Below are 461373 nucleotides of genomic sequence, written 5' to 3'. Positions count from 1 at the left end.
TAAAGCGGTTAAAGACGGTTCAAGATTTGATTTTTGGTCAAGTACGTTAATTATTATCGGTTATGCAATACCGGCCTTTTTATTAGCCGTGTTATTAATTGTTCTGTTTGCTGGCGGTAGTTATTGGGATATTTTCCCACTTCGAGGGTTGATTTCCAATAATTTTGAACAGTTAGATTTTTGGGGAAAAGTGAAAGATTATGCTTGGCATATTTGCTTACCAACGATTGCCATGGTGGTGAGTGGTTTTGCCACATTAACTATGTTAACCAAAAACTCATTTTTAGATGAAATTCGTAAACAATATGTAGTTACAGCTAGAGCGAAAGGCTTAAGTGAAAGGCAAATTCTCTATAAACATGTTTTCCGTAATGCCACCTTGCTTATTGTATCGGGTTTTCCTGCTGCATTTGTTGGAATTTTATTTACTGGCTCGGTCCTGATTGAGGCCATTTTTTCACTTAAGGGATTAGGGCTTTTAGGTTATGAAGCGATTATTCAGCGTGATTATCCTATAATTTTTGGCACATTATATATATTTACCTTGATAGGACTTATCACCAAACTCTTATCAGATTTATCTTATATGATAATCGATCCACGCATTGACTTTGAGGCTCGCAATTGATGACTACGCACTACTCAATTAATCAGCTACGTTGGCAACGATTTAAACGCAATCGACGTGGATATTTTTCGTTATGGCTATTTTTAATATTATTTATAATCAGCCTGTTCTCTGATTTTATCTTTAATGATCGGCCAATATTGATTAAATATCAAAATAACTATTATTTACCAATCTTTAATTTCTATCCTGAAACCGAATTTGGCGGCGAGTTTCAAACGCAAACTAATTATTTAGATCCTGCCGTGCAGAACACGATTAAAGATGATGGTTGGATAGTTTGGCCACCATTCCATTATACCTATAATACTTTGATACATGATACATCTAGCACTTTTCCTACTCCGCCATCTAAAACCCATCTGTTAGGTACCACCGATGCTGGTTTTGATGTATTAGCCAATATTGCATACGGTTTTAGAATATCGATGTTTTTTGCTCTTTTTCTGACCTTCTTCACTTCAATTATTGGGGTGTTAATCGGTGCAATTCAAGGTTATTATGGTGGTAAAGTTGACTTGTTGGGGCAACGATTTATTGAGATTTGGAGTGGATTACCCGAGCTGTTTGTGATTATTCTCCTTGCCAGTATTTTACCACTTAATTTTTGGTGGTTATTGGCAATTACGGTGTTATTTGGTTGGATGGCGTTAGTTGGTGTTGTCCGAGCAGAGTTTTTACGCACCCGTAACTTTGATTATATTCGAGCGGCCAAAGCGATGGGGGTAAGCGATAGTAAAATTATACTTCGCCACATGCTACCCAATGCGATGATTGCGACATTAACATTTTTACCATTTATTCTTTGTGGTTCTATTTCAACGCTAACAGCGCTAGATTTTCTAGGATTCGGTTTACCAATTGATTCGCCATCCTTGGGTCGATTGTTACTACAAGGAAAAAATAATTTACAAGCACCTTGGTTAGGTATTAGTTCCTTCTTAGTTATTTCTATATTATTGTCACTGTTAATTTTTATTGGTGAAGCAATTAGAGATGCATTTGATCCAAACAAAGGAGTATATAAATGAGTTCTCCTTTACTATCTATTGTTGATTTAAATATAGCCTTTAAAACCGGTCAACACTTACACAGTCAAGTTGTGGAAAATATTAGTTTCGATATCAACGAACAAGAAACGGTTGCATTAGTTGGTGAATCTGGATCCGGTAAAAGTGTTACCGCGCTATCGATATTAAGGCTATTACCAAGAGAGCAGGTAATCTATCCATCTGGCGATATTATTTTTGAGGATAAATCGCTACTACATGCCTCGGAAAAAGAGTTACGTAAAATACGCGGTAACCAGATTAGTATGATATTCCAAGAGCCAATGGTATCACTTAATCCATTGCATACAGTTGAAAAACAACTGTATGAAGTATTATCACTACATCGAGGTATGCGACCCAATGTTGCTCGTAGCGAAATTTTACAATATCTTGATCGTGTTGGCATCAAAGATCCTAAAAGCAAACTCTCCGCTTACCCTCATCAGTTATCTGGTGGTGAAAGACAACGGGTAATGATTGCTATGGCCATTTTAACCCACCCTAAATTATTAATTGCAGATGAACCAACCACCGCTTTAGATGTTTCTGTCCAAGCTCAAATTATTGATCTACTCAAAGAACTCAAAAAAGAGCTGAATATGAGTATGTTATTTATCTCACATAATTTGGGGATTGTTAAAAAACTGGCGGATAAAGTGGCGGTTATGCAAAATGGCCAAATTGTTGAATTCAATAATAAACAGCGTATATTTTTGCGCCCGCAACAAGAATATACCCAAACATTGTTGAGTTCTCAACCTAGCGGTGAGCCGGTTCCTTTACCGGATATGCCAGGTATATTGCTTAGTGTTAATCATCTCAATGTCGAAGTTGTCGCACAAAAAAGATTGTTTAGAAGTAAAAAGAAAAAAATTATTGATAACATTAGCTTTACCGTTCATCAAGGTGAAACAGTTGGTATTGTTGGTGAATCCGGCTCAGGTAAAAGTACCACAGCACTTGCAATTTTACGTTTAATTAAATCACAAGGTGATATTTGCTTCGATAGTCATTCTATACAGAATTTATCCGCCAAAAAATTATTACCATTTCGTAGCCGAATTCAAGTTGTGTTTCAAGATCCATATTCATCACTTAACCCACGCTTTAATGTGGAACAAATTATCAGTGAAGGCCTAGAGACTCATAAAAAACTGACTAAAACCGAGCGAGAACAAGCGGTGATTGATATTATGCAAGAGGTCGGTTTAGATCCGCAAATGCGTTTTCGTTACCCGAATGAGTTTTCTGGCGGACAACGACAAAGAATCGCCATCGCAAGAGCCCTAATTCTACAACCAGAATTATTAATTTTAGATGAACCAACTTCGTCATTAGATCATACTATTCAAAAACAGATAATTAATCTGCTTAAATCATTACAAGAGAAACATCACCTTAGTTATCTGTTTATTAGTCATGATCTGGCGTTGGTTTACTCTTTCTGTCATAAAATTATTGTTATGAAAGAAGGTAAAGTTGTTGAGCAAGGTTTACGTGAAAAAATCTACTATACGCCTGAAACCGAATATACCAAAGATTTACTGTCGTTTTTAGATAAACCACCAAGAAAGTCAACTAAAACATTGATTCATGCTAATATTCTTGAAAAAACGCAAAAAACAGAATCTAAACAAAAAGAAGATCAAAAGATCAATTGGGAAGACGCATTATTAATGCGTAAAAAATAAAGGTATAAGGTTATGGCAGAAATATAAGCCATAATTAAAAAATTAATTTAGTAAACGATTTAACAGGTTAATTATGCAAAAGACAATATTCCGACTTTTAACCGCCTCATGTTTATCATTTATTTCAATAAATGTTATGGCGTTGACATGTTCTGACGATCCTGAGCAAAACAAGGTTGCCGCCAATAATTATATTTTCAAAATATTAGATTTTATTGATTCTCAAGCTAAAGGTATAAAACAAGAAGTTAGAACCTCGACAATTACATCGGATACCGGTGCTATTCGTTCAATTGCCAAACATAGTTTAAATTACGATCCCAATGGCTTAATTATTGAAAGCCATTACGACCTTTATTCTGATAAAAATGAAAAACTTTATTTTGAGCATCTGCAAAAAAATGAGTCTGGTTGGCAAAATGTGATTGAAGATATTGAAGATAAAACCAATGGTAAGATTCAATTCAAAATAGATGAACAAGGTCGAATTGTTGCCTCAGAACAGATAAAAAAGGCACCCGATTTTACCTTTATTGAGAACGACAGTTATCAGTTTGATAACAACAATTGTTTGGTTATTAAAGATGTTCAATGGCGGTTAAATGAGTTGAATGCTAATGGAGATGTGATCGGAACAGAGCAAAAAGGAGCTTCGATTTACGCATTTAGTTATCAGAACCATCAATTAGCGAAAGTATCAACCCAATACAGTAATAACACCAGAAATGAAAGTGATTTTTCTTACCAATTTGATACAAACAATCGCTTAAATGTAATTCAATCTACCTATTCAATGGTAGGTAAAGATACATCGAATTATATAACGCAATTTTTAACCTTTAATGAAAAAAATGATTGGCTTAGTGCAACACAAGCAAAACAAAATAGAAAAAACAAACAAACCAATATTATTCGACAAATTACCTATTATTAATCAATCTTAAAATGGCGTTATCACAAGTGAACTCGATAACGCCAATGAATTATCATCATTCTCGTTTTATCTTACAAATAAAATATAAATTGCATGGGCAGTCCATGCTAATGCTAAACCGTAAGTAAGTAGTTTTTCTCGCTTGGGGTGTATGTTGAATTGATGAAGCAAAGTTAGAATCTGTTGCAATCCATACCAAATCGGTAGTGAAATCATTAAACATAAAAATAGCTTACCTAATTGAGTATTAGCGAGTTTAAGAATGGAAGAACGGGTTATTGCGTCACCAAAAGGAATAATAAACGCAATAATGATTAACACTACTGGCGCAAAAATAGCTGCCCAAAGTCCACCTAAAGCAAATAATCCTTTTGCCACTTTTGAATTAGAGGGTATTGGTTGAGTTTTTTGGTTTTTCATTAATCAAACACCACTTATTTAATAATCGATAATAGTAAGCAATAGGAAAGTAAAAGCGTTACAACACAGAGGCCAATAATTAATAAGTATACCTGCCCCTTTTTATGCGTAGTTTGCTTAAAAACAACTTTAGCTATTAGCCTAAACCAATTAATCGAGTGAAACAAAGCCAGTAATAATGCAATAACATTGATGATAACAGCTAAAGGGCTTTGTAAAAAAAAGATAAAACGATAAAACTCATCTTGCCCCATGGCATTCGTGTACATGCAAATAACCCCATACATCAAAACCATACTGACCCAAATCATGGAAAAAGCGGTTAATTTATCAATGATTGATAAAAATAACCGCTGTTTTGCCGGTAAAGGTGTGAGTTCGGATTGATTTCCGTTTTTAATACTTAGATTATTATTTGCTGGATAATTATCATTATTTTTCTTAATCATAACTTTCTCAATGTGAGTAACACTACTTTGTAATTAACGTATTAGCGATTAATGTTTAATTTTGTATTATAAACCTTAAGTGATTTAAACCGTCAAATTAAAGTTCTGCATAATATCGGTTTTTAAGGTAATAACACTAGGCAGAAAGTGCGTTGGCTTAATAGCAATAACATTGCAATAGTGATGACTCAAATAAATAGAAAGACTAGATAAAAAACAAAAAAATTCAAAAAAGCAACTCAGTTCACATTTTTGAAGAGAGAACTTTGTTAAACTAATTGTAATTTTCTACCCATCCGACTTTGGAATAAAAATCCCCACGAGAAAGGGGAACTAAGTTTAATTATCACTTGCTATTGGTTTATCCCTATTAATATAAGGAATTGAAATGACAAATAGTACCATGATTACAAAATATAAAGATTATTATCAATATGTAATGCTCTACAAAATAAGTGCAATTACCATAAAATCGATAGACTATTGAATTAAGAAATGCAATAGATGATCAAGAAATTTGATCGTTTGTTTTTAACTTTGAAATCAATAAGTCAGTTTCATATAGACTTAAGTAATTTAAACTCAAACTGATAAGCGAAATAATCTCTATTTTACTTATTGCAAACTAAAAAAGGAGTATAAATTGTCTTCTTTATCACTGTTAGACCACGAATGGATTCCTGTGAAGCATTTTAATGGTCATATTAGTAAAATTAAACCCAGTCAGTTAGTTGACGAAACCATTGCTGACTTAGCCTATTTTAGACCCGATTTTCAAGGTGCGGCTTATCAATTCCTTATTGGTTTACTGCAAACCACCTTTTCCCCTGAAGATAAATATGAATGGTTAGACTATTGGGATGAGGGGATAAGCCAATCGCAGCTTGATAAGGCATTTGAACAAGTTAAACCGGCAATGCAATTTGGTGCAGCTAAACCGGCGTTTATGCAAGACTTTACGCCATTAAATGGTAATAAATTGTCGATTTCAGGTTTATTGGTTGAAGCTCCGGGTGAAAATGCATTAAAGAAAAATACCGACCATTTTATTAAGCGAGATTTTGTTAACGCTATCTGCCCACATTGTGCAGTTATGGCATTATTTACTTTACAAACTAATGCTCCATCAGGCGGAAAAGGGCATCGAGTTAGTTTACGAGGTGGCGGACCAATTACCACTTTAATAATGCCTGAGCTGAATAATCCAACACCATTATGGAAAAAGTTATGGTTAAATGTAGTGCCACTGGATGATGACGAAAAACCACAATGCTATGATGAAACCGTCTTCCCATGGTTAAACAAAACCATAACCAGTGAACCACCTAAAAATTTAAGTGTATTTCCTGAACAAGCCAATTTTTGCCAATCTTTTTGGGGTATGCCTCGTCGCATTGAGCTCGATTTTGAAAATACAACACAAGGCCATTGTGATCTTTGTGGCGAGGATTCGTCTGTGCTTATAAGCCATTACCAAACTAAAATACATGGCGTTCAATATAAAAATTGGCGCCATCCTTTATCTCCTTATCGAACGGACAGTAAAACGGGGACACCGATTGCTATCACAGGTCAACCCGGTGGGTTAATTTATCGCGATTGGTTAGGTCTGGTTACTACTAATGATAAGAACCAGCCAGCTCAGGTTGCCATCGTTCATAATTATCGTGGATTGAGAGCGTCCGAAAAATATCACCTTTGGTGTTTTGGTTATGATTTTGACAAAATGAAGGTTCGCTGCTGGTATGAACACAACTTTCCTGTCTATCCAATATTTGCTGACCCAGATAGCGATATTAAAGAGTTAATAGCACAAGCACTTGCGTTTAGTAAAGAAACTTTATCAATACTACGTAATGCTTTGGTTAATATTAATAAACAATCAAGCTCCGTAGATATTGCTTACTGGAAAGAAACAGAAATACCTTTTTATCAATTTGTTAAACAACTTATTAAACAAAAAGATAATCCAAATGGTCGTTCTCATTTGTTGTTAGATTGGAAAAATACCTTATTAAAATATATTACTCAAATCTACGATAAGGCTGCTTTTTCTGATTCCGGTCAATCATTTAAATTTATTAAAGATAAAGAAAATAATCAATGGATTTGTTGTCAAATTAAAGAGAGAGAAAATTTAATTAAAAGTTTTTATAAATTTAAGTTTTCTAAAAAATAAAGAACTGAAATATAAGGAGAACAATATGTTAGGTAATTGGGAGGAAAAACCGCTCATACTAAATGAGAAACATAAAATAATAATTGATGAATGGTTTTCAATGTTACAAAAAAATGAATATAACTTTAATGGTTTTACTTATAATGGATTAAAGCTTCGAGCAGATCTACGTCGTGAGTCTTTGCCTTATGGCGTTATGCTCCAGGAAGGTTATTGGATTTTGGCAGATAGATTATTTAATGAAAATAAATTTTTAATTGAAAACAAGAATTATCATCAGGCGCTTGCTCTTTTTGTTGCGGTGGCTGTATTTGCGAAAAACAATAATGACAATGCTTCTTTCGCTTCGCAATTAAGTGAAAAAAATCCTGTTGGAGAACGATCTATTATGTCTCCATTACGTTTTAATCAATTAATTGCATGTGACAATGATGAAGTATTTTGTCGTCGCTTAATTCGTGCGGTTAAATTACGCAATGACAATGGAGTCAATATTTTTTCACTTGCTGATGGAATCTTCCTATGGATTCAGGAAAGGCATGATTGTCAACTAGGTTTACCATCAAGTGATTTAGATCCATTTAAGCGTAATTCTATTCGATGGGCAATGGATTACTATTCAAATAAAAAAAATTTTAAGGAACAATGATTATGACTACATTTATTCAATTACATCTTTTAACTGCTTATGCGCCATCGAATTTAAATCGTGATGATTTGGGTAGACCTAAAACTGCAAAAATGGGTAATAGTGATCGTTTGCGGATATCCTCACAAAGTTTGAAACGAGCTTGGAGAACGTCAGATTTCTTTAACGGATCATTGAAAGGAAATATCGGTTTTCGGTCTCGTAAGTTTATAAATGAATGGGTTTATAATCCAATGCTTGAAAAAGGCATTTCAGAAGAAATGGCTAGATCTTGTGCAACAAAAATTGCCGATCTATATAGAAAAACTAAAAATGAAAAAGAAGAAAAAGATAAAAAAGATAAAAAAGGAAAAGATAAATCAAATAAATTAGAGAGTGAACAACTTATTCATATTAGTAATAATGAAAGAAAAGAAATAAATAAGTTAGTTGAACGTTTGATTTGTGAGAAAAGAGAACCTAACAAAGAAGAACTTAGTAAATTACTTAAAACTCGTAAAGAAAATGATAGTATTGATATAGCTCTATTTGGCAGGATGTTGGCAGCAAAAACAGAATTTAATATCGAAGCTGCCTGTCAAGTTTCTCATGCATTAGGCGTAAGTACGGTGACCATTGAGGATGATTTTTTTACTGCTGTTGATGATTTAAATGAAGATAATTTTGATGCTAGCTCAGCACATTTGGGTGAACGAGGATTTGCTTCGGCGCTGTTTTATACTTATGTATGTATCAGCCGAGATTTACTTCTCGAAAATTTAAATGGTGATGAAGCATTGGTTGAAAAAACCTTAAAAGCTTTAACTGAATCAGCTGCCAAAGTTGCACCAACAGGGATGCAAAATAGTTTCGCTTCACGAGCATATACTTCCTATATTTTAATAGAAAAAGGAAGTCAACAACCGCGCTCTTTAGCGGTAGCTTATTTTAATCCAATTCGTAGTCAAGATATGGTAAATGATGCTATTAGTCGTTTGGAAGATCAACGAGATAAATTTGATAAAGTTTATGGTCAATGTGCTGATAGTCGCTATGTTCTCAATAGTGAAACTGGAGAAGGAACCCTTAGTGCTGCATTAGATTTTGTTGCGCAAAAATAGGGGGGGCGGACAAGATGATCAACCATCTTATTTTTCAAATTTATGCCCCATTTACCTCTTGGGGCGAACCTGCTGTTGGCGAAGTTCGCCACAGCAATATTATTCCCTCTCGCTCTGCTTTATTGGGATTAGTTTCGGCTGCACTCGGCATTCGCCGTGATGATAATCAAATTGATCATTTTAATCAGCATTATTATTTTGCGATTCGTCCTTTTATGGCGAGCAGTAGTTGGTTTTGTGATTTTCACACAGTCGAATTTGTAAGTAATAAAAAGAATAATATTGAAGTTGATAAAAATATTTTGACTACTAAGCGTGAATATTATAATGACGTTTATTATCAAATAGTCATGACTGAGACTGAGAATGCACCTTATAGTTTAGAGCAAATTCAGCAAGCATTATTTAAACCTGTTTTTCCCTTATACGCAGGAAGAAAAAACTCACCTTTATCGTTACCGTTATCGCCTATCTTGTATCAAGGAACATTGCGTGAGGCTTTTAGTTTTGCCGATAAACACTATCAAGAGTGTCATCGTCAAGATCCGGTTATTGATAAACTATTAAAAGGTATTGCTGATGAATATTATTGGGAACAGGCCAATCAAGAAGATCACTTTGAGGTAATTAAAATTCAGCGTCGTCAAGATCAACCAATAAGCCGTCACCGTTGGCAATTTAATGATCGTCAGCAGTTTTCCGGCCATTTGAAAGGGAGTGAATAGATGTATTTTTCTCGAGTTACTTTAAAATTAAATCGACTTCCTTATGTTATGCAACAGAAAATGCAAAATTCAGGACCTTATGCTATTCATCAATTGTTATGGCAACTCTTTCCTAATCAAGAAAAACGTTGCTTTTTATTTCGTGAAGAGAGAATTGGCAAAGGCTATCAATACTATCTGTTATCGGAAATAGCACCGCTAACCAATCATGAGCTATTTTTAGTAGAAACTAAACCATACCAGCCAAAATTAACCGTTGGTATGAAATTGATTTTTTCCCTGCGAGCAAATCCAGTGGTGTTTAAAAATGGTAAGCGTAGTGATGTGATGATGAATGCTAAATATCTGGCTAAACAACAAGGTTTAGATAATGAGATAAAAATTCGTCAGAATGAAGCTGCTATAAATTGGTTAATTAAACAGAGTGAATCCAGAGGATTTTCATTATCAACAACTGATGGACAACAACTGGATTGCACAGTAATTAATTATACCCAAGAGCAATTTATTAAAAAAAGCAATCTTAAACCCATTACTTATAGCAGTGTTGATTATCAAGGGGTGTTAACCGTAACGGATGTTGACTTATTTTTAAATACCATCTATCAAGGAGTTGGTAAAAGTAAAGGATTTGGTTGTGGTTTATTTTTGCTAAAACATTATCAATAGGATAAGCGATAATGGTTTATGTTCCCCTTAATCCGATTCCTTTAAAAAATAGAACGTCAATGATTTTTTTGCAATATGGACAAATTGACGTTCTAGATGGAGCCTTTGTATTAATTGATAAAACCGGCATCAGAACGCATATTCCAGTGGGCTCGATAGCTTGCATAATGTTAGAACCCGGAACTAGAGTTTCTCATGCCGCTATCAAACTAGCGGCAACGGTTGGCACTTTGCTCGTTTGGGTCGGTGAAGCTGGCGTCAGAATGTATTCATCGGGTCAACCAGGTGGGGCAAGATCAGATAAACTACTCTATCAAGCTAAATTGGCTTTAGATGATGATTTACGTTTAAAAGTGGTCAAAAAAATGTTTGAGTTACGATTTGGTGAGCCGGCACCGAGTCGTCGCTCTATTGAACAGTTACGGGGCATTGAAGGATCGCGAGTACGTGAAACTTATTCATTACTGGCTAAACGTTATCATGTTAAATGGCATGGAAGAAAATACGATCCCAAAGATTGGCAAAAAGGAGATACGGTTAATCAATGTATAAGTGCTGCCACGTCTTGCTTATATGGCATCACCGAAGCAGCTGTTTTGGCGGCCGGTTACGCACCGGCTATCGGGTTTGTACATAGTGGAAAACCACTCTCATTTGTTTATGATATTGCTGATATTATTAAATTTGATACCGTTGTACCTAAAGCTTTTGAAATAGCGGCAAAAAACAATGCTGATCCCGATCGAGAAGTTCGTGTGGCCTGCCGTGAAATTTTTAGAAGCCAAAAAACATTAGCAATATTAATTCCGCTTATCGAAGAAGTTTTATCTGCTGGTGGAATTGAACCGCCACCAGCTCCAGATGATGCCCAACCACCAGCTATCCCAGAACCTCAATCTCTTGCTGACAGTGGCTTTAGGAGTCGCTAAAAATGAGTATGTGTGTTGTAGTAACTGAAAATGTCCCGCCTAGGTTACGAGGTCGTTTAGCAATTTGGTTACTTGAAATTAGAGCCGGGGTTTATATCGGTGATATATCAAGACCAATAAGAGAAATGCTATGGCAACAAATCACTAAACTTGCTGAGGAAGGCAATGTTGTCCTTGCTTGGGCGACTAATACTGAGTCAGGATTTGACTTCCAAACTTATGGCGCAAATAGAAGGGTTCCGGTAGATTTAGATGGATTAAGGCTAGTATCCTTTTTACCTATTGAAAATCAATAGGTTAATGTTCTTTAAAAATTAGGAATAATTGGTAGATTTTAACTAACTAAAAAATATTATATAAAACAATTATCTATATTTAGAGCGTTCCCTGTAGGTACAGGGATATACCGATGCGGTGCTTTATCGCGATCAATTGGGTGCTGCGTTCCCTGTAGGTACAGGGATATACCGCTAAAATTAGGTATTAATTAATGGGTAATAACGCGTTCCCTGTAGGTACAGGGATATACCGAAATTACTGACTATATAGCTACTGAGGGATACGCGTTCCCTGTAGGTACAGGGATATACCGTACCGATTCTGCAAGTTTTGCTTGCAGAGATAGCGTTCCCTGTAGGTACAGGGATATACCGGACGTATAAATGAACGCTGAGCATATCGACTGGCGTTCCCTGTAGGTACAGGGATATACCGTAAATTTGATTTGATTTTTAGTCTTAATTTAACGCGTTCCCTGTAGGTACAGGGATATACCGCGACTTGCTTTCGCTCAATCTTATCGCTCGCCGCGTTCCCTGTAGGTACAGGGATATACCGTATAAAAAATCGAATTAATGCGTTAGGGTCATGCGTTCCCTGTAGGTACAGGGATATACCGCCTCATATTCGATATACAGACAATTATTTAGGGCGTTCCCTGTAGGTACAGGGATATACCGCTTACTGCACAAGAAAAATATATTCTAGGTCAGCGTTCCCTGTAGGTACAGGGATATACCTTATCCACTAATGAATAAAATAAGTCAACATCTGCGTTCCCTGTAGGTACAGGGATATACCGATATTATTCGTGACCATTTTAACCACAAACAAGCGTTCCCTGTAGGTACAGGGATATACCGCAGCGTTCAAAATTATCAGATGATTATGCGTCGCGTTCCCTGTAGGTACAGGGATATACCGTAACGGTATACAACTATCTATTGTTCAACATTGCGTTCCCTGTAGGTACAGGGATATACCGTAATTCTGTTTATGCTAGTGATGACTTACTTGGCGTTCCCTGTAGGTACAGGGATATACCGCAAGACGGAAAAAGCTTAAGGGTCTTCGCTAAGCGTTCCCTGTAGGTACAGGGATATACCGCATTTAGTTCTAAAAGGAGCGAAAAATAATGAGCGTTCCCTGTAGGTACAGGGATATACCGCAATTAGAAATTTTAATTTTAAAGGCTTTAGAGCGTTCCCTGTAGGTACAGGGATATACCGGGATAAGTTTAATCGATGAGGGTTCAAAACTGGCGTTCCCTGTAGGTACAGGGATATACCGTTATCTTTACCTTTTGCATAGGTGGTTGCTTCGCGTTCCCTGTAGGTACAGGGATATACCGCTAATCGCCAATTCGAACAAAACCGCATCAACGCGTTCCCTGTAGGTACAGGGATATACCGGATAGATTAATTGAATTACACGAGGTGAAAGGGCGTTCCCTGTAGGTACAGGGATATACCGTGATTTCGTCAAACAATTCGAAAATTGCATTAGAGTTCCCTGTAGGTACAGGGATATACCGCCTCGCATCCGTATCATTAGCTCGCAACGTCGGCGTTCCCTGTAGGTACAGGGATATACCGAAATTAACGGTCAATTTTATCACAAAAACATCGCGTTCCCTGTAGGTACAGGGATATACCGTTACCGCGCATTAGTTGCATTTGCATTTTAGCGCGTTCCCTGTGGGTACAGGGATATACCGAGGCGATAAAATTATATAAATGTTCGCTATAAAGCGTTCCCTGTGGGTACAGGGATATACCGCTATGATAGCACTACATTGCGTGCAATCGTTGGCGTTCCCTGTGGGTACAGGGATATACCGAGTATGAAACGCAAAATCACAAGAAAACGACGGCGTTCCCTGTGGGTACAGGGATATACCGGCGTTCAGAATTGTATTAATCAATTAAATAGCGCGTTCCCTGTGGGTACAGGGATATACCGCAAATATTGATGTTATGAAAGCTGATGAAATTGCGTTCCCTGTGGGTACAGGGATATACCGCGTAAAACTGCAACGCTAATTACTGAAGAACTGCGTTCCCTGTGGGTACAGGGATATACCGGATTTGTATAATGAACAAAAATGAAAAAGGTAGCGTTCCCTGTGGGTACAGGGATATACCGAAAGATTTCTTTCTTACTTCTTCAGATTGTTTGCGTTCCCTGTGGGTACAGGGATATACCGCCAACAATCAGCTAGCTCTAGCTCAAACCCGAGCGTTCCCTGTGGGTACAGGGATATACCGCGAACAGTCTAAGCAGGCTATTTATGCTGATAGCGTTCCCTGTGGGTACAGGGATATACCGTTGTTGCTCTGCTGGAGTGCGCAACGAATCCAGCGTTCCCTGTAGGTACAGGGATATACCGTAGGTTGCCCATTAACAAACTGTTTTAATGCTGCGTTCCCTGTAGGTACAGGGATATACCGGAGATAAAAATGCCAAAAGTTCTCACTCCCGAGCGTTCCCTGTAGGTACAGGGATATACCGATACAGCGGATAGAGAAGCTCGTAAGATGATGGCGTTCCCTGTAGGTACAGGGATATACCGTCAAAACTTTATCCGGTTGAATTAAATGATGAGCGTTCCCTGTAGGTACAGGGATATACCGAAAAATGAGAGGTAGGCTAGTCGCCGAAATAGGCGTTCCCTGTAGGTACAGGGATATACCGCACGAATTTGAGTTAATAGATGATCTGTACCAGCGTTCCCTGTAGGTACAGGGATATACCGCGCTATTTATTTCTATCATCCTTTGCCCTCTTGCGTTCCCTGTAGGTACAGGGATATACCGAAAGCGGTTTGTGGATGCCTCACTCCATTGAAGAGTTCCCTGTAGGTACAGGGATATACCGCATCTGGAGCATTTAAAATTAATGCAAATGCCGAGTTCCCTGTGGGTACAGGGATATACCGTGCATCCGCTATTTGCTCTTTACTATAATTCTGCGTTCCCTGTAGGTACAGGGATATACCGCGAGCAATAACATCAATCAATTAGCACGAACAGCGTTCCCTGTAGGTACAGGGATATACCAGTGGCTCGCGCTCTCCGAAAGTAAAAACTTCTGCGTTCCCTGTAGGCACAGGGATATACCGTGCGTGGTGGAGAGGCTTTAGATCTATTTGTTGGAGTTCCCTATAGCTATAGAACTATAGCGGTCTGTACGCCTTAATGTGTTTTACATAATTTTGATTAATTGATTTATAAATTTAGCTGTATATCTAAATATTTTTTTCAATAATTATCCAACGGTAATAGCATGTTCTTTAAAAAGAGGGGGGATTGGTAAACTTTATTTACTATAAGAAATATATGGATAATTTTTAGTTGAGCTAAAATAATTATTAAAAATGTTTTAGTGTGTATGATGTGTTTTACACACTAAAACGCTTAATATTTAACACTGCCTACTTTTACCATTGATTTTATAAACCCACTATAATCGCGGTGTGTTTATTGGTTTTTATAATAGTTGAGTGGCGTTATGCTAACACTCGTCTAATACGAGAGGTTACACCTTTTAAGTTATAAGATTCAGCATAATCACGTATTGGTCTTTTTATGTAATCAATCACATATCGTTGACCATCAATATGATTATTTTTCAAATTAGCATACATCTTTTCAATTTCTGCTTTGACTTCATTATCATTGAAAGTATAGTGACCTGCGATATCAAGTATTTCATCAGCTAAAATAGGATCACTGGTTATTTGGGCAATGGTTAAATTCTTTTGTTCGCCAACCATCCATTTTCTCCAACGTTCACATTTGATTGCATGCTCTAATAATACTTCTCTAACGGCTGAAGCTTTTTCTATTAAACCTTGGTCTTTTAATCGTTGTTCAACCTTAGCTAAATTTAAGTAAGCTCGTGTCTCTTGTGTACCATATTGTGGTGCTACATTTGATGCTGCTATATTTGAAGGAATGTGTTCTAATAATGTTACGTCATCGAAGTAATCGCCATTATGTTCCTTTAATCCTACTCCATATTGTTTAGCCATAACTGCTAAGCTGAGTGCATTTTTAAAGTTGAATGTACCAATTTGTTCGGTTTTTCTGGTTAAGGTTCCGGTTTGGCCGACAATAAAGGTTGGCATTGGCAAATTACGTTTGTTTAGTTCTTCTTTGAGTTTTAGGATAAATTTTTCATAAGTTTCCGTTGAAGTTAAGCCACCATTTGTCTCTTCTGTTCCAACTTCATAGCCAATTTCTGGTAAGTTTCTAGCGATTCTTTGTTGTTCACAAAACTCAATCAAATCGACAGTTCGTTCTAAAACGGTTTCTAGTGGGATGACTTTACCAACTTCAATTGGATCTTTAGTTGGGTCAATCATTAATAAATCAAAACCTGCTTCGATATCTGCAATATATGATTTTTTACCTAATTCCATCGCTTCATCAACAGCAAGATGATCATTTCGTTCTTTATCTCTTTGCCATGGACCGCCATGATCTCGGCAAATATAATATAAGTTATCATAATTGATTGAAGCGGCGACATCCTTTACTGCTTCTACAAATGTGAATTGATTCCAATTATTAACATATCCACCACCAAGTTCGTCGGCATCGACTTGATTACGACTGGCAATAAACATTATCGGATAGTCGTCTTCTTTCGATAATTCTAATGCTGCTTGTACGCAGTTTTTTGACATTGGGCCTATACCTAAAATTACAGCACTTTCTCCTGTGTCTTGTAATTTTAATAGACCATCAACTAATTTTTTGATCGGTAATTTGTTCATTTTATTTCTCCATTTAACTTAAACGTTGCTATCTGTTTGCTCTATATTTGGTTTGGTAAAGTGTAAAATTAAGACAGAGATTGCTACTCCAATAAACATAGAAAGGAAGAACCAAAGTTTGCCATTTACTGCCGGTAAGACGATTAAACCACCATGAGGAACAAGTGTTTCAACACCATTCATCATGCCTAAAGCGCCACCTACTGCACTACCAATGATAATTGCCGGTAATACTCGTTTCATGTCTCTTGCGGCAAAAGGAATTGCTCCTTCGGTAATACCGATGAGTCCCATAAAGAAAGCTGGGAATCCAAGATCACGCTCCTCAGCACTATATTTTTTGCGATCAATAAATACTGATATCGCCATAGCTAATGGCGGGATTGCCACGGCAATTCGGTGTGCACCATTAGGTCCATAAATACCTTCTGCCATTAAAAATAGTGTGAATGCAGTTGCTGTTTTATTTATTGGGCCACCCATGTCTACCGCAGTCATTGCCCCGATAATTAATCCTAATAAGATGGCACTACTACCTTGTAAGCTACTTAAAAAACTAACCAACCAATTCATCGCAAAACCAATTGGTTGGGCAACTACATAGATGTAAAACATACCTAATACGAAGGTAACAAAAATCGGTATAATTAAAATTGGCATGATTGTTCTGATGGTTACTGGAACTTTCCAAGTTTTACACCAACAAACAAGGTAGCCAGAAGCGACCCCCAATATCATGGCACCTAAAAATCCGGTTTTTATCGCTTCATCTCCGACCGGGGTATTTGCTAAATAACCTAATATCATGCCAGGTACAATTCCTGGTTTACCCGCTAATGAGTACGCAATATAACCAGATAATAGGGGAATCATCATAGTGAAACCAATTACCCCAAGATCATTCAGATTCTTCATGAATTTGTTGGTTATCTGCATACCATTTTGACCAGCTTCGCCACTCGATAGGGCTATGGCTAAAAATATCCCGCCAACTACAACTGCCGGCAACATAAACGAAACACCGGTGTTAAATGCTTTTTGAATATCTTTTAATATAAGATTAACTTTTGACATAGATTGCCTCCTATGCTTTATAATTGTTCCGCTTGATCTACAAATTTACCCGGATCTTTAATTACCAAACTGGGGTTTGCTTCAATAACTTTGCCGTTGTCACGTTTTTCATCAAAACGTTCCTCACCATCAATACCAATGCCGATAGCTAAAATGACGACATCCGCAGCATCAATTTCTTCTTGACTTAATTTATTCTCAGTTCCCATACTACCTTGTGTCTCAACCTTTATTTGATGGCCGCGTTTTTTACATTCGCGTTCAATTGCTTCTTGCGACATATAGGTATGTGCGATCCCAGTTGGACAAGCTGTCACTGCAACAATTTTCATGATGACTCCTTTTATAAATTTTTATTAATTGAACTCAATAGTGAATATATTTGAGTATTGTTTTGAAGATTTTCTAATTGCTCTCGAAATGAATCGTTCAACAAATTTTTGCTTAATTGGGATATCACTTTTAAATGAATGTTATCTTCGTTTTCTTCGGGCACTCCGATAAGAAAAATCATGTTAACCATTTCATTGTCTTGCTCAGACCAATTAAATAACTCGGTAGTTCGTAAAAAACCGACAAAAGGTTGTTGCACCACAGTGCTTTTACCATGTGGCATGGCTATTTGATAACCAACGGCAGTAGATACGATTGCTTCGCGATCTAAAACTTTATTTAAAAATTCATTCTGCGTATTAATAACGCCTACTTGCTGTGCTTTTTCAGTCAAAAATAGTAATGCCTCTTGTTTTGAATTTATTTTTTTATTCAAAAAAATCATATCATTACGGATCACATTATTTGCTGAGATATTCATCTTGTGCCCCTTTTATAAATTGAATAAACTTACGATGATTCGGTGTTTCACATAATTGATTAATAAGAGATTTGCTCTTTACTAACAGATAGATGTCAGAGAGGATTTTTTTCAGATTTTTAATATCTTTTTCCGAAATGCAGATAATAATTATCATCTTGACCAAATTGTCTTTCCATTTGATAGCTTTAGAATTGGTAACCATGACTATTCTTGTCTGTTTGACAAATTTAGGATTACCATGAGGTATCGCTACACCTGTAGGTAACTCTGTGGCACCTAATCCTTCTCTTACGATCATGCCTTGAATAAAATCCGGCATAACGATCTGTTGTGTTACAAGTTTTTGACCAATCTTATTTATCAGCTCTTCCTTGGAGTTAAAATTTTGGTTTAAGAAGAGGGTATCTTTTTCCAAATAGTGGATAAGGTACAAAAAGGAGTGTTTATGTTCTTGAACATGATCATTTAGTACAAAATGTTCACCATAAATATTAAAAATGTTTTGGATATCTTGCTCACTTAATAATGGTGAAACGACAACAACTTTGACACCGTCAATCGCTAAATTTATTGTTGAGATAATCAAATCAATATTGGCTAATACATCAGCATTTAATTCATGAACAGATGCTACTTCTATTGTGGTTAAAGAGGGTAATACACTGGTAATTCTATTGACTAATAGTTCAGTGGTGGCGATGCCGTTTTGGCAAACGACTAATATTTTTTTGCTATGTTTTGCTCTTTCAATTGCTGATTGAAAATGAATTGTGAGAAAACCAATTTCATCATCATTAAAAAATACACCTAATTCATCTTCACATTTACTGGCAATAATCCAAATTATATTAAATAACACCGGAAAATCTTGCTTAACTTGTGTTACAAATGGATTATTAATTTTAATACCTTCCCTTAATCGATATAACATTGGCGGCATGTGTTGTATTAGGTAATCCCGTAATTTGTTATCTGTTCGAAAATCAATAAATAATGAGGAACCAACATTCGAGATTATTCTGTCTACCAATAAGGTATTATTTTTATCTGATGAAAATACATCGATTCGATTAGAAAGTAGGTATTTTGCTAAGTAATTGATATCGCCATTACTGAAGGTGAAGTTAAGTCTTAGTGAGATTTTACTTAAAATGCTTTTAGCATTATTTTGGAATATTTGCGAGTTATCATTTATCGCAATAGCATCGTCAATATGTTGGTTTTTTTGAGCTCGGTAAACCATAATAACCAGCATATTTAATACATTGAAGATGTAGTGTTCAGCAATAAAGTTATTATCAAAGCGGACATGTGAATAGAGAACTCGAAAACAAGTTTTTACATTTTGTTCACCATAGTAGTGACTTAAAATAGCAAGTCTTTCATCGCCATCATCTAAAATACCAAGGTTAGCTTCAAAAACGAAAAAATTAAAATTTAAGTAAGCTTTCTGAATTTCTTTTTCTAAACCAGATAAGCGGGTTCCGCCGGCATCACTAATCACTTGTAGATTATTATTTGACGTTAATAATTGTTTTACAAACTTAAGATCTTGCTCAATAGAGGATTTGCTAACAGAAAATAATGTGGAAAGGTATTCAAAAGTAACTATTTTTTCTTCGAATAGCATCAACTCAATAATTTCTTTTCGACGGCTAAATTTAGCTAATGTAATCGTTCTTATTTTTCGATCAGTAGTTGTTTTATCTGTTCTTTTTAATGCGATGCCTTTACCTGATTTTTTATCTAACTGAAACCCTTTATTTAATAAACTATTGCTGATTTGTTCTAAGTCAGAATGAACGGTTCTTTCTGAAACATTAAGTAATTGAGCAAAATATTTTACCGTTTTGTATCCATTTTGTTTTATCAAAAGGTTAGTTAAAAAAACTTGTCTTTCCGTTAGCATTGGATGCCTCCTTGTTCAATAACAAAAGAACGATTTGATTATAATTAGTTGAAATTGTTTTTATATCACAAAGATCTTCAACAACTTGTTGCAAAAAAGATATTGAACAATATTACGAGGGGGTTAAGTAGATAGGAGAATTGACTAATATTTGGGTATTAATTGCCAGTATTAAAATAGCCAATTATCAGTAAATATTAAGTAATGATAGTACCTAAAAAGTACTTTTATAGGTAATTTTGCATGACGCTAAAATAATTATCAAAAATAGCGTACAATAGGCAACATTAATCGTAATTTCATTAGCAATCATATAGGAATTTAGTATGACAGGTAAATTTATTGTCATTGAAGGTTTAGAAGGCGCAGGTAAGACGACGGCAATTAATACCGTTGCGCGTGTTTTGAATCAACATCAGATTTGTGATTTACAGTTTACCCGCGAACCTGGCGGTACGCCTATTGCTGAAGCATTGCGCAATATTATTAAAAATGGTTTAGATAATGAACCGTTAACTAATAAAGCTGAATTACTTATGTTGTATGCTGCCCGTATTCAATTGGTTGAGAATGTGATTAAGCCTGCACTGAAAATAGGAAAATGGGTGATTGGCGATCGGCATGATTTATCTACTCAAGCTTACCAAGGTGGTGGCAGAGAGTTAGATCGCATTTTTATTGAGACCTTACAAACTCAGGTTTTAGGCAATTTTAAACCAGATTTAACGCTCTATTTAGATATTTCTCCAGAACTTGGATTAAAACGAGCAAGATCACGAGGGCAATTGGATCGCATTGAACAACAATCTCTCGCTTTCTTTGAGCGAATTCGTCAACGTTATTTAGAATTAGCCGAGCGAGATAACACCATTGTTACGATTGATGCAGCTAAATCAATTGCAGAAGTGACCGCTCAAATTGAAACAACATTGAATGCATGGTTAACTAATTAGGTTTCAATTTTATGATTTTTAATAAATATCCATGGCTTAAATTACCTTTTGAACAATTAGCAGATATGATTGTCAATCATCGCGCTCATCATGCTCTGTTAATCAACTATATTCAAGGAAGTGGTGAAGATGAGTTAATTAACTTATTAGTTAATCGATTAATTTGTCAATCTTCACAACAATTGCAACCATGTGGTCAATGCCATAGTTGCCAATTGTTGTTATCTCAACATCATCCTGATTATTACCTAATAACTAATGAGCAGGGCAAACAATCAATTAGTATTGATCAGATACGTAGTATTTCAACAAAAGTCTACGAAAAATCACAACAGGGTGGTAATAAGGTAATTTGGATTAAGCATGCGGCTTTGATGACAGAAGCGGCAGCAAACGCGTTGCTTAAAACGTTAGAAGAACCACCAGAAAACACCTATTTTATTTTAAGTGATGAGCATAATAGTCAATTATTACCTACAATTCATAGCCGATGTTTTAGCTATTTTTTGGCAGTACCAGAATTAGAAGAATCTATTAATTGGTTAAAAAAGCAACACAGTCATTCATACAGTGATAATGAGCTTGCCACTGCTTTATTATTGAGTGAAAATGCACCACTAAATGCGGCTATTTTGTTGCAACCAGAAAAATGGCAACAACGGAAATTATTTTGTGAAAAATTGTTAGAACTTTTGCCCGAAAATAATTTCTGGCAATTAGCAAAAACATTTAATAATGAAGATTTTCTTGAACGGATCACTTGGTTTTGTGCCTTGTTAGGTGATGCATTAAAAGCTAAACAGAAAGTTGGCCGATATATTGTTAACCGCGATCAAGTTCCATTAGTAAGACTCATAGCCACCAAAAGCCATGATGAGATTACCTCACTTTATCAATTGTGGTCGCAAGCTAGAAAAGTATTGCTATCCGTGGCAGGGTTAAATAAAGAGTTGATGGTTTACAATGTACTTGCACAATCTCAACTAATTGGCTATCAGAAGTAGACTTTATTGAGTAATGAAGTTTTAGAACAACGATATATTTACGTAAAAAAGGAATGCAGTGAGTTATTTATCGATTGAATTTGGTCTTGTTTTTATCGTTTTCTTTGCGATATATTGGGCTTTTAGATTATTACCAAAACTCCAAAATACATTACTTTTGCTTTCAAGTTATCTTATTGTTGCTAGCTATAGTTTACAGTTCGCCGTTATCCTTTTTATCTATACCTGCGCGATATATTTCTTTTCAGTAATGATTGCAACTTCGAAACGCTATGCTAAATGTTGGTTGATTTTAGGATTGAGTGCAGCAATTATCAATTTAGCGTTATTTAAATATTTTGATTTCTTTCGATATGAGTTACAGTCATTACTTAACTATTTAAATTTATCGATTTTATTACCAGTAATTACCGTTCTTATCCCAATCGGCATTTCTTTTTATACGTTTCATTCGGTAAGCTATTTGGTTTCAATCAAAAAGAAAGAATTATCGGTGGCTAAATTTTGGGATTTTGCCTTATTTTTATCCTTTTTTCCAAGTATTATTGCTGGTCCTATTAATCGTGCAAAAACGTTCCTTCCGCAAATTGCGGTTAGTCAACCAAGAGAGGTTTTAGAACCGTATCGGGCATTTACATTAATTATGTTGGCGGTTTTAAAAGTTTATTGTTTGGGCGGATTAATTAATGAAAACTGGGTAACCCCTGTTTTTTCAAACCCATTAGAATATAGTACTCTTGATTTATTAGTAGGCTTATATGCATATGCCATGCAAATTTACCTAAATTTTTCTGGGTATACTGACCTTGTGACGGGAATTGCTTTATTATTAGGTTTTCGGCTTCCAATTAATTTCAACTTTCCTTATTTAGCTTTTAATCTGCGGGAATTTTGGGATCGGTGGCATATTAGTTTATCTCATTGGATTCGCGATTATATTTATATCCCTCTTGGTGGTAGCCGGCGTGGTTTTATTCGCACGCAAATCAATGTTATGTGCGCTATGTTATTGTCAGGTTTATGGCATGGAGCAGGCATTAATTTTATTATTTGGGGTGCGTGTCATGGAGTTGGAATTGTTGTTCTTAATGTATTAGATCGTTATACCGGACGTGGTTGGATTACTCAACGCTCTCCAATTATTGCACGATTCATTACTTGGCATTATATCTGTTTTACTTGGCTATTTTTTTATTGTGAAAGTTTGCCTGATGCATTAGATTATTTAACGGCGTTAAGTCAGAATTTTTTAATTGATTCACATTATACTGAGGCATTTTTAAGTATATGTGTCATATTTTTAGTATATCCACTATGTAAAAATATTCCTAATTGGTGCACTTTACAACTTAGTAGAACAAATAGAGGTTTTTTGCCTATCATATTTATATTTATTTTATGGCTAACTATCTATTTCGCCCCTTCTGGCGTACCAAATTTTATTTACGCTAATTTCTAATTATTAAACAAAATAAACATGAAATCTAAAAAAATATTATTGAAAAATAGACGAAGAAATAAGCCTAAAAAAAATGGGCAACAAGTTAATTTATCAAAAAATAGTACACAAAAACAATCAACAGAGCATAAGCCTAAGATTAAAGCTAAAGTATCAAAAGCTAAAGTATCAAAAGCGTTGATAAGTGATGACGCATTACTTTCATCCAAATATATTTTTGTTTTGCTATCGGTTACTGCAATTGCTTTAGTCGCAATTTATTACAATTCGATATTAATTTATTGCCAACAAACCTATCATTCAGATATATTTAATACCGGAAGTATTACTCAAGAGACGGAGCAAAAAGATTCTCAGGAGTTGATTGAAATCACTTCGTTAACGTCAAAGGATGCGACTAATGGTCAGCGTGATGTTAACCATACTATTGATAACCAATCATTAACAAATCAATCGGCAAAAAACAGCGTAATAAGTTCATCAGATGGGAGCGATAACCCCCCAAAAATTATCAAACACAACAAAATTAATGAACAGTTGAACGTTATTAAGCAAAAAAGATCGGAATTAAATAGAAAAGCGGCTGAAATACCACCACTACCAGAGAAGAAAAGTAGCGTCGTTAAAAGTGAATCGCCTAAAATCGATCATCAAGATATACCCTTGATTCATGAGCCATTACCGATTGTGGTAACTAAAAATGATAAAGTTTTTTTCGTTGGTGACTCATTAATGCAAGGTGTTGCACCTTATGTTAAAAAAATGTTATTCAAACAATATAAAGTAGAAAGCTTAGATCTAAGTAAACAAAGTACTGGTCTTGCTTATCCAAACGCTTTTAATTGGCCAAAAACTATTAATGATAATCTGATGGCCGATCCTGCTATAAAGTTACTTGTTGTTTTTTGGGGACCAAATGATCCTTGGGATTTCCCGGTCAAAGGTTATGCTAAATACGCAAAATTTAAATCTGAGCTTTGGGAAGAACAATACCGATTACGTATTGCAATGGTTTTAAATAGCGCTTACGAACATGATGTTCAGGTACTTTGGCTGGCTGTCCCTTGTATGCGCAAACGACAACTTAATGAAGGAATGATTTATTTAAATACGCTATATCAATCTGAATTAGAGAAGACACAACAACATTTTTTATCAACGAATCAACTATTAGGTTGTACTTATGAAAAATATAGTAATTTTATTGAATCAGGTAAAGATAAAATAAAAGTTAGGGTAGATGATGGGGTCCATTTCACTACCGCAGGGCAAAAAATTTTGGCTAAAGCGATTATGGAAAAAATCATTTTTAAACAATTAGAGGGTGACGATAGTGATTAAACATTTAAAGTATATTCTTACTATAATGACTATCACATTATCGGTAGGATGCAGTGTAGCAGAAAGTAAAACTAGTACACTATCTACAGTTGTTGACTATGGTGATCCAAATGCAAAACAATTTGCACAACGATTAAAATCATTAGCTTTAAATCAAGACAGTAAGCAAGTTATAAATATTACTCAGTTTGGGGATTCGCATTCAGCGGCTGATTTTTTTACAGGTGAGTTTCGAAAATTAATGCAACAAAAATATGGTGATGCAGGCATAGGTTGGATTACACCTATGGCAATAAAAGGCCAAAGTCACGCATTAGTTAATTGGAAATCTAAAAACTGGGATGTATTAAGTAGTCGAACATTAAAGAATTTAGATTTTCCCATGGGTGGATTTATCGCTAAACCAGCTAGGGATTCAGCTACTTTACAAATAATTCCCAAAGGTTTAAACGGTATAAATTGGCAAGTAAAGTTGACCTTTAAAACCTTAAAGTATATCCCTAATTTGTTAAAGATATATGATGCTAATAATAAAAAAATAGATATTGATTATTTCCCGGTAAGTGATGTTTGGCAAACTGTTTCATTTGTTACCAAAACGCCTTTTACCATTAAAGGCAGTCGTGATATTGAAATTGGTGGCATATGGTTAACTCGCGAGCAACAACCTGGTGTTATTGTCTCTTCGATTGCGACTAATGGGGCAAGGCAAAGTATATGGCAAAGGTGGGGTGATGATTGGTTAGATGAATTATCTTCGTCAAACAGTGATTTAGTTATTCTTGAATACGGTACTAATGAAAGTTTTGATGAAACCTTAGATGTTAATGTTTATCGCAAAAACTTAGTGAATAATATTCATCTCATTCGTAAATCATTACCCAACGCAGTCATTTTATTGATGACGCCGCCAGATACTATGATTAATGATAAGAGTTTTCCTAAATCTTTTGCAAAAATTATGAATACTCAAAAACAAGTTGCTAAATCAGAAAGAACATTATTTTGGGATTGGCAAGCGGCTATGGGCGGACCTCATTCAATTAAAGAATGGCGAAGTAACCGATTAGCCCGTCCAGATTTAGTGCATCAAACTCTACAAGGGTATAGACAAAGTGCTAGAATTTTTTATACTGATTTAGAAGAGTTTATTCAAAAGAAAAAATAGAATATATCATTAAAAAGGAACAAATAAGTTATGTCATCTCCAATTATTGTTGCAGTTGATTTTTCTGATACTCAGTCAGCATGGAATTTTATCGATCGGGTTGATCCCAAAGATTGCCGTCTTAAAATTGGCAAAGAATTATTTACTCATGCCGGTCCAGAATTTATAAAAAAAACCAAACAAAAAGGATTTGATATTTTTTTAGATCTTAAATTCCATGATATCCCTAATACGGTCGCGAAGGCAGTTGCTGCCGCCGCCGATTTAGGTGTTTGGATGACCAATATTCATGCAAGTGGTGGCGTTCGTATGATGGAAGCTGCAAAAGATGCGCTTTATCAATATGGAAAAGATGCACCACTATTAATTGCTGTCACGGTATTAACTAGCATGGAATCTGCAGATCTTAAAGAAATAGGGATTAATTCATCTCCATTAGAACAAGCAACAAGGTTAGCATTGCTTGCTAGGAATTGTGGACTTGATGGTGTTGTTTGTTCAGCCAAAGAAGTACAAAGCTTTAGGACACGACTTGGCAGTGAATTTAAATTAGTAACACCTGGTATTCGCCCAGCAGGAGCAACCGCAGATGATCAACGCCGTATTATGACGCCTCAACGTGCACAAGCAGCCGGTTCTGATTATTTGGTGATTGGTCGTCCGATTACCCAAGCCGAAGAGCCAGCTAAAGCATTGCAAGCTATTTTATCAACCCTTGATGTAACCAAGAGCTAATAATTATGTCTGATAACGCTATTGTTTATTCAACTGAACAAGGTCGAATTATTCCTAAACAGGCTGTTAAGCCTCGCATTAAAGGTGATGGCATAATCCGTATTTCACGTCAAACAGCGGGTCGTAAAGGTAAAGGGGTATGCGTTATTGAAGGATTTGATTTAGACGATTCTTCGTTGATGCAATTAGCCGCTGATCTTAAAAAACGTTGTGGTTGTGGTGGTTCAGTCAAAGATGGCAAAATTGAAATTCAAGGTGATAAACGCGAACTACTTAAATCATTATTAGAAGATAAAGGATTTAAAGTTAAACTTGCTGGTGGTTAATTTATTGCCTATAAAATAATAACGCCCTTTCTAACAAGGGCGCTATCGAATAAATTAATTAGAGCGGTAGCCACGCATTTTTTTGCTGATTTCGCGTCTTTCCTTAGAGATTTCAGCATTCTTGATTATATAATCATCAACACGATCATCATAATCACTCTTCATGTTAGCAATAATAGCTTGTAGTTCTTCGTAAGTCATATCAGGTTTAATGTAATCACTTAAATTTTCAAGTAACAACACACGCTTTTGGTTGTCACGAATTTTTTTTTCGTTATCTGAAATTTCGCGTTTTAACTTATTTAAACGGCGTGACAAACGAATGTATTCTAGTACATCTTGAAATGATGGTGCGGCTGATTTTTCCTTGTCCATCGATAACCCCTTATATCTAAAAAATGGAAAACGATTCTCAGTTAATTATATACCAATAATTTTTTAAGGTCATATTAAATATATTATTATTGAAAAATGTTAAATCAAAATAATCAACCATGTCTATGGTGTTTTGTTTTAAATCAAATTTTTATAAGTAATAAACAATAATATTTTAAAAAAATTGCTAATATATTTAACGTTTCTTTGCAAATTGCGATAAAAATAAAAACAACTATTAAGAATTATTGCAAAGTATTATACAATGTGTCGTTAATTGAAAAGAGTACCGAATGAGAGAATTATAATGAGCTGGATTGAAAAAATTCTGAGTAAAAATAATATATCGTCAGATCATAAAAAAGCGAATATTCCAGGAGGTGTTTGGACCAAATGTAGTAATTGTGAGCAAGTTATTTATCAAGCCGAACTTGACCGTAATTTAGAAGTTTGCCCAAAATGTGATCATCACATGCATATTCCTGCCCGTGTTCGCTTATATCGTTTTTTAGATGAAGGATCGGATGTAGAGATTGGTTCAGAACTTGCTCCCAAAGATATTTTAAAGTTTAAAGATACTAAAAAATATAAAGATCGTTTAACCGCGGCTCAAAAAGAGACCCATGAAAAAGAGGCGATGGTAGTAATGAAGGGCACATTACTGGGTATTCCGGTTGTGGTTGCCTGTTTTGAGTTTGCTTTCATTGGCGGTTCCATGTCGTCTGTGGTTGGGGCTTTATTTACACGAGCAGCTGAACAGGCCATTGCAGATAAATGCCCGTTAATCTGTTTTTCAACTAGTGGCGGCGCTCGAATGCAAGAAGCATTATTTTCCTTAATGCAAATGGCAAAAACCAGTGCTATCTTAGCCAAAATGCAAGACGAAGGGTTGCCATATATTTCAGTTATGACCGATCCGACAATGGGGGGAGTATCGGCTAGCTTAGCGATGCTTGGTGATATCAATATAGCTGAGCCTAAAGCGTTAATTGGTTTTGCTGGTCCTAGAGTAATTCAACAAACAGTAAGGGAAACATTACCTGAAGGGTTCCAACGTAGCGAATTCTTACTCGAAAAAGGGGCAATTGATATGATTATTCATCGTCGAGATATGCGCCCAAAAATTGCAGGTTTATTAGCTAAATTAATGAAACTCCCTGTACCTTTTGATAATATCGTAAATGATGAGACTATTTAATTAATCATGCAAATTAAAACCCCTGATGCCATGTCTGATCTTGAGACATGGCTTTGTTATTTGGAGCAGTTACATCCTAGTACTATCGATTTAGGACTTGACCGAGTTAAACAAGTTGCAGATAGACTTGATCTTTTGCAACCGGCACCTTATGTTTTCACAGTGGCGGGGACTAATGGTAAAGGAACGACTTGTCGCACGCTTGAGATGATATTACTTGCTGCTAATAAACGAGTCGGGGTTTATAGTTCTCCTCATCTATTGCGTTTTACTGAACGGGTTAGAATAAACAATCAAGAGTCAAAAGAACAAGATACCGTTGATGCATTTGTTGAAATTGAAAAGGCGAGACAAGATATCTCTCTAACCTATTTTGAATATGCGACATTAGCGGCATTATATCAATTTAAACATGCTCAATTAGATGTGGTGATTTTAGAAGTTGGTTTAGGCGGAAGACTTGATGCCACCAATATTATTGATGCTGATATCGCGATTATTACCACAATTGGTATTGATCATGTTGAATATTTGGGAAATACAAGAGAAAGTATTGGTCGAGAAAAAGCCGGTATTTTTAAACCGAAAAGTATTGCTGTTGTTGGTGAGCCAGAAATACCACCCTCTATTTTAGATGTTGCTAACAGCGTGAATTGTCCTATATATACTGTAAATAAAGATTGGTCTTATCAACAAATTGATAATTCATCATGGCAATTTATATCTCCGCTTAAAAAGTACAATAAGTTACCTATTCCTAATATACCTTTAGCCAATGCATGTACTGCTATTGCCGCATTAGGCTACTCTTCATTGCCAATTACTGAGAATCAAATCAAAGAAGGTCTTGAAAAAGCAAGTTTAATCGGCAGATTTCAAACTATACAAACATCACCAATGGTAATCGTAGATGTTGCCCATAATCCTCATGCAGCTAGCTATTTAGCTAAGCAAATTGAATTTTTAAAGAAGAAACAATCTCATATTGGCAAGGTAAGATTTGTTATAGGTATGCTTAAAGACAAAGATATTAAAAGTACCTTATCGTTATTAAATGCTGACCAATGGTATTGTGCTTCACTTTATGGTGAGCGTGGATGTAATGCAGAGGTGTTAGCGCAATATTTACAAAATGATAGACAAAAAAATATAACAACCTTTGAAACGGTTTATGATGCATATCAAAAGGCCATGCAAGATGCAAAAGAAGATGATATTATTGTCGTTTGTGGTTCATTTTATACCGTATCTGCCGTTTTAAATGAATTAGGCAACTAGGCAAATGTAAGCATGGAAACTAATCGAAAGAAGACTAAAATTACTGTGAATAAAGTTAGAAACCAACTCATTGGTTTTGCTACTTTTTTGTTAGTCGTTGCGATAGTTGCACCAATTATTATTACTGACAAATCCAATTTATATCCATCTTCCTCATCGATTTTACAATCAGAAGTAGTTAATCAACAAAATCAAGAGATTATTACCCAAAATGAGTCAGTGATTAATGGCAGTTTCAATAATGGATCGGAGCAAATATATACTCCTGATTCATCACAATATACCAGTCCTTTAGCTTCACCCGAAAGTATTGATGATATTGATGATATTGATGATAGCCCATCAACCTCAAATGCTATAACAAATCCTGAACAACCAGATAAAACATATATGATTCAACTTGGTGCTTTGAAAAATAAGAGAAAAATTGAAGAATTAGTTGCCTTGTTAAGATTAAATAATTATAACGTTAGTGTTATTCCAAGCAATCCAGGACCAGATCAATTAATCAAATTACAAGTTGGTCCTTATGCTAAAAAAGAGCAAGCTGAACAGTTAATCAATGACTTAAATAATTTAACCAAATTGAAAGGTGTGATTGTTACCAATTAAAAATTATTTTACTTTTTATGAGTATAGGATTTAAATAAAAATATTAATATAAAACTAGGAGTTATTATGATGAATTGGATTGATTATACGATTATTGGTGTGATCGTTTTATCTGCACTGATTAGTATCGTTAGAGGTTTTATTAAAGAATCGTTATCTTTAATAAGCTGGGTACTAGCTTTCTTTATCGCCAGTCGTTTTTACATGTACATTACTCGTTATTTAACTTATTTTGAAAGTGATGTTGTTCGTATTGCGGTCGCTATCGCTATTTTATTTGTTGCCACACTAATTGTTTGTTCTATTATTACTTATATTATTAGTCAATTTGTGCAAAAGACAGGTTTATCCGGTACAGATCGGGTATTAGGTGTTTATTTAGGTATAATAAGAGGTATTTTAGTTGTGGCGGCTGTGCTCTTTTTTGTTGATACCTTTACACCGTTATCGCAAACTTTAGAGTGGGAGCAATCACTATTAATTCCACATTTTCAAATTATTATTCGTTGGTTTTTTGACCTTATACAACATTCGTCTTCATTTTTAGTTAAATAATTTTGAGGTAACTTTGGTATGTGTGGTGTTGTTGGTATTGTAGGATGCAGTACAGTTAATCAATCTATTTATGATGCTTTAACTGTTTTGCAGCATCGAGGGCAAGATGCCGCAGGAATTGTAACCATCGATGAACAAAATCGCTTTCGCTTACGTAAAGCAAATGGTTTAGTTAAAGATGTATTTCAAGAACAGCATATGTTGCGTTTGCAAGGTAATTTAGGAATAGGGCATATTCGTTACCCTACAGCGGGTAGCTCAAGTCCTTCTGAAGCGCAGCCTTTTTATGTAAATTCACCGTATGGTATTGCACTGGCTCACAATGGTAATTTAACCAATACAGAACAGTTACGTGATAAGGTATTCGAATTAGCAAGGCGCCACATTAACACTAGCTCTGATTCTGAAGTATTACTTAATATTTTTGCAAGTGAACTTGATAAATTCCCCACTTATCCATTAACTGCAGATAATATTTTTACCGCTATCAATCAAGTGCATCAAATTATTAAAGGTGCTTATGCTTGTGTGGCAATGATTATTGGACATGGTCTAGTTGCATTTCGTGACCCATTTGGTATTCGTCCTTTAGTGATAGGTAAAAAAGTAATTGATAATCAGAAAACAGAATATATGGTTGCATCAGAAAGTGTTGCTTTAGATATTCTCGATTTTGAATTTATGCGTGATGTAGAGCCAGGTGAAGCTATCTATATTACTCAAGATGGACAACTTTACTCCAAACAGTGTGCCAATAATCCTCAATATTATCCTTGTATCTTTGAATATGTCTATTTTGCACGGCCAGATTCATTAATGAATGGTGTGTCGGTATATCAATCTCGCATACTGATGGGGCAAAAACTGGGTCAAAAAATTGCTAGAGAATGGAAAGATATTGATATTGATGTAGTTATTCCTATTCCTGAAACATCGTGTGATGCCGCGCTTGAAATTGCCAGAATATTAAATAAACCTTATCGTCAAGGATTTGTTAAAAACCGATATGTTGGTCGGACTTTTATTATGCCAGGCCAAGCGGAACGAAAACTTTCTGTAAGAAGAAAACTAAATGCCAATCGTATTGAATTTGAAGGTAAAAATGTCCTTTTAGTTGATGATTCTATAGTTCGCGGCACAACATCAGAAAAAATACTTGAAATGGTGCGCTCGGTTGGTGCCAAAAAAGTCTATTTAGCCTCTGCCGCTCCTGAAATTAGGTACCCTAATGTATATGGTATTGACATGCCTGTGGCTAGTGAACTCATTGCTTACAATCGTTCTGTTGAACAAATTGCAACGGCAATTGGCGCAGATAAACTAATATTTCAAGACCTCTCAGATTTAATTGATTGCATTAGGGAACAAAACGCTAAAATTCATCATTTAGAATGCTCTGTTTTTGATGGAAAATATATTACTGAAGGAATTGATGCTAATTATTTTGATGCTTTAGAGCATCATAGAGCAGAAAATAAGACTATCCCACCAAATAGAGAATCGGAAAATCTAGAAATTTACAATGAAGGTCAATATTAATTTTGATTTTCAACTTTACAATATAATAATCATGAATGAACTTGAAGTAACAAGTTCATTCATGAACATTCTAGTTTACGATCATCTTATTATCTAATTTTTTCATTACGAAATAGTCATATTTGTATAATTAATTAATAATAATTCTATTTTTCATAAAAAAAACATAAGCATAAACAATTGATAAATATCAAAAAAAAGTCGTCTTTACAAAAAAAATTAAAAAAAAACAACAAAACATTTTGATAAATTACATTTATGTAATAGAATTCGAGGGAATTTAACTATTTTGTAAAGAAATTTTAATGGATATGCACAATATTTAATATTCCAAAACGCATATCTGAAACACTAGAGTTAATAATAACAACTTTATCAACATTTCGGTAATATATATAAATATAGTGCCTTGGTGTTTTTTGTTGGTGAAATATAAGGAACGACTAGGGTGAGAAAGAATTATAATTTAGGCTTGATCCCAGCATTTGTAATAGCTACATTAAGTTGGAATTCTGCTTATGCAACTGATACCCAACAACAATTAGCAAATGCTATTGATAGCAATAAAATCATTGAGCTGAAAAATGGCACAAAAGTTCGTGAAATGGTGAATAACCAGCAACGAAGTTTGTACCAAATTGCATTATTGAGCAATATTTCGATTTCTGAATTACGTGCCATGAATGCTGGTCGTTTTGATAAAAGAGATATAGTCAAAGTCGATGAACGTTTAGTTTTACCGGAAAACTCTCCTTTACTACCGGCGATTGTTGCAAATAAAGGTAAAAAAGATAAATATGCAAATTTACCAACACTAGGTTCTGATGATAGTTATGATGTAAAGAAGGATAAAGATGCATTAGCTAGTCAAGTGGCTACCGTTTTGCAAACCCTTGCATCCCAAGATTGGAAAAACATTACTTCAGCAGAAAACGGTGGTATTGCCGGTCATTTGAAGAATAAAGGTAAAGATTATGCCGAAAATTATGTTAGGAACAGTATCAATTCACAAGTTATTGTTCCCGTACGTGATGCCACGCAAAATTTTTTAGGGCACTTTGGTACAGCACAATTACAATTTGATTTAAGTGACAAGGCTGAATTGAGCAATATCAACGTTAAATTATTTAGTCCTTGGATCGATACAGAAAAAACATTGATATTTACCCAATTATCATTCCAAGAACATGAGAAAAATCGACATATCGGTAACTTTGGTATTGGTCAACGTTGGGATGTTGCCAATAATAAATGGTTATTGGGTTATAACGTCTTCCTTGATCATGACTTCCAGCGATCACATAACCGTTTAGGTGTTGGTCTTGAGGCTTGGACTGATTACATGAAGTTATCTGCTAACTACTATAATCCATTATCTGATTGGAAAGATTCGAAAGATTTTGATGATTTTTACGAACGCGCAGCTAGAGGATTTGATATTCGTTTCCAAGGATATTTGCCTCAATATCCTCATTTCGGTGGATCACTTATGTATGAACAATACTATGGTGATAAGGTTGCTTTATTTGGTAAAGATAATTTGCAAAAAAATCCTAAAGCGTTGACGGTTGGCGTCGATTATACACCGGTGCCTTTATTTACATTTAAAACCCAACATAAACGAGGGCAAGGTGGTCAAAAAACGACATCAGCTGAGTTGACCATGAACTATCATATTGGAACACCATTAAAAGATCAGTTAGATCCAAATATGGTTCAAGCTGCGCGTTCTTTAAAAGGCAGCCGCTATGATTTGGTTGATCGTAATAACTATATTGTTCTTGAATATAAAGAAAAACAAATGGTTGTTGATTTAGGTCTGGAATCACTTCATTTAGTTGAGGGGTCCACTAATGCTCTAGCTATCGGTGTTCGTCATGGTAAAGGAATATCAAGTGTAGCTTGGTCAGGTAGTATGCAAGATATCGATCTTAATGGCGGATTTTTATGTTCTGCGATAGGGACATGTACCAGTTCTAACTGGTTAACTCCGCCAGCTGATGTCAAAAATTGGAAAATCGTTGCACCTAAATATTTGGATGAAAATGGTAATAAACTGCAAGCTAGCACTAACGGTGTTTATTCTTTAGCGGTGACAGTCAAGGATACTAGAGGTAAAACAGCAACATCTAATTCAGTTTCTTTTGATGTGTTACCTAATTTGGATATTCGTAAAGTAGGTGTCTGGGTAATTGATGAAGTACATAATCCATCAACTTATACCGATAATACCGCTGATGGTTTGACTTATGTAACACTATTAGCCAGTTTGGTTACTCCTTCAACGCCAACCCAAAGTGGTAATTTTGGCGATGGATATGTTGGTTTTAGTGACCAATCACTAATGGCAAGCATAGATAATACATTTAAATCCTCGGTAGTTGATTTATGGACAGCAACGAGTAATGGTAAAAAAGTAGCTTTAATTGATGGTACGTCTGGAAATGTAAGAAGATGTCCTAGCTCGACTCGTTGTGTCATAGTTAAGTCTTTTGAAAAAGTCAAAAAGGGCGAAAATGTTTCCGCAAATGCAGCAACTGGATATGGATTTACTGCGCTTGGTGACACTTATACCATGGATGTCGCTTCAAACTTTAGTGGTTTAGTTGATTTTTCGATTAATTTAAATGGTTACGGAACGTCTTTTAATAAAGCATCGGTTAATTTTGGCGGTGGTGAACCAGGTTACATTAAAGTTTATCGTGCCGATGGCACCTTAGTTGCCAAACAAAATGGATCTTATCTTAATTTAGAACCAGGTATTGATGGTTGGAATGTTGGCACTGAATATTTTGTTAAAGCTTTCATCGATGATACCGAAACGGTAGAAATTACAGATCTATTTGTTCTTTGGTCACTTGTCGGTACTAATAGTTTGGCTTGTCCAAGTAATGTTGCAACGACCTTGCCAAGCTTTATTGAACAACCTGAGGGGCCGTGGTTTAATGTAAGCATGGGGGTGGATGCGCATTATACCATTCCGGATAATATAAATAGTTATGCGACGAGAGGCACAAGTATCGCTGCTGTCGCAGGAGCTCAAGATGGTGCTTTTACAAATTATGATTTGAGCCAACAAACAATATCACCAGCATGTGCCGGTGACCAAGGATTTAAGTTACAAATTGCGACTAAAAAATTAAATTAATCTTTGAATTATCGAAGATGATTGATACTGAAACACCATAAAAATGTTGTTGTTATAAAAAAATACAACATGTTAATTTATTAATGAAAATAGGAAGTTAAACATGAAAAATCTTTCAATTAAAAAAGTAGCGCTAGGCATATTTTTAGCTGGCTATGCTGCAACTAGTGCCTATGCTGATTTTAGCCCGAAAATGACACAAGCACAGATAGAGGGTAATGCACCCGTGATTTATCATCCAAACGGTACTGATCAACGAAAAATGTTTGTTCGTATCACTAATGATGAAGCTGGAACCACAGCTATAGGTAACACAGTGCACGCAAAAGTCGGAAATTATATTCATATTTTTTATAAATTAAAAGATGCCGATGGCGACATGGATAACGATACTGATCACAGCGTAGCAAACACATTAACTGTTTATAAAAAAACGACCAGAGACACATCTTGGGTTCCTGTCGCTGTTAACGCACAATCTAGGAACACTGGTGAAGATGGACATATCTATTTTGAAATCACATCGGCAATGGCTGGTGCAAACGTCGTTGGTTTTACACTTCAAGAAGTTACTCCATATGGTAATCCAAAAGCAAATCAATGGTTGCAGGTTAGTAATATTTGGAAAACAAGTGGCCCCAATGTTATTGGCAGTAATCAAGCCCCTACAGTAGATGACTATGGACCAGGTGAAATAGATCCAGACAACCCAATCGGTCCTATCGAATCAGATGCAACTAAAATGGGTATCTTTAAAGTAAATGCTAGTGGTACGCCAATTTGGGATTATAACCTAGCTGCTGGTGGTGTAGATATAACCGATCCTAACTTCATTCCAAAATATGGCGATAAATTAGCTGCTGTTGTTTGGACGGCTTCTGAAGCAAATGGTGGTAATGACACTCCAGACTTAGGGAGTCGTACCCCGACAGATACCGATCAATCACAAGCATATACCTTTACTTGGTCATTAAGAGGAACAGCTGACGGAATCGCCGCTAATACTACAGAAACCGTGACTCAGGGCGTAAGTGTAGATGATGTTCACAAATGGGGAATAATCAAATTAGGAACTAGTAACTCAGATTATAACTCTCTCAATGGTGGAGCGTATAAAGCAGGTATCCAAGGATTCCAGCTTCAAGTTGAAGCACGTTAATGATTTTAACGAAACTAATCAAAACCACTCAATTGAGTGGTTTTTTTTAGTTAATCATTAATGTACACTACTAATCATCATCTTGCTTCCTCAAACTATTATAAGTTAACTGGTTTAACCTAACTATGATTATTCCTTGGCAAACCCTAGATCCTGATACATTAACTAATCTTATAGAATACTTTGTTTTACGCGAAGGTACAGATTACGGAGAACAAGAAAAATCTCTTGCCGACAAAGTTAATGATGTAAAACGTCATTTAATGGATGGTTCAGCTGCGATTTTTTGGTCTGAATTATACGAGACAATAGATATTAAATATATAAAATAATGATTAAAATCGTTTTATCGAGTATATGATTTATTGAGTAACTTTGTTATAGTGTTAGCGTAGTAATTTGAATGGAGAGGAAGGAATAATGATTGGTAAACAGCAATCAGATACAACATTGGAGTGGTTTTTATCTCATTGCCATATTCATAAATATCCAGCAAAAAGCACCCTTATACATCAAGGTGAAAAAGCCGAAACTCTCTATTATATTTTAAAAGGAGCGGTAGCGGTATTAATCAAAGATGATGAAGGTAATGAAATGATTTTGTCTTATTTGAACCAAAATCAATTTTTAGGTGAGTTAGGCCTTTTCGAAGAAGGAACAGAGCGTAGTGCTTGGGTTAAAGCCAAAACCAGTTGTGAAGTAGCCGAAATTTCATACAAAAAATTTAAGCAACTGGTTCAGGTTAATCCAGATATTTTGATGCGCCTTGCTAGTCAAATGGCAAGTCGATTGCAAGTTACTTCTGAAAAAGTGAGTAATTTAGCTTTTTTAGATGTAGCCGGCCGTATTGCCCAAACATTATTGAACTTAACCAAACAGCCTGATGCCATGACACATCCTGATGGCATGCAAATAAAAATTACCCGCCAAGAGATTGGCCAAATCGTTGGTTGCTCGCGTGAAACCGTTGGAAGAATTTTAAAAATGCTTGAAGATCAACATTTAATTTCAGCGCATGGTAAGACGATTGTTGTTTATGGTACCCGTTGATTTAGGGAATTATCGAAATTATCATTAATATGATTGAGATATGACGAGATTTTACATGACACAACAAAAATATATTCCTAACCATGTGGCGATTATTATGGATGGTAATGGTCGATGGGCTAAGCAACGAAATCAATTGCGAGCTTCTGGCCATCGAGCCGGTTTAAAAACAGTACGTAAAATTGTAGCTCATGCTGCCCAAATAGGTATCAAGGTGCTTACCTTATATGCGTTTAGTAGTGAAAATTGGAAGCGGCCAGCTAATGAAGTTTCGGCATTAATTTCGCTGTTTATTTATGCATTAAATCGTGAAATAAAAAATTTAAATAAAAATAATGTTCGGCTAAATATTATTGGTGATATATCTAAATTTAATCAAAATCTACAGAATCTTATTATTAATGCACAGCGGTTAACTCAAAATAATACTGGACTTGTCTTGAATATTGCCGCTAATTATGGCGGTCGTTGGGATATTGTGCAATCCGCTCAAAAAATAGCTTCTCAAGTTTTAGATGGTAAAATAACACCTCAAGATATTAATGAGGATTATTTTTCCTCAATGACTTGTATGTATACTTTGCCAGAAGTTGAATTAATTATTCGTACTGGTGGTGAATACCGAATAAGTAATTTTTTATTATGGCAAAGTGCTTACGCAGAATTGTATTTTACCGATATACTATGGCCTGACTTTAATCAAGCTTCATTTGACGAAGCGATAAATATTTTTAATACTAGAGAACGACGTTTTGGTGGCGTTCTAAATGAGGATCTTCCATGCTAATCCAGCGTATTTTAACTGCCATCGTACTTATTCCTTTGGTTATTATTGCACTGTTTTTTGCACCATTATCAATATTTTCATATTTGATCATTGCTGTTTGTGCATTAGCTACTTGGGAATGGAGCCATTTTTTAGGAATGGTAGAAAAAACTCAGAAAGCTATCTTTATGGTTTTAATCATTAGTTTATTAGCTTTACTTTATCTGATACCAATTGACCTTTCACTTAAAGGTAAATTATATACTTATATAATTTACCTATCGATCGTTTGGTGGTTAATTGCTTTGCTATTAGTAATTAGTTACCCTCAATCAGCAAAATATTGGTCTAAATCAATATTAATTAAGCTGTTGTTTGCGCTTTTTACCTTAATACCTTTTTATATTAGTATGCTTGAATTACGATCGATCAATTATGATATTGATCGTTATACTGGTGCGGTTTGGTTGCTCTATGTATTTGTGTTAGTATGGGCAACCGATACTGGGGCTTATTTTGCTGGGCGGGCGATAGGCAAGCATAAATTAGCTGTAAAAGTTTCACCAGGAAAAACGATAGAAGGTTTTATTGGTGGAGTTAGTTTAGCTATTTTGGTTTGTTTGCTAGTTTATTTAACCGGTTATTTTGCTATTAGCTTTATCAATTTTTTAATTAGTTCACTATTGGCTATTTTAGTTTCGGTATTAGGTGACCTAACCGAAAGTATGTTTAAGCGTGAAGCTGGCATTAAAGATAGTGGAAATCTGATTCCCGGACATGGTGGTATTTTAGATCGTATTGATAGTTTAACCGCGGCAGTTCCTGTATTTACTGCATTATCTTTGCATTTATTCTAAAAGGTTGCTGATTTTGCTTTGGTCACTGTTGTTATTTCTTATCACTATCAGTATATTAGTTACAGTACATGAATTTGGACATTATTTTGTCGCACGGCTATGTAAAGTACAAGTAGAATGTTTCTCAATTGGGTTTGGAAAAAAAATATGGTCGCATAGGTTTTCAAATGGAACCGAGTTAGTTATTGCTATGATTCCGCTAGGCGGATATGTTAGAATGCTTGATAGCAGAACAACTGAATTATCACCCAATTTAGAAAAATTAGCTTTTGATAAAAAAAAGATTTGGCAACGCGCCGCGATTATTTTTGCTGGGCCATTTGCTAATTTTGTTTTAGCGTTAATTATCTATTGGATTGTTTTTTTGATGGGAGTAGTCGATTACCCCGTTAAAATAAAAAATACTATACCGGCAACTCCAGCTGCATCTATACATATTCCCGCTGAGGCGGAGTTAAAAATGATAGATAAAGTAAAGATAAATAGTTGGAATGATGTAAAAGTTGCTTTGATTTCGGCTTTAGGTAAAAACAATATTAATGTTACCTATATAGATAGTTCGGTTATCAATAATCGTCAACAAGCAGTGAGCCGAAATGTTAATATTAGCGATTGGAGTTTTGATTTAGAGAAAGAATCAGCAATTGCTGCATTTGGATTTATACCTAAACAAGTGGAAATTTATCCAATTATAAGTAAAATTGTCGCTAATTCGGCAGCAGCTCAGGCTGGTTTACAAGTTGGTGATAAAATTATCAGTTATAATGATCATCTTTATCAAAATTGGCAAGATTTTACTAATACGATAAAAAAAGCTGAAACCATAAAAATTAAGGTAAATAGGAATAATAAAGATGTAGAGCTAACACTTCAACCCACAATAAATAAAAATGGTGAAGGTGTGGCTGGTTTTTATCCGACTTCAGATGTAGTAATTAAGCAGTATAATGTTTTAAATGGATTTGGTAAGGCGATGGAAAGAACCTTGTTAGAAACAGAATTTACTTTCCGTTCTTTTTACCAATTAGTAACAGGCGTTGTTGGTTTAAAATATTTATCAGGATCAATAACAATAGCAAAAAGCGCAGGGCAAACAGCAAGTTATGGATTTACCCCTTACTTATGTTTTCTAGCTTTTATTAGTATAAATTTAGGGGTTATCAATCTTGTTCCATTACCGATGTTAGATGGCGGGCAGTTGCTTTTTTTATTTTTTGAAATGATAAAAGGAAAAGCCTTATCAAATAAAACACAAGAGCGTTTTTTTCTAATCGGATTTGTTTTATTAATGGTAATAATGGGAATTGCATTATTTAATGATATTTTACGACTGTAATGGGATGAGGTTATAAATATATACAATGAAAATAAATAAATTACTTATAGCATCTATGTTGTTTGGTACCACAGTAACATATAGTTCTAATGCATTTTGCGTTGATGATTTTGTGGTAAAAGATATCAAATTTGAAGGCTTACAGCGAGTAACCGTTGGCGCTGCAATGCTTGAAATGCCTGTTCAAGTTGGCGACTATGTAAATGAATCTGATTTAGGTCGTATTATCAAATCATTATACGCTAGCGGCAATTTTGATGATATTACGCTATCTCGCGATGGTGATAAATTAATTATTCATGTACAAGAACGCCCAACGATTGCCAGTATAACTTTTTCAGGTAATAAATCTGTTAAAGATGATATGTTAAAGAAAAATTTAGATAGCACCGGCATTCGAGAGGGTGATGCATTAGATCGAACAATGCTTTCAGGGATTGAAAAAGGGCTAGAAGATTTTTACTATAGCGTGGGTAAATATAATGCGCAAATCAAAGCTGTAGTGACACCATTATCTCGTAACCGAGTTGATCTCAAATTAGTTATTGCCGAGGGTAAATCTGCTCTAATTGATCAAATCAATATTGTGGGCGCAAAAGCGTTTTCATCTGAAGAGCTTATTTCACGCTTTTCTCTACGCGACAATGTACCTTGGTGGAATATGATGGGTGATCGTAAATATCAAAAACAGAAATTAGCATCAGATTTAGACGAGTTGCAGAGCTTCTATTTAAATCGTGGTTATGCCAGATTTGATATTGAGTCAACACAAGTCAGTTTAACTCCAGATAAAAAAGGTATTTATGTCACGATTAATATTCATGAAGGTGAACAATACAAGTTATCTGGTTTTGATTTTAAAGGCAACTTTGCTGGTCATGAAAAAGAAATTCAAAAAATAGCTAAAGAAAAGCTCACTGAAGGTGAACTTTATAATGGTAAAAAAATTACCGATATTGAAGATAATATCAAACGATTACTTGCTAATTTTGGCTATGCCTACCCTCACGTTGCTATTCAACCGGAAATGGATGATTCATCACATACCGTTAAATTAGTAGTGTTAGTAGATGTGGGGCAACGTTTTTATGTGCGAAATATTAAAATCGTTGGTAATACGGTAACTAGCGAAAGCGTAGTTCGTCGTGAACTTCGCCAAATGGAAGGTTCATGGTTAAGTAACGGCTTAGTTGAACTTGGTAAAGAACGTCTAAACCGACTTGGCTTCTTTGAGAGTGTTGAAGCCAATACTGAACGAGTTCCGGGTATTGATGATCAAGTTGATATCATTTATAAAGTAGCTGAACGTAACACCGGTAGTATTAAATTTGGTGTTGGTATCGGCTCAGACAGTGGTGTAAGTTTTAATGCCGGTATCTCTCAAGATAACTGGTTAGGAACGGGTAATAGTGTTTCATTTGATATTAATACCACCAGTAGTGATAAAACGGCTTCTATTTCGATTGTTGACCCTTATTTTACCGTTGATGGTGTCAGTTTAGGTGGTAGTGTCTACTACAATACATATAAAACTGATAGTGATGATGATGAATCTGAGTATTCAAGTAAAACTTGGGGGGCGACTGCTAACCTTGGTTTCCCTATTAGCGAAAATAACTTTGTCCGCTTTGGTGCTGAATATGCTAATCATAAATTAACCGATATGCAACCACAATATAATATGTGGCGCTATTTTGATTCTATGGGTGAGAATATGAAAAATAAAAGTAAATCATATTCATATGACACCAATGATTTGCTATTGAACGCCTATTGGACATATAACTCCTTAGATCGTGGTTACTTCCCAACAGATGGTCTAAGACTCAGTGCTAATTTAAAAGCAACAACGCCAATATTTGAAAATAGATTCTATAAAATGGTTAGTGATGCTTCTTACTATTATCCTATTGATACTGATCATAATTGGGTATTTTTAGCTCGGGGTCGATTAGGTTATGGCGGTGGATTTGGTGGCAAAGAACTACCATTCTATGAAAACTTCTATGCCGGTGGTTCAACAGTATTACGGGGCTTTAAAGCCAATACTGTCGGTCCTAAAGCGGTCTATTTTAATAAAACTGGATGTAAAACGTTAGAAGATTCAGCTCAATGCACTAGATCTAGCGATGCAATAGGTGGTAATGCATTAGTCTTTGCAAGTACAGAACTAATAGTGCCTACGCCATTTGCGGGTGAAAAATATGCTGATAGTATTAGAACATCAGTATTTTTTGATGCAGGTACGGTTTGGGATACAGAGTGGGATTTAAAAGGCAAAAATATTCCTGATTATAGTTCGCCATCTGATATTCGATTATCAACTGGTCTTGCTGTTCAATGGATGTCTCCATTAGGTCCATTGGTATTTTCTTATGCACAGCCATTGAAGAAATATAGTGGTGATTCAGCTCAGCAATTCCAATTTAATATAGGTTCAACATGGTAATACCATATTGTTTATAACTAAAATACACATAGGTGAATAAAGTGAAAAAAATTATGTCTGTTATTGGTATCAGTATTGCGCTATTTTTTACGAGTTTTGTATATGCTGAAACTAAAATTGGTATTATCGATATTAAATCTGTAATGGATCGTATGCCAGAAAGAGAAGCGGTTGGTAAAGCATTAACTCAAAAATTTGAAGCTCGAGCAAAATCATTAGAAGCCGAAGAAAAACTTGCTAATGATGCCGCTGCACGCTTAAAGAAAGAAGGGGTAACTTTATCATCTTCTGAAAAGGCCAAACTAAGTAAAACTATTGCAGATTTTCAGAATAAAGCTGCCGCTTTTTCAAATGAATATCGTGAAAGTGAAGCAAAAGAAGCTAGTCAATTATTAGCGAAAATTCAACAAGCAGTTAAAAAAATTGTTGCAGAAGAAAAATTTGATCTTGTTTTAAGAGCAGATACAGTTTTATACGCCTCTGATACTGTTGACATTACAGATAAAGTGTTGGAGAAGGTTAAGAAATAATGTTTGCTTGTCTTTTAGAACAACTAGCTAAGCATATTGATGCTAAATTACACGGTGATGGGACTTTACCCATCACAGGTATTGCATCAATGAAAGGAGCGGTATCAGGACAAATTACATTTTTGGCAGATAAAAAATTTCAGAGCAATCTCTCAGAGTGTAAAGCTTCAGCTGTAGTAATGACTGAAGATAGCCTAAAATACTGGCACGGTGCCGCCTTAATTGTTAACAATCCTTATCTTGCTTATGCAAAATTAGCACAATACCTAGATACCACACCAAACCCAGCTAAAGATATCGCGCCTTCTGCGGTGATTGATTCGTCTGCTAAATTAGGTAACAATGTATCAATCGGCGCTAATGCGGTTATTGAAAGCAATGTGATATTGGCTGATAACTGTATTATTGGTCCAGGTTGTTTCATCGGTAAAAATACTAAGATTGGTGCTGGCACTAAATTATGGGCTAATGTTTCTGTTTATCATAACTGTATTATTGGTGAAAATTGCTTAATTCAGTCAGGGACAGTTATTGGAGCAGATGGATTTGGTTATGCCAATGATAAAGGTAAATGGATAAAAATCCCCCAATTAGGTCGAGTAGTTATTGGTAATAATGTTGAAATCGGGGCATCAACAACGATAGATCGTGGTGCGTTAGATGATACTATTATTGGTAATGGTGTAATAATTGATAATCAGTGTCAAATTGCTCACAACGATATTATTGGTGATCATACAGCGGTCGCTGGTGGTGTTATTATGGCGGGTAGTTTAAAGATTGGACGTCATTGCCTAATTGGTGGTGCGAGCGTTATTAACGGACATATGGAAATTTGTGATCAAGTAACGGTTACCGGCATGGGTATGGTTATGCGACCAATTACCGAACCTGGTGTATATTCATCCGGTATTCCATTGCAACAAAATAAAGTATGGCGTAAAACAGCTTCATTAGTTTTGCATATTGATGAAATGAATAAACGTTTGAAAGCACTTGAGAAGAAGCTATTAAATGTCTCGACGTAGACGATTACGGTCGGTATAATGCTTTCCTATTTTGTAAATTTAATTAGCTCAATTAATTAATTTTTAATGATGAGCAAATATATTTAATAATTCCGAGGTATAAAGATGCAAGTTTCGGTAGAAACAACAGAAGGTTTGGGCCGTCGTTTATCAATTACAATAAAATCAGAAGATATTACCAAAGCGGTTAATAAAGAACTTATTAACACAGCAAAAAAAGTACGTATTGATGGTTTCCGTAAAGGCAAAGTACCTTTAAAAATTGTTGAACAACGTTATGGTGCTTCTATTTTACAAGATGCTTTAAGTGATTTAATGCAACGTAATTTTATCGATGCTATTATTCAAGAAAAATTGAATCCAGCCGGTGCGCCAATTTATACGCCTAAAGAATATAAAGATGGCGAAGATTATACTTTCACTGTTGAATTTGAAATTTATCCTGAGATTAAAATTAAAGATTTAGATAAAATTGAAGTCGAAAAACCGGTTGCTGAAATTGCAGATGCTGATGTTGAAACTATGATTGAAACCTTACGTAAGCAACAAGGTACATGGAAAATTGTTAAAAAGAAATCAAAAGAACAAAATCGCGTCACGCTAGACTTTTTAGGTAAAGTTGATGGTGCTGAATTCGAAGGTGGTAAAGCTGATGATTTTGTTCTTGTGCTAGGACAAGGTCGAATGATTCCAGGTTTTGAAGATGCCATTATTGGTCACAAAGCAGGGGATGAATTTGACATTAATGTTACTTTCCCAGAAGATTACCATGCCGAGAATTTAAAAGGTAAGCCAGCGGTATTTTCAGCTAAACTTAACAAAGTTGAAGAACTTGAATTACCAGAACTTACCGAAGATGTAGTTAAAAGATTTGGTATTGCTGATGGAACAGTTGAAAGTTTACGGGCAGAAGTACGCAAAAATATGCAACGTGAGCTTAATGCAACAATTCGCAATAAAATCAAAACACAAGCTATTGATGGTTTAGTAAAAAATAATGATATTCAAGTTCCTTCAGCGTTAATTGACCGCGAAGTTGAAGTATTACGTCAACAAGCCGTAACTCGCTTTGGTGGAAATATTAAACAACCAATGGATCTACCTAAAGAGTTGTTTGAAGCAGAAGCTAAACGTCGGGTCATCGTTGGATTACTATTCAGCGAAATTATTGAAAGTAACAAATTAAAAGCTGAAGAAGCGAAAGTTCAATCTTTAATTGATGAAATAGCAACTGCTTATGAAGATCCTAAAGAAGTGGTTGATTATTACCGTAAAGATAAAAAAGCAATGGATAATATCCGTTCTGTTGCATTAGAAGATCAAGTTGTTGATTTATTATTAGCTAGTGCAAAAGTGACAGAGAAGACTTATTCATTTTCAGAATTAATGAATCAACAAGTTGCTTAAGCAGCTTGTCACTTATTTAATTAAAATTCATTATAAGCCCAAATAAGGATCAATTGTTTGGGCTATTTTGTTTAATTAGGAGATGAAGATGCCTTTAGAACCATACATGAGTGTGATTCCAATGGTTGTTGAGCAAAGTTCTCGTGGCGAAAGAGCTTATGATATTTACTCACGATTATTAAAAGAAAGAATTATATTTTTGACTGGACAAGTTGAAGATAATATGGCCAATTTGATTATTGCACAGATGCTTTTTCTTGAAGCAGAAAACTCCGAGAAAGATATTTACTTATATATCAATTCTCCTGGTGGTGTTGTCACAGCTGGGATGGCTATTTATGATACGATGCAGTTTATTAAACCTGATGTAAGCACAATTTGTCTTGGACAAGCCTGTTCAATGGGATCGCTACTTTTAGCGGCAGGAACTCACGGTAAACGTTACTGCTTACCTAACGCTCGGGTTATGATTCACCAACCACTAGGTGGATTCCAAGGGCAAGCATCAGATATTCAAATTCATGCTCAAGAAATATTACAGGTAAAAAGTCGATTAAATAATATTTTGGCAAAACATACCGGACAAGATATTAGTGTAATTGAGAAGGATACAGATCGTGATAATTTCATGTCAGCTGAGAAAGCAGTTGAATATGGATTGGTTGACGCCATATACAGTAAACGATCTTAAAACTAAATAGGTGGAAAAAGTGGATAAAGAAAATTCAGAAAAATTACTCTATTGTACTTTTTGTGGGAAAAGTCAACATGAAGTCCGTAAATTAATTGCTGGACCATCATCTATTTATATCTGTAATGAATGTATTGGTTTATGTAATGATATTTTAAAAGAAGAGACAAAAGGCTTTCTCTCTCATGAAGAATTTATTAGTAAACCATTACCGACACCGCATGAAATTCGAGACCATCTTGATGAATATGTCATCGGTCAGGAGCGTGCTAAGAAAGTATTATCCGTCGCTGTTTATAATCATTATAAACGTTTACGTAGCTACTCTAATCGTAGTGATGTAGAGTTAGGTAAAAGTAATATTTTATTAATTGGCCCTACAGGTAGTGGAAAAACCTTACTTGCTGAGACATTAGCCCGTTTTTTAGATGTTCCATTTGCCATGGCTGATGCAACGACATTGACCGAAGCAGGCTATGTTGGTGAAGATGTCGAAAATATTATTCAGAAATTATTACAAAGTTGTGACTATAATGTAGAAAAAGCTCAACGTGGTATCATTTACGTTGATGAAATTGATAAGATTTCTAGAAAATCGGATAATCCATCTATCACTCGAGATGTCTCAGGTGAAGGTGTTCAGCAGGCTTTACTAAAAATTATTGAAGGTACGATTGCCTCAGTTCCACCTAAAGGTGGACGAAAGCATCCTCAACAGGAATTTTTGCAAGTTGATACATCAAAAATCCTCTTTATTTGTGGTGGGGCATTTAGTGGCTTGGATAAAGTTATTGAAAATCGAATATCTACTAATACCGGAATTGGTTTTGCCGCTGATGTAAAAAGCTCAAAAAATAAAGCGACAGAATCTGAGTTATTAGCCCAGATAGAAGCGGAAGATTTAGTTAAATTTGGTCTTATTCCTGAATTTATTGGTAGATTACCGGTTATCGGAACATTAGCAGAGTTAGATAAAGATGCGTTAGTTAACATTTTGACAGAACCTAAAAATGCCTTAACTAAACAATTTAAAGCCTTATTAGAATTGGATGGTGTAGAACTGGAATTTACTCAAGAAGCTTTAGACGCAATTGCAATCAATGCAATGAAGCGTAAAACAGGAGCTCGAGGTTTGCGTTCAATTGTTGAAAATATATTATTAGATACAATGTATGACTTACCATCATTGCATAATGTTAAAAAAGTGCTTGTTGAGAAAGATACGGTAGATCATTTGCAATCACCTAAATTAATTTTTAGTGAAGATACAGAACTTTCTGCATAATAGGTAAGTGAAGAGTGCTATTTACAGTAAGTAGCATTTAATTGCAAAAGAGTGGAATATGCATGTACATCTTTGTACTGCTTATTTAAAACATAACAGGATGAGCTTGAATATCTTAAAATTGCCCCAATATAAGAATGATAAGTTTGTACTACCGAGAGAACAAAATGAAGACAAAACAAACTAAACAAATGATAATGCCTATTTTACCATTGCGTGATGTTGTTGTATTTCCGCACATGGTAATTCCTCTCTTTGTTGGTCGTAATAAATCAATCCGTTGTCTGGAAAGTGCAATGGAGATGGATAAACAAGTTTTTCTTGTAACACAAAAATACCCTTCGCAAGATGACCCTGATGTTGAAGATTTGTATGAAGTAGGAACTGTAGCCAATGTTTTACAATTACTTCAATTACCTGATGGTACAGTAAAGGTTCTCGTTGAAGGTGTTGCCCGTGCTAAAATAGTTGATATTCTTGAACGAAAAGAAGATGATTTTTTAATCGCAAACATCAAACCTCTAAAAGAATTGAAAAAGGATGATAAAGTTAACCAAGCAATGATAAGGGTACTATTATCTAACTTTGACGATTATGCCAAACTTAATAAAAAAGTGACCCAAGAGGTTGTTGATTCAATTCATTTAATTAAAGAACCATCACAATTAGCCGATTCTGTTGCCGCAACATTATTTGTAAAAGTTGAACAAAAACAAGAAATTTTAGTCAGTTCTGATTTAGAAAAACGTTTTGAGTTGCTTATTTCATTAATGGAAGCAGAAATTGATTTGTTGCAAGTAGAAAAAAATATTCGTCAACGCGTGAAACAACAAATGGAAAAAGCGCAAAAAGAATATTATCTCAATGAACAAATCAAAGCGATACATAAAGAGTTAGGAGATATCGATAATAAGCTTGACGAATATGAAGAGTTAAACTTAAAAATTACTAAGGCGAAAATGCCAAAAGAGGCCAAGGAAAAAACATTATCTGAACTTAATAAACTTAAGATGATGCCGACTATGTCTGCCGAGGCAACGGTCGTTCGTGGATACATTGATTGGATGTTACAGGTTCCATGGCATAAACGCAGTAAAGTAAAAAAGGATATTCATGACGCGCAAAAAGTTTTAGATAAAGACCATTATGGCCTTGATCGAGTTAAAGATCGAATTCTAGAATATTTGGCGGTACAAGGGCGAGTTAATAAAGTTAAGGGGCCAATTTTATGTTTAGTGGGGCCTCCGGGAGTGGGTAAAACGTCATTAGGACAATCAATTGCTAAAGCGACAGGAAGAGAATATGTTCGTATGGCATTAGGTGGCGTCCGTGATGAAGCTGAAATTCGCGGACATCGTAGAACTTATATTGGTTCAATGCCAGGTAAATTAATCCAGCGTTTAGTTAAAGTTGGGGTTAAAAATCCGCTATTTTTGTTAGATGAAATCGATAAAATGGCTTCCGATATGCGTGGTGATCCAGCTTCTGCGTTATTAGAAGTTCTTGACCCTGAGCAAAATAGTGCATTTAGTGACCATTATTTAGAAGTCGATTATGATTTATCGGATGTCATGTTTGTAGCAACAGCTAATTCAATGAATATTCCTGCCCCATTACTTGATAGAATGGAAGTAATTCGGCTATCCGGTTACACCGAAGATGAAAAGTTGAATATTGCTAAACAGCATTTAATTTCTAAACAGATTGCTAATAATGGTTTAAAAGCGAGTGAAATTAATATTGATGACTCAGCTATAATTAGCATTATTCGCTATTACACGCGTGAAGCAGGTGTACGAAGCTTAGAAAGAGAAATAGCCAAAATTTGTCGTAAAGTTGTTAAGCAACTTGCTTTAAATAACCGTTTACGAAAAATAAGCGTAACGCAAGATAATCTAAAAGATTATTTGGGTGTGCCACGTTTTGATTATGGAAAATCTGAAAGTGAAAATCGGATTGGTCAAGTTAATGGTTTGGCGTGGACAGAAGTTGGTGGTGATCTGCTAACGATTGAATCAATGAGTGTTGTTGGTAAAGGTAAGTTGACTTATACCGGCTCATTGGGTGACGTGATGCAAGAATCTATTCAAACCGCACTTACAGTTGTTCGCTCACGAGCTGAAAAGTTGGGAATCAATAACGACTTTTATGAAAAACGTGATATACATGTGCATGTTCCTGATGGCGCCACACCTAAGGATGGTCCGAGTGCAGGTATCGCTATGTGTACCTCTTTGGTTTCGACTTTAACTGGTAACCCTGTGCGTTCAGATGTTGCTATGACGGGCGAAATTACTTTACGAGGCGAAGTATTACCAATCGGTGGGTTAAAAGAGAAATTATTAGCTGCTCACCGCGGTGGCATCAAAACAGCTATAATTCCGATTGATAATGTTAAAGATCTCGAAGAGATTCCAGAAAATGTTAAATCTGAAATTGATATCAGACCGGTTAAGTGGATAGATGATGTTTTGGTGATTGCTTTGCAAAATAACCCATTTGGTATTGAAGCAGTTAACCAAAACGTAAAAATAGCGTCACCAACAAAAAAAACGGTTAAAAAGATCAAAAATACAGCTAATGTTTCAACTCGGTTAAATTAGATCAAACAATAAAAAAGCCAACTTTGTTGAAGTGACTGAAGTGACCCCATAAAGTTGGACACTTTTATTAAGCGGCTTGTAAGGCCTGATTTCGATATTCAACCGGAGTCAGGCCTTTTAATTTGGCTTTACTCCGTTTGGTGTTGTAGTATTCTATATATTCTTCTATTTTTTCAATCAATTCATCTGCATCTTGAAAGCATTGTCCATGGTACATTTCTGATTTTAATAGACCAAAAAAGTTTTCAGCTACCGCATTATCTAAACAATTTCCTTTTCTGGACATACTTTGTTTGATGCCATTATTAGCTAGTAGCTTCTGATAATGGCAATTTCTATATTGCCAGCCTTGGTCACTATGTAGTAACGGTTTTTCACACTGTTTTAAGCGTGATATCCCTTTTTGAAGCATATCTGTCACCAAGGTCAAACGTGCATTTTTAGCCACTTTATAAGCGATTACTTCTTGATTATATAAATCGATAATGGGCGATAGGTAAATTTTCTGTTCATTTACCTTAAATTCTGTGACATCCGTTACCCATTTTTCATTTGGTCTCGATGATTCAAAATCTCTTTTAAGATAATTAGCGGCTGTTTTACCAGTCTCTCCACGATAAGAACGATATTTTTTAGGTCTTACTGTCGATTTGAGATTAAGCTGACCCATTAAGCGTTGTACCGTTTTATGATTGAGCTTAATGCCTTCATTTATCAACGCTAAATGAATTCGGCGATAACCATAACGCCCTTTATGTTCATGGTAAATCGATTCTATACGTTTTAACTCATTTTCATAAGCAGACGGGGTTTTCAACCTATTAACATGATAATAAAAAACACTTTTTGCCAGTTTTGTTGCTGATAGCAAATGTTTTAAAGAATACTGATATTTAAGAGCTAAAACAACTAACGTTTTTTCTTTGTTTGTTGACGTTTTGCTTGCTTCAGCTCTTCGAACTTTTTTAGAACAGCAATTTCTGCTCGTAGATAAGCAATTTCCTCTTTTAATGCTTCAATTGTTTTTTCATCATCACTGTGAGTTGGTTCAATACGGGGGTGCTTCATACATGGTCTTCCTCTGGAACGATATTCAAGCCCTCGGAAACCTTTTTTATGATATCTATCAAGCCAAACAAATAGAAGCCCGGGGGAACTTAAATTAAGCATAGCACTAGTGTGCCCGAGAGACCAATTATTTGTCCACATTAATTTTAATGCTTGTAATCTTGCTTCGGCATGACGTAAATGAGGTGTTGGTTGAAAGGCGTTATCACCATGAATCGCAACCACTTGGGCCCAATACCGAATCTGACGAGCAGATATCGCATATTTTTTTGAAAGAATTTCGGATGATTCTCCTGATAAGAATTCATTAGCTATGATAATTTTTAAATCTCGACTATATTTTGACATAAAAAGACCCCTCAGTAATTGGTTGTTCAACTATTGGGGGGCACTTCATTTGTGTTGGCTTTTTTTTATCGGCTTTTAATTAGATAATAGCCAATTTAGGCAAATATGCTATACTTGCGAAATTCAATTTTAGGTGTATGGAGAATGGCGAGCTATGATGGAAACAATTAGAACTGCGGCGGACAGTCTTGTTGTTAAAATAATCTTTGCAATTATTATTTTATGTTTTATTTTTACTGGCGTTGGCTTTCTGGGTTTTGGTGGCGGTAATGCTACAAATGATGAGCAATTATATATTGCAAAAGTAGACGGCAACGGTATCAGTCGAACTGGTTTTGAAGCTCAGGTACAACAAATTTTGCGTAACACTAGTGGTGGTGATGCCTCACTTAATAAAGAAATACGGCAAAATGTGTTAGCTCAGCAAATAGATAACTATTTAGCTTATCAATTTTCTCAAAAAATTCATGCGGCAATCAGTAACGAACGAGTAAGAGATTATATTAGACAACAAAAAGTGTTTTTTATAAATGGTAAATTTGATAATCAAAATTATTTAAATTTACTTCAAGTAAACGGTTTTACCCCTGATAGTTACGCAGAAATATTAAGGACATCGCTACAACAAGAGCAGGTTATGGATGCCTTGGTAAAATCTAGTTTTGTGTTACCATCAGATTCTGAAATTGCGATGTTAAAAAATCAAACAAGAGATGTTTATGCTACTATGGTTGATTCTTCTCTAGATGATCTGAAAGATATCAATATTACAGAAGAAGATGAGAAAAAATATTATGATGAACATCAAAAAGAATTTTTCAGAAAAGATAGAGTCAAATTAAAATATATCTATACTTCTAAGGATATCGTTGCAAAAGACATAAAAGTTACTGATGATGAAATCAGAAAAAATTATGAAAAAAATATTAAAAATTATAGTTATCCAGCAAAAAAAGCTTTTAGTGCCATTTTTGTAACAAATAAAGAACAAGCTGATAAAGTTGTTAAAGAGTTAGCTTCGGGAGTTGATTTTGAAAAACTAGCAGTAGATCTTAATCAAAATAATGATATTTCTGCCTACGGAAAGAATGGATCATTAGGTTGGTTTGCTGATGATGACACTTTGCCTGAATTCTTCAAAAAAGCCAACTTGCAAACCGTTAATCAAATTTCAAAACCAATCGCGACTGATGGTGGATTTGTTATCATTAAACTTGATGGTAAGCAAGCATCTCAATCTATGGGCTTTGATCACGCAAAAAATAAAATTGAAGAAAATTTGTTTGAGCAAAAATTGCAAAAAGCATTTACTGCAATTGAAAACAAAATCAAAAAAACGCTAACTCAGTCACCTAAATCGATGGAAGAATTGGCTGAAAAAACTGGTCTTAGTGTTGAAATGACAGATTGGACAAGCTATAAAGACTTAAATTCGATCATGTTTCATCCTGAAATTAGTGATTTAGTCTTTAGTGAAGAGATGCTCAATGATGGGCAATTGACCCATAAAATATCGGATCTAATTCCAATTGAAAGAAATTATGGTAGTTATAGTTTTGTTATTCAAGTAACAGATTATCGTCCTGAAGGGATAGCGCCATTTGAAGAAGTTAAAGAAACCATCAATAAAAAACTCACTAAAGATAAAGTTGAAAATCGTTTCAAAGAAACGGTTGATAACTTATTGGCTGAATTAAATACTAATAGAAACTCAGATAAAATAAACTTCAGTAAGAAATATGTTTTACACAGAGATTCGACAGATTTAGATAAAAAAGTAGTAGATATGATTTTTAATATGCAACTACCAATTCCAGGTGTTAAATCTGATTTATTTAAAGTCCAATTTTTAGAAAATAATACTGCCTATATTGTAAGGCTAGTTAATGTTAATACGCCAAAAGAATATCAAGATATTTCAGCAGAACTATTACCAGCATCTATGGCAGATACTTATTATTATCTTAGCAACGATATTCGTTCTAAAGCGAAAATTGAAATTATGCCAGATACAAATATGTGATCAAGATCAAAGAAATTTGGTAAATATCTAAATAGAAGAGAAGCCACTTTGGTGGCTTTTCGCATTTTTGTAATTATTAAAATTTATCTTATTAACTCCATGAGATAGTGATTATGCAAATTTAGTTGCTTAATTATTTTGGAGTTAATTTAAATGAAAATTTTTACATTATTTTGCCTTTTATTCACATCGTTATTTTTTTCAACTGGAAGTTTTGCTGATTCAAAATCCGATATCACAACCAAAGGAGAGCAAAAACAAGTTGTACAAGTTAATATTAATACGGCAACCGCTGAAGAGTTAAGTAAAGTATTAACTGGTATTGGGATGAGTAAAGCTCAGAAAATCATCGAGTATCGGGAAAAATTTGGGCCTTTTGTTTCGCTAGAACAATTAAAGGAGGTTTCAGGAATTGGCCAAGCAACACTTGATAAAAATATAGGAAAAATTACCTTATAAATATTCTATCTTCCAACAGCGAAGCTGTTGGAAGATATTGCTAATTATCAATTGGATCAACATCAATACTCCATCTTACTTTTGAAACATCATCCCACTGCTCAACAACTGTTAGTAGCTTATCTAATATTTGCTGCAATAATTGCCTATTAGTATGTTGCAATAATAATTGCCAACGGTTATAGCCAGCTTTTTTAGGTTGACTTGCAGGCATAGGGCCAAGTTGCCATAAATTATGGTCATAATTCGCCTTTAACCAATCATGAATGCGCTGCAAAAATTTGGGGGCATGTAAGTTATTACGGTCGGCAGCACGGATTAGTACCTGATAGCTAAATGGAGGCAATAAAGTTTGTTGACGTTCAAGTAAAGTCTGCTTTGCAAATGCCGGATAGCCTTGAGTCAGTAGAATGTTTAATAAAGGATGTTGTGGATGATAGGTTTGCAGAATAACTTCGCCCGCTTTGGTTTCACGACCGGCTCTACCTGAAACTTGAGTATAGATTTGTGCGAATCTTTCTGTTGCCCGGAAATCGCTTGAAAACAAGGCGCCATCAACATCAACGATGCCGACTAATGTCACATCAGGAAAGTGATGGCCTTTAGCCAGAATTTGCGTACCGACTAAGATATGGGCGCCACCTTTATGAATATCATGCAAATAGCTATTCAATGCCTCTTTTTTAGTTATGGTATCACGATCAATACGGGTAACTTTTATATTGGGGAACAACAGATTAAGTTGTTTTTCAAGTTGCTCAGTTCCAAATCCAATCGGTAATAATTGGGTGGAACCACATTTAGGGCACTGCTTGGGTACTTCTCTTGGTGTATCACAATAATGACAAATTAATTTATTTTGCTTTTTATGAAAAGTATAAGGGCGATCACAACGTGGACATTCGGCAATCCAACCACAATCATGACAAATAATTAATGGTGCGAATCCTCGACGGTTAAGAAATAACATAACTTGATTATTGTTATGTAAGTGTGCTCTTATCTGTTCTATTAGTGGTTGAGATAATCCCGAAGCTAGAGCCATGCCACGAATATCCAAAATAGATTGTTTGGCTAGTTTGGCATTACCAGCTCTTTGTGTCAGCTTGAGTTGTTGGTATTTGTGCGTTTGTGCATTGTTGATGGTTTCAAGAGAAGGCGTTGCCGATCCTAATACAATAGGTATATTTTCAATTTTTGCTCGAATAATTGCCAAATCTCTAGCGTTATAACGCCATCCTTCTTGTTGTTTGTACGAACTATCATGTTCTTCATCGATAATAATGATGCCCAAATCTTTGAATGGCGTAAAAAGCGAAGAGCGGGTGCCAACAACAATGGCATTTTCACCATCTTTACTTCTTATCCAAACCTCTAAACGTTCTTTATCGGTTAGGCCTGAGTGTAAAATATCAATAGGGGCATTAAAGCGTTGCTTGAAGCGTTTAATTGTTTGCGGGGTTAAACCTATTTCCGGAACTAAAACTAAAGCCTGTTTCCCTTGTGATAAAACATCTGCAATTATATTTAGATAAACTTCAGTCTTGCCAGAACCCGTTATGCCATCAAGTAAAAATACAGCGAATTGTTTATTTTGTTGATTAATTTTCGCTATAGCGTTAGATTGTTCATCGTTTAATTGGATTGATGCTGGATTGGTTGAATAATTTGTCTGCCAGCAAATTTTTTCAGGTTGACGATAGACTAATTCTATAAGTTGTTTTTTTTGTAATTCTTGATAAATATTGGGGTTAAAATTACTTTGATTTAAATCATTGTTTCTAAGTGAAGCTAATAATTGCTTTTGTTTTGGGGTTTTTGTTAACAGCTCTAAATCAATTTGTTGCCCTTGCTGTGTTAATTGCCACTGTTTTACGCCTTCATTAATCGCTTGGCGACCTTGCCTTAAGAGAACAGGCATGGCATGAAACATGACTTCACCAATTGGGAAATGATAATAACCTGTCGCCCAATTTAATAATTGCCAAATTGGTTGCGAAAAGAGTTTTTTGCCATCGATAACTGAGGTAATTGCTTTTAAATTTTCAATATCGAAAGTTGTTTGCTGATCAATTTTAACGATGATTCCAATCATCTCCCGTTTACCAAAAGGCACTTTAACCCGCATACCAATTTCAGCAGGTAAGGTTAGTTTGTAATCAAACAGTTGATAAAGGGGTACCGGTAAGGCTACATGAGCAATCAGCATTAACAATCACTATTATTAAAAACTGCTATTGTACGCAGATTTTATTTAACTCGCAAAACTTACGCAGATAAATTGATTATATCTAAGTGAACTATATAAAAACTTTATTTATATGATAATTTATAGGATAGTAGTATCCATATACAAAATTTGCTATCTTTAGTAATAAAGTACAACATAATATTTAAAGGTAAATAAAAATGTCAGCCTCATTTTCACATATTAATCAACGCGGTGATGCTCATATGGTTGATGTTTCTGAAAAACAGTCAACTTTACGAGAAGCTCGGGCAGAATCCATCGTTTTAATGAATGCGGAAACATTTAATCTGATTATTGAAGGAAAACATCATAAAGGCGATGTTTTCGCCACAGCAAGGATTGCCGGTATTCAAGCAGCTAAACGAACATGGGATTTGATTCCACTTTGTCATCCACTACTTCTGAGTAAAATAGAAGTCAATATTGAACCCCTATTTGAAAATCATAGTATTAGGATTGAATCTATTTGTCGGTTAACAGGTCAAACTGGGGTTGAAATGGAGGCATTAGTTGCCGCTTCGGTAGCCGCATTAACAATATATGATATGTGCAAAGCTAATCAAAAAGATATGATCATTAATCAGGTTCGATTACTCAATAAAATTGGCGGTAAATCGGGCGAATATAATGCAATAACACAGTGATAGTATGAATAAAATTATTTTTTTTGCACAAACTAGAGAGCTGGTTGGGGTTGATAAACTTGAGTTAGCGGTAGAGCAAATGGCAATATCTCAACTTCTAGAACAGTTGAGTTTGCGTGGTAATAAATGGTCATTAGCATTAAAAGAAAAAACAGTATTATGTGCAGTCAATCAGACTTTAGTTAACTATGACTATATTATTCAAGAGGATGATGAAATTGCCTTTTTCCCTCCAGTAACAGGCGGTTAACAATATGAATATTATCCAAGTTAACCAATCTCCCATCGATGTGAATTCATTGATCACTTGGCTTTATGAATCACCAGCAGATGGTGCAGTAGTGACGTTTATGGGCAAGGTGCGTAGTTTTGAAAATCAAGTTATTAGTCTAACGTTAGAACACTACCCTGAAATGACTGAAAAAGTGTTAGGTAATATTATTAATCAAGCCCGAGGTAGATGGGCGATCAATCGAGTTGCGATAGTCCACCGTGTTGGTAAAATTTATGCCAATGAAAGTATTGTGTTTGTTGGTGTGAGTGCAGCTCATCGTAGTGATGCTTTTGCTACTACAGAGTTTATAATGGATATATTAAAAAATGAGGCTCCATTTTGGAAGAAGGAACAGACTGTTAGCGGGCAAAATTGGGTAAAAGCAAAGGAATCCGATTTAAATGCCTTGAAGAAATGGTATTAATCCTTATTTAATATATAATACGGTTGTTATGTTATTTTTATAAGAGGAAGGATATGTCTAGTTATAACCCGAATGATTCAATTATAGAACAGACTGGTAGTCGCATCCAAACATATATGAGTCATGTGTATGGATGGATGGCTGTTGGTTTACTTTTAACTGCATTCGTTGCTTGGTTTGCATCAAATAATGATCAACTTATTATGTTTTTAGCACGTATAATGTGGGTGCTTTTGATTGCCGAAATTGGCTTAGTTTTTGCTATTTCAGGAATGATTAACCGTTTATCTGGTTCTACAGCAACCACTTTATTTATGCTTTATTCCGTGATAAATGGTTTAACTTTTTCTATATATTTTAAATATTATACGTCGTCTTCCATTGCCAGTGTCTTTTTTATAACTGCTGGAATGTTTAGTGCATTAGCGGTTTATGGCTATACCACTAAACGTAATTTATCTGGTTTAGGTAGCTTTTTATTCATGGGATTAATTGGTATTGTTATCGCCTCCCTAGTTAATATATTTTTGCAAAGTGCACCTCTAATGTGGGCTATAACCTATATTGGTGTTTTTGTTTTTGCCGGATTAACCGCTTATGATACGCAAAAACTTAAAGAATTTGGTGTCAACTTATCACAAGATGATCAAAATATGTTTAGACGTTATGTGATATTAGGTGCATTAACACTCTATCTCGACTTTATCAATTTATTTATTATGTTACTACGAATATTCGCAGATCGTAGATAACCAACCGATCATTATATTTACAAAGGGCTCTGCAAAGAGCCCTTTTTGTTAAATTTATATTAAGCTCTACATATTTATCTTTTTTTGTTAAAAATTTTAAGGAAAGTAGCAATTTTAAATAGAAAAATTGCTATTATTAAAAGCTTTTAAATCTCTTTTATCGATGGATCTCTATGAAAAAACTCTATTCGTTCGTGTTAGTAAATATTTTTATTTCATCTATTATTGCTATCCGATATTTTTGGGTACCTGGTGCATCGTTTAGTTGGGATGGTGGGCTTTTTTCGCTATTTGCCGTATTAGGGCATTTTTTCTCGATTTATTTATTACTTTTCATTTTATGTATTCCTCTCATTTGCATGAAAAGAGTTTTAAGTAATAGCTGTCTAGCAATTATATTTAGTTTATTACAAATTGTATTGTACATTGACACTATTGTCTTCCAACAATATCGATTTCATATTAATGAGTCGGTACTCTCAATGGTTTTTTCCGGGCAAGTTGTCGATTTTTCAACTATCACTTATGTTTTAATGTTTTTATTAATACTGGTATCTTTTGGGATAGAATATTTGATTATTTATCTGTTAGATAAAAAGTTTAACCAACGCAATGTTCGTTCTAAAACATTAGTCATTTCGACTCTATTTCTTCTAAGTAGTTTTTTTATTAGTCATCTGGTCCATATGGTGGCATTTTATTATGGTTATTCTTCCATTATGATTGTTAAAGAATATATTCCATTATATCGTCCATTTACCTCAAAAAAGATAATGGGATTTTTTGATAAATCCGGTCAACATAAAACATTCCTTGAAAAGGATAACCTACACGCCACTATCCATTATCCTAAAAATGAACTTTTAGTTAATCCTAGTAATAAAACAACACCAAATATCATGTTTATTGTTTTAGATTCTTGGCGGTATGATACTTTTAGTCAACAAATTTCTCCTAATACCTACAATTTTGTACAACAGAATAATGGAATAATTTTCAATAATCATTATTCAACAGGCAATGCAACTAGAACTGGTATTTTTGGACTTTTTTATGGTATTCCCGGCACGTATTGGGATGCTTTTTTAAGAAATCGGATCCCATCGTTATTTATAACCACTTTGCAAAAAGAAAATTATAATATTGGTATCTTTACTTCAGCCAAAGTTACTGCCCCTGAATTTGATCGTACTGCATTTTTGACTATCAAAAATTTAAGAATTAGTAGTAGAGACGGTAAAGCATCGAGTCGGGATAAACAGCTAACGGAGGATTGGCTAAATTGGTATAAAACTAGAGATCAATCTAAACCGAGTTTTTCATTCTTATTTTATGATGCTCCACATGCTTATGATTTTCCTAATAACTTTGACATAAAATTCCAACCTGTTGGTGAACTTAATTACATGACATTAAGTAATGATACCGATCCTGAACTAATTTTTAATCGCTATAAACAAAGTGTCTATTATGATGATTTTTTACTGCAAAAAGTCTATGATGAACTCAAACAGTCTGGTTCATTAGATAATACCTTGATTATTATTACCGGTGACCATTCACAAGAAATGAATGATAATAAATTAGGTTTTTGGGGGCATAATGGTAACTACACTGATGCACAAACTAAAGTTCCTTTTATTATTGTTGGGGCGAAAGATCTTCAACACATGAGCGATAATATAAATAAATTTACTAGCCATGAAGATGTAGTACCAACAATAATGCGGCATTATTTACATGTCGAAAATGATATTAGTGATTACTCGACAGGCTATGATTTGTTTAGCCCGATATTAGATCGAGATTGGTTATTAATGTCGAATTATAGTTCTTATGCTGTTCGAACCAAAGATAACATCTATGTTGTTAATCGTCTTGGTATTAGCCATTATTATGATAGTCATAATAATCAAGTAGATGAGACGCCTAATTATAAAACGATTCAAATGGCTATGGATAATATGCGTTATTTTTTCCAGACAAAAAAATAAAAAAAATCCACCTTTGAGGTGGATTTTTTATTATCTAATATCGGCACAATTTAAACAGTATATATAACGGTTTTGTGCATCTTTGAATTTATCCCATACTGATATTTGTTGTTTGATGTGTTTAACTTCTGGGATCTGTTCAAAAAATACCTCAGCTGTTGATTTTGGCATCATTGCAATCATATCTGAATAAAGCGCATTGAACCAACTTCCTTCCGGTTTTTGCCAATCTATTTGGTAATCAGAAATATTGGCTAATTCTGCAGCCATATCAATAGCATCATCAAAATCACCTAACTTATCCACTAAGCCATTTTTACTTGCTTCGGAGCCTAACCAAACTTGGCCTTGAGCTATTTGATCGACTTGTTCCATCGTCATCTTACGGTTTTTTGCAACTAAAGAGATAAAAGTACTGTAACCACTATCAATATTCATTTGGATAAATTGTTCCATTTCAGCAGATAAACTTTGTGTTAAGCTACTATTTGCCAATGGAGATGTTGAAACACCATCATTATAAACCCCGATATGTGAAAGTGAATTTTCAAAAGTTGGTATAATGCCAAAAATTCCAATTGAACCCGTAATCGTATTTGGGCTAGCAACGATATAATCAGAAGCGGTTGATATCCAGTATCCACCTGAAGCAGCCATTCCACCCATCGAAACAACGATAGGGATCTGGTATCGATGTAAAGTCTCTAATTCACTACGAATTGCTTCGGAAGCATCAACGCTTCCTCCCGGGCTATTTACTCTAAGTACCACAGCTTGTATGTTGTTTTTATTTAAGTTCTTGCGAATATCTCTTAGTTGTTTAACAATATCTTGGCTACCGGCTATATTACTATTATTAGCACCATCGGTAATGGTGCCATTTACGAATACAACAGCAATTTTGGGCTCTTTATTTGATTCTTCGACTTCGTTCTTAAGCTGATAATTGTATATGCTGACTTTGTGTTTTATTTTAACGTCGAGTTCAAAATCAAATTCAGAAGTTATCGCATCAATTAACCCATTCGCTAAAGCATATTGAGCCATATTGCCGTTAACCGATTTTAGTTCTGATAACATTTTATCGGCTGGAGGGACTAATTGTGTTGCTGCTTTCTTTCGCTCTGCGGAAATGTCATTCAGGTAGTTATTCCACATTAAATTCAACCATCGAGAAGCATTACTTCTCGCCTCATCTGACATATTATCTCGGATGAATGGTTCAATAGCTGATTTGTAAGTTCCAACACGGAAAACATGGGTGTTAATCTTTAAATTATCTAATAATGTTTTGTAGTATAAATTATTTGCTGATAATCCAAATACATTAACAGCCCCTAATGGGGTGAGATAAATTTTATTGGCATAGCTAGCCAAATAATATTGGCTTTGGTTGAAGTTGGAACCAATAGCGTAAATAGGTTTATTTGCTGCTTTAAATTTATCTAAATATTTACCAATATATTGCAAAGTGCTCATATCTGCACCAACAAAATTGTCTAATTTTAGCACCATATTGTTAATATTTGGATCAGATGTCGCTTGTGATATCTTCTGCACTAAATCGAATAAACTATTTTCACGTGATAGATTTACTCTTTTACCATATATTTTATTTTGTAATTGGTACATCTCATCACTATAAAGCGAATTATCAACAACCACCCCTTCAAGATCCATAACTAATGTACCATACTGAGGTATTATGTCTTGTTTTTGTGATTCTTTAATTAAGGCAATACCACTAAAAATCAGAAGGATAATAACTAAAAAAACAAGGTTAAGAAAAATTTCTCTGATTAAGTTGATAACTTTCCAAATTGATTTAATAACAGATAGTACAGACATAATATAATAACCCTTAAATTGTTTTTTTATTTTTAATTTTTAGTATTCATATTTTTCTTTTTGAAGTATTTTTTATCTTCAAAACGCAAACAGGTCAATTTTCCACCCCAGCAACATCCTGTATCGAGTGCATAAATATTTTCAGGAGTACCTTTGCCATTTAGTGCAGCCCAGTGGCCGAAAGCAATACTATATTTTGCAGGAATTTTACTGGGTAATGTAAACCAAGGTTTTAATTTTGAAGGTGCTTCATCTGGTTGATTTTTACAGTAAAAATCAAGCCTTCCATCTTCGTAACAATAACGCATTCGAGTTAATGCATTGGCAATATAACGTAATCGGTCTAATCCTTGTAACTCTGCTGACCACTCATCAGGAAAATTGCCATACATTTTGTCGAGAAAAAGGGGATATGAGTCACTGCTTAACACCACATGGAGATCAAGAGCACATTTTTTTAATGTTTCAAGATCCCATTGGGGCGAAATTCCGGCATGCGTCATAATTAGCTTTAATTTTTCATCTATTTGAATTAATGGTTGTTTGCGTAACCAATTCATTAATTCATCGAAATCCTCGGCACGGATAAGTTCGTCAAGATTATCTTTCTTTTTCGATAGTGAAACATTGGCATAAATCGATAATAGATGTAAGTCATGATTACCTAAAACCAACCTAATTTGTGCACTGTTATGTTTTACAAATCTAATAACTTCAAGTGATTTTGGTCCTCTAGCAACTAAATCGCCAGTTAACCATAAGGTATCTGATGACGAAAAACTTGCTTTTTCAAGTAGTCGCATTAATTCATCATAACAACCATGAATATCACCAATTATAAGGTTTGCCATAAGGTTATTTCCAAGCGTTTGTTAATAGGCAATACTGTTCTACCGTCAAATTTTCGGCGCGTAAATTTGGATCAATACCAAGTTCACTAATTTGCTCAACCGTAAATAAATTACCTAAGCTATTGCGAATGGTTTTACGTCTTTGATTAAATGCTTCAGTAGTAATACGTGACAGCACTTTAATATCATTAACTAAATATGGTTTTTGTTTGTAAGGTATTAGTTTAACTACAGCTGAATCAACCTTAGGTGCTGGTTTAAAAGAAGTAGGTGGTACTTCTAAAACAGGAATAATTTGACAGTAGTATTGTGCCATGACACTTAAGCGACCATAATCTTTACTATTAGGCGCAGCAACTAAACGTTTAACTACCTCTTTTTGTAACATAAAATGCATATCAGTGATGATCGGAGCATATTCAAATAAATGAAACATCAATGGTGTTGAAATATTATAAGGTAAATTACCAAACACCCTTAATGGCTGACCTAATGTATCGGATAACTGATTAAAATCAAAGTTTAATGCATCTTGCTCAATTACACTGATTTTATTTTGTAAAAAAGGATTTTCAACTAATCGACTAGCTAAATCTCTATCAATTTCAATCACCGTAAGATGATCGACTAATTTACTAACAGGTACTGTCAATGCGGCAAGCCCAGGACCTATTTCGACTAAGGCCTCACCTTGTTTGGGTTGTATGGCGGCTACAATACTTTCAATAATATAATTATCGTGTAGAAAGTTTTGACCAAATCGTTTACGAGCAAAATGCCCTTGATGAACACGATTATTCATTCTTGCCTTCACCTGTAATTTTGATATATGCATCACCTTTTAACTCTTGAACCCAAACTTGTGCTTCTTCAGCGAATTTACGATTGAAAATAAGTCGATAAGCTTGATCTTTTTTCGCTAAATTAGTACCGTCAGTCTGCCTTGTATCAATTAGTTGGATTAAATGCCAGCCATAAGATGATTTTATAGGTTGACTGATTTCACCTTTTTTCAATTTTAATAATCCAATTCTAAATCCATTATCATAAATTTCAGGTCTATTCCAACCTAAATTACCGCCACTATCTTTTGAGCCGGTATCTTCAGAATTGGCTTTTGCCGCCGCCGCAAACGTTGTTGTCCCGCTGATGATAGCTTTACGAAGATCGTTGAGTTTTTGTTTAGCTATTTGATCGGTTACTAATACATTGGTTTTAATTAAAATATGGCGCGCATTAACTTCTTGAAGTGTGATTTTTTGTGGTGCTTCAGCACGAGTATCGTCCACTTTTAATATATGCAGTCCAACACCTGAACGGATTGGTCCTATAACGCTTCCTTTTGGTGCGCGAATAAGTCGTTCTTCAAAAATTGTCGGTAACTCATTTATCTTTTTCCATCCCATAGCACCGCCTTTTAAGGCGAGGTCATCATTAGAAAAAGAGGCTGCTAATTTAGCAAAATTTTCACCCTTTTTAGCTCGGTTGATGATATCTATAGCTTTGTTGGTAGCATTGTCAATTTGTTGTTTCGAAGCCGTTTCCGGAATAGCAATTAAGATATGACTTACTTTGACATCAATATTTCTGGTTGGTTGACTAGTTATTGTTTTAGATAAATTTTCTACTTCTCTATCCGAGATTTGGATTCGGTTTCTAACTTCATGTAAACGCGCTTGTTCAATTAGCATATCATTATGAATTCGATCCCGATATGTACTATAACTCATTCCCATTGTTGATAATCGGCTTCTTAGTTCATCTATTGTCATACCATTTTCATCAGCAATATTCTCGATTGCTGCGGTAACTTGATCTTCACTAATGGTAATTTTAGCTTTAGCTGCTCTTTGTAAAATAAGTTTTTCAATAATTAGACGATCAATAATTTGCTGTCTAAGTATTTTATCATTGGGTAAAGAACTAGGATCGCTACTGGCTTTAATGGTTTTTAGCATGTCACTGACATCACTTTCTAAAATGACGTTATTATTAACAACAGCAGCAACTTGTTCTACCACTTTCGGTGCTGCATTTGCTGAAAGAGGTGTAAAAAGCATTAAATTAACACCCAAGTTTAATGCAATAAAAAGTTTTAATAATTTCATATTTAATCAACTCATTATGTTGTGGCGATTTTGAATTTATCTTAATAAATTTATTAGTACGTTTATTCAAATGTTGTTGTATAAGGTAATTTGCCAAAGTTTAACATCTTGGCCTTTGTATCTCGATTATTTCCTAATCCTTTAAGTTCAAAGATAATTGAAAGTTTATTTTTATATTTACTTATTTGTGCCATATTGTCCCAATCAATTAATTTACGACCATATTGTACGGTCACCCCCCAACAACAATCATTGTAATTTATGCCAATGAAACTATCTGAAATTTGCTTTCGTTTCATATCATAATAGTAAGAACCCACAGCACTAAATTTTTCAGATAGTGGCCAACTAGCCATAATTCCAGCTTGAGACAGATCTTGTTTATAACCTTTATATGCGGAGTATTTATATCTATCGTCTACCGTATCAATATAATCTCGATTAGCATAACGATAAGATAATTGGATTAATTTATCACTCGACGGTCGAAATTCAAACGTTGTATTGGCCAGTGAGATAGTATCGATACGCGTATCGTATTGAAGGCCACTGCGGAAAATAATATCATCACTAATTCGCCAGAAATTGTCGGTTGCCCAAGTAACACTACCGGTATCAGAATTTTTATCTAAATCATTATTATGATCACCCGTTTTCGATTTAGTGAAGTAAGTTATTTGTCCTATAGACATATTAAATTTTTCAATTTTATTACTGTCATAAAAACGTGTCGTGATACCACTGGCAAGTTTATTGGTCGATGCAATACGGTCTAAGCCACTATAAGTCTGATCTCTAAATAAACCAATATAATCAGCCTGTAAAAGTGTTGAATCATAACTTCTAATATTTGATTGATTGCGATAAGGAATATAAGTATATTTCACCCTTGGTTCAAGTGTTTGGCTATAACCATCAATTAAGTCGACATCTCTTTCAAAAATAACTTTACCATCAATATTAAATTTAGGTATAAAACGATTTACATTACGGTCTAATTTTATTCCTTGGCTTTCATGTTCCGTATTATATTTAAATATATTTTTCTGGTTGTAATGGGTTGCCATAAATCCTGTTTCAGCAGATAAATTTGCCCAAGAATTATTCGCAGTATAACTAACCGTTGGTTCAATATGGGCTCGCCAAGCTTCAGGTTCATTGTCTGTGGAATTAATAAAATGTGACAATTGAGAGAATGTCTTAAATTTTAATGGCCCTAGATCATAATTGTAGTAGTTGATATCTAATTGTGGCTGAGTCTGGTAAAGAATATCATAATGAAATGGTTGAAAGTGTTTGTAACCTAAAGCGATATCCCAATTTTCATCGTTATAAGCAACTTTATAATGCTGAGTTAAATATCCAGCTGTTTGAGAAGCATATTTAGAATTGAGATCGGTTAAATATTGGTTGTCACTCACTCGAGTCACATCAGCTATAAAACGCCAATTATAGTTAATTAACTCATCGTTTTTCCAATAGAATAACCATCGATTATGATTATTATCATATTTATTACCGTTGGTGGTTTTTTTCTTATCTTCACTGTATTGACTATCATGTTGTAACCAGTCAAAAGAGAAAGTCCCTAGCCCTAGTTGATTTAGGTAGCGAAATTCGGTTTGTAGTTGTACGCCACGATGTTGTAAGATTCTTGGTGTTATTGTTGCATCATAATTCGGGGCGATGTTCCAATAATAAGGTAATGAAAAATCTATACCATCGACGCTATCATAACCAAAATTAGGTATTAATAACCCTGAACGTCTTTTATTACCAGTTGGCATTTGTAAATAAGGCGAATAGAGAACAGGAACTTTTTCTATTCTAAATACCGCGTTCCAAATTTCTAATAATTGTTCTTCATTGTCATGGATAATGGTTGACCCTTTGATACTCCACGCATTATCACCTATTGGACAGGAAGTATAACTACCATTTTTAAGAATTATATAGCGATTCTTTTCAAGTTTAACTTCATCAGCGCTACCACGTCCAAGCTTATTAACTAAATGGTATTCACTTGGATTCATACTGGAATCATAATTATTAAGATTTATTAAGGCATGGTCACCTTTTGCTTGTATCAAATTATCTTGATAAGTGATATTGCCATCTAATATCGCCATTCGATTATTTGCATCATTAGAATCAATAGTTACTTTATCCGATAGAACAGAGCGATTACCTTGAGTAACATTGACATGACCCGTATAAGTCGCCAGATTGGTGCGAACTGTCTCAAATTCATCTGCTTCAGTATTAATTGGTAATTGATTGATATCTTCACGAACAATTGGTCGATCAAATCTTGGTGCATCAATAAGACACTGCGGATTGGTAGCGTCATTTGATGGTAAGCCTATTGCGTAACTTTGGTTGCTATAATTGTATAAGGAAAGTGTAACAGCTATAGCAATACGAGAAAGCGGTAATTTTTTCATTAATGATCTGAGTTTAATTATGATTATTTTATTTCAACATTATAGCGGTTATTTATAAAAGTGCGAATGAAAAAATTAGCGTTTAGTAAATCGCTTATTGGATTTACCAAGTTGTTTTACCATGGCAATTTTCCTTTCAGATGATACATGTTGAAATTCATCCCACCATTTAGCTAAATCTAAAAGTTCACCTTTTTCAACTGAAGCACGCATTTCTAATAAATCATAAGCTGCACGGAATTTTTGGTGTTCTAAAATGACAAAAGCACGTTTTCCTTCACGTTTTTTCATTCGCAATTGTAAGCGCCAAATATCACTCATTACTGCGGTTAAACGCTTTGGTATAGCAATGATGCGGCATTGCTCACTTAATATATCATTAATTGCCATTGAAAAAGAGTCATAATATTGCAAACCGCTTTCTATGCAGTTTAATTGCGTCTGTTCTATAATTGGGTACCAAAAAAATACAGCATATAAATAAGCAGGATTGACACGTTGCTCATTGGCTATTCGATAATCTGTATTTTTTAATACTTGAGCAATTATTTTTTCCACGTTTCCATTATGATTTTGTATAAATAAACGTTCAACCACAGGAAACAATTGCTCAAATAAGTTAAACTGTTTTAATAATATATAGGTATCGTAACCGTACCCTGATTGCAATAATTTTAACGATTCATCAAACAGACGTGCAGAAGGAATATTCTTTAACAATGGCGCAAGTTTTTTTATTGGTTCAGCAGTAGCAGGCTCAATGTTCATATTAAGTTTTGCCGCAAAACGGATTGTTCTTAACATCCGGACTGGATCTTCGCGATACCTTGTCTGTGGATCGCCTATTAATCGAATAATACCATTTTGCAAATCACTTAAGCCACCACAATAGTCACGAATAGTATAATCTTTAACATTATAATAAAGTGCATTCATCGTGAAATCACGACGAACAGCATCTTGTTCAATTGTCCCATAGACATTGTCACGCAATAACATCCCCGATTGTGAACGTTTTGAGATATTTTTTTGTTCACTTTGATCATCATGCTCTCCTCTAAAGGTAGCAACCTCGATTATCTCCTTACCAAACATAATATGCGCTAAACGAAAACGTCGACCAATTAAGCGACAATTACGGAAAATCTTTTGAACCTGTTCAGGCGTCGCATTGGTCGCAATATCGAAATCCTTAGGTGTTTTGCCTAAAAGAAGATCACGAATACAACCACCAACTAAGTAGGCTTCATAACCTTGTTTATTTAATCGATATAGTACTTTTAACGCATTTTCGCTTATATTTTTATGAGAAATATTATGCTCTTTACGTGAGATGGAAATATAGTGCGACTCTTGTCGTTCTTGGTGATGGAACATTTTACGATAAAAGCGAGAAACTTGTTTAAAAATAGCGCACCTCTATTGAATATGGTTATATAGGAATATGGTTATATAGTAATCTAGCGCGCGATTATATCCTAGTTTACTTTAATTTTCCATTTTTCTTAGAAAGGCTATAACATGTAGAATAGTGCGTTTTACATCGCAATCATTAAATATTCTGTTTGATTTTTTGAACATAACTATCAACAATAGTACTTTATATAGTACAATTAGCTAGATTAATTTAGAAAAATAAAACAATAAGATTTTAATCAATATGTTTTTAAATTTTGTTTTAAATGATTCATTAGTTTGATTGCACTTATTTATAAATTAATTTTAATAAAATAGTTAATATCTCTATTTTTTTTATTTCGCAAACATAACCTTTAACTGATAACTTATTGGGGACTCTATGAATATTCGTGATTTGGAATATTTTGTATCGTTAGCTGAATTTCGGCACTTTCGTAAAGCAGCTGATGCTTGTAATGTTAGTCAACCAACATTAAGTGGTCAAATTAGAAAGCTTGAAGATGAATTAGGTGTAATGTTACTTGAACGCACTAGTCGTAAAGTATTATTTACTCAAACAGGTATGATGCTTGTTGAGCAAGCTAAAGAGATTTTACGTAATATTCAGATATTAAAGGAGATGGCTAGCCGTCAAGGTGAAGAGATGTCCGGTCCTATGCATATTGGCTTAATCCCAACTATTGCACCTTACTTGCTACCACATGTCATTACCGTATTACATGAATCTTTTCCACAACTGGAACTTTATCTACATGAAGCACAAACCGCTAATATTGTTGCTCAACTTGAAAGTGGTAAATTGGATTGTGCCATTATCGCTCAAGTAAAAGAAACCGCACAATTTATTGAACTGCCATTATTTAATGAACCAATGTTTTTAGCGGTACCGGCAAATGATGAACTAGCCAGTAAACCAACGGTTAAACTTTCCAGTTTAAAAGGTCAAAAATTTTTAATGTTGGAAGATGGTCATTGTTTGCGTGAACATGCGATGGGGTATTGTTTTCAGGTAGGAATTGACGAAGATAAACAATTTAAAGCAACAAGTTTAGAAACATTGCGAAGTATGATATCAGCAGGACGTGGAATTACCTTATTTCCTGAATTAGCCGCTCCAAATGAACGTATTCGAGATAATATCTGTTATATTCCGTGTACTGATCCGGTTCCAACACGAAGTATAGCCCTAATTTATCGACCAGGTTCGCCTTTACGTGCGCGTTATGAAACAATTGCGAAAACCATTCGAGATCATATGCCAAAAGTATTTGCTGAAAAAGAACGATTATTAGGACAAACGAATAAATAATTTATATTTTTTATAGTGCTGAATTAAAAAATGAAAAATGTTAAAACCTGTGGAGTTAGAGCGCAGCAAAAAGAGAGAACGCGTCGAAGTTTAATTGATGCTGCGTTTAATCAACTTAACGCGGAACAAGGTTTTGCAAGTCTTAGTCTGCGTGAGGTTGCTCGTGAAGCGGGCATCGCGGCCACTTCCTTTTATCGACATTTTCGAGATATGGATGAGTTAGGTTTAGCGATGGTTGATGAAAGTGGCTTAACACTCCGGCAATTACTGCGCCAAGCCAGAAAGCGTATTGAAAAAGGTGGCAGTGTTCTTCGAACATCAGTAACGACATTCATTGAATTTATTGATAAAAATCCTAAAGTGTTCTTGCTATTGCTTAGAGAAAAAGCAGGAACATCTTCAGCATTCCGATCGGCAATTGCACGAGAAATTCAGCACTTTATTGTGGAGTTGGTCGATTATTTAGATAATGCTAATCAAATGCCACATCATTATAATGAAGCACAAGCGGAAGCCATGGTTACTATAGCTTTTAATGCCGGGGCAGAAGCTATTGATTTTGATATTATTCAACGGCAAAAATTAATTGAAGATCTTATTTTTCAACTTAGAATGGTTTCCCGAGGGGCTTATTACCTTTATCATAAAGAACAAGTAAAACTTGAAAAAAAATGATTTTTTCAAGTTGTTAATTTATTGCCGAATTTTAATTTAGAATTTAACTATAATAATTATTATAAATAAAGTTTATCACTTCACTTTATCATGGCTTTAAGCTATTTCTTATTATAATATTTCAAATTACTATAAAAAGAACCTTATTAAGTTGGATGTCATGGCTAAATTCCTTTTAGGATTAACGAACTTATTTATTATTCTATTTTTTCCTTTTATTTGTTCTGCATCAGAATATATTGGTTTTAAGCGAATTCACTATGATATCCAAGATGGCAGACCGCTTGATATTGTTGTTTGGTATCCTACTAACAATAACCATGGCGCTGTTACTATAGCTGAAAATGCTATTTTTTATGGTCATGATGTTACTCCTGATGCTGAACCGAAAATCAGTACGACTAAATATCCATTAGCTTTGCTTTCACATGGTTATGGTGGAAGTTGGCAAAATCTAAGTTGGCTTGCTAATGAACTAGCTTTAAAAGGTTATATTGTTGCGGCTCCCAACCCATCCAGGAACAACAATATTTGATCGTAATATTGAACAATCATCTAAACTATGGTTACGTCCACAAGATTTAAGTAAAACAATTGATGCTTTGATTGGCAATCAAACATTTTCCAATATTGTTAATTTTAATCAGATTGCCGCTATAGGGCATTCTATTGGAGGTAGGTCTGTAATAGCGCTTTCTGGCGCTAAATTTTCGACTAATTCCTTTAATCAGGATTGTAAGATACATTCATATTTGAAAGGGTGTCATTTGCTATCTGAACTTGGTTTAGCAAATTCAGAGCTGAATAAAAGTATGTTAGGCCCAAGAATAAAAGCTTTCATATCTTTAGATGCCGGTTTGACAAGAGGATTTACCATTGAAAGCTTGCAAGAAATTAAAATACCTTCTCTTATTATTGGTGCCGGCGTTGATCTAGATGATACAAATGCTCAACTTGAATCAGGCTACCTTCAACAATTTTTAGCAAAGTCATCTACCACTTATATTACTATTCCGGATGCAATGCATTTTAGTTTTATCCAAATGTGTAAAACTAATGCAATAGAGATATTAAACCAAGAAAAACAAGGTGAAGGAATTATTTGTAAAGATGGAGGAATTCGTCAGAGAAGTGAAATACATAGTGAAATTACTCATCTTGTAGTTAACTTTTTGTCAGATACATTTTCAAATAATAAAAATTAATGCTCAAAAAAAACTGCGACAAAAGTCGCAGTTCATTTAGCTATTTATAATAGTAAAATTATTATAAATTTTGTAACACTTTTTCAACACTATCTTTGGCATCGCCAAATAACATATAGCTATTTTCTTTAAAGAATAGTGGGTTTTGCACGCCAGCATAGCCGGTATTCATTGAACGTTTAGAAATAATGACTGTTTTGGCTTTCCATACTTCTAAAACAGGCATACCTGCGATAGGGCTATTTGGATCTTCTTCAGCTGCTGGGTTAACTGTATCGTTAGCACCAATTACCCAAACAACATCGGTATCCGGGAAGTCATCATTAATTTCATCCATCTCTAATACAATATCATAAGGGACTTTAGCTTCAGCTAATAATACGTTCATATGGCCAGGTAAACGTCCTGCGACTGGGTGAATACCAAAGCGAACTTCTATACCCATACCACGGAGTTTTTCTGTAATGTTACTTACAGCACCTTGAGCTTGAGCAACCGCCATACCATAACCAGGTACAATAATTACTGAGCGGGCTTCTTTTAAAGTTTGAGCAACTTCGGCTGGCTGCATTTCACGGTATTCACCTTGTTCTTCTTCTGAAGAGCTTGATGAACTACCGTCGCTACCAAAACCACCAGCAATTACGCTGATAAATGAACGATTCATTGCTTTACACATAATGTAAGAAAGAATTGCACCAGAAGAACCCACTAACGCACCAGTTACAATTAGAAGATCATTTTGTAACATAAAGCCTGCCGCTGCTGCCGCCCAACCAGAATAGGAATTAAGCATTGAGATAACAACAGGCATATCCGCACCACCAATTGATGCAACAAGGTGAAAACCAAACACTAGAGCAATAATTGTCATGATAAGTAAACTAATTAAGGCACCGGCGCCAGTTTCAACCTTGATAAATGTAAACATCAAGATAACTGATACAACTATTGCTGCTAAATTTAGATAGTGTTTATTTGGGAGAGATAATGGTTTTGAGCTAATTTTTCCATTTAACTTTCCAAAGGCTACAATTGATCCTGAGAAAGTAACTGCACCGATAAATACACCTACAAAAATTTCAACTAAATGAATTGTTACTTCATTCGCTGGAACCCCGTGTGGATCTAAAAAGCTGTTTATCCCAACAAGAACAGCAGCCATACCAACAAAACTGTGGAGTAGGGCAACGAGTTCTGGCATTTGAGTCATTTCTACTTTTTTAGCAAGGTAGAGACCAATAACTGCACCAATGATCATTGCAATGATGATCCAGTGAAGTCCGCCTTTTATACTTGCTACAGCAGCAATAAGTGCAATTGCCATACCAATCATGCCATAAATGTTCCCAGATTTGGCTGATTCTTGATTTGATAGTCCTCGCAAACTAAAGATAAAAAGAAGTGCAGCAATTACGTAAGCTGCTTGAATGATTCCTTGACTAAGCATTATCAATAATCTCCTTTACTTGCCACGTTGGAACATTTTTAGCATTCTTTGAGTAACAAAGAATCCACCAAAAATATTGATACTAGCAATTAAAATAGCAACAAAGGCAATTGCCGTAGTTAAGCCATTATCATCACCAACTTGTAGTATTGCACCAACTAATATAATACCAGATATCGCATTGGTAACTGACATTAGTGGTGTATGTAAAGAATGGGTAACATTCCATACCACGTAATAACCAACTACACATGATAATGCAAATACGGTGAAGTGTCCTAAGAAGCTTTCAGGTACTGAATTTGCTAGCCAGAAGTAAGCAATAATCAATAAAGCTAAAATGCCATATTTTTTGGCTGGTTGCATTGGCTTAGGTTCAGGTTTAGCAATAGGCTCAGCTGCTTTTTTCTGAGGTTGTGCAGAAACTTGAATTGGAGGCGCAGGCCATGTTATTTCTTTATCTTTAACTACGGTTACACCACGAATCACGACATCTTCAAAATTGATGTCGATGTTGCCATCTTTTTCTTTGGCCAATAGTTTTAATAAGTTAACAATGTTAGTTCCGTATAATTGCGATGCTTGAGCAGGCATACGGTTGGCTAAATCTGTGTAACCAACAATTTTAACATTATTATCTGTTTCAAATACTTCACCTGGTTTGGTTAATTCGCAGTTACCACCTGTTAAGGCTGCTAAATCAACAATAACACTACCTGGTTTCATTGATTCAACCATCTCTTTAGAGATAAGTTTTGGTGCAGGTTTACCTGGGATTAATGCCGTAGTGATAATGATATCAACATCTTTGGCTTGTTCTGCAAATAATGCCATTTCAGCTTCAATAAACGCAGCAGACATCTGTTTAGCATAACCATCACCAGAACCAGCTTCTTCTTCAAAATCTAATTCTAAGAAGTCAGCACCCATACTATTAATTTGTTCGGCAACTTCTGGGCGAGTATCAAAAGCACGAACAATCGCACCTAAGCTAACTGCCGCACCAATCGCCGCCAGACCAGCAACGCCAGCACCAATTACCAATACTTTTGCTGGTGGTACTTTACCAGCTGCGGTTACTTGTCCAGTAAAGAATCGACCAAATTGGTTAGCCGCTTCAATAACAGAGCGATAACCAGCAATGTTAGACATTGAGCTTAAAGCATCGAGTGATTGAGCTCGTGAAATACGAGGCACACAATCCATAGCCATTACAGTGATATTTTTAGTGGCAAGCTTTTCCAAAAGCTCTTTATGTTGAGCTGGATAAATATAACTAATGATTGATGAGCCCTCTTTCATTAAAGCGATTTCATCATCAGAAGGTGCATGAAATTTTAATATAAGATCATTTTGCCAAATATCTTTGGTGTTTTGAATTGTGGCTCCAGCATCAATAAAAGCTTGGTCTTCAAAATGAGCAGCATGTCCAGCACCTTGTTCTACTGAAACTGTAAATCCAAGTTTTAACAGTTGACCAACTGTTTGAGGCGTTGCTGCAACCCTAGCTTCATTGGCTAACCGTTCTTTTGGTATACCGATATGCATTGCGTTACATCCTTATGTTAAGAAAGATTATTCATAGCGTCGATTTTAGCACAAATTACCGTCAGTGCGAGTAGGTAATTTATTTTTTATTATCGAAATCTTAATATTAAATTTAATAATAAGTGGATTTTAAATCTGAAAATTGAAATTAGAATATTTCTTTTGTAATCAGTGTGAATAGTTTGTGTTAAAAGTGAACTATCTTAATAATCGTTAAGAACTCATCTGTTTGCCAAAAATGGGTTTTCTTCTATTTATAGCTAAATATTAATTTTATAGCTAAATATTAATTAGATTTGAACCCATTCAACTCGCGTGTAATTTATTGAACTAAATTTTCTTTTGTTAACCAATATGTTAACAATCTTAACTTCAGTTTTAATTAATACCGCATAGTCATAATTAAAAAGTTAACATCACTAATCTAGTAAAGCATATCAATATATCAATAAGCTGAGGTTGGTTTGCGTATAACAATATTGAAAATATTGATGTTTTAAATATATCAATTGGATATAAATAGCAAAGCATCTTATTTGTATATAGTCATTACTAGAGTTCAAATGTAGATCAATAAAAATATTTAATGAGGTAAAATATGGCAGATTTAAGCCAGAAAAAAAATAAAATCTTGGCTTTAATGGTCGCTTTACTAGCAGCATGTGTTGCTTTCCAACTCAATGCCAGTATGTTAAGCCCTGTATTAGTAACTATAGCAAAAGAGTTAGGAACTAATGATGCGGCTGTTGGGTTATCACAAACCGCTTTTTTTACAGCAGCTGCACTATTTTCACTATTTTTACCTCGATTGAGTGATATAAAAGGACGAAAAAAAGTATTAACCGGCATGTTACTTATAATGACATTAGGTACTGTGTTAGCTGCTATTGCGCCTAATATAGAAGTTTTATATGTCGCACGCATTATTCAAGGGGTATCGGGACCAGTAGTACCATTATGTTTATTAATGTTAAGTTTTGAAGTAAAAGATGTTAAACATTATGGCATGTTAATGGGAATAATAACCGCCGTAAATGGTGGCATTGCTGGGGTTGATGCTATCGCAGGTGGTTTACTTGCTACGTATTTCGGTTTTCGGTCTGTATTTTGGGTTATTGCTATTGTAGCCGCAATTTCCACTTTTTTGGTTCATCGTTTTGCCTCCGAATCTAAACCATCGGCAGGCACTAAAATGGATTGGTTAGGTGTCTTACTCATTGTTCTAACTATAGCTGCGTTATTACTTGCTCTTAACGAAGCGGGTAAACTAAGTAATGCAAATTGGTTGATTGTTATAGGGTTAACACTGTTTGCTATTATATGTTTTATACTATTTTGGCAGGTTGAAAAAACAAATAAACAACCTTTAGTTACCACCCACCATTTGAAAAAACGCGCTACTTGGGCTTTGTTATTAACTACCACATTAACCATGACCGGCATTTTTGCTATTGTTAATGGTTTAGTAATGTCAATTGCACAAAATCATGAGATTGGCTTTGGACTTGAAGCTGATTGGGCCTCATTAATTTTTCTCACACCTTATGCTTTAATCGGTTGGTTTGTAGGACCATTTTCAGGAAGATTGGCACCAACCATGGGGTATAACCAAGTGCTCAAATTTGGTTTAGTCGGTTGTATTATTGGTATTTTGATTATTATGTTTTATGGCATTCACTCTTTACCTATTTTATCGCTAGGCGTTATTCTACTTGGTATTTTTTATGCAGGCATGGCCAATATCATTTTAAATGGATTAGGCGTAGTTTTATCACCTAAAGAGAATCCTGGATTCTTACCCGGTATGAATGCGGGGGCGTTTAATTTAGGTGCCGGATTGAGTTTTGCCTTATTGCCAGCAATTCAAATGCTAAATGGTAACTCAGTTGATGGTTACTTCAATGGCATATTCTTGGGATTAGTCATTACGGTGTTAGCTTTGCTTACTAGCTTCCTAATACCGCGTCCGCTCAATGCTGAAGTTCAGTAAGAAAATTTATAAAAAACGGGACTATTATCCCGTTTTTTATAGCTAACTTAATCTTCTTCAGGAATTAGGGTAAAAACTAGAGTGGTAAAGAATTTATCTTGTGTCGCTAGTTGGTTATCTTTAAGCGGAAAACCAATTTCAACACCAATAACATTTAGACCTTGATTTGGCACTATAATAGTAGCTTGGCCTTTATCATCAGTTTTCACTGTTTTATCTAAGTTATTAACCACATCAACAATAACCGCAGTGTTGGTCAACGGTTTTCCATCTTTATAAACAGTAATTGGTAAACTATCACCACGCTTCAATTTTGTTGGATCAACAGAAGGCACAATTTGCAGCGGAATATCTTGTATCATTTTAGGTTGCTTAACGGATGATAAATAGTTAACACTATATTTTATGGCGTGCGTGCCATTATTAGCTCCTTTAACTTCATTCATCGGTAAATTGACATATTTACCTTCCGAATTCTTAGTCCAATAACCATAATCGAAATCAACTGTTACAACCGCAGTTTCATTGGCTGCTTCAATAGTTACAAAGTTATTATGTACTTTTTTAGAAACAGGCAGTACTGACCAATCACCATTATAAGCTTTAACTTGTTTAACGCTTTCAGGATGATAACCATTGTCTAATGGCCCTTCACCTAAAACAATCTGTTTTTGATCGACTCGATTAGCTATCCATATACCATGTGCTGTTACGGATTGTGAAACTAAACCAATTAAAGTCCCCGATAAAACGGATAACAATACTTTACGCATAGATACCTCTATTTTTTAAATGAAAATGATAATCATTATTGTTTTTATATTTATAGAAGTCAATGCAAATATAGAGGTAATTGGATAATAATTAGGCCGTTTTTATCATAGTAACAGCCGTATTTGTGGAAATTAAGTTTTGATTATCACATCTAATAATAAATCCTAAAGTTGGCTATTTTTAACTAATGGGATTTGTTATATAATCGAAATAATTTTGTCCACAACACAATATATTGTGTTTCTCATATTATTTGAGATGTCGTTATGCTAGACATCTTTATTAAGGAATCACTATGATCGATTTTTCCCAATCAGTGCCAGAACTGGTCTCTTGGGCAAAAAAGAATGATTTTTCGATTGCTTTACCAGTTGAGCGATTGGCCTTTTTATTAGCGATTGCTGTATTAAATAGTGAACGCTTTGATGGCGAAATGACTGAATCTGAATTGATTGATGGTTTTAGATTTGTTTCACAAATCTTTGAGCAAAGCGAAGATACTATTGCTGTTCGTGCTAACAATGCTATTAATGATTTAGTGCGTCAACGCTTGATAACTCGCTTTGCTAGCGAAATGACGGATGGTTATTCTATTTATCGGCTGACACCTCTGGGAATCGGTATTTCTGATTACTATATTCGTCAACGAGAATTTTCAACCTTACGCTTATCTATCCAGCTCTCTATTGTTGCTCAAGAATTAAAACGAGCAGCAGATGCAGCGCTTGAAGGTGGTGATGATTTACATTGGCATCGTAATGTTTTTGCCCCCTTAAAATACTCAGTTGCTGAAATCTTTGACAGTATCGATATCACACAACGAGTGATGGATGAGCAACAAACTGAAGTAAAACAGAATATCTCCGCGTTATTAAGCCAAGATTGGCAAGCAGCCATTAGTAGTTGTGAAGGTTTACTTACTGAAACATCGCAAACATTGCGTGAATTGCAAGACACATTGGCAGCTGCGGGTGATAAATTACAAGCAAGTTTGCTTTTGATACAAGATGCCACATTAGATAATCCTGATCTGGATAAAATTAACAATATAGTGCTTGATCTGCAAGGAAAGCTCGATCGAATTATTGGCTGGGGACAAAAAGCAATCGATCTATGGATAGGTTATGATAGACATATTCATAAGTTTATCCGTACCGCAATTGACTTAGATAAGAATCGCGTGTTCTCACAACGCTTACGCAAATCGATTCAAGGTTATTTTGACTCACCATGGGCACTGACTTTTGCAAACGCTGAACGTTTGCTTGATATGCGTGATGAGGAATTAGCACTGCATGAAGCAGAAGTGACGGGTGAGTTACCATCGGAGCTTGAATTTGAAATGATGCAAGAAATTCAAGAACATATTATTGCACACATTGAACAAAATTTATCAGTCTTCAAACAGGAAAACAAACCACTTGATATGAGTATTGCTATTCATAGTTATTTAGCTCAATTCCCACAAGAACAACATTTTGATATTGCTAGATTGTTTATTGATCAGGCTATTCGATTAGGTGTTGCCGAAAGTGATTTACTTGGTATTCCTGCCGAATGGAAACCTATTAACGATTATGGAGCTAAGGTACAAGCACATGTCATCAACAGATACTAAAGATTTAGAAATAGAACAAACCGCTCATCATCTTGATAAAGTTATGGGACGTATTGCAAGCAGTTCTCAAGCGTCAATTGATAAATATATGCCTGTTAAATTGGCTCAAGCTATCGCTAACCGGCTCTTTCCTGAGCTTGATAGTCAACTAAGATCCGGTCGTCATATTGGCATCGATGAGCTTGATAATCATGCTTTTTTAATGGATTTTCAACTAGAGCTTGAGCAATTTTATCAACGTTACAATGTTGAACTTATTCGTGCGCCAGAAGGATTTTTCTATCTTCGTCCGCGTTCAACCACGCTAATTCCACGTTCGGTATTATCTGAACTGGATATGTTAGTCGGTAAAGTATTATGTTATCTCTACCTAAGTCCAGAACGATTAGTTCATGAGGGTATATTTACCTTACAAGAACTCTTTGAAGAACTTGTGTCATTAGCTGATGAAAGTAAATTATTGAAAATAGTCAATCAGCGCTCTACAGGTTCTGACTTAGATCGCCAAAAATTATTTGATAAAGTCAAAACCTCACTCAATCGACTACGTCGCCTCGGTATGATCTTTTTTATTGTCGGTAATGATAGTAGTCGTTTTCGGATTAATGAATCAATTTTCCGCTTTGGCGCTGATGTGCGGAGCAGTGATGATGCTCAAGAGGCGCAATTACGCCTGATTCGCGATGGTGAAGCGATTAAAATTGAATCATCACTGATGTTAAATGATGATAATGGTGAAGAACAAGATGAAGATGTTAATGAGGAGATTGAATAATGATGAGACACGGTAAATTTCACTCATTAACCTTAATTAACTGGAATGGTTTTTTTGCTCGAACGTTTGAGCTCGATCAGCTGGTAACAACCCTATCGGGTGGTAATGGTGCCGGTAAATCAACCACTATGGCCGCATTTGTCACAGCATTAATTCCAGATTTAACTTTATTACATTTTAGAAATACTACTGAAGCAGGAGCAACCTCGGGTTCACGCGATAAAGGTTTACACGGTAAGTTAAAACCGGGCGTGTGTTACTCCATGTTAGATGTCATCAACTCTCGAAATCAACGGATTATTTGTGGTGTGCGTTTACAGCAAGTTGCCGGTCGTGATAAAAAGGTTGATATTAAACCTTTCTTAATTCAAGGCTTACCTGTCAGTATTCGCCCGACTGAATTAGTGACTGAACGCTTAAATGACAAACAAGCTCGAATTTTATCTTTACCAGAGTTAAAAGATAAAATTGAAACAACGGAAGGCGCTATTTTTAAACAATTTAACTCTATCACTGATTACCATTCAGTGATGTTTGATTTTGGCGTATTACCTAAACGTTTGCGTTCTTCATCAGATCGCAGTAAATATTATCGTCTGATTGAGGCTTCACTTTACGGTGGGATTTCCAGCGCCATTACGCGTTCATTACGTGATTATCTATTACCAGAAAATAGTGGCGTTAGAAAAGCATTCCAAGATATGGAAGCCGCCCTACGTGAAAATCGCATGACACTGGAAGCTATTCGTGTCACACAATCCGATCGTGATTTATTCAAACACCTAATTACTGAATCGACCAACTATGTTGCGGCTGATTATATGCGTCATGCTAATGAGCGTCGGGTTCATATCGAATCGGTCTTAGGACTACGTCGCGATATGTTTAAAACCCAAGAACAGCTTATCAGTAATCAGTACCGCCAAGTTGAAATGGCCAAAGAGCTGAAAGAATATCAAGATGTGCAAGGGGATTTAGAGACCGATCTTCAAGCGGCGAATGATCATCTTAATTTGGTGCAAACTGCTCTACGTCAACAAGAAAAAATTGACCGCTATCAAGCAGATTTAGATGAGCTCAACGTTAAACTTGAAGAGCAAAATGAAGTCGTAATTGAAGCAAATGAACAGCATCAAACCTATCGCGATCGGGTTGAGCAAACCGAACAAGAAGTTGATGAGATAAAAACGCAATTAGCTGATTATCAACAAGCTTTGGATGTACAACAAACACGCGCTATTCAATATCAGCAAGCAATTCAAGCGTTAAAAAATGCCCAACAATTATGTCAATTACCTAACTTAACTATCAATAATGTTGAAGATCACTATGAAGTTTTTGAAGAAAAACAAAAAGAGATTACTGAACAATTATTAGAGTTGGAACAAAGAGTTAGTGTTTCTGATGCGGCAATTAGTCAATTCGATAGAGCCTATAAACTGGTGGTTAAATTGGTTGGTGATGTGCTGCGAAGCGATGCATGGCATGCCGCAAGAGAAGCCTTAAAGCAGTGGCCTTCTCAATGTTATCAAGCTGAGCAAGCTGAACATCTACAACAACAATTAGAAGAATTAGAGCAACGCTTTTTTGAACAAAAAGAAGCTGAATCATTACTAACTCAATTCTGTAAGCGCCTTGGTCGTCAACTCAATTATGATGAACTAGATGAATTTAAACAAGAACTTGAAGTTCAATTGGATCAAAATGCTGAACTTGCTAATGAATCAAGTGAAAAACGGATTGAATTTAGACAAGAACTTGAGCAAATCCAAACTAAAATTAGTGAATATCGGCAAAAAGCACCATTATGGTTAAAAGCTCAAGATGCCCTTATTGCATTACAAGAGCAGACAGAACAGACCTTTACTAATAGTCAATCTGTTACTCAGCATTTACAACAACTGCTTGAACAAGAGCGCACGCTTGTTACTCAACGTGACCAAATAAATTTCAAACGCAATCAACTTGATACACAAATAGAGCAACTTAATCAACCAAGTGGAGTTGATGATAGTCGTTTATCGGCTTTAGCCGAACGATTCAATGGTGTATTACTTTCTGAAATTTATGAAGATGTCACCATTGATGATGCGCCTTACTTTTCCGCATTATATGGCCCATCAAGACAAGCCATTGTGGTACCGGATTTATCGTTAGTTAAAGCACAACTTGAAAGTCTGACCAGTAGTGAAGAAGACTATCCGGAAGATATCTATTTTATCGAAGGTGATCCATCCTCATTTGATGATAGCGTATTTGATTGTGAAGAGATGGATAAATCTGTTCTGGTTAAAACCGGTGATCGCCAATGGCGCTTCTCAAGTTTCCCTAAAGTGCCATTATTTGGACGCGCTGCCCGTGAAATTCATCTGGAAAAATTATCGGCAGAACGTGATGAACTACATGAAAATTATGCAACGATTTCGTTTGATCTGCAAAAATTGCAACGTATTGAGCAAAATGTTGGCCAGTTTATTGGTGAATACCTATCAGTAGCGTTTGATATTGATCCCGAAGCTGAAGCGCAAAAACTAACAACCAGACGTAATGAAATCGAACGGCAATTATTGTCGCAAGAAAGTATTGATAAACAAAACCAACAACAGGTGGCAAATTGTAAAGAGCAGTTAGCTACGGTCAATCGATTGGTTGCTCAGATGCATCTATTAGCTGATGATGACTTAGCTGATCGGGTTGATGATTTACGCGAACAAGTCATTGAAGCGCAAGAAGCTGCGCAATATGTTAACCGTAATCGTGATACTATTTCAGAATTAGAACCGCTTATTGCTGTGTTGCAAAGTGACCCAGAGCAAAATGAGTCACTGCGTGAGCAATATAGCATTATCAAGAATCAACAGCAGACTATTCGTCAACAAGTTTTTGCCCTAACTGAAGTCATGCAGCGCCGTGCACATTTTAGTTATGAAGATTCGGCAGGTATGCTAAATGAAAATAGTGATCTAAATGAAAAACTACGTTCTCGGCTCGAAGTGGTGGAAGCACAACGCAATGAAGCACGTAGTCAGATGCAGCAGTACCAAGATAAATATAATCAATATAACCAAACGCTAGCATCGCTTAAAAGTGCATATGAAACTAAACGCGATATGCTTAATGAGCTACACAAAGAGATTGAACAAATTGGTGTTAAAGCCGATGCCGTGACCGAAGAGCGCGCACGCATTCGCCGAGATGAAATTCATCAAAAACTTAATACTAATCGTCAGCAATGTACATCATTTGAAAAACAATTGATTATGTGTGAAAGCGAAATGACCCAAATGCAAAAACGTTTAACACAAACACTACGTGATTATAAACAGTTACGTGAACAAGTTGTGGACGCGAAAGCTGCGTGGTGCTTAGTTTTACGATTAGTCAAAGAAAATAGTGTTGAACGAAGATTACATCGTCGCGAATTAGCTTATTTAAGCGCTGATGAATTGCGCTCAATGTCAGATAAGGCGCTCGGTTCATTACGTTTAGCGGTAAATGATAATGAACATTTACGTGATGCGTTACGCTTATCAGAAGATCCGAAACGACCAGAAAGTAAAGTTCAATTTTATATTGCGGTTTATAAACATCTTCGTGAACGAATCCGTCAGGATATTGTTAAAACTGATGATCCAATTGAGGCTATTGAGCAAATGGAAATTGAGTTATCTCGATTAACTGAGGAACTCACTGCACGCGAACAGCAATTGGCAATTAGCTCAAAAAGTGTGGCTAACATTATTCGTAAAACCATTCAACGTGAGCAAAACCGTATCCGTATGCTCAACCAAGGCCTACAGCAGGTGGCATTTGGTCAGGTTAATGGGGTGCGTCTAAATGTCAGTATCCGAGAAGCTCACTCTTCATTACTAGCAGCCTTAGCTGAGGAACAAAATGAGCATCAAGATCTGTTTAGTAATAATCGTATTACCTTCTCAGAAGCATTAGCTAAACTCTATCAACGCTTAAATCCACATATCGATATGGGACAACGCACAGCGCAAAATATTGGTGAAGAGTTGCTCGATTATCGAAACTATTTAGAGATGGATGTTGAGGTTAATCGTGGCGCTGATGGTTGGTTACGCGCTGAAAGTGGTGCATTATCAACCGGTGAAGCGATTGGTACGGGGATGTCCATTCTATTAATGGTTATTCAAAGTTGGGAAGAAGAGTCTAAACGTCTGCGCAATAAGGATATTTCACCATGTCGCTTATTATTCTTAGATGAAGCAGCACGTCTGGATGCTAAATCGATTGCGACGCTCTTTGAGCTTTGTGAACGATTAGAAATGCAACTTATTATCGCCGCTCCAGAAAATATCAGCCCGGAAAAAGGCACCACCTATAAATTAGTGCGTAAAGTGATTAACAACCAAGAACACGTACATGTTGTTGGCTTGAAAGGCTTTGCTTAGTCACTACTAACTAAATAAAGACAGTTTCGCCGGCAATTGCCGGCGAAATTGTTATTTAATGTTGATTAATTATGTAAGCAATGGTTAATTTCAACTAGCCTACATCATTAATGAATATCCAACACGGCATGAAAGGCCTCTTGAGGAATATCAACACCGCCAAATTTACGTTGTCTAATTTTATTTTCCTTAATATTTTTAGCTATCTTTTTCTTTTTCGATGCTGAGCCGGAATAGCCGCGTCCGGTAACACTTTTGCGCAATGGTGGAATATCTTCGCGTGCAATAACTTTATTCTCAACTACCGATTGCACCGGCATTGGGTAGAGTTTACGTGGAATGACATGTTTCATCTTCTGCACAATTTGCTTGCCTCGTTCGAAGCTTTTATCGCGTGGTAAAATAAAAGAAAACGCATCGACAATCTCATCATTCAACCAGATATCCATTTTTACCAAATCAGAGACAATATAGCTTCGATCACGATAATCTATTGATGCATAACCATGGGTAATGGATTTGAGAGAATCATAAAAGTTGTAGGCAATTTCCGAAATAGGCAATTTAAAGGTTAATTCTGCCATTTTATTATTCAGATAAACCATATCGACATAAATTCCCCGTTTTTCCTGACAAAGTTCCATTATTTCACCAATATTTTCCATTGGAATGATAATGGCAGCATCAATAAAAGGCTCTTCAATGTAGGCAATCTTTTCAAAACTTGGCAGTAACATAGGATTATTAACGCTAAGCATCTCACCATTTTTTAACGTTACCCGATACTCAACACTCGGAAAGGTAGAGAGAATTTCGATACCATATTCTCGTTCAAGCCTTTCTTGAATAATTTCCATATGTAAAATACCGAGAAAACCACACCTAAAACCAGCCCCCAATGCCATGGAATTTTCTTGTTTATAAATGAAAGCCGAATCATTAAGCGATAATTTTTCCACCGCATCTTTCAATTTTTCTTGGTCTTCATTTTTTATAGGAAACAACCCAGCATAAACCATTGGTTTGACTTCTTTATAGCCGGGTACGGCTTCGGTATCTGGTTGATTAGGATCGATTAAAGTGTCACCAACTTTTACGTTGGATACAATTTTAATATTCGTTGAAATAAATCCGACTTCACCGGCCATAAGTGCATCAACTGATTTCATCGCGGGTAAAAATACCCCAACTTGCAATGCTTCGAACTCAAGATCACTTTTGAGCATTTTAATTTTCATGCCGGTATGGATTGAACCGTTAAAAATGCGCACATGTAATACAACACCGCGATAGACATCATAGTGAGAATCGAATATTAATGCCTGCAACGGTTTTTCTTGATCACCTTTGGGTGCCGGAATATTTTCAATGATTGATGCCAAAATATTATCAACCCCAACCCCACTTTTAGCAGAGGCTAAAATCACCTTATCTAAATTTATGCCGTCAAGTTCTTCAAGTTCTTGCATTACACTTTGAGTATCGGCATTAGGCATATCGATTTTATTGATTACCGGAATAATTGTTAAATTTTGCTCCTGAGCCAATTTTAAATTAGCAATGGTTTGTGCTTGCACGCCTTGTGTTGCATCGACAAGCAATAACGCACCTTCACAAGCAGCTAAACTGCGTGAAACTTCATAATTAAAATCAGTATGACCTGGGGTATCGATTAGGTTTAATTCATATTCAAGACCATCGGATGCTTTATAATACATACGTACAGTTTGCAACTTAATAGTAATTCCACGTTCTCTTTCAAGATCCATGTTATCTAATAATTGCTCTTTCATATCACGTTCAGAGACAGTATTGGTCATCTCAATTAATCTATCTGCCAGTGTTGATTTACCGTGATCGATATGGGCAATAATACAAAAATTTCTTATACTGTTTGGGTTCACGTTCATTTCTCCCATACTTTTCTTAACAATTGGCGTGAACTATAATGGTTAGAGTAACTCTAAGTCAAGTTTAGAGGCATATCATAATTAACACTCTATTTAATTGATTTATAACTATATAAGGATAAATATGGTAAATATTAACGATTGTATTTTATCAATAGCCCAAAATGGTGAACTAAACCAAACACCTAAATACTCGGTGACTAAAGCAGCAAAACTATTAGGCTTGTCAGCTCACACGCTTAGGTATTATGACTCACTTAATCTATTTCCATTTTTACAACGCGATCAAAATGAAAAACGGTTATTTTCTGATGCCGATTTACAATGGGCAAAATTGATTGAATGCTTACGTAACGCCAATATGTCAATTAAAGATGTGCAACACTATGTTAAGCTCTGCTTACAAGGTGACGAAACGTTAGATGAACGTTTAGCTATCATCAATCAACAAGAAAAGACGTTAATGGATACTATCACGTTATTAAACGAACAATTAGCGTTATTGCGGTTTAAAAAACAGTATTATAAGACAGCCCATCAACTAAAAAAACCGTAAACAGTTTTCATTAACCAAAAGTTGAGCAATGGGGTTTTTGATTAACCTTATTCGCCTTATTGCTAATAAAAAATTTCTTTAAAGTCAATCTGTTAGATAATTCCATCAACGGCTTTTCTTCAAACATCCAACATTCATCTCATTATTTTCCTTTCAATAATTAGCACAATTTCTTTCCAACTTGAGGAAATAAAGTTGGCTTTACCCATTTTTTCATCTATGGGATAGTTTTTAACAACGGAACTAGAGCACTTTTTAAATCATTACCGATTTAAATTTTAATTAGGAATTGGAGGCAAAGTATGGCGAAAGAATTAAATATTTTGGTTGCTTGTGGTAGTGGCGTTGCAACTTCAACCATTGCTGTTAACGCAATTAAGGAGATTTTAAAAGAAACCAATATAGCAGCAAAACTTTTCAAATGCAGTTTAGGTGAATTAGAAACAAAACAGAATGATGTCGATTTGATTTTAACTACTGCAAATTATAAGAAACCGCTGAAAACTCATCACTTAAATGTTTTTAATCTAGTTTCTGGGGTTAATGTCGAAACAACCAAAGAAAAATTGATTCAAATTTGTACCGAGTTATTAAATAACGAGTAAGGAGATAAAATCATGGTTGATTTCTTTGTCAGTTTTTTTCATACCATTTCAGAATTGGGGGCAGTAGTACTACTCCCTATTGTGATAGCGTTATTAGGGCTTTTTTTTCGAATGAAAATAGGGCCAGCAATTAAATCTGGATTGATGGTTGGTATTGGTTTTCAAGGTTTAGTGTTAGCACTTAATTTGTTGATGTCCACCATTAGTCCAATTATTGCTCACTATGAAGCAATGGGATCTGGATTTACCACAATTGATGTCGGCTTTGCCGCTATAGGTGGTGCGGCTTGGTCAATCCCAGTGGTAGTATTTTGTATACCTGTTATTATTCTAATAAATATCTTATTGATTAAATTGAAAATAGTTAAAGTAATCAATATTGATGTTTGGAATTTTATTCACTTTATGATTCCTGGGGCATTAGCTATAGCCTTATTCGATAGTATTCTAATTGGTGTAATTGTCACGATATCACTCTCTATTATCACCTTATTTTGTGCCCAATGGGTTGCGCCTAAATGGGAAGAATATTTTGGACTGGAAGGGACTACCTGTACCACACTAGCATTTGTTTCATTTATTTATCCTCTTGGTCTATTTATTAATAAAGTTATTGATTGCATTCCTGGTCTTAACAAACTTGAAATCAATATGAGTAAAATTGAAAGCAAATTAGGTATCTTCGGCGATCCGACTTTTATTGGTATTTTCGTCGGTGCATTTTTAGGTATCTTGACGGGTCAAAATATTCCGACAATTTTAATTATTTGTATGGGATTTGCCGCCGTAATGATCTTAATTCCTCGTATGGTAGGAATTATGATGGAGGGCGTGACGCCAATTGGTAATGCAGCCACAGCTTTCATAAAAAAACATATTGATAAAGATAGTAAGTTTTATATTGGAATGGATATCGCATTAGGTTTAGGTGATCCTGCTTGCATTACAGTTACCGCAATGACAATTCCTTTTGTTATCGCTTTTGCTTTTATTATTCCCAATATGACGTTTTTCCCTCTAGGTTTATTAGCTCAGGTTTGTTACCTAACGCCAATGATCGTACTTGCCAGTAAAGGCAATGTTTTTAGAAGTACGGTCTGTTCAATTATTTGCATGTTCTTTGTTTGCTATTTCGCCAATTTATTTGCGCCGGAAGCAACCCAAATGATGAAGTATGCCGGTTTAGATCTGTTTACTCATAATCCCAATGCTATGGTTACTGATGGCGGTCATTTTGGATGGAATCCGGGTAGTATTTTAGTTTCATTAATTCACAGACTTATGGAACTTTTTGCCTAAACCGCAAATATATTGGATAAACAATTAAAGAGTATTTAAACGATGCCAAAATTAAAAAAATATATTGCTATTGAAGGGAACACAACATCACGAGACGAAGCGATTAAACTCTGTGGAGACGCGCTTTATCAAGCAGGTTTTGTTGAAAAGGATTTTTATATCGATTGCATCAATCGTGAGAATGAATATCCAACAGGTCTTGATACCAAGATCCCTGTCGCGATACCGCATTGTCAATCTGATCTAATTAATACCAGTGGTGTCTGTTATTTAAGGTTGGATCAACCGGTGAAATTCCATCGATTAGATGATGATACCCAGTCAATAGTAACACGCCATATTTTTAATTTAGCTATTAAAAATGGTGATGACCATTTAGCGATGCTTAGTGCAATGATGGAATGTTTCTCCAAAGCCGAATTTATATTACGGCTTGAAAAAGAGGGGATTAAAAATGTGCCAACATTACTTGAATTATATTTTGATGCAGGAGGGAATGATAAATGAGGAGAGAATACAAAATCTCGCCATCGGTTTTTGCAGCAGATCTTGGATCTCTGAAAATACAACTAGCTGAACTGGAAAATAGCCATATTGAATTGTTACATGTTGATGTAATGGATGGGCATTTTGTTGAACGAATAGCTTTTGGCGCTGATCATATTCGCGCCTTAAAAAAAATGACTAAACTGCCTTTGGATGTTCATTTGATGGTACAAAATCCTGAAGTTCATCTTGATGCCATAATCGCGGCAGGTGCCGATATTATAACCTTTCATCAAGAAGCCACAACAAGACACTTAAGTTGTTTACAGAAAATTAGAAAAGCCGGAATTAAGGCAGGTATAGTTTTAAATCCCGGTACTTGCGAAGATTCGATTAAATATCTTTTAGATGATATCGATATGATTTTACTAATGACAGTTAACCCAGGAGAAGGTGGACAACATTTCTTGACCTCGGTGTTAGAAAAAATCAAACGAGTTCACAATCTAATAGGTAATAGAGCTATAGATCTGGAAGTTGACGGTAGCATTGATAATAAAACCATCAAACTTTGTCATGAGGCCGGTGCCAATGTATTTGTTTCTGGTGGTTATCTATTTAACGGAAATATTAGTGAAAATATTGCCAGTTTACGCCAAGCGTTGGCGAAATAAATTTTGAGGGCATTACAAATGGAAAACTTTAAAAATAAAGTGGTGTTAGTCACAGGTGCAGCTAATGGAATAGGCAAAGGTATTGCGGAAAAATTTGCCTCAGCAGGCGCACATACTGTCATTGTTGATTTTGATTCTACCCAAGGGAAAGCAACAGCTGAACAGCTATCGCAAAAATATGTTAAATCTATTTTTGTCCAAGCGGATGTATCAAATAGTGACGCAATGCTAAAAGTAAGGGAAGAAACTTTTAAAGCTTTTGGCCGAATTGATATTTTAGTCTTAAATGCCGGCGTTGCTTATGCAAATAAAGTCGACAATATTTCTGTTGAGGAGTGGTTAAAAACCATAAATATTAATTTAAGTGGCTTGTTTTATACTGTCAAAGCTTTCTATGAGGACTTTCTAACCAATAAAGGGTCAATAGTTTATATAAGTTCAGGTTCTGCACTTAGTGGCACTGGAGGAGGGGTATCTTATCCAGCCTCTAAAGCCGGCGGGGAAGGTTTAATGCGTGGGCTGGCAAAAGAGCTTGGTCCCAAAGGGGTAAATGTAAATATTATTGCTCCGCGACTTATCGATTCTGGAAAAATGATGCGTGTTAATTATCCCACTCAAGCAAGCTTAGATGCAGTATTAGAGAAAATTCCTGTACGTCGCTTAGGTACCATCGAGGATGTGGCTAATTTAACGTTATTTCTTGCGAATAAAGATAACTCCTATATCCAAGGGCAAACCATATTATTAGATGGCGGCAGAACAATTGCTTAGTTAAAGGTAGGATGAAGATATGCAAGCACAAATCATTGTTAATGAACTTAATCGTTCTATTAATTGTTTAAATCAACAAGACATCGACAATTTTGTTAAAAAAGTTGAAAGTCATAAACGTATTTTTGTTTATGGTATGGGAAGATCCGGATTGATGCTGAAAGCTTTTGCTATGAGATTAATGCAACTGGGTTTTATTGCTTACGTGGTTGGCGAAACAACAACACCTGCCGTTCAAAAAGGCGATTTATTGATCGTTGCTTCCGCTTCAGGTGAAACTGGCACAGTCAATCTGACGGTTGAATCGGCATTAAAGCAAGGGGTCGCTGTTGCTTCTATTACATCCACACCTAGTTCAACACTCGGCAAATTACAATCTCCTGATCTGGTGGTAGAGTCAGGAACAAAATTCACGACTTCTCAAGTAAGTGTGCAACCATTGGGTAGTTTATTTGAACAAATGCTATTAATTATGTTTGATACGATTATTTTAATCATCAGCGACAAGCAATCAAATGCCAATGAGCATATGGCTAATAAACATGCAAGCCTTGAGTAATCATAAATAATTAGGCCAATGAAATATTGGCCATAAACGTTTTAAATCAAGGATCGTTTTTTTCTTAGGCTGGTGATGATATGAAAAAACGCAGTATGGAAATACTACAGAAACTTATTGAGCATCCTCATCAAGAATTAACTATTCACAAATTGATGGAAGGTTGGCATAAATCGGAAAAAACGTTAAGGAATGATATTCAAGAAATATTAGATTACATCAAAATTATTAAATTAAAATCTACTATAGAGTTTGATGGTCAGACATTGAAATTTATTGGTCATTCAAGCATCCATTCTATGCAAGATATTTTTAAGCAACTCAATACCTACTATTACCGTATGTCCTTAGATGAACGGAAAATTTATATCATCGTTAAATTACTTTACCAACAAGATTATTTTGCTATGCAGCAGTTAGCTGATGATATGTGTGTGACACGCAACACTATTGTAGATGATTGTAAAAATGTAGATGAATATTTAAAAAGACATCACATTATATTTGAATCAAAAAGTAAAAAAGGAATAAAAATTGTTGTTGATAACCAAGAAAACATCACACTTCTTTTAATCGATATTTTTAATAATTTAATTCCATCCCTTACTTTTGAAAAAACGTTTTTTCCACAACTGATTATTAACTTAACCGGATTTAAGTATTCGCTTGCTGATGTCGCATTTTATATGGAGTCCTATGCAAAAGATAATAATATGATTTTTGCCAAAGAAAGCTTTCATTATGTTGCAATTTGTATATTTGTTTTAATAAATAGGATGATTCAGGTGCCTTATGCCGTTAAAACCAACAAACAGCAAAAAGAGTTGCAACTAGATACGGTAGGATTAATTGTTCAATATGTAATGAATAAACTTGATTATAAAGATATTACCGATGACAAGATTATTAATATTGAACGAATTATTCTTACCAGCCAACTGTCCCCACAGATCCAAAGTATTAATGATTTTGAACTCTATGGCGTTATTTGCCATTTTTTATTAGCAATCAGCAGCGAAATTGATATCGATTTAAAATCGGATGATTTATTAATTAAGTCATTAATATCGCATATAAAAAGTATGCATAATTGGAATGATACCGATATTGATTTTGACATCAATGAAGATTATGGCGTAGCAGAAATATTTAGATTAAAAAATATCGCTGAGAATAAATATCAGATATTAGAAAAATATTTACAATATTCACTCAATACCAATATGAAAAATAGCATTATTATTCATATTTGTGCGGCTATTTTGCGAAACCGACAAAATATGGACCCTTTCAATGTAATTATTTCATGTCCAGGTAGTATGGCGACCAGTAAATATCTTGAAGTCCAAATTAAGAACTATTTCAATTTTAATGTGGTTGATACAATGACGACTAAACAAATTGAAAGAGTTAAAGGACAATTTAATAATGTGGATTTTATTATTTCAACTGTCAAAATTCCTCAGTGTAATTTACCCGTAGTTGTGGTTAGTCCTTGGATAACCATTGACGATATCAATAAAATCCAACGATTAAATATTAAAAAGAAACAGAATGAAATAGAGCCTTGGAATGCATATCCAATATTGGCAAAACTTTATTCCGTCTATAAATCGGCAAACAGTCATAAAATTGCCTATCTTAATGAAAATATAGAATTATTACTTGAAAAATCAAATATTAATTCTAATAGTTCGCCTTCTCCAGTATTGCTTGATATGTTAAAACTAAAATATATCTATACTTCTGATCAAAAACTCCATTGGAAACTAGCGATGAAAAAAGCCGCCGAAGAATTAATTAAAGATGGATATTTTGATCAGAATTATCTTACTGAAGCCATTGATAATGTAAAAGAATATGGCGCTTATATCATAATCAGTCACGGTGTAGCTTTAGCCCACGCCGGCAAAACATCTGAAGTGTATCGAGATGGTATTAGCTTATTAGTAGCTAAAGATGGCATTTTTTTTGATGAAGGTGAGCAAGTGAATTTATTGTTCTTTTTTTCGCAAAAATCTGATATTGAGTATCTGGAACTTTTTAAAGAGCTCATTAAATTAGGCGAAGCTTTCAGTAACATTGATAAGATAAAAACCGCCAAAACAAGTAAAGAGGTTTATCAGCGGATAAAAGAGATACTACATAAATAACAAAACTAATCAGCAAGATAACCAACTAAAAATGTCTCCTCTATCAGAGGATCTCTAGAAAATAAAATGATTAAACCAATTCTAGCTATCAATTTCTGGATGAGATGGTTGATCCTCGCCAAAATATTAGACAGAGCCTACCTCTATCATTTTTTCGTTTTGGTAATATTGTTGTTGATATTGCTGCGGTGATACCCAGCCATTGGCTGAATGACGGCGTATCCGATTATAATAGATTTCAATATATTCAAATAGTGCTTAATTAGCCTGCTTCCTCGTTTTGTAGTAACAGTCATGAATAATATGTGTTTTGAGTGTATGAAAAAAACTCTCAACAACCGCATTATCAAAGCAGTTGCCTCTTCGACTCATGCTTTGCCTTAGCCCATATTGTAACAATAATTGCTTGAAATCAGCACTGCAATATTGGCTTCCTTGGTCACTATGAATGAGTACATTTTTAGGAAAGTGACACCGAAATAAAGCTTGTTTTAATGTATTACACACTAAATGGCGGTCTATGTAGCGACTGGTTTGCCTAGCAATCACTTTTCGTCCATATAAATCGATAATCACCGACAAATATAACCAACCTTCACCCGTTTTAATATAAGTAATATCGGTTACCCATGTTTTATTAGGCTTATCAGGATTAAATTGCCTATCTAACGTGTTGGGCGCAATATTGTGATGAGTCTTGTCTGTTTTATGCTTGAATTTACGTGCTGCTTTACTCCGTAATCCCAATTGTTGCAAAACACGGCTAATTGTCCTTTCTGAAACTTGATAGCCTGCTTCTCTTGCATCATGAAGCAGGCTTGGCGCACCCAAACGGGCTTTATGTTGCCAATACTGCTTTTGGATATACTCGCTGAGTTTAGCTGATTTGTTTGCTCTTTTTAACCAAGCATAATAACCCGATGAACTGACACCAAGTAATGAGCATATCCTAGTAACGGGATAGCAGGTTAAATGATTTTTCATATAAGTGTACTTCATCGACTTGGATTGTTGATGAAGTACACATGCGCCTTTTTTAGTATATCATTAGCCATTTTCAGTTCTTTAATCTCTTTTTCTAACGCCATAATCCGCTGTTGCTCAGCGGTTAACTCTCGACGGCTGGTTTTATTCGGGGAAAGTTGCCTAATCCATTTATCTAGGGTTGATTTACCTACACCTAGATGATTGGCAAGTTCGCTGATAGAAAGGTGTGCATTAGATAACGCATAATCCACTGATTGTTGTTTGAATTCGATATTAAATTTTTTGACCATGATATTTGTCTCCTATGATTTTTGTTTATATCATAGAGGCGACTTTTGTCCACTTTTTTGGCGAGGATCAGGTATAAACTTCTCAATTATTTTTACAAAAATAATAAATCAAGATAATTGTCATTTAAAATTAATTAGAAGATTAACTAATAGATAAAATATTTATGAATAAATTAGATGGAACTTGGAGGAAAGGGTGGGGAGGGTGAATAAAATTTCTGTCAATTAACCATCAAAAAAAGAGCCTCTTTTTTTATAAGAAAGATGCCCATCGTTGTTAAATTAATTACTGCTGATTATCTGGTGAATCTTTTTCTGTATTATCATTGATTTTGTTTTTTTATTCTTTTTACATTTTCGCTAGCCGCTGATGCCATTCTACCCATAGTATCTCTTAAAATTTTTCCATCATCAGTTTTAAAAGATACTAATTGATCCATACCATTTTCATCCATCTCAAAATAGGTGGCTTCAACAAAACCTAATTTAGAGGCGTAAAATAGATGAGGAATACTACCACGAGTAGAATTATAGAGTTGTACAGCAGCATTATATGCTTCACGTCTTTCAAGAATTGTCGTTTCAATCTCATCTAATTGAACCATTAATTGTTGATATGTTGTGTTAGCTTTTAAATCAGGAAATCTATTAGCAAGCATCTGCACATTGCCTATTAAATGTGATGCCTCTGAGACAGCGATATTGGCTTTATCGATACTATCGCTTTCAGTAATAGTTAAATGAGTCAACTTTTCATGATCACCATAGCTAGAAGCTATATCTGAAAGTCGTTGAGCGATATCATGTCTTTTTTTGACGGTAGCATATATATTCGATTGTTTTTATTTAACATTTTCAGCTAAACGTCTAAGTTTATTATATGAAAAAAATAACCACACTAAAATTGCTATAAAAATTAAAAATAAAGTAGTTAACATAAATATATAGTCCTATTCATAATTAAATAATCTAATAATCAAATAGGTAGCATTTTTTATAATTGCAATGTAGCGTTTAAGTGAGGTTAAATTATTGTTACTTTTTTACTAATTTATATCACTGATTCAATCAAAACAATTTCTATATACAATTAAAATGGCTACGTATTGAACGCATAAAAATAATAATTATACTTCTTTTGCAACAATTAATTACATACGGTACCATATATTTAAACATGTTACAACTTATTGTTAATTATGGATTTTTTTGATATATATCTGATTAGATAATTATTTTTTACTTGTTAAAATTATTAAATTCTTAGTTATTAATCTATAATATAAAACAGCTTAAATACTGGGTTATCAAATCCATTTAGTTTAGGAATAAATTTGACTTTCCCATACATTGAAACAAGAGTATCTAAAATTCATAAAGTATATCGCTCAATAAACCATTAAATCTGATTTTCTATCTTTTAGGAGGCGGGATCAGGCAAACAAGAAAGAAAATAATTAAAATAGAATTAACCACAAATACCCAATTAATGAACGTAGATAAGATTTTATTTTGATGTGGATCAAAATGTATCGCACGCAGCCGCGCCATATAAAACTGATAACCAAATGTAAAAAAGTAATAAAGGGCAGCACCTATACGTACAAGAGTTAACGATATCTTATTGTGATAATTTATAGGAGCAAAAAAGTAAAAATAAATCCACACAAAAAAGTTAAATATAATTAAAAAAATAAAAAGAATCCATTGAATAATCATTGTTTTTAATTTTCCTCTATAACAAGACATTATTATGATAAAGTTTATTTTCTCTTCTTTTTTCTGCTACTTAAAGGATCTTCTATAAATATATACAAAGCTCCTATGAAAATTGTAGACCATGCAATAAACGCACTCTCTATAACTCCGTCATCCACTAACATGTATATAAATAGATTGACAGCTAAAACAAAATAATTATATGCAATACAATATACTCTTTTACGATTTAAAGATTTATTATAAATAAAATCTTCACGGGTAAATTTAGAAAAATAATAACGGAAAAAGCATCCAATTATAGCTAAACAGTAATAGCAAACACAGATAAAAATTATCATTACTTTTTTCAACCTCAATTAAGTTACTATCAATATTTCTATCTTTTGGGCAGAGGGATCAGGGAAACAAGAAAGTAACAAATTAAAGGTATATTGACTGATAACACGAAACAGATGAAAATAACTAAAATTTTATCTTGATGAGGCTTTAAATGTACCGCGTTGAGCCAAAGCATATAAAAATTATAACCAAGCGCCAGAAGGTAATAAATGGCAGCACCTATACGTACAAGAGTTAATGATATCTTATTGTGATAATTTGTTGGTGCAAAAAAGTAAAAATAAATCCACACAAAAAAATTAAATATAAATAAAAAAATAAAACCAATCCATTGAATAATCATTGTTTATAATTTTCCTCTATAATAAGACATTATTATGACAAATTTTATTTTCTTTTCTTTTTTCTGCTATTTAAATCATCTAAAACATCTTCTAAAAATGTAACAAAAATTACATACAAAACTAGAATTAAAGTTGTAGAAATTAGAATAACAATACTTTTTATCATTCCCTCCTTTATTAAAATATATATAAAAGCAGTGTAAGCTAATACAAAGTAATAATATATAATGCAACATATTCTTTTACCCTTTAAAGATTTATTATAAATAAAATCTTCACGGGTAAATTTAGAAAAATAATAACGGAAAAAGCATCCAATTGTAGCTAAACAGTAATAGCAAACACAGATAAAAATTATCATAACTTTTTTTCAACCTCAATTAAGTTACTATCAGTATTTTTTCTATATTCTTTACCATCTTTTCTTTTACAAAAATAATAATACACTGGTTTTTTTTCTGCAGTTTTCGCTGTTGTTATGATAAGATGACAATCATCTTATATCCTGATAGTGTCGTTTCTATATCAATTGTGAATATGGAACAGATTCTATACAATATACACTAAACAATATATCCAAATTTATATACTATATCCATAGCAATCTGATTTTTTATGTAAACCAATGTAAAGTATTTTTTCAAAGTTAGCTTTAGCTGTTTTTAACCAATAAAATCAAATGATTGTAAATTAAGTAGCCTTTACTATTGATTCAAGAAACCTTAAATTTATCAAATTAATCATGATGTTAAATACAATTCTATGAAAGCGATTTTTAATGCTTTTTTGTAATCTTTTATAGTAACAATATAACTTTAAATGCTGGAAGTTACCGTCCAATGGTGTCAAATCTTAGGTATTTGTTTTATTAAAAGATACATACTGCCACCTAAAATTAGAGGGCAAAAGAATATTTTAAGGGTAGGTGAATGAGAGATTTAATAAAAGATAATAATAAATATTTGAGCCGTCGCGCTACATCAAAATTTCAGGCTCGTACGGTAGCATGATAGTTGTAAGCCCTTTGACGGGCTTTTTAAATTCAACCCCATGAAAGGAATTTGTAAGTTGTCTTTATTATGAAGATAACTGTTTTAATTTAACGAAACCACATAATTTTTGCGGTTCCCGATTAAATATTTTTAAATAGTTCTGTTTTCGACCTTTAAATGTATAGAACGTTATACTATTTTTTCTTTTTATCAAAAGGATGTATGATATCTTCTACCCAACATACCGCAAATATATATGCAATTAGAAAAAATTCAGCTGAAAATATTATAAAATCATTTTCTACGTCACGGAATAAACCTGTTCCCATAAGAATACTTGCGTGCGTTCCCGCTAACAAATACGACCAGATTATCAGAAGTCTTCGCTTCCACCTTAACGGTTTGTTATATTTATAATCCTTTTCAGTGAAACGAGAACGGCGGAAATAATAGCAAGCGCACAAAGTGGCTATAGATAAAAAATAATAAATAAAAATAAGCAACATTATTAATCCGTTATATCATTTTCAATTATCTTCTCACCTCAATTTACTATACTTTTTAAATTATGATATTAATGATTTACGGCAAGGTAACATTCTTTAACGTATACATTAAATCTTATTTTCTATCTTTTGGGAGGGAGTTTTAAACTAAACATAAAATAAAAAACTAAACAAATATTTACAATTACAGACATTCGGATAAATATAAGCAAAAGATCATTAGATTTTAAATCAAGGTATTTAAGGTTTAGCAACATATAAATGTTATAAACTTGTACCAAACAATAATATAAAATAGCAAATTTTCGTTTAAGATTTAATGCTCTGTCATTGTGATAATTTGTTGCACGAAAATAAAAATAAAACCAAGTAAAAAAATCAAATATCAACAAACAATAAAATATAATACATTCAATAATCATCTAGATTTACTTCCGTTTCTTTTTATTGCTTTTTGGGGAAGAGTCTAAATCAATCGTCGCACTCATAAAGTATAGACCAATTATCACTACAGAAAATAAGACAAATACGCTAGGTATAATTTTTTCTTTAACAAGCAAAAAAATATATAAAGAATAAACCGCTATAAAGTTACAATAAATATTAAAATAAATTCGCTTACGATTTAATGATTTATTATTATAATAATCAGATGTAATAAATTTTGAAAAACGATATCGCCAAAAAAAACCAATTATAACTAAACAACAATAACAGACACAGATAAAAATTAACATTACTCTTTACCATCCTCAATTATGTCCCCATTAGTATCTTTTTTATATTCCGTGCCATCTTTTCTTTTACAAAGATAATATAATGGTGTTTTTTCATCAGTGTTCGCTGTTGTTATCATTAGATCACAATCTTCTACAATCTGCTTAACATTAATAATTGTTTTGGGCTTCCTAACTGCCATGACTACTTGTTGAGTATCTTTATTAAAGATGAAAGCGTTATCAAACTCCTGATATAAATTATATAACGATATAATATCACTGAAAAACTCAGTATTAAGCATTAATTTACTCATTTGTTTGTAAGCCATTTCAAGGTCTTGCCGCCCGTAAGAAAATAGCTTAAATACAGGATCACCAAATTGATTTAGTTTTGGAATCAGTTTTACTTTACCATAAAATGAACCACCAAGATCAATCAAATCATAAATTATACTACCGATTGAACCGTCAAATCCCAGTGCTTCTACGCTTAATTTATATAACTGTCTGACTGGTCCCTCAACTTCAATATCACGATCACCACCATCTATTTCATTCATGACGCCATTAAAAATGCCAGCGCTACCCTCATAAATGCCGTTTAATCCATGAGCTATCATTGGTGCGCCGATAACACATCCTAGCACAGTATCACAGAGGGCTAATCCTGCGGTAGTTACACCTACACCGCCAAAAACAGACAGTCCATTACCGAGCCAAATTAATGATTGATCCAAAAGGCTTTTTTCTTCTTTCTTAATTTTTTCAGCGCCCTGCTCATACGTCATAGCGCCACTGTCTACTTGTTCAACTATATCATTAGCAAACGCTTCAACGTCTTGCTTGAATGCCTGTTTAATATCATCATAATATAAGTGCTTTTCGCATAACTCATCAGCACATTTTAATAGACGACGTGCGTCAATTCTAATCAAATTTTTATCATCGTTATCAGTAGAATTAAGTTGTTGTTCATTACCAACACTAGCAAACGAATTAAATCTGAAAGGGAGATTATTAATATAATTAACTTGTTTATTTGAAAATGAATTAGATTTGATTGAGTCATTATTAACGTTGACAAATACCGAACTTTTCATCGCTAAAATTCTATGATTGCCGATTGGGGAACATTTACAATCAATAATGCAGCCATCATACGCAACAGGTATACCGGCAATAGAAAAATTTTCAGTTCCTTCAATTATTTTTCCATTACTCTTACATTTTGGACAGTACACTAAGTCACCTAATAAGGCAATACCATCATCACCATAAAATCCTTGTCCTGAAGCTGTGATAATCTGACCGTCATGATTGGTTTTATCACCCAAAATAGCTACTCGTTTATTCATACTATATCCTGATAGTGTCGTTTCTATATCTATTGTGAATATGGAACAGATTCTATACGCTATACAATATATCTAAATTTATATACTATATCCATAGCAATCTGATTTTTTATGTAAACCAATGTAAAGTATTATTTTAAAGTTGGCTTTTGCTGTTTTTAACCAATAAAATCAAATGGTTGTAAATTAAGTGGCCTTTACTATAGATTCAAGAAACTTTAAATTTATCAAATTAATCATTATGTTAAATGCAATTCTATGAAGACGATTTTCAATGCTTTTTTGTAATCTTTTATAGTAACAATATAACTTTAAATGCTGGAAGTTACCGTCCAATGGTGTCAAATCTTAGGTATTTGTTTTATTGAAAGATACATAGTGCCACCACTAAATACCACTCAATAAAGAATAATCCTTATCTCTTGAATTGGCTGCTTTTATAGGTCTGTCAGTTAATGATAAAGTTTTTTTAGCATGATAATTTTAGATATAAGGTTTTTAGGTATATTGTATTAGTACACCTAAGAATAAATCTAAAAATGCTCTTTGCAAATGTAGCCAACTGATGCTTAATGAATAACAAAATAGGCTATAAGCTTTGTGTTTTTTGGTTTTGATATTTTTAAACGATTTAGAAGAATGTTTACTGATGATTAGATTGGTGCGTGGGCGAGATCTGATTTATTTAGTCAGGAGCATTACTATTACTGTATTTTTTTGAAAGTTAAAAATATACCCTAAAAAGTACTCTCATTATGAAAAGTAACTCCATAAACTGGATATTTTTATCAGCCAATTATTTTAAATTAAATTTGATTTTTCACGGGTATAAAATTTTGATTAGATGGACTGTCCTAAAATAAAAATTGATAGTGATTTACTTCCCCCCTTACCTGTTACTATTTTACAATAAAAAATTACCGTTAGCAGATGGATTTAATTATGGAATAAATTTTTTTAACTAACCAAATTAAAAAGGTGATTATCAAAACAAAAAGTAACAAAAAAACATTAGCTGCTATAAAAGATATAAATATTAAAAAAAGATAATCTTCCAAACCATATGGGGTTTTTATTGTTTTAAATAAATAAAAAAAGACAAAACTAAGAAAAGGGATTATCAAAATATATACTAGCTTACGCACTTTAGAAAATACAATCTCCATAAGATCAAAACAGCCAGTAATAGCATCAACTATATCAAGTGACATTATGTTACCTCTCCATTCTTTTTATATATATGCTACATAATCAACATTAATCATTTTTCATTTAAATAATATAAATAAAAATCACTATAATCAATCATCGCCAGTTTATCTTTGATTGAAACTATCTTATTACTTTTCACTTAAATTGATTCTCAGAGCGTTATAAGCACCGCATATATCGCAACTTAAATGCCTTTCAATTATCAAATTTATTGCTACATCTTGTACTTTTAAAAAAATTTGATGACAGTCAGGACAAATAACATTTTCAATTGAATTCATAGCTAATATTTTTGCAGCTTCAATCCGCTTATTTACTATTCCATTATTCATATATTTATTCCTTGGGAGATCCCATATAGAAGCGATTAAATTAGCTAACAATTTGATAGATATTTATAAGAAGTCTCTTCATGAAGGTGCCTACATGAAACATAGTCAATTCTAATCAATATTAAAAGATTCTTTAATAGTAAATGCTAATAGTATTTGTGAACACCGTGTGATAAAACTTTATAATTATGGCAGTATGGATATAAAAATTCAATCAAATTAGGTGGTTAAGTGGTTGTGTTTAAAATTGAGTGCACTAACTACTATTAACTATCTTCACATTACGATTGTTTGTCAAGGAAACATTCCCTCTACTGGCTTGCTCGACCAAATCGCCCCAGCAATCTAACATGATTTGTTTTTGTTGTTCATACTCTGTCTTGTTGTAAGCTCTTCTTACTGCATTTTTATCAACTTGTGATGATAATGCGTTTACGATAATATCATAATTAAAGCCTTATTCATTTAAAGCGGCGCTTGCCAAAGCTCTTAGTCCATACGCTTTATTGCCATATTAGCGGTTTGGCTAGTTATTGGTTGGTTATAGGGAGATCTAGCAGTAGGGAACACAAACTCACTTTTATGGTTAATAGTTTCATTATCTTAAAGGTAGTTAATCCTTGTTCAGTTTTCAATCTAAACCATTTTTGAGCAAGAGTGTAAAAAGTATTTTGTTAGCTTCTTATTTTAGTTGTTCTTGTTTATATTCTTGAGGATCTATACCTTGTTTAATAAGTTCTATCGCTTCATCTCTAAACCTTCTTACTTGCTGTAGTGAAGCCTCGGGATAACTGCCAAAACTTATTAATCTCCCTTTTGGGGTTTAAGGGCACGTATATTTAAAACAACAAATCTTAGCGTTATTCACTTTGATTAATAGATATATACCGCCACCATCAAATAAAGAATAATCTTTATCTCTTGGCTTAGCTGCTTTTATTTGTGTATCAGTTAATGGTAAAGTTTTTCTTGCCATAATGATTTTAGGTATACGGGTTTTAGGTATATTGTGTTCGTATACCTAAGCATATACCTAAAAATTCTGGCTGTAAATGTATCTTACTGGTGCTTAATGAATAACAAAATAGGCTTTAAGCCTTATATTTGTTGGTTTTGATGTGTTTTAAAGGAGTTAAAAGAATGTTAATGAATATTGAATTGGTGCCGTGGGCGGGACTTGAACCCGCATGCCCTTAGAGCACTACCCCCTCAAGATAGCGTGTCTACCAATTTCACCACCACGGCGCCGTTTTATTCTGGAATATCAGATGTCGGATTGATATTCTGAGGTTGTATAACTGGATCAGTAGTTGGAATAACTTGTTTATTACCTTCCGAACTTTCTGTGCTTTGTTGTGTGGTTGTACCATCGCCAATATCTTTAAACTCATCACTTGAACTAATAGTTTTTGAGCTTCCAATATTGGATAAAAGAATACTTAACACAAAAAATAATACACCTAATATTGTGGTTGTGCGTGTAAGGAAGTTGCCACTACCGGATGAGCCAAATAGTGTTGCAGATGCACCTGCCCCAAAAGATGAGCCCATGTCAGCACCTTTTCCGCGCTGTATTAGCACTAAAACGACTATCGCAAGTGCAATAATTAAGTAACCTATAATTAAAAGTTCGTACATTTCAACCTGTCAATTTTTATGTTATACAACAGAATTTATTGATGCGAAATATTAGCGAAAGAGAGAGCAACAAGCAAGTAGATTTTGTTATTTTCTGTATTTATCATAATCAATTGTACGTTTTTAAGGAAAAATCAGTATAATGTCGCCATTTTTAGTTAAGCAAATGCTGTTGTATGAAATTTATTGTTAAACTTTTTCCTGAAATTACCATTAAAAGTGAGTCTGTTCGTTTACGTTTTATTAAAATATTAACCAGTAATATTCGTAATATTTTAAAGCATTCAATTGATGATGTTGCGGTCATCCGTCATTGGGATTTTATTGAAGTTCGTCCTAAAGTTGCAGATAGTGAAAATCAAATTTTAGAGTTATTAACCCATATTCCTGGTATTCATCATATATTAGTGGTGGAAGAGTTTTCTTTTGTTGACCTGCATGATATCTATGAAAAAGCTTTCAATCACTATGCGCCTTTAATTGAGAATAAAACATTTTGTGTCAGAGTTAAGCGACGTGGTAAACATGACTTTACTTCAATTGAAGTGGAACGTTATGTTGGCGGAGGACTTAATCAACATGTTGCCACAGCTAAAGTAAAATTAACACGACCTGATGTAACGGTTAATCTTGAAATAGATAAAGATAAACTTTTATTAGTTAAACAACGTCATGCTGGTATTGGTGGTTTTCCAACAGGTACTCAAGAAGATGTCATTTCACTTATTTCTGGGGGATTTGATTCTGGGGTGTCGAGTTATATGTTTATCCGTCGGGGTTGCCGAGTCCATTACTGCTTTTTCAATTTAGGTGGAAAAACGCATGAAATTGGCGTAAAACAGATGGCACATTATTTGTGGCAAAGATTTGGAAGCTCCCATAAGGTTCGTTTTATCGCCATTGATTTTTCAGATGTAGTCGGAGAGATACTTGAAAAAGTTGATGATGGGCAAATGGGGGTTATTCTAAAACGGATGATGATACGCGCCGCGTCTAAAGTTGCACAGCGTTATAATGTTGAAGCGCTGGTCACAGGAGAAGCACTAGGGCAAGTATCAAGCCAAACTTTAACTAATTTACGTTTAATTGATAACGTAAGCGATACTTTAGTGTTACGTCCACTTATCACCCATGATAAAGAAACGATAATTAATCTTGCGCGTCAGATAGGTACGGAAGATATCGCTAAGACTATGCCTGAATTTTGCGGGGTAATATCGAAAAGTCCTACCGTAAAAGCGGTTAAAGAAAAAATAGAAGCCGAAGAACAGAATTTTGACTTTTCTATTTTAGATAAAGCTGTTGAAGAAGCTGAAAATATTGATATTCGTGAAATTGCTAAACAAACGGATAATACAATTATACAAGTTGATACAGTTACAACATTAACAGATAATCAAGTCATAATCGATATTCGTTCGCCAGAAGAGCAAGAAGATAATCCACTGGTCGTTGCTGATGTGGAAGTTAAACTCATACCATTTTATAAATTAGCAACACAATTTGGTGATCTGGATCAGTCAAAGCACTATTTATTGTATTGTGCCAAAGGTGTTATGAGTAAATTACAGGCACTTTATTTGATTGAACAAGGATTCAGTAATGTAAAAGTGTTTAAACTGTAAATCTTAACAATTATTTACTGTATCGTTCCAATTTAGCTATATAATATTTTTGAAATTACTACAACATAATTAACCGATAGCTGTAATAAATGATAAATTTCTTTGTTAATGAGGCTCGTAATGAACAAATTGCTGGTAGTTGATGATGATCAAGAAATTGCTTCAATGTTATGCGAATTACTAGAGTTAGAAGGATTTGAAGTTATAATAGCGAATAATGGCGTTCAGGCTTTAGCTAAATTTGATGAGAGCATTGAGCTTATTTTACTCGATATTATGATGCCAGGAATGAATGGATTAAGTGTATTAACTGAACTGCGAAATAAATATACTGTTCCTGTAATATTCCTAACCGCTAAAGATAGTGAATTTGACAAAGTTATTGGTCTTGAGCATGGTGCTGATGACTATATTTTAAAGCCGTTTAATGATAAGGAACTTATTGCGCGAATCAATGCGATTTTGCGTAGAAAACGTTGGGATGATCAAGCTAACAAATCAGGTGAAAAATCAGCGCAATATTCTTTTGATAAACTTGTTGTGAATAGTAAACAACAATCTGTTTTATTTGATGATAAGTATATTGAATTAACCGGCACTGAGTTTCAAATATTATTACAACTTCTCGAAAATGCTGGCAAAATAATTTCTAGAGATGATTTAAGTGAAAACGTGTTGGGTAAAGAATTTCTACCATTAGCTCGTTCAATTGATGTTCATGTTTCTAATTTGCGTAAAAAACTTCCACCACGAAGTGATGGATTACCGTGGATTAAAACATTACGCTCAAAAGGATATCTATTTGTTGTTGATCAGGATATTGATTTATCGCAGAATTAGATTTTTCTCTGTTATGGTAAGAATATATGTGGATTTTTGATCGCTTAACCGTTAGAATTTTCGCCATATTCTTACTTACCATTGCTTTCTTTCTTAGCCTTGTTATGGCATTGCCTGAACTTGATTCTCGTAATTTAACTTACTTAGCCAATAAAGATAGAGAAAGTGGCAATCTATTAGCAAATGCAATTGAAAAAGATTTAACTAAGATTCCTAAAGATAGTTTTCGTTGGTGGATGAGATTCATTGTTGTTATGGATAATCATCAAAAAACGGGGCAACAGCTATTTATTGTTACGCCAAATCAACAAATTATTACCGCGGATACTCAAAATATCGATTTAGTGAAAAGTTTTAGTGAAAAATCGCATGATGTTGATGATCCTGCTAAGCAAATTTATGATAACCAAGAAATTATTGGTCCTTTCTTGCTACATTATGCTAATGAAGAATATCAATTATATCTACTGCAACCTGCATCAGATATTCAGTCACAATTTGTTAACTTAATTTTTGACCATCCCTTCTTACTTTTAACCTTAACCATATTGGCAAGCTCGCCTTTTTTGCTGTGGTTGTCTTGGAGTATCGCTAGGCCAGCACGAGGCTTGAGATTGGTGGCTGAGCAAGTGGCTAAAGGGAATCTACAACAGTGGCCTGAATTAGAAAAAGTTGGATCATATGAATATAAAGCAACCGGTGCAAGTTTTAACCATATGCTTAGAGAGTTAAAACGGATGCAAGAGTTACAGCAACGGTTGTTTTCGGATATTTCACATGAATTGCGGACTCCATTAACCCGATTACAATTAGCAGCTTCACTGTTGCGCCGTAAACAGGGTGAAAGTAACGAGGTTTTACGAATAAGTAATGAAGCGATAAAACTTGATTCAATGATTGGCGATTTGCTGATGTTAGCCAGAAATCAACATGATAATAATGAAGTTCGTGAATTTAAAAAGTTAGATGAATTATTTAAAGATGTTTTGAATAATGCGGCTTTTGAAGCAAATCAAATAGCGAAACAGTTTTCTATTCATAATCCTTCAACAAATCATACCATTTTATGTTATCCGATGGCGTTATGTAGTGCACTTGAGAATGTAATAAGGAATGCATTTCGTTACTCAAATCAACGAATCGATGTAGATTTTATTATTCAACAAAAAACAGTAACTATCACTATTGATGATGATGGCCCCGGTGTTGCCGAGAGTGAGCTAGAACAAATTTTTAGACCGTTTTATCGTACTAATGAGGCACGTGATCGTGAATCTGGTGGTACAGGTTTAGGTCTAGCCATTGTGGCTAATGCGATTACTCGAGATAATGGCACAGTTAGAGCTGAGAAAAGCCACTTAGGTGGACTTAGAATTGTGATAGAATTACCACTTCAAAAATATTAACAGTTAAGAGAAATAATTGTGTCGACTGCACCTTTAAATGTTGTTTTATTTGAACCCGAAATTCCTGCTAACACCGGCAATATCATTCGGTTATGTGCTAATACTGGTTTTAATTTACATATTATTGAGCCAATGGGATTTTATTGGGATGATAAAAAATTGCGACGAGCTGGACTCGATTATCAGGAATTTGTTGATGTAAAACGTTATAAAAATCTTGAACATTTTTTGGCTGATAACCACCTTGATTTAGCTTCTCAAGTTTATGCCTTAACGACAAAAGGTCAAAAACCACATAGTGAAGTAAATTATCATCAAAATGATTTTTTGATGTTTGGTCCAGAAACGCGAGGCCTACCAGCCAAAGTCCTTGATGCATTACCGCAAGATAGGAAAATTCGTATTCCAATGACTGCCAATAGTCGAAGTATGAATCTGTCTAATTCTGTCGCTGTCGTCGTTTATGAATCTTGGCGACAACTTAACTATATTGGAGCAAAATAAATTTAAATTTGCAGTGATTTTTAATGGTTAATTACACAAGAATAGAAAGATGATTGTTGATTGTTGGGGGGGTGACAAAAAAACTCCTCAACTTAAAAATCTAATGTGACTATTTCATTTATAAAAAAGAGGTCATATCGACCTCTTTTATTTAAATAATTATTATGCAAAATAATTAATATTATTTTACGCGTGAAACGTATTCACCAGAGCGCGTATCAACTTTAAGTACTTCACCAATTTGTACAAATAAAGGAACACGTACTACCGCACCGGTTGATAATGTTGCTGGTTTACCGCCGGTTCCTGCTGTATCACCTTTTAAACCTGGATCAGTTTCAATTACTTCAAGTTCAACAAAGTTTGGTGGTGTCACAGCAATCGGTTGACCATTCCATAATGTTAAGATACATTCAGCTTGATCCACTAACCATTTAGCATTGTCACCTACCGCTTTTGCATCCGCGGAAAGTTGCTCAAAAGTATCATTATTCATAAAATGCCAAAACTCACCGTCGGTGTAAAGATAAGTTAGGTTCATATCTACGACATCAGCTGCTTCAACAGATTCACCTGATTTGAATGTTTTATCAACTGTTTTACCAGAAAGTAATTTTTTAATTTTAACGCGGTTGATTGCTTGTCCTTTACCTGGTTTATAAAATTCATTTTCAACGATCACACACGGCTCGCCATCTTGCATTATTTTAAGACCAGCTTTAAACTCATTAGTACTATAAGATGCCATAAAAGCTCCAACTATCATTCTGAATTACAAAAATGAGCCATATTATACAGCAAAATGTTGAACAACCAAATAAAGATGAGTGGATTTTTGAGCTCGCTAATGTAGTGACAGACATCAAAAAGCTCTATCGTTGTTTGGATTTAGATCCCAACGTTATTTCTCTACCGATGTTGCAGGCGCGAAAGCAATTTCCGCTACGAGTGCCTATGGCCTTTATCAATCGGATGAAAAAAGGCGACAGTCAAGATCCGTTGCTATTGCAAGTACTTTGTGATGAGCAAGAATTAATAAATGTACCCGGTTTTAGTAAAGATCCCCTTGACGAGCAACATAATGATGTTCCGGGGTTGCTACATAAATATCATAATCGCGCATTATTAATGACCAAAACCGCCTGTGCAATTAATTGTCGTTACTGTTTTAGGCGACATTTTCCTTATCATGACAATCAAGGTAATAAAAAAAATATTAGTGCAGCATTAGCGTATATTGCAGATCATAGCGAACTGGATGAAATTATTCTTTCCGGAGGTGATCCGTTAATGGCAAAAGATCACGAAATGGCTTTGTTAATAGCTGAACTAGAGAAAATTCCACATATCAAACGGTTACGTATTCATAGCCGTTTGGCGGTGGTGATACCTAATCGTATTACTTCTGAGTTATGTCGTTTATTTGCCAAAACGTGTTTACAAATTGTATTAGTTACTCATATTAATCATCCCAATGAAATCGATGATGATGTTACCAGTGCCGTTAAATCTTTAAAGAATAGTAATGTAACTGTATTGAATCAAAGTGTTCTATTGAAAAATATTAATGATAATGCTGATGTACTAGCGGAGTTAAGCAATAAATTATTTTCAATTGGTATTTTGCCTTACTACATTCATTTGCTTGATAAAGTACAAGGTGCGGCTCATTTTTTAATCGATGATGATACGGCAAGGCAAATTATGCAGCAACTGGTAAAAAAGGTATCGGGTTATTTGGTGCCTAAATTAGCTCGAGAAGTTGGTGGTGAAGAAAGTAAACGCGTTTTAGCTATTAATGATTAATAAAAGTACTAATTAATTTGATGATGTCCTTACAATTTATGTATCAAAATCTCGTTGACGAAAAATAAAATAGACTCTATAATTCCGACCTCTTTAATTAATGCTGTGGAGTTTTTACTCTACTACTTGTTGATAAATTAGATTTGGATATAAATCGTCATGAAACGCACATTTCAACCATCAGTATTAAAACGCAATAGAACTCACGGTTTCCGTGCTCGTATGGCTACTAAAAACGGTCGTCAAGTTCTTGCTCGTCGTCGCGCTAAAGGCCGTGTTCGTTTAACTGTTGCTAGTTAAAAAGTTGGGTGACTAAACTCACTTTTCCTCGGGAGTTACGCTTGTTAACTCCCTTAGATTTTAATCTTGTCTTTCAAGAATCTATTCGCGCAGGTTCTCCTTTTCTGACTTTGGTTACACGTAAGAACTCACTAAATCATCCTAGATTAGGTTTTGCTATAGCCAAAAAACAGGTTAAACGAGCGCATGAGCGTAATCGTATTAAACGATTAGCTAAAGAATATTTTCGTCATCACCAACATCAGTTTCCTAATATCGATTTTATTTTGATGGCTAAACAGCCTGTTATACAATTGAATAATCAACAATTAGTTGAGACATTAGATAAACTATGTCAGCAAATCATCAAAAAACAAAAAAATTAAACAAGCTATTATTAATCATTAAACAGCATGTTTATGCAGTTAAATATATGATTGTTAATGTTTTTGTTTTTATTATTAAGCTATATCAACATGTCATTAGCCCACTATTGGGTCCAAAATGTCGCTTTACTCCTAGCTGTTCACAATATGCAATAATTGCATTTAGACGCTTCGGATTGATAAAAGGTGGTTGGCTAACGCTCAAACGTGTATTAAAATGTCACCCTTTACATGAAGGAGGAGAAGATTTTGTTCCTCCTAAGAAAATTAAAACCAATAGAGAAAAACACTAATGGGATCTCAACGTAATATTTTAGTCATTGCTTTACTTTTTGTCTCTTTCCTAGTTTGGAGAGCTTGGGAAGAGGATCATGCACCAAAACCGCCAGTCGCTAACCAATTGACACAACAAATAGGTGAAGATAATTCATCGGCGGATTCTGCGCAAGGTAAAACAATCACAATAAAATCTGATGTATTGTCATTAACGGTTAATACCTATGGTGGCGATGTACAAGCTGCCCAATTGTTGAAATATGAGCAGACTCTTCATTCAGGTACACCTTTTCAACTATTAACCTCAACCCCGGATTTTATTTACATTGCTGAAAGTGGATTAACCGGCAAAGATGGTCCAGATAATGCTAGCCAAGGTTCAAAAAGACCTGTGTATCAAACAGCTCAATCTGAGTATGTTTTAGCTGATGGTCAAGATGAGTTAAAAGTTCCATTTACCTATCAAGTTAATGGCGCAACCTTTACTAAATATTACATCTTACATCGTGGTAATTATGCTGTTGATGTACAATATGAGGTAAATAACCAGAGCAAAAATCCTTTAGAAGTGGCAATGTATGGTCAGTTGAAACAAACAATTGAACTACCAAAAGATGCCGTTACTGAAGGCGGAGGCGGATTAGGGTTAAGTGCGTTCCGTGGTACAGCTTACTCTAGTGCGGACACCAATTATAGTAAATATAGTTTCGGTGATATTAAAGATAAAGCGTTGAGAGTTGAAACGAATACTGGTTGGATTGCCATGCTGCAACACTATTTTGCTTCTGCTTGGATTCCTGCGCAGGATCAGAATAATCTATTTTATTCACGTTCAACCGCGAAAAATTCCCAAGCGACAATTGGCTTTAAAGGTGAAACAACCGTTATTCAACCGGGTAAAACACAATCAATTAATGCTAAATTATGGTTGGGGCCTGAAATTCAAAGTGAATTGAAACAAACGGCTAATCATCTTGATTTAATCGTGGATTATGGTTGGTTATGGTTCTTATCTCAGCCACTGTTTTATTTATTAAAATTTATCCATAGTTTTATTGGAAACTGGGGCTTCTCAATAATAGTTATCACCTTTATTGTGCGGGGTATTTTATTCCCACTCACGCGAGCACAGTACCGTTCAATGGCCAAAATGAAGTTATTACAACCTCGTTTACAGGCATTAAAAGAGCGTTATGGTGATGATAGACAAAAAATGAGCATGGAAACCATGGCACTTTATAGACAAGAGAAAGTTAATCCTCTTGGCGGTTGTTTACCATTGTTGATCCAAATGCCGATCTTCTTGTCTCTATTTTATATGTTAGGTAACACGGTTGAGCTACGTCATGCGCCATTTGCACTTTGGATCCATGACTTATCGGCACAAGACCCATATTATATTTTCCCATTATTAATGGGAGCGACCATGTTCTTAATTCAGAAGATGTCACCAACTCCGGTTACCGATCCGTTACAACAAAAATTAATGACTTATATGCCATTAATCTTTACAGTATTCTTTTTATGGTTCCCATCAGGTCTAGTTTTATACTATATCGTAAGTAACTTATTTACTATTGCACAGCAACGTGTAATTTACTGGGAGCTTGAGAAAAAAGGTCTCCATGAGAAGAAAAAGAAATAGTATTGATAAAAAGGAGGAGTAAAATCCTCCTTTTTAGTAGTTAATTTTCGAGTATTGATGCGATGAATATACAAAAACAATTTAATTTAGTAGGTAATGAAAAAGGTTACTGGTTTGTTAGCAAAAATGGCCGATTATGGTTGCCTAATGGTGAGGTTCCTAATGGTGTTGCGAGTGAATTTGGTTTTACCAATAAATTAGCTCAATCAATCGGTGAATGGAATGGGCAAACTGCATGGTTGATTTGCCAAGAAATGCAAGATTCAATGGGTTCGATTAGACCTTTACTCAATATTGGCGATCAATCATTATTTAATATGGCAGGCAGGGCAGTACAGTTGTCAGAGTTTTATCGTTCTCATAAATATTGCGGCTATTGTGGTCATGAGATGTATATCAGTCAAACCGAATGGTGTTGTCTATGTGATCATTGCCAACAACGTTATTACCCACAAATTTCACCATCCATTATTGTCGCTATTCGCAATAAAAATAAAATTTTATTGGCTAAACATGTAAGGCATAATCAAGATAATTTATATACTGTATTAGCGGGTTTTACAGAGATTGGTGAAACCATGGAAATGACAGTCGCTCGTGAAGTGTATGAAGAGTCAAAGATAAAAATTAAAGATATTCGTTATGTTGGTTCTCAACCTTGGCCATTCCCTAACTCCATGATGATGGCTTACTTAGCTGATTACGAAAGTGGCGAAATTACCATCGATAAAAATGAGTTGGTGGAAGCAAATTGGTATCACTATTCTCAATTACCTAAAATACCAGAGTATGGCACGATCGCAAGGCGTTTGATTGAAGATACCCTAATACTTTGCCGTGAATATGATGAATATGGTGAGTAAAACTCATCATATTCACACTATCTAATAATTTATAGATATTCGATGGTTCTGATTAAGTTAATCTTACTAGAAGCATCTCTTATTGCTGTATAACTAACTGAAGCTTAGTCGTAAGTTGCCCATTGAAGCTAGTTGAGTTAAAACTTTTATCGCTCTTGGTTATTGAGCCAATGCGCCACTTGTTTGGCAAAATAAGTTAAAACACCATCTGCCCCAGCTCGTTTAAAGCAGAGTAACGATTCCATGATGACCGATTTTTCATCCAACCAACCGTTTTCGATTGCGGCCATCAACATTGCATATTCGCCAGATACTTGATAGGCAAAGGTTGGTACCGCAAAAGTATCTTTTACTTTACGCACAATATCTAGATAAGGTAAACCGGGTTTAACCATTACCATGTCAGCACCTTCACTTAAATCTTGGTAAATTTCTTGTAATGCTTCATTAGCGTTGGCCGGATCGAGTTGATACGTTTTTTTATTGCCACCTTTAATATTTTTCGCGGAACCAACGGCATCACGGAAAGGGCCATAGAAGCTTGAGGCATATTTGGCAGAATAAGCCATTATCTGAGTATTAACAAAATGATGTGACTCTAAAGCATTGCGAATGGCACCAATTCGACCATCCATCATATCGCTTGGTGCGATGATATTCGCCCCTGCATCGGCTTGAACTAATGCTTGTTTTGTTAAAGCTTCAACAGATATATCATTGAGAACATAACCGCTATCATCAATAATGCCATCTTGACCGTGTGTTGTATATGGATCAAGCGCGACATCCGTTAAAACCCCAAGTTCTGGTACCGCTTTTTTTAATGCTCGAATTGCTTTGGGAATCAACCCGTTTTCGTTATATGCTTCTTCTGCTAATAATGATTTTGCCGAAGGTTCAATAGCAGGAAACAAAGACAGTACCGGAATACCTAATTTAGCAACTTGTTCGGCTTCTTGCAGTAATACATCTATGCTCATTCGTTTAACATTGGGCATTGAAGCTACCGATTGAATAATATTTTTTCCTTCAACGATAAATACTGGATAAATTAAATCATCTACAGTTAAATGATTTTCTGCAACCAAACGGCGGCTAAAATCATGAGCACGATTACGGCGTAAGCGTCGTTGAGGGTATTGGCCGGTAATGATTGTCGACATAAAAACACCTATATTTTTGATTGAACGGTTTTATTATCTGACTCAAGAACGAGATTAGCAAATAATTTATAGAGGCATAATTATACGATATTTTACTTTACAAGTTATATGTAATAGAGGTAAAATTGCGCACTGATTTTTAGTCCCTAGTGATATTAACCAAATTTGAGGTGAGAGGCACATGCCAGTAATTAAAGTACGTGAAAATGAACCTTTCGATGTAGCATTACGTCGTTTTAAACGTTCTTGCGAAAAAGCAGGAGTTTTAGCTGAAGTTCGTAACCGTGAATTTTACGAAAAGCCAACAACTATTCGTAAACGCGCAAAAGCAGCTGCTGTTAAACGCCACGCTAAGAAATTAGAAAGAGAAAACGCTCGTCGCACTCGTCTATATTAATATTTATACGGAAAATATAAATTCATTTATATTTTTAATATAAAATTTTAACAAGCCGTACTATGACTACGGCTTGTTGTCTTTGCGTAATGCCATAAATGGTTGAATTTTATCATGAAAGGTCTTATTCCCCGCGATTTTATTTTAGATTTGCTTGCTCGCACCAATATTCTTGATGTGATAGGTAAGCGCGTTAAAATGAAAAAAAAGGGGAATAATTATTTTGGTTGTTGTCCTTTTCATGATGAAAAAACCGCCTCTTTCTCTTTAAGCGAAAAGAAACAGATTTACTACTGTTTTGGCTGTGGCGCTTCAGGTTCGGTAGTAAACTTCTTGATGCAATATGAGCGACTGTCTTTTCCTGAGGCTATTGAGGAAATCGCTAGTATGCAAGGCATTCGTGTTCCTTACACGGAAAGCGAAAATAATCAAGGCGATCAAGCAAAGCAAATTGAATCTCGTAATGAGCGTCGCGATCTTTATTCTTTGATGGCAAAGATAACGGATTTTTACCAACAACAGTTAGCATTATCGACATCTGAGGATGCGCATCGTTATCTAGAACAGCGTGGTTTAAATCGAGAAATCATCAACAGATACAAAATAGGTTACGCACCTAATGAATGGCGTTTAACCTCACAAAATGTGGTTAAAAGCAAAGATGAATTAGCCTTATATGATCGTGCGGGTATGTTGGTAACTAATGATAGTGGTAATCAATACGATCGATTCCGCGGACGTATAATGTTCCCAATTAGGGATAGACAAGGCAATGTTATCGCTTTCGGTGGTCGAACCATTATCAATGATTCCGCTAAATATATTAATTCACCAGAAACGCCGATCTTTCATAAAGGTTTTCAACTATATGGCCTTTATGAAGCACAAGAAGTTAATCGTAATCCCGATAAATTAATTGTGGTTGAAGGCTATATGGATGTGGTTTCGCTTGCCCAATATGGCATTGACTATGCCGTTGCCGCACTAGGTACCTCAACATCTGAAGAACATATTAAATTGCTATTTAGGGCCACCGATTCAGTAATATTTAGTTATGATGGTGATAATGCAGGGCGAAATGCCGCATGGCGAGCGCTTAATGTATTACTGCCATGTTTGATTGATGGTAAAGAGATCACTTTTGCTTTTTTGCCTCAAGACGAAGATCCTGATAGCTTTGTGCGTAAAGTGGGTAAAGATGGCTTTGAAGATTATATAAAAAAAGCCCCTAACTTATCTGAGTTTTTATTTGATGAGTTATTAAAACAAGTTGATTTGAAAACAGCTGAAGGTAGAGCTAAATTGAGTTCGCTGGCTATACCTTTGCTTGAACAAGTAAAGGCAAAAGTTTTCAGACTTAATTTACTTCAAGAATTAGGTCGTTATTTAGGATTACTTGATGTATCTCAAATAGAAAAACTTATCGCAGCTAATCAAAATAAAGGCGAAAATACAACTATCGATTCTTCACCTTTGCCAAAGATGAAATTGACCACCATGCGGATTTTAATTGGTCTGTTACTCCAATATCCAAATTTAGCTAAAATGGTGTCAGATATTAATGTGATGCGACAAGTTAACTTAGCTGGAATAGAGATATTTATTGAGCTACTTGAATTATGCCAACAATATCCAAATATTACTACAGCACAACTATTAACTGAATGTATTAACCGACCATATTATAAACAACTTAATCGCTTAGCAACATGGGAGTACCATTACCAAGATGATGAGATAGAATCAATTTTTTCACATACGTTAAAAGAGTTATATGATAATATACTCGCCCAAAGGCAAGATGAACTGATCGCAAAAGAGAGAGTCTCCGGATTAAGTACCGCAGAGAAAAAAGAATTAGCGACACTAATACTTGTTTTATCAAAAAAAGACTAAATATACAGGGTATGTGTAGAAAAATAATTTTTGTTCTGCACATATAATATACATGACCGAATAACTAAATGGTGATACTTTATGGAGCAAAATTCTCAATCACAGTTAAAACTCCTGATTATACGGGGTAAGGAGCTGGGATACCTGACCTATGCTGACGTCAATGATCACTTGCCTGAAGAAATTATTGATTCAGATCAGATTGAAGATATTATTCAAATGATCAATGATATGGGAATTCAAGTACTTGAAGAAGCCCCAGACTCAGATGAATTATTACTTTCTGATAATGTTCCAGATGAAGAGGCAGTTGAAGCAGCGACAGCATTAGTTTTATCTAATGTAGAATCAGAGATAGGTCGAACTACTGACCCTGTGCGTATGTATATGCGTGAAATGGGTGCGGTTGAACTATTAACCCGTGAAGGCGAAATTGATATCGCAAAACGTATTGAAGATGGAATTAATCAAGTTCAAACCTCAGTATCTGAATACCCAGAAGCCATTACTTATCTTTTAGAACAATATAATTTAGTTGAAAGCGGTGAAGTTCGCTTATCCGATCTCATCACTGGCTTTGTCGATCCTAATGCTGAACAATCCGAAGAAGAACTTCCTGAAGAGTTGGAAGATGTTGAAGAGGATATTGACATTGACGATAGTGATGATGAAAGCGAAGACGATAGCGACTCTTCAGCTGATGATGATGTTTCTATTGATCCTGAAGTAGCGAGAGCAAAATTTGCTGAACTACAAGAGCAACATGATAAAACTTCTGCGGCAATCAAAAAATATGGCCGTGCTCATCAAAAAGCACAGCAAGAAATTGAAAATTTATCTGAAGTATTTAAACAATTCAGATTAGTAGCTAAACAGTTTGACATTCTCGTTAATAACATGAGAAGCATGATGGATCGAGTTAGATCACATGAACGAGTTATTATGCGAATCTGTGTTGAACAGTGTAAAATGCCAAAGAAACAGTTTATGACTCAATTTACTGGTAATGAAAATAGCATGGACTGGTATATAAAAGCGTCTACTAGTAAAAACCCGTATGCCGCTAAATTAAAAGAGTTTGAATCGTCAATTGAAGAGCAAATTATTGCTTTACAAAAAATTGAAACAGAAACGAATCTCTCTATTGAGCAAATCAAAGATATTAATAGAAGAATGTCTATTGGTGAAGCTAAAGCACGACGTGCGAAGAAAGAGATGGTTGAAGCAAACTTACGTCTAGTAATTTCAATTGCTAAAAAATATACCAACCGTGGTTTACAGTTCCTAGATCTTATCCAAGAAGGTAATATTGGATTGATGAAAGCGGTTGATAAGTTTGAATATCGCCGAGGATATAAATTCTCGACTTATGCAACTTGGTGGATTAGACAAGCTATCACTCGTTCTATTGCTGACCAAGCAAGAACAATTCGTATCCCAGTGCATATGATTGAAACAATCAATAAACTAAATCGTATATCTCGTCAGATGTTACAAGAAATTGGTCGTGAACCAACACCGGAAGAGTTATCTGAACGCATGCAAATGCCGGAAGAGAAAATTCGAAAAGTATTGAAAATTGCCAAAGAACCAATTTCAATGGAAACACCGGTTGGTGATGATGAAGATTCACATTTAGGTGACTTTATTGAGGATACTGCACTAGAGCAACCATTAGATGCCGCGACATCTGAAAGTTTGCGTAGCGCAACGCGTGATATTTTATCTGGTTTAACACCACGTGAAGCAAAAGTCTTACGTATGCGATTTGGTATAGATATGAATACCGACCATACGCTTGAAGAAGTCGGTAAACAATTTGATGTAACACGTGAACGTATTCGTCAAATTGAGGCGAAAGCATTACGTAAATTACGTCATCCTAGCCGATCTGATGTCCTTCGAAGTTTCTTAGAATAATTTATATTTACAGCTACATCGCCACTTATGTGGCGATTTTTTTAACTAATCAAACAACTATCATGAATATACTTCAACGTTTTAAAATTGATTCATTCTTGCTGATTTTGATTTGTGTTGTAACTACAGCAACTGTTTTTCCATGTGAAGGAGAAGCAAAAGTTATTTTTGAAAATCTTACCACTTTTGCTATAGGTCTATTGTTTTTTATGCATGGAGCAAAACTATCGTTTGAGGCGATCATTGTCGGCATAAAAAATTGGCGGTTGCATCTATTAATTTTCATTATTACTTTCGTCGTATTCCCGATTTTAGGGGGGATGATGCAAGTACTCGTCCCCACTTTTTTATCACAAGACCTTTATTTAGGCTTTGTTTATCTTTGTGTCCTACCGGCTACAGTTCAGTCGGCAATTGCCTTTACCTCAATTGCAAAAGGCAATGTCGCTGCTGCAATTTGTAGTGCATCGGCTTCTACATTGTTAGGTGTATTTATTACACCGGTATTAGTGGGCGTATTAATGCACACGCAAGCTGCTGCTTCGATGAATATACTCGATGCCATTGAATCTATTATGCTTAAACTGATGTTGCCATTTATTATCGGTCATTTATCGAGACGTTTTATTGGCAAATGGGTTGATAAATATAAAAGTGTGATTTCTAAAACCGACCGTATATCAATATTATTAGTTGTCTATGTCGCTTTTAGTGACGCAGTAGTGAATGGTATTTGGTCTAAAGTCAGCTGGTTATCTCTTGTAGAGATCATTGTTTATTCAATAATTTTATTAACAATTGTGTTATTGATTACAACCTATAGCTCACGATTATTGGGTTTTAGTAAAGAAGATGAAATTACCATCGTGTTTTGTGGTTCTAAAAAAAGTTTAGCCAGTGGTATTCCAATGGCTAGTGTAATTTTTCCTATGTCTATAACAGGAATAATAATCTTGCCGTTAATGATTTTTCACCAAGTACAATTAATGATCTGTGCTGTTTTAGCTTCTCATTACGCGAAGCGAAAAATGTAAAAATTGTTTTGCTCATTAGGTTATTCTCAAGGATAATAGAGCCGCTATTAACAACAGAAAGATATATTATGTTTCATCTATTTGCTGATTTAGACTTTTCTACCATTATATTATTAGTTTTGGCGCTGTTTTTTGTTCTTTTTTATGAGGCAATTAATGGATTTCATGACACCGCCAATGCTGTTGCGACAGTAATATATACTCGAGCATTAAAGGAACAGCTCGCTGTTTTTATGGCCGGTATGTTTAACTTTTTTGGGGTATTACTTGGTGGGCTGAGTGTTGCTTACGCAATTGTTCATCTTTTACCTACAGATTTATTACTTAATGTCAGTTCTGCTCATGGACTGGCAATGGTATTCTCAATTTTATTTGCCGCGATTATCTGGAATTTAGGTACTTGGTATGTAGGTATCCCTGCTTCTAGTTCCCACACGTTGATTGGTGCCATTATTGGTGTCGCATTGGCCAATGCCTTTATTATGGATACATCTATCATTGAGGCACTTAATATTCCTAAAATGATACAAATCTTTTTATCATTAATTATTTCACCTATCGTTGGTCTGGTTATCGCTGGCTTAATGATTTTTTTATTACGCAAATATTGGACCCGTAAAGGACAAAGTAAAAAACGTAGTAAAAAAAGAGAACGAATTTTTATGACGCCAGAACAGCGTGAAAAACTATATGGTAAAAAGAAACCGCCATTTTGGATTCGTATAATGCTTATTATTTCAGCAGCAGGCGTAAGTTTCTCGCATGGCGCTAATGATGGGCAAAAAGGGATTGGTTTATTGATGCTAGTCTTAATGGGGATTGCACCAGCAGGTTTTATTGTGAACATGGGGGCATCAACCTATGAGATTACTAATACCAGAAATGCGATTCATAATATTGAAGAGTACTTTATCTCTCATAATGAAGATCTTAATTCAGTAATTGGTAAACAATCAGCGGTAGACACAGCAATCCCAGAAAATGATTTAAATAAATATCATTGTGATTATTCAAAATCGTTTATCACCTTGGGTATTGCTAACAATCTATTTAACAAAATCAACGAGTATGACTCGCTTAATGTTGACCAACGTTCACAAACTAGACGTATTTTATTATGTTTATCTGATACCGTATCGCATGTAGCTAAACAACCCAATCTATCTAATAAAGATAAGCAGTATTTAAAATCATTAAATAATGATTTATTAAAAACCGTCGAATATGCACCAATTTGGATAATTATCGGCGTGGCCTCGGCGCTTGCGGTAGGAACAATGATTGGTTGGCGACGTGTAGCCATCACTATCGGTGAAAAGATAGGTAAAAAAGGGATGACTTATGCACAAGGGGTTTCGGCGCAAATAACTACGGCGTTATCTATTGGTATAGCAAGTTATACCGGAATGCCGGTATCGACAACGCAAGTTCTTTCTTCATCGGTTGCCGGAACCATGATTGTCGATGGTGGAGGAGTACAAAGTAAAACGATTAAAAATATCGCGCTAACTTGGGTTCTTACTTTGCCGATTTCAATATTGTTATCTGGGTCACTTTTTTGGCTTGCTCAAAAATTAATTTAGTAGTAAAAAGGAAGTATAAAATTTTAGTTTAATTAGAGCATCAAAATAGGAAGGAGTAGATATTATGGCTTATAAACATATTTTAGTCGCAGTGGATTTATCACCTGAAAGTGAAGTTCTTGTTGAAAAAGCAGTCTCTATGGCTAGACCATATAATGCTCAAATATCACTCATTCATGTGGGTATCAACTATTCTGATCTTTATACTGGTTTAGTTGATATTAATATGAATGATATGAAAGATCGCATTAATGAAGATGCTCATATCGCACTAAATAAATTAGCTGCTGATGCAGGTTATCCAATTGCACATACTCTTTCTGGTAATGGTGAATTTGGACAAGTATTAATTGAAGCTATTCATGAATATGGTGCGGATCTGGTTGTTTGTGGTCATCACCAAGATTTTTGGAGTAAATTAATGTCTTCAGCTCGTCAATTAATCAACAATACCCATATTGATACGTTGATTGTTCCTTTGAAAGATGATGAGCCATCCGAAGAACCATCTAAATGAAATATACGATATGAACCCGCTTCTTAGCGGGTTTTTTTTAGGTTATGCAAAAATTTACCAATATTTAGGCTATCAAGCTAATTGAAAATATTTTGCCACTTCACTTATGGTTGTTTTCTTTCCATATCACAAAGGTATACTCATATAACTACCAAGAGTATAAAAGGAGATTGAATATGAATATTGTTTTGGTTACCGGCGCTTCATCTGGATTTGGACAAGCTATTTGTCGAAAACTTATTGCAGATGGTTATAAAGTAATTGGTGCAGCAAGACGACTTGATAAATTACAAAAACTGGCACAAGAGTTAGGCGCTAACTTTTTACCCTTAACTTTAGATGTTAGTAAAAAAGACTCTGTTGAAACAATTTTATTACAACTACCTAAAGAATTTCAGCCTATTGATATATTAATTAATAATGCCGGATTAGCTTTAGGTTTAGAACCCGCATATGAAGCTGACTATAATGATTGGCAAACAATGATTGAAACTAATGTCATTGGGTTAGTTCATTTAACCCATCAAATTTTACCGGGAATGGTTGAACGTAATAGTGGCTACATCATTAATCTTGGATCTGTCGCGGGTACTTATCCTTACAAAGGTGGTAATGTTTATGGTGCTTCTAAAGCATTTGTTAAACAATTTAGTGCTAATTTAAGAACAGATTTATTAGGTAAAAAAATTAGAGTAACAAACATTGAACCAGGACTGTGTGGAGGAACCGAATTTTCTAATGTGCGATTCCATGGTAATGCCGAACAAGCAGCTGCGGTGTATAAAGATGTGGACTTTATCACTCCAGAAGATATTGCTAATACTGTCTCATGGTTAGTGAATACACCAAGTCATTTTAATGTCAATTCAATTGAAATTATGCCAGTGGCACAAGCCTCGGCAGGCTTAGCTGTTAGTAAAGGAGTTTAAACAAAAGTTCAAAAGGCATTGAATGATATCAATGCCTTAAACAAAAAATAATAAAAAAATAGAGTTGTTAAACAAAATAGACTTGCACTTATGTTAATGGATTGCTATTCTTTTCGCTTGTGATTTTGATTGAGGTTTTAGCAATGACATTTTCTGAAGTAACAAAAACATTTGCGACAAGCTTGCCTGGTACCGATTCGTACGTAAAACTACGTAAGGCTATGAGGACATTAATCCAAGAAGATCCAAGTAACGCAGCCGTTTACTTTCTGATTTTTGGGTTTGCACGCACTTATGTCATGTTATATGAAGATCAGGAAGTTTCACCACAATTTGCTGAAGACAATCAAAAATTAATGTTATCGTATCTCAATATACTTGATGAAGCATTACAAAAGCGAAGTGCTGAAAGTATCTATCAAGCATTAAACAAAGTAGTCAATGAATACGAAAACAGCAAAAAGGTATTTTAGTTATTTACAGCCTGACATGAAAATGTCGGGCTGTTTTGTTTAGAGTTTATTTTAGGAAAAATAATAAAATGATGATGATGATTTCAGGCATTATTGGTACCACCGGCACTATTATTAATTATAGGGCGGGTTGATTTTTCCTTAAAAAAATATCGAAAAACCCGCCCAAAAAGGCGGGTTTTTTACTTTGTGAAACAAAATATTCTAAAACATAAATTAAAGTAAAAACAATTCAAAATATTGATTTTATGCATATCTTTTAAAAATGGTATTTTGAATTATTATTGGCATAAATTAGAAAAATAAGTAAGGTGTGATATGAAAGTTTTAAAATTTGGAGGAACATCTGTTGCCAACGCAGAACGTTTTTTGCGTGTAGCAGAGATTATTGAAAATAATGCTAAACAAGAACAGACGGCAACGGTTTTATCTGCACCCGCTAAAATTACCAATCATCTAGTTGCAATGGTCGAAAAAACTGTTGCCAAGCAAGATATTCAAACCAATATCTACGATGCTGAAAAAATCTTTGCTGACTTATTGGCTGGTATTGCTAAAGCGCTGCCTAATTTTGCCTATGAAAAAATGAAAAAGTTTGCTCTTAATGAGTTAAATAATGTCAAACAACTGTTAGAAGGTATTCGACTATTAGGCCAATGTCCGGATAGCATCAATGCCACTATCATTTGTCGAGGTGAAAAACTTTCCATTGCTATAATGGAAGAATTGCTAAAAGCAAAAGGGCATGAAGTCACTGTTATCAATCCTGTGGCAATGTTAATTGCGCAAGGCGATTATTTAGAGTCGACCGTTGATATTGTCGAGTCATCCCATCGAATCAGTGAAATGCGTATTCCTTCAGATAATATAATTTTAATGCCAGGTTTTACCGCAGGTAATGAAAAGGGTGAATTAGTTGTTTTAGGACGTAACGGTTCAGATTATTCGGCTTCAGTATTAGCCGCCTGTTTACGCGCCAATAGCTGTGAAATTTGGACCGATGTCGATGGAGTTTATACTTGTGATCCGCGAATTGTGCCAGATGCCAAACTACTACAAACAATGTCTTATCAAGAAGCTATGGAATTATCTTATTTTGGTGCTAAAGTGCTTCACCCTAGAACAATCTTACCGATTGCGCAATTCCAAATTCCATGTTTAATCAAAAATACCAATAATCCAGATGCTCCAGGTACTTTAATCGGCGCTAATGTAATTGATAGTTCAACGCCAGTCAAAGGTATTACTAATTTAAATAATATGGCCATGATAAATGTATCAGGTCCAGGATTGAAAGGTATGGTTGGTATGTCGGCGCGGGTTTTTTCCGCCATGTCCTATGCCGGTATTTCTGTCGTACTTATTACCCAATCATCGTCTGAATATAGTATTAGTTTTTGTGTGCCGCAAACCGAACTATACCGTGCGGAAGAGGCATTGAGTGAAGAGTTTTATTTAGAATTAAAAGATGGCCTACTCGAACCAATTGAAGTAATTGAAAAATTAGCGATTATCTCCGTGGTTGGTGATGGCATGCGTACCTTACGTGGCTTATCGGCTAACTTCTTTACCGCATTAGCGCGCGCCAATATTAACATTGTGGCAATTGCCCAAGGTTCATCAGAACGCTCAATCTCAGTTGTGGTTGATAATGATGTTGCGGTAATGGGGGTTCGAGTGACTCACCAAATGTTATTCGGTACCGACAAAATGTTAGATGTATTTGTTATTGGTGTTGGTGGTGTTGGTGGTGCCTTGGTGGATCAAATCGGCCGTCAACAAAAATGGCTTAAAAATAAACAAATTGACCTACGGGTTTGTGGTTTATTTAATTCCAAACACTCAGTACTTAATCGTGATGGAATTAACTTAGATAATTGGCGTGATCAAATAAAACAAAGTGAAACCAGTTATAATCTAAACGGTATTATTGAATTTGCTAAAAATAACCGGCTGCTTAATCCAATATTAGTCGATTGTACTTCAAGTAGTGATGTATCAGATAAATATGTTGATTTTCTGGCTAATGGTTTCCATGTGGTAACCCCGAATAAAAAAGCCAACACCAGTTCAATGGCTTATTACCTTCGTTTACGCCAAGAAGCAGCAAATAGTAAGCGTAAATTCCAATATGATACCAACGTTGGTGCCGGGCTACCGGTAATCGAGAACTTACAGAATCTGCTTAATGCCGGTGACGAATTAATTAAGTTTTCTGGAATTTTATCGGGTTCATTATCTTTTATTTTCGGTAAGTTAGATGAAGGTATGTCATTATCAGAAGCAACTAAGTTGGCGAAAGAGAAAGGCTTTACCGAACCTGACCCGCGTGATGACTTATCCGGAACCGACGTAGCAAGAAAACTATTAATCTTAGCAAGGGAAGCAGGATTACAACTTGAACTCGATCAAATTAATGTTGAATCTGTGCTACCAGCAGAATATTCTCAAGGCAATATTGATGAGTTTATGGCAAAACTTCCGCAACTCGATGCACAATTTAAAGAAAAATCAGAAAAAGCGGCTAAAGAAGGAAAAGTTCTACGTTATGTTGCTAACATCGATGGCGATCAATGTAGTGTCAAAATAGAAGCCGTAGATGCTGAAGATCCTCTTTATAAAGTTAAAAATGGTGAAAATGCATTAGCATTCTATACCAGATATTATCAACCAATTCCATTAGTATTACGTGGTTACGGTGCCGGTAATGATGTTACAGCAGCGGGTGTGTTTGCTGATATTTTACGAACCACATCTGGAAAAATTGGAGGCTAAATGAGTCATAAATCATTAACTGTTTATGCACCAGCATCAATGGCAAATATTAGTGTAGGCTTTGATATTTTAGGTGCAGCAATCAATCCAATTAGTGGGGCGATGTTAGGTGACTGTATTACCATTGAGTCAGCAACTGAGTTTAGCCTTACAAGTAAAGGGCAATTTGTTAAAAAATTGCCCAAGGATCCCAAATACAATATTGTTTATCAATGTTGGCAACGTTTTTGTAAGGCTATGGGTAAAACATTACCGGTTAACATAACGCTTGAAAAAAACATGCCAATTGGTTCTGGATTAGGTTCAAGTGCTTGTTCTGTCGTTGGTGCTTTTGTGGCATTAAATAAATTTTTTGATGAACCATTTAATCAATATGAAATGCTTTCCATGATGGGGGAACTAGAAGGCCGAATTTCTGGTAGCGTGCATTATGATAATGTCGCTCCTTGTTACTTAGGTGGAATGCAACTTATCCTTGATGAAATGGGGGTAATAAGTGAGTCGATACCGCATTTTGACAATTGGTATTGGGTAATGGCTTATCCAGGTATTAAAGTTTCTACAGCTGAAGCTCGAGCAATATTACCTGCTCAATATCAAAAAGCAGATTGTGTTGCGCATGGTCGTTATGTAGGTGGTTTTTTACATGCTTGTTATAGCAAACAACCCAAACTTGCTGCGGCAATGTTGATTGATAATATCGCCGAGCCTTATCGTAAACAGTTGCTACCTAATTTCGATGCAACACAAAAAAAGGTAAAACAACTTGGCGCATTAGCCTCTGGTATATCTGGCTCAGGACCGACAATGTTTGTGGTAGCAGATAATCTTGAAACTGCAAAACAGATAGAGTCTTTGTTGAAAAGTTCTTATTTACAAAATGAAGATGGTTTTACGCACATTTGTAAAATAGATCCACAAGGTGCAAGAGAGATTTAAGTTAATTGTTATTAAATAAAACAATAAGATTAAATCAAAAAGAAAACAATTAAAGTATAAAATTATTGGAAAACATTATGAAACTGTATAACTTAAAAGATCATTCCGAGCAGGTTAGTTTTGCGCAGGCGGTACAACAAGGATTAGGAAGAGGACAAGGCTTGTTTTTCCCTGAACAGTTGCCAAAATTTTCTGCGCAAGAAATAGAAGCATTATTAAAAATGGACTTTATTACACGCAGTGCCAAAATCTTATCCGCTTTTATTGGCAATGAAATTAACGATAATGATATGCATCGATTAGTGCAAAATGCTTTCCAATTTCCTGCCCCTGTTAAATCGGTAGAAGATGATATTGGATCTTTGGAACTTTATCATGGTCCGACATTAGCATTTAAAGATTTTGGTGGACGCTTTATGGCACAAGCTTTAGTCCAAGTTGCTGCCGATAAAAAAATCACCATTTTGACCGCAACTTCGGGAGATACTGGTGCGGCTGTTGCCCATGCATTTTATCACTTACCGAATATTCGCGTCGTGATTTTATATCCAGAAGGTAAAATTAGCCCATTACAAGAGAAGCTCTTTTGTACGTTAGGTGATAACATTCACACCATTGCTATTCAAAGTGATTTTGATGCCTGCCAAGCTTTAGTTAAAAAAGCATTTGATGATGAAGAACTAAAAACCACCATTGGTTTAAACTCAGCTAATTCAATTAATATCAGTCGGCTTTTAGCGCAAATCTGCTATTATTTTGAAGCTTATGCGCAACTTACTGCCAAACAACGTGAACAATTAGTTATTTCTGTACCAAGTGGTAATTTTGGCGATTTAACGGCTGGTTTACTGGTAAAAACCATGGGATTACCTATCAAACGCTTTATTGCTGCGACAAATGCTAATGATACTGTTCCTCGTTATTTAGAAACCGGTAAGTGGGAACCGCATAAAACCGTGGCAACATTATCTAATGCTATGGATGTAAGTCAACCAAACAACTGGCCAAGGATCGAAGAAATTTATCAGCGAGAAGGTTGGGTACTTAAATCATTAGGACATGCTGCTGTTTCTGACGAAGTTTCAGTAAAAACAGTTCAGGAATTGGATAAAAAAGGTTATTTATCTGAGCCTCATGGGGCTATTGCCTACCGAGCATTACGCGATCAGCTGCAAGAAGGAGAGTATGGTTTATTTTTAGGAACAGCTCATCCAGCTAAATTCAAAGAAGTGGTTGAAGATATCCTTGGTCGATCAATCTCATTACCATCAGCCTTGGCTGAAAGAGCTGAGATGCCATTACTTTCTCACTATATGCCGGATGATTTTACTAAATTGCGTGATTTCTTAATCTCATTAACATGGTAAATTTGATTGCCGTCACTAGATTGGTGACGGATTTTTAGCATTTATTTTGATTACAAATTTTTAGAGTATATATAACTTAGCTGTAATCTTGTTTAAATGACTAATTTCGGCTATTGTAATGTAAGTTGAAACGTTATCAGGATATATTTATGCACTGTCCGTTTTGTAATGCAGATGATACAAAAGTTATTGATTCTCGATTAGTGGGTGAAGGTTTTCAGGTTCGTCGCCGTCGACAATGTGTCGAATGTAATGAACGGTTTACCACATTTGAAGTGGCAGAGTTAATTATGCCTAATGTTATCAAGAGCAATAAAGTTCGCGAACCTTTCAATGAAGATAAACTTCGTAATGGTATAAAACGAGCGCTAGAAAAACGCCCAGTGAGTTTTGATGCAATAGAAGATGCCATCACGCGAATTAAATCTAAACTAAGAGCAACGGGTGAACGCGAAGTACCAGCCAAATTAATTGGTAATTTTGTTATTGAAGAACTAAAAAACCTCGATAAAGTTGCCTATATTCGTTTTGCTTCTGTTTATTTCAGTTTTGATGACATTGAACAATTCAGTAATGAAATTGCTAAGTTGCAACAAAAATAATCCAATTTAACACAATGACTATGGATAAAGATCAATTTTATATGCAGCAAGCTATTGAGCTTGCTAAACTTGGCCGTTTTACGACTACTCCAAATCCTAATGTAGGTTGTATCATTGTTAAAAATGATCAGATTATTGGTAAAGGTTTTCATCTAAAAGCGGGCTTACCCCATGCCGAAGTCTACGCATTAAAAATGGCAGGTGATGCAGCTAAAGATGCCACTGCTTATGTAACACTTGAACCCTGTAGCCATTATGGTCGAACCCCCCCTTGTGCTGATGCCCTTGTTAGATCTGGAATTAAACGGGTTGTTATTGCGATGCAAGATCCTAATCCTAACGTTGCAGGTAAAGGGATTAAACGTTTAAAAGACGCCGGTATTGAAGTTATGGTTGGTGTTTTGAATGAACAAGCCGAAGCGATTAATAAAGGTTTTTTAAAATGTATGCGCACAGGGAAACCCTATGTTCAACTTAAGCTTGCTGCCTCGTTAGATGGTAAAATTGCTATGGCATCGGGTGAAAGTAAATGGATTACTTCAAGTGTGGCAAGACAAGATGTACAACAATATCGAGCGCAAGCCAGTTGTATTTTGAGTACCCGAGCAACTGTTCAAGAAGATAATGCCAGTTTAACAGTTAGATACGATGAATTACCTGATGAGATTAGAAAAATTTATCCCCAAGAAAATATTCGACAACCGATTCGCGTTATTATAGACAGTCAAAATCGATTAACCGGCAATGAAAATATCTTTAGTCAATCGGGTGAAACATGGATAGTGCGCAAGCAAAATATTCCAATAATTAAACCCAACACCAAGCTAATTATTGAATCCTCAGCCCAAAATCAGATAGATTTAGTCGAATTATTAACAGAATTAGGCAAAAACCAAATTAATTCTGTTTGGGTTGAAGCGGGAGCACATCTGGCTGGGGCATTGATTGAACAAGATTTAGTTGATGAACTCATTATTTATTATGCACCTAAATTGCTAGGTCATAATGCCAAAGATTTATGTGTTTTACCTAATCTTACAAAATTATCTTTAGCGCCCCAATTTCAATTTGAATCGGTAGTTGCTGTGGGTGATGATTTAAGGATTATCTTAAAAAGAAAATAAACTTCAATCCTGGCGATAGTTGAATTATCTAGTTTGAATAAGATCAAACGGAAAATAGAAAAGCGATTTAATTGATATGTATGATAAAACAAAATTTAGTATGCTCAATATTGATGATTTTTTTAGTTCAGATCAATATCAAACTATTGAAGATTTCAGTTATGCTGATGTCCAAGGCATAGGAAAAGGTGGTTATCCAATTCTATTTTTTTATATTTTAGATCGCGTTGAGGCATTATCAATTGAAGAAGTTACGGATAACGCTTTTTTAATTGATAAAGCTAATCAAATTTTAAGTTACCTTGGTTTTGATTTTAAGATTGGTCACCCGTTTGAGTTAACTGATGAATTTAATCATAACTATAGATTTAAAGATAGTATTATTGAAGATCAAATACGTTATTATTATGATTTTGAAGAAATGTTAATTGTTCTAGGTATTACTTGGGAAGGCATTTTGGACTCATTTGAAATGGTTAACAATAAAACAATTATCAATAATCGTCTGGAATTTTTTACTACCTAATATTCTTTCTATAGTTTACAAACCTACTGTATTAACCGCTTTAATTGATTAATTGTCAATCAGTTGGAGGTAACCTCCCATGAGTTCACATCGTCTCTTCTCATGGGATGGTTATATTAGTTGCCTTGAAGGATTGTTAATAGCTCTTCTGGTTTTTTAACGGATTGAATTAGCGCTAAAGTATCTTCAGCAATAACTGCTGTGGTTAATTGACGCAAAATATCTAAATGTTCATTATTTTTAGCTGCTATACCAATAACAACATAGGCAATATTATCATCTTCATCACAATTTACTCCTTCAGGGTAATAGATGACTTTTAATCCTGTTTGTATAACACCATCGCGTTTATCTGTAGTTTCATGAGGAATAGTTAGACTACTTCCTAAATGTGTAAATCATAAATTATGATAATATATGGTTCAAATATAATCATTCTTAACTTATCTTTTTTTACTAAGAATTAGAATAGCAACTTCAACTCTTAATTTTTATATTGCTTATTCTAAATTTATCTTAATAAGTTAAATATTTTTACTAAATTAATTATCGACCATATTTACTATTGAGTTATTTTATTTTTCTAATGTTGCTTTGGTGTTTCATGCGTACGAATTAAGCCTAATAAAATTGCTCCTACTAATGCACTAATAAAAATACAGCCGACCCATATAAGGGGTTTATTAACTAATGGTAGTACTAGAAAACCACCTTGAGGTGCCGGGACTTGAATTTGACATATAAATGTCAATACTGCAGCAATAGTCGATGAAAACATCATAATCGGAATGACACGAAACGGATCTTTAGCTACAAAAGGGAGAGCGCCCTCTGTTATAAGAGTTGAACCAAGTATATAATTTGCAATACCTGCAGCACGTTCTTCTTTAGTAAATGCTTTACCTCGAAATATTGTAGTTGAAAACGCAATAACTAAAGGTGGAACAATACAGGCCGCTGAAACACTAGCCATAAAATAGTAATTACCTTCTTCTAATAGCATAATACTAGTTGCATAAGCTGCTTTATTGATTAGGCCACCGATGTCGAAAGAGCACATTGTTCCAATAATAATACCTAGTAAAATAGGATTACTTGATTGTAACGAGAATAACCACTCTGCCATACTAGTACTGATAGTGGCAATTCGCCTACTACTTAAATACGCACTTACACCAATTATAAATATACCAATTAATGGCATTATTAAAATGGATTTAATCCCTTCAAATGAACGAGGAAGATTACTTAACAATTTATCTAGAAACAACATTAAATAACCTGCAGTGAACCCCACAGAAATGCAGCCTAAAATACCAGCACCGTTTAAACTAACAATTGAACCGCCCACAAAACCCACTATCATTCCATAACGACCGCTGATTGAATAGGCTAGAAAACTAGTGAAAAAAGGCAGCATTAGTTGAATGCTTTGGCTTCCAATTTTCATCAGCAGTGCAGCAAACTCATTATATTCAGCATTGTTTGGGTCTGAAGAATAAATTCCACATAGTAATGAAAATGAAATTAATAGTCCACCTACAACAGTAAACGGTAGCATATAATAAACACCACTTGTAAGATGTTTATACATTTGCCGACGTTCTTTTACTTCTCTTTGATTTAGATTGTCTAATTTATAAATGTTACTTTCTGAGTTTTTGTAGACGGGTACATTACCTGAATTTATTTTTTCAATTAGTAGTGCTGCTTCATAAATAGCATCTTTTATCGATACTTCAATAATAGGTAACCCATTAAAACGAGTAGGATTAACCCTTTTATCTGATATAATAATGACACCAATTGCATAAGCTATATCTGCATCAGTTATCTGATTCTCTATACCTTTTACGCCATTAGTTTCTATTTTAATAACTAAACCTTCTTTTAAAGCTGCGGATTTTAATGCGTCCTCTGCCATAAAATTATCCGTTACATTAGTAGAATAATTTATTACTGCTAGTATATTTTTTGTATCCATTTCAATCTGTTTTTATTTAGTAAACTTTCAATGTTCTTTAATAACTATTATTATTTTGTTATTTAAGAATAGCAAGTATTTTGGCTTTTTTATTATCAGGAATAAAAGGTCCTTTGGAGATCAATTTATATTCATTTTGTTCATCAATAATAAAAACATTAATTCTGGAAATATCATCGATCAAACAAGGGATAGTTTGAATTTGCATCTTAGTTAATTCATCAGTAATATATTTTCCGGAAAAACCACCGAAAAAGCCTAAGGCACTGAAGTGACCCCATAAAGTTGGACACTTTTATTAAGCGGCTTGTAAGGCCTGATTTCGATATTCAACCGGAGTCAGGCCTTTTAATTTGGCTTTAATCCGTTTGAGTTAACTGATGAATTTAATCATAACTATAGATTTAAAGATAGTTTTATTGAAGATCAGATACGTTATTATTACGATTTTGAAGAAATGTTAATTGTTCTAGGTATTACTTGGGAAGGTATTTTAGTCTCATTTGAAATGGTTAACAATAAAACAATTATTAATAATCGTCTGGAATTTTTTAATACCTAATATTCTTCGTATAGTTTAAAAACTAATTGTATTAACTGCTTTAATCAATTGGAGATAACATCCCATGAGTTCACATCGTCTCTTCTCATGGGATGGTTATATTAGTTGCCTTGAAGAATTGTTAATAGCTCTTCTGGTTTTTTAACGGATTGAATTCGCGCTAAAGTATCTTCAGCAATAACTGCTCTGGTTAATTGACGCAAAATATCTAAATGTTCATTACTTTTTGCCGCTATACCAATAACAACATAGGCAATATTATCGTCTCCATCCCAATTTACTCCTTCAGGGTAATAGATGACTTTTAATCCTGTTTGTATAACACTATCGCGTTTATCTGTAGTTCCATGAGGAATTGCTATACCATTACCTAAAAATGTGGATATTTGCCGATCACGATCAAACATTGATTGCGTATAATCATCCTTTACTAATCCTGCCTTTATCATATTTTCTGATACTGCTGATATAGCATCGTGTTTGTTATACAAGCCATTTATAATAGCTATATCTTCAACTTTTAATTGTATATTGTTCATCCCCCCTCCTTAAAAACTTGAATATATTTATAAAAATCAGATTATTAAATATATTTAATCACTAACCTTTTACTTTTCAACAGTTGATTTACCTTTTTCATGCATACGTAACAAACCTAATAAAATCGCACCGATTAATGCACCTATAAAGATACAACCAACCCAAATCAAAGGTTTATTGACTAAAGGAAGGACTAAAAATCCACCATGAGGAGCAGGGACTTGGATGTGACTGATAAAAGTTAATACGGCAGCAATAGCGGATGAAAACATCATAATGGGTATAACATGTAATGGATCTTTGGCGGCAAATGGAATAGCACCTTCAGTGATATGGGTTGAACCAAGGATATAATTTACAAGACCAGCGGCACGCTCTTCTTCTGTAAATGCTTTACCACGGAAAATAGTCGTTGAAAAGGCAATAACAAAAGGAGGGACAATACAAGCAGCCGAAACCCCAGCCATAAAATAGTAATTACCTTCACCCAACAGCATTGTTCCGGTCACATAAGCCGCTTTATTGATAGGACCACCGAAATCGAAAGAGCACATGCCACCAATAACAATACCTAATAAAATAGGATTAGCAGATTGCAATGAGGCTAACCATTCTTTCATACCATTATTTACAACTGCGATCGGTCCACCAAGCAAAAACATGCCGGCACCAATCACAAATACCCCTATTAATGGCATTATAAATATTGATTTAAGTCCTTCAAAGGCACGAGGAAGACCATCTAACAGTCTTTTAACAATTAGCATTAAATAACCAGCAGCGAACCCAGCAATAATACCACCTAAAAAACCGGCACCAGTTATATTTGCAATTAAACCGCCAACAAAACCAGCTACCATACCTGGTCGGCCACTTATTGAATAAGCTAAAAAACCGGTAAAAATAGGCACCATAATACCGAAAGCTTGGCTACCAATGTTCATTAGTAACGACGCAAACTCATTATATTGAGGATTGTTTTGATCTGCGGAATAAATGCCCCATAAAAAAGATAATGCAATTAATACCCCACCAGCTACAACAAAGGGTAACATATTGGAAACCCCACTCATGAGATGCTTATATATCTGTCGACCAATAGATTCTTTTGACGCATGTTGATTGTGAATTTCTGATAAATAACTGTTATCTTTTGCGCTTTTACGAATTGCTACAGCGCCTGAGTTTATTTTTTCAATAAGCATAGTCGCTTTATGAATTCCATCTTTTACTGGTACTTCAATAACCGGTAATCCATTAAAACGGTCAGGATTAACATCTTTATCGGCGGCAATAATCACCCCAATTGCATCAGTAATATCTGCTTCAGTAATTGGATTCTCTACACCACTTGCTCCATTCGTTTCTACTTTAATTTCAATTCCCGCTTTTTCAGCCGCAGATTTCAATGCTTGTTCTGCCATATAAGTATGGGCTATACCTGTTGGACAACCTGTAACAGCTAGTATTTTTTTCATAATAATTTTCCATTTTATTTGATTTGAGTCACTTCGAGTTGGTTGATATAGGTACTCACTTTATCTAATAACCCTAAACCATCAGATTCGGCAACATTGGCACCAGTTGCCGATGCTTTTTTCATTGCTAATTGACAATTATTTTGCTGAGGGAGCCATTCACTAAGAAATGCCGCAAGTGACGCATCTCCTGCGCAAGCAGAACTGACTTGTTTTATCGTTATCGCGTTGCAAAACCAGATATTTTTACCGTTTGAAAAGTAAAGTCCTTTTGACCCCATAGTGAGTAGAATATTTTGTGCTCCTTGCTGATGAACATTTTCTAATGCGGTAATTATTTGTTCCGTGGTATCAGTCGTAAAACCAAAAATATCTTTTAACTCATCATTATTAGGTTTAATGAGTAACGGTTTATAACTTAATAAATCTTTTAATTTAGTGTGACTAATATCTAAAATTATTTTGATATTTTTAGGTATGCAAATTTTTAATATTGACGCTAAATAATCTGGTTCAATATTATTTGGCAAACTACCACTAATAACTAAATAACTGTTATTGCTGAGTGACTCAATAATAGTGAGCATTTCTGTTTTTTTATTATCAGAAATAAAAGGTCCTTTGGAGACCAATTTATATTCATTTTGTTCATCATTAATAAAAACATTAATTCTGGTAATATCATCGATCAAACAAGGGATAGTTTGAATTTGCATCTTAGCTAATTCATCAGTAATATATTTTCCGGAAAAACCACCGAAAAAGCCTAAGGCACAAGTAGGCTTATCGAATTTATGCAATACAATCGAAACATTAACAGCTTTACCATTTGGACTATATTCAGTGTGTAGCGTTCGATTTACTGAATTGGGTTTTAACCCTTGGCAACGAATATTCATATCAATGGCAGTATTCAGTGTTAGAGTGTAAATCATATGATCCCCCTATAACTTACCGGCACAACCACAAGTTGTTATGATTTTTTCCACAATTTGTTTCATTGCCGCTTTAGCTGGTTTCATATAATTTCGCAGATCATTGGCATCAGGGTGGGTTAGTAAGTATTGTTTTAATGCATCAGAAAATGCAATTTTTAGTTCAGTTGCAATATTTACCTTACAAATTCCTCGTTGTATGCATTCACGTACATCCTTATCAGGAACACCAGAAGCACCATGTAAAACTAGCGGAATATCGATTACTGAGCGGATCTCTGATAACCGGTCAAAGTCAAGTTTTGGTTCTGATTTATAAAGTCCATGGGCTGTTCCTATTGCAATAGCCAGTGAATCGATATTTGTTTTCTTCACAAATTCAATTGCTTGCGCAGGATTTGTATATAATGCATCTTTGCTATCAACAATAAGATCATCTTCAACACCACCAAGACGCCCAAGTTCTGCTTCAACACTAACGTCATATCTGTGAGCATATTCAACAACTTGTTTAACTAAGGTAATATTTTCGTCAAATGGTAAATGAGAACCATCAATCATGACCGATCTCACGCCGGTATTAATTTTATTGGCGATATCACTAAATTCTTCATGATGATCTAAATGAACGGCTAATGGAACATGGTGCTTTTTGGATAACTCATTGGCAATTTGAATAATATTTTCTGTTCCAGCATAACTATATGTGCCTGGCGTACCAGCTAAAATAACCGGCGATTGATACTCGGCAACGGTTTCAACAATTACTTGCATCGTTTCCAAATTATGGATATTGAACGCAGGGATAGCATATTGCTCTCTTTGCGCTTTCTTTAACATGTTATTACTCGAAATAATACTCATTCAACTCCTCCTTAACTTTAGTAAATCAAAAATACCTTCGCTTTCGAATTGAAACTTATTTGCAATAATTATGCTTACCAAACGAAAGTTGATCAAGTGTCAATATTGTGAGTTAGATCACAAAAATTAATTATTTATTAATAAATTATGCAAGTTGTTGACTATTTTTTTGGCAAATATTGGTGATTAACCTAGAATAACAAATCGCAATTTATCTCTATGACAATGATTGAGAGAAAGATTGAAACTATTGTTGTTTCTTGTTGATTTTATGTAGATAAATTATTATGGTATTTATTTCTAATTTTTATTTGTAACATAGGAAGTGAAAATTGGCTAAAGCATCTTCGACTCTATTAAAACGTCGACTAGATATCGTAAAAATTGTACGCCAAAATGGAGAAGTAAAAGTTGATGAGTTGTCTGATCAGCTAAAGGTTTCTCTCGTTACAATCAGGCAAGATTTAACTTATCTTGAACAACAGGGATATTTGAAGCGTTCCTTTGGTGGGGCGATCTATATTTCCCCTGAAGGCTTAGTTCATAATTCTGTTCCCATTAATCCGAATAATACCAAAGGAAATTGTTACATCGATTTAGTAAAAGCTTGTTTAAGCTATATTAATGATGGTGATACTATTTTTTTGGGACATGGCAGTTTGACTCGAAAATTGATCCCTTTTTTGCATGAAAAAAAATCACTGCGAATTATTATGAATGATATTAGAAATGCTTTATTAGTTAATGAGTTTTCTGATTCGGAAGTCATCTTAATTGGTGGTCTTTTAGGGGAAAAAAATGTAATAAAAAGCTATAATGAACCCATCAATATTAATCACTCTATTTCACATTTTATTATCGAATTGGCAGCAATTGGTGAAGATAATGAATTAATTATTGAGAATAGTGAACAAAAGGAAATATATCAACAAATTTTAAAAAAAGCGAAAAATACCATAGGTCTTTTATTAGAGAGATCTTTGTTTACAGATAACCATAGCATCGGTAAATTAAAAAATATAGATGTGACCATTTTATCCAAAGCAGCCGTACCAGAATATCATCATCAATTATTAAATTCTAATTTTAAACAAATTGCGATAAATAATCATTCTATGACTTATCATAATGTATTGGAGAAATAATTAAGATGGAGTTTAAAATTTGTGCCGTAGGTGAATTGCTTGTTGAATTTTTAGCAAAAGAGTGTAATCAACGTTTTGATCAACCCGGTGAATTTGTTGGCCCCTATCCAAGTGGTGCACCGGCCATATTTGCTTCTCAAGTTGCTAAATTAGGGTTTCCAGTTGTGCTTTTTAGCTGTGTGGGAAAAGATAGTTTTGGCAAAATGTGCATTAATCGGCTTAAAAAAGATGGTGTTATTGTTGATGGCATCACCTCTTATAGTAGGGCTAATACCGGTAGTGCATTTGTAACTTATCAAGACCAAAGCGAACGAAATTTTATCTTTAATATTCCTAATAGTGCATGTGGCTTGTTATCGTTCAATAATATAGATGAAAATTTGTTAAAAGATTGTACTCATTTGCATGTTATGGGATCTTCGCTTTACTCGTTTCGCGCTATCGATGCGATGAGAAAAGCGTTAGATATAATTAAAAATAAAGGTGGAACAATTTCGTTTGACCCTAATTTACGCAAAGAGATGTTTAATATTCAAGAGATGGAGCAATCTTTTGGCTATATCATGGAGTATACCGATATATTTTTACCTAGCGAAAAAGAGGTTCGCTATTTTACCCAGAATGATGAAAGTGAACAACAGACTATATTAGCTTTACTTAAGAATGGTATTAAGCATATCGTTGTAAAAGGTGGTGCTAAAGGTGCGAGTTATTATGGTTTAGATGAACAAAATAGTCTCAAAACGTTTCATGTTGATGGCTTTTCTGTAGACACTGTGGATCCAACCGGCGCTGGAGGGTGTTTTGGTGCAACCTTTGTAAGTTTGTTGCTAGCTGGGTATGATGTTGAAACGGCATTAAAATTTGCTAATGTCAGTGGAGCGTTAGCGGTATCGAAACTAGGACCGATGGAAGGAACGTCTTCACTTGAGGAAATCCAAACATTTTTAACAAAACATGCAATTGATTAATCTTGTCACCAAGGCTTTTGTTATTTGCTAGATAAAAAAAAATCCCAATAACAGGGTTATTGGGAAAACATAAGGAATAGGAAAACAATGAAATAAATGCATTGTCGAAGTTAGTATGCCTTTTTTTTTAATAAAAGTAAGTAAAGATATAAACATCTTATTTTAAATTGTTAGTATGTATTTTGTTAACAAATAGTAAACAAAATTTAACTATTTATTTTTTCTAATTTTTATAAAAATATTTCAAGTAATGAATTTAAAAATAACTTACCATGGTCAGTTATTTGCCAGCTTTGCTTATCCTCAACCAGATAATTTTTTTCAATAGCCAATGAGATTGGTTTATCAATGGATTGCAACGGTAAAAAAGTTCGTTGTTCAAATTCAGACTTAGGTGTAGCTTCAAATAGTCTAAATCTGTTCATAAAAAACTCAAAGGCTAACTCATCTTTTGCAACAGTATAAGAATGTTCTAAATAACGTCCTTCTAGATAGCCTTTAGGATGTTTGGTTTTTACCGTGCGAATAATAGTTCCATCATTTTGGGTTAATTTCCCATGAGCACCACAACCAATACCGATATAATCACCGAATCGCCAATAATTCAAATTATGTTGGCATTGATAATTCGGCTTCGCATAAGCTGATGTTTCATATTGTTCATAACCATGTTTTGTTAATAATTGATGACCTTGTTGGTAAATATCCCAGAGCATATCGTCATCAGGCAAAATAGGCGGTTTAGAACCAAATAAGGTGTTAGGCTCAATAGTTAATTGATACCATGATAAATGTGGCGGTGCGAGTGCAATTGCTTGTTTTAGATCATTCAAGGCATCATCAAGGGTTTGCTGTGGTAAGCCATGCATTAAATCTAAATTAAAGCTTTTTAAATTTAAGTCATGTGCTAATTTGCCAGCATCTATGGCTTCTTGTGGATTATGAACTCGCCCTAATTTTATAAGCTTATCTGCTTGAAAGCTTTGTACTCCAATTGATATTCGATTAACTCCTGCTTGTTGATACCCTTTAAATCTTTCTACATCAACGGAATTGGGATTGGCCTCAATGGTTATTTCGGCGTCGTGATTTATGGGTATAATTTTATTAATATTGATTAATAAGTTATTAATTAACTCAGCAGAAAAAAGGCTTGGCGTACCGCCACCGATAAAAATTGAGTGAATAGCACGATTATTACAAAGCATGATGTCTTGTTTTAAATCATTAATTAAATGGTCTATATATGCGGAATAATCGGGCGTTTTTTTCATTTTATGTGAATTAAAATCACAATATGGACATTTTTGTACGCACCATGGCATATGTATATATAAACTCAAAGGGATTTTATATTCAAACATATGCCTTTCCTCAAATTTTAAAATAAAGTATGGGTACTAATAAGAGATAGCTAGCTATATTACTCCAATTTAGTAAAAAAAGCTTTTATTGCCTTTATTCCGTTTTTATAATTCGAATAACGCGCGTACAATTAGCATTAAATTATAGGCAATGTTCGCCATGTAAATTAAATATTTAGGAGTAAATATGAGTATCGTTAAACAGATTTTAGATAGCCAGGCTTCAGGAGCATCATTGAGTGCATCAGTTAATCAAAGTACATTTGGTGAATTACCTGTATTAGTAATTAAACATAAAACATGTTCAGCTGCAGTATCTTTACAAGGTGCTCATCTATTATTTTGGCAACCGTCAACAGAAATTACACCCGTGATTTGGTTAAGTCAAAAAGCTAATTTTAAAAAGGAAGTGGCAATTAGAGGCGGTGTGCCAGTTTGTTGGCCATGGTTTGGTAAATTAGGTGATCCAATGCATGGTTTTGCGCGACTCGTTGAATGGCAATTAGATTCTTGCAAAGAAGATAATAATGGTGTGGATCTCACGTTATCATTAACCAATAATCAACAAACAGAACGTTTTTTCACAAAACCTTTTCATGCATGGTTAACTATCCATGTAGGACAAACTTGCGAGGTAACACTATCTTGCCAAGGTGATTTTGAAGCAACCAGTGCCTTACATACTTATTTGGGTATTAATAATATTAATGATGTCATTGTTGAAGGTTTAGGTGATTCTTATCAAGAACGCTTACCAGTTGAAAATAAACCAGCAATCAAAGGACAACTTACTGTTAATCAAGAAGTTGATCGTATTTATACCAATGCCGATGACGTAATAACTATCGCCGATGGTAAACGAACAATCAAATTAACCAATGTTAATGCAAGTGATGTCGTGACTTGGAATCCTTGGATTGATAAAGCTAAAGCGATGGCTGATTTTGCCGATGAAGAATATCAATCTATGGTTTGTGTTGAATCATGTCGTATTAATAAACCGTTAAAATTAACAGCAACACAAAAATCAGCCTATGGATTTAAGATTGAAGTTATTTAATCATTAGTTTTTTTGATATTGTAAATGCAATCAATATCTGACTTTATCTTTATTAAGCTGATTATTTGATTGCGTTTACTAGCATAACACTTTATAATCCCTAGCGCTTTTTAAAGCACTAATTTTATAGCCAACTACTGGGTCGCCTGTAATTGGTTTTTTATTTGAAATAAATAAGAGAAATCAATATGTTTACATTAAAAGCAGAAGTTAGAAAAGAGCATGGTAAGGGTGCGAGCCGCCGCCTGCGTCACGCTGGTCAGTTCCCAGCAATTGTTTATGGTGGAACAGAACCTGCAATTTCTATTGTGTTAGATCACAACCAAGTTTTCAATATGCAAGAAAAACCAGAATTTTATTCTGAAGTATTAACTATTGAGATTGACGGTAAAGCAGTTAAAGTTAAAGTTCAAGCAGTACAACGTCATCCATTTAAACCAAAATTAGTTCACATGGATTTTGTTCGTGCATAACGACTGTTGTTGAAAACTATTCAACACTATCTTCTAATAAAAGGTCACCAAAATGGTGACCTTTTATTTTTTTATCATAGTCTAAAAATGATAAATATCTATTGTTATGATTTATTCTATTAACTTGATGTATACTGATAATCAAACAATAATAAAATAAATTGTAGATTACACCATTTTAGGAGAACCCTATGTCTGATATCCCAGCATGCGATTTAGTTATTTTCGGCGCTAAAGGGGATTTAACGAGGCGTAAACTGTTACCGTCTCTATATCAATTAGAAAAATATGGAAAGTTACCTGAGCAGACAAAAATTTTAGGTGTCGGTCGCGCTGATTGGGATCAAGTTGCTTACACTGAAGTTGCAAAAGATGCATTAACCACATTTATGTCCGAACCATTAGATGAAAGTATTTGGCAACGATTTAGTCAACGCCTTAACTTTCATAAATTAGATGTTAATGACATAGCGGGTTTTAATGCATTAAAAGATAAGCTTGAAAAGTCGCATCCAGCCATCTTTTATTTTGCGATGCATCCTAATGCATTTGGTACGATTTGCCAAGGATTAGCTGAAGCTGGTTTGAATCAAGCTCAAAACAGAATCGTAATGGAAAAACCATTAGGTTTTGATCTGCAATCATCCAAAGAAATTAATGACTCGGTGGCAAAGTTTTTCAGTGAATCACAAGTTTATCGTATTGACCATTATTTAGGAAAAGAGTCAGTTTTAAATTTACTCGCACTACGTTTTGCTAATCCTGTATTTGCTTCACTTTGGGATAGAAATTCTATCGACCATGTTGAAATCACCGTTGCAGAACAAGTAGGTATTGAAGGTCGCTGGGGCTATTTTGACAAAGCGGGCCAAATGCGTGATATGGTACAAAACCATCTTTTGCAAATTTTGACGATGATCGCCATGTCACCGCCAGCCAACCTTGGCGATGACAGCATACGTAGGGAAAAAATAGCGGTACTTAATGCGTTACGCCCAATAAATAAAGCGAATATCCGCGAAAAAGTGGTTAGAGGGCAATATACTGCTGGATTTGTTAATGGCATTAATGTACCAGGTTATTTAGAAGAAGATGGTGCAAATAAGCAAAGTAATACCGAAACATTTGTTGCTATTCGTGTTGATATTGATAATTGGCGTTGGGCAGGGGTGCCATTTTATTTACGAACCGGAAAACGCTTACCAAGTAAATGTTCTGAAGTTGTCGTTTATTTTAAATCTTTACCGCTTAATTTATTCAGTGAGTCTTATTCTCAATTACCTCAGAATAAACTAACTATCCGCCTGCAACCAGATGAAGGCATGGATATTGAAATTTTAAATAAAGTACCTGGATTAGATAGTACACACAATTTACAAACAACTAAGTTAGATTTAAGTTTTAGTGAAACTTTTCATCAACAGAGTGCTGATGCTTATGAACGATTATTACTTGAAGTAATGCGCGCAAGACAAGCATTATTTGTTCATCGCGATGAAGTTGAGGCTGCTTGGAAATGGGTTGATTCAATTATTAATGCGTGGAATTCAGATAATGAATCACCCAAAACCTATCCTGCAGGTACTTGGGGGCCGGTAGCTTCTGTTGCGCTGATCACTAAAGACGGTCATTCATGGCATGAGTTTGAATAGAGGAATCTCAAAAATGTTTACCTTAAATAAATACCCAAATAGTCAATTATTGATTGAAGATTTAACCGCTCATATCGTCAAAGAGTTGCAACAGGCTATCAATAATAAAGGACATGCCTCTATTGCCGTATCTGGGGGCAAAACACCTATTCCATTATTTAAACTACTAAGCCAACAAGATTTGGATTGGCACAATGTTTTTATTACATTAGTAGATGATAGATGGGTTGATGATACCGATGATGCAAGTAATGAGAAATTGGTATTAACTTATTTATTACAAAATAAGGCTAAATTGGCTAATTTTGTTGGTTTAAAGAATAGTTGTGACAATCCATTTGATGGGGCTGAAATTACCGACAAAATCTTAAATAAGATCCCTATGCCCTTTGATGTGTTAATTTTGGGAATGGGAGAGGACGGTCATACGGCTTCGCTTTTCCCGGGGGCGGCTAATTTAATGGCTGGCTTGGATATGAAATCTGGTCGAAAAGTTGTCGGTATGACACCATTAACAGCACCACTCGACCGTATTACCTTAACACTACCAACTATTTTAGATAGTCAAAATATTTATTTGCATTTAGTTGGAGAAAGCAAAATGCAAGTATTAGAACAAGCAGAAAAGGGTGATGATATTAACCAAATGCCGATTCGGGCAATTTTGCAGCAAAATAAAGTCAATGTAATTGGTTTTTGGACCGCATCTTAACGAAATCAACTTTGCCAGTAAAAACTGGCAAAGTTATCATCTAGCACTTTATATTATCAGTTATACTATGATTTTTATCCATTTAAATAATTAATTATTTATGATTTTTATCTTAAAAAATCAAAGTTCAATATCTAATAAGTACTATTAGTCATTCCATCTTATATTTCTGAACACTTCACTCGATTTGTTAGTACTTACTCATTTAAGTATTTTTTTTTGAAATTGTTAGAAATTAATTGATTAAATGTCTATTATTTTAGTGACTTTTGTGGTAAAAAGTGGAGTTAAGTGGTAAAAAATAGGGTTTCAATTAATATATTGATTTTTTAATAATTTAAAAACAATAAAAATTAATATTTACGGTGATTTCATGTTCAGTGGTGCAATCTCAGTTAATTTAGATAGTAAAGGAAGAATAGCAATTCCTACTCGCTATCGTGGGTTTTTGACTGACGGTTTAGTTTGTACCATTGGTTTATATCATCCCTGTTTAACAATATATTCAATGTCTGAATGGCAGAAAATCGAATTACAGCTATCAACATTGTCAACAATTGTTGAAGCAGAACGCAGAATTAAAAGATTATTATTAGGTTATGCAACGGAATGTAATTTAGATAATGCAGGACGTATTTTACTTCCGCCAACATTACGTACTTATGCAAAACTAGAAAAATATACCATGTTTGTAGGCCAATCTAATAAATTTGAGATTTGGGATGAGGCGATTTGGTATCAACAAATTAGCGATGATATTGCTGCATTACCAACTGATGTTGAACACTTATCAGAAAATTTGAAAAGTCTAACAATTTAATAAGAGTAAACAAAGATGGATTATCAACATAAAACTGTTTTGTTAAATGAGGCAGTCGCGGCATTAAATATAAAAAAAAACGGTATTTATGTTGATGGCACTTTTGGGCGTGGCGGCCACTCTCGTTTAATTCTTGAACAGTTGGGCGAACATGGAAAATTAATTGCAATTGACCGTGATGAACGCGCTGAACAAGCGGCACTTCAAATAACCGATCCAAGATTTACTTTTATTCGAGGCGAATTTTCTAAAGTATATCAATATGTTGATGATTTAGGGCTGTTAGGTAACATAGATGGTTTTTTATTAGATTTGGGGGTTTCATCGCCGCAATTAGATGATCCGCAAAGAGGATTTTCTTTTATGCGTGATGGACCACTTGATATGCGGATGAATAATCATAAAGGTGTAACTGCAAGTGAGTGGTTACTAAGTAGTGATGAAAATGATATCGCATGGGTTTTAAGAACTTTTGGTGAAGAAAAGTTTGCTAAACGGATTGCTCATGCCATTGTGGAACAAAATAAGGTTTCACCAATAACTCGTACTTTAGAGTTAGCAGATTTAATTGAAAAAGCAACACCAAAAAAAGATAAAAATAAACACCCAGCAACGCGCTCATTTCAAGCTATTCGGATTTATATAAATAGTGAACTTGAGGAAGTTGAACAAGCCTTAAATAGTAGTTTGTCAGTACTTGCAGACCAAGGAAGACTTGCGGTTATTAGTTTTCATTCGCTAGAAGATAGAATTGTGAAACAATTCATAAGTAAACAGAGCAAAGGCCCTAATTTACCAGCTGGCTTACCACTAACCGAACAACAAATAAAACAATATGGTAATGCTAAATTAAAATCACTTGGCAAAATTAAGCCGAGCAGTAATGAAATATATGGTAACCCGCGTTCTCGAAGCGCAATATTGAGGATTGCAGAAAGGAAAAATGAATAATAACCAAGACAATGAATTTTTCTCGAGAGCCAGTGTTGATATACACAATCAAAAGAGACCAAGCAAAAGTTTGCTTGGATTAATTTTTAGTGATTTGTTCGGTCATCAGAAAATTTCATTATTGCTATTGGTACTTATTATTATTTCGGCCGGAGCAGTATTAGTTACAACTCAGCAAGTCCGTAAACAATTATTTGAACGTGAGCAATTATTACTCGAACAAGATGTATTAGAAAGTGAATGGCGTAATTTAGTTATTGAAGAAAATGTCCTTGCTGATCCAAAACGTGTTGAAGATAAAGCAAAAAATCAATTGGGCATGTCGTATGTGACACCGCAAAATGAAACCGTTATTTTGATAAAGAGTAAATAATGAAGTTTACTAGTATAACTAAAAAAAATAATGTAAAACAAGTTACTAGGTTGAATAAAGGGAATAAATTAAATAGTAAAAAACAAGTTTATACCCGGACTCGATTTTATCTTGTTTATGGTTTTATTCTTTTAGCCATTATTAGTTTACTGGTACGATTGGCTATTTTACAGATAATAGAACCCGATAAGTTGATTGCTGAAGCCAATAAACGCTCAATTCGTCATCAAGAAATGAGTGCATTACGAGCCATGATTACCGACCGTAATGGCAGAGCGCTAGCTGTGAGTGTGCCTATGTATGATGTTTGGGCTGATCCCAAAGTTGTTATAGAAAAAGGTGGCGTTAATCATAATGATATCCGTTGGCAAGGGTTAGCAAAAACGTTGAATATTCCAATGCCGACACTTGAGCAAAAATTGGATAATTCGTCGATGCGATTTGTTTATCTATCTAAACAAATTACCCCAACAATAGCGGATTATTTAAAACAATTAAATTTACCGGGAATATCGTTTGCCAAAACGTCTAAACGTTACTATCCCGCTGCAGAGAGTATCGCTCAATTAATTGGTTTAACTGATGTTGACCAAAACGGTAGTGAAACAGGTTCGGAAGGAATTGAAAAAAGCTTTAATAAATGGTTGATGGGTGAATCAGGACAACGCATTATTAGGCGAGATCGTGCAGGGAGAGTTATAGAAGAGCTGGAAAGAACAGATAGTGAAGTTGCCTCTGATTTGACGTTAAGTATTGATGAGCGTTTGCAATCTCTGGTTTTTAGTGAGCTTAGCCAAGCGGTTCAATTTAATAAAGCTGATAGTGGTACAGCTGTGTTAATTGATGTTCATACTGGTGAAATATTAGCGATGGCAACAAGTCCATCCTATAACCCAAATAATCGTTCTTCAATTGATTATAGTTTGTTACGAAATCGAGCAATAACCGATGCATTTGAGCCAGGCTCCACAGTTAAACCTTTAGTTGTGATGGCCGCATTAGAGAAAAAAATAGCAAATTTAAATACGGTTATTGATACTAGCCCATTTTTGGTTAACCGATATGAAATTAAAGATGTTTCTTATCAAAAATCTCTTAATTTGGCCGGTATTTTGGAAAAATCAAGTAACGTCGGTGTGAGTAAATTAGCGTTGCAGATGCAATCAAGAGATCTTGTTGAGTTTTACAGCCGTTTTGGGTTAGGGCAACCGACAGAGCTTGGTTTAGGTGGTGAAGTGAGTGGTTATATTGCCGCTGACAGAACAAGGAAATGGGCTGATATTGAACGGGCGACTTTTTCTTTTGGTTATGGATTAAGTGTTACACCATTACAATTAGCTAGGGCATATGCAACTATTGGCAGTTATGGAATTTATCGACCCGTTTCAATATTGAAAGTAACCCAACCCGTTGAAGGAAAGCGGGTGGTAAGTGAAAAAATAGCTAAAACAGTTGTCCAATTGATGGAAGCGGTTGCTGTAACTGGTGGTGGTACTAAAGCCGCCGTTCCAGGATATAGTGTTGGTGTTAAAACCGGTACAGCCAAAAAACTATCTGGTAGGCGGTATGTTAATCAATATTTAGCTTATACCGCCGGCATTGCACCAGCAACAGGGCCTAAATATTCATTAGTGGTTATTATCGATAATCCCAAGGCCGGACAATATTATGGTGGCTCTGTTTCGGCCCCTGTTTTTAGTCGAATTATGGGTGGAGTGTTGAGAATAATGAATGTAAAACCAGACCGCAAAATTGATGGTCAAATGATTGTATATTAGTAGGTGGAAAACAATGGCAACCAACACATTTAAAACTTTATATAAATTATTAGGTGGCAATAATCTAGCCGTAGATGATTTTCCTCTTAATCGCTTAATAACGGATAGTCGAAAAGTAAAAAAAGGCGATGTGTTTATTGCTATTAAAGGATTTACCGTTAATGGTAAAGATTTCATTCCTCAAGCTATTTTGTCTGGTGCTGCGGTCGTTCTGATTGAAACCAATAGAAAATCAAATGATTTGAAAATTGATTATTTAAAACAGAAAAACCAGAGAATCATTCCACAAATAAGGGTGTTTCAACTTTCTCAAAAATTATCAAAAATTGCAGCTGATTTTTATCACTCTCCTTCTAAACATTTATCGGTCATCGGCGTAACCGGGACTAATGGTAAAACGACAATTACCCAGTTAATCGCTCAATGTGTGACATTACTAAATAAGAAAGCCGGATTGTTAGGTTCAATTGGTAATGGTATTTATAATCATCTTGAACCTTCAGTAAATACCACTTTATCTGCAGTTGAATTACAGTCTTATTTAGCTGATTTTGTAGCAAAACGTGTTCAAGTTGTGGCGATGGAAGTTTCTTCTCATGGTTTATCGATGAATCGGGTAAAAGAATTACATTGTGCCGCAACTGTATTTACCAATCTAAGCCGAGATCATCTTGATTATCATAAAACCATGAATAGGTATGCTAAGGCAAAATGGTCGCTATTTAGTGCTGATAAAAAAGAAAAAAACGTAGCAAGTTCCGGTAAATCAATTATTAATTACGATGATACATATGGGCGACGTTGGATTGAAAAACTACCCAACGTAACCGCGGTTTCCTGTCAACCTAAATCATTACGTCGCCTGAAAACCTTGGAAAAAAACTATGTTGGCGTATCGATGATAGAATATCATGATAAAGGCGCCCAAATTCATATGGAATCGAGCTGGGGAAAAGCCATTATACATAGTCGATTATTAGGTGAGTTTAATGTATCTAACTTACTCTTAGCTGTAGCAACCTTATTGACACTTGATTATCCATTTTTTGCTGTCGTCAATATGGCATCGTATCTTAAGCCAATTTGCGGTCGTATGGAGGTCATACAGGTAAAAAATAGTCCAACAGTAATTATTGATTATGCCCATACGCCAGATGCTCTGCAAAAAGCATTACAAGCTAGCCGTATTCATTGTAAAGGCCAATTATGGGTGATTTTTGGTTGTGGTGGTGATAGAGATACAGGTAAAAGACCATTAATGGCTGAAGTTGCTGAACAATTTGCCGATAAGATTATATTAACCAATGATAATCCTCGTACAGAAGATGAGTTAAAAATTATTCATGATATCGAGCAGGGGCTGATTGATGCTAAACATGCACAAGTTATTACAGATAGAGTGCAAGCTATCAGTAAAACCCTTGCTCAAGCTAAACCTGATGATGTGATTTTAATTGCCGGAAAAGGACATGAAGATTATCAAATTATTGGAAAAACAAAGCATCATTATTCAGATCAAGAAACGGTAAAACAGATTTTAGGAGTAAAGAATCAATCATGATTCCTTTAGTTATTAAACAAATTAAAACAATTGTCAATGGCACATCTTATCATATTCAAGATGAAAAATTGATTATTAAAGAAATTTGTACTGATTCACGTAAAATTACCGATCAATGCTTATTTATTGCCTTGGTTGGTGAAAAATTTGATGGTCATTTATTTGCTAAACAAGCTATTGAAGCAGGCGCTAGTGTAGTAATTGTTAACCACAAAATCGATGATGATATTCCACAAATAGTGGTAAATGATACTTATATAGCATTAGGTGAAATTGCCGAATTTGTAAGAGATCAGAGTTCGGCAAAATTTGTGGCATTAACGGGATCATCGGGCAAAACATCAGTAAAAGAAATGACTGCTACTATTTTACAGCAGTGTGGTGAAACACTTTATACACAAGGTAATTTTAATAATGATATTGGCGTTCCATTAACCTTATTAAGATTAACTGAACAAGATCAATTTGCAGTTATTGAACTGGGTGCCAATCATATTGGTGAAATTGCCTATACGACTCGCTTAGTAAAACCTAAGAGTGCTCTAATCAATAATATTGCCTTGGCTCACATTGAAGGTTTTGGTTCACTTGAAGGGGTCGCAACAGCTAAGGGTGAAATCTTTGAAGGGTTGGCAGATGATGGCATTGCAATTATTAATTTAGATAGTTGTTCAGATAAATGGTTAAAGAATTTGAAAAATAAAACTGTTTGGACTTTTTCAACAGCTGATTCTTCTGCCGATTTTTATGCCAGCAATATAAAAATGATGGATCAGACAGTTTTTACATTGCATACCCCAATTGGTGAGAGCGAAATTAGCTTACCGTTAGTTGGTGAGCACAATATATCTAATGCAATAGCAGCATCAGCTTTAGCAATATCAGTAGGTGCAACTTTAATACAAGTTAAAAGAGGGCTGGCAGCGTCGAAGTCTGTAAAAGGAAGACTCTACCCAGTTAGATTAAATCAAACACAATTAATTTGGGATGATTCATATAATGCGAACGTTGGTTCAATGTCAGCGGCTATTCGTGTTCTAGCAACTCAATCAGGATATCGCGTTCTAGTCGTGGGTGATATGGCTGAATTAGGTAAAGACGCAGCAAGTTATCATCAACAGATTGGTGAATTAGCAAAACAACAAAAAATTGATTGTGTTGTTAGTGTTGGTAATTTAAGCGAATTGATTAGTCAGTTTAGTGGTGTTGGTCATCATTTTATTGATAAACCCAAAGCAGTGGAATATTTATTAATGTTACTACGTCAACATCCAACCTTAACTATGTTAGTTAAAGGTTCTCGTAGTGCAAAAATGGAAGAATTAATCGCAGAAATTCAATCAAAAATAGGTCAGGATTAAAATTATGTTGGTGTGGATATCAGAATATTTAGTTAAATATTTTACTTTTTTTAATGTTATTTCTTATCTAACGGTAAGAGCTATCCTTGCATTATTAACATCATTGACGATTTCATTAATTATGGGACAAAAAGTAATTGATTGGTTGCAAAAATTACAAATTGGTCAAGTTATTCGTCATGATGGTCCAGAATCTCATTTAAGTAAAAAAGGAACACCAACAATGGGGGGGACACTTATATTAGCCTCCATTTCAATTTCAGTTTTTCTCTGGGCAGATCTGCGTAATCCTTATGTTTGGGTGACCTTATTTGTTTTAATTGGTTATGGTATTGTTGGGTTTGCTGATGATTATCTCAAAGTAATACGCAAAAATACTGACGGTCTAATTGCTCGATGGAAATATTTTTGGCAGTCAGTAATTGCCTTAATTGTGGCTTTTGGACTTTATGCATATGGTAAAGATAGTTCTGTTACCGTTTTAGTTGTCCCATTCTTTAAAGATGTTATGCCGCAATTAGGCTTATGGTTTATTCTACTGACTTATGTGGTTATTGTTGGCGCGGGTAATGCGGTAAACTTAACCGACGGTCTTGATGGATTGGCAATTATGCCAACTGTTTTTGTTGCTGCTGGTTTTGCTCTTGTTTCTTGGGCTACCGGTAATGTGAATTTTGCTGCCTATTTACAAATTCCATATATCAAATTTAGTGGCGAATTAATGGTTGTTTGTACTGCAATTATTGGTGCCGGTCTTGGTTTTTTATGGTTTAACACCTATCCGGCTATGGTCTTTATGGGTGATGTTGGTTCGTTAGCCTTAGGCGGCGTGTTTGGTATTATTTCTGTTTTATTAAGGCAAGAGTTCTTATTGTTAGTTATGGGTGGTATTTTTGTTATTGAAACATTATCCGTTATCTTACAGGTTGGTTCGTTTAAATTAAGAGGTAAACGAATTTTCAAAATGGCACCAATTCATCATCATTATGAATTAAAAGGATGGCCAGAACCAAGAGTTATTGTCCGATTTTGGATTATCTCACTAATGCTAGTGGTAATTGGTTTATTAACCTTGAAATTACGTTAAATAAAAAATAGAGCAGGATTGAATTATGGTTGACTATCAAGGTAAAAAAATTGTTATTATCGGATTAGGTATTACAGGACTTTCCTGTGTTGACTATTTCCTTGCTCAGAATGTTATTCCGAAAGTAATTGATACTCGTCTGTCGCCGTCTGGATTAGATCAATTAGATGATCGTGTTATTTATCATTTAGGTAATCTTGATGTAGATTGGCTATTTGAAGCCGATCTAATTGTAGCAAGTCCGGGTATCGCCTTATCAACACCAGAGTTGCAAAAAGCGAACGAAAAAGGTATTGAGATCATTGGTGATATTGAGCTTTTTTGCCGTGAAGTAAATCAACAAAAAAATAAAGAAGTTATTGCCATTACCGGTGCCAATGGAAAAACGACTGTTACGACATTGGTTGGTGATATTGTCAAATCAGCTGGATTAAAAGTTGGTGTTGGTGGCAATATCGGTGAACCTGCTTTATCGCTATTGAAACAAGATTATGATGTTTATGTACTTGAATTATCAAGTTTTCAGTTAGAAACGACATCAAGCTTACAAGCTTCAGTGGCGACGATTTTGAATATTTCCGAAGACCATATGGATCGTTATCCTCTTGGATTAATGCAGTATACAGCAGCTAAGCAACGCATTTATCATAATGCCAAATGTTGTGTAATTAATCATGATGATAAATTAACCACACCAACTAGCAATCATCACTGTGTCTCATTTGGAATGATGGCGGGGGATTATCATTTAGATGCGAATTATGAACATCTAATAGCGCAAAATCAGCCGGTTTTATCGACTAAATCGATGAAATTAATCGGTTGTCATAATTATCTAAATGCGTTAGCAGCATTAGCTATTGCTGATAGTTTGAAAATTGCCCGTGATTCAAGTTTAAAAACAATTGCTAATTTTCAAGGTCTACCTCATCGCTTTGAATTAGTATTTGAAAATAATGATGTGAAATGGATTAATGATTCTAAAGCAACTAATGTAGGTAGTACCGAAGCTGCTTTAAACAGTGTTATCTGTAACGGAAAACTCTTTTTATTGTTAGGTGGTGATGGAAAATCCGCAGACTTTACCCCTTTGGTTCCTTATTTAAAAAATAGAAATATTGAAATTTTCTGTTTTGGACGTGATCGCGATTTACTTGCTAATTTAGTCCCTGATATCACAACCATTACAGAGACCATGTCTGAGGCAATTGAATATATAGCTAAAAAAGTGGCACCGAAAGATGTTGTTTTACTTTCGCCAGCTTGTGCCAGTTTAGATCAATTTAAAAATTATGTTGAACGTGGAAATCTTTTTGCACAACTCGCTATTGAATATACGCAAAGGAGTAGAAAATGACACTCTTTTGGATTAAAAAAAAAGTTAATCCAAATATTCCATTTGATAATCAATTACTTTGGACGGTGATTGGTTTAATGACTTTCGGTTTGATTATGGTGACCTCTTCATCTATGGCGTTTAGTGAGAGTGCTCCTTTCTTTTATGCGCAACGTGAACTAATTCAAATTGGAATGTCACTCTTTTTAATGTGTATCGCGTTATGTATTCCTATGCAGGGTTGGCAACAATTTGGTTCTGCGCTATTAATCATTTCAATTTTTATGTTGATAGCAGTTTTGGTAATTGGTTCTTCGATTAATGGCGCATCACGTTGGATTCCGTTAGGCGTTTTTAATTTTCAGCCGGCTGAACTTTCTAAGTTATCTTTATTCTTATTTCTAGCTAGTTACTTAGCACGTAGATCAGAAGAAGTACAAAGCGGATTTTGGGGTTTTTTAAAACCTATGATAGTTCTGGCAATTTTGTCAATTTTGTTACTAATACAGCCCGACTTAGGTACAGTGATTGTACTGTTCACGGTAACAATTGGCATATTATTTATTGCTGGTGCTCAATTATGGCAATTTATTGCAATCTTATTAACAGGTGTTGGCACCGTTGTAGTGCTTATTATATTTGAATCTTATCGTTTAACTCGTTTAATGACTTTTCTTGATCCATGGCAAGATGCTACCGGCGCTGGATATCAGCTAGTTGCTTCATTAATGGCCATTGGTAATGGCGGGATAACTGGTCAAGGGATTGGTAATTCAATTTTTAAATTACGTTATCTACCTGAATGTCATACAGATTTTATATTTTCAATCATTTCTGAAGAGTACGGATATATTGGTGTAGTCGCTTTATTGTTTTTACTCTTCTTTTTAACATTTAAAGCATTGGCAATAGGCTATCGGGCGTTAAATGAAGGTTCGCAATTTTCAGGCTACTTAGCTTGTGAAATTGGCATTTGGTTTGGTTTTCAGACCTTTGTTAATGTTGGCGTAACATCCGGTATGTTACCGACAAAAGGTCTAACCTTACCATTTATTAGTTATGGCGGTTCAAGCCTTATCATAATGAGTATTGCTGTTGCAATATTATTAAGAATAGATTTTGAGTTTAGACAACAACAAACTCAAGCAAGAATAAGGTCGATAAAATAATGAAAAAATTATTAGTTATGGCTGGCGGTACTGGTGGACATGTATTCCCGGGAATTGCCGTCGCACATTATTTAATGGAACAAGGTTGGCAAGTAAGGTGGCTGGGTACAGCTGATCGTATGGAAGCTCATCTAGTACCGGAAAATGGAATTGATATAGATTTTATTCAAATATCAGGTCTACGTGGAAAAGGTAAACTAGCATTATTAAAAGCGCCTTATAAAATATTAAAAGCCGTTTTGCAAGCAAGAAAAATTTTAAAAGCTTATCGTCCCGATGTTGTGTTAGGTATGGGGGGATATGTTTCTGGACCAGGTGGTATCGCTGCTAAAAGTTTAGGTATCCCAGTTGTATTACATGAACAAAATGGCATTGCTGGATTAACCAACAAATATTTGGCTAAAATTGCGACAAAAGTATTACAAGCTTTTCCAACTGCATTTCCCAATGCTGAAGTGGTGGGAAACCCGGTACGTAGTGATTTATTAACGATTGAAGATCCGAGTGAAAGGTTAAAAAATAGACAAGGTCCTATTCGAATATTAGTGATGGGCGGAAGTCAAGGAGCCAAAGTCATCAATACAGTTGTGCCTCGAGTAATTGCAAAATTGTCAGATAAGTTTGTTGTTTGGCATCAAACGGGTAAAGGAATGTTAGATGAGGTAGTCAAATCTTATCAGTTCTGTGATATGACAAAGAACCAAATCACAGAGTTTATTACTGATGTTAAAGAAGCTTATAATTGGGCTGATATCGTAATTTGTCGAAGTGGTGCATTAACGGTAAGTGAAATAGAAGTTGTTGGTATTGGTGCTATTTTTGTGCCATTTATGCATAAAGATCGCCAGCAATTTTGGAATGCAAAATCTTTAGCTGATATTGATGCGGCTAAGATTATTGAACAACCTGATTTCAATGATGACTCTTTATTTCAATTACTTGCAAACTTAAGCCGTGAAGATTTAGTTGATATGGCGGTAAAAGCGAAAAGTTTATCAATTACAAATTCGACAGAAAGGGTGGCAGAAACGTTGATTTCAGTGGTAAAATAGCTAGTTTTATTTATAATTTTAACTAATGTTCTGATTAAGTTTATAAGATTTAAAAATACAGTTATTTAATTGATAATTGTCTAATAACTTTTCAAGACCTAAACAAAAAATAACTAACTAGGGGTTTAAGAGTGAATACTAAGGAATTAGCAGAATTAAGAGCAATCATTCCAGAAATGAAACGTGTCAAGCATATCCATTTTGTGGGTATTGGTGGCGCAGGAATGGGTGGTATTGCCGAAGTTCTTGCTAATGAAGGATATCAAATTAGTGGATCAGATATTGCTGAAAATGCGGTAACTGAGCATTTAGAAACATTAGGTGCCAAGATAGTGATTGGGCATGCCGCTGAAAATATTCTTAGTGCAAGCGTTGTGGTTATCTCATCAGCGATTTCTCAAGATAACATTGAAGTTGTTGCCGCTAGAGAAGCTCGTATTCCTGTTATCCAACGGGCGGAAATGTTAGCTGAATTAATGCGTTTTCGCTATGGCATTGCTATTGCAGGAACTCATGGTAAAACCACGACCACAGCAATGGTTACCGCTATTTATGCAGAAGCAAAACTCGATCCAACTTTTGTTAACGGTGGTTTAGTTAAAGCAGCTGGAACACACGCTAGATTAGGCAGTAGTCGTTATTTTATCGCTGAAGCAGATGAAAGTGATGCCTCATTTTTACATTTGCAGCCAATGGTGTCGATAGTAACCAATATTGAACCTGACCATATGGATACTTATCAAGGAAGTGTTGAAAATCTCAAACAAACTTTCATCTCTTTTTTGCGTAATATTCCTTTTTATGGTTTAGCTATTATGTGTTATGACGATCCTATTAACCGTGAATTATTACCAGTTGTAGGTCGTAAAATTATTACTTATGGTTTTAGTGACGAAGCGGATGTTGTTATTAAAAATTACCGTCAAGAACGCGGTATAAGTTACTATACAGTTTGTCGACCTGATCGTGATGATTTAGAAATTGAATTAAATGCACCAGGTAAACATAACGCATTAAATTCAGCCGCAGCAATTATAGCTGCAACTGAAGATGGTATTGATGATGAATCAATTATTCAAGCATTAGCAAAATTTGCTGGGACTAGTCGACGGTTCGACTTATTAGGTGTTTTTCCATATGGAAATAATCAAGATATTATGATGGTTGATGATTATGGACATCACCCAAGTGAAGTTAATGCTACGATTCAAGCAGCTAGAAATGGTTGGCCAGATCGACGTTTAGTTATGTTATTTCAACCGCATAGATATACGCGAACTCGGGATCTATTTGACGATTTTGCCCAAGTGCTTTCTCAAGTAGATGCGTTAGTTATGTTAGATGTCTATTCTGCTGGAGAACAACCTATTGCAGGTGCTGATAGTCGTTCACTTTGTCGTTCAATTCGAAATCGTGGCAAAGTTGATCCAATTTATGTTTCTGATTTAGATCTTTTACCTGAAATAATGAAAGAAGTATTACAAGGTGGGGATTTGTTGTTAACCCAAGGTGCTGGAAGTGTTGGTCGTGTAGCTCGTCAACTAGCCAGTAACCCATTATTTTCAAAAGAGGTTTTATAATAATGATTGATAAGGTTGCTGTATTATATGGTGGGACCTCAGCTGAAAGAGAAGTGTCCCTTAAATCAGGTCAAGCGGTTCTTGCTGGATTGCAAGCAAATGGTATCGATGCGCATCTTATCGATACTAAAGATCATTGTATAACCAATTTGAAGCAAGAAGGGTTTACTAAAGCTTTCATTATTTTGCATGGTCGAGGTGGTGAAGATGGCATAACGCAAGCGATTTTAACTTATCAAAACATTCCTTATACCGGTAGCGATGTTTTGTCATCAGCATTAACCATGGATAAGTTAAAAACAAAATTAGTTTGGAAATCACTAGGTTTACCCGTTGCTGATTATGTTACGGTTGATAAATCGCAAGCAATTAATATTGATAATATTGTTACACAGCTGGGATTACCGTTATTTGTTAAACCGAGTCATGAAGGCTCAAGTGTTGGTATGACACGAGTTGATAAGGCTGAAGAATTAAAAGATGCAATTGATATTGCGTTCAAATATGATAATAACGTAATGATTGAATCATTCTTAGCTGGCGCCGAATTTACGGTTGCGATTGTTGGTGAAGAAGTTTTACCTGCAATTTACATTAAACCCGCTACCAATTTTTATGACTATGATGCAAAGTATCTATCAGATAAAACCCAATACTTCTGTCCAAGTGGATTATCTGATGAGAAAGAACAAGAAATTCGTAAACTAGCTTTGGATGCTTATAAAGCAGTTGGTTGTCGAGGATGGGGTAGAGTAGATATTATGTTTGATGAGAATCAAAAGCCATATTTACTTGAAGTAAACACAGCTCCTGGCATGACAGATCATAGTTTAGTGCCGATGGCGGCTAAAGAGTATGGATGGTCATTTAGTGAATTAGTTAAACGTATTTTACAATTAGCAACCGTTTAATTGGTTCTGTTTTTATGAAAAAAGTACAACAAGCAGCACATAAACGAGAAAATCAGAAAAAAAGGAAGCTGCTTGTTTTTCATAATTTAGAACAAATAATAGGTTTTTTGTTCTTTATTATCATTATTAGTACTAGTGTTTGGACAATAAATTGCGTTAAAAATTGGCTGGAAGATCCAGATCAAATGGTTTTATCACAATTAACCTTTAGTGGGGATCATGCATTTACAACCGAAGGTGATCTTAGGCAAGCGATCTTAGGATTAGGTTTGCCAAATACCTATGTAGGACAAAATGTTGATGATATTCAGCAAGAAATTATGCGATACCCTTGGATTAAACAAGCAAGTGTACGTAAACAGTGGCCAGACAGATTAATTGTTTATATAGAGGAATATAAACCTGCATTTTACTGGAATGACTTATATTTACTTGATGATGCTGGAAATGTATTTAGTGTACCATTTGATCGTTTGGGTGAGTTGCAATTACCAAGAATTTATGGACCTGAAGGTAAAGCAAAATCAATGTTGGAAATGTATGCTAAGTTAGATGCAATTTCTAAAAAGTTAGCTAATAATAAGTTTGCATCAGAAATTAAAGTTGCAATAGCTGATGATCGTAATGCTTGGCAATTGATGATTAAACAATGCACAGCTGATTTGTGTTCTGAAAGTCAGGATATAAAATTGATAATTGGCACTGAAAACATAGAACAACATTATTACCAATTTATCAAATTATTCCCTGAAATTCTTTCAAGAATGCCAGCTGATGAAAAAATAACGGCTGCTGATTTACGGTATGAAAACGGTATCTCAGTGCAACGCGAAAAAATATCGCAATGAGGAATAAATAAAGGCTGAAGTATGAAAACAACAGAGAAAAAATTAGTTGTTGGACTTGAAGTGGGCACATCCAAAGTCCTCGCCCTCGTTGGTGAAGTACTTCCTGATGGTGTGGTCAATATTATTGGTGTTGGACATTGCCCATCAAAAGGTGTTGATAAAGGTGGGGTAAATGACCTTGAATCCGTCGTTAAATCAATCCAACGAGCCATAGACCAAGCTGAATTAATGGCTGATTGCCAAATATCTTCTGTTTATTTAAGCCTGTCTGGTAAACATATTCGCTGTCAAAATGAAATTGGTATGGTGCCAATCGCTGATGAAGAAGTGACAGAAGAGGATGTTGAAAATGTTGTGCATACAGCTAAATCAGTTCGTATTTTAGATGAACATCGTATTTTACATGTCATCGCGCAAGAATATTCAATTGATCTTCAAGAAGGCATTAAAAACCCGATTGGATTATCTGGTGTAAGAATGAAAGCCAAAGTTCATTTGGTCACCTGTCATAATGATATGGCAAGAAATATAGTAAAAGCCGTTGAACGTTGTGGTTTAAAAGTTGATCAACTTATTTTTTCTGGGTTGGCATCGAGTTATGCGGTATTGACTGATGATGAAAAAGAATTAGGGGTTTGTGTTATTGATATTGGTGGCGGAACAATGGATGTCACGGTTTATACCGGTGGTGCATTACGTCATTCTGTTGTTATTCCTTATGCTGGCAATGTCGTCACGAGTGATATTGCTTACGCATTTGGTGCCCCGCCAATGGATGCAGAAAATATTAAAATTCGTTATGGATGTGCTGTTGGTTCACTCGTTGGTAAAGATGAAGTCATTGATGTACCTAGTGTTGGTGGACGCCCATCTCGTTCATTGCAACGGCAAACTTTGGTTGATGTGATTGAACCACGTTATTCAGAACTTTTATCATTAGTGCAAAAAGAGCTACTAATGTTACAAGATGAACTTAAGAAGCAAAATTTTAAATATCAATTGGCAGCAGGGATTGTTTTAACCGGTGGAGCTGCGCAAATTAAAGGCATGGTTGAATGTGCTGAAAAAGTATTTCAAAATCAAGTACGTATTGGCTATCCTTTGAATATTTCAGGATTAACTGATTATGTACAAAAGCCATATTGTTCAACAACCGTGGGGTTATTGCATTATGGTAAAGAAAGTTTATTAAATGATGATAATAAAAATAGTAATAAATCATCTTTTAAAGGGATAGCTAAAAAATTCACCAGTTGGTTTAAAAAAGAATTTTAGCTATTATATCTGATAACTTCGTAGACATTGTAGCTTGATATCTGTACAATGTCCTAAGATCTTAAATTTGGAGATAAGTTATGTTTGAGCCTATGGTTGCAGATGATGAGCCAGCAGCAGTCATTAAAGTTATTGGTGTCGGTGGCGGCGGCGGTAATGCTGTTGAGCATATGATTGCTGAACATATTGAAGGCGTTGAGTTTTTTGCAGCAAATACTGATGCACAAGCATTAAAAAGAATAAAAGTTAGTCAAACTATCCAAATCGGTAATAATATCACCAAGGGACTTGGTGCCGGAGCTAATCCAGAAGTTGGGAGAAATTCAGCAGAAGAAGATCGTGATGTTATTCGTAGTGCGATTGAAGGTGCCGACATGGTTTTCATTGCAGCCGGAATGGGTGGTGGAACAGGAACCGGTGCAGCCCCAGTTGTAGCAGAAATAGCAAAAGAACTTGGTATTTTAACTGTTGCTGTTGTTACCAAACCTTTTGGATTTGAAGGTAAAAAACGTATGGCTTTCGCTGAGCAAGGTATTGCTGAGCTTGCTAAACATGTTGACTCACTTATCACAATCCCAAATGACAAATTATTAAAAGTATTAGGTCGTGGTGTTAAACTATTAGATGCATTTGCTGCAGCTAATGGTGTTTTAAAAGGTGCTGTACAAGGTATCGCAGAATTAATTACTAAACCCGGTCATATCAACGTTGACTTTGCGGACGTTAGAACGGTAATGTCTGAGATGGGATATGCGATGATGGGTTCTGGTCGTGCAAGTGGTGATAATCGTGCCGAAGAGGCTGCTGAAATGGCAATTTCAAGCCCATTACTTGAAGACATTGATCTATCTGGTGCACGTGGGGTTTTAGTTAATGTCACAGCTGGACTTGATCTTGGGTTAGAAGAATTTGAAACGGTTGGTAGCACGGTTAGAGCTTTTGCTTCTGATAATGCAACTGTGGTTGTTGGTACGACATTTGATCCTGACATGTCAGATGAAATTCGTGTTACAGTGGTTGCTACCGGTATTGGTATGGATAAACGTCCTGAAGTTAAAATCACTAAACCAGCGGCACAACATGGTTCATTATTTGGCCAAACAAATCATATACCACCACAACAAGAAGAGCCAATGCCAAAAGTGGTTAATGAACCAGCAGTTTCGCCATTAGAAGAACATAAAATTTTAGATATTCCTGCTTTTATTCGTAAGCAGGCTAATTAGTATTGAACTTATTTGATTTTTTATTGTCTAATAGGTAATAGAATCAAATAATAAAAGTAGGTGCAAAGTGAAACAGAGAACCTTAAAAAAGACAATTCAAGCAACTGGTGTCGGCTTACATACTGGCAAAAAAGTTACTTTGACATTACGTCCTGCGCCAGAGAACACAGGTGTTATTTATCGTCGTACAGATTTAAATCCGTATGTTGATTTTCCTGTAGATGCTAAATCAGTGCGTGATACAATGCTTTGTACCTGTTTGGTTAATGAAGAAAATGTTCGCATTTCCACTGTTGAACATATCAACTCAGCATTAGCAGGACTTGGTATTGATAACATTATTATTGAAGTAAATGCACCCGAAATTCCAATCATGGATGGTAGTGCTAGCCCATTCGTCTACCTATTGTTAGATGCTGGCATTACTGAACAAAATGCACTGAAAAAATTTTTACGAGTTAAAGAAACAGTTCGTGTTGAAAATGGTGATAAATGGGCAGAAGTAAGACCATATAGTGGTTTTCGTTTAGATTTCACTATTGATTTTCGTCATCCAGCTATTGATAACAGTTCACAACGTTATCAATTGGATTTTTCTTCTGAGTCTTTTATTCGTCAAATTAGCCGAGCAAGAACATTTGGTTTTATGCGTGATATTGAAGCGTTACAATCCAAAGGGTTATGTTTAGGTGGAAGTTTAGATTGTGCAATAGTGGTTGACGATTATAAAGTTCTTAATGAAGATGGTCTTCGTTTTGAAGATGAATTTGTACGTCATAAAATGCTAGACACCATCGGTGACTTATACATGAGTGGTCACAATATGATTGGTGAAGTAGTTTGTTATAAATCAGGTCATGCTTTAAATAACCAGCTATTGCAAGCGTTACTCGCTAAACAAGATGCATGGGAATACGTAACCTTTGATGAAGAACAAAATGTTCCAGTTGCTTTAGGCACAAGACAACTTGTTTTAGCATAAGTAATTAAAATCGTATAGTCAATTTACTAACGCTTCCGCAACGGAGGCGTTTTTTATTTTGTAATTAATGAGATAATCATATGAATAACAGTCATTTTTTTGCTCACTTATCGCGGTTAAAATTGATTAATCGTTGGCCTTTAATGCGTAATGTGAGAACAGAAAACGTTTCAGAGCATAGTCTACAAGTTGCTTTTGTTGCCCATGCTTTAGCGATTATCAAAAACAAACGATTTAATGGTAATGTTAATCCTGAACGTATTGCATTATTGGCGATGTATCATGATGCATCTGAAGTATTAACCGGAGATTTACCGACACCAACTAAATATTACAATCCACAAATCACCTGTGAATATAAAAAGATTGAAAAAATCGCTCAGCATAAACTAATTAATATGTTGCCAATAGAGTTGCAAGATGATTTTAAAATACTAATTGATGACGATTATTATGATGAAACTGAAAAAAGTATTGTAAAACAAGCGGATGCACTGTGTGCTTATCTTAAAACAATTGAAGAACTTAGTGCTGGTAACAATGAGTTTAAACTGGCGGAACAACGTTTGAAAAAAACATTGTCAGAACGAAATACTCCAGAAATGGATTACTTTTTAGAAATATTTGTACCAAGTTTCAGTTTATCTTTAGATGAAATAACGCTAGATAAATAGTTTTAACCCTAACGTGTTTACATACTACAATATTTAAACAATTTGTAATAAGATAGATTACAAAAACTAATTAATATCAATTATTTTTGGTAAATATAACGCTTTACTGGACGACCAATTGGTAGATAAGTTAAATGGCTTTCTATTTCACCTAACTCTTCTAAATAATCCAGATACTTCTTAACGGATATCCGAGATAAAGGAATTAATTCAATAATATCGCTCATCGAAAAATCTTGTTGATAGTTGACAATAACATTACGTACCGATTGTAAAGTTTGCGCATCGATACCTTTTGGTAATCGATTTGCTGTATTAAAATTCTTAGTAAAAATACGATCATCTAATTGATTTTGATTAAGTATTTCAGCAGATGATAACAGTCTAATTCGTTCTTGATAGGAAATCAAAGCGGTGCGAAATCTCTCAAAAGTAAAGGGTTTAACAATATAATCAATGACTCCCAAACGTAATGCTGTTTGGATGTCATTGGTATTACATGCAGCGGTCACCATAATGATATCTATTTTAGGGTAACTAATCCGAATATATTTTAGCAGATCAAGACCATTGAGTTTTGGCATGAAAACATCAAGCAACAACAGATCTATATGGTTATCATGAATAAAATGCAGTGCTTGTTCTCCGTTAGTAACCGTTGCCGCTAAATTAAAGCCGGTAAGTTTCTGTAAATATTTTTTATTGAGCTCCGCTACCATTGGATCATCTTCAACAATTAATACTTCTACCATATGACTATTTCTTCCTATAGATCTCTTTTAGTGGTAATAATACCTTAAAGCAAGTCCCTCTTTTACTATCAGAATCACATAATTGAATATGTCCATCTAACTCATCAATACTAGCTAACACTAAATAAAGCCCAAATCCTCGATTATCCCCTTTCGTTGAATAACCTTTTTGAAAAATATACTGAATATCGTTTTCAGAAATACCTTCACCATTATCATTAATTTCAATTTCAAAATTGGTATTATCAATGACTAAACTTACTTTGATCTGTTTATCATCCAAAAATTGAACTGCATCAAGACCATTATCAATTAAATTACCAAGTATTGTCACTAAACTATGGGTCACAGATGTATCTATTATTGGCGCTAAAATACCATCAATGTTAAATGTTAAGGTTACATTTAGTTCTCGTGCTCGGCTAAATTTGCTATTTAAAAATCCTGCAATAATCGGATCTTTGATATATTGACTAACCAGTTTAGATTCAGCTTGTTGATTACCGATAATTTCTTCAAGATAATCAATTAATTCTAATTTATTATCATTAAAAGCCAAACCATAAATAACATGTAATTTGTTGTTAAATTCATGAGATTGTGAACGTAAAGCATCCGCATAACGATTCACCCCAGTTAAATTTTCAGCCAATTTACGAACTTCAGTCATATCTCTAAACGAAGCAATGGCACCAACTAAAGCATCATTAACGAATAACGGAGTTCGATTGGTTAGTATCACTACCCCATTGATATTTTGTTCACAATCATATTCTGCATTACCACTTATCATCACTTCGTATAATCGAGTATTGGGAATAAAGTCACCAACAGGTAAACCAATAATAGTTTGTTTATCTTTTTGGATGCGTAAAATTCTAATCGCTTCATCGTTGATCTGAGTGATTAACCCCTCTCGATTGATGACCACAATTCCTTCTTTTACCGTTCGAATAATGGCATTCCGCTCAGCAAACAGTTGTGCCATCTGGATTGGTTCAAGACCGTATAAAATCTTCTTTATATTACGGGATAACAAATAAGCTAAAAGAATAGCAATTGATAATAAAGCAAATAAGGATAACCAAATCGGCTGGCTTGTTCTTGACGCTAAATGATTAATTTTTTGCAAGGTCTGACCAACCAAAACGGCACCAATTTGTTGATTTTTATCATTCATAATTGGCTTAAATGCCCGAACAGAATCTCCTAAAGTTCCCTTAGCAATTGAAGTATAGGACTCACCCTTTAACGCGCGTTGTTCATCGCCTCCGACAATAGTTTGACCGATTTTCTGTTCATCAGGATGTGAATATCTTACGCCTTGCATATTGAATATCACAATAAAATCGGTTTGCGTTAAAGCTCTGGATTGTTCTGTGGTTGCCTGGATGGCTGCGATATTTCTCGGCGTAGGGTTCTGTATCGCTTCAATAATACTTTGTGATGTCGAGATAATATTAGCAATATTCTCGACGCGTTGGCGAGAATTGATAAGATACTCATTATTCACCACATGAACAATATAAATATTTTGAGCAATAACCGAAAGTATAAACACCAAGCAAATTAAGCTTATCAACTTAACTTTGAGAGGTAATTTGTTAAATAAATATCTCATTATCATTCGTTGTATAAAAAGCGATCACTTAACTATCATAACTGATTAGTCAAGAAAACCTACTAATAAATTTCGTATTAGTAGGTTTTTAGCTAATTTAATCGATTTTTAAACACTCATTATTGTTTAGCTGCATTTTTTACACTTTCGGCAACTACCTTAGCTACATTAGGTTCGAAAGCGTTCGGTAATATACAATCAACTGATAGTTTTTCAGGTGTAATAATGTTGGCTAACCCTTTGGCCGCCGCAAGTTGCATGGCTAATGTGATATTTTTTGCTCTAGCATCTAATGCCCCTCTAAATATGCCGGGAAATGCTAAGACATTATTAATTTGATTTGGATAATCACTGCGCCCTGTCCCGACAATATAAGCACCAGCTGCTTTAGCCTCATCTGGAAATATTTCTGGTGTCGGATTTGCCATAGCAAAAATAATCGATTTTTCCGCCATCGTTTTAACCCAATCCGCTTTCAATACTCCCGGAGCCGATACACCAATAAATACATCAGCGCCGTTAACTGCATCTTGTAAAGTACCTTTTTGTCTATGCTTATTAGTTCTTTTCGCCATAGCTAAATGGTGTGGAGGTAAAGAAAGATCATCTTCGGATAATAAACCAATTTTATCGACAATTTTAAGATCGGTAACGCCAGCAGCTAATAACATATCGGCGATCGCTAAACCAGCAGCACCGCCGCCATTAATCACTACCTTGACCGATTCTATCGACTTACCAGCAACTTTAAGAGCATTATATAGCGCTGCTAATACCACTATTGCTGTACCATGTTGATCATCGTGAAATACCGGAATATCTAATAGCTCTTGCAATCGTTTTTCAATTTCAAAACATCTTGGTGCACTGATATCCTCTAGATTGATACCGCCAAATGAAGGTGCTAATGCTGCAATATGTTTGACTAGCTCATCTGGATCTTGAGTATTAATTGATAAAGGAATGGCGTCCACATTAGCAAATTGTTTGAATAAAATTGCCTTGCCTTCCATGACAGGAATAGCTGCTTCTGGTCCAATATTTCCTAATCCCAAAACAGCAGAACCATCCGTGATAACCGCAACCAAATTGCGTTTACTGGTATATTCATAAACTGACTCAGGATTTTTAGCAATTTCAGTGCACACCGCAGCAACACCAGGTGTATAAGCAACACTAAGATCTGCCATTGAATTAACCGGCACTTTCGAATGAGTTTCAAATTTACCGTGCATTTGTTTGCTAATTGCTAATGCTTTCTCTTGTACTGTTGTCATAATGCTTACCTTTTTAAATATTTAATCTATGTTTGGATATTTTGTGATACTAAATCAATATCTATCTCAAATGGTTTACCAAACGGTTAATTGATGCTTTTTTGTATAAAATTACATATGCAAATAACGCATTAGTGCGGTGGTACCTATTACCATTAAAGCTCCGCCTAATCGTGTTGCAACTTGGGCAAAAGGCATTAAGTTCATTCTATTGGCGGTAGAAAGGATTGCGACGTCACCAGTTCCCCCCATACCACTTTGGCAAGATGAAATAATCGATGCCTCAACAGGATACATTTTTAAGAAGAAGCTACAGACAAATCCAGTCATCGAAACGGTGAAAACAATCGCAATAATGGTAATAAAATATGGGATAGTTAATACCTTAACTACACTTTCTAAATCGATGTAAAGCAGACCTAAACCAGCCATTAATGGGAAGGTAAAATTGCCGGAAATAAATTTGTACCATTGTTGGCTACCGCGTTCGACGCTCGCTGGTAATAGACGAAAATATTTAACCACTGCGGTTGCAATAATCATTAAAACCGGGCCAGGAAAATGAGTTACTTTTTCTAAAATCATGCCGAAAATAAATAGCGTCGCTAAAATCATTACTGCGCCACTCATTGCTCTTGCATCAAGTGGTGTCTTATCATCTTTTAACGCTTCAGCTAAGCCATCAAACTCAATTTTTACTAACTGACCATGACCACTCAAGTGAGGTTTAACTTCACCAATTCGGCTCATAATTGCCGTAAAAGTGATTGCAAAGAAGTTACCTACCACAGTTGCAGGAATTAATGCACTAACAAAAGTATTATAATCTTGATTAAGGATGTTGCTATAAGCATTGGATAACTGTAAAACACCTTCACCAATTCCTCCCGCCATTACCGGTGAAACCGTATAAAAGAAGGCGTGCTCCCAATCATCGCCAAAAGCGACAGCAACAGAGACACCAACTAATGCAGCTAAGCACATTCCTAATAACATTGGTATCATCATTCGAATAAAGCCTTGAACTAGAATGACTCGATGCATACCAAGAATGCTACCGCACACTAAACTGGCGATATAAAAGAGTAAAAAGTTAGAATCCTTCATTAGCATCTTGGCTGCTGATAAGGTATTTTCATCAAAAACACGGTAGTAAACCAATAATGAAGGAACAATAAGTGATAATATCGCAGGGGCGCCAAATTTTTTGAAAAATGGAATATTCTGCCCGAGAGTTCCTAAAAACCAACCTAAAGGCAATATCACTGCAAAACCACCAATTAGGGTTTTAGGTAGCATATCTAATTGGGCAGCAATAATAACGATAATGGAACAAACTATAAATAGGGGAAGGGGGAGTGAACCTATATACATTTTGTTTTCTTTTATATCTTGAAGCATGCTCATAACTAAACCTCTTTATGTTTTTTTATATTACATATGCAGTATAGCTATGCAGTTAGAAATCAGAAGAATAAGAAAGTTAACTAACTGATTTTGTAATTAATGTAAGCAATAATCAGAAATTTATATAAATTATTTATTTAATTTGAAAGGTTTAAAAATTTAAATATTAGAAAAAGATTATGAAAAACATTTAGGTGTAAATAAATATCACCTAAATGTTGATTAGTAATAATTATTAGAATGTTATATTAGCTGTAGCACCAATGTAATTAGCATTCCTTTTACTTTGACCAACATATTGATAGTCAAGATTTAAATCAATAATATTGTATTTATATTTAATGCCTGTACCCAAACTAAACTGATTTTTTGTGCGATTAGGAGCATAACTTTCCATTTTAGACAATCCATTAATTCCATTAATCTTGATGTCACTATCAAACTTATTTCGGTTAAAGTTGAATGTATAGCCTACGTTACCCGTTAAAACTAGCTGATTATCTTTATTATTTAAAATAAAATAATCTGAGGTTAAATTCATAGGCATTAAAAGAGCAGAATTAGATGCTTGTCCATATTTAACTAACTTTAAATTATTATAGCTAGCATTATGGGCACTATTTTCAGTGTGAATATAAGTTAATCCTACACTTGGTGTTATTACCAAATCTTCAATGTTTTGCCAATTATAGCCAACTGTTCCACCCAAATTCCAAGTTTTACTATGAAATTTTTCTTTTATCTTATAATAGTTATCATTTGTACTTAGATGATTTTTCCCATAATTATAACCAGCATAAGTGGATGTAAAAATATTCGTCGGAAATTTGTAGTTTGAATATAATTGAATTTGATATTGTTTGATATCCGAATCATTAGATGATGCAGCTTTATCTTTATATTCTCCTGTAGAATAACCAATAGCTGTACCAATTAAAAAATCTTCTTTTTGAAGTGACCCCATAAAGTTGGACACTTTGATTAAGCGGCTTGTAAGGCCTGATTTCGAAATTCAACCGGAGTCAGGCCTTTTAATTTGGCTTTAATCCGTTTGGTGTTGTAGTATTCTATATATTCTTCTATTTTTTCAATCAATTCATCTGCATCTTTAAAGCATTGTCCATGGTACATTTCTGATTTTAATAGACCAAAAAAGTTTTCAGCTACCGCATTATCTAAACAATTTCCCTTTCTGGACATACTTTGTTTGATGCCATTATTAGCCAGTAGCTTCTGATAATGGCGATTTCTATATTGCCAGCCTTGGTCACTATGTAGTAACGGTTTTTCACACTGTTTTAATCGTGATATCCCTTTTTTAAGCATATCTGTCACCAAGGTCAAACGTGCATTTTTAGCCACTTTATAAGCGATTACTTCTTGATTATATAAATCGATAATGGGCGATAGGTAAATTTTCTGTTCATTTACCTTAAATTCTGTGACATCCGTTACCCATTTTTCATTCGGTCTCGATGATTCAAAATCTCTTTTAAGATAATTAGCGGCTGTTTTACCAGTCTCTCCACGATAAGAACGATATTTTTTAGGTCTTACTGTCGATTTGAGATTAAGCTGAACCATTAATCGTTGTACTGTTTTATGATTGAGCTTAATTCCTTCATTTATCAACGCTAAATGAATTCGCCGATATCCATAACGCCCTTTATGTTCATGGTAAATCGATTCTATACGTTTTAACTCATTTTCATAAGCAGACGGCATTTTCAACCTATTAACATGATAATAAAAAACACTTTTTGCCAGTTTTGTTGCTGATAGCAAATGTTTTAAGGAATACTGATATTTAAGAGCTAAAACAACTAACGTTTTTTCTTTGTTTGTTGACGTTTTGCTTGCTTCAGCTCTTCGAACTTTTTTAGAACAGCATTTTCTGCTCGTAGATAAGCAATTTCCTCTTTTAATTCTTCAATTGTTTTTTCGTCATCACTGTGAGTTGGTTCAATACGGGTTCGCTTCATACAGGGTCTTCCTCTGGAACGATATTCAAGCCCTCGGAAACCTTTTTTATGATATCTATCAAGCCAAACAAATAGAAGACCGGGGGAACTTAAATTAAGCATAGCACTAGTGTGCCCGAGAGACCAATTATTTGTCCACATTAATTTTAATGCTTGTAATCTTGCTTCGGCATGACGTAAATGAGGTGTTGGTTGAAAGGCGTTATCACCATGAATCGCAACCACTTGGGACCAATATCGAATCTGACGAGAAGATATCGCATATTTTTTTGAAAGAATTTTCGATGATTCTCCTGATAAGAATTCATTAGCTATGATAATTTTTAAATCTCGACTATATTTTGACATAAAAAGACCCTCAGTAATTGGTTGTCCAACTATTGGGGGTCACTTCATTTTATAGCTTTATCAAATCCCATAATAAAGCCATTAGATGAATATTTATATCCTGAAATGCCATGATTACTGTTAGTATTTTCGTGATAACGCGTGAGATTTATCCATAACTCGTTATCCATATTTTGTGATTGATTAAATCGGCGAATTCTTTTATCTAAAGTTGCTTTAGTATAATTAACAGAATTAAGGGCTATTTCGGTTAAATGTAAACCATGATTATTATTATAAAGCCCAGCTATATTTCGATTAAAATTAAACGAAGTACCATTCGATTCAACGGCTAAATTACCTCTGGCTATATTACTTAAAATTTGCCAGTTCAGATCACCTGCTTTTGATTTATCTGAGCTTGTATTTCCATTTTGAGTTGGATTATATAATGACTCATAAGCTACTTTACTTAAATTTTCAGCAAAATGTTTAGCGACATTTTTTGAATTGGTGCCGATTTGCTGATAATAACGCGAAATTTGCCTTGTTGCCGCGGCTTTGGCATTTTGGGAATCAGCAAAATTGGTCACATTACTTGCATTAACAAAAATTAAATCGTTACCGGATTGCTTGAAATTTAAATCACCATAGATATTTTGAATAAGTGCTTTAGTTTCAGATTCGTTTATATTGGCAATTTTTAAGCTGTTATTTGCTGATAATACGACGGCATTTAAATCAGTCGACGTATATTGTAAGCTTTTTAATAAAAAATCATCAGTAGCAGAAAATCGAGCTATTGATGATACATTAATCTTATCACCCTTTATTATATTGGGTTGTTTATTATCAGCGACACCAAAACTTATGGTGCCATCAACATTTAGCTGTGAGGTATTGTTCGTTTGATCACTTATAAACAAAGAACCTTTTGATGATTCTAATGTAGCATTTTTACCAACATTTAATTGCCCGTCAGAGGCAAGTTTAATATATCCATTACCTCGGCTCGCACTTAAAATAGCTTGATCAACCACATCAAAATTACCACCATGACTGACATCAACAGTACCTTCACGCATCACAATCATTTTTCCCGTTTTACCAATTAAAACAGAAGATCGGTTTTTATCATCATTGGTTGTTGCTAATACCGTTCTAGCACCAATAATTTCAATGTCACCACCTGTTAGATTAAATGTACGAGTAGTTAAGCGAGCTGGTGCTGATGCGGTACCTGCTAGATGGTTATCGCCACTACGAATGTTAGTATCACCATCTACGGTCACAGTGGTTTCTCCTGAGGTATTTTGACCAGTTCTCATGACATTACCAGCTAATATCATCAGTCCGCCTCTTTTTTTATCGGCACTCAACTCGACATTAATATCGCCTGTAACATGAACGTTGATATCATGATCAATAGGATCAAATGGAAAATCTTCATGTAAACCTAAGTATTGGGTAAAAAATTTAGTATCGAATTTTCCTATCCATGTATCATTATAAATTTGAAAATTCCCTAATATATTCATATTGATATCACCTTTAGAAAGTGAAGGTGATTGCGTTGCTGTTTTACCACCAAAACCAAGATGAAAAGAACCTTCACTATTAACGGTTAACCCATTGTTGGCATTAATCGTTACTGGCGCGGTACTAGTATTTGTTAAGAAGTAACGGTCATTAACATGATTAAAAGGTAAGGCTAGATCTGAGGATATCTCTTGATTGACGGCTTGCACATAATTGATGCTACAAACACTAATGAGTAATGATGTGATTAATTTAAGTTTCATAGTTTTAGAAAGATTTTATTAAATTGTAAAGATAGTGATAATATACCATCAAGAATGATAATCAATACTATGTTAAATTTTTAATGTAAAATAAGCAAAAATCACTAACCTTATTCAGGTCTATCAATGAGTAACTTTTTATTTAATCTGATATTATTTGTTTCATTAATAGCTCCATAATAAAAAATAGATTCACACTTATAAATTAACGAAATATTGTAAATTCATTTAGTTTCATCTGAATATTAGTGTATCTTTTAGATAGTAGTATGCTGACAGTAAAATTATTCTAAAAAGGGATTTTCTGTGAAAGTTCTTAGGGGGATCCGTGATATGAAAAATTTTTTCATACTTTTGCTTCCCTTTATAAATAAGTTTAACTAATCTAACAAAGCTTATTGAGCAATACTTTCTCAATTCTTCCACTACCATTATCAGTAATATGGAGTTAGTGTTTTCACACTTGATAGGATTAATAAACAATTAAACAATATAAAATTTTGTTTCAGTATTGGAAATTGATTAAACAACACTCTAATTTTTATTCATGTCGCGTTTTGCCATTGTCATTTGATTCAATGAATTGATTGCCATTTATAGTCGGTATAATTTTAAAAATACCTAAATTTCGAAGGGTTTTATCCGCTATCTGTTGGTAATTTTTTAAAGCTCCCTTTGTGTGAATAAATCAATTTTTAGTCTTAGACGTGTTTCATTAATTTTCTCAAATGTTCCTTCAAAACCGATAAAGCAAGAGTTACCCAAATTATTAAAGTATTTTGAGATATACGTACCATCAGCATTAATCTTTAAAGAATTACCATAAATATATCTAGTTCCAACTGCATTCTGTATAGTCTTTCAAAGTTAGAAATTGATGACTCAAATAAATTTGCTTTATCAGTTATCAGTTGATTAATTTTCCAAAAGTCTTTTTAGCAAAAATGACCGATACCATTTGGTGAAAAGCGAGTAAATGGAAACAATAATAAAAAAGGATTTTTTTGATGGTTATTTTTTATGGTTTATGGATAAACGCTCTTACTTAATATCTAATATTAGATAAGTAACATAATAAAATTTTACTCAGATTTAAAAGTTAATAAAATTTCATACGAGCTCTAGATTTAAAAAACGTTTCTCAATTTTTTATTGAGAAGCGGGATTTTATTAACGTAATAAGCAGGCTTGAATTTTATCGACTTCGTTATTAAGCGCTTCAATAACTAAATCTGGGTGGACTCTTTCTATGGTTTTTACATTTTCAAAACCCTCATTGCTAAAAGATCCAGTATTCTGCTGAGCTTGTTTGATATTGCTAAATAAATAACGGATATTATTGGCATTGCGGGTTGTAGTTAAAGTATAACTGACAAAATATTTAGATTGAGACTGATAACTAGTAACAGCATTGGCAACAATGTTATTGCCTTCAACTAATTTGATGGTTTCTCCACCATTGATAGTAATTGCTTGTTGGGTTGGCATATTATAATACGGCCACCATGCAGAACCTAAATAGTTTTCACTGTTCAAAACTACTGGGCTATTATCAAGTTCTTGTGCTATACAGAGTGATAATGAAGAACGAAGTAAGGTAATAGGACGAGAAGTGCTGTATTTATTTATAATATCTTCACCCGAAGAGTTTTGCGCGATCTCCACACCTTGTGTTTGATAGATTGACAGCATTTTGTGAGAAGCACAACTAGTTAACAACGTGACTAGTACAGTAAAACCAATTAACTTTCTCATAACTCATCCCTATTCGTTAGATTAGTTTAATTCTATATGGTTATACAAGGATTTACTAGTATTTAGAAGAGAAGGGTTTAAATATTTTAAACTATCAAAAAACAGACTATTTATTACATTAGATTAATTATGGTTTTGCAGGAAAACGAGAGAAGTTTGTCCTTCTCTCGTTTTCATTATTAATCCTCTTTGCCACGAATTTTTCGAGATAATCGTTTAAACCCGTGAGTGAATTTTTTAATGGCCATTGCCATAACCGGTACTTTTATCTTAATACCAAAACGTTCGCGTAATTCGATGGCATCATTAGCTTTAGTTAGCCAAATGAAACCAGAGTTGGTTAAGTCGATAGCTTTGATTTTACCTTCAGGTGTTAAAATAAAATTACCACCATGAACATCGTTAGAAACCAAATTATAGCTATGTAACTTCTCAATGCAGTCTTTTATCTGTTCACCATAGGTTTTCATCTCTTCCCATTTTAAAGAGCGGCCTTCAATAAAATTGAAAATCATATAATGGCGTTTAGTCACTTTATCAAATGCAACCAGATAAAGTTCATAAGCAATATCACATTTGTCTAAAGCGATTTTGGCTAACTTATGAATTAAATTGAAATAAAAATCACCAGTAAGTTTGGCAATCAAACGACGCTCTAAGCGGTGTTCAACTCCGCCATCAATTTTAAAAATGAATTTGCTTTGACCGTGATCGATTAAATAGGTATATCGCTCAATTCTATCACTTGGATCGAGTAATTCATGATGGCCTTCTTCTGCCAAAAATTGGTCAAAAAGGTCTAGATAATTGATTTCATCGTTTTCAACGTAGGCAAATTTCATGTTGCCACGTTCAATTTCAATAATTTTTGCAAAGTTATTCAAATTTTGTCGTCCTAAGATAGATCAAAAAATTAAGTTATCTTAAACATTATCCCCATTAAAGTAAATCCATCAACCCTATTAAAATAAACAACAAAGCTTTATCTAGTGGTAGTTTTTAACAATAGTTATTTTTAAATTAATGATTAATCATAGTTGGATTTATAACTTGCGATTTTAAGTTATAAATATTTCATTAATAAATTTAACCACTACATTTTAATTGCAAGATCACATTATTTCTTCAATAATTACATGTTCTTATTGAATAAGAATTATAGAAAAAACCTTAATTTATCCAAGTTCAACAGACAACCATAAGATATAAAATTGTGATACTTCTCACAATTTTAATAATTCATAGATGTATATAGTTGTACATGGTTGTCTATGGATGTATATTTAACTTAACCAATATTTGAGGTAACAAATGCATATAAATAAATTTTCTAGCACACCACTGTATGTACAAGTGAAAGAATGGATCAGAAATCAGATATATCGAAAAGATTTAAAGTCTGGAGATAGAATTCCTTCTGAAAATGAAATTATGAATATTCTCTCTGTTAGTCGTGGCACGGTTAGAAAAGCGGTTGAATTACTTATTAATGAATCAGTCTTGGAACAGATTCAAGGTAAAGGGACTTATGTGAAAGCTGAAAATATATCTTATCAATTAGGTTATGGTTTACAGTCATTTGCAGAATCACTAGAAATGCAACATGTTAAATTCACAACAGAAGTGATTACCAAACGAGTTGAGAAAGCCAATGAATATATTAGCGGCAAATTACAAATCCCAGTTAATTCTAATATTTTTTATATGGAACGAGTACGAAGTGTTAATGGCGAAAAAATTATGTTTATTGAAAATAGAATCAATTTGTCTTTATGTCCTGAAATAGAACATGTCGATTTTACAAAACATAGTTTATTTAATGAATTAGAGCGGATTACTCAAAAGAAAATTGATCACTCGGAATGTCGTTATTCAGCTCGAGTGGTAGGCAAAGAACGGGCAGATATATTAAATATTAGTGATATATCTCCAGTTCTTCATTTAGAACAATTAGTTTTCTTTGATGATGGTCATCCAATCGAATTTGGAAATGTCTGGTTAAAGTCAAATGTTAACTACTTGGGGACAACACTAAGACGAAAGTAGGAGTAAGTTATGGCATTAGTCAATGGGTATACTTTAATAGGTGAAGCTAAAAAACAGAAAACTTTAGCGGGAGCATTTAATACGACAAATTTGGAAACAACATTAGCCATATTAGATGCAATTGAGGAAAGTAATATTCCAAGTATGGTTCAAATTGCACCAACAAACATTGTGTTATCTGGCTACAAATATATTGTTGATATGGTACGAAATCGAGCTAGTACGATGAAAACACCATTTTGTTTACATTTAGATCATGGAAAAACCTTTGAAGATGTTAAACAAGCAGTTGAAGCCGGCTTCACTTCAATTATGATTGATGGTTCTCACTTGCCTTTTGAAGAAAATATTCAATTGACGAAAAAAGTTGTCGACTTTTGTGGCGGATACAATATTCCTGTCGAAGCTGAATTAGGAGCAATAACCGGAAAAGAAGATGATGAAGTTAATGAAGCAGATCGCAAAACCGATCCTAATCAAGTTCAAGAATTTGTCAAAAGAACAGGATGTGCAACTTTAGCTGTTTCTGTTGGTAATGTCCATGGGTTTGAACAACAGCCAAAAATTGATTTTGATCTGTTAGGTAAACTCTCTGAAATTTCGCCGGTATCGCTTGTTATTCATGGTGGTTCGGGAATAGATGATAAAACTTTACAAAAAATTAGCCAATACAACGTAGTTAAACTCAATATAGGTGGCGATCTACGCAGAGCTTATATTAGTTCAATTGGTAAACAATATGTTGCTAATAATAATGAATACAATCTGATTAAAGTTTTGCTTAAAGCAAAAGGTGATGTTCAACAAGTTGTTTATAACAAAATCCTATCTATGAATTTATTAAACATCCATCGATAAAATAACAGTATAGGTGGTAATTATGGAATTAGAGCAATTGGATGACAATATTATATTTTTAAACCAAGAATTCGCAAGTCGTGAAGAGATGTTTAAATTTATAAGTCATGAATTATTAAAAAATAATTATGTGACCGAACAATATTTAGAAAAAGTTATTCAAAGGGAAAACAACCATCCAACAGGATTTAAATTGAAAACGCTAAATGTTGCCATGCCGCATGTAGATTGTGAATTTGTTAGAAAAAATGGCATGTTTATCTTAACCAGTAAAAAAGGAATTATTTTCAAAAATGCCGAAACTGATGAAGACTTGTCTATCAACATAGTTTTTGGACTATTACTTAAGGAATCAGACACGCATTTAACTTTTTTGATGAAATTGGCATCATCATTTGGCAATGATTCGATCTTGCAAAAAATAGTTGAAAGTAATAACAAAATTGAAATCAAAAATATCTTAAAAGATATTTTGAAATAAGGAGATGTATTATGAAAAAAAGAGTTATTTTTGCCTGTACTAGTGGTATTGCCACTTCAACTATTGCTACAGAAAAAGTTAAAAATTATTGCGCGCAACATGGTATTGAAGTTGAAAATATTCAATCTGATGTTGCAACCGTGCAATCTCAAGATGGAATGGCTGATTTAATCATTGTGACATCTAAAGTTTCTTATAATTTGGAGAAAACACCGATTATTAATGGTGTACCATTGATTACAACTATAGGGGAAGAGGACGTTTTAGAAGAAATCGTTAGGATCCTAAAAGGAGATTGATCATGGCTGATAAATTACTTGAAATTGTTCAATACATATTAGGTTTCGGGCCTACAGTGATGTTACCTGTTGTGATATTTCTTATGGCGATTTGCTTAGGTGTTAAACTCGGTAGGGCAATTCGTTCATCTTTAACGATAGGGATGGGATTTGTCGGTATTTTTGTTATTTTCGATTTATTAGGCACCAGTCTTGGTAGTGCAACAACTGATTTAGTTGAACATGCTGGAATTCATTTACCTGTTATTGATCTTGGTTGGCCACCATTAGCTGCAATTGCATGGGCATCGCCAATTGCTCCATTTGTTATTCCTATGACGATTATCATCAATATTGTGATGTTAACACTCAACTGGACTAAAACAGTTGATATTGATTTATGGAATTTCTGGCACTTTACTTTTGTTGGAGCTTTAGTGTATAGCAGTACTGGTAGTTTTATGTATGGATTAATTATCGCTGGAGTAACAGCTGTAATTACCTTCGTTCTGGCAGATTGGTGTGCGCCGATGATTCAAAAATATTTTGAGCTTCCGGGTATTTCACTACCGACGCTATCATCTGTGATTTTCTTTCCTATTGGTGTTTTAGGTAATCTTATTTTAAATAAAATTCCGGGATTACAGAAATTACATGCCGATCCTGAAACCATTCAAAAAAGATTTGGTATTTTTGGTGAGCCAATGATGATTGGTTTTGTTATCGGTGCCACAATTGGTATTGCTGCTGGTTATGATATTAAAGGTATTTTAAATCTAGCCATTAATTTAGGTGCTGTGATGTTAATTATGCCAAGAATGGTCAAATTATTGATGGAAGGTTTACTACCTTTATCTGATGCCGTTAAGCAATTTTTAAATAAAAAATTCCCTAATAGAAAAAATCTCTATATAGGTTTAGATATTGCAGTTGCTGTTGGACACCCATCTGTATTATCTACTGCGTTGTTACTTATCCCTGTAGGATTAATTTTATCAATTGTTTTACCTGGAAATCGATTATTACCTTTAGGTGATTTAACCAATATTTGGGTGCCTATTTCGATGGTAGTATTAGCTTGCCGAGGTAATATTGTTAGATCATTTATAATTGGTATACCTTGCTTAATTGTGAATCTTTATGTTGCATCTTCAGTAGCGCCAATTATTACTAATATTGCAAGAAGTATTAATTTTCCGGTTAAAACTGATGGTGAATTTTCAAGCCTCTTAGATGGTGGTAATCCGTACCGCTTTTGGGCAGTAAAAGTGTTTGAAGGAAACTATATCGCCTTAGCATTAATTCCAATTATCTTTATTACTTGCTTCCTTTTATATCGTCATACTAAAAAAACATGGGATATAACCTAGAAAAAAGAGCGCGCTCAATATAATTAACCCTATTTATGAAATGAAATAATCTGATAGCTACTGTTATCTAGATAAGGATAAAACTATCAAAAAATTGGTTACCAAAAAAATAACTTTATGAATAAATAGAATTTTATTTGAGGGCGCTTTGGGTTTGTTTAAGTATGATAATTAAAATAAAAGTAAATAAGGAGGTTCATATGTACTCAATCGGCATTGATATTGGTACAACAAATTGTAAGTTATGCGTTTTTGAATTGCTATCATTAAAATTGATTGATAGCTACTCTTTTGCGACACCAAAAATTAATAGCAAATATGGTTATGACTTTGATATTACAGCATTATATAGTCAATTGGAACAGGGGCTTATTCAAATCATAAACTCTCTTTCATATGCAGAAAAAGTCAAAAATATCGTAATTGCAAGTGTTGGTGAGTCAGGTGTACTTATCAATCAAGAAGGTGAGGTTGTTGGTCCTTGTATCACTTGGTATGACACTCGAACACAGAAAAATTTAGCAGATATTAATCAGAAATTTTCTGATGAAGAACTTTATTCTATAACTGGTATTCCTATTCATAGTAATTATAGTTTGACTAAAATTTTATGGATTAGAGAAAACTGTAATATCAATTTGCAACAAGTTAAATGGTTATGTATTGCGGAATATATTGCATATAAATTAACAAATCAAAAGCGAGCAGAGTGTTCATTAGCTTCGCGAACGCTTGCTTATGATTTAAAAAATCATTGTTGGTCTGAAAAAATTCAATCGGCTTTTGCTATCAACCATCTATTTGCTGATTTTACTCAATCTGGCAAAAATATAGAAGTGTTAACATCAACTATATCCACTAAACTGAATTGTAATCAGCCTATTTTTGTTGCTATAGGTGGACATGATCACATGTGTGGTTCAATTGCTGCTGAATTAAAACCTGGTGAAATTCTAAACTCAACAGGTACAACTGAAGGACTCCTTTTATTACTTGAAAAAGTAAATTTCAATAAATCGTTTTTAACTAGTCAGTTATCGTTTGGCAAATATGTTAAAGATGATTTATACACCCTTTATGCATCACTTCCTTCTGCTGGATATAGCATAGAATGGTTCAAGCGCACTTTTTCGGTAACCGATGAAAATTTTGATTTATTAATTGAATCACTTTTAAACAAACTTGACGACATAAATTATATTAAAAATAGTCTGAATATATTTATACCACACCTACGCGGAAGTGGTCCGCCGAAACGAAATATTGACTCGAAAGGATTGTGGTATGGTTTTGGTGAAAACACGACTTTAGCTGATATTTTATTAGGTATTTTTCAAGGATTATGCTTTGAATTAAAAAATACACTTATAACTATTGAGCAATTAACGGTAACTCATCACCCTATTATAAAAGTAATTGGTGCCGCAGCTAAAAATCCACTTTGGTTACAGCTCAAAGCAGATATTCTTGGTAGAGAAATACTATCTTGTAATATTAAAGAAGCGGTTTGTAAAGGTGGTGTAATGTTAGCTGGGTATGAAAATCATTATCTAGATAAAAATGCGCATATTCAATTTGACAACCCAATAGCCCGCTATATACCTAATCCTAAAATGACGGAATATTATCATCAAATATTTGCCGATTATTACCAACCATTTTTTGAGTTTAAGACCAGTTTAGAGTTTAAATTAAAAAAGGATAATTAAGATGAAAGCATCTGTATGTTATAAAAAAAATGATCTTAGAACCGAAGATCTTCCTACTCCCGAAATTTCTGATAATGAAGTATTAATTAAAATGCTTGCATGTGGTTTATGTGGAACGGATATACAAAAAATAAGGGGGGATTCGGTAACTAAACCTACTGTTCTTGGTCATGAGGTTGTAGGTCAAATCGTAAAAAAGGGCAAAAATATCAATAATTACCAGTTAGGTGATAGAGTAATCACAGCAATACATGTACCTTGCTTTACATGTCATTATTGTAACAAAGGCCATTATACAATTTGTGAGCAATTTAGAACAAATAATATCGATCCCGGTGGTTTTGCTGAATTTATTCGTATTCCTGAATTACATTTAAAGCATCTCACTCATAAAGTTTCAGATAATGTAACCGATGAAGAAGCGACATTGATTGAACCTATTGCTTGTTGTTTGCACGGCTTAAAACAAGCTGATATTAGGCCAGATGATAGTGTACTCATTATGGGGGCAGGGACGATAGGAATATTACATGCTCAATTGGCAAAAATAAAAGGAGCTAATAAAGTTATTGTTAGTGATATGTCAGAATATAAATTACAAAAAGCACTTAAAGTTGGCTGTGATTATGCAATTAATATAACCGAAAAAGATATTATTAGTGAAGTAAATCAGATAACTAATGGACAAGGTGTAGATGTAATTGTTATAGCTGCTGGCGTCTCCTCTTTAGTTTCTGATGCCGTTAATATGGTAAGAAGAGCTGGTCGAATAATTGTATTTTCTGGTTTTGATAAAAATAAATTAGTAACCCTTGATGCAAGTCGTTTCTTCAAAGATGAAATCTCAATAATTGGCACATATTCAGTTACACCTTATGAGTTTCCAGAGGCATTGGATCTTCTTGAAAAAAGAAAACTCAATACTGATGAGATGATAACGCATGTATTTCCATTAGATAAATTAAGCGAAGCAATAGATTTATCAACAGATCCTAAACAGTCAGTTTTAAAAGTGATTATTAAGTCTGAAATATAATAATACAAAGCGATTTTCGATTGTTACCTGAGTTCTATAGTTAGTAGAGTAAAATTTAAAGTGAGGTGTTAATTATGAAAAAAATATCAATTAGTTTAATTTTAATCGTGTTAATTGTTAATTTTTTCTCAATTAGTTATGACTTATATTTAAATTTTACTCAATTTCAATTTGATCTATTTTCTACATTACTTTATATAAGTCTTTTATCTTTTATTAGTTTGCTTATCTTTTTTATTGTGACCAAAAATATTAAAACACCTATTTATTTGTCTTTTTATTTTATCTTATGTCTCATCACTACTATTGTTGAAATTGTTTATTTGTCTTCCAATAAAGTGGGAACTAAAATAAATATGGTTTATTTTCTGATCTATTTTTCACTATTTATTTATGTAACTAAATCGATAAATATAAAAAAGTATTTCAGCGATCAGTAAAATTAGAGGTTATTGTCTTATGTTGAAAAACTTGAGTATCTATTTTGTACGCCATGGAGAAACAGAATTCAATCAATTACAACTTTTTCAAGGTTCATCCGATTCACCACTAACAGCAAAAGGAATAAAACAAGCCAAACAAACAGGAATTGCTTTGAAAAATATAGATTTTAATTTTGCTTATTCGAGTCCACAAAAAAGAGCGGTTGATACCGCTAACTATATTATTGCTAATCGCAATATTAATTTAGATTTTCATGATGGATTAAGAGAAATTAGTTTTGGTAATTGGGAACAAAAATTTGTACCCGATTATTATTCCAATGAAGATTTTATCAATTTCGAACAGAATGCCCAAAAATATTCTACATTAGATAATAAAGGTGAAGGTTTTAAAGAGCTACTGGATCGCTCAACACGTGTAATAGCGGACATAGTTGAACAACATCATCATGGCAATATCCTTGTTGTTTCACATGGTTCATTATTAAGACAGCTTATATATGTGATTACAGGAGGCGCATGGCAAGATCATCTAGAAAAAACGACTATATTAGGTAATTCAAGTATTAGTATCGTAAATTATCAACAAACTGATTTTGATGCACCAGGCATTTTTAGTATCGAAGTATTAAATCAGATAGATCATTTAAATTAGTGTGAGATTTTTCTTGATTAATATAGTGAATTATCTCATTGTAGAAAAAATTAATACTATTATCCGGTTAGTTTATTGGATTAACATCAATTTTTATGGAAAACAACAATTCAATATGGTTCTTATATATCATCCGAACCGCCAAACAATCATTGTATACCGGTATTACTACTGATGTAGCTCGTCGTTTACATCAACATCAGATGGGGAAAGGAGCGAAACATTTAAAAGGACACAAGGATCTCTCTGTTGTTTACCAGCTGAGTGTAGGGCAGAGATCTACCGCCTTGAAGTTAGAGTATCGTATCAAGCAGTTATCTAAAATTCAGAAAGAAAAGCTAGTTTTATTATCGCCGAATTTAGATGAGTTATTCACTTTTTTGAATCTAAAAAAGATTGAATAATATGTTAAGTTTTACATTATTGATATTAACTTTAATGCTGGCGCTTTAATTGCTTCAATTTGTTGGTTAAATTGTTTTAACTGTTGTTGCCAAAAGTCAATATCAGTCAACCAAGGGAAGGCACGAGGAAAAGCCGGATCTTGCCAACGTTGAATAATCCATGCCAGATGGTGCACGATTCGTATTGCTCGTAATGGTTCGATTAATTTCAATTGGTTATTATCAAATAAGAAAAATTCTTCGTAAAGTTCAATAAAACTCGTTAGCTGAATTTGTTGTTGGTGGTGATCACCATTTAGGAGCATCCAGATATCTTGAATTGCAGGACCGTTTCTTGCGTCATCAAAGTCAACCATGATGGCTTTATCCTGCCATAAAATATTTCCAGGATGACAATCGGCATGTAGTCGAATTGGTTGCCAATCGTTATGCCAATGTTGTTCAACAGTTTTAATTAAATCACGGAGGATGATGTTAAGATCTGTTTGGATTTTATTCGGTATGATGGCGTTAGATAACAAAATTTCTTGAGGTTGGTAAAGATATTCTTGCAAACCTATGGTTGGACGATGTTCAAAAGGTTGTTTTGCGCCAATTTGATGAATTCGACCAAGCATAGTTGCAACTGAATCAAATTGCTCTAAATTATCGGTTTCATATTGTCTTGCGCCAACACTTGGAAATAATGCAAATAGATAGCCTTGATATTCATGCACACTACTGTTGTTAATTATCAGTGGTGCAATAACTGAGATATCTGCCTGTGATAATTGTTGAGTAAATTGATGCTCTTCAATAATTTGTGATCTATTCCAGCGATGTGGCCGATAATATTTAACGACATAACGAGTGCGATTTTCGTCGGAAAATTGATATACGCGGTTTTCATAACTATTTAACGCGGTGAGGCCTGAATCAACGTTGATACCGATAGTTGCTAAACTATTAAAAATGAGTTCAGGTGTTAAAGTTTGAAAAGAAAATGCACTGTTATTCATTATGTTCCTTTATTGTTGGCTAAACCATTCATCTAATTTTTGTTTTAGAGCTTCTAAACCTACACGTTTTGGTGATGAGAATGGTGCAACCGTTATATCGCCTTGAAATGGTAAGATGGCTTCTTTAACCATATTCACTTGTTTTTTTTGTGCGCCGGAAGCCAGTTTATCTGCTTTTGTTAATAGCAGCATTACCGGGATATTGACAGACACTGCCCATTCAATCATTTGTTGATCCAAATCTTTTAATGGGTGTCGAATATCCATCAATACGACCAAACCTTTTAGACTCTCTCGTTTTTGCAAATATTCACCAAGAGACTTTTGCCATTTGCGTTTGATCGCTTCTGGTACTTGGGCATAACCATACCCCGGTAAATCAACTAAGCGGCAGTTTTCTGCAACTTCAAATAAGTTTATTAGTTGAGTTCTTCCCGGTGTTTTGCTGGTTCTTGCTAACGCTTTTTGGTTGGTTAACGTATTGAGTGCACTTGATTTTCCTGCATTTGATCGTCCAGCAAATGCAATTTCAACACCGGTATCTACTGGTAAATGAGTAATGTCTGGAGCACTTAAAATGAAATGCGTTTTCGCATAATTTAATGGTCGAATGTCGGTCATAAACAATATCCTTTAAGTGCATTAACGGCACTTAATCACTTAAAATGCCGTTACTGTATAGAAAAACTTAGGAATTGACAACTTTTTCGACTGCGGTACTAAGTCGGTTCATTCCCTCTTTTATTTCGTCTTCAGATATGATTAGTGAAGGGGTAAAACGTAGTACATTTGGCCCAGCATTTAGTATCATTACTTTACACTCAGAAGCCACATTTAAAAACTCGCGAGCCTTACTATGGAATTTTGGTTGTAATTCAGCACCTAAAAGTAATCCTTTACCAAGGTATTCTCGAAATACTTTGAATTTATCATTAATACTTTCAAGTTGTTCAATAAAGATTGCCCGACGTTTTTCTACGCCTTGAATTACCTCAGGTGTGTTGATAATATCAAAAGCCTCACAACCAACAGCACAAGCTAATGGGTTACCGCCATAAGTTGTACCGTGGACACCCGGATGCATGACTGATGCGATCTCATTGGTTGTTAGCATTGCGCTAATAGGAAAGCCGCCGCCAAGTGCTTTGGCGGAAGTTAAAATATCAGGCACAACATCATATTGTTGATAAGTGTACAAACTACCTGTTCGTCCCATACCACACTGCACTTCGTCAAAAACTAATAAGGCGTTATATTGATCGCAAAGTTCTCTTACACCTTTTAAAAATTCTGGGGTTGCTGATGTTAATCCACCTTCTCCTTGTACAGGCTCTAACACTACGGCACAAGTATGATCATCCATTACCGCTTTAACGGCATTTAAATCATTAAAAGGGACATGAATAATATCAGCCGGCTTAGGTCCAAAACCATCGGAATATTTAGCTTGCCCGCCAACGGAAACGGTAAAAAAGGTGCGGCCGTGAAAAGATTGATAAAATGCGATAATTTTAGTTTTATAGGGACTATATTTTTCAGCCGCATAGTATCTTGCTAATTTAAAAGCGGCTTCATTTGCTTCAGCTCCTGAATTGGCAAAGAAAACACGATCAGCGAAGGTATTATCGATAATTTTTTTGGCAAGGCGTAAAGCTGGTTCATTGGTAAAAACATTACTGACATGCCATAATTGTTCACTTTGTTGGTGTAAAGCATTAATTAATCTAGGGTGGCAATGACCAAGGGCATTAACCGCTATTCCCCCAGCAAAATCGATATATTCGTTACCATCTTGATCCCATACTCGACTACCTTTTCCTTTCACCGGTATAAATTTAGCTGGTGAGTAAACCGGGAGAATGACTTTATCAAACAGTTCTCTTGTTATTTCTGGCTGCATTATTCAATCCTTATATTAACCAACAGTCATGATATATTTTATGTTATTTGCGAAGATAGTAAAGTAAATATTTATTCATAATTATTGAATTTATATGCATTTAAAGGGATAAATATTTTATATATTTTACTCTTTTTTGTAATTATTTTCGGGTATAATTGGCAGCTAATTAATAATTGTTAATAAATTAGGAATAAATATGAGTCGTATTATTTATTGCCATTTTCTAAAAGAAGAGTCCCAAGGTCTAGATTATCAGCTTTATCCAGGAGAGCTAGGTAAGCGTATTTATAATGAAATTTCTAAGTTAGCTTGGCAAGAGTGGCTTAAAAAACAAACAATGTTAATTAATGAAAATAAGCTTAATATGATGAATTTAGAACATCGTAAAAAAATTGAAAATGAGATGGTTAAGTTTTTGTTTGAAGGTGAAGATGTGGTGATCGATGGGTATAAACCTGAAAATTGAGAGCTAACAATGAAAACCAATTTTAAAATCCTTGCATTACTCATTTCAGTAAGTTTATTAACAGCCTGTCCCGGCTCAAATAACAGAAAAACTGACAAAGATTATTATGTAAAAGACACCAACGCGTTTAATATTTTAATCAGTCAGTATGCTAATAATATAGAGGAAATCTGGGGACCTAAAGAGGTCCTTATTGCTGGACCAAAAGATTATGTTCAGTATGAGGATAATTTACAAACTCGAGTGCATATCAACTTTGTTTCAGGGATAATCACCATTGAGACACTATCTGATACGCCTATTGAAAATTTGAAAGAAGCGATTGTTTCAACATTGCTCATGCCTGAACCGGTTGACATCATAAGGCGAGATAAAATAAGCCAGAATTTATCCGAAGAGCCTTTTTTATATAATCAGGTTCTAGACCAAGAAAGACAACCAATCCGTTGGAGTGGTAGGGCGAATAGTTTTGCTGATTATTTACTGGCCAATAATTTGAACGTTCGTTCATCTGGATCGCATAATATTACTTATGTTGAAATTAAACTTGTTGCAAATCATATTAACCAGCGAGCAAGAAAATTCTTACCTTTAGTTACCGAAGCGGCAAATCGTTACTCAATTGATGAACGATTAATTTTAGCGATTATCGAAGTTGAATCGGCATTCAACCCTTATGCTGTTAGTCGTACCGATTCGTTAGGATTGATGCAAGTACAACAACATACCTCCGGGCGTGATGTCTTCATATTTCGAGGAAAATCGGGAGAACCAAGTCGACAATTTCTACTCGATCCTCGTAATAATGTTGATATAGGAACCGCTTATTTATCCCTACTGAAAACTAAGTATTTAGCTGGCATCAAAAATCCAATCTCATTACGCTATGCAATGATCACGTCCTATAATGGTGGTGCAGGTAGTGTATTGCGGACGTTTTCAGATGATCGAAATGAAGCCATTAAAATTATTAATTCAATGACACCGCAACAAGTTTACCGAAAATTAGTGACTTCACATGTTTCTCAAGAGTCACGCAACTATTTGGTGAAAGTCAGTAATCTTTTAGGTAATCACTAATAATTAAATTAATGATCAATAGCCACTTTTCTAACCTAAAGTAAAATGTTCAAAAGTGGCTAATTTATAGACGACGCAAATAATCAATAATTAATGTTTTTTTAGTTTTAAAGTTTTTTATTAAAAAAAACGTGATCTACGTTAATTTTGGAGTATACTATGCGCCTCATAAAAGCATAGTTTTTTTGAGGATGTCAACTTGAGTAATGATAAGCTTGTGGACTCGTTTTCTCCCGCACAAATGACCCAAATCGCCGAAGAACTTGGCAATTATAAAGTTAATAAACACCCTAGTAGTACTATCTTATCTGCTATTCTTGCAGGTGTTTTTATCTCCATCGCCTTCGTATTCTATATTACTGCAACCACCGGTACAGCAACCGTTGCTTTCGGACTTGCTAAACTAGTTGGTGGTATCTGTTTCTCGCTTGGTTTGATGCTTGTTGTTTGTTGTGGAACGGATCTATTTACTTCAACCATTTTAACTATTTTACCTAAAATGACGCATAGAATAAGTTGGGTAAAAATGTTTCGTAACTGGATTTTTGTCTATATTGGTAACTTTATTGGTGCTATACTGTTTGTCGCAATTATTTGGTTTTCTGGGCAATATATGGTTGCCAATGGTTTATGGGGATTAAATGTCTTACAAACTGCAGATCATAAATTACACCATACTTTCATCGAAGCGGTATTCCTTGGTTTATTAGCTAATTTAATGGTGTGTTTAGCTGCTTGGATGAGTTATGCAGGTCGCAGTTTACTCGATAAAATGCTAATTATGGTGTTACCAGTGGCAATGTTTGTCGCCAGTGGTTTTGAGCATAGCATTGCAAATATGTTTATGATTCCTATGGGAATTGTAATTAATAATTTTGCGTCACCTGAGTTTTGGGCTGCTGTCGGGGTCGCTCCTGATACCTTTAAGGCACTAACAGTTGAGCATTTTATTGTAAATAATTTAATTCCTGTTACTATCGGGAATATTTTAGGGGGCTTATTAGTCGCCGTTCCTAATTGGGCTTTACATCTACGTAAGCCACATTGATTTTATAATATTTACCCTTATGTAAGAGTAGATAGATATTTTTGTAAACCTGAGGTTAATAACTATGAGTAATTTAAATGAAGTACAAGCAAAGGCTTGGAAAGGATTTAAAGAGGGTGATTGGCAAAATAATGTCAATGTTCGCGATTTCATTCAAAAAAATTACACACCTTATGAGGGTGATGAATCTTTCTTAGCTGGCGCTACAGAAGCAACCACTAAATTGTGGGATAAAGTGATGGAAGGTATCAAATTTGAAAACTCCACTCATACGCCAGTTGATTTTGATACAAGTGTAATCTCTACTATCACTGCTCATGATGCAGGTTATATCGAAAAGGATTTAGAGAAGATTGTCGGTTTACAAACTGAAAAACCATTAAAACGTGCAATTATCCCGTTTGGTGGTATCAAAATGATCGAAAATTCTTGTAAAGCTTACGATAGAACTTTAGATCCATTAGTTAAAAAAATCTTTACTGAATATCGTAAAACTCACAACCAAGGTGTATTTGATATTTATACTCCAGATATTCTACGTTGTCGTAAATCAGGTGTTATCACTGGTCTTCCTGATGCTTATGGTCGTGGTCGTATCATTGGTGACTACCGTCGTGTTGCGCTTTACGGTATCGATTACTTAATGCAAGATAAATTTGCACAATTTACTTCATTACAAGCTGACTTTGAAAATGGCGTTGATTTACCAATGACTATGCAACGTCGTGAAGAAATTGCCGAACAACATCGTGCACTTGGCCAAATTAAAGAAATGGCAGCGAAATATGGTTTCGATATTTCAGCACCAGCAACTACTGCACAAGAAGCTGTTCAATGGACCTATTTTGGTTATTTAGCTGCGGTTAAATCTCAAAATGGTGCGGCGATGTCTCTTGGTCGTACTTCTACTTTCTTTGATATCTATTTCCAACGTGATTTAGCAGCTGGTTTAATTACCGAAAAAGAAGCGCAAGAAATTGTTGACCACTTCGTTATGAAATTACGTATGGTTCGTTTCTTACGTACTCCTGAATATGATGAATTATTCTCAGGTGACCCAATTTGGGCAACAGAATCTATTGCCGGTATGGGTGTTGACGGACGTACACTTGTTACTAAAACATCTTTCCGTTTCTTAAATACTCTATATACAATGGGTCCTTCTCCAGAACCAAATATGACAATTCTTTGGTCTGAACAGTTACCTTCTGGATTTAAAGAATTTGCATCTAAAGTATCTATCGATACTTCATCTTTACAATATGAAAATGATGACTTGATGCGTCCTGATTTCAATAACGATGACTATGCTATTGCATGTTGTGTAAGTCCAATGATTGTTGGTAAACAAATGCAATTCTTTGGTGCTCGTGCAAACCTTGCTAAAACCCTTCTATACGCAATCAATGGCGGTGTGGATGAGAAATTAAAAATGCAAGTTGGTCCTAAAGAAGATCCAATTACTGACGAATATCTTGATTTTGACAAAGTGTTCGCTCGTTTAGATCACTTCATGGATTGGTTAGCAAAACAATACGTGACTGCATTAAATGCAATTCACTATATGCACGATAAATATAGTTATGAAGCATCATTAATGGCGCTACATGACCGTGATATTATTCGTACTATGGCTTGTGGTATTGCTGGTCTTTCTGTTGCAGCTGACTCATTATCTGCAATTAAATATGCGAAAGTGAAAACGATTCGTGATGAAGATGGTTTAGCAACTGATTTTGAAATCGAAGGTGAATATCCACAATTCGGTAACAATGATCCACGTGTTGATGATATTGCAGTTGATTTAGTTGAACGTTTCATGAAGAAAATTCAAAAACTTAAAACTTATCGTAATGCAATTCCTACTCAGTCTGTGTTAACTATTACTTCAAACGTAGTATATGGTAAGAAAACAGGTAACACTCCAGACGGACGTCGTGCTGGTGCGCCATTTGGACCAGGTGCTAACCCGATGCACGGACGTGACCAAAAAGGTGCGGTTGCTTCATTAACTTCTGTGGCTAAATTACCATTTGCTTATGCGAAAGATGGTATTTCATATACTTTCTCAATCGTTCCTAATGCATTAGGTAAAGACGATGACGCGCGTAAACGTAACTTAGCTGGCTTAATGGATGGTTACTTCCATCACGAAGCTACAGTTGAAGGTGGTCAACATCTAAATGTTAACGTATTAAACCGTGAAACATTATTAGATGCGATGGAACACCCTGAAAAATATCCACAATTAACAATTCGTGTTTCTGGATATGCAGTACGTTTCAATTCATTGACTAAAGAGCAACAAAAAGACGTTATTACACGTACTTTTACTACAACCATGTAAAATACGTACTTAAATAATATCGTTGATATAATTTAAACTAATTTAAAGCGGCGTAATATTAAATTACGCCGTTTTTTTTATTTCTAATAAAATATTCTATTACTTATTAATTTAATTAAATTTTATCGAAAGGTTAGTTTTTATTTTATATAAAAATACTCGGGGCAAGATACATCAAAAGTTATTGAAAATTAATTTTTTGCTATAAATGGAAAAATCTAATAGATTTTGAATAAAAAAATATGTTAGGATTTTGAATTGTTAACAGATAATTTACTATAAAATTACTGTAGTTAAGCGGTTAGCAATGATGTTAATCAGCTTAATTTATTTTAATAGGTAATTAATAAAAGATTTATTTAGTAATAAATTGATAAGATAAAAGCAATATAAAGCTTCATTTAAGTAATTATATAAATAATAACATATACTAAATAAATAATAATTCCCTCTTTATTTAAGGAAAAATAGATGAGAAGACTACCTGTTTATCTTGTATTAGACACATCAGGGTCCATGTATGGAGAAGCAATTGAAGCGGTTAAAAATGGTGTACAAACTCTATTAACTACTCTTAGACAAGATCCTTACGCCCTTGAGACAGCTTTTATTTCAGTAATTACATTTAATACTTCCGCCACCCAAATTATACCATTGACTGATCTATTAAGTTTTAAAACGCCAGAACTTGTAGCTACAGGTACAACATCATTAGGTGAGGCATTAAGCCTTACCGCAGATTGTATTGAGAAAGAGGTTGTTAAGACAACCTATGATACAAAAGGAGATTGGCGACCTCTTGTCTTTATAATGACGGATGGAATGCCTACTGACGATTGGGAAAAAGGATTAAAAAAATTCCAAAACGTGAAGAAAGGTATGGTTATAGCATGTGCTGTAGGGGAATCAGTTGATAGTTCCATTTTAAAAAATATCACAGAAATAGTCATGCAATTGGAAACTGCCGATTCAAATTCAATTAAATCTTTCTTTAAATGGGTATCTGCTAGTATTTCTACTGGAAGTGAAAAAGTTGAATCAAATCGAAAAGAAGTCATAGGTTTAGAGGATTTACCTCCACCACCACCTGAAGTTAACATTGTTTTATAATCAAAAAATATATATTTTACATCTGAGAGGAAATTATGTCTGTTAGTTTAAAAAAAGGTCAAGGCGTTAGTCTATCAAAAAGTCAATTTGATCTTTCTCAAGTGACAATAGGTCTAGGTTGGGATGTAGCTGAAAATCGGCAATCTATTTCTGGATTTTTCAAAAAATTATTTAGTGGTAATAATGAAGATTATGATTTAGATGTTATCGCATTCTTATGTGATAAAAATGGCAAAATTGGCAAATTAGGAATGGTAAAAAATGGTAAACAAACGTTAGACAATGGCGATATTATATTTTTTAACAATATGACTCATGAAACAGGTAATGTTTGGCTTACTGGTGATAATCGAACCGGTGAAGGCGATGGTGATGATGAACAGATTATTTTAAAATTAAATGCCTTAAGTGATCAGTATCATAAGATTGTTTTTATTGTACAAATATATGATGGTACTCAACGTAAACAGCACTTTGGTCAAATACAAAATGCATTTATACGTGCAGTAGATGCTAATAATATAGAAATGGCACGCTTTGACCTTTCAACCGGTAGCGAATTTGTTAATAAACGTTCAATGATTTTTGCTGAATTAAATCGTGAAGCAAGCGGCTGGCAATTTAAAGCAATTGGTAATGCAAGTGAATCTGATACATTTGTATCATATATAGAATGGTACTCGTAATGAGAAGGCTTCCTGTATATCTAGTCATTGATACATCAGGTTCAATGCGTGGCGAGTCAATTAATGCGGTTAATGTTGGGATACAATCAATGCTCAACGCGCTTAGACAAGATCCCTATGCTCTCGAAAGTGTTTATATATCAATCATAACCTTTGATAATGAAGCTCGAGAAATTGTCCCTTTAACCGCCTTAGAACAATTTAAATTTCAGGATTTATCCGTTCCCAGTTCGGGAGCTACATTTACAGGCGCAGCATTAGAATGCCTAATAAATAGGATAAATCGTGATGTTAAGCGATCAAACAGTGAACAAAAAGGTGACTGGCGACCAATGATTTTCTTAATGACAGATGGAAAACCATCAGACATGTTTGCTTACACGGAGGCCTGTAAAGCAATTAAGAATATTGCCATTGCTTCTATAGTTTGTTGTGCGATCGGAAAAAAAGCAGATACAGAACATTTAAAATTACTTTCATCACAAATTGTTGCCCTAGAAACCTTAGATTCAAATGCTTTTGCTGGGTTTTTTAAGTGGATTTCGGTCAGTGTCGCATCAGGAAGTTCCAGTACGGGTATTAATGTTAGTTCAGATGATCTGCCTCCCCCTCCGCCTGAAATACAATTAGTTTTATAAAAATAAAAGTATAACTTTATGAGAAGATTACCCGTTTTTTTTCTACTAGACTGCTCCGAATCAATGATTGGGGGGAATCTGGATAAATTAAAGAAAGGACTACAAGATATCGTTACGGATCTTAGAAAAGATCCACATGCACTTGAAACAGTTTATATTTCTATCATTGCATTTGCCGGTAAAGCTAAAACAATTGTTCCTTTAATTGATTTAATTTCATTTTACCCGCCAATGTTACCGATTGGTGGCGGAACATCATTGGGAGCAGCTTTACGTGAGTTAAGGTATCAAATTGATAATAAATTACTTAAAACAACTCCAGACCGTAAAGGTGATTGGAAACCAATTGTTTATCTCATAACAGATGGTCGCCCTACTGATATAGTTGGCAATGAATTGCGTATTTGGCGAGAAAAATATGCTCAAAAAGTTAATTTTATTGCAGTAAGCTTAGGAAATTCAAGTGACATAAGTATATTACATCAACTAACAGAAACAGTCATAATATTAAATGATAATCATCAAGAGAACTTTACGCATTTCATTAAATGGATTACGGCTTCCGTTTCTTCTCATAGTCAAAATATAAATAAAGATATTGCATTATTAAATGATTATAACAATGTATTAAACTTGTCTGATGCTAGGAATTATAAATCATATGATGAAAATTGTGTGGTACTTGTCGGTAAATGCTCAAATACAACTCGTCCCTATTTAATCAAATATAATCTAGCTGATAATGTAGTCAATCTTTATACAGATCAACAACAAAAATACCAGCTAACTGGGTGTTATCCTATTGATAACGAATATTTTGATTGGAGTGATGAAGTAAAAACAAGCTTATTAGTTAATACTAACCAACTAATTGGAACACCGACGTGTCCACATTGCAGTAATCCTTCTGCTTTTGCAATGTGTTCATGTGGTAACCTTTTATGCATTGACCATACTGGCTTAGTAACATGTCCTTGGTGTGATAGATATTTACAATTTAATATGAGTATGCCTGATGAGGATTTTGTTGTAATAAGAGGGAAAGGATAATGACGAGTTCTGATAATATTTATCAAAAAATTATCTCTGCAATTATTACTGATATTTCCCAAGATCTGCTAGAACAACTAATTAAAACCAATTCAATTACGGTTCTTATTGATCAGGCAATCGAAACGATCACTACTACATATCAACAATTAAAATCGGATAATAGTAGTCAAAACGATGATAATCAACCTAATTTTACACTGCCTTTAGCTTATGTTGTCCCTATAACACATTGGCTTGAGTTAAAACCTGAAAAAGATGTGCAATTATTGAAATTTAAAGAATTACAGAAGCAAAATACTAGTAGCGATTCATCTGAAAATCTAGTCAGCGATAGAAAAAGTCCAATATCTTATTCACCTCGATTTCATTTACCAAATATGAAAGTAGGTAATAACTATTCAGCTAAAATAGAAATTGATTCTCCATATACTGATGCAGAAATCATTATTGAGAATGTTTTAATTAATCAACCAGATTTAAATCTTACTTTTAATAAACAAACTAATACCATTGAGGGTACTCCAACAATATCAGGTACTTTTACTCTGGATATCATTTGGAAAGTTACAGACAGTGTAGCGCAAACAACTAAAATAGATATTATCATTAATCCAGATCCTGATAGTTTGTGGAAAAATATTCCTGCTGATGAAAATGACATTTACTATAAACCAAGTTTAGCCCATCAGTTTATCGAAACAGAACAACTGAAAATTGCTGCGGCAAGTTGCCGAGGCCGTTCACATGCTCATGTAGGTTCTTTTAGAGATGATGATTTCTTTATTGATAGTTTATCTAATGGATGGAATATCACTATTGTTGCGGATGGCGCTGGAAGTGCTAAAAATTCAAGAAAAGGGTCACAATTAGCAGTAAATACGGTTGGACAATATCTTAAACATCAACTATTAGATAGTGCGAACCAAGATCTTTTAAATTGTGTAAAAAAATGGGATCATGCTTCTACCCAAAGCGCTGGTACTCAATTTAAAACTTGGTTTCGTGATGCTATATTACTCGCAATCAAACAACTAGAGGTAGAGGCGGATAAAACTAATCGCCCTCTCAAATCATATTCAACGACGTTATTAATTGCTGTAACCTTAAAAATGGATAATGACTTATTCGCTGCCACATTTTCCGTTGGTGATGGCGCTATTGCCGCCTTTAGCTATAAAGATAATATTCGTTTATTAGCAAACACAGATAACGGTGAATTTGCAGGACAAACACGTTTTTTAGATAATTCTATTTTACGAGAAGCTGATTTCTATAGTCGAATTCGCATAGGAAAATGGCCAGAAATAAATTATTTCCTATTAATGACCGATGGAATTTCTGATCCTAAATTTGAAACCGATTTTCAGCTAAATAATAAAGATAAATGGCTACAATTAATCGACGAACTTAATCCATACTTAGCAACACCAGTTAATCCTGCAGAAGCGTTATTAGATTGGATGAAATTCTCATCTCCAGGCCATCATGATGACCGAACTTTAATTGTAATTTGGTAAATTTCTTAGATTAAATTGATATTAGATATAAAAGATATGGCTAAAATTATTAATTGTGTAACTAAAAGCGGTAAACATGTTAATTATGTTGATGAAATAATTGGCGCAGGAACGATGAAGAATGTTTATTTTTCATCAGATAAATCCTATGTTATCGCTTTTTATCAAAAAACACCAAATCAACAAGCTCGTGAACGCATTGAGATGATTACTGGGTCTTATTACCAAAATATATTTAACCAACAAGGTGGAGATTATTGGCATGAATTATTTTGTTGGCCGACAGATATTGTTGAACATATGGGACAGTTAGGTTTAGTTATACCAACTTATCATAAACATTTCTTTTTTAAATATGGTTCCAAAAATAATGATTTTCTTAACATTAAAGGGAGGGAAAAGGAAGGTAAATGGTTTGCCAGTGCCAGTAACCGTAATAAATTTCTTGATCCTCGTGAAAAAGGAACATTATTAACTTATCTAAAAATCTGTCTACAGTTATCGCGTGCGGTAAGAAGATTGCACGCTACAGGTTTATGTCACAGCGATTTAAGCTATAAAAACGTATTAATTGATCCTGAATTAGGTCATGCTTGTATTATCGATATTGATGGATTGGTTGTGCCGGACAAATTTCCCCCTGATGTGGTTGGTACCCCAGATTTTATCGCGCCGGAGGTGGTAAAAACAGCACATCTAGATAAAGATGATCCAAAACGGATATTACCTAGCATAACAACCGATCGTCACGCATTATCGGTTTTAATATATATGTATTTGCTTTTTCGTCATCCTCTAAGAGGTGGGAAAGTTCATGATATCAATGATGAGATACGTGACGAGTCAATGACCATGGGTGAAAAAGCGCTTTTTATAGAACACCCTTCTGACAAAAGTAATAGAGTCAATATTAATCAAATCTCACCAGATGCATTACCATGGGCAGATCCTACTAAAATTCCATATACTGTTATGGGGCCTTATTTATCTAAATTATTTGAACGAGCGTTTATTGATGGATTACACGATCCACTAAAACGTCCTACTGCTGATGAATGGGAAACCGCACTAGTTAAAACTATCGATTTAATTCAACCATGCCAAAATAAACAGTGTGAACAACAATGGTATGTTTTTGCTGGTAAAACTGCGCCTTCTTGTCCCTATTGTGGCACAGGTTACAAAGGTAAATTACCTATTTTAAATCTTTATTCCTCTCGTATCGCAGGGAGTTATCGACCTGATGACCATCGACTTATGGTCTGGAGTGGGCAATCACTCTATCCTTGGCATATCAATCGATTGATCGCGCCTAATGAAAGACTGAGTGACCATTTAAAAAAACGGGTCGGCTATTTTATATTTCATAATAACCAATGGTGGTTAGTGAATGAAGGTATCAAAGATTTGATATCGTTGCCCGACCAAACAAAAATAGCGATTGGCGATAAAATCGAACTTAATGATAATCGCCAAATCTTATTGTCCCGTGAAGATGGGGGACGATTAGTAGTCGTACAATTAGTGGATAATTAACAATTATATTAAATATAAATTAATCTATCTATTAATTATGATTTGAATAGTCTATCCTAAAACGTCATGGAATATGTTAAAGGGTTTTTTTTAAGTTATGAAAGTTTTTTTTGATTTTGATGGTACTCTGACAACCAAAGATTCATTAATACCATTTCTTATTTATACCGTTGGTTGGCCAATGGTTATCTTTAAAGCTATTTTGCTTGTTCCATTATTATGTCGGTATTTATTTAATCGAGAATTACGTGGTGAAGTTAAAAATAGGGCACTTCAGATCTATCTTTCGAAATTTTCAAAACAAGAAATTGATCATTCTGCTTCACAATTTGTTACGAAAATTTTACCTAAAATGATGCGTCCGCAAGCAATTGTCCTATTAGAGAAGCACAAGGCCAACGGTGACGAGTGCATTTTGGTGAGCGCATCAATCGATCTTTATCTGTCACCATGGGTAAAACAAAATGGTTTCGCCAAACTTATATCGACACCTTATATCGGTAACTATCCTACAATGATAGGCAAAAATTGCTATGGCGAAGAAAAAGTCCAGCAAATACTAAAAAACTATCCAGATCTCTCAGAAGAAGATAGTTGTGCATATGGCGATACCATTGGTGATATTCCAATGCTGAAGTTAGTTAAAAAAGGTTTTATGTGGTCGAATAAAGCGCAAAAATATTTACCTTTAAGTTAAATATTACTTAAATATTGATTTAATTTTAACCAAAGGAATGAATAAGGAAATTAAATATAAAATGATAAATAGAATTTGGTTTATGGAGAGCTTTTCATCACAACGAGACATAATTTTAGCGGTAAAAGATTTTGCAAAAAAAAATCATGTAAAAATCGAAGTTTTTGCTTCTCACCGGGAAAATCGAAAAGAGATCCTATCCACAGCTGATTTCGCTATTATTGAACCTTCAGAAGAGACACAGAGATTATCCTTTATTACTGAAGTTATTAGCCAATATAAAATTGATGTGGTATATGTTGTTAAAAACGCACTTTGGTATGAACAACATCGTTATGAAATAGAAGCAACTGGAGTAACCTTAATTACCGGTGCAAGTAATATAGATTTATTAAAGCTTTCAAATAGTAAGATAGATTTTGCCCTATTTATGGAGCAGCAGCAATTACCGGTTGTTCCTTCAATATTAATTGATAATGTTGAACAATTACAAAAAAATATTGCTCATCCGCCCTTTGATAAATTATGTATTAAACCAGTTCATGGTATTTATGGCATGGGATTTTGGCGATTCGAGAACAATATATCTCCATTTAGAATCTTGTCCAATCCGGAAGAAAGAGGTATTCGACCTGATATTTTTCTGCAATTATATGCCACTTTAGAACAACCTACACCAATGGTTTTAATGCCATATCTATATTCACCCGAATCGTCTGTCGACATTTTCGCTAGTAAAGGTGAAGTTCTCTGTGCTATAGCTAGAGAAAAGCATGGTAGCAAGCAGATAATTAGAAATGAAGGTGTGGCTTTTGAACTTGCCTGTCGTTGTGCAAGTGCCATGCAAGCTGATGGCTTAGTAAATGTTCAAACACGTAATGATAAAGATGGTCAACCATTATTACTGGAAATTAATATGAGACCTTCGGGCGGTATTGGCAATACTTTGCATAGTGGGGTTAATCTAGCCGGTTTAATGGTCATGTATCATTTAAATTTGCTAAATAAAACTCAAGTTAAAGATCTATATAAACAACATTTTAAATACGCAGAAGTTATTTCTACATCATCCGTTATTCAATATCCAAATAATTTAACCAACTTAATCACTATATCGTCATGATCAATCTAAAGAAAACATTAAAACGAGGAACCCTTTCTATTAATTATAAAATGGGGAAATTCTCTACAGATGAATTATTTGATATCGCTGAAAGGAATAATCCAAAACGAGCTTTTTTATTTGTTAGTAAAGTATTAGGTAAACATATCCCGGTATCACCAGCAAAAATGCGAAAAAGTTATCGCGAACTAAGCCAAATGTTACCGGATAATATTAATGGCGAAGCAATTTTTATCGGTATGGCCGAAACAGCTGTTGGATTAGCCGCAGGTGTTTTTCATGAAGCAAAAAGTAAGTTTGATAAGGCATTTTTATTAACATCAACCCGTCATGCCATGAACGCTGAATTATTATGTGAATTTAAAGAAAACCATAGTCATGCCACTGATCATTTAATCTATCTTCCTCAAGATAAAGCAATGCGCGCCAGTTTGAATAATGCTGAAAATCTAATTCTAATAGATGATGAAATGACAACAGGAAACACTTTTACAAATCTTATTCAGGCGTTGTGGAATACTCATTATTTTAAAAATATAAAACGTATCATTATTTTGACACTTGTTAATTGGAATCAAGAACCAATAAGCTATCCTGACATAGAGGTTCAATGTTATGCATTGCTAAATGGTAATTGGACTTGGCAGCCAGATTTAAATGCTCCACCACCTACAATGCCAGAGGTCAATATTACCAATCAAAATGATAACGTTATAATTGGACCTCAAGATTGGGGAAGATTAGGTAGTCACGAAAGTGATGATAATTTGGGACAGCAAATCGCCGTCCAACCGGATAAATCCATATTAGTTATTGGTAGTGGAGAATTCCTGTGGAAACCTTTTTTATTAGCTGAACGTTTAGAAAAACAAGGAGCAAACGTATTATTTGGTTCAACAACACGTTCACCTATTGCTATAGGTTCCGCTATAAAGTCAGCGATTTCTTTTACTGATAATTATGGTCAAGGTATTCCTAATTTTATTTACAATATTGCTCACCAAGAGTTTGATAAAATCTTATTATGTGTTGAAACCGCAGAACACAGTATAGACCAAAGTTTTTTAAAACAATTGAAAGCAATAACATCTGACGTTGAGGTAGTTTGTTATGCTTGATATGACCTCCAATAAACCGGTTATATTAACTGATTTAGATGATACGTTATTCCAAACTAAACGGAAAATGCAAGAGGAATTACATATCTCGCCTAACCATATAGCTGCGCTTGATCGCTCGTTAACGCCTCGTAGTTTTATGAGCGATGAGCAGTTTTTATTTGTCAATTGGATGTTACAAAATGCAGAAGTGATCCCTGTTACCGCACGGGGAACTGAAGAAATAAAACGAGTTAAATTACCGTTCACCTCTTGGTCAATCACCACTCATGGTGCAGTAATTTTAGATGCTAAAGGACAAAATGATATTACTTGGCAACAAAAAATTTTGCATGATATCCACCCTTATCGAAGCCAGTTACTTTTATTGCAGCATGATATTGAACAGATGATGATAAAACAAAAATTGAATGCTTGGGTAAGAATCAATTATGAATATGATGATGTTCCTATCTATTTCGTTATGAAACATCGTGATAGTAATCAGCTTGCCGAGCTTTATCAATTTGATGATGAACTTCAACAAAAGTTTGATACAAGTCAATTCTATATTCACCGCAACAATAACAATATTGCTTGGATCCCAAAGCCAATTGAAAAAGGCAAAGCTGCAACATGGTTAATTAATAAACTAAAAACTCAAAGGGGTACGTTTCCACTAATAGGAATGGGTGACAGCTTAACAGACTTTAGTTTTATGCAACTTTGTACTTGGTTTTGTATTCCACAAAAAAGCCAATTCAGCGATACAATTAAACAAACAATATTTGGAAAATAATAATGATTAATATCGAACCGTTTTCAGGATCATACACTTCTTGTGATGTCCAATTTTTACTAAAACGTGTTGAAATGGAAACTACACCTGTTGAAATAAAAGAACAATTAATTCAATCAGGAAAGAAACACTATTCGGAAATGATTAGTCGTGAAGATGAACCGACAAGCTGGCATTTGGATTTATTCGAAAAATCAATACAACAAGAAGGTCAACGTTTAGCGAAAGAAGTTTTACAACTTGCTATTTTTTTAACTCAACAAATTCAAACACCAATTGTACTCGTAAGCTTAGTTCGCGCAGGCGTACCACTAGGTGTAATGTTACAAAGAGCACTAAAAGATCTTGGTAAAGAAACTTACCATTACGGTGTCAGCATTATTCGCGATCGTGGTATTGATACCGTTGCGATGGATTGGATTGAAAATAAACACGGTAAAAACGGCATTGTTTTCGTAGATGGCTGGACTGGTAAAGGCGCTATTACCAATCAACTTCAGCAGTCTTTAGCTTTAAGACAAGGCTATCAAGATAAACCAAAATTGATTGTTTTGGCGGATCCTTGTGGTTGTGCTTGGGCTTCCGCCAGTGATGATGATTGGTTAATTCCATTTGGTATTATGGGAGCGCCTGTTTCAGGAATGATATCTCGTTCAATTTGGTTAAATGGCGATTTACATGGTTGTATTCAATGCAACCATTTAGAGAAATATGATTGCAGTCAATATTTAGCCGATATCGTCGATCAACATCGACGCCAAATTGACGCCACCACATTACCAAATGTCAGCTTCAATCCGAACAAAAAACATGAGCTATTCCAAATTAGCCAACAAGTTATACAACATTTGGCTGAAAAATATAAGATTACTAATTTAAATCGAATTAAGCCTGGTATAGCTGAGGCAACTAGAGCCGTTTTAAGAAGAATTCCTGATTACGTTTTAGTTCGAGATCGTAATGATCCGGATGTAAAACTACTTATTTATTTGGCCGAAAGTAAAAACATAAAAATTATAGAAGATAATAAAAATTTAGGGAATTATCGAGCAATTACAATTATAAAGAAGGTCTCTGATGAATAAAAAAATATCACCTTGGAATATTGGTTCAAGTTTATATATTCCGGCGAATAATCCAAATATTGTTGATATTATAATTCATAATAAATATTCAGGCTTAAAATCAGTCATTATCTGTTTAGAAGATTCGATTAAAGTAGAAGATTTTGCCTTCGCTAAACATAATTTGTTAAAAAGTATATTAAATATTACAGATCATCTGAATCAAACATCAGATGAAAATGTACCACTTATTTTTATACGCCCTAGAAATATCGATAACGCAAATTGGATAATTGCTAATTTAAACCTAACCTATGTTGCTGGTTTTGTTATAGCAAAATTTGATCAAAATTGCCTAAATGATTGGTGGTCCATTTTACAAAATACACAGTTATTAATGATGCCAACCTTAGAAACACCAGATGTTTATAATGTGGTTAAAATGCAACAACTATCGGATATATTATCAGTCCATCCTTGTCGTGATCGAATCCTTTTATTACGTATTGGCGGTAATGATTTAATGAATGGACTACGATTGCGACGTCATAAAAATATGACCATTTACGATGGACCTATTGGCTATCTTATTAAAATGTTAGTTGTAACCTTCGCCCAAAATGGATTTTATCTTACAGCGCCTGTATGCGAACATTTTTCAGATAATGATTTATTAGCAAAAGAAGTAGCCTTAGATATTTTGCATGGTTTAGTCGGAAAAACACTCATTCATCCTTCTCAATTAGATATCATTAATCAGTTTTATCGGGTAACAGAAGATGAATATACAGAAGCCAAACAGATTTTATCTGTTCCCCAAGGCGGAGTATTTAATATTAATGGTTCAATGTGTGAACCGTCTACCCAGCATCGCTGGGCAAGCGATATTATTGAAAGGGCACAATGTTTTGGTATGGATTAATTAGTCATTTTCATTAAATAAAAATTAATCGTAAAAAGCTATTTATTATAAGAATATTTTTGAATGGAGAAAAAATGGTATCACTTAAAAAAAATCAAACAATTTCACTTAAAAAAGAATCATCAGCATTAAATCAATTACATTTTGGTCTAGGTTGGGATCCTGTTAGACGTAATAATCAAGCTAAAAAAGGATTTTTAAGTAGTTTATTTTCTTCATCGGAGAAGTCCATTGATTTAGATGCTAGTTGCATCATGTTAGATGTTATAGGTAAAAAAATTGATGAAGTTTGGTTTTGTAATCTTGAATCTGAGTGTCTCTCAGTTCTGCACAGTGGTGATAATCTGACAGGAGAAGGAGATGGTGACGATGAAGTTATTTATGTTAACTTACCAAAACTCCCTTTTGATGTTGAATATTTAGTATTTACGGTTAATAGCTTCAGAGGACAGACATTTAATGAAGTGGATAATGCTTTTTGCCGTGTCTTAGATCAAAATAACAAAGAGCTTGCTCACTATAAATTATCTGAGCAAGGTTCACATACCGGAATTATCATTGCTACTCTCAAACGTAATGGTGGTTCCTGGGACTTTACTGCACAAGGTTTTCCTTGTAGTGGTAGAACAATTCAAGATATGTACCCACAAATTGTTGATAAGGTGATTGGCAGATGATAAATTTAACTCTAGGTGCAAATACCGTCATTAACCATAATGATATTATGGTCAAAATTAGTTCAGGTTTACCAGTTGATGCTTCAGCATTTCGACTATTTGCTAATAATAAGGTAAAAGATGATCTTGATATGGTTTTTTATGGACAGCCAAAGAATGAAAATGGTTCGATTTTATGGAAACAAGACCAAAACAAAAACCATGAATTTATTGTAAACCTATCAAAATTAGCCAATGATGTAACAAAAGTTGCCTTTACGATTACTTGTGATAAATATCAACCAATTAGTCAGTTATCAAATTTATCCATTGAAATTATAGCCAATAATCAAGTTATTGCTATCGGAGAAGTGGATATTGTTGGTCGCCAAGAAAAAGCATTAATTATGGGTGAAATTTATCGACGAAATTCGGAATGGAAATTCAGATTTATTGCTCAAGGATTTAATGGTGGGTTGAAACCGTTAGCGGAGAATTATGGCGTTAATATCGTTGATGAAGAAAATTCCTCAGAGACTAAAACCAATCAAGTAAGTAATGCCAATCAAGTAAATAATCCCAATCCTTCAAGTAAAGTCAATCTTAACAAAATATCTTTATCTAAAGATAAAACTACGGTTAATTTAACCAAACAAGATAATTATGGAATGATTGGTATAAATCTAAATTGGAATAAGTCAAATAAAGAACAAAAACGTGGATTTTTATCAAATTTTTTAAACACAAACAAAAATATTGATCTTGATTTAGCTGCATTTGTACGATTGAAAGATAATAGTATTTATGTCATTCAAGCATTAGGTAACACATTTGGTTCTTTAAATTATCCTTGCTATGTGCAGTTGATGGAAGATGATCGTAGTGGTTCCAATAAAGATGGTGAATGGATATATATAAATGGGGAACACTGGAATAAGATTGATGAAGTACTTATTTATACCTTCATTTATGAGGGTGTTCCAAATTGGAATCAAACCGATGCCATCGTTAAAGTTCAAGTACCTGGGCAACCTGAAATTGAGACCCCGCTTACTGAAGGTGATAACAGAAATAGGTTATGTGCTATTGTGCATTTAAAGAATGATAAAGGAGCAATAAAGATACAACGCCTTAACAGATACTTTAGTGATCAACAGGACTTATCTCAAGCTTACGGTTGGGAATTTAGATGGCAAGCAGGTCGTAAATAAGATAATTTATAGAGCGCCACTGCAATTTGCTTTAAAATAATAAAATAAAAAGTATAAAAACGTCAGTTATATGGCAGTTCTAGACATAGGTATGATAATAAAACATTATGTTAGAGCTAAAAGCAATGTAAATATGTAATTAGGATGAAAATGATAAAATTTCTCGGTTTTCCAATACAAACAACGATTGTATTTGTATGTTTATTAGTAGGTGCCTTATTTATCGATTTATTTACCCATCGAAAAGATAAGGTTATTAGTTTAAGAAGCGCTATATTATGGTCGGTATTTTGGATCGTCATATCACTGTTATTTGCAGTTTATCTTTTCTATAGCTATGGTTCAGAAGTTGGTAGCTTATTTATAACGGGCTATGCATTAGAAAAGGTGTTATCCATTGATAATTTGTTTGTAATGATGGCTATTTTCTCTTGGTTTTCAATACCTAGCAAATATTGGCATCGAATTCTTTATTGGGGAATCATTGGTGCTATTATATTCAGAGGAATTTTTGTTATCATCGGAACAGGACTGCTTAGCTTGGGTTCTTATGTTGAATTAATCTTTGCTGTTGTGGTCGGTTGGACAGCTGTTATGATGCTTAAAAATGATGATAATGATGAAGAAATAGAGGATTATTCTCAACATTTAGCTTATCGTTTAGTGAAACGAATTTTTCCTGTTTGGCCTAAAATCTATGGGCATAACTTCTTTATTAATAAAAAACAAGTTAACGAGGAGTTAGCTAAGCCAGAAAATAAAGATTTAGTAGTTAAGAGTAGTGCAAAAGCAACCATTTTCGCTACCCCTTTATTTCTCTGTTTAGCTGTCATTGAAATTTCTGATGTTATGTTTGCATTTGACTCTGTACCTGCGGTCATTGCCGTGAGCCGTGAACCATTGATCATATATAGTGCAATGATGTTTGCAATTTTAGGTCTACGTAGTATGTATTTCGTATTAGATGCTTTAAAACGATATTTAGTACATTTAGAAAAATCAGTAATGGTGATATTATTTTTCATTGCGCTAAAATTATTTTTAAATGCAACTGATCATTTATGGGGTCATGGTTATAACATTTCAGCTACAACAAGCTTAATTATCGTACTGACAATTTTAGCACTCGGCATCATAGCCAGTTTGCTATTCCCTTCTAAATCAGAAGAGTAAATAAAAATAAGTTAATATAAATAAATCAAACAAGGAGTTAAATATGGGTGTTTCTCTTTCTAAAGGTGGCAATGTCTCTTTAAGCAAAACCGATCCGGGTATGAAAAATGTATTAATCGGATTAGGATGGGACGTACGTGCCACTGATGGTCAAGATTATGATCTTGATGCATCGGTTTTTCTTTTAGCTGAAAATGGCAAAGTTCGTAATGATTCAGATTTTATATTCTATAACAACTTACGTTCAGCAGACGGCTCCGTTGAACATACCGGGGATAATAGAACAGGCGAAGGCGATGGTGATGATGAATCAATTAAAATCAAACTTGAGAAAATCCCTGCGGATGTTGCTAAACTCGTTTTCGTCGTTACTATTCATGATGCAGCAGCGAGAAGACAAAGTTTTGGTCAGGTAGAAGGTGCTTTTATTCGATTAGTTAATGATGATACCCAGATCGAAGTTGCGCGATATGATTTAACTGAAGACGCTTCAACTGAAACGGCAATGTTATTTGGTGAACTATATCGCCATAATGGTGAGTGGAAGTTCCGTGCTGTTGGTCAAGGTTATGCAGGTGGTTTAGCTTCTGTTTGTGCTCAATATGGTATTAACGCATCTTAAAGTTAGAAGGAATTAAAAATGGCTGTATCACTAGTAAAAGGTGGGAACGTATCATTAACAAAAGAAGCACCAACTATGACAGTGGCAATGGTTGGATTGGGCTGGGATGCACGAGTTACTGATGGAAAAGAATTTGACTTAGATGCATCTCTATTTATGTTAAACGAAAATGATAAAGTACTATCGGATTCTCATTTTATTTTCTTTAATAATAAAAAAAGTCCATGTGGTTCTATAGAACATCAAGGGGATAATAGAACCGGAGAAGGAGATGGCGATGATGAACAAATTAAAATCAACTTATCTCAAATCCCTGATAATGTTAAAAAGTTAGTTTTTAGCGTTACCATTTATGATGCCGAAAATCGCAAACAAAATTTTGGTATGGTTTCTAATAGTTTCATTCGTATATATAATAATGATAATGAAGTAGAAATCGCACGTTTTGATTTATCTGAAGATGCATCAACAGAAACAGCAATGGTTTTTGGTGAACTCTATCGTCATGGTTCAGAGTGGAAATTTAGAGCTGTTGGTCAAGGATTTGCTGGTGGTTTAGCCGCAATGGCATCACAATATGGTGTTGCTGTTTAAATTAATAATTATTTATATGGCTAGTTACCATTCTTGTATAAACTAGCCTGTATATAATAATTAAAAAGACTCAACATAATTGAATCCTCAAATTTGATATAAGAATAACACTCTATAAGTGTTATTCTTATATATTTGTCATAACAATCTAATGTTGCCTAACTAAATTCGCTATAATTAATAAATATTAACTAATATTTAATTGATGCAATTGGTGTAAGCTAATTTTAAGTGAGTTAAAATATACAAAAGAATGATGTGAGCAACTATTAGAGAATTGTTATGGAACAAAATATTATTATGACAACTGAACAACCCATCAAAGGCCGAATTCACTCTTTTGAATCATTTGGTACTGTCGATGGACCTGGTATTCGTTTTATTGTCTTTTTTCAAGGTTGCTTAATGCGTTGCTTGTATTGTCACAATCGTGATACATGGGATTTAAAAGCTGGGCGTGAAGTCACTGTTGATGAATTGATGAAGGAGATTGTCACTTATAAAAGCTTTATTATGCCTAACGGTGGCGGTGTAACGGCATCAGGTGGTGAAGCTACTTTACAAGCAGAATTTATTACTGAATGGTTTAAAGCTTGTCATGCAGAAGGAATTCATACCTGTTTAGATACCAATGGATATGCTCGGCAGCTCGATCACACTATTGAAGATTTATTGGAAGTAACCGATCTTGTCATGTTAGATTTAAAGCAAATAAATGATGAGATACATAAAAAATTAGTTGGTGTTCCTAATAAACGCGTTTTAGATTTTGCCAAATATCTACAAAAGATTAATAAAAGAACCTGGATCCGCTATGTGGTTGTACCTGGTTGGACCGATGACGATAATTCAGCACATTTGCTTGGTCAATTTATTCAGGGAATGGAAAATATAGAACGTGTAGAGTTACTACCATATCATAAACTTGGTGCCTATAAATGGGAGACTATTGGTGACAAATATATGTTAGAAGGGGTAGAAGCACCACCAAGAGAAACGTTGGATCGAATCCAAACAATTATAGAAAGTTACGGACATTATGTAACATTCAGCAAATAAAAAACTTCAACATAAATAAGGCGCTTAAAATCGCGCCTGTTAACCTTCTATTTTAATCTTTTCCTTCTCACCGCCCGTAACAGATAGAGGATGCCTTCAAGCGCTAGGACACAAACAGATAGCCAAATCAGTCCGTAAGACACAATATGTTCACTAGATACTGATTCATGCAAAAATAATACTGAAACAAGGGTAAGTAAGACTGGTTCTACGTAGCCTAGTAGTCCAAATAATCCGAGCGGTAATAGTCGTCTGGCAACAAAATACATGGCAAAAGCGATAGCCGTAATAATTCCTAGCATTGGAATAAAAATATGAAAGTGTGATAGATCACTAATAACGCGATTGAAAGGATAATTTAGAATAAAATAAATAAGGCATCCAAGAAATATAAAAAAGAAATCTGAAAAGGTTCCAGAAATCCCCTCTATTTGTAGTTTACGGCGGGTCATAAAGTAGATAGGGTAACCCAAGGCAATGACCGCGGTTTCCCACGAAAATGCACCAGTAATGTAGATTTCTAGAATAACACCAATACCGGCGAGAACAACGGCAATTTTTTGAAAAATACTCAGTCTTTCTTTATAGAAAATTTGGCCAAAAACAACCATACTTAATGGTAATAAAAAGTAGCCAAGCGAAGCAGATAATCCGTGGCCATTTATTGGCGCCCAAATAAAGATCAACATCTGGATAGTAAGTAAAAATGAAGAAAACAACAATCCTACTAAAAGGAATGGTTGATTTTTAATTCGAGTAAATAGGGCTGATATTGATGACCACTGCTTTTCAATAAAAATTAATACCACAATAGCGGGAAAAGATGTTAATAACCGCCAACAAAAAATGTCGACGACTGATAAAGGTTGTAATAATACCGGGTAGTAATAAAGTAACCCAAAAAGACATGATGCCAGTATTGATAGTGCAACGCCTTTTATCATCTTATTCACCTACATTAATAAAAAAATAGCGCTAATTGATAGCGCTATTACGAATATAACAAATTCATGTTAGCCAATGAATTCAAGACCATTCATATATGGTACTAATACTGATGGTACTTTGATTGTGCCATCGGCTTGCTGGTAGTTTTCCATGATGGCTACAAGAGTTCGTCCAACCGCTAAACCTGAACCATTTAGGGTATGTACTAAATAAGTTTTATTATCAGTTTTATTGCGATAACGCGCTTGCATTCGACGAGCTTGGAAATCCCACATATTTGAACAAGAAGAGATTTCTCGATAAGTATTTTGTGCAGGAACCCAAACTTCAAGATCATAAGTTTTACAAGAACCAAAGCCCATATCACCTGTACAAAGGATAATTTTACGATATGGTAGTTCTAATAATTGTAAAACTTTTTCTGCGTGAGCGGTTAGCTCTTCTAACGCTTTCATTGATTCTTCAGGTTTAACAATTTGTACCAATTCAACTTTATCGAATTGATGCATACGAATCAAACCGCGAGTATCTTTACCATAAGATCCGGCTTCAGAACGGAAACAAGGCGTGTGTGCGGTCATCTTCATTGGTAAAACACTTTCATCAAGAATCTCATCACGGACTAAATTTGTAACAGGAACTTCAGCCGTAGGAATCAGGGCATAATTACTACTTTCAGATTCTTCATCAAGAGGTTTTGTATGGAATAGATCACCAGCAAATTTAGGTAATTGACCAGTACCAAATAGGGTTGCATGGTTCACAAGATAAGGAACATAAATTTCCGCGTAACCATGTTGTTCGGTATGCAGATCTAACATAAATTGCGCAATGGCTCGGTGTAAGCGAGCTAATTGTGATTTCATCACCACAAAGCGTGCACCAGTAAGTTTTACACCGGCTGCAAAATCCAGACCACCAAAACGTTCACCTAAAGCGACATGATCTTGAATTGGAAAATCAAAGCTTCTTGGTGTTCCAAAACGAGACACTTCAACATTATCGTTTTCATCTTTACCATCAGGCACCGAGTCATCAGGAACATTTGGAATGTTGGAGGCGATATCTTTAATTTGATTTAGGAGGATATCTAGCTCTGCTTTAGCACTGTTAAGCTTTTCCCCTAATTTGTTTACTTCTTCTCGTACTGCTGAAATATCTTCACCACGAGCTTTAGCTTCTCCAATTGCTTTAGAGCGAGCATTACGCTGTGCTTGTAAGTTTTCAGTTTCAACTTGTAATGTTTTGCGCTTCTCTTCTAATTGTCGAATAGTTTCGACATCTAATTTAAATCCACGACGTGCTAGTTTGCTAGCAACAAGATCTAATTCGTTTCGAAGTAAATTTGGGTCCAACATAAAAAAAGTCCATTATCGTTTATTAATGTTATCTGATTAATTTTTTATTTCAGTTATATATAAATAAAAAATATGATGAATATGAAATTTGTGAGCTTAGTATACTAGAATTATATCGGGATTCAACCGAAGTGCTATACCCGAAAAACTCAAACTGACATTCATAAATCTATTTAGTTCAATTGGATAAAAAATAATTATTCTTTATATGTGCAAATCTTAACCATATAAAAATTTAATTATTATTTTTTGTTGCTTATATTGCCGAATATTTTAACTTGCCTATTATTAATAAAAGACATAACAAATACAAGTTATTAACGATCATTTTTTAATAAATTTTACAATAAAGATAATTTACTACTTTCTAAATCGATTTTGCTATTTTTTATAAAAGTAAATCAAATTGTAAATCAGCTATTTATTACCATTGGTATATTCTGTTGATATAGATCTTATTAACATTTTTAAATGAAAATATTTGAATGGCTGTTATTCGTGATGGATAGAGTAAACCATATCTTATATTAAACTGCTAAACCGATAATATTATCGCTTTAACGTTTTGAATTTTTACTTGCCAAGAGATAAATTGATCAATAACCAGATAAAATAACCAGATAAAATAACCAATATTTCAATTGTAGCTGGAATCAATTGCGAGTTATATCGTTCATTCCTCCAAGCATTATAACTATTGTATTCGTTATTGTTGCTTTACTGTTAAGTATTGTTGCTAAGAGTAATATAAAAATTGTGATAAACGTGGTTGAGGTTTTGCAACGACAATAATCGTTTGTAACATTATCGTTTTTAAATCATGATTTTTCATGATTGTCGTCCTCGACATCATCTTTTTATCAGCTTCTGATGAATATCAAAAAATAAAAGAAATGTTGTGATAAGCTTAGCACTGACAGAGTTAGGTTATTATGATTTAGAAAACATGATTAACTACTTAGTAACCATTACATCCTTTCTGCAATAAAAACATTTTATATCCAATATTCTAAACTAATATGTGTTGCTAATAGTTTTGTTTAGTTCTTCAATTTTATTATTGAGTATGTAGATAAAACAACTAAGCAATTATATTTAGCTACTTCTCAATGTTCTTTTTATGAATCTTCAGTTTTAAAGTTGCTGCACAAATTTTATTTTGCTTTAAAAGTGTGAATATTAGCTTTTAATCTTGCGTAAAACGCATTTTAAGGCTTAGTTAGGGTTTTGAATAGGGTAGGGGATAGGTGAACCTAAAAAATCGTTGTAGTAAGTTCTATATTGGTATTATTAAACGTTGTTAAGATAGGCAATAGGTTAGATATAACATTGAGTAAAAGTAGATTCTGTTTTAGTGTAGGTATTATTTTTAAGGTTGTTATTATTCAATGCGATTGTTTGATTGATTATTATAAATCGAAGAATAGTTTAGGATGCTTAAATGGCGCACCCGAAGGGATTCGAACCCCTGACCGCTCGGTTCGAAGCCGAGTGCTCTATCCAGCTGAGCTACGGATGCTTGTAAGTTCGTAAAAAAATGGTGCATCCGAAGGGATTCGAACCCCTGACCGCCCGGTTCGTAGCCGGGTACTCTATCCAGCTGAGCTACGGATGCACATTAGGTTTTTAAAATGGTGCATCCGAAGGGATTCGAACCCCTGACCGCCCGGTTCGTAGCCGGGTACTCTATCCAGCTGAGCTACGGATGCATATCTTAATTTTAAAAATGGCGGTGAGAGAGGGATTCGAACCCTCGATGCAGCTTTTGACCGCATACTCCCTTAGCAGGGGAGCGCCTTCAGCCTCTCGGCCATCTCACCAAAACATTATGACTCTGCTTTAACGACAAAATCATAATGTGTGGCGCACATATTACGTTCTCCAAAAAATAAGTCAAACATTTTTTTGCGAACACGTGCTAGTTGTTTATTTAGTGCCCAATATTACTCTTTGGGTTGAACTTTTTCATCAATTTTGTCTTGCGATTGATGAATTCTGTTGTAGATCTCTTCTCTATGAATAGAAACTTCTTTAGGTGCGTTAATACCGACTCTGACTTGATTACCTTTTACGCCCAAGACGGTAATAACAACATCGTCACCAATGATAAGTGTTTCACCTATTCTCCTAGTTAAAATTAACATTAGATCTCCTAATATCAGTTAAGTATATATCCAAACAATTTTAAGATATAGCTTCGTCAGCCCCCCATCGGATAAGGCAAAAAGACGGAATTTTACAGAAATACACTAATGCCCAATTAAACAACACAGGAGTATTTCTGGCTAACTTGCTTGTAATTTATGACTGATTTCCTTTTTTACAGAAGATAAAGCTTCTGGTAACGCCGAAAGATCCATTCCACCTGCTTGAGCGAAATCAGGCCGCCCACCGCCTTTACCACCTACTTTTAATGCTAATTGAGATACTAATTCGCCAGCTTTAACAATGTTTAATAAATCATTGGTTACACCAGCTGCTAAATTAATTTTGCCATCATTGACAGCAGCCAAAATAATTACACCACTTTTTAATTGATTTTTCAGATCATCAATCATTGTACGTAACATTTTAGCTTCGACGTTATCGACTTTAGCAATTAGTAAGTTTTTATTATTAATTTTTTCACATTGATTAAGCAATTGCCCACTTTGTTGGCTAGCTTGTTCAGCTTTCAACCGTTCAATTGCTTTCTCTAATGTTTTGGTTTGATCAAGTAACTGTTCTATTCTTGATAAAACAGCTGATTTATCACTTTTAACCAATAAGCCAATTTGGTTTAATAAATTGGATTCATGGTGGATATATTCCATCGCATTTTGACCTGATGTAGCTTCAATACGACGTACTCCTGATGCAATACTTGACTCAGAAATAATTTTAAATAAACCTATATCTCCAGTTCTATCAACATGGGTACCACCACAAAGCTCTATAGAGAAATCGCCCATGGTTAAAACTCTAACAATATCTTCGTATTTTTCACCAAATAGTGCCATAGCACCTCTGTTTTTAGCCTCATCAATAGGCATTAATTCTATGTCTACTGGTAAGTTTCGTCGAATTTGCTGATTAACTAAATTTTCTATTTCGACAATTTGTTCTGGTGTAATGGCTTGATTGTGTGAAAAGTCAAACCGAAGATAACTGTTGTTTACTAAAGAACCTTTTTGATGTACATGGTTACCTAAAATAGATTGTAAAGCTGCTTGTAATAGATGTGTTGCTGAATGATTACGACGAATACGTTCGCGTATTTCAACATCAATTGCAGCGGTTACTACATCTCCAACTTTTAATGTACCTTTGGTAACTTTACCTATGTGACCAATACTTTTGCCGTATTTTTGGCTGTCAGTGACGTCAAATACTAAATCAGCAGAAGTTAGAATACCTTTATCACCAACTTGGCCACCAGACTCACCATAAAATGGCGTTTTATCTAGAATAACAACTGCTTCGTCACCCGCATTGATCGCCTCTACTTTATTGCCATTTTGGAAAATAGCAATCACTTTTCCTGAGGCTTCATTAGATTGATAACCTAAAAATTCAGTTTTATCATCAAGTTTAATCATATTGCTATAATCAACACTAAATGAACTGGATTCACGAGCTCGTTTTCGTTGTTCTTCCATGCATTGATTAAAACCATTTTCATCAATAGTGATATTTTTCTCACGGCAGACATCAGCGGTTAAATCTAATGGAAAGCCATAAGTATCATAAAGTTTAAATGCAATATCACCTGGTAATACGTTGTCAGTAATTTTACTTAACTCTTGATCAAGTAAGAATAGGCCTCGTTCCAATGTTTTTAAGAACTGCTCTTCTTCAATCTTAAGCGTATCTTCAACTAATTTTTGGTTAGTTGCTAATTCATTAGCGGCACTTCCCATTACTTCAATTAATGGTTTAACCAATTTATAGAAGAATATATCTTTAGCGCCTAACATATGTCCATGACGTACTGCGCGACGAATAATTCGACGTAATACGTAACCTCGTCCTTCGTTTGAAGGTAGGACGCCGTCAGCCACTAAAAAAGCACAAGAACGAATATGGTCAGCAATAACTCTTAATGATTTACTTTCTAAATCTTTGGTTTGAATGATTTCAGCTGCATTTTTTATTAGTTTCTTAAATAGGTCAATATCATAGTTAGAATTGACGTGTTGTAAGACTGCAGCTATCCGTTCAAGCCCCATACCCGTATCAACAGACGGTTTAGGTAAAGGTTCCATTGTACCATCAGCGAGACGATTAAATTGCATAAAGACGAGGTTCCAAATTTCAATAAATCGATCGCCATCTTCCTCGGCACTTCCTGGCGGCCCACCCCAAATATGATCGCCATGGTCATAAAAAATTTCTGTACAAGGCCCACAAGGTCCAGTATCACCCATTTGCCAAAAATTATCAGAGGCATATGGGGCTCCTTTATTATCACCTATGCGGATAATACGTTCTTTAGGAATACCAATTTCATTTTCCCAAATAGCGAAAGCCTCATCATCTGTTGCATAAACAGTAACCGTTAATCGATCTTTAGGAAGATTAAACCATTTTTCACTGGTTAATAATTCCCAAGCAAAATGAATCGCATCACGTTTAAAATAGTCGCCAAAACTGAAATTACCTAACATTTCGAAAAAGGTATGATGCCGAGCAGTATAACCTACATTGTCAAGGTCATTGTGTTTTCCACCAGCTCTCACACAACGTTGAGATGTGGTTGCTCTGGTATAAGGTCTTTTATCAATACCAAGAAACACATCTTTAAACTGATTCATCCCTGCATTTGTAAATAAAAGTGTTGGATCATTATGTGGAACAAGGGAACTACTGGCAACGATTTCGTGTCCTTTGCTATGGAAAAAGTCAAGAAAACTTTGACGAATTTCTGTAGTGCTTTTCATTTATGCTTCCATATTAAACGATAAATTTTTAGACATAGTAATATACCCGTTACAACTTAAGTTGAAAAGTAAATATTCTTAAAACAGCGATTGATCTAGTTACTATTAATAAAGTAATAAGGAATAAAATTAAAAGATCTTGAGAGCTTATTATATAATGGGCATTTTTAATTTATATTGTAGGGACTATAGTAGTTTAAGTCAACATACTATATACAGTTTTTATGTCAAATTGTGTAAATCCTTTGGCAATCAAAAATTGTTTTACTTTTTGTTTTTGTTGATTATCACAAGGGTCGATAAATTTAAACTTTTTTAACAATTGTTGATGCGCAATTTCTGACCAATTGATATCCGCTGTATCTAATAGTTCTCGACTAAGATCAGATGATAATCCTCGTTGCTTTAATTCTAAACTAATTTTGTATTTTCCATAACCTTTATTAGCGCGCATAGCAATATATTTTTCAATATATTGTTTATCATCCATCCAACGTTGATTAGTACAATAGCCGATGACATCTGCTATTTCTGTTTTTAATTGGCTTAATTGCTCTGGAAAATCATCTTCTGAGCAGGTTATTTTTTTGCTGAAAAACAAAGTTAGTTTTCTGGTTAGCTCACATGATGAGTGATCACGCTGTGCAAGTAATTGCACAGCTTTATTTAAGATTAATTTATTTAGTTTTTTTTCCATTACTCAAAACTTTCATCTTCTGTTGAAATATCTTCATCATCAGCAGAGAAAACCGCAGGACTATTTAATAATAAATCGCGTAATTTAGTTTCAAGCTCTTTGGCGATTTCTGGATGTTCTTGTAAAAACTTAATTGAATTCGCTTTACCTTGACCTACTTTTTCGCCATTGTAGCTGTACCATGCTCCGGCTTTATCTACTAATTTATGTTTAACACCTAAATCGATCAATTCGCTTTCTTTAGAGATACCGCATCCGTAAAGAATTTGGAATTCTGCTTGTCTAAATGGTGCGGCTACTTTGTTTTTAACTACTTTAACTCGAGTATCGCTTCCAATAACATCTTCACCTTCTTTTACTGCACCAATACGACGGATATCTAAACGAACAGATGCATAGAATTTTAAGGCGTTACCACCGGTAGTTGTTTCTGGATTACCAAACATCACGCCTATTTTCATACGAATTTGGTTAATGAAAACAACAAGGCAATTGGCATTTTTGATATTAGCGGTTAATTTACGTAAAGCTTGGGACATTAAACGTGCTTGTAATCCCATATGAGAATCGCCCATTTCTCCTTCAATTTCTGCTTTTGGTGTTAATGCCGCAACCGAATCGACAATAATCACATCAACAGCACCAGAACGAACTAATGCATCACAAATTTCAAGTGCTTGTTCACCAGTATCAGGCTGAGAAACTAATAGATCATCAACTTGTACGCCTAACTTGGCTGCATAGATTGGATCTAAGGCATGTTCAGCATCGATAAATGCACAGGTTTTACCTTCTTTTTGTGCTTGCGCAATAACTGATAATGTTAATGTTGTTTTACCTGATGACTCTGGTCCAAAGATTTCAACGATTCTACCCATTGGTAAGCCACCGATACCTAAAGCAATGTCTAACCCTAAAGAACCTGTTGAAACGGCGTCAACATCTAACGTTTGAGTATCCCCTAAACGCATGATTGAACCTTTACCAAATTGTTTTTCGATTTGGCTTAATGCTGCAGAAAGTGCTCGTTGTTTGTTTTCATTCATATAATAAAATTCCAATAAGTAAGGATATTGGATGACATTATACTGTATTGTTATACAGTATCAAGTTTTTTTTATAAACATTTATAAAATTGTTAATTCTGTGAAATTGTTCACAAAATTTATTAATTCTTTTCAGTAATTCCTTATTATCCAGAAGAAAAAACTATTTTCTTATTTAAAAAAGAAGGATTATAAAAGAACTGCTTTAAGAGGAGAGCTTAATCAAATTAAGCTAATTTAAAGAGGTAATACTTTCATAAAAAAAGACCATTTGATATGATGAACATCAAAAGTAAATTATAGTCATTATTGGTGTATCAAATTAATTGCCTCACAATATAACTTTACCATCATTGACAGTTTTCGATATCAAAATATTATGCTAATCATAAATATCTTTACCGCTTAGAATATAATCAAACGAAGGAATATAATGATCACCGATAAACAAGATTATGTACTATGTTCTCATTGTGATTTGGTCATCGAATTAGCTGATGTGGCAATCGGCCACAAAGCTATTTGTCCTCGCTGTAATACGACATTATTTAAAAATAATATCAATATGAAGTTTAGAGCAGCAATGTATGCGTGTTGCTCGATAATTATGTTGATTGTTGCTTGTGGTGTGGTTTTTATTGATATTAATTTAGTGGGTAATGTCAATGGGGTAAGTGTGTTAGATATCCCCAAAATCCTTTTTTTTGATAATTATAGTTATATTTCGGCGCTATTTGTTTTATTTGTACTAATCTTTCCATTGCTCAATTTGTCTATTATTGCTTTACTCTGTTCAAAGATTAAGTTAACCAAATACCGAAAACGAGATTTACTGATTGTTTATGAAAAATTTCAACATTGGTGTATGCCTGAAATATTCTTAACCGGTGTATTAGTTAGTTTCGTAAAACTAATGAGTTATGGCAGTATTGGTGTGACTAGCACATTTTGGGCATTTTGTTTATTCGTATTCTTCTATATTAAAGCCTTAGTTATATTTACACCTGGCAAAATTTGGAATGAAATTCATCGAAATAATTTTGCACTAAAACCATTAGAAGTTGCCATGACAGGGATTAGTCAAAATATAAAATTATGTCATTGTTGCCATGCAATTGTTCCGGTTGAGTATACTAAATGCCCAAGATGTAAACAAAAAAATCAAGTAAGAGAGCGGGATAAAATACAGTGGACCATTGCACTTTTAGTGACGTCATTAATTATTTATATTCCTGCTAATTTATTTGGAATCATGATAACAGTGGTATTTGGCTCAGCGTCAACTTCGACTATTATGGATGGCGTTATTTATATGTGGCAAGCAGGTGATGTACCCGTCGCGTTAGTTATTTTTGCAGCAAGTGTAGTTATCCCAATTTTAAAAATAATTTCGCTTAGCTGGCTGTGTTATTTTGCGTTAGCTGTAAAAGATAAGAATAAACATAATTGTTTAAAAATGAAGAAATTATATAATGCGGTAGAATTTATTGGTAAATGGTCAATGATAGATATCTTTGTGGTTTCTGTAGTTTGTTCTTTAGTTAGAAATCAACAAATGATGGGAGTTTACCCAGATATTGGCGTGTGTTTTTTCGCCACTGTCGTTATTATTACGATGATTGCATCCCAAAAATTTGATCCACGATTGCTTTGGGACAGAACGCCAACTCGAAAATGAAATCTAGGAATATTATGGCAAACTCAAGTAAAATAGCAAAAATAATTAAAATCAGAGCAATCTCTGCAATATGGATTATTCCTATAATTACAGCTATTGTTGGCTTATGGATAATCTATGCCCATTTTGCTGATCGCGGCACTACCTTTACTTTAATTGCCAATGATGCAAATGGCATTATTGCAGGTAAAACAGTAATAAAAAATCGTAGCGTCGATGTCGGTATTGTTGATGAAGTGACATTATCTGATGATTTCCAAAAAGTTGTCATAAAAGGTCGTATCTATAATGATATGGAACCATTATTAAAAAATGATTCAATATTTTGGGTGGTTAAACCCGAAATTGGCCGGGATGGCGTAACTGGTCTTGGTACTATTTTATCTGGGGTATATATTGAATTGGCCTCAGGCAATGATACCCATAGTTTTAAAAACAATCCATTTATTCTATCTGATAATCCTCCGTTATCTGATCCGAGTATCAAAGGAATTCGTTTAAACTTAGAAAGTGATCAAAGTGGGGTTGTTCCTCGTGGCGCCAAAGTGATGTTTCGTGGTTATCATGTAGGTAATGTTGAAACATCGCAATTTGATGTTGACGCTCGTAAAATGAAGTATCAAGTTTTTATTACCAAACCTTATGATGCTTTAGTTACCGAAAATGTGCGGTTTTGGAAAGAGGGGGGGATCAATTTATCATTATCTTCGCGGGGTGCAAGCCTTGATGTTCCTTCTTTAGATGTCTTAATGTCAGGAGGAATAAGTTTTGATTTACCGGATGGCGCTAAATTAGGTCAACCAGCGAAGCAACATGATGTCTATAAATTATATGAAGATAAAAAATCGATTCAAGATTCACAATATACTGAATATAAAGAATTCTTAATTATGATTACTGACTCAATTTCGGGATTAATCGAAGGAGCACCAGTTGAATATCATGGCATAAGATTAGGTACAGTAAGTAGAGTACCGTTTTACACTGCCGAAATGTTAAAAGAAAAATCAATACTAAATCAAAAAGTACCAATATTAATTAGAATTGAGCCTGACCGTTTATCTGAATTAGTTGACGATAAGATCGATATCGCGGCTTTAATAATGGAAGAGCAAAAAAATGGCTTAAGGGCATCATTAAAAACGTCAAATATGTTTACTGGGGCATTATTTATTGATTTAGATTTCTATCCGGAATTAAAGTCTAAATATGATAAAAAATTGGCTAATCAATATGGTTATAATATCATCCAAACTACATCAACAGGATTTGCACAAATACAAGCAAAAATCCTGCAGTTATTAGATAATTTTAATAATCTGCCGTTGAATAGTACTATAAGCCAATTTAATAAATCATTAGAATCAAGTGAACGATTAATGCAATCTTTAAATCAAATTATAGCAAGTAAAGAGATGCAAAATATGCCCAAAGATTTACAGAAAGCTATTCGTTCTTTAAACGAGACTATGAAAGGATTACAACCGGGTTCACAACTGAATACTCAAATGAATGAAAGCTTACAAAAAATTCAGCAAATGATGGATGAATTGACCCCTTTACTTAATACACTAAATAATAAGAGTAATGCATTGATCTTTTCAGCGCCAAATAAAAAAGATCAAGAACCAAAAGCCAGAGGTAATAAATAATGTTTAAATTAATTCAAAGCCTACAAATTATGCTATTGATGACATTATTCAGTGCAATAAATGGTTGTTCATCTGATGTACCGAATAAAAGCTATTTTCAATTGACCAGTAATTTGGCTAACCATGGTTCAACGATGACGCAATCTACTCATTATTTTATTTGGATTGAGTCGATTGAAGTGGCCGATTTTTTAAATAAATCAGGAATTGTTTTGCAAACCGATGATATAAAATATACCACGGCAACTAATCATCTATGGGTATCGGCATTATCTCAACAACTTGCCGAACGATTATCACAAGATTTAACGCAAATTATGCCTAATTATCTTGTATCGACAAATTCAATTACCACACCATCATTAACGGTTAAACTTTTTATTGATGGTTTCCATGGCAATTATAATGGTGATGCGATAATAACCGGTCGTTGGGTCATGACAGATAAGAGCGGTAAAATTGTTACTAAAGTTATTAAACGGCAAATTCCGCTTACAACAAATGGTTATGATGCTTTGGTAAAAGCTCTGTCCCAAGGCTGGCAAGATGAAGAGCTAGACTTTGCAAATTCAATTAAACATTAATTGTTATTAAACATTCCGTCAAAAGAGTGACGGAATGTTCTCGGTGCTCAATTGCAGATCACAATAACTGTTGTTTCAATTTATTCAATAACTGATTTTCAATCTCAACCCAACCTCGTACACTATTAATAAACGCGATTTTATCGGCTTGTAAAATATCTTTTTTGATAATCGTTTTCTCGATGAGTTGGTGACTATTCAAATAATGCTGTCGCATCGTACCAGCAAGCAATCCAGAGGTAATCGCTGGTGTTAGCCACTTATCATTAATGAGTAATGCAATATTACCATTTACAAACTCAGTGATTTCATCATATTGATTATAATTGATATATTCTTGACCTGCGGCTAATTGAGGAAAATGTTGGCGATTAGTTGTTTTATGATAAAGAAAAACATTTTCCTTATCGACACATGTTGCTGCCCAAGCAAGTTTATCAATTACTATTGGATTGGTAAGTAAATCGATACTTATTTCCGGTTGTCCATTTTTAGGTTGTAGCAATCTAATTTTATATTTTCCTGAAAAATGAGTTTTTGCCAAATCGGTCAACTTCTGTTTGATGGCTTGAACATTGCATGCAAAATCAAAATAGGTTGCTGAAGCCAATAATCTGTCTAAATGCATATCCAGTAAGACCAATTTGCCATCTTCAAGCAATAACGTTTCAATAATATATTTAGGTGTCGACAAAGTTCGATTTAAGATAGCAGTTTTGGCTAAAATCTCATTATATTCATCATCGGCGGTTGAATCCCATGTAATGCCACCCCCGACGCCATAATTCAACTGTTGATTATGGATAGTCAAAGTACGTATTGGAATATTAAAAACAGCCTTTTTCATAGAAGGTTCAATATAACCAATTGTGCCACAATAAACGCCGCGCGCTGAGTTTTCAATATTACTAATAATTTGCATGGTACTTGATTTAGGAGCACCAGTAATTGAACCGCATGGAAAAAGCGCTTGAAATATTTGATATAAATTCACATTTTCTTTTAAGTTTCCTTGAATAGTCGAGGTGAGCTGCCAAACTGTTGGATATTTTTCTGCGGTAAATAAATGTGGAACAGTTACCGAACCGGGCTTTGAAATTTTACTTAAATCATTACGAAGTAAATCAACAATCATCATATTTTCAGCCAGATTTTTCTCTGACATTAACAACTTTATTTGTTGTTTATCTTGGTTGGTATTTAAGCCTCGAGTTACTGTTCCTTTCATCGGTTTAGTCGAGATAGTTCTATCTTCTAATTTAAAAAATAATTCCGGAGAGATAGATAAAATATGATAATTTTCAAATTCAATATAAGCACAGTAATTAGCATGATTATTTTTTTGTAGAAAATGATAATAATCTTTAGGATTGCCATTAAATGGTGCATTGAATTGAATGGTAAAGTTGGTTTGATAAGTATTACCTGATTCGATTTGGGCGCGAATATAATTAATTTTTTGTTGATATTCATCAATATTGGTGTCGCTAGACAACTTCAAAGATTGTGGTGTATATTGCTCATTATTGGATATCGTCGTATAGTCTTCAAAAATACCAAATAACAGCAGAGGTAAACCCTGATTTGACGTTGGGAGTATTTTGGTTTTATTTGACTCGTTAAAGCCCATAGCGCTTTCATAAGCAAGGTAACCGCAAGCGTAGTAACCTTGTTGTATGAATGCTTCTATCTCCTCAATATATTTTTTTATTGAACAATGATCAGAGGACTTTATAATTTTTATTGGATCACAAAAATATTCATGTTGCCCTTCAAAATCAAAATAAATTTTCATGTTCACTACTCGCTAACAAAATTGCTAATCATTTTTAAACCAAACTCTGTTTTAATTGCTTCAGGATGGAATTGCACTGATTCAATCGGAAGTGTCATATGACGCAATCCCATAATTAATCCTTGCTTATTAGTCGCAGTGACTATTAATGGTGATTGCTTTGCTGAATTTTCTACAATTAACGAATGATATCTTACAACCGACAAAGGATTTTTAATTCCAGCAAATAAGCCTTGCTCATCATGAATAATTTCATCAACTTTGCCATGCATTGGTATAGGTGCTTTAACTATTTTGAAGCCAAAATATTGCGCAATCGCTTGATGGCCTAAACAGATCCCTAGTATTGGACAATGCTTTGCAAAGGTCTGAATCGCTGACAACGATATTCCGGCATTTTCTGGTCGGCCTGGTCCCGGAGAAATTACCATTTTAGAGAATGATAATTGCTTTAGTTCATCAATAGATTTTTCATCATTTTTGATGACCATAACATCGGCACCAGCACGGCAAAGGTAATCATAGATATTAAAAGTAAAAGAATCGTAATTATCAATTAGTAGAATCAAAATTATATCCAATGCTTATTCTTTAATAGCAGTCTAGATGAGAAATGTGACCGACGATTCTATTATAAAAAGGCATAGCACATAAAGTAGTTTATACCAAGGGTGCCAAAAACCTTACTCCTCAAATTTTTTAAATTTTGCGAAATTGGCTTTGTGAAGATAAGTTAAGCAAAAAATTTAATTTTAGGGATCGAAATTATAAATAAAACTGGATATACTTGTATGGCAGATTAATTATAATTATTTTTGTTACCTAATATATAAGAGAAATTCAATGAAAATCGTAAAAGCAGAAGTTTTTGTGTGTAGTCCAGGAAGGAACTTTGTCACATTAAAAATCACTACAGATTCTGGTGTATATGGAGTAGGTGATGCGACACTCAACGGACGAGAGTTATCTGTCGCATCATACCTCAAAGATCATCTTTGCCCACAGTTAATCGGTCGAGATGCTAGTCAAATAGAAGATATCTTTCAATATTTTTATAAAGGAGCTTATTGGCGTCGTGGGCCGGTGACTATGTCGGCGATATCGGCCATCGATATGGCGCTATGGGATATCAAAGGTAAAGTTGCCAATCTGCCACTTTATCAATTATTGGGCGGTGCTTCACGTACCGGCGTTATGGTCTATTGCCATACCACAGGTAAGGATATTGAAGAAGCGCTAGATGATTATGCTAAACATAAAGAGATGGGCTTCAAAGCCATTCGTGTTCAGTGTGGAATACCGGGAATGAAGACCACATACGGTCAAAGTAAAGGTAAAAACTTAGCTTATGAACCGGCTACTCGAGGTAATTATCCAGAAGAGCAATTTTGGGCAACCGATAAATACCTTGATTTCACACCAAAATTATTTGAAGCAGTAAGAAATAAATTTGGTTTTAATGAACATCTATTGCATGACATGCACCACCGTTTAACGCCAATTGAAGCTGCGCGTTTTGGTAAAAGTATCGAAGATTATCGCCTATTTTGGATGGAAGACCCAACACCAGCGGAAAACCAAGAGTGTTTCCGTTTAATTCGCCAACATACCGTCACGCCAATAGCGGTTGGTGAAGTATTTAACAGTATTTGGGACTGTAAACAGCTAATTGAAGAGCAACTTATTGATTACATCCGAACCACCATAACCCATGCTGGTGGTATTACACACATGCGTAGAATTGCCGATTTTGCCGGACTTTATCAAGTTAGGACAGGTTCACATGGACCATCCGATTTATCACCAATCTGTCATGCAGCGGCACTTCACTTTGATATGTGGGTACCTAACTTCGGGGTGCAAGAGTTTATGGGTTACTCAGAGCAAATGTTAGAAGTTTTCTCGCCTAACTGGACCTTTAATGATGGTTATATGCATCCAAGTGATAAACCAGGTTTAGGAATCGATTTTGATGAAAAACTGGCAGCAAAATATCCATACAACCCTGCTTATTTGCCAATCGCGCGTTTAGAAGATGGCACTTTGTGGAATTGGTAAAATTTGCTAAAAGAAATATTGCTTTAAACTAATAGATATAGATAACCGTTTTACATGCGTAATGTAAAACGGTTTTTTTCACTTAATCATTGTTTTCTTGATCTAGTGGTAGATTAAAACTACCAGAGGGAATAAACAATTATATCCAATGTTGGTGTAACTATTTATAACTATGGACGATATCCAACTGTCAGCTGTTTTTATGTCCATTATCTATTTTTAACTCTCCTTTATTCGTAGCCAACTCTTGAAAGTGTTTTTCTTAGTTTTTTGTGAGAATGTTCACAAAACCAATCAACCCTACTTGTATGGTAGTATATTTTATTATATTTTTTCTACATTCAATCAGCATTGACTCTATTTAATAAAAATCACAATAGACGTTTTATGAATCTTTTTAGATTGAATTATTAAACTCATCAAAACTAAATATTAATAAAAGCTTTAACCGGCTGTTTTTTAAGGATACAAAAATGCAAAAAGTAATATTTCAGGATATGAAAGCGACCATCAAAAAAGCATTTCTTAATGCAGGATTATCAGAACAACAAGCGGAAATATGTGCACAAATACACACTGAGTCTACTTCTGACGGGGTTTACTCCCATGGATTGAATCGAGTAGCACGTTTTGTTGATTATGTTAATAAAGGTTGGGTAGATATTAAAGCTCAGCCTAGTCTAGTTAAATCACTAGGCGCACTTGAAGTTTATGATGGGAATCAAGGGATAGGAATAACAAATGCACTATTTGCTTTAGATAAAGCAATTGAATTAGCTAAAAAACATGCTGTTGGCATTATTGGATTACGTAATACAACTCATTGGATGCGTGGTGGAACTTACGGTTGGAAAGCGGTAGAAAAAGGATTTGCTGCAATTTGTTGGACGAATACCGAATCATGTATGCCGGCATGGGGCGCAAAAAATACCCGATTAGGTAATAACCCATTCGTGATGGCAGTGCCAAGTTTAAATGGTTCAATCGTTGTAGATATGGCGATGTCACAATATGCCTATGGTAAGCTTCAAGTTACTCGCTTAAAAGGGGAGAAACTTCCGTTTCCTGGTGGTTATGACAAAGATGGCAATTTAACTGATGAGCCAGGACCAATAGAAGAATCCATGCGAATTCTACCAACTGGATATTGGAAAGGGTCAAGTATGGCTATCGTACTAGATGCAATGGCGGCACTTTTATCGATGGGTAATCCAACTAATGAAATTGATAAGATTCAAAAAGGAAGTTGTACCGGCGCTAGTCAAATTTTTATGGTATTTGACCCTTCTCAATTGGGAGGAAAAGAATTTAATGAACAGATGGTAACAAGCATTACTCAATATGTTAATACCTCAACCCCGGCTGAAGGGCAAAAAGCTGTTTTTTATCCAGGTGAGTTAGAAATAAACACTCGTAAAGATCATTTAACCAATGGTATACCTGTTGATAGTGAAGTGTGGCGTGAAGTTGTTTCATTAGCAAATTAACTGCAATCAAACTTAATAATTAAAAAAAACAATTAACTAATTATTAAGTTTTTGCTAAACCAAGAATTCATTAAAAAGGAAAAAATATGAATAACGCGGTTAATAAAAAGAAAAAAGTAACGATTCCAATCGCTATCGGCTATGGTCTAACGGATATTATGGGCGGTGGTGCTTTTACCATCATAGGGGCATGGTTACTTTTTTTCTATACCACCTTTGTAGGATTAACACCTATTGAAGCGGCATCTATTGTGGCAATTGCGCGAATAGTTGATGCGATTGTCAGCCTTTTTATGGGCAGTTTCACCGATAACTTTTATAAATATAAGTTAGGACAAAAATTTGGAAGAAGACGGTTTTTCTTATTAATTGGCTCCCCTCTTATGTTGCTTTATGTTTTACTTTGGGTAACCGGGATGAATTATTGGTTTTATTTAACGGTATATTTAGTCTTCGAAATCGTTGCCGCTATTGTGTTGATTCCTTGGGAAACATTACCGTCAGAAATGACCAAAAATTATAATGATAGAACCAAATTATCTACTGGTAGAATGTTTTTATCTGCTAGTGGGACTTTTTTAGCAACATTAGTACCAGGTATTTTAATTCACTATTTTGGTGAAAATAATGCTTATGCCTATTTTATTAATGGACTTTTCTTCTCGGTTATTTTTGCTGTCTGTGTATTTATTTCATATAAAGTGACGTGGGAAAGAGAGCTAACTCCAGAAATGTTGAAGCATCAACAGCAAGGCGTGAACAAAAAAAGTTTTTCTGAGAAAGTGATGGTTGTAAAACATCTAGTTAAAGATTATTTATCCACATTTAATATTCGAGCTTTCCGTAGACATTTAGCTATCTATTTATTCTCATTTACGGCAAAAGATATTTTTAACACTGTATTTGTCTTTTTTTGTGTTTATTGTTTATGTGTCTCCTCGTCATTTGCTGGTGGATTGTTATCGTTAAGTATTATCGGGTTACCAATAACATTATTGGCTGGTGTTGCAATGGTAAAATATGGTCCGGGAAGACTGTATATATTCTCTTATACAACAATGATCATCTGTATCTTAGGTTTTTACGCTGTATATATAGTCGATCCTTCATCCAAAATCTGGTGGTTATATATTTTGGCTATTTGTTACCAGGCCGGTCGTTGCATTTTAGAATTTACCCCATGGAATGTTTTTCCGTTTATTCCTGATGTTGATGAAATGCTAACTAGACAGCGTCGAGAAGGTTTATATGCGGCTGTTATGACATTTGGTCGCAAAACCACTGTTGCTATTGCCACGTTTATCGTGGGATTGATTCTACAAAAAGGTGGATTTGTGCAAGGTAGTACTCAACAAAGTGCTGAAGCGATAAATACTATCAGTATATTATTTGTTGGTGGAACAGTTGGTTTATTATCAATTGCATTGATTTATGCATTAACTTTTAAGTTAAATAAGCAGACTCACACAATTTTAGTTACAGAAATTGAACGTTTAAAAAATAATGGCTCGAAAAGTGATGTTTCGCAACAGACTCGTAAGGTTGTTGAAAATCTCACCGGTCATAAATATGAAAGTTTATGGCGAGATAAATAATACAAACTTTGCAGTGATCAACAAATATAAGCTTACTGCAAATTAAGTAATTTATACGATTTTATTTTTAATTCTACAATTATTAATACCTTTTCTAGTAAAAGTGTCGTGTTGATTCAATACGACACTTTTTTATCTATAACCGTCACATCAATATTAATCTTGATAAATTTATTTAAGGTTAATTCAATAACATTATGATAATTATTAATTTTATTAAATTGTTTATCATTTTTGCCATCTATGGCGAGAACATCGGCTAATCCGTAATTTTTTGCGATATTTTTTGGTAATGTGATCTTACTCACAAAAACATACTAATCTACTTGTATGGTAGTATTTAATCGTTTAATTTGATGCGGCATAAATCATAAATGAGGTATTCAATGAAAATCGTAAAAGCAGAAGTTTTTGTGTGTAGTCCAGGAAGGAACTTTGTCACATTAAAAATCACTACAGATTCAGGTGTATATGGAGTAGGTGATGCGACACTCAACGGACGAGAGTTATCTGTCGCATCATATCTCAAAGATCATCTTTGTCCACAACTAATCGGTCGAGATGCTAGTCAAATTGAAGATATATTTCAATATTTCTATAAAGGTGCTTATTGGCGTCGTGGGCCGGTGACTATGTCGGCGATATCGGCCATCGATATGGCGCTATGGGATATTAAAGGTAAAGTCGCCAATATGCCACTTTATCAGTTATTAGGTGGAGCTTCACGTACCGGTGTTATGGTTTATTGCCATACTACTGGTAAGGATATTGAAGAAGCGCTAGATGATTATGCTAAACATAAAGAGATGGGCTTCAAAGCCATTCGCGTTCAATGTGGTATACCGGGAATGAAGACCACATACGGTCAAAGTAAAGGTAAAAACTTAGCTTACGAACCGGCTACTCGAGGTAATTATCCAGAAGAGCAATTTTGGGCAACCGATAAATATCTTGATTTCACACCCAAATTATTTGAGGCAGTAAGAAATAAATTTGGTTTTAACGAGCATTTATTACATGACATGCACCACCGTTTAACGCCAATTGAAGCAGCGCGTTTTGGTAAAAGTATCGAAGATTATCGCCTATTTTGGATGGAAGACCCAACACCAGCGGAAAACCAAGAGTGTTTCCGTTTAATTCGCCAACATACCGTCACGCCAATAGCGGTTGGTGAAGTATTTAACAGTATTTGGGACTGTAAACAGTTAATTGAAGAGCAACTTATTGATTACATCCGAACCACCATAACCCATGCAGGTGGCATCACGCATATGCGTCGAATCGCCGATTTTGCCGCACTTTATCAAGTTAGAACCGGCTCACACGGGCCATCGGATTTATCACCAATCTGTCATGCAGCGGCACTTCACTTTGATATGTGGGTACCTAACTTCGGAGTGCAAGAGTTTATGGGTTATTCCGAACAGATGTTAGAAGTTTTCTCACCTAACTGGACCTTCACTGATGGTTATATGCATCCAAGTGATAAACCAGGTTTAGGAATCGATTTTGATGAAAAACTGGCAGCAAAATATCCATATAACCCTGCTTATTTGCCAATCGCGCGTTTAGAAGATGGCACTTTGTGGAATTGGTAGATTATTAAAGGAGCATATATGAAAAGTATCGTTGTTAAAAAACCAAATGAACTAGTAATCGAAGAACGTGAAGTTCCTCAACCAGCCAAAGGCGAAGTCAGAGTCAAAGTAAAACTAGCTGGTATATGTGGTTCAGATAGTCATATCTATCGTGGACATAATCCATTTGCAAAATATCCAAGAGTAATCGGACATGAATTTTTTGGCATTATTGACGAGGTTGGTGAAGGCGTCGATCGTTCAAGAATTGGTGAACGGGTTTCGATTGATCCGGTAATTAGCTGTGGATGTTGTTACCCTTGTTCGGTGGGTCGACCTAATGTTTGTTCATCGCTAACTGTTTTGGGGGTTCATCGTGATGGTGGCTTTAGTCAATATACAACAGTCCCAAGTAACAATGCCTATACGATTCCTGATGACATCTGTGATGAATTTGCTGTAATGATTGAACCATTCACTATCGCCGCTAATGCAACAGGTCACCTAAAACCGACAACAGATGATATTGCATTAATTTATGGTGCAGGTCCAATGGGGCTAACGTCGGTACAAGCACTAAAAGGTGTTTATCAAGTAAAACAAGTTATTGTTGTCGATCGGATTGATGAGCGTTTAGCTATGGCACAAACAAGCGGTGCAGATCTCGTCATCAATAATTCACAACTTTCATTAAAGGATGAATTAGAAAAACGCAATATTAAACCAACGATTATTATCGATGCGGCATGTCATCCAACAATTTTATCAGAAGCAATTGCTATTGCCTCTCCGGCGGCAAGAATCCTGATAATGGGCTTTTCTAGTGATCCTTGTCAAATTACTCAACAAGGAATAACCAGTAAAGAGTTATCTATTTTTTCTTCCCGATTAAATGCCAATAAATTTCCAGTGGTTATCGAATGGTTGAAGAAAAAATTGATCGACCCTCAAAAGTTAATCACACATCAATTTGATTATACACAAGTAGTTCAAGCCATTGAAACCTTTGAAAAAGATCAGAAACAGTGTTGTAAGGTTCTATTAACCTTTAGTTAACACAGAATAAATCTGGTGAATAACTTTTTAGATAAAATATTAAAAGAGAGAAAAGTATGAATGTTATAGGAAATAAGAATGAAAGGGATACTTCGGATTTAGTTAAAGCCGCAGTATCCGGCTGGCTGGGAACCGCTTTAGAATTTATGGATTTTCAATTGTACTCTTTAGGGGCGGCATTAGTTTTCCATGAAATTTTCTTTCCAGAACAATCAGCAATTATGGCATTGATTTTAGCTATGGGGACTTATGGTGCCGGTTATGTGGCTCGAATCGTTGGCGCTTTTGTTTTTGGTCGCATGGGTGATGCAATTGGTCGTAAAAAAGTACTATTTATTACTATCACTATGATGGGGATATGTACCACGCTTATTGGTGTATTACCAACTTATGCGCAAGTAGGAATTTTGGCACCATTGATGTTGGTTGTTTTACGTATCATCCAAGGATTAGGAGCTGGTGCTGAAATTTCAGGAGCAGGAACGATGCTTGCTGAATATGCGCCAAAAGGCAAAAGGGGAATAATTTCTTCATTAGTCGCAATGGGGACTAACTGTGGCACACTAAGTGCAACAGCAATATGGGCATTTATGTTCTTTTTATTAGATAAAGATCAATTAGTTGCCTGGGGATGGCGTGTTCCATTTATTGCAAGCGTGGTGGTTATGATTTTTGCAATTTGGTTACGAATGAATTTAAAAGAAAGCCCAGTATTTGATGAAGTCAATGATACGGATGAGCCAAAAAATAATAATAAAGCCACAAAACATATCTCATTAATTGAAATGTTTAAAAGTAAATCATTTTGGTTAGCTACCGGATTACGGTTTGGTCAAGCTGGAAACTCTGGTTTAATCCAAACTTTTTTAGCGGGATATTTAGTACAAGCATTATTATTCAATAAAAGTATTCCGACCGATGCAATCATGTTTAGCTCAATAGTTGGGTTTTTAACAATTCCTTTCTTAGGTTGGTTATCTGATAAGATCGGTCGTAGAATTCCTTATATTATATTGACTTTGTCGGCAATTGTACTTGCCTATCCAATGTTATCTATCATTGTCGATATAAATCATTCTGTAAATACTATTACATTATGTTTGATTCTCATTCATAATATTGCCGTTTTAGGTTTATTTGCCCTTGAAAACATTACTATGGCCGAAATGTTCGGTGCTCGTAATCGATTCACGCAAATGGCAATATCTAAAGAAGCAGGAGGTTTAATTGCAGTAGGATTTGGCCCAATTTTGGCCGGAATTTTCTGTAAAATGGTTGATGATTGGTGGCCAATTGTGGCTATGATTATTGTTTACTCTTGTATTGGTCTTGTTTCGGCGATTCTTATGCCGGAGGTAAAAGATCGTGATTTAGCTGACCTAAATGACGCAGCAGATAGTAAAAACTAAATGGAAAAAATAATGAGATTATCAAATCAAACTTTATCACAACTACCTAAAGAGGTAGTTGTTCCAACTTATGATAGAAGCAAAATTAAAACCAAAATTGTCCATCTTGGTTTTGGGGCATTTCATCGTGCTCATCAAGCAGTCTTTGCAGATGTATTGGCTGAAGAGCATGATAGCGATTGGGGATATTGTGAAGTTAATTTGATTGGTGGTGAAGCACAAATCCAAGATTTAAAAGAACAAGATTGTTTATTCAGTGTATGTGAAATGTCCTATGATAACTGGAATACTCGTGTTGTAGGAGTTGCAAAAGAAGCATTACATGCAGATATTGATGGAATACAAAAAGTCTTAGATGTGATGACCCGTCCAGAAATTGCGATTGTGTCAATAACGGTAACCGAAAAAGGCTATTGTTATCTGCCATCGACGGCATCAATTGATACTAATAATCCATTAATTAGTCATGATATTGCCAATCCTCATGCGCCTAAATCCGTTCCGGGTGTCATTGTTGAGGCATTACGTTTACGTAAAGAGCAAGGATTAAAACCTTTCACGGTTATGTCTTGTGACAATATGCCTGAAAATGGCCATGTTACTCGTAATGTTGTTTTAGCACTGGCTAAACAGCGAGATCCTAATCTAGCTCAATGGATTGAAGATAATGTGACTTTTCCATCAACGATGGTTGATCGAATTGTACCTGCGGCAACGCCTGAAACGATGGTTAAAATAAAAAAACAACTTGGTGGAATTGATGATCCAGCAGGTATTGCAGGTGAACCATTTAGACAATGGGTGATTGAAGACAATTTTGTGGCTGGTCGACCTCAATGGCAGAAAGCTGGGGCAGAACTCGTTGGTGATGTTTTGCCTTATGAAGAGATGAAATTACGCATGTTAAATGGTAGTCATTCATTTTTTGCTTATTTAGGTTATTTAGCCGGTTATTTGCATATTGATGAATGCATGCAGGACCCCAATTATGTTAAAGCAGCTAGACATTTAATGTTAAATGAACAAGCAACTACCTTACGAGTAAAAGATGTTGATTTGTCTGCTTATGCAGATTCATTACTTGATCGTTATCGAAACACCGGTTTAAAACATCGTACATGGCAAATCGCCATGGATGGTACTTTAAAATTGCCACAACGTATGCTTGATTCTATTCGTTATCACTTAGCTGACAATACCTCATTTGATTGTCTTGCTTTAGGGGTAGCTGCTTGGATGCGTTATGTTAGTGGAGTAGATGACGCGGGTAATTCAATTGATGTTAGCGATCCATCAATCAGCAAAATAAAAGAGCTGGTTGCTAATAGTGCCGATGACGAAAATAGAGTAAAAGCACTATTATCTCTAACTCATGTATTTGGTAATGAGTTAGCAAATAATCCGCTTTTCGTTGAAAAGGTTACGACAGCGTATCTTTCTTTACGAGATGTCGGCGCTAAAAAGACAGTTGAAAAATTAATACAACTTTTTTAAAGCTATCAACATAATTTAGTATAGTTAATAACCAAGGTGTAATAGTGCTATTTAGCAATTACACCTTTTTATACGCCCTATTGACGTTATTTGATATATAGACTATTTTTTAAAAATACTTTTCTTATATTTAAAAATCACCTACTATTCACATCAATACAATTGATTATACAAGAATAGGATATGTTTAAACTTATCGAATTAAATATTTCAGAGCCCGTTAATCAACAAGTTTATCGTACATTAAGAAGAGCGATTATTACTTGTCAGGTTTTGCCTGGCATTTTACTTTCTGAAAAAGATATTTCTACGCAATTTAATGTATCACGCCAACCAGTTCGTGAAGCCTTTATCAAATTAGCTGAAGCCGGGTTGGTTAAAATTCTTCCGCAACGAGGGACGTTTGTAACCAAAATATCGGTTAAAAAAGTGATTGATGGTCAGTTTATTCGTGAAGCAGTTGAATGTGCAATTATTAAACGTGCTGCACAAGAAATTAGTGATGCTGATCTGTTATTGCTCGAACAAAATCTCAAAGAACAAATTGATGCTAATAAGCATAAAGATATTCGTTATTTTCTAGAAAAAGATGATGAATTCCACCAAATTTTAATGAATGTTGTTGATTGTCCAATGGCGTGGGAAACCGTCGAAAATATTAAAGCAATGATGGATAGAGTGAGATATTTAACTTTAGAAGATATTTCTCCTCCCGAAGACTTGGTTAAACAACATGAAAAAATCGTTATTGCACTAAAAAAACATGATCCTGAAATGGCTGCTCTTGCGCTTCATGAGCATTTATCGACAATTTTAAAAACGATAAAATTAGTCTCTCAGCAACATAATGAGTGGTTTGTTGATTAACCTATAACCAATCAGAGAAAACTTATTAATGAATTTATTTTGTAACATCAAATTTAATCAGTTTAAATCAATTGATTGCGTTTTTTAAGTTGAATAAACAAAATTAAGAGCCGAAAAACAGGCTATTTTCAAGGTCGAGATTTTCTTTTTTTTGCCATCAACATGCTGATAAACAAGCATCAATAAGTAATATTAAAAATAAAAATGATGTTGAGGTTAAGTTAGTCGTTAAGCAGGAAATTGATTAAATTATTTATATACAATATGTTAGCAAGATTATTGTTTATATAATCACAAACCATTTCTAGCATTACTTTTAATAGCAAAGTTAAGGGAATAAGATAATTAATTTGTTAATTTGCAACTGATTCAATTTTTTATCAAATTTAATTAATTCTTTTTTATATTCATCTAGCCTTGTATTGCAAAAAAATTTAATCGATTAAAGTGAAACTACATTTTTTAGTTGATAGTTATTCCGTTACAGTAAAGGTAAAAAATAATAGCAAATAGTGATTTGCAGTTGTAGACGTTTCAGTTTAATTGAATTTATTAGAGGAGATCACACTTTTATATGTCATAACAAATTTTAAATATAACCATTTATCACTAATCAAGCATTTTTATAATTGAGCTATTGTCATTTAATTTTAGTGAAATTATTTACTCACCCCAAATAGTCACTTCGACTCTCAAAAAATCAATTTGACTTAACGAATCTTTACAGACTAAATCCTTTAATTGAACTACTATATAGCTGTTTAGAAGTTCAATATAATAATGGTAAATAAAATGATGTATGTCAGAAGGTTATCAGTTATTGTAGTAAGCTTTATCATTCCAGTAAAAGTAATCGCAAGCGGATTGCAACCTACTGAGCAGGACAAAAAAATCAGTAATCAACAATTGATTTATCAACAAGAACGACTAAAAGCAACTGAAGATGTGTTATCGTCTAAAATGCCTAATGTTAGTTTATGGTCAGCAACTAAAAAAATAAAAAATATTGAATTTCCTCAAGAAGAGATTTGTTTTCCAATTTATAAAGTGGATTTATTAAAAAGAGAGGATTTTCCTTTTTTTGTGCCACTCAATTCATTGGCTAAGCAAGCTGAAGGACTTTGTTTAGGGAGTCAAGGTTTAAATTTATTAATGATTGAATTGCAAAATCAATTAATAAGTTTTGGATATATTACATCTAGAGTAGTTGCCCCAGATCAGGACCTTTCAACTGGAATATTTTCTTTAGTATTACTGAAAGGTACAGTCGGTAAGATTTATTATTCACAAGATAGTGATACCCATTCAAGCCTCGCGACTAACATACCGTTAAAAAAAGGAGATTTATTAAATTTACGTTCTTTAGAACAGGGGCTCGAAAATTTACAACGTGTTTCAAGTTCTGTTGCCAATATCGAGTTAGTTGCTACGGAAAAAGAAGGGGAAACCGATGTTATCATTAAACGACAACAATCGAAGTATTGGCGTTTATCGGCTTCTATTGATGATTCAGGCACTAAAGATACTGGACGGTACCAAGGTGGATTGACCTTTTTTTTAGACAATCCACTAGGCTTGAGTGATTCATTTTATCTTTCTGGTGGCCATGATTTAGAAGGTAAATCAAAATACGGATCTAGAAACTATCTTTTCTCCTATTCAGTTCCATATGGTTACTGGCTAGTTAATGCGTCAATCTACGGAAATACTTATCATCAAAAGATAGCCGGTATTTATGACTATCAATATAAGGGGCGCAGTAAATATTATAATTTCCAAGTAAGTCGAGTGATACATCGCAATGAATCACAAAAAACGCTACTGAGTTATGGTATTAATACTCGAGAATCACGTAACTACTTAAATGATATCGAACTTGAAATACAACATAGAAAAACAACTAATTGGCAGCTTGGCTTACAACATAGCCACAACATTAATGATACAAACCTTGATATTGGTATTTGGTATCAAAAAGGAGTGCGTTGGTTTAATGCTGAAAAAGCTCCTGAAGAACATGCGAATATTGGAAGTGCCTTGACGGATATTTTTAATTTTGATCTATCTCTTTATGCACCATTTAATTTAAAAGAACAGAATTTTGCTTATAGTTTTGATCTTCGAGGACAATTAACACGTAAAAATAAATTAACCGCTCCTGACCGTTTTTCTATTGGTAGTCGTTGGACTGTTCGTGGATTCGATGGTGAGGAGATGCTAAGTGCCGATAATGGCTGGTACATACGTAATGAATTAGATTGGCAAATACCGACAAATCAACAATTATATCTCGGATTAGATGCCGGACAGGTTTCAGGAGGAAATTCAGAAATGCTATTGGGCAAAAGATTAATAGGTTCAACTTTGGGAATACGAGGTAAGCAACTTGGCATTTACTATGATTTGTTTGCCGGTGTACCTTTACATAAGCCCGATAAATTCGAAACAAATCATTTAACATTAGGTTTTTATTTAAATTGGACTTATTAGTTGCTTGATAAATAAGGTCAAATAGATATTAGGTAATGGAGATTCTATCTATTTGTTTTACTCTAGTTTTTATAATAATAGTTATATTTTTATTTAAAAATATACATTATTCGCAAAAATTTATAGGAAAAGTAACATTTTATATTCAATAATTGATGATTAATAATTAATCCTATCATTGAATTAAGGTTTAATAGTAAGTGGCTTTTGGTAGTTTTTAATATTTATTAGTATCGCGAAGTTTATACAATTGAACAGAATGATTTTTATATTATAAATGATATAAAAAGGGCGCTATTAAGTTCAAACATATCTGTATTAACAATATGTTTAAATTAATAAACCAAAAAAGGAAGCTATGTTTTATCTTTATTCTGACAGGAAGTTAAGTATATTTAATTATACATCACGCTTTTTTATTATTATTCAAATCATTAGCAAAAAACTTCACCTTAAATATAAATGCCAAGTCATTACAGTGAATCAACAATAATCTATCAAAATGAGCATAATAATATCGGTATAAAGCCTTAAGATTATTTTATTAATTAGCAATCAATTTTGAATTTTATTAATGATTTTAATTTGTTGTAAATCAGTAGTGGTATTAAATGAAGTAATTAATAAGTATTGAACTTTACTCCTTAAAGAGTAAGAACTAATGAAAGGTAAAAACTATGAATAAAAATTTATATCGAATTATATTTAATAAAGCTCGTGGGTTATTAGTTGTTGTTTCAGAAAAAGCTAAATCTCATCATATGATTTCTAGTAGTAATCAAAAAATAAAAGGTGATAAGGTTTTACATAGCAAGAAGACAGGCACATTAAAGCAGTTAGTTTTTCTAACCTATGTTGCTCTAGGTATGATTAGTGTAGTTGAAACCAGTTTTGCTGGTGGAATAGTTGTTGATCAAAGTAGCAATCAAAATCAACGCCCGACTATTCATGAGTTAGGAAACGGTACAACCCAAGTTGATATTGCCTCACCAACCAGAGGTGGTGTTTCTCATAATAAATTTAGCCAATTTGATGTTGCAAAAGATGGCGTTATTCTTAACAACTCCGCTTCAAGCTCAAACACTCAGCTAGCAGGCAACATTAAAGGTAACCAATACCTGCAAAGTAGTGCTAAAGTCATTTTGAATGAAGTTAACTCTAAAAATCCAAGCCAATTAAATGGTTATATTGAAGTTGCCGGACAAAAAGCTCAAGTTGTTGTCGCTAATGCAGCTGGCATCACTTGTAATGGCTGTGGGTTTATTAATGCCAATCGTGCCACATTAACGACCGGTAAACCGATTATTGAAAATGGTGAGTTAAAAGGTTATGAAGTACAGAATGGAAAGATCGAAATTGCAGGTAGAGGTTACCGCAGTTCTGAACAAAATTATACCGATTTAATTGCTCGTACTGTATCGATTAATGCCGGTTTATGGACAGATAATGATTTAAATATTGTAACAGGTAAAAATAAAGTCAATGTTGATTTAACCAGAATTGAAAAAAACGGTGCGGATAGTGTTTCTGGTCGCCCCGAATTTGGTTTAGATGTATCTGCGTTAGGTGGTATGTATGCAGGAAAAATAAAAATGGTTGGTACGGAATTAGGCGTAGGTGTTCGTAACCAAGGAAAGATATGGACAAATGCTGGAGCAATTCAAATTTCATCTGAAGGGAAAATTTCTAACCACAATTCAATAAGTTCTGTAAATGATATTGTGATTAAAAGTGAAAACGGTATTGAAAATCACGGCAATATTGAAAGCAAAAAAAATATTACATTTACAAGCCGAAAAGAAACGAAAAATGTTGGAACGATAAAAGCTAAAGATGATATTAGTTTTAGTGCTGGTGAGTGGACAGGTAATGATGGCCAAATCACGGCTGATAAAACTATTTATGCTACAGGTGAAAATTTTACCAATGGCGCAACAGGTAAAGTTTATGCTCGTGATATGAATTTAAAAACGAACTTAGTTCGAAACCAAGGTAATTTAACTGCAACTAATAATATTGATATTAAATCTAGAACAGTTTCTAATTTATCGACCATGTCTGCCGGTGAAAATATCAAAATTCAAAGTGAGTTATTAGATAATAGTTTTAATCCAGGCACAATTATTGAAGCTAAAAATATTACTTTAGACGGTGATTATTTTAAAAATTATGGTGAGGTAAATGCAACAGATAATTTAATTGTTCGTCAAACTAAGGTTGCAAACTACAATCGTCTTGCAAGTGTTAATAAACTGGAAGTTAATGCTAAAGAAATTTACAACAGTTATGGTTCTAATGATGGAAGTCGAATAGGCGGTGTCATTAGTAGTAATGATGTCAGCGTTAAAACCGATAAGCTAGAAAATGGCAATATTATAAATGCAAATAAACAACTAGATATTGTTTCTCACTTTGTTGAAAACTATAAGAGTTTAACTGCTGGAGAACAATTAAATTTAAATACTGAATCATTAAATAATGATTGGAATGGAGAAATTATAGCTAAAGATATTAATATTCAATCTATTGATATTAAAAATGATGGGAAATTGCATAGTCGTAATCAACAAAAAATTGATGCTGGTAAGCTTATAAATCAAGGAATAGTAACATCTGATAATAATTTTATTGCTAACATTGATAATCTTGAAAATCGTAATAACGCTATTATTCAAGCTAAAAATGTTTCCTTAAAAGGCGATAACTTAATCAATGCGGCAGAAATTTCTGCCAACGATTTACTCAGTATAAATGTCAAATTAATATCGAACCAAAAGACATTGTCAAGTTCTCGCACTGTTGATATCAACAGTGATACCTTAAAAAATGACCTAAGTGCAGAAATTCTTTCTGATAATTTAATCGTTCTTAGAGGTAATTACATTACTAATTTAGGTGATATAAAATCTAAAAAGGTTATCAAAATTAATGCTGACAAGGAATTTTATAATCGTGGTTGGAATGTAGTAAATAGTGTAGTTACTGGCCTAGTGCAAGGTGAAGATGTGAATATTATTGCTGCCAAAGTAAGTAATGAAGGACAGCTAACTGGTTGGAATTACATTAGAATAAAGGATGATTATTTTATCAATAATTGGAATGGTAAAATAAATGGTAATAACATTAATATAAATAGTTACAGTTTTGATAATTATGGTTTGGTCAAAGCTAAAGATAATGTGAATATTGATGCAACTAACGTATATAATGCTACTTCAATGATATCTGATTATCTTTTTACATTAAACGCTCTTGGTACTTTCAAGAACGATACCAATGCGCAAATAGTTGCTAATTGGCAAGCTGATTTTAGTGGTACCAATATTGATAATTTTGGCAAAATAACAACAGGTCACGCGATAAATATCAATGCTACGAAAATCTATAATAATGGCCTATTGTCGTCAAACATACATTTAAGGTTAACAGGTGATAAATTTACTAATGATTATGCTGGTACCGTATCTACTGAAACCGTGACGGCCAATGTTGGTTATTTTAACAATTTAGGAAATATTCGTGGCACGATAGTAAATCCATAATAATAAATATTGTTATATTAACTTAAACATTAATTGTTAATAACTATTTGTACTGTTAAAAGATTCTAACTTTTATCATGATCAGTGATGAAATGTTTAGAATCTTTTTTATTTTTAAATTTATCATCATTAATTTGATTCTTTTAATTAAGCATTTAATGTACTATTAATTTAATTATAGAATAAATGAAGGTATTAAATATGCTAAAGCAGATGCAAATCAATGTTAGTGGCGTTGTACAAGGTGTAGGTTTTCGTTTTTTTACCTATCAGCAGGCAAATAAATTAGGTTTAGTCGGTACGGTAAAAAATTTGTCTAATGGTGATGTTGAAATTATTGTTCAAGGTGAAGATATTGCGTTAGAGAAAATGTTGCACTGGTTAGAAGCGGGAGGACCGCGATCAGCAACTATTACTCATATTCGCATTAATCAAGTAGTCATTGATACTAATTTAACATCTTTCAATATTGGATATTGATCTAAAATTCAAATTGATTTCAGAAAAATTATCATTATGAAATGATGCTATTCAAAATATAGTTGAACTGGCAGGTTAATATCTATCTATAATATTAGTTAAATGATAATTTAACGTTTACGCAAATAACCTAACACCCGAAAAGAATCGATTTTCCATCCTCCATCTCTAAATATTAATGGAAAGGTCGCGCGACTTCTGGCTGTTGGACCAGGATTTTGCTGGACGATGTCAATTTCATTGTCAGTAACTTTACTGATGATGGCAACATGACCGTATTTAGACCAATCAAAGATAATAATATCGTCAACTTGAGGTTTGGTGGGGGAGCCATTATGAAACTGAAGTAAATTTCGTTTAGGATTAAGATTTCCATCAGGTATTGAATCATCAAAAAAATCTTTGGCATGACCATAACTGTCAGGCATTTTATGGTTAAAACGTTCATAGTAATAACGTTTAATAAATTCAACACATTGATACTTTAGCCCTAAATTATAACCGTCTTTTGCAACATTCCTACCACTTACATTACTTATTGAACCATTATAATAAACTTTAACACCATTAAACTCATCAACAACCATGCCAATTTTACTTTTATCAACATCTAAATCAGCATAAACAAAATGACAAAAACCATAACCTAATAATATTAATGAAATAATTATTGAGAAAATAATTCTTCTAGAGCTTAATAACATTTGGGATCCTACTACATATCTTTTTTCATTAATCTGATTAGATAATTTTGATTAAATCTATATCTTAAAAGCAAAGAGTGTTTTAATTCGTAAAACTATTGTTTATATTAATCAATAAATGTTATCTATTTTATAGTAAAGAGGGAAATTTTTAAGTAAATTATTGATGTTTTCAATTATTATTTTGTCGTTACTTAACTTCTTTTAATGTCAGATATTAATTTATTAAAAAATAAAGTAAAATAAGACAATTTTTTGGTGATTAGTAATAAAGGTCCATTTTTATTAATGATTAATCTTATTCACGTAATTAACGTAAACTATGAATAAAAAAAATTTAATCTGTATCATTCTGCTTATTTTGATAATTGGTATTTATTACCGTTACCAAATAGATGATAGCGCGTCTATCGCGTCATCAAACACAAATTCACCTGATACACCTATTTATCAAAGTGATGATATGATAACCAATGTTTATGATTTATCAGGCTCCATGGTATATAAGATTGAATCAAGCAAAGTAAGACATTTTGATAATACGGAAAGTACTGATTTTGATTTACCTAATGTGACGCTTTACGATCAGGATCATGTGGCTACTTGGCATATTAAAGCAAAACGTGCAACCTTGACTAATGATAAATTAATCTACCTTTATCAAGATGTTGTGTTAACGAATTTAACTCCTGATTCGCAATTACAACAAGTATTAACGGATAATGCAGTAGTTGATTTAAAAACACAACTGGTAACGTCTGATGATCAAGTAAAAATTAAAGGAATAGGCTTTTTTTCGACGGGCATCGGTTTAATCGGTGATTTAAGAGAAAAAACGGCAAATATACTTGAAAATATAAAAACCTTTTATAATACTGAGGCGCAATAAAAAAATGAAATTAAAAAAACAAGCAATTTATCTATTGTATTTTTTATTCTGTTTATCATTTGCTTGTTTTGCAGATGAAGCCACTTTGGAATCTTCTTCCTCGCAAAAAGACCAGAAGATGTTTGCTAGTGACAAGCCTATTATGATTGATGCTGACAATCAGCAAATTGATATTGAAAAAAATATTATCACCTTCACTGGTAATGTTCAGATTGTTCAAGAAGGTTTAACAATATGGGCTGATAAAGTTGTTATGACCGATATGCAAGATTCAACAAAACAAAAAATTACCGGATATGGTAATCCGGTAAAATATAAACAGATTATGCCTCAAAATAACAAAATTGTGACCGGGCACTCATCGCAGGTTATCTATGATGTGAAGGATAGCAACATCATATTGCAAGGGGATGCGGAGCTAGTTCAGGATGATAATCGCATTAAAAGTTCGCTTATTACTTATGATTTAAAAAGACAACGAATATTTGCACAACCGGGTAGAAATGAACGAGTAAAAACTACTATCATCCCAAATCAAGTTAAAGAGATGAGCAAATAATATGTCAATTTTAAAAGCCGAAAACCTCGCTAAAGTTTATAAAAAGCGACGTGTTGTTGAAGATGTAAGTTTAACAGTCAATTCTGGTGAAATAGTTGGTCTGCTTGGTCCTAATGGTGCGGGTAAAACCACGACTTTTTATATGGTAGTTGGCATAGTCACTTTAAATGCCGGAAAAATCTATCTCGATGATCATGATATTAGTATCTTACCATTACATGAGCGCGCTCAAAAAGGTATTGGCTATTTACCGCAAGAAGCCTCGATATTTAGAAAATTATCGGTTATTGATAATATTTTGGCTATATTAGAGACCCGTAAAGATATTGATAAAAATGAAAAATTAAATCGAGCAGAAGAGCTACTTGAAGAATTTCATATTACGCATATACGAAACAATATTGGTCAATCTTTATCAGGTGGTGAAAGACGAAGAGTTGAAATTGCTAGAGCCTTAGCTGCTAATCCAAAATTTATTTTACTCGATGAACCTTTTGCTGGGGTCGATCCGATCTCAGTTATTGATATCAAAAATATCATTAAACATCTACGCGATCGTGGATTAGGCGTACTAATTACCGATCATAATGTCCGTGAAACGCTTGATGTTTGTGAACGCGCCTATATAGTAAATAAAGGACATTTAATTGCTGAAGGTACACCTGATAGTATATTAAATAATGAATATGTTAAACGCGTTTATTTAGGACATGAATTCAGATTATAGATTATGATGAAACAAGGCTTACAACTGAAGATTTCTCAACAGTTGTCAATGACGCCACAATTGCAACTCGCAATTCGCATGTTGCAATTGTCGACTCTAGAGTTAAGACAAGAAATTCAAACTGCACTTGAAAATAATCCACTATTGGAAATTGCTGATCAATATGATGAAATTAATGTTGAGCAGCAAGATCTTGGCGAAAATATTGATACGCGTGAAGCATTAGATAGTCAAGAAATTCCTGAAGATATCCCTTTAGATGCATCTTTAGATGATATTTATACTGCGGGTACACCATCAGGAACCTATTCAGATTATCGTACTGATGAATTACCAATTTATCAAGGTGAAACACACGAAACCTTACATGACTATTTAAATTGGCAATTGGATTTAACGCCTTTTAGTGATATTGATCGTGCAATTGCGTTATCGATTATTGAAGCAATTGATGATAGAGGTTACCTTACCGTTTCTAGTGAAGAAATTTTAGATGAACAAGGTAATAATGAAATTGAGCTCGACGAAGTTGAAGCTGTATTAAAGCGAATTTGGCATTTTGATCCAATTGGCGTTGGGGCAAGAACTTTACAAGAATGTTTGACTATTCAAATTCAACACTTAACGCCACCAGCGTTAGTCAAAGAGATCATCGATAACTATCTAGATTTATTAGCAAGCCACGATTATAGAACTCTTAAAAAACGGTTAAATGCTTCTGATGAGCAGTTAAAAGAGGCGATTGATTTTATTCAGCATTTACAACCTTATCCTGGTGACTCGGTTAATACTACGCCACCAGATTATGTTATTCCAGACGTTGTGGTTAAAAAAATTGCCGGTAAATGGATAGCGGAATTGAACAGTGATACAGTTCCAACGCTACGCATCAATCAACAATATGCTGCGATGGAAAAGATAAGTAATGAAAGTGACAGCCAATATATTCGCTCAAATTTACAAGAAGCCAATTGGTTTATTAAAAGCGTCGAAAATCGTAACGAGACTTTATTAAAAGTTAGTCAATTTATTGTTGAGCACCAACAAGCTTTTTTTGAAAATGGTGCTGAATATATGAAACCAATGATTTTGTCTGATGTTGCCGAAGCGATTGATATGCATGAGTCGACTATCTCGCGAGTGACAACACAGAAGTATTTACAATGCCCAACTGGCATCTTCGAGTTAAAATTCTTTTTCTCAAGCCATGTTAATACTGAATCTGGTGGAGAAGCCTCGTCCACTGCCATTCGGGCATTAATTAAAAAATATATTTCAGAGGAAGATGCTAAAAAGCCTTTGAGTGATAGCAAATTAGTTTCAATCCTTGAAAATCAAGGGATTATTATTGCTCGGCGAACGGTAGCAAAATATCGTGAGGCATTGTCGATACCACCGTCAAATCAACGAAAACAGCTTTAATAATAATTGGCTGTTTTCGATTCTTTTACGATTAATTTCTAAATCACTTTTTGCGTTTCAATAATCATCATATCAGAGGTAAAAGATCCATCTGATTGTAATTCGAAGTAAGATTTTGTATCTTGAGATGCACTTATTTGATAAGTCCTTATCGCATCCACTAAATTATTCGGTGTACGCATACGTTTTATCCAACTATCAAAAATCAAGGGTAAGCGGTGGCGTTGAATCTTATCAATAGTAAATCCAGCTTTGCTTAAAAATGTCAGCCATTCGCCAGGCGTATAGTCGCGTACGTGGGAAGTATCACGTAGTGCTTCAATCGTTTGTAACCAAATATCTAAAACAGGCTGACCAGGAGAAACGACATCCATAATAATTAACTTACCATTTGGTTTGGTAATTCGATGTAATTCACGCAAACTCTTACCTACATCCTGCCAATGATGGGCAGAATAACGACTGACTACAATATCAAAATAGTTATCGTCAAATGGTTGATGCTCAGCATAACCATGCACGGTGCTAATATTTTTTAAGTTACGTTCATCAGCAGTTTGTTCAACCACTGCTAACATTTGCTCCGATAGATCATAGGCTGTGACATGTTTGACCTGTTTTGCTGCAATAAAACTGACATGGCCTGCGCCACACCCCATATCTAAAAATTCAGCATTAGGATAATTAGTTAAAAAACTGGCTAGATATTCAAGATCAGCACCTTGAGCATGAACTTTACTGCTTAAGTAGGCGTTAGCTTGCTGACCGAACTGTTGATTTACTTTATCGTGATGGGTTGTCATTAATTATTCCTATAAAAGGCGCTTGCGCGCCTAAATAAATTAATTTAAGAATGTAGGAATTTTATGCTCAAAAGAGCTGATAGCATCTTCATGTTGCAAGGTTAAACCTATATTGTCTAAACCATTTAATAAACAGTGGCGTTTGAAGGCATCAATTTTAAATGAATATTGCTTATCACCCGCGATCACAATTTCATTTACTAAATCGATGGTGAATTCAATTCCATCATTGGCTTCAACCAATTTAAATAACTCATCAACTTCTTCTTCTGATAAGTTAACTAATAATAGTTGATTATTAAATGAGTTATTATAGAAAATATCAGCGAAGCTTGAACCAATGATAGTTTTAAAACCATAATCAGTTAATGCCCATGGCGCGTGTTCACGCGATGATCCACAACCAAAGTTTTCACGAGCCAATAAGATACTTGCGCCTTTATAACGAGGTTTATTTAATACAAATTCTGGATTAGGTTGTTTGCCAGCATCATCTAAAAATCGCCATTCATGAAATGCATGTTGCCCAAATCCGGTACGAGTAACTTTCTGTAAAAATTGTTTAGGAATAATCGCATCGGTATCAACGTTCGCGGCATCTAAAGGCACGACTAATCCAGTATGTGTAGTAAATTTTGCCATGACAAGTCTCCTTAAAATGGTTTGCGAATATCAGTAAAATGACCAGTAATGGCTGCCGCCGCTGCCATTGCCGGGCTAACTAAATGCGTTCTGGCATCACGGCCTTGTCGTCCTTCAAAATTACGGTTACTGGTTGATGCACAGCGATCACCCGGGGCTAATTTATCATCATTCATCGCTAGACACATTGAACATCCTGGTAAACGCCACTCAAAACCGGCATCGATAAAAATCTTATCTAATCCTTCAGCCTCTGCCTGTTCACGCACCGGACCTGAACCCGGAACGACTAAAGCTTGAACACCATCGGCGACTTTACGACCTTTGGCAACTTCAGCAGCGGCACGCAGATCTTCGATACGGGAATTAGTACAAGATCCTATAAACACTTTATTGATCTTAATATCAGATATTTTAGTTCCCGCGGTTAACCCCATATAGGCTAATGCGCGTTCAGCTGAATTTTTTTCAATTGGATCGGAAAAATCTTGAGGATTTGGTACTTGAGAATCAATAGCGGTTACTTGACCAGGATTAGTTCCCCAAGTTACTTGCGGAGCAATATCTTTTGCTTCTAAAGTCACAATCGTATCGAAATGTGCTCCTTCATCTGTTTTTAAGGTTTTCCAGTAAGCAACAGCTTGCTCAAAATCTTCTCCTTTAGGTGAGAATTGACGACCTTTTAAATATTCAAATGTGGTTTCATCTGGTGCAACTAATCCAGCTTTAGCCCCCATTTCAATGGCCATATTACATAATGTCATTCGGCCTTCCATTGACAAAGAAGTAATTGCTTCGCCACAGAACTCCACTACATGACCTGTACCACCAGCACTGGTTGTTTTACCAATGATCGCTAGAATAATATCTTTGGCGGTAATGCCATCAGCGACTTTGCCTTTGACCTCGATTTTCATCGTTTTAGCGCGACCTTGTTTTAATGTTTGGGTGGCTAAAACATGTTCAACTTCCGATGTCCCAATCCCAAAAGCTAATGCACCAAAAGCGCCATGTGTTGCGGTGTGTGAGTCACCACAAACTATCGTCATACCCGGTAATGTCATGCCTTGCTCAGGGCCAACAACATGAACAATACCGCGTAATGGACTTTGTAAACCGTATAAAGAAACGCCAAACTCTTCTGCATTTTTAGCTAATTCGGTTAGCTGAATTCGTGCCATCTCACTACAAGCGCTTAAATCATTACTTTTCGTTGAGGTGTTGTGATCCATTGTGGCGAAGGTTTTATGCGGTTGTCGGACTTTACGATTCATTGCTCGTAAACCATCAAAGGCTTGAGGAGAGGTGACTTCATGAACCAAATGGCGGTCGATATACAAAATAGGGGTTTCATTTGGAGCTTCATAGACAACATGTGCATCATATAATTTTTGATACAATGTTTTTGGTTTTGTAGACATTGCTTATATTCCTTTAATATTCTTTAAAAGGGTTAATATGATTTATTAACCCTTGCTCTAAAAATTAAATTAAACGACAAATGGTATCGCCCATTTCATCGGTTGAAACATAACTACCACCACGAGCAAGATCGATAGTGCGTACGCCTTGTTGTAAAGCATTATTCACGGCATTTTCAATAGCTTTGGCGATATCATCACGTTTTAAACTATAACGGACCAATAGTGCTAATGATAAAATTTGTGCCGCAGGATTGGCGATATTTTTACCGGCAATATCTGGTGCACTACCGCCAGCAGGCTCGTATAAACCAAAGCCATCTTCATTTAGGCTAGCAGAAGGTAGCATTCCCATTGATCCAGTAATCATGGCGCATTCATCAGATAGAATATCACCAAATAAATTAGAACATAATAATACATCAAATTGAGCAGGATCTTTAACAAGTTGCATCGTCGCATTATCAATATACATATGTTCAAGTGAGACATCGGGATACTGTTTGGCAACTTCGCTCACGACTTCACGCCACAAAATGGAGGTTTGTAATACATTGGCTTTATCAACAGAAGTAACTTTTTTACGACGAATTTTTGCTGCTTCAAATGCCATACGGGCAATTCGTTCAATTTCAAAACGGTGATAAACTTCAGTATCAAAAGCACGCTCTTGAGGACCAGAGCCTTCACGACCTTTTGGCAAACCAAAATAGATACCGCCAGTTAACTCACGCATACACAAAATATCAAAACCACGGTTAGCAATATCTTCACGTAAAGGACATAACTCTTCTAAACCTTGATACAAACTAGCAGGGCGCATATTAGAAAATAGTTTAAAATGTTTACGTAATGGTAAAAGTGCTCCGCGTTCAGGTTGTTGATCGGGGGGTAAATTGGTCCATTTTGGTCCACCAACCGAACCAAACAAAATAGCATCAGCTTTTTCACACCCTTCAAGTGTCTCTTTTGGTAATGGGCAACCATGAATATCAATTGCTGCACCGCCAACATCATATTCACTTGTTGTAATTGCAAGATTGTATTTTTGACGAATAACCTCTAGTACTTTATAAGCCTGTTTCATCACTTCTGGACCAATTCCGTCACCGGGTAGTACTGCAATATGGTAATTTTGAGACATATCTATTCCTTATAATTAATTTAAGTATTTCGTTATTGAATGACGAAATAGCAACTATTTGTTAATCATGGTGCAATTTTTGTTTTTGCTCAGCAACTTGATTCGCTCTATAAACATTATTTAATACATTAATTAATGCTAATGCTGATGAATGTACAATATCAGTCGCAAGCCCAACACCGTGGAATTTGCGCCCTTTATATTCGGCAACGATATCAACTTGACCTAAGGCATTTTCGCCCTGTCCTTTAGAAGCTAATTGATATTTTACAATTGAAATCGGTTCGCCAGTGATGCGATGTATCGCTTGATAAACAGCATCAACAGGACCATTACCGGTTGCTGCATCTGAATATTTTTGATCGCCAATGGTCAAACTCACAGAAGCCGTTGAAACGACAGTGGAACCCGACTGAACATTGAAATAATCCAATACATAATGTTCTTGATCGTCCTTAAGTTGATTAATAAAGATCAAGGCTTCTAAATCATAATCAAAAACTTGGCCTTTTTTATCGGCAAGCTCTAAAAAGGCACTATATACTTGATCTAAATTATAATCGCCATCGTGGTAACCTAACTCTTCTAAACGATGTTTAACCGCCGCTCGACCTGAACGCGAAGTTAAATTTAATTGAATTTGATTTAAACCGATTGACTCAGGGGTCATAATTTCGTAGGTTTCGCGATTTTTTAATACGCCATCTTGATGGATACCCGATGAGTGCGCAAAGGCATTACTACCAATAACCGCCTTGTTAGACGGTATTGGTGTATTGGTAATTTGGCTGACAATTTGGCTGGTACGATAGATTTCTTGATGATTGATATTGGTGTGCACGTTTAAGATATTTTGACGGACTTTGATCGCCATAATGACTTCTTCTAAAGCCGTATTGCCCGCACGTTCACCTAAACCATTCATCGCGCCTTCAATTTGCCGAGCACCTTCTTGAATCGCGCTAATCGAGTTAGCCACCGACATACCCAAGTCATCATGACAATGAACAGAGATAATCGCTTTATCAATGTTCGGGACACGTTCAAATAAGGTACGAATAATGCCACCAAATTGATAAGGGACAGTATAACCGACAGTATCTGGTATATTGATCGTCTTTGCCCCGGCTTGAATTGCTGCTTCAACAATCCGACATAAGTTATCAATTGGGGTACGGCCTGCATCTTCACAAGAAAACTCCACATCATCTGTATAATTACGTGCACGTTTAACACAGTGCACCGCCTTTTCGACAACATCTTCAAATGTCATCTTTAATTTATCTTTAACATGTAAGGTCGATGTCGCCATAAAAGTATGGATACGAAATTGATCGGCTACTTTTAACGCTTCGGCGGCAACATCAATATCCTTATCTATACAACGAGACAACGCACATACACGACTATTTTTAATGGTTTTAGCAATAGTTTGTACTGATTCAAAATCACCAGGAGATGAGATAGGAAAACCAACTTCCATCACATCCACTCGCATTCTTTCTAATGCTAAAGCTATTTGTAATTTTTCTTTAACATTTAAACTTGCTTGTAACGCTTGCTCACCATCACGTAATGTTGTGTCAAAAATAATAATCTGATCGCTCATTGTTATTTCCTTTATATTTTAGCGCTATCACGGTATTTCAAGTTGAGAAAACAAAAAACCCGCACTTTAGCGCGGGTTCTTGTTAATCTGTCGAGTTAATTATTAAATTACTTTTACTCCACACACAAGCTATCCGCGCAAACTGATGCGAGGAGGAGGCTGAGTAGGAGGTTAGTATATTTAATCATTAACTGCTCAATTTTATTTATAAATTATTGGTGATATTTTTATCAAATGATCATTGCTCTGTCAATGATTATTTGAATATTAATTGCTCATTATGCTAAATATCACCAATAAATATATAGAAATTACAATACTATTAGAGTCCTTGAGGAATTTCTATTGTTTCTAATTTTTTAATTACAAATATGTGTGCTAAAGCGCCGATTAAAGAAACCGCTGAAATATAACACATTGCATAAGCAAAACTGTTTGTATATTGTAGAATTAACCCCATGATAATTGGCGTAATTATACCTGCACAGTTACCGGCAATATTGAAGAAACCACCAACAGTCCCCATGACTTTTGCCGGCACAATATCACTCAGTAAAACCCAACCAATATTGGCAAAGGCATTTGCAAAAAATGCAAAAGATAATAGTCCAATGGCTATAGCGGGATAATCTTCAAAGAAGTTAGCCAAACACATAACTCCAGCGAAGCCTAATCCTAAAATTGATGGTAATTTTCGAGAAAAAGTTCTGCTTTTTCCTCTTTTCATTAATGCATCACTTACAAATCCACTGCATAGTAATCCAATCATCGCCATAATATACGGGAACATTGCCCCAATACCTGCTTTAGAGATTGATAAATGTAAGCCTTTTTCAAGGTAGACAATGAACCAAGTAAGGAAGAAATAAAGGGTTGAATTTAGGGCAAATTGAGCAATACATAACCCTAAAAAATTGCGTTGTTTTAATACATAACTAATCTCTTTCCATTCGACTTTTTCTTGTTTTTTCTTGGCTTGTCCTAGTCCGCCACCTTGTTTTATATAATCAATTTCTAGTTGATTCGTCCGGTTACTATCTAAAGGATCACGGTAACGGATTAACCAATAAATACCAAAGAGAATACCCACAACACCACAAACATAAAATGACATTTCCCAACCATAATTAGCGACAACAAAAGCTAAAATTGGTGTTAAGCCCGCAAGGCCAATGTATTGCGCACAAGCATAAAGTGCAGTTGCACTGGCTCTCTCTTGTGTTGGAAACCAAGTGGATATAATTTTAGTGTTCGCAGGAAAAGAAGGTGCTTCAGCTACGCCTATCAATGATCTACAGAGTAATAAAAATAGGAATGATGATGCAGCTGTTGTGAAAATATGATTTGAAGCAATACCCATGAGTAGCGTGAATATACTCCATAAAATAATTGCACAACCATATAATTTTCTTACTCCAATACGATCAAGTATATAGCCAACTGGTATTTGACTTAAAACATACGCCCAAGTAAACATTGAAAAAAGAAGACCAAGTTGTGCCGGAGTTAACGAAAACTCGGCTTGAATACTAGTACCTGCTACAGATAAATTTGCTCTGTCCATATAGTTGATTGCTGTTACAATAAAAAGTAACACCAATACAAAATATCGAGATTTTGTTGCTTTCATTTTTGTTCCTTGTTAATTATAAATATTGTCCATTAGTTAAACAGTTACAATGGCTCATGATTTGTTTCGTTGTTTGATAGGCCTGTGAAATTATCCATTCAGGTGTTTTTTCCCAATATTCAGGTCTAAAGGTTTCAATTGAAACCATTCCTGTGTATCCCATCTCTTTTAAGGTGATTAGAAAATTATTTAAATCGAGTACTCCTTCATCGCAAAAGCGACGTAGTGCTTGAGACAACTGTTCTTCGGGAGCATCGTCCCCATTATTTATATGAACGGCAAAAATTTTATTAACAGGAATTTGTTTTATTACTGAAAAATCATTCAAACGGTTGTATAAATAAAGATTAAAAGAATCGATAACCAATCCAACATTGTCTTTGTTTACGGTTTTTACTATTTGCCAAGCTTGTTCAACAGTTCTTACCGAACTGCGATTAAAACCAACCAATTCGAAGCAAAGTTTAATTCCATAAGGTTCGGCTAAATTTGATAAGTGAGATAAGATTCTTACTGAATTTTTGCAATTATCTTCCCATGAACCAATAAATGGTCCTCCATTGGGATCTCTTTGTAATGGTGGAACTATAATAAAATATTCAGATCCAATTACTTGTGCTATTTCGCATCCCCAGATAAACTCGGCAACTAAGTCTTGTTCTTGTTGGCTCTGCGTGCCATCAAATAGAGTTGGAAATGTATAAAGGGCATTTAATGCATGCGGTTTTAAGTTATTTTTTTCAAAAAAATGCTTTAATTCGTTTACATCATGTTCTTTCAAATATTCATGAAGCATATCTAATCTTAGTTCGATAAAATCAAAGCCATTTTTTTCACATAGGACTAAGTCTTTATCTACACTAGAACATTTCATGGCATTTGATTGATTATATCCAATTTTCACAATAGCATCCTTAATCTAGTGGAAACTTAATAACTTTATTACTTTGGGTGCTACGATAAATTGCTTCAATCAACTCAACTGTTTTTAAACCAGCGAGTCCATCAATTAAAGGGGGAGTATCGTTTATTAATGAATCAAGAAAATCTTCAATTTGAAGTTGATGATAATAGTACATTGAATCTACACTATTAAAAAAGTCACAATCTTCTTTTTTCCATATTGGTAATTGATCTTCTTCTCCTTGAATCGTCCATAAGTCATTATATGGCGGCTCAGTAATTGAAGACACGCCAGCTATAAACATTGCACCGCCGTCGGTTTGTACTCCAATAGAAGCGCCATTTTCTCCATGAACATGCACTTTTCCATAGAGTGCAGGATTTTGAGAATTACTTACTAACACATTACCTATACCGCCATTTTTAAATTTAATGATGGCAACAGCTGTATCTTCAACTTCGATATAGGGATGATTTAGGTTTTTCCATAATCCATAAACCTCTTCAACTTCACCCATGTACCATAAAAGTAAATCAAGTTGATGAGGAGCTTGATTGACTAGAACGCCTCCGCCTTCACCTTGCCATGTTCCTCTCCAAGGATCGCTTTCGTAATAAGCTTTATCACGCCAACCTAACATGGTTACGGTGCCAATTATTGGCTTGCCAATTTTTCCATCATCAATCGCTTGTTTCATTCTTAAACATGGTCTATAAAAACGACGTTGGCACACGGTGCCTATTTTGGCGTTACCTTTTTTGGCCGCAGATAATATTGCCTGAGAATCAGCTAAATTTGATGCTAAAGGTTTCTCGACTAGAATATGACACCCCAAATTGGTTGCAGCTATGGCAACAGATGCATGGATAGGGTGAGGAGTACAAATACTAAGCATCTCAATCCCTTCATTTATAATCATTTGCTCAACATTATCATAGGCTTTAACACCATATTGTTTTGCAAACTCTTGCGCTCGTGCCAGATTTTGATCACAGACAGCTATAAATTTAGATTGTTTTAAATTCATCAATGCTTTTGCGTGAAAGTGTCCTACTTTTCCACAACCAACAAGAGCTGTTTTTAAGTTTTCCATTTAATAAAATCCTCTAATGTTACTGGTAACTAATTAAGTCATAAAAATGAATTAATTTTCTTCATTATAAGGTTAATCAGATAATAAATTATTTGATACCGGTCACATTTTCAGAACAATTATTGCTTATTTCGCAGATTAGAGATTAAAGGGTAATCAATAAGCTATTATTTTTTGTCTTTAAAGAGAATAAAAATACCTCAATGACCAATCATTAATTATCAACAATCTCTAAAAAAGAAACAGAAAAAATAAATTGAAAAATAGTTAAAGAATATGCAGAATGGTTAGCGTTTAGGGCATAAGTGATAAATTGCCTGATAAGTAGTTTCTCTAGATTCAAAATAATCATTTCAATAATAAGAATGTTCATTATTTATGTATCCATTTCTACTCTAAAAAGAGATTTACCCAAGTAACGCTATTTCAACATTAATTATCATTGATTGGAGCCATTATGAATATCGTCGAAATTTCGCAAAAACGTTATACAACTAAACATTATGATAAAAGTAAAAAGATTCCTAAAGATAAAATTGAACAGTTACTAACTGTATTAAGAAATAGTCCTTCGTCGGTAAATTCACAGCCTTGGCATTTTTATATTATTGATAATGATGCCGCTAAAAATAAAATTTTACCGGCCATTGCTGAGTTCAATCAACCGCGAGTGACCGATTCTTCGCATACTATTTTATTTTGTATTAAAGCGCCGTTAGAAGATGCGCATTTAGTTAACCTACTTAATCAAGAAGAGAAAGATGGCAGATTACCATCATCTGAGCTTAAGCAAACTCAGGATGAATCAAGGCGTTATTTTGTCACTAAAAATAGCAAAACTGTTGAGTCTCAACAATGTTGGGAAGGTAAACAGACTTACTTGGCTTTAGGGCAATTACTTTTTGCTGCTGCGGCAATTGGTGTTGATTCAACGCCTATCGAAGGATTTGATTGTGATAAAATGGATGAGATTTTAGATTTAAAACGCAAAGGGTTAAAAAGCTTAGTCATTGCGACATTAGGTTATCGCTCTGAAAATGATGGTAATGCCCATCGACCAAAATCACGGTTACCAAAAGAACAGATTTTTACATTTTTATAAAATCACAAACAATATTCTCCATATTAAATGAATATGGAGAATATCCACACAGACTTTATTGCAACATCTTTTCGGCTAGATGAGCCAATCATTGCATTTGAATTGATAAGTTTTTTTAACCTAATAGGCTAGAAAATTCATCAAATGAAGTAACTAGGGTTGTTTCTTCGAACGTTTCTAAATCTTCCTCTTTTAATAAATCCATACATTTTTTATTGGCCGTCATTAGTGGAAAATCTGAACAAGTAAAAATCATTGGATATTGGTGAATAAGTGAATAAATGGCTTTTTCTAATTCAATATGATCACAAGGACGTAAAATATCGATTGATGAAACTATACTTTCATCCTCTTCGTCAAAAGAGAAAATTAAGGTACAAGAGTTAGATATAATTTTGTCATTATAAATCTCAACCCCATAATCTAATGAATATTCTTCATCATTTACTTTCGTGCAATACGGACTAAATGCATTTAAAACCATGTTTTGCCGAACAGAGTTATCCATGGCAATAATGCCATATTCAATTCCCATACTATTTCTTCCTTAAATACCTATAATTGAGGTGAAAATCAATAATTATCAGTATAGAACCATAAAGAAAGATAATAAATAGTCATGCTCAAAATTAGAACGGAATTCAAATGGGTTAAAACCGATAGTTTAATTAATCTTTCAATCATTCATTATTAATTAGTGAATTGATATATAATAAATTCATTACATTCTTACAAATAACGCTAGACCAAGCTTTCAGAATCATTACAATATACGCCATCAATCATCTAGTAATATCATTGAGTTGCTAGTTTTAATCAATTAAACGGATAATGTTTTATGGCGCAATATGTCTATACCATGAACCGCGTGGGGAAGATTGTTCCTCCTAAACGCTATATTTTAAAAGATATCTCTTTAAGTTTTTTTCCGGGAGCTAAAATAGGTGTTCTTGGCTTAAATGGGGCAGGTAAGTCTACATTACTACGCATTATGGCCGGAGTAGATACCGAGATTGAAGGTGAAGCTCGCCCACAACCGGGTATTAAAATCGGTTATTTACCTCAAGAACCTAAACTTGACCCTAAACAGACTGTACGTGAAGCAATTGAACAGGCTGTTGGCGATGCTAAAAACGCTTTGGCTAGGTTAGATGAAGTCTATGCGGCTTATGCCGATCCTGATGCTGATTTTGATAAATTAGCTAAAGAACAAGCCGAGCTTGAAGCAATAATTCAATCGCAAGATGCCCACAATCTTGATAACCAATTAGAGCGTGCAGCTGATGCTTTACGTTTACCTGATTGGGATGCGAAAATTGAAAATTTATCTGGTGGTGAGCGTCGTCGTGTTGCTATCTGTCAATTATTGCTTGAAAAACCTGACATGTTATTAATTGACGAACCAACCAACCATTTGGATGCTGAATCGGTTGCTTGGTTAGAGCGTTTTTTACATGATTATGAAGGTACAGTGGTTGCTGTTACCCATGACCGTTACTTCTTAGATAATGTTGCCGGTTGGATTTTAGAACTTGACCGCGGTGAAGGGATCCCATGGGAAGGAAATTACTCATCTTGGCTTGAACAGAAAGATCAGCGATTAGCTCAAGAAGCGGCAACCGAATCAGCGCGTCGTAAATCAATTGAAAAAGAGTTGGAATGGGTACGGCAAAATCCAAAAGGTCGTCAAGCAAAAAGCAAAGCACGGTTAGCGCGTTTTGAAGAATTAAACAGTAATGATTATCAGAAACGTAATGAAACCAATGAACTCTTTATTCCACCTGGGCAACGTTTAGGTGATAAAGTTATCGAAGTGGCTAATTTAACCAAATCATATGGTGATCGCGTGTTGATTGATAACCTCTCATTTAGCATTCCTAAAGGGGCAATCGTTGGTATTATTGGTCCTAATGGTGCCGGTAAATCAACTCTATTTAGAATGTTGTCAGGTAAAGAGCAGCCAGATTCAGGTACTATTACCTTAGGTGATACAGTACAATTAGCGTCGGTTGATCAGTTCCGCGATAGTATGGATGATAAAAAAACCGTTTGGGATGAAATATCCAACGGACAAGATATTATGCGTATCGGTAATTTCGAAATTCCAAGCCGTGCTTATGTTGGTCGCTTTAATTTTAAAGGGGTCGATCAACAAAAACGTGTGGGTGAACTATCAGGCGGTGAACGCGGACGTGTGCATTTAGCTAAATTATTACAAGTTGGTGGTAATGTACTATTACTTGATGAACCGACCAATGATCTTGATGTCGAAACCTTGCGTGCGCTGGAAAATGCCTTATTAGAGTTTCCGGGTTGTGCTTTGGTGATTTCACATGACCGATGGTTCTTAGACCGTATCGCCACTCATATTTTAGATTACCAAGACGAAGGGCATGTTGAGTTCTTTGAAGGTAACTTTACCGAATATGAAGAGTGGAAAAAACGCACTTTAGGAGCAGAAGCACTTGAACCTAAACGTGCTAAATATAAACGAATTGCCAAATAACTTTATCAGAAAATTCCGCCGATAATTATCGGCGGTTTTTTTATTACTAAATAAAAAAATTTACAGCAAGGATTTGGATGTCTTAACCAACTTAGCAAAAGTATCGGTTAATAATCGAGGAATTGCTGTGGCACCACGCGCTTTAGCATCATCACAAACCGCAATAGCTAAATCGGGCTTTGAACTTTTGTGGATCGCTTTTTGAATAATTTTCGGTACTGACATATCAATATGGGCAACAGTATTATAAGCAGCTAACTTGTATACGTGACTAAAACCATGTTTAAATAGAAAGTTTTCAATGTCGCGGGCTGGCAATACGGTGATATAATCATTTAAATTTTCACCTGGTTCACATTGTGATTGTACCGTTTGAGCATATTTTTTACCTGCCATATCACCATCGGTGATTACATACCAACGAATACCCATTCTATTCGCATAGTGAATTAATGGTTTTAAACCACACTGCGCAAATTCCAACAACTGAATTCCTTCCGAACTTAAGTGATAGCCGCTTTGTTCGGCAAGCTCTCTAAGTAACCAAACTTCAGTTTCACCTTCAACCAACAACCAACAACGGGCAAATAGTGCAGTAGGGCGTCGATAAAGTACATGGAATAAAATGCGTCGACTATCGCCAACACTTAACGAATGAGGGGCAATATACTTACTGACAATTTGTTCGGGTTGGCGAATTAATCGGTAAATACTCTCTAATGGAAACAGAGAGACTAAATCACTTGAGTTAGAAGTAATGATTTTTTGCGAAGGTAAATTTTTTAATAAACGAAAGCCAACCGAGAGAATAATTGGATGTAACTGACTTTCGGGTTCTTCTAAAACTAAAATTGGTACTGAACTGTGAGAGAGAGGATTATCACCTTTAGCATTAACAATCGAACCAAATATACCTAAAAGTGCGGTGCGAAGATAATCATTATCTAAATCATCTAAGACATTATTGATTCGTTCGAGCGAATTCCAATCTTCGGTTTTTGGATTATTTTTTTGTGCTAATTTTTTATAGTTAGATCGTTGTTGAGAATCAACAAAATAGTATGCTAATAATGAACGTGCTGCTTGTAATCCCCGATTAAGCTCATCCTGACTTAATTGTGCCGAATGTGCTTTTAATTGTTCAGATAGTTGATCAATAAAGTATTGTGATAATGGCTCATTAGTGACAGGTAAATCCTTGGCATTAACTGAATTTTTAAGCGGCATGACTGGATTTAAATTAATTAAAATAGCGATCAATAATTTGACATTATCCAGTTTTAACGGTTGCTCATATTCATTCAACAAATTATGCGCGGTGATAATATTGCCACCACTTTTTTCAGCACTGATTTGATAAGCAATTCGATATAAACCATCGGATGGTGAACGATAACTAGCGACTTGCAATGGTTGATAGGCTTGCTCATTTAATTGATTTACATAAGATTCACAATAGACAACATTTATTGAGATATGATTACCATCATCATTATCATGGTAGAAATCTGATTCGACAAATTGATAAAATTTATTATCTAATGTAAGCAGCTTTAAAGCGCTAAGTAAGCTTGATTTACCCCATTGATTTTCACCAATCAGCACGCTAGATTTAGCATTAAGTTTCAATGAAAGTTGCTTAATTCCTCTAAATCCTTTGATATCAATTTGTTCAATAAACATGTCATGTCCTTATGGTTAAAGATGATACTTTTCAGTTCGTTTCGCAATACGCTCAGCTTTATGTTTAGCACTTGCAATTAATTCATCTTCATCTCGCAAAATGGCTTTAATCGGTTTCTTAAAATAGGTTCTTAAAAAACGCCAAATATCTCGCTGAGTTAATCCAATATTGATTGATGAAAAGTAAAGTCCAATTAAATCTTTATCACGCCAACGGGTAGGAACTTTATCGCGTGTTTGTGCTCGATGGAGATCAATCACCGAAAGTTTGAGTTGCTGGTTATTTTCCAGTAGAGGTAAATCCAACAAGAAATGACACAAATAACAATCACGATGATTGACTCCCGCGCCATGCATTTTAGCTGTCATATCAGCTAAATAAATAGTTAACGCTCGTTTTAAATGATAACTAGGTGGATTAGTTAACCATGACCTAGTGAAATCTTCTAAACTGATAGTAGGATTAAGGTCTTTGGTAATAATAAAAGAGTGTCGGGTCAGAGGATTTAATCCTTTGCGTCCAAATGCTCGGCCGTCCATCGTATTCACGCCAGCTTGCTCTAAACGATGAATCGCATCCCACTCTTGTTTCGCATCTAAAACCGGTAAGCGTAGCGAAATCAGATTTTTTACAATTTCTTTAACCGTTGTGCCACGATGAATTTTAATAAAATAGGATTGGCCATCTAATTGAAAATTTAGAGTTTTGCGTTGTTTAACAGCACGATAAACTTTACCTGAAATCAATTCAACTTCGGTAAAGGGATCTTTACCTTGCCATAATTCTTTGAATGGTGATTTAAGTTTTACTTCATTCATAATGACATCCTAAAATAATGTCAGCTGCACGCTGTGCTAGATGATATAAATCTTCACTATTACCATAAGCAATAGCATTATTATGCCAAGTAATCCATTGTGTTTTATCAATAATTGTTTGCGCTAACACGTGATTTAATGCGTATTGATCATAAGGTTCTGGCAATACTATACCGGCATTAGCTTGGCTAATATGGTAAGCATATCCCGAAATACCGGAAACAATCACCGGCACGCCTGCGGCTAATGCTTCAATCAATACCATGCCTGCGGCTTCTTGTCTAGCCGGATGCAATAATAGATCGGCGGAAAATAAAAAATCAGGAATATCATTACGACCAGAAAAGAAACGCACCTGTTTAGCAATAGCTAACTCATCGGCCAATTTCTGATATGGCTCAGGTTTATCTTGGCCAACCACCAAATAGGTAACTTTTTGCTTGAGGTCGTTAGGTAAAGCCGCAATTGCTTTCAATGTACGATCAACGCCTTTACGTTTAAAATCTGAGCCAATTTGCACAATCACAAAATCATCAAGACTAATTTGATTAGCTAATCGAAATTGTTGACGTTTTTGAGGCGAATCAACACTATATTTTCGATCTAAAGCAATGCCAGGTGGCAATAGAAAGAACCGCTCATCTTGAGTATGGTAATGATTTTTAAAATCTTCAATTTGTTGCTTAGTTAACACCATGATTTTGGTGGACGAACTAGGAGCAAATACCGCTTGTTCAAATGCTAAATAGTGTTTACAACGTTTTGATAGTTTATAAAAAAAGCCTTTATGGGCAGCTTTTTCCGCAAAACAAGTATCACCAGCAAAATAGACATCTAGGCCCGGCATTTTGTTAAAACCAACCACACAATTGACTGGATTAGCTTGTAAGTGGCTCTTCACCCAATGATAATAGGCTTGATTACGACTATGGTTAGATAATCCTTTTTTCGGAACGATAATAATATCAAAGCCATCCGGTCTATCGCCTTGCCAGTCCAATACATAAACACGGATCTGATGACCTCGAGCTTGGCAAGCAGTAGCAATTTGTAAAAAATCGCGTTGCAAACCACCAAAAGGGAAAAATTTATAAATACAAAAAGCCAGTTGCATGCAGATTATCTCAAGTTAGAAAACATCATTATATACTTGTTGGTAAAAAGGGGCAAAAATACCCTGAATAAATTTATCGCAAAACTAATATATTGTTTTATAAATAATTAAATTAAAAAACAATTAATTTAAATAGCGAATTACTGAAAAAATAGAAACCATATCTTAATTTTTTATTTTCGAATAAAAACAGAGCCAGAATAAATGGAATTAAAAAGTCGATAAATGTAACATGATCATCATTATTACCACTTAATTGACAAAGTGCCCCTAGTCCTTAATCAGCCATTCATCCATACTTATTGATTACCAATATATTTATAGCGAATAACAGCAATAGTTAGCTAATTAACCTTAGCATAAAGCTTATTTTGTTTATCATAAATGATCTATTGCAATAGATAGATTTAATTGCTCTAAACACAATCCATTAAGTTGATAAGGTCAATATCTAGATAGTAAGATAAAAAATTTTGAGGCATGTTTTTTTAGCTAAATCATTTACTTTTTAGCTATCAATTTCAAATATAATTGTGCTTATTAATAGTTAAAATATACGTTCCTCAATATTTTTTCCATGTTGTTTTCAATTTATTATTCAAAATAATAAGGATCACCAATGGCGCTACCTTGAGCGCCAAATTGGCGTAAATTATTATCAACCGCATTCATTGATTGCCAATGATTTTCACACCAATCCGGTGCCAGTAACGTTGGTTTTCTAGCATTGGCTGAGATTCGATGATATAAAATATTGGCAGGTGTTTGGCGAATAATATCTCCGGCAATATCGACATACTCTTCTAAAGATAACACCGCAATTCGTCCGGCTCGCCATGCTTTAGCCATAATACTGCCTTCAACGATATGTAACGGATGAATTTTTAAGCCATCAATGCCACTGTCTAACACGCGGTTAAGGGTGATAAGATTGTCATGTTTATTCTCTTTAGGTAGACCAATAATAAGATGGGTACAAACTTTTATACCTAATTGTCGCGCTTTTTGTACTGTTTGATGATAGTCATCAAACGTGTGCCCTCGATTAATATGGTGTAATGTTTTGTCGTGAGCGGTTTGTAAACCTAGTTCTAACCAAACTTCGTAACCTTGATTCTGATAATCAGCAAGCAAATCTAATGCTTCTTTGGGTACACAATCTGGACGTGTACCAACACAAAGACCAACAATGTCGGCACTGTTTAGCGCTTCTTGATACATATTTTTAAGAATTTCCACTTCAGCATAGGTACTGGTATAGGCCTGAAAATAAGCAAGATAACGTTTAGATTTTTTCATTTGCTTGGCTTGCGATAGCAATTGATCTGATATTGATTTAATCTGAATTGATTCATCAATGATGGATGCCACATTACAAAAGGTACAACCACCTTGACCTATAGTACCGTCACGATTGGGGCAGCTAAAACCACCATGTAAAGTGAGCTTATAGATTTTTTCGCCATAGCGACGTTGCAAATCCGAACCGAAGGTATTGACCACTAAATGAAGTTGCATAATAAACCAAACAAAATTTTTGGCTATTTTACCAAGATATGTAAGATACTCAATGGCTATTAAGTTAAGGGAAACAACTAATCAAATGGTTAGTTTTGTAAGATATAATCTTCGTCTTCACCGTTTGGGTAATTTTTATAAATATGCAGTAACTTGATTTGTTCTCCTTTTTTAGCATCATTTAAACTATATTCGTCTCTTAAACTGACCGTTATTTTGTAAGGTTGGTTGTTAGGCAAAGCGCATAGGCTATCAGCTCTCGTTTCAGTAATATTTGCAGCCGTGACTAACACCTCTAATTCAACATTATTATACTCTCGTTCTGGTAGAGTTTTACCATTATCATCGCTAGGCGAGAATGACATAATGGCAATTTGCGGATCTGCAAGAAGTGTACCGGTTAATAAACAAATATTAACCTGACTTGCATTAACCGATAGGCTAAAAAAATAGCTAATAGATAAAACCACAGACAAAATTATTTTTTTCATTTAGATGTAATTAAATAGCCAAATCTATTTTTGCTAGATTTTATACTTAATGATAAATATATCAATTAGATTATAAATATTTTGTAATAGATAGTTTTATTTGCATTTATATTAAAGAAAATATTTTTAGTTAAAATTTAGCTTCACGGTTTAAAAGTTGAAAAATCAACGCTAAATGGTGAAACTATAGAGAGTTAAGGAGCGGTTTTTTGTCGGCTTAAATATGGCTAATTTAGCTAATGAAGTTAATTAGCAGCTTAATAATATATAAATATTATTTATAACATCAAAAAAAGATTGAAATTCAACGCTGATTAAGTGACGATAATGTAATATTTTTTATACTAATCAAGTACTGTAACGAGCCGTTAGGTTGACGTAATTGCTTACAAGGAGCCAATATGTTTAGTAAACAAATGACCATTGCCGATTATGATCAAGAATTGTGGAATGCTATTAAAGGTGAAGAACAACGCCAAGAAGATCACTTAGAACTTATCGCATCGGAAAACTATACCAGCCCAAGAGTGATGCAGGCACAAGGCACGCAATTAACTAACAAATATGCTGAAGGTTATCCAGGTAAGCGTTATTACGGTGGTTGTGAATATGTTGATATTGTTGAGCAATTAGCGATTGAACGGGCTAAAGAGTTATTTGGTGCAGATTATGCCAATGTGCAACCACACTCAGGCTCACAAGCCAATTTTGCAGTCTATATGGCATTGCTAAAACCGGGTGATACTGTGCTAGGCATGAATTTGTCTCAAGGTGGGCATTTAACTCATGGTTCACCAGTTAGCTTTTCTGGTAAGCTCTACAATGTGGTTGCTTATGGTGTTGACGAAACTGGACATATTGATTATGACCAATTAGCCCAAATAGCCTTAGATTCAAAACCGAAAATGATCATTGGTGGTTTTTCTGCTTATTCAGGAGTAGTTGATTGGCAGCGGATGCGTGAAATAGCGGATAGTGTTGGTGCTTTCTTATTTGTGGATATGGCGCATGTGGCTGGTTTAGTGGCAGCCGGTGTTTATCCAAACCCTGTACCATTTGCTCATGTCGTGACAACAACAACTCATAAAACCCTTGGTGGGCCACGTGGTGGTCTTATTTTGGCCAAAGGTGGCAGTGAAGATCTTTACAAAAAATTAAATTCTGCTGTCTTTCCTGGGGCACAAGGTGGTCCGTTAATGCATGTCATTGCTGCCAAAGCCGTTGCCTTAAAAGAGGCGATGGAACCCGCTTATAAAGAGTACCAAAAACAAGTTGTTAAAAATGCTCAAGCGATGGTTGATGTGATCATCAAACGTGGCTACAAAGTCGTGTCAGGCGAAACCCAAAATCATCTATTCCTAATTGATTTGGTTGATAAAAAGATAACAGGTAAAGAGGCGGATGCCGCTTTAGGTAGTGCGAATATCACCGTCAATAAAAATAGCGTACCAAACGATCCTCAAAGCCCATTTGTGACATCAGGAGTGCGAATTGGTACCCCAGCTGTGACTCGTCGAGGTTTTAAAGAAGAAGAGTCTCGTGAATTAGCTAACTGGATTTGTGATGTGTTAGATAACATTGATGATGAACAAGCTATTCAAGCCGTTAAACAAAAAGTATTGGCAATTTGCCATCGATTACCGGTTTATCAACATTAATAAGAAAATTTCGCCGACGTAATGTCGGCGAAAAATATTATAGCCGATTAGTTTTTCTGTTCGTTTTGAGTTTGGCTTTGGGTTAACTGCTGTTGCTGTTGTTTAAAATAATTGGCAATATCATTTTTAAACCATAAAGCAGTGCCAACCAGAACTACCCCAACTAAGATTGCTGACCAGAATATTATCCGTGCTTTTTTATTGCGTTTTCTTAAAGGGTCAGTTAAATTTCGTTTAGCATTGGTGGGTAATTCCGCTTTACTGGTAAGTAATCCACCTAATAGTAAATTGATTTTTACTTGCCCATTAATTGCCCAACCTGAAGCTTCCAGTAATGGACCAAGTGTTCTCCTGCGTAATTTTAACCAAGCTAATATTACTGATGGCCCAGATATAATTAAGAACAAACCTAAAATCACTAATGGGAATTGCCACCAAGTGAGAGAGAAGATAGCCTGAAAAATGGTTGCCAGTGCAGTACCAATAGCGCCGATCGCTAGACCAATAGCTGCGAAGATACCAACACTCTTACCAATATCAAATTTATTTTCTGGATTTTGGATTGCTTGGGTACTGGTCTTTTCTATATCGGCGTCTTTACTGCTCGCCCATTTATTAATTTGTTCGGTAATTAAGCGGCCAATTCGTTGATAAGGGGCCCAAATCGCTTGTTGTATGCTAATTGGTTTAGTTATCATTTTAACCACATTGGCATCCCAATCATTACCCTCATTATCAATAAATACCCCATTACGCCCTTCCATTAGTAAATCACCTTGTCCGGCGGTAATCGCGGCAACAATCGTCTGTTTTTGACCGTGCCTTGTGCATTCACAATAAAGTAAACAAAGTTCTGAATAATCAGCCATAGTTGAATGTTTAGCGATGTTATCAACGGCAACACAAAGCGTAGCACAACGACCATCAATATAAAGTTTGCCTAATTGAAAAGCAGCATAATGGTCAAGTGAGAAGAATTCCGCAAATGAAGCAAAATTAATCAATAAACGATAAAAATGTTTTTGAAATAGCACTAGTTTTTCTAACACAAAAACATCTGATGCTGAAATTGGCGTTTTATTATCTTGGTCAACCATTTTTTCAAATTCGCTTAATAAATTACCATTGGTAAAATTGGCGATCTGATTGCTAGGAATATCCTCAATACTCGCAGTAGGTTTAGTTGCTACGTTTAATTGTTGCATATCTGGTTTAGAACTAATTAACGTGGCATAGGCATTAAGACCCGTTTGAATATCTTGCCACTCTTGTGATGTTAATTGGTTAGGATCGGTTAAATGGGATGCCACTAAAGCCCTAAATCGAATAATTTTACTTTTCCAAAGTGGATTAAGACCGTTAACCAGATCTAATGAATTATTGCTATCGATTTTAGATAACGGCAGTTCAGCTAGGGCTTGATCTGACAGTAAGCCATTTTGCGTTGGAACAATATATTTTTCATCAACGTTGAGTGCATTTTGTGCTTGAGGAGCATATTGCGCTAATTCAACCCGCAGAAAATAGTCATCAATTTTCGGTTTTAATTCTTGAACCAACTTCCATATTTCAGAACGATTTTCCCCAAAAGGGGTCTGAGTATTACTGATATCGGTTTGCCATGCTTGCCAGCTTTTTAGATTTTTTACAAAAGTTTGCGCAATTTCTAGATTTATGCCATCTTGCCCGCTCATATCTTTTTGGGCACCGGTCGTTTTAATTGCTGTTTGAATAAAGTTCTGCATTTCTGGTGATAATTCGCCAGAAGGTGGAAAAATTAAATCGCCATTGTAGAGTTTGCTGGCATTAATTTTTAGCGATTGCTGGACATCATCTTGCGTTAAATAATCGGCTTGGCTCTTATTTAAATTCGCCAAAATACTATGCGCAGTAACTAATAATTTTTTACCTTGTTCTGTTGAATCATCAATTTGAGATAGTGGCAATGTTTCTGAGGATTGTACTATATTATCGAAAGAGACGATTTTATCTTTTGCCCAACTGATTGCATCTAAAATATCGGGAATACGAATGCGGCCATCGTTATCAGAATCTAACAATTGTAATGTTCTTTGATCAAAATCTAAACCGGTTGTCGGGCAACTAAGTGCAACCCATAATTTAGGATCTAAATTGGGTAAGTTGATAATGTCATCGGCATTTTTTAATACGACTTGATCTAATCCACCAACACGTTGAAATGTCCAAGTATGACGCATAATTACCTCCATACTGAAATATTATTAATTTATTCAATTATTAATAAGTATAGCAGTATTTTTGTTTAGAAGAGAAAAGGAATGCTCGCTGTTAAGAGCAGTTAATTGTATCTTTGATAATTGATTTTGGTTGCCAATAGCAACTTTATGATAGAATAACGCCTTATTATTTAATATCCAAATAAAAAATATGTCATTAATAAATCTTACCAATGCTTATCTGTCATTTAGTGATGCGCCACTTCTTGACCATATCGATATGTCGATTGAAATCAACGAGCGAGTCTGTCTTGTTGGTCGTAACGGTGCCGGCAAATCGACTCTGTTAAAAGTTCTTAACAAAGAAGTTCCGTTGGATGAAGGGCAGATTGTTTATGAAAACAACGTAATTGTCTCTCGATTACAGCAAGATCCACCTCGCGATATTCAAGGTAATGTATTTGACTTTGTGGCGGAAGGGTTAAAAGAACAAGCTCAACTGTTAAAAGATTATTATGCATTGTCACATCTGGTTGAAGCGGATCCCAGTGAAAGTAATTTATCGAAATTAGCTAAAATGCAAGAACAGCTTGATCACCAAAATGGTTGGCAGTTGGATAATCGGATTCGTAATGTTATTTCTTCACTGTCATTAGATGGCGATGCGTTGCTCTCATCATTATCCGGTGGTTGGCTGCGTAAAGCGGCATTAGCTAAAGCACTCGTTTGCCAGCCATCAGTACTATTGCTTGATGAACCAACTAACCATTTAGATATCGATACCATAAAATGGTTGGAAGAGTTTCTAAAAAGCTTCAATGGCAGCATTGTATTTATATCACATGACCGATCTTTTATACGCCAAATGGCGACGCGAATTATAGATTTAGATCGTGGTAAGGTTGCCTCTTGGGGTGGGGATTATGACAGTTATCTGTTATGTAAAGAAGAAGCTCTGCGTGTTGAAGAGTTACAAAATGCCGAATTTGATAAAAAGCTCGCCCAAGAAGAAGTGTGGATCCGTCAAGGTATTAAAGCTCGTCGAACTCGTAACGAGGGTAGGGTGAGAGCATTAAAAGCGATGAGGCAAGAGTATTCACAGCGTCGTCAAGTTATGGGCAATGCAAAAATGCAGATCGAAGAAGCACTGCGTTCAGGTAAAATTGTCTTTGAGTTGGATAATGTCAGTTATCAGATAGATGATAAAGTCTTAGTCAAGGACTTCACGGTACAAGTCTTACGCGGTGATAAAATTGCTTTGATTGGTCCAAATGGTATTGGAAAAACCACATTATTAAAACTGATGTTAGGCAGTTTAGCACCGACTTCCGGCAGTGTTCATTGCGGAACCAAACTTGAAGTGGCTTATTTTGATCAGTATCGATTAGAGCTTGATCCTGAAAAAACGGTTATGGATAACCTGGCAGAAGGTAAGCAAGAGGTGATGGTAAATGGTCGCTCAAGACATGTACTTGGTTATTTGCAAGATTTCCTCTTTCCACCAAAACGCGCTAGAACGCCGGTCAGAGCGCTATCTGGTGGCGAGCGAAATCGCTTATTATTAGCAAAACTCTTTTTAAAACCAAGTAATTTATTAGTGCTTGATGAACCAACTAATGACCTTGATATTGAAACGTTGGAACTATTAGAAGAACTTGTTAACGATTATCAAGGAACGGTTTTACTCGTTAGCCATGATCGGCAATTTGTCGATAACGTAGTTACCCAATGCTGGTTTTTTGAAGAGCAGGGGCGAATTGGTATTTATGCTGGTGGTTATACCGATGCATTGCAGCAGCAACAGCAAGCTAAACCGGTTAATAAGCAAGTAGCTACTAACAAAATCAATGAATCGGCTAAAACTGACACCATAAATAGCTCAAGCGCCACGCCAGTAATTAAAAAGAAGGTAAAGTTAAGCTATAATGAACAACGCGAACTTACTCAGTTACCGCATAAAATCGAGGAGCTTGAAACAGCTATTGCCGATTTACAAGCACAAATTGGCCGTAGTGACTTTTTCAATCAACCTCATGAAGTAACCAGTCCAATACTGCAATCTTTAACTGATAAAGAAGCGGAACTTGAAGCCGTCTTTGAACGCTGGGAACAGCTTGAAGCATTAAGTCAATAAGCGCTCAATGTGAGCGCTTATTTACCAAGTTCTTCTGGAAAGAAGGTAAAAGAGCATTAGGGCAATAGTCACAAAAACAGAACCGACAAAGCCAATGTAATGTGTGGATAAATAAACCAATACTTGGCTACCAACAAAAGCTCCCCCACCGATACCGATATTATAAATGCCCGAATAAACCGAGGTTGCAATATCGGCAGCGTCAGGGGCAGCATCAATGACTTTACTTTGCATCACCATACTAATGATAGTAATGGCTAGCCCCCAAACCATACCTTGTAATATTGCGGTAATTAGGCTGAAAGAACAAACATAAAGTGATAACAAGCAGGTCAATAATAATAATGCCGGAATCACAAATATTGCGATGGGATGTGAATCAGCATATTTGGCAAAAATGACACTGCCAATCATACCTGAGAAACCAACAGCTAATAACAGACTAACGACAACATGCTCACTAAAACCGCCAACATTGAGCATAAATGGCGTAATATAAGTATAAGCTGTGAAATGACCAGTTATTATAATTGCGGTTAGCAAATAGATATTTAGTAATACTGGGCGTTTGAGTACTTTAGGAATATCTTTGATTAAAATCTTATTTAAACTTGGTACTGATGGTAACAAATAAAGTAGCGACAACATGACACAAAAGGCAATAAAACCAATACATAAAAAGGTTATTCGCCAGCCAACAAGTTGTCCGATCATGGTTCCAATTGGAATCCCTAAAACAGTTGCCATAGAAGTACCAACCACGATAAAGCCCATAGCTTTAGCTTTTTTGCCATTGGGTGCTAAACGAACAGCTAAAGGTGTGGTAATGGCCCAAAATACCGCATGTGCGCAAGCAATACCAAGTCTTGCCACCATTAAACTGTAAAAACTCCAAGCAAAACCTGCAAGGATATGACTACCGATAAATAGACAAAACAAAAATATCAGTAGTTTTCGCCGATCCATTTTTGAAGTTAATACCGTTAACGGTAAAGATAATAACGATACTGCCCAAGCATAAATAGTTAATAATAGCCCGGCATGTGCGACATCCATCGAAAAACTTTCAGCAATATTGGGCAGTAATCCAACGGGAACAAATTCAGTCGTATTGAAAATAAAACCTGCAAAAGCAAGGCAAAGAATCGATGACCATATTCGAGACCGTTTATTGGCATTATTCATGATTAAAGTTATAGAGGGAATAGAGATTTAATAGTGTAATTATAGCTGAATCTATTTTACTATCAAACAGCGAAGATAAATAAATAACACGATTAATTTAATTATTTTTAAATTAAATCATTCAACCATTTTGCTGAGTGAATCGATAAGAGTATATACTATTACAACCTATAATAAATCGTTCAATTAACTATTATGAATCAACTTCTCATTACTGTTTGTCTACTTACTTGTAGTAATATTTTTATGACGTTCGCTTAGTACGGACATTTGCGTTTTATGCATAATCAAGTTTGGATTTTAGCGGTGCTTATTAGTTGGGGGATTGCCTTTTTTGAGTATTTGCTACAAGTGCCGGCAAACCGTATCGGCTTTCAAGTTGCCAGCGCAGGGCAATTAAAAATTATTCAAGAAGTGATCAGCTTGTCAGTATTTATTCCCTTTTCAATTTACATCTTAAAAGAACCGTTCAAAACCGATTATATTTGGGCTGGACTATGTTTACTCGGTGCAGTTTTTTTTATGTTTAAAGATAAAATTATTGCCTAACATAAATATTCAGTTTATGAACTTATTATATTTTACCCATTCAACCAATAATTATTTTTCCTAAAAAACAATAGTTTTTAAATATTATTGTGAGGTTAATCATAGAATAATAAATAGGTTTTTGGTCAGTAATCATAACTGTTTTATTATGAACTAAATTAACATTTATAGATTACTGATAAATAAATTATACGTGCCAGAACTTGTAATTTCTTTATTTGCTCTATTTAGTGAAATTGTTTTTGTTGTTTAAAATAGTATTTAAGGAGGCGTATATGTGTAACAAGTTTCTCAGCTCGTTTTTTATATCTATATTATTTTGCTTTAGTACTTATGCGATTGAAGCTAAAGATGTCACTACCGATCCAAACGATTTTTATCTTAAACTAGAACAGGCGCCGGACAGTTTGCTGTTGTTACCTCCACCACCAGCCTTTAATAGTGTCGATTTTTTAAAAGATAAAGCCATGTATGATTGGGGAAAATCGATGCGTAATACTGAACGGGGCAAACAAGCTTATCTTGATGCTGATTCGAGTAAAGATAATGTTACCAAGCAATTTTCTCCCGCTTTTGGGTATGAAATTTCGATTAGTAATTCACCAGAAATTTATAAACTTATTACCACAATGAAAGAAGATGCCGGTGATCTTGCTACCCGCTCTGCAAAACAGCATTATAATCGAATCAGGCCATTTTCATTTTTTAATGAACCAACTTGCCGACCTGAGGACGAAAAAACACTATCCACTAATGGTTCATATCCTTCAGGTCACACTACAATGGGATTTGCTATAGCTTTGGTCTTAGCTGAGATCAACCCTGCGCGTCAAAATCAAATTTTGAAACGAGGTTATGACATTGGCGAAAGTCGTGTTATCTGTGGTTATCATTGGCAAAGTGATGTGGATGCTGCAAAAGTGATGGCAGCAGCGGTTGTTGCCCAATTACATACTAATTCAGCATTTATCGCACAATTAGCCAAAGCAAAAGCTGAGTTGAAAAAATTTAAGTAATTATAGATTTAATTACTCTATATTCAATAACCACAGATTTAGTAATCACAGAGCAATAATGTAGAACTTGCCAACTTAATTATATTGGTTGTTAAATCTTAACAACCAATATAGATCTGCACTATAAAGTTTTAAACGAAATATCAGGTAAAATGGTTTCGCCTTGCCAATAAAGTTGGCTAGCGACTTGGGCTGCAATTTTATAGTATAATTGGGTGAATTCGCTATCAGGATGGTTAATAACCGTCGGTTTACCAGAATCTAAATCTTGGCGTAATAGACGGTGCAGGGGAATTTGGCCAAGTAATTGAGTTTGGTATTTTTCAGCCAAATGTTTTGCGCCATCCTCACCAAAAATCGCTTCATGATGTCCACAATTTTCACAGATATGATAACTCATGTTTTCAATAATCCCCAGAGTTGGGATATTAACTTTGTTATACATAATGATTCCTTTTTTAGCATCAATTAATGCGATATCTTGCGGAGTAGTTACAATAACTGTTGCTGTGACAGGAACGTTTTGGGCAAGCGTTAATTGAATATCTCCTGTTCCTGGTGGCATATCCATAACCAAATAATCAAGCTCTGGCCAAAGCGTATCTTCTAAAATCTGACACAATGCTTTACTAGCCATTGGTCCTCGCCACACCATCGCGCCGTCAGCATCAACTAAATAACCGATAGAATTACTAGCAAGGCCATAGGCCATAATCGGAGACATATGTTTATTATCTGGCGTTAATGGTTGCTCTTTTTCGGTACCAAGCATGGTTGGAATGGACGGTCCATAAATATCCGCATCTAATATCCCAACTTTTGCACCTTGCTTTTGTAATGCTAAAGCTAAATTGACCGCTGTTGATGATTTACCAACACCACCTTTACCGGAACTCACTGCAATAATATTTTTAACATTCTTAATAGGATGATGATTATTTGCTCGCTTTAATGTGGCAATATTATATTGAATATTCCAATTAACCTTGTCAACACCGTCTAATTGAAGCAATTGGGGGGTAACTGTAGCTTTAAGGTCTTCAAAGCCGGTCTGCCAAGCAAAAGGCATAACTAAGCTTATTAGCAGTTGGTGATCTATCAGCTCACATTGAGTCACTGCGCCTAGTTCAATCAAGTTTTTTTGTAATGTTGGATGATTAAAATTCTCAAGAATTATCTTTGCTTGCATGGAAATTTGCCTTGATTATTGCTATAAATTATTTATTTTACTTCAATTTGTAATAGATATTATCAATATCTTTAATGGATAATAAATGACAAAATTACCTTTTTCGTTCAACAATCAGATATAACAGCTATAAGATTGATTGACTATATAAAGAAATTTAATCAAATTATGGCATAAATCTAGCGATAATCACACGATTGATGTACTATTTCTGCCATTATGTAATTAAAGGTAATAATTCAACATGACAACTCAACGCAAAATATTAGTGACTTGTGCGCTCCCTTATGCAAATGGTTCAATTCACTTAGGTCATATGCTTGAACATATTCAAGCTGATGTATGGGTACGCTATCAACGTATGCGCGGTAATGAGATCTATTTTATTTGTGCCGATGATGCGCATGGAACGCCGATTATGCTCAAAGCTCAGCAATTAGGGGTCACACCTGAGGAGATGATTGCTGAAGTCAAAATCGAACATCAACGCGATTTTGCCGGATTTAACATTAGTTTTGATAACTATCACTCAACCCATAGTCCTGAAAATCGTCAAATATCAGAACAAATTTATAAACGTTTAAAAGCGAATGGTTATATTAAAACTAAGGTTATTTCACAACTGTTTGACCCCGAAAAACAGATGTTTTTACCAGATCGTTTTGTAAAAGGTACTTGCCCTCGTTGTAAAGCACCAGACCAATATGGCGATAATTGTGAGGTATGTAGCGCGACTTATAATCCTACTGATCTTATTGATCCTAAATCAGTCGTATCAGGCGCAACCCCGATTTTGAAACAATCCGAGCATTTCTTCTTTGATTTACCTGAGTTTGCCACGATGTTACAAACGTGGATACGTTCAGGCACATTACAAGAACAAGTTGCTAATAAGATGCAAGAATGGTTTGAAGCAGGTCTACAACCGTGGGATATCAGCCGTGATGCCCCTTATTTTGGTTTTGAAATTCCAGACGCACCGGGTAAATATTTTTATGTTTGGTTAGATGCACCGATTGGTTATATGGGATCTTTCCTTAACTATTGCAACAAAAATAATAAAACGATTTTTGATGAGTTCTGGAATAAAGATTCAACGACCGAGCTTTATCATTTTATTGGTAAAGATATTGTTTATTTCCATAGTTTGTTTTGGCCAGCAATGCTAGATGGTAGTGAACATCGCAAACCATCAAATATTTTTGTACACGGTTATGTAACCGTTGATGGCGCTAAAATGTCAAAATCTCGTGGTACTTTTATTCAAGCAAGTACCTATCTAAAACATCTGGATCCAGATTGTTTACGTTACTATTATGCCGCTAAATTGTCACCACATATTGATGATATTGACCTTAATCTTGAAGATTTTGTTCAACGAGTTAATAGTGATTTGGTTAATAAAGTGGTTAATATTGCATCGCGTTCGGCTGGATTTATTAGTAAAAGATTCGACGGCAAATTATCTGATAATATTGCTGCACCAGAACTTTACGCCTTATTTGTGGAAAAATCGCAAGTTATTGCTGATGCTTTTGAAAAACGAGAGTCAGGTAAAGCGGTACGTGAAATTATGGCTTTAGCTGACGAAGCTAACCGCTACATTGATGAAAAAGCGCCGTGGATGGTTGCTAAACAGGAAGGGCAAGATCAGCAATTACAAGATATTTGTTCAATGGGTATTCATCTATTCCGCATTTTAATGACCTATTTAAAACCTATCGTTCCGGCATTAGCTGAACGTAGTGAAGCATTTTTAAATAGTCAATTAGAATGGCATACAATTGATAAAGCCTTAACAGGTCATAATATTAACAGTTTTAAAGCATTATTTAACCGAATTGATATGGACAAAATTACTGCCATGATTGAAGAAACTAAACAGCAAGCAGCATCAGGCACATCTGTAAAAGAAAAATTAGCCGAACCAATAGCTGAAACCATAAATTTTGATGATTTTGCTAAAGTTGATATGCGCGTTGCCTTAATCAAAGACGCTAGTTTTGTTGAAGGCTCGGATAAATTATTGCAATTAACGCTAGATATTGGCGATGAAACCCGAAACGTCTTTTCCGGTATCAAACAATACTACCCAGATCCGCAAGTATTAATCGGGCGTTTAACCATTATGATTGCTAACTTAGCTCCGCGAAAAATGCGTTTTGGTATTTCAGAAGGTATGGTGCTTTGTGCTAGCGGTAAAGATGACAATGAAGGTGTTTATCTATTATCACCTGATAGTGGTGCTAAACCAGGTATGCGTATCTCTTAACGCGCTTTTCTTAATCCTTAAAAAGGGCATCTTAATAAAGCTGATATGTTAAGATGCCTATAAGAAAAGAAGATGAAAATATTCAAAAAACTCTATAATAGCAAAGATTAATAACAAATAGTAACTATGTAACAAGAACAGAATAAAACTTACATCTGCAAATAAATAAGTAAATCTTTGCCGATTTTATTGAATAAACTTTCCTTAATGGTTAACTCAACCACCTAAAAAAACATCAAATAATTTACAATCCAAGTCTCCTTAATTCGATTTAGCCAACATCCAAAAAATAATACTTATCTAACAACTGATTAATAGTGGATATATATTCACTGGAACTGTTAAAAAACAGAAGATTCAGTTGCGAAAATTATCTTAATGAATTTGGTAAAAATGTAATTATGACTTGATAGTCCTCTTAATTTTGAGATCTAAAAAGTTTAGACATTCTCATCTTTAGGTATTTTTGTTTAGGAAAGTTAACAGTTAAGCGAAGAAAATAGGTTGTGGAGATTTTTTTCGATCTTTATACTATCCTAATATTCCTAATATTTTAAAGGAAGTTAGCGGCTATAGTTTAGTCGCCCAAAGTCATAAAATATAAATTAAACATAGAGTTATTTGACAGGATCGTCAGAATGGAGTATAATTTCCACCCCCTAACATGGACAACCTATAATTTAAATTCAGCTAAGTTAAGTTTACAACCTTTATTTTTCACTCCAATTTATTTTTTATTAAAATTTTGCGGAATCGTGCGAGTTTTATCACGATCGTTAGATCGTTGTGTTTTATTTCAGCAGATCTTTTTAGGATTACTATTTGGTTTATTGTTAATAACTTCCCATTCTAGCCTTGCCTTAACCTCTAAAACTACGAATATAATTAATGGCAATGCGCCTTATTTAACCTTCGATGGTGGTCGTACCCATGCGAAAAACACCAAAAGTTTGCTCGAGATATCCCTTTCTGATGGTAGCGCATTCACTCCCTCATCCGGTAATACAAAAAGCAATCCTATCGTTTTACCTGTCGCAGGTCAGAGTTTTGCGGATATTCATATGTTGGTACCAACGAACACAGATTCTATTGCATTAAGTTCACTTATTGGTCCTCCTTATAATTTTTGGCGGGATGATGATGGTGATGGTCAGGGGATTGATGGTATTACTACTACCGGTAGTTTAAGCTTATCCATTGTAGATAGAAATTATCAAACAGTTGCTCGCGATACGAAGTTAGAGATATGTAAAGCACCTTATAAATTAACCTTATCTACTACTAGTGGTTCATTAAAAACACGTTATGGTGTGCCTAATGAAAGTCATTTTAGTGCGAGTAAGGTCTCTTATTATATTAATCCTAAGCCAGTACCAGTGATTTGTTTTGTTAGACCTGCCATGAGTGATAGTTTTTCAGCAGGTAAATATGCAGGTCCAGCTTCCATATGGAACTCTCGTAATGGTTTTCTTCCCCAGTCAGTTACGCCATCGTCTTATGATTCAAATTTCCCTACTACGGGAGCTAATGGTTTATATTTTGATTTAGATATAGGTGGTGTAGCTCAACCTTTAACGTGGAAGGCGGTTTCAGCTAATGGTGATATTAAGGCAACGATGACCAATTCAAAACGGGATAGTGTTCGGATCACATTAACTGGCCCAGTCGCGAAAGACTCGCAATGGAGTTTAGATAACCCGGGTAATATCGATAAACCTTCTTTGCCTCAGGTAATTGAGTTAGTCGGTCTTGACAGTAATAATAATGAAGTCCTTAAGTATGGTTTTGTGTTAAAGCAGTGGTTTGTGAATCGCGGTGATAAAAAGTACACTCATGCTAGTATGTCATCTTGGTGTACTAATATTGGTTATCGTTTATCTAAGGTTAAGGATTTAACTAATGCTAATTATAATAATTTAGGTGCTACACCTTCGTCATCAGGCAATCATTTTCAGCGTACCATTGGAGCCGGGTTCTTCTCAGAGTGGCCCAGACCCGTTTCTTACAAGGGTGCCAACTTCGTCCACTATTACTATTGGGCGAGTGATCCAACGAATTTGCGCGTTGTAGCGCATACAGGTCAAGTGTCGAAGTTTACGGCGACTAACGGAAGCTTTCACGGGGTTTGCGTCTATCCTTAGCGCTTATTTCTTAGTCCTTGGGTAAAGGCTCTGAGGATAGGAAAAATCGAGTTAGTTAGCTATAGAATAATTGCCTTTTAAAGATAATGGGTTAACGAAGTGAGCGATAAAAAGCGATTTATAAACGTTAGCATGAACCATCCGCTCTAATCGGGCGGATTTATTTTTGAGGAAAGGTGTTTTTTGGTGAAAATTTTTAATCAATAAACATCGGCTGACGGTATAGGGTTTTTGACTATTTTTATAAAAAGATATCCTATTTTATAAATTGCAAAATGAATGTAATTAACAACAACTTTTTATTACCCCTTTATTTAAAAAATGACTATATTGGCGAAGTTGTTTGAACTTATTAACTCTATATTATTCCTAAATTAATACAGATTGCTGGTCTAGGTTACCTGATTATTTCTACAAAAAGATAATCTATTTTATTAAATACATAATGACTGTAGTCAACAAAAATCTGTTATAGCTTTTTATGCAAAATAGTTGCTGTAAAGGGATAATATTCCGATTATTTAACCTAGATCCATAGAATAAATTGTACCCCCTAAATTCAGTTATATGAATGAGTTAGACATTCCAATCTTTTAGTAAACTCTTTACGAAAGTTAACAATAAAAAATAAAAAAATGTTGCATCGCATTTTTCCAGTCACTATACTTTTTTAACCGTTTAATGTAAACGGTTAAAATCCAATTAGTGTTGTAAAATTGGAAATAAATCAAAATATTACTTAATGGATTGTCGAGATGTATTCTAATATTAAACAAGCAGCATGGACAACCTATAATTTAACTTGGTCAGCGATAAGGATATGCTCACAACCTCTGTTTTTTACAATAATTTGTTTTTTATCGAAGTTCCGTGGAATTACGAGAGTTTTATCGCAATCTCGGCATCATTCTTTTTTATTACGGCGGATCTTTTTAGGGGGATCATTTGTCTTGTCGCTAATAATTTCCTATTCTAGCCAAGCATTAACTTCTAAAACTTCAAATATCATTCATGGTAATGCGCCTTATCTAACCTTTGACGGTGGTATCACACATGCAACAAATACTGACGCTCTACTCGGGATATCCCTTTCGAATGGAGATAAATTTACCCCTACAAGAAATAATTCAAGTTTTGAAAGCCCAATTACGTTACCTGAACTTGATCAGAGTTTTGCAGATATTGGTATGTTGATACCAACTGATAAAAATTCAATCGAATTAAATTCTCTTATTGCACCACCCTATAATTATTGGGGGGATGATGATGGTGATGGTCAAGGGGTTAATGGTATAACAGCTACAGGTAGTTTAAGGTTATCTATTGTTGATAAAAATAATCAAGTCGTTACCCGTAATGAGGTACTGTCTATTTGTAACGCTCCTTATAAACTAACGTTATCTAATACTAACGGTACATTAAAGACAAGTTATGGCGTTCCTAATGAAAGTCGTTTTAATGCGAGTAGTGCAACCTACTATATTAATCCTAAAGCAGCGCCAGTGATTTGTTTTGCAAAACCTAACTTGAATAACGGTATTGGTTATCATGCCGGCCCTGCTACAATATGGGACTCTAGGAATGGCTTTCTTCGCCAGTCTAGTACACCTTCATCTTATGATTCGAACTTTCCAACTACTGGCGCTAATGGTTTATATTTTGATTTAGATATAGGCGGTAGTAATCAAGTGTTAAATTGGGAACCAGTCTCTCTCGGTGGTATAACGGCTACTATGACGCCTTCAACCAATAATAGTGTTCGTGTCACTCTAACAGGCCCGGTCGCTGTCGAATCGCAATGGAGTATAGATAATCCGGGTAATCTTCTTATCCCCTCTTTGCCTCAGGTATTTGAGTTAGTTGGTCGTGATAGTCGGGGTAGTGCCGTCGTCAAATACGGTTTTAAGTTAAAACAATGGTTTGTCAACCGTGGTTCTGATAGGTACGACTATTCTAATACATCATCTTGGTGTGCCAATATTGGATATCGTATAACTGAAGTTAGCGATTTAACTAATGCCTCTTGTCAAGGAGCTGGTTCGGGTCCTAGCTGTGAAGGTGCTGTTGGTGCTACACCTTCGTCACCTCATAATTATTATCAGCGTCAAATTGGTGCGGGGTTCTTTACGGAGTGGGGCTCAGTGAGCGATTACTATAATACCGATTTTATCAACCATTATTATTGGGCAAAAGTTGTAACGAATAGTAGCCAGTTTATTGTTGACTCGGACTCGGGTTTAATAGCTCAAAGTATTTCCGACTTTTACGGGCTTTGCGTCTATCCTTAACGTTAATTTCTTGGTGCTTTTTTGCGAGGTAAACAGCTGTAAATAGGAAAAATAACCTTAGGAGACTAAAGAAAAAGGCAATAGCACTAATGTATTCAGCGATAAAAAGCGATTTTGTGAAGTTAACGAGAAGCATCCGCTCTAATTGGGGCGGATTTATTTTTGCGGAATGGTGCTTTTTTCGGTAAATATTATTAAACAATAGACATCAATTTACGGTATAGACTGCTTAATTATTTTTACAAAATTTAATCTATTTCATAAGGCGACAATAAATCTATTTAACGACAATCGTGTATTGCTGTTCATTAGAAATAGCTGCTGTATTGGTGATGTGCTTTGGTATATTTAATTTCAATAGCATTAAATATGCCGTTATCATTTAATTTAATGGTATAAAAAATTTTGATATTTAAGCTTTTTAGTAAGTTCTTTACGAAAGTTAACAATTAAAATAAAAAAAATGTTGCTTCGTGTTTTTTCTGTCACTATACTTTTTTAACCGTTTAATGTAAACGGTTAAAAATTAAGTAACAAGCGTAAAACTAAAAATAAATCAACATATTAATTGACAGGATTGTCTAAATGGATTATAATGTTAAACACGCAACACGCAACACGCAACATGGACAACCTATAATTTAACTTCGCTAAAATTAAGTTCCTATCGTTCATCTTTTACCAGAGTTTGTTTTTTACCGAAATTACACAAAATTCCGCGAATTTTATCGCGATCCTTGTGTCGTCTCTTTTTAGCGTTTGGGCTAATAGCTTCCTATACTTGTCACGCTTTAACGTCTAAAACCTCAAATATAATTAACGGTAATGCGCCTTTCTTAACCTTTGATGGAGGTCGCACCCGTTTGACTAATACTGAAGGTCTACTCGGGATATCCTTTTCGAATGGAGATAAATTTACCCCTACAAGAAATAATTCAAGTTTTGAAAGCCCTATTACGTTACCTGAACCTGATCAGAGTTTTGCAGATATTGGTATGTTGATACCAACTGATAAAAATTTAATCGAATTAAATTCTCTTATTGCATCACCCTATAATTATTGGGGGGATGATGATGGTGATGGTCAAGGGGTTAATGGTATAACGGCTACGGGTAGTTTAAGGTTATCTATTGTTGATAAAAATAATCAAGTCGTTAGCCGAAATGAAGTGCTGTCTATTTGTAAAGCACCTTATAAACTAACGTTATCTAATACTAACGGTACATTAAAGACAAGTTATGGTGCACCTAATGAAAGTCGTTTTAGTGCCAGTAATGTCACTTATTATATTAATCCTAAGGCAACGTCAGTAATTTGTTTTGCTAAACCTAGCTTGACTTATGGTACAGGTGATTATGCCGGCCCTGCTACAATATGGGACTCTAGTAAGGGTTTTCTTCCCCAGTCTAGTACACCTTCTTCTTATGGTTTGAATTTCCCAACTACTGGCGCTAATGGTTTATATTTTGATTTAGATATAGGCGGTAGTAATCAAGTGTTAAATTGGCAACCAGTCTCTCATGGTGGCGTTACGGCTACTATGACATATTCAACAAATACCAGTGTTCGTGTCACCCTAACTGGTCCTGCCGTTACAGACTCTTGGCAATGGAGTTCTAATAATCCACGTAGTATCGATAGGCCATCTTTGCCACAGGTATTTGAGTTAGTTGGTCGTGATAGTCGGGGTAATGTCATCGTCAAGTATGGTTTTGTGTTAAAGCAGTGGTTTGTCAACCGTGGTACTGAATATTCAAGTTATCCTAGTACATTAGCTTGGTGTACAAAAATTGGTGGTTATCGTCTGTCTAAGGTTAAGGATTTAACTAACGCGACTTGTCGGGGAGTTAATTCAGATTCTCGCTGTCTTGGAGCTGTTGGTGCTACACCCTCGTCACCTAATAATAAATACCAGCGGCAAATTGGTGCAGGGTTCTTCACAGAGTGGGGAGACATGTCCAATTATCCCAGTGCCAACTTTAACGCCTTCCCCTACAATCATTTTTGGACGAGCGATGCTACGGGTAGTAACCAATTTATCGTTAGTTCTTACCATGGCTATGTGACTCGCAGTGTTGTGAACGACTATGGGCTTTGCGTCTATCCTTAGTTATTATTTATTAGCTCTTAATTCATCTGGTAAGGAAGCAGGGATTAGGAAAAAGAGAGTTTGTTTGCTAAAGAATAATAGCTTTACAAAGGCAATAGTGTTGACGAAGTGAGTAGTAAAAAGTCATTTTGTGGCATTAACAAAAAAATGCGCGACCTACAATATCAAAAGTGGTGGCGCAGAGAGTTAAATATTAATGGAGTATATAAAATGAATCTTGAAGACACACTATTATTAAGTAAAAAAGTTAACTTTATTGCTGAAGGTCGTTTTTTAACTCTATAATCAATCGTTAAATGTCGTTAAGTAGTTAATAGGGTTTAATTTAAAAGCGACAGCTTAATATACAAATAAATCGCCCAGATTATTACAAGTTGGGGTAGATTATTTAGCATCTTCGTAGTTAGCTAACAACTGAAAAGTGTTATGTGTGTTTGGCAGGGTTATTCTGAAACAAATAATCGCTAATGTGTTTGGACTGAACCAGTGAAAAAGCAAGTCATACCGTGGCGATTTTGCTAGAGCACCGCAAGTGTCTGCAAAGTGGGTTCGCGCAAACCCAGTTAGTGGGTTATCTACGCTTTAAATGTAATCTTGAAAGGATAGAACCACAAAAGCGTAAAACGTTGGTTGACCCATGAAAAAAAATTATGCATAAAAAGTAAGGAATGGGGAACAAGCCCCAAAATCCTTTTAATCATCACTGTTTAACTGTTTATTTCTGATTTTCTGCGGGGTTTCCTGAATAAGGAAATATACTATCTTTTAAAGTGAAGGAGAAATCCTTCGTGCTAATCTCTCCAATAATTTTATCGCTATCATAAAGTGCTAATAAAAACTCGGCCATTTGCTCGGCAGAATGATATTTGGCAAAGCTCTTATCATAATCATATTCATCAACATTATTGGCTTTTTTTCCAAATTCAGTTTGGGTTGCGGCCGGAGCTAGAACTTTGGCTCGTAACTGAGCTTTAGCTTGTATAAGTTCTTGCGCTAATCCTTCAGTAAAGGCATTAACGTAAAATTTGGTTGCGCAATATGTGACTGCATTGGGAACGATAGTATATCCCCCCCTTGATGAAATATTGATAAGTTGCGTATCTGAATGGTTCTGGTATTTACGCACATAGAGCGTTGATAGAATGGTTAATGCTTCAATGTTGAGATGCAGCATGGATTCTATTTTATTTAAATCTTGCTCACCAACACTACCATAATGGCCAAAACCAGCGTTATTGATCCAAGTTTCAATAAAATATGGCTCTAAATCTGTAAAAAGTGAATGAACACTGCTAGAGGAAGACAAGTCACATATTTTTATAATGACATCTAATTGTGGATTAAAATCGGCAATTTTTTGTTTTAGTAGCGTTAACTGCTCTTGCCGTCTAGCAATAATAATTAATGGTTTGTTACGTTTGGCAAATGCGATTGCCGTTGCATAACCAATGCCAGAGCTTGCGCCAGTAATGACTGTATATCTTAAATCTGTTTTGTTCATTTTCTAATTACCTTTAAAATTGTTGTTTGAATTTCAATAAATCACAATATTAATTGAGACTGTTCATAAATCATAAAGCAATTCGTCTCCGTTCTCAGCCTTAGCTAATACTTGTTTAATTGTTCAAAATTAACTGGAACGCAATAAGCAGATTTAGTACGCTCAAAGCGCCAACTATCGGATAACTTTTCTATATCAACATAATCAAATCCGACTTGATCAATTAGCTCATATCCTGTTGCTTTCATCAAATCATCATTACCTATAGCGGAGAGTGCTCTTTGATTGGTTTTATCATTGGTTTTTTGCACCTTTGAAAATTTTTTTCACAAAAATAGTGTTAGATATTTTAACTATGTTTGAATTACAAAGATGTTTGCCGGCTAATTTAATGATAATAGTTTGATAGCTATCTAATAATTCCATATATTCATCATGATTAAGATAGTCATTGATTGCATCAAACACGATCCGATTATTGAGAAGCATCGTTGGCAATTGTTAATAATTGATAACTGATAGTTGGGATAGGACCAAAAATGATATAACTTAAATCAATTATCTCTTCTTGACTGCCAATTTCAAATCTATACCGCTTGCTATACTAAATAATGTTTTTTCTCTTGTGAACTGCATAACCTGATTTGATATTTAGTCTGGATAAATAATTTAGCGCAAGCCTAATCAACTAACTTCGTCGCTACAATGCCAATTTTTTAATCTAGTCATTCCGTTGTAATAGATAAATTTGTTATATTATTATCTTAAAATAAAAGATGATAAATGGTATCAAAATTGAATTATTAACAACTAAGGGTTGGTAATATGGATCTATTAAGAAGTATGGAAGCTTTCGTGTTGACAGTGAAAACCGGCTCATTTGTCGCGTCAGCAACCTCATTAAATACATCTCCACAAATGATCGCCAAATATGTGGTATTTTTAGAAGATTATTTAGGCTTAAAGTTATTGAATCGAACAACAAGATCGCAAAGGTTAACCGAGTTTGGTAAACAATATTATGAAAGATGTGTGTTCATCTTGAGTGAAGTTAAAAACACCAAAGCGTTAGCACAACAATTTTGTCAAGAGCCAAAAGGAAGATTAAGAATTAGTGCGCCTGTGAGTTATGGTCAATTCAATTTGCTTCCTGTTATAAGTCGTTTTATGAAATGTTACCCTAAATTGAATATCGATATTCAATTAAGTGATCGTTATGTTGATCTAGTGAAAGATGATTTTGATGCGGTATTTCGAATCGGTACATTAAACGATTCCGGTTTAATTGCTCGTAAACTTAATAATTTACAGCTTATTTTCGCGGCATCACCAAGTTATTTAGCTAAGTATGGAGTGCCATCTGTACCGAATGATTTAAAAAATCATCAATGCTTAATTTATCAATATGCCAATCCTACCAAAAAAGACAATTTCTGGCCTTTTACTGTAAATGATGAGTTAATTAATATTGCTATTACTGGGGCATTTCAAAGTAATAATACTTCAATATTAGCAGTAGCTGCAATTGAAGGTTTAGGCATCACGATGTTACCAGAATCAGTGTTGAATGAATATATTAAACAAAGTAAATTGATCACGGTGCTTCAGGATTTTTTACCACCACCAAGAGAAGTTCATTTGCTTTATAAAGCTGATAAACAGCAACTTCCTAAACTTAAGATGTTTATTGAGTTTATCACTAATTCAATGTGATAAATAAAAAGTTTTTTTAGTTTTAAATTAGTTTAAAAATTCAGATTTGCCTTATTTAGATATTCAATAAAGTCAACAATAACAAAAAAGGCGATAAAACCGCCTTTTTATATGAGAGATTCTAAAATAATCAGAATTACTGATTATTTTATGGTAGCTAAAGTGCTAACTTCTTTACCTAGCATATTATTTAAATAAATTAAATCATCTGCCGTTAAAGTACCAACAGAATACTTCAATTGTAATAGACTGGTTAAATAACCATATTTTGCGTCAGATAAATTTCGTTTTGAACTATAAAGTTGAGTTGTTGCATTAAGTACATCAACGATAGTTCGAGTACCTACTTGATAACCAGAAGATGTAGCTTCTAATGAACTTTGTGCAGAAACCACCGCTTGTTGATAAGCCTTAATTGCACTGATTGAAGATGAGATATTGTTATAAGACGAACGAACTTGATTAATTACACTGCGATTAGTACTTTCAAGCTTTTCACTGAAACTAACAAAATTTTGTTGTGCTTGTTGCACTTGAGATACAGTAGCTCCGCCAGAGAATAGTGGTAAACTTACACTAACGCCAATCCTATTATCGCCAGAATATCTTTTACCAGCAGCATGCCGTTCATAATTAACATTACCATAACTATCCGCTTTATTCAGATTGGTTGATGCTTCTAAACTAGCGGTAGGCATGAAACCAGAATAAGCCATTTTAATTTGATCTCGAGCAATCTCTTGATTTAACTTCATTGTTAATAAGTTAAGGTTAGTTTTTTCAGATTGTTTTAGTAAAGTGGTGATTTGGGTTGGCTCTTGCGTTTTAAACGTGTTGGTATCAACACTAGCTAAGTTAGAGTAAAAACGACCACTTACTTGGCGTAATGCTTCAAGGGCGTTATTCAGATCATTCAACGCATTAACCTGTTGCGCTACGGTTAAATCATAATTTGCTTGTGCATTTTGTACGTCAGTTATTGCAACTAAACCAACTTTGTGTTGCTGACGAGTTTGATCTAATTGACGACCAATTGCTTTTTTTTGTGCATCAATAAAGCTTAATGCATCAAGACATTTAAGTACGTTAAAGTAAGCTACGGAAGTATTTAGAATTAACGTTTGACCTTGATATTGATAAGAAATATCAGCAATAGTTGCTTGTTTTTTACTAATATCTAAGGCTTTCCAATTGGAAAAATTAAAAATACTTTGTGATAGGGCAACCTGATATAAGTTACCGCTTTTAGTATTGATCCCGCGAGTATCCCGACGTCCATGTGTTACACCATAAGAAGCACTAAGGCCAACTTGCGGAAGTAAGCTTGCACGAGAACCTGAAATAGCTGAGTAAGCTTTATCTTTTTCAGCCAATGAACTGCGAAGATCTGGGTTAGTATCTTTTGCTTGTTCATAAACCTGAACTAAGTTTTCAGCAAAAACAGATTGACTTAATGCTAAGCCAATTAAAAAAGTTAAAGTTTTTTTCATCAATCTTCTCTTTAAAAGCAATAAAATAGAATAATATTTCCAATTGCATAATTTTAACAGATAATTAGCATATAGAAAGTATCCTAATTCGTGATTCGCACTTTTTAATAAAATTTAGCCCAAAATCGAGAAACTGATATGAAATATAAACCTACACCAATAGTTTTTAACAAAAAAGATGTTTTTAATTTAACTAAACGAATTTTATATAAAGGCTTTTTTTCATTATATGAATATCGTTTTCAATACCGTAAATTTGATGGTTCGGTTAGCGATGCTGTCACTCGAGAAATTTTAGATCGTGGTCATGCGGTGGTCCTGTTAGCATATGATGATAAACGTGATGAAGTGGTTCTAATTGAACAAATTCGGATAGCCGCGATTGATACACAAGATACTCCGTGGATGCTAGAACTTATCGCTGGAATGATGGATCATGATAATGAATCAAGCGAAGAAGTGGCAAAACGAGAAGCGATGGAAGAAGCGGGCATTATAGTTGGACAATGTAAGCCAATTATTAGTTATTTAGCTTCACCCGGTGGTTTAACCGAGCAATTGCATATTTTGGTTGGTCAAGTTGATTCTTCGACAGCAAGAGGAGTACATGGTCTGGCTGAAGAAAACGAAGATATTAAGGTTCATGTGGTAAGTCGTGAGCAAGCATACCAATGGGTGGAAGAAGGAATAATTAACAATGCAGCATCAATTATCGCCTTGCAATGGTTACAACTTAACCATCAATCATTAAAGGATGAATGGAAATAAGCTATTTTTGTTAAAAAGAAAATTATTTCTTTCCTAAAGATAGAATTTATTTTACAATTTGATATAACATCATGATTTAAAAATAAAATTATGATGTTGATCACAATATCAATTCTATTGCTGAAATAATTTCATTTAATAACTAATAGAGGTAAATTTTGGAGTCACTTTTAACGCTTCAAATACAAAATAAGCATTGTGCAAAAATTTTGCATATTACTGATACACATCTGTTTTCTGATAATGCTGGCTCATTATTAGGCGTTAAGTCGAATGCGAGTTTTTTATCGGTTATTAATGAAATTAAGCATGCTAATAAGCAGTATGATTTAATTGTGGCCACTGGAGATTTTGTGCAAGATGGTTCGAAAAAATCCTATGTGCGTTTTGCTGAGCAGATCAAGCAATTTGATACACCATGTGTCTGGTTAGCTGGTAACCATGATAACTTTAGTTATATGCAAGAAGTGTTTTCAAATTACCAGTTGGTGGAAAATAAAGCAATATTACTTGGCGAGAATTGGCTAATATTGTTGTTAAATAGCCAAGTAGTTGGTCAAGCTTATGGTATGTTATCTGAAAAGGAATTGCAGTTTCTTGAAGAGACATTGTTAGTTCATGCAGATAAAAACGCACTGCTATTTTTACATCATCATCCTATTAATTCGGGGTGCCATTGGTTAGATGAGCATATTTTGAAAAATAGTGATCAACTTGAGAAGATCATTAAAAAATTTCCGGCAATTAAAGGTCTAGGTTGGGGACATATTCACCAACAACAAGATCATATCTGGCATAATTGTCATGCGTTTTCAACACCTTCTACCTGTTTTCAATTTAAGCCTAATTGCTATGATTTTCAATTATCTAATGAGGATGCTCCAGGTTGGCGGGAAATTATTCTTGATGAAGATGGAACGCTAAAATCTAGTGTTTTTCGTATTGCAGATAACCGATTTTTACCGGATATTTCGCAAAAAGGTTATTAACTTTAACTTATTCAAACTTAAGCATAATTTATCGGTCTGATTGGTATTTTGACTTTTTGAGTTAATCGATTAGAGTAAAGGCGCAAAAAAGTAGAATAATCGTTCAACAACGCGTTGCCAGATTGGTCGTTTTTTCCATTTTGCTATAGCAATTTTATCTGATTGTGATAAATATTGTTCCAATAATGCAGATAATGATTTGGCAAACTGTGCATCATCAATTACCGTAGTAATTTCAAAATTTAGCCATAAACTCCGCATATCTAAATTAACCGTACCAACCAAACTAAGTTGATTATCGATTAGTACGCTTTTGGTATGTAGTAAATTATCATTGAACTGATAAAGCTTAACGCCACCGTTTAATAATTCTGAAAAGAAGGCTCGACTAGCCCATTTAACCATTAACGAATCATTCTTTTTAGGCACGATGATGATAACTTCAACTCCTCGCTGAGCCGCGGTACATACAGCATGTAAAATATCATCACTTGGCACTAAATAAGGCGTTGTGAAAATAATTTGTTCTTGAGCAGAGTAAATTGCAGTTAATAATACTTGATGTATCATATTTTCGGTATAACCCGGACCAGAAGCAATAAGTTGCATAATGTGTTTTTCTTCTTCCGGAGGCTCTGCAAAATCGGTAATCTGAGGAAGGGCTAAATATTTACCTGTTTCAAGTTCCCAATCACTGGCATATATAGCACCCATTAAGGTGGTTACTGGACCACACATTCTGATCATTATGTCAACCCATTCACCAACATGCTTATTTTGTTTAAAGAATCGAGGGTCAACTATATTCATGCTACCGGTATATGAGATATAGTTATCGATAATGGCGACTTTGCGGTGTTGACGTAAATCAAGACGTCTAAACATGAATCTTAATAGATTCACCTGTAACGCTTCAACGATAACAATACCAGCATCACGCATTCTTTGGCAGGCCTTTGAGCGAATAAAATGTCGACTACCGGCTGAGTCAATCATTAAACGACAAATGACACCTCGCTGCGTGGCTTGAATAAGTGCTTGTTCAACATCATCAGCTTTACCACCTTCATTCCAGATGTAAAAAACCATTTCTATATTCGATTTGGCTTGGTTGATATCAGCAATTAATCGATCGAAAATGGCATCAGTATTACTTAACAATTCAATGTGGTTTCCTCTGATTCCATCAAGACCAGTTTGATGTTTACAAAGTTGAAAAATGGGTTTACTTACTTGACTAACTTTAGTAGTAAATATGTCAGGAAATGCACTTATTCTGTTAATAAATTTGCTTATAGTAGGACGCATTTTTTGCGCACGTTTCGCTCTTTGTTGGCCAAGGTGAGCTTCGCCAAGTGCAAAATAGAGGATGACACCAATAATCGGTAAAATATAAATAACTAACATCCATGCAATGACGTAAGTGGTTGGTCGTCTTTTAAAGACAATACGTAACGTGGTCGATACAATAAGCAACCAGTAAACAAGAAAAATTAATGTACTTACTAATGCATGAAATGAAGTAAATTGCATATTTATCAGCTATAACTTAAATTTAGTTTACTAATAGGGTCTTTAGTACAGTCATAATTTTGGAATATTTCTGGTAACGGTTTCGGATTATTATGTTTATCGACTGAAACATAGGTAAATGTTGCATCGGTAATACAGAAGCGTTGCATCATATTGTCAGCATCTGTTATTTTTTTTATCCAGACTTCGATTCCGATAGTAATCGATGTTTTACCAGTTTTTATACAATGTGCATAACAACAAACTACATCCCCTACCATTGCCGGTTTATAGAAGGTGATACTACTTGCATTAACGGTTACCACTCTTCTCTTGGCAATTTCTTTCGCCAAAATACCTCCGGCTAAATCCATTTGAGACATGATCCAGCCACCAAAAATATGTCCATGAGGATTAGTGTCTGCCGGCATGGCTAAAGTTCGTAAAACCAATTGTCCTTTTGGGTTATTTTCGTTTTGTGTCATGTTAAAAATACTCCTACTTATATAATTTTATCCGTTTTCAGTCGTTTTATTCATATGACGATAAATATAAATTCCAGAAATCAAAGACATTACTAATGATGCACCCGGTAAAATAAATACCTTAAAGATCCAGAAAAAATCACTTGATGCATAATATATTGCAACTAAACTGAAGGAACCGCAAATAATAAAAAAAACTATCCATATCAAATTCAGTTTATTCCAAATAGCTATATCAAGCTGTATTTCTTTACCTAACATTTTTTGTAGTAAGTTTTTTTTGAAACCGAACTGACTAATAGCTAACGCAGCAGCGAATAAGAAATTTATAATGGTCACTTTCCATTTAATAATATCTTGATTTTGTGTATAAAGTGTCACTCCACCAAAAATCATTATCATCATATAAGATATCAGTTCAACTTTATCAAGTTTTTTATACAAAACAAGAATGATCAAAAATGATACTGTTGAAGCAATCATTAATGCTTTAACACCGACAAAAATATCGTAAAATGTTAAAAATATAAAAAAGACGATAAGTGGAATAAAATTTAAAAGCTGCTTCATTTAATTATTAACCTGAAAGATGAAAGTAAGTATTCGTATTACCGATAAGTAAAAAGCCTATGATATAGGCTTATTTTTTTGTATGAAGTTCTGGATGAGCTTTACAGTTACCTGATTTACAATGTCCATAAAGATATAAACTATGAAAGGTTAAGGTAACACCATATTGTTCTGCGATTTCTTTCTGACGTTGATTAATAATTTCATCACGGAATTCAAAAACTTCACCACAATCTAAACAAATTAAATGGTCATGATGTTTTTGTGAGGCAAGTTCGAAAACCGCTCTTCCTCCTTCAAAATTATGACGAGTCACAATACCCGCGTCATCAAATTGATTTAATACACGATAAACCGTAGCAAGACCAATTTCTTCACCCATATCAATTAATTTCTTATAAAGATCTTCGACAGTAATGTGTTGGCATGAAGGGTCTCGCAATAATTCTAAAATTTTTAAACGAGGTAACGTAACCTTTAAGCCGGCACTTTTGAGCGCTGCATTATTATCTTTATCATGATTTGTCATATTACATTCCAGTTTAGTTAATTAGTTAATCATATTATAAAAATATGAACGGAAAATAAAATAAATCACTTCAATAGATCAAATATTCATTTCGCTTTTTACTTGATTTACCCAATTATTAATACGTTCTTCTGTTAATTCAGGTTGACGATCTTCATCGATGGCTAAACCGACAAAATGGTTGTCATCAATTAAACTTTTAGAAGCTTCAAAGCTGTAACCTTCTGTTGACCAATGACCAACAATTTTAGCGCCTTTAGGTTCAATAATATCGCGGAGAGTTCCCATGGCATCACAAAAATACTCAGCATAATCTTCTTGGTCACCACAACCAAAAATTGCTACTGTTTTTCCATTGAAATCAACTTGTTCTAGATTAGGAAAAAAATCATCCCAATCAGCTTGAGATTCACCATAGTACCAAGTCGGAATACCAAAAAATAAAAAATCATATTTTTCAATATGTTCTTTTGTTGTTTTTGCGATATCAAAAAGATCAGCTTTATCTGTACCTAAAATTTGTTGGATTTGTTTAGCTACATTTTCTGTATTACCGGTGTCACTACCAAAAAAAATTCCAACTTGTGCCATATTTTTACCTTTACTGTTTTTACAATATAAATATATGTTTTGAGTATATCACTGTCGGTAGTTATCAGCAATAATTCTCAATTACTATAAACATAAGTAATTATTTACTACACAATTTTTTCTACTTGCATTAAAATTAGCCACTATTTTGTGGCAATCGAAGTATCGGGATTTATTTATGAACCTGCATGAGTATCAATCAAAACTCCTTTTTAAACAATATAATTTGCCTGTACCGGAAGGTTACGTCTGTAATTCAATTGATGAAATACAAGATACATTATCTCAACTTTCATCCCAATCTAATGCTTGGGTAGCAAAATGCCAAGTACATGCGGGCGGTCGTGGTAAATCAGGTGGTGTAATTTGCACTAAAGATTTTAATGAAATAAAACTATTTGCTGAAAAATGGTTGGGTCAGTATTTGGTGACTTACCAAACAACGGCTAAAGGCCAACCAGTTAATAAAATTTTAATTGAAAAAGCCTCTAATATCGCCAAAGAACTTTATTTAGGTGCAGTCGTCGATCGTAGTAGCAAGCGTATTGTGATTATGGCATCAACCGAAGGTGGTGTTGAAATTGAGAAGGTTGCTGAACAATCACCAGATTTAATTCATAAAATATCGCTTGATCCTTTAACTGGACCATGCGGTTATCAAGGTCGTGAGCTAGCATTTAAACTTGGCTTAAGCGGTAAATTAGTCAATCAATTCGCTAAATTATTCGTTAATTTTGCTAATCTTTTTATTGAAAAAGATGTTTCTTTAGCAGAAGTAAACCCGCTAGTTATTACTGATTCACAAGAGTTAATCTGTTTAGATGCTAAAGTTGTGTTAGATGATAATGCTATGTTTAGACATTCTGATTTAGTCATATTAAGAGATACCACACAGGAGGACGAACGCGAATCGATTGCCGCTAAACAAGGTATTAGTTATGTTTCTTTAGACGGTAACATAGGTTGTATGGTTAATGGTGCCGGCCTTGCTATGGCTACCATGGATATGATTAAACTTTATGGCGGTGAGCCAGCTAATTTCTTAGATGTTGGCGGTGGTACAACTAAAGAACGCGTTGCCGAAGCTTTCAAGTTGATACTTTCAGATAAAAATGTAAAAGCAATATTAGTCAATATTTTTGGTGGTATTGTTCGTTGCGATCTTATTGCCAATGGTATTATTGATGCAATTAAGGAAATAGGTTTGACAGTTCCTGTTGTTGTACGCCTTGAAGGTAATAATGCTGAACTAGCAAGAGAAATTTTAGCTAAAAGTAAATTGAATGTTATTACCGCGAAAAGTTTGGTCGATGCAGCTCAACAGATCGTCAGTGTTGCACAATAATAGAATGGGTGGAGAATAATTACTATGTCAATTTTGATTAATAAAGATACAAAAGTTATTTGTCAGGGCTTTACTGGTAGCCAAGGAACATTCCATTCTGAACAAGCACTTGCTTATGGTACAAAATTAGTTGGTGGCGTGACACCGGGTAAAGGTGGTACTACACATTTAGGTTTACCTGTTTTTAATACAGTTAAAGAAGCCGTTGAAGCAACAGGTGCAACGGCAACCGTTATTTATGTTCCCGCAGCATTTGGTAAAGATTCAATTTTAGAAGCTATTGATGCCGGCATCCAACTCATCGTTTGTATAACAGAAGGCATTCCTACATTAGATATGCTTATCGTTAAACAAAAATTAATCCAACATGATGTTGTTATGATTGGGCCAAACTGCCCAGGTATTATTGTACCTGATGAGTGTAAAATTGGTATCATGCCAGGCCATATTCATTTAGCCGGTAAAGTAGGTATTGTTTCTCGTTCGGGTACATTAACTTATGAAGCCGTAAAACAGACAACCGATATTGGATTAGGTCAATCTGTTTGTGTTGGAATAGGTGGAGACCCTATCCCGGGTAGTGATTTTATTTCAATCTTAAAGTTACTTGAGCAAGATCCTAAAACAGAAGCTATTGTTATGATTGGTGAAATTGGTGGTAGCGCAGAAGAAGAAGCGGCTAACTATATCAAACATAATGTTAGCAAACCTGTTGTTGCTTATATAGCAGGCGTATCAGCACCATCTGGTAAACGTATGGGGCATGCAGGCGCTATCATTTCAGGTAATAAAGGTACGGCGGCAGAGAAAACTAAAGCACTACAAGCCGCAGGTATTACAGTGGTTAGTAGCTTAGCTCAAATTGGTGAAGCAATAAAAAAACACTTTTAAGTTTTATTTTTTTGACATTAATCAATTCTTATTCTTTAAATTATGTTGTACAATATTAATAAATAACGTTACAAAATATGTGGGCATTTAAGGATAAGGGAGCATTTTATGTTTGATATAGTAGAACTGTCACGCCTCCAGTTTGCACTCACAGCAATGTATCATTTTATTTTTGTACCATTAACGCTAGGCATGGCGTTTATGCTTGCAATTATGGAAACCGTGTACGTTGTTAGTGGTAAGCAAGTCTGGAAAGATATGACTAAATTCTGGGGGAAATTATTTGGTATCAACTTCGCCGTTGGGGTTGCAACAGGTTTAACTATGGAATTCCAATTTGGCACCAACTGGTCTTATTATTCGCATTATGTGGGTGATATATTTGGTGCACCTCTGGCGATTGAAGGGCTAATGGCATTTTTCTTGGAATCAACGATGGTTGGTTTATTCTTCTTTGGATGGGATAGATTGAGCCGCGGCAAACATTTGATGGTTACTTGGTGTGTGGCTTTTGGTTCTAACCTTTCAGCACTTTGGATTTTAGTTGCTAATGGTTGGATGCAATTCCCAGTCGGTTCCGACTTTAACCCGATTAACTCAAGAATGGAAATGCAAAGTTTTTTTGAGCTAATTACCAACACGGTTGCTCAATATAAATTTGTCCACACGGTAGCAGCAGGTTATCTAACTGGTGCTATTTTTGTCTTAAGCATTAGTTCTTATTATTTACTCAAGAAACGTGATTTACCATTTGCTAAACGCTCTTTTGCTGTAGCTGCTGTATTTGGTTTTATTATGTCTATTGTTGTTGCTATTATGGGTGATGAAGCTGGTCATGAAATTACCACTGTGCAACCTGTAAAATTAGCGGCAATTGAAGGTGAATGGGAAACTCAACCTGCACCAGCATCATTCAATGTTATTGCTTTCCCGTCACAAGAGAAAAAAGAAAACTTGTTTGCCATTGAAATTCCTTATGTTATGGGGATTATGACAACTCGTTCATTGGATACTCAAGTGACCGGTTTAAAAGATATTTTAGCTTCTAATGAGACTCGAATTCGCAATGGGATTTTAGCTTATTCTAACTTAGAAAAAATTCAAAAAGGTGATAAAGATCCGGCGGTTTTAAAAGCCTTTGAAGATAATAAAGTTGATTTAGGTTATGGCTATTTAGTTAAACGTTTCACTGATAAAGATAATTTAACCATTCCAGAAGCTACTGAAGAACACATTAAAGCTGCGACTGAAGATTCAATTCCATCTGTATGGCCATTATTCTGGGCATTTAGAGGAATGGTTGGTCTTGGTTTATTAATGATCTTAGGAACGGGTCTTGCTTTGTGGTCAACCTATAAAAATAAAATTGGTGAAAAACGTTGGTTATGTCGTTTACTTCTTTTATCTTTACCATTTCCATGGCTTGCATGTGAATGTGGTTGGTTTGTTGCCGAATATGGTCGTCAACCTTGGGCAATTCAAGATATTTTACCAACAGGTGTAGCTAATTCATCATTAACTCCAGGTGAAGTATTATTTACTATGGTACTTATTTGTGGACTTTACACATTGTTCTTAATTGCTGAAATGTTCTTAATGTTTAAATTTGCTCGATTAGGGCCAAGTTCTTTAGGCACTGGCAAATATCATTATGAAAAAACACCATCAATAGCAGATTGAGGCATAGGGAGTATATACAATGATTGATTATGAAATTGTACGAGTCATCTGGTGGGTGCTAATTAGTGTTGTTTTAATTGCTTTTGTTGTCACCGATGGTTTTGATATGGGGGTTGGTATCTTATTACCATTTATTGGTAAAACCGATACTGAACGTCGTATTATGATAAATGCAATAGCACCACATTGGGATGGTAACCAAGTTTGGTTAATTACAGGTGGTGCAGGTATTTTTGCTGCATGGCCTATGGCTTACGCGGTCTCTTTTTCTGGTTTTTATATCGCAATGGTTTTAGTGTTATGTGCACTATTTTTTAGACCAATCGGCTTTGATTATCGCAGTAAACTGGAAAATTCTAAATGGCGTAATATGTGGGACTTGGCCATTTTCTTAGGTAGTTTTGTTCCAGCACTTGTTTTTGGCGTTGCATTTGGCAACTTATTAGAAGGTGTCCCATTTAGATTTGATAATGGTTATCGTCCTTTTTATGATGGTTCGTTCTTTGCTTTACTCAATCCGTTTGCAATATTGGCTGGCGTTGTTAGTTTAATGTTAATAGTTGCTCATGGCGGAGCTTGGTTGCAAATGAAAACCTCTGGTGAACTTTACTTAAGAGCTAGAAAAGCAACGCAAATAGCAAGTTTGATTATGTTGATTGCATTTGTATTGGCTGGCGTTTGGGTAGCTTACGGTATTCATGGTTATGAAGTGACTAGTGCTATCGATCCTAATGGGGTTTCAAATCCATTAAGTAAAACAGTATCAACAGATGTATCATGGTTAAAAAATTATATAAACTATCCTATATTATGGATTATACCGGCATTAGGTGTGTTACTACCGATATTAACGATTTGCTTCTCGGGGCTTAATAAAAATGGGTTAGTATTTTTAACATCTACATTAACTATTGTATGTGTATTGTTCACATATGGTGTGGCGACATTCCCTTTTATTATTCCTTCAAGCATTATGCCAAATGCCAGTTTGACAATTTGGGACGCAACTTCTAGCCAATTAACACTTAATATTATGTTTGGCGTAGTGTTAATATTTTTACCGATTGTTCTTTTCTATACTATTTGGAGTTACATTAAGATGTTTGGTCGCTTAGATAAAAACCATATTGAAAATAATAAACATTCACTTTATTAAGGATTAATTATGTATTACGTATTATGGTTTATTGGATTAATTGCAGCCTGTATGTTGGCTGTAGTTACCGGGCTTTGGGTTGAAAATTCTAATAACGACAAAGAGACTGATCAATAACAATATAAAATTTAGGTGGCAATTTGCCACCTTTTTAGTTAGAAGCTTAAATACTAAGATAAATAATTTATAAATGATAATTGTTTTCATTTAACTTATTTTATATCATAGTGCAGCGAATTTTATAATCATATATAATAGCGCAAATTTTTTGTGTAAATTATAAAATATGAAACAATTCAATTGGAATGCAAGAGTCTATTATGAAGACACAGATGCTGGTGGCGTAGTTTACCATGCTAGGTATCTTGCCTTTTTTGAACGAGCTAGAACGGAAATGCTAAGGGATCTTGATATTAGTCAACAAAAGTTATTACAAGAAGGTATTGCATTTGTTGTCAAAAAGATGGATATTAGCTACGACTTTCCAGCCCGTTTAGATGACATGCTAACTATCAGCACTAAGGTTGAGCAAATTCGTAAGGCGTCTATTATTTTTAAACAGACAATTTCAAACCAAAATGAGCAAATTATCAGCAGCGCTGATGTCGTTATTGCTTGTGTCAATATGACTAAAATGAAGCCATGTGCGCTTCCCAAGTTATTAGTTTTGGAGTTTATTTAAGTGGATAATCTGAATATTATTGATCTATTTTTACAAGCAGGACTTTTAGTGCAAAGTGTTATGGTATTACTACTAACATTTTCTGTAATGTCTTGGGCTATTATCTTTCAACGCAGTAAAATTTTAAGCAAAGCTAAAAAACAAGTCGAACAGTTCGACGATACTTTTTGGTCTGCTAATGACTTAAATGTGCTCTTTGATAAGGCAAAATTTCACAAAGAAGAGATCTGTGGTACTGAACATATTTTTTATTCGGGATTTAAAGAATTTTCTCGTTTATATCAAATTAACCCAAATATGCCGAAAGCAGCATTAGAAGGAGCATCGCGTTCAATGCGTTTAGCAATGAATCGTGAATTGGATAATTTAGAGTTACATATACCATTTCTAGGTACTGTTGGTTCTATTAGTCCATATATTGGTTTATTTGGTACTGTGTGGGGGATCATGCACGCCTTTATTTCATTAGGTGCGGTTAAACAAGCAACATTGCAAATGGTTGCTCCAGGTATTGCCGAAGCATTAATTGCAACTGCTATAGGTTTGTTTGCTGCGATTCCAGCAGTTCTGGCTTATAACCGATTATCTTTAAGTGTAAGTCGCATTGAACAAAACTATTTGAACTTTATTGATGAGTTTTCTTCAATTTTACAACGTCAAGCAGTCGCTGTTAGGAAATAATTATGAGCCGACGTTCACGCTATACAACCAAATCAGAGATCAATATAGTACCGTTACTTGACGTATTACTGGTATTGGTATTGATTTTTATGGCGACAGCTCCAATAATTAGCCAGAGTGTTGAAGTTGATCTGCCAGAAGCGACAGAATCAAAAACTGTTTCTCCAGCCGATAATAAACCTATTATAATTGAAGTTTCAGGCGTAGGTGTTTATGCAATAATTATTGATCAGAACCGCCAATCGGATATACCTCAAGAACAAATTGTTGCAGAAGTTAAGCAGCAACTATCACTAAATGATAAAGCTGTTTTCTTAGTCGGTGGAGCTAAACAAGTTCCTTATGAAGAGATCATTAAGGCTTTAAATCTGCTCCAATCTGCTGGGGTAAAATCTGTTGGTTTGATGACTCAACCAATTTAAACTGATAATTATAAAAAAATGTCAGCAATGTCTAGTAAGTTAAACTCAAAATTAAGTTTATCGTTTATTATATCCATTATTTTACATGGCTTATTGATTTTTGTTTTAGCCTATCAATTTGTGCCTAATGATAATGGTCAAAACTACGGTAACATTAATGGTAATTCTATTGATGCAGTCATGATTGATCCGTCAGTTATGACTGAAGATTTTCAAAGACAATTGCAGTCACAAATTAATCAGAAAAAAGAAGAACAGCTGCGTCAAGCTAAAGAATTAGCAGAAAAAGCAGCTGCAGAAAAAGCTGCCGCTGAGAAAGCTGCTGCAGAAAAAGCTGCCGCTGAGAAAGCAGCTGCAGATAAAGCTGCCGCTGAGAAAGCTGCTGCAGAAAAAGCAGCTACAGAAAAAGCTGCCGCTGAGAAAGCAGCAGCAGAAAAAGCAGCTGCAGAAAAAGCTGCCGCTGAGAAAGCAGCAGCAGAAAAAGCCGCCGCTGAGAAAGCAGCAGCAGAAAAAGCAGCTGCAGAAAAAGCTGCCGCTGAGAAAGCAGCAGCAGAAAAAGCCGCCGCTGAGAAAGCTGCTGCAGAAAAAGCTGCTGCAGAAAAAGCCGCCGCTGAGAAAGCTGCTGCTGAGAAAGCCGCTGCAGAAAAAGCCGCCGCTGAGAAAGCTGCGGCAGAGAAAGCCGCTGCAGAGAAGGCTGCAGCGGAAAAAGTCGCCGCTGAGAAAGCTGCTGCAGAGAAGGCAGCCGCTGAGAAAGCCGCGGCAGAAAAAGCCGCTGCCGAGAAAACTGCGGCAGAAAAAGCAGCCGCTGAGAAAGCTGCGGCGGAAAAAGCCGCTGCCGCTAAAAAAGCTGCTTTAGCAAAAAAAGCTGAACAGGCCAAAAAAGATAAAGCTCTTGATGATCTTTTAGGCGGGCTTATCTCGGGTTCCGGAAGTACATCTGGAGGATCTGCTAGCCGTAAAGGTGTTTCGGACGGAGAATTAAATAAGTATAAATCATTAGTACAAAATGCAATAAGTAGTAAATTTGTTAATCCACCAAATGTTTATCGTGGAAAAACTTGTGAATTACAAATCCAGATAGCGCCTGACGGATTATTACTTAATGTTATCCAAAAAGGTGGTGATGCCGATTTATGTCGAGAAGCACTTGCCGCAACTAAATTAGCAGTTATACCGAAACCAGCTAGTAATTTATATAGTGAAGTAAAAACGATGAGTATCGACTTCCAACCCTAATAGGTTATAGCTGAGTTATCTGATTTTTATAATATCTTGCTACGATGTTTATCCATTTATGAAATAATATTCGTCATCTTGATAATGTAATGTTGAAAATTCATTAAATACCCCAATATATGTGCTATTCATTCCGAATTAAGTTTTTATGTAAGAGAAGGAGCAGAATATGACAACAATTGTCAGTGTCCGTCGTGAAGGTCAAGTTGTTATTGGTGGCGATGGGCAAGTCACATTAGGTGAACGCATTATCATGAAAGGTAATGCGCGAAAAGTTCGCCGATTATATAACAATAAGGTGATAGCTGGATTTGCTGGCGGTACAGCAGATGCTTTCACACTATTTGAATTATTTGAACGAAAATTAGAAATGCACCAAGGGCATTTAACTAAAGCAGCGGTTGAATTAGCCAAAGATTGGCGAACCGATAGAATGTTGCGTAAATTAGAAGCATTACTTGCCGTTGCTGATGAAAGCGCATCATTGATTATCACAGGAACTGGTGATGTTATTCAACCAGAAGATGACCTGATTGCGATTGGATCGGGTGGACCTTATGCACAGGCTGCCGCAAGAGCTTTATTAGATAATACTTCATTATCCGCTCATGATATTGTACAAAAATCGCTATCAATAGCAGGTGACATTTGTGTCTATACAAATAATTTCCAAACTATTGAAGAGCTTAATTACTAATTAAAACTGATTTAAGAGAAATACTATTATGTCTGAAATGACTCCTCGCGAAATTGTAAGCGAATTAAACCAACATATTATTGGACAAGATAAAGCAAAACGTTCCGTTGCTATTGCTTTACGTAATCGCTGGCGTCGTATGCAACTTGATGAAGCATTACGTCATGAAGTTACCCCCAAAAATATTCTTATGATCGGCCCAACAGGGGTTGGTAAAACAGAAATCGCCAGACGACTAGCTAAATTGGCTCACGCACCATTTATTAAAGTAGAAGCGACAAAATTTACCGAAGTAGGTTATGTAGGAAAAGAAGTTGATTCTATCATTCGTGATCTTACCGACTCTGCTGTTAAGATGATTCGCCAAGAGGCAATTGAAAAAAATCGTAATAGAGCGGAAGAGTTAGCTGAAGAACGTATTTTGGATGTGCTAGTTCCACCAGCAAAAGATGGTTGGGGACAAGTTGAAACCAATAATGATTCAACAGCTAGACAAGCATTTAGAAAAAAATTACGTGAAGGTGCGCTTGACGATAAAGAAATTGAAATTGAAGTAGCTGGTATGAATATTGGTGTTGAAATTATGGCGCCACCGGGTATGGAAGAGATGACCAGCCAACTACAGTCAATGTTTCAAAATTTAGGCGGTCAAAAGACCAAAGCGCGTAAAATGAAGATTAAAGATGCCTTTAAACAGCTAATTGAAGAAGAAGCTGCAAAATTGGTTAATCCAGATGATCTTAAGCAAGAAGCAATTGAAGCGGTTGAACAAAATGGGATTGTCTTTATCGACGAAATTGATAAAGTGTGTAAACGAGGTAATTCATCTGGACCTGATGTATCACGTGAAGGTGTTCAGCGAGATCTATTACCACTTGTTGAAGGTTGTACTGTTTCAACAAAACATGGTTCAGTAAAAACTGATCATATTTTGTTTATTGCATCAGGTGCGTTCCAAACAGCTAATCCATCTGATTTAATTCCAGAACTACAAGGGCGTTTGCCAATTCGAGTTGAATTACAAGCGTTAACTAGTGAAGATTTTGAACGAATTTTAACTGAACCAAACGCGTCATTAACTGTGCAATATAAAGCATTAATGGCAACCGAAGGTGTAAATATCGACTTTACCCCTGATGGAATTCGTAAAATTGCAGAATCAGCTTGGCAAGTTAACGAACAAAATGAAAATATCGGCGCTCGCCGTTTGCATACTGTTCTGGAACGTTTGATGGAAGATGTCTCTTTTGAAGCTAGTGAATTGGGTGGTCAAACCATTACAATTGATGCTAAATATGTGAGTGATCATCTTGATAAACTTGTTGCCGATGAAGATTTAAGTAAATTCATTTTATAATTGACTGATATTATATAAATAAAAAGGTGAGTTATTTAACTCACCTTTTTTGCTTTTCATTATGTTATTTAAAAGTTACTTTTTGAGTAATTCACCTAAAATATCAAGTGCTTTATGTTTATTCTTTGATTTATCATTATTTTTATCTTCATTTTTAGAATCATTATTTTCTAATTTATCACGCAGCTTATCTAAGCGCTTTTGTAGTTTATCACTAAATACATCAGAAAGTATTTTAGCGATATCTAATTGATAATGTAATTTAGAAAATTGACCATATATGCGTAGTGGTATGGTAACTTTTTGTAACTTCGCAATAGTGTCACTTTTGCTGTTCCAACCGCCAAGTATTTTTATATTTAAATTAACATCCAAATCATGATTAACCATTCCCACTTTTCCTGAACCATCGATAACATCTAACGTTTCAGAATTTGCATTGAGTGTATTAAGTTGAATATCACCTTGGTTTATAAAAGCGCCTGCTGTAATTTTATGAAACTCAGTATATTTTTTCTGGTTTTCAGGATTTATATTACCATTACCATATTTGGCCGCGGCAGATTCGATAATACTCTGGATGTTGATATTATTTAATCTAGCGTTAGTAATAGTGATATTCGCATTACCTTTCACATTTTGTAATAATTTAGCAGTTGATAAAGTATTGGTTTCTAATACTCCAGAAGCATTGAATACCCCATCAAGGTCATAAGCCACATTCATTTGGGTAAAAAATGAATTTAAATTGATATTATTTACTTTAGTATTTAACTTAACTTGAGGTGTCTTTTGTTTACCATTAGCTATACCCGTCGCTGCTATCTGTCCATTAGCAAAGTTGAAACTTAAATCTTTTAAAGTCGCAATACCGTCTTGATTAACAACATCAACATTCATATTGTTGAGGATAATTTTGTTGGCTTTAATTTCTTTAATATTTATCTTTGCTTTGCCATCAAATGTATTTAGAACACTTAACTCATTGTTAATTTTAGAAACATTTGAAACAACTGGTGAAGTTTGTTGAACAGGGGTATTTTTAGTTGATTTTTCACTTGTTTGTAAAAAAGGTGTTAAATCTAATTTATTAGCATTTAATTGGAAATTGACGTTTGGTTTATTATCAAAACGTACATTGATATTACTAGTGAAACTATTATCGTTAATTGAAAAAGCTAGATTTTGACTATTTAATTGCATTGGACTATTTTGGTAATTAATTACGCCAGTTGCGCTACCTTTTAGCTCATTTCCTCTATTAGCTATGCTATTATAAGTGTAATCTAATTTTTTTAAATCAATAACGGCTTTTTCCGGAAATTGGCTTAAATCGATATTGGCATTTAATGAATAAAATAAGTCTTGTTGGTTTTTGTCGATATTGCCGTTGAATACAAGAGAAAGATTTTTCTCGTTATTTTTTTCTAATAACAGATTAATATTTCTAAAATTTATCAAATCACGATCGTGTTGGAAAGCTACTGTACTATCAGCTATTTCAAATTTATTTAAGCTAAATTTCCAATTGGATGGATTTTTTTGGTCTTCATTTTTATCTTCAGTGGTTGTTGGCTGCTGTGGTGAAGAGTTAGTTATAGCTTTAGTACTATTCTTGGCATTCTCCCCCTTGCTCTCATCAGTAATATTGATTATCGCCGATTTAATAAACACATTTTTGATGGCTAAATTTTTCGAAAATAATGGCATAAGTTCAACATCAAGCCGCATATTGTCAGCGGTTATTAAGGGTTTTTTTGCGCCAGTATCTGATAATTTAACTGAATCCGTTAATATACTAACTTGGGGCCAAATATGCCAACGTAGATCACCTTCGATAGTCAATTCATAACCCGTTTTATCTTTTACTGTTTGTGAGATATAACCACGAAAATTATTAGGATCAACAAATACAATAAGAGAAACAATGCTAATAACGATAACCAGAATTACGATAAATAGCATTACCAATATTTTTTTTAACATATCAATGTTCCTTTATTAAGGTTATAAGCGGCATTAGTCTTTATCAATACGACTAGCAACAGCGCCATGTTGATCTTTATATTTTGCATCTTGTCTTTGATTATATGGTCTAGCAGCTGGGCCACTGAGAGTTTCAAAACTTAAGGCGCCAATAGTCATACCAGGTCTAAGCGCAACAGGTATTTTTCCCGAATTATAAAATTCTAAAACAATTTGCCCGTGCCAACCAGGATCGATGCGATGAGCGGTAACATGTACCATAAGTCCTAAGCGCGCTAATGATGAACGGCCATCTAACCAACCGACTAAATCATTAGGGATTGTAACTGATTCGAGTGTTACTGCTAAGGCAAGTTCCCCTGGGTGTAAATAAAAGGCATCATCTTCAGTTAATATCATTTCTTCACTCATGACACGATCGAGAACCGCCGCAACTTCTTCTTTTGGACCACTCAAATCAATGTAAGGTGTAGTATGTTCTTTAAAAGTACGAAATTGATTACCTAATCGAACGTCAACAGTGGCGCCATTAATACAACTTAAAGCAGGTTGTGGCGTAATTTTTAATTTACCACTATTTAAATACGCTTCAATATCACGATCACATAATCTCATAAGTTATCCTTAATTCTGCTATTAATTATATTTTAACAGTTTCTTTAGTTGGCGTCGATGTCGATAGATTAAGGTTTTATCAACCAAGCGCGACCAAAATGATTATAATAACCAGCTTGTTCACCGGCTTTATCGCCAATACCTAAGTATAGATCAAAGTGATGTCCTTTTATTGCTCCACCAACGTCAAGAGCGACCATCAAACGCACTTCTCGCCTGCCACGATATTGACCGTCACTATCAAGGAGTGGGACGTCAACTAATATAACTGATCCGGTCGGGATTAATGACTTATCTGATGCAACCGATGCATTGGCAACTAATGGTACCGCAGCAGCACCTTTTACCTCGGCATTATATTGCGGTTTAAAAAAAACAAAAGATCGGTTTTGAATTAATAGTTCTTTGATTTGTTTTTCACTTTTATTTTTAGCCCAATTTTTTATGGCTTGAATAGACATATCTTCCTTGGCTATCTCACCTTGTTCAACCAGTATACGTCCGATGCTTGAATAACTATGGCCATTTTTACCAGCATAACTAAAAAAAACTAAAGGAAGACCATCTTCAAAATCAAGATAAGCACTACCTTGCACTTCCATAATAAAATTGTCTAATAAAGAGTTACTATAAGCAATCTCAAGACCTTTATTCACCAGTGCACCATTATAAATTTGTTCACGGCTAGGTAATTTTCTTTTCTTTTGGGTTGGCATTTTGTAAATTGGGTATTTAAATTCACCCGTTGGTTGGTGTCTGGCCTTTATAATTGGCGTATAGTAACCAGTAATATGTACGTTACCATATCCATCACTGCCTGCCATTTCATAACTTTTTAAGCCAACTTTGGCTAACTCCTTTGATTTTAATGACTTCTTTATCCATACATCTATCGCTTCATAGATATGTTGGTTTTTATAATAAAGCGAAGGTGATGTATTTTTAAGTTTTTCTATTTGAATGTTATAATCAGTAATATTAACCGGCGTAGCCAAATGTGGATAGCTAACATTTAAATCATATGGCAACTTTCCGTCTTTAAATTGTTTACTGCGGGAGTTGGAATTACCTTGACAACTAGTAAGCAGTGACAAAATAAATACAACAAGTAATGTATAAATATGAAGTTGAAGTTTATTTTCTTTCATCTTGATAATTTATTGTAATTAGTTAAGTATTATTGCCGGCTATGCTACACAATTCTATTATAAGAAACTACCAATAATTATTAGATTGTCATAAAAAGTTTTCATAACGATTCAGCTTGCGATTTAAAGCTATAGACTTTATAGTTTTTTACTCTTTATAAAATCGAAAAATTGTAAAAACGACAGGTAATCTACACGATGAATAGTACGTCTTCAAATAATGATCTTAAACGAAATCTCTCCAGCAGACACATCCAATTAATAGCAATAAGTGGTGCAATTGGTACGGGATTATTTATGGGTTCAGGAAAGACGATTAGTCTTGCTGGACCATCTATTATTTTTGTGTACATGATTATTGGGTTTGTTTTATTTTTTGTTATGCGAGCAATGGGTGAAATTTTATTATCCAATCTTAATTATAAATCATTCAGTGATTTCGCTAACGATTTATTAGGTCCTTGGGCCGGTTTTTTCACTGGTTGGACTTATTGGTTTTGTTGGGTAATTACTGGTATTGCTGATGTTGTGGCTATTGCTGGATATGCACAACACTGGTTTCCCGAGTTACAAGCATGGATACCAATGCTACTGACGGTTATCGTACTTTTAACATTGAATTTGTTGACGGTGCGTATGTTTGGCGAGACTGAATTTTGGTTTTCGATGATCAAAATTGTCGCAATTTTAGCCTTAATTGCTATTGGCCTTGTGTTAGTTTTCACTGCTTATCATTCAGAACTAACTAATACTACAGCAACGTTTTCGAATCTCTGGAATTACGGTGGATTCTTCCCTCATGGTACTATGGGTTTTTTTGCTGGATTCCAAATCGCAATCTTTGCCTTTGTTGGGATTGAGCTTGTTGGCACAACAGCAGCTGAAACACTAGATCCGAATAAAAATTTACCGCGGGCAATTAATTCAGTACCAGTACGAATTATCTTTTTCTATGTTTTTGCTTTGATTATTATCATGAGCGTAACACCGTGGGAATTTATTTCACCGAATAAAAGTCCATTTGTTGAACTCTTTACGCTAATTGGCTTACCTGCGGCAGCCAGTATTATCAATTTTGTGGTTCTTACCTCTGCGGCATCTTCGGCAAATAGTGGTATCTATTCAACCAGTAGAATGTTATTTGGTCTCGCTAAAAAACAAGATGCACCGGAACAATTTGGTAAATTATCCAAACGTTCAGTTCCTGCTAATGGTTTATTATTTTCCTGTATTTGCCTATTAGGTGGCGTAGTATTGATTTATTTAGTGCCTAATGTGATGGAAGCTTTTACCATTGTAACGACTATTTCAGCTATTTTATTTATGTTTATTTGGTCGATGATTTTGATTTCTTACATTGCTTACCGCGGTAAAAAAGCTAAATTACATCAAGCTTCACAATTTAAAATGCCGGGGGGTATCGTTATGTGTTTCGTATGCTTGGTATTTTTTGCTTTTGTGATTGTGTTGTTAACCTTTGAAAAAGATACTTGCCAAGCCTTGATTGCAACGCCAATATGGTTTGTTATTTTGGGAATCAGTTACTATATTCGTTCATTAAAACGTCAATAATTACTCTATTCAATCGGCAGGTATACTGCCGATATTCATTACATTATTATTGATGTTTATTTGGCCAAGTAAAACTTGCAATAATGCCTAAAAATAAAATGCTTAATTTTACATAAAGGCCGACTATCGGGCCATACCCAAATAAATGTTCACTAGCATACAAAGCAAGTTTTACTGCGATTAAAAAATAATAGGCAAACTACAGCTTTACCAAGATGTACTAGATGTTGTTGCATCGCCTCTAAAACGAAATACATAATTCTTAGCCCCAAAATAGCAAAGATTATTACACAATAAATAATCAATGTTTCTTGACTGACGGTAATAACAGCAGGAACAGAATCAAATACAAACATAACATTACTTAACTTAGTCACTACAAAATACAAAAAATAGTGGGGTTGCATATAAAACACTTTTTGACATTTTATGAATAATATCGCTGTTTTCTGACTTAGCTAACTCAACGTCTTATTGTTTTTTGGTTAATAAAAAATGATGACAACTATTTTGGGATAAGAAGGAAAAATACGTTTAGCGATACGATAAGCAAAATGTTCTGAATAATCTTTAATCTTTTCATCATGCCCTTGATTGTTTAGCATCATAAATCCTGTCAAAGCTACAACAATAGAAAAAATCGCTTCACTCAAGGTCCTAAAGATAATAAACCGGTAGCTATCACGACAAAATAGCTTGGAAAATAATGTCACCAATTATCCCTCAATAAACTAATCGATGTCGATAGTTATTAGGGATAACAAAACATGAAAATAGCGTCATTATGACGAATAAATTATCAACTGAAAGCGCTTTTTTAAGCACATATCCAGTAATAAATAGACTTGCTATCTCACTTCCATGGTGAAAATAGAGATAAAGTGCAAAACTTAAAGCAACAATAATCCAAAATAAAGACCACATTATTGCGCTAGTTAAGCTAATGGGTTTATCGTTATGGTGAGCGTATAAATCGATTATAATTGCCGTTAAAGCAAGAATGATAAACATCAGTACTGTTTCAATCGGCAAGCCTAATGAATGATGAACCATAGCTTTGTTACCTATATTTAGTTAACTTTTGAAAGAAATTCGAAAGCATTACAATTAATGACATTTAAAATATAACCTAAAAGTGATTGAGTATATATTGATAGGCTTATCAAAAAAAGATATATTGGTTATCTCTCATTAACTAATCACATTTAATAATCCTTTGAGCATAAACTCATGACAAATATAAGGTTATCTTTTTTATTAATCGTTACTTTTTTTTCATGCTTAGTACAAGCGCAATCGGTTGAGCCATATATTTCAACGTTACCTAAAGGTAGTGATCTATCCATTTTAGTGCAAACCGTTGATGGTAGACCCAAAACATTAGCCAAATACAAAAGTGATCAATTTAAACACCCGGCAAGCACGCAAAAAGTGATAACCGCATTAGCAGCACAACTTGAACTGGGCAGTGATTTTCGGTTTGTTACAGCAATGTACGCTAATGGATCTGTCAGTAATAAGCAACTTAATGGCGATCTTATTATCAAATTGAGTGGTGACCCAACTTTTAGTCGGGAAACATTAAAAAATATGATTAGCACCCTTCGCCAAAAAGGGGTAGAGAAAATTTCAGGCGATGTTATTTTAGATACCTCCATTTTTGCTAGTCATGATAAAGCAGAAGGGTGGTCATGGAATAATTTAACCGCTTGTTATAATGCTCCAGCATCGGCTGCAACAATTGATAGCAACTGCTTTTATGCGATGATTAAACCAGGAAAGGTTGGTGGTAAAGCGTCAGTTTCTGTTTCATCCAGTATTCCGGTTATGGTCTCAGGTGACGTTAGAACCATTGCAGCTAATAGTAAGGATATAAATGATAGATATTGTCAGTTGGATGTCACTGCCGATAAAAATCGTTACTATTTATCCGGATGTATTGCTTCTAATGCTAATAAAACGCCATTAAAGTTTGCGGTTATGGATCCAACCGAGTACTTTACTACAGTGTTAAAAAACGAGCTAAAAGCACAAAAAGTATCCTACAAAGGACGTATTTTTGAAAGAAAACAAAAATCAACCGGCTCATTGACACTATTAACATCAAACCAATCGGCACCACTTTCTGATTTATTAACGGTTATGTTAAAAAAATCAAATAACTTATATGCTGATATTATCTTTAGGACATTAGGTGCACATTATTATAATACTTCAGGAACATGGCGTAATGGTGGTGATGCGGTTAAACAGATTTTACGTAAAAAAGCGGGAATTGATTTAGAAAACTTAGTGATTGCTGACGGTTCTGGTTTATCACGTCTCAATCTCGTTAGCGCCAATAAATTAATGGAAATATTACAATATATTTCAGCAAATAATAATCAATTAGCTTTTATTGAAAAATTACCGATTGCTGGCGTTGATGGAACTTTACAAAATCGTAAAAGCTTCAATCAATTCCCATTTAAACAAGTGATTATGGCCAAAACTGGCTATATACAAGGCAGTTATAATTTAGCTGGATTTATTCAAAAATCAGACGGCGGTTATGTTGCTTTTGTACAGTTGTTATCAGGTTATCGAGCCGATAGTCAAGGTGAACCTAAAAATAGTGCAGTTATGCGATTTGAATCTGAATTTTATAAAAACTTTATTAATTAATATCTAGTATCTAGATCTAGGATAAGGGCAATGTATCTAACATCGCCCTTATGTTTTTAGTTAGAAATTATCCGCTAAAAAGCCACCACTTTGATGTTTCCAAAGTTGCGCATAAAGACCATTTTTACTGAGTAACTCTTGATGTGTTCCTTGTTCAATAATTCTACCTTGGTCTAACACGATTAATCGATCCATTGCCGCAATCGTCGATAATCGATGGGCGATAGCTATAACAGTTTTACCTTCCATTAAGGTATATAAGCTTTCTTGGATGGCTTGCTCAATTTCAGAATCAAGTGCACTCGTCGCTTCATCTAATAACAGAATTGGTGCATTTTTCAGGATGACTCGAGCAATAGCAATGCGTTGACGTTGTCCACCTGATAATTTTACGCCACGCTCACCAACAAAAGCATCATAACCAGTTCTTCCATTTGCATCGACTAAACCTTCAATAAAACTGTCTGCATGGGCTTTTTTGGCAGCGATTATCATCTCTTGTTCAGTAGCATGATTATTACCGTATAATAAATTATCTCTTACTGAACGATGTAATAGAGAAGTATCTTGGGTCACCATACCAATTTGCGCACGTAGGCTTTCTTGATTGACTTTGGTGATATCTTGACCGTCAATAAAAATCTGTCCATTTTGTAAATCATAAAATCGTAATAATAAATTAATTAAGGTTGATTTTCCGGCGCCAGATCTGCCGACTAAGCCGATCTTTTCACCCGGTTGAATGGTCAAATTTAAGTTATCAATAATGGCATTTTTTAATTTAGCATCATAACTGAAATTTATCTGTTTAAATTCGATTTTGCCGTTGGTCACTTTAAGTGATGGTGCATCAGGTTGATCGACCACGGTTTTAGCGACCGAGAAGGTGTTAATACCATCTTTAACCACACCAATATTTTCAAATAACGCCGCCATTTCCCACATAATCCAGTGTGAAAAACCATTTAATCTAAGGGCTACAGCGGTCGTGGTGGCAATAGCGCCGACACCAATTAAAGCATTGCTCCATAACCACAAAGATAAGCCTGTAGTGCCAAGTACCAAGAAAATAGACAATAAATGATTAACTATTTCAAAGCTACTGACTAAACGCATCTGTTTATTAACGGTAACTAAAAATTCATTCATCGATTCTTGTGCATATTTAGCTTCATTACCGGCATGAGAAAACAGCTTGACTGTCATAATATTTGTATATGCGTCTGTCACACGACCAGTCATAGTTGAACGGGCATCTGCTTGCATACTTGCCACTCTACTTAAGCGTGGAATAAAGTAATACATCGCAATGCCATAAACCAAACACCAAATCATAAACGGAACTAATAACCAAAGATCTAACTGACCTATGATTGTAGCCATGGTAATGAACGAAATCAGAACATAGATAAAAATATCTGCCACTAAAAAGCAGGTATCCCTTATCGCAAGTGCGGTCTGCATGACTTTTGCTGAAATTCTACCGGCAAATTCATCTTGAAAGAAACTCATGCTTTGATTTAGCACTAATCTATGAAGATTCCAGCGCAATCGCATTGGAAAATTTCCTGCCAGACACTGATGTTTAATAATGGTTTGTAAGGCAATAATAATTGTGCTAGCTAATATAATTATCGTGAACACGATTAAGGTAGATTTTTCTTGTTGCCAAAATTGCTCGGCTGAAACAGCCGCCAGCCAATCAACAACTTTACCAAGGGCAGCATATAAAAAAGCTTCAAAAGCACCAGCTAGGGCACTTAATATGATTAATAGTAGCAAGAAAAAACGTGTTCCTTGCGTGGATTGCCAAATAAAGCTGAAAAAACTTTTAGCCATCGGCTGTGGTTCATCTTTTGGATAAGGTGATACCAATTTCTCAAAAAATCGATACATAATTGACCTAATTAGTTAAAAGGTTACTCATTGATAGATTTACCAATGATATACAAAAGTGAGGGCAAATAAATCTCACGTTAAGCGTTATGACACAAAACGTAACTATAAAATAGCTGAATTAAAATCACTTGAATATATACCTATTAAACTGATGTAATGAAAAGTAAAAAAGAGGAAAGTTATTTTTGCTTTCCTAATAGCAAATTATATATTGAAAAGTACTAGATTACTAATAAATGTATCAAAATCCTCTTTGATGATGGCTACAATTCGCTTAATAATATGGTATCTTTCAAAACAGTCTTAAAGTACCTCAATAGTAAGTTAATCATCATTATTGCAAATTGAAATCCAATTTCCAGATGTTAGCTATATTTTTGCTATAAAAATTTGTTCTTTTAATCAATATGTAACTATCCTCTAAAATAGTACATAAAAAAGTAGAAAATTCTCTATAATATTTTTAAGTAGAATTTTAAGGAAAATTTCAATATGAAAAAATTATCGGAACACCAAATTGTCTCCATTTTAAAAGAAGCTGAAGTTGGTATCCCTATTAAAGAGCTTTGCCGTAAATATGGTATGGCCGTTTCTACTTTTTATAAATGGCGAGATAAATATGGCGGTATGCAATCATCGGACATTAAGCGGTTAAAACAGCTGGAAGCTGAAAATCGTAAACTTAAGCAGATGTATGCTGAATTAAGTTTAACCTCTCAGCTCCAACAAGAAATAATAAAAAAGCTATAGTGCCGACGGCAGTTCGTAAGAGTTGGGCACAAACACTACAGTCACAATACAGTATAACAATTAAAATGAGTTGCACTATTGTGAATTTAAGTCGCTGTGCTTACTACTATCAACCTAAATCGGCAGATGACACTATGATTATTTCGTTACTTAAGTCAATAACAGACAAGCATTTACGTTGGGGATTTCCTAAATGTTTTCATCGAATCAGGAAACTGGGATATACGTGGAATCATAAACGGGTTTATCGGGTTTATTGTCAATTAAAACTCAATATTCGTTCTAAACGCAATAAATGATTACCCTAACGGTATCCAGAGCCATTATCAGTACCAAGTCGTTTGGGAGAATGTTGGTCAATGGATTTTATGAGTGATAGTTCTCAAAACCACCGCCGATTTAGAACCTTTAATGTTATTGATGACTTTAATCGAGAGGCATTAGGCATTGATATTGCGGTCAGTTTATCGGCAGGTAGAATTACCCGGTATTTAGATAGGCTAGCTCAATATCATGGTTATCCATTAAAAATACGCGTTGATAATGGCGCAGAATTTACCTCAAACAAATTTACAAGCTGGGCAAAATCACATGGAATAACCCTAGATTATATTAAACCTGGTAGTCCTTATCAAAACGGCTATATAGAACGATTTAACCGCACATATCGAACGGAGGTATTAGATTTGTATATATTTAAAAATCTGGAACAAGTAAGAAAAATAACCGAAGAGTGGTTAGAAATATATAATACAGAAAGACCGCATGAGGCATTAAATAATATGACACCAATTGAATATAGAAACATGAAACAAATAGCATGATTTTCTACTTGGTTTGTGTGCTAACAATGGGGTATTTACAAATAAATTATACTTTCAGTTATTTTATTCACCTGAGTTATTTAAAATAAATTCATTACTATTTTGCCTGACGAGTGCTATTCAACTATTTTTAAACCAATAAACGCTGTTTTTGGGTTAAAACTGGTTTGGTAATTGATTAAATAAGCTAATATTTGTTTAAAACAAAAAAATTTTGACGCAAAATATCAGATTGTGTACTTCGCTATTTGATCTGTTTAGGATTAATTTATTGGTTAGTGTTATCTAACACTATTTTTATTTACTCATTTTTTTTAAATATTTAACGATATATTTTTATTGATTTTTTTTATGATTAAATATGCTCCGATTAATTGATATAAAGGGGTTAAATCTAATTAAAACATTGACTAAAACACGAAAAAATGGATAATAGAACCAATAAGGATTTTTCATTGTTTTCTTTCCTTATATTCCTTATATTTCATGTTGGCCCACATATTTTATGCGGGTCTTTTTTTTATCTAAAGCTAACTTATCATGAAATCCCAATATAAAAAGGGTATAATTATTTCCATTATTTTATAATCTATTTGTTGATGTTAATTGTTCAAATAGCGATATATCTTTAAATGAGGTTTTAATTATGTCATTTAGCATTCCCCATCTTTTAGTATTTCTTGCCGTGGTGGTTCTCATTTTTGGAACTAAAAAATTACGTAATCTAGGCTCCGATCTTGGTTCAGCGCTAAAAGGGTTTAAAAAAGCGATGAATGATGATGAAGTTGAAAATGATAACAAGCTTGATAAGCAATAACCCAAATTATTGATATGAAAACGCAATTTGATGTCGCCATAGTTGGTGGTGGATTAGTTGGTTTGGCAACCGCATGTGCGCTTAGTCAGTACAATATAACAGTAGCAATTGTCGATGCTAAAGTTAATGAGCATCAAAACTTTGCCTATGATGAAATAGGTATCAGAGCTTCGGCGATTAATGGCGCAAGTCAGCAATATTTTTCTCAGATTGGTATTTGGAATGATTTGTGTGCTAGCGAACGCGTTCATGCCTTTAGTGAGATCGGTGTTTGGGAAAAAAACGGTCTAGCTCATCTTGGCGCACATGCCAAAGATTATGGTTACCCAAATCTTGGTTATATCATCGAAAATAATCTGAGCTCACACTATCTTTATCAACATGCGCAAGCAAATCCTAACATTGCTATTTTCAATCTTGCTGCTATCGATAATAATTGTACTCAAGATGACGCCTTTTTAACTTTAGCGGATAATACTCGGTTACAAGCCAAACTGATTATTGGAGCGGATGGCGCTCACTCTTGGCTGCGTAGACATGAAAAAATTTCTCTGCTTGAACGTAATTATCTTCACCATGCGGTGATTACAACAGTTGAGACACAATATCCTCATCAAGCATGTGCCAGACAGATTTTTTATCCCAATGGTATTGTTGCCTTTTTACCGCTTTGGCAAGCCAATAAAAGCTGTTTGGTATGGTCGACTAAACCTGAACAAGCTGCAATTTTAACCTCTTTGACTGAATCTGACTTTTGCCAAGAACTGTTTAAATTAACCGGTGATAAAGTAGGGCAATGTCAGTTAGTTAATCCTAGGATGGTATTTCCTTTAAAAGCCCGCTTCGCTAAACAATTTGTCAAACATCGGTTAGCACTAATAGGTGATGCCGCGCATACTATTCATCCATTAGCTGGACAAGGAGTTAATTTAGGATTTCAAGATTCTGCATTATTGGTGGCAACTATTAGAAAACTTATTGAAGAACAGAAAGATATCGGTTTACAGGAAAACCTAAAATCATTTCAATTTACTCGTCGTAAAGATGCTTTAGTTATGTTAACTGCCATGCGAACTATTCAAGATATGTTTAATGGTAACAATGCCCTTAAAAAGATGGTCAGAACGGTTGGCATGAACGCTATTGATAAATTTTCACCATTAAAGAAACAGTTGATCAAATACGCCATGCAGATTTAATCTGTTTATTAATCCTGTAGCTGTCGCTACAGGATAATCATTAAATCAACTTATTTAAAAGCGATTTGATAAGATGATGGTATAAATGGTGATGTTGGAATTCGCAACGGCCAATAAGGATCCTTTAATAAACCCCGACCAATCGCAACTAAATCAGCATCGCCTGTGCTTAGTACATAATCAGCAACATAAGGATCTTCTAGCATACCAACGGTGATGATCGGCAAATTAGTAACTTGTCTAATTGCTCGTGCTAAATAAACTTGGTACCCAGCATGGAATTCTGGCGAATGGTTTGGATCTAACAGACCGTCACCACCGCCACTGACGTCTAACACATCGGCACCAGCTTGCGCAAAACGTTTGGCAATTTGGCAGCCGTAATTAACATCGTAACCATTAGCGCCATATTCTTGGGCGGAAAAACGAACTATCAGTGGCATATCTTTTGGCATAACTGATTTTACTGCCTTGATCACCTGTTCACCAAATAATAATTTATTCTGACCATATTCATCGGTTCTTAAATTGCTTTTTGGTGAACTAAATTGATGGATTAAATAACCGTGTGCGCCATGGATTTCAATGGCATCAAAACCGGCCTCCACGGCACGTTTGGTTGATTGTCTGAATTTTTCGATAATATCAGCAATTTCATCTTTGCTTAATTCTCTAGGCGTTTGATATTGCCATTTTGGATTAGCTTCGACGTTGCCATCATAACGAATTGGGGAACAGGAAACGACATCAGATTCGCCTAACGCTTTTCGACCTGCATGGGCAATTTGAATTGCGATTTTACCATTTTGTGCGTGAACCCCATCGACGATACGTTTAAGCTGATCGCGTTGTTCATCATTCCATAATCCCAAACAATTTGGTGATATTCGACCATTTGGAGCAACATTGGTCATCTCTAAAATAATTAAGCCTACACCACCAATCGCCCGCGAGACATAATGAACAAAGTGCCAATCATTAGCTAACCCCTCTTTTGCTTGATATTGACACATAGGTGGCATCACAATGCGATTTTTGAGTGATAAATTTTTTACGTTAAATGGCGTATTAAGATAGGAAATTTTGGCCATAGCTGACTCCTGTTTTCAATAATGGTGCAAATTCTTATATTGCCTGATAAATAGAATATGGTGTTTAAAATCGCAAAATTAAAGAGAGTAAATCTTAAAAAAACTCGTTCCTCACTTTTTTAGTGATTAAACCGTTTTAGCGCGACGAACTGATTTAAGGTAATGTAACCAACATAACAAACCTAATGATCCTAAAACCGTTCCTGTAATAATTATCGCCAGCCAACCGTAATTACTATACAAATACGTCGAAGCAATAGAGCCCAACATGCCGCCAATAAAATAACTTACCATATAACCGGTATTCATTCGGCTGCGGGCTTCTGGTCGAATTTGATAGATGGCGTTCATATTTGATACATGAGTAACTTGTACCGCAAAATCTAATAAAATTACGCCTAAAATTAAGGCTAAAAGAGAATACTCGGCAAGAGAAAGTGGTAGCCAAGAGGCTAGGAGTAGGATTAAGCCAATGGTGGTAGCTAAAAAGCCTTTTCCTTTGTCAGATAACCTACCAACAATAGGCGAACCGAGTGCCCCTGCTGCACCCGCTAAGCCGAATAATCCGATTATAAAATCGGAATAATGATAAGGTGTATTACTTAATACAAAAGCGAGTGGTGTCCATAATAATGAAAATAGTGCAAAGGAGATAATTGCCAATAATGATCGAATGCGCAATACGGGTTCTTGTTGATATAATGATCCAATCGAGAATAGCAGTTGAAAATAATTAATATTAATCGTATTTTTATAACTAGGTAACGATAAGTAAAGTAACAAAGTGACAATAGTCATGATTGACGCGGCGATCCAATACACATAATGCCAATCAGTCATTGAGGAAACCAAACCAGCGAATGCTCGGCCTAATAAAATACCAAGCAACATCCCACTCATTAATGTTCCGACAATTTTACCCCGATGCTCAGGACTTGATAGTGTCGCCGCAAACGGAATGAGTACTTGGGCAACAGTAGAAAATAACCCGGTCATAGCTGTGCCTAGCATAAGCATCCACAAACTTTGTGATGTTGCACTAATCAGCAAACCACAAGTAGATAATATCATCAAGATTAGTATTAACCGTTTACGTTCCATTTTATCGCCCAGTGGAGTGATAAATAATAACCCTATAGCATAACTAAATTGTGCTGCCATGATGATAAAACCAGCGTGTTTCACCGCAATATGTAAATCATCAGTTATTGAGTGCAATAGTGGTTGAGCATAATAATTACTTGCGACGGTTATCCCAATGGCAAAAGCCATCAGGAATACTAACCATGCCGATAGACCTAGCGCCTGTTTGCTATTCATAATAAATAAGTTAGCTAATAAATGATGGTTAATTATATATCAAAAGATCATTGGATACTGATAGATTGTAATGGTTAACGAGATTGATTTAATAAATTATATACAGGCGTAGCTAAGCCAATTTTCGCATTATCTGAATTGAGCTTATACCAATAACCGTTTGACTCATCCAAACACTTAGTGTTGTTTGTTATCTCACAGTAAATGGGCACAATATCTAAATGAAAATGGCTAAAGGTATGTCGAAATGCAACTAATTGTCTGGGTTTACTGGTTTTAATACCATGGTTATCTAGCCAGTCTGTTAAGGCATGCTCGCTGGTAAATTGCGGTAAGCAATATAATCCCCCCCAAATACCGGCAGGTGGTCTTTTTTCTAGCCAAATCTTATTGTCCTGTTCCAACATTAGAAAATAGGCGGTTTTTTCAGGAATGGTCTTTTTCGGTTTTTTCGTTGGATATTGTTGCCAACTATCACTCTTATATGCGACACATAATTGATGCAAAGGGCATAGACTACATTTAGGCTTAGAACGAGTACAAACCATGGCGCCAATGTCCATCATGGCTTGATTAAATTTTGCAACCTCATGATCAGGGGTAACTTGCTCACTTAATTGCCAAAGTTGATTTTCAACATTTTTATTACCCGGCCAGCCTTCGATAGCAAAAGATCGGGTTAACACACGTTTAACGTTACCATCTAATATTGGATAATGTTGATTTTGCGACAAAGATAAAATAGCCCCGGCGGTTGAACGACCAACTCCTGGTAAAGCGATAACATCGTCAAATTTGGTGGGAAATTTACCATCAAATTTGTCGGCGATAACCTGTGCTGCTTTATGTAAATTGCGAGCCCGAGCATAGTAACCAAGCCCCGTCCAAAGATGTAAGATATCGTCAATTGGGGCCTTAGCTAAATCAGTAATTTTCGGAAACTGCTTAATAAAGCGCTTAAAGTATGGAATAACAGTAGCGACCTGTGTTTGCTGTAACATCACTTCTGATAACCACACATGATAAGGACTTTTTTCAATTTGCCATGGTAGTGATTTTCTGCCGTACTGCTCATACCAGTTAAGTACCGCATTTGAAAAACTGTTTGTCATGCTAATCATTACATAATAGCAGTAATAGAATCACTCGGATAACAGCCAAGTACTTTAGTATATAAAGTGATAGCAGCTAATTCTTTAAGTGCAATTTGCATTTCGTAATCATGAATATTGCCTTGTAAATCAATATAAAACATCTCTTCCCACGGGGTGCCATGGATAGGCCGTGATTCGAGTTTGGTCATGACAATATTGTGATTACGTAAGACCGATAACGCATCAACCAGAGCACCTGCTTGTTGGCCAGTTTTCATTAAGATTGTGGTTTTAGCAGGAATTTGATCGGATACTTCAATCGGCTCACGCGCTAACACAATAAAACGAGTAATATTCTCTTTTTGATTAGCAAAATTGTGCTCAAGAACTTGTAGGCCATATAATTCCCCACCATCTTTATTACCCATAGCGGCAATATTTGGTTGATTTAATTTCGCGACAGTTTCCATGGCCGATGAAGTGCTGTCGCAATAAACGATTTTCCAATGCGGATAATTTTCTAAGAAATTACTGCATTGTTGGAATGGTTGTGGATGGCTATAAATAGTATCTATCTGTTCTAGTTTGACATTAGGAATAGCTAAAACGCAGTGATCAATCGGTAAGGATAGTTCGCCAATAATATGTAAATTGGTTTTTTGCAACAAATCATACACTTCATTGATAGATCCTGAACTGGAGTTTTCAATCGGTAAAATTCCATAATCAACAACTTGTAATTCAACTTTTTCAAAAATATCTTTAAAAGTATTACAGCTTGATTCAGTCAACTGGTCAAAGTGTGCACTTGCATAACGACGAGCCGCTGAATGGGAATAGGATCCTTTTGGTCCTAAAAACGCAATTTTGGCTGAAGAGAGAGCGCCTTGATTAAGTTTTTCTTGTAGAAATTTCTGTTGCAGCAGAACAGAATCTTCAATAATAATTTGATATAAACGCCTAATTAAAAGGTCATCAAGATGATATTGTTTACCTTGTTCGATTAGTGCCTTAATCAGTGAGCGTTCACGCGCTAAATCGCGCAAAGGGATGTTTGCTGCTATTTTGGCTTGAATTACTTCACTTGAAACTTGACGTCTTTCGGCTATGATTTCAATCAATTTTTGATCGAGTTGGTTAATTTTGTCACGTAAAGGCAATAAAGGATTGGTAGTCATATTCATTAATAGATTAAAAATTAGATGGGCAATATTATAGCAAGCAAAAAAATAAAGGCACTAGTAAAGTGCCTTTTTATTAAATTATAACAATAAATTATTATTCTTCTTCAATTACTGCATTTTTAATACTGTCAAATGCACGGCGTGATTCGCCTTTATGTTGAAGTTTATTTAGCTGTTTTTCAAGTTTAGCAATTAAATCATTAATAGCTGCATACATGTCAATGTGTTTAGCGGAAGCAACGAGTGGCGAACCTTTGGTTGCAATAGTTGCATCAACAATAAATCCATCGGGCTCTTTAGATAAAATAAAGTGAGGGTTGATTAGTAAAGCTCTCCATTTATCTAGTTTCGAGAACTTATCTTCAAGATAGCTACGAATTGCAGGGGTAATATCCATTTGTTTACTGGTAATACTTAAAGTCATAATTGACCTCCACTATGTTTACTTTCTAATTGAGCTTATATAATTATTCTATTGATTACATTGACAAATTTTTTACCTTTCGTCAATAGATAATTTTGTTTTGCATAAACTTTTTGTGAGTTTTGTCTAAAATAATTATCACTATTTGTTATTAAAGTGGGCTAAACTGCTGTTAAACTAATTTTTATTATATACTGTGGCTTATTGAAATTAATTTAATAGATAAGTTCAATTGTTTAATGAGGAAAATGTGAGTTATTTAGATAATATTAAGATTGTTTTAGTGGAAACTTCTCATACGGGTAATATGGGATCAGCTGCTCGGGCAATGAAAACCATGGGATTAACCAATCTATGTTTAGTTAATCCAGTAATAAAACCAGATTCCCAATCAATTTCACTGGCAGCCGGTGCAAGTGATATTATCAAACAAGCACAAATTTTCTCATCCCTTGAAGCGGCGGTTGCCGATTGTTCGTTGGTTATAGGTACCAGTGCGCGTGCGCGAAGTTTGCAATGGCCCAATTTAACGCCGAAAGAGTGTGGGGACAAAATTATTGCTGAAGCTTGTCGTCATGCTCAAGTTGCTTTGGTTTTTGGTCGTGAACGAGTCGGGCTAACCAACGATGAATTACAAAAATGCCATTTTCATGTTAGTATTCCGGCTAATCCTGACTATAGCTCTTTGAATTTAGCGATGTCAGTTCAAGTCCTTAGTTACGAAATTCGCATGTCGCTGTTGTCTGCTCAAGAGGCATCAATAAAATTAGATGAACAAGATATCAATGAATACCCTAAAGATGAAGATATTGAGCGTTTTTATCAACATTTGGAGCAGACTTTATTACAAACCGGTTTTATTAACCCTCATCATCCTGGGCAAATTATGGGGCGTTTACGGCGATTATTTACTCGAGCTCGTATCGAACAACAAGAACTCAATATTTTACGGGGAATTTTAACTTCAATAGACAAAAAACAGTAAGATTTATCCCCTAGTTTATTATTAATCTAGGGGATTTTAACTTACTGCATTAACTCTTTTTACGCCATGTTGTGCCGTTAGCACCATCCTCAAGAATAATATTCATTTGATTAAGTTTATCTCGAGCTTCATCAGCTAAAGCCCAATTCTTACTTGCACGCGCATCGTTACGTTGTTTGATCAAGGCTTCAATCAGTTGTGTATCCTCATCATCTTGGCTATTACCTTGTAAAAATTTAACAGGATCTTGTTCAAGCAAGCCCAGTACCGACGATAAAGCGCGTAGCTCAGCGGCAAGTTCATTGGCTAATGGCATATCATTTTCAGCTTTAGCTTTGTTAATCTCTCTAGCCAAGTCAAATAAGGTTGAATAGGCTTCAGGCGTGTTGAAATCATCATCCATCGCCTGACAAAATTGTCGATGATAATCACTATTTGGCGTGTTGTGTGGATAGTTTGCATCGGTATCTCTTAAAGCGGTATAAAGTCTTTCTAAAGCGGTACGAGCTTGTTTGAGATTCTCTTCACTATAGTTAAGTTGGCTACGATAATGGCCTGATAATAAAAAGTAGCGCACAGTTTCAGCATCATAATGTTTTAGCACATCACGGATAGTGAAAAAATTATTTAGTGATTTCGACATTTTTTCTTGGTCAATCATTACCATACCCGAGTGCATCCAATAATTAACATATTGGCCGTCATGGGCACAGCTAGATTGGGCAATCTCATTTTCATGATGAGGGAACATTAAATCAGAACCACCACCATGAATATCAAAATGGTTGCCCAATTGATGGCTATTCATTGCAGAGCATTCAATATGCCAACCAGGTCGGCCTTTACCCCATGGCGAATCCCAACTCGGTTCGTTAGGTTTTGACATCTTCCAGAGTACAAAGTCCATTGGGTTACGTTTAACTTCCACCACATCAACTCGAGCACCGGCTTGTAACTGCTCTAAATTTTGGCGTGATAAGATACCGTAATTAGGATCACTATCGACAGAAAACATCACATCACCATTATCAGCAATATAAGCATGATCTTTTTTAAGCAATTCTTCAACTAGCTCGATAATTTGTGACATATGACGAGTGGCACGCGGTTCAACATCAGGTCGTTTGATATTCAGTGCATCAAAATCGGCATACATCTCTGTCAACATACGATCGGTTAACTGATCACAAGTTTCACCATTTTCAAGTGCACGTTTAATGATCTTGTCATCAACATCAGTAATATTACGAACATAGGTAAGGTCGTACCCCAAAAAGCGTAAATAACGAGTAACCACATCAAATGCTACAAAAGTACGCCCATGGCCGATATGGCAAAGGTCATAGATAGTGACACCACAAACATATAGCCCAACTTTGTTAGGGGTAATTGGTTGAAAGACTTCTTTTTCTCGAGTTAGTGTATTGAATATTTTTAGCATTATTATCGGCTGCTCATGTCAAATTGCGATTAGCGCTTAATATAACAAAAATCTGAGTATGGCGGAATGGCTTATTCTACTCTTCAAGATTAAAAACAGTACAAATAACAATAAATTTTCGATTAATGAAAAATTAAAGAGTTGTTAGCCATTAATAACAAAAAACGAACATTAAATTTGATAAAAAATGACGAGCAAATTAGCTCGTCATTTTATTCAGTGAAGTTATTTGATTAGTCGGTAAAGGTAAATAAGTAAAATTGACCCAAGCACAGAGATAAACAAACTCGGGAAGTTAAAACCAGTCACACTACCCCAACCGAAGAAGGTACTGATATAACCACCGACCAATGCGCCAGCTACACCAAGTAGGATAGTTTTGAGTACACCCACTTGTCCTAATGGCATAAAAAACTTAGCGATCCATCCAGCAATTAATCCTAGAATAATCCAGCTTAAAATACCCATGATAATTTCCTTCGTTTAATTAAGTTAAAAGTTACTTTTTGTAAAGCTTAAAACCTATTGAAGATGACAATAAGCGTTGTGAAAGATATAACTTATTAATAAAACGTAAAATTTAGAGCTTTAAAAAATTTGTTATCTAAAAATGAAGAAAAATGATTAATACTTAGATCTGTGTGTAGCGATAGATGTATGTCATGGCATTACAGATAACCTTACATACAAATATTGCATGTAGTTTACAATTATTTTTTCAAATATTCTAGGAATTTTTGGTGTTGCTTAAGTGAAGATTTATATCATTATTTGTAAGGAGCGATGGTAGAATCGCTCCCGTTAAGTAATTATTCAAAAATCGTTTTATGTAAAACTTTTATCACCTCTTCTGCATCGTTACTTCTTGCCAGCAGACAAAGATTATGTGTGCTAGCACCATAACAGCAAAGTCGAATAATAAAGTCATCTAAAGCGCCAAAGACTTCCTTAGCGATCCCTTTGGTTGTAGTTAAATTGTTACCAATTATGGCAATCAATGCTAAATCTTCTTCAACTTCGACATGACAAACTGTTGATAATTCATCAAATAACGCTTTAGTTAATAAGCTATTACCATTGGTATTGGTGCCAGTGGTGTCAATGGTTAATGCAATACTAACTTCAGAGGTGGTAACTAAATCAACCGATATATTGTGTTTAGCCAATATGGTAAAGACATTAGCTAAAAAACCTTGTGCATGCAGCATATTTAAGCTGGTTAGTGTTAGTAATGTCTGTTTACGGCGCAGTGCTAACGCTCTAAAAGAAGGTAATGCAGATTTAATGCTGTGGGTATTATAAACAATGGTGCCACCTTCTTGTGGGGCTTTACTGGAACCAACAAATACTGGAATATTGCTACGCACCGCCGGCACGAGTGTTGCCGGATGTAAGACTTTGGCACCAAAAGTAGCCATTTCGGCTGCTTCAGCAAACGATATTTCATCAATACGTTTCGCACCAGAAGTGATGCGTGGGTCGGTGGTATAAATGCCAGCAACATCAGTCCAGATATCGATTTGTGTCGCATTTAATGCTTCGCCAAGCAGGGCGGCGGTATAATCACTACCACCACGGCCTAACGTGGTAGTTTTGCCGGTACTTTCACTACCAATAAATCCTTGAGTAACCACGATAGTTTCTGGATTTAATGATTTTAAATGGGCGCAACAAAGTTGTTTAATTTCGTCAATTTTCGGTACTGCTTTACCAAATTTATCATCGGTGCGCATCACTTTTCGTACATCAAACCAAATGGCATTTTTTTGTTTTTCTTTTAATATTTCAACAAATAGTTTTGATGACATGATTTCGCCATAACTGACTAATTCATCCGTCAGCGCAGGGGAGGTAGCTAAACTTGCTGCTTCTGATAACGAAGCAATATTGGCAATTATTTGGTCAATTTCAGCGCGTAAGGTTGGATTTTCAGGTAAATTTTCTAAAATGCTATATTGAATCGATTGAATTTTAGCGATATGTTTTGATCTAATATTGATATCACGACCTTCGGCTAAGGCTACCAATAAATTGGTTATTCCCGCAGAAGCAGACAACACAACGACTTTGACGTTAGGATTAGCTATGACAATATTGGCACTATTAACCATTGCGGGATAATCTGCAACGCTAGTACCGCCGAATTTAGCAATTATAAATGATGTTTCCATGAATTCCTCATATTAAAAATTTTTATTTTTAACAGAGACAGAGCGGGCATGTCCTATTACAGCAAAAAATACATACCGTGAAGCGCTCCACCTGTTAGGGTGACAACCCAAGGGATTCAGCCCTTGCAGTCGATTTAATTGTTTTCTGGATTAACAATCAAACCTCGGCATTACACCCCCTCAATTATTTATCAACGGTTCCAGCACCTAAAATAATCTACCTGAGTAATGCGCCTCTTCTTTTCGTAATTGTAGTTACAAAATCAGTGTTATATAGGATTAACGATTTTACCAAGTGTGTCAATAGGTTAAATATTAAAAAAAATTATTAGGTTTCGCTAAAATTGCCCCTTTATTTATAAGCTTCGTTCAAATAATTCAATAATGGTTTGATATAATTTTTTTACCGAACACTCCTTAGTTGGTGTACTAAAAATCGTATCATCGCCGGCAATTGATCCTAAAATCCCTTCAGATTTACCAATTGAATCTAACAATCTAGCAATCAGTTGTGCAGCTCCTGGACTGGTACGAATAACCACCATTGAGCTGTTGTAATCGATGTCCAATACTAAATTTTTTAAAGGACTACTTGTGGTTGGTACACTCATTTCGGCCGGTAAGCAATAAACCATTTCAGATTTTGCGTTGCGAGTTCTTACTGCGCCAAATTTGGTTAACATTCTGGATACTTTGGATTGATTGATATTATCAAATCCTTGCTCTTGTAAGGCTTGTACGATACCTATCTGAGAACTAAACTTTTCTTGTAAAAGCATTTCTTTAAAAGTTTTAGTGAGATCGTTTTGTTTCATACTGTTCCTTTAAATTTAATTTATGGCTAATTAACTCAATTGAATTAATTAGCCATATCAGCTGATTAACTAAAATTACACGATTTCAGTGAGTAATTCTGTGATGATTGATAATTAGTGTAGTGTGCCTATTAATCTTACTATCTTGAGTGTGAATATAACTTACATAATTATGCATGATATTTGCATAAAATTAAAGATTAGATTTGCTGGCATTTTTCGGTCGAAAAGCTTTAACTATGTGATCATGGGTTTCGATATAGGGACCTTCCAATAAATCAATACAGTATGGAACACTGGCAAAAATACCAGTAACTATAGTGTTACCTTGGCTATCTTTAACACCTTCAAGTGTTTCTTTAATTGATTTTGGTCGACCCGGTAAATTCAGAATTAAACATTGCTTACGAATGACACCAACTTGTCTGGATAAGATTGCAGTTGGCACAAAATGCAAACTAATTTGTCGCATTTGTTCACCAAAACCTGGCATCAATCGATCGGCAACAGCTAAAGTTGCATCAGGAGTCACATCTCTAATTGCCGGACCTGTTCCACCAGTGGTTAAAATAAGATTACATTGCAAATCATCAACCAATTGGCACAGCGTTTTTTCAATGATCGGTTGTTCATCCGGGATAATGCGTTGTTCGGTAATGAATTTGGTTTTCAATGCACTTTGTAACCATGATAGCAACGCGGGAATACCTTCATCTTGATAACCCCCCTGCGATGCTCTATCTGACACTGAAACTAATCCAATTTTGACCATAACATTCAATCCTCATCCTATATTCACTTAAAATTCATATTGTCAGTTTTATTCATTGAATAAATATTAAAATTATAACAATATTGCCGATTGGTTAAACATGATATCATATTATGCAAATAGCAAATTATGGAATTAGGATTCATTTATGTCATCGACGCCAGCACTAGAACTTATAGCGCTTAAGAAAATATATAAAAATGGTGTAGAAGCATTAAAAGGAATTAACTTAACCGTACAAGCTGGGGATTTTTATGCCTTGCTTGGGCCAAATGGTGCAGGAAAGTCAACCACCATTGGTATAATTAGTTCATTAGTTACTAAAACATCAGGTGAAGTTAAAATCTTTGGATATGACTTAGACACCGATGTGGTTAATGCCAAAAGGCAATTAGGACTTGTCCCTCAGGAGTTTAATTTTAACCAATTTGAAGAAGTACTCCAGATTGTTACCAATCAAGGTGGTTATTATGGTTTGCCTCGCAAATTAGCCTTACAACGAGCTGAAAAGTATCTGCGTATTTTAGATTTGTGGGATAAAAGACATAGTCGAGCTAATATGTTATCAGGCGGAATGAAAAGACGACTAATGATCGCCAGAGCGCTGGTTCATGAACCAAAATTATTAATTCTAGATGAGCCTACCGCCGGGGTTGACATAGAATTACGTCGTTCTATGTGGGAATTTCTCCGCAAAATTAATCAACAAGGCATTACTATTATATTAACCACCCACTATTTGGAAGAAGCCGAAATGCTCTGCCGTCATATCGGTATTATTCAGCATGGAGAATTAATCGCTAACTCATCAATGCGTGATCTGCTAGCAAAAAGTCAATCTGAAACAATCATCATTGATTTTGTACCAACAGCTACACCAATCTCTCTTCAAGGTTATCATTATACCGAGGTCGAATCGGGCATGTTAGAAGTCAGTGTAGATAAACAACATGGATTAAATCAGTTGTTTGAACAACTCAATCAACAAAACATAAAAGTAATTAGTGTCCGTAATAAAGCTAATCGATTAGAAGAATTATTTGTAGATTTGGTGCGCAATGATACTAAAGGAGCTATTGATGAATAATTTATATTGGATTGCCTTAAAAAGTATTTGGCGTAAAGAAGTTACTCGATTTTTAAGAATTTGGCTGCAAACATTAATTCCTCCTGTTATTACCATGTCACTCTATTTTATTATTTTTGGTAATCTAATCGGCTCACGTGTTGGTGACATGGGTGGCTTTAGTTATATGGCATTTATTGTGCCCGGTCTAATTATGATGTCGGTTATTACCAATTCATATACTAATGTCTGCTCTTCTTTTTTTAGTGCAAAATTCCAACGTAATATTGAGGAAATACTTGTTGCTCCGGTTCCTACTCATATTATTATTTGGGGATATGTAGGTGGCGGTGTCATGCGCGGTATATTGACAGGTATATTGGTCACAATTGTGTCGTTATTCTTTGTTCGATACCAAGTTTATTCATGGTCATTTGTTATTTTTACCTTATTATTAACCTCAATTTTATTTTCCTTAGCCGGCTTGTTAAATGCCGTATTTGCAAAATCATTTGATGATATAAGTATTATTCCCACCTTTGTATTAACACCGTTAACTTATTTAGGTGGAGTTTTTTATTCAATCACTATGTTACCCACTTTTTGGCAATGGGTTTCTAAACTCAATCCAATTGTCTATATGATTAATGGCTTTCGTTATGGTTTTTTAGGCACTAGTGATGTCTCTTTAGTGATCACTTTTTCAATGCTGTTACTTTTTGTTGCTACTTTATATTTTATCGCGTGGCGAGTTATTGAAAGTGGAAGAGGGCTTAGAAGTTAAATTAATTTGAATAAAGCTAAACCGCCGACAAATATCGGCGGTAAGGTAAAAACTATTTTGCACCGGCAACGGCTTCTTTTGCCATTTCAGTAATTTTAGCAAAATCACCTTTAGCAATCGCATCAGTAGGGATAAACCAAGTTCCACCTACACAAAGGACATTATCAAGTGCTAAATAGTCACGATAGTTTTTCGGATTCACACCACCAGTTGGGCAGAATTTCATATAACCACAAGGACCAGCAAACGCTTTTAACGCAGCAACCCCGCCATTTATTTCAGCTGGGAAGAATTTCAATGCTGTTAAGCCATATTCTTGGGCAGTTAATAATTCTGAAATAGTTGCAATCCCAGGAATAACCGGCACAGTACCTTCAACTGCTGCTTTTAAAATAGAATCAGTAATACCCGGAGTGATGATAAATTCCACGCCTGCTTCAGTGGCTTGTTTAAGTTGCTCAACGCTGGTTACTGTACCCGCACCTACTACCGCCTCAGGTACTTCTTTAATAATTTTCTTAATTGCGTCAAGTGCACAAGCTGTTCTTAAAGTGACTTCAAGTACTTTTACACCGCCAGCAATTAACGCTTTAGCTAAAGGAACTGCATCTTCTAAACGCTCGATAACAATAACCGGTACTACTGGACCCAATGTTAGAATATCTTCTGCGCTTTTTTTCCAATTTTTCATATGTATTACCTATACTTTATTTACTTCTATACAGCAATAAGCCCTCAAACTATAGAGGGCTTATTTTTACTCATAAATACCTAGTTTCTTCTCTAGATAGTGAATGTTGGTACCACCTTTTATGAAACCTTCATCATTCAAAATTTCTAGATGAAGTTCAATATTGGTTTTTATACCATCAATAACCAGTTCTGCTAATGCATTTTTCATGCGAGCAATGGCAACTTCACGAGTTTCACCATAGGCGATTAATTTACCGATCATTGAATCATAATATGGTGGCACAGTATAACCAGCATATATATGTGATTCCCAACGAATACCAAATCCTCCCGGCGCATGGAAGCGACTAATTTTTCCCGGCGAAGGCATAAAGGTTTTTGGATCTTCGGCATTAATTCGACACTCTATTGCATGACCTTTAATTTTAATATCATTTTGATTAATTGATAAAGGTTGGCCTGCGGCAATCAAAATTTGCTCACGAATAAGATCAATACCGGTAACCATTTCAGTAACTGGGTGTTCTACTTGAATACGGGTATTCATTTCGATGAAATAAAATTCGCCATTTTCAAATAAAAATTCAAAAGTACCAGCACCACGATAGCCGATTTCGATACAGGCATTAACACAACGTTCACCGATGAATTTACGCATTTTTGGCGTAATACCAACTGCTGGCGCTTCTTCAAGCACTTTTTGGTGACGTCGCTGCATTGAACAATCACGTTCACCCAAATAAACGGCATGACCTTGACCATCAGACAAAACCTGAATTTCGATATGACGAGGATTTTCAAGGAATTTTTCCATGTAGACCATGTCATTATTAAATGCAGTTTTGGCTTCAAGCTTAGTCATTTTGATTGATTGCTCAAGGTCTTTTTCTTCTCGAACAATTCGCATTCCGCGACCACCGCCGCCGCCAGATGCTTTAATAATAACAGGATAACCAATTTTTTTCGCAATTTGCTTATTGGTCTCCATATTGCTACCTAGTGGACCATCAGAACCAGGAACACAAGGCACACCTGCTTTTTTCATCGCTTCAATAGCTGATACTTTGTCACCCATTAAGCGTATAGTATCTGGTTTTGGGCCAATAAATATAAAGCCTGAACGTTCAACCTGTTCAGCAAAATCTGCATTTTCTGATAAAAATCCATATCCAGGATGAATAGCTGCGGCGCCGGTTACTTCGGCGGCAGAGATTAATGCAGGGATATTAAGATAACTTTTGGCAGAAGCTGCTGGACCTATACAAACGGTTTCGTCTGCAAGTAACACATGTTTCAAATCTTTATCTGCCGAAGAGTGAACAGCGACAGTTTTTATTCCAAGTTCTTTACATGCTCGCAAGATGCGAAGAGCGATCTCTCCGCGGTTAGCAATAAGAATTTTATCAAGCATATTCAATCTCTTAATCGTTTAAGTTAATAAATAATTCTGATTATTCAATAATGAATAGCGGTTGATCGAATTCAACTGGTTGACCATTTTCAACTAAAATAGCTTTAATAGTCCCTGCTTTTTCTGATTCAATTTGGTTCATCATTTTCATTGCTTCAACAATACAAAGCACATCACCAACATTTACACTTTGGCCGACTTCAACAAACGCTTTTGATTCAGGGCTTGGTGTACGATAAAACGTTCCCACCATTGGCGATTTAATCGTTGTACCACTATTGCTGTCTGCGATGACTTCTGCCTCAACTGTAGGCGCAACCGCTACTACAGCAGGAGCTGGTTGTGGGATTTGAATATTTTGCACTGGAGCGGAGTAGTTTGTTGCAGGTATTGACCGACTAATTCGAACCGATTCTTCACCTTCAGAAATCTCAAGCTCAGAAATACCTGATTCTTCTACTAATTCAATTAACTTTTTAATTTTGCGTATATCCATGAATTACACCGTGTTTATTTGATATAAATAACAATTATTTTAATGTATCTTTAATATCTTAAAAATGATCTTTTAATTTGATACTAAAAATAGTAACTCAATATTAACGCGGAAGGATACACTGTAAATATTAATTTGTCATTATATATCTCCTTTACACTCACTTGTTATACTATTTTCTAGGTATTATTTTCAAATTGCGATACAATAGTAATCCTTAATTATTATTGAGGCTGGCTGTGGTTTTTATTCGCTAAATAATCTATTATTTGTCGGATAAAATTAAAAATATATATTTTGTAGACGCCTAAGTTTGCTTCTAATACTCAAATATATTTAAACAAGATTAATTCTAGGAAGAGTTTTTATTATGTTCAAAAAAGTTCGCGGCTTGTTTTCAAATGATTTATCGATTGATTTAGGTACAGCTAACACCCTCATTTATGTTAAAGGGCAAGGTATTGTGCTTAACGAACCTTCAGTTGTTGCCATTCGTCAAGATCGCTCAGGGACACCCAAAAGTGTTGCTGCCGTTGGGCATGCTGCGAAACAGATGCTAGGGCGTACGCCAGGTAATATTGCGGCGATTAGACCAATGAAAGATGGTGTAATAGCCGACTTTTCCGTAACTGAAAAAATGTTACAGTACTTCATTCGACAAGTTCACAGCCATAGCTTTTTAAGACCAAGTCCACGTGTGTTGGTTTGTGTTCCGGTTGGTGCAACACAAGTTGAACGCCGTGCTATTCGTGAATCCGCATTAGGTGCGGGTGCCCGTGAAGTGTATTTAATTGAAGAACCAATGGCTGCAGCCATTGGTGCTGATTTACCTGTTTCTGCACCAACCGGCTCAATGGTTGTTGATATCGGTGGTGGCACAACAGAAGTTGCCGTTATTTCATTAAATGGTGTGGTTTATTCCGCTTCGGCTCGCATTGGTGGTGACCGTTTTGATGAAGCAATTATTAATTATGTTCGTCGTAATTATGGCGCATTAATTGGTGAAGCAACTGCTGAAAAAATTAAACACTTTATTGGTAGTGCTTATCCGGGTGATGAAGTTCTTGAAATCGAAGTTCGTGGGCGTAATTTAGCTGAAGGTGTACCGCGTAGCTTTACCCTAAATTCAAATGAAATCTTAGAAGCATTACAAGAGCCATTAAGTGGTATTGTTAGTGCAGTTAAAGTTGCGCTTGAACAATGTCCTCCAGAACTTGCTTCAGATATTTCAGAGCATGGTATGGTATTAACTGGTGGTGGTGCTTTATTACGTAATATTGATAAATTACTCTCTGCTGAAACAGGTATTCACGTTGTCGTTGCTGAAGACCCACTGACTTGTGTGGCTCGTGGTGGCGGTAAAGCACTTGATATGGTAGATATGCATGGTGGTGATCTCTTCAGTGAAGAGTAATCATATACAATATTACCTATAAGTAACGAATATTTCATTTTTCCCGCCGACGTTGTCGGCGGAGTCATATCTTAAAATTGCTAAATTCTAGGTATATAACAGGTAAATACTGGACAATGAAATTACTTTTTTCTAAACGTTCGCCTCTGAGTGTTCAATTATTTATAGCACTGGCACTCGCTTTGACGTTAATAGTGTTAGACATCAATTATCGTCCTTTTAAAGAGGTTCGTTATTATTTAGATACTATAGTTTCACCACTTTATCATGTTTCAAGTGCACCAAAATCATCATTTGATTCCCTATATGAAATGTCAAAAACGCAAGAGACATTAGTTAAGGAAAATGCAAAATTGCAAGAAACATTGATGCAACAAAAAAGTGATCTACTATTACTTGAACATTTAAAACATGAAAACGATCGCCTAAGAGAACTGTTAGGTTCGCCTTTAAGGCACGATGAACATAAAATGGCTGCTCAAGTACTATTAGCCGATACCGATCCTTATGTTTATCAAGTGGTAATCGATAAAGGTGCAAATAATGGTGTTTACGTCGGTCAACCGGTAGTTGACGAAAAAGGTATTGTTGGACAAATTTATCAAACCGCTCAAGCAACTAGTCGAGCGATATTAGTATGTGATTATCAACATGCAATTCCCGTACAAGTACTAAGAAATGATATATCAATGGTAGCTGTTGGCAATGGATGTAATAAAGATTTAACCCTTGATTTTTTACCTAATAATGTTGATATCAAAGTTGGTGATGTTTTAGTTACTTCTGGGCTTGATGGCCGTTTTCCTGAAGGGTATCCGGTGGCGGTAGTCAGTTCAGTTAAACTTGATATTAGAGATTCTACCCCGATAATTTCTGCTACGCCAACCGCAGATTTAAAACGTTTACGTTATTTATTGCTATTGTGGGGTGAGCAAGGAGTAAAACATGATGGGGAATAATCGAATCAGTATATTGATTATTTGGTTAACATTGCTAATTGGTTTATGTGTACAGATCATACCTTGGTCACCAGAATATAATATGTTCAAACCTCATTTATTAGTGTTAGTCTTGGCTTATTGGTTAATAGCATTGCCACATCGAGTAGGTATGAGCGTAGCATTTTTATTAGGTATTGTTTTAGACCTATTTTCAGGAACGCTGTTAGGTATTCATGCAATTATATTTTGCTGCGTAGCATATCTGTTAATGTTTAAATTCCAATTAATTCGCAATTTAGCTTTATGGCAACAATCAATTATCATATTTGCTGTTTCACTTTGTTACAACTTATTAATATTTTTACTTCAGGTAATTATTTATCATACCGTAACGATTTCACCTTTAATTTTTATATCTAGTTTTGTCGATGGTTTATTATGGATAGTGATTTTTCTATTCTTACGACTGATAAGACGGAAATTTGCTATCAGTTAATAAGGAATCATGATGTCTGTTGAATTATTAATGAATGTTACGCCATCAGAAACTCGTGTGGCATATATTGAAGATGGGATATTACAAGAAATCCACGTTGATCGGGAATCTCGCCGAGGTATTGTCGGTAATATCTATAAAGGTAAAGTCATTCGTATTTTACCCGGAATGCAAGCGGCGTTTGTTGATATCGGGCTTGAAAAAGCTGCATTTTTGCACGCCTCGGATATCATGCCACATACCGAGTGCGTATCGGATAGTGAACAAGAACAGTTTCAAGTGAAAGATATTTCTGAACTAGTTCGTCAAGGCCAAGATTTAATGGTACAAGTCGTCAAAGATCCTTTAGGCACTAAAGGTGCTAGACTTACTACCGACATCACATTGCCATCACGTTACTTAGTATTGATGCCGGGCGCTAATTCTGCGCATGTTGCAACGTCCCAGCGAATTGAATCGGAAGAAGAGCGGGAAAGACTTAAGAAAATTGTTGAACAATATGTCACTGATGAAACAGGCTTTATTGTCAGAACCGCAGCCGAAGGCGCAAATGCTCATGAACTTGAACAAGACGCTAACTTTTTAAAACGGTTATGGGCCAAAATTCAAGAGCGAATGGCACGGCCAATTAGCAAATATTTAGTCTATGGCGAACTTGCCTTATCGCAACGTGTATTACGTGATTTTGTCGGTGACCCAATTGAACGAATTTTAGTTGATTCGAAACTGACTTATGACTTATTGGTTGAGTTTACTCAAGAGTTTATGCCGGAAGTAACTAATAAACTATGCCATTATCGCGGTAATATTCCTATATTTGATCTATATGATATTGAAAACGAAATTCAACGAGCCTTAGATCGTAAAGTCAAATTAAAATCGGGTGGTTATTTAATTATTGATCAGACCGAAGCCATGACCACCATTGATATTAATACAGGTGCATTTGTCGGTCATCGTAATTTAGAAGAGACGATTTTTAACACCAATATCGAAGCAACGATTGCCATTGCTCGGCAATTACGATTACGTAATTTAGGTGGTATTATCATTATCGACTTTATTGATATGCAAGAAAATATTCACCGTGAGCGGGTATTGCAGTCATTACAAGACTTTTTAGCCAAGGATCGCGCCCGTACTTCGGTAAATACTTTCTCTGGTTTAGGGCTAGTCGAAATGACACGTAAGCGGACGCGTGAAAGCATTGGTCACATACTTTGTGAAGAGTGCCCTGCATGTAAAGGACGAGGAATTGTTAAATCGGTTGAAACGGTTTGTAACGAAATTCTTCGTGAAATCGTCCGAGTATACAAAGCTCATCGCTCTGAATACTTCTTGGTATATGCTTCGGCGGCAGTGGCTAATGCATTAACCACTGATGAATCACACGCATTGGCGGAAGTTGAAGTGTTTGTTGGCAAACGGGTCGAAGTTAAAGTCGAGCCATTGTATATACAAGAACAATACGATGTCGTACTTATGTAATCAAAATTAATTAGTTAAAAAAACAATAATTTTTACAATTTTATATTTAAAATCATTAGATTAAGGAATTTATGAACGTAACTCAAGTGGGTGAACGGTTACTCAATCCAAATAACTTAAATCAGCAAGATATAGCAAAATTGCTTGATATGCTTAGTTCAAGGCAAATTGATTTTGGTGATTTATATTTTTTATCTGGTTATTACGAAAGTTGGTCACTTGAAGATAGTATCATCAAAAATGCCTCTTTTCATCGTGATCAAGGTGTTGGTGTAAGAGCGATTATTGGTGAAAAAACTGGATTTGCTTATACCGACCAGCTTTCACTAGCTCGTTTAGAGCAGAGTGTGTTGGCAGCAAACTCAATCACTAAACAGCAAACACCGATTGCAGTTACACCATTTAAAACGGCTAACAACATCAGGAAGTACCCTTCGATTAACCCAATAAATACCTTTGCGCAAGAACAAAAAATTGCTCTATTACATCAAGTCGATAAGTTAGCGCGCGCAATTGATCCAAGAGTTATTGAAGTATCAGCAAGTTTAATTGGCAGCTATGAAGATATTCTAATTGCCGCCACTGATGGTACTTTATGTGCGGATATTCGGCCTTTAGTTCGCTTATCGGTATCAGTTCTTGTTGAACAAGATGGTAAACGTGAACGAGGTAGCAGTGGTGGTGGTGGTCGATTTGGTTATGACTACTTTTTAACGACTAATCACAAAACGGGTGAGAGTCATGTAGATAGTTATACCCGCGAAGCAGTTCGTCAAGCCTTAGTTTTGCTCTCAGCCAAAGCAGCTCCAGCTGGCACTATGCCAGTTGTTCTCGGTGCCGGTTGGCCGGGAGTATTACTACACGAAGCAGTAGGACACGGATTAGAAGGGGACTTTAATCGTAAAAATAGCTCAGTATTTTCAGGGAAAATTGGCCAACAAGTGACCTCAGAACTCTGTACCATTGTTGATGATGGAACAATTGAAAATCGTCGTGGCTCACTCTCTATTGATGATGAAGGCACACCAAGTCAAAAAACGGTATTAATTGAAAACGGTATTTTAAAAGGTTACTTGTTTGACAAACTCAATGCCAAATTAATGAATTGCCATTCGACTGGCAATGGTCGGCGTGAAGGCTACGCTTGTTTACCAATGCCTAGAATGACCAATACCTACATGCTTGCCGGTAACTCAACTTTTGATGAGATCATCCAAAGCGTAGATTATGGGCTATATGCACCTAATTTTGCCGGTGGCCAAGTGGATATCACCTCGGGCAAATTTGTGTTCTCAACTTCTGAAGCTTATTTAATTGAAAAAGGCAAAATCACCACACCGGTTAAAGGTGCAACGCTTATTGGTTCAGGTATTGAAACTATGCAGCAAATTTCGATGATAGGCAATGATCTCGAACTTGATCCTGGCGTAGGTGTTTGTGGTAAAGCAGGGCAAAGCGTGCCTGTTGGTGTTGGTCAACCAACTTTAAAAGTGAATAATTTAACCGTCGGTGGTACTATTAACCACAAATAACAATAAATAATGGGAAATTAAGCTAAATGGATACAATCATTACACTCTACCAAGCATTTGTTCATATGGATATCAAGACACTCTCAAATCCAGAAGTGTTATGGATACTATATGGCATGCTATTTGTTATCATCTTGTTAGAAAATGGCGTTTTACCAGCTGCCTTTTTACCGGGTGACAGTTTACTGTTTCTAACAGGGGTATTGATTAGTCTTGATGTTTTTCATTTTGGTCTTATCAACTTAATTCTTATAGCTGGTGCGGCATTCGGCACTTGGCTTGGTTATGCCCAAGGTCGCTGGCTGGGTAATACCAAAATTGTACAAAATTGGATGGCGCACTTACCAGAAAAATATCATCGTAAATCAGAAGTGCTATTCCACAAATATGGCTTACAAGCGTTATTCATAGGTCGATTTATTGCATTTGTGCGTACTTTATTACCGATGATGGCGGGATTATCCGGTTTACATAGCCGCAAGTTCCATATCTATAATTGGATCAGCGCGACATTATGGATATTTTTGATTGTCACATTAGGTTATTTATTTGGTTTATCACCGGTCTTCAAAACCTATGAAAAACAGATCATGTCGTTATTGATGTTAATACCGGTATTTTTATTGGTGTTAGGCTTAATTTTTTCGATTTGGCTAGCGGTAAAACGTTGGTTAAGTAGTAAAAAGCAAGCAAAACAAAGCGAGTCAGTAAAAAAGTAAAAAGGTGAAATTAACCGATAAGCCGGGTTCTGTCGTGGACAATCATTCCTCTAGGCTAATGCTCACGCATTAGCTCAAGCAGTCTACCCGGATTCAACGCGGGCCGCGCCAATGAATCCCTATTTGACCTTGCTCCGAGTGGAGTTTACCGTGCCACAACTGTTACCAGTTGCGCGGTGCGCTCTTACCGCACCCTTTCACCCTTACCTGATCTTATTGCTAAGCCATCGGCGGTATACTCTCTGTTGCACTAGTCGTGAATCTCAGCTCGCGCCAAAATCCCCCAGGCGTTACCTGGCACTCTGCCCTATGGAGCCCGGACTTTCCTCCCCTCTGTTTGTCTCCCTTTTGCAAGGGACTACAACAAAGCAGCGATTGTCTGGTTAATTTCGCCAAAGAGTATAACCTAATAGAGACTTTTGTCCAGAACAGAATAAGGTATATATGAAAGGAATCTAAACAAAAATAAAAAATAATCAGGTTAAATTTGAGAATAACTAACTGAAGCTTCCCAAAATGGCTAAAGTAAATAATCAAAAAGCACATCTAATCAATGTGCTTTAAAATCCTCAGATAATTACCACTTCTTCTCTTTATTGTTTTGTGAATAATCAAACCCGGTTACAACTCCTTGTTTGACGATCACTTCTAAGGTACTTTCAACAATATCGTATGAGGTTTCACCCAATAAAACATTACTGGTTGAACTCTTTTTCAGATATTGATAAGTCCATTTTGATTCATTCTCATTGATAACAACTTTACTTGCTGGTTCACCAAAAATTAGTAACAGTTGAGCCTCAGGCGTTGAACCTTCGACAATTCTATTAACTTTTTCATAACTCAGAGGTGTACCTTGTTCGAAATAGTTTTTTTGCGAACATGCCGATAATGCCAATGTAAACAACAAAAGCAGCAAAATTTTACTAAAATGTTTCATATGTTATTGCCTATCCAAAAAATTTATAGCCGAGGATAACATATCCTAACATAGGATTAATATTATTAAAGATAAGCAAATGAGATTAATACAAAAAAGATAACGAAAAATAACATATGGAAACAAAACACTAAGTTTCTAAATATTTCCATATGGTTATAAAAAATGTTAACTCGGTAATTTCTGATCAACTGTTTTTTGGTGGATTATCGGAAGTTTTTCGTAAAACTCGCTTAATTGGCTGTCTGGTCATCGAATTAATATAACGGCTTGGCCAAATTTGCGAAGGTTTTAAATTAAGCGCTTTGGCTATAATTGACTCTCCTTTTGTCCATGGTCTGATAAGCGCATTACTAAGTGTTGAGGAACTTAAACCTGATTGGCGGGATAACTCTGCTAGAGTAGTTCCTTTCTTCTTTAATGCGGCAATGATATCTGCTTTATGCCAGTCATTAGATTTTATTTCCATTTTTTTCTTCCTTCTTATTTTATAACCTCGAATATCTATGTTATGCTTTCTGGTTATTAAAACCAGTAAGTTGATAAATTAACTTTAAATACCAATGGTAAGTAGTTTCTTATTATTGTATCAAAGTTTCTTTAATTTCTATAATTTTTTCTTGTTTATTAAGATTGGGATAATTAAAATGAAAGAGTGGTTCTCACCAAAAGAACTATTAAATATTGCAGGGATGCCATCGACAACACAGGGTATCAATCGTAAAGCAAGGAGTGAAAAATGGATCTCACGTAAGCGTTCTGGTGTTCGGGGTAAAGCACTTGAATACCATATAAATAGTTTATCCATTGATGTTAAAAAAGCCTTATATCTCGAAGAGGAAAATGCGACTTATCTCATTGCCCCTATCGATCCACTACAGCTTTGGATAAATGCGTTTGAACAACTATCTACAGAAGAACAAACAATTGTCAGTTCATGGCTAATGCGAAACGGTGTTAAAGATTTTATTTCTTTTATTAATAAACAGAAAAAAGATAGTTAGTGTTATTGTATAAGCTGAGATATACTTTAGCGTCAGAAAATTTTAGTATCTATGGAATATTCAATGGAAAATCAGTTTCAATTAACAAGTAGCAAAGACATTATTAATTATTTAAGCCAGCAGTTTCCCAATTGTTTTTCTCTTGAAGGGGAGGCTAAGCCTTTAAAGATCGGTATCTTTCAAGATATTATCACTCACTTGGAAAGCAGTGAATTACTGAGCAAAACCAAACTTCGCGTTGCACTTAGAACCTACACCATGAGTTGGCGTTATCTCTATAGTATAAAAGAAGGGGCCAATCGCGTCGATTTAGATGGTAACGCGACAGAAGTGATTACCAAAGAACAGATGGAACATGCGCAACAACTACTAAAAGAGAGTAAACAACAAGCGAAAGAGCGTGCTAAATTAAAACGCAAAGCAGCTCCCAAACCTACTCGCAAACCTCGAGCTTTGAAAATAGGTGACTCTGTGAAAGTTAATGTTGGTAAAAAACCAATAACCGGACAAATCATCACAATCGAGAAAGATCAAATCAAAGTTAAAGTTGGAACAGGAATGGAACTTACGGTCAAACCTGAGCACATTATTAATCGATAGAGAATTTATATGAATAATTTACTGAAAGGTTTTTTTAAATTCGGTCTCCTTTTATGTATTATTAGTTCAGCTGTTCATGCCAAAGCGCCAGAAACTGAACAAATTCCCGTTTTAAAGCAAGATGAAATACATCAAGTCGTTGCCAAACGTGTGACCAACTTTTTTACCCAATCACATTACCGTGATTTTTCTTTAGATGGCGCATTTTCTGCTAAAATTTTCGATCGTTACTTTAAATTATTAGATGGTAACAAAACCATATTTCTGCAAGATGATGTAAACAAATTTCGCATATACCAAGAGCAATTAGGTCAAGAGTTAACAGATGGCGATCTAAAAACTGCTTACGACATTTATAATCTCTTCTTGAAAAAACGTTACGACCGATATCAATATGCACTTAATGTTTTACAGCGTCCAATGGACTTCACGACGAATGATGAAGTGAATTTCAAACGAGAAGACATCGCTTGGCCAACAACGGAACAAGAACTCGATGACTATTGGGATAAACGCGTTAAATACGATGAATTGAATTTGGCGTTAACCGGCAAAAATGAAAGTCAAATCCGAGAAGTATTAACCAAACGTTATAAACGTGTGCTAAAAACTATCGTACAATCAAATAATGAAGATTGTTTCCAAGTCTTTATGAATGCGTTTGCTCGAGAAATTGACCCGCATACGAGTTATTTAGCACCACGTAAAAAACGCGATTTTGATTCAGAAATGAGTCTATCATTTGAAGGAATAGGTGCCACCCTTAGTCAACAAGATGACTATACTGTTATTATGTCGTTTGTAACCGGTGGTCCAGCTGAAAAAAGTAAATTATTATCAGTCGGCGACAAAATCATCGGCGTAGGCCAAAGCAATTCAGCGATTGAAGATGTCATCGGTTGGCGTTTAGATGATATCGTTGATAAAATTCGCGGACCTAAAAACACGGTAGTGAAATTAGAGATATTACCTGCTGGTAATAACAGCAAACCGAAAGTGGTTGAAATTACGCGTGATAAAATCCATTTTGAGGACCGTGAAGCAAAATTAAAAATCATCAATAATAGTCGTGGCAAAATAGGTGTTATTGAAATACCAAGCTTCTATATAGGGTTAAGCAAAAAAGTTAATTCATTATTAATGGAAGCCAATAGTAAAAAATTGCAAGGACTAGTTATTGATTTGCGTGATAATGGTGGCGGTTCTTTAGCGGAAGTTATTGAGTTAACTGGATTGTTTATTGACAGCGGGCCTGTAGTGCAAGTACGTGATAATCTACAAAAAGTCAACATCTATGACGACAAAAACAGAGGTATTGATTATACTGGTTCAATTGTTGTGATGATAAACCGTTATAGTGCTTCGGCGTCAGAAATCTTTTCCGCAGCCATGCAAGATTATGGTCGCGCCGTTATCGTAGGTGAAACCACTTATGGTAAAGGAACTGTACAAACATCACGAAATATTTCATATCCTGTTGATGCACGCATACACCCTAAATGGCCTGAACTTGGTGGTGCTCAATATACTGTCCAAAAATTTTACCGCATTAATGGTGGCAGTACTCAACTAAAAGGTGTGGAACCTGATATTGAAATGACTAATAGTCAATATGTGGATGAAACAGGTGAACGCTTTTTAGATAATGCTATGCCATGGGATAAAATCCCCTCAGCAGATTATGCAACAGTTGCCAATATTAAACCACTATTAGCTAACTTAAAAGCGCAACACCAAGCTAGAATTGCCAACAATCCTGAATTTAATTATATTGAGGAAGATATCAAGCAATATAATGGCAAAACAAGTGACAAATATACTGTGTCATTAAACAAAAAAGAACGGGAAACCGAACAAAAAGCTAATGATGAACGTGAGTTAAAACGCACGAACGAACGCTTAAGTCGAGCGGGTTTACCAGCAATTAAGAGTTTAAAGGATCTGCCTAAAGATTATAAACAGCCTGATGCTTTTCTCGATGAAGCGGTTGAAATTCTACTTGATCTAATTCCAAATTATCCAAGTATTGAAGCAAATAAAACCCTTGGTGGATTTATTTCCTTAGAAAAAGCAATAGAATAGCGGCAAAATCAAAAGTAAGGAGCCAATATTATGTGTACTAACTTAAAATATGCTTTAGCTACAACCGCGCTAGTTTTAATGGTAATTGCCGTGTTTGGTGCTATCGTTTATATGAATTAAGACTTGATTAATTAGTTAGAGATAATTATAGTATGCACCCTGCTTTCAAAAAGCGGGTGCGAAATTAAGGTGAGGTGTCCGAGTGGTTGAAGGAGCACGCCTGGAAAGTGTGTATACGGCAACGTATCAAGGGTTCGAATCCCTTCCTCACCGCCATTAAAATTCATTTAGTCATTGCAGTAAAGAACTTAAAGGTTCTCATCATTACCGACGGCATAGTTCCATAAAGTTAATGATCTGACGTGACGAGTAACCTCTTCTTCTCCTCGATCTTTCGGAGTTAATATGGAAAACTTACGCACTGTTCAAGATTATATACGCTGGACCACGTCGCAACTTAGTCAATCAGATATCTTTTTAGGGCATGGCACAGATAATCCTATTGATGAGGCTAAACAACTTATCTTAGCTACCCTAGGCTTATCCCTATTTATTCCTCCTGAGTTTTATGCCGCAAATTTGACTAACGATGAAAAACAACAACTAAACGAGATCATCAACAAACGAATTACCGATCGCTTACCAACCCCATACTTAACCAATCAAGCATGGTTTTGTGGACACTGCTTTTATGTTGATGAACGGGTATTAATTCCACGCTCACCAATAGGCGAACTGATTAACAATCAATTTAACGATTTAATCGTTAATCCACCAAATAACATTTTAGATCTCTGCACCGGTAGTGGTTGTATTGGTATTGCTTGCGCCTACGCTTTTCCTGAGGCACAAGTTGATATTACTGATATTTCATTAGAAGCCCTTGATGTTGCGCAAACTAATATTGAAATGCATGATATGCAATATCAAGTCACACCAATTTTATCGGATCTGTTTGATGGATTACCGGATAACAAATACGATCTAATCGTCACCAATCCGCCTTATGTCGATGATGAAGACATGAACGATCTTCCTGACGAATTTTTATATGAACCAAAATTAGCACTTGAAGCTGGATTTGATGGCTTAGATTTAGTAAAAAGAATTTTATATGACGCCAGTAACTATCTAACACCAGACGGTGTATTAGTTTGTGAAGTCGGCAATAGCTGGGTATCTTTACAAGAACAATATCCAGAAGTCCCTTTTAATTGGATAAACTTTGAGCATGGTGGGCTGGGTGTATTTTCACTAACTTATAATGACTTAATAGCTTATCAACACTATTTTGAATAAATTAAATATAAAAATAAAAATCGGAATAAACAACTATGGCAGGAAATTCAATAGGTAAATTATTTAAAGTCACTACCTTCGGCGAATCACATGGCACGGCATTAGGATGTGTTGTCGATGGTGTGCCACCAGGAATGAGTTTAACTGAATCCGATATGCAACATGATCTTGATCGCCGCCGTCCTGGTTCTTCTCGTTACACTACGCAACGTCGAGAAGCTGACCAAGTAAAAATCTTATCAGGGGTATTTGAAGGTATTACAACCGGCACCAGTATTGGATTGTTGATTGAAAATACCGACCAACGTTCACAAGATTACAGCAAAATAAAAGATATCTTTAGACCTAGTCACGCTGACTACACCTATCAAAAAAAATACGGTATTCGCGATTATCGAGGGGGTGGTCGATCATCGGCTCGAGAAACCGCTATGCGTGTTGCCGCAGGCGCTATTGCTAAAAAATATCTACATGAAAAACTTGGTATCACCATTCGTGGTTATTTAGCGCAAATGGGAGATATCGAATGCCAATTAAAAGATTGGCAACAAGTCGAGCAAAATCCCTTCTTCTGCCCAGATGAGAGTAAATTAGCAGCGCTGGATGAACTCCTAAGACAACTAAAAAAAGAGGGGGATTCAATTGGTGCTAAAGTCTCTATTGTGGCTGAGCATGTTCCAGTCGGATTAGGCGAGCCAGTATTCGATAAACTTGACGCCGATCTTGCCCATGCCCTAATGAGCATCAACGCAGTAAAAGGTGTTGAAATAGGCGACGGCTTTGCTACTGTCAACAAACGTGGCAGTGAAAATCGTGATGAAATTACACCACAAGGATTCTTATCCAACCATGCAGGCGGTATTCTAGGGGGAATTAGCTCAGGTCAAACCATCATCGCTAACATCGCCTTAAAACCAACACCAAGTATTGAAATTGCCGGCCAATCAATAGATATTAATGGCGAAAGCGTCGAAGTATCAACCCACGGCAGACACGATCCTTGTGTCGGTATTCGTGCTGTGCCTATTGCAGAAGCAATGGTTGCAATTGTCCTTATGGATCATTATCTTCGACACCGCGCACAATGTAGTGAAGTAAAATAATCATGAGTTACGAATTACTGGCTTTACTTTTTCTTATTGCGATGTTGGCTGGCTTTATTGATTCTATCGCTGGTGGCGGTGGATTATTAACGGTTCCCGCACTGCTCGCAGTTGGCTTACCCCCAGCTAGTGCTTTAGCTACCAACAAATTACAAAGCTGTGGTGGATCATTCTCAGCCAGCCTCTATTTTATTCGTCAGCGCATGGTTGACTTAAAACAGCAAAAATGGGCGATAGCCTGCGCTTTTATTGGTTCAGCACTTGGCACATTATCAGTCATGCACATCCAAGCCGACTTCTTAAAATTACTTTTACCAATTTTAACTATCAGCGTTGGACTCTACTTCCTACTATCACCAACCATTGGTGAAAACGACCGCAAAAGCCGCTTAACCATACTTCAATTTGCCATACTACCGGCATTGGTTATCGGATTCTATGATGGATTTTTCGGCCCTGGGGCAGGATCATTCTATGCAGTTGCCTACATTACCTTAGCCGGATTTAATCTCACCAAAGCCACTGCTCACACCAAGGTACTCAATTTTACCTCTAATTTAGCCGGGTTAATCTTCTTTATAGCTGGTGGCGAAGTAGTATGGTCAATCGGTCTTGTCATGCTAGTGGGGCAATTTATCGGTGCAAGATTAGGCGCCAAAATGGTTATCGCAAAAGGCCGAAAATTAATAAGACCAATGTTAATTACCGTCTCAACCATCATGAGCATCAAACTCATTTACGAAAACTTCTTCTAGAAGAATAAAAAAGTCTTAATTAACGAATAACCCGGCTCCCCAAAATTTTTTGAGGAACCGGGTTTTTGCTCTTCACAAAGTCTAGATTTTAAATAAATATTAACCCTTTTTTGCGGCTCAAATTAAATAATATAAAAATCAATAGGTTAAATTGGGGCTCAAAAAAAGGGTTTTTTATAGCAAAATTGTCATTTACCTTTATTTGAACAATGATTATATTATATTGGTTTCTAGTTTAACGCCGTGTAGGCGGTTTAGAAATCCTTAGACATAATCATCAATTGCATTCGATTGTTTAACGCCGTGTAGGCGGTTTAGAAAGAACAAAAAGCTACTTGAATTTGAATTAGCATGTTTAACGCCGTGTAGGCGGTTTAGAAATCATTTATTATTACGAGCGGGAATTGAAACAAGTTTAACGCCGTGTAGGCGGTTTAGAAAATTTTCACAGTTTGTTGGCGTTACTGCAACACGTTTAACGCCGTGTAGGCGGTTTAGAAAAATCAATGTATTTTTTCCCATTAGCCAAGCAAGTTTAACGCCGTGTAGGCGGTTTAGAAAGTTTTGCATAGTATCATTTAATATACGTGTAAGTTTAACGCCGTGTAGGCGGTTTAGAAATCAAAAATTCCGGTTTCAAAATAATAGACCGGGTTTAACGCCGTGTAGGCGGTTTAGAAAATTGGTGGTCAATTTGACCACCGATGTCATAGGTTTAACGCCGTGTAGGCGGTTTAGAAAAACTGCCGCCCGTTGATAGTGGAGTCCGAACAGTTTAACGCCGTGTAGGTGGTTTAGAAATACATAACTACATTCTGCACTTCGATAATCCCGTTTAACGCCGTGTTGGCAGCAAAATCATTTGTATCATCTTTTGGATAATTATAGTTATTTAAAAAAAGATCGTTTTTTACACAAAATAATGTTATTTTATCATCATTATAAATTGAATTTAGTTTCTAAATATCATGGATTTGATTCATTCGTCTGATCTTAAAACGATTTTACATTCTAAGCGTGCAAATATCTATTATTTGGAGCATTGTCGAGTTTTAGTCAATGGCGGTCGAGTTGAATATGTGACTGATCAAGGGCAGCAGTCATTATATTGGAACATTCCAATAGCTAATACTAGCTGTATTTTACTTGGTACCGGCACTTCATTAACTCAAGCTGCTGTGCGTGAACTTTCTCGTGCAGGAGTCATGATTGGCTTTTGTGGGGGAGGGGGAACGCCTCTATTTTCCTCGACAGAATCAGAATTTGCCTGCCAATTTTTTTCACCGCAAAGTGAATATCGTGCAACCGAATATCTGCAAAGTTGGTGTCAATTCTGGTTTGACGATAATCTTCGCCTACAAGCCGCTAAAACCCTTCAACAACAGCGACTCAAAATTATTCAACAATGTTGGCCGAAATTTGATTGGCAAATTGACGATAAGCAACTCACTACGTTGTTAAACGATGCTGAAAAACAGTTCAATGATGCTACAACAAGTCAAGCATTGTTAGCTGCTGAAGGGCGCATCAGCAAACGCCTTTATGGCATGGCAAATCAACTGACTTTACAAGATGATAATTTTAAACGGCAGCAAGGCTCACGAGGCAAGCATTATGATCCTGCTAATCAATTTTTAGATCATGGTAATTATTTAGCTTATGGATTAGGAGCAACAGCTTGTTGGGTATTAGGCTTACCACATGGTTTGGCTATATTACATGGCAAAACTAGGCGAGGAGGGCTAGTATTTGATGCTGCTGATATTATTAAAGATGGTATTGTGTTACCCCAAGCTTTTATATCAGCTAAACAAGGTGATAGTGAAAAAGAGTTCCGACAGGCATGTATTTCACAGTTTGCGCAATTAGGTGCGCTGGATATGATTATTGATACATTGAAGCAGATAGCAGATAAAACATGAATATTTTACTGGTTAGCCAATGCAAGAAAAATGCATTAACTCAGACTCGTCGTATTATCGATCAGTTTGCTGAACGTTGTGGTGAACGAACTTGGCAAACGCCGATGACTACCGATGGTTTGCAGACACTGTATAAATTATTACGTAAAACAGCGCGAAAAAATACTGCCGTTGCTTGTTACTGGACGCATGGAAAAAATCTAACCGATCTACTCTGGATTGTTGGCGATAAAAGTCAATTTAATCAACAAGGCCGAGTGCCAACTAATCGTACTAAGCGTAATGTATTACGCAATGATAGTGAAAATAGTTGGCAATATGCCACATCTATCCAACTTATCGCAACCATTGCTGCGCTATTGCATGATTTGGGTAAGGCGACAGTCGGTTTTCAAGATAAATTACGTAAAAGTCGACCGGCAGGTGATCCATTTCGTCATGAATGGATTTCATTACAGTTATTCTTATTGATGATTCGTGATTGTACCACTAATCAAGAGGTTTTAACCCGTTTAGCTAATTTTGTCGATTATCAACAACTTAAACCAGATTGGTATCATAATCTTACTAGCACAGAGAATAATGACCTCTCTCAATTACCATTATTAGCTCAATGGATTGGCTGGTTAATTGTGTCACACCATCGTATGCCGTTTTTAAAAACTTCATTAGGAGGTGATAAAGATAAGAAGCTACTGAGAGATATGTTTCTATCTGGTCTAAAACTAAAAAGTTTTTTTAGCACTTTTACTGCTGTTGAAAACTGGGTTAGAAATAGTAATATTGAAGACAGCGCCGATTTTTGGCAACTTAAAAGTGATATAACCTTAAGCCAATCTTGGCTTAAAAAATTAAGTCGCTATGCAAACAAGGCAATTCATCACACTCCTTTAATGCAACTAACCAATATTGATTCATTATTATTACATTTATCACGATTAAGCCTTATGGTTGCTGACCATAACTATTCCAGCATATCAAGCAATGATGAAGAAGCAGAAGAAGTTAAAGATATTCTTATCGCCAATACCAATAAAAGCCAGCACGCCAATCAACGATTAGATGATCATCTATTAGGTGTTGCTAATTTTGCCGCTCGTTTTGCTCGCTTGCTACCTAAAATCAACACTGAATTACCAGCAATTAATCAGCATAAACCATTTATGCAACGCACTACCATTAAACGCTTTCAATGGCAAAACCATGCTTTTGATTTAGCTAAAAGTTATCAACAATTAAGTGATGATAATGGCTTTTTTGGCGTTAATATGGCATCGACCGGCTGTGGTAAAACCTTAGCTAATGGGCGAATTATGTATGCATTATCAAATCCACAGCGTGGGGTGCGATTTACGATTGCTTTAGGATTACGAGTATTAACCTTACAAACTGGTAAAGCATTACGTGAAAGATTGCATTTAACCGATGAACATTTGGCTATTTTGGTTGGTGGTCGGGCAACAAAGACCCTATTTGAGTTAGAAAATCAAGCGGAAATTGATAAAAATGAAAATGATAAAGATAAAGAGATCAATCCCGAAACTCTTGGTTGTGAATCGACAGAATCGTTAGTCGATGAATATATTGATGTGGCAGAGAGTGGTATTGCTGACTGTGAACTCGGTACCATTATCGAAAACAGTAAGGCTCGTCAATTAATCTATGCGCCAATTGTGACATGTACTGTTGATCACTTAATGCAAGCTAGCGAATGTCTCAGAGGTGGCAAATATATTGCCCCTACCTTAAGGTTGCTTACAGCGGATTTAATCTTAGATGAACCGGATGATTTTGATCAGCGAGATTTACCTGCTTTGGCAAGGTTAGTTCATTTAGCCGGGCTTTATGGCAGTAAAGTGTTACTCTCATCAGCCACTTTAACGCCAGACCTTATTGCTGGTTTATTTGATGCTTATCAAGCTGGTCGAAAAATTTGGAATCAGAATACAGGAAGGTCTAATCAGGGGATTATTTGTGGATGGTTTGATGAATATCAGCAGTCAGTCGAACAAATAGCTGATACTGTTAATTTTAAACATCATCATACGAAGTTTATCGAAAAAAGAATAGATAAGTTGCAACAAGGGACAATTCGTCGTCGAGGACAAATTTTAGAATTATTAAATTACTCATTACATAAAAAAGAAAATTCAGATCTCGGCTATGCTCTATTGGCGCAACAGTTATTAGATCAAGCTTATCATTTTCATTTACAGCATCATCAACAAGATCCGCAAACCAACAAAAAAATTAGTCTCGGTTTAATGCGCTTTGCGCACATTGATGATGTGATGTCGCTCACTAAGCAAATCTACCAGCAAACTGAGTTACCGGCAAATGTTCAATTTCATCTGGTGGTTTATCATGCCAGACAACTGCTATTATTGCGCAGTCAACTAGAAGAGAAACTGGATAGAATTTTAAACCGTGGTGATGCTAATAAATTATTTCAACAACCTGAAATCCGTGCAGCAATAAAAGACAGTGATAAACAACATCACATATTTATTGTCATCGGCACACCGGTTACTGAAGTTGGACGTGATCATGATTATGATTGGGCTATTGTAGAGCCATCTTCAATGCGTTCAATTATTCAGTTAGTAGGACGCGTTTGGCGGCATAGACCGGAAAAAATAGCCGAAAGTGCCAATGTGGCGATTCTAGGCAGTAATTTAGAAGCGATGAAAAACGGCAATAATTTAGGTGTTAATAGCGCTTGTTTTACTAAACCGGGGTTTGAGCAAAAACCATTATTTTTATTAAAAACGCATAAGACTGAACAACTGATAACGTCAGAACAATTAAAAAATATTAATGCGACTCCTCGCATTATGACTGATTCGCAAGCAGGCTTAACATTAGCAGAACTAGAACATAAGGTTATGGCAAATTTATTTCCAATCAATGCGCGCAAAAGTAATTATGTTACCAGTTATTGGCAAACCGATTTGGCACATCACCATTGTGTCCATCTACAGTTAATCTCGCCTTTCAGGCTGCAAGAGCAACCACAAGAGGAGTATATCTGCCAACTTGATGACAATGGCGAATACCGATTTAGTTATGCCGAAATCGCTTGGCAAACGCCAAATGAACTTTGTGGTGATCCGCAAAACGAAAATTTTAAATATGATAATTGGCAATTTAGCAATCCATTGATACAGCCATGGCTTACCAATACCGTTGAGCAAGCGATTACTCAAATAGCAGAATATTTTCCAGATAAAAATCATTATCGGCTAGCTAATGAATTTTGTACTATTAATGTGAATAGCGAAACACGCTGGTGTTTTCATCCCTATTTTGGTTTTTATAAAGATAGAAGCTAAAAGAAGAGGTTATTTATTATTTTTAGAAAAATTTATATTTAAAAAAAGTTTTTTACATAACTAGTTTTATAGAAAATAATCAGCTGAGTTGTGCATGCTAGTAATGTTAGAGTAATTACTCTATACTTAACTGCACTGCCGTATAGGTAGTTTAGAAATATGAAATTATGATAAATGTTAATTTTATTTATTACCGCCGAATAGGCGGTTTTTCCTTATTTATCAATAGTAAATGATTTTTCTTTCTGGGTAAATGTCCCTATGAAATTATTTTAGCAAAAAAAATAATTGACTAATGTTTGGTTAATATATAACATTACAAACATGTAATGAAAGTTACATGTTTTAAGTATTAAATTTTATACGATCTAAAAACAACAAAACCTTAGTTGGGCCAACAACTAAGGTTTTAAATTTCAACCCTAAGAACAATAGGAGAAAAAATTATGCCTAATAATAATTCTTTAGTATTGGCCTGTCAAATTTCAATTGACAAATTTGAGTTAAATAAATTGCAAAAAATTGTAATTGACAATCAAGCTGCAAATGATGAACTTATTCTAGATTTAGCATCAAATTCTAATTATTATTCAATAAAAGATATTATGAAAATACTTAATATCTCAACTAGAAAAGAAGTTGAATTATTAATTAAAAATTTGCAGTTAAATAAAGAAAAATATCGTCATTTAAGCGCTAATAATGAGTTGAAATATAATAATGACGCACTTAATATTTTAAAGTTATATTTGATTTATAAAGTAGCATAAAAATAAAGGCTTATACTAAAAAGTATAAGCCTTTTTTTGTTTCATTTTTACAAATATAAGGAGGGCCAATGAATAATATTTCTTGGCAAGATATAAGAAAGGTTATTGTCGACTTTCTTCAGCAACGGCTTGCTAATAACAGCAGTTATAAAAGTGAATTGACCAAATTAGAAAAAGCTACACAAGCAGGCGATCAAAAGGCTGTAAATGAATCTCAACAGAAGATGTCAGAACTGAGTAAAAAATTTGATTTTGAAAATTGGATGGAAGATGCTGCAACTCGACGTATTTTCTGGATATCGGTGTGTAATACAACTTCTAAAGGCATTCATTCTTCAAGTTTAGGCAATAATATTAACTTTTTTACAATAGCAAGACCTAATGAGCAGCAATATGTTTCTTCATTAACCCCATTAACTATTAAAGCAGACTGTTCGGGAAACGCTGCTTCTCTTGATATCTTTTCTCTTCTAAATCAAACCGTAAATAATAAAACATTATTAGAATTAATTATTGACGATCATCCAGCTGTATTAAAAGCGCTATCTGATGATGAGCAGAAAGCAGCAATCTATTTAGCCAATTTTAAAAAAGTTATTTTTAATGATTTTGAAAAACCGAAAGCTGACGAACTTAATAAGCAACTTTATTGGCCGAATAGTGAAGAGAGTTATTTGTCACAACAAGAAGATAATTATCGATTGCTTGTTCCTCTGCATCCCACATCTTTGTGTAATGTAGTCTATCAAAAAGTACAAACCCGCTTTTCCGAAGAAAATAAAAAAGCTCGTGAACAACGGCGCTTGAAAGGAGTAGAACATCAACCTTATTTTACTTTCCATCACTTAGCAGTGGTAAAACTTGGTGGTAGTAATCCACAAGGGGTAAGTCAATTAACCAGTAATCAAGGCGGTCGTAATTTTTTACTACCTTCAATGCCACCTAAATTCGAGCGCTCTCAATTTCCGTCAATTGGTCAAAAAAAAGAAAGTGTATTTGACAATTCCTTACAGTATTTCTGCCGATTTGGTTTTCGCTTACTGTTCGATATGGTTGCTGCACCCAAAAATGTAGTTGAAGAGCGTGATAATCGAAAAGATGCCTTTGCGGTTATTTTAACTTTATTGCTTAAATTTGCTCGGAATATACAAACTTCAATGCCGGCAGGTTGGAGTCGTGATTATTCGTTGCTGATGTCACAAAAACTTTGGCTTGATCCTAATCGGGCTGAACTTGAAGATGAAGAAAACTTTAAACATCAGTATGAGCAAGGTAATTGGGTTGTTGAATTAGAAAAGGATTTTGCTTTTTGGATTAAAAATGCCTTAATAGAAAAATTCGACAATACTAAAAAACAATTCTCTGATGCTGAATCTCAAGAGTGGCGTCGCGAATTTCGCGAAGCAGTAAAAGCCAGTCAACGTAGGAAGGAGGGGATCTTCTAATGGCAGATTTAACATTCTATCTCTTTTTTGATCATGTCAAAATTCATAATGCCAATGCCATCTCCAGTCCGTTAACTTATGGTTTTCCGGCTATTTCGGGATTTTTAGGGGCGATTCATGCTTTAAATCGAAAAATTGAGTCGGATCATCCTATCTATCTGGATGGTGTATTAATCGCTTGTCATGATTGTGATGTACAAGTTTATCGACCTAATAACTATTCTGATTATACATTTCGACTCACTCGCAATCCGTTAGCTAAAAATGGTGATACTCGTTCAATTATTGAAGAAGGTCGAGTTCATCTTGATGTCTCATTGCTAATAGAGGTGAAAATAGACGATGTTGAAACCTTATACAATACTGAGCAACAAAAAGCATTTATTAAGCAGATGAAGCAAAAATTTTATCAGCAACGTATTGCCGGTGGTCAGGTTATATCAATAGAAAATGTCTCATTACTTTCTTCAGATGAGTCAGATAAATCCTTATCAAAACTTTTATTACCAGCATTTGTTTTAGTAGAAGCACAGCAAGAGTTACAGGAAATTACTGCCGAGCTACAACAAAAAGATCCGAATGCTACTGCACTTGATGCGTTAGTTGAAACTGCCATGTTGCATCATCATCCGCAAGAAAAAGAGCATTGGCAAACCACATCGGTCAAGCAGGGACGAGGTTGGTTAGTGCCGATACCACTTGGTTATCAAGCTATTTCACCACTGTTTGACGCAGGAATGGTTGAACATGCCCGTAGTAATCAACATCCAACACAATTTGTCGAATGTATTTATGGATTAGGTAAGTGGGTATTTCCACTAAGGTTACAAGAAAATTTATCACAAGCATTTTGGCGTTATAAATGCAGCGAACTGCAATCGAATGACGCAGATATTTATATTATTAATCAAGATTAATTAAACAAGTTTAGCATTGAAAAAAGGAATGAATTATGAGTAAAGATAAAATCACTACCGCATCAGTATTAGCCTTTGAACGTAGTTTTGATATTTCTGATGCCATTTTTGCCCAGCAAAAGAGCTATGATGACCAAAAATTAACGCCAGTTTTATTATCTGAAAAATCTGTTCGCGGTACCATTTCAAATCGGCTTAAAAATGCTTTAGCAAATGATCCGGCTAAATTAGATGCTGAAATTCAAAAAGCTAATTTACAAACAGTCGATGTTGCAGCGCTTGATGCCGATAAAGATACCTTAGTGGTTAAATGGAGCTGTAAAGTACTACCTTTCTTAGGTTCGCCATCAGTCTGTAATGATATTGATTACCAAGAAGAGTTAACCAAAACGACTCAAAGCTATATCAAATCAGAAGGGTTGCAAGCATTAGCGAAACGTTATGCAATTAATATTTTAAATGGTCGTTGGTTATGGCGTAATCGTATGGCTGCTGAACAAATCAGTATTAGCATTACTCGTAAAAAAGATGAAAAAATAGCAACGATTGAAGTGAGTGATGTTAAACAATATCAATTAAATTCATTTGATTATGATGATAAATCAGTAAATGACCTCGCTGCTTTGATTGAGGCAGGATTATTAGGCAAAGAGTTTGTTATTTTCGATATTCAAGCCAAATTAAAAATGGGATTGGGGCAAGAGGTCTATCCATCACAAGAATTGATTTTGGATACTGGTAAAGAAAAAAGTAAAGTCCTGTATGAAAAAAATGGTCAAGCAGCAATGCACTCGCAAAAAATCAGCAATGCCATTCGAACCATTGATACTTGGTATGATGAAAACGCCGAGTTCCCAATTGCTATTGAACCTTATGGTGCAGTTACCACTATGGGACATGCTTTTAGACAACCTAAACAAAAACAGGATTTTTATACCTTATTTGATAATTGGGTACTCAAAGGTGAAACCCCAACGCTTGAACAACAACATTATGTTATCGCAGTTCTGATTCGTGGTGGTGTATTTGGTGCTAGTGGTAAGGAGTAATATTATGCTTACTCACTATTTTGAACTACGGGCAATTCCGCAACTGGAGATAACTGAAACTGAAGTGATTAATCAAGTTATGCAATCACTGCATCAGGTGTTAGTTAATCATCAAGGCAATATTGCGGTTAGCTTTCCTTGTTATAATGTACACAGAACATTAGGCGGGATTATCCGGTTATTTGGCGATGAAGCGCAGTTACAACAATTTAAAACGGCCTTACAGCAGCAGGCCGTAGTTAGTGATTACACGTTAGCTTTGCCAATAGCATCTGTACCAACTAGCGTTAAAGGTTACCTACGCTTAATTCGTGTTAATCCTAAAGGACAAAGTGCGTTAAGACGAGCCGAAAAACGTTTAACCGCACAAGGTAAATGGTCAGCCGAAGTAAAAAGCAAAATGGTTGAAAAATGGGGCAGCCTTCATTTGAACTATCCACATCTTCATTTCGCTAGCAAAAGCACTGGGCAACATTTTATTATGTGGCTGAAACAACAAAAATGTGCAACGGCTGTTGAAGGAACATTTAATAGTTACGGACTCAGCAAAACAGCAACTGTTCCTGATTTTTAAATTGATTGACCCTTTTTTTAAGACAGTTTTTAACTTATTGATTATTAATAATATTAAAATTAGTCCAAAAAAAGGGTCAAAATCATAAAAGTTAGCAAAAATTCTTTTACAATAAAGAAAAATAAACAAAAAAGTTCTAGTTAAATGCCGTGTAGGTAGTTTAGAAATATCTCATAAATAGGTTTCCCATTAGCAAACTGTTAAATGCCGTGTAGGTAGTTTAGAAAAATTCAAATTGTCTATTTCTCGTTTGTATCTGGTTAAATGCCGTGTAGGTAGTTTAGAAAACCTTTAGTGGATGTCCTTGCCCAATTTCCACGTTAAATGCCGTGTAGGTAGTTTAGAAAAACGGCATAGACAATTTACAAGCAAAACAACTGTTAAATGCCGTGTAGGTAGTTTAGAAAAGCTGTCGATGAGAACAGGCTTAGCGTAATGAGTTAAATGCCGTGTAGGTAGTTTAGAAATGTGTGTTGAACTTTTACGTACGACTTATCGAGTTAAATGCCGTGTAGGTAGTTTAGAAAATCCGCGTTTGCGCCTGATGGGCGTGGTTATTGTTAAATGCCTGTAGGCAGTATGTCGTTTCTCAAGAAATTGAGAAACGATATTTTTTAATGCTAAACTCTCTTGCAAAGCTACCAATGGTGATTTTAAAAATATAATCCCATTAATTGTTAATTGAAAATTTTTATTCTTTTAAACGAGGTAGTATTCCATTTTGGATGGTTTAACATATCCATATTCTTTGATTTTTATCTAGACTACTATCAAAAATATGATCTTTTATCCTTATTGGCAGTATGATTTTTCATCAATAAACTACAATTACTTTTACTTGAAAGTTTACATATCTTAACAACTTTATTTTATGCAACGTTTGCCAGGATTACCTAATTTCTTTATAATCAAACCGCAAATTTTTTGAAATTTTTAATATAAAACAAAAATATACAAGACAAAAAGCTGAAAAGATGTTAAAATACAGTTGTTTAGTGGCCAGCCAGCCAGCCAGCCAGCCAGCCAGCCAGCCAGCCAGCCAGCCAGCCAGCCAGCCAGCCAGCCAGCCAGCCAGCCAGCCAGCCAGCCAGCCAGCCAGCCAGCCAGCCAGCCAGCCAGCCAGCCAGCCAGCCAGCCAGCCAGCCAGCCAGCCAGCTCATATATAGTTTAGACTTATCTAGTTTTAATAGACTATTAGTTTTATTTGCCAATAAATTCTGTCAATTAAATTTCCGAACAATATTATCGTTCTGTACTACGACAAATCACCGCTTAAAATTCATAACGATTGTTAACTCCACTAAAATTAGCCAACAAATAGAAGCAATAATATGCTGTTCAGTTGGACTCATTCAATTAGTTATTATTTATTACTTTAGTTTTCTTATTATAAATCATGGTAATGCGTTAATTTTTCTCAGAATTACTACAAAAAGAATAATCGCAGATCATGCTCATAATATTAATCTAGCTAATGGTGTTTTACCCTCATTAATGTATATCACTAAATTACCCCGTTTTGATGTTACTTCTTGTAATAGTCCAGAAAGGTATAAATGGCTTAATGCTGGCGGTGCAATTATTGCGTTGCAAGCTTTTTTAGCCATGCAGCACTTTATTGAGTTAATAACTCTGCAAATAACAACAGTTGTTATCGGACATAATTCAACAACAGTTTGTTGTGTGACATAGATAGCTTTAGGTTGATAACAAAGGAGGATGTATGAGTATATGGTGAATTTAAGTGCACAAATAATTTCAGGGATAATAACTTGATTAATGTGCGGATCTATTATGTCAAAAGGAAAATATCGAGTATTGGATCACGGTTGTAACAAAATGAGTTTGTTGATTCGAATGTAAGTCGTGATGTTAGTGAATAACCTGATAGTCGCTATTTTAATCTATGTAGTCAGTGTAAGTAACTTAGGCGAAGTTGCCATGAAGTGAGAGAAACGAACGCAATGGCTATAGTCCGCAGTGAGACGTTGCAAACGGCGAGTGGCGGACGTCGGAGTTGTTGATTAAAAAATGCGCTACGGTATAAAATAAGAACCATTAAAAATAAAATTTATGAAAAGATTAAAAAATGCTTTATTGTTTTCGGTTAGTACAATACAAATCAATTCAATCATACTGATTTTATTAAGTTTATGCTCTTTAAGTATTAGTTCAAAAAGTCTGGCGTTAATAACACATACGGTAAATGTTATTCATGGTAATAAGCCGAAGGTTGTCAATATAGAAGCCGCTGCGAAAAAACAGGGTTTTACTATAAATGGTGTTTTTTATAGTGCCAACACCAATAATTTAAACGATACCCAAATCAATCAATTTGATGGTAATTTGAAAATTAATGATTTTATCATTAAAAACTATACTATAAATGATTTAGATATGACTACTAATTATGATGATAGCGATGAAGATGGCATCAACTATCGTACCCCCTTTTCTGTAGAACCAACGACTTATAGCTGGGTTGATAATAATGGTGTAACAATTGAGGGTAACGACCGAGCGCGAATAATTGGTTGTAGTAGTGGTTTCTCCATGCCACTCTATTTAACTATCACCACTAAAGTAAAGACCTATTCCGAATATGGTATTCCTAATGAAAGTGAATATGCTGATATTACCCAAAAATATAAAATTATGGCTGAACCAGAAATTTGTTATGCCAAACCTTATCAAATGGAGGTGTCTCCAAAATTAGTTTGGGGCAGTGTTAAACAAAAAATTGATAATGGCGCCATAGATTGTAGTTTAATGGAAGCTGATGGAGGTTCAGGTTCAATTGCAGGGTGGAACAATAATAATGGCAGAATAAGAGATCCTTCCTGTGGTGGTGGTTATAATGCCCAGGTTTTTGATCCAATAAATGGATTTAAAGCTTCTGCGGTGCCGCATTTTCCAACCACGGGATTTTCTGGTGCCAAATTTCAATTAATAATGACAGGCAATCAGAACGATTTTAATTACGATTTAACTCAAAATCCCAATAATAGCGTAACTATTGATAATCAAGGTTATGTCACATTAGTTAATAAACCGACAGGGCCGGTAACGATCAAAGCAACCTTTAAACATGATAATCAAATTGCAGAGAAACTGTATTCCTTTAATTTAACCGGTATTTGGGCTAATCCACAAGGAGACGGATTCTACACTTATCAGCAAATCACGAATCTGTGTGGTGGCGAATCGAAAATACCTTCTCGTGCGGAAATGTCAAATTCACCCAATGCCCCGTTATCATGGACCGCAATGCCTTATATTTGGGATGCTTTCACTCGTGATATTGGTAGTGGACTTTTAAGTGAGTGGGGCATGACAATCAAAGAAAATTATCCAGAATCAAATTGGTTTAAAGAATATTATTGGTTTTATTCCAGAGATAAGTTTCTTGGTCCTTATGGAATCAATAACCATTTATCCGATAGGTTCGCTATTGATGCTTGGATAGGCCAAATAGCAGTGTGGGCAAAAGAAGCCAATTTACGAGCGGTATGCTTACAATAGTACGTATGATTAATAACAAGATATCCAAATGAATTTTAGTGAAAAATTAGCCGCCCAATCAAAATTTAAAGGTGTATTATTATTCAACGAAGGCGTATTTTTACGCGCCTATAATGAAGGCGTTTATATTTTAACTGAACTTCTGGGTTATAATTTCAAAGTTAACGCAATGCAATTAAAAAAATATAATTATCGTTGGGTGGTGACGTGTGCTTTTCCATTAAAAAAATTAAATGTACGACTACCGAATGCTGAGTTGACAGAATTTGGTAGTCGTTATAATTATGCTTATGATGTTAAAGATTATAGCCGATGGTTTGCGCAATATTGTCATAATGAAAACCACGCAAGGCCAGTATCACGAGAAGTGGATGAACAGCATCTATCAGAAAAATTGGTTAATAATTGCCGTACGATAAAGTGTTCAGATGGTGTCTATCTAAAATTAAATCAAAAACAAGTCAATTATCTTTCAAATTGGCAACAAGGTTATTACCCAAGCGAGATTGATACAAAATTTATCCAGAGCTTAAAAAAAATATTATTAACCAATTATGATCCTAACGATTGAAGTTCCCTATTTTTTGATGCCCCAATTTTTAACGTAAATCCTTTTTTTCGAATCAATAAAAAAAGCTCGACTATTTGAACCATTTTTTAACGGAGAAATTAACTAATATCAAAAAAAACATAGAGTGAAAATCAGACACTGCAAATAAATGCAAGGTATTGCTAGTTATGTCAAGAGTATTTGTTAAAAGGTCATCGGTGAATTTTGTTTCGATTTCCAGTCAAACGCTAGTAATTTTCAATCATCTTAAAAACTATCAATAGATGGTATAGATGCTTCAATTATTTTTACCAAAAACTGCTATTAATCGATGTTAGAAAGTGGTTAATTTGATAATCGACAAACTTCACCAAGAAATCGCATTTGCCTTTTTCTGTACAATCCTCGATACAATGTTTATAGTGACTTATATTCTGCATTAACATGATTTTAATCACTTAAATTATTATGAAGCTTCAACAACTACGTTATATTTTAGAAATTGCCCGTTCAGGTTCGATTAATGAGGCCGCAAAGAATCTCTATATTACCCAACCCAGCCTTTCAACGGCGGTTAAGGATCTTGAAGCGGAATTTGGGATTGAGATTTTTGTACGAACATCGAAAGGTGTTTCACTTTCGGCCGATGGTGTGGAATTTTTGGGTTATGCTAAGCAGGTTCTAGATCAAGCTCAATTGTTGGAGCAACATTTTTCCAAAAAAGAGCCATCTAAGCAGTTATGTAGTATTTCAACGCAACACTATGCGTTTGCGGTTAACGCCTTTGTTAACTTAATCAAGAAGAATCACACTGATGAATATGAGTTTACTCTTCGCGAAACACGAACTTACGACATTATAACTGATGTGGCCAATTTGCGTAGTGAAGTGGGCATTTTGTATCTTACCGATTTTAATCAAAAGGTGATTTTACGCTTGCTTAAAGAGCATCGCCTAACGTTTAATCCTTTATTTGAAGCCGATCCGCATGTGTTTATCAGTACTCATCATCCTTTAGCTGCGATGAAGTCGTTAACGCTCGAGGATTTAGAGGATTTTCCTTATCTCTCTTTTGAGCAGGGTGAATATAACTCTTTTTATTTTTCCGAAGAGATTTTAAGTACCGTCTACCATAAGAAAAGTATTCATGTAAGTGATAGAGCGACGTTGTTTAATTTGTTGCATGGATTAAATGGTTATACGATTAGTACCGGCGTACTTAGTACTGATCTGAACGGTTCGGATATTTTGTCGATTCCTTTAGCGGTAAATGAGAAGATTTTAATCGGTTGGATAACCTCGCAAAAAGCACAATTAAGTGTATCTGCGCAGAATTATATTGAAGCATTAAAAAAACTTATCCAAGAAGAGTATGGTTTTAAGCTTAAATAAGTGTATAGAATTACTAAATGAAATTGCTATTTTAATAAATATCAGTATAATTGCGGACTATTCGTATATTTAGTATATGAATGCCGAGGGATGTCTGAATTAGAGATCGGTCATTCCATTTTTTTATTTATTTTAAGAGGTTTATTATGTCTCTAACTGTAGAAGCAAAAGCGAAAATCGTTGCTGAATATGGCCGTGGTGCTAACGACACTGGTTCAACTGAAGTTCAAGTTGCTCTTTTAACTGCACGTATTAATGATTTACAAGGTCATTTTTCTGAGCATAAAAAAGATCACCACAGTCGTCGTGGTTTATTACGAATGGTATCTAGCCGTCGTAAATTATTAGATTATTTACGTCGTACAGACTTTGATCGTTATAACCAATTGATTCAAAGACTAGGTTTACGTCGCTAATTATTTATCTACTTGAAAAGAGGCTTAGGCCTCTTTTTCGTTGTATAAATTCAGGGCTTTGATATAATGCTGAGCTCAAAAAGCATAATTAGATGCTCTGTAAAAAGAAATTAATTGAATAGAAGATTATATCTCATGTTTCGCGCGACTAATGAGAGTTCTATAATTTATAGATTTGTCATTAGTCGTGACAGTGAAATAATCTTTTGTTTAGTATCCCCCACATGGTTGAAGTGTGTATCAATATGTTCCAGCGTTATGCTGCATCCTGTCGAAATATCAAACTTCAACATGATTTATAACAAGAGGACTTTATTTTGTTCAATCCGATATATCAAAAATTTCAATATGGTCGTCATACAGTTACTTTAGAAACTGGTATTATGGCGCGCCAAGCAACAGCTGCGGTGATGGTTAATATGGACGATACCGCAGTTTTTGTTACTGTAGTTGCCGATAAAAAAGTGAAAGAAGGGCAAGACTTCTTCCCTTTAACAGTTAATTATCAAGAACGTACTTATGCAGCTGGTCGTATCCCTGGTGGCTTTTTTAAACGTGAAGGTCGTCCTAGCGAAGGCGAAACATTAATTGCTCGTTTAATTGACCGTCCACTTCGTCCATTATTCCCAGAAGGTTTTGTTAATGAGATTCAGATCATTGCAACAGTGGTGTCGGTTAACCCTGATGTTAGCCCTGATTTGGTTGCGATGATTGGTGCTTCAGCAGCACTTTGTTTATCTGGCGTGCCTTTCCATGGACCAATTGGTGCTGCACGAGTTGGTTTTATTAACGATGAATTTGTGTTAAATCCATCAGTTAAAGAGTTAGCATCAAGCCGTTTAGATCTAGTTGTTGCCGGTACAAAAAGTGCGGTGTTAATGGTTGAATCAGAAGCTGATTTGTTAACTGAAGATCAAATGTTAGCCGCCGTGGTTTTTGGTCACGATCAACAACAAGTTGTTATTGATAATATTAATGAGTTTGTGGCTAAAGCGAACTATGAAAAATGGGATTGGGTTGCGCCAGCTAAAAATGAAGAGCTATTTAATGCGGTTTCTGAATTAGCTAAAGATCGTTTAGGTGAAGCTTATCGTATTACTGAAAAACAAGCTCGTTATGCGCAAATCGATTTAATCAAAGAAGAAGTGTTAGCAGCACTTAAAGAAAAAAATGAAGAACTTGACGAAAATGAAGTTATCAACATGATTGTTGATTTAGAAAGCCAAATCGTTCGTCAACGTGTTATCGCTGGTGAGCCACGTATCGATGGCCGCGAGAAAGATATGATTCGTGCTCTGGATATTCGTACCAATGTATTACCAAGAACTCATGGTAGCGCATTATTCACTCGTGGTGAAACGCAAGCACTAGTTACCGCAACTTTAGGTACTGAACGTGATGCGCAGATCATTGATGAATTAACTGGTGAATATACCGAACGTTTTCTTTTACATTATAACTTCCCTCCATATTCAGTGGGTGAAACAGGTATGGTTGGTTCACCAAAACGTCGTGAAATTGGTCATGGTCGTTTAGCCAAACGTGGTGTTGCTGCCGTAATGCCAAGTAAGGAAGAGTTTCCATATACTGTACGTGTAGTTTCTGAAATTACTGAATCTAATGGTTCTTCTTCAATGGCTTCAGTTTGTGGTGCGTCATTAGCATTAATGGATGCGGGTGTTCCAATTAAGTCTTCGGTTGCGGGGATCGCTATGGGTCTGGTTAAAGAAGGCGATAACTTTGTGGTATTGTCTGATATTTTAGGTGACGAAGACCATCTTGGTGATATGGACTTTAAAGTAGCCGGTACCCGTGAAGGTGTAAGTGCATTGCAAATGGATATCAAGATTGAAGGTATCACTAAAGAAATTATGCAAGTTGCCTTAAACCAAGCTAAAGGTGCTCGTTTACACATTTTAGGTGTGATGGAACAAGCCATTAATAAACCTCGTCAAGAGATTTCCGAATTTGCTCCACGTATCTATACAATGAATGTTAATCCAGATAAGATCCGCGATATTATCGGTAAAGGTGGTGCAACCATTCGTGCATTAACCGAAGAGACGGGTACTACCATTGAGATCACTGATGATGGTGTAGTTAAGATCGCAGCGACCGACGGTAATAAAGCAAAAGATGCAATTGCGCGGATTAACAATTTAGTGGCTGATGTTGAAATTGGAAAAATCTATTCAGGCAAAGTTACTCGTATTGTGGATTTCGGTGCATTTGTTTCAATTATCGGTGGTAAAGAGGGACTAGTACATGTTTCACAAATCGCTGATCACCGAGTAGAAAAAGTTGCAGACTACTTAAAAGTAGGACAAGAAGTGAATGTTAAAGTGCTTGAAATTGATCGTCAAGGTCGCATTCGTTTAAGTATGAAAGATGCTGCTGAGCAAAACTCTAATGTCGAGCCAGTAGCTGAATAAACTATTATTCGCTAGGAGATACAAATGAGATTATTCAACCTGAACATGTTCAGCTGTATGCTTGCAGCCCTTATTTTGTCAGGTTGCTCTCGTCTCTCTCAACCGTTACCTGTTGTTCCTTTACAAGTTTCGTATGATGATGAATTAAAAATAGCGCAGATTAGTCAGCAGTTATCAAGACGTGATCTTGATGCTGCCTCTAAGATGCAGCTTATTTTCGAACGGGGAATGGTATACGATTCGCTAGGTTTTAAAGCATTTGCACAGAGTGATTTCAACCATCTTTTAAGTTTTAATCCAGAAATTCCAGATATTTATAATCTTCTAGGTAATTATGCGTTAAGAGATGGCGATTTTGATAATGCGATAATGGCGTTTAATACTACATTAGAGCTGGATCCTAATTACGCATTTGCCTACTTTAATCGTGCGATAACCCTGTATCGTACTGGACATTATCAAGTAGCACAACTTGATGCAGAAAAATTCTATCAATATGATGTTAATGAGCCGATTCGTATTTTATGGCTCTATTTGATCGAAAAAGAATTAGATACAAAAGCTGCCTTAACTCAACTAAAAAAACGTTATGATCTACTTAGCGATAAATCGAGTTATAGCAGTGATATTATTGCATTTTATTTGGGTAAAATGAATGAATCCAAGTTAATGCAAAACCTTCAACAAGGTGTTGAAAATGATCGGCAATTAGCTGAGCGCCTTTGTGAAGCTTACTTTTATTTAGGTAAATATTACCAAAGTAAAGGTAATAATGAGCGTGCCAAAATGTTATTTAAATATGCTTTAGCTAATAATATTTATAACTTTGTTGAACATCAACAGGCACTCTACGAAATTAAGTTACTTGACGAAAAGTAACGAGGGTCATGCCAGTTTAAAAGTGAAAATATTGTTATAGCGTAGTTCTGATTTGCCCGAAAAATATTCTCGATTCTTTACATACTTTTTATCAATTGTATTGTTTAAATATTAATTGCATTAAAGTAATCTAATTGAGTAAGTATTGGCAGTTAGTTATTGGGGTGAGTTGTAAATTTTCAATTTAGTGAGCTGGCATAAATACATATAGGCTGTTTTATTTTGGTACCGTAATAATTTGTGATACCTGCAGTAATCCTCATGAATTATTTTACTTAATAGCGAACAACTGAGGTTGCTAACCAAATATTGAGCATATATAGTCAAATTTACAAGCGAGTTTACATGACAAAAGAAATATCTTTTATTGACCTTGGTTTATCTGAGGAAATCCTTAACGCATTAAATGATCTTGGTTTTACTAAACCATCACCCATCCAAGCTGAATGTATTCCTTTACTCTTAGAAGGTAATGATGTGCTGGGTATGGCGCAAACCGGTAGTGGTAAAACTGCCGCTTTCTCAATCCCTTTTTTAATGAATATTGACGTTAATCTAAAAGCACCACAATTATTAGTATTAGCGCCAACACGTGAACTAGCTATTCAAGTTGCTGATGCGTGTGCTGAGTATTCTAAATATGTGAAAGGGGTAAAAGTATTAGCGCTTTATGGTGGTCAACGTTATGATGTGCAATTGCGCGCATTAAAACAAGGTCCACAAATCGTGGTAGGAACGCCTGGTCGTTTATTAGATCATTTAAATCGTAAAACGTTAGATCTTTCTAATCTCAAAGGGTTAGTTTTAGATGAAGCCGATGAGATGCTACGAATGGGCTTTATTGATGATGTTGAAAGCATTATGGCGACAATTCCTGAAGAGCATCAAACTGCGCTATTTTCAGCGACGATGCCGGCGCCAATTCGTCGAATTACTAAACGTTTTATGCATAATCCAAAAGAAGTGCAAATCAAAGGGACTAAGCAAACTGCACCAGATATCGATCAGAGTTATTGGCTCGTGCGCGGCATGCGTAAGAATGAAGCGATTGTACGTTTCCTTGAAGCAGAAGACTTTGATGCGGCAATTATTTTTGTGCGCACCAAAACTGCTACCTTAGAAGTCGCTGAAGTGTTAGAGAAACACGGTTATAGCTGTGCAGCCTTAAATGGTGATATGACGCAGCAGCTTCGTGAGCAAACGCTTGATCGTTTACGTAATGGTCGTTTAGACATTTTGATTGCGACAGATGTGGCAGCGCGAGGTTTAGATGTTGAACGTATCAGTTTAGTTATTAACTATGATATCACTCTTGATTCAGAATCTTATGTTCACCGTATTGGGCGAACTGGTCGTGCTGGTCGAGCAGGACGTGCTATTTTATTTGTTGATAGCCGTGAACGTCGTTTACTTAAAAATATTGAGCAAACTATCAAGAAATCAATTCCAGAAGTGGCATTACCTTCTAAAGAGTTACTTGAAAAACGTCGTTTAGCTAAATTTACTCAGCAAGTTCAGCAACAACTTGAGAGTGCCGATTTAGAACAATATCAAACATTACTCGAACAAATTCAGGCTGAGAGTGGCACAGATCTTGAAACGATTGCTACAGCGTTGCTACGTTTAGCACAGCGTGATCGTCCGTTAATTCTTCCGCCTGATCCGGTCTTTAAACCGGCAAAAGAATATCGTGATCGTGATGGTCGTAATGGTGAGCGTCGCTTACGTGGTGATAATCGTGAATCACCAAAACGTCGCGAACGTCGTGATGTTGGTGAGATGGATATGTATCGTATCGAAATTGGTAAAGAAAACGGCGTTGAAGTGCGGCATATTGTCGGTGCAATTGCCAATGAAGCTGATATTAGTAGTCGTTATATTGGTAATATCAAACTTTATGAGACTTATTCAACCGTGGAATTACCAAAAGGGATGCCTAAAGATATCCTTAAGCATTTTGAGCGTGTTAGAGTGCTTAATCAACCAATGAAAATGAGCCTAGTCTCGGGTAAATCATCTGAAGCTAAGCGCGGACGTAAAAGTAGTCAACCTGAATCTGATGATAAAGGTTTTGCGAAAAAACGTGGTCGACCAGCCGCACCAAAGTTTTAATACTTTTAAGTATTGACTTTTCAAACCTCTGTTATAAAACTGAAGTGACCCCCAATAGTTGGACAACCAATTACTGGGGGTCTTTTTATGTCAAAATATAGTCGAGATTTAAAAATTATCATAGCTAATGAATTATTATCAGGAGAATCATCGAAAATTCTTTCAAAAAAATATGCGATATCTTCTAGTCAGATTCGGTATTGGTCCCAAGTGGTTGCGATTCATGGTGATAACGCCTTTCAACCAACACCTCATTTACGTCATGCCGAAGCAAGATTACAAGCATTAAAATTAATGTGGACAAATAATTGGTCTCTCGGGCACACTAGTGCTATGCTTAATTTAAGTTCCCTCGGTCTTCTATTTGTTTGGCTTGATAGATATCATAAAAAAGGTTTCCGAGGGCTTGAATATCGTTCCAGAGGAAGACCCTGTATGAAGCCCCCCCGCATTGAACCAACTCACAGTGATGACGAAAAAACAATTGAAGCATTAAAAGAGGAAATTGCTTATCTACGAGCAGAAATTGCTGTTCTAAAAAAGTTGGAAGAGCTGAAGCAAGCAAAACGTCAACAAACAAAGAAAAAACGTTAGTTGTTTTAGCTCTTAAATATCAGTATTTCTTAAAACATTTACTATCAGCAACAAAACTGGCAAAAAGTGTTTTTTATTATCATGCTAATAGGTTGAAAACCCCGTCTGCTTATGAAAATGAGTCAAAACGTATTGAATCGATTTACCATGAACATAAAGGGCGTTATGGTTATCGGCGAATTCATTTAACGTTGATAAATGAAGGCATTAAGCTCAATCATAAAACGGTACAACGCTTAATGGGTCAGCTTAATCTCAAATCGACAGTAAGACCTAAAAAATATCGTTCTTATCGTGGAGAGACAGGTAAAACAGTAGCTAATTATCTTAAAAGAGATTTTGAATCATCGAGACCAAATGAAAAATGGGTAACGGATGTCACAGAATTTAAGGTAAATGAACAGAAAATTTACCTATCCCCCATTATCGATTTATATAATCAGGAAGTAATAGCTTATAAAGTAGCTAAAAATGCACGTTTGACCTTGGTGACAGATATGCTTCAAAAAGGGATATCACGATTAAAACAGTGTGAAAAACCGTTACTACATAGTGACCAAGGCTGGCAATATAGAAATTGCCATTATCAGAAGCTACTAGCTAATAATGGCATCAAACAAAGTATGTCCAGAAAAGGAAATTGTTTAGATAATGCGGTAGCTGAAAACTTTTTTGGTCTATTAAAATCAGAAATGTACCATGGACAATGCTTTAAAGATGCAGATGAATTGATTGAAAAAATAGAAGAATATATAGAATACTACAACACCAAACGGATTAAGGCCAAATTAAAAGGCCTGACTCCGGTTGAATATCGAAATCAGGCCTTACAAGCCGCTTAATCAAAGTGTCCAACTTTATGGGGTCACTTCAAAACAGAGGTTTTTTTATTATTTTTTATTTAGATTGTTTCCCGCATTTTTCGGCAAGGTGATAAAGTCAATCATCGCCAATAAAGTCATTCCAGCCACCATAAATAGTGCCAAGCGAAAGTCTGCAACCATTAATTGCTTATGGCCATGATAACTAGAGGCAATAAATAAGAATAAGGCACTTAATACAATACCTAGCACGTTATTTAGTTGTTGAAAAATGGTTGATAAAATATTGGCGCTTTGTATTTCCGTTTTATCTATTTCTGCAAAACTGAGGGTGGTAATAGTGGTAAATTGAATTGAACGGGCGCCACCGGCAAAAAATAGCACTACTATAATCCAGATGATTGATGTGTCTGGCGTGAAGAGTGCACATAAGACGAAACTGAATGATAACAATAGACCATTGACAATTAGTATATTGCGAAAACCAAACTTGTGAATTAATGACGTATTAACCGTTTTGAGTAGGATATTGCCGGCGAATAGTGAAAGCAGTAGCGAACCCGCGGTTATAGGGGACCAACCAAAACCGACTTGAAACATAAGTGGTAAGATAAATGGTGCACTATTTAAACCAATTCGTATTAATGAACCGCCCAAGAAGCTCATTCTAAAAGTACGTTTAGAAAACGCGTATAAGCTTATTAGTGGATGCTTAATATGGGTAAGATGATAATAAGCAAAAGTTAATACGAGGCTTCCTGCAAAAGAAACTGCCAGACCTAACCATAGGCTGTGATTTGAGTGCGAGACCATTTCTAGTCCATAAACGAACATTAATAATCCTAAACCGCAAGCGATAAATCCAATAGTATCAAATGAGCGCTTTTCTGGTAGCTCTTTGGGCAACAGTCGATGAGCAAAAAATAGGGCAATAAAACCTAACGGAATATTGAGAATAAATATCCAATGCCAACTGAGATATTGAGCGCAGAATCCACCAATAAGTGGCCCCATTAATGGTGCAATTAAACCCGGCCACACTAGAATTGAAATTGTACTAACCAGATGCTGTTTTTCTGTTCGACTTAAAACCACCGTTCTGCCTACCGGTACCATCAATGATCCGCCTAAACCTTGAATTAATCTTGCGATAGTAAACATGGTTAAATTGGTCGATAAGGCACACAATATCGACGCTAACATAAATAATATAATTGAAATTGAGAAGACCCGATAAGCGGTGAAACGATTGGCGATCCAGCCACTTGCGGGTAAACCAATGGTGAGTGCTAACATATAAGCACTAATTCCGACAGATAAATCTTGAGGGCTTGTAAGAAATGATTTTGCCATTGCCGGAATGGCGGTGGTGATCACCGTCGCGTCCAAGTTCTCCATAAAGAACGTTGCGGCAACTAAAATCGCCATTTTTCGAACGTGATTATATTGTTGCATGATATTGTCTAATTAATATATAAATCTTAAATTAAAGTTTTTAATATACGCCAAAAATTCGCGTTATGGTAAAGCTTTTTAACATTTTGCCCTTAGTGGTGATTGAGAGTATACTAATAACAATTTAATCGGTAAAATAGAGGTACAGGATGACAGATTCTTTAAACAAATGTAAAGCTAACGAAACCCCAGCTTGTTGTTGTGTGGATGTTGGTACTATTATTGACAATGAAGATTGTAGTGCAGAATATGAAAATGTTTTTGCAACTGAATCAGAAGCAAAATCTAAATTAGCATCATTGACTCAAGCAGCAAAAGATGTTGAAACGGAACCTTGCGAAATCAGTAGTAGCATCGATAAAGTTGAAAATGGTTTTAAATTAATGGCTAAATTCACTTTTTGTTGCGGTGCTGAATGCATGATTTTCCAATTGAAATTACGTTAACCGTTATTTTATGAAAGTTTGTATTATGAGACATGGTGAGGCAGGTTTTTCTGCTTCATCAGATGCTAGTCGATCATTGACTGATTTTGGCAGAAAACAAGCAAGTCAAGCTGGTTTATGGCTCAATCAGCAAGATTATAAATTTGATTTAGGGTTAGTAAGTCCTTATTTAAGGGCACAGCAGACTTTCTCTGAATTATCTGCATACTGCCCTGTGCCTAAAGTTGAAACTGATAATTTTTTGGTGCCAGGTGGCAGTCCTTCCCATATTGCCGATTTATTAATGACACTTCCCGCTCGCGGTATTGAAAATGTGATTATTGTTTCACATCTTCCTTTAGTGGGTTATTTAGTTAATGAGTTGTGCCCAGAGGTTTCACCACCAATGTTCCCTACAGCTGCTATTGCTTGTGTTGAGTTACCACCCAATGCGGCAGGAAAGCTAGAATGGTTTCATGTAGTGGAATAAAAAAACTTAATCTTTTTGATTTACCATTAACAGGTCGAACGCTTATTGAAGCGTCAGCTGGAACTGGTAAAACCTATTCGCTCGCCTTTATTTATCTGCGGTTGTTACTTGGAATTGGTGAAAATAACTACCCTAAACCTCTTGATGTTAATCAAATTTTAGTTGTGACTTTCACCAAAGCCGCAACCCAAGAATTGCGATCGCGGATAAGACAAAATATTCAAGAGCTGCGTTTAGGATTGTTGCAAGGTCACCATGATGATCCAATTTATCAACAGCTAATCGACTTAGTAGAGGATAGCAATGATGCCATCCAAAGATTAACCCAAGCGCAACAATCAATGGATGATGCGGCGATTTATACAATTCATGGCTTTTGTCAGCGTATTTTAACGAGTCATGCTTTTGAATCTGGTGTGCTGTTTGAGCAAACGTTAATTACCGATGAGCAAGAGCTTAAATTACAGGTTGTCCAAGATTTTTGGCGTCATTATTTTGTTCCGCTTGATAAAGCACTAGTCTATTTGATTCTCGATTATTGGCAAGATCCAGAAACATTATTAGCCGATATCAAACCTTATTTAAATTTCGAATTTGATGAGAAACCAGAAGAGCGTGTTGATATCACCGAAAAAATCCGGCACTTCCATCAAAAACATGTTGATCAGATTAATCAGGTTAAAAAAAGTTGGGTAGATGCTGCTAGCGATCTTCCAGAGATCATTGGACAATCAGGTATTAATAAACAATCTTATAGTAGCCGGTATTTACCGAATTGGTTGGCTAAAGTTACCGCTTGGGCTCAGTTGCCAACGCGATCGTTTAAATTACCGAGTGAGTTAACTAAATTTAGTCAATCGATTTTAAACGAAAAAACCAAGCAAGATAAAAAGCCGCCTGTTCATGCTGTTTTTCAGCAGATCGATGCGTTATGCAATAGCGCTATAGATTTGCGTAGCGAAATTTTAATGGATGTGGTTAGTATCATTCAAAAACGGATTTATGTGCAGAAGATTAAACGTGGCGAAATGAGTTTTGATGATTTGTTAAGCCAGTTAAATCGTGCTTTACGTGCTACGAATGGTAAAAGATTAGCGCAAAATATTGCACAAAAATATTGCGTGGCATTGATCGATGAGTTTCAAGATACCGACCCGGTGCAATATAAGATCTTCGATCGTATTTATCGCCGTTATCCCAAAGAGACCGGATTACTGTTTATAGGTGATCCTAAGCAAGCGATCTATAGTTTCCGTGGTGCAGATATTTTTACTTATCTAAAGGCGAAGTTATCAACCGGTGAAAATAACTTTACTATGCAGGTTAACCATCGCTCCTCGGCGTCAATGGTCAATGCGGTTAATGCATTATTTAATCACCATGAAAATCCTTTTATTTTTGAAAATATTCCTTTTTTACCAATGGAAAGTGCAGAGCGTAATCAGCACAAAGGGATGGTGGTCAATCAGCAAGAAGTCAATGCGCTAGCAGCCTATTTATTGCCTGATGAGGTTAGCACAAAAACAGATTATCAAGAGCATATTGCTAACTGTTGTGCTAAGCAGATTGTGACTTGGTTGACCGATCCGACAATTTTAATCCAAGATAAAGATGGTCAGCGACCAATTACTACTGCTGATATTGCGATTTTGGTTCGTACCGGGCATGAAGCTGAAATTATCCAACAAAAATTGGCCGCGGTTGGCGTTAAAAGCGTCTATTTATCTAATCGTAATAGTGTATTTTTAGCTAAAGAAGCACAAGAGGTGCTCTGTTTATTACAAGCTGTACTTATGCCTGAAAATGAATCAGCTTTGCGTTTAGCGTTGATGACGAGCCTACTAGGGCAAACCATGAGCGAGTTAGAACAAATTACTGATGATCAGGATAAATGGGAAGGTTTGATAGAAGAGTTCAAACAGTATCAGATTATCTGGCAATATTACGGTGTGTTAGTCATGTTGCGACGGATGATGAAAAAACGCCAGTTGGCAGAAAATATCTTAGCAAGCCCAAATGGTGAGCGGACTTTAACCAATTTGATGCATTTAGGCGAACTACTGCAAGAAGCTGCGGATGAGCTAGATAGTCCACATGCTTTAGTTCGTTGGTTATCAAGACAAATTGTTAGCCCTGACTCTAATTTAGAAAATCATGAGCAACGCTTAGAAAGTGATGAAAATTTAGTAAAAATTATTACGATTCATAAATCGAAAGGTTTAGAGTTTCCTATTGTTTGGTTACCTTTTGCTGCGCAATTTCGTAATGCTGATAGTCAGTTTTATCATGATAAAAATAATGATTATCAACCTACCTATGCTTGGCTATTAACCGATGAAATCAAACAACAGATTGAAGATGAACGTTTAGCTGAAGATTTGCGTTTACTTTATGTCGCCATGACCCGTTCAATTTATCATTGCAGTGTTGGTTTAGCATCCTTAAAAAAAAGCCAATCAGCGATTAATTATCTATTAAAAGGCGAATTACGTTCGATCGCTAAATTTGCTGATTTGGTTGAACTGCAATTACCGATTTTAGGTGATCAGTATAATGCGGCAGTAGCTGCCAATCTTTCACTTACCGCTAATGTGTTTAAACGTAAATTATCTAATAGTTGGCGAGTGACAAGTTATACCGAATTACAAAAACACCACAGTGTAGTGGGTATTAATTCCGCTATGATTAGTGATTGGCATGAGAATAGTGCACCGTCTGAAGATTCTTTATCACTTGAGGTGCAATATGATATCCATCATTTTCCTAAAGGCGCTTATGTTGGTACATTGCTTCATTCGATCATGGAAAATTTAACGCCAAATAATGCCAATGAGTTATGTGCTAACACCATTAAAAAATTGAGTTTAGAGCAACCGTGGTTAACGGTGCTAAGTGATTGGCTTCAACAAGTTTTAGCAACAAGACTAAATCCAAACGACCATCAACATGGTCCACTGTTAGCAGATATTTTAACTAGCCAATGTATTAATGAATTGCAGTTTTATTTTCCTATTCGCCATGCGGTGACCAGTTCGCAATTAGATGGTTTATGTAAGCAGTATGATGTGTTATCCAAGCAATGTCCACCATTAGACTTTGAAACGGTGCAAGGCATGCTAAAAGGATTTATCGATTTAGTATTTGAGTATCAGGGTAGATATTATATTGTTGATTATAAGTCAAATTGGTTAGGTGATGGGGTTGCGGCCTATACCGAGCAAGCTTTAAACCAAGTAATGTGTGAGCATCGTTATGAGTTGCAGTATCAACTTTATTGTTTAGCTCTGCACCGATTTTTGCGAAGCCGTTTAACTAACTATCAATACGAGACACATTTTGGTGGGGTTTATTATCTGTTTTTACGAGGACTTCCTAATCAAGGGATTTTTTATCATCTACCAAAACAAGAATTTATCGAGAAACTTGATAAACTATTTGATGGTGAGGAGTTAACTTAAGTAAAAAGGCACAATTATTTGTGCCTTTTTATTATAGATAATATTTAATTTAGCACTTGAATTTTAGTTGATAGCAATAATGTTTATCGGTCAGTAAATATTCACTATGAACATTTGGGGTCCAAGAATCATCACCGCCAATTCCCATATGATAAGCATCAATGCTGACATACGCTTCTGGCATTGGTTCTAATAAGTGTCGATGTGTTTTTTCCATCAACTGTTTAGTACCATATTGGTTGATGTTAAATTGAAATTGATGACCGGTAATGGTCATGTCATTAAGGATTAATTGTTTAACATCACAACGTAAGCCATTTTCACATGGGTAGATATAAGGCGTATAAAGGTCTGCAAATGGCAATGACCACTGAGCAAACATGGCTGAAGTTTTTCGATCTGGATAGTTTTCATGTGGTCCTAAGCCAAGCCATTTAACCTGTTTAGGTATCTCTTTAAGTTGATATGTTAAACCAATACGCGCAGGAGCAGGCATGTCATTAGCAATATCCACTTCGACACAGAGAGTTAAGTTACCATCTTGATCAAACTGATGTAACCATTTACTTTGAATGACTTTACGGTTTTTTACCCAATAGCTATGTAAAGCTTCAATGATTATATAATCCTCGGTTTGTGATGCTTTAATCGCTAAACATTGATGGCTCAAATCAAAGTAACCTGCTGCTTTCCACTGTTCAACCCATGCGTATGGGTTGTTATTACTGTCAAAATCACCGCTAATACCGATATCATTATCGATAGGTGCTCGTATAAACTGATCAGTAATCGCACTAGCTAACAGAGGTTTTTTATCTTTACTCCATTGACTTAGTTGCCCAGTTTTTTTGTTGATTTGCCAACTTTGGTTTTGCCAATTGACAATAAATTCGCGGTTGTTTTCCGTTAATTTGAGTAATTTTCTGTTATTACTGAAAGCTAATTGTGGAATAAAACTGTTGGTTAATTTAAATTGTTCCCAAGCCACAACATGTTTGGCTGGTGACCATGGCGTAGCTCTATTTTGTATAACTTCGAGTGATAAATGTAATTCTTCACCATCAAGTTGATTAGCAATATCGTCCATTAATTTGAGTTCGATGGTGCTGTTAGGTGCAAGAGTGAGTTTAACTTTACCGCCTAGTTGTTTTTTGCCATCAAGTTGTAATTGCCATTCTAATGTTTCATTGAGGGCAGTGTGGAATAAATATTCACTTTTTACTTCGATAACCAATGGTTTTTGGCTAATAAGTTTGAATTGAAACGGTTGTTGAACTTTTTTGGCTTCAATTAAACTTGGATGCGGTTGGCGGTCAGGAAAGACTAATCCATCTAAACAAAATTGTCTGTCGTGAAACGCTTCGCCAAAATCACCACCATAAGCCCAATAACTTTCACCAGATTTAGTTTGGCAGCGAATGCCATGATCGGCCCATTCCCAAATAAATCCGCCTTGCAATCGAGGATATTGCCTAAAGGCTTGCCAATATTTATAGAATGCACCTAAGCTATTTCCCATTGCATGAGCATATTCACATAAAATGAGTGGTCGGTTTTCATCCGGCATGGATATCCATTTTTTTATCGCCCATTTAGGTACATTAGGGTGGAACTGGTCTTGTTCAACACGGGCATACATAGGACAAATAATATCAGTTGCTTTACTGTTCGCTCCACCACCTTCATATTGTACCGGTCGAGTTGGATCATTGCTTTTTATCCAAGCATAAAGTGCATCGTGATTTGCGCCATGTCCTGATTCATTTCCTAATGACCAAATAATAATCGATGGATGGTTACGATCGCGTTGCACCATGCGAGTAACTCGTTCACTGTAAGCCGCTAACCAGCGAGGATCGTCAGACAAGCGCGACATTGGGAACATGCCGTGTGATTCAATATTTGCTTCATCAACTAAATATAGACCATATTCATCACACAGTTCATACCAACGCGGATCATTTGGATAATGGCTGCAACGCACGGCATTGAAGTTGTGTTGTTTGATAAGTTTAATATCATGCAGCATGGCTTGTTCGGTAACGGCATAGCCCATATCAGGATAAAATTCATGACGGTTAGTTCCTTTAATGAGAAGGGGGTGACCATTTAAACAGAGCTGACCATGCTTGATTTCAATAGTGCGAAAGCCGATATTATAGGCTTCGGATTCAATTAACCCCGTTTTATTATGATTTAAACTGATAACAAGACGGTATAGATTTGGCGTTTCGGCACTCCATAATTGTGGTTTAGTGACAGGGATATAGCATGTCATTCGATCATTATAGCCGCCTTTTTCATCAACAAAAGGTGTGCCGATTGGTTGTGTTTGTTCAAGAACAAGCCTATCTTTGTGCCATAATTCAATACTGATATTTAGTGTATCGAGTTCGCTTTGATGTTTTACGTCAACTTCTAATATTAATGTGGCATTTTGATAACAAGCATCAAGCACCGTTTGAATATGAATATCACTTAAATGTGATTTTGGTTTATTAAGTAACCATACACCCCGAAATATGCCGCTTAAGCGCCACATATCTTGATCTTCTAAATAACTACCATCACACCATTTTAAAACTAATACCGCAATTCGGTTTTCACCCTCTTTTAAAAAAGGTGTTAAATCAAATTCAGCTGCAATGCGACTGTCTTGTGAATAACCAACCCAGTTTCCATTACACCAAAGATGGAATGCAGAGCTAACGCCATCGAATATAATTCTGGTGTCTCCTTTATTTATCCATGTTTTATCAATGTCAAAATAGCGCGAATAACAACCAGTTGGGTTATCTTCGGGCACAAAGGGGGGATTATAAGGGAATGGATAACGGATATTGGTATAAACTGGCGCATCATAACCATGAAATTGCCAATTTGATGGTACAGGAATAGTGTTTTGAGATGGCTCTTTTTTTAACCATGATGCCGGTACTTGTTGAGGATTTTGGTAATAACTAAAAAACCAGTCGCCATTAAGTGAAACCATAGCGCTGGAATCAAGATTGTTTTTCGCGCTGTGCTTGTCCCGCCAACTATGAAATTTAGGGTGGGTATCAAGTTTATTCAGACTTAATACAGATAGATTATTCCAATCTTGTCTGCTAATAATTTCATCGAAAGACGGATTCATATGTTTCTCCATTGGTTCAAATAGTTGTATCTCAATTGGATAATTGATAACTGAATTTTGTTAGTTATTTTTTTTATTATAAAGAATCAATTTGTAAAAACAGTGATCGAGTTAACATTTATGTAATCGTTTACATTTAAATGGTTAAAATTTGCTGGAAAAATAGCAAATGTCAGTAGTAATTAAATTTTAATGTGACATGTGTCACATTACCGGGATTTAATTTTTAAATCATAAATTAAATTAGTTATATTAAAAAAGCTTATTTATTAAGCAGTGGATTGCTACCGAAGTTGTATGGGCAAAACCTAAAGAATAGCCATAGCTATTTTTTAGGTTTTTTTTGTCTCAAATTTAAGAGACTTCTTTAATTTCTATAAAAAGAGTAGAGAAAAATGAAATATTTAACTAAGGCAGTATTAAAAGTAAAACCTAAACGCATTGTTTTAATCACGTTACTTGGCTTGTGCTATGTTCCAACCTCATTTGCCGCAACGCAAGATGAATTAGAAGCAAGATTATCAATGTTAGAACAAAAAATATTAGCACTTACTCAAGAATCTATAGATTTGAAAAAACAAGTGATTGAATCAAATAAACAAATTTCACAATTAAATAAAAACATTCAACAACAACAAATTGTTATAAATCATCAACAGCAAGCATTGAAAAATCAAAATATTGCTATCGCGCAAACTTCAACTCAACCTCCAGCATCAAAATCGATCCATACCTCAACCCATATTCAATCTAATTCTGTGATTCAACAGCAACCGGCAGTCGTCAATCAGATCGTTATAGTTAACGATACTAAACCAAGTGATAATACTGATCCAACATTGCAAACAAATCTACTTAAGAATTCATTTACTCTTTCAGAATTTAAAGATTACATCAAAGATGAAATAGGTTTTGCATTCAATGGTTATTTCCGTGGTGGTTGGTCTACTTCAAAAAATGGTAAACCTAAAAATTATGCAGAAGGAGCCTTAGGTCGATTCGGTAATGAGTATGGTGGTTGGTATGATCTGGTATTCAAACAGAAGGTGTATGATGAAGATGGTCATAGGGTGGATGCCATTGTTATGATTGATGGTAATGTGGCTACTAATAAGGCTGCTGGTTTGTTTAATACCCAAGATGATAATATTATGCAATTTTCGGATATTTATTTATCGACAAAAGGATTTATTCCTGCATTTCCTGATGCAAATTTATGGGTAGGTAAACATTCACTACCATATAATGAAATTCAAATGTTGGATTGGAAAACACAAAAAACGCCAGCGGGTGGTGGAATAGGTCTTGAAGGTTTAGATATTGGTGCAGGTAAACTTGATTTAGCCTTAGTCAGAGCCGATGTTAATGTCAAACAAACTAAAAAAGTCGAGGTCGTTGAGAACGGTCAAACTGAAACAAAAGAGGTCACTAAGCATGAAGAAGTTGATCTAAATGAATTAGAGTTTCGTTATCGAGATATACCGTTATGGCAAGACGCTACACTGGCAATTAATGGCCGTTATTCGGCACCTAATAAGTCAAAAATTCAAGATAGTGTTAGTGTAAAAAATGCTTGGCTAGGGAGCTTTGTTCTTAGACAAAATAATTTCTTTGGTGGATTTAATCAATTAACCTTACAAACTGCAACCAATTCAGTTGCCTCACAGTTGGCTAACATTAATACAAATAACCCTGAATTTGCAGCTAATTCTGATAATGACTATATTGGTACTCATACTGGAGGAAAAGCCTATCGTCTGGTTTCGGAAGGTGAAGCTTATTTAGCCGATAATGTGATAGTGGCTCATGCACTTGCACTTACCACCGGGAAGGATGTTTACTCATATGATCTTAATTTAGCGCATACTGATTTTTCCAGTTTCAAATCAGCTATAAGACCTGCTTATATATGGGACATTTATAATCAAAGTGGCATAGAAGTTGGTTATTTTAGCCAAAAAAATAAAGTTAAGGGTAAAAGTTATCATGAGGAAGGTTTTAAAACTACGCTTTTCCATTCATTTAAAGTGGGTGAGAGTATTTTGACTTCAAGACCCGATATACGTTTCTACGTTTCATATATAGAGTCTTTGCAAAATGATATCAGTAAATTTGATTTTAATGGTAAGGGTAATCAAATTAGCTTCGGTGTACAAACCGAAGTTTGGTTTTAAATAATTTTATTTACGTAAAATAGTTAAATGTCGAAAACCGTTAATATTAAGTTTTTGACATTTTTCAATTATTATCTTCCAAATTTAATATTGATTATCCTATTTTGTTAATTGAGTATCGTTTCGTTAATGTTGGAGTAAAAATATTAATTAAGTTCGACGGCGGTTCTTCACCTTTTGCCAGTCGTAATGCAAGTTCCGCAGCTTGTTCCGCCATGGTATGTAGTGGGTAACGAATGGTGGTTAATTTAGGATGTAAATATCGGGCAATTAACAGGTCATCAAATCCAATAACAGAAACATCTGTAGGAATTTTTATATCATTATCATATAAAACTGACATTGCACCTGCAGCCATTGAATCATTATAACAAGCAATTGCAGTGATTTCTCGGTTACGTTCAAGTAATGCCATCATTGCTTGTTCTCCACCTTGTTCATTCGGTGAGGAAAATGCAATATAATTACTATTAATTTCAAGGTTATATTCTATCAATGCATCTTTATAACCTTGTAGTCGATCGGATGAATCCGAGATTTCATGATTGGAACATAAATATCCAATCTTAGTATGTCCATGCTGAATTAAATGTTTAACGGCTAGGTATGAGCCATAACGATCATCAAGTGAAATACAACGTTTTTCAAAATCTTTTAGTGAACGATTGATTAGTACCATACCCGGTACTTGCTCCATAAGCTTCATTAATTTGTTATCCGGTAACATTTTTGCATGAACAACCAGTGATGAGCAGCGATGTTCTATTAGGTGAGTTATCGCGTTATATTCCTGTTGTTCATTATGGTAACCATTACCGATTAACAAAAAATGCCCAGTTTTAGATGCAACTTTTTCGACTGTACTGACCATAGCGCCAAAAAAAGGATCGGATACGTCAGCGACAACAATTCCAATCGTTTTAGAGTTTTGTTGCGATAAAGCACGAGCATTTGCATCAGGGTAGTAATTTAACTTTTCCATGGTTTTTTTTACTGTTTCACGAGTTTTATCACTCACATTTTCAGCGTTATTGATCACCCGTGATACTGTCGCAACGGAAACTTTAGCTAAATTTGCAACATCTTTTATCGTCGCCATAAAAAACCTTTAAAATTATTACTACCAATGAAACTTCTGTAAACTTTATATTTAATTTTTTTGATATAAAGTTATTTACAACTATTAATTATTAACTTTTAAGTCAAAAAAGGGTTTATAGTGAGAGCGAGAAGCGTAACTTAAAACATCTTTATTTATCTTAAATAATTTAAACAGATACGTAACCTGTTAAGTTTATAACTTAGCAAATGATAATAATGCAAAAATATGGCTTTGCCAACAAACCATTAGCACCTGAATCGTTTCAGTTTTGATTTATTAAATAGGGGAATGATCAATAGCTTAAATTCCCCTCAATTTAACTAAAATTTAAACAGATACCGTTAGTTAGCTGTTATTTTTATCAACATTGCTGTAGCTGGATCAAGTACCGGTAATGGTAAGCCAATATTCATTAACCAATCGCCTGAAAGAGTGGTATCAGTTGTCATCCATTTTGGAAATGACTTCATGGCGTGACCATTTACTTGTGGATCGATGTGATGAGGTAGATCGAGAATTTCGATGCTATACTCTTTATCAGTCAATAATCCAGTTAAGCGTAAATTACCACTTAATGCATAAGTTGGTAATGCTAATTGTGCTATGACGAATACCGCCTCTTTTTTATCTTGACTTACTACACCATAACTTTGCATAGCAGCGCTATCATCAACATCTAAACGAACACTGTTACCACTATGTAATAATGGACGTAGTTGTTTATGTAAACGAATATAGTGTGTAAAGCCTTTTTGTTCTTCCGTGGACTCTTTTACTGGATCAAGCTCGACTCCCATATGTCCAAATAATGCGGTTAATCCGCGTAGATTCATATCTAATTCACGGTAGGTGGTATGACAGGTTTTGCCACCGATATGTGCACCCATTACCTCAGGAGGGAAGAAGTAGCTCATGCCACGTTGTATGATTTGTCTATCTAATGCATCATTCGAATCGGATGCCCAAAAACGTTGAGTACGTTTTAAAACTTCAAAATCAATACGACCACCGCCAGAGGAACATGATTCTATTTCAACGTTAGGGTATTTTTGTTGCAGCATATCCATCAAACGATATACCGCGTTAGTTTGTCCAACTACTGCTGGTTGACCATCATGGCCTGCTTGAACAATCTCTCTATTCATGTCCCATTTGATATAGTCAATATCATAACTGCTAAGCAACCATGTTAATCTTTCAAGAAGATAGTCAAAGACTGCTGGATTTTGTAAATCAAGTAGGTATTGATGGCGACCTTCGGGTTGATTATAGCCAGGTAATTCAAGTAACCAGTCTGGATGAGCTCGATAAAGATCCGAATTTTTACTGATCATTTCTGGTTCAACCCAAATACCAAATTCCATGCCCTGTTTTTTGACATGTTCAATAACTGGTTCAAGACCATTTGGATATTTGCGTTTATCTAAATACCAGTCTCCTAATGCTTGATAATCATCATCACGTTTACCAAACCAACCATCATCAATAATAAAACGTTCAACACCCATTTGCGCTGCTTTCGTCGCCATTTTCATGATGTAATCAGGGTTGTGATCGAAAAAGATACCTTCCCAAGTATTTAAATGAACTGGACGAGGCTTATCACTCGCAAAATGAATAATATTTTTGCGTAAAAATTGATGAAAATTCTGGCTCATTTTATTCAAACCTTCATCACTATAAGTTGCATATAACCAAGGTGTACTTAAAGTTTCACCTTTAGCTAATGATACCTCACCAGCAAGATAAAGGACTTCGGCTTGGATAAAGCGTTTACCATTACTTTTTACTGCAACTTGGAAACGGTGATTACCACTCCAACCTAAGTGAACGCCCCACACTTCGCCTGTTTGTTCTTTAAATCCCTCGGTACCAACTACCATACCGGGAAAGTATTCGTGGGAGGTACGACCGCGACGATTTTCTTGTAGGTATCCACAATGTTGTATTTTTGTTCTGTGAGGGAAGAACTCTTTAATCCAACGACCACTGAACGCCATTAATTCTAACGCTCGTTCAGGAATGGGTAATGTAACGGATAAACGGTTAACTTGATATGGTTCATCACCTAAATTAGTCAGGCTATTTTGGCATTGTAATACCCCCGTTTCATCTAAAATAAGCTTACTGGTCAAGCGAAGTTGCGCAATATTATCTTCACAGATTATGGTTATATCATTTTTTTTCTTGGTTACTTTTTGGGTAATAAATACCGGTGACCAATCTTTACCATTTCGGTGACCTTCAAGCCCTGGGGTGCTAAAATTTCCTACTCCTTCTTCTGGGCAGAGGGTGAAAGGTACATCAATATCTATACGTGAATTCGGTACTGCCGGTATGAGCATATCGATAGCATCAGTAGTTATTTTTTGTAATCGCTTACCAAAATAACAGAGTTCAGCATAGGGTTGAGTGCGTAAGATAATGTCTATATCATGGTTTGTAAGATGGCAGTTCATATTCTCTCCAAATATTAATCATTTGCGGTAGTAGAATAATCAGAATTTATATTAATTTATATCATTAATCTTTAATTTTGTGATTAAGATCTCAATAAATGTAATCGCTTTCATTTTGTGCTTTTTGAGTTAAGGAATTAATTAAATTTAATTGTAAATGATTGTGCGAAAAGCTAATTTTTTGTGTTATTATGTTTTTATTATGGATGAAAAATATAAAATATCATGAAAAAACAGATTATTATTACTTTACTTTCTTTTATTACATTGGTTTTTTATGTCAATGCTACAGATAAATATGTGACAGAAGAGGATGATATTTATCTGCGTCGTGGTCCAGGAACACAATATGCTTATTCAACTTCGGTTAAAGCAGGTGATAAGGTCACCGAACTCGAAAAAAGTGCTGACGGTAAATATAGCTTAATAAAACTCGCTAATGGACGTTCCGCTTGGATTGAATCAACAAAATTGAAAGATCAGCTTAGTCTCAGAGCACTGTTACCGACATTAGAAGCAAAACTTGAAGAATACAAAGATAAAGTTGAAAACGCCGAAAAGTATAAAGATCAAGCAGTCAAAGAGTATGTAGAGAAATTACAAAATGCAGAACAAACCATTGAAAGCTTGCAAAATAAGAATAATGAATTAGAACAACTTAACAGCACGCAAGGAATTAAGCTTGAATCAATGTTAAATCAAATGGATGATAAACGCCGAGATCTTATTGTAACTTGGTTTACTTATGGCGGATTAGTTGCTGGTGGCGGTTTTCTTTTAGGTCTTATTTTGCCGGCTATTATGCCTGGTCGTCGTAAAAAAGATCGTTGGATGAATTAAATGAGCAAAATCTATCTTGTTGGTGGATCAGTTCGAGATAGATTATTGCATCTCCCTATTATTGATCGTGATTGGGTGGTGGTTGGTGCGACACCTGATGAGCTTTTGGCTTTAGGCTTTCAACAGGTTGGTAAAGACTTTCCTGTTTTTTTACACCCCACAACTAAAGAAGAGTATGCATTGGCTCGAACCGAACGAAAATCGGGGCAAGGCTATCGAGGATTTATTTGTGACTTTAGTCAAGATATTACCTTAGAACAAGATCTTATCCGCCGAGATCTCACTATTAATGCTATTGCCATGGATGAAGATGGTAATATTGTTGATCCTTATCATGGCATTGAAGACCTCAAACTAAAATTATTACGCCATGTTTCTCCTGCTTTTAGAGAAGATCCCTTACGGGTTTTACGTGTTGCTCGTTTTGCTGCGCGTTATCATCATTTAGGCTTTACTATTGCTTCGGAAACTAAGAAGTTGATGAAAGAGATGGTTTCAGCTGGTGAAATAAATACGCTTACTGCCGAACGCGTATGGAAAGAGACCGAAAAAGCATTAGCAAGCGCAGATCCGCAAGTTTATTTTCAAGTGCTAGAACAATGTGGCGCTTTATCGCTATTATTTCCAGCTCTTTTACTTTCTAACACTATTATAGATGCATTAAAGAAATCAACTTTGTTAACTGATGATGTAACAATTCGTTTTGCGGTATTATGCGGTGAATTTCCATCAAAAGCAGAGCTTGAAAAACTATGTTTACGCATTAAAGCGCCAAATGAGTATTCAAAATTGGCGATTATGGTGCAGCAATACCACCATGATGTTGAAAAAGTGACACAATTAACCGCCGCACAACTTATTGGGTTATTCAATCGAATAGATGTTTGGCGTAATCCTTGTCATCTTGAGCAATTAATCATCGCTAGCCACTCTTATGCTAAAACCGAACCTTTTCTTCAAGCACAATACCTTGAAAAGGCATATAAATTAGCACTTGGTGTCAATGTGCAAAATATTATTGCCGACGGTTATAGCGGAAAATTGATTCATGAAGAGTTACAAAAAAGGCGAATTGAAGCGTTATTAAACGGTAATTGATTGTATCTTAATCAATCATCACTTTTTTTCAAAATATCTAAAAAAAAGGGTTGACGATTTGCTGTAACACAAGCATAATGCGCCTCGCAGTGTTGCTTACGACGTTGCGAATGAAATGGCTACGTAGCTCAGCTGGTTAGAGCACATCACTCATAATGATGGGGTCACAGGTTCGAATCCCGTCGTAGCCACCATTAAGATTAAGTTATACTTTTACCGAGAGTATACAATGCGGGTGTGGCGAAATTGGTAGACGCACCAGATTTAGGTTCTGGCGCCGCAAGGCGTGGGGGTTCAAGTCCCTTCACCCGCACCATTTAATTTTAATATCTATCCTTTATTGGGGTATAGCCAAGCGGTAAGGCAGCGGGTTTTGATCCCGCCACGCCCAGGTTCGAATCCTGGTACCCCAGCCATTTCAAGGTGTTTATTTTTGATATCTGATTATTAAGTCTATTATCATTTTTCATTTTACCTTTATAATCACATCTATACGGGTATAGCGGAATTGGTAGACACGCTAGACTCAGATTCTAGTTTTGAAAGGTGTGCGAGTTTGAATCTCACAACCTGTATTAGATATATCACCTCAACCTATATTGGGGTATAGCCAAGCGGTAAGGCAGCGGGTTTTGATCCCGCCACGCCCAGGTTCGAATCCTGGTACCCCAGCCATTTCAAGGTGTTTATTTTTGATATCTGATTATTAAGTCTATTATCACTTTTCATTTTACCTTTATAATCACATCGATATGGGTATAGCGGAATTGTTAGACGCGCTGGACTCAGATTCTAGTTCCGAAAGGTGTGCGAGTTCAAATCTCACTATCCGTACCAAACCTCTCATTTCAATACATATTGGGGTATAGCCAAGCGGTAAGGCAGCGGGTTTTGATCTCGCAAAGCTCAGGTTTTAATCTTTATACCCTGCTATTTCAGGATGTTTATTTTTTTGATATCTGCTTACTTAAACTATTTTTATTTTTTCATTTTACCTTTATAATCATATCTATACGGGTATGGCGGAATTGGTAGACGCGCTAGATTCAGGTTCTAGTTCCGAAAGGTGTGCGAGTTCAAATCTCACTACCCGTACCAAATCTCTCATTTCAATACATATTGGGGTATAGCCAAGCGGTAAGGCAGCGGATTCTGATTCCGTCATTCCAAGGTTCGAATCCTTGTACCCCAGCCATTCAATTTTCAGACATTATCTATGCATTATTTTGTTGAGTGATTTGATTAATTTTAATTGATAATAGTCTTTGTAAAATTAGTCACTATTTATTTTTTTGATTAAGTTTATTTAGTTTATTTAGTATATAAATGATAATTTGCTTCTAATAGCAAATACTGAAGTTAATTAATTACTTTTTAAAAGCTAAATTAAAATTTTTTAACCAATAAGAATAAAAATTGCGCTATATCCTCTTATAACGCAATTTATGAATATATTTTCTATTTCAGCACACAAACAAAATATAATTCATTATCTTTCAACTGCCATTCAATAGCGCCTTTTGTTGAACCTACCGCGTATTGGTTGTTACTATCTCTTGCGTTTGAAGTCCAATATAAACGCCCTTTAGGGAAATGGTTACCTGGATACGCGTGATGATAATAATTCTCTTCGTTAGTTACATCACCCCATTCAGCTAAAAGATTGTTTCCAACCCGACGATAATAGTGATTAGTTGTAATGGCTAGACAGTTATCTGACCTATTATCAGATTGGCAAGCACCACCGCTAGTTATAAGACTTTGGTCACTGTTGGTTAAATCTTCAATAGATGGAACGACATAGTTCCCCTGACAAATACTTGTATGTTGATTATAAGGATAAAAATCTTGGCTGGGTGCCGAGAACCATTTCTTAATAGTAAAAGAATAAATATCTTCACCATTGGATTTTATAGAAAATGTAGGATTTGCTTCAGTGGCTTCTCCTAGCAATTTGACTTGAACAGCCGTGTTAGCTAGATGGCTATCTACCTCAGTGTCACTAATTTTTTTTATCTCTACATTTACTCCTTTTGAACTGTTTGATGATGCTATTGTCGATAAATCAAATGGTACTCCTGCGATAAACATGAGAAATCGAGCCTGATCGAATCCTGTAGTTGGAAAACCACCTGAACTAACGCTATTAACGAAACCCGAATCAACAATGTGTGGATCACTAACTTCTCCCCAAGTTAAGGTAGTCCAATCACCAGTATAATCGCGATTTTGATAAGAAAATGAATATATGACAGATGGACGATTGGCACAAACAGTAGGTTTGATCGCATTGTAAATAAAAAAATCACTTTTGGGTGTAGAGTAGACTCTAAAATTTGGAATGCCATATTTAGTAACTATTGCGATAGAACCTGAAACTCTAATATATGGATTCCAACCTAATCGGGCTAGCTCACAAAAAGTTCTATTTCTATCTGCTTCAAGTAATAAAAAAGATTTATTGGCTGCGCGATAGAACCAATCTATTTTAAAACCACCATCCGGTGGAGTTATGTCAGCTATGTTGTCGCCATCATCATCAGTCACCAACTGGGTGTCCATGGGATTGGAGGAATTAAATGGCACCATAAAACCATCAAAACCGTAGTTAGATTTTAATGTGGCCAGCAATTGATTGGGTGTGGTAGTATTGGGATCAACTTGTGGGAAATTTATATTCCTAAAGTGTTGGTTCAGCCCATTCATTCCAGTGAATGTCGAAGATTGAAATTTTAGTCCGAAATAATGAAAGTTTTGTTGATTATACTCTCGAGCTCCATTTACACCAATTGCTTCTGGATCACTAAAGTAAGGGGGATTGCCATTAACAACTCGTGCTGTTTGTACGACTAAAGCAGAAGCTAACTGATTCATTAAAAAAATCGAACTCACAGCTAAAATGATAAATCTTTTTAACCATGGAATTAGAAGAAACAATACAAATTTAAATCCTTTCAATAACATCATTTTACCATACCTTACTTTAACTTTACTTAACTTTTAACTTTAAAAAATTATTGTTATTTCTTTTTAAATTATACTTATAATTAATACTTCTAGTTAATACTTCTAAACTAATATTAGGAAACTTAATGCTTTTATAAAAGCTATCCATACGAAAAAATTAATATGGCGCATGGATAGCTATTAAATCTAATTATCTATATAAATTCACATAAACGGTTTGTATAGTATCGGCAGGGTTAGCTGATACTTCTTTTACATAGTAGAAATGGGCATCGTTAGCGATAGCATATTTTTGTGCAGCAGCGCTAATTTCGCTAGTGTTGTTAAATGTGCCATGGAACACGATAGTTTCATAAGGTTGCATTATTTTGAAAGCATCGTCGGTGATTTCATAAGCATCTTGGCCGGCTATTGCTTTGGAAATAATAACATCACGAACCGATGCATCTTTTTGGTATAAAGCAACGTCAATATCTTGCTCACGATTTTTTACATCATTAGGCATAATTGAATAAACATAAAATGCATAGGCATTTTTTTCGGTAGCGATTTTGCTTGCTGCATCCATAATTTCAGCAGTGTTATTGTAATCACCTCGGAATTTAACGACCGCAAATGGTAAATAATAAAGCGCTTTAGAACGTGGATAAAGCACAATACCGTTATGGGTCACTTCTTTTTGGCTTACAGCAATAGGTGCATTTGATTTATAGATATCAGCATAAACAACTGCCCGATCAGTTGTCGTACCTGTAGATGGTTGTTCAATACCTGTTATATGGTAATATTTAGCTCCAGCTTCATCAGCAGCTTTAGATATATCATCTGCTGCATTTTGTGCTTGCAAGTAGCTACCAGTTACAGAAATTTCTTTAAAAGGGATTAGGTATTGACTTTCGTCAGCGGTTAAAGGTAGTGCTGCATAAATATTGGCAACAGGTAAAGATAATAGTAAAGCTAATGCAATAGATGATTTATTAAAACGTTTCATAATAATGTCCTTTGTATTTATGTTATAAAAATTAAAAAACAATTTGTAACGCTTAAACTAAGTTTGTAATGCTTATACTGTGAGGGTTTGCATGAGAGTAGAGAAAACGAAAAACGCTCTCGATATCAATCTGTTACTAATTTTTTTCAAACAGCTAAATAAAACAGTGTGGAAAAGGTGGAAATGAAAAATAACCGTTTAATAGTATATATTAATCAAATTATTTGTGTAGATATCGATCTACTTTTTTGTTAAAAAAATATATTTAAGCATTTTATGCTAAAAATTTTTCAAAATTATCAAAGATTTTTTTCAATAAATTCATGCATTAACGCTAAATATCATCATTAATTGTGCTGATAAAGTTGTTAATAATTTGCGCAGTTAATCCCCAAATAACAAAATCATTATAGTGATAAAAATGGATCTTATGTTCCGATCTTTTTTGCCAATTTGCTGTTTGATTTGGTACTAGATCAAAGGGAAAATCATTATCAGGTTTAAACCCAACAAACATGGTTGCTTGTTTTGGTGGATGCTTAATAAACCAGGCAATCGGTACGGTAAATACCGATTCAACTTCGTCATGGTTGATTAGCAAATTATCCAATTTATCTAATTGATCAATTTTTGCTACAAAAGGATAAATTTTCATAGCAAATGACGCAATAAATTTAGGTAATTGTCCTAAAATGGTTATTTGATCAATCGCGATTCCTAATTCTTCGAAAGTTTCACGTTTAGCGGTATATTCGGGACTGATATCAGATGGTTCAACTCGTCCTCCAGGAAAACATATATCACCTGGTTGCCATTTAAGTTTTTTCGAACGTATTTGAAAAAGCAGGTGTAATTGTTTTTCAACCTCGATAATAGGTATTAAAACAGCAGCTTTATTTATCAATTGAAATTGGTTTTTGGTATTTTTCAAAGATTGTGATATTTTTTCTACAGTGATCATAATATTTATTTCGTTTTATTTTTAAATTTACATTCTTTTTACGTTATAATAAAAAATTATTGGAGAAATTGTTCGTCAATAGTACACCTTTTTCACCTGAATTATGCTATGCAATACGATATTAATAACATAAAGAAAGAACTTGATGATCTTGCAGTATTAAAACACGATCGAGCTCAAAGTGGTATGTCTTCGGCATTTCATCGTGTTTTTTCATTATTGCCAGTTTTATTTCATTTTCATCATCCTGCTCTACCAGGTTATGTTAGTGAAGATACGCCATTAGGTATTGCATATTATCAACCACCCAAAGAAATTATTGATCAATTAAAAAAAGACTTTGATTTTAATCACGCAAATAACATAAATTACGCGGATATTTCTGCTTTATATTCTATGGGGAGTACTTGTTCGATTGGGCAATCTACCACATCGGATCTTGATATATGGATCTGTATTGAAAATAATTTATCTACAACTCAAAAACAAGCATTAACCAAAAAGTGCCGATTGATTGAAGTTTGGGCTGAAGAATTAGGGGTAAAACTGACGTTATTTGTTGTTGATGTCGACCGATTCATCAATCAACACCATGAATGTTTAATGGGTGAAAACTGTGGCTCTGCACAGCACATATTACTGCTTGAAGAGTTTTATCGTTCAGCCAATCTTTTAGCTGGTAAACGATTATTATGGTTTGCTGTTCCCTCTGATTTTACGGTCAATAATGTCACTTATCCAACCTATGAAAAATGTGTCCAAGCATTAGTGGTATCTAATATCATCAAACGTGAAGAATGGATCGATTTTGGACCATTAACCGGTTTATCTGCCGAAGAGTATTTTGGCGCAAGTCTGTGGCAACTCTATAAAAGTATTGATTCACCATTCAAAGCTGTATTAAAAACACTATTACTTGAAGCTTATTCATCAATCTATCCAAAGAATAGGCCTATTGCATTTGAGATGCGAGAATGTATTCAAAAAGGTGAAATACATGCGCATAATTATCTCGATTCTTACTCGATGTTATTAGATCGAATTTCCAATTATTTGATAGAGATTAGAGATTTTCAGCGCCTCGAATTGGTCAGGCATTGCTTTTACTTAAAAGTGAATGAAAAATTATCTCACAACTGTGATTTACCATCATGGCGACGTGCAGTGTTAAATGAATTTGTGCAACAATGGGGATGGCATGAATCATTATTAGCAAAATTAGATGCTAGTAAAACATGGAAAATAGAGCAAGTTCGTGAAATACACGAAATATTGCTTCATACCATGATGACCGGATATCGTAATCTACTTAATTTTGGACGGCGCAACAATCTAGATTCCCTCATTAGTCCGCAAGATTTAGCGATATTAACTCGCAAATTATATGCATCTTTTGAAGTTTTACCGGGTAAAATCTCCACATTAAAATTGAGTATTTCCGATAATTTACAAGAAGATGTCTTGACCTTTATTCATGTTAAAGAAGATCGAATTAATCGAGCTGGTTGGTATGTTTATAACCAGAGTCCTACATTAAATTCGATCGTTGGGCATCAATATTTAGAATACAGTAAATATTTAGTCAAATTAGTTGGATGGTGTTACTTTAATGGGTTGATTTCCGATTCAACCCAATTTCATTATTATGATGGTGATGACCGAGATAATCAAAAAATCACTAAATTGATTAAAGATCTTAAAGATTATTTTCCAATTGAAGTTCCTTCAGCTACTGAAGAGCAGTTATATGGGCCATGTGAAATACGTCATTTAGCTATCATATTGAATTTAGAAAACGATCCAACAATCAATTTAGAATTAGAAGATGAGATCAGCACCAATGTTTTAAATTATGGTAAACAAGAATTAAGCTTAGTTAGTTCAATTGATTTGCTTTACCGAAATTCATGGAATGAAATTCGAGTGTTACATTTTAGTGGTAGTCTCTGTGTACTCGAAGCCATAAAAGCTTTACTTAATCGCATGCATAAAGATGCTGATTTACCCAATTCGGTTGAGATTTTTTGTTATAGTAATCAGCTCAGCAATGAAATTAAAAGCCAGATGAAGAAGCTGATGTATGATTGTGTAGATTTACGCTTATCTACGACAAAAAATAATTTTACCCAAGTTAAACCATTAAGAATTGATGGGGCGTCATGGTATCTATTTTTTGAGCGATTTGGTGTTTCATACCATCAGTTTGAGAGTGCCATTGATTTTTATGGTGCAGTATCCAATAATAAAGTCCAAGGTAGACCTCTCAATATTTTAGATGAAAGTAATGAATTACCTAAAGAAATAGATAGTGTCGCTTATGAAGGTATTATTCAATTCTTTTTTGAAGACACGGTAAATGGATTTGATTTATATATTTTAAACGAGCATAATCAGATCGAAATTTACCGTAATTGTAACGGCACCAAAGAAAACATGGTCAAAGATATTAATGACTTCTATGTATTATCTGATGACCGCTTTACCTTTACTACCAGTAGTTCTGTTAATTTTAATTTACCACAATTCTATCAAATCACTTATAATGATTCGGGTAAACGCGAAATATTTTTACTCAATTAGGTTAATTAACAGGCTTATTAAAAAATTGAGAAACGAGCTTTTTAGTATATAACGTAATAAAAAATTAAATAATTAGCTTAAAAAATAAATTTTCTATTAAAATAATGGGAACTTTTTTTAAATTTATGAATCTAACTATTAGAGTGCACAATTTTGGGCCACACTAATAGTGTTAACATAATGAGGAATGGCCTTTAATGGGGGAGCAAATAACAGACCAAGTTTTAGTTGAACGCGTTTTAAACGGAGATAAAAATGCGTTTAATTTATTAGTGGTTCGTTATCAAAATAAGCTCGCTCATTTGGTATCACGTTATGTTTTACCTTCTGAAATCCCAGATGTTGTGCAAGAAACCTTTATAAAAGCTTATCGTTCATTAAGCTCTTTCAAAGGTGAAAGTATTTTTTATACTTGGTTGTATCGAATAGCGGTTAATACAGCAAAGAATTATTTAACTTCGCAAGGTAGACGACCACCTTCTTCAGATATAGATGCCAGTGAAGCTGAAGGTTACGAAGGTGCTGACTCATTAAGAGATGTTGATAATCCAGAAAGTTTAGTACTTTCTAAAGAAGTTGAAAAAGTGGTATTTGACGCAATTGAAGCATTACCTGATGATTTAAGAACGGCCATCACCTTACGCGAAATTGATGGCCTAAGTTATGAGGAAATAGCCGAAATTATGGGTACACCAGTTGGAACAGTGAGATCGCGGATTTTTAGAGCCCGTGATGCTATTGATGAAAAAATAAAACCATTAATCAATTAACGCTCTGAATAAATTAAAATAAGTAGCAAAAAATTAAGGTATCTACTATGCAAATAGAACAGAAACAGCAACTTTCATTATTAATGGATGGTGAGTCTACTAATGATCACTTCATTGATATGGTTAGCCATGATGAAAGTTTGCAATCCTGCTGGCATCGATATCACATCGTGAGAGAAGCAATGCGGGGAGAATTGCACGCTAGTTCATTAACATTAGATATTAGTAATCAAGTTGCTATGGCAATCGCGGATGATGATTTGTATCCACAACTAACCAAGCAACCATCACAAGAAGAGATTTCAATTCCCAAAGCTGAAAATCTGTTTTGGCTGCGAGCTAAAGACGTTATGGCTAAAGTTAGCCAAGTTGGACTTGCTGCTTGTGTCACTTTAGCCATTATTGCTGGGGTTCAATATCATCAAGGTCAATCTGATGATGCTAGTGGAGTTCCAACACTTAATACTGTACCTATGGGGGTTAATGTTGCCCCAGTTGGTGGAATACAACAACATAACGATCAGCAATTACTTGAAAAAAGACAATATGATAAAATTCGATTGCTGGTTCAAGATTATGAATTACAAAAAAGGTTGAATGCCCGTTAAATAAATATGAATTTTTTATTTTCTTTAATAAATTATAAGTCAAAACAGAGTAACAATTTTATTATTACTCTGTTTTTTATATTGTTTTCTATATTGTTTTCTACATCAGCGATAGCGGCTGAAACAAATGAAGCATTAAATTTATTAAATAAAATGGGTAAAGCAGTGCAAACCAGTGATTATCAAATTCACTTTCTATCTCAAGATCGAGACCAATTTGCTACAACTTTCGAATATAATCACCTAGGCGCCGCCAAAAAAGAAAATATTAATGCACAACTGCTTTATCTTGAAGGACCGGCAAAAGAGATCATATTACATAACAATACTACCAGTTATTTTCAACCGGATAGCCCTTCATTTTCAATTGCGAGTTCTCGTATAACTGAGGCTTTTCCTGACGTTGTCTATAATGATTTTAACTCGTTAGCAAGTATTTATGACTTTATTTTATTAGGTAAAACTAGGACAGCCAATCGTAGTGTCCAATTAGTTAAAGTAATAGCTAAAGATAGAGATCGTTATAGTTATGTTATCTGGATCGACGATGAAAATTTCCTACCATTGCGAATAGATTTAGTTGATGATGATAATGACATTGTTAATCAATTAAAAGTGTTAGATATTGATGCTAGTTTTGATGCCAAAAAATTTAAAAATTATATTGATAACCGAACCTATCCAATTCTATTATCAATCGAGAAACAGAATAATTTACTTGATGCTTGGCGTTTAGCATGGTTGCCAAAAGGATTTAAAGAGATTGCCGCCTATAATGTCAATTTTTATAGTTCTGATATAGCGACCAAACTGTTTTCTGATGGTGTATTTTCTTTTACGGTAAATGTCTCTTTAGAGCAGGCAAGCCAATCAAATCAACTTATTCAGCAAGGTGGACGCACAATATTTTCGACTAATCTGGGTAACAAAAACATTATCATTATTGGTAATTTACCCGAAGCCACGATTGAAAGAATTGCGCAAAATATTGTTGAGAAATCACCGGAAACCTCTCGATAACACTATGCTTACTGACTATTAATGTGTAGAATGTTTGCTTCTATTTTCGTGATTATTTGACTTGTTATTTATAGCCAATAACATTAACGATAATTAACAATACATAACTAAAATATAACTTATTGATATGAATAAAAATATTCGCAATTTTTCAATTATTGCCCATATTGACCATGGTAAATCAACGCTTTCTGATCGTATTATCCAAATCTGTGGTGGACTTTCTGATCGCGAAATGGAAGCACAAGTTCTAGACTCAATGGATCTAGAACGTGAACGTGGTATTACAATTAAAGCACAAAGTGTTACTTTAGATTATCATGCTAAAGATGGCCAAACATATCAGCTTAATTTCATTGATACACCTGGGCATGTTGACTTTTCCTATGAAGTATCTCGCTCACTTGCCGCATGTGAAGGAGCGTTACTGGTAGTTGATGCCGGACAAGGTGTTGAAGCTCAAACTCTTGCTAACTGTTATACCGCACTTGATATGAATCTTGAGGTCGTACCGGTACTCAATAAAATAGACTTACCGGCAGCTGAACCTGAAAGAGTGGCTGAAGAGATTGAAGACATTGTTGGGATCGATGCTAGCAATGCAGTAAGATGCTCGGCTAAAACTGGGGTTGGCGTGGTTGATGTACTTGAACAACTGGTTCATGATATCCCTGCACCAGAAGGGGATTCTAATGCACCACTGCAAGCACTAATTATTGATTCATGGTTTGATAACTATTTAGGCGTGGTATCACTAATTCGTATCAAAAATGGTGAGTTAAATAAAGGTGACAAAATCAAAGTTATGAGTACCGGCATGACTTATAATGTTGATCGTTTAGGCATCTTTACGCCAAAGCAAGTTGATAAAGAGTGTTTACATTGTGGTGAAGTAGGTTGGGTGGTTTGTGCAATTAAAGATATTTTAGGTGCACCTGTAGGTGATACATTAACATCAGCTAGAACGCCTGCAGATAAAGCCTTACCTGGCTTTAAAAAAGTGAAACCACAAGTCTATGCTGGATTATTTCCAACTAGTTCTGATGATTATGAAGCATTTCGTGATGCATTAGGTAAATTAAGCCTTAATGACGCTTCTCTCTTTTATGAGCCTGAGAATTCTGGTGCATTAGGATTTGGTTTCCGTTGTGGTTTTCTTGGCTTATTGCATATGGAAATCATCCAAGAGCGATTAGAAAGAGAGTATGATCTTGATCTAATTACTACTGCACCAACGGTAGTTTATGAAGTTTTAACTACACAAAATGAAATTATCTATGTTGATAGCCCAGCAAAATTACCGGCAGTCAATAACATTCAAGAACTGCGTGAACCAATTGCTGAATGTAACATATTGGTCCCACAAACCTATTTAGGTAATGTAATTACTTTATGTGCTGAAAAACGCGGTGTGCAAATTAATATGGTTTATCATGGCAATCAAGTAGCATTAACTTATGAGATTCCAATGACTGAAGTTGTTTTGGACTTCTTCGATAAACTAAAATCAACTTCGCGCGGATATGCTTCACTAGATTACAGTTTTAAACGTTTCCAAGTTGCTGACATGGTAAGACTTGATGTATTAATTAACGGTGAGCGGGTTGATGCGTTAGCGCTTATCACCCATAGAGATAATGCACCTTATCGTGGTCGAGAACTGGTTGATAAGATGAAAGATCTTATTCCGCGTCAGCAGTTTGATATCGCTATTCAAGCCGCAATTGGCAATCATATTATAGCGCGTTCAACCGTAAAACAACTGCGTAAAAACGTCTTAGCCAAATGTTATGGCGGTGATGTTAGTCGTAAAAAGAAACTTTTACAGAAGCAAAAAGAGGGTAAAAAACGCATGAAGCAAGTAGGTAATGTTGAATTACCTCAAGAAGCGTTTTTAGCTATTTTGCATGTAGGTAAAGATTAATTCGTTAAAGAGGAAAAAAAATGGCTGGAATGTTTGCCATCATATTAACATTTGCAACATTTATTACGGCTATCTTCTGGTTTCTGGAAAAATTCCGCTGGAAACCAGCTAGACAACGTAAAGTTGAAGAAGTGCGTAAAGCCCATAATGGTGAGGTAGATGGTCGAATACTTGCTGAGGTTGGAAAACCCAAAGGCTGGGTAGAGAGCATATCATCATTCTTTCCTGTTTTATTTGTGGTATTTGTTATTCGTTCATTTATTTATGAACCATTTCAAATTCCATCAGGGTCAATGATGCAAACCTTATTAATTGGTGATTTTATTGCTGTGGAAAAATTTGCTTATGGCTTAAGAAACCCTATTAATAATAAAGTATTAATTGCAACCGGTACACCAAAGAGAGGTGATGTTGCTGTTTTTAAACACCCTAACATACCGCAAATGGATTTAATTAAACGTGTGGTGGGTTTGCCTGGTGATAAGATTGTTTATTTGGTTAATGAAAAGAAAATAGTTATTTATCCTGCGTGTAAAACAACTGATAGTAATTGTGTTGGTCAACGAACTGAACAATTAGATTTGCACTACACACAACCGCAGCCAAGCAATTGGAAACAAGTACACGAAAAAGATAAATCTGCGCCGATTTTCTATACGCTTGAACAATATAAAGATAAAGGTATTGTAGATTCGCAAAATAGAATTACGTTAGATATAAAAATCCAACAAGAGACACTAGGTGATAAACCGCACGACATCTTAACAACGCAAGGTATAACCGAAGATCCAACTTACTTTTATCATCAAAAGGGTCAACCAGTAGCAACTTGGGTAGTACCAGAAGGTAACTACTTTATGATGGGTGATAATCGTGATAATAGTGGTGATAGTCGATATTTTGGTTTTGTACCTGAAGAAAACTTTGTTGGTCGAGCAACAGCTATTTGGGTTAGCTTTGAAAAACAACCTGATGAATGGCCAACAGGGGTTCGATTTAGCCGAATAGGTGGAATCCACTAACTGCGATGACTATGAAAAATTTGAATCAAATACAAAAAGCTATTGGTTATCAATTTAAAGATATAACTTTACTTCAATTAGCACTGACTCATCGCAGTGCTAATAAGATGCATAATGAACGTCTTGAATTTTTAGGGGACTCGATTTTAAGTTTTGTTATTGCTGATGAACTTTATCATCGATTCCTCAAGCAAGATGAAGGTGACCTTAGCCAAATGCGAGCCAGTCTAGTTTGTGGTCAGACCCTTGCCGAAATGGGTAAAGAATTCAAACTCGGAGATTATTTAATATTAGGTCAAGGTGAATTGAAAAGTGGTGGTTTTCGTCGGGAGTCAATTATCTCCGATGCGGTTGAAGCTATCATTGGTGCTATTTATCTGGACAGTAATATAGAAAATATCCGTCGCTTAATCTTATCTTGGTATCAAACACGCCTAAATAAAATTCAACCAGGTATTAAGCAAAAAGATGCTAAAACGCGATTACAGGAATATTTACAAGGTATACGACATGAAAGACCTTGTTATTTAATTCTTGAAGTTACGGGTGATAATCATGAACAAGAGTTTTTGATTCAATGTAAAATTGAAAATGACGATCACCAATATTTAGGGCGAGGTTTAAGCCGTCGTAAGGCTGAACAAGCCGCAGCTCAAGAAGCACTAAACCAATTAGGTATAAAATGACAGAATCAAAACAACATTGTGGATTTGTTGCGATAGTTGGCAGACCAAATGTCGGCAAATCAACATTATTAAACCAATTACTTGGGCAAAAAGTATCTATCACTTCACGTAAGGCACAAACCACTCGCCACCGTATTGTCGGGATTGATACCCAAGGTGACGATCAAATTATCTACATTGATACACCAGGCTTACATATTGAAGAAAAAAGAGCTATCAATCGCTTAATGAACCGTGCTGCTAGCAGTTCAATTGGTGATGTTGAATTGGTTATCTTTGTTGTCGAAGGTACGCACTGGAATGAAGATGATGAGATGGTTGCTGGTAAACTTAAGGATTGTAAAGCACCTATATTATTAGTGATCAACAAAATTGACAATGTAACTGATAAAACCCAATTACTACCTCACATCCAAGAAATTAGTCAAAAAATTAATTTCCTAGATGTGGTGCCAATTAGTGCCGAAAAAGGTGAAGGCGTTGACATTATCAAAGATATTGTTAAAAAACATTTACCGGTTGGTCAACACCATTTTCCAGAAGATTATATTACTGATCGCTCACAACGCTTTATGGCATCAGAGATCATCCGTGAAAAATTAATGCGCTTTTTAGGCGATGAATTACCTTACTCTGTCACGGTTGAAATTGAGCAATTCAAAGTTGACGAACGTTCCGGCATGTATCGCATCAACGGTTTAATCCTAGTTGAACGCGATGGACAAAAGAAAATGGTTATTGGTAACAAAGGTGAAAAAATCAAAAAAATCGGCATTGAAGCTCGCAAAGATATGCAACTCTTTTTTGATAACAAAGTCCATCTCGAATTATGGGTAAAAGTCAAAGCGGGTTGGGCTGATGATGAAAGAGCACTGCGTAGCTTAGGTTATAGTGACGATTAATTGCTACATTTAATCCTAAAAATGGAAAATCAGGTATCAGAAGATACCTGATTTTTTTAATCCTCATAATCCTTTCAAGAGATTAATAAACTCGACTGCTGAAACCAAAATATTTATATTTATTTCAAATAATCAATCATATATAAACCTACGTATAAATTACACTTATGCTTTTAATAAAAAAAGCAAAAGAAATTAGTGTAAATTAACAGCATGAATAATGTGATATATCTCTCATATTAAATTAGCAAGCTAATTATTCCATATTAATAACAAGATTATCCATATATATAAATAATATGTTTAATTATCATAAAAAATAGTAGCTAATTTAAAAAAAAGAGAGATATAAACTATGGACAAAATTTATTATGGGGTTGCTTACTATCGAGAATATTTACCAGAAGAGAGAATAGATAAAGATATTAAATTGATGCTAGATGCAGGAATAAACTATGTTCGTATCGCAGAAAGTACTTGGAAAAACAAGAAGGTGTTTTTGATTTTAGCACTATTCTTGTTGTACTCGATAAGATGTATGAAAATAACATTGATGTAATTATAGGCACTCCTACTTATGCTATTCCCGCTTGGCTTGAAAAAAAATATCCAGAAGTCATGGCTATAACGCCAAATGGTCGAAATAAATATGGTCATCGTCAAAAAATGGACATTACCCATCCAGCTTATCTATTTTATGCTGAACGTCTTATAAGAAAATTAATGCAAGCCGTAGCTAATCATCCTGCCGTTATTGGATTTCAGATTGATAATGAAACTAAATATTATGATGTCTGTGGAGATAATATACAAATAGATTTCGTTAAGTATTTGAAAGAAAAATTTGCAGGTGATTTATTAAAATTAAATCATGAGTTTGGTTTAGATTATTGGAGTAATAGAGTTGATGCATGGGAAGATTTTCCATCAACAGTTGGCACAATAAATGCTAGTTTAGGTGCTGAGTTTCAAAAATTTCAGCGCAAATTAGTAAAAAATTTTTTGCAATGGCAAGCTAATATTATTAATGAATATAAATCAGAAAAACAATTTTTGACTCATAATTTTGATTTTGAATGGCGAACATGGTCGTATGGTATTCAATCTGAAGTAAATCATTTTGATGTATCTGAAATTTTAGATATAACTGGTGTTGATATTTACCATCCAAGTCAAGATCAGTTAACTGGTATTGAAATTGCATTTTCAGGAGATGTAGCTCGTAGCACCAAGAAAAAAAATTACTTTGTATTAGAAACACAAGCTCAAGCATTCAAAAACTGGACTCCTTATCCCGGTCAGTTACGTTTACAAGCGTATAGCCATATTGCTAGTGGCGCAAGCTTAATTGGTTATTGGCACTGGCATTCAATTCATAACTCATTTGAAACCTATTGGAAAGGAATTTTAAGTCATGATTTACAGCCGAATCCAATCTATAAAGAAGCTTCTATTGTAGGTAATGAGTTAAAGATTTTATCAAAACATTTACGTGAATTAAAAAAATATAATCGAGTAGCAATTATTGTAAGTAATGAGTGTTTAACCGCTATTGATTGGCATCCTTGGCATGGTCATCAATTTAATAGGGATTCATTACATCAATATAACGATATTTTTCGTGCTTATTACGATACCTTATATAAAATGAACATAGAGGTAGATATTCTTTCAATTGATGATGACTCTATATTTAATTACGATCTTCTAATAATCCCACTTCTTTATAGTGTTAGTGACCTTAAATTAGAACAACTTAATAATTATGTTCTAAATGGCGGAAATGTAATTTATTCATTTAAATCTGGTTTTGCAAATGAAAATATGAAAGTTAGAACTGTTGTTCAACCCGGAATTATTTCAAAAGCTTGCGGGATTTCATATCAACTATTTGTTGAACCTAATAATGTAAGTTTAATATCTGACGAGATCGATCTGACCACTTGTGATTGCCAGATAAATGATTGGATGGAGCTGATTGAGCCAGATGTTAATACAAAAATTTTAGCCAAGTATCAACATCCATATTGGGGAAAATATGCAGCAGTTACCAGTAATCGGTATGGGCGCGGTTCTGCTACTTATATAGGTTGTAATATAAGTACTTCCGTACTACAAAAAATTTATGAATATATTTTTAATCAGGAAAAATTGGCAGATCTTAAATGCCAAGATAGTTTTCCATTAGTCATTAAAAATGGCATCAATCATAAAAATGAAAAAATTAGATTTTACTTTAATTATTCTTCTAACCCTATAAATGTTTGTTTTACTGAAACAGGAGGTCGTAATTTACTAACTGGTTCAGTTTTAAAATATAACGACAAATTTATATTGAAAGATTGGGATTTGGCTATTATTTTGTTGGGGAATAATCATGAATAGTTTTATAAATAATTCTGATATCGATTCAGAAAAAATTAAATTCAAGGAAAGATTTTCTTTTGGTCTAGGCGATTATGGTACAAATTTAACTTATACTTTAATGGTAACCTTTTTGGCATATTTTTATACTGAGGTTGTCGGTGTTTCTGCCATTCTAGTCGGCTCTTTGATGTTTTTCGCTCGCGTTATAGATGGTATTTTATGTGTTTTTGTTGGGATAAAAATTGATAAAACAAATACTAAATATGGCAAGGCAAGACCATGGGTTCTATTTACAGCTATTCCTTTTGGATTATCTGCATTTTTAATGTCAACAATTCCAGAAGCGAGTGATAATGTAAAAATATGGTATGTATGCATAACGTATTTATTAGCTAATATTTTATTTACTGCAAACAATATTGCTTATGGCTCATTACTTGCTCTTATTACAAGAAGTCTTTATGAAAGAGGTGTTTTAAGTGTATTTAGAAATGGACTTTCTACGTTAGGATCTCTAACTGTTGGGGTGTTTACTCTGCCCATTGTTGGATATTTCGGCAATACTAAAGTTTCTTGGATAATTTTATTTGCTATCTTTGGTTTCTTTACTGCAGTTTGTTTAATTATAACTGGATTAAATGTTAGAGAACGAATTAAGCCAATCAAAGAAGATAACGATAGCAATATAAAATTTGAGCAAGTTTTAAAAGCTATGCTAAAAAACAAATATTGGATTATGATATTTTTCTATTTGTTTATAACTTTTACCAGTTTAACTGCACTTTCAACGGTAAGTGTTTACTATTCAAAATATATTTTAGATGATGTTTACTATATGTCTTATATAAGTATGGCTCAATATATTCCTAGTTTATTGACCCTACTTATCATTCCATTTCTTCTTCGTCATTTAGGTAAAAGAAATCTTGCATTATTTGGGCTTATTGTTTGTTGTATTGCTTGTTTAATTCCGTTAATTGAAAAACAAAATGCGCTATATATCATTATATCTACAGTTGTTCGAAGTATTGGTTTTTGTGGCGTTGGTGCAACTATGTTCGCTTTTTTAGCGGATACTATTGATTATGGTGAATGGATAACCAAATTAAGAATTCAAGGCATTTTATTTAGTGCAGGAACATTAGGTCAGACATTAGGTATGGGTATGGGTACCGCTAGTATTGGTTGGATACTAGGCGCTTTTGGATTTATTAGTGGTGGTGATGTACAGCAAACAAATGGAGTTCTATCTGTGATAGAATTTTTATTTATCTACTTTCCTTTAATTCTCGCGTTAATCAATATCGCTATTTTGTGTTTTTATAAACTTGAATCAATCTATAGTGAAGTTGAACGGGATTTATCTAATGGTAAATTTAAAAGTGAGGAACTCTAATATTAATATACTGTAATAATTAATATCGAATTTTTAAGCCCAAATGTCTAAATAGTCATTTGGGCTTAATATTAATATAGATAAATTAGTTTAGAAAATAAATTATTCATAAAACTGAATGATCCTAACGATTGTTATCTAAAACTAAAATAAAAATTTCAATGAATTGCTAGCTAGATTTAACAATTGTTATTTTATGATATGGTTATTATCAAAATAGTTAGTGTTTTATTTATTTTAAATGATATCAAATATTATTTATCTATTTAACTCAAATATATTAAGTAAATTAAATATTTTCTTAAATAAGAAATGCTCAAAAAACCTTAAATTAAATGAATCATATCCTAATCTAAAAATTCCATACTAGGTAAAAATATACCGTTTTAGTTTGATAATATAAACTATAAGATAAATATAATTAAGTTATTTGATGAACGAATTGTAATTTTAAATAATTATTCAAATAAAACGAAATTTAATAGAGACCATATTGATAAAATTATAATGAATAATAAAATTTTAACAATTGTTAGAATTAAAATTGCCAAACAAGATTGTTTGGCGGATGCTGATATTTTTAAATAGTACAGCTTTTAAGAAATCTAATTTTTGATTGTTTTATGATTGACCATAGTAGGCATTTTTACCATGCTTACGATAATAGTGTTTATCCAATAATTCTTGTTGGATTTTAATACCGATATTCAGATTGCGAGTTGCTAATGCCATAGCGGCAATCTCTTCTAGTACCACTGCATTATGTACGGCATCATTAGCATTTTTTCCCCAACCAAAAGGGCCATGCCCGGATACTAGCACACTAGGTATTGCTAATATATCAATGGAGCGTTTAATGAACTCTTCAATAATAACTTTACCAGTATTGCGTTCATAATCGTTGGCTATTTCATTAGTGGTTAGTCTACGAGTACAGGGAATATCACCATAAAAATAATCGGCATGAGTAGTGCCTAAAGCTGGAATATCTAATCCTGCTTGCGACCAAATTGTCGCATTTCTTGAATGAGTATGTATAACGCCACCAATTTGTGCAAAAGCCTTATAAAGTTCAATATGCGTTTGGGTATCGCTTGAAGGTTTAAGTTTCCCTTCAACTTTTTTTCCTTCAAGATCAACAATAACTATATCATCCAGTTGTAACTTATCGTAAGCCACACCCGAAGGTTTGATAGCGATAACACCATTATTTCTGTCAATTTCAGATACATTTCCCCAAGTAAATGTTACTAGTTGATAATAAGGCAATAACAAATTTGCAGCTAAAACGCGTTCTTTTAATTCAGTAAACATAGCAAAAATCCTGTTTTATAATAAATTAAATAATAGTAATAAGCAGAGGACCATATCAACGGATATCGTCCTATACTTAAACTTCATCGTTAGTCAACATCGCCGATATGACGAAGCTTTTTGCCTAGCATCAGATTTTTTTCAATACGCTCCAATGAAATATTTTTTGTTTCCGGTACAAAGAAAATCACAATGAAAATAAACAGAACATTCATGCCGGTATATAACCAAAATGTTTGAGCAACACCTATATGACTTAATAAAGTGAGGAATGTAGCACCAATGATCATATTTGATATCCAGTTAGTCGCTGTTGAACAAGTCACACCAAAATCACGACTTTTAAGTGGTTGAATTTCAGAACATAAAATCCACACTACCGGTGCGGCACTCATTGCATAACCACCAATACACATAATTGCCATCCCCACTGCTGCATACGATGTGATTGACGAAGGATTGCCATTTTCAATTAGTTGTAAACAAATACCCAATATCAATGTGCCTAATGCCATAATACCGAAGCCAACTTTGAGAATCGGTTTGCGACCTAATTTATCAACCGTAAAAATTGCAATAAATGTCGCTAATACAAAGGTAAGACCAACAATTATGGTTGCAACCATTTGTTGTTGGGTACTCTCAAATCCGGCAAGACTAAAGATTTTCGGTGCGTAATACATAATAATGTTCATGCCGGTAAATTGTTGCATGGCTTGTAATGCCATACCTAGGTAAACCGTTCGGCGGACATTTTTGTTTGCTTTAAATAGTGTCCATCCCTGTTGTTTTTCTTGCAAACTATCCTTGATATCATTAAATTCTTGTTGAATTTTTTGCGGATCGCTACGGATTGACGCTAAAACTTTCTGTGTTTCATTTAGTCGTCCTTTTGAGGCTAACCACCTAGGACTATTTGGAAGGAAGATGACAACTATAAATAAAATGATTGCCGGAACAGAGATTATCCCCAACATCATCCGCCAATCGCCGGTATAACTAAAGTAGGTATCAGAGAGAAATGCGACTAAAATACCAATGGTGACTAAAAGTTGGTAAGCGGCAATCATCTTACCGCGAATATTTTCTGGAGCCATTTCAGAAAGATAGAGTGGCGCAGTATACGATGCGATACCTACGGCAAAGCCCAAAATAACTCGCCAAACTAGAAGAATTTCTACGTTAGCTGCCAAAGCTGATCCAAAGCAACTTATAATAAAAAATAGGGCACCGGCTAATAAACTATATTTTCTTCCTAAATAAAAAGATAACCAACCATTGGATAAGGCCCCGAAAGCTGCCCCAAGCATCATGGAACTCACTACCCATTCTTGCAATTGTGTGGTGAGTTCAAACTCAATGGTGATAAACGGTAAAGCGCCAGCAATAACACCGATATCCAAACCAAATAATAATCCGGCCATTGCAGCTGAGAAACCGATTAGAAAAGTCATTCTTTTGGCAGAATCTTTTGCCATTTTATTCGTCGTTAAAGGCGTATTCATATCCATCTTATTATTCCTTCTATTCTTTAATTCTGAGAATAATTGGAAAGAATATTTCCAATTATTAAACTAAATAAAATTTATCCAGCATAAGGATTACAATACGCAATCTCATTCCAACGTAACGCATTTCTAAAATCGTTAATTCGGGTATCTTCATCAATAACTAATAGCTCGATATTATGCAGTTTCGCATAAAGCCGCAAATAATCCATAGAAAGTGCTTGGCTATAAACCGAGTGATGTGCAGCTCCAGCAAGAATCCAAGCTTCAGCTGATACCTTCAATGATGGTTTTGGTTTCCAAACCGCGCATGCTACCGGTAGTTTAGGTAGTGCGTAAGGTTGTTTGATTGTTTCGAGTTCATTAGCCACTAATCGGAAGCGATTACCAATATCGATCAGACTGACATTAATTGCCGCCCCGGGTTTTGATGGAAAAATAAGTCGAGCAGGATCAGCTTTACCGCCAATTCCCAGATGTTGGATATCAAGTAAAGGTTTGACACCATCATCTATAATAGAGGGACAAACTTCTAACATATGCGAACCAACAACTAATTCATTCCCTTTGGTAAAATCATAGGTATAATCCTCCATAAAAGCCGTACCGCCAGAAAGTCCTTTGGCCATTAATTTCATAGTGCTAAGTAACGCAGCAGTTTTCCAATCACCTTCACCAGCAAAGCCATAGCCTTTGGCCATTAATCGCTGAACGGCAAGCCCCGGTAGTTGTTTCATACCGTATAAATCTTCAAATGTGGTGGTAAACCCACAATAATTACCCTGCTTAAGAAATTGCTCAATTCCTAATTCAATTCTTGCTGCATCAATTAGATTTTGTCTTTTTTCACCATTAATTTGCGCAACAGGAGTAAGTTGATAAAGTGTTTCGTATTCATCAATTAATTGATTGATTTGGCTATCATTAATTGAATTAATGACTGACACTAAATCGCCAACTGCATGGGTATTGACCGAATAACCAAATTTAATTTGTGCAGAAACTTTATTACCTTCAGTTACCGCAACCTCTCGCATGTTGTCGCCAAACCTAACGATTTTCATGGTTTTTTCGGCATTAATTGCAACGCAAACTCTCATCCATTTTGCAATCTGTTCATGGACCTCTTTATCTTTCCAATAACCGGTTACCAGTGAATGTGGTTGACGCATACGTGAACCGATAAAACCAAATTCACGGCCACCATGGGCAGTTTGATTGAGATTCATAAAATCCATATCCATTGAATCCCAAGGAACGACTTCATTAAATTGGGTATGAAGTTGTAGTAGCGGTTTTTGTAGATGACTTAATCCATTAATCCACATCTTAGCTGGCGAAAAGGTATGTAGCCATGTAATTAAGCCTACGCATTTGGCAGAATAATTCACCTCCTGACAAAGGTTAAATATATCGTCAGGCTTGGTTGCAAGTGGTTTAAGAACAATTTTAACCGGTAAATTGGCTTCATGATTAAAATAATCGGTGACTTGTTGAATATTTTTCTTAATTTGTTCAAGTGCTTCTGAACCATATAAATGTTGACTACCGGCGACAAACCAAATTTCAGCTTCTTTATAAACAAACATAATGGACTCCTTTAGAATTTATTCATATTTTGCAAATAAAATTAAACGTTATAGTTCGGCTCACTAGATGCTGACCAAACTAGATACTTTTTATATAATTCTTGATATTGATGGACTTTATCTTTATTAGGGATAAAAGTGGTTTCGAGTCTGCTGGACATGCTATGTTGAGCGGTGGGAATATCGGCATAAACATTGGCGGCTACAGCGGCAAATATTGCCGCTCCTAACGCACAACATTGTTCTGAACTTACCACGGTGAGTGGTCTATTCATTACGTCAGCACAAGCCTGCATGATAACTGGCGATTTTTTAGCAATTCCGCCTAATGCAACAATCTCTTTAACTGGTACATGTTGATTAATAAAACACTCCATAATTGCCCTAGCACCAAAGGCTGTTGATAAAACCAAACTACCGAACAAGGTTGCTGCATCAGTTGCAATTGTTAAATTACTAATAACGCCTTTTATTCGTTGATTGGCGTAAGGGGTGCGACGACCATTAAACCAATCAAGGGTTACAGGAATTGTGTCTAGATTTGGATTTTCTGCCCAAGCTTGGGCAATATCACTTAATAATTTATGTTTTAAATCCTCTATTGTTGATTGCAATTCAGGTGAAGTTGCCACTAACCTTTCCAGTGGCCAACACAAAAGTTTTTTGTACCAGGCATAAGTATCGCCAAAGGCAGATTGACCGGCCTCAAGACCAATATAGTTTGGCATCACACTGCCATCTACTTGACCACAGATGCCTTTAATTGGTCGATTATCAATGACAGCCTGTTCTGCTAATAAAATATCGCAAGTAGAGGTGCCAATTACTTTTACTAACGTATAAGGCTTGGCGCCAGCACCTACCGCTCCCATGTGGCAATCAAAGGCACCACCAGAAATGATGACCGAAGATGGCAAGCCTAATTTTTCAGCCCACTCTTGAGTAATTGTGCCAACTTTATGGTTAGCCGTATAAGTCTCTTCAAATAAAGGATAAGGTAAGGTAGTTACTAAAGCTGGATCGAGTTTTTCAAAAAACTCATAAGGTGGTAAACCATGCCACTCTTCACTCCAAAAACATTTGTGACCGGCAGCACAGCGACCACGTTTTATCTTATTTGGTGCAGTAGTTCCAGAAAGTAAAGCAGGTACCCAATCACACAGTTCAATCCAAGAGGCTGAAGCACTTTTTACCGCACTATCTTGACGAAAAATGTGCATAATCTTCGCCCAAAACCATTCGGAAGAATAAACTCCACCACAATATTGTAAATATTGGCAATAAGGTTCGGTTTTGCACAGGCTATTAATCTCTTCAGCTTCATTTACCGAGGTATGATCTTTCCAAAGAATAAACATGGCATTAGGATTGTTGCTAAACTCTGTTTTTAACGCTAATACTTCACCATTTTCATCAATTGGTGCTGGAGTAGAGCCTGTTGAATCAACGCCAATGGCAACTATGTTTTGTGCATCAGATTTTAGTTGTTTGACAACTGATTGTATTGATTGCGTCATTGACTCAATATAATCGAGAGGATGATGTCTGAATTGATTTTTTTGGGGATCACAAAACTGACCTTTTGCCCATCGTGGGTAATAAATTACTTCTGTAGCTAATTCTTTGCCATTCTCGCAGTCGACAGCTAAAGCTCTGACAGAATCGCTACCAAAATCTAATCCAATGGTTATTTTTTTATTCATCCGCTAGTACCTCAAAGACTAATTAAATGGAATTTTCGGGAAGAATAATTAATATCCGATAAAACAAATAGGTACGTTGTTGCTATAAATATAGACGATTTTGCACACCTAAATTGTTTTGTGATGGAGATCTCACAATTATCACTATTCAAAAAAATTTTTTATGTAAAAATAAAAAAAATTGCCAAGAATTGAGGATGCTAAATGAGTAATGAACAACAAAATGACCCGTTACTACCGGGTTATTCATTTAATGTCCATCTTGTATCTGGTTTAACTCCGATCGAAAAAGAAGGCAAATTTGATTTTTTCATCGATCGCCCTAAAGGGTTAAATGGTTACATTATCAACTTAACTTATGCAGGGCAGGGGACTATTTATCGTGATAATGAATCATTCAATTGTTATCCAGGTGATTTTGTGCTTTTTCCTCCCAAAGAGCCCCATTTATATGGCCGCAAAGAAGACGAAAATAATTGGTTTCACTTTTGGGTTTATTTTAGACCTAAATCAACATGGAAATATTTATTAAGTTGGGAAAATCGCTTAAAAGAAACCGGGTTTTATCGCCCTAATACTCAAGTAAAAGACGAGCTAGAACAATTATTTATAAAAATTGTCGAGGTAGGGCAATCAAATATAATTTATTCGGAAAATTTAGCCATGAGTATGTTAGAGCAATTCTTAATACGCTGTGCACAAGAGACCTCTGCTACTAATCCCCCTAAAATCGATACTCGCGTATTGCAAGTTTGTAACTATTTAATTGATACCCTTGATGAAAATAATTTTACCCTAGATATTGTGTCACAAAGAGTGTGTTTGTCGACATCAAGGATCGCCCATATGTTTAAAGATCAAATTGGTATGTCGATTGGCGAATGGCGACAAGAACAACGAGTAAATCGGGCGAAACTGTTATTGCAAACCACGACCATGAGTATTGCCGAAATCAGTCGTTCAATTGGCTTTGATGATCAACTCTATTTTTCGCGGATCTTCAAAAAGAGAATTGGTTTGAGTCCGCAAAAATATCGCAATAGTACCCGAGAACAGAATGAAAGGAAAATTCAAAGTGTCAATTCGCTTTATTTTTATGATAGACAAAGTGATTCTATTGTTGAATGAATTGAGCTAACCATTTAGCTCAGGTTTTACTAATGATGCAATCTAAATTCAACCTGTTACTAGTTTGATTTTATTTTAAATAGTTTGCCCTTTTTCAATTTGATAAGGCAGACAGATGCTATTAGGAATTATCTCTCCGTCAAGCCTTTTTAACAGTAATTCAATGGCGACTTTACCTATTTCGAATCGTGGCGTAATAACAGTAGCAATATTTTGTTTATTGGCTCGACCAACTTCTAATCCATGGAATCCTGAAATAGCGATTTGTTCCGGAACAGGGATGCTATAATTTTGGCATTCAAGTAAAACACCAATAGCCATATCATCGTTAGTGCAAAATACACCGTCCATATTCGGATATTCTTGTATTGCTTTATGAAAGAGATGTTTGCCTAAATCGATAGATGAAATCAAATTTGGTAAAATTTGATGGGGAACCAATCCTGATTGCTGCATTGCTTGCTCATAACCGTGATAACGCTGACTATCTCGCACGCTAGCAATTGAGTTAAAATAGATAATATTTTTTTTACCAGAGGCAATCATCTGCATTGTCATGTCATATGCAGCTTTTTGGTTATCAAATCCAACTTGAATATCAAAAAACGTATTGGTAATATCCATTAACTCAATAACAGGAATCTTAGCTGTCTTTAAATATTCAAGCGTAGTTGTTGTATGTTGTTTTTCCATCAAAACTAATGCATCAATATTATAAGATAGTAAATTGATAATTTTCTCTTCCTCAATTTGCTTATCATAATTGTAATTAGTAATAATGGTTTGATAGTGATGGGTTGACGCGACAGATTCAATGCCAGCTAGAACTTCTAAAAATATCTGATTTTTAAATGATGGAATGGCGATACCGATACAACGGCTACGAGAACCTAACATGATTTGTGGGGCAAGATTAGGTATATAATTAATTTCTTTTAGTACCTTGGCGATTTTTTCTCTATTTTTTTCTGATATCTGCTTAGGATTTTTTAAATAGCGACTAATTGTCATTTTAGTCACACCAGTTAAATCGGCAATATCTTGTAAACTAATGCGTTTATCTTTCATAAATCGTTATTTAAAGGAATTATTCAAAAGAAAGCGGCTATTTTATCAGTAAAATAGCAAAATAAATAACATTAGTTATCTTGAATTAAATCAAAAAGGTAATAGCCACTATTACCTTTTTATTGAAAATGGAGATTATTTTTTAGGTGCTTTAACGTTAGCCATAAGCACGACGGATAATACTAAAGCTGCGCCCATAAAAATATAAGATGCTCCGGCACTACCGGTTGCAGCATTGATAACACCAACTAACCATGCGCCAATGAATGCACCAAGCGCGCCAAAACTATTAATTAACCCAATTGAAACACCCGAAACATTACTAGGTAATAGTTCAGGAATTAAGGCAAAAAACGGTCCATATGGTGCATACATACATCCTGCTGCGATAGATAATAAGATGAAGCAGATCCAGAAATGTTCGGCACCAAGTAAATAAGCGGTAAAGAAAGCAATAGTCGCAATTAACAATAATGGCCAAACAAATAATTTTCTGTTTTGAAGTTTATCAGAATAAAAAGAGACAATTAACATCATTGCAATCGCAACAAAGTAAGGGATAGCCGCTAACCAACCAACTGAAACGATATCAACATTACCAGATGCTTTAATGATAGATGGCATCCACATCATAAAACCATATACTCCAATGCTCCATAAAGCATGTACTGCACAAAGTTTAATTACATTACCTGAACGAAATGCTTCACCATAATTACGCATTGGTTTAATATTTTGCTGCTCTTTATCCATTACTGCTTGGAATTCAGCTTTTTCTGCGTCGGTTAACCATTTCACTTCTGATGGTTTATCTCTGACCAAAATCCACCAAATTACGGCCCATAAAACGGCTGGTAAACCTTCAATAACAAACATTTCACGCCAGCCATAAAGGTCAATTAAATGAGCTGAAACAATAGACATCCACAATACTGTTACTGGATTTCCTAATATTAAAAACGTATTGGCTTTTGAGCGTTCAGCTTTTGTGAACCAAGTACTAATATAAATTAACATTGACGGCATCACAGCAGCTTCAACAATACCTAAAACAAAGCGTATCGCCATAAGTGAAGGTATATTACTGACCATTCCTGTTAGTGCTGCACACATTCCCCATAAAATAAGGCAAACAAAAATCAGTTTTCGAACACTTTTTCTAACCGCGTAAATAGAACCTGGAACTTGGAAGAAAAAGTAGCCAAGAAAAAACAGTGCACCAATTAATGATGACGTACCTTTAGTAATGCCTAAATCATCATTGATACCGGCGGCAGCGGCAAAACCATAATTTGCACGATCTAAGTAAGCTAGACTGTAAGTGATAAAAATTATTGGCATTAATCGCCACCATCTCGATGGTGCTAATTTTTGTGTGATATTCATATTCATTCCCTTTATAAACTAAATAAAATCCTAGATAAATTACGACAAATGTTTATGGTTCTAATCATCTCAAATAACGCTCATTAGCTTTGAATCATAAACATCTGTGTAATTTGTGATGGGTGATTAAACCGCAGCTAGCATTCCGCCATCGACATAAAGAATATGTCCGTTGACAAAATTAGATGCTTTAGAGGATAAAAATACCGCTGAACCAATCAGTTCTTCAGGTTTACCCCAACGAGCTGCTGGTGTTCTTTGACATAACCAGCTGGTGAACTCTTTATTTTCGACCAGTGCTTTACACATCTCAGTATCGAAATAACCAGGACCAATACCATTGACTTGAATGTTGTAGCGGGCAAGTTCAACACACATTCCTTTTACTAACATTTTTACCGCTCCTTTCGAGGCGGCGTAAGGCGTGATAGTGTCTCGACCTAATTCACTTTGCATTGAACAGATATGGATGATTTTCCCTTCACGGCGGTTAATCATATGTTTAGCCACTTGTTGTGAAACTAAAAACACCGCTTTTTGATTAACGTTAATGACTGCATCCCAATCTGCTTCAGGAAATTCTGTAAAAGGATGACGACGTTGAATCCCGGCATTATTAATTAAAATATCGATAGCACCGATTTCTTTCTCAATATAATTAATTGCTTGCGTTACGGATGCTAAATTAGTGACATCAAAACCTACACCAACGGCATCAATACCTTGTTGCTGTAATAACTTGGCAGCATTATCGGCTCTTTCTTGAGTAATATCATTGATGATAATGCTAGCGCCATATTGACCTAAACCATTTGCTAAAAGATTACCAATTCCTTGAGCAGAACCGGTGATGAGTGCGCGTTTTCCTTTCAATTCAAATAAAGACTGCATGACTTTCTCCCTTTTTATAAAATGTTATGCGTAACAGTTACGCATAACATTAGAGCAAAAAATCTAAAAAAGAAAGCCTAAAACACCATGATTAACCGGAAAATGTTAATTCTGTGATCAATATCAAATTATTGAGGTAAAAAATTTTTCGATTTAATTTTAAAAAGTTAATACTAAACATCGCTGCGTGTTTTATATATAATAGCCAGCCACAGACTTGGATTTAGAAAATCAATTTCGGAGCTTTTTTCATGCAGCAGTTTCGTCCTATCCGTCGTGCTTTACTTAGTGTTTCTGATAAAACCGGAATCATTGAATTTGCCAAAGCTTTATCCGTTCGTAATATAGAACTTCTTTCCACTGGCGGAACCGCCAAACTTCTAATTGACAACCATATTCCTGTTACCGAAGTAGCGGATTACACGGGATTTCCTGAGATGATGGATGGTCGAGTCAAAACTTTACATCCTAAAATACATGGTGGCATATTGGGGCGTCGAGGAATTGATGATGAGGTGATGAAACAACATCAGATCGCACCAATTGATATGGTAGTTGTGAACTTATATCCTTTTGCGAAAACGGTTGCTGACCCCAAATGCAGTCTAGAAGATGCGATAGAAAATATTGATATTGGTGGACCAACCATGGTACGGTCAGCGGCAAAAAATAATAAAGATGTCGCTATCGTCGTTGATTGCCGGGATTATAGCACCATCATTGATATGCTAGATCAACAGCAAAATTGCCTTTCGTTCAAATATCGATTTAGTTTAGCAATAAAGGCATTTGAACATACTGCTCAATATGATGGTATGATCGCCAACTACTTTGGTAAACTTGTGCCACCATATTATGGTGATAGAGATAAACCAGCAGGTGAGTTTTCTCGCACTTTAAATTTACAATTTATTAAAAAACAAGATATGCGCTATGGTGAAAACTCTCATCAACAAGCGGCTTTCTATGTTGAAGAACATTTAGAGCAAGGCTCTATTGCTACCGCTAAACAGGTACAAGGTAAAGAATTATCTTATAACAATATTGCTGATACCGATGCCGCATTAGAATGCGTAAAATCATTTGCAGAGCCGGCTTGCGTGATTGTTAAACACGCCAATCCTTGTGGTGTTGCGGTAAGTGATAACATCTTAAATGCCTACCTTAATGCTTTTAAAACCGATCCAACTTCTGCTTTTGGTGGCATCATTGCTTTTAATCGTCCTTTGGATGCTAAGACTGCCCAAACTATCGTTGATAAGCAATTCGTTGAAGTGATTATTGCGCCATCCGTTGATCAAGACGCATTGGCGATCACCCAAACTAAAAAAAATGTCCGAGTATTGGAGTGTGGTCAATGGTCAGGAAGCGCGGTTGCCAGTTTAGACTTTAAACGAGTTAATGGTGGACTTCTTGTACAAGACCGAGATTTAGGTATGGTAACCCAAGAACAACTAACAGTGGTTACCAAACGACAACCGACCGAAAAAGAGTTATCTGATGCACTATTTTGTTGGAAAGTAGCTAAATTTGTAAAATCTAATGCCATTGTTTATGCTAAAGATAACATGACTATTGGAATTGGCGCCGGGCAAATGAGCAGGGTGTATTCGGCAAAAATTGCCGGAATAAAAGCGCAAGATGAAAATCTAGAAGTCGCTGGTTCAGTTGTGGCATCTGATGCCTTCTTTCCGTTTAGAGACGGTGTTGATGCAGCGGCTGCTGTGGGAGTTACTTGTGTTATTCAGCCCGGTGGTTCAATTCGCGATGATGAAGTGATACAAGCTGCAAATGAGCATAATATTGCCATGATCTTCACCAATATGCGGCATTTTAGGCATTAATTTTAAAAGTATTGAAAGGACCTTGTATGAAAGTATTAGTTATCGGCAATGGTGGACGTGAACATGCTTTGGCATGGAAAGCAGCACAATCGCCATTAGTTTCTAAAGTGTTTGTTGCGCCAGGCAATGCTGGTACTGCGCTGGAACCTAATTTAGAAAACATCAACATTAAAGCAACCGACATTGCTGGTCTACTCAATTTTGCTCAAGCGCAAGAAATAGACTTAACTATTGTAGGACCAGAAGCTCCATTAGTGATTGGTATTGTGGATAGTTTCCAAAAGGCAGGATTAACTATTTTTGGCCCCTCAAAAGCCGCAGCACAACTTGAAGGTTCGAAGGCTTTCACTAAAGATTTTTTAGCTCGTCACCATATTCCAACTGCTGAATATCAAAACTTTACCGAAATTGAGCCAGCTATTGCCTATATTCAGCAAAAAGGGGCGCCAATTGTAATAAAAGCTGATGGTTTAGCTGCAGGGAAAGGCGTGATTGTTGCCATGACACTTCAAGAAGCAGAAGAGGCGGTGCGCGATATGTTAGCGGGTAATGCCTTTGGTGATGCCGGTCATAGAGTAGTAATAGAAGAGTTTCTCGATGGCGAAGAAGCTAGCTTTATCGTGATGGTCGATGGTAAACATGTCGAACCAATGGCAACTAGTCAAGATCATAAGCGAGTAGGTGATGGCGATACCGGTCTTAATACCGGAGGAATGGGCGCTTATTCTCCAGCACCGGTAGTAACCGATGAGGTCTTCAATAAAGTTATGCAACAAATCATCTATCCTACGGTCAATGGCATGGCACAAGAAGGTAATGTTTATGTTGGTTTCCTTTATGCCGGTTTAATGATAGATAAACAAGGTAATCCCAAAGTCATTGAATTTAATTGTCGATTTGGCGATCCAGAAACCCAACCGATCATGATGCGAATGCAATCGGACTTGATAGAACTCTGTTTAGCTGCCACAAAAGGTAAATTAGATACCATAAAATCAAAATGGGATCCAAGACCAGCTTTAGGTGTCGTGCTCGCTGCTGGTGGTTATCCGGGCGATTACAACACTAAAGATGTTATTTTAGGTCTACCAACCGTTATAGATAACGATTGTAAAATCTTCCACGCCGGTACTTGCTTGGAAAATGGTCAAGTTTGTACCAATGGTGGACGAGTTCTATGTGTCACCGCACTAGGTAACAGCGTATCAGATGCCCAAAAACGTGCATATGAACAAATCAAAAATATTCATTGGCATGGTTGTTACTATCGGCATGATATTGGTTATCGAGCCATTGAACGTGAAAAAAATGATTTATAACGTTTAGTTCTGATACTAAACATTTGATAATGGCGTCAAATGACGCCATATCTATTCATTATAATGACTTAAGGTTGATTGATTTTTCTAAAATTCGCAATATAAATCTTGGTTTTAGTTTTACAGTTATCTAATTTTGTATATAATCTAGGCTATATTTATGAATAATGCTTATTGAGTAATTAGTTGTTGTACTTGCCGATCCTGCGATAAAGGGGAAAAAGTCATTTAAGGTATCTAGCTTTAATTAAAATATTATTACCAATTTCAATGAAGCAGTGTTATTAGATAAATCGACTCTCTGAAGAAATAAAAAATGGTAACCTTTTTTTATATTTTATTATTTTTAATTGAGCTTTTTCTGTTGGGTATCACGATACCTTATTCAGATTGTACACCAACTCATTATAGAAGAATAAAATCGTTAAAAAGATTATTATGGGTAACAAGAATAATTTATTTTTTTCTATTTAGTATTTTATTCTTATGCTCATTATATCAAGAAAAAATTATAGAATCTTTTCCAGAATATAAACCATTAATCATTTTATTGTTTTTTATTTTCTTTTTTTTCAATCCTGCAATAGCTTTTATATGTTTACTAATTAACAAAATAAAAGGTAAAAAAAGAAAAAAGAAAAGAAAATTTATAAATTGAGATTTCTTAACTTTGATGGAACAATAATTTTTTATAAAGATCTATTTTTTGTTTTTATTTTGGTTACTATTTTTAGGTTATATTGATTATAAAAACGATAGGATTTTTAAACCAAAATATAATCTTTATATTCATCTTTCAAGATAGTTACCATTTTTTATATTATTTAATAATGAACATTTATAGGGATATAATGGATACTCAAAATCAATCTTATTTTAAACTACCTTGCCTTTTTATTTTTATCAATTTTGGATGTTCATTATTCAATTCCATATTTAATCTTGTTATCAAATCGGATAGCTACCTTAGCGAAGGCAATATTTACATAGCTCAACTAATTCATAGTTTAACTTTGGGTTCTATGAATTATTATTTTTTAGTTTTTATTATTAGTGTATTTTTCTGCCAAAAGTATTGTCTATATAATGTATCTAAAAATTGGAAAGTAATCAGTTTGCTCTCTGTGATTTTTTTTCTTATTACCTATTTTTTGCAAACACCACTTTTTGAATTCGGCGTTGAAATATTCATACTGTTTTATAATTATTTTCTAATTAATTTTGACTTAATCCACGATGATTCATTTTCATATTTCTATCTCATTTTCACATATCGGCTAATTCTTATAATAGATTTATTTGTGCTAATCATAATGTTTTATTTTATCGGTAGAAATAATATTATTTATCGATCAGCAATTAATTTTAATTCAGACCAATTAAAAAAAATTCATATCCAACTTTATAGTATTTTCTTGTCCTATATATCGTTAGCAATAATTTATCATTTTTTGCAACCAAGTATATCTTTAGTGTTGGCACCAGTATTGATAGGACTTTTATTGTCAGTAATTCTCTATATACTTTTCACTGTAGTTATCAAAAATAGTTTTAAACAAGTGAATTCTAAAGTTAGCTTCGCAAAATTGATATTGTCAGGAATGGTAACTACTTTTCTTAGTGGTCTTGTAAGTACGACTATTTATTATGTGATTTTTATGAATGATATTTCACCTTCATTAAGTCTCATAAGTAAAATTCAATCTCAGTCTTTAAATAATCTAATATTTTTATTGGCAATTAATTTACTTTTATCTTTGTTAATCAGTCGCTATTTTATTAAATTTCTTTATAAAAAAGATGAAAGTTTGTTTATAAACTAAGGATAGATATCACCACTATGCTATAAACTCATAAAAGATATCTATCATGGTTAAAAATCGTTATAGTAAACTAAACTCTGAGTAATACTACATTATTGTTTAAAAAATAAATTAAAAAAATGAGGATGGTAAACGAGATTTTAAACAAAATGAATGTGTACTTTAGCAACTATGCAAGTTGTTAAAGTACCATCATTTGTAAAATCATTTGAACTATTTATTATGTAAATGGAGCAATAAAAATTCCATCAACAATCTTAACATTCCTGAATAATGGTATAAAAATCTAGATAAATTTTAACACTAAGCTTATTCAAAAATATCAAACTATAATCTTTTAATAACAATTGAGGTGTTGATTCCACCAAAAGCAAAGTTATTGGTTTGAAAATATTCAATATCTAAATTTCGCCCAGCGCCGACAATATAATCAAGATCACCGCACTGAGGATCGATATGATTTAAGTTGATAGTTGGGTTAAACCAGCCTGTGTGCATCATTTCTAACGTCAACCATGCTTCAATTGCCCCACATGCGCCAAGGGTATGGCCAAAATAACTTTTCAATGATGATATGGAAGCCCAATATTTGGCTACTAATTAATAGTTTAACTAAAGTGTACTATTAAATAACAAAACTATTCGTGATAATTATTCAACCGTAAATTCGAAGTTATAGTTGATATTCCTTATTCTGCGACAAGTTATTCAATTAATTATGTCTCTGTTAGTCCAAACTTACAAGGCAGCAGTGGAAAAGTTCACCGTAATTACAATCGTTGGGTAAATAATCTTGACGTTAAAATTAGAGAAAGTATTTTCAGAGCTAAATAAGAATTTAATCTAAAAATAATTTTATTTGCAAATAAAGCAACACTAAGCCCAAAATCCGTTTGGGCTTTTTTATACTTAATTCATTATTAATATTATTTTTTCAATTCGCTATTTTGACAAAATAATGCTATTTATTAGCAATAATATTAATTGTTAAAATTTACTATCTATTCTTTGCATTGAAGTTTAATATATAGATGTATTCATACCTTGTTATGAATATAGTTCCAGTTCCAATCTTTTCTTATCTATCTTTTCTATTTCATAAATCTTAGCACTTGAGGACAATAATTATGTTTCAATGGCTTTCAAATTGGATTTTAGATGGACTTAAGCATTCACCAGAAATACTTTTATTTCTCTCTTTAAGCTTAGGGTATTTGATTGGTGGTATTCGAATCGGCAAATTTCAGTTAGGTGGTGTTGCTGGTTCATTATTGGTAGCAGTGGCATTAAGTGTATTTGGTGTGACTGTGGATGCTGGTGTTAAAGCGGTACTTTTCGCTCTATTTATTTATGCTGTTGGTTTCGAAAGCGGACCACAGTTTTTCCGTTCATTAGGGGTTAAAACCCTGCGTGAAATCTTTTTAGCATTATTTATTGCTGTTGCCGGTTTTGTAACAGTAGTGGTGTTAGCCAAATTATTCCATTTAGATAAAGGTCTTGCTGCTGGTTTAGCCGCAGGTGGATTAACCCAATCAGCCATTATGGGTACGGCATCAGATGCATTAACTCAGCTAGGTTTAAGTCCAGAAGAGTTAAGTCGATTACAAGGTAATGTGACTATTGGTTATGCGGTGACATATATCTTTGGTTCACTGGGTGCGATTATTGTCTGTGTTAACATTTTGCCAAAAATTATGGGGCGAGAAATTAACGACGATGCAATTAAGGCCGAAGCAGAACAATTACATGGCTCGCTTTTATTAGGTAGTGGTCAAAACTTTGCTTTATCTGATGTAACTGGTCGCTTATATCGTATTACTAATAAGGTTAATCAAACCGTTGAAAGTTTAGAAAAGGTGATTAATGGTATTAGTATTGAGCGAATCAAACGTGGCAATCGTATTATTGAAGCTGCACCTGAAACCTTATTAAAAGCCAAAGATATTATTTTGGTTGTTGGTCATCGGGATGCCATGATTGCTGCCACTGATTTATTAGGTGAAGAAGTGAATTCAGCACAGGGTATGGATGTAGTGATGAATACCCAAGATGTTGAAATGCGTAATACTCGGTATGTTGGTCAAAATTTAACACAAGTGCTTTCATCTGACGAAGTGATGAAGTTAAAACATGGTATTTATTTAATTGCTGTTCATCGTGATGGACAACCATTGCCATTAAATAATGATATGGTATTTAAGTTAGGTGATGTTATTACCATTTATGGTACCGATGGTGATTTAAGGCGTGTGGTTGATAGAATTGGTGCGCCGATTACCAAAAGTGAAAAAACTGACTGGATATTCCATGGGTTAGGTCTGGTAGTTGGACTTATTATTGGTCTTATTGTGATTCGAGTCAGTGATATTCCAATCACTTTAGGTGCCGGAGGTGGTGCTTTATTATCAGGCTTATTGTTTGGTTGGTACCGCTCTTTACATCAAACAGTAGGAAATATTCCAACTGGAGCAGTGCAATTACTTAAAGATTTTGGTTTAGCTGGCTTTGTGGCAGTTGTTGGGCTAAGCTCAGGTTTACAAGCCATTAATACTATTAAAGATCAAGGTCTTTCATTATTCTTAATCGGTGTTGTGGTGACTTTATTGCCGATGTTACTAGGCATTTATTTTGGTAAGTATGTCTTGGGTTATAAAAATTCGGCGGTATTTGCTGGCGCTTTAGCCGGTTCTCGTAGTGCAAATCCAGCTTTTGGTGAAGTACTAAATAAAGCCGGTAACTCAACGCCTACCAACTCTTTTGCAATTACCTATGCTTTAGCTAATGTTTTCCTAACCTTGTTAGGACCATTAGTTGTTGCTTTTGTTTAATTGACATCTCAAATTAAGGATACATGGTTATGAAAAGTAATAATGAATATGCGAAATACGCGAATTTAAGTCCTTTTGAATTGAAAGATAATTTAATTAAACTAGCACAAAGCCATACTGATCGTGTGATGTTAAATGCGGGGCGTGGTAATCCTAACTTTTTGGCAACTTGGCCACGACAAGCGTTTTTTCAACTAGGTGTGTTTGCGCTACAAGAATCTGAAATGTCTTTTTCATATATGAATGAAGGTGTCGGAGGCATGCCAATTAAAGTTGGTTTAACTGGGCGTTTTGAACATTTTGTTCGTCAAAATTATCAAACACCTGGGGTGTCTTTTTTAGGTAAAGCATTTTCTTATATTCGCGATCAGCTAGGTTTAGATGAAAACGCATTCTTACAAGAGATGGTTGAAGGTATTTTAGGTTGTAATTACCCTGTACCAGACAGAATGCTACGTTTTAGTGAAGAGGTAGTTAAAGCATATGTCCTCACTCAAATGGGAGCACAATATCTAAGACGTGATGATCTGGATCTTTTTGCCGTTGAAGGCGGTACAGCGGCAATGGCCTATATTTTCAATTCTATGAAAGAAAATAACTTAATCCAAAAAGGTGACAAAATTGCCATTGGCGCACCTATTTTTACACCCTATTTAGAAATCCCAGAACTTAATGATTATCAATTGGTGGAAGTACTAGTTAATTCCGATCCTGATGCCAATTGGCAATATCCAGAAGCGGAATTGCGCAAATTAGAAGATCCTGCTATTAAAGCTTTCTATTTAGTTAACCCATCTAACCCACCATCAGTAAAAATTGATGATAAAAGCTTACAGATTATTGCTGATATTGTGAAAAAACGTCCTGATTTAATTATTTTAACTGATGATGTTTATGGCACATTTGCTGATAATTTCCAATCCTTGTTCGCTATTTGTCCAAAAAATACCATTTTAGTTTATTCATTTTCTAAATACTTTGGGGCAACCGGTTGGCGTTTAGGGGTGATTGCCACAGCTCGTGATAATATATTCGATAAAAAAATTAAGGCATTACCAAGCAAAACGAGACAGATTTTAGATAAACGCTATAGTTCTATTGTGACAGATCCTGAAAATCTAAAATTTATTGACCGTTTAGTGGCCGACAGTCGTGCAGTGGCGTTAAATCATACTGCTGGGCTTTCAACTCCACAACAAGTACAAATGGTGTTATTTGCCTTGTGTGAGATGATGGATACCGATCAAAGTTATAAAGCAGCATTAAAATCATTGATCCGTCGTCGAGCGGCTTCGTTATATCAACATTTAGGGCTTGCGCATCATACTGATGAAAACAGTGTCGATTACTATACCTTAATTGACCTAGAACATATTTGTCGTGAGCTTTATGATGACAAATTTGCTAAATGGATCTTAAAAAATAAAAATCCATCTGAGATGTTATTTAGAATTGCTGATGAAGCAGGGGTGGTTTTATTACCTGGTAAAGGATTTGCTGTACAACATCCTTCGGCTCGAGCTTCATTAGCCAATTTAAATGAATATCAATATGCAGCGATTGGCTTATCAATGCGTAAACTTGCTCAAGAGTATTATGCTGAGTATCAAGGAAAAGCGAAGAAAAAATAGTTAATCACTTAAATTTATTCATCTATCTACATATCAAACCCTAGTTTATGAAGTGACCCCATAAAGTTGGACACTTTGATTAAGCGGCTTGTAAGGCCTGATTTCGAAATTCAACCGGAGTCAGGCCTTTTAATTTGGCTTTAATCCGTTTGGTGTTGTAGTATTCTATATATTCTTCTATTTTTTCAATCAATTCATCTGCATCTTTAAAGCATTGTCCATGGTACATTTCTGATTTTAATAGACCAAAAAAGTTTTCAGCTACCGCATTATCTAAACAATTTCCCTTTCTGGACATACTTTGTTTGATGCCATTATTAGCCAGTAGCTTCTGATAATGGCGATTTCTATATTGCCAGCCTTGGTCACTATGTAGTAACGGTTTTTCACACTGTTTTAATCGTGATATCCCTTTTTTAAGCATATCTGTCACCAAGGTCAAACGTGCATTTTTAGCCACTTTATAAGCGATTACTTCTTGATTATATAAATCGATAATGGGCGATAGGTAAATTTTCTGTTCATTTACCTTAAATTCTGTGACATCCGTTACCCATTTTTCATTCGGTCTCGATGATTCAAAATCTCTTTTAAGATAATTAGCGGCTGTTTTACCAGTCTCTCCACGATAAGAACGATATTTTTTAGGTCTTACTGTCGATTTGAGATTAAGCTGAACCATTAATCGTTGTACTGTTTTATGATTGAGCTTAATTCCTTCATTTATCAACGCTAAATGAATTCGCCGATATCCATAACGCCCTTTATGTTCATGGTAAATCGATTCTATACGTTTTAACTCATTTTCATAAGCAGACGGCATTTTCAACCTATTAACATGATAATAAAAAACACTTTTTGCCAGTTTTGTTGCTGATAGCAAATGTTTTAAGGAATACTGATATTTAAGAGCTAAAACAACTAACGTTTTTTCTTTGTTTGTTGACGTTTTGCTTGCTTCAGCTCTTCGAACTTTTTTAGAACAGCATTTTCTGCTCGTAGATAAGCAATTTCCTCTTTTAATTCTTCAATTGTTTTTTCGTCATCACTGTGAGTTGGTTCAATACGGGTTCGCTTCATACAGGGTCTTCCTCTGGAACGATATTCAAGCCCTCGGAAACCTTTTTTATGATATCTATCAAGCCAAACAAATAGAAGACCGGGGGAACTTAAATTAAGCATAGCACTAGTGTGCCCGAGAGACCAATTATTTGTCCACATTAATTTTAATGCTTGTAATCTTGCTTCGGCATGACGTAAATGAGGTGTTGGTTGAAAGGCGTTATCACCATGAATCGCAACCACTTGGGACCAATATCGAATCTGACGAGAAGATATCGCATATTTTTTTGAAAGAATTTTCGATGATTCTCCTGATAAGAATTCATTAGCTATGATAATTTTTAAATCTCGACTATATTTTGACATAAAAAGACCCTCAGTAATTGGTTGTCCAACTATTGGGGGTCACTTCATTAACTAGGGTTTTTTATTTTATAAATCATTCTTCTTGATAAAAAATTTTAGTTATTCATTTTGAATAAAAACAAGTTAATTTAATAATATTGATTTTTTTAAACAGTAAATTGACAGCTTATTTTTTAATCTATATGATCGCAAATGAAAATCATTATCAATTAAAGCGTGTTCGGATGAAAAATTTAACTGTAAAATTTAGTCTATTTAGTTTATGCCTTATGAGCTGTTATAGTTCTATTGTGCTAGCTGAAAGTAATATTAAAGATATCAAGGAAGATATTGAAAAAGATAAATTGGACACCATCACTGTTACTGGTGAAGGGGTACATCGCAGCGAGTTACAAACCAGTTCAAGTTTAAGTGTTATAACTAATAAAGATATCGAAAGACGTCCCGATCTTTACTCTTTAACAACTGTACTTAAACAAACTTCCAATATTCTAGAAACTGGATTAGGTAATCAATTACCCTCAATTCGAGGCGTTGAGGGGTCATCAGCTCATGGCGCAATATCTTTTTTAGCAGGTGCTCGTCCTAGAGTTAATGTGCAAGTTGATGGTGATAATTCTAACTATAATGAATTGGCCTTTGAAACTAAATCGCTATGGGATATTAAGCAAGTCGAAGTTTATCGTGGGCCGCAAAGTTATGCTCAAGGACGTAATTCTATTGCTGGAGCTATTGTTATGCAAAGTAATGATCCCATCAATAAATTTGAAGCAGCAGCAAAAACGGATTACGGTAATCAAAATAGACGTCAATTAGCCACAATGCTATCTGGTCCATTAGTTGATGAACAATTACTCTTACGTTTTACGGTGGATGATCAAGGTCGTAAATCCTATGAACATTTAGCCAATTATCATCCTGCCGGTGACTCAAGAAAGTTTAAATCCACTACAACTAAGGCTAAATTACTTTGGTTACCTTCAGCTGTGCCGGATCTTTATAGCCGTTTAACCTTTAAACATGTAGATTCACGAAATCCTCAAGGGGAGTTTAAACCAACAACAGATTATGATACCTATCGCTCTGTATTCAAAATTCGTACTTCGAGCACAATTTGGGATGTGGGTTATCAATTTAATGATACATGGGAATTTGAAAATAAAGTTATTTATTCAAATTATATTCATGACCGTTTTTCTCTGCCTTCTGGCGCACCATCTCGTGTTGAGGGGCATAAATGGCAAGTTCAGCCGATTTTAAAATACAACGATGGTACATACCAAGGTTTATTTGGTCTATTTTATTTTCAGTCACCACAAGATGACAGTATTTTATTAGGCGTTCGCAACCGTTATCATGATGTTATCAAGACTAAAGCGGTTTTAGGGGAGTTTACCTTTAAACCAATTGATGTTATCGAAGTTAATCTATCAGCTCGTTATGAGCAAGAAAAACATACCCGTAAAGGTGGTAGCTTATTTACTTTAGATTATGATAACAAAACAAATGTTTTCTTACCGAAATTTGATGTTGCTTATCTAATCAGTGATGATCAGCGTATTGGTGCTAAAATTGCTCGTGGTTATAATCCTGGAGGGGCTGGAATTACATTTACCTATCCTTTTTCAACATACAATTATGGTACTGAATATCTTTGGAACTATGAACTTTATCACCGCTGGCTTTCAGACGATAAACGCTTAAAAATCAATACTAATATTTTCTATAACGACTATAAAGATATGCAAATTGAGTATTCTCATCCACTAGGAATAACTATTGCTAATGCCGATAAAGCGATAACTTATGGTGCTGAATTTAATGTTGAGTGGCAAGCAACACAAAATTTAAATTTAAACTCCGGTTTGGGCTTACTTAAAACCAAAATAGAAAAATATAGCGACAGTAAAAGTTATAACGGCAATAAGCTAACGCGTGCTCCTGGTTATACATTTAATTTAGGTGGGTACTATAACCTACCATATGGGTTGGAAACCGGATTAAATGTATCGTTTGTGGATAGTTACTTTACTGATGCATCAAATAATAGAGCATCTAAAATCGATAGTTATTACCAAGCAAATGCTTACATAGCTTATAACTTCAAACAAGGTCGAATCATGCTTTATGCTGATAATGTTTTCAATTCTCATGACAAAATTAGCCTGATGTCCTCATCTTCACGTTACCGTACTTATCAGCAACCACGACAAGTCGGTATTTCTGCACAAATAAACTATTGATAAATCAGTTAAATATTATATGTATAAAGGATTTAAATTTGTTTTAGTTTTACATAACTGATTGTTTTAAATTAACCGAATTATGAGTGGTAATAGATTATTAAAATATATTTGCACTACTAAAAATGATATTAATTAAGACGTTATGACTATAAAGTAGATGCTGTAAAAGGAAAAATTAGTAAATGATTGACAAAGCAACGATGAAATTACCTAAAAATGTATGGTTATTATTTGTAAGTCTTTATATTACAGAATATGTTGGTATTGGCTTTTTGACTATCGCTTTAGCTTTAATTTTAAGAAAAGATGGCATGGAGTTAAACCAATTAAGTCTTATTCCTTTAATGATGTTACCAATCGGGTTAAAAATTTTATGGGCACCGGTTATTGATAAATATTTAAAACGGCGAATATCTCATTATCGCAATTGGTTATTTATCTCTTTAACACTAATGTTAGTATGCTTAATATCTATAGCTTGTTTAGATCCAATCCAACAGTTTTATATTATTTTACCCATCATCTTTATTTTTTCCACAATGACTGCAACTCAAGAATTAGCCATATCAGGGTTAGCTTGTAATATTTTTTTAGCCGAGCAGCGTTATCTTATTTCCAGTATCAAGACTAGTGGTTCTATGATAGGTAATATTTTAGGTGGTGGAGTAATTTTACTACTCTATGCCTATATTGGTTGGATGGGTTGTTTATTATTAATTGCTATTTTAATTGGATTTACATTAATTCAACTTTGTTTTTTTGCAGAGTACCGTTACTGCCAAAATCAGCCTACTGCCGAAAGCAATGATCCTCAATATTGGAAAAATCTAATTACTATCTGGAAAGGTAGAATTAATTGGTTAATTATTTTGATACTTATGCCGTTTAGTTTCCTACCGGCTTATAATCTATTATCACCAATACTTGTCGATGATGGTTGGGGATTATCAGATATTGCTATTTTATTAAAAGTATTTGGATCTATTGTTAGCTTAGTGGCGGTTATATTAGTAGCCAAAATCCTCAAGCGATTAACAAGGAAACAAAGTTTAACCTATTCATTACTCTTTCATGCTTTTTGTTTACTTGCATTCATTCCGATCTCGTTAGGTTATGTCAATATTTTCAATGTCTATTTAGCCTGTTTTCTTTATTTTCTTAGTTTACCTTTAATGTCTATCGCCATTACCGCCATCATAATGGATAATTCAGATAGCTCACAGGCACGTTCTACAGCTTGTAACGCTCAATCGGCACCAAGTTTTATATGTGGCTTTATCGTAATATCACTAAGTTATTATCTGGCACAACAATTTGGTTACTTCCCTGTCGTAATCGGCTCAATAGTACTCGCATTTTTAAATGCATTCTATGCAAGCCGAACAATGGAAAAATAGGATGACGTCGAATTTCATGAGTTGACAAAATAATAGTTAGATATCAGTTGGTAAAAATAATGTTATTTTTAAAATAACATTATTTTTTTGTTTTAATCATTTGTAATGATGCTAGTACTTCTACCGCAACTAAAAATAGTTTTTAAATGTACTGATTTAAATTATATCTAAACCATGTCTTTTTATGTTTTCATTATTGCAAAAATTTTTACCTGAGATCATTATAAATAGCGTCTTAATTTTTATTAATTAACAATTAATCAATTAGATATGATTTTATTGATATTGTTTTCGCTAAAATAAAATTTTTTTTATTTATTTATAAGATCGGACATAACCTGTCTAACTGACCAGTTAAATTATCTCTGAAATATTTATTAAAATAAGGAGATAAAAATGGCTGTTTACCGTTCTGATGCAGATCTTGCATTTTTAAAATATTGTAACAACGATGATTTAGATTTACTGGTTTCTATTCTAACTATAGATCCTAAAGATAACCAATCAAGATATAGTGAAGAATTGACCTCATGTGAAATGTATAAAAAACACTATCCAAATCACAATAAATACTGGGAGTGCATTGCTGCTGAGTTACAAACTTATGGAGCTAATACACTAGTCACTAAGTTACTTCGTGGTGGTAAAGGTGTTCCTTATCGGGAAATTTTAATTGATGTTTGTGAAAAGAAAAAAGTAAATTTCAATAAAAATGCACCAATTGAAAATATTGAAATGAATCTACTTTTAAAAATGTTAGAGCAATCATTAAATGAAATGACTTCAGAGCAATTAAATCAACTCTCAAAGGAAATGGAGATGGATTTGATGAACCCAACTCCAGAACTAATATTAATGTCGATTCAATCTGCGATTAACCTTTCAGGATTTGCCGCATATATATTTGCTAGTCGCACCCTTGCGATGGTTTTAAATCAAATTGGGATGAAAGCTCCTTTTATTGTTTATACTTCAATGTCTACATTTATGAGCTTTTTGGCAGGACCAATAGGTTGGGGTATAACGGCAACTTGGTTAGCAAGTGATTTTGCCTCTCCTGCGTTTAGAGTCACGGTGCCGGCATGTGCGATTATTGCTTATATGCGTCAAAAACATCTAAATAAAGAAACAATTAATCAACACCAGAAATAAATGTAGGAAGCATAATATGTCTGAGTATGATCGATTTAGTATCAGAATCTGTATGATACTTGAACGTTTGTTTTTAGGGGAAACACTTTCAATTAATGAGTTGGCTAATGAATTTAATGTCTCGAAAAAAACGATAAGTAGAGATTTTAATGAGCGTTTAGCCAATCTGTTAAGAATAGAAATTGAAATGGTCAAAAAAGGACAGTATAAATTGTCCGAAAACTCAATGAGTTTGTTAAGAAATAATCGATATCGCGGTATTTTAGAATTTAGTAAAGTTATTGATATTGATAAATTATTTCCTAAACAAGTTTTTGACTATAAGTTTATTAGTGCTTTGCTTTCTAATAAAAATCATTCGCCATGTATTGTGTATGTTGATTCACTAAAGGAACAACCAAATGTGTATGGACCTTTTCTTACAATAATTCAAGCAACCATTAATAAAACCTTAATTACCATAAAAACAAACAATGAAGTTTTTGATCATTTTGCACCATATAAATTAATTAAATTTAAAAGTCATTGGTATTTAGTTGGAATATATGAGAAAAAATTTCATGTAATAAACTACGATGTAATCAAAGAAGTTTTAGTTATTGGCGTATTGTTTGATGTTGATGTATATAAATTACAAAAGATCGAAGAGGAAAGTTTTATACAATCGCTTCCACATTTCGGTTATGTAATGCGAGTATTTCAAGAAGAAAAAAATTAATTTAGAAAGGAGATAACAATGTTCATTTTTAGAATCATGAGTATTAGCCTAGGCGCGGCCTTGACCATTGCATCTATATATGAATCCCAAAAGATCCTAGAAAAAAAGTGTCATATTAATAATCTAACTCAAAGCCAAAATATTGCAATTCGTAGCGCGACTGGTTTTGCTGTTTCGGTTGTTGTAGGTGGGGCAGTCATTAATACAATTAAAAAAATTTATAAATATTAATATGATAAAAATAGAGTTAAAACCTAGTATATGATTGAAAATGGTATTCAATTTTTTACTTAAAATATCTAACTTAATAATATAAATTAAATAATACGAATTATGTAACAATAATTCGTATTATTTGTCATATTAAACATGTAAATATCCCTTGTTAGTATCCAAACCAAGTAGAAATTAAGCTGTTTTTTTCATGTTCTATATTCAATTGGTAGCATATTGTTTAATGCTTCATGCGGTCTTTCTGCGTTATACATCTCTAACCTCACTTCCGTTATTTTTCTTCCTTGTTTCAAATTTTTAAATACAAATCTAACACCTCAGTTCGATATATCTGGTTGAATCGTTCTATATAGTCGTTTTGATAAGGACTAACAGGTTTAATGTAATCTAGGGTTACTCCATCTGATTTTGCTTAACTGGTAAATCTGATTGAGGTAAATTCTGCGCTATTTTCAATGCGTATTTTAAATGAATAACTGTGATATTGAGCCAGTCTGTTTAAATATTGAGAACTCTACCAGCCGATAAACTCACAGCTATATCAATACTTAAAGTCTGATGATTCACATCATCAATAACATTAAAAGTTCTAAATCGACGATGGTTTTCGAAACTATCCCTAATCGCCATGTTTATCCTGTCATTTATAAAATACCATATTGACGACAAAAATTTTTTAACAGGGATACCTGCTTCAACTTCTTTTAATATAGAGACAATTTAATGCACTGATAATTTTTTATATTGAAATTCTCCTTAAAAATATTATCGAGTATTTTATACTTTTTATGTACTATTTTAGAGGGCTTGTTACAAAAAACAGCCAGAATTAATATTTTCATATTATTGTATATTTTTATCTTTATCGCGACGGCATAACAATATAGATAACCATTTTAAAGAACGTTTAAAGTTCAACTTCTAAAGATTAAACAACTAAAATTCAATCAAAATCAATATTGATAATTGGTTTGCAGTCATTAAACGATAATACCGAGTATTTTAGGTATATAGTGACTGAAATATATTGTATAAACAATAGGGTTTTCCGCATATAGTGTCTTTATTACCAATGATTAAAGCTCGTTTCAATTGTGATGGTCTTAGCCCTAAACCCGATACACAGGTTCTACTAAAATGGGCCAAATCAGAAAATCCTTTATCACTGGCTAATTTTGTCAATGTTGTGGATGAATCAAAGATATCAATTACATCTCGTAATCTTTTCCACAACAGATAACTTCGAAAATTAATGCCCAACTCCGAACGAAAAAGATGAAGAAAACGACTTTCAGAAAGGTGTAATCTATCGGCGATTTCTTTGGATGAAATTTGCTTTATGGGTAAAGATGAAATAATGGAGACAGCTTTATTAATACGATTATCATGTTCAAAAGAACAATTAGGGTCTGATTCACATAGTAGCTTATAGACATAATAAAGATCGTATGGTTGCTTAATTGTGATAGATTTCATTAAATAATTGGCAATTTTTAATGCTTCTTTATTGGTTAAAAAATAGACGGAGTTGGTTACAGTAAAATGCGATAATAAGTGATAATAAGGATCTTCTGCATCAATAAACAAATTAATACAACATATATCAGGTGCACTTAATTTATGGGGAACGTTGGGGCGAATAATAAATCCAAATAAATATTTTTTATCACCTGGTGTTTCTAATTCCAAACACATATTGTGTAATGATATGGTCAGTTGGAGAGAGGGATGACGATGCCAATCTGTCATAATATTGTATAGAAAAAACAATGTTGATAAATCTTGTCGGTGCACTTTAACGAACAAATCATTTTCTAACATAATATTTTATCCTTGTTAAATAAAAACTTCCTTTTGATTAAAATTAAAGCTATAAACTGGATAAATAGAAACAAATAACTTGATTAACTCGAACCAACTAAAGCATAACACATACCTGGTTTAAAGTTAATCAAGAACCAAGAAACGAATTTTGATCAATTTGGAGAATTAGTTAATAATAAGCTTTTAGAAAAAGGGACATAGGTTCTGTCTCTCTGCTTTAAAAAACAGATAAAATAATTAACATTTCAAGACGACTAAACACACGACATAACTACAAGGTTTACAAACAACCAAATTACACAAAGAAATCTTATTTCTTAGCTAGTCATCAGATAAAGAAATTGCAATACCATTAGATACGGTAAAAGATGTGATTACTTATGTTGTTCAGTTAATTAATTTGTTTAGCTTGAGTTTAATAATGGAAAGTATCATGTTAGCAATTGTTAAACCTAAAATTCATAATAAACCTCTGTTGCCAATGTAATAACCAGACCAGTTTTTTTAATCTGATAGATATAATAGCGACATTTTATTACTCATTAAGTATTCATCACTAAAATTAGGTTATTTTGCATAATTTATTTTAACAGCTGTTGAATCCGACCAATGGGTAAGCAAGCATATCTCCTGATATCTAATCTATTGCTAGGAAATATCAGTAAGCAATTTCCTGCTCACATCATTGGTATCCACGTGGACATACATAAATATCAATGTAATGAATACTTATTATTAATTTGCTCTTCATTCAATTCAATTGCAAACCAGCGAAGAGTAACTTTGAACCAACTTCCGGTTGCTTTTTGTGGCGATAATAATGAAGATGAATTTTATTAAGCAGACATTCCACCATCAATCACTAAAGTTTGACCGGTAATATAATCACCACCAGAACCGAGTAAAAAGTTCACCGACATAGCCACATCCTTGGTTGAACCTATTCGACCTAATGGAATTTTTTTCAACATATTTTTATACGCACTACTCGATAAATTTTTACTCATGTCGGTTTCAATAAGACCTGGAGCAATTGAATTGACACGAATATTAAAACGACCTAATTCAACAGCTAACGAATGAGTCATTCCAATCATTGCAGCTTTTGTAGCAGCATAATTGACTTGACCTATATTACCTTTAAAGCTAGTCACTGAACTAATAAAGAGAATACAACCATCTCCTCGACTAATCATATGAGGTAAAAAAGCTTGATTGACTAAATAGCTAGACAAAACGTTATTATTCATTACCTCTAACCATGTCTCTTCTTCAATGTGTATAAATAAGTTGTCTTTTACTATGCCGGCATTATTAATTATGGCGTACGGTGCACCGAATAATGAAACACATTCACTCACTACGTGGTTAACCTCGTTTGCAATTGAGACATCACATTGATAAGCTTTACATTGTTTACCTTGTGAAGTCAAAGATTCACATATTTCAAGTGCTTGCTTTTTACTATTTTTATAAGTGAAGACAATATCAAAGCCATTTTTAGCTAGCTCTGACACTATTTCAGCTCCAATACCTCGTGAACCACCTGAAACAAAAACCCATTTATTTTCCATATTTAATTTCTCTTTTGCATTTAATTGTAAGTTTTTATACCCATAATATTCATGGTTATCATTATCGATACTTCCTCTTTCACCCAAACAGGAATAACAATATTAATTAAAAGCGAATCTTTATAATTTGTCGTATCATTTATCATTACGCCATAATTTATGCTGTCGAGTACTTTTTCTATATTTAGTTGGCTTATTTGAGGACTGACGTAAACCTGATGATTTGTATGTAGAAATAAAACATTATCACCAATAAATTGTTTTTGATTGCCCATGAATTCTTTAAATTTTTGGACACATAATTCAGTTGCATGTTTGGAGATGAAAAGAGAAAAAAGAAGTGCGTCGAAAAATATCCATAATAGAGAAATATTTGCGAAAGTTGCTTTAAATTGTTGTTGTTTTTCTTTTATCAAATCTGGATCAATACTAAATATTTGTGTATCAGAAAAATTAAACTGTCGGATTTCTTCATTAAAAGTACTTTTATGCATTGAACCAATAAAATATTTTTTTGCTAACTCCATATCGTGTAAAGTAAATGATATTTTATTCTCTGAGTTCTTTAATGAAAGTTGATAGTCTTTATCAATATCTAAAGGATAACGTAATGAGGAGCGCCAAACAAATCCATCTGATTGTCCTTTTATAAATGAGTCGGTTGTGTACTGTTTTAAAGGCAGCATGGCCAACATACCATGTACTGCCAAATTATTTAGCCCAATTTGTCTGGCTTTGTTTTCATCAAAATGAATAGGATTGAAATCACCAGAAAAGTTAGCCCATTCCTCAAGGGATTTTTTGTTAAAATTCAATATCATTATTGAAGCCTTTCAAAAATCAATGCACTATTTGATCCACCGAATCCATAATTCACGTTTAAAACAGATTGAATATTGGCAACCTGTCGATGCTTATTGGGTACATAATCTAAATCACAATTTGGATCAGGATTGTTCAAATGAATGGTTGCTGGAATGATATTGGTTTCGATCGATTTTATACTTAAAATTGACTCTAAAGCACCTGCAGCAGCAATAAGGTGACCAGTATAGGATTTGGTGCTCGAGATAGGCAATGAATATACTGGATCACCAAATATCTTCTTCAACATCTCAGTTTCATTAAGATCATTTAATTGTGTTGAAGTTCCATGGGCATTTACATAATCAACTAACTCAATATCAGCCTGCTTTAAAGCATTTTTAACCGCATGATATCTACCTTGACAATCAGGAGCGGGAGTTGTTACATCGTAAGCATCAGAACAATTACCATATCCAGTGACCTCAGCATAGATGGTTGCACCTCTTTTTATTGCAGTTTCATATTTTTCCAAGCAAAGAACCGCTGCACCTTCTGATAAAACAAAACCACTACGATTTTTATCAAATGGACAACAGGCAGTTTCTATATTTTCTTGTTCTTTGCTTAACGCATTGAGAATATCAATACTCCATATATTAACATCACTATTTAAGCTCTCACCACCACCAGCTATCATCATTTCTGCTCGGCCACTTCTAATTATTTCAACTGCATCGCCAATTGCAATTCCTCCGGTGGCACATGCAGAAACCGGTGTATTTTGATAACCTCTCAAATTCCAATTCATGGACATTATTGCTGAGCCAACATTGTGCATAGATAAAATATTGGTCAATGGGGAGGCAAAACCTTCTGAATTATAAGAGAGGCTATTTTCAGCTAAGGCATCGGCACCTCCCCAGCCTGTCCCAAAGATAACGCCTCGCGAAAAAGGAGGGTAGTGCTTATCCATCTCACTTATATCGTCTCCAAAAGCCATTTTTAAAGCTTCATCAGCAGCAATTAACCCTAAACGACCAAAACGAGGCGTATTTTTCAAAATTCGTTTGGAAAATGGCGATAAGTTTAATTCGAATGGAATCTTGCCGAAAAACTTTGCAGTAATAGATTTATCAGGATACTTATACTTGCAGTAGCCAACTTTATAATCCATTATTGCTTTCCAAATTTCGGCCACATTTTTGCCTAATGAGGTTATCGCGCCATAGCCTGTAACGACAACTCGTTGTCTAGTAGTTTTGTCTCCCATTTTTGTTCCTTAAGCTTTTAAAGATTGAGATAAATAGTCAACAAAATCACCAACTGAACTAATTTGTTTTTGTGCCAATTCTGCCATATTTACAGCTAACCCATATTTCTTTTTTAAAGCCACTTCAATTGAAACATAATCAAGGCTAACTAAATCTAACTCCGATAATGGTGTATCTCTGGTAATTGATTCCGCATCAATGTCTGTTAATTCCGTGACTTGTTCCACAATAAAATCAAATAAATCCATAATAGTATTCCTCTGTTAGTTTAATATGTTTCAATTGCTCTTCCTGATAAAGAAAGCAGATGAGAAATTTCCAAATGAATGGCGTTTGCTAATATATCTATTTCATCAATGGTTGTTTTATTACCCAAACTAATGCGTACAGCGCCATCAATTTGTTCATTAGATAATCCCATTGACAAAAGGACGTAAGAACGATGTGACTTTTTATTATTGCTACAAGCAGAACCTAAGGATAAAGATATACCATGGAGCAAATTCAATCTGCTGGCCAAAGATTCGGCGCGGATATTTTTAAAACTTAGATTTATTGTCCAAGCGGCCTGATATTCAGGATTTTTACTGCCATTAATATCATATTGAACAGCTAGCAAACTTAATTTTTCTAAAAGCCGATTTCGCAATTGCAAATAATGTTGATACCTTGAAATTAGTTGGCTATTTGCCTCTTGGGCTGCTATTGCTAAACCAGCTAATCCGATAGTATTTTCCGTTCCACTGCGTAATCCTTTCTCTTGACCTCCTCCATGTAGTAAAGGGGTTAAGGATATATTTTCTGCAACAAATAATCCTCCGATACCTTTAGGTCCATTGAATTTGTGTCCAGAAAAGGACAATGTTGATACACCCGGTAATTTATTCAGTTCTATTTTAATTTTGCCAACAGCTTGAACAGCATCAATATGAAAAAAAATACCTTTTTCATGAGCAAGGCGAGCTACTCTTGCATAATCTTGAATAGCGCCGGTCTCATTATTAATAGCCATCATTGAAATTAACTTTGTATTAGGTTGTATTTTGGCTTCAATATCAGCAACATCAATTATTCCCTCATTAGAGGGGGATAATAATGTCAACTGTAAGCCTTTTTTTTCAAAAAAGTACAAAATTTCAAGAATTGAAGGGTGCTCTATACTGGTACTAATCACATGAATGGATTTCAAATCACATTCTGCATAGAGTGATAAAATACTTTTTATAGCAAGATTATTACTCTCTGTTCCTCCTGATGTTATTACAATATTGTTCGGTTGGGTACCAAGTAAATCTGCACATTGTTGATGCGCATTTTCGACAATTTCTCGTGGTATTTTACTGAGTTGATAAGGACTGGAAGGATTTGCATAATAGCTCATCGCATCGATCATGGCTTTTTTCACTGCATCACTTAAGGGCGTTGTTGCATTGTGATCAAAATATAAGTCCATTAAATCTTTTCCTTTAGTTGACTAAACAAACTGATTAACATATCAATACAATGTTGTTGTGACGGTTCAAGTGTTCCTAATAGTTGTCGAATGTCATCGTTTGAAGTTGTGTTAATTTGAGACACAGGGGTATTTTCAATATATTTGCAAAAAATGTTGGCCATAGCGAGGGATGTTGTACATCCCCATGCTTGAAATCGAGCCTGCTCAAACTTATCTTCTGCTTTATTGTAGTTAATAAATATGTCAACCTTATCACCGCATACCGGGTTAGAAAGTGCTAGTACAATCCCTGGGTCTGTGATATTTCCTTGATATTTTGGATTACAAAAATTATCCACAATAATTTGATTAAACATGTTTACCTCATATTAATTTTGACAGCATGACTTGCTATTCCCCTCACAAGCTTCATTATTAGACATGTTTTTTTCTAGGGTGACAGCACAGCAACCAAACTCTTTTGCAGCAGGAGTACGATTTACAAATTCAATACGTTGCGAATTTCGCCAAGATTTAGTTTCATCTTTACGAATAAACACTAAATCCTCAGTCTGAATCATAACTGGCACTGAACGCGAAAGAGGATCGAAAATAGCAAGTAGGCCGGTCTCGCCATCAGGTAACTCTTTTGACAAATCATTAGGATCTCTAACTGAAAAGTGAATATACGGAGGTACATGTTTGTGGTTATATTCATCTTCAATAGCCATAAAATTGGCTTCAACCATGCCATACATATCCCGTACATTTGCACGAGGAATACCTAGCCATGTTTCAATCTCTGCATTGAGTTGCTCTCTAGATATCATTTCCCCGGTGAATCGTTTCCAACCGCCCATCATAATGACTAAACTCTGGCTATCGAGTTTTAATTTAATATTGTGATTTTTTAGATAAGTGATAAAGCGATTGATCAAAAATGGCGGTCCAATGATGTGTCGAGAAAACTTATTTTGCCAACTATTTAATTTTTCTATTGCCTCTTCAGCATTAAACTTATAATTCTCACCTAATGCGAAATAAGTTGTATCTAATAAACCTGCTAAAAAATTGAAGATTTTCACCATAGCCATTTCAGGTAAGTCTTCTGGAGATGGGCACAAGAAAAGTCCAGCGCCAGTTGATATTTGAAACATTGAACGATAATTAGATACCACGGCGAAAGCCGTATTCGTCATAGTGTAATGACAACGTCGATAAACACTTGGTATACCACTTGTACCAGTCGAACGCATTTCATGTTCAATTTCCTGAAGAGGTTTACTCAATAACTTATAATTATCTCCAGATTTGAATACTGAAACTGGAATTAGTGGAATTTTGGTTAAATCTTCGAAAACTTTAACATCTGATGGAACAACCCCCTGTTTTTCACAAATTTCTCGATAATAGGGATTATTTTCGAAATGATGGGCAACCGCATCCTTAATTAAACATAATTTCAGAGCTTTTTGCTCTGATGTTGGTAATCTATATAATCTATCAACATCGGCAATCAAAAGCCTTAATGGGTCAAAACCTTGTTGCTGTATATCTTTATATAATTTAATTATGTTACTTTCCATATATTTTACTCCACTTTTTGTTTGGTTCTTAAATTCTGAAAAGCTAACGGTATTGTATAGATAGGTGAGTAATATTGTCTTGAACAAAAAAGCTGATTTTATTTTATAAAAAAAATTATTACTTTATTTAACTATTAATAATTCAACTAATTATTTATGCTTTGATAATAATTTTCATTTTTAAACAGCAATGAATTCTTGAATTTAGCTAATTTATTCAAGTTAACAATCATCAAATTAATAAAGGATTACCTAATATTTATCAATTAGGACAAAACATATTATTTATAATTGTCTAATTATTGTTGCTAGGTAAGCAAGACGGTGTGTTAGCAACATCAGTATTTACCAGAAGATTGAAGAGCGAGTTGTTACTCTTATTAAAAGTATTGAATTGATAAGTGTGAGCAAAAACTAATTTAAACTATTATAATACTTACAGATAAAACAGGTAAATTAATTATAGCGATATTAGGAGATATGCTTTTATGATTAACAAGGATGAGTTAATTAAGACAAATTTGCATAAAGTAGATAAATTGGAAAAGGAAATAATTTTTCCGTTTTTCTTATCAGAATTTGGTGAATTAACTTCTGCCTATTTTATCTATCAAAATTTCGATCAGTACGCTGAAATATTTACTTATTTGGTTAATGGTAAATATGTTATTGAATTTGATGTTTCAACTATAGATTACTCAATAATAATAAATTCAATAATAACTGTCGATGAATATAAGAAGTCATTACAAGGCAAAGGCAGGGAAAATAAGGAAAACAGAGAATATTTAGATAAAATTATGAAAGAGATTAATACAAACTGATCTATTTGAGTAGTTTTTTTCCAGTCTGCGATTTAATTCACAGATTTGCTGTAATCATCTGCTAATTATGCGTTCCATTTCGCAAGTTGGATAATTAGCTAGGCTTTTTTAGTAGTAATGGTGACAGGCTCGGTGGTGAATCTAAGCTCATTGAGCCAATTACCTTTAAAAATAACTTATGTAGCCGAAACAGCTTTGCTATAGTTAACATCTTTCTCCATTTTTTCCAGAACAGGACTATGTTTCTCATCCCCTCAATATCCATAAAGTAGTATAGACTCTGCAATTATTTTCAAAAACTAACCAAAATAGCGTTAACTTATAAATAAAAAACAAGTTAATTTATCTAAAGTTTTTTCATATTTTGTCGTCCTAGCGATTTGGTTTCTTGTCTGTTTGTAATAATTTGGCTTACAAATCCATTCGTTAACTCACTTTTTTAAACTGTGTCATTATCTTTAGCAAGCCATTTTATGAAATGCAGATCCAATGCACTTTGCTAATTTATTCATAAATTGGATATTTGAAACAAACACAATCAGCTCATTCGATCGCCCCATTAGCGATTCGATTTTTTATTTATAGGATGAAAATATGAGTCAAAAATTTTATACCTTAATTACCCAACAAGGCGCAGCTTTACTGGCTAATGCTACTGCTTTAGGTGTACCGCTCAAATTAACTAAGATGGCTGTTGGGGATGGCAATGGTAGTGCGACTACACCAAATGCCTCTCAAACTAGCCTTATTCATGAAGTGTATCAAGCACCACTTAATTCATTGACTACTGATGAAAAAAATCCCAATCAAATTATTGCGGAATTAGTTATTCCGGAAAATCAAGGGGGATGGTTTATTCATGAAATCGGTTTATACGATGAGAATAATACTTTAATTGCTGTAGGTAATTGTCCGGCAACTTATAAACCGCAACTTTCTGAAGGCAGTGGTCGAACCCAGGTTATTCGAATGATCATTATCGTTGATAATGTTGATTGTGTAGCGTTAAAAATAGATCCATCTGTGGTACTCGCTACTCGTAAATATGTCGATGATTTATTATCAACCACGATGCAAAATCACAAGGCGCATACTCAACAAGAACTACAAAAAGAGTTAAACAAACTGGTTCCAAAAATAACTCAAATTAATGGTTATGAGTTGAAATCAAATGTTACTTTAACCGCTAATGATATTAATGCTCTGCCGGCAATAAAAAAAATACAGGCTGGGGTACCTACTTATGAGGTAGGTGGATTTACTCACCTTCAATTTTTTATATTCTCTACCTCGATTATCATTATATTTATCAGTCATTTGTTGAGATTTATGACCGAGCAAGGTCATTGTATCTATGTTTTGCTCTCGATACAGACGCTCGGCCAGTGATCTAATTTCATGAAATGTGGTAGGTGTACCAGTCCAATAACTTCTTTTGAACGTTCTATCACGTAATCGCGCAAATTGTTTGGTTATGCTTTCTAATTTAATCGGTTTATTATTAATAGAAATTAAATAATCATTTTTTGAGGAATCGATAATATCCCGTAATGACATGCCAATTTTTTTGCACTCTAATTTAACAGATAATGCTATTTTGGCGCCAGTTTTGTATTGGTCAATTAATAAGTGGTTTCGTTTGACATTAGATTTTTTCATCACTGCTATATCAGAACGCCTTTGGCCGGTTACCAACGCTAGCATCATTGCTTTATGCATAACCTTGTTATCTGTTTTTTCTGCCTCGTTTAATATTTTTTTAAACTCATTTAAGGTCATACGCGATCGTTTCACCACGACTTTTGGGCATTTTATTGGGTCGACAGGATTTTTATCATTCCAACCTTGGGCGTAGGCTTCCCTAAACACATCCGTTAAAAGATGATACATATTCTTAGCAGAAGGAGCCTTGTCCTGGTCTGTATAGATTTTAATAATTTTCGCTATGTCGGCAGGTGTTATTACTTTTACTAATTGCTCGCCAATTTCTCGACGAATAACTTTAATAAGATAAGCTTTTATTTCTCTGGTTTTCGGTTTTAACTCACGCTCAGCTAAGATTTTGACATATTCATCTAACCATAGATTAACGGTTTTTAATTTGTTTGATTGGAATAATTTAGATAAGAAAAACATAGTACCCACTTAAAAAGTGGACATTTTGCACTAAAACAAAGAAAACCTGTTATTAATTTCTAATGCGCAATGTTTTATTGCCTCATTGAAAACCATAAAATCAGCAATTTCATCCATTTTATATTAGTTAGTTAGAACACATAGTTATGCTCGTTACGATTGTTGATTATGTAGCGTTCGTCTGTAACTATCCCCCTAAAATATTCAATAAAAAATCTAAACCAGCAAAATTCTGCTAATCCTTGCTTGATCATCTTTAGGTGACAAACTTTTAATGCCATTTTATTTATTAACAATGTCAGTAAGTTATCCATTTAAATAAAATCAGACATATTAATAGTAATCTGCGATTGTTGACCACTGAATAATGTATCACACATGATAATTAAAGATTTAATCCAAATCAGATCCGCGTTTTTATTTATATTCTTAGCAACCTTAATGATAAAGTGTTAATCTTGAGTTTTTATGCATATTTATTACAGTATTTTCATCTAATACCGTAAACAACGCGAACAAATCTTAGATTAAGATGTTATTATTTTCAGACAAAGGTTAATAAACAGAAAGTAGACATTAATAAAAAAAACGATGAATAAAAAATCACCACTTATGACAATTTATGTATAGCATCAAGTGGTTTTTTGATTTTATTTTTTGAATTCTAGCTTGTTGTGCTTTTCAATAGCATAAGACTTGATCATAAAAAGTAAAAATAAAAAACTTATGAGAAAAATACTTACTAATCAATAACTAATTCAGGTGAGATAATAATTTGCTCAATAGTGAATTGCTTTCGCAGTAACGTATAGGCGGCTTGACGACCAATTTCAATCGGTTTATTGTCGACGTAACTGATTAAATTTTTTGCCATCTGTATTTCGGCTTGAGTAGCGAAACTCATTATTTCCACTTGTGGTTCCAAATAGCTCACTAATCCCCCTTTACCAATTGTTCGACCAAATTTAGATGCACTTAAAATTAAAGATAGGGTTGCAGACGTATCATGACACAAAAAAGCGGTAACGTTGGGATGCTGTTTTAGCAAAAAGCTAACATCATCCAATAATTCTGGTCGTTCATTAGGTATTATCCATTCAGATCTAAATTTTAATCCATGTTTTGCAAGAATATGACCAAATCCGGCTAAACGTTCTGCTCGCGTTAATGAATTTGTTCTTCCTCCTAAATAAGCTATCTGACGATATCCCTTGCCAATAAAGTATTCTGTTGCCAATTCTGCGCCTAATCGGTTATCAGAGCAAATTTGCGAGATATTACTTAAGCTACTTGATTGAGCAACAATGACTAAGGGAATTTTGTGCTTATCAGTTATTGTCTTAATATCGTAGGTTAGTATTCCGCTATACCCCAAAATAATGCCCGATACATCTTGTTCAATGAGTGAATTGACGCTTTTCAATAATCCTTCTTTTGTCATATCTGATTGCAACAAAAAAAGAATATAATCTTGCTTTGAGAAAACTTCATTGATACCAGTAATAATACTTGCATAAAAAGCATCTCTGATGTCACGAACAATAACACCGATAATTGCCGATTGACCACTGCGTAACCTTGCTGCATTTTTATTACGAACATAACCGAGCTGATCTATGACTTGATTAATTTTTTGAACAGTCACATCAGATATTCGCCCTTTGCCACTTAATGCGAGTGAAACAGTAGTAACAGAAACATTCGCATGTTTGGCTACATCATTAATTGTGGGTTTCCGCATCGTATTAAATTCACTTAAGTTCAGATCTGATAATTATTTTAGTCATTTTAAGTTAAATTTCCTACAGTTAAATATATTTTCTAATTTTGTGACATACATCTCATTTATATTTGATAAAACGTTTTACCTAAATGTAAAGAAAATGTTAATTTAAGTGGAATCATTTAACTTTTAGGTAAAATTATGACGAATAAAGCAACCAAAGTCACTTTTTGGGAATTTTTTCAAAGCCTTGGTAAAACATTTATGTTACCAGTCGCTCTACTTTCTTTCTCTGGAATTATGCTAGGCATAGGCAGTTCACTTGCTAGCCAAGATGTTCGAGAACTATTACCTTTTTTAGATAATCACGTATGTATTGCTATTTTTACTTGGATGAGCAAAATAGGATCATTCTCATTTAGTTTTCTTCCTGCAATGTTTGCTATTGCCATTCCTTTAGGGCTCGCTAGAGAAGATAAGGGCGTTGCTGCATTTTCAGGTTTTGTTGGTTATACCGTATTAAGCTTAAGTATTAACTTCTACCTTACTATAGTTGGTATTTTACCGCAAACCGATCCTAATATATTAAGAGCCAACGACATTCAATCTGTACTTGGTATTCAATCGATTAATACGGGTATTTTAGGTGCTATTTTTGTAGGAATTATAGTATATTTTTTACATGAACGTTTTAGAAAAATTCGTCTACCGGATGCATTAGCTTTTTTTGGTGGTAATCGTTTTGTGCCGATTATTACCATGTTAACTTTAGGCGTAGTAGGTTTATTTGTTCCTATCGTTTGGCCTTTTTTTGCAAAAGCTATTAGTGGTTTGGGTTATGTTGTTAATAGTGCTGGTGCATTTGGTCCATTTATTTTTGGTACAGGCGAACGTTTATTATTACCTTTTGGTTTGCATCATATCCTTGTTGCGTTGATTCGTTTTACTGATGCAGGTGGCACTATGGAGGTCTGTAATGAGACAGTAAGTGGCGCATTAACCATTTTCCAAGCTCAATTATCATGCCCAACAACAACTGGGTTTTCTGAAAGTGCGACGCGATTTTTATCCCAAGGAAAAATGCCATCATTCCTAGGCGGGCTACCTGGCGCCGCATTAGCAATGTATGTTTGTGCTAAACCTGAGAATAGAAGCAAAATTAAAGGACTTCTCATTTCTGGTGTTGTAGCCTGTACTGTAGGTGGTATCACTGAACCATTAGAATTTTTGTTTCTGTTTATTGCTCCAGTTTTATATGTGATACATGCTTTATTAACCGGAATCGGCTTTATGGTAATGTCGTTACTTGATGTAACAATTGGTAATACTGATGGTAACATTATCGATTTTGTCGTATTCGGTATTTTACATGGTACAAGTACAAAGTGGTACTGGGTTCCTGTTATTGCAGCTGTTTGGTTTGTGGTTTACTTCTTTGTGTTTAAATTCTTCATTTTACACTTTAATATCAAAACACCGGGTCGAGAGGTAGAAAGTAAAAACGACAATAATACCAATGCTCAAACAACCACAAGCAAATCAGGCTATAATACAGCTCAAATATTAGAAGCATTAGGCGGTGCAGATAACATCGTTTCTTTAGATAACTGTATTACTCGGCTGCGTTTATCAGTTAAAGATATTAACATTGTTGATGATCAGAAGTTGAAAGCCAATAAAGCCATTGGGGTTGTTCGTCTTAATGAACATAACTTGCAAGTCGTGATAGGTCCACAAGTTCAGTTAGTTAAAGATGAATTGCAACAATATTTGACTCAATAAATAGTGAAATTAGGTAGTGATAATGTCAATTTATCACTACTATTATTTAGATCACACAGGAATACGATAATGGCTCTGTCAAACTTATTTGATTTTAACACCCCGATAGATCGTAAAGGTACATGGTGCACACAATGGGACTATGTGCAAGACCGTTTCGGTATCGCTAACTTAGTTCCTTTTACTATCTCTGATATGGATTTTAGAATTGCTCCATGTATTGAAGAGGCATTACATCGACGTATTAGCCATGGTGTACTGGGTTATAGTCGTTGGCAAAATGAAGAATACCTTGATGCAATCAAATATTGGTACTCATCACAATTTAATGCAACAATTGATACCAATATGATTGTATACGGCCCGTCCGTAATTTATATGGTTGCAAAATTAATCAACTTATGGAGTCAACAAAATGACAGTATTGTCGTTCATACTCCTGCCTACGACGCATTTTATAAAACAATTATTGGTAACAAACGTAAAATAGAAGCCTGCCCTTTAATCAAAAGAGATAATAGCTGGTATTGTGATATGAACTACCTTGAAACATTACTGGCGAAAAAAGAGGTGAAAATTTTATTGTTATGCAATCCTCATAATCCAACAGGTAAAGTTTGGTCAAAAGAAGAATTAGCGATCATCGTGGCATTATGTGAAAAATACCACGTCAATGTTATTAGTGATGAAATCCATATGGATATGGTATGGAAAGGCTCTCATAATCCATGGTGTCAATATGGAAAAAATAGTTGGGCGGTCTTATCATCAGCGTCGAAAAGCTTTAATATTCCGGCTTTAACTGGTGCTTATGGTTTAATACAATGCGAAAAAACCAGAGAAAATTATCTAAATCAAATTAAGGCCTGTGATGGAGTTTCCTCTCCTGCCGTGCTTTCACTTGTTGCTACCATTGCAGCTTATAAAGAAGGGCATATCTGGCTACATGAATTAAAAAACTATCTTTATAACAATTTAGATTTTGTTGCCAAACAATTGAATCATGCTTTTCCACAACTAGATTATGCAATACCTGATTCAACTTATCTGGCTTGGATCGATTTAAGAAAACTCAACATCGATGATATAAAATTGCAAGAAAACCTTATCCATGAACAAGGTGTTGCTATTATGCCCGGTTATACCTATGGGCCTGAGGGAAATCAATTTTTACGTTTAAATATTGGTTGTCCGCGTAGTAAGGTCGAAACAGGTGTAAATGCAATTATCAATGCAATCAAGGCATTAGAATAATATTAAATTGTTTTTATATAATAAACAATCATGCATCAAAGATTGTTCCCCTAAAATATAAAATTTAGGGGAACATCAGCAAGATTCAATAGAATTATTTAGTGGATAGGCTACACTAATTCGTACAACTTTTTTAAGGGATAAGATAATCAACTCTAAAAAAGGAAAATACGATGAGAATAAAACAACGAGAAAGACGAACCTATACTGATGATTTTAAATAGTAGATGATAACGCAATATCAAGAAGGTAAAACCCGTAATAAATGAGTTTTATAGTATGAGTTAACGCTCAGCATTAGATGGATAATAAAATACTCCCCCAACAGTTTCATTCCAAACTAAAGATAATCGAAGTACTGAAGATAATGAGTTACTCGCCCTGCGCAAAGAGAATAAACGGTTATTGATGGAAAACGATATCCTAAAGCAAGCAGCACTGATAATGGTACGAAAATCGCAGTGATACAATCAAATCAACATCGCCATTCATTGAGTTGGTTGTGTTGATGTTTAGCTATAGCAAGGCATTACTTTTATTATCAGTGCAAAACGCACCTTGAGAAAAAAGTTTTAAAATATGCACAAGAAATTCAATCTATTTTTAATCGTAGCTATCAATCTTATGGTAGGCGAAGGATACAAAAAGTGTTGTCAAATCAAGGTATAATTGTATCGCGTCGTGATGTGGCTAAAGTCATAAAAGCATTATCATTGAAATCAAAATATACCGTAATTGCTTATGCTAAACTTAAAGCTAGATGATTATAAAAAAGGTTTAAGAGCATTAAATAATGAAGGTGAGGTTATTCTACTGTTTAGGCGATGGCGAGACCAATTGATTGGTAAAGATTCTTTTGATGGCACAAATGCAAATATAGCTAAATTAGAAGGTTGTGATTTAATTTTGAGAACAGATTATTTTAATCAACTAAAAAAAATTATTCCTGATTTAGTTTTTTATTCGCAAGTGGTTGGTGGTTAAACAGAGATATAAACAAACTGATACCCGCTTATATATCAAAAATTTTAGACGTAAAATCCTTTTATCTGAAAGCATGATAGCAGAAGGGGCTACTTTCCCTATTTTTAGACTGTTCAGCACATTTTTTCTACACTGCTTTGGCAAAGCGCCTATCCATAATTTTTTTCGCATAATGCTTAATACCAATACGATGTTCACGATCTACCTGAGCAATAAATGTCTGTAAATCCTTGAATGAGGAGTAAAGCGTATCCCTAATAAGATTATCGAAATCATGTTGAGTAAAAGGTTTACCTCCTATAACAGTCGAACTTTGTATTAATGTATGAGCCACAACTTCGAGGATGGCGCTTCGGTAGTCATCTGAAAGTAAAATAGCAAAATCGGTGTAGCAAATATTAAATGCAAAGCTGCGCTCCATAAATCCAGATTGGACATAAATTGCATAGATTACCTGTTCACCCTCTTTAAGTATGTGGGGTTCGAATCCATCACCCATTAATCGTATTAGTTTCATCCCTTTCTATTCCTTTTTAATTGTTTTAAGTTTTATTATTTGGATATGCCAATATTCTATCAGAATGATGAAAAACTAGTCTATTGAAATTAGTTAAAGAACCCCATAAATGATGGCAGATTATTTATTGTAAAAAGGTTTAAATTCATAGTTCTATATCAATCATCTGTTATTGTCTACTCCCTAAAAAAGCCTAATTTTACAGGTTGATGCAGTCTTTTTTGTGTTTTAATCAAAGCTCAATAATAGGTACAACGCTTTTAAAAAGTGTACGCTAAACCTTGTTTGTTAAGAGCGATTCATTTTTTGATGGCAACCTTGCCGCGGTCGTCCCTTGGCAACAAGCATGATTTTTTTATTCCTGTTTTTTATTCATACAAAGTTATCTTATTTCCCCATCTCGTTTATCCGAACGGTTTGGTGAAGCGTATTGGTTATCCGAACAAACGGTGCTGTCAAATTAACACATCTTTTGTATAGACAAAGAAACAGTATATGTAGCGCCAAGTCTCATTCAATGCTCTCTTTTTTAAATTAAAACGAAATATCCAAGATTTGGCTCCTGATTCTCTAACGCAAAGCCAAAGTCCTCTCCATCGCCATCGCCATAACAATCAGCTGTATTTATTTTTTTCACAGATAAACTTGTCAATTTTTCAATAAATCTTGCCATGAATAATTCCCCAACATTTTTTTAATATGTTGAATTATGCAAAGGGAGATACCTGAATTTAATAAAAAAATAAAACACAGTTCGAGTATTTTTTAGGTGGACGATTTGGTACACGTTCAAAGCGTGGATTGAAATGAATTACTCTGGATGAGTATAAGATTAATAAAAAAGTGGAAATAAAAAAATCCACGCAACCGCATGACTATCATGATTTTAGTGGATTCTATTACATTGCAGTGGATTCTGCCATAAAAATAAATAGCGTAAGCGCAGAAAAAATAAAAGCCACCCGTCACTAAATCTATCATATTGATTATTAATCATATTTATACGTTAAAAAATTTCCATAAAATCCCATTGGACGTTTTGTTGGATGTTCAAATATAGAACTTATTTTGAGTAAAATAATATTATTTTTAATCAAAGTTAAACCTAAATTTTGAGTGTCTCAAATTATTTATTGGCTAACTATTTTAGCTTTTCTTTGTTGAGTTTGTTAAATATACTGATAAAGTTGAACCAATCAAACCCATTAGGCGTTTTTGATCTGCCAATTGGAAACACCAAGAAAAGCCGTAGTATTGTGGTGCAAGGAACGCCGTTACGATTACAAACAATCATGAGCAAGATTATATTTCACTGACTGATATGGTGAAAAACATTGAGGGTGGTAGTGCTTTAATTGAGTAATGGCTGAAAAATAAAGACACAGTACTATTTTTAGGTGTATGGGAAAAAATTAATAACTGCTGTTTTAATTCCCTCGAATTTGAGGGAATTAAAAATGAAGCAGGTCGAAACAGTTTCTACATCTCTGCTAAGAAATGGAGTGATCTCACCAGAGCTATTGGCCTACAAGCCAAGGTAGGTTGTTACGGTGGCACTTATGCCCATAAAGATATTGCTTTTGAGTTCGGCTCATGGCTCAGCCCTGAATTCAAGCTTTATCTAATTAGAGAATTTCAAAGATTTAAAGATGAAGAAGCCAAAGTAATGTCACTGGAATGGAATTTCCAACGTACTTTGGCATAGGTCAATTACCCCATACATACAGATGCCATTAAAGAACACTTTCTTCCGATACAATTAACAAATGCACAGACAGAGAAAGTGTATGCCAGTGAAGCAGACTTACTGAATATGGCTTTGTTTGGTATGACAGCAGCACAATGGCGACAAGCCAATCCTGATCAAAAAAGGAAACATACGTAATGTTACTACATTAGAGCAATTAGTCGTTTTATCTAATCTGGAAAGTATTAACTCAGTCTTAATTCATCAAGGTATAAGTGCTTGCGAACGCTTGATACAACTCAATGGTATTGCGATTAATCAATTGCAATCTTTGGTCAATATTTCTGAAACGAAGAATCTTATATTCAGTTAGTAGTATATAAACGATAATACAGTGTATTTTAGGTATGTAATGCCTGAAATACGCTGTACAAACAGTAATGTTTTCCGCATATAGTGTCTTTATTATCAATTATTAAAGCTCGTTTGAGTTGTGATGGTCTCAGCCCCAAACTAGATAAACATGTTCTGCTAAAATGAGCCGAATCAGAAAATCCCATATCATTGGCTAATTTTGTCAGCGTTGTATGGGAGTCGAGTGTATCAATTACATCCTGCAATCTTTTCCACAATAGGTAACCCCTGAAATTAATACCCAACTCAGAACGAAAAAGATGAAGAAAGCGACTTTCAGAAAGGTGTATTTTTTCGGCGATTTCCCTCGATGAAATTTGCTTTATGGGTAATGATGAAATAATAGAGATTGCTTTATTAATGCGGTTATCTTGATCACATGAACAATTAGGATCTGACTCACATAATAACTTATAGACGTGATAAAGCTCAAATGGTTGGCTAATAGTAACAGACTTCATAAAATAACTGGCAATTTTTAATGCTTCTTCTTTAGTAAGAAAATAAACAGGATTAGTTTCAGTAAAATGCGATAATAAGTGATAATAGGGATCTTCTGGGTCAATAAGCAAATTAATACAACAGACATCTGGTGCGCGCAGTTTATGGGGAACATTTGAATGAATAATAAAACCAAACACCTCTTTTTTTTCATCTGGTGTTTCTAGCTCAAAAGACATATTGTGCAATGATATTGTCAATTGAAGAGAAGGGTGACGATGCCAATCCGTCGTGATATTGTTTATAAAAAGCAATGTAGATAAATTTTGTCGGTGCACTTTAACTAACAAATCATTGTCTAACATGATATTTTATCCTTGCTAAATAAACATCCTTGCCATCGAAAACAGTAACACAAACCATATGTAAAGACTATATATACGTAATTCGATTAACTAAAACTAACTAAAGGATAACACACATCATATATAAAGTTAATCAAGAACAATACAAACGTATTTTTGGCTATTTTAAACCTATCACCAAAAATTTTATTATAGGATCTCAAAATATTTCGCAATCTTTTGGCCATTTATCAGTAGATAATTTTAATATTAATAATTTTGATGATTTACCATTAAAATTAAAAAAAGATATTCAATAATTTCCAGTAAGAAGAAAAATAGAGTTCTCAGCTGGTAGAGTGTGTTCTGCTACGGCATTAGAAAACTTATTGCGTAAGGGAGAATATTATTGGAGACTAAAAAGTTCCAACGGAGCCATTTTATGACCTAAAAACATAGCTGGTTCAATATCTCACTCTAATAATTTTGTAACTGCGGTTACAATAAAACACTCAAATGAGGTTGAAAGCATAGGAGTTGATATAGAAAAAATAATGTCACGCAAAAAGCAATTGATTTAAGTCAAACGATCCTAAAATGTCCTACTCCCAGTGACATGATAATGGACATAACACATTACATTACTTTAGTATTTTCAGCCCAAGAGCGTTTATATAAGGCGTTTAGCTAAACTGGTATTACACTTTCATATGAAGATATTTTTTGCATAGGTATAAACAAAGAAAAAAACATGTACATTACATGTAGCTAATCCGATCAATAAAGTTTGTGAAGTTCATTTTTATTTTTCAAAATATTATAATCTTGTTATTAATTAAGTGGTTATATAACCAACTATTTTTCTATTTCATTCTTTGATGTAATGGTTGATTTTGCAAACCAAACAACTATGATTAAAAGTAGAAAAATAATTCCATATAGCCAAAAAATTTCGTTGGTTGCGATTACCAGCCCCTGATTAGTAATATTTTGTGCGAGTTTTGCCGAAGCTTGAGTTTCAGAAAAACCTTGCAACTGAAACTGCCGATATGTGTATTCTAGCGTTTGTATATTTTGATTCATTAGATCAGTTAGTTGGTTGTGATGAATTGCTTCACGATGTTCCCATAATGAATTTGTTAAAGAAGTACCAATGGAAGTAGATAATGTTCTAAAAAAATTAAATAAACTTCCTGCTGCCGCTAACTTGTGCGAAGGTATATCAGTTAAAATTATTATATTCAAAGGCATAACAAAGCAAGCTATCGCAAATCCTTGAAAAAATTGGGGCCATGCAGAACTCGAAAAATCCATATTAGGCTCAAACGAGTAAGCTCTCCAAAAAAAGCACAAAGCAAAAACAATGAAACCAAAAGTCACAAGCTTCCTCATATCTAAATAAGGAACAAAACGACCGACTATTGGAGCAAGAACAATAGGAACTAAACCGATGGGAGACAATGCTAATCCTGCCCACGTTGCAGTATAACCAAAAACTCGTTGTAATAGCTGTGGTTGCATAACTAATGTCCCTATATGTAGCAAAAATGCCAAACTTATGCAAATCGTCCCTACTGTAAAATTTCTTGATCTAAATAAAGATAGATCAACAATAGGATGATTCGATGTCATTTCCCAAAGAACAAAAAAAGAAAGTGTTACTAACGCTATCACAGATAAAATAATAATTTCAGATGAATTAAACCAATCCAGTTCTTTCCCTCTATCTAAAATAAGTTGTAAACTACCAACACCAAATATTAATAAAGCAAGCCCGATAGTATCTATTCGAGATTTACTTATTTCTGTTTCTCGTCCTTTTAATAATATTTTAGTACTTATCCAAGCTATTAGACCAATTGGCACATTTAGTAAAAAAATCCAGCCCCAAAATAAATTGTCACTTATCCATCCACCCAAAATAGGCCCGCAGACGGGAGCAATAATAATAGTCATCGACCATATTGCTAAAGACATATTTTTTTTGGAATCTGGTGAGTTAGCTAATAATAAGCTTTGTGAAAGAGGAATAATTGGCCCAGAAACCGCACCTTGTAGTACTCGTGAAATAATTAACATTTCAAGGCTGTTGGAGACACCACATAACCAAGAGGCTAAAACAAACAACAAAATTGAAAACAAAAATAACTTAACTTCCCCAAAGTACTTAGCTAGCCATCCAGATAAAGGAATTGAAATGGCATTGGATACGGCAAATGATGTAATTACCCATGTTGCTTGGCTACTTGATGTTCCTAGGTTTCCAGCAATAGTAGAGAGAGCTACATTGGCAATTGTTAAATCTAAAATTTGTAAGAAGGCCACTGTTGCCAATGCAACAATAAGCCCAATTAATTTTGCACCTGATAGATATAATGGTGACATTTTATGATTCACTGAATATTACTCTCTAAAATTAAGTTATTTTGCATAATTTCTCGTACTAGTTGCTCGAATTCATCTAAGTCGTAAGCAAGTACATCTGTTTGATATTTAATTTCTTGAGGTGAAATATCAGTAAGTAATTTTCCACTTACATCACTGGTATCCACTGTTACATACATAGATAACCCTACCCGTAATGGATATTCCTTAATTTGCTCTTTATTCAATTCAATACGAACAGGTAAACGCTGAACTACTTTAATCCAATTTCCTGTTGCATTTTGTGCTGGTAATAACGAAAATGCACTTCCCGTTCCCATAGCAATTCCTGTAATCACCCCGTCGAATTTAATATCATCTCCATAAAAATCACTAGTTAACTTAACTTTTTGTCCTATTCGAATGTGTTTTAATTGAACTTCTTTAAAGTTAGCTTCTACCCAAACTTGATCCAAAGGAACAATAACTAATAATCGTTCTCCTCTATTAACCTGTGTTCCAACTTGGGCTTGGCGCCTCGAAACATATCCAGTGACAGGGGAAACAATTGTTACTCGTTTTAAGTTAAGCCAAGCTTCCTTTAGTTTAGAAATGGCTTGCTGAATACGTGGTTGTTCTAATAATGAATTCTGCATTAATAGGGCATTATTAATTTCTAACTCTTGCTTGGAAATTTTTAAGTCATTTAACGCAATTAATACATCTTGCCTAGCATGCTCTATTTCTTCTTTTGAAATAGCATTACGAGACCAAAGGCCTTCTCTCCGAGCTAAATCTTTTTCTAATTTATCTAATGTCGCTTGCTTTAATTGAATACTTGCTGACAATTTTTCAGTTGTCATTTGGATCTGTTGAATTTCTCTTATTACCTTGGCTAATTCATTTTTTGCATAACTAAAATTATTTTCAGCATCAATTGATTCTAATTGAGCGATAACATCTTTTTTTCTCACAAAGTCATTATCATCAACGTAAATGGAGGAGATTCCTCCGCTTATTTGAGTATGAATTGGAATTTGATTTCCCATAACATACGCATTATCTGTAGATTCTGTAAACCGAGAAAACATGTACCAAAAAATGAAGTATCCTATCCCTGAAACCAGGAAAATAACAGATAAAATAATCAATTTTTTATATCGTGTTAAACCATTGAATTGTCGGCCATCGGTGTTGTTTTCCATCGTACACTCCATTTACATCTTTTATTTTAATCATTGCTTCTATGAACAGCATCACAAAATGCTATTTCATTAAGCAGACATTCCACCATCAATAACTAGAGTTTGACCCGTAATATATTTACCCCCACAACCGAGTAAAAAATTCGCAGACATAGCCACTTCCTTATTTATGTTACTTCATCTCTTGTTTGGTTATTAGATTGTGAAAAGTCAACGGCATTGTATAAATGGGTGAGTAATATTGTCTTGAAAAAATAAGCTGACTTCATTTTATAGAAAATTATTGAGTTATTTAACTCTCTATATTTCAAATAGTTATTTATTTTTTGACAATTATTTTCATTTAAAAAAAAGAATGAGAGATTTAATATAGCTAGTTTATTCAATTAAATAACCTTTGAATATGATATGTGCTCATCCAACATATATCAATTAGAGGATAAAATTCATGACTTACGACTGTGTAATCATTGGTGCTGGACAAGCTGGACAGTGTTTAGCATCATTTCTGACTAAAAAAATATCACTGTTCTTATATTAGAAAGAGATGAACGTATAGGAGACGTCTGGCGTAGATGACCAGATAGTATGCGGTTGTTTACACCAAGAGCAATGAATCAGCTACCAGATTTAATTATGGCTGGTGATCAAAAAGGGTATCCAGATAAGCATGAAATGGCTGATTACTTAGAGTTTTACCCTCAACATAACAAATTACATGTATTGCTAAATAAAAATGAATATTCTGTAGAATATAATGATCAAATTTATTCTTTAAAAACTCAAGATGGAGAAATTTTTCAAGCAAAGTGTTTGGTCAATGCAACAGGGGCAAATCAGAAAGTTAATGTTCTTGATATTTCCAGAGATATTCCAGCAGAGATACAGCTCCTAGCAATAGGTCAGTATCAAAATCCAACAAATGTCTTCAAAAAATTTTGCAATAATTGGTGATGGTTTTGGTGGCCGTCAAGTTGCTAAAGAGTTAGCTGAAACACATAATGTAACTTTGTTTTGTGGCTTTCCTCATTCATTTACTCTCCAAGAACTGTTTGGAATAAACACATTACTTTTATTAAAAAGATTGTCTATTTTAAATTCTGACTCTCGAAGCATTATAGGTCGTTGGCTTAGGAAACGAAATTTTATACCTTGTAACAATAGGAGTCGGAACAACAATTATATAAAAATTAGAATTAAGTAAATCATCGCTACAGTAGGTCATATTTGAAGTATTATATGTTTTTTTAATCTCTCGATTTTTTTGCTATCAATATCAAAACCTATTGTTTTATAAATTTTAGAAAATTCAAGGGAAAGAGGTTAACCGACATACCCCATTCCTATTATTGCAATTTCAAATTCTCTATTATTTGTATTGTTCATAACAGCACCTCAGCATATTAATTTTACTTAATGATCAACAATAAAATCCATTAAACTAATGTTCTTGGCCTGTACTATGATTTTACTCCAGTTTTTTAAGAGTTTAACGTGTAAGAAGTATTCTTCATTACATTCGGCAATACATTTTGCAGTGACTTTCCTTAATTCTTGTCCTATCTTTGAATAATTTTCATCGAATTTTAATAATACTTCATCAATAATTCTGATTATATGCTCTTCTCTTTTAGTATCATTAGAAGCAAATGATGCTATTTTTTCAGAAAGAGACTCACACATTTGTTGAGAAACGAAGCAATCATCATAATCACAAAAGTTATCAATAAGCTTATCATTATAGATACTTCCATATAATGAAAAATAATCTGCAAATTTTAACATCCCATACCAATATTTTAGTTTTTTATCATACTCAAATCTTTCATCATGATAATCATGAAACACGGGTCTAGTATGATGTACAGATGGGTAGCCTAATGCAGTCGAGGTATCAAAAGCGAAATAATCCGCTGCTAATGTATTTTTACCAGGTAAGTTTGGTAGAAACTCAAATAGTCGATAGACACTAACATTACCACAGTCAGGATTACACCCATCGTCAACAGAAGTAACTAAGGAAATAACATCATTTTGAGGAACGGGTTGCTCTAATTTGAATATATCATCGCAAATATCAATAATATGCTCAGATTTAAAACCAAGTAGTTCATATATTTTATAAACATAGTCATACGACACTTTTGCAAAATCTTTTACATCAAGATTCCACTCACCTAAGTAATTCCCTCCAACCACAAGTATTCGTCTTTTATTGTTTATATCTTGTTTAAGATTTTTGATATCCAAGTCATTAACTATTTCCATTATTGGTTTACCTAAATACTTTAACTCATACTCAATTGGATAGACTTCCCTAGCTTCACTCCTTCTATCAAATAACAAACAAGTATCAGAATCTCTTCTATGATAGGCATTAGCCCCCATTGAACACGCAAATAAACCTAATTTATTCATGGCAGTAGCATAATCGGTACCTGTATAAGTAAAAATCTTATAGAAATCATCATCCATACCTTTAAAAAGTGATTTAAAGTATTTTTTCTGTACATCAACAGATAGATGTAGAATATTCAATTTTGGATATTGATTTTTTAATGATTTAATAATTTCATTATTTTCTATAGATGAAAATTCATTGGTTTCAACTACAATTAAAGGAATATTAACTTGCAAGACATCATTTGCGTATAAAATCTCCTTAATATAACTACTAACACTATCTTTAATACTTCTATTTGTTGGTATAAAAAATACTGATTTCATTGTTACTCCTTAGTTAATTGAACTAATAATTAACTTTTTAACAAACGATAATATTTAAAATGATTTTCCAAACACATAATATTTAAAATCCTTAGCTCCCCATCTGGTAATGAGCTTTATCCACCTATGTTTTAATGGGTAAAGAATTACATATTTGGGGGATAGTAATCCATACCATCCATCCATTACGAGGTCGTGTACATTCGTGATTGGATTGATTGATTGTAATAATTTATATGCATCTTGTGAACGAGTGTTTAATCCAGATCTTGAGGGTAAACCGATTGGCATACTCTCTAACAATGATGGTTGTGTGATAGCACGCTCAAATGAGTTAAAACCACTCGTTCCGATTAGAATGCTGGCTTTTAAAATTCTACCCGCTATTCGTAAGCAAGTAACCTTGTTAAGCTCTAATTACCAACTGTATGGTGATATGAGCAAGCGTGTTTTTAATACGGTGCGAGCGCATACTTCAGATGTAGAGCTTTATTCTATTGATGAAGCGTTTATTGCGTTAGACGGTTTTTCGGATGTAACGACGCATTGTCAACACATCAGGGCGGTGGTGAAGCGTGATACAGGGATACCCGTCAGTATTAGTATTGCTGCAATCCGAACTTTAGCTAAAGTCGCTAACCATATTGCTAAAAAGCAAACGACTTACTGCGGTGTCTGTTATTTAACAAATGACAGTGGTTTGTTGATTGATGCTTTAAAGCCGTTTTCGTTGCAGTGAATGTTTAGGTGCGCTTTTAGCTGCATCAAAATTACCACCTAACAAATGTGATACAGATGCTTGATCGGCTTTAGTGACAAATTCACTAATGACACCTGCCATTCCATTTGTCCTGCAACAAAATAGGTAAACAGTGACCATAGCTCGTGACTTTTGGCTAGCCAATCAAGTAATCTTGTATCCATTATTTGTTGATATAAGAGTGCTGTGCTTGCACTATGCTATCGATATTCGCGGTTTTTTCTGTATTGAAATCGATAAGGCGCTTTCAAAGAACCATGCCAAGGATGCCAAATTGAGCCATCTTGGTATTCAACATGAATATCTACCACAATTTTACCGATTTCATGAAGCAGCGCGGCATAAGCAA

At 34.8% G+C, this 461373-nt stretch carries 385 protein-coding genes, 14 tRNA genes, 1 other RNA gene, 12 pseudogenes, 3 CRISPR repeat arrays and 1 riboswitch (2 of these 416 only partly in view); of the genes and pseudogenes, 263 read left to right on the top strand and 149 right to left on the bottom strand.

What is annotated here, in order from left to right:
* From AC5LXV_RS15775 to AC5LXV_RS15760, 4 genes and pseudogenes are all read left to right on the top strand, one after another.
* Positions 1-628, top strand: the 3' portion of a protein-coding gene (locus AC5LXV_RS15775) for a microcin C ABC transporter permease YejB (protein WP_493460769.1). 461 nt of this gene lie to the left of the window's left edge; only the last 628 of its 1089 coding nucleotides appear in the window; its start codon lies off the left edge, out of view; its stop codon occupies positions 626-628.
* The gene (locus tag AC5LXV_RS15770) at positions 628-1659 is read left to right on the top strand and encodes an ABC transporter permease (protein WP_493466986.1); all 1032 of its coding nucleotides are present in this window, start codon (positions 628-630) and stop codon (positions 1657-1659) included. Before AC5LXV_RS15775 ends, AC5LXV_RS15770 begins: the two co-directional genes overlap by 1 nt.
* Positions 1656-3239 (top strand): annotated as a pseudogene (yejF, locus tag AC5LXV_RS15765) (microcin C ABC transporter ATP-binding protein YejF); the annotation flags it as partial. The gene AC5LXV_RS15770 and the pseudogene yejF, both read left to right, overlap by 4 nt.
* A gap of 205 nt (positions 3240-3444) precedes the next feature.
* Positions 3445-4305: a hypothetical protein gene (locus tag AC5LXV_RS15760; protein ID WP_493466985.1), complete on the top strand. Its 861-nt coding sequence runs from the start codon at positions 3445-3447 to the stop codon at positions 4303-4305.
* A gap of 66 nt (positions 4306-4371) precedes the next feature.
* On the opposite strand, the gene frdD is transcribed toward AC5LXV_RS15760, so the two are convergent.
* Entirely contained in the window at positions 4372-4725 is a 354-nt protein-coding gene (gene frdD, locus AC5LXV_RS15755) for a fumarate reductase subunit FrdD (RefSeq protein ID WP_493466984.1), read from the bottom strand.
* Positions 4726-4739: 14 nt separating this feature from the next.
* The gene (locus tag AC5LXV_RS15750; RefSeq protein ID WP_493453003.1) at positions 4740-5174 is read right to left on the bottom strand and encodes a hypothetical protein; all 435 of its coding nucleotides are present in this window, start codon (positions 5172-5174) and stop codon (positions 4740-4742) included.
* Between the two features lie 643 nt (positions 5175-5817).
* Here AC5LXV_RS15750 and casA point away from each other — a divergent pair.
* From casA to cas2e, 7 genes are read left to right on the top strand one after another with little or no spacing between them, the layout of a single operon-like run.
* Complete coding sequence (gene casA, locus AC5LXV_RS15745) at positions 5818-7353, top strand: type I-E CRISPR-associated protein Cse1/CasA (RefSeq protein ID WP_493466983.1); 1536 nt, start codon at positions 5818-5820, stop codon at positions 7351-7353.
* Between the two features lie 25 nt (positions 7354-7378).
* Positions 7379-8002, top strand: a complete 624-nt coding sequence (gene casB / locus AC5LXV_RS15740) for a type I-E CRISPR-associated protein Cse2/CasB (protein ID WP_493466982.1) — start codon at positions 7379-7381, stop codon at positions 8000-8002.
* Positions 8003-8004: 2 nt separating this feature from the next.
* The gene (cas7e, locus tag AC5LXV_RS15735; RefSeq protein WP_493466981.1) at positions 8005-9102 is read left to right on the top strand and encodes a type I-E CRISPR-associated protein Cas7/Cse4/CasC; all 1098 of its coding nucleotides are present in this window, start codon (positions 8005-8007) and stop codon (positions 9100-9102) included.
* A gap of 14 nt (positions 9103-9116) precedes the next feature.
* A complete protein-coding gene (cas5e, locus tag AC5LXV_RS15730) occupies positions 9117-9827 on the top strand; it encodes a type I-E CRISPR-associated protein Cas5/CasD (RefSeq protein ID WP_493466980.1) in 711 nt (236 codons plus the stop codon).
* Positions 9828-10496 carry a type I-E CRISPR-associated protein Cas6/Cse3/CasE gene (gene cas6e / locus AC5LXV_RS15725; protein ID WP_493466979.1) on the top strand — a complete coding sequence of 223 codons (669 nt, stop codon included), beginning with the start codon at positions 9828-9830 and terminating at the stop codon, positions 10494-10496. It abuts the gene before it with no gap.
* A gap of 11 nt (positions 10497-10507) precedes the next feature.
* Positions 10508-11425 (top strand): type I-E CRISPR-associated endonuclease Cas1e, encoded by a 918-nt coding sequence (gene cas1e / locus AC5LXV_RS15720; RefSeq protein ID WP_065650815.1) that lies wholly within the window; start codon positions 10508-10510, stop codon positions 11423-11425.
* 2 nt (positions 11426-11427) lie between these two features.
* Entirely contained in the window at positions 11428-11721 is a 294-nt protein-coding gene (gene cas2e, locus AC5LXV_RS15715; RefSeq protein ID WP_065577731.1) for a type I-E CRISPR-associated endoribonuclease Cas2e, read from the top strand.
* Positions 11722-11805: 84 nt separating this feature from the next.
* Positions 11806-14825: a CRISPR direct-repeat array (repeat unit 29 nt; unit sequence GCGTTCCCTGTAGGTACAGGGATATACCG).
* A gap of 387 nt (positions 14826-15212) precedes the next feature.
* On the opposite strand, the gene AC5LXV_RS15710 is transcribed toward cas2e, so the two are convergent.
* The 5 genes from AC5LXV_RS15710 to AC5LXV_RS15690 are packed head-to-tail and all read right to left on the bottom strand — an operon-like array spanning position 15213 to position 20284.
* The gene (locus AC5LXV_RS15710) at positions 15213-16484 is read right to left on the bottom strand and encodes a class II D-tagatose-bisphosphate aldolase non-catalytic subunit (protein WP_493466978.1); all 1272 of its coding nucleotides are present in this window, start codon (positions 16482-16484) and stop codon (positions 15213-15215) included.
* Positions 16485-16502: 18 nt separating this feature from the next.
* The gene (locus tag AC5LXV_RS15705; protein ID WP_110422617.1) at positions 16503-17558 is read right to left on the bottom strand and encodes a PTS fructose transporter subunit IIC; all 1056 of its coding nucleotides are present in this window, start codon (positions 17556-17558) and stop codon (positions 16503-16505) included.
* A gap of 17 nt (positions 17559-17575) precedes the next feature.
* Positions 17576-17890: a PTS fructose transporter subunit IIB gene (locus tag AC5LXV_RS15700; RefSeq protein ID WP_110422618.1), complete on the bottom strand. Its 315-nt coding sequence runs from the start codon at positions 17888-17890 to the stop codon at positions 17576-17578.
* Between the two features lie 11 nt (positions 17891-17901).
* The gene (locus AC5LXV_RS15695) at positions 17902-18372 is read right to left on the bottom strand and encodes a fructose PTS transporter subunit IIA (RefSeq protein WP_493453012.1); all 471 of its coding nucleotides are present in this window, start codon (positions 18370-18372) and stop codon (positions 17902-17904) included.
* Complete coding sequence (locus AC5LXV_RS15690; protein ID WP_493453013.1) at positions 18353-20284, bottom strand: BglG family transcription antiterminator; 1932 nt, start codon at positions 20282-20284, stop codon at positions 18353-18355. Before AC5LXV_RS15690 ends, AC5LXV_RS15695 begins: the two co-directional genes overlap by 20 nt.
* A 326-nt stretch (positions 20285-20610) precedes the next feature.
* On the opposite strand from AC5LXV_RS15690, the gene tmk reads away from it, so the two are divergent.
* From tmk to yciH, 7 genes are read left to right on the top strand one after another with little or no spacing between them, the layout of a single operon-like run.
* On the top strand, positions 20611-21237 hold the full coding sequence (gene tmk, locus AC5LXV_RS15685) for a dTMP kinase (protein WP_493466977.1): 627 nt from the start codon (positions 20611-20613) through the stop codon (positions 21235-21237).
* Between the two features lie 11 nt (positions 21238-21248).
* On the top strand, positions 21249-22241 hold the full coding sequence (gene holB / locus AC5LXV_RS15680) for a DNA polymerase III subunit delta' (protein ID WP_493466976.1): 993 nt from the start codon (positions 21249-21251) through the stop codon (positions 22239-22241).
* Between the two features lie 58 nt (positions 22242-22299).
* Positions 22300-23700: an MBOAT family O-acyltransferase gene (locus tag AC5LXV_RS15675; RefSeq protein WP_110432599.1), complete on the top strand. Its 1401-nt coding sequence runs from the start codon at positions 22300-22302 to the stop codon at positions 23698-23700.
* An 18-nt stretch (positions 23701-23718) separates the two neighbouring features.
* Positions 23719-25041, top strand: coding sequence for an SGNH/GDSL hydrolase family protein (locus AC5LXV_RS15670; protein WP_493466975.1), 1323 nt, complete (start codon positions 23719-23721; stop codon positions 25039-25041).
* Positions 25034-26209 carry a GDSL-type esterase/lipase family protein gene (locus tag AC5LXV_RS15665; protein WP_493466974.1) on the top strand — a complete coding sequence of 392 codons (1176 nt, stop codon included), beginning with the start codon at positions 25034-25036 and terminating at the stop codon, positions 26207-26209. Before AC5LXV_RS15670 ends, AC5LXV_RS15665 begins: the two co-directional genes overlap by 8 nt.
* A 30-nt stretch (positions 26210-26239) precedes the next feature.
* Complete coding sequence (gene pyrF, locus AC5LXV_RS15660) at positions 26240-26944, top strand: orotidine-5'-phosphate decarboxylase (protein WP_110432602.1); 705 nt, start codon at positions 26240-26242, stop codon at positions 26942-26944.
* A gap of 5 nt (positions 26945-26949) precedes the next feature.
* Positions 26950-27270, top strand: a complete 321-nt coding sequence (yciH, locus tag AC5LXV_RS15655; protein ID WP_110432603.1) for a stress response translation initiation inhibitor YciH — start codon at positions 26950-26952, stop codon at positions 27268-27270.
* A 54-nt stretch (positions 27271-27324) separates the two neighbouring features.
* On the opposite strand, the gene tmaR is transcribed toward yciH, so the two are convergent.
* A complete protein-coding gene (tmaR, locus tag AC5LXV_RS15650) occupies positions 27325-27645 on the bottom strand; it encodes a PTS system regulator TmaR (protein ID WP_034884162.1) in 321 nt (106 codons plus the stop codon).
* Between the two features lie 307 nt (positions 27646-27952).
* Between tmaR and accD the strand changes: the two genes are divergently transcribed.
* The 19 genes from accD (at position 27953) to lon (ending at position 51136) form a co-directional block, all read left to right on the top strand.
* Positions 27953-28843, top strand: a complete 891-nt coding sequence (gene accD, locus AC5LXV_RS15645; RefSeq protein ID WP_110422627.1) for an acetyl-CoA carboxylase, carboxyltransferase subunit beta — start codon at positions 27953-27955, stop codon at positions 28841-28843.
* A gap of 3 nt (positions 28844-28846) precedes the next feature.
* Positions 28847-30121: a bifunctional tetrahydrofolate synthase/dihydrofolate synthase gene (folC, locus tag AC5LXV_RS15640; RefSeq protein ID WP_493446475.1), complete on the top strand. Its 1275-nt coding sequence runs from the start codon at positions 28847-28849 to the stop codon at positions 30119-30121.
* A gap of 12 nt (positions 30122-30133) precedes the next feature.
* Positions 30134-30733 carry an SPOR domain-containing protein gene (locus AC5LXV_RS15635; protein WP_493453017.1) on the top strand — a complete coding sequence of 200 codons (600 nt, stop codon included), beginning with the start codon at positions 30134-30136 and terminating at the stop codon, positions 30731-30733.
* Positions 30734-30802: 69 nt separating this feature from the next.
* Positions 30803-31288 (top strand): CvpA family protein, encoded by a 486-nt coding sequence (locus AC5LXV_RS15630; protein WP_110432652.1) that lies wholly within the window; start codon positions 30803-30805, stop codon positions 31286-31288.
* Positions 31289-31306: 18 nt separating this feature from the next.
* Positions 31307-32827 (top strand): amidophosphoribosyltransferase, encoded by a 1521-nt coding sequence (gene purF / locus AC5LXV_RS15625; RefSeq protein WP_110432606.1) that lies wholly within the window; start codon positions 31307-31309, stop codon positions 32825-32827.
* A 448-nt stretch (positions 32828-33275) separates the two neighbouring features.
* Positions 33276-35975 (top strand): inverse autotransporter beta domain-containing protein, encoded by a 2700-nt coding sequence (locus AC5LXV_RS15620; RefSeq protein WP_493453018.1) that lies wholly within the window; start codon positions 33276-33278, stop codon positions 35973-35975.
* A 103-nt stretch (positions 35976-36078) separates the two neighbouring features.
* Entirely contained in the window at positions 36079-37134 is a 1056-nt protein-coding gene (locus tag AC5LXV_RS15615; RefSeq protein WP_493466973.1) for a hypothetical protein, read from the top strand.
* Positions 37135-37259: 125 nt separating this feature from the next.
* Positions 37260-37466, top strand: coding sequence for a YheU family protein (locus tag AC5LXV_RS15610; RefSeq protein ID WP_110432608.1), 207 nt, complete (start codon positions 37260-37262; stop codon positions 37464-37466).
* An 85-nt stretch (positions 37467-37551) separates the two neighbouring features.
* Positions 37552-38184 carry a cAMP-activated global transcriptional regulator CRP gene (crp, locus tag AC5LXV_RS15605; RefSeq protein WP_034884167.1) on the top strand — a complete coding sequence of 211 codons (633 nt, stop codon included), beginning with the start codon at positions 37552-37554 and terminating at the stop codon, positions 38182-38184.
* 55 nt (positions 38185-38239) lie between these two features.
* Positions 38240-38971, top strand: coding sequence for an undecaprenyl pyrophosphate synthase (gene uppS / locus AC5LXV_RS15600; RefSeq protein WP_219999663.1), 732 nt, complete (start codon positions 38240-38242; stop codon positions 38969-38971).
* Positions 38965-39807 (top strand): phosphatidate cytidylyltransferase, encoded by an 843-nt coding sequence (locus AC5LXV_RS15595; protein ID WP_493466972.1) that lies wholly within the window; start codon positions 38965-38967, stop codon positions 39805-39807. Before uppS ends, AC5LXV_RS15595 begins: the two co-directional genes overlap by 7 nt.
* Before the next feature lie 4 nt (positions 39808-39811).
* Complete coding sequence (gene rseP, locus AC5LXV_RS15590) at positions 39812-41143, top strand: RIP metalloprotease RseP (protein ID WP_493466971.1); 1332 nt, start codon at positions 39812-39814, stop codon at positions 41141-41143.
* Positions 41144-41168: 25 nt separating this feature from the next.
* Positions 41169-43592 (top strand): outer membrane protein assembly factor BamA, encoded by a 2424-nt coding sequence (gene bamA, locus AC5LXV_RS15585; RefSeq protein ID WP_493466970.1) that lies wholly within the window; start codon positions 41169-41171, stop codon positions 43590-43592.
* Between the two features lie 41 nt (positions 43593-43633).
* Positions 43634-44122, top strand: coding sequence for an OmpH/Skp family outer membrane protein (locus tag AC5LXV_RS15580; protein WP_493466969.1), 489 nt, complete (start codon positions 43634-43636; stop codon positions 44120-44122).
* Positions 44122-45150, top strand: coding sequence for a UDP-3-O-(3-hydroxymyristoyl)glucosamine N-acyltransferase (lpxD, locus tag AC5LXV_RS15575; RefSeq protein WP_110432614.1), 1029 nt, complete (start codon positions 44122-44124; stop codon positions 45148-45150). Before AC5LXV_RS15580 ends, lpxD begins: the two co-directional genes overlap by 1 nt.
* Before the next feature lie 105 nt (positions 45151-45255).
* A complete protein-coding gene (gene tig / locus AC5LXV_RS15570; RefSeq protein ID WP_493445376.1) occupies positions 45256-46557 on the top strand; it encodes a trigger factor in 1302 nt (433 codons plus the stop codon).
* An 88-nt stretch (positions 46558-46645) separates the two neighbouring features.
* Positions 46646-47248, top strand: coding sequence for an ATP-dependent Clp endopeptidase proteolytic subunit ClpP (gene clpP / locus AC5LXV_RS15565; protein ID WP_034884667.1), 603 nt, complete (start codon positions 46646-46648; stop codon positions 47246-47248).
* Positions 47249-47258: 10 nt separating this feature from the next.
* A complete protein-coding gene (clpX, locus tag AC5LXV_RS15560; RefSeq protein ID WP_493466968.1) occupies positions 47259-48533 on the top strand; it encodes an ATP-dependent protease ATP-binding subunit ClpX in 1275 nt (424 codons plus the stop codon).
* A 167-nt stretch (positions 48534-48700) separates the two neighbouring features.
* Entirely contained in the window at positions 48701-51136 is a 2436-nt protein-coding gene (lon, locus tag AC5LXV_RS15555) for an endopeptidase La (protein WP_493466967.1), read from the top strand.
* 67 nt (positions 51137-51203) lie between these two features.
* Here lon and AC5LXV_RS15550 read toward each other — a convergent pair whose 3' ends face one another.
* Positions 51204-52148, bottom strand: coding sequence for an IS3 family transposase (locus tag AC5LXV_RS15550; protein ID WP_493468011.1), 945 nt, complete (start codon positions 52146-52148; stop codon positions 51204-51206).
* On the bottom strand, positions 52046-52552 hold the full coding sequence (locus tag AC5LXV_RS15545; RefSeq protein ID WP_493466966.1) for a helix-turn-helix domain-containing protein: 507 nt from the start codon (positions 52550-52552) through the stop codon (positions 52046-52048). Before AC5LXV_RS15545 ends, AC5LXV_RS15550 begins: the two co-directional genes overlap by 103 nt.
* 154 nt (positions 52553-52706) lie before the next feature.
* Between AC5LXV_RS15545 and AC5LXV_RS15540 the strand changes: the two genes are divergently transcribed.
* Both AC5LXV_RS15540 and AC5LXV_RS15535 read left to right on the top strand, forming a co-directional pair.
* Complete coding sequence (locus AC5LXV_RS15540; protein ID WP_493466965.1) at positions 52707-54575, top strand: SurA N-terminal domain-containing protein; 1869 nt, start codon at positions 52707-52709, stop codon at positions 54573-54575.
* A 153-nt stretch (positions 54576-54728) separates the two neighbouring features.
* Positions 54729-55034, top strand: a complete 306-nt coding sequence (locus AC5LXV_RS15535) for a ComEA family DNA-binding protein (RefSeq protein ID WP_110432619.1) — start codon at positions 54729-54731, stop codon at positions 55032-55034.
* Between the two features lie 40 nt (positions 55035-55074).
* Here the strand turns inward: AC5LXV_RS15535 and priA are convergent, their stop codons facing one another.
* Positions 55075-57243 (bottom strand): primosomal protein N', encoded by a 2169-nt coding sequence (gene priA, locus AC5LXV_RS15530; protein WP_493466964.1) that lies wholly within the window; start codon positions 57241-57243, stop codon positions 55075-55077.
* Between the two features lie 200 nt (positions 57244-57443).
* On the opposite strand from priA, the gene moaC reads away from it, so the two are divergent.
* The 5 genes from moaC to AC5LXV_RS15505 all read left to right on the top strand — a co-directional run bounded on the left by moaC (position 57444) and on the right by AC5LXV_RS15505 (position 61373).
* Positions 57444-57929, top strand: a complete 486-nt coding sequence (gene moaC, locus AC5LXV_RS15525; RefSeq protein ID WP_144189618.1) for a cyclic pyranopterin monophosphate synthase MoaC — start codon at positions 57444-57446, stop codon at positions 57927-57929.
* Positions 57930-57933: 4 nt separating this feature from the next.
* A complete protein-coding gene (moaD, locus tag AC5LXV_RS15520) occupies positions 57934-58179 on the top strand; it encodes a molybdopterin synthase sulfur carrier subunit (protein ID WP_493466963.1) in 246 nt (81 codons plus the stop codon).
* 4 nt (positions 58180-58183) lie between these two features.
* Complete coding sequence (gene moaE, locus AC5LXV_RS15515) at positions 58184-58627, top strand: molybdopterin synthase catalytic subunit MoaE (RefSeq protein WP_493460784.1); 444 nt, start codon at positions 58184-58186, stop codon at positions 58625-58627.
* A 53-nt stretch (positions 58628-58680) separates the two neighbouring features.
* The gene (locus AC5LXV_RS15510; protein WP_493466962.1) at positions 58681-59379 is read left to right on the top strand and encodes a Bax inhibitor-1/YccA family protein; all 699 of its coding nucleotides are present in this window, start codon (positions 58681-58683) and stop codon (positions 59377-59379) included.
* 173 nt (positions 59380-59552) lie between these two features.
* Entirely contained in the window at positions 59553-61373 is a 1821-nt protein-coding gene (locus AC5LXV_RS15505; protein ID WP_493466961.1) for a DUF3413 domain-containing protein, read from the top strand.
* Between the two features lie 30 nt (positions 61374-61403).
* On the opposite strand, the gene sppA is transcribed toward AC5LXV_RS15505, so the two are convergent.
* From sppA to pcnB, 6 genes are all read right to left on the bottom strand, one after another.
* Positions 61404-63221: a signal peptide peptidase SppA gene (gene sppA, locus AC5LXV_RS15500; protein WP_493466960.1), complete on the bottom strand. Its 1818-nt coding sequence runs from the start codon at positions 63219-63221 to the stop codon at positions 61404-61406.
* A gap of 32 nt (positions 63222-63253) precedes the next feature.
* A complete protein-coding gene (gene apaH, locus AC5LXV_RS15495) occupies positions 63254-64072 on the bottom strand; it encodes a bis(5'-nucleosyl)-tetraphosphatase (symmetrical) ApaH (protein WP_493466959.1) in 819 nt (272 codons plus the stop codon).
* A gap of 4 nt (positions 64073-64076) precedes the next feature.
* Positions 64077-64874 carry a 16S rRNA (adenine(1518)-N(6)/adenine(1519)-N(6))-dimethyltransferase RsmA gene (rsmA, locus tag AC5LXV_RS15490; protein WP_110432628.1) on the bottom strand — a complete coding sequence of 266 codons (798 nt, stop codon included), beginning with the start codon at positions 64872-64874 and terminating at the stop codon, positions 64077-64079.
* The gene (gene surA, locus AC5LXV_RS15485; protein ID WP_493466958.1) at positions 64867-66180 is read right to left on the bottom strand and encodes a peptidylprolyl isomerase SurA; all 1314 of its coding nucleotides are present in this window, start codon (positions 66178-66180) and stop codon (positions 64867-64869) included. The genes rsmA and surA overlap by 8 nt, the downstream gene beginning before the upstream one ends.
* Before the next feature lie 62 nt (positions 66181-66242).
* Entirely contained in the window at positions 66243-68624 is a 2382-nt protein-coding gene (gene lptD / locus AC5LXV_RS15480) for an LPS assembly protein LptD (RefSeq protein ID WP_493466957.1), read from the bottom strand.
* A gap of 75 nt (positions 68625-68699) precedes the next feature.
* Complete coding sequence (gene pcnB / locus AC5LXV_RS15475; protein ID WP_493466956.1) at positions 68700-70001, bottom strand: polynucleotide adenylyltransferase PcnB; 1302 nt, start codon at positions 69999-70001, stop codon at positions 68700-68702.
* Between the two features lie 421 nt (positions 70002-70422).
* Between pcnB and oxyR the strand changes: the two genes are divergently transcribed.
* The 4 genes from oxyR (at position 70423) to AC5LXV_RS15455 (ending at position 73232) form a co-directional block, all read left to right on the top strand.
* Positions 70423-71352, top strand: a complete 930-nt coding sequence (gene oxyR, locus AC5LXV_RS15470; protein WP_493445366.1) for a DNA-binding transcriptional regulator OxyR — start codon at positions 70423-70425, stop codon at positions 71350-71352.
* A 30-nt stretch (positions 71353-71382) separates the two neighbouring features.
* Positions 71383-72027 carry an HTH-type transcriptional repressor FabR gene (gene fabR, locus AC5LXV_RS15465; protein ID WP_110422652.1) on the top strand — a complete coding sequence of 215 codons (645 nt, stop codon included), beginning with the start codon at positions 71383-71385 and terminating at the stop codon, positions 72025-72027.
* Positions 72028-72187: 160 nt separating this feature from the next.
* The gene (locus AC5LXV_RS15460) at positions 72188-72562 is read left to right on the top strand and encodes an alpha/beta hydrolase (RefSeq protein WP_493466955.1); all 375 of its coding nucleotides are present in this window, start codon (positions 72188-72190) and stop codon (positions 72560-72562) included.
* Positions 72525-73232, top strand: a complete 708-nt coding sequence (locus tag AC5LXV_RS15455) for an alpha/beta hydrolase family protein (protein WP_493466954.1) — start codon at positions 72525-72527, stop codon at positions 73230-73232. The genes AC5LXV_RS15460 and AC5LXV_RS15455 overlap by 38 nt, the downstream gene beginning before the upstream one ends.
* A gap of 61 nt (positions 73233-73293) precedes the next feature.
* On the opposite strand, the gene pntB is transcribed toward AC5LXV_RS15455, so the two are convergent.
* Together pntB and pntA are read right to left on the bottom strand one after the other, a co-directional pair.
* Complete coding sequence (pntB, locus tag AC5LXV_RS15450; RefSeq protein ID WP_493445364.1) at positions 73294-74682, bottom strand: Re/Si-specific NAD(P)(+) transhydrogenase subunit beta; 1389 nt, start codon at positions 74680-74682, stop codon at positions 73294-73296.
* 15 nt (positions 74683-74697) lie between these two features.
* Positions 74698-76230, bottom strand: a complete 1533-nt coding sequence (gene pntA / locus AC5LXV_RS15445) for a Re/Si-specific NAD(P)(+) transhydrogenase subunit alpha (protein WP_110432634.1) — start codon at positions 76228-76230, stop codon at positions 74698-74700.
* Between the two features lie 598 nt (positions 76231-76828).
* On the opposite strand from pntA, the gene uriT reads away from it, so the two are divergent.
* A complete protein-coding gene (gene uriT / locus AC5LXV_RS15440; protein WP_493466953.1) occupies positions 76829-78220 on the top strand; it encodes a uridine transporter UriT in 1392 nt (463 codons plus the stop codon).
* Positions 78221-78267: 47 nt separating this feature from the next.
* On the opposite strand, the gene AC5LXV_RS15435 is transcribed toward uriT, so the two are convergent.
* The gene (locus tag AC5LXV_RS15435; protein WP_493466952.1) at positions 78268-78993 is read right to left on the bottom strand and encodes a DUF4198 domain-containing protein; all 726 of its coding nucleotides are present in this window, start codon (positions 78991-78993) and stop codon (positions 78268-78270) included.
* A gap of 296 nt (positions 78994-79289) precedes the next feature.
* On the opposite strand from AC5LXV_RS15435, the gene mukF reads away from it, so the two are divergent.
* Genes mukF through mukB form a run of 3 tightly spaced genes read left to right on the top strand, consistent with a single transcriptional unit; the run spans position 79290 to position 85805 of the window.
* A complete protein-coding gene (gene mukF, locus AC5LXV_RS15430; RefSeq protein WP_493466951.1) occupies positions 79290-80612 on the top strand; it encodes a chromosome partition protein MukF in 1323 nt (440 codons plus the stop codon).
* Between the two features lie 43 nt (positions 80613-80655).
* The gene (gene mukE / locus AC5LXV_RS15425) at positions 80656-81387 is read left to right on the top strand and encodes a chromosome partition protein MukE (protein ID WP_110432654.1); all 732 of its coding nucleotides are present in this window, start codon (positions 80656-80658) and stop codon (positions 81385-81387) included.
* Positions 81387-85805, top strand: coding sequence for a chromosome partition protein MukB (gene mukB, locus AC5LXV_RS15420; protein WP_493466950.1), 4419 nt, complete (start codon positions 81387-81389; stop codon positions 85803-85805). The genes mukE and mukB overlap by 1 nt, the downstream gene beginning before the upstream one ends.
* Before the next feature lie 107 nt (positions 85806-85912).
* On the opposite strand, the gene lepA (AC5LXV_RS15415) is transcribed toward mukB, so the two are convergent.
* Entirely contained in the window at positions 85913-87724 is a 1812-nt protein-coding gene (gene lepA, locus AC5LXV_RS15415) for a translation elongation factor 4 (RefSeq protein WP_493466949.1), read from the bottom strand.
* A gap of 115 nt (positions 87725-87839) precedes the next feature.
* Here lepA (AC5LXV_RS15415) and AC5LXV_RS15410 point away from each other — a divergent pair, with 115 nt between their 5' ends.
* The 8 genes from AC5LXV_RS15410 to AC5LXV_RS15375 all read left to right on the top strand — a co-directional run bounded on the left by AC5LXV_RS15410 (position 87840) and on the right by AC5LXV_RS15375 (position 94818).
* Positions 87840-88271, top strand: coding sequence for a MerR family transcriptional regulator (locus AC5LXV_RS15410; protein ID WP_110422660.1), 432 nt, complete (start codon positions 87840-87842; stop codon positions 88269-88271).
* Positions 88272-88573: 302 nt separating this feature from the next.
* Positions 88574-88876 (top strand): PTS sugar transporter subunit IIB, encoded by a 303-nt coding sequence (locus tag AC5LXV_RS15405; RefSeq protein ID WP_110422661.1) that lies wholly within the window; start codon positions 88574-88576, stop codon positions 88874-88876.
* Positions 88877-88888: 12 nt separating this feature from the next.
* The gene (locus tag AC5LXV_RS15400; protein ID WP_493452238.1) at positions 88889-90175 is read left to right on the top strand and encodes a PTS transporter subunit IIC; all 1287 of its coding nucleotides are present in this window, start codon (positions 88889-88891) and stop codon (positions 90173-90175) included.
* A gap of 42 nt (positions 90176-90217) precedes the next feature.
* On the top strand, positions 90218-90682 hold the full coding sequence (locus AC5LXV_RS15395) for a PTS sugar transporter subunit IIA (protein WP_493466948.1): 465 nt from the start codon (positions 90218-90220) through the stop codon (positions 90680-90682).
* The gene (gene rpe / locus AC5LXV_RS15390; protein WP_493460794.1) at positions 90679-91335 is read left to right on the top strand and encodes a ribulose-phosphate 3-epimerase; all 657 of its coding nucleotides are present in this window, start codon (positions 90679-90681) and stop codon (positions 91333-91335) included. The genes AC5LXV_RS15395 and rpe overlap by 4 nt, the downstream gene beginning before the upstream one ends.
* An 18-nt stretch (positions 91336-91353) precedes the next feature.
* Entirely contained in the window at positions 91354-92106 is a 753-nt protein-coding gene (locus AC5LXV_RS15385) for an SDR family NAD(P)-dependent oxidoreductase (RefSeq protein WP_110432643.1), read from the top strand.
* 19 nt (positions 92107-92125) lie between these two features.
* The gene (hxlB, locus tag AC5LXV_RS15380) at positions 92126-92665 is read left to right on the top strand and encodes a 6-phospho-3-hexuloisomerase (RefSeq protein WP_110432644.1); all 540 of its coding nucleotides are present in this window, start codon (positions 92126-92128) and stop codon (positions 92663-92665) included.
* Between the two features lie 80 nt (positions 92666-92745).
* The gene (locus AC5LXV_RS15375) at positions 92746-94818 is read left to right on the top strand and encodes a BglG family transcription antiterminator (RefSeq protein WP_493466947.1); all 2073 of its coding nucleotides are present in this window, start codon (positions 92746-92748) and stop codon (positions 94816-94818) included.
* A 126-nt stretch (positions 94819-94944) separates the two neighbouring features.
* Here AC5LXV_RS15375 and AC5LXV_RS15370 read toward each other — a convergent pair.
* The 8 genes and pseudogenes from AC5LXV_RS15370 to secG form a co-directional block, all read right to left on the bottom strand.
* A pseudogene (locus AC5LXV_RS15370) lies at positions 94945-96095 on the bottom strand (IS3 family transposase).
* Positions 96096-96418: 323 nt separating this feature from the next.
* Positions 96419-96925 carry a LemA family protein gene (locus tag AC5LXV_RS15365; protein WP_493468010.1) on the bottom strand — a complete coding sequence of 169 codons (507 nt, stop codon included), beginning with the start codon at positions 96923-96925 and terminating at the stop codon, positions 96419-96421.
* A 3809-nt stretch (positions 96926-100734) separates the two neighbouring features.
* Positions 100735-102072: a PAAR domain-containing protein gene (locus AC5LXV_RS15360; protein ID WP_493466946.1), complete on the bottom strand. Its 1338-nt coding sequence runs from the start codon at positions 102070-102072 to the stop codon at positions 100735-100737.
* Positions 102073-103412: 1340 nt separating this feature from the next.
* A complete protein-coding gene (locus AC5LXV_RS15355; RefSeq protein ID WP_493466945.1) occupies positions 103413-103616 on the bottom strand; it encodes a hypothetical protein in 204 nt (67 codons plus the stop codon).
* 682 nt (positions 103617-104298) lie between these two features.
* Positions 104299-104421 (bottom strand): integrase arm-type DNA-binding domain-containing protein, encoded by a 123-nt coding sequence (locus AC5LXV_RS15350; RefSeq protein WP_493468009.1) that lies wholly within the window; start codon positions 104419-104421, stop codon positions 104299-104301.
* 18 nt (positions 104422-104439) lie between these two features.
* On the bottom strand, positions 104440-104592 hold the full coding sequence (locus tag AC5LXV_RS15345) for an integrase arm-type DNA-binding domain-containing protein (RefSeq protein WP_493466944.1): 153 nt from the start codon (positions 104590-104592) through the stop codon (positions 104440-104442).
* Between the two features lie 183 nt (positions 104593-104775).
* Positions 104776-104861 (bottom strand) — tRNA-Leu (locus tag AC5LXV_RS15340).
* Positions 104862-104867: 6 nt separating this feature from the next.
* The gene (secG, locus tag AC5LXV_RS15335; RefSeq protein ID WP_110432657.1) at positions 104868-105254 is read right to left on the bottom strand and encodes a preprotein translocase subunit SecG; all 387 of its coding nucleotides are present in this window, start codon (positions 105252-105254) and stop codon (positions 104868-104870) included.
* A gap of 176 nt (positions 105255-105430) precedes the next feature.
* On the opposite strand from secG, the gene thiI reads away from it, so the two are divergent.
* The 4 genes from thiI to trmL all read left to right on the top strand — a co-directional run bounded on the left by thiI (position 105431) and on the right by trmL (position 109629).
* Positions 105431-106879: a tRNA uracil 4-sulfurtransferase ThiI gene (gene thiI / locus AC5LXV_RS15330; protein WP_493466943.1), complete on the top strand. Its 1449-nt coding sequence runs from the start codon at positions 105431-105433 to the stop codon at positions 106877-106879.
* A gap of 120 nt (positions 106880-106999) precedes the next feature.
* On the top strand, positions 107000-107719 hold the full coding sequence (locus AC5LXV_RS15325; protein WP_110422668.1) for a response regulator: 720 nt from the start codon (positions 107000-107002) through the stop codon (positions 107717-107719).
* 32 nt (positions 107720-107751) lie between these two features.
* Positions 107752-109125 carry an envelope stress sensor histidine kinase CpxA gene (gene cpxA / locus AC5LXV_RS15320; protein WP_110432833.1) on the top strand — a complete coding sequence of 458 codons (1374 nt, stop codon included), beginning with the start codon at positions 107752-107754 and terminating at the stop codon, positions 109123-109125.
* A gap of 18 nt (positions 109126-109143) precedes the next feature.
* Positions 109144-109629 (top strand): tRNA (uridine(34)/cytosine(34)/5-carboxymethylaminomethyluridine(34)-2'-O)-methyltransferase TrmL, encoded by a 486-nt coding sequence (gene trmL / locus AC5LXV_RS15315; protein ID WP_110432660.1) that lies wholly within the window; start codon positions 109144-109146, stop codon positions 109627-109629.
* A 181-nt stretch (positions 109630-109810) separates the two neighbouring features.
* Here the strand turns inward: trmL and efp are convergent, their stop codons facing one another.
* Positions 109811-110377 carry an elongation factor P gene (efp, locus tag AC5LXV_RS15310; RefSeq protein WP_034882790.1) on the bottom strand — a complete coding sequence of 189 codons (567 nt, stop codon included), beginning with the start codon at positions 110375-110377 and terminating at the stop codon, positions 109811-109813.
* A 32-nt stretch (positions 110378-110409) separates the two neighbouring features.
* Here efp and epmB point away from each other — a divergent pair, with 32 nt between their 5' ends.
* From epmB to nudC, 6 genes are all read left to right on the top strand, one after another.
* On the top strand, positions 110410-111435 hold the full coding sequence (gene epmB / locus AC5LXV_RS15305; protein ID WP_493466942.1) for an EF-P beta-lysylation protein EpmB: 1026 nt from the start codon (positions 110410-110412) through the stop codon (positions 111433-111435).
* A 159-nt stretch (positions 111436-111594) separates the two neighbouring features.
* Positions 111595-111735 (top strand): 50S ribosomal protein L34, encoded by a 141-nt coding sequence (rpmH, locus tag AC5LXV_RS15300; RefSeq protein WP_025314679.1) that lies wholly within the window; start codon positions 111595-111597, stop codon positions 111733-111735.
* Between the two features lie 8 nt (positions 111736-111743).
* The gene (rnpA, locus tag AC5LXV_RS15295; RefSeq protein ID WP_110432662.1) at positions 111744-112100 is read left to right on the top strand and encodes a ribonuclease P protein component; all 357 of its coding nucleotides are present in this window, start codon (positions 111744-111746) and stop codon (positions 112098-112100) included.
* Positions 112101-112147: 47 nt separating this feature from the next.
* Entirely contained in the window at positions 112148-112393 is a 246-nt protein-coding gene (yidD, locus tag AC5LXV_RS15290; protein WP_034882864.1) for a membrane protein insertion efficiency factor YidD, read from the top strand.
* On the top strand, positions 112393-114021 hold the full coding sequence (gene yidC / locus AC5LXV_RS15285; protein ID WP_493466941.1) for a membrane protein insertase YidC: 1629 nt from the start codon (positions 112393-112395) through the stop codon (positions 114019-114021). The genes yidD and yidC overlap by 1 nt, the downstream gene beginning before the upstream one ends.
* Before the next feature lie 62 nt (positions 114022-114083).
* Entirely contained in the window at positions 114084-114884 is an 801-nt protein-coding gene (nudC, locus tag AC5LXV_RS15280; protein WP_493466940.1) for an NAD(+) diphosphatase, read from the top strand.
* A gap of 146 nt (positions 114885-115030) precedes the next feature.
* Here nudC and hemB read toward each other — a convergent pair whose 3' ends face one another.
* Positions 115031-116047, bottom strand: a complete 1017-nt coding sequence (gene hemB / locus AC5LXV_RS15275) for a porphobilinogen synthase (RefSeq protein ID WP_493460799.1) — start codon at positions 116045-116047, stop codon at positions 115031-115033.
* 181 nt (positions 116048-116228) lie between these two features.
* Between hemB and rpsU the strand changes: the two genes are divergently transcribed.
* From rpsU to AC5LXV_RS15205, 14 genes are all read left to right on the top strand, one after another.
* The gene (gene rpsU, locus AC5LXV_RS15270; RefSeq protein ID WP_034882800.1) at positions 116229-116444 is read left to right on the top strand and encodes a 30S ribosomal protein S21; all 216 of its coding nucleotides are present in this window, start codon (positions 116229-116231) and stop codon (positions 116442-116444) included.
* Between the two features lie 114 nt (positions 116445-116558).
* Entirely contained in the window at positions 116559-118340 is a 1782-nt protein-coding gene (gene dnaG, locus AC5LXV_RS15265; RefSeq protein WP_493445345.1) for a DNA primase, read from the top strand.
* Positions 118341-118421: 81 nt separating this feature from the next.
* Positions 118422-120260, top strand: a complete 1839-nt coding sequence (rpoD, locus tag AC5LXV_RS15260; RefSeq protein ID WP_493466939.1) for an RNA polymerase sigma factor RpoD — start codon at positions 118422-118424, stop codon at positions 120258-120260.
* Between the two features lie 62 nt (positions 120261-120322).
* Positions 120323-121294, top strand: a complete 972-nt coding sequence (locus AC5LXV_RS15255) for a bile acid:sodium symporter family protein (RefSeq protein ID WP_493466938.1) — start codon at positions 120323-120325, stop codon at positions 121292-121294.
* A 68-nt stretch (positions 121295-121362) separates the two neighbouring features.
* Positions 121363-122877 carry an inorganic phosphate transporter PitA gene (gene pitA, locus AC5LXV_RS15250; RefSeq protein ID WP_493466937.1) on the top strand — a complete coding sequence of 505 codons (1515 nt, stop codon included), beginning with the start codon at positions 121363-121365 and terminating at the stop codon, positions 122875-122877.
* Between the two features lie 64 nt (positions 122878-122941).
* A complete protein-coding gene (gene uspA / locus AC5LXV_RS15245; protein WP_034882809.1) occupies positions 122942-123394 on the top strand; it encodes a universal stress protein UspA in 453 nt (150 codons plus the stop codon).
* A 176-nt stretch (positions 123395-123570) separates the two neighbouring features.
* Entirely contained in the window at positions 123571-124323 is a 753-nt protein-coding gene (locus tag AC5LXV_RS15240) for an SDR family oxidoreductase (RefSeq protein WP_493445342.1), read from the top strand.
* 221 nt (positions 124324-124544) lie between these two features.
* Positions 124545-124796, top strand: coding sequence for a hypothetical protein (locus AC5LXV_RS15235; protein WP_493466936.1), 252 nt, complete (start codon positions 124545-124547; stop codon positions 124794-124796).
* A 318-nt stretch (positions 124797-125114) separates the two neighbouring features.
* Positions 125115-127571: a bifunctional aspartate kinase/homoserine dehydrogenase I gene (thrA, locus tag AC5LXV_RS15230; protein ID WP_493445341.1), complete on the top strand. Its 2457-nt coding sequence runs from the start codon at positions 125115-125117 to the stop codon at positions 127569-127571.
* The gene (gene thrB / locus AC5LXV_RS15225; protein ID WP_086358148.1) at positions 127572-128510 is read left to right on the top strand and encodes a homoserine kinase; all 939 of its coding nucleotides are present in this window, start codon (positions 127572-127574) and stop codon (positions 128508-128510) included. It abuts the gene before it with no gap.
* Positions 128511-128587: 77 nt separating this feature from the next.
* Positions 128588-129877 carry a threonine synthase gene (thrC, locus tag AC5LXV_RS15220; RefSeq protein ID WP_493466935.1) on the top strand — a complete coding sequence of 430 codons (1290 nt, stop codon included), beginning with the start codon at positions 128588-128590 and terminating at the stop codon, positions 129875-129877.
* Positions 129878-130026: 149 nt separating this feature from the next.
* Positions 130027-130479, top strand: a complete 453-nt coding sequence (gene nrdR / locus AC5LXV_RS15215; RefSeq protein WP_034882816.1) for a transcriptional regulator NrdR — start codon at positions 130027-130029, stop codon at positions 130477-130479.
* A gap of 20 nt (positions 130480-130499) precedes the next feature.
* Positions 130500-131603 carry a bifunctional diaminohydroxyphosphoribosylaminopyrimidine deaminase/5-amino-6-(5-phosphoribosylamino)uracil reductase RibD gene (gene ribD, locus AC5LXV_RS15210; protein ID WP_110432673.1) on the top strand — a complete coding sequence of 368 codons (1104 nt, stop codon included), beginning with the start codon at positions 130500-130502 and terminating at the stop codon, positions 131601-131603.
* Positions 131604-131679: 76 nt separating this feature from the next.
* Positions 131680-132129, top strand: a complete 450-nt coding sequence (locus AC5LXV_RS15205) for a hypothetical protein (protein ID WP_493466934.1) — start codon at positions 131680-131682, stop codon at positions 132127-132129.
* A gap of 116 nt (positions 132130-132245) precedes the next feature.
* Here AC5LXV_RS15205 and AC5LXV_RS15200 read toward each other — a convergent pair.
* The 7 genes and pseudogenes from AC5LXV_RS15200 to AC5LXV_RS15170 form a co-directional block, all read right to left on the bottom strand.
* Positions 132246-132512, bottom strand: a pseudogene (locus AC5LXV_RS15200) (PTS mannitol transporter subunit IIA); the annotation flags it as partial.
* 200 nt (positions 132513-132712) lie between these two features.
* The gene (locus tag AC5LXV_RS15195) at positions 132713-134113 is read right to left on the bottom strand and encodes a PTS fructose transporter subunit IIC (RefSeq protein ID WP_493466933.1); all 1401 of its coding nucleotides are present in this window, start codon (positions 134111-134113) and stop codon (positions 132713-132715) included.
* A 58-nt stretch (positions 134114-134171) separates the two neighbouring features.
* The gene (locus AC5LXV_RS15190; protein WP_493466932.1) at positions 134172-134321 is read right to left on the bottom strand and encodes a hypothetical protein; all 150 of its coding nucleotides are present in this window, start codon (positions 134319-134321) and stop codon (positions 134172-134174) included.
* 455 nt (positions 134322-134776) lie between these two features.
* Complete coding sequence (locus AC5LXV_RS15185; RefSeq protein ID WP_493466931.1) at positions 134777-135214, bottom strand: PTS mannitol transporter subunit IIA; 438 nt, start codon at positions 135212-135214, stop codon at positions 134777-134779.
* A gap of 69 nt (positions 135215-135283) precedes the next feature.
* Entirely contained in the window at positions 135284-136693 is a 1410-nt protein-coding gene (locus AC5LXV_RS15180) for a PTS fructose transporter subunit IIC (protein ID WP_493466930.1), read from the bottom strand.
* 14 nt (positions 136694-136707) lie between these two features.
* The gene (locus AC5LXV_RS15175) at positions 136708-137628 is read right to left on the bottom strand and encodes a 1-phosphofructokinase family hexose kinase (RefSeq protein ID WP_493466929.1); all 921 of its coding nucleotides are present in this window, start codon (positions 137626-137628) and stop codon (positions 136708-136710) included.
* Between the two features lie 9 nt (positions 137629-137637).
* A complete protein-coding gene (locus tag AC5LXV_RS15170; protein WP_493466928.1) occupies positions 137638-138492 on the bottom strand; it encodes a tagatose bisphosphate family class II aldolase in 855 nt (284 codons plus the stop codon).
* Between the two features lie 332 nt (positions 138493-138824).
* Here AC5LXV_RS15170 and AC5LXV_RS15165 point away from each other — a divergent pair, with 332 nt between their 5' ends.
* Both AC5LXV_RS15165 and AC5LXV_RS15160 read left to right on the top strand, forming a co-directional pair.
* On the top strand, positions 138825-139637 hold the full coding sequence (locus tag AC5LXV_RS15165) for a DeoR/GlpR family DNA-binding transcription regulator (protein WP_110432679.1): 813 nt from the start codon (positions 138825-138827) through the stop codon (positions 139635-139637).
* A gap of 5 nt (positions 139638-139642) precedes the next feature.
* Positions 139643-140608, top strand: coding sequence for a sugar kinase (locus AC5LXV_RS15160; protein WP_493452018.1), 966 nt, complete (start codon positions 139643-139645; stop codon positions 140606-140608).
* Between the two features lie 230 nt (positions 140609-140838).
* Here the strand turns inward: AC5LXV_RS15160 and hemW are convergent, their stop codons facing one another.
* Entirely contained in the window at positions 140839-141972 is a 1134-nt protein-coding gene (gene hemW / locus AC5LXV_RS15155) for a radical SAM family heme chaperone HemW (protein ID WP_493466927.1), read from the bottom strand.
* 187 nt (positions 141973-142159) lie between these two features.
* Here hemW and AC5LXV_RS15150 point away from each other — a divergent pair, with 187 nt between their 5' ends.
* The 21 genes from AC5LXV_RS15150 (at position 142160) to yfbR (ending at position 164853) form a co-directional block, all read left to right on the top strand.
* Positions 142160-143032, top strand: a complete 873-nt coding sequence (locus tag AC5LXV_RS15150) for a D-hexose-6-phosphate mutarotase (RefSeq protein ID WP_493466926.1) — start codon at positions 142160-142162, stop codon at positions 143030-143032.
* 188 nt (positions 143033-143220) lie between these two features.
* On the top strand, positions 143221-143505 hold the full coding sequence (gene rplY, locus AC5LXV_RS15145; RefSeq protein ID WP_086358156.1) for a 50S ribosomal protein L25: 285 nt from the start codon (positions 143221-143223) through the stop codon (positions 143503-143505).
* A gap of 191 nt (positions 143506-143696) precedes the next feature.
* The gene (gene zwf / locus AC5LXV_RS15140) at positions 143697-145157 is read left to right on the top strand and encodes a glucose-6-phosphate dehydrogenase (RefSeq protein WP_493466925.1); all 1461 of its coding nucleotides are present in this window, start codon (positions 143697-143699) and stop codon (positions 145155-145157) included.
* A 13-nt stretch (positions 145158-145170) separates the two neighbouring features.
* On the top strand, positions 145171-145869 hold the full coding sequence (gene pgl / locus AC5LXV_RS15135; protein ID WP_086358158.1) for a 6-phosphogluconolactonase: 699 nt from the start codon (positions 145171-145173) through the stop codon (positions 145867-145869).
* Between the two features lie 373 nt (positions 145870-146242).
* Positions 146243-146689 carry a division/cell wall cluster transcriptional repressor MraZ gene (gene mraZ, locus AC5LXV_RS15130; RefSeq protein WP_493466924.1) on the top strand — a complete coding sequence of 149 codons (447 nt, stop codon included), beginning with the start codon at positions 146243-146245 and terminating at the stop codon, positions 146687-146689.
* Positions 146690-146704: 15 nt separating this feature from the next.
* Positions 146705-147640 (top strand): 16S rRNA (cytosine(1402)-N(4))-methyltransferase RsmH, encoded by a 936-nt coding sequence (gene rsmH, locus AC5LXV_RS15125; RefSeq protein ID WP_493445330.1) that lies wholly within the window; start codon positions 146705-146707, stop codon positions 147638-147640.
* A complete protein-coding gene (gene ftsL, locus AC5LXV_RS15120; RefSeq protein WP_110432687.1) occupies positions 147633-148013 on the top strand; it encodes a cell division protein FtsL in 381 nt (126 codons plus the stop codon). Before rsmH ends, ftsL begins: the two co-directional genes overlap by 8 nt.
* On the top strand, positions 148013-149791 hold the full coding sequence (gene ftsI, locus AC5LXV_RS15115; RefSeq protein ID WP_493466923.1) for a peptidoglycan glycosyltransferase FtsI: 1779 nt from the start codon (positions 148013-148015) through the stop codon (positions 149789-149791). Before ftsL ends, ftsI begins: the two co-directional genes overlap by 1 nt.
* Before the next feature lie 13 nt (positions 149792-149804).
* Positions 149805-151352, top strand: a complete 1548-nt coding sequence (murE, locus tag AC5LXV_RS15110; protein ID WP_110432689.1) for a UDP-N-acetylmuramoyl-L-alanyl-D-glutamate--2,6-diaminopimelate ligase — start codon at positions 149805-149807, stop codon at positions 151350-151352.
* The gene (gene murF, locus AC5LXV_RS15105) at positions 151349-152713 is read left to right on the top strand and encodes a UDP-N-acetylmuramoyl-tripeptide--D-alanyl-D-alanine ligase (protein WP_493466922.1); all 1365 of its coding nucleotides are present in this window, start codon (positions 151349-151351) and stop codon (positions 152711-152713) included. Before murE ends, murF begins: the two co-directional genes overlap by 4 nt.
* A gap of 4 nt (positions 152714-152717) precedes the next feature.
* Entirely contained in the window at positions 152718-153800 is a 1083-nt protein-coding gene (mraY, locus tag AC5LXV_RS15100) for a phospho-N-acetylmuramoyl-pentapeptide-transferase (protein ID WP_110432691.1), read from the top strand.
* A 25-nt stretch (positions 153801-153825) separates the two neighbouring features.
* Positions 153826-155157 (top strand): UDP-N-acetylmuramoyl-L-alanine--D-glutamate ligase, encoded by a 1332-nt coding sequence (gene murD / locus AC5LXV_RS15095; RefSeq protein ID WP_493466921.1) that lies wholly within the window; start codon positions 153826-153828, stop codon positions 155155-155157.
* Positions 155154-156305, top strand: a complete 1152-nt coding sequence (ftsW, locus tag AC5LXV_RS15090) for a cell division protein FtsW (protein WP_110432693.1) — start codon at positions 155154-155156, stop codon at positions 156303-156305. The genes murD and ftsW overlap by 4 nt, the downstream gene beginning before the upstream one ends.
* Positions 156305-157357 (top strand): undecaprenyldiphospho-muramoylpentapeptide beta-N-acetylglucosaminyltransferase, encoded by a 1053-nt coding sequence (gene murG / locus AC5LXV_RS15085; protein WP_493466920.1) that lies wholly within the window; start codon positions 156305-156307, stop codon positions 157355-157357. Before ftsW ends, murG begins: the two co-directional genes overlap by 1 nt.
* A gap of 131 nt (positions 157358-157488) precedes the next feature.
* Complete coding sequence (murC, locus tag AC5LXV_RS15080) at positions 157489-158937, top strand: UDP-N-acetylmuramate--L-alanine ligase (RefSeq protein WP_110432695.1); 1449 nt, start codon at positions 157489-157491, stop codon at positions 158935-158937.
* 2 nt (positions 158938-158939) lie between these two features.
* Complete coding sequence (locus AC5LXV_RS15075) at positions 158940-159848, top strand: D-alanine--D-alanine ligase (RefSeq protein WP_110432696.1); 909 nt, start codon at positions 158940-158942, stop codon at positions 159846-159848.
* 14 nt (positions 159849-159862) lie between these two features.
* Positions 159863-160696 (top strand): cell division protein FtsQ/DivIB, encoded by an 834-nt coding sequence (locus tag AC5LXV_RS15070; RefSeq protein ID WP_493466919.1) that lies wholly within the window; start codon positions 159863-159865, stop codon positions 160694-160696.
* A 21-nt stretch (positions 160697-160717) separates the two neighbouring features.
* Positions 160718-161971 (top strand): cell division protein FtsA, encoded by a 1254-nt coding sequence (ftsA, locus tag AC5LXV_RS15065; protein ID WP_110432698.1) that lies wholly within the window; start codon positions 160718-160720, stop codon positions 161969-161971.
* A 92-nt stretch (positions 161972-162063) separates the two neighbouring features.
* A complete protein-coding gene (gene ftsZ / locus AC5LXV_RS15060) occupies positions 162064-163197 on the top strand; it encodes a cell division protein FtsZ (protein WP_375334966.1) in 1134 nt (377 codons plus the stop codon).
* A 67-nt stretch (positions 163198-163264) separates the two neighbouring features.
* Positions 163265-164179 carry a UDP-3-O-acyl-N-acetylglucosamine deacetylase gene (gene lpxC / locus AC5LXV_RS15055; RefSeq protein ID WP_110432699.1) on the top strand — a complete coding sequence of 305 codons (915 nt, stop codon included), beginning with the start codon at positions 163265-163267 and terminating at the stop codon, positions 164177-164179.
* A gap of 80 nt (positions 164180-164259) precedes the next feature.
* Complete coding sequence (gene yfbR, locus AC5LXV_RS15050; RefSeq protein ID WP_110432700.1) at positions 164260-164853, top strand: 5'-deoxynucleotidase; 594 nt, start codon at positions 164260-164262, stop codon at positions 164851-164853.
* Between the two features lie 80 nt (positions 164854-164933).
* Here the strand turns inward: yfbR and AC5LXV_RS15045 are convergent, their stop codons facing one another.
* The 10 genes from AC5LXV_RS15045 to AC5LXV_RS15000 all read right to left on the bottom strand — a co-directional run bounded on the left by AC5LXV_RS15045 (position 164934) and on the right by AC5LXV_RS15000 (position 176660).
* Positions 164934-165605 carry a response regulator gene (locus AC5LXV_RS15045; protein WP_110432701.1) on the bottom strand — a complete coding sequence of 224 codons (672 nt, stop codon included), beginning with the start codon at positions 165603-165605 and terminating at the stop codon, positions 164934-164936.
* A gap of 4 nt (positions 165606-165609) precedes the next feature.
* Positions 165610-167226: a DcuS/MalK family sensor histidine kinase gene (gene dcuS, locus AC5LXV_RS15040; RefSeq protein WP_493445322.1), complete on the bottom strand. Its 1617-nt coding sequence runs from the start codon at positions 167224-167226 to the stop codon at positions 165610-165612.
* 119 nt (positions 167227-167345) lie between these two features.
* Complete coding sequence (locus AC5LXV_RS15035) at positions 167346-168503, bottom strand: NAD(P)-dependent malic enzyme (RefSeq protein WP_493466918.1); 1158 nt, start codon at positions 168501-168503, stop codon at positions 167346-167348.
* Positions 168504-168614: 111 nt separating this feature from the next.
* The gene (locus AC5LXV_RS15030) at positions 168615-169910 is read right to left on the bottom strand and encodes a 2-hydroxycarboxylate transporter family protein (RefSeq protein ID WP_493466917.1); all 1296 of its coding nucleotides are present in this window, start codon (positions 169908-169910) and stop codon (positions 168615-168617) included.
* Between the two features lie 235 nt (positions 169911-170145).
* Complete coding sequence (locus AC5LXV_RS15025; RefSeq protein WP_493466916.1) at positions 170146-170874, bottom strand: autotransporter outer membrane beta-barrel domain-containing protein; 729 nt, start codon at positions 170872-170874, stop codon at positions 170146-170148.
* A 17-nt stretch (positions 170875-170891) separates the two neighbouring features.
* Positions 170892-171836, bottom strand: a complete 945-nt coding sequence (locus tag AC5LXV_RS15020) for an IS3 family transposase (RefSeq protein ID WP_493467996.1) — start codon at positions 171834-171836, stop codon at positions 170892-170894.
* Positions 171734-172240 (bottom strand): helix-turn-helix domain-containing protein, encoded by a 507-nt coding sequence (locus tag AC5LXV_RS15015; protein ID WP_493466441.1) that lies wholly within the window; start codon positions 172238-172240, stop codon positions 171734-171736. The genes AC5LXV_RS15020 and AC5LXV_RS15015 overlap by 103 nt, the downstream gene beginning before the upstream one ends.
* Before the next feature lie 44 nt (positions 172241-172284).
* On the bottom strand, positions 172285-174021 hold the full coding sequence (locus AC5LXV_RS15010; protein ID WP_493466915.1) for a hypothetical protein: 1737 nt from the start codon (positions 174019-174021) through the stop codon (positions 172285-172287).
* 1170 nt (positions 174022-175191) lie between these two features.
* The gene (locus tag AC5LXV_RS15005; RefSeq protein WP_110432706.1) at positions 175192-175776 is read right to left on the bottom strand and encodes a hypothetical protein; all 585 of its coding nucleotides are present in this window, start codon (positions 175774-175776) and stop codon (positions 175192-175194) included.
* Positions 175777-175955: 179 nt separating this feature from the next.
* Positions 175956-176660, bottom strand: a complete 705-nt coding sequence (locus tag AC5LXV_RS15000) for a lipopolysaccharide core heptose(II) kinase RfaY (RefSeq protein WP_086358188.1) — start codon at positions 176658-176660, stop codon at positions 175956-175958.
* Positions 176661-177087: 427 nt separating this feature from the next.
* Here AC5LXV_RS15000 and AC5LXV_RS14995 point away from each other — a divergent pair, with 427 nt between their 5' ends.
* The 9 genes from AC5LXV_RS14995 to AC5LXV_RS14955 all read left to right on the top strand — a co-directional run bounded on the left by AC5LXV_RS14995 (position 177088) and on the right by AC5LXV_RS14955 (position 185056).
* Complete coding sequence (locus AC5LXV_RS14995) at positions 177088-177822, top strand: GntR family transcriptional regulator (RefSeq protein ID WP_493466914.1); 735 nt, start codon at positions 177088-177090, stop codon at positions 177820-177822.
* 9 nt (positions 177823-177831) lie between these two features.
* Positions 177832-178680: a class II aldolase gene (locus AC5LXV_RS14990; RefSeq protein WP_110432709.1), complete on the top strand. Its 849-nt coding sequence runs from the start codon at positions 177832-177834 to the stop codon at positions 178678-178680.
* A 22-nt stretch (positions 178681-178702) separates the two neighbouring features.
* Positions 178703-179161, top strand: coding sequence for a PTS sugar transporter subunit IIA (locus tag AC5LXV_RS14985; RefSeq protein WP_493445318.1), 459 nt, complete (start codon positions 178703-178705; stop codon positions 179159-179161).
* 11 nt (positions 179162-179172) lie between these two features.
* Complete coding sequence (locus tag AC5LXV_RS14980; RefSeq protein WP_493442767.1) at positions 179173-179460, top strand: PTS sugar transporter subunit IIB; 288 nt, start codon at positions 179173-179175, stop codon at positions 179458-179460.
* Between the two features lie 2 nt (positions 179461-179462).
* Positions 179463-180809: a PTS galactitol transporter subunit IIC gene (locus tag AC5LXV_RS14975; RefSeq protein WP_110422715.1), complete on the top strand. Its 1347-nt coding sequence runs from the start codon at positions 179463-179465 to the stop codon at positions 180807-180809.
* A gap of 200 nt (positions 180810-181009) precedes the next feature.
* The gene (locus AC5LXV_RS14970; protein WP_493466913.1) at positions 181010-182518 is read left to right on the top strand and encodes an FGGY-family carbohydrate kinase; all 1509 of its coding nucleotides are present in this window, start codon (positions 181010-181012) and stop codon (positions 182516-182518) included.
* A 1-nt stretch (position 182519) separates the two neighbouring features.
* Positions 182520-183554 carry a zinc-dependent dehydrogenase gene (locus AC5LXV_RS14965; protein ID WP_493466912.1) on the top strand — a complete coding sequence of 345 codons (1035 nt, stop codon included), beginning with the start codon at positions 182520-182522 and terminating at the stop codon, positions 183552-183554.
* 459 nt (positions 183555-184013) lie between these two features.
* Complete coding sequence (locus AC5LXV_RS14960; RefSeq protein ID WP_493466911.1) at positions 184014-184652, top strand: histidine phosphatase family protein; 639 nt, start codon at positions 184014-184016, stop codon at positions 184650-184652.
* A 95-nt stretch (positions 184653-184747) separates the two neighbouring features.
* Positions 184748-185056: a GIY-YIG nuclease family protein gene (locus AC5LXV_RS14955; RefSeq protein ID WP_110422720.1), complete on the top strand. Its 309-nt coding sequence runs from the start codon at positions 184748-184750 to the stop codon at positions 185054-185056.
* An 11-nt stretch (positions 185057-185067) separates the two neighbouring features.
* Here AC5LXV_RS14955 and AC5LXV_RS14950 read toward each other — a convergent pair whose 3' ends face one another.
* From AC5LXV_RS14950 to AC5LXV_RS14940, 3 genes are all read right to left on the bottom strand, one after another.
* Entirely contained in the window at positions 185068-186054 is a 987-nt protein-coding gene (locus AC5LXV_RS14950; RefSeq protein WP_493466910.1) for a serine/threonine protein kinase, read from the bottom strand.
* 9 nt (positions 186055-186063) lie between these two features.
* Positions 186064-186666, bottom strand: a complete 603-nt coding sequence (gene yihA / locus AC5LXV_RS14945; protein ID WP_110423294.1) for a ribosome biogenesis GTP-binding protein YihA/YsxC — start codon at positions 186664-186666, stop codon at positions 186064-186066.
* A gap of 76 nt (positions 186667-186742) precedes the next feature.
* Positions 186743-187954, bottom strand: coding sequence for an aspartate aminotransferase family protein (locus tag AC5LXV_RS14940; protein WP_493466909.1), 1212 nt, complete (start codon positions 187952-187954; stop codon positions 186743-186745).
* A 199-nt stretch (positions 187955-188153) separates the two neighbouring features.
* Between AC5LXV_RS14940 and AC5LXV_RS14935 the strand changes: the two genes are divergently transcribed.
* The 22 genes from AC5LXV_RS14935 (at position 188154) to pflA (ending at position 210455) form a co-directional block, all read left to right on the top strand.
* The gene (locus tag AC5LXV_RS14935; RefSeq protein WP_493460828.1) at positions 188154-188423 is read left to right on the top strand and encodes an oxidative damage protection protein; all 270 of its coding nucleotides are present in this window, start codon (positions 188154-188156) and stop codon (positions 188421-188423) included.
* Between the two features lie 9 nt (positions 188424-188432).
* Positions 188433-189503, top strand: coding sequence for a membrane-bound lytic murein transglycosylase MltC (mltC, locus tag AC5LXV_RS14930; RefSeq protein WP_110432720.1), 1071 nt, complete (start codon positions 188433-188435; stop codon positions 189501-189503).
* A 199-nt stretch (positions 189504-189702) separates the two neighbouring features.
* Entirely contained in the window at positions 189703-190551 is an 849-nt protein-coding gene (gene focA / locus AC5LXV_RS14925; RefSeq protein WP_034902976.1) for a formate transporter FocA, read from the top strand.
* Positions 190552-190615: 64 nt separating this feature from the next.
* Positions 190616-192898: a formate C-acetyltransferase gene (gene pflB / locus AC5LXV_RS14920; RefSeq protein ID WP_493451994.1), complete on the top strand. Its 2283-nt coding sequence runs from the start codon at positions 190616-190618 to the stop codon at positions 192896-192898.
* A 471-nt stretch (positions 192899-193369) separates the two neighbouring features.
* Entirely contained in the window at positions 193370-194008 is a 639-nt protein-coding gene (locus AC5LXV_RS14915; protein ID WP_493445308.1) for a vWA domain-containing protein, read from the top strand.
* 35 nt (positions 194009-194043) lie between these two features.
* The gene (locus AC5LXV_RS14910; protein ID WP_493445307.1) at positions 194044-194694 is read left to right on the top strand and encodes a TerD family protein; all 651 of its coding nucleotides are present in this window, start codon (positions 194044-194046) and stop codon (positions 194692-194694) included.
* The gene (locus AC5LXV_RS14905; protein WP_493466908.1) at positions 194694-195332 is read left to right on the top strand and encodes a vWA domain-containing protein; all 639 of its coding nucleotides are present in this window, start codon (positions 194694-194696) and stop codon (positions 195330-195332) included. The genes AC5LXV_RS14910 and AC5LXV_RS14905 overlap by 1 nt, the downstream gene beginning before the upstream one ends.
* An 18-nt stretch (positions 195333-195350) precedes the next feature.
* On the top strand, positions 195351-196382 hold the full coding sequence (locus tag AC5LXV_RS14900) for a TerY-C metal binding domain-containing protein (RefSeq protein ID WP_493466907.1): 1032 nt from the start codon (positions 195351-195353) through the stop codon (positions 196380-196382).
* Complete coding sequence (locus AC5LXV_RS14895) at positions 196382-197902, top strand: PP2C family serine/threonine-protein phosphatase (RefSeq protein WP_493466906.1); 1521 nt, start codon at positions 196382-196384, stop codon at positions 197900-197902. The genes AC5LXV_RS14900 and AC5LXV_RS14895 overlap by 1 nt, the downstream gene beginning before the upstream one ends.
* 36 nt (positions 197903-197938) lie before the next feature.
* Positions 197939-199438, top strand: coding sequence for a helix-hairpin-helix domain-containing protein (locus AC5LXV_RS14890; protein WP_493466905.1), 1500 nt, complete (start codon positions 197939-197941; stop codon positions 199436-199438).
* Positions 199439-199535: 97 nt separating this feature from the next.
* Positions 199536-200135 carry an HAD family hydrolase gene (locus AC5LXV_RS14885; protein WP_493466904.1) on the top strand — a complete coding sequence of 200 codons (600 nt, stop codon included), beginning with the start codon at positions 199536-199538 and terminating at the stop codon, positions 200133-200135.
* A 61-nt stretch (positions 200136-200196) separates the two neighbouring features.
* A complete protein-coding gene (locus AC5LXV_RS14880) occupies positions 200197-201258 on the top strand; it encodes an ATP-grasp domain-containing protein (RefSeq protein WP_493445302.1) in 1062 nt (353 codons plus the stop codon).
* A complete protein-coding gene (locus AC5LXV_RS14875) occupies positions 201255-202376 on the top strand; it encodes a phosphoribosyltransferase domain-containing protein (RefSeq protein ID WP_493466903.1) in 1122 nt (373 codons plus the stop codon). Before AC5LXV_RS14880 ends, AC5LXV_RS14875 begins: the two co-directional genes overlap by 4 nt.
* A 1-nt stretch (position 202377) precedes the next feature.
* Positions 202378-203154, top strand: a complete 777-nt coding sequence (locus AC5LXV_RS14870) for an HAD family hydrolase (protein WP_493446470.1) — start codon at positions 202378-202380, stop codon at positions 203152-203154.
* Positions 203155-203156: 2 nt separating this feature from the next.
* Positions 203157-204239 carry a cysteine protease StiP family protein gene (locus AC5LXV_RS14865; RefSeq protein ID WP_493466902.1) on the top strand — a complete coding sequence of 361 codons (1083 nt, stop codon included), beginning with the start codon at positions 203157-203159 and terminating at the stop codon, positions 204237-204239.
* Positions 204232-205140, top strand: a complete 909-nt coding sequence (locus AC5LXV_RS14860) for an HpcH/HpaI aldolase/citrate lyase family protein (protein ID WP_493466901.1) — start codon at positions 204232-204234, stop codon at positions 205138-205140. Before AC5LXV_RS14865 ends, AC5LXV_RS14860 begins: the two co-directional genes overlap by 8 nt.
* Before the next feature lie 74 nt (positions 205141-205214).
* Complete coding sequence (locus tag AC5LXV_RS14855) at positions 205215-205817, top strand: TerD family protein (protein WP_110432733.1); 603 nt, start codon at positions 205215-205217, stop codon at positions 205815-205817.
* Positions 205817-207007: a TerD family protein gene (locus tag AC5LXV_RS14850; RefSeq protein WP_493468008.1), complete on the top strand. Its 1191-nt coding sequence runs from the start codon at positions 205817-205819 to the stop codon at positions 207005-207007. Before AC5LXV_RS14855 ends, AC5LXV_RS14850 begins: the two co-directional genes overlap by 1 nt.
* A gap of 150 nt (positions 207008-207157) precedes the next feature.
* Positions 207158-208180, top strand: coding sequence for a TerC/Alx family metal homeostasis membrane protein (locus tag AC5LXV_RS14845; protein WP_110432734.1), 1023 nt, complete (start codon positions 207158-207160; stop codon positions 208178-208180).
* Positions 208181-208223: 43 nt separating this feature from the next.
* Positions 208224-208802 carry a TerD family protein gene (locus tag AC5LXV_RS14840; protein ID WP_110432735.1) on the top strand — a complete coding sequence of 193 codons (579 nt, stop codon included), beginning with the start codon at positions 208224-208226 and terminating at the stop codon, positions 208800-208802.
* Positions 208803-208820: 18 nt separating this feature from the next.
* Positions 208821-209396 carry a TerD family protein gene (locus AC5LXV_RS14835; protein WP_110432736.1) on the top strand — a complete coding sequence of 192 codons (576 nt, stop codon included), beginning with the start codon at positions 208821-208823 and terminating at the stop codon, positions 209394-209396.
* 282 nt (positions 209397-209678) lie between these two features.
* Positions 209679-210455: a pyruvate formate lyase 1-activating protein gene (gene pflA, locus AC5LXV_RS14830; RefSeq protein WP_219999672.1), complete on the top strand. Its 777-nt coding sequence runs from the start codon at positions 209679-209681 to the stop codon at positions 210453-210455.
* 47 nt (positions 210456-210502) lie between these two features.
* Here pflA and rarD read toward each other — a convergent pair whose 3' ends face one another.
* The 10 genes from rarD to recA form a co-directional block, all read right to left on the bottom strand.
* On the bottom strand, positions 210503-211399 hold the full coding sequence (gene rarD, locus AC5LXV_RS14825) for an EamA family transporter RarD (protein WP_110432737.1): 897 nt from the start codon (positions 211397-211399) through the stop codon (positions 210503-210505).
* 69 nt (positions 211400-211468) lie between these two features.
* Positions 211469-212761 (bottom strand): serine--tRNA ligase, encoded by a 1293-nt coding sequence (serS, locus tag AC5LXV_RS14820; protein WP_110432738.1) that lies wholly within the window; start codon positions 212759-212761, stop codon positions 211469-211471.
* A 1442-nt stretch (positions 212762-214203) separates the two neighbouring features.
* A tRNA-Arg gene (locus AC5LXV_RS14815) sits at positions 214204-214280 on the bottom strand.
* 19 nt (positions 214281-214299) lie between these two features.
* Positions 214300-214376, bottom strand: a tRNA-Arg gene (locus AC5LXV_RS14810).
* A gap of 17 nt (positions 214377-214393) precedes the next feature.
* Positions 214394-214470, bottom strand: a tRNA-Arg gene (locus tag AC5LXV_RS14805).
* A gap of 18 nt (positions 214471-214488) precedes the next feature.
* Positions 214489-214581: transfer RNA gene (locus AC5LXV_RS14800), tRNA-Ser, on the bottom strand.
* Positions 214582-214704: 123 nt separating this feature from the next.
* On the bottom strand, positions 214705-214905 hold the full coding sequence (gene csrA, locus AC5LXV_RS14795) for a carbon storage regulator CsrA (RefSeq protein ID WP_110432739.1): 201 nt from the start codon (positions 214903-214905) through the stop codon (positions 214705-214707).
* 141 nt (positions 214906-215046) lie between these two features.
* A complete protein-coding gene (alaS, locus tag AC5LXV_RS14790; protein ID WP_493466900.1) occupies positions 215047-217680 on the bottom strand; it encodes an alanine--tRNA ligase in 2634 nt (877 codons plus the stop codon).
* Positions 217681-217876: 196 nt separating this feature from the next.
* Positions 217877-218377, bottom strand: coding sequence for a regulatory protein RecX (locus AC5LXV_RS14785; protein WP_493466899.1), 501 nt, complete (start codon positions 218375-218377; stop codon positions 217877-217879).
* On the bottom strand, positions 218377-219423 hold the full coding sequence (gene recA / locus AC5LXV_RS14780) for a recombinase RecA (protein ID WP_110422730.1): 1047 nt from the start codon (positions 219421-219423) through the stop codon (positions 218377-218379). The genes AC5LXV_RS14785 and recA overlap by 1 nt, the downstream gene beginning before the upstream one ends.
* 433 nt (positions 219424-219856) lie before the next feature.
* On the opposite strand from recA, the gene AC5LXV_RS14775 reads away from it, so the two are divergent.
* From AC5LXV_RS14775 to AC5LXV_RS14765, 3 genes are read left to right on the top strand one after another with little or no spacing between them, the layout of a single operon-like run.
* Complete coding sequence (locus tag AC5LXV_RS14775) at positions 219857-221101, top strand: PqiA/YebS family transporter subunit (RefSeq protein WP_493466898.1); 1245 nt, start codon at positions 219857-219859, stop codon at positions 221099-221101.
* A 14-nt stretch (positions 221102-221115) separates the two neighbouring features.
* Entirely contained in the window at positions 221116-222753 is a 1638-nt protein-coding gene (pqiB, locus tag AC5LXV_RS14770; RefSeq protein WP_493466897.1) for an intermembrane transport protein PqiB, read from the top strand.
* Complete coding sequence (locus AC5LXV_RS14765) at positions 222753-223337, top strand: ABC-type transport auxiliary lipoprotein family protein (RefSeq protein ID WP_493451981.1); 585 nt, start codon at positions 222753-222755, stop codon at positions 223335-223337. Before pqiB ends, AC5LXV_RS14765 begins: the two co-directional genes overlap by 1 nt.
* Positions 223338-223395: 58 nt before the next feature.
* Here the strand turns inward: AC5LXV_RS14765 and pabB are convergent, their stop codons facing one another.
* Positions 223396-225132 (bottom strand): aminodeoxychorismate synthase component I, encoded by a 1737-nt coding sequence (pabB, locus tag AC5LXV_RS14760; protein ID WP_493466896.1) that lies wholly within the window; start codon positions 225130-225132, stop codon positions 223396-223398.
* Between the two features lie 5 nt (positions 225133-225137).
* On the bottom strand, positions 225138-225701 hold the full coding sequence (locus AC5LXV_RS14755; RefSeq protein WP_493466895.1) for an anthranilate synthase component II: 564 nt from the start codon (positions 225699-225701) through the stop codon (positions 225138-225140).
* Between the two features lie 274 nt (positions 225702-225975).
* On the opposite strand from AC5LXV_RS14755, the gene manD (AC5LXV_RS14750) reads away from it, so the two are divergent.
* From manD (AC5LXV_RS14750) to AC5LXV_RS14740, 3 genes are all read left to right on the top strand, one after another.
* Positions 225976-227190 (top strand): D-mannonate dehydratase ManD, encoded by a 1215-nt coding sequence (manD, locus tag AC5LXV_RS14750; RefSeq protein ID WP_493466894.1) that lies wholly within the window; start codon positions 225976-225978, stop codon positions 227188-227190.
* Positions 227191-227663: 473 nt separating this feature from the next.
* Positions 227664-228677 carry a 3-dehydro-L-gulonate 2-dehydrogenase gene (yiaK, locus tag AC5LXV_RS14745; RefSeq protein WP_493466893.1) on the top strand — a complete coding sequence of 338 codons (1014 nt, stop codon included), beginning with the start codon at positions 227664-227666 and terminating at the stop codon, positions 228675-228677.
* 86 nt (positions 228678-228763) lie between these two features.
* Complete coding sequence (locus AC5LXV_RS14740; RefSeq protein WP_493466892.1) at positions 228764-230272, top strand: MFS transporter; 1509 nt, start codon at positions 228764-228766, stop codon at positions 230270-230272.
* 116 nt (positions 230273-230388) lie between these two features.
* On the opposite strand, the gene AC5LXV_RS14735 is transcribed toward AC5LXV_RS14740, so the two are convergent.
* Positions 230389-230580, bottom strand: coding sequence for a hypothetical protein (locus AC5LXV_RS14735; RefSeq protein WP_493466891.1), 192 nt, complete (start codon positions 230578-230580; stop codon positions 230389-230391).
* Between the two features lie 78 nt (positions 230581-230658).
* Here AC5LXV_RS14735 and manD (AC5LXV_RS14730) point away from each other — a divergent pair, with 78 nt between their 5' ends.
* The 8 genes from manD (AC5LXV_RS14730) to yccX all read left to right on the top strand — a co-directional run bounded on the left by manD (AC5LXV_RS14730) (position 230659) and on the right by yccX (position 243190).
* Positions 230659-231873, top strand: a complete 1215-nt coding sequence (gene manD, locus AC5LXV_RS14730; protein WP_110432747.1) for a D-mannonate dehydratase ManD — start codon at positions 230659-230661, stop codon at positions 231871-231873.
* Between the two features lie 18 nt (positions 231874-231891).
* Positions 231892-232908: a Zn-dependent oxidoreductase gene (locus AC5LXV_RS14725; protein ID WP_493466890.1), complete on the top strand. Its 1017-nt coding sequence runs from the start codon at positions 231892-231894 to the stop codon at positions 232906-232908.
* A 56-nt stretch (positions 232909-232964) separates the two neighbouring features.
* Positions 232965-234317 (top strand): MFS transporter, encoded by a 1353-nt coding sequence (locus AC5LXV_RS14720; protein WP_493460841.1) that lies wholly within the window; start codon positions 232965-232967, stop codon positions 234315-234317.
* Between the two features lie 12 nt (positions 234318-234329).
* Positions 234330-235811 (top strand): mannitol dehydrogenase family protein, encoded by a 1482-nt coding sequence (locus AC5LXV_RS14715; RefSeq protein WP_110432751.1) that lies wholly within the window; start codon positions 234330-234332, stop codon positions 235809-235811.
* A 183-nt stretch (positions 235812-235994) separates the two neighbouring features.
* On the top strand, positions 235995-236678 hold the full coding sequence (locus tag AC5LXV_RS14710) for a GntR family transcriptional regulator (RefSeq protein WP_493466889.1): 684 nt from the start codon (positions 235995-235997) through the stop codon (positions 236676-236678).
* 792 nt (positions 236679-237470) lie between these two features.
* Positions 237471-239168: a ShlB/FhaC/HecB family hemolysin secretion/activation protein gene (locus tag AC5LXV_RS14705; protein WP_493466888.1), complete on the top strand. Its 1698-nt coding sequence runs from the start codon at positions 237471-237473 to the stop codon at positions 239166-239168.
* A 677-nt stretch (positions 239169-239845) separates the two neighbouring features.
* Positions 239846-242710 (top strand): two-partner secretion domain-containing protein, encoded by a 2865-nt coding sequence (locus AC5LXV_RS14700; protein ID WP_493466887.1) that lies wholly within the window; start codon positions 239846-239848, stop codon positions 242708-242710.
* 201 nt (positions 242711-242911) lie between these two features.
* The gene (gene yccX / locus AC5LXV_RS14695) at positions 242912-243190 is read left to right on the top strand and encodes an acylphosphatase (protein ID WP_493466886.1); all 279 of its coding nucleotides are present in this window, start codon (positions 242912-242914) and stop codon (positions 243188-243190) included.
* A gap of 110 nt (positions 243191-243300) precedes the next feature.
* Here the strand turns inward: yccX and AC5LXV_RS14690 are convergent, their stop codons facing one another.
* Positions 243301-243894 carry a CHAP domain-containing protein gene (locus tag AC5LXV_RS14690; RefSeq protein WP_493466885.1) on the bottom strand — a complete coding sequence of 198 codons (594 nt, stop codon included), beginning with the start codon at positions 243892-243894 and terminating at the stop codon, positions 243301-243303.
* 322 nt (positions 243895-244216) lie between these two features.
* On the opposite strand from AC5LXV_RS14690, the gene lptC reads away from it, so the two are divergent.
* The 4 genes from lptC to AC5LXV_RS14670 are packed head-to-tail and all read left to right on the top strand — an operon-like array spanning position 244217 to position 247491.
* On the top strand, positions 244217-244783 hold the full coding sequence (gene lptC / locus AC5LXV_RS14685; protein ID WP_493466884.1) for an LPS export ABC transporter periplasmic protein LptC: 567 nt from the start codon (positions 244217-244219) through the stop codon (positions 244781-244783).
* Positions 244784-244787: 4 nt separating this feature from the next.
* Positions 244788-245342: a lipopolysaccharide transport periplasmic protein LptA gene (lptA, locus tag AC5LXV_RS14680; RefSeq protein WP_493466883.1), complete on the top strand. Its 555-nt coding sequence runs from the start codon at positions 244788-244790 to the stop codon at positions 245340-245342.
* 1 nt (position 245343) lies between these two features.
* On the top strand, positions 245344-246069 hold the full coding sequence (gene lptB / locus AC5LXV_RS14675; RefSeq protein WP_034884243.1) for an LPS export ABC transporter ATP-binding protein: 726 nt from the start codon (positions 245344-245346) through the stop codon (positions 246067-246069).
* Between the two features lie 6 nt (positions 246070-246075).
* Positions 246076-247491, top strand: a complete 1416-nt coding sequence (locus tag AC5LXV_RS14670) for an RNA polymerase factor sigma-54 (RefSeq protein WP_493468007.1) — start codon at positions 246076-246078, stop codon at positions 247489-247491.
* A 38-nt stretch (positions 247492-247529) separates the two neighbouring features.
* Here AC5LXV_RS14670 and AC5LXV_RS14665 read toward each other — a convergent pair whose 3' ends face one another.
* From AC5LXV_RS14665 to AC5LXV_RS14630, 8 genes are all read right to left on the bottom strand, one after another.
* Positions 247530-248294, bottom strand: coding sequence for a class I SAM-dependent methyltransferase (locus AC5LXV_RS14665; RefSeq protein WP_493466882.1), 765 nt, complete (start codon positions 248292-248294; stop codon positions 247530-247532).
* A 39-nt stretch (positions 248295-248333) separates the two neighbouring features.
* Entirely contained in the window at positions 248334-248936 is a 603-nt protein-coding gene (leuD, locus tag AC5LXV_RS14660; RefSeq protein ID WP_493466881.1) for a 3-isopropylmalate dehydratase small subunit, read from the bottom strand.
* A gap of 11 nt (positions 248937-248947) precedes the next feature.
* Positions 248948-250357 carry a 3-isopropylmalate dehydratase large subunit gene (gene leuC / locus AC5LXV_RS14655; RefSeq protein ID WP_493466880.1) on the bottom strand — a complete coding sequence of 470 codons (1410 nt, stop codon included), beginning with the start codon at positions 250355-250357 and terminating at the stop codon, positions 248948-248950.
* A 64-nt stretch (positions 250358-250421) separates the two neighbouring features.
* Positions 250422-251501: a 3-isopropylmalate dehydrogenase gene (gene leuB, locus AC5LXV_RS14650; RefSeq protein WP_493466879.1), complete on the bottom strand. Its 1080-nt coding sequence runs from the start codon at positions 251499-251501 to the stop codon at positions 250422-250424.
* 61 nt (positions 251502-251562) lie between these two features.
* Positions 251563-253110: a 2-isopropylmalate synthase gene (gene leuA / locus AC5LXV_RS14645; protein WP_034884249.1), complete on the bottom strand. Its 1548-nt coding sequence runs from the start codon at positions 253108-253110 to the stop codon at positions 251563-251565.
* A 322-nt stretch (positions 253111-253432) separates the two neighbouring features.
* Entirely contained in the window at positions 253433-254740 is a 1308-nt protein-coding gene (locus tag AC5LXV_RS14640; RefSeq protein ID WP_493445286.1) for an MFS transporter, read from the bottom strand.
* 16 nt (positions 254741-254756) lie between these two features.
* A complete protein-coding gene (locus tag AC5LXV_RS14635) occupies positions 254757-255644 on the bottom strand; it encodes a sugar phosphate isomerase/epimerase family protein (protein WP_493466878.1) in 888 nt (295 codons plus the stop codon).
* 10 nt (positions 255645-255654) lie between these two features.
* Entirely contained in the window at positions 255655-256737 is a 1083-nt protein-coding gene (locus AC5LXV_RS14630) for a Gfo/Idh/MocA family protein (RefSeq protein ID WP_493466877.1), read from the bottom strand.
* Positions 256738-257194: 457 nt separating this feature from the next.
* Here AC5LXV_RS14630 and nfsB point away from each other — a divergent pair, with 457 nt between their 5' ends.
* On the top strand, positions 257195-257839 hold the full coding sequence (gene nfsB / locus AC5LXV_RS14625) for an oxygen-insensitive NAD(P)H nitroreductase (protein WP_110432762.1): 645 nt from the start codon (positions 257195-257197) through the stop codon (positions 257837-257839).
* A gap of 115 nt (positions 257840-257954) precedes the next feature.
* Here nfsB and AC5LXV_RS14620 read toward each other — a convergent pair whose 3' ends face one another.
* On the bottom strand, positions 257955-258374 hold the full coding sequence (locus tag AC5LXV_RS14620; RefSeq protein WP_493466876.1) for a hypothetical protein: 420 nt from the start codon (positions 258372-258374) through the stop codon (positions 257955-257957).
* 303 nt (positions 258375-258677) lie between these two features.
* Here AC5LXV_RS14620 and ettA point away from each other — a divergent pair, with 303 nt between their 5' ends.
* Positions 258678-260345 carry an energy-dependent translational throttle protein EttA gene (ettA, locus tag AC5LXV_RS14615; protein WP_034902677.1) on the top strand — a complete coding sequence of 556 codons (1668 nt, stop codon included), beginning with the start codon at positions 258678-258680 and terminating at the stop codon, positions 260343-260345.
* A gap of 60 nt (positions 260346-260405) precedes the next feature.
* On the opposite strand, the gene AC5LXV_RS14610 is transcribed toward ettA, so the two are convergent.
* From AC5LXV_RS14610 to AC5LXV_RS14590, 5 genes are all read right to left on the bottom strand, one after another.
* Positions 260406-262028, bottom strand: a complete 1623-nt coding sequence (locus AC5LXV_RS14610; RefSeq protein WP_493466875.1) for a DUF2813 domain-containing protein — start codon at positions 262026-262028, stop codon at positions 260406-260408.
* A gap of 15 nt (positions 262029-262043) precedes the next feature.
* On the bottom strand, positions 262044-262847 hold the full coding sequence (rfaP, locus tag AC5LXV_RS14605) for a lipopolysaccharide core heptose(I) kinase RfaP (RefSeq protein ID WP_493466874.1): 804 nt from the start codon (positions 262845-262847) through the stop codon (positions 262044-262046).
* On the bottom strand, positions 262840-263961 hold the full coding sequence (locus AC5LXV_RS14600; protein ID WP_493451959.1) for a glycosyltransferase family 4 protein: 1122 nt from the start codon (positions 263959-263961) through the stop codon (positions 262840-262842). The genes rfaP and AC5LXV_RS14600 overlap by 8 nt, the downstream gene beginning before the upstream one ends.
* 594 nt (positions 263962-264555) lie before the next feature.
* Entirely contained in the window at positions 264556-265479 is a 924-nt protein-coding gene (gene mnmL, locus AC5LXV_RS14595; protein WP_493466873.1) for a tRNA modification radical SAM protein MnmL/YtqA, read from the bottom strand.
* 89 nt (positions 265480-265568) lie between these two features.
* Positions 265569-265970 carry a hypothetical protein gene (locus AC5LXV_RS14590; protein ID WP_110432768.1) on the bottom strand — a complete coding sequence of 134 codons (402 nt, stop codon included), beginning with the start codon at positions 265968-265970 and terminating at the stop codon, positions 265569-265571.
* A 401-nt stretch (positions 265971-266371) separates the two neighbouring features.
* On the opposite strand from AC5LXV_RS14590, the gene glyA reads away from it, so the two are divergent.
* Positions 266372-267628: a serine hydroxymethyltransferase gene (gene glyA / locus AC5LXV_RS14585; RefSeq protein ID WP_110432769.1), complete on the top strand. Its 1257-nt coding sequence runs from the start codon at positions 266372-266374 to the stop codon at positions 267626-267628.
* A gap of 47 nt (positions 267629-267675) precedes the next feature.
* Here glyA and AC5LXV_RS14580 read toward each other — a convergent pair whose 3' ends face one another.
* Positions 267676-269847, bottom strand: a complete 2172-nt coding sequence (locus AC5LXV_RS14580; protein ID WP_110422758.1) for a phage holin family protein — start codon at positions 269845-269847, stop codon at positions 267676-267678.
* A gap of 190 nt (positions 269848-270037) precedes the next feature.
* On the opposite strand from AC5LXV_RS14580, the gene AC5LXV_RS14575 reads away from it, so the two are divergent.
* Complete coding sequence (locus AC5LXV_RS14575) at positions 270038-271960, top strand: ABC transporter ATP-binding protein (protein ID WP_493466872.1); 1923 nt, start codon at positions 270038-270040, stop codon at positions 271958-271960.
* A 21-nt stretch (positions 271961-271981) separates the two neighbouring features.
* On the opposite strand, the gene AC5LXV_RS14570 is transcribed toward AC5LXV_RS14575, so the two are convergent.
* Positions 271982-273148: a sugar transporter gene (locus AC5LXV_RS14570; protein ID WP_493446468.1), complete on the bottom strand. Its 1167-nt coding sequence runs from the start codon at positions 273146-273148 to the stop codon at positions 271982-271984.
* A 192-nt stretch (positions 273149-273340) separates the two neighbouring features.
* Between AC5LXV_RS14570 and AC5LXV_RS14565 the strand changes: the two are divergent.
* Together AC5LXV_RS14565 and AC5LXV_RS14560 are read left to right on the top strand one after the other, a co-directional pair.
* Positions 273341-273694: pseudogene (locus AC5LXV_RS14565) on the top strand (DMT family protein).
* Between the two features lie 275 nt (positions 273695-273969).
* Positions 273970-274710 (top strand): acid phosphatase, encoded by a 741-nt coding sequence (locus AC5LXV_RS14560; protein ID WP_493451953.1) that lies wholly within the window; start codon positions 273970-273972, stop codon positions 274708-274710.
* 121 nt (positions 274711-274831) lie between these two features.
* On the opposite strand, the gene apbC is transcribed toward AC5LXV_RS14560, so the two are convergent.
* Positions 274832-275899, bottom strand: a complete 1068-nt coding sequence (gene apbC / locus AC5LXV_RS14555) for an iron-sulfur cluster carrier protein ApbC (RefSeq protein WP_110432774.1) — start codon at positions 275897-275899, stop codon at positions 274832-274834.
* Positions 275900-276143: 244 nt separating this feature from the next.
* On the opposite strand from apbC, the gene metG reads away from it, so the two are divergent.
* The 5 genes from metG to AC5LXV_RS14530 all read left to right on the top strand — a co-directional run bounded on the left by metG (position 276144) and on the right by AC5LXV_RS14530 (position 284996).
* Positions 276144-278171 (top strand): methionine--tRNA ligase, encoded by a 2028-nt coding sequence (gene metG, locus AC5LXV_RS14550; RefSeq protein WP_493466871.1) that lies wholly within the window; start codon positions 276144-276146, stop codon positions 278169-278171.
* Between the two features lie 638 nt (positions 278172-278809).
* Entirely contained in the window at positions 278810-280312 is a 1503-nt protein-coding gene (locus AC5LXV_RS14545; RefSeq protein WP_493466870.1) for a hypothetical protein, read from the top strand.
* A gap of 950 nt (positions 280313-281262) precedes the next feature.
* A complete protein-coding gene (locus AC5LXV_RS14540; RefSeq protein WP_493466869.1) occupies positions 281263-282600 on the top strand; it encodes a hypothetical protein in 1338 nt (445 codons plus the stop codon).
* 737 nt (positions 282601-283337) lie between these two features.
* On the top strand, positions 283338-284711 hold the full coding sequence (locus AC5LXV_RS14535) for a hypothetical protein (protein WP_493466868.1): 1374 nt from the start codon (positions 283338-283340) through the stop codon (positions 284709-284711).
* 108 nt (positions 284712-284819) lie between these two features.
* Positions 284820-284996 (top strand): hypothetical protein, encoded by a 177-nt coding sequence (locus tag AC5LXV_RS14530; RefSeq protein WP_493445271.1) that lies wholly within the window; start codon positions 284820-284822, stop codon positions 284994-284996.
* A 430-nt stretch (positions 284997-285426) separates the two neighbouring features.
* Here the strand turns inward: AC5LXV_RS14530 and AC5LXV_RS14525 are convergent, their stop codons facing one another.
* Together AC5LXV_RS14525 and AC5LXV_RS14520 are read right to left on the bottom strand one after the other, a co-directional pair.
* On the bottom strand, positions 285427-286212 hold the full coding sequence (locus AC5LXV_RS14525) for an SDR family NAD(P)-dependent oxidoreductase (protein ID WP_493466867.1): 786 nt from the start codon (positions 286210-286212) through the stop codon (positions 285427-285429).
* Between the two features lie 104 nt (positions 286213-286316).
* Positions 286317-286523, bottom strand: coding sequence for a hypothetical protein (locus AC5LXV_RS14520; protein ID WP_493466866.1), 207 nt, complete (start codon positions 286521-286523; stop codon positions 286317-286319).
* A gap of 514 nt (positions 286524-287037) precedes the next feature.
* Here AC5LXV_RS14520 and AC5LXV_RS14515 point away from each other — a divergent pair.
* A complete protein-coding gene (locus AC5LXV_RS14515; RefSeq protein ID WP_493466865.1) occupies positions 287038-287925 on the top strand; it encodes a LysR family transcriptional regulator in 888 nt (295 codons plus the stop codon).
* A 143-nt stretch (positions 287926-288068) separates the two neighbouring features.
* On the opposite strand, the gene tolC is transcribed toward AC5LXV_RS14515, so the two are convergent.
* Positions 288069-289415 (bottom strand): outer membrane channel protein TolC, encoded by a 1347-nt coding sequence (tolC, locus tag AC5LXV_RS14510; protein WP_493466864.1) that lies wholly within the window; start codon positions 289413-289415, stop codon positions 288069-288071.
* Positions 289416-289553: 138 nt separating this feature from the next.
* On the opposite strand from tolC, the gene nudF reads away from it, so the two are divergent.
* Complete coding sequence (gene nudF / locus AC5LXV_RS14505) at positions 289554-290183, top strand: ADP-ribose diphosphatase (protein WP_493445267.1); 630 nt, start codon at positions 289554-289556, stop codon at positions 290181-290183.
* 158 nt (positions 290184-290341) lie between these two features.
* Positions 290342-291172 (top strand): 3',5'-cyclic-AMP phosphodiesterase, encoded by an 831-nt coding sequence (cpdA, locus tag AC5LXV_RS14500; RefSeq protein ID WP_493466863.1) that lies wholly within the window; start codon positions 290342-290344, stop codon positions 291170-291172.
* A 69-nt stretch (positions 291173-291241) separates the two neighbouring features.
* Here cpdA and cls read toward each other — a convergent pair whose 3' ends face one another.
* The 5 genes from cls to fldA form a co-directional block, all read right to left on the bottom strand.
* A complete protein-coding gene (gene cls / locus AC5LXV_RS14495) occupies positions 291242-292705 on the bottom strand; it encodes a cardiolipin synthase (RefSeq protein WP_110422769.1) in 1464 nt (487 codons plus the stop codon).
* Positions 292706-292710: 5 nt separating this feature from the next.
* A complete protein-coding gene (yciA, locus tag AC5LXV_RS14490; protein ID WP_034884025.1) occupies positions 292711-293169 on the bottom strand; it encodes an acyl-CoA thioester hydrolase YciA in 459 nt (152 codons plus the stop codon).
* A gap of 27 nt (positions 293170-293196) precedes the next feature.
* Positions 293197-293739 carry an inner membrane-spanning protein YciB gene (locus AC5LXV_RS14485; protein ID WP_493466862.1) on the bottom strand — a complete coding sequence of 181 codons (543 nt, stop codon included), beginning with the start codon at positions 293737-293739 and terminating at the stop codon, positions 293197-293199.
* 70 nt (positions 293740-293809) lie between these two features.
* Entirely contained in the window at positions 293810-294268 is a 459-nt protein-coding gene (fur, locus tag AC5LXV_RS14480; protein ID WP_034884029.1) for a ferric iron uptake transcriptional regulator, read from the bottom strand.
* Positions 294269-294346: 78 nt separating this feature from the next.
* The gene (gene fldA / locus AC5LXV_RS14475) at positions 294347-294859 is read right to left on the bottom strand and encodes a flavodoxin FldA (protein ID WP_034884030.1); all 513 of its coding nucleotides are present in this window, start codon (positions 294857-294859) and stop codon (positions 294347-294349) included.
* Positions 294860-295037: 178 nt separating this feature from the next.
* Between fldA and sucC the strand changes: the two genes are divergently transcribed.
* The 11 genes from sucC (at position 295038) to hslU (ending at position 305006) form a co-directional block, all read left to right on the top strand.
* Entirely contained in the window at positions 295038-296204 is a 1167-nt protein-coding gene (gene sucC, locus AC5LXV_RS14470) for an ADP-forming succinate--CoA ligase subunit beta (RefSeq protein ID WP_493466861.1), read from the top strand.
* Positions 296205-296228: 24 nt separating this feature from the next.
* Positions 296229-297095, top strand: a complete 867-nt coding sequence (sucD, locus tag AC5LXV_RS14465) for a succinate--CoA ligase subunit alpha (protein WP_110432786.1) — start codon at positions 296229-296231, stop codon at positions 297093-297095.
* Positions 297096-297203: 108 nt separating this feature from the next.
* The gene (locus AC5LXV_RS14460; RefSeq protein WP_110432787.1) at positions 297204-298775 is read left to right on the top strand and encodes a cytochrome ubiquinol oxidase subunit I; all 1572 of its coding nucleotides are present in this window, start codon (positions 297204-297206) and stop codon (positions 298773-298775) included.
* 19 nt (positions 298776-298794) lie between these two features.
* Positions 298795-299931: a cytochrome d ubiquinol oxidase subunit II gene (gene cydB / locus AC5LXV_RS14455; RefSeq protein ID WP_110432788.1), complete on the top strand. Its 1137-nt coding sequence runs from the start codon at positions 298795-298797 to the stop codon at positions 299929-299931.
* A gap of 9 nt (positions 299932-299940) precedes the next feature.
* Positions 299941-300048 carry a cytochrome bd oxidase small subunit, CydX/CbdX family gene (locus AC5LXV_RS14450; RefSeq protein WP_110432789.1) on the top strand — a complete coding sequence of 36 codons (108 nt, stop codon included), beginning with the start codon at positions 299941-299943 and terminating at the stop codon, positions 300046-300048.
* Between the two features lie 169 nt (positions 300049-300217).
* Positions 300218-300613, top strand: a complete 396-nt coding sequence (gene ybgC / locus AC5LXV_RS14445) for a tol-pal system-associated acyl-CoA thioesterase (RefSeq protein ID WP_110432790.1) — start codon at positions 300218-300220, stop codon at positions 300611-300613.
* Positions 300614-301294: a protein TolQ gene (tolQ, locus tag AC5LXV_RS14440; protein ID WP_034884036.1), complete on the top strand. Its 681-nt coding sequence runs from the start codon at positions 300614-300616 to the stop codon at positions 301292-301294. It begins immediately after the preceding gene.
* 2 nt (positions 301295-301296) lie between these two features.
* A complete protein-coding gene (tolR, locus tag AC5LXV_RS14435; RefSeq protein ID WP_110422777.1) occupies positions 301297-301716 on the top strand; it encodes a colicin uptake protein TolR in 420 nt (139 codons plus the stop codon).
* 27 nt (positions 301717-301743) lie between these two features.
* The gene (tolA, locus tag AC5LXV_RS14430; RefSeq protein ID WP_493466860.1) at positions 301744-302952 is read left to right on the top strand and encodes a cell envelope integrity protein TolA; all 1209 of its coding nucleotides are present in this window, start codon (positions 301744-301746) and stop codon (positions 302950-302952) included.
* A 169-nt stretch (positions 302953-303121) separates the two neighbouring features.
* Entirely contained in the window at positions 303122-303649 is a 528-nt protein-coding gene (gene hslV, locus AC5LXV_RS14425; RefSeq protein ID WP_025316169.1) for an ATP-dependent protease subunit HslV, read from the top strand.
* 28 nt (positions 303650-303677) lie between these two features.
* A complete protein-coding gene (gene hslU / locus AC5LXV_RS14420; protein WP_493466859.1) occupies positions 303678-305006 on the top strand; it encodes an ATP-dependent protease ATPase subunit HslU in 1329 nt (442 codons plus the stop codon).
* Positions 305007-305081: 75 nt separating this feature from the next.
* Here the strand turns inward: hslU and asmA are convergent, their stop codons facing one another.
* The 3 genes from asmA to mltA all read right to left on the bottom strand — a co-directional run bounded on the left by asmA (position 305082) and on the right by mltA (position 308755).
* Positions 305082-306992, bottom strand: a complete 1911-nt coding sequence (gene asmA / locus AC5LXV_RS14415) for an outer membrane assembly protein AsmA (RefSeq protein WP_493466858.1) — start codon at positions 306990-306992, stop codon at positions 305082-305084.
* A gap of 33 nt (positions 306993-307025) precedes the next feature.
* Entirely contained in the window at positions 307026-307607 is a 582-nt protein-coding gene (gene dcd / locus AC5LXV_RS14410) for a dCTP deaminase (RefSeq protein ID WP_110432794.1), read from the bottom strand.
* A 68-nt stretch (positions 307608-307675) separates the two neighbouring features.
* Complete coding sequence (gene mltA, locus AC5LXV_RS14405; RefSeq protein WP_493466857.1) at positions 307676-308755, bottom strand: murein transglycosylase A; 1080 nt, start codon at positions 308753-308755, stop codon at positions 307676-307678.
* Positions 308756-308953: 198 nt separating this feature from the next.
* On the opposite strand from mltA, the gene cycA reads away from it, so the two are divergent.
* Positions 308954-310327 (top strand): D-serine/D-alanine/glycine transporter, encoded by a 1374-nt coding sequence (cycA, locus tag AC5LXV_RS14400; RefSeq protein ID WP_493466856.1) that lies wholly within the window; start codon positions 308954-308956, stop codon positions 310325-310327.
* A gap of 46 nt (positions 310328-310373) precedes the next feature.
* Here the strand turns inward: cycA and AC5LXV_RS14395 are convergent.
* Positions 310374-311380 (bottom strand): annotated as a pseudogene (locus AC5LXV_RS14395) (TerC/Alx family metal homeostasis membrane protein).
* Positions 311381-311557: 177 nt separating this feature from the next.
* Here AC5LXV_RS14395 and dacB point away from each other — a divergent pair.
* Complete coding sequence (gene dacB / locus AC5LXV_RS14390) at positions 311558-312991, top strand: serine-type D-Ala-D-Ala carboxypeptidase (protein ID WP_493466855.1); 1434 nt, start codon at positions 311558-311560, stop codon at positions 312989-312991.
* A 60-nt stretch (positions 312992-313051) separates the two neighbouring features.
* Here dacB and AC5LXV_RS14385 read toward each other — a convergent pair whose 3' ends face one another.
* Complete coding sequence (locus AC5LXV_RS14385; RefSeq protein ID WP_493466854.1) at positions 313052-314887, bottom strand: ABC transporter ATP-binding protein; 1836 nt, start codon at positions 314885-314887, stop codon at positions 313052-313054.
* A gap of 495 nt (positions 314888-315382) precedes the next feature.
* Between AC5LXV_RS14385 and AC5LXV_RS14380 the strand changes: the two are divergent.
* The 3 genes and pseudogenes from AC5LXV_RS14380 (at position 315383) to AC5LXV_RS14370 (ending at position 318480) form a co-directional block, all read left to right on the top strand.
* Positions 315383-316464, top strand: a pseudogene (locus AC5LXV_RS14380) (IS3 family transposase).
* A 646-nt stretch (positions 316465-317110) separates the two neighbouring features.
* Positions 317111-317281 carry a Sec-independent protein translocase subunit TatA gene (gene tatA, locus AC5LXV_RS14375; RefSeq protein ID WP_375334964.1) on the top strand — a complete coding sequence of 57 codons (171 nt, stop codon included), beginning with the start codon at positions 317111-317113 and terminating at the stop codon, positions 317279-317281.
* A 14-nt stretch (positions 317282-317295) separates the two neighbouring features.
* Entirely contained in the window at positions 317296-318480 is a 1185-nt protein-coding gene (locus AC5LXV_RS14370; protein ID WP_493466853.1) for an FAD-dependent monooxygenase, read from the top strand.
* A 50-nt stretch (positions 318481-318530) separates the two neighbouring features.
* Here the strand turns inward: AC5LXV_RS14370 and AC5LXV_RS14365 are convergent, their stop codons facing one another.
* The 5 genes from AC5LXV_RS14365 to raiA all read right to left on the bottom strand — a co-directional run bounded on the left by AC5LXV_RS14365 (position 318531) and on the right by raiA (position 323593).
* The gene (locus tag AC5LXV_RS14365) at positions 318531-319571 is read right to left on the bottom strand and encodes an NADH:flavin oxidoreductase/NADH oxidase (protein ID WP_493466852.1); all 1041 of its coding nucleotides are present in this window, start codon (positions 319569-319571) and stop codon (positions 318531-318533) included.
* A 126-nt stretch (positions 319572-319697) separates the two neighbouring features.
* Positions 319698-320891: an MFS transporter gene (locus tag AC5LXV_RS14360; protein WP_493466851.1), complete on the bottom strand. Its 1194-nt coding sequence runs from the start codon at positions 320889-320891 to the stop codon at positions 319698-319700.
* 74 nt (positions 320892-320965) lie between these two features.
* On the bottom strand, positions 320966-322003 hold the full coding sequence (gene mutY / locus AC5LXV_RS14355) for an A/G-specific adenine glycosylase (RefSeq protein WP_493466850.1): 1038 nt from the start codon (positions 322001-322003) through the stop codon (positions 320966-320968).
* Between the two features lie 8 nt (positions 322004-322011).
* A complete protein-coding gene (pheA, locus tag AC5LXV_RS14350) occupies positions 322012-323163 on the bottom strand; it encodes a bifunctional chorismate mutase/prephenate dehydratase (RefSeq protein ID WP_493451919.1) in 1152 nt (383 codons plus the stop codon).
* Positions 323164-323263: 100 nt separating this feature from the next.
* On the bottom strand, positions 323264-323593 hold the full coding sequence (raiA, locus tag AC5LXV_RS14345) for a ribosome-associated translation inhibitor RaiA (protein WP_110432804.1): 330 nt from the start codon (positions 323591-323593) through the stop codon (positions 323264-323266).
* Positions 323594-323843: 250 nt separating this feature from the next.
* Here raiA and trmJ point away from each other — a divergent pair, with 250 nt between their 5' ends.
* Entirely contained in the window at positions 323844-324578 is a 735-nt protein-coding gene (trmJ, locus tag AC5LXV_RS14340) for a tRNA (cytosine(32)/uridine(32)-2'-O)-methyltransferase TrmJ (RefSeq protein ID WP_493466849.1), read from the top strand.
* Between the two features lie 49 nt (positions 324579-324627).
* Here trmJ and cysS read toward each other — a convergent pair whose 3' ends face one another.
* From cysS to mog, 5 genes are all read right to left on the bottom strand, one after another.
* Entirely contained in the window at positions 324628-326019 is a 1392-nt protein-coding gene (gene cysS, locus AC5LXV_RS14335) for a cysteine--tRNA ligase (RefSeq protein WP_493466848.1), read from the bottom strand.
* 225 nt (positions 326020-326244) lie between these two features.
* On the bottom strand, positions 326245-326487 hold the full coding sequence (locus AC5LXV_RS14330; protein WP_110422793.1) for a GlsB/YeaQ/YmgE family stress response membrane protein: 243 nt from the start codon (positions 326485-326487) through the stop codon (positions 326245-326247).
* Between the two features lie 341 nt (positions 326488-326828).
* A complete protein-coding gene (gene lysC / locus AC5LXV_RS14325; protein ID WP_493451916.1) occupies positions 326829-328190 on the bottom strand; it encodes a lysine-sensitive aspartokinase 3 in 1362 nt (453 codons plus the stop codon).
* 72 nt (positions 328191-328262) lie between these two features.
* Positions 328263-328437: riboswitch (Lysine riboswitch) on the bottom strand.
* Between the two features lie 109 nt (positions 328438-328546).
* On the bottom strand, positions 328547-329005 hold the full coding sequence (gene argR, locus AC5LXV_RS14320; RefSeq protein WP_110432808.1) for a transcriptional regulator ArgR: 459 nt from the start codon (positions 329003-329005) through the stop codon (positions 328547-328549).
* A gap of 193 nt (positions 329006-329198) precedes the next feature.
* Positions 329199-329777: a molybdopterin adenylyltransferase gene (mog, locus tag AC5LXV_RS14315; protein WP_493466847.1), complete on the bottom strand. Its 579-nt coding sequence runs from the start codon at positions 329775-329777 to the stop codon at positions 329199-329201.
* Positions 329778-329925: 148 nt separating this feature from the next.
* On the opposite strand from mog, the gene AC5LXV_RS14310 reads away from it, so the two are divergent.
* Positions 329926-330864 carry an ABC transporter ATP-binding protein gene (locus AC5LXV_RS14310; protein WP_110432810.1) on the top strand — a complete coding sequence of 313 codons (939 nt, stop codon included), beginning with the start codon at positions 329926-329928 and terminating at the stop codon, positions 330862-330864.
* Positions 330857-331627: an ABC transporter permease gene (locus tag AC5LXV_RS14305; protein ID WP_493466846.1), complete on the top strand. Its 771-nt coding sequence runs from the start codon at positions 330857-330859 to the stop codon at positions 331625-331627. Before AC5LXV_RS14310 ends, AC5LXV_RS14305 begins: the two co-directional genes overlap by 8 nt.
* A 52-nt stretch (positions 331628-331679) precedes the next feature.
* Here AC5LXV_RS14305 and AC5LXV_RS14300 read toward each other — a convergent pair whose 3' ends face one another.
* The 3 genes from AC5LXV_RS14300 to accB form a co-directional block, all read right to left on the bottom strand.
* Positions 331680-332318, bottom strand: coding sequence for a bifunctional 4-hydroxy-2-oxoglutarate aldolase/2-dehydro-3-deoxy-phosphogluconate aldolase (locus tag AC5LXV_RS14300; protein ID WP_086358276.1), 639 nt, complete (start codon positions 332316-332318; stop codon positions 331680-331682).
* Positions 332319-332384: 66 nt separating this feature from the next.
* Positions 332385-333731, bottom strand: a complete 1347-nt coding sequence (accC, locus tag AC5LXV_RS14295; RefSeq protein ID WP_493451912.1) for an acetyl-CoA carboxylase biotin carboxylase subunit — start codon at positions 333729-333731, stop codon at positions 332385-332387.
* A 40-nt stretch (positions 333732-333771) separates the two neighbouring features.
* Positions 333772-334227: an acetyl-CoA carboxylase biotin carboxyl carrier protein gene (accB, locus tag AC5LXV_RS14290; RefSeq protein ID WP_110432813.1), complete on the bottom strand. Its 456-nt coding sequence runs from the start codon at positions 334225-334227 to the stop codon at positions 333772-333774.
* A gap of 370 nt (positions 334228-334597) precedes the next feature.
* Between accB and AC5LXV_RS14285 the strand changes: the two genes are divergently transcribed.
* The 6 genes from AC5LXV_RS14285 to AC5LXV_RS14260 all read left to right on the top strand — a co-directional run bounded on the left by AC5LXV_RS14285 (position 334598) and on the right by AC5LXV_RS14260 (position 340817).
* Positions 334598-335641, top strand: coding sequence for a rod shape-determining protein (locus AC5LXV_RS14285; RefSeq protein ID WP_065562215.1), 1044 nt, complete (start codon positions 334598-334600; stop codon positions 335639-335641).
* A gap of 116 nt (positions 335642-335757) precedes the next feature.
* Entirely contained in the window at positions 335758-336600 is an 843-nt protein-coding gene (mreC, locus tag AC5LXV_RS14280) for a rod shape-determining protein MreC (protein ID WP_110432814.1), read from the top strand.
* A complete protein-coding gene (gene mreD / locus AC5LXV_RS14275) occupies positions 336587-337078 on the top strand; it encodes a rod shape-determining protein MreD (protein ID WP_110432815.1) in 492 nt (163 codons plus the stop codon). The genes mreC and mreD overlap by 14 nt, the downstream gene beginning before the upstream one ends.
* 12 nt (positions 337079-337090) lie before the next feature.
* On the top strand, positions 337091-338566 hold the full coding sequence (gene rng / locus AC5LXV_RS14270; protein WP_110432816.1) for a ribonuclease G: 1476 nt from the start codon (positions 337091-337093) through the stop codon (positions 338564-338566).
* 71 nt (positions 338567-338637) lie between these two features.
* Positions 338638-340098, top strand: coding sequence for a metalloprotease TldD (gene tldD, locus AC5LXV_RS14265; RefSeq protein WP_493466845.1), 1461 nt, complete (start codon positions 338638-338640; stop codon positions 340096-340098).
* A gap of 26 nt (positions 340099-340124) precedes the next feature.
* Positions 340125-340817 (top strand): DedA family protein, encoded by a 693-nt coding sequence (locus tag AC5LXV_RS14260; protein WP_110432818.1) that lies wholly within the window; start codon positions 340125-340127, stop codon positions 340815-340817.
* A gap of 2 nt (positions 340818-340819) precedes the next feature.
* Here the strand turns inward: AC5LXV_RS14260 and rnpB are convergent.
* The 3 genes from rnpB to AC5LXV_RS14245 all read right to left on the bottom strand — a co-directional run bounded on the left by rnpB (position 340820) and on the right by AC5LXV_RS14245 (position 342226).
* Positions 340820-341208: RNase P RNA component class A (rnpB, locus tag AC5LXV_RS14255), an RNA gene on the bottom strand.
* Between the two features lie 186 nt (positions 341209-341394).
* Positions 341395-341757, bottom strand: a complete 363-nt coding sequence (locus AC5LXV_RS14250; protein WP_110432819.1) for a hypothetical protein — start codon at positions 341755-341757, stop codon at positions 341395-341397.
* A 187-nt stretch (positions 341758-341944) separates the two neighbouring features.
* Positions 341945-342226 carry a helix-turn-helix domain-containing protein gene (locus tag AC5LXV_RS14245; protein ID WP_110422807.1) on the bottom strand — a complete coding sequence of 94 codons (282 nt, stop codon included), beginning with the start codon at positions 342224-342226 and terminating at the stop codon, positions 341945-341947.
* Between the two features lie 178 nt (positions 342227-342404).
* Between AC5LXV_RS14245 and AC5LXV_RS14240 the strand changes: the two genes are divergently transcribed.
* The 15 genes from AC5LXV_RS14240 to cas6f all read left to right on the top strand — a co-directional run bounded on the left by AC5LXV_RS14240 (position 342405) and on the right by cas6f (position 358609).
* Positions 342405-342761: a DNA-binding protein gene (locus tag AC5LXV_RS14240; RefSeq protein ID WP_493466844.1), complete on the top strand. Its 357-nt coding sequence runs from the start codon at positions 342405-342407 to the stop codon at positions 342759-342761.
* Positions 342762-342824: 63 nt separating this feature from the next.
* Positions 342825-343361, top strand: a complete 537-nt coding sequence (gene proQ / locus AC5LXV_RS14235; RefSeq protein WP_110432821.1) for an RNA chaperone ProQ — start codon at positions 342825-342827, stop codon at positions 343359-343361.
* 21 nt (positions 343362-343382) lie between these two features.
* Positions 343383-345443, top strand: a complete 2061-nt coding sequence (prc, locus tag AC5LXV_RS14230; protein ID WP_493468006.1) for a carboxy terminal-processing peptidase — start codon at positions 343383-343385, stop codon at positions 345441-345443.
* A 30-nt stretch (positions 345444-345473) separates the two neighbouring features.
* Positions 345474-345563 (top strand): cytochrome bd-I oxidase subunit CydH, encoded by a 90-nt coding sequence (gene cydH / locus AC5LXV_RS14225; protein WP_110432823.1) that lies wholly within the window; start codon positions 345474-345476, stop codon positions 345561-345563.
* 68 nt (positions 345564-345631) lie between these two features.
* Positions 345632-345719: transfer RNA gene (locus AC5LXV_RS14220), tRNA-Ser, on the top strand.
* Between the two features lie 129 nt (positions 345720-345848).
* Positions 345849-346742 carry a 50S ribosomal protein L3 N(5)-glutamine methyltransferase gene (prmB, locus tag AC5LXV_RS14215; RefSeq protein WP_493466843.1) on the top strand — a complete coding sequence of 298 codons (894 nt, stop codon included), beginning with the start codon at positions 345849-345851 and terminating at the stop codon, positions 346740-346742.
* 35 nt (positions 346743-346777) lie between these two features.
* Positions 346778-347845 carry a chorismate synthase gene (gene aroC, locus AC5LXV_RS14210; RefSeq protein WP_110432825.1) on the top strand — a complete coding sequence of 356 codons (1068 nt, stop codon included), beginning with the start codon at positions 346778-346780 and terminating at the stop codon, positions 347843-347845.
* 2 nt (positions 347846-347847) lie between these two features.
* Entirely contained in the window at positions 347848-348600 is a 753-nt protein-coding gene (locus tag AC5LXV_RS14205) for a TSUP family transporter (protein WP_493445250.1), read from the top strand.
* 233 nt (positions 348601-348833) lie between these two features.
* Positions 348834-349401: a CRISPR direct-repeat array (repeat unit 28 nt; unit sequence GTTTAACGCCGTGTAGGCGGTTTAGAAA).
* A 167-nt stretch (positions 349402-349568) separates the two neighbouring features.
* Positions 349569-350522: a type I-F CRISPR-associated endonuclease Cas1f gene (gene cas1f / locus AC5LXV_RS14200; protein WP_493466842.1), complete on the top strand. Its 954-nt coding sequence runs from the start codon at positions 349569-349571 to the stop codon at positions 350520-350522.
* On the top strand, positions 350519-353854 hold the full coding sequence (gene cas3f, locus AC5LXV_RS14195) for a type I-F CRISPR-associated helicase Cas3f (protein ID WP_493466841.1): 3336 nt from the start codon (positions 350519-350521) through the stop codon (positions 353852-353854). Before cas1f ends, cas3f begins: the two co-directional genes overlap by 4 nt.
* A gap of 446 nt (positions 353855-354300) precedes the next feature.
* Positions 354301-354624, top strand: coding sequence for a hypothetical protein (locus AC5LXV_RS14190; RefSeq protein ID WP_493463634.1), 324 nt, complete (start codon positions 354301-354303; stop codon positions 354622-354624).
* A 68-nt stretch (positions 354625-354692) separates the two neighbouring features.
* A complete protein-coding gene (csy1, locus tag AC5LXV_RS14185) occupies positions 354693-356069 on the top strand; it encodes a type I-F CRISPR-associated protein Csy1 (protein ID WP_493463633.1) in 1377 nt (458 codons plus the stop codon).
* The gene (csy2, locus tag AC5LXV_RS14180; RefSeq protein ID WP_493463632.1) at positions 356069-356986 is read left to right on the top strand and encodes a type I-F CRISPR-associated protein Csy2; all 918 of its coding nucleotides are present in this window, start codon (positions 356069-356071) and stop codon (positions 356984-356986) included. Before csy1 ends, csy2 begins: the two co-directional genes overlap by 1 nt.
* A 35-nt stretch (positions 356987-357021) precedes the next feature.
* Positions 357022-358035 carry a type I-F CRISPR-associated protein Csy3 gene (gene csy3 / locus AC5LXV_RS14175; protein ID WP_493466840.1) on the top strand — a complete coding sequence of 338 codons (1014 nt, stop codon included), beginning with the start codon at positions 357022-357024 and terminating at the stop codon, positions 358033-358035.
* A 4-nt stretch (positions 358036-358039) separates the two neighbouring features.
* The gene (gene cas6f / locus AC5LXV_RS14170) at positions 358040-358609 is read left to right on the top strand and encodes a type I-F CRISPR-associated endoribonuclease Cas6/Csy4 (protein WP_493466839.1); all 570 of its coding nucleotides are present in this window, start codon (positions 358040-358042) and stop codon (positions 358607-358609) included.
* 139 nt (positions 358610-358748) lie between these two features.
* A CRISPR array of direct repeats spans positions 358749-359137; the repeat unit is 29 nt; unit sequence GTTAAATGCCGTGTAGGTAGTTTAGAAAA.
* 464 nt (positions 359138-359601) lie between these two features.
* Here the strand turns inward: cas6f and AC5LXV_RS14165 are convergent.
* Complete coding sequence (locus AC5LXV_RS14165; protein ID WP_493466838.1) at positions 359602-359820, bottom strand: hypothetical protein; 219 nt, start codon at positions 359818-359820, stop codon at positions 359602-359604.
* A 283-nt stretch (positions 359821-360103) separates the two neighbouring features.
* On the opposite strand from AC5LXV_RS14165, the gene AC5LXV_RS14160 reads away from it, so the two are divergent.
* From AC5LXV_RS14160 to AC5LXV_RS14115, 10 genes are all read left to right on the top strand, one after another.
* Positions 360104-360301, top strand: coding sequence for a hypothetical protein (locus AC5LXV_RS14160; RefSeq protein WP_493445239.1), 198 nt, complete (start codon positions 360104-360106; stop codon positions 360299-360301).
* Between the two features lie 381 nt (positions 360302-360682).
* Positions 360683-362131, top strand: a complete 1449-nt coding sequence (locus tag AC5LXV_RS14155; protein WP_493466837.1) for a hypothetical protein — start codon at positions 360683-360685, stop codon at positions 362129-362131.
* 28 nt (positions 362132-362159) lie between these two features.
* Positions 362160-362702 carry a hypothetical protein gene (locus tag AC5LXV_RS14150; protein WP_493466836.1) on the top strand — a complete coding sequence of 181 codons (543 nt, stop codon included), beginning with the start codon at positions 362160-362162 and terminating at the stop codon, positions 362700-362702.
* A 447-nt stretch (positions 362703-363149) separates the two neighbouring features.
* Entirely contained in the window at positions 363150-364073 is a 924-nt protein-coding gene (locus AC5LXV_RS14145; protein WP_110432844.1) for a LysR family transcriptional regulator, read from the top strand.
* Between the two features lie 146 nt (positions 364074-364219).
* Positions 364220-364489: a 30S ribosomal protein S15 gene (rpsO, locus tag AC5LXV_RS14140; protein ID WP_110422826.1), complete on the top strand. Its 270-nt coding sequence runs from the start codon at positions 364220-364222 to the stop codon at positions 364487-364489.
* A gap of 317 nt (positions 364490-364806) precedes the next feature.
* The gene (pnp, locus tag AC5LXV_RS14135) at positions 364807-366921 is read left to right on the top strand and encodes a polyribonucleotide nucleotidyltransferase (protein WP_493466835.1); all 2115 of its coding nucleotides are present in this window, start codon (positions 364807-364809) and stop codon (positions 366919-366921) included.
* Positions 366922-366945: 24 nt separating this feature from the next.
* Positions 366946-367800: a lipoprotein NlpI gene (nlpI, locus tag AC5LXV_RS14130; protein WP_493466834.1), complete on the top strand. Its 855-nt coding sequence runs from the start codon at positions 366946-366948 to the stop codon at positions 367798-367800.
* Between the two features lie 345 nt (positions 367801-368145).
* Positions 368146-369912, top strand: coding sequence for a DEAD/DEAH family ATP-dependent RNA helicase (locus AC5LXV_RS14125; protein WP_493466833.1), 1767 nt, complete (start codon positions 368146-368148; stop codon positions 369910-369912).
* An 87-nt stretch (positions 369913-369999) separates the two neighbouring features.
* Positions 370000-370506 carry a helix-turn-helix domain-containing protein gene (locus tag AC5LXV_RS14120; protein ID WP_493466832.1) on the top strand — a complete coding sequence of 169 codons (507 nt, stop codon included), beginning with the start codon at positions 370000-370002 and terminating at the stop codon, positions 370504-370506.
* Positions 370404-371348: an IS3 family transposase gene (locus AC5LXV_RS14115; protein ID WP_493468005.1), complete on the top strand. Its 945-nt coding sequence runs from the start codon at positions 370404-370406 to the stop codon at positions 371346-371348. The genes AC5LXV_RS14120 and AC5LXV_RS14115 overlap by 103 nt, the downstream gene beginning before the upstream one ends.
* A 48-nt stretch (positions 371349-371396) precedes the next feature.
* On the opposite strand, the gene AC5LXV_RS14110 is transcribed toward AC5LXV_RS14115, so the two are convergent.
* Positions 371397-372782, bottom strand: coding sequence for an MFS transporter (locus AC5LXV_RS14110; protein WP_493466831.1), 1386 nt, complete (start codon positions 372780-372782; stop codon positions 371397-371399).
* A gap of 149 nt (positions 372783-372931) precedes the next feature.
* Between AC5LXV_RS14110 and AC5LXV_RS14105 the strand changes: the two genes are divergently transcribed.
* From AC5LXV_RS14105 to recB, 3 genes are read left to right on the top strand one after another with little or no spacing between them, the layout of a single operon-like run.
* Positions 372932-373228, top strand: a complete 297-nt coding sequence (locus AC5LXV_RS14105; protein ID WP_110432849.1) for a YfcZ/YiiS family protein — start codon at positions 372932-372934, stop codon at positions 373226-373228.
* Positions 373229-373238: 10 nt separating this feature from the next.
* Positions 373239-373697, top strand: coding sequence for a phosphohistidine phosphatase SixA (sixA, locus tag AC5LXV_RS14100; protein WP_110432850.1), 459 nt, complete (start codon positions 373239-373241; stop codon positions 373695-373697).
* Entirely contained in the window at positions 373676-377155 is a 3480-nt protein-coding gene (gene recB, locus AC5LXV_RS14095) for an exodeoxyribonuclease V subunit beta (RefSeq protein ID WP_493466830.1), read from the top strand. Before sixA ends, recB begins: the two co-directional genes overlap by 22 nt.
* A gap of 49 nt (positions 377156-377204) precedes the next feature.
* On the opposite strand, the gene AC5LXV_RS14090 is transcribed toward recB, so the two are convergent.
* Complete coding sequence (locus tag AC5LXV_RS14090; protein ID WP_493466829.1) at positions 377205-380291, bottom strand: beta-galactosidase; 3087 nt, start codon at positions 380289-380291, stop codon at positions 377205-377207.
* A gap of 395 nt (positions 380292-380686) precedes the next feature.
* Here AC5LXV_RS14090 and AC5LXV_RS14085 point away from each other — a divergent pair, with 395 nt between their 5' ends.
* A complete protein-coding gene (locus AC5LXV_RS14085) occupies positions 380687-382465 on the top strand; it encodes a carbohydrate porin (RefSeq protein ID WP_493466828.1) in 1779 nt (592 codons plus the stop codon).
* 94 nt (positions 382466-382559) lie between these two features.
* Here AC5LXV_RS14085 and AC5LXV_RS14080 read toward each other — a convergent pair whose 3' ends face one another.
* Positions 382560-383564, bottom strand: coding sequence for a substrate-binding domain-containing protein (locus AC5LXV_RS14080; RefSeq protein ID WP_493466827.1), 1005 nt, complete (start codon positions 383562-383564; stop codon positions 382560-382562).
* Between the two features lie 344 nt (positions 383565-383908).
* Positions 383909-386026 carry an alpha-galactosidase gene (locus AC5LXV_RS14075; RefSeq protein WP_493466826.1) on the bottom strand — a complete coding sequence of 706 codons (2118 nt, stop codon included), beginning with the start codon at positions 386024-386026 and terminating at the stop codon, positions 383909-383911.
* 225 nt (positions 386027-386251) lie between these two features.
* Between AC5LXV_RS14075 and AC5LXV_RS14070 the strand changes: the two genes are divergently transcribed.
* The 10 genes from AC5LXV_RS14070 to AC5LXV_RS14025 all read left to right on the top strand — a co-directional run bounded on the left by AC5LXV_RS14070 (position 386252) and on the right by AC5LXV_RS14025 (position 389159).
* Positions 386252-386866, top strand: a complete 615-nt coding sequence (locus AC5LXV_RS14070) for a TIGR04211 family SH3 domain-containing protein (protein ID WP_110432856.1) — start codon at positions 386252-386254, stop codon at positions 386864-386866.
* Complete coding sequence (locus AC5LXV_RS14065) at positions 386867-387964, top strand: tRNA nucleotidyltransferase/poly(A) polymerase-related protein (protein ID WP_493466825.1); 1098 nt, start codon at positions 386867-386869, stop codon at positions 387962-387964. It abuts the gene before it with no gap.
* Between the two features lie 117 nt (positions 387965-388081).
* A tRNA-Met gene (locus AC5LXV_RS14060) sits at positions 388082-388158 on the top strand.
* Positions 388159-388195: 37 nt separating this feature from the next.
* A tRNA-Leu gene (locus tag AC5LXV_RS14055) sits at positions 388196-388280 on the top strand.
* A 25-nt stretch (positions 388281-388305) separates the two neighbouring features.
* Positions 388306-388380: transfer RNA gene (locus AC5LXV_RS14050), tRNA-Gln, on the top strand.
* 184 nt (positions 388381-388564) lie between these two features.
* Positions 388565-388639, top strand: a tRNA-Gln gene (locus tag AC5LXV_RS14045).
* A gap of 77 nt (positions 388640-388716) precedes the next feature.
* Positions 388717-388801, top strand: a tRNA-Leu gene (locus AC5LXV_RS14040).
* Between the two features lie 22 nt (positions 388802-388823).
* A tRNA-Gln gene (locus AC5LXV_RS14035) sits at positions 388824-388895 on the top strand.
* 82 nt (positions 388896-388977) lie between these two features.
* Positions 388978-389062, top strand: a tRNA-Leu gene (locus AC5LXV_RS14030).
* A gap of 22 nt (positions 389063-389084) precedes the next feature.
* Positions 389085-389159 (top strand) — tRNA-Gln (locus tag AC5LXV_RS14025).
* Between the two features lie 263 nt (positions 389160-389422).
* Here the strand turns inward: AC5LXV_RS14025 and AC5LXV_RS14020 are convergent.
* From AC5LXV_RS14020 to AC5LXV_RS14010, 3 genes are all read right to left on the bottom strand, one after another.
* A complete protein-coding gene (locus AC5LXV_RS14020; protein ID WP_493466824.1) occupies positions 389423-390931 on the bottom strand; it encodes a hypothetical protein in 1509 nt (502 codons plus the stop codon).
* 190 nt (positions 390932-391121) lie between these two features.
* Entirely contained in the window at positions 391122-391922 is an 801-nt protein-coding gene (locus AC5LXV_RS14015) for a YdgH/BhsA/McbA-like domain containing protein (protein WP_493466823.1), read from the bottom strand.
* A 334-nt stretch (positions 391923-392256) separates the two neighbouring features.
* Positions 392257-392883, bottom strand: coding sequence for an NUDIX hydrolase (locus tag AC5LXV_RS14010; protein WP_493466822.1), 627 nt, complete (start codon positions 392881-392883; stop codon positions 392257-392259).
* 108 nt (positions 392884-392991) lie between these two features.
* On the opposite strand from AC5LXV_RS14010, the gene AC5LXV_RS14005 reads away from it, so the two are divergent.
* The 10 genes and pseudogenes from AC5LXV_RS14005 (at position 392992) to AC5LXV_RS13960 (ending at position 406158) form a co-directional block, all read left to right on the top strand.
* Positions 392992-395463 carry a class I adenylate cyclase gene (locus AC5LXV_RS14005; RefSeq protein WP_493466821.1) on the top strand — a complete coding sequence of 824 codons (2472 nt, stop codon included), beginning with the start codon at positions 392992-392994 and terminating at the stop codon, positions 395461-395463.
* A gap of 197 nt (positions 395464-395660) precedes the next feature.
* Positions 395661-396233, top strand: a complete 573-nt coding sequence (gene rpoE, locus AC5LXV_RS14000; RefSeq protein ID WP_110432862.1) for an RNA polymerase sigma factor RpoE — start codon at positions 395661-395663, stop codon at positions 396231-396233.
* A gap of 47 nt (positions 396234-396280) precedes the next feature.
* Positions 396281-396841 carry an RseA family anti-sigma factor gene (locus AC5LXV_RS13995; protein ID WP_493466820.1) on the top strand — a complete coding sequence of 187 codons (561 nt, stop codon included), beginning with the start codon at positions 396281-396283 and terminating at the stop codon, positions 396839-396841.
* A 93-nt stretch (positions 396842-396934) separates the two neighbouring features.
* A complete protein-coding gene (locus tag AC5LXV_RS13990; RefSeq protein WP_493466819.1) occupies positions 396935-397861 on the top strand; it encodes a MucB/RseB C-terminal domain-containing protein in 927 nt (308 codons plus the stop codon).
* Between the two features lie 127 nt (positions 397862-397988).
* Entirely contained in the window at positions 397989-399785 is a 1797-nt protein-coding gene (gene lepA, locus AC5LXV_RS13985; RefSeq protein ID WP_493466818.1) for a translation elongation factor 4, read from the top strand.
* Between the two features lie 20 nt (positions 399786-399805).
* Complete coding sequence (gene lepB, locus AC5LXV_RS13980) at positions 399806-400807, top strand: signal peptidase I (RefSeq protein ID WP_110432866.1); 1002 nt, start codon at positions 399806-399808, stop codon at positions 400805-400807.
* 11 nt (positions 400808-400818) lie between these two features.
* Positions 400819-401493, top strand: coding sequence for a ribonuclease III (gene rnc, locus AC5LXV_RS13975; RefSeq protein ID WP_493466817.1), 675 nt, complete (start codon positions 400819-400821; stop codon positions 401491-401493).
* The gene (era, locus tag AC5LXV_RS13970) at positions 401490-402395 is read left to right on the top strand and encodes a GTPase Era (RefSeq protein WP_493466816.1); all 906 of its coding nucleotides are present in this window, start codon (positions 401490-401492) and stop codon (positions 402393-402395) included. Before rnc ends, era begins: the two co-directional genes overlap by 4 nt.
* Before the next feature lie 355 nt (positions 402396-402750).
* A pseudogene (locus AC5LXV_RS13965) lies at positions 402751-404780 on the top strand (beta-galactosidase).
* A complete protein-coding gene (locus AC5LXV_RS13960; RefSeq protein WP_493466815.1) occupies positions 404773-406158 on the top strand; it encodes an MFS transporter in 1386 nt (461 codons plus the stop codon). Before AC5LXV_RS13965 ends, AC5LXV_RS13960 begins: the two are co-directional and overlap by 8 nt.
* Positions 406159-406779: 621 nt before the next feature.
* Here AC5LXV_RS13960 and AC5LXV_RS13955 read toward each other — a convergent pair.
* From AC5LXV_RS13955 to AC5LXV_RS13940, 4 genes are all read right to left on the bottom strand, one after another.
* Entirely contained in the window at positions 406780-407472 is a 693-nt protein-coding gene (locus AC5LXV_RS13955; RefSeq protein WP_493466814.1) for an L-ribulose-5-phosphate 4-epimerase, read from the bottom strand.
* 89 nt (positions 407473-407561) lie between these two features.
* Entirely contained in the window at positions 407562-408983 is a 1422-nt protein-coding gene (locus AC5LXV_RS13950; RefSeq protein WP_493445177.1) for a sugar porter family MFS transporter, read from the bottom strand.
* A gap of 74 nt (positions 408984-409057) precedes the next feature.
* Positions 409058-410569: an L-arabinose isomerase gene (araA, locus tag AC5LXV_RS13945; protein WP_493466813.1), complete on the bottom strand. Its 1512-nt coding sequence runs from the start codon at positions 410567-410569 to the stop codon at positions 409058-409060.
* Positions 410570-410610: 41 nt separating this feature from the next.
* Positions 410611-412272, bottom strand: a complete 1662-nt coding sequence (locus AC5LXV_RS13940) for a ribulokinase (protein ID WP_493466812.1) — start codon at positions 412270-412272, stop codon at positions 410611-410613.
* A gap of 204 nt (positions 412273-412476) precedes the next feature.
* Between AC5LXV_RS13940 and araC the strand changes: the two genes are divergently transcribed.
* On the top strand, positions 412477-413400 hold the full coding sequence (gene araC, locus AC5LXV_RS13935; RefSeq protein WP_493466811.1) for an arabinose operon transcriptional regulator AraC: 924 nt from the start codon (positions 412477-412479) through the stop codon (positions 413398-413400).
* Between the two features lie 75 nt (positions 413401-413475).
* Here araC and AC5LXV_RS13930 read toward each other — a convergent pair whose 3' ends face one another.
* From AC5LXV_RS13930 to idnO, 3 genes are all read right to left on the bottom strand, one after another.
* Entirely contained in the window at positions 413476-414468 is a 993-nt protein-coding gene (locus AC5LXV_RS13930) for a LacI family DNA-binding transcriptional regulator (protein WP_493466810.1), read from the bottom strand.
* A gap of 135 nt (positions 414469-414603) precedes the next feature.
* Positions 414604-415854 (bottom strand): MFS transporter, encoded by a 1251-nt coding sequence (locus AC5LXV_RS13925; protein WP_110432875.1) that lies wholly within the window; start codon positions 415852-415854, stop codon positions 414604-414606.
* A gap of 126 nt (positions 415855-415980) precedes the next feature.
* Positions 415981-416745 (bottom strand): gluconate 5-dehydrogenase, encoded by a 765-nt coding sequence (gene idnO, locus AC5LXV_RS13920; RefSeq protein WP_086359370.1) that lies wholly within the window; start codon positions 416743-416745, stop codon positions 415981-415983.
* A gap of 251 nt (positions 416746-416996) precedes the next feature.
* Here idnO and purH point away from each other — a divergent pair, with 251 nt between their 5' ends.
* Positions 416997-418589 (top strand): bifunctional phosphoribosylaminoimidazolecarboxamide formyltransferase/IMP cyclohydrolase, encoded by a 1593-nt coding sequence (gene purH, locus AC5LXV_RS13915; protein ID WP_493466809.1) that lies wholly within the window; start codon positions 416997-416999, stop codon positions 418587-418589.
* 26 nt (positions 418590-418615) lie between these two features.
* Positions 418616-419908 carry a phosphoribosylamine--glycine ligase gene (gene purD, locus AC5LXV_RS13910; protein WP_493461246.1) on the top strand — a complete coding sequence of 431 codons (1293 nt, stop codon included), beginning with the start codon at positions 418616-418618 and terminating at the stop codon, positions 419906-419908.
* Positions 419909-422058: 2150 nt separating this feature from the next.
* Here purD and AC5LXV_RS13905 read toward each other — a convergent pair.
* Positions 422059-422307, bottom strand: a pseudogene (locus tag AC5LXV_RS13905) (beta-ketoacyl-ACP synthase); the annotation flags it as partial.
* Between the two features lie 551 nt (positions 422308-422858).
* Between AC5LXV_RS13905 and aspT the strand changes: the two are divergent.
* Entirely contained in the window at positions 422859-424559 is a 1701-nt protein-coding gene (gene aspT, locus AC5LXV_RS13900) for an aspartate-alanine antiporter (RefSeq protein WP_279084878.1), read from the top strand.
* 29 nt (positions 424560-424588) lie between these two features.
* Positions 424589-426190 (top strand): bifunctional aspartate transaminase/aspartate 4-decarboxylase, encoded by a 1602-nt coding sequence (locus AC5LXV_RS13895; RefSeq protein ID WP_493466808.1) that lies wholly within the window; start codon positions 424589-424591, stop codon positions 426188-426190.
* Between the two features lie 79 nt (positions 426191-426269).
* Here AC5LXV_RS13895 and AC5LXV_RS13890 read toward each other — a convergent pair whose 3' ends face one another.
* Positions 426270-427214 carry an IS3 family transposase gene (locus AC5LXV_RS13890; RefSeq protein WP_493467996.1) on the bottom strand — a complete coding sequence of 315 codons (945 nt, stop codon included), beginning with the start codon at positions 427212-427214 and terminating at the stop codon, positions 426270-426272.
* Positions 427112-427618, bottom strand: coding sequence for a helix-turn-helix domain-containing protein (locus AC5LXV_RS13885; RefSeq protein WP_493466441.1), 507 nt, complete (start codon positions 427616-427618; stop codon positions 427112-427114). The genes AC5LXV_RS13890 and AC5LXV_RS13885 overlap by 103 nt, the downstream gene beginning before the upstream one ends.
* A gap of 269 nt (positions 427619-427887) precedes the next feature.
* On the opposite strand from AC5LXV_RS13885, the gene AC5LXV_RS13880 reads away from it, so the two are divergent.
* The 5 genes from AC5LXV_RS13880 to AC5LXV_RS13860 all read left to right on the top strand — a co-directional run bounded on the left by AC5LXV_RS13880 (position 427888) and on the right by AC5LXV_RS13860 (position 433362).
* On the top strand, positions 427888-429861 hold the full coding sequence (locus tag AC5LXV_RS13880; RefSeq protein ID WP_493466807.1) for a TonB-dependent receptor: 1974 nt from the start codon (positions 427888-427890) through the stop codon (positions 429859-429861).
* A gap of 185 nt (positions 429862-430046) precedes the next feature.
* Positions 430047-431261, top strand: a complete 1215-nt coding sequence (locus AC5LXV_RS13875; RefSeq protein ID WP_493466806.1) for an MFS transporter — start codon at positions 430047-430049, stop codon at positions 431259-431261.
* Between the two features lie 396 nt (positions 431262-431657).
* The gene (locus AC5LXV_RS13870; RefSeq protein WP_493466805.1) at positions 431658-432413 is read left to right on the top strand and encodes a YaaW family protein; all 756 of its coding nucleotides are present in this window, start codon (positions 431658-431660) and stop codon (positions 432411-432413) included.
* A gap of 16 nt (positions 432414-432429) precedes the next feature.
* Entirely contained in the window at positions 432430-433131 is a 702-nt protein-coding gene (locus AC5LXV_RS13865; RefSeq protein WP_493445168.1) for a DeoR family transcriptional regulator, read from the top strand.
* Positions 433132-433149: 18 nt separating this feature from the next.
* On the top strand, positions 433150-433362 hold the full coding sequence (locus AC5LXV_RS13860) for a hypothetical protein (protein WP_493466804.1): 213 nt from the start codon (positions 433150-433152) through the stop codon (positions 433360-433362).
* A 191-nt stretch (positions 433363-433553) separates the two neighbouring features.
* Here the strand turns inward: AC5LXV_RS13860 and AC5LXV_RS13855 are convergent.
* The 9 genes and pseudogenes from AC5LXV_RS13855 to AC5LXV_RS13815 form a co-directional block, all read right to left on the bottom strand.
* Positions 433554-433753, bottom strand: a pseudogene (locus AC5LXV_RS13855) (integrase core domain-containing protein); the annotation flags it as partial.
* A 614-nt stretch (positions 433754-434367) separates the two neighbouring features.
* Positions 434368-435186, bottom strand: a complete 819-nt coding sequence (locus tag AC5LXV_RS13850; protein WP_493466803.1) for an AraC family transcriptional regulator — start codon at positions 435184-435186, stop codon at positions 434368-434370.
* A gap of 839 nt (positions 435187-436025) precedes the next feature.
* On the bottom strand, positions 436026-436763 hold the full coding sequence (locus AC5LXV_RS13845; protein ID WP_493466802.1) for an SDR family NAD(P)-dependent oxidoreductase: 738 nt from the start codon (positions 436761-436763) through the stop codon (positions 436026-436028).
* A gap of 20 nt (positions 436764-436783) precedes the next feature.
* Positions 436784-437584: a MaoC/PaaZ C-terminal domain-containing protein gene (locus AC5LXV_RS13840; RefSeq protein WP_493466801.1), complete on the bottom strand. Its 801-nt coding sequence runs from the start codon at positions 437582-437584 to the stop codon at positions 436784-436786.
* On the bottom strand, positions 437584-438840 hold the full coding sequence (locus AC5LXV_RS13835) for a beta-ketoacyl-[acyl-carrier-protein] synthase family protein (RefSeq protein ID WP_493466800.1): 1257 nt from the start codon (positions 438838-438840) through the stop codon (positions 437584-437586). The genes AC5LXV_RS13840 and AC5LXV_RS13835 overlap by 1 nt, the downstream gene beginning before the upstream one ends.
* Positions 438841-438849: 9 nt before the next feature.
* Positions 438850-439089: an acyl carrier protein gene (locus tag AC5LXV_RS13830; protein WP_493445163.1), complete on the bottom strand. Its 240-nt coding sequence runs from the start codon at positions 439087-439089 to the stop codon at positions 438850-438852.
* A gap of 20 nt (positions 439090-439109) precedes the next feature.
* Complete coding sequence (locus AC5LXV_RS13825; protein WP_493466799.1) at positions 439110-440294, bottom strand: cysteine desulfurase family protein; 1185 nt, start codon at positions 440292-440294, stop codon at positions 439110-439112.
* Complete coding sequence (locus AC5LXV_RS13820) at positions 440294-440635, bottom strand: iron-sulfur cluster assembly scaffold protein (RefSeq protein ID WP_493466798.1); 342 nt, start codon at positions 440633-440635, stop codon at positions 440294-440296. Before AC5LXV_RS13820 ends, AC5LXV_RS13825 begins: the two co-directional genes overlap by 1 nt.
* A gap of 30 nt (positions 440636-440665) precedes the next feature.
* Positions 440666-441862: a LuxE/PaaK family acyltransferase gene (locus AC5LXV_RS13815; RefSeq protein ID WP_493466797.1), complete on the bottom strand. Its 1197-nt coding sequence runs from the start codon at positions 441860-441862 to the stop codon at positions 440666-440668.
* Between the two features lie 488 nt (positions 441863-442350).
* Between AC5LXV_RS13815 and AC5LXV_RS13810 the strand changes: the two genes are divergently transcribed.
* Both AC5LXV_RS13810 and AC5LXV_RS13805 read left to right on the top strand, forming a co-directional pair.
* On the top strand, positions 442351-442686 hold the full coding sequence (locus tag AC5LXV_RS13810; RefSeq protein WP_493466796.1) for a hypothetical protein: 336 nt from the start codon (positions 442351-442353) through the stop codon (positions 442684-442686).
* A gap of 594 nt (positions 442687-443280) precedes the next feature.
* The gene (locus tag AC5LXV_RS13805) at positions 443281-444075 is read left to right on the top strand and encodes a phage tail protein (RefSeq protein WP_493466795.1); all 795 of its coding nucleotides are present in this window, start codon (positions 443281-443283) and stop codon (positions 444073-444075) included.
* Here the strand turns inward: AC5LXV_RS13805 and AC5LXV_RS13800 are convergent.
* Positions 444037-444822 (bottom strand): annotated as a pseudogene (locus AC5LXV_RS13800) (tyrosine-type recombinase/integrase); the annotation flags it as partial. The gene AC5LXV_RS13805 and the pseudogene AC5LXV_RS13800 overlap by 39 nt on opposite strands.
* Before the next feature lie 742 nt (positions 444823-445564).
* Entirely contained in the window at positions 445565-446563 is a 999-nt protein-coding gene (gene malI, locus AC5LXV_RS13795; protein WP_034883107.1) for a Mal regulon transcriptional regulator MalI, read from the bottom strand.
* Positions 446564-446746: 183 nt separating this feature from the next.
* Here malI and malX point away from each other — a divergent pair, with 183 nt between their 5' ends.
* The 4 genes from malX to AC5LXV_RS13775 all read left to right on the top strand — a co-directional run bounded on the left by malX (position 446747) and on the right by AC5LXV_RS13775 (position 450565).
* Positions 446747-448327 (top strand): maltose/glucose-specific PTS transporter subunit IIBC, encoded by a 1581-nt coding sequence (gene malX / locus AC5LXV_RS13790; RefSeq protein ID WP_493445154.1) that lies wholly within the window; start codon positions 446747-446749, stop codon positions 448325-448327.
* Between the two features lie 69 nt (positions 448328-448396).
* Positions 448397-449581: a MalY/PatB family protein gene (locus AC5LXV_RS13785; protein WP_493466794.1), complete on the top strand. Its 1185-nt coding sequence runs from the start codon at positions 448397-448399 to the stop codon at positions 449579-449581.
* Between the two features lie 518 nt (positions 449582-450099).
* A complete protein-coding gene (locus AC5LXV_RS13780) occupies positions 450100-450345 on the top strand; it encodes an IS3 family transposase (protein ID WP_493468004.1) in 246 nt (81 codons plus the stop codon).
* Positions 450323-450565: a hypothetical protein gene (locus AC5LXV_RS13775; RefSeq protein ID WP_493460331.1), complete on the top strand. Its 243-nt coding sequence runs from the start codon at positions 450323-450325 to the stop codon at positions 450563-450565. The genes AC5LXV_RS13780 and AC5LXV_RS13775 overlap by 23 nt, the downstream gene beginning before the upstream one ends.
* 127 nt (positions 450566-450692) lie before the next feature.
* Here the strand turns inward: AC5LXV_RS13775 and AC5LXV_RS13770 are convergent, their stop codons facing one another.
* Together AC5LXV_RS13770 and AC5LXV_RS13765 are read right to left on the bottom strand one after the other, a co-directional pair.
* Positions 450693-451082, bottom strand: a complete 390-nt coding sequence (locus tag AC5LXV_RS13770) for a hypothetical protein (protein ID WP_493466793.1) — start codon at positions 451080-451082, stop codon at positions 450693-450695.
* Between the two features lie 529 nt (positions 451083-451611).
* Positions 451612-451755 (bottom strand): hypothetical protein, encoded by a 144-nt coding sequence (locus tag AC5LXV_RS13765; RefSeq protein ID WP_493466792.1) that lies wholly within the window; start codon positions 451753-451755, stop codon positions 451612-451614.
* 606 nt (positions 451756-452361) lie between these two features.
* Between AC5LXV_RS13765 and AC5LXV_RS13760 the strand changes: the two are divergent.
* Positions 452362-453142: pseudogene (locus tag AC5LXV_RS13760) on the top strand (KilA-N domain-containing protein).
* A 28-nt stretch (positions 453143-453170) separates the two neighbouring features.
* On the opposite strand, the gene AC5LXV_RS13755 reads toward AC5LXV_RS13760, so the two are convergent.
* The 3 genes from AC5LXV_RS13755 to AC5LXV_RS13745 form a co-directional block, all read right to left on the bottom strand.
* A complete protein-coding gene (locus tag AC5LXV_RS13755) occupies positions 453171-453989 on the bottom strand; it encodes an AraC family transcriptional regulator (RefSeq protein ID WP_034883111.1) in 819 nt (272 codons plus the stop codon).
* 834 nt (positions 453990-454823) lie between these two features.
* Positions 454824-456353 carry a DHA2 family efflux MFS transporter permease subunit gene (locus AC5LXV_RS13750; RefSeq protein WP_493466791.1) on the bottom strand — a complete coding sequence of 510 codons (1530 nt, stop codon included), beginning with the start codon at positions 456351-456353 and terminating at the stop codon, positions 454824-454826.
* 8 nt (positions 456354-456361) lie between these two features.
* Positions 456362-457537 (bottom strand): HlyD family secretion protein, encoded by a 1176-nt coding sequence (locus AC5LXV_RS13745; RefSeq protein WP_493466790.1) that lies wholly within the window; start codon positions 457535-457537, stop codon positions 456362-456364.
* A 612-nt stretch (positions 457538-458149) separates the two neighbouring features.
* Here AC5LXV_RS13745 and AC5LXV_RS13740 point away from each other — a divergent pair.
* Positions 458150-458491, top strand: a complete 342-nt coding sequence (locus tag AC5LXV_RS13740; protein WP_493466789.1) for an NAD(P)-binding domain-containing protein — start codon at positions 458150-458152, stop codon at positions 458489-458491.
* A gap of 459 nt (positions 458492-458950) precedes the next feature.
* Here the strand turns inward: AC5LXV_RS13740 and AC5LXV_RS13735 are convergent, their stop codons facing one another.
* Positions 458951-460264, bottom strand: coding sequence for a DUF6271 family protein (locus AC5LXV_RS13735; protein WP_493466788.1), 1314 nt, complete (start codon positions 460262-460264; stop codon positions 458951-458953).
* A 205-nt stretch (positions 460265-460469) separates the two neighbouring features.
* Here AC5LXV_RS13735 and AC5LXV_RS13730 point away from each other — a divergent pair, with 205 nt between their 5' ends.
* Positions 460470-461003 (top strand): Y-family DNA polymerase, encoded by a 534-nt coding sequence (locus tag AC5LXV_RS13730; RefSeq protein ID WP_493466787.1) that lies wholly within the window; start codon positions 460470-460472, stop codon positions 461001-461003.
* Here the strand turns inward: AC5LXV_RS13730 and AC5LXV_RS13725 are convergent.
* A complete protein-coding gene (locus tag AC5LXV_RS13725) occupies positions 460980-461105 on the bottom strand; it encodes a hypothetical protein (RefSeq protein ID WP_493466786.1) in 126 nt (41 codons plus the stop codon). The genes AC5LXV_RS13730 and AC5LXV_RS13725 overlap by 24 nt on opposite strands.
* A gap of 119 nt (positions 461106-461224) precedes the next feature.
* A pseudogene (locus tag AC5LXV_RS13720) lies at positions 461225-461373 on the bottom strand (TraI domain-containing protein); it runs 97 nt beyond the window's last position.

This window comes from Gilliamella sp. LMG 34359 (assembly GCF_984569085.1).
The sequence above is the reverse complement of the archived record's forward strand: the minus strand, read 5'-3'. Positions and strand labels throughout refer to the sequence as shown.

Coding starts and splice junctions, on each gene's coding strand:
- raiA (WP_110432804.1), bottom strand. CDS start 323,593: ATGACTTTAAGTATTACCAGTAAACAAATGGATATTACCCCTGCAATT.
- AC5LXV_RS15360 (WP_493466946.1), bottom strand. CDS start 102,072: ATGAATAAACGAGTAGCTATTTTGGGTGATAAAACCAATCATGACGGT.
- lon (WP_493466967.1), top strand. CDS start 48,701: ATGAAGACAAAACAAACTAAACAAATGATAATGCCTATTTTACCATTG.
- yciH (WP_110432603.1), top strand. CDS start 26,950: ATGTCTGATAACGCTATTGTTTATTCAACTGAACAAGGTCGAATTATT.
- cas2e (WP_065577731.1), top strand. CDS start 11,428: ATGAGTATGTGTGTTGTAGTAACTGAAAATGTCCCGCCTAGGTTACGA.
- AC5LXV_RS14640 (WP_493445286.1), bottom strand. CDS start 254,740: ATGAAAGCAACAAAATCTCGATATTTTGTATTGGTGTTACTTTTTATT.
- AC5LXV_RS14895 (WP_493466906.1), top strand. CDS start 196,382: ATGACGAGTTCTGATAATATTTATCAAAAAATTATCTCTGCAATTATT.
- lepA (WP_493466949.1), bottom strand. CDS start 87,724: ATGGGAGAAATGAACGTGAACCCAAACAGTATAAGAAATTTTTGTATT.
- sucD (WP_110432786.1), top strand. CDS start 296,229: ATGTCAATTTTGATTAATAAAGATACAAAAGTTATTTGTCAGGGCTTT.
- AC5LXV_RS14700 (WP_493466887.1), top strand. CDS start 239,846: ATGAATAAAAATTTATATCGAATTATATTTAATAAAGCTCGTGGGTTA.
- rpmH (WP_025314679.1), top strand. CDS start 111,595: ATGAAACGCACATTTCAACCATCAGTATTAAAACGCAATAGAACTCAC.
- proQ (WP_110432821.1), top strand. CDS start 342,825: ATGGAAAATCAGTTTCAATTAACAAGTAGCAAAGACATTATTAATTAT.
- AC5LXV_RS15070 (WP_493466919.1), top strand. CDS start 159,863: ATGAAAAAAGTACAACAAGCAGCACATAAACGAGAAAATCAGAAAAAA.
- rarD (WP_110432737.1), bottom strand. CDS start 211,399: ATGATAAAAGGCGTTGCACTATCAATACTGGCATCATGTCTTTTTGGG.
- AC5LXV_RS14065 (WP_493466825.1), top strand. CDS start 386,867: ATGAGCAAAATCTATCTTGTTGGTGGATCAGTTCGAGATAGATTATTG.
- AC5LXV_RS13785 (WP_493466794.1), top strand. CDS start 448,397: ATGGCTCTGTCAAACTTATTTGATTTTAACACCCCGATAGATCGTAAA.
- nudF (WP_493445267.1), top strand. CDS start 289,554: ATGAAATATAAACCTACACCAATAGTTTTTAACAAAAAAGATGTTTTT.
- cas5e (WP_493466980.1), top strand. CDS start 9,117: ATGATCAACCATCTTATTTTTCAAATTTATGCCCCATTTACCTCTTGG.
- AC5LXV_RS15355 (WP_493466945.1), bottom strand. CDS start 103,616: ATGAATAATGGAATAGTAAATAAGCGGATTGAAGCTGCAAAAATATTA.
- AC5LXV_RS14580 (WP_110422758.1), bottom strand. CDS start 269,847: ATGCGTCATACTTGGACATTTCAACGTGTTGGTGGATTAGATCAAGTC.
- AC5LXV_RS14785 (WP_493466899.1), bottom strand. CDS start 218,377: ATGGAAAAAAAACTAAATAAATTAATCTTAAATAAAGCTGTGCAATTA.
- AC5LXV_RS14890 (WP_493466905.1), top strand. CDS start 197,939: ATGGCTAAAATTATTAATTGTGTAACTAAAAGCGGTAAACATGTTAAT.
- accC (WP_493451912.1), bottom strand. CDS start 333,731: ATGCTTGATAAAATTCTTATTGCTAACCGCGGAGAGATCGCTCTTCGC.
- yccX (WP_493466886.1), top strand. CDS start 242,912: ATGCTAAAGCAGATGCAAATCAATGTTAGTGGCGTTGTACAAGGTGTA.
- AC5LXV_RS14860 (WP_493466901.1), top strand. CDS start 204,232: ATGAATAAAAAAATATCACCTTGGAATATTGGTTCAAGTTTATATATT.
- AC5LXV_RS15255 (WP_493466938.1), top strand. CDS start 120,323: ATGAATATACTTCAACGTTTTAAAATTGATTCATTCTTGCTGATTTTG.
- malI (WP_034883107.1), bottom strand. CDS start 446,563: ATGCGGAAACCCACAATTAATGATGTAGCCAAACATGCGAATGTTTCT.
- AC5LXV_RS15690 (WP_493453013.1), bottom strand. CDS start 20,284: ATGCTAACGGAAAGACAAGTTTTTTTAACTAACCTTTTGATAAAACAA.
- mraZ (WP_493466924.1), top strand. CDS start 146,243: ATGTTCAGTGGTGCAATCTCAGTTAATTTAGATAGTAAAGGAAGAATA.
- AC5LXV_RS14880 (WP_493445302.1), top strand. CDS start 200,197: ATGATAAATAGAATTTGGTTTATGGAGAGCTTTTCATCACAACGAGAC.
- AC5LXV_RS14485 (WP_493466862.1), bottom strand. CDS start 293,739: ATGAAGCAGCTTTTAAATTTTATTCCACTTATCGTCTTTTTTATATTT.
- murE (WP_110432689.1), top strand. CDS start 149,805: ATGGCAACCAACACATTTAAAACTTTATATAAATTATTAGGTGGCAAT.
- yfbR (WP_110432700.1), top strand. CDS start 164,260: ATGAATAACAGTCATTTTTTTGCTCACTTATCGCGGTTAAAATTGATT.
- dcuS (WP_493445322.1), bottom strand. CDS start 167,226: ATGAGATATTTATTTAACAAATTACCTCTCAAAGTTAAGTTGATAAGC.
- cas7e (WP_493466981.1), top strand. CDS start 8,005: ATGACTACATTTATTCAATTACATCTTTTAACTGCTTATGCGCCATCG.
- AC5LXV_RS15240 (WP_493445342.1), top strand. CDS start 123,571: ATGAATATTGTTTTGGTTACCGGCGCTTCATCTGGATTTGGACAAGCT.
- rnc (WP_493466817.1), top strand. CDS start 400,819: ATGAAAAATTTGAATCAAATACAAAAAGCTATTGGTTATCAATTTAAA.
- metG (WP_493466871.1), top strand. CDS start 276,144: ATGACAACTCAACGCAAAATATTAGTGACTTGTGCGCTCCCTTATGCA.
- AC5LXV_RS15750 (WP_493453003.1), bottom strand. CDS start 5,174: ATGATTAAGAAAAATAATGATAATTATCCAGCAAATAATAATCTAAGT.
- AC5LXV_RS14950 (WP_493466910.1), bottom strand. CDS start 186,054: ATGAATAACAGTGCATTTTCTTTTCAAACTTTAACACCTGAACTCATT.
- mltA (WP_493466857.1), bottom strand. CDS start 308,755: ATGAAAGAAAATAAACTTCAACTTCATATTTATACATTACTTGTTGTA.
- AC5LXV_RS13880 (WP_493466807.1), top strand. CDS start 427,888: ATGAGCTGTTATAGTTCTATTGTGCTAGCTGAAAGTAATATTAAAGAT.
- araC (WP_493466811.1), top strand. CDS start 412,477: ATGAGTAATGAACAACAAAATGACCCGTTACTACCGGGTTATTCATTT.
- yidD (WP_034882864.1), top strand. CDS start 112,148: ATGATTGTTAATGTTTTTGTTTTTATTATTAAGCTATATCAACATGTC.
- cas6f (WP_493466839.1), top strand. CDS start 358,040: ATGCTTACTCACTATTTTGAACTACGGGCAATTCCGCAACTGGAGATA.
- AC5LXV_RS15405 (WP_110422661.1), top strand. CDS start 88,574: ATGGCGAAAGAATTAAATATTTTGGTTGCTTGTGGTAGTGGCGTTGCA.
- AC5LXV_RS15010 (WP_493466915.1), bottom strand. CDS start 174,021: ATGAAACTTAAATTAATCACATCATTACTCATTAGTGTTTGTAGCATC.
- mnmL (WP_493466873.1), bottom strand. CDS start 265,479: ATGCAACTTCATTTAGTGGTCAATACCTTCGGTTCGGATTTGCAACGT.
- cas1e (WP_065650815.1), top strand. CDS start 10,508: ATGGTTTATGTTCCCCTTAATCCGATTCCTTTAAAAAATAGAACGTCA.
- mutY (WP_493466850.1), bottom strand. CDS start 322,003: ATGACAAACAGTTTTTCAAATGCGGTACTTAACTGGTATGAGCAGTAC.
- AC5LXV_RS14870 (WP_493446470.1), top strand. CDS start 202,378: ATGACCTCCAATAAACCGGTTATATTAACTGATTTAGATGATACGTTA.
- thrC (WP_493466935.1), top strand. CDS start 128,588: ATGAAACTGTATAACTTAAAAGATCATTCCGAGCAGGTTAGTTTTGCG.
- AC5LXV_RS15610 (WP_110432608.1), top strand. CDS start 37,260: ATGATTATTCCTTGGCAAACCCTAGATCCTGATACATTAACTAATCTT.
- AC5LXV_RS14205 (WP_493445250.1), top strand. CDS start 347,848: ATGAGTTACGAATTACTGGCTTTACTTTTTCTTATTGCGATGTTGGCT.
- AC5LXV_RS14245 (WP_110422807.1), bottom strand. CDS start 342,226: ATGGAAATAAAATCTAATGACTGGCATAAAGCAGATATCATTGCCGCA.
- cas3f (WP_493466841.1), top strand. CDS start 350,519: ATGAATATTTTACTGGTTAGCCAATGCAAGAAAAATGCATTAACTCAG.
- AC5LXV_RS14715 (WP_110432751.1), top strand. CDS start 234,330: ATGAGATTATCAAATCAAACTTTATCACAACTACCTAAAGAGGTAGTT.
- accD (WP_110422627.1), top strand. CDS start 27,953: ATGAGCTGGATTGAAAAAATTCTGAGTAAAAATAATATATCGTCAGAT.
- AC5LXV_RS13740 (WP_493466789.1), top strand. CDS start 458,150: ATGAATCAGCTACCAGATTTAATTATGGCTGGTGATCAAAAAGGGTAT.
- AC5LXV_RS15400 (WP_493452238.1), top strand. CDS start 88,889: ATGGTTGATTTCTTTGTCAGTTTTTTTCATACCATTTCAGAATTGGGG.
- AC5LXV_RS15395 (WP_493466948.1), top strand. CDS start 90,218: ATGCCAAAATTAAAAAAATATATTGCTATTGAAGGGAACACAACATCA.
- pgl (WP_086358158.1), top strand. CDS start 145,171: ATGTTTACCTTAAATAAATACCCAAATAGTCAATTATTGATTGAAGAT.
- purD (WP_493461246.1), top strand. CDS start 418,616: ATGAAAGTATTAGTTATCGGCAATGGTGGACGTGAACATGCTTTGGCA.
- secG (WP_110432657.1), bottom strand. CDS start 105,254: ATGTACGAACTTTTAATTATAGGTTACTTAATTATTGCACTTGCGATA.
- mreC (WP_110432814.1), top strand. CDS start 335,758: ATGAAATTACTTTTTTCTAAACGTTCGCCTCTGAGTGTTCAATTATTT.
- AC5LXV_RS15385 (WP_110432643.1), top strand. CDS start 91,354: ATGGAAAACTTTAAAAATAAAGTGGTGTTAGTCACAGGTGCAGCTAAT.
- rng (WP_110432816.1), top strand. CDS start 337,091: ATGTCTGTTGAATTATTAATGAATGTTACGCCATCAGAAACTCGTGTG.
- AC5LXV_RS13725 (WP_493466786.1), bottom strand. CDS start 461,105: ATGGCAGGTGTCATTAGTGAATTTGTCACTAAAGCCGATCAAGCATCT.
- cls (WP_110422769.1), bottom strand. CDS start 292,705: ATGCAATTTACTTCATTTCATGCATTAGTAAGTACATTAATTTTTCTT.
- AC5LXV_RS14855 (WP_110432733.1), top strand. CDS start 205,215: ATGGTATCACTTAAAAAAAATCAAACAATTTCACTTAAAAAAGAATCA.
- tldD (WP_493466845.1), top strand. CDS start 338,638: ATGAACGTAACTCAAGTGGGTGAACGGTTACTCAATCCAAATAACTTA.
- rsmH (WP_493445330.1), top strand. CDS start 146,705: ATGGATTATCAACATAAAACTGTTTTGTTAAATGAGGCAGTCGCGGCA.
- AC5LXV_RS13765 (WP_493466792.1), bottom strand. CDS start 451,755: ATGGCAAGATTTATTGAAAAATTGACAAGTTTATCTGTGAAAAAAATA.
- hslV (WP_025316169.1), top strand. CDS start 303,122: ATGACAACAATTGTCAGTGTCCGTCGTGAAGGTCAAGTTGTTATTGGT.
- apbC (WP_110432774.1), bottom strand. CDS start 275,899: ATGCAAGCAAAGATAATTCTTGAGAATTTTAATCATCCAACATTACAA.
- AC5LXV_RS13930 (WP_493466810.1), bottom strand. CDS start 414,468: ATGAAAGATAAACGCATTAGTTTACAAGATATTGCCGATTTAACTGGT.
- AC5LXV_RS14525 (WP_493466867.1), bottom strand. CDS start 286,212: ATGAACAAAACAGATTTAAGATATACAGTCATTACTGGCGCAAGCTCT.
- AC5LXV_RS13810 (WP_493466796.1), top strand. CDS start 442,351: ATGATTAACAAGGATGAGTTAATTAAGACAAATTTGCATAAAGTAGAT.
- AC5LXV_RS15635 (WP_493453017.1), top strand. CDS start 30,134: ATGGAAACTAATCGAAAGAAGACTAAAATTACTGTGAATAAAGTTAGA.
- AC5LXV_RS15075 (WP_110432696.1), top strand. CDS start 158,940: ATGATTGATAAGGTTGCTGTATTATATGGTGGGACCTCAGCTGAAAGA.
- mltC (WP_110432720.1), top strand. CDS start 188,433: ATGAAAACCAATTTTAAAATCCTTGCATTACTCATTTCAGTAAGTTTA.
- AC5LXV_RS14845 (WP_110432734.1), top strand. CDS start 207,158: ATGATAAAATTTCTCGGTTTTCCAATACAAACAACGATTGTATTTGTA.
- AC5LXV_RS13835 (WP_493466800.1), bottom strand. CDS start 438,840: ATGGGAGACAAAACTACTAGACAACGAGTTGTCGTTACAGGCTATGGC.
- leuD (WP_493466881.1), bottom strand. CDS start 248,936: ATGGCAAAATTTACTACACATACTGGATTAGTCGTGCCTTTAGATGCC.
- AC5LXV_RS14090 (WP_493466829.1), bottom strand. CDS start 380,291: ATGAATCCGTCTTTCGATGAAATTATTAGCAGACAAGATTGGAATAAT.
- malX (WP_493445154.1), top strand. CDS start 446,747: ATGACGAATAAAGCAACCAAAGTCACTTTTTGGGAATTTTTTCAAAGC.
- asmA (WP_493466858.1), bottom strand. CDS start 306,992: ATGTTAAAAAAAATATTGGTAATGCTATTTATCGTAATTCTGGTTATC.
- csy1 (WP_493463633.1), top strand. CDS start 354,693: ATGAATAATATTTCTTGGCAAGATATAAGAAAGGTTATTGTCGACTTT.
- yciA (WP_034884025.1), bottom strand. CDS start 293,169: ATGACACAAAACGAAAATAACCCAAAAGGACAATTGGTTTTACGAACT.
- AC5LXV_RS14990 (WP_110432709.1), top strand. CDS start 177,832: ATGGCATTAGTCAATGGGTATACTTTAATAGGTGAAGCTAAAAAACAG.
- casB (WP_493466982.1), top strand. CDS start 7,379: ATGTTAGGTAATTGGGAGGAAAAACCGCTCATACTAAATGAGAAACAT.
- AC5LXV_RS14560 (WP_493451953.1), top strand. CDS start 273,970: ATGTGTAACAAGTTTCTCAGCTCGTTTTTTATATCTATATTATTTTGC.
- lptD (WP_493466957.1), bottom strand. CDS start 68,624: ATGAAAAAATTACCGCTTTCTCGTATTGCTATAGCTGTTACACTTTCC.
- aroC (WP_110432825.1), top strand. CDS start 346,778: ATGGCAGGAAATTCAATAGGTAAATTATTTAAAGTCACTACCTTCGGC.
- lepB (WP_110432866.1), top strand. CDS start 399,806: ATGGCTGGAATGTTTGCCATCATATTAACATTTGCAACATTTATTACG.
- AC5LXV_RS14600 (WP_493451959.1), bottom strand. CDS start 263,961: ATGCAACTGGCTTTTTGTATTTATAAATTTTTCCCTTTTGGTGGTTTG.
- fur (WP_034884029.1), bottom strand. CDS start 294,268: ATGACAAATCATGATAAAGATAATAATGCAGCGCTCAAAAGTGCCGGC.
- uppS (WP_219999663.1), top strand. CDS start 38,240: ATGACACAACAAAAATATATTCCTAACCATGTGGCGATTATTATGGAT.
- AC5LXV_RS14005 (WP_493466821.1), top strand. CDS start 392,992: ATGCAATACGATATTAATAACATAAAGAAAGAACTTGATGATCTTGCA.
- yiaK (WP_493466893.1), top strand. CDS start 227,664: ATGCAAAAAGTAATATTTCAGGATATGAAAGCGACCATCAAAAAAGCA.
- ftsL (WP_110432687.1), top strand. CDS start 147,633: ATGAATAATAACCAAGACAATGAATTTTTCTCGAGAGCCAGTGTTGAT.
- AC5LXV_RS14970 (WP_493466913.1), top strand. CDS start 181,010: ATGTACTCAATCGGCATTGATATTGGTACAACAAATTGTAAGTTATGC.
- AC5LXV_RS15030 (WP_493466917.1), bottom strand. CDS start 169,910: ATGAGCATGCTTCAAGATATAAAAGAAAACAAAATGTATATAGGTTCA.
- surA (WP_493466958.1), bottom strand. CDS start 66,180: ATGAAATTATTAAAACTTTTTATTGCATTAAACTTGGGTGTTAATTTA.
- AC5LXV_RS15435 (WP_493466952.1), bottom strand. CDS start 78,993: ATGCGTAAAGTATTGTTATCCGTTTTATCGGGGACTTTAATTGGTTTA.
- AC5LXV_RS13925 (WP_110432875.1), bottom strand. CDS start 415,854: ATGAATATCACACAAAAATTAGCACCATCGAGATGGTGGCGATTAATG.
- AC5LXV_RS15045 (WP_110432701.1), bottom strand. CDS start 165,605: ATGGTAGAAGTATTAATTGTTGAAGATGATCCAATGGTAGCGGAGCTC.
- nlpI (WP_493466834.1), top strand. CDS start 366,946: ATGAGATTATTCAACCTGAACATGTTCAGCTGTATGCTTGCAGCCCTT.
- AC5LXV_RS14835 (WP_110432736.1), top strand. CDS start 208,821: ATGGCTGTATCACTAGTAAAAGGTGGGAACGTATCATTAACAAAAGAA.
- AC5LXV_RS15695 (WP_493453012.1), bottom strand. CDS start 18,372: ATGAATATCTCAGCAAATAATGTGATCCGTAATGATATGATTTTTTTG.
- AC5LXV_RS14985 (WP_493445318.1), top strand. CDS start 178,703: ATGGAATTAGAGCAATTGGATGACAATATTATATTTTTAAACCAAGAA.
- AC5LXV_RS14015 (WP_493466823.1), bottom strand. CDS start 391,922: ATGAAACGTTTTAATAAATCATCTATTGCATTAGCTTTACTATTATCT.
- murD (WP_493466921.1), top strand. CDS start 153,826: ATGGTTGACTATCAAGGTAAAAAAATTGTTATTATCGGATTAGGTATT.
- AC5LXV_RS14370 (WP_493466853.1), top strand. CDS start 317,296: ATGAAAACGCAATTTGATGTCGCCATAGTTGGTGGTGGATTAGTTGGT.
- AC5LXV_RS13850 (WP_493466803.1), bottom strand. CDS start 435,186: ATGTTAGAAAATGATTTGTTCGTTAAAGTGCACCGACAAGATTTATCA.
- argR (WP_110432808.1), bottom strand. CDS start 329,005: ATGAAACAAAACGATCTCACTAAAACTTTTAAAGAAATGCTTTTACAA.
- AC5LXV_RS14285 (WP_065562215.1), top strand. CDS start 334,598: ATGTTCAAAAAAGTTCGCGGCTTGTTTTCAAATGATTTATCGATTGAT.
- tolR (WP_110422777.1), top strand. CDS start 301,297: ATGAGCCGACGTTCACGCTATACAACCAAATCAGAGATCAATATAGTA.
- leuC (WP_493466880.1), bottom strand. CDS start 250,357: ATGTCTACAAAACCAAAAACATTGTATCAAAAATTATATGATGCACAT.
- pflA (WP_219999672.1), top strand. CDS start 209,679: ATGGAACAAAATATTATTATGACAACTGAACAACCCATCAAAGGCCGA.
- priA (WP_493466964.1), bottom strand. CDS start 57,243: ATGCTGATTGCTCATGTAGCCTTACCGGTACCCCTTTATCAACTGTTT.
- AC5LXV_RS15180 (WP_493466930.1), bottom strand. CDS start 136,693: ATGAAAAAAATACTAGCTGTTACAGGTTGTCCAACAGGTATAGCCCAT.
- pntB (WP_493445364.1), bottom strand. CDS start 74,682: ATGCTTAGTCAAGGAATCATTCAAGCAGCTTACGTAATTGCTGCACTT.
- AC5LXV_RS13745 (WP_493466790.1), bottom strand. CDS start 457,537: ATGGAAAACAACACCGATGGCCGACAATTCAATGGTTTAACACGATAT.
- moaC (WP_144189618.1), top strand. CDS start 57,444: ATGTCAGCCTCATTTTCACATATTAATCAACGCGGTGATGCTCATATG.
- AC5LXV_RS15760 (WP_493466985.1), top strand. CDS start 3,445: ATGCAAAAGACAATATTCCGACTTTTAACCGCCTCATGTTTATCATTT.
- AC5LXV_RS14080 (WP_493466827.1), bottom strand. CDS start 383,564: ATGGCGACGATAAAAGATGTTGCAAATTTAGCTAAAGTTTCCGTTGCG.
- AC5LXV_RS14955 (WP_110422720.1), top strand. CDS start 184,748: ATGGAAAACAACAATTCAATATGGTTCTTATATATCATCCGAACCGCC.
- AC5LXV_RS14250 (WP_110432819.1), bottom strand. CDS start 341,757: ATGAAACATTTTAGTAAAATTTTGCTGCTTTTGTTGTTTACATTGGCA.
- AC5LXV_RS15630 (WP_110432652.1), top strand. CDS start 30,803: ATGAATTGGATTGATTATACGATTATTGGTGTGATCGTTTTATCTGCA.
- AC5LXV_RS15410 (WP_110422660.1), top strand. CDS start 87,840: ATGGTAAATATTAACGATTGTATTTTATCAATAGCCCAAAATGGTGAA.
- pheA (WP_493451919.1), bottom strand. CDS start 323,163: ATGACTACCAATCCTTTATTGCCTTTACGTGACAAAATTAACCAACTC.
- apaH (WP_493466959.1), bottom strand. CDS start 64,072: ATGGCAAACCTTATAATTGGTGATATTCATGGTTGTTATGATGAATTA.
- lptC (WP_493466884.1), top strand. CDS start 244,217: ATGAATAAAAAAAATTTAATCTGTATCATTCTGCTTATTTTGATAATT.
- rpoE (WP_110432862.1), top strand. CDS start 395,661: ATGGGGGAGCAAATAACAGACCAAGTTTTAGTTGAACGCGTTTTAAAC.
- rfaP (WP_493466874.1), bottom strand. CDS start 262,847: ATGAATGAAGTAAAACTTAAATCACCATTCAAAGAATTATGGCAAGGT.
- AC5LXV_RS15375 (WP_493466947.1), top strand. CDS start 92,746: ATGAAAAAACGCAGTATGGAAATACTACAGAAACTTATTGAGCATCCT.
- lpxD (WP_110432614.1), top strand. CDS start 44,122: ATGTTTGCTTGTCTTTTAGAACAACTAGCTAAGCATATTGATGCTAAA.
- AC5LXV_RS15615 (WP_493466973.1), top strand. CDS start 36,079: ATGAAAAATCTTTCAATTAAAAAAGTAGCGCTAGGCATATTTTTAGCT.
- AC5LXV_RS13955 (WP_493466814.1), bottom strand. CDS start 407,472: ATGTTTACTGAATTAAAAGAACGCGTTTTAGCTGCAAATTTGTTATTG.
- nudC (WP_493466940.1), top strand. CDS start 114,084: ATGAATATACAAAAACAATTTAATTTAGTAGGTAATGAAAAAGGTTAC.
- AC5LXV_RS15460 (WP_493466955.1), top strand. CDS start 72,188: ATGGCTAAATTCCTTTTAGGATTAACGAACTTATTTATTATTCTATTT.
- AC5LXV_RS14775 (WP_493466898.1), top strand. CDS start 219,857: ATGATCACCGATAAACAAGATTATGTACTATGTTCTCATTGTGATTTG.
- AC5LXV_RS14740 (WP_493466892.1), top strand. CDS start 228,764: ATGAATAACGCGGTTAATAAAAAGAAAAAAGTAACGATTCCAATCGCT.
- mukB (WP_493466950.1), top strand. CDS start 81,387: ATGATGAGACACGGTAAATTTCACTCATTAACCTTAATTAACTGGAAT.
- AC5LXV_RS13805 (WP_493466795.1), top strand. CDS start 443,281: ATGAGTCAAAAATTTTATACCTTAATTACCCAACAAGGCGCAGCTTTA.
- AC5LXV_RS13770 (WP_493466793.1), bottom strand. CDS start 451,082: ATGAAACTAATACGATTAATGGGTGATGGATTCGAACCCCACATACTT.
- AC5LXV_RS14765 (WP_493451981.1), top strand. CDS start 222,753: ATGTTTAAATTAATTCAAAGCCTACAAATTATGCTATTGATGACATTA.
- AC5LXV_RS15710 (WP_493466978.1), bottom strand. CDS start 16,484: ATGAACAAATTACCGATCAAAAAATTAGTTGATGGTCTATTAAAATTA.
- AC5LXV_RS15510 (WP_493466962.1), top strand. CDS start 58,681: ATGTCTAGTTATAACCCGAATGATTCAATTATAGAACAGACTGGTAGT.
- yidC (WP_493466941.1), top strand. CDS start 112,393: ATGGGATCTCAACGTAATATTTTAGTCATTGCTTTACTTTTTGTCTCT.
- bamA (WP_493466970.1), top strand. CDS start 41,169: ATGAAAATAAATAAATTACTTATAGCATCTATGTTGTTTGGTACCACA.
- efp (WP_034882790.1), bottom strand. CDS start 110,377: ATGGCATCTTATAGTACTAATGAGTTTAAAGCTGGTCTTAAAATAATG.
- mreD (WP_110432815.1), top strand. CDS start 336,587: ATGATGGGGAATAATCGAATCAGTATATTGATTATTTGGTTAACATTG.
- mukF (WP_493466951.1), top strand. CDS start 79,290: ATGATCGATTTTTCCCAATCAGTGCCAGAACTGGTCTCTTGGGCAAAA.
- AC5LXV_RS14900 (WP_493466907.1), top strand. CDS start 195,351: ATGAGAAGATTACCCGTTTTTTTTCTACTAGACTGCTCCGAATCAATG.
- AC5LXV_RS15535 (WP_110432619.1), top strand. CDS start 54,729: ATGAAAATTTTTACATTATTTTGCCTTTTATTCACATCGTTATTTTTT.
- thiI (WP_493466943.1), top strand. CDS start 105,431: ATGAAATTTATTGTTAAACTTTTTCCTGAAATTACCATTAAAAGTGAG.
- aspT (WP_279084878.1), top strand. CDS start 422,859: ATGTTTCAATGGCTTTCAAATTGGATTTTAGATGGACTTAAGCATTCA.
- fldA (WP_034884030.1), bottom strand. CDS start 294,859: ATGGCACAAGTTGGAATTTTTTTTGGTAGTGACACCGGTAATACAGAA.
- lysC (WP_493451916.1), bottom strand. CDS start 328,190: ATGGAAACATCATTTATAATTGCTAAATTCGGCGGTACTAGCGTTGCA.
- AC5LXV_RS15235 (WP_493466936.1), top strand. CDS start 124,545: ATGAGGACATTAATCCAAGAAGATCCAAGTAACGCAGCCGTTTACTTT.
- AC5LXV_RS13845 (WP_493466802.1), bottom strand. CDS start 436,763: ATGGAAAATAAATGGGTTTTTGTTTCAGGTGGTTCACGAGGTATTGGA.
- AC5LXV_RS14365 (WP_493466852.1), bottom strand. CDS start 319,571: ATGGCCAAAATTTCCTATCTTAATACGCCATTTAACGTAAAAAATTTA.
- AC5LXV_RS14885 (WP_493466904.1), top strand. CDS start 199,536: ATGAAAGTTTTTTTTGATTTTGATGGTACTCTGACAACCAAAGATTCA.
- hemB (WP_493460799.1), bottom strand. CDS start 116,047: ATGTCGACAATCATTACCGGCCAATACCCTCAACGACGCTTACGCCGT.
- leuA (WP_034884249.1), bottom strand. CDS start 253,110: ATGAGCGATCAGATTATTATTTTTGACACAACATTACGTGATGGTGAG.
- lptA (WP_493466883.1), top strand. CDS start 244,788: ATGAAATTAAAAAAACAAGCAATTTATCTATTGTATTTTTTATTCTGT.
- pyrF (WP_110432602.1), top strand. CDS start 26,240: ATGTCATCTCCAATTATTGTTGCAGTTGATTTTTCTGATACTCAGTCA.
- ftsI (WP_493466923.1), top strand. CDS start 148,013: ATGAAGTTTACTAGTATAACTAAAAAAAATAATGTAAAACAAGTTACT.
- AC5LXV_RS13775 (WP_493460331.1), top strand. CDS start 450,323: ATGCTAAACTTAAAGCTAGATGATTATAAAAAAGGTTTAAGAGCATTA.
- tatA (WP_375334964.1), top strand. CDS start 317,111: ATGTCATTTAGCATTCCCCATCTTTTAGTATTTCTTGCCGTGGTGGTT.
- AC5LXV_RS15150 (WP_493466926.1), top strand. CDS start 142,160: ATGAGTATCGTTAAACAGATTTTAGATAGCCAGGCTTCAGGAGCATCA.
- csy3 (WP_493466840.1), top strand. CDS start 357,022: ATGAGTAAAGATAAAATCACTACCGCATCAGTATTAGCCTTTGAACGT.
- AC5LXV_RS14460 (WP_110432787.1), top strand. CDS start 297,204: ATGTTTGATATAGTAGAACTGTCACGCCTCCAGTTTGCACTCACAGCA.
- purF (WP_110432606.1), top strand. CDS start 31,307: ATGTGTGGTGTTGTTGGTATTGTAGGATGCAGTACAGTTAATCAATCT.
- epmB (WP_493466942.1), top strand. CDS start 110,410: ATGAGCCATATTATACAGCAAAATGTTGAACAACCAAATAAAGATGAG.
- AC5LXV_RS15345 (WP_493466944.1), bottom strand. CDS start 104,592: ATGGCAAGAAAAACTTTACCATTAACTGATACACAAATAAAAGCAGCT.
- AC5LXV_RS14085 (WP_493466828.1), top strand. CDS start 380,687: ATGAAATATTTAACTAAGGCAGTATTAAAAGTAAAACCTAAACGCATT.
- tolC (WP_493466864.1), bottom strand. CDS start 289,415: ATGAAAAAAACTTTAACTTTTTTAATTGGCTTAGCATTAAGTCAATCT.
- cydB (WP_110432788.1), top strand. CDS start 298,795: ATGATTGATTATGAAATTGTACGAGTCATCTGGTGGGTGCTAATTAGT.
- AC5LXV_RS14690 (WP_493466885.1), bottom strand. CDS start 243,894: ATGTTATTAAGCTCTAGAAGAATTATTTTCTCAATAATTATTTCATTA.
- thrA (WP_493445341.1), top strand. CDS start 125,115: ATGAAAGTTTTAAAATTTGGAGGAACATCTGTTGCCAACGCAGAACGT.
- AC5LXV_RS13840 (WP_493466801.1), bottom strand. CDS start 437,584: ATGATATTGAATTTTAACAAAAAATCCCTTGAGGAATGGGCTAACTTT.
- AC5LXV_RS15025 (WP_493466916.1), bottom strand. CDS start 170,874: ATGGGGTCACTTCAAAAAGAAGATTTTTTAATTGGTACAGCTATTGGT.
- AC5LXV_RS15670 (WP_493466975.1), top strand. CDS start 23,719: ATGAAATCTAAAAAAATATTATTGAAAAATAGACGAAGAAATAAGCCT.
- alaS (WP_493466900.1), bottom strand. CDS start 217,680: ATGAAAAGCACTACAGAAATTCGTCAAAGTTTTCTTGACTTTTTCCAT.
- AC5LXV_RS14305 (WP_493466846.1), top strand. CDS start 330,857: ATGAATAATTTATATTGGATTGCCTTAAAAAGTATTTGGCGTAAAGAA.
- AC5LXV_RS15540 (WP_493466965.1), top strand. CDS start 52,707: ATGATGGAAACAATTAGAACTGCGGCGGACAGTCTTGTTGTTAAAATA.
- rpsO (WP_110422826.1), top strand. CDS start 364,220: ATGTCTCTAACTGTAGAAGCAAAAGCGAAAATCGTTGCTGAATATGGC.
- rplY (WP_086358156.1), top strand. CDS start 143,221: ATGTTTACATTAAAAGCAGAAGTTAGAAAAGAGCATGGTAAGGGTGCG.
- AC5LXV_RS13860 (WP_493466804.1), top strand. CDS start 433,150: ATGTTCATTTTTAGAATCATGAGTATTAGCCTAGGCGCGGCCTTGACC.
- accB (WP_110432813.1), bottom strand. CDS start 334,227: ATGGATATACGCAAAATTAAAAAGTTAATTGAATTAGTAGAAGAATCA.
- AC5LXV_RS13885 (WP_493466441.1), bottom strand. CDS start 427,618: ATGTCAAAATATAGTCGAGATTTAAAAATTATCATAGCTAATGAATTC.
- uriT (WP_493466953.1), top strand. CDS start 76,829: ATGGCAGATTTAAGCCAGAAAAAAAATAAAATCTTGGCTTTAATGGTC.
- AC5LXV_RS14720 (WP_493460841.1), top strand. CDS start 232,965: ATGAATGTTATAGGAAATAAGAATGAAAGGGATACTTCGGATTTAGTT.
- mukE (WP_110432654.1), top strand. CDS start 80,656: ATGGGACGTATTGCAAGCAGTTCTCAAGCGTCAATTGATAAATATATG.
- pqiB (WP_493466897.1), top strand. CDS start 221,116: ATGGCAAACTCAAGTAAAATAGCAAAAATAATTAAAATCAGAGCAATC.
- pabB (WP_493466896.1), bottom strand. CDS start 225,132: ATGAAAATTTATTTTGATTTTGAAGGGCAACATGAATATTTTTGTGAT.
- AC5LXV_RS15190 (WP_493466932.1), bottom strand. CDS start 134,321: ATGCAAATTCAAACTATCCCTTGTTTGATCGATGATATTTCCAGAATT.
- oxyR (WP_493445366.1), top strand. CDS start 70,423: ATGAATATTCGTGATTTGGAATATTTTGTATCGTTAGCTGAATTTCGG.
- AC5LXV_RS14515 (WP_493466865.1), top strand. CDS start 287,038: ATGGATCTATTAAGAAGTATGGAAGCTTTCGTGTTGACAGTGAAAACC.
- AC5LXV_RS14630 (WP_493466877.1), bottom strand. CDS start 256,737: ATGGAAAACTTAAAAACAGCTCTTGTTGGTTGTGGAAAAGTAGGACAC.
- ybgC (WP_110432790.1), top strand. CDS start 300,218: ATGAAACAATTCAATTGGAATGCAAGAGTCTATTATGAAGACACAGAT.
- tig (WP_493445376.1), top strand. CDS start 45,256: ATGCAAGTTTCGGTAGAAACAACAGAAGGTTTGGGCCGTCGTTTATCA.
- hxlB (WP_110432644.1), top strand. CDS start 92,126: ATGCAAGCACAAATCATTGTTAATGAACTTAATCGTTCTATTAATTGT.
- AC5LXV_RS14120 (WP_493466832.1), top strand. CDS start 370,000: ATGTCAAAATATAGTCGAGATTTAAAAATTATCATAGCTAATGAATTA.
- nfsB (WP_110432762.1), top strand. CDS start 257,195: ATGAATATCGTCGAAATTTCGCAAAAACGTTATACAACTAAACATTAT.
- AC5LXV_RS14590 (WP_110432768.1), bottom strand. CDS start 265,970: ATGAAAAAAATAATTTTGTCTGTGGTTTTATCTATTAGCTATTTTTTT.
- AC5LXV_RS14725 (WP_493466890.1), top strand. CDS start 231,892: ATGAAAAGTATCGTTGTTAAAAAACCAAATGAACTAGTAATCGAAGAA.
- fabR (WP_110422652.1), top strand. CDS start 71,383: ATGAAAAATGTTAAAACCTGTGGAGTTAGAGCGCAGCAAAAAGAGAGA.
- manD (WP_493466894.1), top strand. CDS start 225,976: ATGAAAATCGTAAAAGCAGAAGTTTTTGTGTGTAGTCCAGGAAGGAAC.
- AC5LXV_RS14975 (WP_110422715.1), top strand. CDS start 179,463: ATGGCTGATAAATTACTTGAAATTGTTCAATACATATTAGGTTTCGGG.
- rsmA (WP_110432628.1), bottom strand. CDS start 64,874: ATGAATAATCGTGTTCATCAAGGGCATTTTGCTCGTAAACGATTTGGT.
- AC5LXV_RS13995 (WP_493466820.1), top strand. CDS start 396,281: ATGCAAATAGAACAGAAACAGCAACTTTCATTATTAATGGATGGTGAG.
- AC5LXV_RS14875 (WP_493466903.1), top strand. CDS start 201,255: ATGATCAATCTAAAGAAAACATTAAAACGAGGAACCCTTTCTATTAAT.
- AC5LXV_RS15175 (WP_493466929.1), bottom strand. CDS start 137,628: ATGATTTACACTCTAACACTGAATACTGCCATTGATATGAATATTCGT.
- AC5LXV_RS14300 (WP_086358276.1), bottom strand. CDS start 332,318: ATGAAAAATTGGAAAAAAAGCGCAGAAGATATTCTAACATTGGGTCCA.
- AC5LXV_RS13895 (WP_493466808.1), top strand. CDS start 424,589: ATGAAAAGTAATAATGAATATGCGAAATACGCGAATTTAAGTCCTTTT.
- AC5LXV_RS13870 (WP_493466805.1), top strand. CDS start 431,658: ATGGCTGTTTACCGTTCTGATGCAGATCTTGCATTTTTAAAATATTGT.
- AC5LXV_RS13865 (WP_493445168.1), top strand. CDS start 432,430: ATGTCTGAGTATGATCGATTTAGTATCAGAATCTGTATGATACTTGAA.
- rpsU (WP_034882800.1), top strand. CDS start 116,229: ATGCCAGTAATTAAAGTACGTGAAAATGAACCTTTCGATGTAGCATTA.
- AC5LXV_RS15770 (WP_493466986.1), top strand. CDS start 628: ATGACTACGCACTACTCAATTAATCAGCTACGTTGGCAACGATTTAAA.
- AC5LXV_RS13875 (WP_493466806.1), top strand. CDS start 430,047: ATGATTGACAAAGCAACGATGAAATTACCTAAAAATGTATGGTTATTA.
- rpoD (WP_493466939.1), top strand. CDS start 118,422: ATGGAGCAAAATTCTCAATCACAGTTAAAACTCCTGATTATACGGGGT.
- ftsZ (WP_375334966.1), top strand. CDS start 162,064: ATGGTTGCAGATGATGAGCCAGCAGCAGTCATTAAAGTTATTGGTGTC.
- AC5LXV_RS15595 (WP_493466972.1), top strand. CDS start 38,965: ATGCTAATCCAGCGTATTTTAACTGCCATCGTACTTATTCCTTTGGTT.
- AC5LXV_RS14310 (WP_110432810.1), top strand. CDS start 329,926: ATGTCATCGACGCCAGCACTAGAACTTATAGCGCTTAAGAAAATATAT.
- hemW (WP_493466927.1), bottom strand. CDS start 141,972: ATGTTTGAATATAAAATCCCTTTGAGTTTATATATACATATGCCATGG.
- moaE (WP_493460784.1), top strand. CDS start 58,184: ATGAATATTATCCAAGTTAACCAATCTCCCATCGATGTGAATTCATTG.
- cysS (WP_493466848.1), bottom strand. CDS start 326,019: ATGCTAAAAATATTCAATACACTAACTCGAGAAAAAGAAGTCTTTCAA.
- AC5LXV_RS14940 (WP_493466909.1), bottom strand. CDS start 187,954: ATGCAGCCAGAAATAACAAGAGAACTGTTTGATAAAGTCATTCTCCCG.
- AC5LXV_RS14710 (WP_493466889.1), top strand. CDS start 235,995: ATGTTTAAACTTATCGAATTAAATATTTCAGAGCCCGTTAATCAACAA.
- dacB (WP_493466855.1), top strand. CDS start 311,558: ATGACAAATATAAGGTTATCTTTTTTATTAATCGTTACTTTTTTTTCA.
- AC5LXV_RS15205 (WP_493466934.1), top strand. CDS start 131,680: ATGTATGATAAAACAAAATTTAGTATGCTCAATATTGATGATTTTTTT.
- AC5LXV_RS14260 (WP_110432818.1), top strand. CDS start 340,125: ATGGATACAATCATTACACTCTACCAAGCATTTGTTCATATGGATATC.
- purH (WP_493466809.1), top strand. CDS start 416,997: ATGCAGCAGTTTCGTCCTATCCGTCGTGCTTTACTTAGTGTTTCTGAT.
- frdD (WP_493466984.1), bottom strand. CDS start 4,725: ATGAAAAACCAAAAAACTCAACCAATACCCTCTAATTCAAAAGTGGCA.
- AC5LXV_RS14105 (WP_110432849.1), top strand. CDS start 372,932: ATGACAGATTCTTTAAACAAATGTAAAGCTAACGAAACCCCAGCTTGT.
- lptB (WP_034884243.1), top strand. CDS start 245,344: ATGTCAATTTTAAAAGCCGAAAACCTCGCTAAAGTTTATAAAAAGCGA.
- AC5LXV_RS14995 (WP_493466914.1), top strand. CDS start 177,088: ATGCATATAAATAAATTTTCTAGCACACCACTGTATGTACAAGTGAAA.
- AC5LXV_RS14840 (WP_110432735.1), top strand. CDS start 208,224: ATGGGTGTTTCTCTTTCTAAAGGTGGCAATGTCTCTTTAAGCAAAACC.
- AC5LXV_RS15170 (WP_493466928.1), bottom strand. CDS start 138,492: ATGAGTATTATTTCGAGTAATAACATGTTAAAGAAAGCGCAAAGAGAG.
- AC5LXV_RS14190 (WP_493463634.1), top strand. CDS start 354,301: ATGCCTAATAATAATTCTTTAGTATTGGCCTGTCAAATTTCAATTGAC.
- cas1f (WP_493466842.1), top strand. CDS start 349,569: ATGGATTTGATTCATTCGTCTGATCTTAAAACGATTTTACATTCTAAG.
- AC5LXV_RS14935 (WP_493460828.1), top strand. CDS start 188,154: ATGAGTCGTATTATTTATTGCCATTTTCTAAAAGAAGAGTCCCAAGGT.
- sucC (WP_493466861.1), top strand. CDS start 295,038: ATGAACCTGCATGAGTATCAATCAAAACTCCTTTTTAAACAATATAAT.
- pntA (WP_110432634.1), bottom strand. CDS start 76,230: ATGCATATCGGTATACCAAAAGAACGGTTAGCCAATGAAGCTAGGGTT.
- era (WP_493466816.1), top strand. CDS start 401,490: ATGACAGAATCAAAACAACATTGTGGATTTGTTGCGATAGTTGGCAGA.
- AC5LXV_RS14330 (WP_110422793.1), bottom strand. CDS start 326,487: ATGGGTATTTTAAGCTGGATTATTCTAGGATTAATTGCTGGATGGATC.
- AC5LXV_RS15005 (WP_110432706.1), bottom strand. CDS start 175,776: ATGAGAAAGTTAATTGGTTTTACTGTACTAGTCACGTTGTTAACTAGT.
- AC5LXV_RS13755 (WP_034883111.1), bottom strand. CDS start 453,989: ATGTTAGACAATGATTTGTTAGTTAAAGTGCACCGACAAAATTTATCT.
- AC5LXV_RS14545 (WP_493466870.1), top strand. CDS start 278,810: ATGGAGTATAATTTCCACCCCCTAACATGGACAACCTATAATTTAAAT.
- nrdR (WP_034882816.1), top strand. CDS start 130,027: ATGCACTGTCCGTTTTGTAATGCAGATGATACAAAAGTTATTGATTCT.
- AC5LXV_RS13950 (WP_493445177.1), bottom strand. CDS start 408,983: ATGGATATGAATACGCCTTTAACGACGAATAAAATGGCAAAAGATTCT.
- AC5LXV_RS15035 (WP_493466918.1), bottom strand. CDS start 168,503: ATGACAACAGTACAAGAGAAAGCATTAGCAATTAGCAAACAAATGCAC.
- ftsW (WP_110432693.1), top strand. CDS start 155,154: ATGACACTCTTTTGGATTAAAAAAAAAGTTAATCCAAATATTCCATTT.
- hslU (WP_493466859.1), top strand. CDS start 303,678: ATGTCTGAAATGACTCCTCGCGAAATTGTAAGCGAATTAAACCAACAT.
- AC5LXV_RS14160 (WP_493445239.1), top strand. CDS start 360,104: ATGTATATCACTAAATTACCCCGTTTTGATGTTACTTCTTGTAATAGT.
- AC5LXV_RS14620 (WP_493466876.1), bottom strand. CDS start 258,374: ATGGGAATTGAATATGGCATTATTGCCATGGATAACTCTGTTCGGCAA.
- cycA (WP_493466856.1), top strand. CDS start 308,954: ATGAATAGTACGTCTTCAAATAATGATCTTAAACGAAATCTCTCCAGC.
- manD (WP_110432747.1), top strand. CDS start 230,659: ATGAAAATCGTAAAAGCAGAAGTTTTTGTGTGTAGTCCAGGAAGGAAC.
- AC5LXV_RS14110 (WP_493466831.1), bottom strand. CDS start 372,782: ATGCAACAATATAATCACGTTCGAAAAATGGCGATTTTAGTTGCCGCA.
- AC5LXV_RS14070 (WP_110432856.1), top strand. CDS start 386,252: ATGAAAAAACAGATTATTATTACTTTACTTTCTTTTATTACATTGGTT.
- ettA (WP_034902677.1), top strand. CDS start 258,678: ATGGCGCAATATGTCTATACCATGAACCGCGTGGGGAAGATTGTTCCT.
- AC5LXV_RS13750 (WP_493466791.1), bottom strand. CDS start 456,353: ATGTCACCATTATATCTATCAGGTGCAAAATTAATTGGGCTTATTGTT.
- csy2 (WP_493463632.1), top strand. CDS start 356,069: ATGGCAGATTTAACATTCTATCTCTTTTTTGATCATGTCAAAATTCAT.
- sppA (WP_493466960.1), bottom strand. CDS start 63,221: ATGTCTGTACTATCTGTTATTAAATCAATTTGGAAAGTTATCAACTTA.
- leuB (WP_493466879.1), bottom strand. CDS start 251,501: ATGTCTCAAAATTACCATATTGCAGTACTACCCGGTGACGGAATTGGT.
- AC5LXV_RS13960 (WP_493466815.1), top strand. CDS start 404,773: ATGAATAGTTTTATAAATAATTCTGATATCGATTCAGAAAAAATTAAA.
- tolA (WP_493466860.1), top strand. CDS start 301,744: ATGTCTAGTAAGTTAAACTCAAAATTAAGTTTATCGTTTATTATATCC.
- lepA (WP_493466818.1), top strand. CDS start 397,989: ATGAATAAAAATATTCGCAATTTTTCAATTATTGCCCATATTGACCAT.
- AC5LXV_RS14980 (WP_493442767.1), top strand. CDS start 179,173: ATGAAAAAAAGAGTTATTTTTGCCTGTACTAGTGGTATTGCCACTTCA.
- AC5LXV_RS14610 (WP_493466875.1), bottom strand. CDS start 262,028: ATGTTTATTGAACAAATTGATATCAAAGGATTTAGAGGAATTAAGCAA.
- pcnB (WP_493466956.1), bottom strand. CDS start 70,001: ATGTTCCATCACCAAGAACGACAAGAGTCGCACTATATTTCCATCTCA.
- AC5LXV_RS14010 (WP_493466822.1), bottom strand. CDS start 392,883: ATGATCACTGTAGAAAAAATATCACAATCTTTGAAAAATACCAAAAAC.
- AC5LXV_RS14150 (WP_493466836.1), top strand. CDS start 362,160: ATGAATTTTAGTGAAAAATTAGCCGCCCAATCAAAATTTAAAGGTGTA.
- AC5LXV_RS14145 (WP_110432844.1), top strand. CDS start 363,150: ATGAAGCTTCAACAACTACGTTATATTTTAGAAATTGCCCGTTCAGGT.
- zwf (WP_493466925.1), top strand. CDS start 143,697: ATGTCTGATATCCCAGCATGCGATTTAGTTATTTTCGGCGCTAAAGGG.
- murF (WP_493466922.1), top strand. CDS start 151,349: ATGATTCCTTTAGTTATTAAACAAATTAAAACAATTGTCAATGGCACA.
- mraY (WP_110432691.1), top strand. CDS start 152,718: ATGTTGGTGTGGATATCAGAATATTTAGTTAAATATTTTACTTTTTTT.
- AC5LXV_RS15505 (WP_493466961.1), top strand. CDS start 59,553: ATGAAAAAACTCTATTCGTTCGTGTTAGTAAATATTTTTATTTCATCT.
- recA (WP_110422730.1), bottom strand. CDS start 219,423: ATGAATGAAAACAAACAACGAGCACTTTCTGCAGCATTAAGCCAAATC.
- tmaR (WP_034884162.1), bottom strand. CDS start 27,645: ATGGACAAGGAAAAATCAGCCGCACCATCATTTCAAGATGTACTAGAA.
- AC5LXV_RS14075 (WP_493466826.1), bottom strand. CDS start 386,026: ATGAACTGCCATCTTACAAACCATGATATAGACATTATCTTACGCACT.
- tmk (WP_493466977.1), top strand. CDS start 20,611: ATGACAGGTAAATTTATTGTCATTGAAGGTTTAGAAGGCGCAGGTAAG.
- ftsA (WP_110432698.1), top strand. CDS start 160,718: ATGAAAACAACAGAGAAAAAATTAGTTGTTGGACTTGAAGTGGGCACA.
- clpP (WP_034884667.1), top strand. CDS start 46,646: ATGCCTTTAGAACCATACATGAGTGTGATTCCAATGGTTGTTGAGCAA.
- holB (WP_493466976.1), top strand. CDS start 21,249: ATGATTTTTAATAAATATCCATGGCTTAAATTACCTTTTGAACAATTA.
- AC5LXV_RS14915 (WP_493445308.1), top strand. CDS start 193,370: ATGAGAAGACTACCTGTTTATCTTGTATTAGACACATCAGGGTCCATG.
- AC5LXV_RS13735 (WP_493466788.1), bottom strand. CDS start 460,264: ATGAAATCAGTATTTTTTATACCAACAAATAGAAGTATTAAAGATAGT.
- AC5LXV_RS14240 (WP_493466844.1), top strand. CDS start 342,405: ATGAAAGAGTGGTTCTCACCAAAAGAACTATTAAATATTGCAGGGATG.
- cydH (WP_110432823.1), top strand. CDS start 345,474: ATGTGTACTAACTTAAAATATGCTTTAGCTACAACCGCGCTAGTTTTA.
- AC5LXV_RS14670 (WP_493468007.1), top strand. CDS start 246,076: ATGAAACAAGGCTTACAACTGAAGATTTCTCAACAGTTGTCAATGACG.
- AC5LXV_RS14450 (WP_110432789.1), top strand. CDS start 299,941: ATGTATTACGTATTATGGTTTATTGGATTAATTGCAGCCTGTATGTTG.
- sixA (WP_110432850.1), top strand. CDS start 373,239: ATGAAAGTTTGTATTATGAGACATGGTGAGGCAGGTTTTTCTGCTTCA.
- AC5LXV_RS13815 (WP_493466797.1), bottom strand. CDS start 441,862: ATGGAAAGTAACATAATTAAATTATATAAAGATATACAGCAACAAGGT.
- AC5LXV_RS14385 (WP_493466854.1), bottom strand. CDS start 314,887: ATGTATCGATTTTTTGAGAAATTGGTATCACCTTATCCAAAAGATGAA.
- AC5LXV_RS13940 (WP_493466812.1), bottom strand. CDS start 412,272: ATGAATAAAAAAATAACCATTGGATTAGATTTTGGTAGCGATTCTGTC.
- moaD (WP_493466963.1), top strand. CDS start 57,934: ATGAATAAAATTATTTTTTTTGCACAAACTAGAGAGCTGGTTGGGGTT.
- AC5LXV_RS14705 (WP_493466888.1), top strand. CDS start 237,471: ATGATGTATGTCAGAAGGTTATCAGTTATTGTAGTAAGCTTTATCATT.
- prmB (WP_493466843.1), top strand. CDS start 345,849: ATGGAAAACTTACGCACTGTTCAAGATTATATACGCTGGACCACGTCG.
- AC5LXV_RS14665 (WP_493466882.1), bottom strand. CDS start 248,294: ATGACAACCCATCACGATAAAGTAAATCAACAGTTCGGTCAGCAAGCT.
- ribD (WP_110432673.1), top strand. CDS start 130,500: ATGGATAAAGATCAATTTTATATGCAGCAAGCTATTGAGCTTGCTAAA.
- dcd (WP_110432794.1), bottom strand. CDS start 307,607: ATGAGATTATGTGATCGTGATATTGAAGCGTATTTAAATAGTGGTAAA.
- AC5LXV_RS14575 (WP_493466872.1), top strand. CDS start 270,038: ATGTCATTAATAAATCTTACCAATGCTTATCTGTCATTTAGTGATGCG.
- uspA (WP_034882809.1), top strand. CDS start 122,942: ATGGCTTATAAACATATTTTAGTCGCAGTGGATTTATCACCTGAAAGT.
- araA (WP_493466813.1), bottom strand. CDS start 410,569: ATGTTTGTTTATAAAGAAGCTGAAATTTGGTTTGTCGCCGGTAGTCAA.
- thrB (WP_086358148.1), top strand. CDS start 127,572: ATGAGTCATAAATCATTAACTGTTTATGCACCAGCATCAATGGCAAAT.
- AC5LXV_RS14910 (WP_493445307.1), top strand. CDS start 194,044: ATGTCTGTTAGTTTAAAAAAAGGTCAAGGCGTTAGTCTATCAAAAAGT.
- serS (WP_110432738.1), bottom strand. CDS start 212,761: ATGTTGGACCCAAATTTACTTCGAAACGAATTAGATCTTGTTGCTAGC.
- dnaG (WP_493445345.1), top strand. CDS start 116,559: ATGAAAGGTCTTATTCCCCGCGATTTTATTTTAGATTTGCTTGCTCGC.
- AC5LXV_RS13830 (WP_493445163.1), bottom strand. CDS start 439,089: ATGGATTTATTTGATTTTATTGTGGAACAAGTCACGGAATTAACAGAC.
- AC5LXV_RS15325 (WP_110422668.1), top strand. CDS start 107,000: ATGAACAAATTGCTGGTAGTTGATGATGATCAAGAAATTGCTTCAATG.
- pflB (WP_493451994.1), top strand. CDS start 190,616: ATGAGTAATTTAAATGAAGTACAAGCAAAGGCTTGGAAAGGATTTAAA.
- AC5LXV_RS14020 (WP_493466824.1), bottom strand. CDS start 390,931: ATGATGTTATTGAAAGGATTTAAATTTGTATTGTTTCTTCTAATTCCA.
- csrA (WP_110432739.1), bottom strand. CDS start 214,905: ATGTTAATTTTAACTAGGAGAATAGGTGAAACACTTATCATTGGTGAC.
- murG (WP_493466920.1), top strand. CDS start 156,305: ATGAAAAAATTATTAGTTATGGCTGGCGGTACTGGTGGACATGTATTC.
- AC5LXV_RS14865 (WP_493466902.1), top strand. CDS start 203,157: ATGATTAATATCGAACCGTTTTCAGGATCATACACTTCTTGTGATGTC.
- AC5LXV_RS14905 (WP_493466908.1), top strand. CDS start 194,694: ATGAGAAGGCTTCCTGTATATCTAGTCATTGATACATCAGGTTCAATG.
- AC5LXV_RS14965 (WP_493466912.1), top strand. CDS start 182,520: ATGAAAGCATCTGTATGTTATAAAAAAAATGATCTTAGAACCGAAGAT.
- glyA (WP_110432769.1), top strand. CDS start 266,372: ATGTTTAGTAAACAAATGACCATTGCCGATTATGATCAAGAATTGTGG.
- AC5LXV_RS14125 (WP_493466833.1), top strand. CDS start 368,146: ATGACAAAAGAAATATCTTTTATTGACCTTGGTTTATCTGAGGAAATC.
- AC5LXV_RS14155 (WP_493466837.1), top strand. CDS start 360,683: ATGAAAAGATTAAAAAATGCTTTATTGTTTTCGGTTAGTACAATACAA.
- AC5LXV_RS15185 (WP_493466931.1), bottom strand. CDS start 135,214: ATGAACAATATACAATTAAAAGTTGAAGATATAGCTATTATAAATGGC.
- idnO (WP_086359370.1), bottom strand. CDS start 416,745: ATGCAGTCTTTATTTGAATTGAAAGGAAAACGCGCACTCATCACCGGT.
- AC5LXV_RS15705 (WP_110422617.1), bottom strand. CDS start 17,558: ATGTCAAAAGTTAATCTTATATTAAAAGATATTCAAAAAGCATTTAAC.
- AC5LXV_RS15545 (WP_493466966.1), bottom strand. CDS start 52,552: ATGTCAAAATATAGTCGAGATTTAAAAATTATCATAGCTAATGAATTC.
- mog (WP_493466847.1), bottom strand. CDS start 329,777: ATGGTCAAAATTGGATTAGTTTCAGTGTCAGATAGAGCATCGCAGGGG.
- pitA (WP_493466937.1), top strand. CDS start 121,363: ATGTTTCATCTATTTGCTGATTTAGACTTTTCTACCATTATATTATTA.
- cas6e (WP_493466979.1), top strand. CDS start 9,828: ATGTATTTTTCTCGAGTTACTTTAAAATTAAATCGACTTCCTTATGTT.
- AC5LXV_RS13825 (WP_493466799.1), bottom strand. CDS start 440,294: ATGGACTTATATTTTGATCACAATGCAACAACGCCCTTAAGTGATGCA.
- AC5LXV_RS15160 (WP_493452018.1), top strand. CDS start 139,643: ATGGAGTTTAAAATTTGTGCCGTAGGTGAATTGCTTGTTGAATTTTTA.
- AC5LXV_RS15015 (WP_493466441.1), bottom strand. CDS start 172,240: ATGTCAAAATATAGTCGAGATTTAAAAATTATCATAGCTAATGAATTC.
- recB (WP_493466830.1), top strand. CDS start 373,676: ATGGTTTCATGTAGTGGAATAAAAAAACTTAATCTTTTTGATTTACCA.
- rpe (WP_493460794.1), top strand. CDS start 90,679: ATGAGGAGAGAATACAAAATCTCGCCATCGGTTTTTGCAGCAGATCTT.
- AC5LXV_RS14360 (WP_493466851.1), bottom strand. CDS start 320,891: ATGAATAGCAAACAGGCGCTAGGTCTATCGGCATGGTTAGTATTCCTG.
- AC5LXV_RS15700 (WP_110422618.1), bottom strand. CDS start 17,890: ATGAAAATTGTTGCAGTGACAGCTTGTCCAACTGGGATCGCACATACC.
- AC5LXV_RS14960 (WP_493466911.1), top strand. CDS start 184,014: ATGTTGAAAAACTTGAGTATCTATTTTGTACGCCATGGAGAAACAGAA.
- AC5LXV_RS15195 (WP_493466933.1), bottom strand. CDS start 134,113: ATGGATACAAAAAATATACTAGCAGTAATAAATTATTCTACTAATGTA.